Consider the following 385118-nt stretch of genomic DNA (forward strand, 5'->3'; position numbering starts at 1 on the left):
TTGCCCAGGCCCTGTGCGCGGTTCGCGTGCGGGGTTGCCGGCAACTGACCCGGAGAACCTCACATCCCATGAAGGTCAAGCCGAGCGTCAAGAAGATCTGCGACAAGTGCAGGGTGATCCGCCGTCACGGTCGGGTCATGGTCATTTGCGAGAACCCGCGCCACAAGCAGCGCCAGGGCTGATCGCTTAAAGATCACACCCTCTGCATCGACATCGCAGAGACTTCGCGCGACGCGAGCAGTGTTTGTTCATACGTAGAGCCCAGGCGGTTTCTCCCGTCTGATACCCCCGGCTCGGAGGCCGGGGACCCATTCGTACCTAATCCTCGGCCGCGCTCTTTGAGCGGCACGGGGAGGCCGGCGAATGGGAGTCGGTTCTGCGGAAGACCTCCGAAGATCAACTGGAGCCATTGAATGGCACGCGTTTCCGGTGTCGACATCCCGCGCGAAAAGCGTGTGGAGGTCGCCCTCACCTACGTGTTCGGCATCGGCCGGACCCTCTCCCAGGAGACGCTGGCAGCGACCGGCGTCGACCCGAACACCCGCGTTCGCGACCTCTCCGAGGAGCAGCTCGTCGCGATCCGCGAGTACGTGGACGCCAACATCAAGACCGAGGGTGACCTCCGTCGCGAGGTCCAGGCCGACATCCGCCGCAAGGTCGAGATCGGCTGCTACCAGGGTCTCCGTCACCGTCGTGGTCTGCCTGTCCGCGGTCAGCGCACCAGCACGAACGCTCGTACCCGCAAGGGCCCGCGTCGCGCCATCGCCGGCAAGAAGAAGCCGGGCAAGAAGTAGTCCTCAGCGGACGCTCATCAGCGGTCTTCGCTGTAGGACCGACCACCTCCCGTAGGAGTTATTAGATGCCCCCCAAGGGACGTCAGGGCGCTGCCAAGAAGGTGCGCCGCAAGGAAAAGAAGAACGTCGCGCATGGCCAGGCGCACATCAAGAGCACGTTCAACAACACGATCGTGTCCATCACGGACCCGGCCGGAAACGTGATCTCGTGGGCCTCCGCCGGCCACGTCGGTTTCAAGGGCTCGCGCAAGTCCACGCCGTTCGCCGCGCAGATGGCCGCCGAGTCGGCTGCCCGTCGCGCGCAGGAGCACGGCATGCGCAAGGTCGACGTCTTCGTCAAGGGCCCGGGCGCCGGTCGTGAGACCGCCATCCGCTCGCTCCAGGCGACGGGCCTCGAGGTCGGCTCCATCCAGGACGTCACCCCGACCCCGCACAACGGCTGCCGTCCGCCGAAGCGTCGTCGCGTCTGACGCACCGGCTCACGTCGGCTGGACACGGCCGCGTGTCGGACTGAGGCTTTCGGGCGGTACGGCTCCGTAAAGGGGCCGTATCGCCCGTACCCTTGCAGTACCCGTGCGGTGAGTGCGCACGGTTCCGTCGGACGTCAAATAGCGGGCGTCCACGAAAGAAGGATCTGATCGCCACATGCTGATCGCTCAGCGTCCCTCGTTGACCGAAGAGGTCGTCGACGAGTTCCGCTCCCGGTTCGTGATCGAGCCGCTGGAGCCGGGCTTCGGTTACACCCTCGGCAACTCCCTCCGCCGGACCCTCCTGTCCTCGATCCCGGGTGCGGCGGTCACGTCCATCCGTATCGACGGCGTGCTGCACGAGTTCACCACCGTGCCGGGCGTCAAGGAGGACGTCACCGACCTGATCCTCAACATCAAGCAGCTGGTCGTCTCGTCCGAGCACGACGAGCCGGTCGTGATGTACCTGCGCAAGCAGGGCCCGGGTCTGGTCACCGCCGCCGACATCGCGCCCCCGGCCGGTGTCGAGGTGCACAACCCCGACCTCGTCCTCGCCACGCTCAACGGCAAGGGCAAGCTGGAGATGGAGCTGACCGTCGAGCGCGGTCGCGGTTACGTCTCCGCAGTCCAGAACAAGCAGGTGGGCCAGGAGATCGGGCGCGTCCCGGTCGACTCCATCTACTCGCCGGTGCTGAAGGTCACGTACAAGGTCGAGGCGACGCGTGTCGAGCAGCGCACCGACTTCGACAAGCTGATCGTCGACGTCGAGACCAAGCAGGCGATGCGTCCCCGTGACGCCATGGCCTCCGCGGGCAAGACGCTGGTCGAGCTGTTCGGTCTCGCCCGCGAGCTGAACATCGACGCCGAGGGCATCGACATGGGCCCGTCCCCCACGGACGCCGCCCTCGCCGCTGATCTCGCCCTGCCGATCGAGGAGCTCGAGCTCACCGTTCGGTCGTACAACTGCCTCAAGCGCGAGGGCATCCACTCCGTGGGTGAGCTCGTGGCTCGTTCCGAGGCCGACCTGCTGGACATCCGCAACTTCGGTGCGAAGTCCATCGACGAGGTCAAGGCGAAGCTGGCCGGCATGGGCCTCGCGCTCAAGGACAGCCCGCCCGGATTCGACCCGACCGCCGCTGCCGACGCCTTCGGCGCCGACGACGACGCGGACGCCGGGTTCGTCGAGACCGAGCAGTACTAGTCGCACCGCTCCGCGCCCCTTCGGGGGCGCGGATCCTCCAGGCGCCTCGAAAGAGGGGTCTGGATCTTCGACGGGCGTCCGCCCGCTCGGATACTGACCCCGGTACCTGATACGGCCGGGGCAGACACCTAGGAGAAACATCATGCCGAAGCCCACCAAGGGTGCCCGTCTGGGCGGCAGCGCCGCGCACGAGAAGCTGCTCCTCGCGAACCTCGCGAAGTCGCTTTTCGAGCACGGCCGCATCACCACCACCGAGGCGAAGGCGCGCAAGCTGCGTCCGTACGCCGAGCGTCTGGTCACCAAGGCGAAGAAGGGCGACCTTCACAACCGCCGTCAGGTGCTCCAGGTGATCACGGACAAGAGCATCGTGCACACGCTCTTCACCGAGATCGGCCCGCGCTACGAGAACCGCCCGGGTGGCTACACCCGCATCACCAAGATCGGTAACCGTCGTGGCGACAACGCGCCCATGGCTGTCATCGAGCTGGTCGAGGCGCTGACCGTCGCGCAGCAGGCCACTGGTGAGGCCGAGGCCGCCACCAAGCGTGCGGTCAAGGAAGACAGCCTCAAGAAGGACGAGGCCGTCGAGGACGCCAAGCCCGCCGACGCGGCTCCGGCCGACGAGGCTCCGGCCGAGGAGTCCAAGGACGCCTGAGGCACCGCCTCGCAGTGGACGGGTCCGCCCTTCGGGGGCGGGCCCGTTCCGCGTTTTCCAAGGTGTGCGCGGAGGCGTTCTCCTAAGGTCGCAGGCTGGAGAGGATCCAGGAGTGAGTGACGAAGTACAGCCCGGGTTCGTACGGGTGCGGATGGATCTCTCGTACGACGGGAGCGGGTTCTCCGGGTGGGCCAAGCAGGCCGGCGGACGGCGGACCGTGCAGGGGGACATCGAGGACGCCCTGCGGACCGTGACCCGGTCGGGGGAGACCACGTACGAGCTGACCGTGGCCGGGCGGACGGACGCCGGTGTGCACGCGCGCGGGCAGGTGGCGCACGTCGATCTCCCGGAGGACCTCTGGGCCGAGCACCGGGAGAAGCTGCTCAAGCGGCTCGCCGGGCGGCTCGCCAAGGATGTGCGGATCTGGTCCCTCACCGAGGCGCCCGACGGGTTCAACGCGCGGTTCTCGGCGATCTGGCGCCGGTACGCGTACCGGGTCACCGACAACCCGGGAGGCGTCGACCCCCTGCTGCGCAGCCATGTCCTCTGGCACGACTGGCCGCTCGACGTCGACGCCATGAACGAGGCCGCCCGGCGGCTGCTGGGCGAGCACGACTTCGCCGCCTACTGCAAGCGGCGGGAGGGGGCGACGACCATTCGTACGCTCCAGGAGCTGAGCCTGGTGCGCGACGAGGACGGGGTCGTCACCGCGACCGTCCGGGCCGACGCCTTCTGCCGCAACATGGTGCGTTCGCTGATCGGGGCGCTGCTGTTCGTGGGCGACGGGCACCGGGGGGCGGAGTGGCCCGGGAAGGTGCTGGCCGCGGGCGTACGGGACTCGGCCGTGCATGTCGTGCGGCCGCACGGGCTGACGCTGGAGGAGGTCGGCTACCCGGCCGACGAGCTGCTCGCCGCACGCAACAAGGAGGCGCGCAACAGGCGGACGCTGCCCGGAGCCGGGTGCTGCTGAGCTCCCGGCCCCGCGTCGGCGTCCGCGGTCAGTTCGCGGCCGCCGCCGCCGACGCCTGGGCTTCGCCGCGCTGGCGGATCCGCTGGAAGGCGAACTCCGCGAGGTCGTCGCCCGCGGTGAAGATCGCCGTGTCCTTCGTGGTCACGTCCTTGCCGTCCGTGAAGCCGGTGATGGTGAAGTAGGCGTACCGGCCGTAGGAGTTGGTCGTGGAGCGGCAGATCGCGCCGTCGCAGAAGGCCTTGACGTCGCCGCCGGTGAGGGCCTTCACGATGCTCTTCTTGTCGGCCTGGCTCTTGACCTTGAGGGCCTGGGCCTCGGTGTCGAAGACCGCCACACCGACCGTGACCGCGATATTGCCCTTGGTGTAGGTGATGCGCATGAGGCGCGTGCAGTCGTTGGCGGTGAGCACCTGGGCCAGGGTGCCCTGGACCCCCGTGGTGCAGGTGGTGCTGTCGGCCTTGGGGCCCTTCTTGTACACGGCCGAGCCCATGGTCAGCTGCGTGCCGGGGAAGAGGAGGTCCGGCCCGTTGGGGGCGGTGTCCTTGGCCTTGCTGGCGACGAATTCCTTCGGGTTCAGCGGGGGCGGGGCGCTGGTCGGTGCGAAGGAGGGGGTGGTGGACGCGCTCGGCAGGCCGGCGCTCGCGGGCAGCGAGGAGGTTGGCTTGTTCGCCTCGTTGCTGCCGTTCGCCGACACCACGGCCATGGCCACGGCGGTGCCGATGGCGAGCGTGGCGAGCGCGCCGCCGCCTATGAAGAGCAGCCGACGGCGTTTGTTGCGCGTCTCGGACGCCTCCGCCAGCGCGGCCCAGTCCGGGGTCGGGCCGTCATCGCCGCTGGTCCACGGCTGCTGGGAGTTCGGTTTCCACGGATCCCACTGGGACTGAGGTCCCCCCTGCCCATAGCTCATGGGCCGCATCTTAGACGGGGAGCGGGGGATGCTGTTCCGCCTCAACCGGCGCTGAAGTGCCCGGTGTTCCCGGCGCGAGTGCGGGCAAACGTGACATCTCCGGGTGGTTGGTGCGGCATATTCGCAGGCCGGCGCCGGTAGTGTGGCGCAGGCCACTCCGGGAGGGGGTTTCCGACGACGGCTTCCGGTAGGCTGACATGCTCACGTGTGATCGGGTGACAGGCCCCGTTTTGACCCGGCACCCGAGACGCGGGTATCCTGCATCTTCGTTGTGTATTGGCTTGCTCTTCTCACGGGACGGGCCCTTACACCGGTCCACCGGGCCGATGACCAGCGACCAGCACGCGGTATGCGTCACCGCAGTGCGGTCTCGGCTGTCGTGATCGTCTTCGGTGACCTTGTCAGGACCAATTCACTGAAGAAGCGAAGGCTACGAACCGTGCGTACGTACAGCCCCAAGCCCGGCGATGTGACGCGCCAGTGGCACGTCATCGACGCTCAGGACATCGTCCTGGGCCGTCTCGCCACCACTGCCGCGTCCCTCCTCCGGGGCAAGCACAAGCCGATCTACGCGCCCCACGTCGACACCGGTGACTTCGTCATCATCATCAACGCCGACAAGGTGCACCTCTCCGGCAACAAGCGGACCCAGAAGATGGCGTACCGCCACTCCGGGTACCCGGGCGGTCTGCGCTCCGTGCGCTACGACGACCTCCTCGCGAACAACCCCGAGAAGGCCGTCGAGAAGGCCGTCAAGGGCATGCTCCCCAAGAACACGCTGGGCCGTCAGATGCTCTCGAAGCTGAAGGTCTACAAGGGTGACGTGCACCCGCACGCGGCTCAGCAGCCCGTGCCGTTCGAGATCACCCAGGTCGCGCAGTAATTCCGGCCACACCCCCTAGCTGAAAAGAACTGAGGAGAACCGTGGCCGAGACCACTGCCGAGCAGCCGCTCGAAGAGACCGAGCTCGTCGACATCGAGAGCTACACCACCGAGTCCGAGGTCCCCGTCGAGGGTGAGTACACCTCGGAGTCCCTCGCGTCCCGCTTCGGCGAGCCCCAGCCGGCCGCCGGCCTGGGCCGTCGCAAGAACGCCATCGCCCGCGTCCGGATCGTTCCGGGCACCGGCAAGTGGAAGATCAACGGTCGCACCCTCGAGGACTACTTCCCGAACAAGGTGCACCAGCAGGAAGTCAACGAGCCCTTCAAGGTGCTCGAGCTCGAAGGCCGCTACGACGTCATCGCCCGTATCTCGGGTGGCGGTGTCTCCGGTCAGGCCGGTGCGCTCCGTCTCGGTGTCGCCCGCGCGCTGAACGAGGCCGACGTCGACAACAACCGCGGCGCCCTCAAGAAGGCCGGCTTCCTCACGCGTGACGACCGCGCGGTCGAGCGCAAGAAGGCCGGTCTCAAGAAGGCCCGCAAGGCCCCGCAGTACAGCAAGCGCTAAGCTTCGCTGCCTGCTCGTACGTATTACGGGTCGGGCCCGTGCGGTTCGCTCGTACGTACTCCGAACGCCCCGGCGGCACGCCACAGTGTCGCCGGGGCGTTCGTTTTCTCGCAGCCGTGGGCGTATAACGGCACAAGGTGCTCAAAGGCTTGTGTGATCGGATGTTCAGGGCATCCAATGCCTGGACGCGGAGCCGCCGTGGACCGACTGACCGGTCGATCGTCCGACGCACCCGCACGGCTTTTGAAACTGACGCTTCCTCAGGAGGACAAGTGGGACGACTCTTCGGCACGGACGGCGTGCGCGGTGTCGCCAACGCGGATCTGACGGCGGAGATGGCGCTCGGCCTGTCCGTCGCGGCGGCGCATGTGCTGGCCGAGGCGGGCACGTTCGAGGGTCACCGGCCGGTGGCAGTCGTCGGACGGGACCCGCGCGCGTCCGGGGAGTTCCTGGAGGCCGCCGTGGTGGCGGGCCTGGCGAGCGCCGGCGTGGACGTGCTGAAGGTCGGCGTGCTGCCGACGCCCGCTGTCGCCTATCTCACCGGTGTCCTGGGCGCCGACCTCGGCGTGATGCTCTCCGCCAGCCACAACGCGATGCCCGACAACGGCATCAAGTTCTTCGCCCGCGGCGGCCACAAGCTCGCCGACGAGCTCGAGGGCAGGATCGAGTCCGTCTTCGAGGAGCACCGCACCGGCGCGCCCTGGAGCCGGCCGACCGGCAGCGGCGTCGGACGCGTGCGGTCGTACGACGAGGGGTTCGACCGCTACGTCGCGCATCTCATCGCCGTGCTTCCCAACCGGCTGGACGGGCTGCGGATCGTTCTCGACGAGGCGCACGGTGCCGCCGCCCGGGTGTCGCCGGAGGCGTTCACGCGCGCCGGCGCCGAGATCGTGACCATCGGGGCCGAGCCGAACGGGCTCAACATCAACGACGGGTGCGGGTCCACGCACCTGGACAAGCTGAAGGCCGCGGTCATCGAGCACGGGGCCGACTTCGGCATCGCGCACGACGGGGACGCCGACCGGTGCCTGGCCGTGGACCACACGGGTGACGAGATCGACGGGGACCAGATCCTCGCCGTGCTCGCGCTGGCCATGCGGGAGCGGGGTGCGCTGCGGTCCGACACCGTTGTCGCGACCGTCATGTCCAACCTCGGCTTCAAGCTGGCCATGGAGCGGGAGGGGATCCAGCTCGTGCAGGCCGCCGTCGGCGACCGGTATGTGCTGGAGGAGATGAAGGAGCACGGATACGCGCTCGGGGGCGAGCAGTCCGGGCACGTGATCATCCTCGACCACGCGACGACCGGAGACGGCACGCTGACGGGGCTGATGCTGGCGGCTCGCGTCGCCGAGAGCGGGCGTTCGCTGCGGGAGCTGGCCTCCGTGATGGAGCGGCTGCCGCAGGTGCTGATCAATGTGCCCGACGTCGACAGGTCGCGGGTCTCGGAGTCGGCCGAGCTGGCGACGGCCGTCGGCGAGGCGGAGCGGGAACTCGGCGCCACCGGGCGGGTGTTGCTCCGGCCTTCCGGGACCGAGCCGCTCGTGCGCGTGATGGTCGAGGCCGCGGACATCGACCAGGCCCGGTCCGTCGCCGGGCGGCTGGCGGACGTGGTGAAGTCGGCCCTGGGTTAAGCGCCGGGTTCGGGGCGGGGGTTCCGTGCCTCGCGGGCCGCGGGTGCTTCGTGGCCTGTCGCGCGGTTCCCCGCGCCCCTAGGCGGTCCGCTTCGTCCGGCGTTGTCTGGCCCAGAGGTACTTCTGGGCCAGCAGGGTCAGCGTGCCCGCCATGATGATGCCGAGCAGGTTCAGCAGGAGTTGGGCTGTCGAGCCCCAGGTCTGTTCCATGTCGCCGTAGCTGAGGGCCACTGCGGCGTTGGCGGCTGCCGGGACGGTCGTGACCGAGATGGCCACGCCGACGAGGGCGCCGGACTTCGCCGAGGTCAGGGAGAGGGTGCCGGCGGCGCCCGCGAGGACGGCCACGATGAACGAGAAGGCGTCGGGGGCGTAGACGAACCCGGTCTGGGGGCGGTCGGCCTCCAACTGTTCCTTGCTGAACAGGTCGATCGCGTCCATGAAGAGGCTGAAGCCCACCGTCACCGCCATCGCCACGGCGAAGCCGACCAGCAGGGCGATCAGCGAGCGCAGGGCCAGGCGGGGAGCCCGCTGCACGATCGACGTGCAGATGCCGGCCAGGGGGCCGAACTCCGGGCCCACGGCCATCGCGCCCACGATCAGCACCGCGTTGTCGAGCACCACACCGCAGGCCGCGATCACCGTGGCGAGGGTGATGAACGCGAGGTAGGTGACGGAGAGCGTCGACTCCTCGTGGGTGGAGTCGGTGAGGTGCTCCCACAGGACCGCGTCGGCGCCTTCCCCCGGCGCCTGTGCCTCGGCCTTGTCGGCGCGCAGGGAGAGCGACAGGTCGATGTTCTCCACGGCGATCGAGCCGGTCTCGTCGAGGCCCAACTCCTGTAGTCCGGTGAGGAGTTCGTCGCCCGCCTCGCGTGCCACGTCGCACATCACGACATCGCCGGCCGGGTTGCGGGCCGCCCCCGGCACCACCACGAGGTGGGTGGTGCCGACGGTGTTCTCGATCAGGGCGACCACGTCGTCGGTGCTGCCCGACGGGGTGATCAGACGCAGGTGCAGCATGCAGGCAGGGTAGCCGTCAGAGTTTGCGCAGGCTCAGGCGCTGGACCTTGTGGTCCTGGCCCTTGCGGACCACCAGGGTGGCCCGGCCCCGGGTGGGTGCGATGTTCTCCACCAGGTTGGGCTTGTTGATGGTGCGCCAGAGGGTGCGGGCGTAGTCGACGGCCTCGTCCTCGGAGACCTGCGTGTACTTCCTGAAGAACGAGTCCGGGTTCTGGAAGGCCGTCTGACGGAGCTTCTTGAACCGGTTGAGGTACCAGCGTTCGATGTCCTCGGCGCTCGCGTCGACGTACACGCTGAAGTCGAAGTAGTCCGCGAGGCCGACCCGGGTGCGGCCGTCCTTGCCGGGGAGGGCCGGCTGAAGGACGTTCAGGCCCTCGACGATGAGGATGTCGGGGCGGCGGACGGTGAGCTTGCGGTCCGGGACGATGTCGTAGATCAGGTGGGAGTAGACGGGCGCGGTGACCTCGCCCTTGCCCGCCTTGATGTCGGCCACGAAGCGGGTCAGCGCACGGCGGTCGTAGGACTCGGGGAAGCCCTTGCGGGACATCAGGCCGCGGGCCTCCAGTTCCCTGGTGGGGAGCAGGAACCCGTCCGTGGTGACGAGCTCCACGCGGGGGTGTTCCGGCCAGCGGGACAGCAGGGCCTGGAGGAGCCGGGCGACCGTCGACTTGCCGACCGCCACCGAGCCCGCGACGCCTATCACGAACGGGGTGCCGGACTGCGAGCCCTGTTCGCCGAGGAAGGTGTTCAGGGCGCCGCGCAGGCCGTCGGTGGCGCCCACGTAGAGGTTGAGGAGGCGGGACAGCGGGAGGTAGATGTCACGTACCTCGTCGAGGTCGATGACGTCACCGAGGCCGCGCAGCTTCTCGACCTCCTCGGCGGTCAGCGGCAGCGGAGTCTTCTCGCGCAGCGCGCTCCACTCGGAGCGGGTGAGGTCGACGTAGGGAGTCGCCTCCGGCCTGTGCCGGTGGGCGCTCCGGGGCATCGGGGAGACCGGAGAGATCACAGTCCATTGTTAACGGAGTTTGAACAGGATGGCGGGTGGGGTCCGTCACGCCCGATCGAGGCCGCGTACACCCGTGGGAATTTCCGAAATCGGGCACGCGGAGGCTCTTTCCGGGCGCGGTTCGGCCGTAGGCTGCCGCGCATGTGCGGAATCGTGGGATACGTGGGGTCTCAGTCGGCGCTTGAGGTCGTCATGGCCGGACTGAGGCGGCTGGAGTACCGGGGCTACGACTCGGCCGGGGTGGCCGTTCTGGCGGACGGGGGGCTCGCCGCCGCGAGAAAGGCGGGCAAGCTCGTCAACCTGGAGAAGGAGCTGGCGGCCCGGCCCCTGCCGACCGGGACGACGGGCATCGGGCACACCCGGTGGGCCACGCACGGCGGGCCGACGGACGCCAACGCGCATCCGCACCTCGACAACGCCGGGCGGGTCGCCGTGGTCCACAACGGGATCATCGAGAACTTCGCGCTGCTGCGGGCCGAACTGGCCGAGCGGGGGCACGAGCTGCTCTCCGACACCGACACCGAGGTCGTGGCCCATCTGCTCGCCGAGGAGTTCTCGGTGACGGCCGATCTCGCCGAGGCCATGCGGCTGGTGTGCCGGCGGCTGGAGGGGGCGTTCACGCTGGTCGCGGCGCATGCCGACGAGCCGGACGTGGTGGTCGGCGCGCGCCGGAACTCGCCGCTCGTGGTGGGCGTCGGGGAGGGCGAGGCCTTTCTCGCCTCGGACGTCGCCGCGTTCATCGCGCACACCCGGTCGGCGATCGAACTGGGTCAGGACCAGGTCGTCGAGCTGCGGCGGGACGGTGTGACGGTGACCGGCTTCGACGGGCGTCCGGCGGACGTCCGGTCGTACCACGTCGACTGGGACGCCTCGGCCGCGGAGAAGGGCGGCTACGACTACTTCATGCTCAAGGAGATCGCCGAGCAGCCCAAGGCGGTCGCCGACACCCTGCTCGGCCGCATCGACGCCTCCGGTGCGCTGTCGCTCGACGAGGTGCGGATCCCGGCCTCCGAGCTGCGGGAGGTCGACAAGGTCGTCATCGTCGCCTGCGGTACGGCCTTCCACGCGGGCCTCATCGCCAAGTACGCCATCGAGCACTGGACGCGGATCCCGTGCGAGGTGGAGCTGGCCAGCGAGTTCCGCTACCGGGACCCGATCCTCGACTCGCGGTCGCTGGTCATCGCCATCTCCCAGTCCGGGGAGACGATGGACACGCTCATGGCGCTGCGGCACGCGCGGGAGCAGGGGTCGAAGGTGCTGGCGATCTGCAACACCAACGGGTCGACGATCCCCCGGGAGTCGGACGCGGTGCTGTACACGCACGCCGGGCCGGAGGTGGCCGTCGCCTCGACCAAGGCGTTCCTGACGCAGTTGGTGGCCTGCTATCTCGTCGCGCTGTATCTCGGCCAGGTCCGCGGCACCAAGTGGGGCGACGAGATCCGGGCCGTCATCCGCGACCTCGCGCAGATCTCCGGCGCCGTCGAGCGGGTGCTGGAGACCATGGGACCGGTACGGGAGCTGGCACGCTCCCTCGCCCACAAGGACACCGTGCTGTTCCTCGGGCGGCACGTCGGGTATCCCGTCGCGCTGGAGGGCGCCCTGAAGCTGAAGGAGCTCGCCTACATGCACGCGGAGGGGTTCGCCGCGGGTGAGCTGAAGCACGGGCCGATCGCGCTCATCGAGGAGGACCTGCCGGTCGTCGTCGTGGTGCCGTCGCCTCGCGGGCGGTCCGTCCTGCACGACAAGATCGTGTCCAACATCCAGGAGATCCGGGCCCGGGGGGCGCGGACGATCGTGATCGCCGAGGAGGGGGACGAGACGGTGGTGCCGTACGCCGACCATCTCGTGCGGATCCCGGTCACGCCGGTGCTGCTGTCGCCGCTCGTCGCGACGGTTCCCTTGCAGGTGTTCGCGTGTGAGTTGGCCACTGCGCGAGGCAACGAGGTGGATCAGCCTCGTAACCTCGCGAAGTCGGTGACGGTGGAGTGAGGCGGTTCTGAGCGGGGGCGCCTGAGCGGGGGCGCCTGAGGGGGTGGGGCTAGTTGCCGCGCGTGGGCGCGGGTGCGTCGTGGCCGGTCGCGCAGTTCCCCACGCCTCCTGGGGGGGGGGAGGGCTGGACCGTCCGCGACGGCCCCCGCCCTCCCCCCCCAGGGGCGCTGGTCAGCTTCGGACGCGTTGCCTTCTGGCCGCGTAGACCTTCCAGGTCGCGAAGAGCAGGGGGAGTTCCAGGATCCAGACGCCGACGACCGCGTCCCACTCCGGGGCGGTGGCCGAGGCCTCGTCGGCGGTGATGACCGCGCACAGCAGGCCCCACGCCGCCGCGAGCAGGCCGACGAGCCAGAGCGCGGTGGTCCAGCCCCAGGTGGAGCGGCCCTTGCCGGAGGGCCGCTTGCGCGGCTGCGGGATGCGGTCGGGCTCGCGGGCCGGCATCCGGACCACGGCCTGTGCCGGCACGGCCGCGTCCAGTGCGGCCGTGCGTTCCGGCGTCACCCCTCGGAACAGGGTGGGCTCCACGGTGACCGAGAAGCCGTCGTGTCCGGTCAGGGTGCGCGCGCCGTCGGGGCGGGTGGTCATCGCCGAGCAGGCGTCGTAGCGGACGCTGACCGGGCCCCTCGGGGTCAGCAGGCTCACGCCCTCGGCGCCGATGACCAGGGTGACCTCGTCGTCCTCCAGGGACTGGTGCCGGGTGCCGGTCACGGCGGCCTGCGAGTGCTGCGGGGCGAGGGTGAGGCCCGCCCATTCGACGCCCCGGCCCGGTACCTGCAGAAGCGCGTTGTCCCATGCCTCCCGGGCGACCTCGCGCAGGTCGTCCGTCGTCACCGCGTTCAGCTCGGCCCGGTGCTGATCGGGGGTGAGGATCCGGTGCCCGAGCAGCAGGCTCAGCGCGTACGAGGGGAGCGCGGCCGCCGCGAGGTCGGGAGTGTCGTACATCTTGAGGAGTTTGGTGCGGACGGAGTCCAGTTCGGACTGCTCGATGCGGCCCGCGCGCAGCCGGGCGAATGTGTCGACGAAGCCGCCGACGACCGCGTCCTGCTTCTGCGGGAGGGAGTCGGCGTGGGCGGTGAGAGTGGCGAAGTCGGCGTCGCGCTGGGCGTAGTCCGCCTCCGCGGAGTAGGAGTAGCCGCCCTCCTGGCGCAGGTCCTGGAAGAGGGCCCGGCCGAGGACGTCCGCGAAGACGCTGGCCGCGGTGGAACGGCGGAGCACCGAGGTGAGGACGACATGGCCGTCGTCGCCGCTGGTGAACGCGGGGGTGGTGGGCAGGGCGCTGGTCGCGGCCGGAGCGGGGAAGCGGGAGCCCTGCGGGAGAGTGAGGTCCAGGCCGTCGGGGACCTGGTCGCTGGTGATCCACAGCACCGCGTTGTCCCTGGTGAAGCGGGTCTCGGCCCAGTGGCGCACCTGGTCCGGGGTCAGGCTCCAGGTGCCGAGCTCGTTGTAGCTGGACAGGCCGTAGCCCTGGGCGCCGTACCGCCACAGCGGCATCTGGTGCTGGGGGCCGCCGCCGCGGCCGGCCGCCTCCGTGCGCAGGATCTCCTTCTCGGTCTCCAGCCGCTCCATCGGCAGGTCCCGCAGCCCCGCGCACACGCTGTTGAGGTACTCGACGACCTCCTCCTCGCTGCCGGTGACGTGGAAGAGGGTGTACGCGTTCGCCGTCGCGCCGTTGTAGTGCAGATCGGACAGGCCGAGGCGGTGCAGGGCGAGGTGTTCGACGAGGTGGGTGAGGCCGGCGGTGGCCAGGGTCTCGTCGGCGCGGCCCACCCGGAAGAAGAGACCGGCGGTGATCTCGTTGCCGGAGGCGGGGGCGTAGAGAGTGGGGATGTGCTGCGTGGTGGTGTGCGAGACGATGCCGGCGAGCGCGGCGATGCCGGCGCGGTCGTCGGCATCGTGCGTGTGCAGGTCGGTGGTCATCGGTTGCCGCCTCCTCGGGATTCCAGCGCGGCCTTGCGGGACTTGAGGAACGCGGACTTCTTGTCGGGTATGTAGTGCCACGGGGACTCGGTCGCGCGGTCGCCGAGGAAGGCGAAGTGCGGTGCCGCGTACTCCCAGTGGTTGCCGAGCGTGAAGGCGAACGCGAACGCGTTGTGCGCGCCGAGCGAGTTCCAGTCGGGCCGGTGGGCCGGGTGCAGCACGGACACCTGGGCGGCGTTGCGCAGGTCGTCGCGGACCGACGGGCCCCGCATGTAGGCCGCGTCCTCGCCCCCGGACAGGTCCAGCCAGCGCTCGATGTGGGCGAGGGCGACCAGGGCGCCGGAGTGGGAGCCGTCGGGGGCCGCGGTCGCGCATTCGCGGGCGAAGCCGTGCGCCGCCTCCCAGGAACCGCCCCACTTCGGGCACAGCTGCTGGAGCAGCTGGACCTGCGCGCGGTAGTGGTGCGGATGGTGGGCGGAGAGACGGTCGTAGCGGCGCCGTGCCTCGGCCTGCCCCAGCTCGAGTCCGCGCGCGGTCGTCAGCCGGGCGGTCCAGGCGGGCGCGTACGAGGGGTGCTCGGCGCAGATCTCGATCAGCAGCCGCTCGGCCCTGCGCAGCCAGTCGTGGAACTGGGCGAACTGGTCCCGCGAGACGTGCTGGGCGCGGGCGCCGCTGCGGATGTCCCAGCCGATGTAGACGTAGCGCTCGGCGAGCAGCGTGCGCGGCAGCGGGTCGCCGGGCGATTCGGCCGCCGCCCGCTCCAGGAAGTTCTCGACGCCGGGGATGTCGGCGAGGAGGCCGGCGGCGGAAGCCAGCTTGTCGACCGAGTCGAGGCCCGTGAAGAAGTCCCGGACGGCCGGCCAGTGCCCGGCCTGCGCGGCGGTGCGCAGCGGGATCAGCTCGGGTGTGTTGTCGTACGGATCGAAGGTCGGTCCCCAGGCGTTCGTGGGTCCGCCGCCGGGCATGCCGTTGGTGGTGCTGGTCATTCCTCCGCCCCCTGGCGTAGCTGTCCGCGGCGCGCGGGCTGGCCCCCCAGGGCGCGCGGCGGGTTCTTCACCGATGTGACCGGAATGCCGTCCGATGTGATGCGGCGTCATCCGGTGCGGTCCGGCTTGATCAAGTCGCCGCAGGCTAGCAGCAGGTGGTGACGGTCCGGCCGTAGGGTGCTCGGCATGAGCATCATCGGGGTCGGTATCGACGTGGCCGAGATCGAGCGGTTCGCGGCGTCGCTGGAACGGACGCCCGGGCTGGCCCAGCGGCTTTTCCTGGAGAGCGAACTGCTGCTGCCGAGCGGGGAGCGCCGGGGTGCCGCCTCGCTGGCGGCCCGGTTCGCCGCGAAGGAGGCTCTGGCCAAGGCACTGGGGGCGCCGGCCGGGTTGCTGTGGACGGACGCGGAGGTCTACGTGGAGGAGAGCGGGCGGCCTCGGCTGCGGGTACGGGGGAGCGTCGCCGCGCGGGCGGCCGAACTGGGCGTCCGGAGCTGGCATCTGTCGTTGAGCCATGACGCGGGGGTCGCCTCGGCGGTGGTGGTGGCCGAAGGGTGAGCCGCGGGGCGGGCCGTGGTGCGGGCTGTGGGGGCGGGCTGTGGGGTGAGCCGGCGCGGTGCGGTGACGGAGTGCGGTGACACAGCGCGGTGACGGAGTGCGGTGACGGGGGACTCCGGGGGAGACTCGACCGTATGCGTACTGCCTACCGCGTAGAGACCGTCCGTGGCGCCGAGCGGGCGCTGATGGCCCGGGTTCCGGAAGGGGCCCTCATGCAGCGGGCCGCCGCCGGGCTCGCCGCCGCCTGCGCCGACCTGCTGGGGCGGGTGTACGGACGGCGGGTCGTGCTGCTGGTCGGCAGCGGCGACAACGGGGGTGACGCCCTGTACGCCGGCGCCCGGCTCGCCCGGCGCGGGGCGGGGGTGACCGCGGTGCTGCTCGCGCCCGGACGGACCCATGCCGCGGGGCTCGCGGCCCTGCGGCGGGCGGGCGGTCGCGCGATCGCGCCGGCCGGCGCCGAGGACGCCGTCCGGCGGGCCGACCTCGTGCTCGACGGCATCGTCGGGATCGGCGGGAAGGGCAGGCTGCGGCCGGACGCGGCCGCGCTGGCCGCGATCGTCGCCGAGGCCCGGGCCGCCGTCGTCGCCGTCGATCTGCCCAGCGGTGTCGACGCCGACACCGGGGAGGTGCACGGGAGCGCGATCCGCGCCGACCTCACCGTCACCTTCGGTACGCACAAGCCGGGGCTGCTGGTGGATCCGGCGCGGGAGTACGCCGGGTCGGTGCGGCTCGTCGACATCGGGCTCGGGGACGAGCTGCCCGCCGAGCCGGAACTCGCGGCCCTCCAGCACGCGGACGTGGCCGCCCTGCTGCCCGTGCCGGGCGGAGAGAGCGACAAGTACCGGCGGGGTGTCGTCGGGATCGCCGCCGGGTCCGCCCGGTATCCGGGGGCCGCCGTGCTGGCCGTCGCGGGGGCGCTGCGGGGCGGGGCGGGGGCCGTGCGGTACGTGGGGCCGGCCGGGGACGCGGTCGTCGCCCGGTTCCCCGAGACGCTCGTGTCCGACCAGGGGCCCCGGCAGGCGGGGCGGGTGCAGGCGTGGGTCGTCGGGCCGGGCGCCGGCGATGACGCGCAGACGGTGGCGGAGGTGCTGGCCGCCGAGGTGCCGGTGCTGATCGACGCCGACGGGCTGCGGCTCGCCGACGCCGACGCGGTGCGGGGGCGGACCGCGCCGACGCTGATGACACCGCACGCGGGGGAGGCAGCCGCGCTGTTGGGGGTGGCGCGGGAGGAGGTGGAGGGGGCTCGGCTGCGTTCCGCGCGGGAGCTGGCGGCCCGCTACCGGGCGACCGTGCTGCTGAAGGGGTCGACGACGCTGGTCGCGGACGCGGGCGGTGCGGGGGTGGTGCGGGTGAACGCGACGGGGACGGCGTGGCTGGCCACGGCCGGGAGCGGGGATGTGCTGTCCGGTCTCGCGGGGTCGTTGCTCGCGGCGGGGCTGAGCGCGTTGGACGCGGGGAGTGTGGGGGCCTATCTGCATGGGCTGGCGGGGCGGTTCGCCGCGGACGGGGCGCCGGTGGGGGCGCACGACGTGGCCGCGGCGGTGGCGGGGGCCTGGCGGGACGTGCGGCGGTAGGGCGGTCTTCTCGCCCCGCCGCCCCTTCCCTTCCCTTCCCTTCCCTTCTCGTCCCGTCCCTTCCCTTTCCTTTCCTTTCCTGGGGGCTGTTTCCCGGGGGCTGTGCCCCCAGACCCCCCTTTCGGCCTGAACGGCCTCGTCCTCGAACGCCGGACGGGCTGGAGTACCCCGCTGGAAGGGTGAAGTCGCCGCGTGGCAGGACCTGCGGGTGTGGGTGGTGCGATTGTCTGATCGGATGTTCCGTACGCGAACCGTGGGTCTGCTGCTCGCCGCCGTCGCTCTTCTGCCCCTGGGGACGCCTGCGCGCGCCGCTCCGCCTCCGGCTCCGGCGCCGCCGTCCTGGGAGATCGACACGCCCGACCAGGTGCTCGCGCCGCGGGTGTACACGCCCACCGCCGCCGAGGACGCCGTCGAGCCGAGGGACGCGGTGGAGGGGACCTACGCGCTCGTCGAGTACGTGCCGTTCGACGAGGTGGCGACCCGGGTGGCCTGCAGCAGGCGGGCCGGGCCGTACCAGCGGGCGGTCGAGCGGTGGCTGAAGCTGCCTGCGGACGGTAAGCAGTCCACCGCCGACTGCAAGGCGATCCGGGCGTTCCAGCGGCAGCAGCGGATCGAGCCCGCGATCGGGTACGCGGGACCCGTCACCTGGGCGCGGATGCAGCTCATCGCCGCGAGGAAGAATCCCAACGCGCAGAAGAAGTGCCCGGTGCGGACCCACCGGGTCGCCTGCGTCGATCTCGACCGGCAGCTGACCTGGGTGCAGAAGGGGACGAAGGTCGTCTTCGGGCCCGTGCCGATGCGCAGCGGACGCGTCGTGCACCCGACCCGCAAGGGGTGGCACACCGTCTACTGGCGGCACAAGAACCATGTCTCCACCCTCTACAACTCCCCTATGCCCTATGCGCAGTTCTTCGACGGCGGCCAGGCCTTCCACGCCGTCTACGACACCATCCACACCACCGTCGGCTCCATGGGCTGCGTCAACCTCACGGTCGGTGACGCACGCCGGCTGTGGGGTGTGCTGAAGAAGGGCGACCGGGTCTACGTGTGGGGGCACCGGCCCGGTACCTAGGGGCGGTCCGGGCCCTCTGAGACACTGGGCGCGATGAGTGAGACTGCCAAGCCGCCCGCCGCCCCGTCGCGCGCCCGTGCCGAGATCGACCTGGCCGCGCTGCGGGCCAACGTGCGTACCCTGCGCGCCGAGGCGCCGGGCGCGGAGTTCATGGCCGTGGTGAAGGCCGACGGATACGGGCACGGGGCCGCCCCCTGCGCCCGCGCCGCGGTCGCGGCCGGCGCCGGCTGGGTGGGCACCGCCACACCCGAGGAGGCGCTGGCGCTGCGCGCGCACGGCGGGCTGCCGGCGGACGTCAGGATCATGTGCTGGCTGTGGACGCCGGGCGGCCCCTGGCGGGAGGCGGTCGAGGCCGGCATCGACGTGTCGGTGAGCGGGCTCTGGGCCCTGCGGGAGGTCGTCGAGGGGGCGCGGGTCGCCGGGCGGGCCGCCCGCGTGCAGCTCAAGGCCGACACCGGGCTCGGACGCAACGGCTGCCAGCCCGCCGACTGGCCCGAGCTGGTGGGCGAGGCGCTGCGGGCCGAGGGCGAGGGACTGCTCCGGATCACCGGGCTGTGGTCGCACTTCGCCTGCGCCGACGAGCCCGGGCATCCCTCCGTCGCGCCCCAGCTCGACCGGTTCCACGAGATGGTGGCGTACGCCGAACGCCAGGGCGCGCGGCCCGAGGTGCGGCACATCGCCAACTCCCCGGCCACGCTCACGCTCCCGGAGACCCACCTCGACCTGGTCCGGCCGGGCATCGCGATGTACGGCCTCTCGCCCAGCCCCGAGCTGGGCTCCGCCGCCGACTTCGGGCTGCGCCCGGTGATGACCCTCGCGGCCTCGCTGGCCCTGGTGAAGCACGTCCCGGGCGGCCACGGCGTGAGCTACGGCCACCACTACGTCACTCCGGGCGAGACCACCCTGGGGCTGATCCCCCTCGGCTACGCGGACGGCGTCCCCCGGCACGCCTCCGGGAGCGGACCGGTGCTGGTCGCCGGCAAGTGGCGGACGGCCGCCGGACGGATCGCCATGGACCAGTTCGTCGTCGACCTCGGCGGTGACGAGCCCGCCCCCGGCGCGGAGGCGGTTCTCTTCGGACCGGGCGACCGCGGTGAGCCCACGGCGCAGGACTGGGCCCAGGCGGCCGGAACCATCGGATACGAGATCGTCACGCGCATCGGATCGCGCGTTCCTCGCGTCTATGTCAATGAGCCCGTTCAGGTGAATGAGTAACCGGACGGGTACCCCGCAGTCGGACCACGGGCATCGGCCAAAGAGGAGCGGTACGTGAGCGAGAGCAGCGCGGAGGCGGTGGCGGGCGCCGCCTCGGCGGTCGTCGCCGCCTCCGCCACGGGGGCGGCCGGGGGGTGGCGCCGGGCGACCGGCATCGCCGGCGCCGCGATAGGCGTGATCGCCGCGGGCGCGGCGGCCGGTGTCGCCCTGGAGCGGATGACCGTCGGGCGCGGCATGCGGGCGAAGGCCCGGCTCGCCCTCGACTCGACGGGGCCGTACGGCGGGCTGCGCGGCACCCCGGGCAAGGCGTACGCCGACGACGGCACCGAGCTGTACTACGAGGTCGACGACGTCGAGCCGCAGGGCGGACCGGCGAACCGGCGGCGCAGGCTCTTCGGGCGCAAGGCCCCGCTCCCCGTCACCGTGGTCTTCAGCCACGGCTACTGCCTCAACCAGGACTCCTGGCACTTCCAGCGGGCGGCCCTGCGCGGTGTCGTGCGGACCGTGCACTGGGACCAGCGCAGTCATGGCCGGTCCGGGCGCGGCAACGCCCAGATACGGGACGGCGAGCCGGTCACCATCGACCAGCTGGGGCGCGACCTGAGGGCTGTGATCGACGCGGCCGTGCCGGAGGGGCCGATCGTGCTCGTCGGGCACTCCATGGGCGGGATGACGGTGATGGCCCTGGCCGCGCTGTACCCCGAGCTGATCCGCGAGCGGGTCGTCGCCACCGCCTTCGTCGGTACGTCGTCGGGGCGGCTCGGCGAGGTCAACTTCGGGCTGCCGGTCGCCGGCGTGAACGCGGTGCGGCGGGTGCTGCCGGGGGTGCTGAAGGCGCTGGGGCAGCAGGCGGCCCTGGTGGAGAAGGGGCGGCGGGCCACCGCCGATCTCTTCGCCGGGATCATCAAGCGGTACTCGTTCGCGTCGCGGGACGTGGATCCGGCGGTGGCGCGGTTCGCCGAGCGGATGATCGAGGGCACGCCGATCGACGTGGTCGCCGAGTTCTACCCGGCGTTCACGGATCACGACAAGACCGAGGCGCTGGCCTCCTTCACCGACATGCCGGTGCTGGTGCTCGCCGGGATCGGGGATCTGGTCACGCCGAGCGAGCACAGTGAGGCGATCGCCGACCTGCTGCCGGACGCCGAGCTGGTCCTCGTCCCCGACGCCGGGCACCTCGTGATGCTGGAACACCCGGAAGTGGTCACCGACCGCCTCGCCGACCTGCTCACCCGCGCGGGCGCGGTGCCGGCAGGGGCTACCGTGAACGGCTATGGAAGCACCAGCAGCAGCGCACAGCCCGGCTGAGCCCGCGCCTCCCGTGAACCGCCTCGAGATCGTCGTCAACTCCCCCGAGCAGATGGGTGAGCTGGGCCGACGCCTCGCGAAGCTGTTGCGCGCGGGCGATCTCGTGATGCTCAACGGGGAACTCGGCGCGGGCAAGACGACGCTCACCCGCGGGCTGGGTGCGGGGCTCGGGGTCCGGGGCGCCGTCACTTCCCCGACGTTCGTGATCGCCCGCGTGCACCCCTCCCTCGGGGACGGTCCGCCGCTCGTCCATGTCGACGCGTACCGCCTGGGCGGCGGGCTCGACGAGATGGAGGACCTCGACCTCGACGTGTCGCTGCCCGCGTCGGTGATCGTCGTGGAGTGGGGCGAGGGCAAGGTCGAGGAGCTGACGGACGACCGGCTCCAGGTCCTCATCCACCGGGCCGTCGGCGACACGACGGACGAGGTGCGGCACGTGACGGTGACGGGTCTCGGCGAGCGCTGGGCCCGGGCGGACCTCGGCGTGCTGTCGGCCTGACCGGCGTGCGGCCGGCCGGCCGGGGTGTACGCGGCCGGGGCGGGGCTGCGGCCGGGACGGATCTGCGGCCGGTCGGGGCCGCGTCGGCCGGTCGGGGCCGCGTCGGCCGGACGGGTCTGTGCGGCCGGTCGGGGGCGGGTCCCTCAGGCCGCCTCGGGACGCCTCACCGGCTGCTCAGCGAGTGCCGGGTCGGGCAGCCGCGGAGGTGTCGAGACGGCTTCCGCTGCCGCGCACGAGGCCAGCAGGTCACGCATGGACACACCGGCGAGCGTGAACGGCCGTGACGGCCGGCCCTCGGGTTCGGTGACCGACATGGACGCCTCCTGAGGTTCGGGGGCGGACGTAGTTAGGTAGACCTAACTACGAAGTTGATACCATGTGACCACGCACAAGACACCTCACGCAACATTTTGCCGACGTCTTGTCGGAACGTTCACGAGTTACTCAGGCGTAGGCGCCGCCGGGCCCGGCCGCGCCTACGGGATCACGACGACGCCCTGCCCGATCGTCGCGAAGTCCCACATCGCGTCGCCGTCCGCGACGGTCTGCCGGATGCCGCCCGTCTTCACCGTCGGGTCGGGCTCGGGCAGCGAGCCGTCCAGCGCCGCGCTGAAGCCGATCGTCACGTCGTGCACGGTGGCGAAGCGCACGACGTGCTCGATGGGGGTGCCGTCGGTGCCGGTGACGGCGCCCGCGCGGGAGGTGACGGCGTAGTTGCCCGGGAGCGGGTCCACGCTGCCGGGCGCGACCTTGAACGTGCGCTCGACCCCGTCGTCCGGCCCGACCAGCCACACCCGGTCGTCGTCCAGCGAGTACACGACCCGCGTACCGATGCCGGAGTCGGCCGGCAGCGCGGCGGGGTGGTCCTTGTCGCGGGGCGCGTTCGCCGCCTTCGCGGGGGCGCCGCTGCGCTGCGGCCGGGCGAGGTCGGCGGGCGCGTTCGCCGACGCCTGGAAGGTGAGGAACGCGACCGTCGCCAGGGCCGCCGAGGTGAGCCCGGCCACGAAAGTCGAGCTGTTGCTTGGCATCGGCGATCACCCAGTCTGTCCCGTACGTCACGTTTCGCGGTGACGTTAGCAGTCCTCACAGCTCCGACCGGCGCGGCCATGTGCGGGGCACGGGAGCCGTAGGCTGTTTGCGTGCTCTTGCTCGCTCTGGATACCGCCACCCCCGCCGTCACCGTCGCGCTGCACGACGGCACGGACGTCATCGCCTCCTCGAGTCAGGTGGACGCGCGCCGGCACGGCGAGCTGCTGCTGCCGGCCGTCGACCGGCTGCTCGCCGGGGCCGGGCGCGGCCTCGACGCCGTCACCGGGATCGTCGTCGGCATCGGCCCCGGCCCGTACACCGGGCTGAGAGTGGGCCTGATGACCGCCGACACCTTCGGGCTCGCGCTCGGCGTCCCGGTGCACGGTCTGTGCACGCTCGACGGCCTCGCCTACGCGTCCGACCTCGAAGGCCCCTTCGTCGTGGCGACCGACGCCCGCCGCAAGGAGGTCTACTGGGCGCGTTACGCCGATTCCCGGACCCGGCTCTCGGACCCCGCGGTGGACCGGCCCGCCGACATCGCCGACGAGGTGGCCGGGCTGCCGTCCGTCGGGGCGGGCGCGCTGCTGTACCCGGACGCCTTCCCGGACGCGCACGAGCCCGAGCACGTCTCCGCCGCCGCCCTCGCGTCGCTCGCCGCCGAGCGGCTCGCCCGGGGTGAGGAACTGCCGGCCCCGCGCCCGCTGTATCTGCGCCGGCCGGACGCCCAGGTGCCGAAGAACTACAAGGTGGTCACGCCCAAGTGACCGAAGCCGCCAACCCGACCGGCCGGCCGCCCGTGCTGCGCGAGATGCGCTGGTGGGACATCGAACCCGTGCTGGAGCTGGAGAAGGTCCTCTTCCCCGAGGACGCCTGGTCGCGGGGCATGTTCTGGTCCGACCTGGCCCATGCCCGCGGCCCCGAGGCGACCCGGCGCTATCTCGTCGCGGTCGAGACCACGGCCGACGGCGAGCGGATCGTCGGGTACGCGGGCCTCGCCGCGGCCGGCACGGGATCCGACAGCGGCTTCGCCGCGGTCGCCGACGTCCAGACCATCGCCGTCGCCCGCGCCCACTGGGGCACCGGGCTCGGCGGCCGCCTGCTGACGGAGCTGCTGCGCGCGGCGACCGCCTTCGAGTGCGCCGAGGTCATGCTGGAGTGCCGGATCGACAACGTGCGCGCCCAGAAGCTCTACGAACGCTTCGGCTTCGAGGCCATCGGCTTCCGGCGCGGCTACTACCAGCCGGGGAACGTGGACGCCCTGGTGATGAGGCTGACCGATCCATCGACATCCGTACCGACCCCGGTACAAGGGACACAGGAAACCGAGAACAATGGCTGACGAACCCCTGGTTCTGGGGATCGAGACCTCCTGCGACGAGACCGGCGTGGGCGTCGTGCGCGGCACGACCCTGCTGGCGGACGCGATCGCCTCCAGCGTCGACGAGCACGCCCGTTTCGGCGGGGTCGTGCCGGAGGTGGCCTCCCGGGCCCACCTGGAGGCCATGGTCCCGACCATCGAGCGGGCGCTGAAGGAAGCCGGGGTGAGCGCGAAGGACCTCGACGGCATCGCGGTCACGGCCGGTCCCGGTCTCGCCGGTGCCCTGCTGGTCGGCGTCTCGGCGGCGAAGGCGTACGCCTACGCCCTCGGCAAGCCCCTCTACGGCGTGAACCACCTCGCCTCCCACATCTGCGTGGACCAGCTGGAGCACGGCGCGCTGCCCGAGCCGACGATGGCGCTGCTGGTGTCCGGCGGGCACTCCTCGCTGCTGCTGTCCACCGACATCACCTCCGACGTCCGTCCGCTGGGCGCGACCATCGACGACGCGGCGGGCGAGGCCTTCGACAAGATCGCCCGGGTGCTGAACCTGGGCTTCCCGGGCGGCCCGGTCATCGACCGCTACGCGCGCGAGGGCGACCCGTCGGCCATCGCGTTCCCGCGCGGCCTCACCGGCCCGCGCGACGCGGCGTACGACTTCTCCTTCTCCGGGCTGAAGACCTCGGTCGCCCGCTGGATCGAGGCGAAGCGGGCGGCGGGCGAGGAGGTCCCGGTCCGTGACGTGGCGGCCTCCTTCCAGGAGGCGGTCGTGGACGTCCTGACCCGCAAGGCCGTACGGGCCTGCAAGGACGAGGGCGTGGACCATCTGATGATCGGCGGCGGCGTGGCCGCGAACACCCGGCTGCGGGCCCTGGCCCAGGAGCGCTGCGAGGCGGCCGGCATCCGGCTGCGCGTCCCGCGCCCCAAGCTGTGCACGGACAACGGCGCGATGGTGGCGGCCCTGGGCGCGGAGATGGTGGCCCGCGGGCGTGCCGCGTCCGACTGGGACCTGTCGGCGGACTCCTCGCTGCCGGTGACCGACCCGCATGTGCCGGGCCGTCCGCCCGAGCGGGCCCACGACCACAGCCACGACCACGACCACGTCCATGAGGTCAGCAAGGGCAACCTCTACTCATGACGGTCGCGCTGATGTGGGAGGCCAGGGCGGTCACCGGGCGGGGAGAGGAGCTGCTCGCCTGGGCGCGGGCGCAGGAACTCGCCGACCGGCCCGTGCGCCGGGAGATGTTCCGCGCCCCGCAGGACCGGGTGCTCGTCATCACCTGGTGGGACGCCGACTACGATGCCGTCCTGCCCGAACTGCCCGATCCGGACGGGGCGTTGGTGAGCCGGGCCGTGCACCGGTGGCGGTTCGAGCCGGTGCCGGACCCGACGTGAGCGGCCGGGGCCCGTCCGCGAGGAGCGGGTGCGCAGGCCCCACCCCGGGCGAACCGACCGGCGAACCGTCCTGGTACGGCGTCCGGTGCGTCTTCCGGCACGGCCCCCTGGGCGTCTACGAGGAGCGCATCACCCTGTGGACGGCCCGGTCGGCGGACGAGGCGGTCGAGCGGGCGGAGGCCGAGGCCGCCGAGTACTGCGAGGACCTCGACGGCGTCGAGTACGCGCGGCTCGCCCAGGCCTTCGCCCTGTTCGGGACGCCCGGCGACGGTGCCGAGGTGTTCTCCCTCCTGCGCGGGAGCACCCTGCCGCCGGGGGAGTACGTGGACCGTTTCTTCGCCACCGGGGACGAACGGACGACGTGAGGCGGCTGCGGCTGCGGCTGCGGCGCCGGCACCGCCCGACGGCACGTCAGTTCCGCAGGACGTCCGCCTCGCACCGCAGCCGTCGCTCCGCCCCCACTTCGCGCACCGGCCCGGCGAGCCGCACCCGGGCCACCTCCCGCACCTGCCCGCTGGACGTCCCCAACCGCAGCTCCAGATCGCCGGGTTCGACCACCCGGCGTCCCGCGCGGTCGGTGAACGCCGACAGGTCGGCGTGGAAGCGGAAGGTCACCCGGGCCGTCCCGCCCGCCGCCAGCTCCAGCCGCTGATAGCCGATCAGCCGTACGTCGGGCCGCGTCACGCTCGCCACCGGGTCGTGCAGATACAGCTGCACGACCTCGGTGCCCGCCCGGCCACCGGTGTTGCGGACCGTGACGGACAGGTCGTACGAGCCGTCCGTGCCGATCTCCGCGTCCGGGCCGGCGAAGTCCTCCCATCCGAACTCCGTGTAGGAGCGCCCGTGTCCGAACGGGTACAGCGGGGTCGGGTCCAGGTTGCTGACCTCGCCCGCCAGGCCCAGTGGCGGCTGGAGGTAGGTCCAGGGCTGGCCGCCCGGCACGCGCGGCACGCTCACCGGGAGGCGGCCCGAGGGGTTCACCCGGCCCGACAGCACGCCCGCCACCGCCGGACCGCCCTCCTCGCCCGGGAAGAACGCCTGGACGACCGCCCCCAGCCGTCCGTGCCAGCGGCCGAGCGCGTACGGACGGCCGGTGAGCAGGACGAGGACGACCGGGACGCCCGTCGCGACCAGTGCGTCCAGCAGCTCGGCCTGGACGCCGGGCAGGCTCAGGTCGGCCACGTCGCAGCCCTCGCCCGAGGTGCCCCGGCCGAACAGGCCCGCCCGGTCGCCCAGGACGGCCACGCAGACGTCCGCCTCCGCGGCGCGGGCGATGGCCTCGGTGAAGCCGGACGGGTCGGGGTCCGAGACCCCGCAGCCCTCCGTGAACGTGACCTTCGCGTCCGGGAGTTCGGCCCGCAGGGACTCCAGCAGGGTGGGGATCTCGATCCCCAGGTCCACCTCGGGGTGGTGGGTGAGGACATGGGAGGGGAAGGAGTAGCAGCCGAGCATCGCCAGCGCGTCGGCCGCCCGCGGGCCCACCACGGCGACCCGGGTGTCGGGGGTGAGGGGCAGCAGGCCGTCGGGGTTGTCCAGCAGGACCACCGACTCCTCCGCCAGCCGGCGGGCCAGCGCGCGGTTCGCCGCCGGGTCGAGGTCGACCGACTCGGGGCTCGGCGGCTGCCAGTCCTCGTCCAGCAGGCCCAGTTCGCACTTCTGGAGCAGGACGCGGTGGGCGGCCCGGTCGACCAGCTCCTCGGGGACCTCGCCGGCCCGCACGGCCGTGACCAGCGCCTCGCCGTAGTACTTCACGGTGGGCAGTTCGACATCGATGCCGGCCGCCAGGGCGAGGTGGGCCGCCTCCGCGGGGGTGCCGGCGACCCGGTGCAGGGTCTGGAGGAAGCCGATGCCGAAGTAGTCGGCGACGACCGTGCCGGTGAAGCCCCACTCCTCCCGCAGGAGGCGGGTCAGCAGCTCGGGGTCGGCGGAGGCCGGGACGCCGTCGCGTTCCGTGTAGGCCGCCATCACCGAGCGGGCGCCGCCCTCGCGCAGCGCCATCTCGAAGGGAGGCAGGGTCACATCGGCGAACTCCCGGGTGCCGGCCCGCACCGGGGCCAGGTTGCGGGCGCCCGCCGAGGAGGCGTACCCGGCGAAGTGCTTGAGCGTGGCGACGACCCCGGCGGACTCGAGCCCGCGGACATAGGCCGTGCCGACCGTGCCGACCAGGTAGGGGTCCTCGCCGATGGTCTCCTCGACCCGTCCCCAGCGCGGGTCGCGGACGACATCGAGCACGGGGGCCAGGCCCTGGTGGACGCCGACCGCGCGCAGGTCGCGGCCGATCGCCCGGCCCATCTCCTCCACCAGCGGCGGGTCGAAGGCGGCGCCCCAGGCCAGCGGGACCGGGTAGGCGGTGGCCCGCCAGGCCGTGAAGCCGGCCAGGCACTCCTCGTGGGCGACCGCCGGGATGCCGAACCGGCCGGCCGCGGCGATCCGCCGCTGGGCGAGGGCCAGGGCGCGGGCGCCGAGCGCGGGGTCCACGGGCGCGGTGCCGAAGGACCGGGTCAGCTGGCCGAGCCCCCGGGTGATCAGCTCGTCCCAGTCGTGGTCGGCGGTCATGTCGTGCTGGTGCGGGGCGACTCCGTCGCCGTCCGTCGCGGCGCCGACCCACACGCCGTACAGCTGGGCGGTCTTCTCCTCCAGGGTCATCCGGGAGAGGAGGTCGTCGACACGGGCGGCGGCGGGCAGGGCGGGGTCACGCCAGGGGGCGGTGGTCATGAAACTCCTGTCAGAGGTCGGTGAGCCACCAGGTGGACAGTCGGTGCGGACAACGAGGCGTACGAATGTTTCGAAGTATACTTCGAATGTTCCGGGAACCTATGGCGTCGCAATAGGTTCGTCAAGAGGTCGCGTGGCGATACGATCGCCGCCATGACACCCTCGGAGCCCGTGGAAACGCGGACAGAAGCGCGGCCGACGCAGACCGCGACGCTTGCGGAGATCGCCCGTGAGGCCGGCGTATCGGCACCGACTGTTTCGAAGGTCCTCAACGGCCGAGCCGATGTCGCCCCCGCGACCCGCACCCGCGTCGAGGAACTGCTGCGCGCCCACGGCTACCGCCGCCGTCGCGCCGAGGCGACCCGCTCCCCGCTGATCGACCTGGTCTTCCACGAACTGGAGAGCGCCTGGGCGATGGAGGTCATCCGGGGCGTGGAGAACGTGGCGCGGGACGCCGGGCTGAGTGTCGTGCTGAGCGAGAGCGCCGGTCGGCTCACGCCCGGCCGGACCTGGGCCGACCAGGTCGCGGCCCGCCGTCCGCACGGTGTCGTGCTGGTCCTCTCCGGGCTCGACGAGTCCCAGCGGGCGCTGCTGACCAGCCGGTCCATCCCGTTCGTGGTGATGGACCCGGCCGGCGACCCGGGCGCCGACGTGCCGTCCATCGGGGCCACCAACTGGCAGGGCGGCCTGGCCGCGACCCGCCATCTGGTCGAGCTGGGGCACCGGCGGATCGGGGCGATCAGCGGGCCGCCGCAGATGATGTGCAGCCGCGCCCGGATCGACGGCTACCGGGCCGCGCTGGAGACCGCCGGGCTGCCGGTCGACCAGCAGCTGATCAAGACCGGCGACTTCCACCACGAGACCGGCTACCGGCTCGGCCGTGAGCTCCTCGACCGCCCCGACCGGCCCACCGCCGTCTTCGCGGGCAACGACCTCCAGGCGCTCGGCTTCTACGAGGCGGCCCGTGAGCTGGGACTGCGCATCCCGGAGGACGTGAGCGTGGTCGGCTTCGACGATCTGCCGGTGGCCCGCTGGGTGGGCCCGCCGCTGACGACCGTACGGCAGCCGCTCACCGAGATGGCCGAGGCGGCGGCCCGGCTGGTGCTGGAGCTGGGGCGCTCCAGGACCCAGGAGACGCCGACGGCGACGCGGGTGGAGCTGGCGACGAGCCTGGTGGTGCGTACGAGCACCGGGGCGCCGCCCACCCGGTAGGGCGTCGGGACGCGGGTGGCCGGAAGTTGACGTATTGACGGGTGTGGCGGACGCCCCCACACTCCTCCGAAGTCAATCGGTTGCACGACCGAAACTTTCGGAGGCACCCGCAATGAGATCCTCCAGTTCGTCGATACGTGCACGTCTCGCCGCCCTGCTCGCCGGGGCGGCCACCGTCGGCGCCCTCCTGGGCGGAGTGGCGCACGCCGCCGACACCCCGCTGCGCGAGCTCGGCGCGGCCAAGGGCAAGGTCGTCGGCACCGCGGTCACCGGCTCCAAGCTCACCGGGACCTACGGCGACCTCGCCGGGGCGCAGTTCGGCTCGCTGACCCCCGGCAACGCCATGAAGTGGGGCTCGGTGGAGCCGACCCAGGGTTCCTTCAACTGGGCGGAGGCCGACCAGATCGTGGCCTTCGCACAGGCCCACAGCCAGCAGGTGCGCGGCCACACCCTGGTCTGGCACAGCCAGAACCCGAGCTGGCTGACGAACGGCAGCTGGACGTCCGCCCAGCTCAACACCCTGCTCCAGAACCACATCAACACCGAGGTCGGCCGCTACCAGGGGAAGATCGCCGCCTGGGACGTCGTCAACGAGCCCTTCAACGAGGACGGCACCTACCGCTCGACCCTCTGGTACAACGGCCTCGGCGCGGACTACATCGCGAACGCCCTCACCTGGGCCAGGGCCGCCGATCCGGCGGCGAAGTTGTACGTCAACGACTACAACGTCGAGGGCGTCAACGCGAAGAGCACCGCCCTCTACAACCTCGTCAAGTCGCTGAAGGAACGGGGAGTCCCGATCGACGGGGTCGGCCTCCAGGCCCACCTCATCCTCGGTCAGGTCCCCGCCACCTTCCAGCAGAACATCCAGCGCTTCGCCGACCTCGGCGTCGACGTGGCCATCACCGAGCTGGACATCCGGATGACGCTGCCGTCCGACAGCGCCAAGCTGGCCCAGCAGAAGGCCGACTACAAGGCGGTCACCGCGGCCTGCGTGGCGGTGGCGCGCTGCGTGAACCTCACGGTGTGGGGCTTCACCGACTCCGACTCCTGGGTGGAGAGCACCTTCCCGGGGCAGGGGGCGGCGACGCCGTACGACGCGAACTACGCGCCGAAACCGGCGTACTACGGCATCGCGGAGGCGCTGGGCGGCACGACGACGCCTCCGCCGACCGGCGCGTGCACGGCGGCGTACAGCGTGGGCAGCCAGTGGAACACCGGGTTCACCGGGAACGTCACGATCTCCTGCTCGGGCGCCGCGCTGTCCTCCTGGAAGGTGACCTGGACGTACGGCGCGGGCCAGCAGATCACCCAGGCCTGGAACGCCGGCTGCACCCAGTCGGGGGCGGCCGTGACGTGCGTGAACGCCTCGTACAACGGGACGGTCACGGACGGGGGTTCGGTGAGCTTCGGGTTCAACGCCAACTGGAGCGGCAGCAATCCGGTGCCGACGGTGACACTGGGCTGAGGAACGTGAGATTTTCACAAGAAGTTCGCCGTCAGGCACCGGTCCTAACAGTCCGCTCATAATTCGGACTTACGTTCCTGTGCGTGACGCGACACGAGGAGCAGGGCGACGCGGGCAGACGGACGGGCCGGCGGTCGAGAGTGCTCAGGGCCGCCGGTATCGCACTGGCCGCCGCCCTGGTGGTGGGCATCGGGACGGCGGGCTGGGCCTACTGGCGGCTCAACGACAACATCAAGAGCGTCGACATCGACAACGCGCTCGGCGACGACCGCCCCGCGAGGGCGGTCACGACCCCGGCCCCTTCCGGCTCGGCGTCCGCCTCCCCGCTGCCCACCGAGGCGGTGAACATCCTGGTGCTGGGCTCGGACTCGCGCAGCGGCGCGGCGAACCAGGCGCTCGGCGGCGGTGACAGCTCCGGCGCCCGTTCCGACACCGCGATGGTCGTGCACATCGACGCGGGCCGGACGACGGCCACCGTCGTCAGCATCCCGCGCGACACCCTCGTCACCCGCCCCTCCTGTCCGCGGTCCGACGGCGGCTCGACGGCGGTGGCGTACGGCGCGATGTTCAACACCGCCTACGCGGTCGGCGGTCCCGTGTGCGCCGTGAAGACGGTCGAGTCGATCACCGGCGTCCGCATGGACCACTACATCGAGGTCGACTTCTCGGGCTTCGCGAAGCTCGTGGACGCGCTCGGCGGGGTCACCGTCACCACCGACGAGGACATCGACGACGACGACAGCCATCTGCACCTCGCGGCCGGCACCCACCATCTGGACGGCACCCGGGCGCTCGCCCTGGCCCGCACCCGGCACGGCATAGGCGACGGCAGCGACCTGGGCCGGATAGGCCTCCAGCAGACCCTGGTGAAGGCCCTGCTGGAGCAGATCGCCTCGACCGACCTGCTGACCAGCCCCACCCGGCTGTACGCGGTCGCCGACGCGGTCACCGGCAGCCTCACCACGGACACCGGCCTCGACTCGCTCGCCGAACTGATGGAACTCGGCCAGAGTCTGAAGAGCCTCTCCGCCGCCCGGCTCAAGACGGTGACCATGCCCGTGGTGGCGGCCCCCTCCGACCCCAATCGGGTGGTGGCACGGGAACCGGCGGCGAGCGAGCTGTGGGAGTCGCTGAGGTGAGCCCGCCCCGACCGGGAGCGGCGCCGCCCGGCGGACCGTCCGCCACCGCCACCGCCACCGCCACCGCCGCCGGCTGCGGAAACACCGGTCGGAAAAGTTTCCCGGGAAAATCCGGCGAGGGTGTCGATCCGGCCGTCCCCCGTTCGACGAAGGGGTGAGAGGCCGGGAGGGACCCGGCTCACCGCACCGAGGAGTCACCATGCCCCGCTACCTGTCGCTCGTGAAGATCGACGAGGCCACCGCCCCCGCCGAGGGCCCCAGCCCCGAGCTGATGCAGCGGATGGGCGAGCTGATCGAGGAGATCACCAAGGCCGGCGTCATGCTCGACACCGCCGGACTCACCCCGTCCGCGCAGGGCGTCCGCGCGCACTGGGAGGGCGGGAAGATCTCCCTCACCGACGGACCCTTCACCGAGTCCAAGGAGGTCGTCGGCGGCTACGCGCTCATGCAGTGCAAGGACATGGCCGAGGCCATCGAGTGGACGAAGCGGTTCCTGAAGGTCCACGAGGAGCACTGGACGGTGACCTGTGAGGTGCGGGAGATCGCGGAGGGCTGAGCCTTCCTTGGCCTGAACGACCGCCGGGGTGTTCGATGGGGGGCTGTGGACCAACAGCCCCCCTCGGAGCCCGGCACCGCCCCGGATTCCGGTACCGCCCCGGACCCCCGCGCCGCCCCGGATTCCGGCACCGCCGCGGATTCCGGTGCCGCCCCGGATTTCCGTACCGCCGCGGACCCTCGTGCCGCCGCGGACCCTCGTACCGTCAAGGACTCCCGTAAGGCCGAGGACCCCCGTAGCGCCATCGAGACCGTTTTCCGTCTCGAGTCTCCCCGTGTCATCGCCGCCGTCGCCCGGGTCGTCCGGGATGTGGGTATCGCGGAGGAGCTGGCGCAGGACGCGCTGGTCGCCGCGCTGGAGCAGTGGCCGCGGGACGGGGTGCCGGACAACCCCGGCGCCTGGCTCACCGCCACCGCCCGGCATCGCGCCGTCGACCTGGTCCGCCGCCGCGAGAACTACGCCCGCAAGCTCCGGGAGATCGGCCGCGGCCTGGACCCGACGGCCCCGCCCGAGGAGCCCGCCGACCCCGACGCCATCGACGACGACCTGCTCAGGCTCGTCTTCACCGCCTGCCACCCGGTGCTGTCCGCCGAGGCCCGCATCGCCCTCACCCTGCGCCTGCTCGGCGGCCTGAGCACCCCCGAGATCGCCCGCGCCTTCCTGGTCCCGGAACCGACGGTCGCCCAGCGCATCGTCCGTGCCAAGAAGACCCTGGCCACCAGGAACATCGCCTTCGAGGTGCCGTACGGACCCGACCGCGAGGCCCGGCTCGGCTCGGTCCTCGACGTCATCTACCTCATCTTCAACGAGGGGTACGCGGCCACCGCAGGCGACGACTGGCTGCGCCCGGCGCTGTGCGAGGACGCGCTGCGGCTGGCCCGGCAGCTGGCGGCCCTGATGCCGAAGGAGCCCGAGGTCCACGGTCTGGTCTCGCTGCTGGAGTTCCAGGCGTCCCGCACGGCCGCCCGCACCGCCCCCGACGGCAGGCCCGTCCTCCTGAAGGACCAGGACCGGCGCCGCTGGAACCGCATGCTCGTCGCCCGTGGCATCGCCGCCCTCGACCGCTCCGGCGCCGCCGCGACCGGCGCTCCCGGCCCCTACGCCCTCCAGGCCGCCGTGGCCGCCTGCCACGCGCACGCCCACACCTACGAGGACACCGACTGGACGGCCATCGCGACCCTGTACGCGCTGCTGGCGGCCCGGACCCCGTCGCCGGTCGTCGAACTCAACCGCGCGGTCGCCGTGTCGATGGCGGACGGCCCGGGGCCGGCGCTGGAGATCGTCGACGGCCTCGTCGCCGAACCGACGCTCCGCGACTACCACCTGCTGCCCAGCGTCCGCGGCGACCTGCTGCTGCGGCTGGGCCGTACGGCGGAGGCGAGGGCCGAGTTCGAACGGGCGGCGGAGCTGACGGGCAACGAGCGGGAACGGGAGCTGCTGCGGGCCCGGGCCGACGAGTGCCGACCGGGCTGACGCACCTGGAGTCCTGCGCCGACGCCCTGCGATCCCAGGCCCGGTGATCCCAGGCCTGGCAACCAGAGCCCCGGCAACCGAAGCCCCGGCGATCAAAGCCTCGGTAATTTCGAACATGTGTTGGCCGTAAATCCGTTCCCTTTGTGGTGGCGGCGACCTAGAGTGATCCGGCCGCTGTGAAATGACTGTGCGGCCCAGGGAAACGGCGACGGGGGACGACGCCGACCGGGCCCACGCGCGGCTCCGACGACATCATGTGATCCCCGGGGGTCGACAACTTGAGACTGTTCACGCGCCGCCGTGCCGCGGCGCTCGCCACCGTGGCGGCGCTCGCCGCCGCGGGCACCCTGGCCGCCGCACCCGGCGCCGTCGCCGACGACGCCGGGCCCTGGCCGGGCACCGAAGGCAAGATCCTCAACGACGGCGGGTTGCTCATCGACCCCGTCACCGGCACTACCAGCACGATCCCCAACGTGGGCAGTTACGCCACCTGGGCGCCGGACGGAAGCCGCGTGGTCAGCGTCTCCGGCCAGATCTCCAGCGTGCTGCCCAACGGCACCAAGAAGATCACCCTGCCGTGGGCGCAGGGCCTGCGCTCCAGCGCCCCGTACGAGGACCTGACCTTCTGGAACGGCGGCCGTTACGTCGTCTTCGCCAGTGGCGGCCAGCTCGCCTACGGTCCCTCCGACGCCTCGTGGGCGCCCGGCCCGCTGCTGCCGGCGAACCTGGAGCCGGCCACCGTCTGCGACTCGGAACCGAGCGTGAACGTCAAGGGCCTGGTGGCCTTCGAGCGCCGCGCGGGCAGCTGCAACGCCGCCGCCGGCGTGTACGTCTTCGACAGTGGCGCGAACACGGTCAAGCTCGCCCTGGCCGACGCCGAGCAGCCCGCCTGGTCGCCGGACGGCACCAAGCTGGCCTTCGTCCGCAAGGACACCGACGGCAACCCCCAGATCTTCACGGCGAACGCCGACGGCACCGACGTCAAGCAGCTCACCACCGGCCCGCGCCAGTACGCCGACCCGTCCTGGTCGCCCACCGGCAAGCGGATCGTCTTCGACGCCCACACCTCGCCGAACAGCGACGACGTGCACGCCGTCGAGTACGCCGACACGACGACCGGCGAGCTGACCCCGGTCACCGGCGCGGCGCAGAGCAACCACGTCGGGAACCCGAGCTGGCAGCCCCTGCGCAAGAACAGCACCGCGCGGATCTGGGGCGCCAACGCCTACCTCACCGCCACCGCCGCCTCCCGCTGGACCTGGAACACCATCGGCCAGAGCGAGCCCGGCCTGATGAACGCCAAGTCCGCGGTGCTGGTCAACCAGGACGACCCGGCGTACGCCGTCACCGCGCCCGCCCTGGCCGGCCGGAAGGAGGGCCCGGTGCTGATGACCCAGAAGACCGGGCTGTCCTCGACGACGAAGAACGAGCTGAAGCGGACGCTGCAGCCGGGCAAGCCCGTGTACCTGGTCGGTAGCACGACCGTCCTCGACAACAACGTCCTCAACCAGGTGAAGGCGCTCGGCTACGTCCCCGTGCGGCTGACCGGCGCGGACCGCTACGCGACGTCGGTGATGGTGAGCAGGACCATCAGCTCCGCCCCCAAGTACGTCTTCCTGGCCGGCGGCACCGAGTACCGCGCGGCTCTCTCGGCGGCGGCCGCGGCCGGCTCCGACGGCGCGGCCAGCGCGGGCGGTGTCGTGCTCACCAACGGCAACAAGCTGACCGCGTCGGTGCAGTCGTACCTCAACAGCCTGAACCCCGACAAGACCATGATCATCACGGTCGGTGCGGCGGCGAAGTACGCGCTGACCCACTCGAGCTTCTCGCGCTGGCCCTCGACGTACTCGTACTACCCGATCTCCGGCACCACGGACCCGTCGATCTCGGTGGCCATCGCCATGTTCTGGTGGTCCGCGCCGAGCCAGACCGGCCTCGCCTACTCGGGCTCCTGGCGCGACGGCGTGTCCGCGGCCTCGGCGATGAACGTCTTCGGACCGCTCCTGTGGACCACCAGCGCCGCCGCCCCGTCGGCCGAGCTCACCAGCTACTTCCAGCGGGAGACGGCCAGCGTCCACTTCACGGCGGCCTTCGGCGTCAACAGCTCGATCTCCCCGGCCGCGCTGAACACCGTGGGCGCCACGATGGGCGCGGGCAGCGCCTACGTCGACTACCACGCGTACTTCAACGGCGTCATCCCGCCGAGCACGTCGGCGAGCGCCTTCGCCGCGCGCACCGACGGCGACGCCCCGGCCACCACCGTGCAGCGGCCCGGCGCGGTCGGCGCCCAGCCGAACCTGGCACCGCTCAAGACGCTCCACCGGCAGTAACGGCCGACCTGGCGGGGGCCCCGACGAGCATCGTCGGCGCCCCCGCCACCCGCGTCAGGAACACGGTCGCCGAGTTCGGCCCCTGGCCCTTGGGAAGCACCTTCTTCCGCAGCTCCTCCGGCTCCACCGCCGACCCCCGCTTCTTCACGGTCAGGATCCCGACCCCCCGCTCCCGCAGCAGGGCCTTCAGCTTCTTCACGTTGAACGGGAGCCGGTCGGTGATCTCGTAGGCGGTGGCGTACGGGGTCGGGCGCAGGGCGTCGGCGGTGATGTACGCGATGGTCTCGTCGATCAGCCCGCCGTCGAGCTCCCGGGCCACGTCGGCCACCAGATGGGCCCGGATGACGGCGCCGTCGGGCTCGTACAGGTACCGCCCGACCGGCCGGACGTCCGGGTCGGGCAGCCCGGCGCCGAGCAGGGTCCGCGGCCCCGGGAGCAGGGTGGCCCGCACGGCCCCCGGCTCGGTGCCGAACCACAGCACCGCCTCCTTCACGTCCCCGCCGTCCGAGATCCACTCGGCCTCGGCCTCGGCCGGGATCGCCTCGTGCGGCACACCGGGCGCGATCTTCAGGGCGGCGCGCGGGGCGGCGAGGGCGGCGCCGACCGCCCACGACAGGGGCGGCGAGTACGCCTCGGGGTCGAAGATGCGCCCGCGGCCTCCCCTGCGCGCCGGATCGACGAACACGGCGTCGTAGCCACCGGTGTCCACTTCGGTGACGTCCGCCTCGCGCACCTCGATCAGCCCGCTCAGCCCCAGCGCGTCGGCGTTGGCGCGCGCCACCTCCGCCGTGACCGGGTCCCGGTCCACGGCCAGCACCCGGATCCCGGCCCGGGCGAGCGCGATCGCGTCACCGCCGATCCCGCAGCACAGGTCGGCGACGGACGTCACGCCGAGCGCCTTCATCCGCTCGGCCCGGTGGGCGGCGACACTCGCCCGCGTCGACTGCTCCACCCCGTTCGGCGTGAAGAACATCCGCTCCGCGTCCTCGGCCCCGAACTTCGCCGCCGCCCGCTGCCGCAGCCGGGCCTGGCCGATCGCCGCGGACACCAGGTCGGCGGGGTGCTCGCGGCGCAGCCGGGTGGCGACGGCGAGCTCGTCGGCGGGAGCGGTGCCGCGCACCAGGTCGAGGAGGGCACGGCCCTCGGTGGTGAGGAGGGGAGCGAGGTCGTTCACCACCTCATTGTCGACCAGCCGCCAGCCGCACCGGTCACCGCCCGCCGCTGCCGGTCTCTTTGGGCCAGTCGGTGGACGGTGTGTCCCGGGCGGCGGTGTCTGACGGGGTTCCGGGACGGTGACTGCGAGGATCCGGCGCCATGGGATCTGTCGTACAAAATGATGACAAGCGCGGCGGTTCTCGGGCGCCGCACCGGCGCGGCCGGGTGCGCCGGCGTACGGGCGTCCGGAGCCTGATCGCCGTCCTCGCGCTGGCCACCATCGCCTCGGGCTGCGCGGGAGGCGGCGAGAGCGCCGGCCGCACGGCGCGCCCCGCGCCCGGCCAGCAGCCCGAGAAGGCGGGTCCGCCCCCCGCGGCCCCGCCCGCCCGCGCCCTGCACGCGTACGCCGACAGGCTCCGCGCCGCGCACCGGGCCCGGGTCGCCGCGGCGAGGCGCTGGGGCCTGAAGCAGGTCCCGTTGACACCCCCGGCACCCCCCGCGCACAAACCGGAGATCACCACCCGCAAGGGCTTCGAGGTCGACGAACACGAGGAACTCGGCCTCCCGCCGGTCTTCACCACGATCCCGACCAGGGACCGGGTCGTCTTCCTCACCATCGACGACGGCGCCGAGAAGGACCCGGCGTTCCTGCGCATGATGAGCGAGCTGAAGATCCCGTACACCGCCTTCCTCAGCGACTACCTGGTCAAGGACGACTACGGCTACTTCAAGCGGATGCAGGACCGGGGCGTGGGGCTGAACAACCACACCCTGCACCACCCCTACCTGCCCGCCCTCTCCTACGCCCGCCAGAAGCGCGAGATCTGCGGCATGCAGGACGTGATCGAGAAGCGCTACGGCAAGCGCCCCACCCTCTTCCGGCCGCCTTTCGGCAACTACGACCAGGACACCCTGCGCGCCGCGAAGACCTGCGGAGTGCGCCACGCCCCGCTCTGGGCCGAGGAGGTCTTCGTCGACCACTGGGAGTACCGCGAGTGGGACCAGGACCTGCACCCCGGCGACATCGTCCTGAGCCACTTCCGCGGCCGCGGCGACTGGAAGGGCACGATGCCCGACATGGTCCGCCGGTTCCTGAACAAGGTCACGGCGAAGGGATACGCGGTGGCGCGACTGGAGGACTACCTGTGAGGGCACGGGGGCTGCCGGCCGTACTGCTGATCCTAACGACCCTCACGACACTGGCGACCCTGGCGGGCTGTGCCCAGTCCGTCGACCCGATCGAACGGCTCGGCAAGAAGGCCGCCGCCCGGGTCCGCCCGCACGGCCCGGCCGGACAGGACGCGTACCGCCGCTGGGGCCTGACGGCACCCCTGGCCCCCGCGCCGCGCCACCCCGCCCGCGCCCTGGCGGGCAGCCCGGGAGCGGCCCTTCCGCCGGTCGTCGACCACGTCCCGACCACCGACAGGGTCGTCTTCCTCACCTACGACGACGGCGCCGAACGCGACCCCCGTTTCGTCGACATGGTCCGCGAACTGCGCCTGCCGGTGAGCATGTTCCTCACGGACAGCGTGGTGGGCCCGGGCTACGCCCACTTCGCGCGCCTGCGGTCCGTCGGCGCGAACATCCAGAACCACACCCTGGACCATCCGGCCCTGCGCGGTCTGCCCTACGCCGGCCAGCGCGCCGAGATCTGCGGCCAGCAGGACAAGCTCCGTTCCCGCTTCGGCCTGCGCCCCCGCCTCTTCCGCCCGCCCTACGGCACCTACGACACCACCACCCGCCGCGCCGCCGCCGACTGCGGCATCGCGGCCGTCGTCCTCTGGCGCGCGTCGATGGGCCCCACCGACCTCACCTACACCCACGGCCCCCACCGCCTCCACCCCGGCGACGTCATCGCCGTGGCCCCGGACGAGTCGACGGGCCCGGGCCTGAGGGAACGGACCACCCGCCTGCTGCGACACGTACAGGAGCAGGGCCTGACGGTGGCCAGGCTGGAGGACTACCTCTGAGAGCCGGGGTCCGTTCCTCACTCCGGGGGAGCACACGAGCACGCGGCGGCAAGGGCGCGAGCGCGCGGCGGCAAGGGCGCCCACCCAGGCCGAAAACCGGCCGACGCGCCGCCGTCATTGGCACTCCGCTTGACCGAGTGCTAATCACGGTCATAGTCTCGGGTCTGGCACTCCCCACTGGAGAGTGCCAACAGCGACGGGCAGGTCCGGCACCCGCGACGACGGATCCACCTGGTCGCCACCTCAGACAGTTAGCCCCGTGAGATCTCCGAAGGGGGAGGTCGGATCGTGACGACCACCAGCTCCAAGGTTGCCATCAAGCCGCTCGAGGACCGCATTGTGGTCCAGCCGCTCGACGCCGAGCAGACCACCGCCTCTGGCCTGGTCATCCCGGACACCGCGAAGGAGAAGCCCCAGGAGGGGGCTGTCCTCGCCGTGGGCCCGGGTCGCTTCGAGAACGGCGAGCGCCTGCCGCTCGACGTCAAGGTCGGCGACGTCGTCCTGTACAGCAAGTACGGCGGTACCGAGGTGAAGTACAACGGCGAGGAGTACCTCGTCCTCTCGGCTCGCGACGTGCTCGCGATCATCGAGAAGTAATTCACCCAGTTTTGCAGTGAACTGCGCTCCTGGCCCCGCGACTTTGTCAAGCCGGGTGCTGGGGGCGCAGTTCGTTTCTCCCACGTTTTCCGAGAGGGCTGAACCGCTCCCATGGCGAAGATCCTGAAGTTCGACGAGGACGCCCGTCGCGCCCTCGAGCGCGGCGTCAACAAGCTTGCCGACACGGTCAAGGTGACGATCGGCCCCAAGGGCCGCAACGTCGTCATCGACAAGAAGTTCGGCGCCCCCACCATCACCAACGACGGTGTCACGATCGCCCGCGAGGTCGAGCTCGACGACCCGTACGAGAACCTCGGTGCCCAGCTGGTGAAGGAGGTGGCGACCAAGACCAACGACATCGCGGGTGACGGTACGACCACCGCCACCGTGCTCGCCCAGGCGCTCGTGCGCGAGGGTCTGCGGAACGTTGCCGCGGGCGCCTCCCCGGCCGCCCTGAAGAAGGGCATCGACGCCGCCGTCAAGGCCGTGTCCGAGGAGCTCCTCGCGACCGCCCGCCCGATCGAGGACAAGGCCGACATCGCCGCCGTCGCCGCGCTGTCCGCGCAGGACACGCAGGTCGGCGAGCTCATCGCCGAGGCGATGGACAAGGTCGGCAAGGACGGTGTCATCACCGTCGAGGAGTCCAACACCTTCGGCCTGGAGCTGGACTTCACCGAGGGCATGGCCTTCGACAAGGGCTACCTGTCGCCGTACTTCGTGACGGACCAGGAGCGCATGGAGGCCGTCCTCGAGGACCCCTACATCCTCATCAACCAGGGCAAGATCTCCTCCATCGGAGACCTGCTGCCGCTGCTGGAGAAGGTCATCCAGACCAACTCCTCGCGCCCGCTGCTGATCATCGCCGAGGACCTCGAGGGCGAGGCCCTGTCGACCCTGGTCGTGAACAAGATCCGCGGCACCTTCAACGCGGTCGCCGTCAAGGCGCCCGGCTTCGGTGACCGCCGCAAGGCGATGCTGCAGGACCTGGCGGTCCTCACCGGCGCCACCGTCATCTCCGAAGAGGTCGGCCTCAAGCTCGACCAGGTCGGCATCGACGTGCTCGGCTCCGCCCGCCGCGTCACCGTCACCAAGGACGACACCACGGTCGTCGACGGTGCCGGCGACTCCGCCGAGGTCCAGGGCCGCGTCGGCCAGATCAAGGCCGAGATCGAGAACACCGACTCCGACTGGGACCGCGAGAAGCTCCAGGAGCGCCTCGCGAAGCTGGCCGGCGGCGTGTGCGTCATCAAGGTCGGCGCCGCCACCGAGGTGGAGCTGAAGGAGAAGAAGCACCGTCTGGAGGACGCCATCTCCGCGACCCGCGCCGCGGTCGAGGAGGGCATCGTCTCCGGTGGTGGCTCCGCGCTCGTCCACGCCGCCAAGGTGCTGGAGGACGGCCTGGGCAAGACCGGCGACGAGGCGACCGGTGTCGCCGTCGTCCGCCGCGCCGTCGTCGAGCCGCTGCGCTGGATCGCCGAGAACGCGGGCCTCGAGGGCTACGTCATCACCTCCAAGGTCGCCGAGCTCGACAAGGGCCAGGGCTTCAACGCCGCGACCGGCGAGTACGGCGACCTGGTCAAGGCCGGCGTCATCGACCCGGTCAAGGTCACCCGCTCCGCCCTGGAGAACGCCGCCTCCATCGCCTCCCTCCTCCTGACGACCGAGACCCTGGTCGTCGAGAAGAAGGAAGAGGAAGAGCCGGCCGCCGCGGGCCACGGCCACGGTCACTCCCACTGACGCAGCGCGTCGGTACCCCGACCCGGGCCGGTAGGCACTGACCCAGGTCGTCAGCACGGCAGAGGCCCGGCACCCCACGCACAAGGGGTGCCGGGCCTCGGCGCGTTCCGGGAGCCCGCCGGCCGATCGCCGTCAGCCGGTGTACCGCACCAGGAACCGGACGGGACCGGCGAGCGCCACCCGGGCCCCGGCCCCGGTCGTCCGTCGGCACCGCGTGGTCGCGGACCCGGTCACTCGGGCGGCGGGTGCGCCCCGTCGCCGTCCGGCACGGTCGTGTGTCCGGCGGGTCCTCGCGGAACCGCCGGACACGGCCGGAGCACGCGGCGCGCTCCTGGCCCTACCTCCAGGCTCCCGACCTCACCGGCGGGTAGGAGGAAGGCGGCGTGGCCTTCGGCGTGGGAGTGGTCCCCGGCTCGGACTGCCGGTCGTCCTGCAACCGGGCGGACGAGGCGAACTCGTAGCCCGACCAGACGTTGCCGCCGCGCCAGGCGGACCCGTCCCAGACGTAGGCCGAGGCGACCGTCCCGTAGTAGCCCGCTCCGCAGGACTGCCAACCGCCCCAGTCGAACACCTGCTCAGGCCCCCAGGGTCCGGGGAACTCGCCCCCCGCCTGTCCCGTGGCGCCGTACTTCCAGGAGCTGGTGCGGCACACCGCCCAGTCGGAGCCGTTCCACCGGTAGACGGTGGCTCGTGCGGCGGCCCAGCCGTCGGGCCTGGCCTGACCGGTCCAGCAGCCCTGGGTCAGTGCGTAGGTGTTCGCGTAGGCGAGATTGCCGGAGAACACGCCGGGTCGTTTGTGGTCGATTCCCGCGGTCCCCTGGACGCACAGGCCGGCACCGTTGTACACGGTCACCCTGGTGGCCCAGGTCCACGCGTTCGCCGGTTGGGCCCAGACCGCGGCCATCATCAACGCGACGAGCGCGCACAACGCGGCTTTCAGAGTCAGGCGGAGTGTTGCCATGGTGTCTCCGTTCCTCGATTCGCCTGCGAACCGGGATCCGTGGGCCGCTCCCGGGTCCCACCCGTCGGCGGAGGCCACCGGCGCCGCGAACGGACCAGTGCGGTCCGTCGGACGGCAGGTTCGGGTACGGCGGCGGTGGTCGGAGTCGGTCGGAACAGCGCCGACCGGCGGGATGCGCTGCGGATGTGGGACATGGCCGGCGTACTCACGGCCCCACGGGACGAGATGTGTTGTCGGGACTGCGAACCAGATCGCCCCGAGAGGGTGAGTCCCGGTCGGCTCACCGCATTCCACGATAGGTGATGCGGGCACCCCACGCTTCTCGGCGGCATCCGCCCCGTCGGCGGCTCCCCGGCCCGGCCGGCCCGGAGGCCGCCGGGCCCGGACGGTGGACCGAGCGCCGTCTTCCGCGCCCGCGGGTCGAGCGGGAGCGCGCACGACGGGCCCTCGGTCACGCGGGTGTCCCGTCCCGCGCGCCTCGGGTCGGGGTCGGGGCAGGCGCCGAATCCGCACGGGCGAAGGGGAGTTGAGGCGGCGGCACAGTGCCTCGTCGCCGGTCGGCCGGAACGGCGTCGCCCGGACGTGACCGCCTCCGCACTCCCGCGGGGCGACCGTTCGGGCGGCCGGTCGGGCGGCCGGTCGGTCGGGCGGACATGCGGACATGCGGTCGGGCGGACAGGCGGTCGGAGCAGGGCTGTTCGGCCGCCCGCCCGCGCGCTGTGGCGGCCCGGCGGCGGGGCCGGCGCGCAGGACCGGCGCCGCGGGCGGGAGCTCAACGGGACGTCGGAGAAGGGCTGTCGGGTGTTCCGGTGACCGCCGGGACCCAGGGCCCGGCGCTCGTGCGCGAAGCCCTCGTCCCCGCGCCGGCACTCGGCGCGGGTGAAGGAAGGTGAAGGAAGGTGAAGGAGGCTGCTCCGCCACGGGCGCGTCCGGCGGTGATGCCGAGCCACCGCCCGGTCCGGTGCTCCACGCTCACCGGCCCGTGCCGGCCGGCCGCACGCTCAGGCACGAGTACCCGAAGAAGCCCCCGCTCCGTTGCGGAGCGGGGGCTTCTCCCTTCGCGGGCGGTCTCTCCTGACCGGGGTCAGCTCTCCAGCGCGTCCAGCGCCCCCAGCTGCGCCATCAGCCCCAGCCGGTCGTACTGCCACCAGGCCTCGGCGATCTTCCCGTCCTCCCGGCACCGGAAGACGGTCGTGCCGGTCATGGTGACCCGCTTCCCGGTGGCCGGGATCCCCATGAAGTCGCCCTTGTGGGTGCCGCTCCAGGTCCACCGGTTGCACACGCGGTCACCCTGCTCGATCTGGTCGTCGAGGGAGAAGGCGAAGTCGAAACCGCCCCGCCACATCTCGACCTCCCGGCGCATCGCGTCCATCCCCATGGTGTCCTGCTCGTTGGCGGGATCGTGGTCGTGGTACTCCTCGGCCAGCAGACCGTCCATCGGCGGCAGTTCACCCCGCGTGCCGATCGTCTCGAAGAACCGCCGCGCCGTCCCGGCGTACAACTGCTCGTCCCGTACGACGTCGAGATCCGTGAAGGTGGGCATCTCGTCACACAGGGCCACCAGCTCGCGGAAGACCTTGTCGGTCTCCGGCAGGTTCGAGTTCCGCATCGCCTCCTCGTACGAAGGGAACTCCACGATCTCGATGAAGTGCGACGCGTCGGAGCGGTCCTTGCCGACCACCGCGTGCGTCGCGGTCCGCTTGCCCCTGGTCTGTTCGACCCAGGTGTCCATCAGCCGGTCCATCTCGTCGAACCGGCTGGTCCTACAGTCGATGAGCTGCACGAACGTCATGACGCCGCCTCCGGCCCCCCTGGGTCCGGTCTCCGTCACGCCCATTTTCCCACCGGAGCGCCGACGTCACCCGTCCACCGCCGAGACCGCTACCGAGGTCCGTACTTCCGGCCCGTCCTCGAGCTGATCCCGCCCAGCAGCGAGCGGGGCGTCACCTTCACCAGGCCCATCAGCGCCTTGTAGCGCGGGTCGGGGATCGACAGCGACTTCCCGCGCGCCAGGTCGTGCAGTGCCGCCGCGACCAGCTTGTCCGCGTCCAGCCACATCCAGCCCGGGATGTTGTCCGTGCCCATCCCGGCCCGCTCATGGAACTCCGTGCGCACGAACCCCGGGCACAGCGCCATCAGCCGCACCCCGCTGCCCGCCAGATCCTTGGCCGCACCCTGGGTGAACTGCACGACCCACGCCTTGGACGCCCCGTACGTCCCGCGCGGCACGAAGGCCGCCACCGAGGCCACGTTGACGACACCCCCGCGTCCGCGCTCGCGCATCGCCGCCGTCGCCGCGGACGTCAGCCGCAGCACCGCCTCGCAGTGCACCTTGAGCATCTTCAGTTCGTCGGCCATGGAGACGTCGAGGTAGCGGCCCTTGTTGCCGAAGCCGGCGTTGTTGATCAGCAGGTCGACGGGGTTCCTGCCGTCACCGAGCCGGGCGGCCACCGCCTCGATGCCCTCGTCCGTGGCGAGGTCGGCCGTCAGCACCTCCGCCTCGATGCCGTGCCGGTCGTGCAACTCGGTCGCCTGCTCGCGCAGCCGCTTGATGTCCCGTGCCACGAGGACGAGGTCATGCCCGTCCGCCGCCAGTCTGCGCGCGAACGCGGCGCCGATGCCCGCGGTCGAACCCGTAATCAGAGCCGTTGTCATGGCAGAAGATTAGTGACCCGGAGTACGGGCGTCCGTTCTCTGCACGTGGCCTCCCGAAGGTGAAGACCGCGTGCGCGTGCCCGGCGCACGCGCGTCCCGCGCCCCGCTCCCGTGACGCCGGCTCAGCCCCCTTGCCCCTCCTCGTACTTCTCCCCGGCCCCGGCTCCGTCACCGGCTCCGCTTCTTGCCCCGTCCCCGTACTTCTTCACGTACTCCCGGGCCGACGCCAGCGACTCCGGGTGCAGCGCCTCGCCCGCCGCGAGCAGCCGGGGCAGCAGCTCCCGGTGGGTGGTGACCGCCTGGAACTGCATCCTGGCCGTCACCTCGTGTTCCGGCAGGTGGACGATCCGCACCGGATCCCCCGCGCGGATCTCACCCGGCTCGAGGACCCGCAGATACGCGCCCGTGGCCGCCTTCTCGGTGAACCGCCGCACCCATCGCTTCTCGCCCACGTGGCCTTGGAAGGTGCGGCACGGTATCCGCCCGGCGGTCACCTCCAGCACCACGTCGGGACCGATCCGCCAGCGCTCGCCGATCAGCGCGCCGGAGACGTCGAGACCCGTGGTGGTGAGGTTCTCGCCGAACGCGCCGTCGGCCAGCGTGCGACCCAGCTCGCGCTCCCAGTCGTCGAGGTCCTCGCGCGCGACGGCGTACACCGCCTGGTCGTCCCCGCCGTGGTGGCGCAGGTGGCACACCGTGTCCCCGGCCAGCCCGCTCCCCCCGACCCCCTTGGGACCGGGCGCCGTGACCCGCACGGGCCCCTCGACCGGCCGCTTGTCGATGCCGGTCAGGCCTTGCGGCTGGTCGGTGTACGGCACGGCCTTCGGGCGGCCCAGATTGACAGACAGAAGCCTCATAGCGGCACGGTACGAGCTCGGAGGTCAAAGTGTCGACGCATTATTCGCCTGACTGTCCAAGGCTCGCTTATGCTCGAAGGATGATCGAGGCCCGTCATCTCCGCGTCCTGCGTGCCGTGGCCGCCACCGGCTCCTTCTCGGCGGCCGGGCGCGAACTGGGCTGCACCCAGCCGGCCGTCAGCCAGCAGATGAAGGCGCTGGAGGCGTCCGTCGGCACACCCCTGCTGATCCGCAGCGGACGCGAGATGCGGCTGACCCAGGCGGGCGAGGCGCTCGTCCGGCACGCGGCCGGCATCCTGTCCGGACTGACCGCCGCCGAGGAGGAGGTCGCCGCCATCGCGGGGCTGCGCGCCGGCCGGGTCCGTCTGGTGTCCTTCCCCAGCGGCAGTTCCACCCTCGTCCCCAGCGCCCTGGCCGCCCTGCGCGCGGCCCACCCCGGCACCCGGGTCTCCCTGGAGGAGGCCGAACCGCCGAAGTCGGTCGAGCTGCTCCGCGAGGGCGACTGCGACATCGCGCTCGCCTTCCGCTACGAACGCGTGACGGGCGCAGGCGACGCCGAGCAGGCGGGCGAAGGCGAATGGGACGACCTGGTCGTACGGCCGCTGCTGACGGACCGGCTGGTCGCCCTCGTCCCCGAACGGCACCGCCTCGCGCGCACGGGCCCCTCGGGGTCCGTCGCCATCGGCGACCTCGCCGCCGAACCGTGGATCGCCGGCTGTCCGCGCTGCCGCGGCCAGCTGGTCCAGGTGTGCGAGAGCGCCGGCTTCACGCCCCGTATCGACTTCGCCACCGACGACTATCCGGCGGTGGTCGGTCTGGTGGGCGCCGGCCTCGGCGTCGCCGTGCTGCCCCAGCTCGCGATCGAGTCCGTCCGGCCGCGCGGGGCCCGCGCGGTGACACTGGAACCGGCGGTGCGGCGGGAGATCGTCGCGCTCACGCTGCCCGACCTGGCCCAGGTGCCGGCGGTGTCGGCCACGCTGGAGCAGCTGGGGCGGGCGGCGGCGCGCATCGGCTGACGGCAGCCGAAACGGCGGGCACGCACCCGTGCCCGCCGCTTTTTTGGGACAGCTGTTTCAGCGCATTTTGAAGAAACGTTCCTTCATGTGTTCGAGGAAGCGTCTCTCGCGCCCGACGACGCCGACACCAGGCGATTGCGCGCCCGGCCCATCAGCTCCTCGCGCTCGTCCTCGGTCAGCCCGCCCCACACGCCGTACGGCTCGCGTACCGCCAGCGCGTGCGCCGCGCACTGCGCGCGGACCGGGCACCTCATGCAGACCTCCTTGGCCGAGTTCTCTCGAGCGCTCCGAGCCGCCCCGCGCTCGCCCTCCGGATGGAAGAAGAGCGAACTGTCCACCCCGCGGCAGGCAGCCAGGAGCTGCCAGTCCCACAGGTCCGCGTTCGGTCCGGGAAGGCGGGAGAAATCTGCCATTGCGTGACCCCTTGTAGCCGTTCAGAGCGGATACGGTGCCCACGACCGTACAACTACGATCTAAGGAGATGAAAATATGACTCATTGCGAATCTAGCCTCAGACACTAGTAAAAGGGAAGAAATGGGGCCGAATGGGGCATCGCTTGTGATGAAAGCTTGAGGGTCCGTGTGGTTGCCCCCTCTGTATCCGCCCCCTCACGTAGAGTGCCGAAGAATGCATGCGGCCCCGTAACTCTTTCGAGTGACCGTCGTTGAGAGTGCGGTGGCGGTTGAAAACACAAACGCTCGGGCAGGCGTCCGAGACGGTCGACCGCACAGGTGACGATTCGTAACAGCCTGGAGGCACAAGGTGACGCGCATCAGCTGCGGAGGGCGGCCATGACTTCCGTCCTCGTCTGCGACGACTCCCCGCTTGCCCGAGAAGCGCTCCGCCGCGCGGTCGCGACCGTGCCCGGCGTCGAGCGCGTGACGACGGCAGCCAACGGCGAGGAAGTCCTCCGCCGCTGGGGGGCCGACCGCTCGGACCTGATTCTGATGGACGTACGCATGCCCGGACTGGGCGGCGTCGAGACCGTACGGCGGCTGTTGTCGGCCGACCCCGGAGCCCGCATCATCATGCTGACCGTCGCCGAGGACCTCGACGGTGTCGCCCTCGCGGTGGCCGCCGGCGCCCGCGGCTATCTGCACAAGGACGCCTCACGTGCGGAACTGCGCGCGACCGTCACGCAGGCGCTCGCCGACCCGACGTGGCGGCTCGCCCCGCGCCGGCTGCGCTCGGCCGAGATGGGCGCGGCGCCCACGCTCACCGCGCGTGAGATCCAGGTCCTCGAGGGCATGAGCCACGGCCGCTCCAACGCGGAGATCGGCCGTGAGCTGTTCCTCTCCGAGGACACGGTCAAGACGCACGCCCGTCGGCTCTTCAAGAAGCTCGGCGCCTCGGACCGCGCGCACGCGGTGGCGCTCGGCTTCCGGTGGGGTCTGGTCCGTTAGCCGGTCCCGCCCGCCCGGTCCCCCCTGCCCGTCCCCGCCGCCCGCTCCCACCGCCCGTCCCCACGGGCTCGGAGCGGTCCGGAGCGGGACGGGGCCCGGGCCGGTCCGAAGCGGGACGGGCCCCGGCCGGGCAGTGGATCCGACCGGGTTCGGGTGACATCCGTCATTCAGTGAGGGGAGCGGTTCATGGACGAACCTTCCTGCTCAGACGCGGTACGGAGGTCGGGCGACGCCCCCTTCCGCCGCACGGCGGGCGGGAGCGGCACAGGCTCCCGCAGGGTGCCCGCTGCTTGTTTCGCCGCGGATGCCGCATCCTTGAGGTGTGGAGTTCCTCGGGGACGAGTCGGTCGAGCGGGAGGGGAGGGCGCAGCGGATGAGTTCCGGCGCACCTGCTCATAACGCTTCGGTGCACAACGACGGGCACGGTGCCGCGGCCGGTCCGGCCGCAGTGCACCATGGACCGATGCGCGATGACGAGGCGGTCACTGCCGTGGGGACGATCGGGTCACTCGTCCATCGCGCCGTGGACGGCGACGAGCAGGCCACCCACGACCTGCTGGCCCATGTCCACCCCCTGGCGTTGCGCTACTGCCGCACCCGGCTGTCCCGGCTGCCCGGCGACGCGCGCCACTTCGTGGAGGACCTCGCCCAGGAGGTCTGCGTCGCGGTTCTCCTCGCCCTGCCCCGCTACCGGGACACCGGCAGGCCTTTCGAGGCCTTCGTCTTCGCCATCGCCGCGCACAAGGTCGCCGACCTCCAGCGCGCCGCGATGCGCCACCCGGGCTCGACGGCGGTCCCCTCCGACGAGATGCCCGAGCGGCCGGACGACTCACTCGGCCCCGAGGAGCGCGCCCTGCTCAGCAGCGACGCGGAATGGGCCAAGAAGCTCATGGCCAACCTGCCCGAGAACCAGCGGGAACTACTCCTGCTGCGCATCGCGGTGGGCCTCACGGCCGAGGAGACCGGGCAGATGTTGGGAATGTCACCCGGGGCGGTCCGCGTGGCCCAGCACCGGGCGCTGAGCAGGCTGCGGGCGCTCGCCGAGCAGTAGCGGCCCCTTCGGAACGGGCGTCGCTGAACAGGGCGCCGACCGGTTCCGTACGAACATACGAAGCCCGGAGTCACGTCCGACCGTGGAATTCGGGAGGTGCGCTTCCCGTTAGCATGGACATCCGCACCGATCAAGGCCATTTGGGGAAGGTGTCATGACTGCCAACGTCGACGGAGTGCCCGGAAAATTCGCGACGCTCGGGCTGACCTACGACGACGTGCTGCTGCTGCCGGGCTCGTCGGACATGGCTCCCGACGAGATCGACACCGCCTCGTACGTCTCCAAGAACGTGCGGGTGAACATCCCGCTCCTGTCCGCCGCCATGGACAAGGTCACCGAGTCGCGCATGGCGATCGCGATGGCCCGCCAGGGCGGCGTCGGCGTGCTGCACCGCAACCTGTCCATCGAGGACCAGGCCAACCAGGTCGACCTCGTCAAGCGCTCCGAGTCCGGCATGGTGACCGACCCGATCACCATCCACCCGGAGGCCACGCTCGCCGAGGCCGACGCGCTGTGCGGCAAGTTCCGCATCAGCGGCGTCCCGGTGACCGACGGCAACAAGCGGCTGCTCGGCATCGTCACCAACCGCGACATGGCCTTCGAGACCGACCGCACGCGCCGCGTGCACGAGGTCATGACGCCGATGCCGCTGGTCACCGGCAAGGTCGGCATCTCCGGCGTCGAGGCCATGGAGCTGCTGCGCAAGCACAAGATCGAGAAGCTTCCCCTGGTCGACGACGAAGGCGCCCTCAAGGGCCTGATCACGGTCAAGGACTTCGTCAAGGCGGAGAAGTACCCGAACGCCGCGAAGGACTCCGAGGGCCGTCTGCTGGTCGGCGCGGCCGTCGGCGTCGCCGGCGACTCGTTCGAGCGGGCCCAGGCCCTGATCGAGCGCGGTGTCGACTTCATCGTCGTGGACACCGCCCACGGCCACTCGCGGCTCGTCGGCGACATGATCGCCAAGATCAAGTCGAACCACACGCGTGTGGACGTCATCGGCGGCAACATCGCCACCCGTGACGGCGCCCAGTCCCTGGTGGACGCGGGCGCCGACGCCATCAAGGTCGGCGTGGGCCCGGGCTCCATCTGTACCACCCGCGTGGTCGCCGGCATCGGCGTCCCGCAGGTCACCGCCATCTACGAGGCCGCGCTCGCGGCCAAGGAGGCCGGCGTCCCGGTCATCGGCGACGGCGGCCTCCAGTACTCCGGCGACATCGCCAAGGCCCTGGTCGCCGGCGCCGACACGGTGATGCTGGGCTCGCTGCTCGCGGGCTGCGAGGAGTCGCCGGGCGAGCTGCTGTTCATCAACGGCAAGCAGTTCAAGTCGTACCGCGGCATGGGTTCCCTGGGCGCCATGCAGACCCGCGGCGAGCGCAAGTCGTTCTCCAAGGACCGCTACTTCCAGGAGGGCGTCGCCTCCGACGAGCAGCTGATCCCCGAGGGCATCGAGGGCCAGGTGCCCTACCGCGGCCCGCTGTCCTCCGTCGTCCACCAGCTGGTCGGCGGTCTGCGCCAGTCGATGTTCTACGTCGGCGGCCGGACCGTGCCGGAGCTGCAGGACAACGGCCGCTTCGTCCGGATCACGTCCGCGGGCCTGAAGGAGAGCCACCCGCACGACATCCAGATGACGGTCGAGGCGCCCAACTACAGCCGCAAGTGAGCTTCACGCACGCGTGAAGCGTTCGTAAGGCGCACCAAGGGCGGCCCCGGAGACTCCGGGGCCGCCCTTGTCGTACCCGTCGGCGATACTGGTAGACGCTGCAACGCATCAGGGAAAGGCCACACACGTGACTGAGATCGAGATCGGGCGCGGCAAGCGCGGCCGCCGGGCGTATGCCTTCGACGACATCGCCGTCGTCCCCAGCCGCCGTACGCGGGACCCGAAGGAGGTCTCGATCGCCTGGCAGATCGACGCCTACCGGTTCGAGCTGCCCTTCCTGGCCGCCCCCATGGACTCGGTCGTCTCCCCGGCCACCGCCATCCGCATCGGCGAGCTGGGCGGCCTCGGCGTCCTCAACCTCGAGGGCCTGTGGACCCGGCACGAGGACCCGCAGCCGCTGCTCGACGAGATCGTCGAGCTGGACGCGGAGACCGCGACCCGCCGTCTCCAGGAGATCTACGCGGCTCCCATCAAGGAGGAGCTGATCGGGCAGCGCATCAAGGAGGTGCGCGACTCGGGCGTGGTCACCGCGGCCGCGCTCTCCCCGCAGCGCACGGCCCAGTTCTCCAAGGCCGTCGTGGACGCGGGCGTGGACATCTTCGTCATCCGCGGCACGACCGTGTCGGCGGAGCACGTCTCCGGCTCGCACGAGCCGCTGAACCTGAAGCAGTTCATCTACGAGCTCGACGTCCCGGTGATCGTCGGCGGCTGCGCCACCTACACGGCGGCCCTGCACCTGATGCGCACAGGTGCGGCGGGCGTCCTGGTCGGCTTCGGCGGCGGCGCGGCGCACACCACGCGCAACGTGCTGGGCATCCAGGTCCCGATGGCGACGGCGGTCGCCGACGTGGCGGCGGCCCGCCGCGACTACATGGACGAGTCCGGCGGCCGGTATGTGCACGTGATCGCCGACGGCGGCGTCGGCTGGTCCGGCGACCTGGCCAAGGCGATCGCCTGCGGTGCCGACTCGGTGATGATGGGCTCGCCGCTCGCGCGCGCGACCGACGCGCCGGGCCGTGGCCACCACTGGGGCATGGAGGCCGTCAACGAGGAGCTGCCGCGCGGGCAGAAGGTCGACCTCGGCACGGTCGGCACCATCGAGGAGGTCCTCACGGGCCCGTCGCACACGCCCGACGGCTCGATGAACCTCTTCGGAGCCCTGCGCCGCGCCATGGCCACCACCGGCTACAGCGAGCTCAAGGAGTTCCAGCGCGTCGAGGTGACGGTGGCGGACTCGGTACACCGGCGGTAGCACCGCGGGACGTCGGACGTCGGCAGGGGCCGGCCACCTCACTCGGGTGAGGCGGCCGGCCCTTCCATATGCCCGCAGGGGCCGGGGCGTGGGGTGGGGGCGCTCGGTTGCGTTCGGGACGGAAGTGGGCTGGTCAGGGGGGTCGCGAGCGCTAGCGTCCGGGTCGGCGCCCCAGTTGTCTGGGGTGCCCCCTTCCAAGGACATGGTTCCGGACCCCGGCCCTCGGGGCCCGGCCCGAGTTCCTGAACGTGCCGTTCACCGGGTCACGGGCGGCGTCGTGGAAGGGGGCGCCCATGGGACGTCACCGCAAGTCCACCCGCTGGGATCGACTCCGTCTTCGGACGGTGCAGTGCCGCAGGAGGTGGATCTTGCGTCTTTTCGGATGGTGAGCGGCCGCCCCCAAGACAAGTAGGGGCGGACACTCCGTGATCCATCCTGGAGCCTGCCGCAGTGACCGCTGCGGTGGGCTCCACCTGTTTCGTACGGTACCGGCGGGCCGTGCCGTACGCCACCAGTCCCCGGAGCCCGGAGCGGCCGTGTGCGCCCCGGCTCACAACCGGTGCGCCGCCCCCGTAGGGGTGGCCCCCCGCGTGTCCAGCAGCAGCTGTGCCTTCACCGACAGGCCCTGGAGGTCGTACGTCCGGTGCTGCTGGAGGAGGATCGTCAGGTCGGCGTCGGCGGCGGCCTCGTAGAGGGAGTCGGCGCGCGGCACCGGGCGGTCCAGGACGCTCCAGGACGGGACGTGCGGGTCGTTGTAGCTGACGGCGGCGCCGAGTTCCATCAGGCGGATCGCGATCTCGCGCGCGGGGGTGTTCTGCTGGTCGGCGAGGTCGGGCTTGTAGGTGACGCCGAGCAGCAGAACGCGTGCGCCCCGTGCCGACTTGCCGTGCTCGTTGAGGAGGGCGGCGGCGCGCTGGACGACGTAGCGGGGCATGCGGCTGTTGACCTGCTGGGCCAGCTCGACCAGGCGCAGCGGGCCGCCCGGGTGGCCGGTGCGGTCCAGGGCGACGGAGTGGCCGCCGACCCCTGGGCCGGGGCGGAAGGCCTCGAAGCCGAAGGGCTTGGTCTCCGCGCAGCGGACGACGTCCCACAGGTCGACGCCCAGGTCGTGGCAGAGGACGGCCATCTCGTTGACGAGGGCGATGTTGACGTGCCGGAAGTTGGTCTCCAGGAGCTGCACGGTCTCGGCCTCCCGCAGGCCACGCGCGCGTACCACCTTGTCGGTGAGACGGCCGTAGAAGGCGGCGGCGGACTCGGTGCAGGCGGGGGTGAGGCCGCCGATGACCTTCGGGGTGTTGGCCGGGTTGAAGGCGCGGCTGCCGGGGTCGACCCGGCTGGGGGAGTAGGCGAGGTGGAAGTCGCGTCCCGCGCGGAGTCCGGAGGTCTCCTCCAGCAGCGGCCGCAGGAATTCCTCCGTGGCCCCGGGGTACACGGGCGACTCGAGGATCACGGTGGTGTGCGGGCGCAGGTGTCCGGCGAGGGTGCGGGCGGCCGTCTCCAGCTGGCTCAGGTCGAGTCCGCCGTCCGCGTCGCGCGGGGTGGGTGCGCAGATGACGGCGGTGCGTACCCGGCCCAGCTCGGCGGGGTTGGTGGCGGGCCGGAAGCCTCCCGAGAGCATCCTGCGCAGTTCGGCGGGGCTGAGGGAGCCGGCTTCGGGGCCGGTGCGGTATCCGATGGTGGGGATTCCGGCGGCCACGGCGGCCTGGGCCAGGGGCAGGCCGAACGGGCCGAGTCCGATGACGGCGAGATCTGCGGGCATGGCGTATGCCGTCCTTCCCAGTAACCGAGGTGGGACAGGTGCGCAAGCCCGGTGGACAGAGTGGACGAGCGCAATGTCAGACTAGGAGTAAATATGACCGTTATGCGGGATTGATCGACTGTGTTGGCCGGTTGTGTCGATCGGCCGGCTCGGGCGGTGTGCCGACCGGCCGCGGACCGGCTGAATCCGCCGGTGGGTTTCCCGGAAGGCCGGTCCGGGTTTCGTGAGAGTTGTCCACAGGCTGGGGGCGAGTGGTGGCTGAAGCCGGGCATCACGGTCAGAATTTGGGCATGAGGGATAGGAACCGGATCTCGCCCTGAGGGTGCGGCCGGCGCGAGCGACAGCGGGAGGCAGCGGTGAGGACAGCGACACTGGGGCCGGCACAGCGAGCCGAGTCACTGGCAGCCATGGCCGAGCGAGAGCTGGACGTTCTGGTGGTGGGAGCCGGGGTGGTCGGCGCGGGCACCGCCCTGGACGCCGTGACGCGCGGACTGTCCACGGGACTGGTCGAGGCGCGCGACTGGGCGTCGGGCACATCGAGCCGGTCCAGCAAGCTGATCCACGGTGGCCTGCGCTATCTGGAGATGCTCGACTTCGCACTAGTACGGGAGGCGCTCAAGGAACGCGGGCTGCTGCTGGAGCGGCTGGCTCCGCATCTCGTGAAGCCCGTGCCCTTCCTGTACCCGCTCCAGCACAAGGGCTGGGAACGGCTGTACGCCGGTTCGGGCGTCGCGCTCTACGACGCGATGTCCATGGCCCGCGGGCACGGCCGGGGTCTGCCGATGCACCGCCATCTGACCCGCGGCCACGCCCTGCGGGTCGCCCCCGCCTTGAAGAAGGACGCGCTGGTCGGCGCGTTGCAGTACTACGACGCCCAGATGGACGACGCCCGCTTCGTCGCCAACCTCGTGCGCACGGCCGCGGCCTACGGGGCCAAGGTGGCCAACCGCGCGCGGGTGACGGGTTTCCTGCGCGAGGGCGAACGCGTCGTGGGCGCTCGGGTGCAGGACGTCGAGGGCGGTGGGGAGTACGAGATCCGCGCCCGGCAGGTCGTCAACGCCACCGGTGTGTGGACCGACGACACCCAGGCGATGGTGGGGGAGCGCGGACAGTTCCACGTCCGCGCGTCCAAGGGCATCCACCTCGTCGTGCCGAGGGACCGGATCAGCTCCTCCACCGGTCTGATCCTGCGCACCGAGAAGTCCGTGCTGTTCGTCATCCCCTGGGGCCGGCACTGGATCGTCGGCACCACCGACACCGACTGGGACCTCGACAAGGCCCACCCGGCCGCCTCCAGCGCGGACATCGACTATCTGCTGGAGCATGTGAACTCGGTCCTGCGGGTGCCGCTGACCCGCGACGACGTCGAGGGCGTGTACGCCGGGCTGCGGCCGCTCCTGGCCGGCGAGTCCGACGCCACCAGCAAGCTGTCGCGGGAGCACACCGTCGCGCATCCGGTGCCGGGACTGGTGGTCGTGGCGGGCGGCAAGTACACGACGTACCGGGTGATGGCGAAGGACGCCGTCGACGAGGCGGTGCGCGGGCTCGACCAGCGGGTCGCCGACTGCGTCACGGAGGACGTGCCCCTGATGGGCGCGGAGGGCTACCGGGCGCTGTGGAACGCGCGGGCGCGGATCGCCGCGCGGACCGGCCTGCACGTGGTGCGGGTGGAGCATCTGCTGAACCGCTTCGGGGCGATGGCGGAGGAACTGCTGGACCTCATCGCCGCCGACCCGACGCTGGGCGAGCCGCTCCAGTTCGCCGACGACTATCTGCGCGCCGAGATCGTCTACGCCGCCTCCCACGAGGGAGCACGGCACCTGGACGACGTCCTGACGCGCCGCACCCGCATCTCCATCGAGACCTTCGACCGGGGCACGCGCAGTGCCCGTGAGGCCGCCGAGCTGATGGCGCCGGTCCTCGGCTGGGACAAGGACCACATCGAGCGCGAGGTCCAGCACTACGAGAAGCGGGTGGAGGCCGAGCGGGAGTCGCAGCGCCAGCCCGACGACCTGACGGCGGACGCGGCCCGCCTGGGAGCGCCGGACATCGTGCCGCTCTGACTTCCCGCATCCTGCCTGGTGCTGCCTGGTGCTGCCTGGTGCTGCCTGGTGCTGCCTGGTGCTGCCCGGTGGCCGCCCGGTGGCCGCCGGTGGCCCCGGTGCCGCCCGGTTCCTGTCCGGTCCTGTCCGGCCGGGTTCGGCTGAGTTCCGCCGGGCTCGGCCGGGCCGGGTTCCGCTTTCGCGGGGCCGATTCACTCGAACGGGTGTGGTGATCCGGGATCTCCGTTCGGAACCGGCTCGTTCTACGGATTGCGAGGGCAGAACTCGGCGGCGAGCAGGGCCGGTTCGAGGGCGGGGTCTGCGATCGCCGTCGTGTTCACCCGAAACGTGAGGACACGCCGACCGTCGACGGTGGCCGCGGTGCGCACGTAGCTGCCGGAGATCCGGCCGTTGTGCCCCCACACCGTGACGCCGCACGGGAGCTTCGCGGGGAACAGGCCCATGCCGTACGAGCCGTGTGCGGTACGGGTGTCGAGCATCTCGCGCAGCCGGCGCGGGGGCAGCAGTTCGCCGCCGAGCAGTGCCGTGTAGAAGCGGTTCAGGTCGGCGAGGGTGGTCACCAGCTCGCCCGCGGCCCCGGCCACCCGCGGGTCGAGTTCGGTGATGTCGGTCCCGTCCGGGTCGTAGGCGCGGCCGTGCGGGGAGGGCAGAGAGGTGCGGGAGCCGGGGAAGGAGGTGCCCGTCAGACGCAGGGGAGAGATGATCCGCCGTTCGGCCTCCGTGGCGTACGGGCGGCCGGTGACCTGCTCGACTACCAGGCCGAGCAGAACGTAGTTGGTGTTGGAGTAGGCGAAGCGGCCGGGGTCGGCCGGAGGGTGGGTGACGGCGATACGGACGGCTTGCAGCGGGAGGACGGGCACGGTGCCCTCGGTGTCCCGGGTGAAGTCGTACAGGCCGCTGGTGTGGGTGAGCAGGGAACGCAGGGTCAGCGCGCGCCCGTCGTTGCCCGCCCCGCGCACCAGGCCCGGCAGGTGCGACTCCACCGTGTCGGACAGTGACAGCCGGTGCTCGGCGGCCAGTTGGAGCACGACGGTCGCGAGGAAGGTCTTGGTGATGCTGCCGGCCCGGAAGTGGTCGGACCGGGAGATGCCCGGGCCCGCCTCCGCGTAGCGGGTACCGCTCTCCTCACGGGCCAGCAGGGCGGCGGCGGGCGCCCTGCCCCGGGTGAGGAGCAGCGGGAGGAGGGAATCCGTGGGCGGTACGGGAGCCGCCTGGGAGCCGGTCGCGAACAGGCCGAGGAGCGCGAGGGCCACGGGCAGGGCCACCATGCTCCGCACGGGTCGCATCACGACCCCTCCCTTCTTCTCTCCTCCCCCGGCAGGCTCATCATCCAGGGCCGGTCACGCCCGACTTCATCCGGTCCCCGCCCCACGAAAGGGGCCCGTGGGGCTCCGTGGCCGGAGCGTGCTGCACCTTCTGGCCGGAATGCACCGCTCCTGAGTGCGGCCGGGAAGGGATGAGGGGCACCCTGGGCGTCGGGCGCTTGTCGGGTGAGGGACAATGGAGGCTCTGTCAGGGCGGGTTGCATGAGGGGACGCATGTCGGAGGCGGAGCGGGCGGGAGCATCCCGTCAGGACAAGAGCGCACGTCTCCTCGCCGGGCGGTACCGGCTGGGAGATGTACTCGGCCGCGGCGGCATGGGGACGGTGTGGCGAGCCGAGGACGAGACCCTCGGACGCACGGTCGCCGTCAAGGAGCTGCGGTTCCCGGGGAACATCGACGAGGACGAGAAGCGCCGGCTGATCACGCGGACACTGCGCGAGGCCAAGGCCATTGCGCGGATCCGCAACAACAGCGCGGTGACCGTCTTCGACGTGGTCGAGGAGGACGACCGGCCGTGGATCGTGATGGAACTCGTCGAGGGCAAGTCGCTCGCCGAGGTCATCCGTGAGGACGGCGTGCTGGAGCCGAAGCGCGCGGCGGAGGTCGGGCTGGCGATCCTCGACGTGCTGCGTTCGGCGCACCGCGAGGGCATCCTGCACCGTGACGTGAAGCCGTCGAACGTGCTCATCGCCGAGGACGGCCGGGTCGTGCTCACCGACTTCGGCATCGCGCAGGTCGAGGGCGATCCGTCGATCACCTCCACCGGCATGCTCGTCGGCGCGCCCTCGTACATCTCCCCGGAGCGGGCCCGCGGTCACAAGCCGGGCCCGGCGGCCGACCTGTGGTCGCTCGGCGGTCTGCTGTACGCGGCGGTCGAGGGCTCGCCCCCGTACGACAAGGGTTCGGCCATCGCCACGCTCACCGCGGTGATGACCGAGCAGTTGGAGGAGCCGAAGAACGCGGGTCCGCTGAAGGACGTCATCTACGGCCTGCTCACCAAGGATCCCGCGCGGCGGCTCGACGACGCCGGTGCGCGGGCGATGTTCAACGCGGTGCTGCACGCCCCAGATCCGCGGCACGCCGAGCCGGCGGACGCGACGAAGGTCGTGCCGTTGCCGGCGCTGCCGGACGCCGCCGGTGGCAGGGGGAGTTCGGCGGGCGCGGAGGCGGGCGAGAAGCTGCGCGGCGCCTTCCGGTCCGTGCGCAAGGCCGCCGTCGCGGCGGGCGCCGCGACCTCGGCGGCCGCGGCCCGCGCCAAGTCGGCGAACGGCACGAGTGCTTCCGGTTCGGTGGGCGCGCCCGAGGCGCAGCAGAGCGAGGCGCGCCGGGGCGGTGCGGCCCGGGGTACCGGGGCAGCCGCTTCCGCCGCCGCGCCGTCCGCCGCCGCGCCGGTGACCCCGGCCTCCCGGGGCACGACGGGACCGGCGTCGGCTTCGGCGTCCGGGCCGTCCTCCCGGCCGGCGTCCAGGCCGGTGTCCGGCGCGACGCAGGCGTCCCCGTCCGTGCCGGCGGCTCGTTCCGGTTCCGGTGCGGGCGCAGGTGCAGGTGTCGGCGCGGGTGCTGGTTCTGGTGCGGGTTCCGGTTCCGGTTCCGGAGGCAATGGCGGGGGTGCCGGGCGGAGTTCCGGGTGGCCCGTGATGACGCCGCCGGATCTGCCGCCGCGGCCCGTGCCCAGGGCGCCGCTGACCGATGTGGTGCCCAAGCGGACGCTGGTGATCATCGCCGTGGTCGTGGCGCTCGCGGTGCTCGGTACCGTGCTGGCCCTCACCCTGGGCGGTGATGACGACACCGCCGGCGCGAAGGGCGGCGGCGCTTCCGGGCCGGTGGCCACCGGGGGCGCGAGCGCGAAGGCCGACACCAAGGAGGACGAGGACAGCGGGACCCGTGCGGACGGGTCGTCGTCCTCCTCGCAGTCCGCCGCCGCGTCGTCCGGTTCCGCTTCGGGCGGCAACTCCGCGGCCGGGGGCGCCGGATCCGGCGTCACCGCGTCACAGAGCAGCGGTGCGGCGACGACGTACAAGGGCGGTCAGGGGTACACGATCGGGCTGCCCACGGGGTGGAAGTACGGGTCCTCGGACTCCGCGGGCGACCGTTTCACCGGGCCCGACGGACAGAAGTTGCTCGTCGCCTGGACGACCACGCCCAAGGACGACCCCGTCGCCGACTGGAAGAACCAGGAGCGCTACATGACGCGCTCGCAGTACAAGAAGATCCGAATAGAGCAGGTGGACTACCGCGGCTGGAACACGGCCGACTGGGAGTTCACCTACTCGGACGGCGGGACGGCGTACCGCACCATCGACCGCGGGTTCGTCGTGAACGACGGCCTCGGGTACGCGCTGATGTACACGGCGAAGTCCGCCGCATGGGGTACCGACCTGCGGCAGACCACCTGGACGACGCTGACGGAGACCTTCACGCCCAAGAAGTAGCGGCCGCCGGGCAGCCGTGTTCGGGCGTGAGATCTGGCATCCCCTCTTTGCGGGTTGCCTCCGGCACGTATCGTGAGTGCTTGCGGACCGTACGCATCCAGCTATTCGGCCGGATACGGCTGTAACGGCACGCAACGCGAACGGAATTGACCGACCGGGCGGCCGGGGGAGGCAACGTGGACGACTACGCGGGTCGAGTACTCGTCGACCGTTACCGTCTGCCGTTGCCGCCCTCCGACGAGTACGAACTCACCGAGACGCGCGCCTTCGACACCTACAGCGGACAGGAAGTCCTGGTCCGCCAGGTGCCGTTGCCGGAGGTCGTCGAGGCCGAGGTGCTCGACGCGGAGGGGTTGCCCGAGGGGTTCACGGCGCGGGAGCGCGGGGCGCGGCGACCGAGACCCCGGGGCGTGGGCGTGGGCGAGGGGACGCGGCGGCCCGCCGACCCCGTCGTCCGGCGTGCCCTGGAGGCGGCGCAGGCCACGGCGAGCATTCCCGACCATCCACGGCTCGACCAGGTCTTCGACGTGTTCGCCGAGGGCGGCTCGCTGTGGATAGTGAGTGAACTGGTGGCCGCTCGGCCGCTGGCGGCACTGCTCGCCGAGAAACCCCTGACGCCGTACCGGGCGGCCGAGGTCGCCTCCGACGTGCTCATGGCACTGCGGGTGCTGCACGGTCACGGCTGGGTGCACCGGAACATCACCGCACGCACGGTCCTGGTCTGCGACGACGGGCGGGTCATGCTGACCGGCCTGGCGGTCGGCGCGGCGGAGGAGGCGCTGTGCGGGTACGACCCGGTACCGGCTCCGGACGCGACGGAGCGTGAGCAGGGCGCGGCGGGCCGGGGGAACGGCGGCGCGGGCCACGGCGGGAGCGTCGGCGGTCCCCGGGCTTCGGCGCCCCCGCCCCAGCAGGACGGCCCGGGCGCTCACGGAGCTCACGGCGGCCCGGCCGGTCCGGGTGGCTCGGCGGGCTTCGGTGGTTTCGGCGGCTCCGTCGGGGCCGGCTCCGGTGGGGGCGGGTTCGGTTCCGGTGCGGTCGATCCCGAGGCCGCCCGGCGGGCTGCCATAGAGGCGCGGGCGTCCGGTGCGTTGCCGGTGCCGGCGGGCGAACCGTCCGGCGGCGGCGGGGCGTCCGGGGCGGTGGCCCGCAGGGCGCCGACGGAGTCCGGCGGAGACATCCGGGCCGCGCGCGCCGGGGCCATCGCCGCGTACCGCGCGGGAGCGCGGGCGGCGGCCCGGGTGCAGGAGGCCCAGGAGACGCAGCAGAACGGACGGGCGGCCCTGCCGGGCGCGCGTACCCCGGCCGACGACGGCCACGAGGCCCCTGGAGCCCGTCCTCCCGGAGCCCGTCCCCCCGGACAGATCGCCGACCCCTACGGCGTCTCGGGCGCGCCCGTGCCCGGCCCCGCCGGGTACGGCCAGGGGCAGTCCGCCCCCCACGTCCACACCGCCGGTCCGGGTCCCGGTCCCGGTCCCGGTGGCGCACCGTACGCGGCCCCACCGGCGTCGCACGCCGCGCTCACGCCCGTCCCCGGTGCGCAGATTCCCGGGCAGGGGCAAGGGCAGGGGTCGCCGGGTGAGGCGCGGGGCGGAGCCCGTTGGGGCGAGCCGGGGGCCGTGGCGCCCGGCAGCGCCGCGCGGCGCGGGCCCGGCACCGCGTTGGCCGCCGAACGGGCGCGTCAGGCGAGGATGGCCGTGGTCGGGCCGGTCACCGAACGGTGGGCACCCGAGCAGGCCGGACCGGTGCACGAGAACTGGCAGCTGGCCGCGCCGATCGGTCCCGCGACCGACCTGTGGGCGCTGGGCGCGCTGCTCTTCCGGGCCGTACAGGGGCACGCGCCCTACCCGGAGGAGTCGACGGCCGAGCTGGTGCAGATGGTGTGCGCCGAACCGCCGGCCTTCGCCGAGGAGTGCGGACCGCTCAGGCCGGTCGTGGAGTCGCTGCTGCGTCAGGACCCGACCGAGCGCCTCGACTTCGAGGAACTGCGGGGCTGGCTGCGCTCGCTGGTGCGGTCCGCGCCGGAGCCGGAGGCGGGCACCTATGTCGTCGCCGCGCCGCCGACCGATCCACGCAGGCTGCCGATCGTCCGCCGCCGCGGCGAACTGGTGCGCAGAAGGCGTGCCGGTCTGCCCGCCACCCACGGCCGGCACAAACGGGGCCGGCCGGAGGCGAAGGGGTCACCCCGCAGCCTCGGCCGCACCCTGCTGGTGCTGATCCTGCTCGTGCTGGCCGGCGCGGTCGCGTACGCGCTGCTGTTCATGCCCAAGGCGGACGAGGAGGGCGCGGCCGGTTCGGACGGCTCGCAGCGGACCGGGGCCACCGGGGCGCCGGGCGGCCAGGCGCCCGAGGCGAGCAGTGAACCCCGGCCCGACCAGACCTCGCCGGGCACCGGCGCCTCCCCGTCCTCGGCGTCCTCGGGAGCGCAGGCCACCCAGACGCAGACCGGCGGGTCCGGGGCGGAGGCCGCCGACGGGTTCACCGTCCGGGCGGACGACGCCGGCTTCCGGGTGGCCGTGGCCAACGGCTGGGACCGCACCCCGAAGAACGGGCGCGGCCAGGTCGTGTACGGGCACGGTGACTTCGAGCTGATCGTCGTACCCGGACGCGACAGCGCGTCGTCGAACGGCAGCGACCCGATGGTCTACCAGCGGGAGAAGGAGAGCGAGCTCCAGCCGTACCGTGACTCCAGCTGGGCGACGGCCTCCGGGCTGCGCACGACGACGGTGGGCGCGCGGACCATGGCCGAGGGGCAGTTCACCTGGACCGACGGCGACGGGCGGGCGCTCTACGTCCGCAATGTCGCGATCCTCATCTCGGGGCGGTACCACATCGTGCAGGTCAGGGGTCCGGAGGCCGAGCGGGACGAGGTCACCCGGCTGTTCGAGCAGGCGTCGGCCACGTACCAGTTCACCGGCTGAGCGCCCGCCCGGTCGCGTCCGGTTCCCACCCGGCACCGGAAGCGACAACCGTCACAGTGCTGTCACCTTGGCACCCCGCTGGTTCCCCGGAGGCGGCCCGGTCCTTAGGCTGACGTTGTCAAGAGCATTGCGGGGCAACGTGAATCAGATGCAGGGCCTGCTCCTGGCGGGTCGCTACCGGCTCGCCGACGCCATCGGGAGCGGCGGTATGGGCCGGGTGTGGCGTGCGCACGACGAGCTGCTCCACCGGGCCGTCGCCATCAAGGAGTTGACGGCCGCGCTCTACGTGGCGGAGAGCGACCAGGCCGTCCTGCTGGCGCGGACCAGGGCGGAGGCCCGCGCGGCCGCGCGGATCAACCACTCCGCCGTGGTCACCGTGCACGACGTGCTCGAGCACGACGGCCGCCCGTGGATCGTGATGGAGCTGGTCGAGGGCCGCTCGCTGGCCGACGCCGTGAAGGAGGACGGGCGGGTCGAGCCCACCGAGGCGGCCCGGATCGGTCTGTGGGTGCTGCGCGCCCTGCGCGCCGCGCACTCCGCCGGTGTCCTGCACCGCGACGTCAAGCCCGGCAACGTGCTGCTCTCGGACGACGGCCGGGTCCTCCTCACCGACTTCGGCATCGCCCAGATCGAGGGCGACAGCACCATCACGCGGACCGGGGAGGTCGTCGGCTCGGTCGACTACCTGGCCCCCGAGCGGGTGCGCGGCCAGGACCCCGGCCCGTCCTCCGACCTGTGGGCGCTGGGTGCGACGCTGTACACGGCGGTCGAGGGGCGGTCGCCGTTCCGGCGCACCTCGCCGCTGACCACTCTTCAGGCCGTCGTCGAGGAGGAGGCAGCCGACCCCGGGTACGCCGGCCCGCTCGGCCCGGTCATCAGCGCCCTGCTGCGCAAGGACCCGGCCGCCCGGCCCGACACCACCGAGGCCGAACACCTCCTCGCCCAGGCGGCCGAGGGCAGGCGCCCCAGCGGGGCGCAGGCGTACGTGCCGACGCAGTACGGGGGGCCCGACCGGACCTCGGGGGGCCACCACTCCGGGGCGCACCCGCTGTCCCACCCGACGGCCGGCACCGCGTACGTACCGGTGGCGCCGGAGACGGCGACGCCCGTACCCGGTCACCCCGTGACGGCCGCGACCGCCGTGGGGCCGACGCACATCGGCCCCGGCCCGGACACACGGCCGTCGAGCCGGTCCCAGCCGCCTCGGCGCCGTCGTCGGGTGCTGGCGCTCGTGGTCGTCGCCGCCGCGCTGGTCGGCGGGGGTACGGCGGTGGCGTGGCAGAAGTGGGACGAAGGGCGGCAGGGCACCGGCGGGTCCGCTTCGGCGTCCACCTCGCCGAGCCCGACCACTCCCGCAGGGACGAGCACCCCCGGCGAGGAGGGGACCGACTCCTGGCAGGAGATCGACGACCCGCTGGGCTTCGGGCTCTCGCTCCCCAAGGGCTGGGAGCGGGACGTGTACCAGGACGACGGCGACCTCAAACAGATCGACTACACGCCCGACGGCGGCGAGCACTTCATCCGCATCGCCCTCGACAGGTCCCCCGACTTCAGCGACCCGTACGCGCACCAGATCGACCTCGAACAGCAGCTCAAGCGGCTGGTCGCCTACAACCGGGTCACCCTGGAGAAGAACGTCTACCGGGACCGGGACGGCGCCGAGTGGGAGTACACCTGGACCGCGCAGGCGAAGGACACGGAGTTTCCCGGGCCGCGCCGCGCGATCGAGGAGACGTACGTGTCCCGGGACGGCACCGAGTACGCGATCTACATGTCCTCGCCCGCCGAGGACTGGACCGAGACGGCCAAGCAGTTCAAGTCCGTACTGCAGAGCTGGCGGGAGCCGACTTCGTAGGGTTGCGCCCGTCCCGGTAGTTGGCCGGACGGCGCCCCGGAGGCGTGACGTCCGTTGGGGCATGATGGGCCCATGGGGACCGAGGGGGGCGGGGACGGCGTACGGGTCATCGCGGGCCGTTACCGGCTGGACGCGAGGCTCGGGCGCGGGGGCATGGGGGTCGTGTGGGGCGCCACCGACCAGTTGCTGGGACGGCGTGTCGCCGTCAAGGAGCTGACCCGGGACGACACGCTCTCCGACGAGGAGGCGCGTGGCCGCCGCGACCGGACACTGCGCGAGGCCCGCGCGGTGGCCCAGCTGAGCCACCCGCACATCATCGTCGTCCACGACGTCGTCGAGGACGGCGAACGCCCGTACATCGTCATGGAGTTGATCGACGGCGGCTCGCTCGCCGACCGGATCGCCGCGCGGGGTCCCATCGAGCCGGCCGAGGCGGCGCGGATCGGCATCGCCCTGCTCGGCGCCCTGCGCGCCGCGCACGCGGCCGGGGTCCTGCACCGGGACATCAAGCCCGCCAACGTCCTGCTCGAAGGCGACAGCGACCGCGTCGTCCTCACCGACTTCGGCATCGCGCAGGTCGCGGGCGCCACCACGCTCACCGAGACCGGGTCGTTCGTCGGCTCGCCCGAGTACACCGCTCCGGAGCGGATGTCCGGGGCGCGGACCGGCGCGGAGTCCGACCTGTGGTCGCTGGGCGCGCTGCTGTGCACGGCGCTCAGCGGCGAATCGCCCTTCCGCCGCGACTCGTTGGGCGGCATCCTGCACGCCGTCGTCTTCGCCGAGATCCGGACACCCGCGCAGGCCGAACCGCTGCTGCCCGTCGTGCGGGGGCTGCTGGAGCGCGATCCGGACCGGCGGCTGGGCGCCGCGGAGGCGGAGCGGCTGCTGCGCGCCTACCTGGACACCGGGCGTACGCCGCGGCCGGTGTCGTCGGGGTACACGCCGACCCAGGCGGACCTGCCGCAGCCGCGGTGGGAGCCGCCGGCCCGGGAGCGCTCCACCCGGGGCGTGCTCGTGGCCGCGCTGCTGGTCGCCGCGATGGCGGGGGCGGGCGTGTCGGCGGCCGCGCTGCTGCTGAACGGCGACGGCGACGGCGGGCGCACACCCACGAGTTCGGCGCCGGGGCTCCCGGGCGGCGGCTCGACGAGCCCCACGCCCACCGGGACCCCCTCGGCCACCCGGTCCCCGTCCGGTTCCACCACCTCCGCCCGGCCCTCCCTCCCGGCCACGTCCGCCACGGCCGGCCCCGCCTCCGCCGCCTCGGGCGACCGCCCGGGCACGCCCACCGCCCCCTCCGGCTACCGCGTGGCGGTGGACCCCGCCGGGTTCTCGCTCGCCGTGCCGGAGGACTTCACCCGGCTGCCGCAGGGCGAGCGGGTCTTCTACCTGTCCCCGGGGCAGGTCTTCCGGCTCGGCATCAAGATCGCCGCCGCACCGCCCGGCGGCCCGCTCGCCGTGATGGAGTCCGCCGCCGCCAAGGGCCCGGACACCAACCCCGGTTACCACGACGGCCGGGTCACCGAGACGGGTCACGGCGGGAGCCCCGCCGCCCTCTGGGAGTTCACCTGGGACGGCTTCAGCGCGGCGGAGGGCCCCCGGCACACGTACGACCTGTGCTGGGAGGAGGGCGGGCTGCTGTACGACGTGTGGGTGTCGGCGCCGGTCGGCAAGGTGCGGGAGGCGCGGGAGTACTTCGACGTCGCGGTCGACACCTTCGCCGTAACGACCTAATCGGGAGATAAGGAACGTTGCGCGTCACGGGTCTGTGACCGGTACGGGCCGCCGGTGGATACCGGCCTGCCTGGCGCGATATGGATGGACTCATGAGTTACGACGGGGGCGCCGGTCACGAGGCCGACGAGACGACGAGTTTTGTACTGCAACCGCCCAGGCCGGCGCCGCCGCAGCAGACCGCGGTGCCCGTCCAGGCCGCCCCGCCGCAGGAGCCGGGCGTCGGACGGCTCATCGCGGGACGCTACCGGCTGCTCGCCAAGCTCGGGCACGGCGGTATGGGCACGGTGTGGCGCGCCAAGGACGAGACGGTGGACCGCGAGGTCGCCGTCAAGGAACCCCGCGTGCCGGACCACCTTCCCGAACGCGAACAGGCCAACGTGTTCGAGCGGATGCGCCGCGAGGCGCGGGCCGCGGCCCGGCTGGACCACCCGGCCGTCGTGAACGTGCACGACGTGGCGGTCGTCGACGGCCGGCCGTGGATCGTGATGGAGCTGGTCCACGGGCGCTCGCTCGGCGACGCCCTCCAGGAGGGCACGCTCAGCGCTCGCGAGGCGGCCCGGACCGGCCTGGAGGTGCTCGGCGCGCTGGAGGCCGCGCACGCGGCGGGCATCCTGCACCGGGACGTCAAGCCGGACAACATCCTCCTCGGCCGGCACGACCGCATCGTCCTCACGGACTTCGGCATCGCCCAGATCGAGGGCGAGACGAACCTGACCGACACCGGCGGCATCGTCGGCTCGCCCGAGTACATCGCCCCCGAGCGGGTGCTGGGCCAGCGCCCCGGCCCGGCCGCCGACCTGTGGTCCCTGGGCGTGGTGCTGTACGCGGCGACGGAGGGCGTCTCGCCGTTCCGCCGCAGCAACACCCCGGCCACGCTCCAGTCCGTCCTCAACGCGGTGCCCGCGCCGCCCGCCGCCGCCCAGGGTCCGCTCGCCGAGGCCGTCAACGGACTGCTGGAGAAGGACCCGGCGCGCCGCCCGGCCGCCGCACGGGTACGGGCCCTGCTGGAGGCCGCCGCGAACCCGCCCGCGCCCCGGCCCACCCAGGTCGTGCCGCAGGCGGAAGCCCCCCGCGCCCGCCGCCGGTTCGGGCGCACGGCGTGGACCGTGCTCGGCGCGGCGGTCGTCGCGGCGGCGGTGACGGCGTACCTGGTGGTCGCCGACCCGTTCGCGGGGCCGCTGCCGGACGGCTGGGAGAAGCACCGGGTGGCGGACGTCACCGCGAAGGTGGCGGTGCCCGACACCTACAAGAAGGGCGTCCCCGACCGGGAGTCGGACGACAGCCACTGGGTCAGCTACACCGACCCGAGCGGTGCCATCTCGGTGGTGCTGTCGGTGGACCGCAAGGCCGAGGACACCGGCAAGGAGATCAAGGCGTCCGCGGCCGCGGAGATGTACGCCGACGACGGCGTGTTCAAGGAGAACGGCAGCTACCGCCTCGACATGCCGAAGGCGCCGAAGACCCGGCCCGACGACAACGCCACGTTCCGCGACCAGAAGGCCGCCGGGAACACCGTCAGCTACACCACCAGCGACAGCCAGGATCCCCGCCCGCGTGAGCTGCGGATCCTCTACTACAAGTCCGCCGCCGGCGACATGTACCGGCTCACCATCGCCTACCCGGGCGCGGGCGACTTCACGGCGCGGGGCCGCGAGGTGGCCCGCACGGCGATCGCCAACCTGGACCTCGACAAGCTCTAGGCCAGGCGAGGCGAGGCGAGGCGAGGCGAGGACAGGCCAGGCCAGGCCGGGGAAGGCCGGGGAAGGGCAGGCCAGCGAAGGCGCGGCAGGCCAGGGAAGGCTCGGTCAGGCCGGTCAGGCCGGTCAGATCGGTCAGGCCGGTCAGATCGGTCGGCTCGGGCGGTCCGGTCAGGCGGGGCCCGGTCAGGCCGGACCGGATCAGGTCAGGTCCCCGCCCGGGGCGGCCCGGTACCTTCCCGGTGTCGTCCCGAACTCCCGGCTGAAGGCGTGGGAGAGGGCGTACGGGCTGCCGTACCCCGTCTCCCGGGCCACCGCCGCCAGCGGCGCGTCGGTGTCGCGCAGCCGGGCCGCGGCGAGCGTCAGCCGCCACCACGTGAGGTACGCCATCGGCGGGCGGCCGACCAGCGAGGTGAAGCGGCGCGCCAGCGTCGCCCGGGAGACGCCCGCCCGGGCCGCCAGACTGTCGTTGGTCCAGGGCGCCGCCGGGTCCGCGTGCAGCGCACGCAGCGCGGCCGTGGCCACCGGGTCACCCAGGACGGCCGGCCAGGCGCCGGTCGCGGCCCGCGCCAGCCACGCCCGGACCATGTAGACGAGCAGCAGGTCGAGCAGGCTGGGCAGGGCCAGGGAGGCACCCGGCCGACGGCCGTCCAGCTCATGGGCCAGCAGGTCGACCGCGCCCCGGAGTTCGGACGGCCGGTCGGCCCGGTTCGCCAGGTGCACCACCTGGGGCAGCTCCGCCAGCAGCGGATGCGTACGACTGCGGTCCAGGCGGTACTTGCCGCACAGCAGCTCCACCTCACCCGCGACGCGACTCGGCCGGACCTCTTCGAACGGCACCGCGCGGGCCGCCGTCACCGCGTCCACGGGCCGGTCGGCCAGCACGTGCCCCGCACCGTGCGGCAGCAGCACGACGTCCCCAGGACCGAGGTGGATCCCCTCACCGCCCTCCGGCAGCAGCCAGCAGCTCCCCGCCAGGACGACATGGAACCCGGCCCCCTCGTAGGCGGCGATCCGGGTGCACCAACTCCCGCTCACCCCCAGCCGGTCGGAGTGGGGCCGTCCGGTGCGTACCGAGGAGATCGCGTCGCTCACCACGTCCATGAGGCAAGGGTAGGTGAGGCGCACGCGTATCCGGTTGAGCGGTTCGGGCATCGAAACACTCAGGGACGTCTCCCTAGGCTCGCCGGCATGACTGACGAACACGTGCAGAGCTTCACGGTCGGGGACGTCGAGATCCTCCGGGTGGTCGAGTGGCAGTCCCTCTTCGTGCCCGCTCCCTCCCTCGTCCCCGACTGCGGTCCCGAGGTGTGGAAGGAGCACCGGGAGCTGCTCGCCCCGGACCACTGGGACCCCGTCAGCGACCGGGTGATGTCGGCGCTGCAGACCTGGATCGTGCGCAGCGCCGGCCGGACGGTCCTCGTCGACACCGGCGTCGGCAACGGGCGGGAGCGGCCCGGGTTCCCGCACTTCCACCGGCGACAGGGGGACCTCCCGGGGCGGCTGGAGCGGGCCGGGGTGCGCCCGCAGGACGTCGACATCGTGGTCAACACCCATATCCACGCGGACCACGTCGGCTGGAACACCCTCGACGTCGAGGGGGAGTGGACGCCGACCTTCCCTCGCGCCTCCTACCTCCTCCCGGCCGCCGACGACGCCTACTTCGGGCCCGCGGGCGGGTACGGCGGCGGTGAACGGGAGGACGACCGGCTGGTCTACGAGGACAGCGTCGCTCCCGTGCACCGGGCCGGGCAGGCGGTGCTCTGGGAGGGGGAGCACCGCGTCGACGAGCACCTCACCCTGGAGTCGGCCCCCGGTCACACCCCGGGCTCGGCCGTCCTGCGGGTCGCCTCGCGCGGCGAACGGGCCGTGTTCGTCGGGGACCTGCTGCACAACCCGGTGCAGGTGCTGCGGCCCGAGTGCAGCAGCTGCTTCTGCCTGGACCCCGGACGCGCGGCGACCGAACGCGCCAGGATCCTCGAACGAGCGGCGGACGAGAAGGAGTTGGTGATACCGGCGCACTTCGCCGGGCCGGGTGTCGTGGAGGTGCGACGACTGGAAACCGGACGGTTCGCCCTGGGCAGGTGAGGGCGCCGGAGATCGTGGTAGTCATGGAGACATGAGCAACGACGGGGGCCCCGGCGGCGCCGAGAACCGGACGGTGGGCGGGCGCTACCGGCTGCTGGAACGTATCGGCTCCGGCGGTATGGGCACCGTATGGCGGGCCCGTGACGAGCTCATGGAGCGCGAGGTCGCCGTCAAGCAGCCCCGGCTGCCCGGTGATCCCGAGGACGACTTCCACCGCCGGGCCGCCCACCGTCTGCACCGCGAGGCCAGGGCCGCCGCCCGCGTCGACCACCCCTCCGCCGTCGCCATCCACGATGTGGTGGTGGAGGGGGCGGCCGCCGACGGCGAGGGCGGACTGCCCTGGATCGTCATGGAGTTGGTCCGTGGCGAGTCCCTGCACGAGGTGCTGAAGCGCGGCCCGCTCGATCCCGCCGAGGCCGCCCGGATCGGCCTCGCCGTCCTGGGCGCCCTGCGTGCCGCGCACGCCGTCGGCATCGTCCACCGGGACGTGAAGCCCGCCAACGTCCTGCTCGGCCCTCCTCCACTCCCGGCTTCACCGGAGCGGGGGCACCCTCGTGGCCGGGTCGTCCTCACCGACTTCGGCATCGCCCATGTCCAGGGCGAGGAATCCCTCACCGTCAGCGGCGAGTTCGTCGGCTCGCTGGAGTTCGTCGCGCCCGAGCGGATGTCCGGGCGCAGCGGGGGCCCTGCCTCCGACCTCTGGTCCCTGGGCGTCCTGCTGTACGCGGCCGTCGAGGGCTGGTCCCCGTTCCGCCGTACGACCGTGGAGTCCACGCTCGCCGCGGTCATCGCCGCTGACCCGCCGGAGCCGAAACAGGCCGGCCCGCTCGGCCCGCTCGTCGTACGGCTCCTGGTACGCGACCCGGTACAGCGGCCCGACCCGGCGGAGGTCGCCGAGACACTCGCCGCGGTCGCCGAGGGCCGACCGGTCCCGTCCCCGGAGAAGACGGAGGCGGGGGGAGGGGGAGGGACAGCGGGAGCGGAGAAGGCGGAGGTCGCCGAGGAGGCCGCGCCTCAGGACGTGCGGGCCTTACGGGAGTTCGGCGAGGACGCGGGGACGGTACGAGTGGGGGCGGCCCGGCAGGACCCGGCGCAACCGAGCGCCCCGCCGAAGCCGACCGACGGCCCCGGACGACAGCCCCACCCGGCCTCGGCCGGTACGTCCGGGCAGGCCGATACGCCCGGGCAGGCCGGTACGTCCGGGCCGGGCGGCGGGTCCGGACCGCCCGCCAAGTCCGGGCCAGCCGGCGAGTCCGGGCAGCCCCGCGAGTCCGGGCAGGCCGGTACGTCCGGGCCGGGCGGCGGGTCCGGACCGCCCGCCAAGTCCGGGCAGGCCGCCGAGTCCGGGCAGCCCCGCGAGTCCGGGCAGGCCCGCGCGGGCCGCTTCCTGCGGTCGTCGAGGCGTCGCTCGCTCGCTCTGGCCGTGCTCGGCGGGCTGCTCGTCGGCGGTACCTGGTGGGGGAGCGCCCGGCTCGGCGGGGCCGACGGCGGGGCGACGGAGCGACCGGTGACCTACGCCGGCTCGGCGCCGGCGGAACCCTCGGCCTCCGCCGTCGCCGCGGCGCGGTGGGTCGCCCACCGCGAGGCCGGACTGGACGCCGTCCTCTCCCTCCCGAGCCGGTACCGGCAGTCGGCCCGGCAGGGCGGTGCGGATGAGCAGCCGCGCCTGGTGGTCTACTCGGCGGGCTCGGTCGACGTACGCCTCACCCTGTGGGACAAGGCGCCCGCCGCCCCGTCGGCCCGGGCGGCCCAGGCGCGCGAGACCTGGAGCGCCCACGCCCCGGACGCGCGCACCCAGACCACCCGGACCAGCTTCCACGGGGACGAGGCCGCCCTCGCCGACACCGCCTACGGTCTGGACGACACCCCGACCCGTGTCATGGAACTGTTCGTCCTCACCGCCGACGCCCGCATGTACGAGCTGCGTGTCGACATGCCCAAGGGGACGCCGGAGGAGAAGCAGGGCACGGCGGTGTTCAAGGAGGCGCGCGACCGCCTGGAGATCGGTAAATGACCGGGCACAACCTCCTGATCAGCAGGTTTGTTGCCAGTGAATGCTGGCATCATGTGTGCGGTCGGTGAAACGGTATTACCGGCGGGTACCCAAAGTCTTCCCCACGTCATACCCTGCGCCTCATGACGGACTCGCAGGCCCCGGAAAAGACCGGCACCGAGCTCAGTGGGAAGACCACGACCGGTACCAACCCCCTCGCCCCCGCCCCCGCCGGCGTGCGTACCGCCGCGGACGTGGTCACCCCGGAGCTGGTCGCCCAGCTCACCAAGGGGGTGACCGGCTCCGGCCGTACCGCCAACCACACGCCCTTCACCGGCGGGAAGCTGGCCGACCTGCCCGAGTCCACGCCCGACGACGTACTCAAGGCCTTCGAGGCGGCCCGCAAGGCGCAGCCGGTCTGGGAGCGGACGCCCGTGCGGGAACGCGCCGCCGTCCTGCTCCGTTTCCACGACCTGGTGCTGGAGCGGCAGGCCGAGGTGCTCGACCTCATCCAGCTGGAGACCGGCAAGGCCCGGCTGCACGCCCATGAGGAGGTGCAGGCGGTGGCCGTCGCCGCCCGGCACTACGGCCGCAAGGCGCCCGCCTACCTCCGCCCCAAGCGGCACGCGGGCGCCATGCCGACGCTGACGAAGGTCACCGAACTGCGCCACCCGCGCGGTGTCGTGGGCCAGATCGCCCCCTGGAACTACCCGCTGGAACTGTCGGTCGGCGACGCGCTGCCGGCGTTCGTCGCGGGCAACGCGGTCGTGATGAAGCCGGACACGGAGACCTGCCTGACCGCCCTGTGGGCGCGTGACCTGCTGATCGAGGCGGGGCTGCCCGCCGAGGTCTTCCAGGTCGTCCTCGGCGAGGGTCCCGTCGTCGGCCCGGAGGTCGTCCGGCACGCCGACTACGTCTCCTTCACCGGCTCCACCCGCACCGGCCGCGAGGTCGCCCGGGGCGCCGCCGACCGTCTCGTCGGTGTCTCCCTCGAACTCGGCGGCAAGAACGCCATGCTGGTCCTCGAGGACGCCGACATAGAGAAGGCCGCGGCCGGCGCCGTCCGCGCCTGCTTCTCCTCGGCCGGTCAGCTCTGCATCTCCATCGAGCGGCTGTACGTCCACGAGTCGATCGCGGACGCCTTCGTCGAGCGTTTCGCCGCCCGCACCAAGGCCATGCGGCTGGGCACCTCGCTGGCGTACGGCGCCGACATGGGCTCCCTGGTGGGCGAGCGTCAGCTGGAGACGGTGACCCGGCACGTGGAGGAAGCCGTCGCCAAGGGTGCGAAGGTCGTCGCCGGCGGCGTCGCCCGCCCGGACGTCGGCCCGTACTTCTTCGAGCCGACGATCCTCGACTCGGTGACGGAACCCATGTCCGTCTGCACCGAGGAGACCTTCGGCCCGGTCGTCTCGATCTACCGCTTCAAGGCCGACGACGAGGCCGTCGAGCAGGCCAACTCCACGCCGTACGGCCTGAACTCGTCGGTCTGGACGAAGGACGGCCGCCGCGGCCGGGACGTCGCCTCCCGCCTGCGCACCGGCACGGTGAACGTCAACGAGGGGTACGCCCCGGCCTACGGCAGCGTCCAGTCGCCGATGGGCGGCATGAAGGAATCCGGACTCGGCCGCCGTCACGGCTCCGAGGGCATCCTCAAGTACACCGAGGCCCAGACGGTGGCCCAGCAGCGCCTCCTGCCGATGGCTCCGGCACTGGGCATGGACGACGAGAAGTACGCGGAGTTCATGAGCCGGAGCCTGCGGCTGATGAAGGCGTTCCGCTTCCGCTAGAGCGCCCGCCGGATCCCGCCGGATCCCGCCGGAGCGCCCGCGCCGGCGCGCACCCCCCTCACATCCGTTCTCAAAGAGGAGAGCATGTGTCCCAGGACGCTTACGACTACGACGTCCTCGTCGTCGGATCCGGCTTCGGCGGCTCGGTGACCGCCCTGCGCCTGACGGAGAAGGGCTATCGCGTGGGCGTCCTGGAGGCGGGCCGCCGTTTCACCCGGGAATCGCTGCCCAGGAACTCCTGGGACCTGAAGAACTACCTGTGGGCCCCGAGGCTCGGCATGTACGGCATCCAGCGCATCCATCTGCTGGGCAACGTCATGGTGCTGGCCGGCGCGGGCGTGGGCGGCGGCTCCCTCAACTACGCCAACACCCTCTACGTACCGCCGAAGCCCTTCTTCGACGACCCCCAGTGGCGGGACATCACCGACTGGCAGGAGGAGCTGAAGCCGTACTACGACCAGGCGCGGCGCATGCTGGGCGTTCGGCTCAACCCGACGACGACCCCCTCCGACGTACATCTGAAGGCGGCCGCGGAGCGGATGGGCGTCGGCGACACCTTCCACATGGCGCCGGTCGGGGTGTTCTTCGGCGACGGCGAGGACGCCGACGGGACGGCGAAGGCGAAGCCGGGGGAGCAGGTCGCCGACCCCTACTTCGGAGGCGCGGGACCGGCCCGCAAGGCGTGCACCGAGTGCGGCGAGTGCATGACGGGCTGCCGGCACGGCGCGAAGAACACCCTCAACGAGAACTACCTCCACCTCGCCGAGAAGGCGGGCGCGGTCGTGCACCCGTTGACGACGGCCGTGTCGGTCACCGACGACTCGCAGGGCGGCTTCGCGGTCGCCACGCTCCCCACCGACGACCGCCGCAAGGCGAAGGGCCGGGTCTTCAAGGCCCGTCGCGTGGTGCTCGCCGCGGGTACCTACGGCACCCAGACCCTGTTGCACCGCATGAAGGCGAACGGCCAACTCCCGTATCTCTCAGAGCGGTTGGGCGAGCTGACCCGCACCAACTCGGAGGCGCTGGTCGGCGCGCAGACCGACGACCGCCGCTACCGCAAGGCGACGGGCGCGGCGAAGGTGGACTTCACCCGCGGAGTCGCCATCACCTCCTCCGTCCACCCGGACGACAGCACCCACATCGAGCCGGTCCGCTACGGCAAGGGCTCCAACTCGATGGGCGGCCTGTCGATCCTGCAGGTGCCGTACGCGGAGGGCTCGTCGAGGGTCGCAGGCTGGCTGGCGAACGCGGCCCGTCACCCGCTTCTCGTCCTGCGCTCGCTGTCCAACCGCCGTTGGTCGGAGCGGACCATCATCGGTCTGGTGATGCAGTCCCTGGACAACTCGCTGACGACGTATCTGAAGCCGACGGGTGTGGGCCGGGGCCTGCTGACGGCACGCCAGGGCCATGGCGCCCCCAACCCCAAGCAGATCAGGGCCGCTTCCGAGGCCGCCTCCGCGATCGCCGCCGACATCAACGGTTTCGCCGGCTCCAACGTGGGCGAGCTGATGGGCACCCCGCTCACCGCGCACTTCCTCGGCGGCTGCCCGATCGGCGACTCGCGCGAGACGGGTGTCATCGACCCGTACCACCGCCTCTACGGCCACCCGGGCATCTCGGTCGTCGACGGCGCCGCGGTCTCGGCGAACCTGGGCGTGAACCCGTCGCTCACGATCACCGCCCAGGCCGAGCGCGCGATGTCGTACTGGCCGAACAAGGGCGAGACGGACCCGCGTCCGACGCAGGGCGCGGCGTACGAGCGGCTGAAGCCGGTGGAGCCGGTCGGCCCGGTGGTGCCGGCGGACGCGTTCGGCGCGCTGCGCCTGCCGTTCCTGGGAATGCCGACCGTTCCGCCCAAGGAATGAGCCGGTGGCCGCTAGCCGGTAGCCGGTAGCCGGTAGACGGTAGACGGTAGGCAGTAGGCGATAAGCGATAAGCGAAGGGACCTGCGCCCCCCTCCGAGCGCAGGTCCCTTCGCTGGTCTCGATACGCGTTACGCGTGCGTGCCGGCCTTGCGGCGACGGACCGCGAACACCGCACCGGCGCCGGCCACCACGGCGACCCCGCCGACGAGTCCGATCATCGGCAGCGCGGAGTTCGAACCGGTCGAGGCGAGGCTGCCGCTGATCGGCTTGGCGCCGCCCTGGGGCTTGGCGCCGTCGGTGGGCTTGTCGCCGTTCGGCTCGGCGTCGTCGACACCGTCCGCGGAGCTGCCGGCGGCGAGGATCTCGACGTCGTAGAAGTCACCGTTGCCGTAGCAGGCGGAGTCCTTGCCCGCGTACACGGCCTCGCTCAGCGCGAACGAGGAGCCGGCCGGCGCGGACGCCTTGATCTTCACCCGCAGGTCGAGCGTGGCGGACGCGCCCTGCTCCAGCGAGTCGAGCAGACCCACGAAGGACCCCGTGACGTTGACCTTCTTGCCGTCCTCGTCCTCGTAGTAGTCCTGGAAGCCGTCGGTCCACTTGCCGTCCTCCTTGACCTGGATGACGGCGAGGCCCTCGGACAGCCACTCGTCCGTTTCGTCGCCGTACTCCATGAAGGAGTCGATGTACACGTTCTTCAGGTCGTGGTCGGAGCCGTTCTTGACGACGAACTCGAAGTCCTGCCAGCCGGAACCGGCGACGATCTTGCTCGGCAGACCCTTGATCTGGGCGGTGAGCTTCTCGTCCAGTTCGAAGGACTTGCAGTCCGTGTACGGGTCGAACCCGTCCTCGCTCGCGCTCGCCGACGGGCTCACGGAGGCCTTGCCCGAGCCGGACGCGGACGGCGACGAGGAGCCGGACGCGGAGCTGGAGGCGCTCCCGCTCTGCGACTCGGACGCCGACGGCGACGAGGTGTCGGACTCGGAGGCGGACGCGCTCGCGCCGTTCGAGTCACTCGAACCGGACGGCGAGGCGGAGGTGTCGTCCGACGTGGACGCGCTCGCGGACGGTGAGCCGCTCTCCTCCGCGAAGGCGGCGGGTGCGGACAGCAGGGCGAGCGGCGCGATGACGGCCGTCGCGGCCACGGTGACGAGCGTGCGGCGAAGCTTCATGAAGACCTCGGTGGATCCGGTGGGAGGCCTTCCGCATGGGGGTGTGGGATGTGGCCTTGGTTTCGGTGGGTGTGACCGGTGACGGTTGTGAACAGTTGTACGCAGCTCACAGGATCTTTATGTGGTCCGCGTCACACCCACCGGGCCGAGGCCTCCCGCTCAGCCCTCCGAGCCCCCGTCGCCGCCCGCGTCCCCCTCGGCGTCCGTCGGCAGAAGGTCTCCCACGTCGGTCCCGCACTCCCGCTCGATCCTGGTGACCGAGGCCTTGCGGGCGGTGTCGTCGACCGGGGCGGAGGCGCCGGCCCCGGCTTCGAGCGATGTCGCGTACGCGCGCAGCGCCGAGGCGTCCCGCCCGGCGAGTCCGGCGAGGTCGGTGAGGACGGAGGCGAGCTCGTCCGGCGTGTAGCGGCTGTCCTCGGACACGGCGAGCGGCGCGGCGACGGAGCAGAAGGTGTCGGCCGGCTCGCTCGCTCCCGCGACCTTCTGGTACCGGGCGGCCGGGTCGAGGCCGAAGTACCGGGCGGCCGTGGCGTCGGGAGTCGCGCTCCGCAGGATCCCCTGGACGCCGGTGGCGGGCTTCCCCGCGGCCCGGAACGCCATCGGCTCCTCGTCGCCGGGGACCAGCCGCTCCTCCCACGCCGAGCGGTAGGCGTCGGCGGTGACGGTCTCCCCCTCGAACTCCCCCTCGCCGACCCGGCTGTGGTCGTAGGGCAGGACACCGCCCGAGCCCAGCGGCGACCACGCTCCGTCGGAGAAGCGGGCGAACGTGACCACGTAGTCGTGGCCGACCTCGAGCCGCGAGGAGTCGGGCGACCCCAGTTCCCTCTTCGCGCCGTCCTTCAGCTGCCATCCGTCGGCGGTGACCGACACCTTCGACGGCAGGGCGGGCGCGCCGGACCGGGCCCAGACCCGCTCCTTGATCTGGAGGTCGATCGTCCGCGCCAGATAGTCCTCTCCCGTACCGGCCTCCTCGCCCGGGTCGGGCAGCTCGTGCTCGGCCGTGACCCGGACGACGGCGACCTGGTCGCCGTACGACACCCAGTCGGTCGCGGTGAAGGACGGCACCGCCTCCTTCTCCGAAGTGCCGAGTACGACGCTCCCGCTGTCGGCGGCGCCTCCGGAGCCGTCGTCGTCGGTCAGCGGGACGAGCGCGAGCGCACCGGCGACGGCCGCGCCCAGCACGGCCCCCGTGATCTTCGTTCGCGTGGTCATGGCCACGGGACTCCCCCTCGGGTCGGTTCAGAAGGTCATCACTGTGACGCCGGGAGCGCCCGGTTCGTTCGGGGAGCGCCCCGTAGGGGGCGGACCGCCGGGGGAGACGGTCCGCCCGGTCACCGGGGGCCGGTCATCGCGGCCCGGTCACCGCGGGTCGGTCACTCCGTGTCGCCCGTGTCGTTCGGCAGGAGGTCGCCGACGTCGATGGTGCAGGCGCGCGCGATCCGGGTGGCCGCGGACTTGCGGATGGTGCCGGTGGTCCAGCCGGAGTCGTCCCCGGCGCGCAGCTGCGCCGAGTAGGCACGCAGGATCGTGCTGTCCGACGCCTCCGACATTCCGGCGAGGTCGCCGATGACGTCCGCGAGCTCGCCCGGCGTGTACTTGCTGCCGGCGTCGGTCGCGAGGGGCGCCGCCACCCGGCAGAAGGTGTCCGCCGCCGCGGCTGCCGCCGCCGCGGCCTTGGCGACCAGCCGGGCCCGGGCGACCGCGTCGAGGGCGTAGTTCTGGGCGGCGGTGGCGTCGGGGGTCGCACTGGTCAGGAGCGTCTTGACGCCGGCCGCGGTCTTGCCCGCCGCCTGGTAGGTCAGGGGTTCGGCCACGCCGGTGACCAGCCGCGACGCCATCGTCGAGCGGTACGCCGAGGCGGTGACCGTCGAGCCCTGGTACTCGCCCTGGCCCACCTCGCTGTTGTCGTACGGGAGGATGGCGCCGGTCCCCAGGGTCGACCACTCCCCGTCGGAGAAGTGGGCGAACGAGACCAGGTAGTCGTGCCCGACCTCCATGCGGGACGCGTCCTGCGAGCTCACGCGGAGCCTGCCCTCGTCCTTGAACTCCCAGCCGTCCGCGATGATCGACAGGGTGTCGGGCAGCGTCGTGGCGCCCGACCGGGACCACACCCGTTCCTTGACCTGGAGGTCGATCGTCCGGGAGAGGTAGCCCTCGCCCGCCGTGACCTCCTCGCTGTCGGCGACCCCTTCGTGCTCGGCGGCCACGTGCACGACCGCGGCCTGGTCGCCGTAGGAGACCCAGTCGCTCGCGGTACGGGACGGGATGGCGTCCTTCGACTCGCCCAGCACGACGTCGCTCCGCCGGCCCGCGTCGGCGGCGCGCGCGTCGTCCGAGAACGGGACGAGCGCGGCCGAACCGGCCAGGACGCCGGCTATGGCGGCGCCCAGCACGGTCCCCGCTATTTTCTTTCCGGTGCTCATTGCCACGGAATTCCCCCTGGTCAGGTGTCAGTAGGTCGCGTTGATGTTTTCTTTGTTGTTGGCGCCGAGCTTGTAGACGTCGTTGTACGACATGCAGCCGAGGCGGTCGTCGTACAGGCCGAGGCGGGGGCTGGCTTCGGGGCCGTGCGTCAGGCCGACGGCGTGCCCGGTCTCATGGCAGGCGTCCGACTTGTTGACGGAGCCGATTCCCGTGTGGTCCTTGTTGAAGACGATGTAGTGCTGGTCGCACTTGTTCGTGCTGGAGGCGTCGTCGCACCAGGTGATGCCGATCTTTCCGCGCGACAAAGTCTTCGCCTTGTAGACGACGTCCGTCTCGGCGCTGCCCCGGTAGACACCGGAGGACTGGATCTTCACCACGAGGTCGGTCGGCCCGTAGTAGTCCTTCGCCGCGCGGGAGATGGTGTTCTTCTCGGCCGCGGACAGGCTGCCCTCCCGGTAGATGGTGAGGGTCTTGTTGTCCGTCTGGCAGAACCCGTCGCCCATCTCGCCGTCGACACAGGTGTGGAAGTAGTTCCCGGTCGGATACATGTTGTCGGTCAGGGCGGCCTGGACGATGGTGGTGCCCGCCGCCAGGGCCGCGGTGGCCACTCCTATGACGATGACGCTCCTCCGTTTGATCGCCACGGGCGATCCCCCCTATCTGTCCGCCCCCTGTGTGTCTCCTCGGAAGTTCCGGTGAGCGTGGGGCGGTTGGGGCGATCTAACGGGATCAAGCACTGGCCAAAAGTTGACCGAGCGTTGATTGGCTTGAAGGGATCACTAAGAGGCCGAATGTGTCTATAGCGTGAAAGGCCAGTGAAAGCATCCGTAAATCATTGGCTCTTTATCACTGCCTCCCGTATAAGAAGGCATCCCTTTCGGGTGGCGCATTTCTTGCGAGGGCAGTCGTGGGGCAGCCGCAGGCGGCCGGGCGCAGGCGGCCGGGCGCAGGCGGGGGCATCCGGGGGGATGAGGGGGAGGGGGACGCGCGGGGACGTGCGCGGGCATGACGAAGGGCCCCGCGGGACGGATCCGCGAGGCCCTTCTTTATCGTCAGCACCGGCGTCAGGGCAGCGCCGGTGCCTGGGAGCGGCGCCGGGGGGTCGCGCCGCTGGCCTGGACCTTTGGCAGTGCGGGCAACGCACGGAAGGTGGTTGCCATGAGGGGGACTTGGGGCTGTTCGGGGCTTTCTACGCATCGTGCTGGATGAGCGCGGCGCCCGCAACCGTTTGACCCAGCCCTTGTGCATTTTTGCATTTTTCGCCGGTCGGCTCGGCCCCGGGCGTCCCCGAGGCCGGCCGTTCTCTTGGGTGACCGGGCTGCTGTCCCCTGCCGTCCGGTCACTTGTTCCGGAGCGAGGTCCCACGGCGCACGGCACGATCCGTACGCCTCATCGCTCCAGCGAGCCACGCGTGGTTATTCCGGGCCCGCCCCTGGCTGGAACGGACACCGGGACCAACGAAACCGTCCGGGAGGCGGTCACGCGCCCGTACGGGTGAGAAGGGTGCTGAAGGGGGCCGAACTGACGCCCGACCTCAGACACGGCCCCGGCACAGTTCGAGCAGCGTCATCGCCAGGGACGTGCCGGGCTTGCCGAGGGCGTCCCTGTAGTGGCCGAGGATCTCCATCTCGCGGGAGAGGTTCACGCGCCGGCCGCCGGAGGTGATCCGCGCCTCCTGGATGACGGCGGAGACGGCCATCCGTTCCTGGATCAGACCGATGATCCGGTCGTCGAGCGAGTCGATGCGCTCACGGGCGCCGGCGATCAGGTCGGCCGCCTCGGGGGTGCGGGCGCCGGTCACGTCGATGGTGGTCATGGGGGCTCCTGTGGTGGATACGGGTGCCCCGGAGCGGCAGGACCCGGGAAAACGACAGGCGCCCCGGGCCTTGTCGGCCCGGGGCGCCTGGGAAGTCGCTCGTCAGTTGCTCAAGCAGCACGACCATGGCAGCCGGTGGGCCGGTTGCCATAGGTAAAGACGAAGGTCGGGTGCGTGAGCATGAGGTCAGTATGCAGGGTCGTCGGGCGAGGTCCAAGGCGGTTCCCGAGGCGGTTCGCATCCTGAGACGCGGTGGTGGTTCCGACGCCGGGACCGGTCCCACGTCCACCTCGGTAGAATCGGGTTACACAGAGACCCCGCCCCACCGCCGGAAGGCCCCCGTGTCATCAGCGACTCCTACTGCCGCCGCCCCCGACACCGTCCTGGTCGTCGACTTCGGTGCGCAGTACGCCCAGCTCATCGCCCGTCGAGTCCGCGAGGCGCGGGTCTACAGCGAGATCGTGCCGAGCACCATGCCGGTCCAGGAGATGCTCGCCAAGAAGCCGGCGGCCATCATCCTCTCCGGCGGCCCCTCGTCCGTGTACGAGGAGGGCGCCCCCCGCCTCGACCGCGAGCTCTTCGAGGCCGGCGTCCCCGTCTTCGGCATGTGCTACGGCTTCCAGCTGATGGCGCAGACCCTCGGCGGCACGGTCGACAACACCGGCGCCCGCGAGTACGGCCGCACCGAGCTGCACGTCTCCCGCTCCTCCTCGACGCTCTTCGAGGGCACCCCGGCCGAGCAGGCCGTGTGGATGTCGCACGGCGACGCCTGCTCCGCCGCCCCCGAGGGCTTCAGCGTCAGCGCCTCCACGGACGTCGTCCCGGTCGCCGCCTTCGAGAACGACGAGAAGAAGCTGTACGGCGTCCAGTACCACCCCGAGGTCATGCACTCCACGCACGGCCAGCAGGTGCTGGAGCACTTCCTGTACCGCGGCGCGGGCCTCACCCCGGACTGGACCACCGGCAACGTCATCGACGAGCAGGTCGCGGCCATCCGGGAGCAGGTCGGCGACAGGCGCGCCATCTGCGGCCTCTCCGGCGGTGTGGACTCGGCGGTCGCCGCGGCCCTCGTCCAGAAGGCCATCGGCTCCCAGCTGACCTGCGTGTACGTCGACCACGGTCTGATGCGCAAGGGCGAGACCGAGCAGGTCGAGAAGGACTTCGTGGCCGCGACCGGCGTCCAGCTGAAGGTCGTGGACGCGGAGGAGCGCTTCCTCACCGCTCTCAAGGGCGTCTCGGACCCCGAGGAGAAGCGGAAGATCATCGGCCGCGAGTTCATCCGGGTCTTCGAGCAGGCCCAGGCGGAGATCATCGCGGACGCGGGTCCGGCGGTGGAGTTCCTGGTCCAGGGCACGCTGTACCCGGACGTCGTCGAGTCCGGCGGCGGCACCGGCACCGCGAACATCAAGTCGCACCACAACGTGGGCGGTCTGCCGGAGGACCTCGAGTTCCAGCTGATCGAGCCGCTGCGCAAGCTGTTCAAGGACGAGGTCCGCATGGTCGGCCAGGAGCTCGGCCTGCCGGAGGAGATCGTCCAGCGCCAGCCGTTCCCGGGCCCCGGCCTCGGGATCCGGATCGTCGGCGAGGTCACCAAGGACCGCCTCGACCTGCTCCGCGACGCCGACGCCATCGCCCGCGAGGAGCTGACGGCCGCCGGTCTCGACCGTGAGATCTGGCAGTGCCCGGTGGTCCTCCTCGCGGACGTCCGCAGCGTCGGCGTGCAGGGCGACGGCCGCACCTACGGCCACCCGATCGTCCTGCGCCCGGTCTCCTCCGAGGACGCGATGACCGCCGACTGGTCGCGCCTGCCGTACGACGTCCTGGCGAAGATCTCCACCCGGATCACCAACGAGGTGCGCGACGTCAACCGCGTCGTCGTCGACGTGACCTCGAAGCCGCCGGGCACCATCGAGTGGGAGTAGGCCCTTGCGGGACCCTTTGAGAGAAGGGTTCAGGTCCGTTTGAGCGTGCGTACCGGCTCCGCGGGCTGCCAGACCTGGGCGACCAGATAGGTGTCGTCCTCGACGTAGGTCCGTACGACCTCCGTCAGCTCGGTGCGGAAGAGGTGGAACGGCTGCGGCGGTTCCACCTCTTTCACGTACGCGGCCCTCGCCTCCCCGTCCGCCACCTCGACGGCCCGGCCCGCGATCCGTACGTCGCCCCCGCCCATCCCGGTGCCCTCGCCGGGGTTGGCCTGGAGGCAGAAGCGTGGGTCACGGCGCAGATCGAGGGCCTTGAGCGAGCCCGGCATCATGCCGAGCCACAGCTCACCGCCGAGGAAACGGACCTCGATGCCGGTGGTGCGGGGAGACCCGTCCCGGCGCAGCGTCGCGAGGACGTGATGCGTGAAGGCTCCGAAGCGTTCCTCGGTGATCGTCGCGAGTGCGGGTTCGGCTGCGGCGAAGGCCGCCCAGTTCGCTGTCATACGGCGAGTGTGGCCCCGATACCCGACATCCGCTGTCCGGTATCCCCGGGCCGTGGGTCAGAACCCCTGCGGCACCGGCCGTACGTACCGCTCCAGCCCCGCGGCGTCCCGCACCGGCGTGCAGCCGGCCGCCGTGAGCCGTCGGGCCAGCTTCGCGCGCCGGGTCGTGTTCACCCGGAGGGCGCCCACCATGAACAACGGCATCAGCACGGCGAGCGGGAGCAGCACGGCGTACTTGCCGGTCAGCGGGGCCATCAGCAGGAACAGCGCACCCGCCCCCCAGCCGATGGCCAGCAGCTGCTTGCGGTTGGCGGCCGCGCCGAGGGCGTCGTGGCGGATGAGCGCGGTGAGCACGTCGACGTCCGCCTGCACCTCGGGGACCGGGGTGAGCGAGCCCAGGTACATGCCGGGCACCGGGCGGCCGGGGCCCGGGTCGGGGAAGGCCGCCGAGTTCGCCGCGGCCCGCTGCCGCGCCCAGGGGGCGGAGTCGCGCGTCAGCCGGACGTGCATGATGCGGTGCTTGCCGACGAGGCGCACGCTCTCGTACCGGAAGCCGTAGCACTCGGCGACGTAGACCAGCGCGCCGAACGTCTCCAGCTCCGCGAAGGGGTGGACGAGCTCGATGGCGTCGCGCGTCGCGATCTGGCGCATGAGGGCGGTGAGGGGGCGGTCGGCGAGACTCAAGGTGTGCTCCGAAGGTGACGGAAATCGTCATCTTTACATAACGGCTCTGCCCTTTTGCACTGACCGACGGTAACTTCCGCGTCGTAAAGCAACCCAGTGCTGGAGGACCGATGCACGGGCCCACGCCGCCTGCCCCCCTGCCCACCGACCGGCTTCAGTTCGCGATGCCGCCGATGCACGACTCGGTGGAGGACGAGCGCCGACACCGCAAGGAACGGCTGGCCGGCGCGGTACGCATCTTCGGGCGGCTCGGCTTCGAGGACGGTGTCTCGGGGCACATCACCGCCCGCGACCCGGAGTTCGACGACTGCTTCTGGGTCAACCCCTTCGGGATGCCCTTCAAGCACGTCACCGTCAGCGACCTGGTGCTCGCCAACGCCGACGGACAGGTCGTCGAGGGCCGCTACCACGTCAACCAGGCCGCCTTCACCGTGCACGCCCAGGTGCACGCCGCCCGCCCGGACGTCGTCGCGGTCGCCCACTGCCACTCGGTGCACGGCCGCGCCCTCGCCGCGCTGGGCGAACTGCTCGACCCCATCACCCAGGAGAGCTGCGCCTTCTACGAGGACCACGCGCTCTACGACGCCTACACCGGCGTGGCCGTCGACGCGGGGGAAGGACGGCGTATCGCGTCCGCGCTCGGCTCCCGCAAGGCGCTCGTGCTGCGCAACCACGGGCTGCTGACGGTCGGCGACTCGGTGGACGCGGCCGCCTGGTGGTTCCTGTCGATGGAACGCTCCAGCCAGGTCCAGCTGACCGCGCGGGCGGCCGGCCGGCCCGTCCTGATCGACCACCGGGCGGCGGTCGCGACCCGGGAACAGCTCGGCGGCGACCTCGTGGCCTGGATCAACTACCAGCCGACGTGGCAGGACATCAGCAGGAGCGAACCGGACCTGCTGAGCTGAGACCCGCCCCCACGGCCCGCTTCCGCAGGCCGTGTCCTGGGCGCCGTCCGCCGGTGGCCGGGCTCTAGAAGCCGCGCAGTATGACCGCCTTCGTGCGGGTGAACTCGTCGTCCGTGAGCACCCCGTCCCGGCGCAGCTCGCCCAACTCGCGCAGCCGGCGCAGCAGGTCGTCGTGGTGGTCGGCCGGGGGCGGGACGGCCGCCGTGAGCCCGCGCCCGCGGGCCACGTCCCCGCACAGGCGTTCCAACCGGGGCTCGGGTTCGGGCTCGCGCTCGCGCTCGCGCGCGGGCTCGTGCTTCGCGCCCGCGCGTGCGGAGGGATGCGGGAGACGCGCGGTGACCGCGGTCGCGACCAGGGCCGTCAGCAGGTCCCGGCTCACGTTCCCCCACAGGTCCAGGGCGTACGGGTCCTTCTCGGCCGGCAGCTTCGAGAACACCGTCTCGCGGGTCACGAACCGCAGGAAGCCGTCCTCGTAGCCGGAGTTGGGCAGCCACTCGACCCGTACGACATCGCCGACGTTGATCACGCGCGGGCCCGTCGCCCGCTTCACCCGGTCCGAGGTGTCCGCCCAGTCGACACGCACCTGGGTGCCGTCGAAGGAGACGGTGCCGTCGGAGGAACGCACGGAGACCGGAACCGGCGGCCCCGGCAGGAGGTAGGCCTCGGTCGGCTCGCCCGGGATCTGGTCGAGCAGCAGCGCGTGCCGGATCTCCTCGGCGAGGTACTCGGCGACCCCGGAACGGTCCACGTCCACGGTGAGCCGGTAGGGATCGGCCGGATCGGGCAGCCGCCCGCCGGTCGCGTGCAGCAGCGGATCGGCCCCCTCGCGCAGCCGCATCCGCAGCCGTCCGCGCTTGCGTACGGGTTCGTAGACGATCCCGGCGACCGCCTCCAGAGGCACGGTGATCTCCCCGTACGTCTGCCGGAACAGCGGTACGGAGCGGTGGAGTCCCGGGGTGATCCTGACCGTTGTGCCGTCGAAGGCCCAGGTCCCGTCACGCTGGATGATCTCGGCCATACGGAAATTCTCGCAGCCGGGTCAACACGGCCCGGCCCGCTTCACCCGCGCTGACCAGACCTGCCGGGAACGAGGGGTGTGCCGTAGGGCACAATTCGCTGTCATTGCGGGGGAGTTGTTCACAGTGCGGCGGCCGGGATCCGGACAGGGGTCTTCGGGGGTCGCCATCCGATCGGGTCGTGGGGAAGGCGGGCGTCGGACATGGCGGTGCAGGAGGCGAGACAGGGCACGGAGTCGAGCAGGGGGCCGGGCACCCACGAGGGTGGCTGTACCTGCGGGGACTGCCCTCACGGGGCCCGTGCGGGGCACCGGCGAGCGGTGGCCGAGTTCCTGGTCCAGCGGGACGGCTTCGCGGCCGGGCACGGCCTGCCGGCCGCCGTCGCCCACTCCGTCTCGGCCTCCCGCCAGTGGGTCTCCGAGGAACTCACCCAGTCCGCGGAACTCGTCGCCGAACGCGGCCGCGCCGAGGGCGAGGCCTGGCTGTCCCGTCTGTGGCTCCGCACGGCGGTCACCGTGTGGGTGTCGGTCGTGGCGCTGTTGCTGGTGCAGTCCCTGACCGCCATCGGCGCGGGCTGGACCGACGCCCGCACCGCCGGACTCCTCGCCGCGCTGCTCGTCGCCGGCGCGCTGACCGCCGCCTCCTGGTTCCACCGGGCGCGCGGCGGAGCCCTCGCCCCCGTGATCGGCGAGGACAACCGCCTCTCCACCTCCCGCGCGGTCGCCGTCGCCTGGGTGCTGCTGGTGGCCTACTCGGTACTGGTCCTGGTGGGCCGGCTCGCCGCCGCCTCCGGTCACGCCGAACGCGACGCGCTGCTCGCCGGGCTCGACCTCTCCCGCGGCGCCGGAGTGGTGACCGTCCTCGCCGTCGTCTGCGGGATCGCCGTGCTGGTGCGCCGGGTGGTCGGCCTGCGGGTCCTCGGCCAGCGGCTCCAGAAGGTCCGCGCCCACCGCCCCCGGGCGGCCGACCTGCTGACCGACGACGCAGGCCGCGGTACTTTCGCCGACATCCAGTACGTCGTGATCGGCGCCGTCGCCCTGGCCTTCGCCGCGGTCCGGCTGGCCCGCCGCCCCGACCAGCTGCCCGACCTCCCCTGGGGCCTGGCGGTCGTGGTCCTGGTCTCGGCCGCTACCTACCTCGCCGGCAAGTACGCGGAGGGCGGCCGCCCCGTCATCCTCTCCGTCGTCCGCTCCCGCGAGGCCGGCGACCTCGACGCCCCGATCCGCACCGGCGACGACATCGAGATCCGCGGCGCCGGATTCGTCCCGCCCGGAGCCCAGACCGCCGACCGGCTCTCCCGCATGGTCGTCCGCATCGGCCCGGTCCACGTCCACGTCCCCCTCGTGCCGGTCACCGGCGGGTTCAGCAACCCCACCGACGCCGTCCTCACCGTCCCCGTCCCGGCGGACGTGGAACCGGGCCGGCTGGACGTACAGGTCGTCACGGCCGCGGGTGCGGAGACGAACCGGTACGCGATCGACGTCACGGACTGAACCGGCGAGGCGAGGTGAACCGACGGAGCGAGCTGAACCGGCGGAGCGAGCTGAACCGGCGGGGCGGACTGAACCGGCGGGGCGAGCTGAACCGGTGAGGTGGGCGGACCCTCGGTTCAGGCGGATCGGCGGGCCGGAGTGAATCGACCGGGCGAAGTGAACCAGTGGTGTGCGGAGCTCGTGCAAACAGTTGAGCACACCCCCCATTTCGTACGTAAGGTCTGTTGAGGGGTCCCACCACTCCGGGCGAGAGGCGGCTACGGGCGATGACTCACGGCATGCGGACGGATACCTATCCCCCCTATCTCGACGGCGGCGGCCGCGACTGGCGGGACACCGCCACCCGGTACGCCCTTCTTCCCTTGCGTATCTTCCTCGGCGTCACCTTCATCTACGCCGGCCTCGACAAGCTCACCGACAGCGCCTTTCTGAAGGACAGCGGCGCCGGCTCGATCGGCGACACCATGCGCGCCGTCCGTGACTCCTCGGCCATCCCGGCCCTGGTCGACATGGCCCTGAAGAGTCCCGTCGGCTTCGGCTACGCGATGGCCTTCGGCGAACTCGCCGTCGGCATCGGCGCTCTGCTGGGCGTCCTCACCCGACTCGCCGCACTCGGCGGCGCGCTGATCTCGCTCAGCCTGTGGCTGACGGTGAGCTGGGCCTCGGACCCGTACTACTACGGCAACGACCTCCCCTACCTGATGGCCTGGCTGCCCCTGGTCCTCGCCGGTGCCCAGGTCCTCTCCCTCGACGCCGCCTGGCGCTCCAGGCGGCGACAGCGAGCGGGAGCCCTAGGCCGGTAGGACCTCCGAGCCTGCGAGACGCAGTGGGCCGGGTGACCAGGCGGCGGGGTGATCAGGCGGCCGGGTCCGGGCCGGTTCCGGCCGGGGTGGTCCGGCGGGACGGGCCTCGTCGCCTGCGTATGCTCCTCGCCGCGACACCCGTCGCGCCCGCCAGGCAGAGTCCGGCCGTGACGACCGGGATCACCACGAACCACGGCGTCTCCCAGAGGCCGCCCGCGTCACCTGCGTAGATGACGCCCGCGAGGGCGAAGAAGGCGCCGGCGACCAGCCTGCCGGGCCGGAACTCATGACGCAGCACGGGCCACCTCCGCCTGTCCCACGCCGACCTGGAGGTCGAGGTCGATGGTCCCGGCGTCCTTGCCGCCCGAGACCGGCGACAGGGTCACCTCCTTGTGCTTGCCCGGCTGCACGTCCACATCCTTCTCGTCGTCGCCCGGCAGCTGGATGTCTCCCAGCCCCACGTCGATCCTCACCTTCACGGTCACGTCCGGCGGGACGATCACCCGTAGCCGGCCCGCCCCCACCTCGGCATCGGTGCTCACCGTCTGTCCCTTCGCGAGTTCCAGCCGGGACAGGTCCAGGGTGCCGTCCCCGGTGCCCAGGTCATAGGCCGGCTGTACGTCCGCCACCGCCGCGGGCTGCCACACCGTGTCGATCCAGTGCGTCCCGATGTCCTTGGGCAGGACGGTCGTACCGGCCAGCAGGCCCGCCGTGACGATCGCCAGGAACACCGACCCCGCGCCGGTCCGCCCCAGGAACGAGCTGACCGCGATACCCACGCCGAGCACGATGAGCGCGGCCGCGAGCCCCGCCTGCAGGCTGGTGCCGAGCGGGTGGTCGTCCCAGGTGAGCCGGGTGACGAGACCGCCCGCGAGCACGGCGAGCAGGAACAGCCAGCCGCCGATCCAGCGCGGGCCGAGCGGCCCGGCGTACGGCCTGTGCGGGGCGCGTATGTCCTCGGGGCGGCGCGTGTGGCCGACGAGGTCGACGTCGATGCTCGCCGTGAAGTCCCGGGCGCGGGCGTCCCACGGGCCCCACAGGTAGCCCGTGCCGCCGTCGTGCGTGCCGTCCTTGACGATGGGGTCGCGCCACCAGGAGGGGTAGGCGGAAGGGACGGGCGGTGCCTGGGCCTCCGGCGGGGCGTCGGCCACGGCCTGCGCCGCCAGCGGGTCGGGGTCCGAGGAGTCCCGGTGCCGTGACCAGTAGCCGGCGCCCGCGAGGAGGAAGGAGACGACGACGGCGAAGGCCAGCACGCTGCCGTTGTTCAGCATCGACAGAAACACCCCGCAGCCGACCAGCGCGAACAGCACCGCCGCGAGGGCCTGGCCGTCGACCCGGCCGGTCAGGAGCTTGCGCACCTCGTTCTGGTCGTCGTCGGCGTAGGGGACGAAGAGCCAGGCGAAGCCGTAGAAGATGAGTCCGATGCCGCCGGTCGCGGAGAGCACGGCGAGGGTGATCCGGAAGATCACCGGGTCCATGTCGCACTGCCGCCCGAGGCCCGCGCACACCCCGGCGAGCACCTTGTGCTCGCGGTCCCGCCGGAATCTGGGCGGAGGCCCGACCGCCTCGGCTCCTTGCGATGCCCGGGGACCGCCCGGCCCCCGCGTTCCGCCCGGCCCGTGGCTGCCGTCCGGTCCCTCGGTTCCGTCCGGCTCCTGGGCTCCGTCCGGCTTCCGGCTCGCTTCCGGCCCTCGGTTCTGCTCCGGTGAACCGCTGCCGGCTCCCGTGCCGCCGTTGGTTCCCGCGCCGGTGTGGGCCGCCGCCGCGGCGGCTGTCGCGGCGGCTGTCGCGGCCTCGGTGGCCGCCTCGACCGCTGTCCTGTCCTCCGCGTCCGTGCCGGCGCCCTTCGACGGGCCGCGTCCCGGGTCCTCTCCCTGTTTCCCGTGCGCGTCCGCCCGCTCGTGCGCGCGAGGTTCCTCACCGGCGGCGCCCCGGGCGCCGGGGGACGGGGCGGCCGCGTCGGACGCGGCGCCCCCGTCGGGCACGGCGTCCGCGGCGTGCTGGTGATCTGTCATGAGTCCATGGTGGCGGGCGAGCCGCCCTCGCGGCAGTCGGAATGACCCTGGTCGGACCCTGATATCGGCCCTGACCCGGGGCGGGGGAGGTGTTCGACGGGCGAGGACCCCGGAGATCAGGGGCGTCTCGGGGGCGAACCCTGATGCCCGGGACCGGCGCCCGTGTGACCATCGTTGGCATGCCGGAAGCCGCAGCAGTGCCACTCGTCGAACCGCGGCCGCCGCGCAAGCTCTACCGCAGCAGTGACGGACGCTGGCTCGGGGGCGTGGCGCGGGGGCTCGCCGGGCATCTCGGGCTGCCCGTGGTGTGGGTGCGGCTCGTCTTCGCCGGCCTGTTCATGGCGGACGGCCTCGGCGCCCTGCTCTACGCGGCCTTCTGGTTCTTCGTACCGCTCGGGGTCGGCGGGGTCGGCGACCAGAAGCCCCCGGCGCTCGTCGGCACCGAGACCGCGCCCGACGGCCGTCGCAGACTCGTCGCCCGCAAACCGGACAAGGGGCAGATCGTCGCGCTGCTCCTCATGGTCGTCGTCGCCATGGTCTTCGTGGGCAACGTGAATCTGGGCAGCGGCGCCAAGGCGTATCTGCTGCCCGCCGTCCTCGTCGGCGCGGGCGTCGCCCTCGTCTGGCGCCAGGCGGACAACGCGCGCCGGGCCCGCTGGGTCGAGGTCGGCCGCAGACGCCGTACGCTCACGCTGCTGCGCGCGGGCGCCGGCGTCCTGCTCGTCACGGCCGGCGTCTCCGGCATCTTCGTCCTCCAGGGCTCCGCGGCCCATCTCGGCTCCGTGCTCCAGGCGGCCCTCGCCGTCCTCGTCGGCATCACGCTCCTCGCCGGTCCCTACCTGGTCCGCATGACCCAGGACCTCTCCGAGGAGCGTCTGATGCGCATCCGGGCCCAGGAGCGCGCGGAGGTCGCCGCCCACGTCCACGACTCGGTGCTGCACACCCTGACCCTGATCCAGCGCAACGCGGAGAACGCCGGGGAGGTGCGCCGCCTCGCCCGCGCCCAGGAGCGCGACCTGCGCACCTGGCTCTACAAACCCGAGGGCACCGGCAAGGAGGAGGCCGACGAGCCGACCACGGTCGCCGACGCGGTGCGGCGCAACGCCGCCGAGGTCGAGGACAAGCACGGTGTCCCCATAGAGGTCGTGGTCGTCGGCGACTGCCCGCTCGACGAACGGGTCGGCGCACAGATGCAGGCCGCGCGTGAGGCGATGGTGAACGCGGCCAAGTACGGTGGCGAGGGCGGCGCCGTGCAGGTCTACGCCGAAGTCGAGGGCAGGACGGTCTTCGTGTCCGTCCGGGACCGCGGACCCGGCTTCGACCTCGACTCGATACCCGGCGACCGCATGGGCGTCAGAGAATCGATCATCGGCCGTATGGAGCGCCACGGCGGCACGGCGAGGCTGCGGGCCGTCCCGGACGGCGGCACGGAGGTCGAACTGGAGATGGAGAGGGCGGAGAAGACGTCATGAGCGACCCGACCGACACGAACGGCACAGGGGGAGCGGCGGAGGCGGCCGAGCCGGCGAAGTCCTCCGGCGACGGCACGGGCGGGCGCCAGGTGCGCGTGGTCCTCGTCGACGACCACCGCATGTTCCGTACGGGAGTGCAGGCCGAGATCGGCCAGACCGAGCAGACCGGCGTCGAGGTGGTCGGTGAGGCGGCGGACGTCGACCAGGCGGTCACGGTGATCACCGCGACCCGGCCCGAGGTGGTCCTCCTCGACGTCCATCTGCCGGGTGGCGGCGGGGTCGAAGTGCTGCGCCGCTGCGCTCCGTTGATGGCCGACGCCGAGCGGCCGGTGCGCTTCCTCGCCCTGTCCGTGTCGGACGCGGCGGAGGACGTGATCGGGGTGATCAGGGGCGGCGCCCGGGGCTATGTCACCAAGACGATCACCGGCACCGACCTGGTCAGCTCCGTCTTCCGGGTGCAGGAGGGCGACGCCGTCTTCTCCCCGCGTCTCGCCGGGTTCGTCCTCGACGCCTTCGCCTCGACCGACGCGCCGCCGGTCGACGAGGACCTGGACCGTCTCACCCAGCGCGAGCGCGAGGTCCTGCGGCTCATCGCCCGCGGCTATGCCTACAAGGAGATCGCCAAGCAGCTCTTCATCTCCGTCAAGACGGTCGAGTCGCATGTCTCGGCGGTGCTGCGCAAGCTCCAGCTGTCCAACCGGCACGAGCTGACCCGCTGGGCGACGGCACGACGGCTGGTGTGAGGGACGGACTGCCTCACACGACCCGGGTCGCGCCCGCGAACGGCATCTCGTCGATGGGCGCCAAGCGCACCGGAGCCGACGGGTTCGGTGCGTGGATCATCTGGCCGTCCCCGACGTAGAGGCCGACGTGGGTGATGCCGGAGTAGAAGAACACCAGGTCGCCCGGGAGGAGTTCGGAGCGGGAGACGCGCTGTCCGGCGCCGATCTGGGCGTAGGTGGTGCGGGGCAGGGAGACGCCGGCGGAGCGGTACGAGGCGAGCACCAGGCCCGAGCAGTCGAAGGCGTTCGGCCCGGTCGCGCCCCACACATAGGGGCTGCCGAGCTTGGAGTAGGCGTAGGAGACGGCGTCCGCGGCACGGGGGCCGGGGGCTTGAGCGGTGGCGGCGCCGGGGGCCCGGAGGCCGTCGCGCCCGTCTGCCGAGGAGCGTGAGGCACGGCCGCTCGCGGTACCGCCGTTCGTTCCCTCGCCGATCCGGGTCCGCTCCGGCGCCGTCAGCCGGTCCAGCAGGCGGCGTGCCGCGTCGAGTTTGGCGGTGACCGTCTTCTTGTAGGTCTTCAGCTCGGCCTGGCGCGTCTTGAGAGAGGTCAGTTCGACGCGCGCGGCGCCGCGCAGCTGCTCGATCTCCCGCAGTTGTCTGTGCACTTGGGTGACGGCGGCCGACTGGCGGTTCCCGGCCCGTTCGGCGAATGCGGCGCCGTCGAGGTACCCGTCGGGGTCGTCGGAGAGCGCCAGTTGCACGGCCGGGTCGAGCCCGGTGCTGCGGTACTGCGCGGCCGCCATCGAACCCAACGTCTCGCGGGCCGCGTTGAGCTTCTCCTCCTTGCGTGCCGCCTCGTCCCGCAGGCGCTCCAGTCGCTGTTCGGCCGCCGTCGCCTTCTCATGGGCGCCGTTGTACTTCTCGGTGGCCTCCTCGGCCTCCTGGTAGAGCTTCGCCACCTTCGCCTTGACCTGGGCCGGAGTCAGGTTCGGTTCGGCCTGTCCGATCCCGTCGAAGGCCGTCGCCGTCGCGGCGCCCGCGAGAGCGAGGGTGAACGCCGTGCGGGCCGTCTGGCCGCCGAGCGAGCGCTGTCGGGGCTTGCGGTGCGCTGCCACGTGGGACTGCACGTCCTTTCGTACGACCGCCTCGTCCGTCCGTACAGCTACCGGAGAGCCGTCGGGGGACGGACGGCCCGGGGGCGGCTGACGTGTCCGGCGACGGCCCGCACAGGGGGAGCGGGACGCCGCCGGACCTTCTCGGCGGTGGTGGCCGACTGCCGCCCCTGGCCCGGGCGGCGGTGGGGAGCCGGTCACCTGGGGGAGGACGCTAGGCCCGGCTGTGACGGTCCGGTAACGCGAAGTGCGGAAGTGACACGAGCGGACCGCGTGATGATCGCAAATGCCCGGAAACCCCGACCCGGGCCGTCGGGTTCACACGGCGCGCTGACCGAAACGGCGTTTTCGGGACACGTCGGAGCGGCAGGCTGCTATGGGACGCATATATGCAGATGTGGTCGGAGGGGAGGGCCGGTGACGGATGCCCCCTGCACGACTGGCTAGCATCCGGCTTCATGGACGTACTCATCCATCTCTTCGTCGGCCTGCACATCATCGGCATCGCCGCGCTCCTCGGCGGCTTCCTCACGCAGATGAAGGCCATGGGCCAAGGCACGGCCCGCTTCGTCCCCGCGATGCTCCACGGCGCGGCGACGATGCTGGTCACCGGCGTGATCCTGGTCGGCCTCAACCAGGCGGACGACCAGCACGTCAACAACATCAAGATCGGCGTGAAGCTGGCCCTGCTGATCGTGATCCTCGGCCTCGTCTATGTGAAGCGGGACGACGAGAGGGTGGAGAAGCCCCTGTTCGGCCTGGTCGGACTGCTCACCGTGGCGAACATCTTCATCGCGGTGCTCTGGACCTGACGGACGCCAGGGCCGAGACCAGGGCCGCCGCGGCGACGGCCAGCCACGCCGCCACCGCGACCCACAGCAGCACCTGCCCGGGCCCCTTCAGCGACGGCACGTCGACGGCGGCGGCGACGGACAGGGTCGCCGCCGCCGTCATCCCCATCGGGAACACCGTCGCCCAGCGGCACATGTCGTAGCGCGGCCGCGGCCACCGCGCCTCGGCCACGAGCAGGACGGCGTACCAGGCCAGGGCGAGCACCAGCAGCGCCACGGTAACCGTGCGCAGGACGCCGGTGTCGTCGTTGTTCCACAGGTACAGGCCCCCGTCGTCGGCCGCGAGGAGTCCCGCCCCCGCCAGCGCGGAGATGGCGAGCGCGCCGCCCGCCACCCACTGGTCCCCGGAGCCCTCGGCCACCTGCCGGAGGTCGAAGAGGGCCAGGGCGACGCCGTAGAGCACCAGTCCGAGCCAGAACAGCACGAGCGCCGTGTGCGCGAGCCAGGCCACCGCCTCCGCCTCGGCGAGGACCGCTCCCTGCACGGCCAGCCCCTGGGTGGCCACACAGCACAGGAACACCGACCCCGGCATGCCGCGCTTCCACCGCCGCACGACGGTCACGAGCAGCACGGGCCACAGCACCGCCGCCAGCGCCAGCAGCGCCTCCGCGAGGGTGTGCCGGCCGAGCGCGGCGACGCCCGTGCCGAGCACGGTCGTCGCCGCCACCGCGGTCAGCGCCCCGGGCGTGCCCGCCTCCGCCAGCCACCGCTCGCGCTTGCGCACCAGTCGTACGACGAAGTCCACCGCCAGTGCGACCCACGCGGCGCCCGCCATCGCCAGGGTGACGCGCGACAGGACGTCGTACCCCGTCAGACGCAGTCCGATCGACACGATGCCGGTCGCCATGACCGCGGCCCCCGCCGCCGGTGGCCGCTGGGCCCACCAGACGCGGAGCGGGGAACCGGGGGAGGGCGCCGGCGACGGGAGGGCGGGGGAGCCTGGCATGCGGCCGATGCTAAGGAGCACGACGCGCCGCGGAAGCGGGGCACGCGCGTGGGCGCGCGGAAATAGCGGAAATACGCGCGGGTGCAGGGCGCGGGCGCACGGGTGCGATGGGCGGCCACGTCGCTCGAGGACGTCGAGGACATCGAGGACGAGGCCCCACGCGCGTGTGCCCTGCGTCCCGCACGCGTGCACCGCGTGCCCCACGCGCGTGTGCCCTGCGGGTCGGGTGTGTCCTTCGTCGTCCTCAGGCCGGGCGTACCACGCTGTGGATGCCTGACTCGCCGTCGTAGAAGACGGACTCCTCGCGGACGTACGCGCCCGGCTTCGGGGCGTGGATCATCATGCCGTTGCCCGCGTAGACGCCGACGTGGCTGACGTCGTCGTAGAAGAAGACCAGGTCGCCGGGCCGGGCGTCGGCGAGGGAGACCGTGGTGCCCGCGTCGACCTGGTCGTAGGTGGTGCGCGGGAGGGTGACGCCGGCGGCCTTCCAGGCGGCCTGGGTGAGGCCGGAGCAGTCGTAGGAGCCGGGGCCCGCAGCCCCCCAGACGTACGGCTTGCCGATCTGCGCGCGGGCGAAGGCGAGCGCCTTCTCGGCCTTCGTCGCGTACGCGGAGTTTTCGGAGGCGGAGGCGGAGGCGGGGGCTGAGGGGGAGGGTGAGGTCGAGGTCGGCCCTGTTCCCGCGGAACTCGTGGCCGACGACGTGCCGTCGCTCTCCTGGCGGGCCGCCGCCTGCTCCGCCGCCTGTTCCGTCGCCTGCTGCCGGGCGAGCTCCGCCGCCTCGCGCGCGGCCTCCTCCTGCCGCTGCTTCTCGATCGCCGCGAGACGCGCCTTCTCCTGGGCCGTCAGCCGGGACAGCAGCTCGCGCGCGTCACCGAGCTTCTTCTGGACGGTGGCCTTGGCGGTCTTCAGGTCGTTCTGCGAGTCGGTGAGCGTCGCGAGGCTCTCGGCGGCCTCCTGGCGCTGCTTCGTCGTCGCGGACTGCTCGGTGACGTAGTCGTCGACCGCGCCCTTCTGGCGCTCGGTCAGCCGGCTCATCAGCTGGTTCTGGTCGAAGTAGCCCTGCGGGGTGTCCGCGAGCAGCAAGGCCGCCGCGTCGGGCGTGGAGGCGCCGCTGCGGTACTGGGCGGCGGCGTAGGAACCCAGCTTCTCCCGCGCCTGGTTGAGCTTCTGGGCGCCCTGGGCGACGTTGTCCAGGAGGCCGTCGACGCGCGTGCGCTGCTTGGCCGTCTTCTCCTTGGCGCCGTTGTACTTCTCGGTCGCCGACTCCGCCTGGCGGTAGAGGTCGTCGACCTTCTTCTCGACCTCCTCCAGACTCGGCTTCCCGTCGTCCGAAGGAGCGGCGTTCGCCGTCTGGGAGAGCAGGGCCACGGACGTGAGGGCGGCGGTGGCGAGGGCGGGGGTGCGTACCCCCGCCACACGCGTGCCCGCGGAGCGCGGCTTGCGGTGCTGCGACGCCAAGGGAGGCGACTCCTTCCAGTGCTCCGCCTACCGGGTCAGCGGTGGGGGTCCCTGCCAGGCTGGTCAGGCGCTGGGGGAGGGTGCGGGCAAGCGGTCCGGAAGGGTTGCCCTACGGCCCGCCCCCGCAGGAGCATTGGGCCGATTCACCCCGAGGTCTCGGTGGGTCCCCGGTTCCGTCGGCGTGAGCGGACGCGTCGGACTCGGCGGAGGCCGTGCGGTCCGGCGGGGTTCGCCGGTGGGGGTCGTACGGCCTGTTCGGCACGGTAGCCAACTCGTGTGGTCCGTGTGAAGGTTGATGGGCGATATGCCCGATACATTTTCGTGACCTTCGGTCGGAAGCCCAGGCCGAGGCCGTGCGGGTCGCGGATCGTGACAGCGGCGTCCCGGAGGGTGAGGGCGACGGATGTTCCCGGGACGGCGGCCGGTTGTCAGTGGCGCCCTCTAAACTCGGAGAGCGATGAGCAGCCTCTTTGACGACAGCTTCCTGGCGAACCTCCAGGGCCCCCGTGCCCACGAGGAGGAACCCCCGCCACCGCCCGAGGACGATCACGGACCGGAGTCGGTTCCGGACGATCTGTTCGGCGGGAAGTTCGACATGCCGCCGGACCGGGACACCCACTACCGCGACGGCGCCCCGCGTCCCGTCCTCGACGCGGCCGCGCTCCTGGAGGGGCTGAACGACAACCAGCGCGCGGCCGTCGCCCACGCGGGCACCCCGCTGCTCATCGTGGCCGGCGCCGGCTCCGGCAAGACGCGCGTGCTCACCCACCGCATCGCCCACCTCCTCGCCGAGCGGCATGTGCACCCGGGGCAGATCCTCGCGATCACCTTCACCAACAAGGCCGCGGGCGAGATGAAGGAGCGCGTCGAAGCGCTCGTCGGCCCGCGCGCGCACGCGATGTGGGTGATGACCTTCCACAGCTCGTGTGTGCGCATCCTGCGCCGCGAGAGCAAGAGGCTCGGCTTCACGTCGTCGTTCTCGATCTACGACGCGGCCGACTCCAAGCGCCTCATGGCCCTGGTCTGCCGCGATCTGGACCTCGACCCCAAGCGCTACCCGCCCAAGTCCTTCAGCGCCAAGATCAGCAACCTGAAGAACGAGCTGATCGACGAGGAGGACTTCGCCGCCCAGGCCGCCGACGGCTTCGAGAAGACCCTCGCCCAGGCCTACGCCATGTACCAGTCCCGGCTGCGCGAGGCGAACGCCCTCGACTTCGACGACCTGATCATGACGACGGTGAATCTGCTGCGCGCCTTCCCGGACGTCGCCGAGCACTACCGCCGCCGGTTCCGCCATGTCCTGGTCGACGAGTACCAGGACACCAACCACGCCCAGTACGCCCTCGTACGCGAGCTGGTCGGCACCTCCGAGCACCCCGTCGACGTCCCCCCGGGCGAGTACGACCTGCCGCCGGCCGAGCTCTGTGTCGTCGGTGACGCCGACCAGTCGATCTACGCCTTCCGTGGCGCGACGATCCGCAACATCCTCCAGTTCGAGGAGGACTACCCGGACGCGACGACGATCCTGCTGGAGCAGAACTACCGCTCCACGCAGACGATCCTGTCCGCCGCCAACGCCGTCATCGAGCGCAACGAGTCCCGCCGCCCCAAGAACCTGTGGACCAACGCGGGCGCGGGCGCGCGCATCACCGGCTACGTCGCCGACACCGAGCACGACGAGGCGCAGTTCGTCGCCGACGAGATAGACCGGCTGACGGACGCGGGCGACGCGAAGGCGGGCGACGTCGCCGTCTTCTACCGCACCAACGCCCAGTCCCGCGTCTTCGAAGAGATCTTCATCCGCGTCGGCCTGCCCTACAAGGTCGTCGGCGGGGTCCGCTTCTACGAGCGCAAGGAGGTCCGGGACGTCCTGGCCTACCTGCGCGTGCTGGCCAACCCGGAGGACTCGGTGCCGCTGCGCCGGATCCTCAACGTGCCCAAGCGGGGCATCGGCGACCGCGCCGAGGCGATGATCGACGCCCTCTCCCAGCGGGAGAAGATCAGCTTCCCGCAGGCCCTGAAGCGCGTCGACGAGGCGTACGGCATGGCCTCGCGGTCGACGAACGCCGTGAAGCGGTTCAACGCGCTGATGGAGGAGCTCCGCACGATCGTCGAGTCGGGCGCCGCGCCGGCGACGGTCCTGGAGGCGGTGCTCGAACGCACCGGCTACCTCGCCGAGTTGCAGGCCTCCACCGACCCGCAGGACGAGACCCGGATCGAGAACCTTCAGGAACTCGCGGCCGTGGCCCTGGAGTTCGAGCAGGAGGCCGGCGAGGTCCAGAGCGAGGCGGAGGGCGGGGCGGAGGGCGAGACCACGACGCCGGTCGGTCTCCCCGCGTTCCTGGAGCGGGTCGCCCTGGTCGCCGACTCCGACCAGATCCCCGACGAGGACGACGGCTCGGGCGTCATCACCCTGATGACCCTGCACACCGCCAAGGGCCTGGAGTTCCCGGTCGTGTTCCTCACCGGCATGGAGGACGGCGTCTTTCCGCACATGCGCGCCCTCGGCCAGACCAAGGAGCTCGAGGAGGAGCGCCGTCTGGCCTACGTCGGCATCACCCGCGCGCGGGAGCGGCTCTACCTGACGCGGTCCGCGCTGCGCAGCGCCTGGGGGCAGCCGTCGTACAACCCGCCCTCCCGGTTCCTGGAGGAGATCCCGCCGACGCATGTGGACTGGAAGCGGACGGGGGCGACCGCGCCCGTGTCCTCCGGTCCCGTCTCGGGCGTGGCGGCCTCGCTGTCCTCGTCCCGCTCGCGTTCCTCGGCCGCGGGCGCGTCCGGCTTCGCGACCCGCCGCTCCGCCGACAAGCCGGTGGTCGCGCTGGCCGTCGGCGACCGCGTCACCCACGACCAGTTCGGTCTCGGCACGGTCGTCGGCGTGAAGGGCACGGGCGCGAACGCGGAGGCGACGGTCGACTTCGGCGACGTCAAGCCGAAGCGTCTGCTGCTGCGGTACGCGCCGGTGGAGAAGCTGTAGCGCACGAGTGAGCCCCCGCTGCGACAGCGGGGGCCCGGAGCGGGGCGAGCGCGAAAGCGGGAAGAGCGCGAGGAGCGCTTACGTCGGGTTGATGTCGTGGCTGCGCAGCCACGGCAGCGGGTCGATCGCGGAGCCTCCCGCGGGCCGGACCTCGAAGTGCAGGTGCGGGCCGGTGGAGTTGCCGGAGTTGCCGGAGTACGCGATCGGGTCGCCGGCCTTGACCGTCGTACCGGAGGAGACGCGGTAGGTGGAGAGGTGGCAGTACCAGGTCTCCGTACCGTCCTTCGCCGTCACGATCATCATGTTGCCGTAGGCGCTGTTCCACTGCGTCCGTACGGTGCCGTCGGTCGCCGCCATCACGGTCGTGCCGTAGGAGACGGGGAAGTCGATGCCGGTGTGCTGGGACATCCAGTTGACGCCGGCCTGGCCGAAGTAGGCGCTGAGGCCGTGCTGCGCGACCGGGAGGGCGTACTTGGGGCGCAGCCGCTCCTTGCGGGCCGCCTCGGCCGCCGCCTTCTTCTTCTCGGCTTCCTGCTGCGTCTTGAGGTCGATACGTTCCTGCGTCCGGCTGGCCCGGTCGGCGAAGTCGTCGGCTTCGGCGCTGAGGGTCTCGAGCTGGGCGTCCAGCTTGTTGTTGGCGGCGGACGGTTTCACCGGCTGCGCGTCCGCGGCGGACGCCGTCGTGTTCGTCTCGTCGCCGCCGGTCAGCGTGCCGACCGAGGCCGCGGCGATCCCGGCGACCCCCATCACACAGGCCGAGGGCACGGCCACGGTCAGCAGCGCGGAGCGCTTCGCGGGCATCCGGCGCCGGGAACGGTTCGCGTTGCGGGCGGCCGCCCGTCCGCCGGGCGCGGGGACCGGAGTCGCCTCTTCCTGGTCGTCCAGGAGGGGCAGCGGGGCGTCGTCGGGCAACTCGCCCTCGGCCGGGGCGTGTTCGTCGAGCCCGACCTGTTCGAAGGTGGCGGTGGCCAACTGGTCGAACGGGACCTCGGCCGCCTGCTGCTCGTGCTCGTCGGAAGCCTGCTGGACGGCCTCGCCGCCGTCGGAGTTCCACTGCGTCGCGTCGTACGCGCCGGTGTCGAAGGCCTGCGTGCCCCATTCCCACTGCTGGGTCCGGTCGGCGGGGGCCACGGACTGGTCGGGCTGGAGCCAGGCGCTCGCGTCCCACTGCCCACTGACATCCGGTGCCGTGCCCTGCTGCGGGACGGCGTTCAGCTGCTGGTGGTCGGTGGACCAGGCGGTGGCGTCGTACGCGCCCGTGTCGTGGGCGGCGTGGTGCTGGGCCGCGTACCCGTCGTAGTTCAGGGTCTGGTGACTGCCCGTGTCCGGGACCTGGTGGCCGCCGGTGCCCCACTGGGTGTTGTCGTACGTGCCGGTGGTGGAGGCCGTGCCGCCGCCCGGAAACTCGCCGAAGAGCGGGTCGGCCGGCGTGAAGTGGCCGGTGGCGTGGGCTCCGGCGTCGTAGGCGCCGGTCTCGTAGCCGTGGTACGTGGTGAAGCCGTCGTACTGGGCTTCCTGGGTCTCGTACGACGCGTAGTGCGCTGTAACGGCGTCGGAAGCCGGGGTCGGGGTGGTCATGATCCCCGACGGGTGACGGTCGTTCACCAACTTCTCTTTCGCCGACAACAGGGGCTGCCAGAGCAGTGCGGCGACTGTACCCGGCAGTACGCGGGCACGACAATCTTCTGCAGGTTTCGTGCCTGCGGGAAAGGGGCATTCGGCCGTGTTTCGGGGGACGGCGGGCGCGGGTTTGGCCCTACGTTCGAATGGCGTTCGATAATGGTGACGGTCGGACGGCCCCGAGGGGCGTCGGCAGAGGCGTTGTCGGGTGTGGTCGGGGGTGTCGTCGTCAGGCCACGGTGAGGCCGTCGGTCTGCGTCCCGGTGCGGGTGCCGGTGCGGCTGCCGGTCCGAGCGCCGGCGGACGCCCCCGTACGCGCCGTGTCGAGGGCCTGCCGTATGCCGGTGGCGACGGCCGGGTGGACAGGCAGGGCGAGGTGGCCGATCCCGGTCACCCGGACGTTCTGCACCAACAGGTCGGGATGGTCGACACAGGCCGTCTCCAGCGGGTCCATGAGGTGGTCCAGGTCGCTCCAGAAGCTGACGAAGTGGGTACGACAGCCCGGCGCCGGCCGGGAGAGTTCCTCGATCAGCTCGGATCCGGGGCGCATCTGGCGCACGATCGGGTGCGCGTTCGCCAGCGGCGCCACCCGGGTGCCGGAGTGCGGGGTGCCCAGCGTGACCAGCGTCCTGACCCGGCCGTCGCCGCCCAGCCGCTGCACGTAGTAGCGGGCGATGAGGCCGCCCAGGCTGTGTCCGACCACGTCGACCTGCGAGCTGCCGGTGCGCTCGCAGATCTCCTCTATGTGCCGGCCGAGCAGCTCGGCGGTCGTCCGGATGTCGCAGGTCAGGGGGGAGTAGTTGAGCGACTCCACCCGATGCCTGCCGTGCTGGGCGAGGCTGCGGCGCAGCAGGACGAACACGGAACGGTTGTCGATGAACCCGTGCAGCAGGACGACCGGGAGCGGGCCCTTGGTCGGCAGCTGTGCCGGGCCGTCGGCGCCGCCCGCCCTGGGCAGCGCGGGGCGGGCCGTGGCGCGGCGCTCCTGCGCGATGCCGGAGGGGTAGAGGAGCAGGTGGCCCGCCAGGATCGCCAGATCAAGGGCGGTCGCCTTGAGGAGGGTCAGGGAGAGCCCGGCCAGTCGGCTCGGCAGGCCGGGAAGTCCGGGGAGTCCTGGGAGGTTCGGCAGGCTCGGGAGGCTGGAGAGGTTCAGGATGCCCGGCAGGGTCCGCATGTCCGGCAGCAGACGCTGGCACAGCGGAAGAAAGGGCTGAAGTGCCCGGGTGACCTTCATGGCCGACCTCCTGTCGGCACGCTGAGGACTTCTCTGTCCCCCGTGTGCCCTCGTGGAAGTCGCGTTGGAGGAGGTCGATCGGGCACGGCAGGGAGTGGGGCGGGTACGGCCTGGAGTGCGGGGCGTGTACGGCTTGTGTGACACCCGTTACACCGATGACGTGCAAGGAACCCGCCGGTCTGGCGACGAGGCTCCCCGCTGTCGTGCCTTACCTGTCCTACGTGCCCATCGTGCCTGCCGATGCGCCGTACCGCCACGCCAGCGGCCTGTGGCGTGACGGTACGGCGACCTCTTCGCGGCTCCCGGTGCGACCGATCCCCCGTGGCGCGGGGGATCGGTGCGCGGTGAAAATGTCCCTTCGTGTGATTTCCCCCTCGGTCCACACCGCGAAACTGCCGGTTGCGGGATGCTGGCGATAACGTTCGTTCACTTCCTCGGGCGGTCTGGCACGGGGTGTCCGTGCCGTTGAGGATGGACGTAGTCGCTTCATGGAGGCAGTGATGGGTGTGGCAGCCGGTCCGATCCGCGTGGTGGTGGCCAAGCCGGGGCTCGACGGCCACGATCGCGGGGCCAAGGTGATCGCGCGGGCGCTGCGCGACGCCGGTATGGAGGTCATCTACACCGGGCTCCACCAGACGCCCGAGCAGATCGTGGGCACGGCGATCCAGGAGGACGCCGACGCGATCGGTCTGTCCATCCTGTCCGGGGCCCACAACACGCTCTTCGCCGCGGTGATCGAGCTGCTGAAGGAACGGGACGCGGCGGACATCCTGGTGTTCGGCGGGGGCATCATTCCGGAGGCGGACATCGCGCCGTTGAAGGAGAAGGGCGTCGCGGAGATCTTCACGCCGGGGGCGACCACCGCGTCGATCGTCGACTGGGTTCGGGCGAACGTGCGGCAGCCTGCCGGCGCCTGAGCGGTTGTTGTGACGGGTGGCTCTGGGCGGGCCCTCCCTGGGGGCGCTGCCCCCCGCCCCGGCCCCCCGGCCCCCGGCCCCCGGCCCCCGGGTCGGCCCTGACGGGGCCTCGTCCTCGATCGCCGGACGGGTCGGACATGCGGGCCGGTCGAGGGCCGGGGTTCAGCTGCCCGGTGTTTCCAGTTCCTGTGTCATCACGGCGCGCAGGCGCAGTGTCCTGCCCAGTCGTTGGAATGCCTCCGCCCAGTAGCCGCCGGCGCCCGGGGAGGCGTCCTCCGGTTCGTCCGGTACGGCCAGCAGGGCGTCGAGACGGGTTGCCTCCCCGGGGTCGAGGCAGCGTTCGGCCAGGCCCATGACGCCGCTGAAGCTCCAGGGGTAACTGCCCGCGTCCCGTGCGATGTTGAGGGCGTCGACGACGGCACGGCCGAGCGGTGTGGCCCACGGCACGGGGCATACGCCGAGCAGCTGGAAGGCCTCCGAGAGGCCGTGGGCCGCGATGAAACCGGCGACCCACTCGGCCCGTTCGGCGACCGGAAGCGTGCCCAGCAGCTTGGCCCGCTCGGCGAGGGAGACCGCGCCCGGCCCGCCCGCGCCGGGCGCCGACGGCACCCCGAGCAGCGCCCGCGACCAGTCGGCGTCTCGCTGCCGTACGGCGGCCCGGCACCACGCCGCGTGCAGTTCGCCCAGCCAGTCGTCGGCCACCGGCAACGCCACGATCCGCTCCGGCGTACGGCCGCCCAGCCGCGCCCGCCAGGTGGTGAGCGGGGCCGCCTCCACCAGTTGGCCGAACCACCAGGACCGCTCGCCCCGGCCGGGCGGCGCCTTGGCCGACACACCGTCGCGTTCCATGCCCGCGTCGCATTCGTGCGGGGCCTCCACGAGGAGCGTCGGCGTGTCGAGGGTGTGGTCGACGGCCACGCACGCGCCGGCCCGGACCGCCATCCGTGCGGCGAGAGCCGAACCCGGCAGCGCCGAGAGCAGCTCCGCGGCGGTGGCCCGTACGTTGCGGCTCCGGTCCGTGAGCGCCTGTTCCAGGAAGGGCTCGTCCCGTGGGCCGAGGCCGGTGCGCAGCGAGTCGAGGAACATCAGCCGGTCCTCGGCCCGTTCCGTCGACCAGCTCGCGGCCAGCAGTTCGCGGGCCGCGTCGGGGTCGCGGAACCGGATCGAGGCCAGCAGGGCGACCCGCTCGGCGAACAGGCCCTCCTGCCAGAGTGCCTCGGTGCGTCCGGTCTCGGCCGGGCCCGGCAGCGCGGTGCCGCCGCCCGGGGTCGCGCGCAGGGCGAACCGCCAGTCGGGGTTGAGCCGGGCCAGCCACAGGGCGCGCGGTCCGGCGAACTCCAGCGCCGCCGGGCGCAGGTCCGTACGCCCGCGTGCCGCGTCGAGCAGCGCGGGAAGGGACTCGGCGGGTGCGGCGAATCCTCGGGCGTTCACCGCCGTCAGCCACTGGGGCAGCAGCTCCATGAGATCCGGTGCGGTGCCTCTGCGGCCGCCCGCGCCGGTGCCGGGGCGGTCGGCCAGCAGGAAGGCGAGCCGGCGGGCCGCCGCGACGGGCAGTGCCGGACGGGGATCCTCGGCGGCCGGCGCCGGCCGGGGGGCCGCCCGGCCCGGGCGCAGACCGGCCCGTCGGCGTACGGTCTCCGCGGCCGCCGCGTCCAGCAGGGCGGCCGGCGCGGCCCGGCCGGGGGCCGTGCCCGGGGGCGTACGGCGATCCGTGCCGAGGAGGGCGGCGGTGACCAGCTCCTCCCGGGCGGGCGGCGGTGAGTGGGGCGGGCCGGCGTTCATGGGACTCCCTTCTGTTGCCGTCGTGGTGGTGGCCGTCGGGGGCGTCGTCGCTGTCCCGGGGGGCGTGTTCAGCACAGGCGCACCGCCTCTCCCGCGCCCGTCGGCCAGGCCGTCAGCGGGGTGAAGCCGCGGTGGCCGCACTCCCCGAAGACGCTGACGGGGGCGCCGCCCGAGAGGGCGACCAGGCGCCACAGGCCGGGGCGGGAGATCGCCGCGGGGGTGAGCGGGAGCGCCGTGTCGCCGGTGGCGTCCGCCAGTTGCCAGGAGTCGCCGTCCGGGGTCGGTACGACGTCGTCCAGTGTCACCGGGACGGCGTCCTGCCAGGGGTCGTGGCGCAGGGTGTCGCCGTAGCGGGCGGTCGCCTCGGTCGTCGTCATGCCCGGGGGACGGGCCCCGGTGAGGACGGGCGGGGCGAACTGCTCGCCGAGAGCGGCCCGTTGTCGTCCCGAGCCCGGGTGTGCGGACAGTTCGGCGTCCAGGGCGAGGCCGACGGGCAGGGTGAGCTCCGGTGCGCGGCCCGCGGCGCCGTAGGAGAGGAGGAGCGCCGTGCGGCCCGAGACGGTGCCGTACAGCCAGATACGGCGGGTCGTCAGTTTCGGGTCGGGCGTGTCGTACTGGGCGAGCACCAGCCAGTGGTCGCGGACCGGCGGACCCGTCGGCGAGGACGGCAGGCCGACGCGGGCGTGGACCGTCGCCGCGAGGGCGTCCGGCAGCCGCTCACGGTGCAGCCAGCCCTGGTCGAGGAGATGGAGCAGCGCGCACTCCTCCAGCAACCGGGCCGGCCAGTCCGGCCCGGACCCGGGAACCGCCCCCAACTCCCGTACTCGTGACGCGAGTCCGGGTGCCTGCGCGTCGACCATGCGGGCCGCCGTCTCCTCCCACAGCGCGTACCCCGACTGCTCGGCCGTGGCCAGCCCCGAGCGCAGAAGATCGGCGAGCCGCTCCTCCAACTCCGTCGCGCCCGCGGTGATCCGCTCGGCGCGCCGCTCCGCCCGGCGGCGCGCCCCCTCCGGATCGGCGGGGCCGGACCCGGAACCCGCCGGCCCCGCCACCCCTTCCTCCCGGGTGCGCCTGCGTCCCGCGATCCACTGCTCGGCCCAGTCCGGCGCCCGCCCCGCCGGCATCTCCCCCTCGCCGCCCGACCAGAGCAGCAGCAGCCCGAGCGCGTGCTTGCACGGGAACTTGCGGCTCGGGCAGCTGCATTTGTACGCCGGACCGGTCCCGTCCGCCGTGTCGACGACCGTCCGGTACGGCGTGCCGCCGCTGCCCGCGCACAGCCCCCATACCGCCCCCTCCCGCGACCTGCCCGTGCCCGACCACGGAGCGGCCGTGCCGAGTTTGCTTCCCGCTTTGCGTGACGTGGAGTCAGGCGCCAGTGCCAGCACCTGGTCCGCCGTCCAGCGCACCCCCTGCTGAGTCATGTCTCGAAGGTAGATCCCCCCACTGACAATCGGTCCGGCGAGCGCCTGCCGACCGTCCGACGGCCGTCCGCGAGGCGCCCGCCGCAGGTGGCCCGAGGGGCGTTTCCGCAGGTCGGATCGCATTGTCAGTGGCGTGGTGCACGGTGGACACCAGATGCCGAACCGGCCGAGCTGGAGGGGGCCTCAGCCATGTCCGTGTCCGTAGATCCCACGGCAGATCCAACGCCCGTGGACCCGAGTGGGAACAAGCCGGCGGAAGCATTGCGTCCGCACGCCGAGGACGCCTTCGCCGACGAACTCGCCGCGCTGGCCGCGCAGGACGACCGCCCGCGCCCGGCCCGTTGGAAGCTGTCGCCGTGGGCCGTCGCCACCTATCTTCTCGGCGGTGTCCTCCCGGACGGCACGGCGATCTCGCCGAAGTACGTGGGCCCGCGCCGCATCGTCGAGGTCGCCGTGTCCACCCTCGCCACCGACCGCGCCCTGCTGCTGCTCGGCGTCCCGGGCACGGCCAAGACCTGGGTCTCCGAGCACCTGGCGGCGGCGGTCAGCGGTGACTCGACGCTGCTGGTGCAGGGCACCGCGGGCACACCGGAGGAGGCGATCCGCTACGGCTGGAACTACGCGCAGCTGCTCGCGCACGGGCCGAGCCGGGACGCGCTGGTACCCAGCCCCGTCATGCGGGCCATGGCGGAGGGGGCGACGGTGCGGGTGGAGGAGCTGACCCGGATCCCGGCCGACGTGCAGGACGGCCTCATCACCATCCTGTCGGAGAAGACCCTGCCGATACCGGAGTTGGGGCAGGAGGTGCAGGCGGTCCGCGGGTTCAGTCTCATCGCCACGGCCAACGACCGCGACCGCGGGGTCAACGAGCTGTCGAGCGCCCTGCGCCGCCGCTTCAACACGGTGGTGCTGCCGCTGCCCGAGAGCGTCGAGGCCGAGGTGGACATCGTCGCCCGGCGAGTGGACCAGATCGGCCGCTCCCTCGACCTGCCGGCCGCTCCCGACGGCATCGACGAGATCCGCCGGGTGGTGACGGTCTTCCGTGAACTGCGCGCGGGCGTCACCTCCGACGGCCGTACGAAGGTGAAGTCGCCGAGCGGCACGCTGTCCACCGCCGAGGCCATCTCCGTCGTCACCGGCGGTCTCGCACTGGCCGCGCACTTCGGCGACGGCGTACTGCGGGCGGGGGACGTGGCCGCGGGCATCCTCGGCGCCGTCGTCCGCGATCCGGCGGCCGACCGGGTCGTCTGGCAGGAGTACCTGGAGGCCGTCGTCCGTGAACGGGCCGGCTGGACGGACTTCTACCGGGCCTGCCGGGAGGTGACCGCGTGACCGGGAGAGACGGGAGCGACGCGAGCAACGGGAACGAGGAGATCCGGGCGTGGGCCCGCGAAGCGTGGAGGGTGGCCGTGGACGACGACACGAGGTGGCCCCGCAGGGGTGAGGGCAGGGGATGACGAGCCTCGCGGAGGGCGGCGGCCAGGACTCGGCGGCGGGGCGGCCGTTGCTGCTCGGGGTGCGTCACCACGGGCCGGGGTCGGCGCGGGCGGTACGGGCGGCGCTGGACGCCGCCCGGCCCCGGACCGTACTGGTCGAGGGGCCGCCCGAGGCCGACGCGCTGATCCCGCTCGCCGCCGACGAGGACATGCGGCCGCCGGTCGCGCTGCTCGCCCACGCCGTCGACGAACCCGGCCGGTCGGTCTTCTGGCCGCTGGCCGAGTTCTCCCCGGAGTGGGTCGCCCTCCGCTGGGCCCTGGAGCACGACGTCCCCGCCCGCTTCATCGACCTCCCGGCCACGCACACCCTGGCCCGGGAGAAGGAGGGTCCGGGCCCCGAAGGACAGAACGAGAGCGGGGGTGAGAGCGGGGACGGGAACGAGGGCGAGAGCGGGGGCACGCGCGGGGAGGACGCGCCCGGCGCCCTGAAGGGGGTGCGGGGGGACCCTCTCGGGCGGCTCGCCGCGGTCGCCGGGTACGACGACCCCGAGCGGTGGTGGGAGGACGTCGTCGAGCACCGGTCGACGGGAGCGAAGGATCCGTTCGCGCCGTTCGCCGCGATCGAGGAGGCCATGGGGGCGCTGAGGGAGGCGTGCGCGACCGACGCGGGAGAGGACGGCGACCACCGGGACCTCGTGCGGGAGGCGTACATGCGCATCCAGGTACGGGCCGCGCAGAAAGAGTTCGGGGCGGACGGGGTGGCCGTCGTGTGCGGGGCGTGGCATGTGCCCGCGCTGCGCCGGAAGGTCGCCGTCGCCGCCGACCGTGCGCTGCTCAAGGGGCTGCCCAAGGTCAGGGCCGACCTGACCTGGGTGCCGTGGACGCACCGCAGGCTGGCCCGGGCCGGGGGGTACGGGGCGGGTATCGACTCGCCGGGCTGGTACGCCCACCTGTTCGGCGCGCCGGACCGGCCGATCGAGCGCTGGCTGACGAAGGTGGCGGTGCTGCTGCGCGCGGAGGACCGGATCGTGTCCTCTGCGCATGTCATCGAGGCGGTCCGGCTGGCCGAGACGCTCGCCGCGCTGCGCGGCCGGCCGCTGCCCGGTCTGAGCGAGACGACCGACGCCGTGCGCGCGGTGCTGTGCGAGGGCTCGGACGTTCCGTCGGCACTGGTGCGCGACCGGCTGGTGGTCGGGGACGTCCTGGGCGAGGTGCCGCCCGGTGCGCCGGCGGTGCCGTTGCAGCGCGACCTCGACCGGCATCAGCGCCGGTTGCGGCTCAAACCCGAGGCGGACGAACGCGAGTTGGCGCTCGACCTGCGCAAGGAGAACGACGCCGGGCGCAGCAGGCTCCTGCACCGGCTGCGGCTGCTGCGCATCGAGTGGGGCGAGCCGGCCGCCTCGCCCGGCAGCACGGGGACGTTCCGGGAGACGTGGCGGCTGCGCTGGGAGCCGGAGCTGTCGGTGCGGACCGCCGAGGCCGGGGTGTGGGGGACGACCGTGCTCGCCGCGGCGACCGCCAAGGCGGAGGCGGACGCCGTCGCCGCGCGGGACCTCGCCGAGGTGACCGGGCTCGCCGAGCACTGCCTCCTGGCCGGGTTGCCGGACGCGCTTCCGACGGTGATGCGGGTCCTCGCCGACCGGGCGGCCCTCGACACCGACGTCGGTCATCTCGCCCAGGCCCTCCCCGCGCTGGTCCGTTCGCTCCGCTACGGCGACGTACGCGGCACCGACACCGGCGCGCTGGCGGAGGTGGCCGCGGGCCTGGCCGAACGGGTCTTCGTCGGCCTCCCCCCGGCCTGCGCCTCGCTGAACGCGGAGGCGGCGGACGAGATGCGGCGCCACGTGGACGCGGTGCACGCGGCGGTGGGAATGCTGGAGGAGACGGAGACGGAGACGACGAGGGCCCCGGGCCGGACCTCGACAGTGGCCGGGACGGCGGCGGGGACGGCGGCCGGGACAGCGGTCGGCACACCGGCGGGGGCGGCGGCCGAGAAGGCCGCGGAGAGAGCGGCCGGGGTGGAGGGGGTACGCGTCGGGTCCGTGGAAGCGGACGGGGGCGAGGGCCTGCCGGGTGCCTCCCCGGTGGGCGGCGACCGGGATCTCGCCGGTGAGTCCGGCCCGGATCACGGTGGTGAGCCCGGTCCGGGGCATGGTGGTGGACTCGGCCCGGGGCGTGGTGGTCTGCGGGAGCGCTGGCGGAGCGTGCTGCGGGTGCTGTCCGGGCGGGACAGCGTGCCGGGGGTGATCCGGGGGCGGGCCGTGCGGCTGCTCCTGGACGAGGGGGAGCTTGGCCAGGACGAGGCGGCGCGGCTCATGGGGCTCGCTCTGTCACCGGGGACACCGCCGCCGGACGCGGCCGCCTGGATCGAGGGCTTCGTCGGAGGCGGCTCCGGGGGAGGGCTGCTCCTCGTGCACGACGAACGGCTGCTGGGTCTGGTCGACGGATGGCTCACGACGGTGCCGGCGGACGCGTTCACGGACGTACTGCCGTTGCTGCGGCGGACGTTCTCGGCGTACGAGCCGGGGGTGCGCAGAACGCTCGGCGAGCTGGTCCGGCGCGGCCCGGGGGAACGGGCCGGCGGGCCGGGCGTGGGCTCCGGGGCCCCAGGGTTCGCGGCCGTGCTCGACGAGGGACGCGCGGACGCCGTCCTGCCGGTGGTGCGGCTGCTGCTGGGGCTGGGACCGGGGCCGGGATCGGGATCGGGACCGGATCCCGACACGGCCGACGACAACGAGCATGCGGGGGTGGGGACATGACGACGTCCGAGGCGGCGACGTCCGACACAACAGCGTCCGAGGCCGGACAGGAGCGGCTGCGGCGCTGGCGGCTGGTGCTCGGGGGCGACGCGGCGGACGGCACCGGCCACGGGCTCTCCGGCCGGGACGCCGAGATGGACGGGGCGCTCACCGCGCTCTACGGGAAGGAGAGCGGGGCCCGGACGGGGCGGGACCGCTCGGCGGGGCTCGGGGCTTCGGCGCCGTCGGTGGCCCGCTGGCTCGGGGACATCCGCACGTACTTCCCCTCCTCCGTCGTACAGGTCATGCAGCGTGACGCCATCGACCGGCTCGGGCTGTCCGCGCTGCTGCTGGAACCGGAGATGCTGGAGGCGGTGGAGGCCGACGTGCATCTCGTCGGCACGCTGCTCTCGCTGAACAAGGCGATGCCGGAGACGACGAAGGAGACGGCTCGGGCCGTGGTCCGCAAGGTCGTCGAGGACCTGGAGAAGCGGCTGGCCACCCGCACCCGGGCCGCGCTCACCGGCGCCCTCGACCGCGGCACGCGCGTCCACCGCCCGCGCCATCACGACATCGACTGGAACCGCACGATCGCGGTCAACCTGAAGCACTACCTGCCCGATTACGGGACGGTCGTGCCGGAGCGGCTCGTCGGGTACGGGCGGGCGTCGCGGTCCGTGAAGAAGAAGGTGATCCTCTGCATCGACCAGTCGGGATCGATGGCGTCGTCGGTGGTGTACGCGTCGGTCTTCGGGGCGGTGCTGGCGTCGATGCGGTCGATCAGCACCCGGCTCGTCGTCTTCGACACGGCGGTCGCCGATCTCACCGACCTGCTCGACGACCCGGTGGACGTCCTGTTCGGCACCCGGCTCGGCGGCGGCACGGACATCAACCGGGCGCTCGCGTACTGCCAGGCGCAGATCACCCGGCCCGCCGAGACGGTGGTGGTGCTCATCAGCGACCTGTACGAGGGAGGCATACGGGACGAGATGCTCCGACGCGTCGCGGCGATGAAGGCGTCCGGCGTGCAGTTCGTCGCGCTGCTCGCGCTGTCGGACGAGGGGGCGCCCGCCTACGACCGGGAGCACGCGGCGGGGCTCGCGGCGCTGGGCGCACCGGCGTTCGCCTGCACGCCGGATCTCTTCCCGGAGGTGATGGCGGCGGCGATCGAGAGGCGTCCGCTGCCCGTGCCGGACACCGCCTGACGCGGCGCGGGGCGCACATGCAAGGATCTGGGGCACGTCGTCGCCGCACGGGAGGAACCTCCCCCCTTGACCTGGCCCACCGCCCTGCCCGGTGCCGCTCTGCGGTCCCTGCGCGTCCTGCGCGGCGCGGCCGGCCGGCGTGTGGTGCAACTGGCTTTCCTGGTGGGCGGGTTGTTCGCGCTCGGGTTCCTCTGCGGGGAACAGGCACACGCGGCGGAGGGCCTGTCCGCACCGGCCCTGTCCGCACCGGCTCTGTCTGCACCGGCTCTGTCTGCACCGGCCTTGCCCGTGCCGGCCTTGCCCGTGCCGGCCTTGCCCGTGCCGGCTCTCTCCGCTCCGGCTCTGTCCGTACCGGCCGGGGTGACTGATCAGGGCGAAGGCCTGACGTCGGTTCCGGCGGTCGGTGACGAATCGGCCGGCCGCCTTCCCAGGCTCCCGGCCCCTGCCGACCTTCCCTCCCTCGCCGACCTCCCGGCCTCTGCCGACCTCCCCGCCCCTGCCAACTCTTCCGCCCCTGCCGACCTCCCGGCCTCTGCCGACCTTCCCGGGCTCGCGGATCTTGCAGACCTGGCCAAGCTCCCCGTCGTCTCCGACCTCCCCGCACTGCCGGACCTCCCCCTGATCCCCGACCTCCCGAGGCTTCCCGCCCTTCCCGCCCTTCCCGACCTCCCGAGGCTTCCCGCCCTTCCCGCCCTTCCCGCCCTCCCTGCCCTTCCCGCCCTTCCTGTCCTTCCCGCGCTCCCCGGCCTTCCGGCGGTTTCGGTGCCGGTCGTGGAGGTGCCGGTGGCGGTCCCGCCGTCGCCGGTGGACGGGCAGGGGGAGGAGCACGGGCTCGGTGAGCTGAAGAAGACCGCCGACGCGGCGACGGCGACCGTGGCGGCGACGGCGGCGGTGGTGGACACGGGCGTGGGTGCGAACAGGGCGTCGTACGGTCCGGTGAGGACCGGCGGCCTCGGCCGTTCGGCCGATGTCGGTCACCGCGTCGCGTCCGCCCGGACCGGTCACGCCCCCGTGCGGGCCCCCGCTCCCGGGCCCGTGCGCCGCGGGCCCGGCGGCGCCGGTGACGGTGTGCTGGGCGGTGGTGCATCGGTGCTCGACGGCGGCGCGTCCCGGCACGGCGACACGCATGCCGTCACACCGTGTCACAGGGTGCCGCTGCGGCTGGTACCCGGCGGCGCCGTGCGCTCCGACAGGGCCGGTGCACGGGACGGTCACCGGGACGTCCCGGTCTTCCCCGGCTAGGGGCAGCCGCCCGACGAACACCCCTCACGCCCCTCTCCCGGCCGCCGACCCTTCCGGTATTGAGGGCTGTGCGCGGATCGCGCGGGAAAACCACGTACTACGGCAGCGCGTCATGCGTCTGACCGGTTGACTCCGTGAGGCGGCAGGCCCCCGGACGGCCGAAAGCCTTCGGTTTGTCCGACCGAACCCTCACGGACGGGGCCGAGTGATCCTCATTGGGGTGAGGATCGATCGCCCTGTGCCCCCTGAGGGGCTGCTCAAGGGGCCTCACCGGGCCAACCCCAACCCGGTGAGGCCCTTCCCCGTCCCGGTCCCCGTCCCCTTCCTGTCCCCTCCCCTTCCCCTCCCGGCGTCCTCACATCCGGCACGGGGTGTCAGTGATCCCGGCATCATGTGACAGGTATCACCGCTCAGGTGTGACCCTCGATTTAGGGGCCTCCTGCAAGCAGCGATAACCTGCGAGACGGACATGCCGCGCGCTCGGACACCGTGTGCGCCTCCCTTGTGACTGACAGACGGCGGACGTCACGTTGCCCTCGCGGCACGCCCACGCAGACAACGAACCGCGAGATCACTGATAGGGACGGAAGCGCGTGGACCTGTTCGAGTACCAGGCGAGGGACCTCTTCGCCAAGCACGATGTACCGGTGCTGGCCGGTGAAGTCATCGACACGCCTGAGGCGGCCCGCGCAGCCACCGAGCGTCTCGGTGGCAAGTCCGTCGTCAAGGCCCAGGTGAAGGTCGGCGGGCGTGGCAAGGCCGGTGGCGTGAAGCTCGCCGCCACCCCGGACGAGGCCGTCGCCCGGGCGACGGACATCCTCGGCATGGACATCAAGGGCCACACGGTCCACAAGGTGATGATCGCCGAGACGGCCCCGGAGATCCTGGAGGAGTACTACGTCTCCTTCCTCCTCGACCGTGCCAACCGCACCTTCCTCTCCATCGCGTCCGTCGAGGGCGGCATGGAGATCGAGGAGGTGGCGGAGACCCGCCCCGAGGCCGTCGCCAAGACGCCGATCGACGCCAACGAGGGTGTGACCCCCGAGAAGGCCCGTGAGATCGTCGAGGCCGCGAACTTCCCGGCCGAGGTCGCCGACAAGGTCGTCAACGTCCTCGTGACGCTGTGGAAGACCTTCATCGAGGAGGACGCCCTCCTCGTCGAGGTCAACCCGCTGGCGAAGGTCGCCTCCGGCGACGTCATCGCCCTCGACGGCAAGGTCTCGCTGGACGAGAACGCAGAGTTCCGTCAGCCGGGACACGCGGAGTTCGTCGACCACGCGTCGGCCAACCCGCTCGAGGCCGCCGCGAAGGCGAAGAACCTCAACTACGTCAAGCTGGACGGCGAGGTCGGCATCATCGGCAACGGCGCGGGTCTCGTCATGAGCACCCTCGACGTCGTCGCGTACGCCGGTGAGGCGCACGGTGGGGTCAAGCCCGCCAACTTCCTCGACATCGGTGGTGGCGCCTCCGCCGCCGTCATGGCGAACGGCCTGGAGATCATCCTCGGCGACCCGGACGTCAAGTCCGTCTTCGTCAACGTCTTCGGTGGCATCACCGCCTGTGACGAGGTCGCCAACGGCATCGTCCAGGCGCTTCAGCTGCTCGCGGACAAGGGTGAGGAAGTCACCAAGCCGCTGGTCGTCCGCCTCGACGGCAACAACGCCGAGCTGGGTCGCAAGATCCTCTCCGACGCCAACCACCCGCTGGTCCAGCGCGTGGACACCATGGACGGCGCGGCCGACAAGGCCGCCGAGCTCGCGGCTGCGAAGTAAGGGAAGAGGGACAGAACAGCCATGGCTATCTTCCTGAACAAGGACAGCAAGGTCATCGTCCAGGGCATGACCGGTGCCACGGGCATGAAGCACACCAAGCTCATGCTGGCGGACGGCACCAACATCGTCGGTGGCGTGAACCCCCGCAAGGCGGGCACGTCCGTCGACATCGACGGTACCGAGATCCCGGTCTTCGGCACGGTCGCCGAGGCGATCGAGAAGACGGGCGCCAACGTGTCCGTCCTCTTCGTGCCGCCGGCCTTCGCGAAGGCCGCCGTCGTCGAGGCGATCGACGCGGAGATTCCGCTGGCCGTCGTCATCACCGAGGGCATCGCCGTCCACGACTCGGCCGCGTTCTACGCGTACGCCGGGTCCAAGGGCGACAAGACCCGGATCATCGGCCCGAACTGTCCCGGTCTCATCACCCCGGGCCAGTCGAACGCCGGCATCATCCCGGGCGACATCACGAAGCCGGGCCGCATCGGTCTGGTCTCGAAGTCCGGCACGCTGACCTACCAGATGATGTACGAGCTGCGTGACATCGGCTTCTCGTCCGCCGTCGGCATCGGTGGCGACCCGATCATCGGTACGACGCACATCGACGCGCTCGCCGCGTTCGAGGCCGACCCCGACACCGACCTGATCGTCATGATCGGTGAGATCGGCGGCGACGCCGAGGAGCGGGCCGCGGCCTTCATCAAGGACAACGTGAAGAAGCCGGTCGTCGGCTACGTCGCGGGCTTCACCGCGCCCGAGGGCAAGACCATGGGCCACGCCGGCGCCATCGTCTCCGGTTCCTCCGGCACCGCCCAGGCGAAGAAGGAGGCCCTCGAGGCCGCCGGCGTCAAGGTCGGCAAGACGCCGACCGAGACGGCGAAGCTGGCCCGCGAGATCCTCGCGGCCGGCTGAGTTCCAGGCCGAGTACCGGTGGGCCCGCTCCCCTTGTGGGGGCGGGCCCACCGGCGTTTCCCGTCCGCGGGGGCCCGGTCCGGTCCGGGCCGGGTCATTCGGCGAGGGGGATCAGCCGTTGCGGGCCGTGCAGGATCCCGGACCGCAGCTTCGCCCGCAGCTTCAGTTCCGCGTCCGAGAGCGTGCCGGGCGCCGACCGCGGGGGGATGCCCTGCACCGTCTCGCCGGGGGGTACCGGGGGCTCGTACCGGGTGGGGGCAGTGCGTACGGTCAACGCCGTCGCGCCGATGATCGCCACGGTGAACGCGATCGCCGCCCTGGTCCAGAAGCGGGCCCGCTGTTCGCTGCCCACCCGCACGGTGGTCGGCTCGGCCGCGCGCAGCCGTTCGGCGGACGCCACCTCGGCCAGCCGCCGGTGCAGTGCGGCGGGGCTAGCCAGCTCGGGCAGCCTCGCGGCGACCGCCTCGCGGGCGTTCAGCAGCCGGTTCGCCGCCGCGGGGGTGCTCGCCTCCGTCTCCGCCGCCGTCTCCGGGAGGTCGAGGCCGATGCCGTCGTAGAGGAGGAGCGTGCGGCGGTAGGGCGCGGGGAGGGTCAGCAGGACGTCCAGCAGCGCGCGGTCGGAGGCGTCGGCCGGGGGCGGTTCCGGGTGACGGTAACGGGGGCGGAAGCGGTGCCAGGGGGAGAGCGCGTACTCGTACGCCGTCGCCCGCACCCAGCCCGCCGGGTCGCGGTCCACCGCCACCTCGGGCCAGCGCTGCCAGGCCAGTTGGAACGCCCGCTCGACCGATTCGCGCGCGAGTTCCCGACGGCCGCAGAGCAGATACGCCTGCCGTACGAGGGCGGGGGCGCAGAAGGCGTACAGGGCGTCGAAGGCCTGATCCGGCGTCAGCGGGGCGGGGCCCGTCGCGGGGCCCGCCTCAGGGTCCGTCGCCAGACCCCCCTCCGGGACCGGGCGAGGGGCGGAGGCCGCGACCGGGCCGTGAGCGGAGACGGAGACGGGGACGGAGACGGAGACGGGGGTGGGGGTGAAGGCGGGCGTGGCCGGGGTGCGGGTGGTCGGGGGCGGGGTGGGTGCCGCAACCGCTCGGCCGGGGTTCGGCTCGTTGTTCGGGCGCTCCGTCACCTGGGGTGGGGGCGCCGCCTCCTGGGGGTTCGTCACCATGTCCGCCTCGGTCAGCGATGCCAGCAGTTTCGCGTACGCCTCCCGCCTGCGGCCGCGCGGTGTCGTGCGGCCGGACTCCCACGCGCGCACCGTCTCCCGGGTGACGCCCATCCGCTCGGCGACCTGATCCTGTGTCAGCGAGGCCGCCTCGCGCAGGTGTCGGCGCTGCCGGGGAGGGGGGAGTGGGGCAGGGCTCTGCGTCACAGGGGAACCCTTCGCACGAAAATGTACATAAACGTATATTGAGCGACACAACGTAACTTCGCCTGTTACGACGGGAAAGCGCGTGTCGTTGGGAGCATGACCGGCGTGACCCAGATGACCGCTCGCCGACTGTCGTTGTCGCCCCTGCTCAGCCGGATGCGTGACCGATCCTCCGGGCTGGCCGCCGGCCTCCTGGGCGGTGCGCTCGCGGCCGGCCTCGGGCTCGGTTCGTTCGCCGTGCTCGTGATGGTGCTGTGGATCAGCTCGCCGTACCCCGACAGCGGGCCGGACGGCGCACTGCATGTCGCCGCCGCGCTGTGGCTGCTGGCCCACGGCGCGGAACTGGTCCGCGTCGACACGCTGTCCGGGGTCCCGGCGCCGGTCGGTGTCACCCCGCTGCTGCTGCTCGCGCTGCCGGTGTGGCTGGTGCGCCGCGCCGCGCGGGACGCGGTGGACGGGGGCGGCGGTGACGACGAGGGCGCGGTGCTCGTGGGCGCCCGTACGGCGTGGGCGGGCGTCGTGCTCGGCTACCTCGCCGTCGGGGCGGGCGCCGCCTGCTACGCCGCCACCGGCGGCGCGCTGCGGCCCTCGTGGGCATGGACGGGGGTGTGCGTCCCGGCGGTCGCCGCGCTGGCCGCCGGGGCGGGTGTGTGGTCGGCCCACGGGCGTCCCCGCGGGCCTGTCGACAGCGCTCTGCGGGTGCTGCCCCCCGGTCTGCGACGGCTGCTGCTCGACGGGGACGGGCGGGAGCGGCTCGGGGTCGCCGGGCGGGCGGCGGGGGCCGGGGCGGCCGTGCTCTTCGGGGGCGGGGCGGCGCTGGTCGCGGTGTCCTCGGTGTGGCACCTGGGCGCGGCCCGTGAGGCGTTCCTCCAGCTGACGGAGGGCTGGTCGGGGCGGTTCGCGGTGCTGTTGCTGTGCGTGGCGCTGGTTCCGAACGCGGCGGTGTGGGGGGCGGCTTACGCCCTCGGGCCGGGGTACGTCCTCGGCGTCGGACATGTGGTCGCGCCGTTGTCCTCCGACCCGGCACCGTCGCTGCCGCCGTTTCCGCTGCTCGCGGCGGTGCCCGAGGCGGGGGTCGGGACGCCGTGGAACTGGGCGGCGGTGGTGGTGCCGGTGATCGCCGGAGTGACGGTGGGGGTGTTCGTGGCTCGGGCGGCCGGGGCCGGGGGTGCCTGGTCGCGTGGGCGGACCGCCGGGGGCGTGGTGCTGGCCGGGGTGTGGTGCGGGGTGCTGATGGGAGGGCTCGCGGGGTTGGCCGGCGGCCCGCTGGGAGTTTCCGCGTTGGCCCGGTTCGGGCCGGTGTGTTGGCAGGTGGGGGGTGCGGTGGTGCTGTGGACCGTGGGGGTGGGAGTGCCGGTGGCTCTGCTGGGGCGCGAGTGGCTGTGCAGGGGGAGGGGGACCGGGGCGGGGGGTGACGCAGCCGCTGCCTCTGCCTCCGGCTCTGCCTCCGGTTCGGTGGTGGGGTCCGAGCTGTATGACTTCTCGCCCGTGGAGCACGGCGGCGCTGTGACGCACGGCGAGACGGTCGCGCCCGGGTGGACCGTGCCGCCCGTGCCGCCCGTGCCGGCCGGTGCGCCCGAGCCGACCGAGCCGACCGGGTCGGCGGACCTCTTCGGCCCCCTGGGGCCCATCGATCCCCTGGGTCCCATCAGCTCGCTGCGGCCCATCGACCCCCTGGGTTCCAGCGACTCCCTGGGCGGCCCCATCAGCCCCCTGCGACCCATCGACCGCCCCATCGACCCCCTGAGCCCCATCGGCCCCCAGGACCCCAGGGACCCGGTGGATCATGCGGAGCCGGTGTGGCACGGGGATGTGGCTCGGGAGGTTCGGTGGGCTGCGTTGCGGGAGGCGGGGGAGGGCGAAGGGGCCGAGGGGGCCGATGATGCGGACGGGGCCGCGGGGGCCGCGGGGGCGGGGTGGGGCGGTGACCGCTGAGGGGGGTTCGCCCCCGCCGCCCCTGCCCTTCCCGTCCCTGGGGGCTGCGCCCCCGGCCCCCGTCCGGCCTGCCCCTCATCTGACTTGACCCCTCATCCGAGCACGCCCGGACGGGCCGGAAGAAGTACCCCTGGACGGGCTGGGATTACGCGTTGGCGCCCAGGATGTTCTTCAGTTCCTTGGGGAGCAGGTCGTCGCAGGACTGCTGGGCCTCGTTGGTGAGGGCGTCCTTCGTGCAGGTGTAGTAGTCGCTGTAGACCAGCTGCGCGGTGAAGCTCGCGGCGACCAGGGCCAGGGCCAGGGACGCGGTGACCAGGCCGCTGACGGCGGCGGTCTTCTGGGGGCGCCCGGTGGTCTCCGGGGTGGGCGGGGCGTCGGGGTCGGGGGTGCGGGGCTTGGCGCACAGGGCGCTGATTCCCCAGTTCAGGGACAGTGCGCCGAGCAGCAGGGCCACGTACGGCCAGCCGAAGAGCGCGAAGAAGAAGGCCCACATGCCGCAGAGCAGGGCGTAGCGCGCGTGGCGCTGGGCGGGGTCGGTGGGATCCCAGCGCTTGGCGGGGTCGGTGCCGGGGCCGCCGCCCTCGGGGGTGCCGCCGGGGCGCTCGCCGAAGCCGCCGGGGGAGCGGCCGGGCTGCTGGTCGCTCCACTGGCCGCCCCACGGGGTGCGCCCGCCCTCGGGGGCGCCGCCCTCCGGGCGCCGGGGCTGCCAGGGCCGGTCCGGGGTGCCCTCGGGGGGCGGGGCGAAGGGGTTGTCGTCCTCGGGGGGCGTGTTGTCGCCCGAGGGGGTGTCGGGGGGAGAGGCTGGGCGCTCTCGCAGCAGCACGGCGCCGCGCTCCCCTCCCTGCCGTGACTGCGGGGGGAGCGTGAGGAGTCGCAGACTGCGGTCCGGCATCAAGTGGGCGTCTTCCCCTAGTGATCGGCAAGTGATCGGCTTTGGCTGGTATCGAACGGTTTTGAGCTGGTACTGCCTAGCTGGGCCGTCACTTGCAGAACGCACCGCATCGCCACCGCGTTCCCGAGCCCGCTCGCCCCAGACGCTACCTTCCGGCCACGCCCCCGTCCCGTGGGGGCCGTCCGGTGTGCCGGTATCGTTGCTGACGGTCGGCCGCTTCGTAGACTTCCCCGTATCCCGGGGCGCGAAGCATTCGTACGAATGTATAAACCGGCCGTGCAAACGCTTCCCCGAGAAAGGGCCCCCATCGTGGCCGCCAAGCCCGTGGCCAAGCGCCTCGTCGTGCTGGTCTCCGGATCCGGTACGAACCTCCAGGCTCTCCTCGACGCCATCGCGGCCGCCGGCGTCGATGCCTACGGCGCCGAGATCGTGGCCGTAGGAGCCGACCGGGAGGGCGTCGAGGGGCTCGCCCGGGCCGAGCGCGCCGGGATCCCCACCTTCGTGCGGAAGGTCAAGGACTTCGGGAGCCGGCAGGAGTGGGACGCCGCGCTCGCCGAGGCGGTGGCCGCCCACGAGCCGGACCTCGTCGTCTCGGCCGGGTTCATGAAGATCGTGGGGAAGGAATTCCTGGCGCGGTTCGGGGGGCGGTTCGTCAACACGCACCCGGCCCTGCTGCCCAGCTTTCCCGGGGCCCACGGTGTGCGGGACGCGCTCGCGTACGGCGCCCGCGTCACCGGCTGCACCGTCCACTTCGTCGACGACGGCGTCGACACCGGCCCGATCATCGCCCAGGGCGTGGTCGAGGTCCGTAACGAGGACGACGAGAGCGCTCTGCACGAGCGCATCAAGGAAGTCGAGCGAAGGCTGCTCGTCGAGGTCGTGGGGCGGCTCGCCCGCAACGGCTATCGCATTGAGGGACGAAAGGTAGTTATCCAGTGACCGCCGACAGCACTGTCACGGCAGAGAGCGGCAAGCGGGGCATCCGTCGCGCGCTCGTCAGCGTCTACGACAAGACCGGTCTGGAAGAGCTCGCGCGCGGGCTGCACGAGGGGGGCGTCGAGCTCGTCTCCACCGGGTCCACCGCCTCCCGTATCGCCGCCGCCGGCGTCCCCGTCACCAAGGTCGAGGAGCTCACCGGCTTCCCCGAGTGCCTGGACGGCCGGGTCAAGACCCTGCACCCCAAGGTCCACGCCGGCATCCTCGCCGACCTGCGACTCGACAGCCACCGCCGGCAGCTGGACGAGCTGGGCGTCGCGCCGTTCGACCTCGTCGTCGTGAACCTCTACCCGTTCCGGGAGACCGTCGCCTCGGGCGCCTCCGAGGACGAGTGCGTGGAGCAGATCGACATCGGCGGGCCGTCCATGGTGCGCGCCGCCGCGAAGAACCACCCGTCGGTGGCCGTGGTCACCAGCCCGGCGCGGTACGCCGACGTCCTCTCGGCCGTGCAGTCCGGCGGCTTCGACCTGGCCGCCCGCAAGCGGCTCGCCGCCGAGGCCTTCCAGCACACCGCCGCCTACGACGTGGCGGTCGCCTCCTGGTTCGCCTCCTCCTACGCGCCCGTGGACGAGTCGCGGTTCCCCGACTTCCTCGGCGCCACCTGGGAGCGCAAGAGCACCCTGCGCTACGGCGAGAACCCGCACCAGCCCGCCGCGCTCTACGTGGACGGCAGCGGTGGCGGTCTCGCCGAGGCCGAGCAGCTGCACGGCAAGGAGATGTCGTACAACAACTACACGGACACGGACGCCGCGCACCGTGCCGCGTACGACCACGCCGAGCCGGCCGTCGCGATCATCAAGCACGCCAACCCGTGCGGGATCGCCTTCGGCGCCGATGTGGCCGAGGCGCACCGCAAGGCGCACGCCTGTGACCCGCTGTCGGCCTTCGGCGGCGTCATCGCCGTCAACCGCCCGGTCAGCAAGGAGCTCGCGGAGCAGGTCGCCGAGATCTTCACCGAGGTCATCGTCGCGCCCGACTACGAGGAGGGGGCGCTCGAGGCCCTCACCAAGAAGAAGAACATCCGGGTGCTCAGGGCGCCGCAGGGTCCCGCGGGCGCCGTCGAGCTCAAGCCCGTCGGCGGCGGCGCTCTGCTCCAGGTCACCGACCGGCTCCAGGCCGACGGCGACGACCCGGCGAACTGGACCCTGGCGACCGGCGAGGCGCTCGGCGCGTCCGAGCTCGCCGAGCTGGCCTTCGCCTGGCGGGCCTGCCGGGCCGTCAAGTCCAACGCCATCCTGCTCGCCAAGGACGGCGCCTCGGTCGGCGTCGGCATGGGGCAGGTCAACCGTGTCGACTCGGCGAAGCTGGCCGTCGAGCGGGCCGGTGAGGAGCGGGCGCGCGGCTCGTACGCCGCCTCCGACGCGTTCTTCCCCTTCCCGGACGGGCTGGAGGTCCTGGTCGAGGCGGGCGTCAAGGCCGTGGTGCAGCCCGGTGGTTCGGTCCGTGACGAGCTGGTTGTCGAAGCGGCGAAGAAGGCCGGTGTGACGATGTACTTCACGGGGACGCGCCACTTCTTCCACTGATCCGCCGATCCCCGCGGATCTGCGGATCTGCGGATCTGCTGATCGACTGATCCACTGATCCGCCGATCCACGCAGCGGCCCCGGTCCCTCTCCTGTGAGGGGACCGGGGCCGATGTGCGTTCATCCGCGGCTCAGCGCGTGCGGCAGTTCACGTCTGCGTCGGTTCGCTCGCGTCGGTTCGCTCGCGTCGGTTCGCTCGCGTCGGTTCGCTCGCGTCAGTTCGTGCGGATCACGATCGAGCTGCACACCTTGTCGGCGAACGTCTGCTTCTTGGCGTCCCAGGCCGGCCACAGCCAGCCCAGGTAGCAGGCCAGGCTGTCCAGGAAGTGGGCCAGGCGGCGGACGAACGCCATGCCGACGCCGAGCGGCTGCCCGTCGATCTCGCGCACCAGGCGTATGCCCAGCGCCTTCTTGCCGACCGTCTGACCGGTACGGCCCTCCTGGATCAGCTGCCAGATCGCGAGGCCGAGGAGCGCGACGGCGCCGATGGCCAGCAGCGCCGGGGTGTCCTTGCCGATGATGACGAGGGCGTAGGGCACCGCGAACACGAGCATGTCGACCAGGGTGCCCAGGAAGCGCTGGCCCCAGTTCGCGTACGGCGGCTGACCGCCGTAGCCGGGCTGCTGCGGGTAGCCGTAACCCTGCTGCGGATAACCGGGCTGCTGCGGGTAGCCGGGCTGCTGGGGGTAACCCGGCTGCTGGGGCTGGCCGTACCCCTGCGGGGGGACGCCCTGCGGCGCCTGCTGGCCGTAACCGGGCTGGCCCTGCTGGGGGTAGCCGTAGCCGGGCTGGCCCTGCTGGGGGTTCTGCGGCTGACCGTAGGGGTCGTTGGGCGGGCCGAAGCTCATGGTGGTTTTCCTCCGTTGCACAAGCGGGGACGACGCGGAGTGCGCGGAGGAACATCTTCAGATGAGCGGTTTGCCCCCCAACACCGACCGCATACTGCGGAGACCCATCGTTCTTGGACAGGTGTGCTCCTGTCCAGCCGCATTCCGCAGGCTTTGTGCAAGTGCAACCTTCCCGATCATGGCCGAAACGGCACCGGGCGGCCGCCGGGAGGTGTGGCCGGCGCAGGCTTCGCCGACGCCCGGGTTGATCCGGATTGGAACCGGGGGGCGGTCATCCGGGAGGATGGGTCCATGACCGCCCAGATTCTCGATGGCAAGGCCACCGCAGCCGCGATCAAGTCCGATCTGACCGCCCGGGTGGCGGCGCTGAGGGAGAAGGGCGTGACGCCCGGACTCGGCACGATCCTCGTCGGCACCGACCCCGGCAGTCAGAAGTACGTCGCCGGCAAGCACCGCGACTGCGCCGAGGTCGGCATCGCCTCCATCCAGCGCGAGCTGCCCGCCACGGCCACCCAGGAGGAGATCGAGGCGGTCGTCCGTGAGCTGAACGACGACCCCGCCTGCACCGGCTACATCGTCCAGCTCCCGCTGCCCAAGGGCATCGACGAGAACCGGATCCTGGAACTCATGGACCCGGCCAAGGACGCCGACGGCCTGCACCCGATGAACCTCGGCCGGCTGGTCCTCAACGAGCCCGCCCCGCTGCCCTGCACCCCCAACGGCGTGCTCACGCTGCTGCGCCGGTACGGCGTCGAGATCAAGGGCGCCGAGGTCGTGGTCGTCGGCCGCGGGGTCACCATCGGCCGTTCGATGCCGCTGCTGCTGACGCGGCGCAGCGAGAACGCGACGGTGACCCAGTGCCACACCGGCACCCGGGACCTCTCGGCGCACCTGAAGCGGGCGGACGTCATCGTCGCGGCGGCCGGCTCCGCGCATCTGATCCGGGCCGAGGACGTCAAGCCGGGCGCGGCCGTCCTGGACGTCGGCGTCTCCCGCAACGCGGAGGGGAAGATCGTGGGCGATGTCCACCCGGACGTCCGTGAGGTGGCGGGCTGGATCTCCCCGAACCCCGGCGGTGTCGGCCCGATGACCCGTGCCCAGCTGCTCGTCAACGTGGTGGAGGCGGCGGAGCGCAGTGTCGCCTGACAAGACCACCGGCAAGGCCGGGAACATCGACGAGACCAAGAGCCCCGACGAGACCAAGGGCCCTGACGCAACCAAGGGCGCCGAAGGGACCAGGGGCGCCGAGGGGACCAGGGACGGCGAGGGGACCGGGAGCGGCGACGGAACCGAGGCCACCGACGTCACCGACGGTGCCGAGGTCGCCGGCGGTGCCGAGGTCGCCGGCGGTGCCGAGGTCGCCGACGGGACCGACGGTATCGACGACATCGACGACATCGAGGTGCGGGACCCGATCAGCGCGCCCGACGCCGACGGTGTGCCGCGCCGCACCACCCGCCGCTTCCCGCTGTTCACCCGGGACACCGCGCGCCCCGAGGGCGGCGGCCGGGCCGCGCCCGGTGACGCGCTGGCCGCCCGGCAGTGGCCGATCATCGTCGTCCTGGGCATCGTCGCGCTCGGTCTGCTGGTGACCGCGCTCGACGTGTTCCGGATCGGCACGATCCTGATCGGCGCCGGACTGCTGGTCGGCGCGGTGCTGCGCTGGACGCTGCCCGGCGTCGGCATGCTCGCCGTGCGCTCGCGCTTCACCGACATCGTGACCTACACCGTGCTGGGCACGGCGATCGTCCTGCTGTCGCTGATGGCACAGCCCAACCCGTGGCTCCAGATCCCGTTCCTGAAGGACACCCTGCACTTCACGGTGAGCAGCTGAGCCGAGCCGACCTGAAAGCAGGCAACGCGGCGGTACGGCGGCCCGTCCTCATCCCCCGAGGAGGACGGGCCGCCGACGCGTTCCACGTTCCACCCTCCCGAACGGGCTGTTCAACAGCGGGCCGGACGCTGTGGCACGGAAGTGACCGTTCCGCCACGGTGTGCGCGCCCCGCCACAGCCGCCGTCGCCCCGGGAACCGTCCGGCCGTCCGGCGTCGTCCCCTCAACGGATCGAAGGAAAGGTGGGGCGGGATGGGCGCCTGGCAGCCGCTGCCGGACGGGCTGCCGTCGGAGGTACGGCATTTCGTGGAGCAGTTGCGGCAGCTCAAGGACGGTACGGGCCTCAGTCTGGCCTCGCTCGGCGCGCGCACCGCGTACAGCAAGTCCTCCTGGCAGCGCTATCTCAATGCCGTCCAGCCGCCGCCCCGGCAGGCCGTCGCCGCGCTGTGCAGGGTGGCGGGTCTGGTCGGCGCGGACGCCGAACGGCACGTCGTGCGCTGGGAGCTGGCCGTCGAGGCCTGGCCGCGGCCGGCGCAGGCGAGCCCGGCCGGGGAGTACCGGGACGACCCGACGGTCCCCTGGTGGGACCGCCCGGAGGAGTCCGCCCGCGAGGCTCCGCCACGGCCCGCCGGACGCCTTCTGCTGTATGCGGCAGTGCTTCTGCTGGCCCTGCTGTGCACCGCGGTCGGGGGAGCCGTCGTCTTCGGCTGAGGTGCGTTCGTCGTGCCGATGTGCGCTCGTCGTGTCGATACGTTGACAGTTCGGGCATGTGTCCCGAATCGTCTCGGTATCGGGTCTAACGTGGCCAATGGGGGACTTGGCGGAGGGAGGGGGGTTCGATGCCTCGCTGGAGGGCTTTGCCCGATGAACTCGAGCCGCAGGTGCGGGAGTTCGTGGAGCAGTTGCGGCGGGTCGTGGACCGCACGGGACTGAGCGTCGCGGCGGTGGCCGACCGTACGGGCTACAGCAAGACGTCCTGGGAGCGGTATCTCAACGGCCGGCTGCTCGCCCCCAAGGGCGCGATCGTCGCGCTGGCCGAGGTCACCGGCACCCCGCCCATCCATCTGACCACCATGTGGGAACTGGCCGAGCGGGCCTGGAGCCGCTCGGAGATGCGGCACGACCGGACCATGGAGGCCGTCCGGATCTCCCGGGCGCGGGCCGCGCTGGGGGAGTTCGGGCCGCCGCCCGACGTGCGCGAGAGCGGTGCGGGCGAGAACGATGTGGGCCGGATCGCGGTGACCCCGGGCATCGCGGGACCGGCGGGCGTGTCACCGACGATGCCGCCGACGCGGGACGCGCGCGGCTCGGCCGGCGGCGCCGCGGGTGGTTCCGGCGGCGCTCCGGGTGGTTCCGGCCCCCGGCGGACGACGATGTTCCTCGCGGGGGTCGTAGGGGTGGTGACGGTCGCCGTGGGCGCGTTCCTCCTGACCGACGGAGGGGACCCGAAGCAGGCGGTGGGCACCACCCCGTCCCCGTCCGCCCCGGCCGGCCCGAGCACCGCGCTGCCCTCCGGGGTGCTGTGCGGCGGCTCCGGCTGCACGGGCCGGGACGCGGAGGAGATGGGGTGCAGCGGCGACCTCGTGACGACGGCGAAGTCCGCGACGGTCGGGACGACCCTCGTCGAGGTCCGCTACAGCAGGACGTGCGGGGCCGCCTGGGGCCGGATCACCCAGGCCGCGCAGGGCGACGAGGTGCGGGTCACCGTGGGCCCGGTGCGGCAGACCGGGTCCATCACGGTGGCCGGCGACACGATCGCGTACACCCCGATGGTGGCGGTGAAGAGCGCGGCGGACGCGACGGCGTGCGCGGTACTGGCGTCGGGCCCGCAGGGCTGCACGCCCTGAGACGACCGGACGCCAATCCCGGGGGCAGGGCCCGAGGCCGGGCCCGAGGCCAATCCCGAGGCCGGGCCCGAGGCCAATCCCGAGGCCGGGCCCGAGGCCAATCCCGGGGCCGGGGCAGGACTGCCCGAGGCCGGGCCGGACTGTGGGCCGAACGGGTGAGGTGTGCGGGTGAGTGTGCGGGGTCGGTGGTGCCCGGCTCGAAAAAGTCGGAGCGGGCAGGAATACCCGCCTCCGTCGCGGGCACGCGAACCGTACCCCCACGGGAGTCCGGCACGACCCGGTATTCCCACCCCGGCGGCCGCTCGGTTCCACCTCTCCCGGACCGGCGGCCGCCGCTTCGCGCACGGCCGGGGCCGCTCCGGCCCTAGCCGAGGGAGCCCCGCGTGTACAGCGGGGGCCACTCTGTGGGACGGGCCACACAACCCCGGCCGCCCGGGATCCCGGAGGCGCGATAACCTGACCGCTGGTTGGATCTCTTGATACCAAGAGATCGATCATTTGTACGTCCCACCAGGGGCAGGGACGCCCCACCGACAGCTGTCCTACGGAGAACGCCATGACCCGCACTCCCGTGAACGTCACCGTCACCGGCGCGGCCGGCCAGATCGGTTACGCCCTGCTCTTCCGCATCGCCTCCGGCCAGCTGCTCGGCGCGGACGTGCCGGTCAAGCTGCGCCTGCTGGAGATCACCCCCGCCCTGAAGGCCGCCGAGGGCACCGCCATGGAGCTCGACGACTGCGCGTTCCCGCTGCTCCAGGGCATCGACATCAGCGACGACCCGAACGTCGCCTTCGCCGGCGCCAACGTCGCCCTTCTCGTCGGCGCCCGCCCGCGCACCAAGGGCATGGAGCGCGGTGACCTCCTCGAGGCCAACGGCGGCATCTTCAAGCCGCAGGGCAAGGCCATCAACGACCACGCCGCGGACGACATCAAGGTCCTGGTCGTCGGCAACCCGGCGAACACCAACGCCCTGATCGCCCAGGCCGCCGCCCCGGACGTACCGGCCGAGCGCTTCACCGCGATGACCCGCCTCGACCACAACCGCGCGCTGACCCAGCTCGCGAAGAAGACGGGCTCGACGGTCGCCGACATCAAGCGGCTGACCATCTGGGGCAACCACTCCGCGACCCAGTACCCGGACATCTTCCACGCCACGATCGCCGGCAAGAACGCCGCCGAGACCGTGAACGACGAGAAGTGGCTGGCCGAGGACTTCATCCCGACCGTCGCCAAGCGCGGCGCGGCCATCATCGAGGCGCGTGGCGCGTCCTCCGCCGCCTCCGCCGCCAACGCGGCCATCGACCACGTGCACACCTGGGTCAACGGCACGGCGGACGGCGACTGGGCCTCCATGGGCATCCCGTCGGACGGCTCCTACGGCGTCCCGGAGGGCCTGATCTCCTCCTTCCCGGTCACCACCAAGGACGGCTCGTACGAGATCGTCCAGGGCCTGGACATCAACGAGTTCTCCCGCGCCCGCATCGACGCGTCGGTGCAGGAGCTCGCGGAGGAGCGCGAGGCGGTTCGCGCGCTCGGCCTCATCTGAGTCCTGCCGGCCGGTCCCTGACCGCTGCTGACTGTTTCTGATCCCCGGGTGGCCGCGGCTGCCCGGGGATCAGTGCGTTCCGGGGTCCGTGACGAGTTCCGCCAGCTTCAGGTACGCCTGGGTGGTTGCCGGACGCAGACGGCGGAGGTCGTCGAAGCCGGAGTCGCGCAGCGCCGGGTCGAACGGGACGCGGACGACCCGTTCGGCGTCCACGCCCAGGCGGTGCGAGGAGTCGACGGACAGTCGGCGGCTCATACCTCCCTGGACCCCGCCGACAACTACGACGAGGTCCCGCATGAGCGTCCGTGACCGTTCCTCGGGCAGCCCACGCAGCACGCGCCCGGCGTCGGTGAGGGAGGAGTGGGTTGCGATGCAGTACAGGATCAGCTGGTCCGTCAGGTTCAGGACCGCTTCGGCTGGCTGCCCCGAGCCTGACGACAGGCAGTTGGTGAGCACGAAAGCGTAGTGTGGATCGGCCACGGTCAGCACCCGGGCGTACTCCTGGGTGTGTGCGGGATTGAGGCCGGTCCGGGTTCCGTACCCGGCGACCTCCAGACCGGAGTCCAGACGTGTGGTGAGGGCCCGGATTTCCGCGTACGGGGCGTCGGGCGGCAGCAGTGCGATGTCCCGTGTGGTGGCCCGCCTCGGGTCCGTCAGACAGACGTCGAGCGCGTGGTCCGTGGGCGGTCCGTCGAGGGCGAGGACGGGTTCGCCGCGCACGGTGGCCAGCAGGGAGCCGAGCACCACCGTCGTGACGGTCCGCCCGGTGCCCGCGTGGGCGCCGAGCACGGTCAGTCGGCGGCCCTGGTCCAGCGGGACGCGCAGCCGCTCCAGCAGCGCCTCGCTGTCCCGGCGGGCGGCGCCGAAACGGGGCAGCCGCAACGGGCTCACGCCCTCGGCGGGTGGCACGGCGGGTGGCGGGCGCAGCGGCACCCGGGGGGCCAGACGGATCGGTACCCGCGACGGCGAGGAGTCCCGCACCGCACGCGCCAGGCTGATGTACCGAGCGAGGACGTCCGCGATCTCACCCGCCGCCGGGCGCGCGGCGGGTGACGGGTCGAGGCAGCGCAGGACCAGCAGGCGCAGGCTCTCCCAGCCGTCGCCCTGCCACAGGTGCATGCCGTCCGGCAGGCCCGGGGTGTTCACCCCGACCCTGCTGCTGATCAGCTGGAGCAGCTCGCCCAGCGAGCGCATGTTGTCCTTGACGGTGGGGGCCGAGCCGGTGCCCTCGTAGCGGCCGTCCACCACGCAGTCCGACAGGTTGCCGAGCACCACCGTGCGGCGCAGCACGAACACACCGTCGGCGCTCAGATCGGAGAGCACCAGCCCGTTGAGGTGGCACACGCTCAGCGCACTCGACAGATGCCAGCCGACGAGGAGTCCGGTCAGCAGGTCGAAGGGGGCGCTGCCGTCCTCGGCGGCCACGGTCAGCAGTTCGGCGAGGCGCGGCGGCTGCCGTCGCACACCGCCCTCGTCGGCGATCGGGGCCATCGCCAGCCACGGCGGGCTGTCGTCGAGACCGGTGCCGAGCAGCTTGGGCGCGTACTGGCCGCCCAGCCGTTCGAGGACCCGGGTCTCCACCTCGATCAACCGCGCGTTGGCGGCCGGCAGATCGGGCCGCGGGGTACGCACCACGGCCCACCCGTGGCGCTCGGCGACGCCCAGGTACGCCACCGTGCGGCGACCGCGCCGCCGCCCCTGCAGCTCGTACGGGCCGATGCGCCGGGGGTCGGACTCCGTGAGCTGCCCCCAGTCGTCGCCCAGGTCGGACGGCTGCCCGGACGGGGACGGTCCCGCCCCGCGGTCACGCCGTACGGTCGACACCCCGAGCCGGGCCATCAGCCGCCGCTCCGGCACGGTGAACGGCCGGTGAGATCCCGGGATTTCGGCGGAGCCGTCCGGATGCGCCAGCCAGGCGGGGAAGTCCGGTGAGTTGCCCGCGAGTTGCTCAAGGCGCCGGCCGATGTTGCGGCTGGTGCCGAGAAGTTCGGCCTGCGGCACGGCGTCCAGCAGCACCGCCTTGGACTCCTCGGTGAAGTCGAAGACCAGGTGCTTGGCGGGCAGCGGACCGGGTACGGGGGCCGGTGCGGGCCGGACCAGTCCGCCCAGGAACACCTCCGCGAGGTGTGAGGTCGTCGCGGGCCACGGCACCGCCGACTGCACCAGACGCATCACCGGCACCGACAGCGGCGAGACCGCCGCCAGATGCGCCGCCAGCCGGTACGCCTCGGGGGTGGCCGCGTCCCGGAAGTGTTGGGCGCTCTGCAGGTCACGTGCGGCGGTCACGGCCGCGTGCCGGGTCGGCCGGGACAGCAGCGGCAGCTCCACGGTGGTGCCGGGCGAGGCGAGCAGCCGCGCCCAGTCGCCGAGCGCCCGGGCCGAGGGCTCCAGGACCGGTACCGGTACGTCGGCGAAGCGGGCCAGATCGGGCGGCAGCACCGGATCGGTGATCCGCCAGGACGTGTTGGCGCCGCCGATGCGCCGGGTCGTCGCCTGCCAGCGCTCGGCGTGGATGCCGGACGCCTCCCACATCTCCTGCGGCAGGGTGTGCAGCAGTGCCACCGGGCCGCGGGCCGCCCACGAGTGCAGCAGCGCGTACAGGGCCCCGTGCCGCCAAGCCCGGCCCATGCCGTCACTGACCACGAGCACCAGGGTGCGGCCCGTCGGGTCGTTGACGGTTGTCGTGGGCACGGGCGTGCTGCCCGGCTGGAAGGGGCGGGCGTGCAGCCGGGGTTCGCCCGGGGAGCGGGTGTCCAGGCCGAGGACGCGGGTGGTGGCGAATGCGCCCAGGCGTTCGAGGAGGACGCGTAGCTCGGCGCCGAGCCGGTGCCACAGCAGCATCGACAGGCCGTCGTCGACGAGCAGGACGAGATGCAGCCAGCGCTCCTGCACCGGGCGCAGGACCACGTCCGGCAGCCTGGTCTCGGCGAGTTCCACGGCCGTGCGCTCCTCGTCGATCTCGCTCCGCCGACGACTGGCCTGTCTGCGCCGCAACGGCCTGAGCGCTCGGCCCAGTCCGAGCTCGTCGGTGAGCGCCTTGCCCTCCGGTACCCGCACCGGCATCGCCGACCGTGGCTCGGCCTGCCGGGCGGGCCGCAGTTCGGGCAGGGCGGGGGCCGGCGGACGGCGGGCCGACGCGTACAGGGAGGACGAGGTGAGGTCGGGCAGGTCCTCGCCGTGAGGTGGCGGCGCCGACCGGGGCGGGGTCTCGTCACCCGCCGGGGCGCTCGGCGCCGGGGGCGGCGGCTCCTCGGCCGGACGCAGCCCCCGGCTCAGCGGCGCGTCGGGGCCGGCCGGCAGCCGGCGGGCGAGCCAGAGCACGTCGAGGACCTGTTCCGCGTCCAGGTCGTGGCCGCAGGCCCGCAGGACCCGCAGCGCCTCGGCGAGCCCGCTGCCCCCGGACATCTCACATCGACCCGGTGAGCTGGTGCAGCACGGCGTCGAGCAGGCCCTCCGCGTCGAGGTCGACCCCGCCCGCGCGCAGGAAGACGGCGTTGAGCAGCTGGTCGGTGGCCAGCTCACCCGGCACGCGCCGCCGCAGGAACGCCTCCAGCAGGTCGTCGGCCGCCCGCAGCGAGTCCTGTCCGAGATGCGCGGCGACGATCCCGCGCAGCCGCTCCTCGTCGGGCACCGGCAGGTCCAGGCGGATGCAGCGGCGCAGGAAGGCGGGCGGGAAGTCGCGCTCGCCGTTGCTGGTGATGACGACGACGGGGAACTCGGCGCACTGGACGCGGCCCTGGTGCACCCGGACCGTGCCGCGGTGGTCGGCGGTCTGCACCTCGATGTCCCTGACGTCCTCGGGGAGCCGGGACAGCTCGGGGATCTCGAAGACCCCCTCCTCGAAGACGGTGAGCAGATCGTTGGGCAGGTCGACGTCACCCTTGTCCATCTCGTCGATGAGCAGGGCGCGCGGCACCTGGGACGGCACCAGGGCGGTACCGAGCGGGCCGAGCCGGACGAACGTGCCGATGGAAGGCTCGCGTTCGCCCCGGTCGCGACTGAGGGTGGTCTCGCGCAGCCGCCCGATCGCGTCGTACTGGTACAACGCCTCCTTCACGGTGGAACGGCTGTTGATGGGCCAGCGAAGCAGCTCGCCCAGCCGCAGCTCGTGCGCCACGGCCCGCGCCAGGGAGGACTTGCCGGTGCCGGCCGGTCCGGTGACCAGCAGTGGGCGGCGCAGGTGCAGCGCGGCGTTGACGACGTCCGCGTGCTTCGGCTCGATGAGGTACGGCAGTTCCTGGCGCCCGGCCCCGGCGGGCCCGAAACGGCGCCACGGCGGGGCGGCGGGCAGGGCGACGGCACGGGGCACGCCGTCGCCGCGGAACAGGCGCCAGTCCGCTTCGGCGGCGGAAGTCATGTGCTCTCCTGGGGGTCGGTCAGGTGCAGCCGGGGCACGGTGCGGTCGGCGTCGGCCCAGGCCAGGACGGGCCGGCCGGGATACTCCAGCGGGCGGGCCAGAGTGTTGGCGCGGTAGGAGCGCACGCCTTCGGGCAGCTCACGGGTGGCCACCTCCGCGAGGCGCTCCACCACATGGCCGGCGGCGTCCCGGTCGCGGTCCCACACGACGACCGGGACGCCCACCGCGAGGCAGATCTGCACAACGCGGTCCCGGAGGGCCGGGTCGGCGGCGACGGAGACACGGACCGTGTCGAGACGGCCCATCAGTTCGTAGTAGATCTTGTTCGGATCGAGCGTGGCGTCCGAGACGACCAGCGTCGTACCGGAGTCGAGACGGCTCCAGCGGCGCCGCCAGTCGGGGAGGAAACGCTCGTGCCGGCGCAGAAGTTCCGGACAGTGCACGACCAGCGGGAACTCGACGCCGAGGACGCCGGGCACGATCTGGTCCGGGGTGTGCCCCTCCCACTCGTCGATGGGCAGGTTGAGGCCGGTCCGGTCCACCAGAACCTCCACCAGGGGGCGTTGCCCGTCCACGGCGGACGGTCCCAGCGTCTCCAGGACCCGCAGCAGCTCGCGGGCCGCCCCGGACGCCGCGTACGACACAGACGTGTCCGTGGACACCTGGCGGGGACCCGCCCCCTCGTCGCACCAGATCCGCAGCCGGTGACGGCCCGGCTCTGCCCGGCCCACCTGAACCAGGACACGGGTGCGCAGGGAGCGGCCGCGCAGCACCCGGCCCCACTCCTGGGCGTCCGAGCGCCGCTCGCCCATCGCGGAGCGCGGGACGCCGAGCCGGGCGGCCACCCCGTCCGACCACAGGCGCACGCCCGCCCGCTGCGCCCCGCAGAGCTCGCCGAAGTACTCCACCGCGCGCAGCAGCGCCGGGACCCGGGGCTCGCCGTCCTCGGCGCGGCCGTCGCCGGGGAGGATCTCCAGATGGTCGATCAGCGCGTCCAGAGTCCCGCCGCCCGGGAACGCGGCCGCCAGGGGCAGCGCGGCCCGTACCGCCTCGGCGAACCGGCCCACCACCTCGTGGTCGAGGCGGCGCAGCAACTCGTGCAGCCCGTGCAGCTCCCGTGTGGAGAGCAGCCGCGGCACGCTCGAGAGCCGGCCCGCCGCCTGGATGCGCTCGACGGCCTCGGGGGCGCGCCGGTCGCGGCGCAGCAGTCCGATCAGGGCGGGCAGCGCCCGCGGCCGGGTCAGGAGGAAGGACACGAACTCCTCGACCGTGGGCGGGGTGACCTCGCTGCCGGGCGGGACACCGCACTCCCAGGCCAGCCGACGGGCGATGCCGCCGCGCTCGCTCGCCGTGGGCAGGGCGCTGTCGATCTCCTGCATGAGCAGCACGAACGCCGGATCGTCGAGGCCGACGGGCGCCGGCTCCGTGCTCTCCAGGGCGCCCACGGCACGCAGTTCGGCCTGGACGGTCTGCCAGGAGAAGCCCCAGCTGCGGCGGATCAGGTCCTGGGGGTTGAACGGGCGGGGCTGCCCGGTGGCGTCGACGGGCGGTACGAAGTAGTGGGCGACGAGCAGGCCGACGACCGCCTCGTCGTACAGCGACCACAGCGGTCCGCCGCTGAAGCCGCGGCTGACCGCCATGCCGGTGGCCGTGCCGTCGAGGTAGGCGACGGGTCCACGGTCGGTCTTGACCTTCAGATCGGCGAAGGTGTCCTCACGGCCGCTGCAGTGCCAGGCGCGCACTGCCTGCCCGGCCCGCAGCGCGGCCCGGCGGGGTGGCGCGGGGGCGCGGCCGGACGGGGCGTCGATCCGCAGTACGGCGAGGTCGCCGAACCACACGTCGGCGCTTTCGGACACCGGGCCGCCGTCCCGGTCACGCGGCGCAATCCAGTGCGCGACCCGGGCGGGGCAGTGCTCGGCGGAGTTCCACTCCCCCCGGAGGACCACACGCAACGCCACGGGGCCCGGTGGCCGGGTCTCGAACGGGGACCTGCCGAGTGCGTCGTTCACGACGTGGGCGCAGGTGAGCACCAGGTCGTCGCCGAGCAGGAGACCTGCCCCCGACCAGTCGCCGTCGTCCGCCCCGCCGACGGACACCGGGGCCGGTTCCGCACCGTCCCCGTGACCTGGTGTTCCCCCGAACCAGCCCATGGTTCACTCCGCGCCGGGCGCCGGTTTCCAGGAGGCGGTGACAGTCAGATGCGCCTGGCCGCTCCCGCCCACGATCCCGAGCTTCAGATCCTGGCCGATCTGGACACCGAAGGTGACGCTGAGCTCGGCCGGCGGGTCCGGCACGGCCGAGACGACGTCGTGCACCTCTTGCAGCAGCGGCCCGAGCGGCTTGAGCACGTTGCGCAGCGCTCCCGCCGCGAAACTGGCGACGGCGGCGCCGCCCGTGGCCACGGGGACGGCCCGGCCCATGCCCTCCGGGAGGCCGTCACCGCCCACCGGGACGGCGGCGGCCCTGGACGTGAGAAGGAATCTGACGGGCGTCCCGTCGTCCAACTCTGCCTCTGCGCTTATCGGTTCGGCCACGCCGACATTGTGATCGACGAGACGAAAACGGACCAGACCCCCGCATCGAACAGGAGCGCTCCGCGCTCCGGGGCTTTACTGTCCCGCACGGGGACGACAGCGGTGCCTTCGGCGACTTCGAGGCAGTCACCGCCGGTGGTGTTGCTGTAACCGGACTTGCGCCAGTTGGCGGTGCTCAGGAAGTCGTCGGCGACTTCGAGGCACTCACCGGCGTCCGAGTTGCTGTAGCTGGACTTGCGCCAGGTGGCATTGCTCAGGTCGAGGGCTCGCATGGCAATTCCTCCAAGAGCTGCATGATGAACTTCCGTGACTCGGCAGGGGAAAGTGCCTGGTCGCGCATCGCATCGTAGCGCTGGAGGAGTAGCTCAACAGAGGTGCTTTCTCTGATGAGTTGGCCTCTGTGAGCGTTTTCCGCGTGCGCGACCGTGGTTCCGTCTGGCATCCGGAGGAACATCAAGCTGGTGCTGGCCAGTCCATGCAGACCGGCGGCGAACGGAAGCACCTGCACGGTGATGTTGGGGCGGTCGGCAGCTTCCAGCAGGCACTCCAACTGCTCCCGCCACGCCTTCGTGCAGCGCAACGGCGTCCGCAGCACTGCCTCGGACACGATGGTGCGGAACGGGGGTGCGTCGTCACCCTCCAGCAACTTCTGCCGTCCGAGGCGGGCATTCACATGATGCGCGAGTTCCGAGTCGCTGGAGCCATGCAGCGAGATGATCTCGCTCGCGTAGGCCGACGTCTGCAGCAGGCCGGGCAGCAAGCTGACGCTGAAGTGCCAGAGGGCGCGTGCCTCCGCCTCCCGGGCCATGTACTGCCGGTACCGTTCCTTGAACTGGCTCTGATCCGCCAGTGCCAGTTCCCACAGCGTCAGCAGCAGTCCCGGTGTCCCGTAGTGCTGGTCGAGCGCCTCGACGATCTCGGGGCTGCCCAGTGACTCCCCGCTCTCCATCTTGCCGAAGGTGGACGGGTCCCAGCCCAGCCGCTCGCCGACCTGTCGCAGGCTCTCCCCCCGCCCGCTGCGCAGCAGCCGCAGTTCCTCGGCGAACCGGCGGCGCGGTTCCTGGCTTCGACCGGTGACCACTCGTCGCGACGGCATGACGCGCACTCCTCCCCGTAACGTCCTGGACACGCACAGTAGTTCAGGTGTCGTGTCCGGGGCGGGCGATCGCCCGAGTCAGGCCACCGGCTCCTTCGCGGGGGCGGCCGCTCCCGCCGGCGTGGGGGAGGCGGGCCGGGCCGGTCCCCGCAGGCCGGTCACGACCACGGCGGTCGCGGCCAGGACGACCACGGCGACCGTGCGCAGGGCCGGGCCCATGCCGGCCGTGAGGTCCGGGTGGCCGGCCAGGACCGTGCCGGTGACCGCGACGCCCAGGGCCGCGCCGATCTCGCGGGCGGAGGTGCCCAGGCCGGAGCCGAGGCCCGCCTGGTGCTGGGGCAGGGAGGTGACGACGCCCAGGGTGAGGGCGGGCATGGACAGGCCCGTGCCCGCCGAGATGACCAGCAGCCAGCACGCGTACAGCGGGTACGGCGTGCCGGCGTCCGCGGTGGACGCGCCGAGCAGGCCGAGGCCGATCAGGGCCAGCCCGGTGCCGATGACCGGGCGCGGGTGCGCCGACCAGCGGGCGGCCAGTTTCGGGACGAGGGCCATGCCGGTGATCAGGGGGACGATCGCGAGCCCGGTGACGGCGGGCCCGTAGCCCTTCACCTCCTGGAGGTACTGGGAGTTGACGAAGAACAGCGCGAACAGGCCGAAGAAGCCCGTCGTCAGACCGAGGCCGGTCGCGCGCAGACCGGGGGAGCGGAACACGCGGGGGTCGAAGAGCGGGGTGCGGGAGCGCAGCGCCTGGAGGGTGAAGGCGGCGATCAGCACGGCTCCCGCGCCGAACGCGCCCAGGATGCGCGGCGAGGTCCAGCCGTGGTCCGGTCCCTCGATGATGCCGAAGAGGACGGCGACCAGCCCGGCGGTGAGCAGCAGGGGGCCCAGCGGGTCGAGGTTGCTGGGGGAGCGGTCGGTGCGCGGGGTGGTCAGGGCCACGGCGAGCGCCAGGAGGGCCGCCAGCGGGACCATCGCGCCGAACAGGGCCCGCCAGGTCAGGAACTGGCCGACCAGGCCGCCGCCCAGGTTGCCCGCCAGGCCGCCGAGGCCGATGGCGAGGGTCCAGGACGCCATCGCCTGGGCCCTGTGCCGCGGTCCGGCGAGGTGGACGAGGATCGACATCGTCGCCGGGGTGATCAGTGCCGCGCCCGCTCCCGAGATGCCCCGGCCCGCGATCAGCACCGCCGGGTCGGGCGCGAACGCGCTGGTGGCGGCGCCCGCGGCGAACAGGCCGAGCCCGGCGAGCAGGGCGCCCTTGCGGCCGTGGCGGTCGCCGAGCGCGCCGGCCGGGATGAGCAGACCGGCGAACGCGATGACGTAGGCGTCGACGGTCCACAGGATCTCGCTGTGCGACGGGTGCAGGGACGACGAACCCAGTTGCGGGATGAGGAGGTTGATCGCGGCGACCATGCTCTGCGCGACCAGCACGCAGGCGCACAGCGCGAGGAGGGTGGACCGTTTCAGGGCGTGCGAGGGCACGGCTCCTCCAGGGGAGCTCGTCGGGGTGGGATGCCCTGTCACCGTAGGCTCGCCTGCGACCTGCTTTCCAGTGCAACCTTTGCAAGGGACGAATGCGTATGACGCAATCCGTGACCGGGCCGGTGGACGGATCCGCGGGCGGCCCCGTGGGCATCGACCTGAATCTGCTGGTAGCGCTGGACGTGCTGCTGGAGGAGCAGAGCGTGCAGGGCGCGGCCCGGCGCCTGCATCTGTCGGAACCGGCCATGAGCCGCACCCTCGGCCGGATCCGCAAGGCGCTCGGCGATCCGGTCCTGGTGCGGGCCGGGCGGCGGATGGTGCCGACGCCCCGCGCCATCGCCGTACGGGCCGAGGTGAGCGCGGTCGTCGAGCGGGCGCGGGCGCTGTTCGCACCGGCCGAGGGCGCCGACCTGAGGACGGTGACCCGCTCCTTCACGATCCTCGGCCACGACGCCATCGCCGCCGCCCACGGCCCGGCGCTCTTCGCCCGCGTCGCCGCGGAGGCCCCCGGTATCCGCCTCCGCTTCCTGAGCGAGAGCCACATCGACGCGCCGTTCCTGCGCGAGGGCACCGCCGACCTGGAGGTGGGCGTCCTCGACACGACGGCCCCGGAGGTGCACCGCGAACAGCTCTACGAGGACCGCATGGTGGGCGTCGTCCGGGCCGGACATCCGCTGCTGGAGGGCGAGGTGACGCCCGAGCGGTTCGCGCGCGAGGCCGACCACCTCATCGTGTCCCGGCGCGGCAAGCTGCACGGCCCGGTCGACGCGGCGCTCGCCGCGCTCGGCCTGGAGCGGCGGGTGGTGGGGACCGTCGGGTCCCTGCCCTCCTCGCTGTTCGTCATCCGCGACACCGACCTGGTGGGCCTGAACACCGGCTGGGGGCTGCCGCTGGCGGAGAGCCTCGGACTGGTCTCCTTCGAGGTGCCGCTGCCCCTGCCCCCGCTGCGGCTGGGCATGGCCTGGCACCCGCGCCACGACGCCGACCCGGCCCACGCCTGGCTGCGCGCCGCGGTGCGGGACCGGGTCGCCCAGTGGTCGGCCGGTACCCGCGCGTCCGGTGGGTCGCCCGTGCCCCGGTGAGCGTGGCCGGGTGAGCGTGGCCGGCCTCGCTCACGCGTACGTTCTGTCGCACTATGTCCATAACTTCAGTGATGCAGCACACTTTCGGCCAAGGATTGCGCATGCAATGGAGGGGAGGGGGCATGTGGACGCCGTCGCCGAGACATACCCACAGGTGACGCAGGGGGACTGAACAGGAACGGAAGGCGACACCGATCATGGCCGACAGGACGGAACAGCCGGAAAAGCGAGACCACCGGACGATCCACGCGGGCGGAGAGTGGCTGGAAGCCGTCTCCGGTGCGACCCGCGAGATCCTCGACCCCGCGGACGGCCGCGTCTTCGCCGTGGTCGCGGAGGGCGACGAGAAGGACACCGACCTGGCGGTCGCGGCCGCCCGCACCGCTTTCGACGAGGGCGGCTGGCCGCACACCCCCGTCGTCGAACGCGCCGCCCTGCTGCAGCGCGTCGCCGATCTTCTCGTGCGCGATCGCGAACGGCTCGGTCTGCTGGAGAGCCGGGACGCGGGCAAGACGCTCGAGGAGGGGCGCGTCGACATCGACTGCGTCGCCGACGCCTTCCGCTACTTCGCCGGACTCGTCGCCAGCGAGGCCCCGGGCCGGGTGGTGGACGCGGGCTCGCCCGACATCCACAGCGTCGTCGTGCACGAGCCGGTCGGCGTGTGTGCGCTGATCACCCCCTGGAACTACCCGCTTCTGCAAGCCAGTTGGAAGATCGCCCCGGCGCTCGCCGCGGGCAACACCTTCGTCGTCAAGCCGAGCGAGATCACCCCGATGTCGACGATCGCGCTCATCGACCTGCTCCTCGAGGCCGGGCTGCCCGCCGGGGTCGCGGGCATCGTCACCGGGCCCGGGCACACGGTCGGCGCCCGGCTCGCCGAGCACCCCGACGTCGACCTCGTCTCCTTCACCGGCGGCCTGGTCAGCGGCACGAAGGTCGCGCAGGCGGCCGCCCCGAGCGTCAAGAAGGTCGCCCTGGAACTCGGCGGCAAGAACCCCAACGTGGTCTTCGCCGACTCCTGCGCCACCGAGGAGGGCTTCGACACCGCCGTCGACCAGGCCCTCAACGCCGCCTTCATCCACAGCGGCCAGGTCTGCTCGGCGGGCTCCCGGCTCATCGTCGAGGAGTCGGTCCGGGACCGTTTCGTCGCCGAACTCGCCCGCAGGGCCGAGAAGATCCGGCTCGGGCGCGGCACGGAGGACGGCGTCGAGTGCGGTCCGCTCGTCTCCGAGCAGCAGCGCGCCAAGACCGAGGCGTACGTCGCCTCCGCGCTCGCGGAGGGCGCGGTGCTGCGGTCCGGCGGCCGGCGACCGGAACCCGCCCCGCAGCGGCCGGAGTCCGGCTACTTCTACGAGCCCACCGTCCTCGACCGCTGCCACCGCGAGATGAAGGTCGTACGGGAGGAGGTCTTCGGGCCGGTCCTCACCGTCGAGACCTTCCGCACCGAGGACGAGGCCGTCGCCCTCGCCAACGACACCGAGTACGGCCTCGCCGGCGCCGTCTGGACCGCCGACGCGGGCCGGGCGCGCAGGGTCGCCGGCCGGCTGCGGCACGGCACCGTCTGGATCAACGACTTCCACCCCTATCTGCCGCAGGCGGAGTGGGGCGGCTTCGGCAAGAGCGGGGTGGGCCGCGAACTCGGCCCCGCCGGGCTCGCCGAGTACCGCGAGGCCAAGCACGTCTACCAGAACCTCGCGCCGCGCCCGGTCCGCTGGTTCGCCGGCTGACACCCGCCCGCCCCGGCCCGCTCCCCGCCCCCGGCCCGCTCCCCGCACCCGGCCCCGCTCCCCGTCCTCAGCCCGCCCCGGCCTGCCCCGGAAGACTTCGCACGCCCCTGGAGTACCCCCCATGCCAGAGAACGCACCTGTCTACGACTATGTCGTCATCGGAGGCGGAACCGCCGGTTCCGTCATCGCCTCCCGGCTGACCGAGAACCCCGACACCACCGTCGCCGTCATCGAGGGCGGCCCCAGCGACGTAGGCCGCGACGACGTCCTCACCCTGCGCCGCTGGATGGGCCTGCTCGGTGGCGAACTCGACTACGACTACCCGACCACCGAGCAGCCGCGCGGCAACTCCCACATCCGGCACAGCCGCGCCCGCGTCCTCGGCGGATGCTCCTCCCACAACACGCTCATCGCCTTCAAGCCGCTGCCGTCCGACTTCGACGAATGGGAGGCGGCCGGCGCCCGGGGCTGGGGCGCGGTCCCGATGGAGGCGTACTACGCGCGCCTGCTGAACAACATCGTCCCGGTCGACGAGAAGGACCGGAACGCCATCGCCCGCGACTTCGTCGACGCCGCCCAGCAGGCGACCGGAGTGCCGCGGATCGAGAGCTTCAACCAGAAGCCCTTCGACGACGGCGTCGGCTTCTTCGACCTCGCCTACCACCCGGAGACCAACAAGCGGTCGAGCGCCTCGGTGGCCTATCTGCACCCGGTGATGGACGAGCGGCCCAACCTGACGATCCTGCTGGAGAGCTGGGCGTACCGGCTGGAACTCGACGGCACGCGCGCGGAAGGCGTGCACGTCCGTACGAAGGACGGCGAGGAGATCCTCGTGCGGGCCCGCCGAGAGGTCGTGCTGTGCGCGGGCGCCGTCGACTCGCCCCGCCTCCTCCTGCACTCCGGCATCGGCCCGAAGGCCGACCTGGACGCGCTCGGCATACCCGTCGTGCTCGACCTGCCCGGCGTCGGCGAGAACCTCCTCGACCACCCCGAGTCGGTGATCGTCTGGGAGACCCACGGGCCGCTCCCGGAGAACTCCGCGATGGACTCCGACGCCGGCCTCTTCGTGCGCCGCGACCCCGGACACCCGGGCCCCGACCTGATGTTCCACTTCTACCAGGTCCCCTTCACGGACAACCCGGAGCGCCTCGGCTACGAACGCCCCCCGTACGGCGTCTCGATGACCCCCAACATCCCCAAGCCGAAGTCCCGCGGCCGGCTCTACCTGGAGAGCGCGGACCCGTCCGTGAAGCCCGCCCTCGACTTCCGCTACTTCACCGACGAGGACGACCACGACGGCCGCACCCTCGTCGACGGGATCAGGATCGCCCGCGAGATCGCCAGGACCGAGCCGCTGGCCGGCTGGCTCAAGCGCGAGGTGGCGCCGGGCCCGGACATCACCGGCGACGAGGAACTGAGCGAGTACGCCCGCAAGGTCGCGCACACCGTCTACCACCCGGCGGGAACCTGCCGCATGGGCGCGGAGGACGACGAACTGGCCGTGGTGGACCCACGGTTGCGCATCCGGGGCCTGGACGGCATCCGCATCGCGGACGCCTCCGTGTTCCCCACCATGACCGCCGTGAACCCCATGATCGGGGTGCTCATGGTCGGCGAGAAAGCCGTCGACCTGATCGGAGACGATGCGCGATGACGATCATGCCCGCCACCCGTAAGCCGCCCACCGCGGACACCGACGCCCCCGTCTTCTCGGTCGACGGCCTGTGGAAGGTCTTCGGACCCAAGTCCGAGCGCGTCCCGGCCGACCCGGAGCTCGCCGCCCTCCCGCCCGCCGAACTGCGCTCCCGCACCGGCTGCACGGCCGCCGTCCGGGACGTCTCCTTCGACGTGCGCAAGGGCGAGGTCTTCGTCGTGATGGGCCTGTCCGGCTCCGGCAAGTCCACCCTGGTGCGCTGTCTGACCCGGCTGATCGAGCCGACCGCCGGCACCATCGTCGTCGACGGCGAGGACGTCCGCGCGATGGACCGCACCCGGCTGCGCGAACTGCGCCGGCACCGCGCCGCGATGGTCTTCCAGCACTTCGGCCTCCTCCCGCACCGCACGGTCCTCGACAACGTCGCCTACGGCCTGGAGATCCAGGGCATGGGCCGCTCCGAGCGACGCGCCCGCGCCAAGGAGGTCGTCGACAAGGTCGGCCTGGACGGCATGGAACAGCGCAGGCCCGCCCAGCTCTCCGGCGGCCAGCGGCAGCGTGTCGGCCTGGCCCGCGCGCTCGCCGTCGACCCGGAGGTGCTCCTCTTCGACGAACCGTTCAGCGCCCTCGACCCGCTCATCCGGCGCGACATGCAGGAGGAGGTCGTCCGGCTGCACCGCGAGGAGGGCCGCACGATGGTCTTCATCACCCACGACCTCAGCGAGGCGCTGAAGCTGGGCGACCGCATCGCCCTGATGCGCGACGGGCAGGTCGTGCAGCTGGGCACGCCCGAGGAGATCGTGGGCTCCCCGGCCGACGACTACGTCCGCGAGTTCGTCCGGGACGTGCCGCGCGAGCAGGTCCTCACGGTGCGTACGGCCATGCGGCCCGCGTCCCTGGAGGAGGCGGGCGACGGCCCGGCCGTGTCCCCGGACGCCACGGTGTCCCAGGCGATCGAGGCGGTCGCCCGGTCGGGCGGCCCGGTACGGGTCATGGACTCGGGCCGGTGCCTGGGCGTCGTCGACCACGAGCGGCTGCTCGGCGTGGTGGCCGGCACGGGTCCCGCCTCCCTTCCCTCCGGACGGGGGCCCGGATCCGTCGCGGTCGGAACGGAGCCCCGTAAGGAGGCGGTCTGATGGCCACGCTGACCACACCCGCCCCCCGGACCGCCCTCCCGGGCGTCCTCGGACACCAGGCCGTCCGCAAGCTCGCGCTGCTCGCGCTCGTGGCCGCGGTCCTCGTCCCGCTGGCCGCCGCCCGGTGGTCCAGCGGCACCTGGCCGCAGGCCCTCACCGTCGACCTGACCAAGCCGCTCACCGGCGCCAGCGACTGGATCATCGACAACCGCGACAGCCACCCGCTGTTCCTCTACTTCTTCGGCTACCTCAGCAACGGCGTGGTCCTCTCGGTGCGGGCCGTGTACCTGGTGCTGCTCGGCGCGGGCTGGGCCGGGGTCACCGCGGCGGCCGCGCTGGTCGCCTGGCGGGTCGCCGGAGTGCGGCTCGCGCTCGGCACGGCGGCCGCGTTCCTGGCCTGCGGCCTGCTCGGCATGTGGGTGCCGACGATGCAGACGCTGGCCCTCATGATCGTCGCCGTCCTCGTGTCGGTCGTCGTGGGCGTGGTGCTCGGCCTGGCCGGCGGTCTCTCCGAGCGCCTGGACCGCGCCCTGCGGCCGGTCCTCGACACCATGCAGGTACTGCCCGCCTTCGCCTACCTGCTGCCGGTCGTGCTGGTCTTCGGCATCGGCGTCCCGGCGGCCGTCCTGGCCACCGTCGTCTACGCCGCCCCGCCCATGGCCCGGCTCACCGCGCTCGGACTGCGCGGCGCCGACAAGGAGGTCCTGGAAGCGGTCGAGTCGCTGGGCGCGACCGCCCGGCAACGCCTGCTGACCGCCAGGATCCCGCTGGCCCGCAAGGAACTCCTCCTCGGCCTCAACCAGACGATCATGATGGCGCTCGGCATGGCCGTCATCGCGTCGGTGATCGGCGCGGGCGGCCTCGGAGACCGCGTCTACCAGGCGCTGGCCTCGGTCGACGTGGGCGCGGCCCTCGCCGCCGGCATCCCCATCGTGCTGCTCGCGGTCGTCCTGGACCGCGTCACCGCCGCCGCAGGTCGCGCCGGCGACGGCGAACCGGGCCGCGGCCGGGCCGGCTGGGCCTACGCAGCCGCCGGCGCCGTGGCCGTGGCGCTCGCCGGGCGCGCGGTGGGCCGGCTCGACTGGCCCGGCACCTGGACGGTGGGCATCGCCGCGACGGTCAACGACGCCGTCGACTGGATGACCGACCACCTCTACTCCGGGGTGCCCGTGATCGGCGGCACCGCCGACTGGGCCGGCCACTTCACCACCTGGGTCCTCGACCCCCTCCGGGCCGGCCTCCAGGGCCTGCCCTGGTGGGCCGTGCTGCTGCTGGTCGCCGCGATCGCCTGGCCGATCGGCACCTGGCGCACCGCGCTGACGGCCGTCCTCGCGCTGGCCGCGACCGGCGTGCTCGGCGTCTGGGAACCGTCCCTGGACACTCTCTCCCAGGTGCTGGCCGCCGTCGCCGTCACCCTCGTCCTCGGCTTCGCGACCGGCATCGCCGCCGCCCGCAGCGACCGCGTCGAACGGCTGCTGCGCCCGGTCCTGGACGTGTTCCAGACGATGCCGCAGTTCGTGTACCTGATCCCGGTCGTCGCCCTGTTCGGCGTCGGCCGCGCCCCCGCCGTCGCGGCGGCCGTCGTCTACGCGCTGCCCGCCGTCGTCCGCATCACCACCCAGGGCCTGCGCCAGGTCGACCCGGCGGCGATGGAGTCCGCCCGGTCCCTCGGCGCGACCGGCGCGCAGCAGCTGCGCCAGGTCCAGCTCCCGCTCGCCCGGCCCGCGCTGCTGCTCGCCGTGAACCAGGGCGTGGTCCTCGTCCTCGCCGTCGTCATCATCGGCGGTCTGGTCGGCGGTGGCGCGCTCGGCTACGACGCCGTGTTCGGGCTCGCCCAGGGCGACCTCGCGACCGGTCTGGTGGCCGGCGCCGCGATCGTCTGCCTCGGCCTGATGCTCGACCGGGTGACCCAGCCGGCCGACCGCCGTGTGAAGAAGGGAGCGTGACATGCGAGTTCACCAGCCACGCCTTCGTGACCTGAGCCTTCGTGACCTGCGCTTTCGTGACCTGCGCCTTCGTGATCTGCGGATGCGTACGACCGCCGTGACCGCCGGGGCGTCGGCGCTTCTGCTGCTCACCGGCTGCGGCGCCGCCGACATGACACGACAGGCGTCGCCGTTCGCCAACGCGCAGGGCGCCAGGACCGTGACCCTCTCGGTCCAGTCCTGGGTCGGCGCGCAGGCCAACGTGGCCGTCGCCCAGTACCTGCTCGAACACAAGCTCGGCTACCGCGTCGACACCGTGCAGGTCGACGAGGTGCCCGCCTGGGACGCGCTCAGCCAGGGCCGGGTCGACGCGATCATGGAGGACTGGGGCCACCCCGACCAGGAGCAGCGCTACGTCGACGACAAGAAGACGATCGCCCGCGGCGGCGACCTCGGCGTCACCGGACACATCGGCTGGTTCGTCCCGACGTACTTCGCCAAGGAGCACCCGGACGTCACCGACTGGAAGAACCTGAACAAGTACGCCTCGCAGTTCCGCACCGCCGAGAGCGGCGGCAAGGGCCAGCTGATGGACGGCTCCCCGTCCTACGTCACCAACGACAAGGCTTTGGTGCAGAACCTGAAGCTCGACTACCAGGTCGTCTTCGCCGGTTCCGAGGCCGCCCAGATCACCCAGATGAGGCAGTTCGCCAAGGAGAAGAAGCCCTTCCTCACCTACTGGTACGCCCCGCAGTGGCTCTTCGAGAAGGTCCCGATGACCGAGGTGAAGCTGCCCGCCTACAAGGAGGGCTGCGACGCGGAGCCGGACAAGGTGGCCTGCGGCTACCCGCGCACCCCGCTCCAGAAGTACCTCAACGCGGACTTCTCGAAGGACGGCGGCAAGGCGGCCGCCTTCCTGAAGAAGTTCAAGTGGACGACGGAGGACCAGAACGAGGTGTCCCTGATGATCGCCGACCAGAAGCTCACTCCGGAGGCGGCCGCGAAGAAGTGGGTGGACAGCCACGAGTCGACGTGGAAGGCGTGGCTGTCCTGAGCGCCGCCGGGCCGCGTCCGGCCTAGGACACGACGCCCCGCACCAGTTCCGCGCTGATCTCCCGCAGGGCGGCGGCCGTCCGCCGCTGGAGTCCTGGTCCGAACGTGACGCGGGTGGCCCCGAGTTCGCCGAGTCCGGCGGGCGAGGGGCCCTCGCCGTCCACCCGGCCGCCCGCGTTGAGCGGGCCCGGGATCCCCGACCGCAGCAGCGGCAGGACGGCCGCCGGGGCGCCGATCGGATAGACGCAGTCGGCGCCCGCGGCGACGTACGCCGCCGCCCGCTCGACGGCCCCTGCGGGGTCGCCGTCGCCGTGCGCGAAGGTGTCGACGCGCGCGTTGACGAAGAGCCGGCCGCCCGCCGCCCGCCGTACCTCGGCGAGCCACTCGGCGTGCTCGCGCGGGTCCTTGAGGACACCGTCGACCGAGTCCTCCAGGTTGCAGCCGACGGCGCCGGTCTCCAGCAGCCGCTCCACCAGTTCCCCCGGCGCCAGCCCGTACCCGTCCTCGACGTCCGCCGACACCGGCACGTCCACCGACCGTACGATCCGGGCGACCGCCGCGAACATCTCGTCGGCCGGGGTCCGCCCGTCCGCGTACCCGAGCGAGGCGGCGACGCCCGCGCTGGGCGTCGCGAGCGCCGGGAACCCGGCCTCGGCGAACACCCGGGCGCTGGCCGCGTCCCAGGGGCCGGGCAGGACGAGCGGGTCGCCCGGCGGCCGGCCGTGGTGCAGCCGGCGGAACGCGTCCGCCTTGCTCATGACGTCCACCTCGCTCATGGCGTGTAACCCCCCGGTGGGACACGGCGGGCGACCATCACCCGGTTCCAGCTGTTGATGGCGGTGATCAGCGCGACGAGATGGGCGAGCCGCGGGGCGTCGAAGTGCCTGGCCGCCCGCTCGTACACGGCGTCGGGCACGAACCCCTCCGTCAGCACGGTCACCGCCTCGGTGAGCGCCAGCGCGGCCCGCTCCCGCTCGTCGTAGACGTCCCCCGCCTCCTCCCACGCGCTCAGCAGACCGAGCTGCTTCTCGCCCACCCCGTGCTCGCGGGCGATCGTGAGGTGCATGTCGAGGCAGAACGCGCAGTGGTTGAGCTGCGAGGCGCGGATCACCACCAGCTCGGCGAGCGCGGGGTCGCCGAGACCCCGCTTCGCGGCCGCGCTGAGCGTGGACATGGCCCGGCCGACCTCACGGTCGAGGAGATTCGTCCGGCTCATGCGTGCTGCCCCGGCCGGTAGTGCCCCGGCACCAGCCGGCAGGTCACGCCGAACCGGTTCCACGCGTTGATCACCGTGATCGCGGCGATCAGCTGCGCCAGCTCGGCCTCCTCGAAGTGCTTCGCGGCCCGCTCGTACACCTCGTCCGGCACGAAGCCGTCCGTGAGGACGGTCACCGCCTCCGTGAGGGCCAGCGCCGCGAGCTCCCGCCCGGTGTAGAAGTGCTCCGACTCCTCCCACGCGCTGAGCTGGATGATCCGCTCGACGCTCTCGCCCGCCGCGAGCGCGTCCTTGCTGTGCATGTCGACGCAGAGCGCGCAGCGGTTGATCTGCGAGGCGCGGACCTTCACCAGCTCGACCAGCTTCGGGTCGAGGCCCTTACGGGCGGCGGCGTCCAGCCTGAGCATCGCCTTGAACACCTCGGGCGCGTGCGCGGACCAGTTCAGCCGGGGGGTGTGCTCGGGGGCGTACGGAACCTGTTCGTCGGTGGTCGTGATGTCTGCGTGCGTCGTCATGTCCTCGACCCTAGGAGCGGGGCAGCCCAGGAGTATGGTCCATTTCCATGGCGAGATCCTGGGCCACTTTCGGCGTCGACCTGCATCTGGAACCCACCGGACCGCACCTGCGCCGGGGGCTGACCGACGCCCTGCGCGAGGCCGTCCGCAGCGGCCGGCTGCCCTCCGGCACCCGGCTCCCCTCCTCGCGCTCCCTCGCCGTCGACCTGGGCATCGCCCGCAACACGGTCGCCGACGCCTACGCCGACCTCGTCGCCGAGGGCTGGCTCACCGCCCGCCAGGGCTCGGGCACGCGGGTGGCCGAGGGCCGTGCCGTCCCGCCGACGGGCGCGGGGGAGCATCCTCGCCCCGAGCGCCGTCGGCCCGCGTACGACCTGCGCCCCGGCACTCCCGACCTCGGGACCTTCCCGCGCGCCGAGTGGCTCAGGGCGGCCCGCCGCGCCCTCACCGCCGCCCCCTCCGAGGCCCTCGGCTACGGCGATCCCCGCGGCCGGGTCGAACTGCGCACCGCCCTCGCCGGCTACCTCTCCCGCGCCCGCGGAGTGCGCGCCGACCCCGAACGCATCGTGGTGTGCGCCGGGTTCGCGCACGGACTGAGGCTGCTCACCACCGTGCTGCGGGGACGCGGGGTGCGCACGATCGCCGTCGACGCGTACGGCCTGGACGAACACTGGAGGCTCCTGGCGGCGGCGGGGCTGGCCACGACACCGCTGCCCGTCGACGGACGGGGCACGGACACCGGCCGGTTGACGGGCACGGGCGCGGTCCTGCTCACCCCCGCCCACCAGTTCCCGATGGGCGTGCCCCTGCACCACGACCGGCGGGCGGCCGTCGTGGACTGGGCGCGGCACACCGGCGGGCTGGTCCTGGAGGACGACTACGACGGCGAGTTCCGCTACGACCGCCAGCCCGTCGGCGCCCTCCAGGGGCTGGACCCCGACCACGTGGTGTACCTGGGCACCGCGAGCAAGTCGCTGGCCCCCGGCCTGCGCCTGGGCTGGATGGCGCTGCCGCCGGCCGTCGCGGAGGAGGTCGTCGCGGCCAAGGGCGGGGTGGACACCTCCGGGGTCCTGGACCAGCTGACCCTCGCGGAGTTCATCACGTCGGGCGCGTACGACCGTCATGTCCGGGCGGCGCGCACCCGCTACCGCCGTCGCCGTGACGCGCTGGTCGCGGCGCTCACCGCGCACGCCCCCGCGATCCGGGTCACCGGCATCGCGGCGGGCCTGCACGCCGTCCTGCGGCTCCCGCCCGGCACGGAGGAGGCGGTGGTGCGGGCGGCGGCCTACCAGGGCCTGGCGGTCGACGGCCTCACCCCCCGCTACCGCCATCCCGACGCGGTCACCGAGCCCCTCGACGCCCTGGTCGTCGGCTACGGCACCCCGCCGGAGCACGCCTGGTCCGGAGCGCTGGACGCGTTGTGCGCGGCCCTTCCTTTCGGCGAGAACGGCTCCGGAATTCCTTTTCCCGGATAGAATTCCCGGATACAGTCTCCCCATGACGAACAATAATTCCGTGTCCCGGGTGGCGCTCAAGAAGACAACCCCCCATGTTTCCGCCGCGATGGGATCCCTGCACGGCGCCGCCGTTTCCGCCGCCCAGGACGCCAAGGTCGAACCCGAGATCCTGGAACTGGTCAGGATCCGTGCCTCACAGCTCAACGGATGCGCGTTCTGCCTCGACATGCACACCAAGGACGCCCGCGCCCAGGGCGAGGCCGAGCAACGGATCTACGCCCTGAACGCCTGGCGGGAGACCCCCTTCTTCAGCCAACGGGAGCGCGCCGCGCTGGCGTTGACCGAGGCGGTGACCCTGGTGCACGACGGGCAGGTGCCGGACGCGGTGTACGCCGAGGCCGCGGAGGTCTTCGACGAGGCACAGGTGGCGGCACTGATCTGGGCGGCCACGGTCATCAACGCGTACAACCGGATCGCCATTGCGACACGGATGGTTCCGGGGGCTTATCAGCCGGCCGGAAAGTAATTCCGAACAACGCGGAACACGGGCATCGGCGGTATTCGCCGATGCCCGTCTTTTTTTGTGTCCTTTCCTGTGCTCTATTCATCCGGAAGCGGCTCCGGCAATCCCTCCAGCCATTCCCGCCATTCCGGCGCCCGTACCGCGGGCCCGGCCGTCATCGGCTCACCGATCCAGCCCGTCACCGGTCGCAGCCCGTGCAGCGCGTTCACCGTCCACACCTCCCGGCCGTCCAGCTCGGTGAGGGTCCGCTCGCGGTGGGCGACGGCGATCCCGGACCGCACGGCCCGCTCCCGGACGAGCCCGACGGTCACTCCGGGCAGGACGGGCAGCCGGGGCGGCGGCAGACACAGGGTGTCCTCCTCCCACCACAGCACGCTCGCGGTGGCCGACTCCAGCACCACCCCCGACGGGCCGACCAGCACCCCCTCCTGAGCGCCCTCGTCGACCGCCCGCCCCCGCACCCGGGCCAGGACGTCCAGGTCCGGGCCCTTGCGGCGGGGCGCGGTCCGCCGGTCCGGCTGGCCCACGGACCAGAGCCGCACCTCCGTGCCGAGCGGCGGGGCGTGCCGCAACCGCAGCCTCAACTCCAGCGAACCGGCGACGAGTTCCACCCGGGGAAACCAGTCACCGGTGCGCGGCAGCGCGGCGGTCACGTCCTGCCAGAACGCGACCAGCCGGCGCGGCCCGGGGCCGCCGCGCTCCGCACCGCACTCCGCACAGGCCCGCAGGAACCGCTCCCGGTGCCGGCCGTACCCGCGCACCCGCCCCTCGCGGACCAGCCACGAGTCCGCGACCAGCAGCGGCGCGTCCGGCACGGCTTCCGCGGCGACGGCCAGCCCACGGCCGGGCGTCCACGTCGACAGCCCCTCACCGACGGTCGGTCGTGCACCCACTCGGACCTCCTCAGTACTTCCCGCCCGCCACCGCCGGCGCCCCGCCCCGGGGTCCGTACGGCGCGTGCTCCAGCCATGAGCCGCACGAGGGCAGCACGGGCGCGAGGGCCGCCGCCGCGCGCTGCCTGAGCCGCACCGTCCGGCGCCGCGGCCGCAGATGCTCCAGGGCGACTCCGGCCGCCTCGCTGTTGAACAGCCCCGCGGCCCGCCGTACGTCCGCGAACGCGGCCACCGCCTCCGGCGTCGCGGCGGCCACGGCGGCCGCGGCCGCCGCCGCGTCGGCGATCCCGCTGTTCATGCCCCGCGCGCCGAACGGCGGGAACAGATGCGCGGCCTCGCCGACGAGCAGCACCCGCCCGTGCGGGTCCGTGAACGAGGCCGCGACCTTGCGCAGGAAGCGGTACGTCGACACCCACAGGATCCGCTCCGCGTACCCGTCGCCCACCACCCCGGGCAGCCACTCCCGCACGGCGTCCTCGGTGCCGTACGCCTCCTCCGAGTCGTCGTCGCGGCACTGCAGGTCCACCTGGAAGCCGCCGGTGAACGGCACCCGCATCACACTGCGGCCCCCGACGCCCGGATGCTCGTAATGGAAGACCCGCTCCAGCGGCAGCTCGGCTCCCGGCACGTCCGCCACGTCGACGACGACATGGAAGCCCTCGCCGCGCACGCCCTCCATGGGGATGCCCAGCGCGCCCCGGACGGCCGAGCGGGCGCCGTCGGCGGCGACGACGTACCCGGCGCTCCACTCCCGTCCGTCCTCGCCGACGAGCGCGACACCCGACCCGGACGCGCGGACGTCCGTGATCCGCGCCGCCCAGACGAGGTCCACCCCCGCCCGCTCGCACGCGGCGCGCAGGAAGCGCTCGGTGTCCAGCTGACGCAGGCTCGTGAACGGCGGCAGCCCGGACGGGGGCGGGAAGGTGCGCGCGTACACCTCGCGGCCCCGGTAGAGGGTGCGCCGGGTGTGCCAGGTCCGGCCGTACGCCGTGATCTCGGCGGCCAGGCCCGGGGACATCGCGTCGAGCAGCCGCAGGGTCTCCCGGTGCACGAACAGGGCCCGGCTGCCCGGCCGTTCACGGCCGACGGGGTCCGCCTCCAGGAGCACGACCGGCAGCCCGTGCGCGCGCAGGGCGAGCGCGGCCGACAGACCGACCGGACCCGCGCCCACCACGACCACGGGGTTCACGCGCGCACGCTCTCTCGTGTCTGCGCCGGCTGCGTCAGCATCCGCGTGATCTCCGCCCGCTTCACCTTCCAGGTCGCCGTCATCGGCAGCTCCTCGAACCGCCACTGGCGCGGCTCGGCCATCGCGGGCAGATCGGCGGTCGCCTCCCGCCAGCGCTCCGGATCGAGGGGCCGCTCGCCCCGCACGCACACCACCGGCACCGGCTCACGGTCCGGGCCGGCCACGATGACGACCTCACGGAGCTCCTCCAGCCGCTCCATCAGCGCGTCCTCGACCGCCAGATTGCTGTGCACGGCGTCGATCCGGTCCACCTCCCGGTCGATCAGATGCAGCGCGCCCAGGCGGGTCATGTATCCCATGTCACCCATCTGCCACCAGCCGCCGTCGAGTTGGCGCTCGTACAGCGCCGGCGCGCCGAGGTAGGCGAGGATGCGGCCCCTGGTGCGGGCCTCGATCCGGCCGGGGGTGCCGGGGGCGGCCGGCCTGCCGTCGGGGTCCGTGACCCGGACCCGGGTGAAGCCCGGGATCCCGATCCCCACCCGCCGCCCGTCCGCCCGCTCCACGCTGCGCCGGGTGAACCACCGGAACGCGACGGGCCCGGTCTCGCTCTGCCCGTACAGCTGGATCAGCCACGGCGCACGCCGGCGCGAGGCGCTCAGCAGCCGCCGTACCGTGCGCGGATGGATCGCGTCGAACGTGGAGCCGTACGACTTCACCCGGGACAGCGGAGCACCGGGCGCGTCGGCCAGCTCCTCCCACAGCACGAAGGTGTTGGGGTGGGTCTCGACGATGCCGGGGCGGTGCCGGGCCAGCAGCGGTCCCACGCTCGCCGGGTCCGGGTCGGTGATCAGCACGAGCGGGCTGCCGAAGTGCAGCAGGACGCCGAGCAGATGGTAGAAGCGCGAGTGCACGAACGACATGTGCAGCGCCGCGGTCTCGCCCCGGGTGGGCCAGCCCATCGCCTTCTGCGGCACCAGCCGGTTCCACATGGTGTTCGGGCAGTGCACGGCCAGCTTGGGGACGCCGGTGGTGCCCGAGCTGTGCGTGATCAGCGCCGGCTCACGGGGGTGCAGCCGTACGGGAGCGGGCGGCTCGGCGCCGGCGTACTTCGCCAGGGGCTCGGCGCCGGGCGCGTCGTCCACGGAGAGGATCCGGCGCACCCGCGGGGCGAGGCCGGCCTCCTTCAGCGGTCCGGCCAGCTTGGCCCGGTCGGTGATCAGCCAGGGCTGCCGCAGCCGTTCGAGCAGCTGGCCGACGACCGGGCCGGCCAGACCGGGGGAGAGGAGCACGGGGACCGCGCCGATACGGGAGACCGCGCAGGTCAGCAGCACGATGTCGACGTTGTCCGACTTGTGTACGACCACCTGCTCCGAGGGCCGCACCCCGGCCGCCCACAGCCGTCCCGACAGCTCCTCGACCACGTCGGCCAGGACCCTGTAGTCGAGATCGACCCCGAGGGCGGGGTGGGTGTCCAGCGGCCGGTCCAGGGTGACGAAGACGGCCCCGTGCCGGTCGGCCGCCCGCCGGAACAACGGGCCCAGGTAGAACCCGCGGTCGGCGAGCAGGGGTTGCTGCGACATGTGGCTGTTCCTCTCAGACACGGACAGGGACCCGGACCCGGTCACCACGCCCCCTGGCGCACCAGGTGGCGGCGGAGCTTTCCGGTGGACGTCCGGGGCAGCGACGCGACGAAGCTGACGCTCCGCGGCACCTTGAACGCGGCGAGCCGCTCCCGCGCGAGCGCGACGAGGTCGGCCTCCAGCCGAACCAGATCTGCGGGACCGGCAGGACCTGTGGGACGGGCAGGACCTGTGGGACGGGCAGGACCTGTGGGGCCGGTAGGACCTGTGGGGACGACGAAGGCGCGCAGGCGGGTGCGGCCCCGGCCGTCCGGGACGGCGGCGACCGCGATCTCGCGGACCGCCGGGTGGGTGCGCAGAACGGCCTCCACCTCCAGCGGGGAGACGGTGATCCCGCCGACCATCTCCATGTCGTCGGTGCGTCCGAGGTGGCGGTAGGCGCCGTCCGGTTCGCGGCGCGCCCGGTCGTGGGTGGCCAGCCAGCCGCCGACCAGCGTGCGCCGCGTCTCCTCGGGCCGGTTCAGGTACCCCGGCGTCACCGTCGGCCCGCGCACCCACAGCTCCCCTTCCGTACCGTCCGGCACGGGCCGTCCGGCACGGTCGCGCAACTCCACCTCGAACCCCGGCACGGGACGCCCGACGGTGCCCGGAGAGTCATGGCCGAGACTGTTGGCGCAGAAGGCGTGACCGGCCTCGGTCGAACCGATCTGCTCCAGCACCGGCGCGCCGAGCAGTTCGGTGATCTGTCCGCCAAGACCCTCCGGCAGGCCCTCGCCGGCCGACACCGCGGCGCGCACCGAGGCGAAGCAGGCCGCGTGGCCGCCGCCCCGGTCGGCGACCAGCGCCGCGTAGGCCGACGGCACGGAGTAGAGCAGGCTCACCCGGTGCCGGGCGACGAGTTCGTCGACGGCGGCGGGTGTCGGACGCCGGTCCACCATGACGGCGCTGGAGCCGGAGAAGAGCGGGAAGACGAAGGCGTTGCCGAAGCCGTACGCGAAGTACAGCTTCGACACCGACAGGGTGACGTCCTCCTCGGTGATCCCGAGCAGCCGCCGGCCGATGAGGTCGTGGTACGTCCCCGGGTCGCCGTGCGTGTGCACGACACCCTTCGGGCGGCCCGTGGTGCCGGAGGTGTACTGGACGTACAACGGCGTCCGCGCGTCCACCGGGTGGGCGGCGGCCGGCTCGGCGGCGGGGGCGAGCGCGAGGAACTGGTCGGCGCCGAGGCGCGCCCGGTCCGTGAAACGGTCCTCGAGCCCCGGCCCGGTCACGCACAGCGCGGCGTCGACGTCCTCGGCCATGAACGCGTGCTCGGACGCGGGCAGTTCGGGATTGACCAGGACGGCCACGGCCCCGAGCCGGGCGACGCCGAGGAAGGCCGCGACCCACGCCATCCCGTCGGGCAGCGCCAGCAGCACCCGGTCCCCGGCCCGCACCCCGTGTTCCGCGAGCACCCCGGCCGCCCGTGCCCCCAGCTCGTGCACCTCACCGTGGGTCCACACCCGGTGCCCCTGATGGAACGCGGCCCGCCCACCCCACCCACGCCGCTCGGCGAGCGAGGCGAGATCCGCGGCGAGGTTGCCGACTCCGGCGCGTGCCCCGGGTCCGGCGCCTGCCCCGACACCCACATCGGCACCGGGTCCGGCAGCGGCACCGGCACCGGGTCCGGCTCCCCGGCTCGCGGGGACACCGAGGTCGTCGGAAGTCCGTGGCCCGGCCGGGGCTTGCGTCGCCGTCGCGGGCTGTGACGTGGTCATCGGGTGGCCCCCTTCGCGGTGGACCGGCCGGGTTCGGGGGACATGCCCCCGGAGCGGCCCGCGCCCGCCCGTGCCTCGGCCGGCTCCGGCTCCCGCTCCCCGGGCGCCCGGGTCGGCGCCGCGCCGTGCTCCCGCAGGGCCCGCATCTGCGCGGCCGTCTTCAGCAGCATCTCGTCCCACTCCGCGACCGGATCGGAGTCCAGGACGATCGCCCCACCGGCCCCCATCCGCAGCAGACCGTCGGCCAGGACGGCCGTGCGGATGACGATGTTGAGGTCCGCGCCGCCGCTGCACCCCAGATAGCCGAGGGCGCCCGCGTACACGCCCCGCGCCTCGGTCTCGAGGCCGTCGATGATCTCCAGCGTGCGCTGCTTGGGCGCCCCCGTCATCGACCCGCCGGGGAAGCAGGCACGTACGCAGTCCACCGCGTCGGTGTCCTCGCGCAGCCGGCCCTCGACGGTGGAGACGAGCTGGTGCACGGTGGCGTACGTCTCGGTGGCCATGAGCCGGGAGACCCGCACGGTCCCGGTACGGCAGACCCGCCCCAGATCGTTGCGGAGCAGGTCGACGATCATCAGGTTCTCGGCGCGGGTCTTGGCGTCCGCCGCCAGCGCGTCCCTGAGCCGGTCGTCCTCCAGCGGACCGGCACCGCGCGGCGCGGTCCCCTTGATGGGTCTGGCCTCGGCGACGCCGTCCCGGGTGATCCGCAGGAACCGTTCGGGCGAGGAGCCGACCACGTCGAGGTCGCCGAACCTCAGGAAGGCCGCGTAGGGCGCCGGGTTGACGCGGCGCAGCACCCGGTAGAGGCCGTAGGCGTCGTCCGGAGCGGGTAGCACGGCGGCGTCGGTCAGGCAGATCTCGTAGCTGGTGCCCGCGGCGAGCTCGCGCCGGCAGGCCGCGATGTCCGCGAGGTACGTCGCCCGGTCCCGCACCAGCCAGGGCTCGACCGCACCGACGCCCGCGTCACCGCTCCCGAGCCCCGTCCCGCTCACCGTCACGGCACCGACCGAACGGGCCGCACCCACCGGACCGACCGCGCCGACCGCTCGGTCCGCCGGGCTGTCCGTCTCGGCGGGCAGCGAGGTGAGCCGGGCCAGCGTGGTCTCGAGCCAGTCGGCGGCCTCGCGGGTGGCGTGCGGGGTGTCCTCGGCCAGACAGACCGCGTAGGTGAAGCCCTTCTCGTGGTCCACCGCGATCAGCCGGTCGGCGAACAGCCAGCAGGCGTCCGGGGTGGGGGAGCGATGCCGGTTCGGGGAGCCGCAGTCGGCCTTGGTCTCGTAGCCGAAGTAGCCGACGTAGCCGCCGGTGAAGTCGAAGGGGAGCCCGGTGGCGTCGACCCGGCGGTTCGCCAGCTGCCGCTTGAGGTAGTCGAAGACGCTCGCCCGGACCTTGCGCGTGGGCCGCCCCGCCCGCTCGATCTCGCAGCGGCCGGCCTCGACGTCGTACCGGACGAACTCGGCGAGCGGACCGCTGTCGTCGCCGAAGAACGAGAAGCGGGAGAGCCCCCGCTCGACCCGGGAACTGTCCAGCCAGAACGCCCGTGGGGAGTCGGCGTACAGCCGGGTGAAGGCGGCCTCCGCGTCGATCGCCTCGGCGATGCGGCGGGTGTGCAGCCGGTGGGCGGGCCGGTCGGCCCGGCGCGGGCGGGGGACGGTCACCCTGGAACTCGGCATCGCCGCCGCGGCCGGGGTGACCGCGGTGTTCTTCGTCCGTGGCTTGCGGGCCCGCTCGGCCGTCAGGTTCCGGAAGTTCACGAGCATCCGGTGGCCGTACTCGGTGAGCACCGACTCCGGGTGGAACTGCACGCCCCACAGGGGCCGTTCGCGGTGCCGCAGCCCCATCAGGACGCCGTCCTCGGCCCAGGCGGTGGCCTCCAGGGAGTCGGGCAGCGGCTCGCGTACGGACAGCGAGTGGTAGCGGACCGCGGTGAAGTTCTGCGGCAGCCCCTGGAACAGGTCCCGTCCGTCGTGCCGGACGGCCGACAGATGTCCGTGCCGGGGCTCCGGGGCGGGCGCCACCCTGCCGCCCTCGCCGTGCGCGATGCCCTGATGGCCGAGGCAGACCCCGAGCACCGGCAACGGGGACTCGGCGAGCACTCTCGCGCTGATGCCGAAATCACGCGCTTTCGACGGATGCCCGGGTCCGGGCGACACCACCACGTTGTCGAAAGCCGCGAGATCGGGAACGGCGTCCGCGGGGGCGTCATTGAGGATCACCACCGGATCCTCGCCATTGACCTCGGCGATCAGCTGGAACAGGTTGTACGTGTACGAGTCGTGATTGTCGATGAGCAGGGTCTTCACCCGCCCACCTCCTCGGGGTCGTTCTCGGGTGCTACGCGGTCCGCCGTTTGTGCCGTCCGCGAAGTGCCTGGAGCGGTGGATACAGCCATTTCTTGAAGAAACGCTGAAGGCGGGGCATGAGAATCCAGGTGACAAGGGCCGTCACGCACAGGCAGAGCAGCAGTGTGCGAATGAACGGATTAAGGCCACCGAGATAGGGAAGCGCGATCAGATTGAAAAGGAGCACGGGCGGGAAAACCGCGCTCATATTCACGAACCATAGCTTCCATTTCGACGGAGGGGCCGGCGCCTTCGGTGCGGCGGTCTGGGAGTCGAACCAGGCCTTGGAGCCCCGCACGCTTCTGCGGTCCGTCTGCCGGGCGATGCCCAGCGCCCGGCCGTCCCACTCCACCCGGGCGGTCGAGTCCTCCCAGGCCCGGGCCGTGCCCTCGGTGGCGAAGCGATAGACCACATGCCACTCCGCCTCTCCATCGACAAGTACACCGCCTCCCAGGAAGCCGGGTTGCCGTGCGCTCGCGCCCAGCATGGCCCACCCCCAGGAGTGGAAGTCGGCCTCACGGCCCGGCACCACGCGATATGCGGCGGTGACGGTGACGGGATTACTGGTCACACCGTCGAGTACGCGGGAGAGAGCGCTTGCGTTCACAGGTTCTTCAAACTTCTACAACTGTCTTCCGCTGTCCGGAACGCGGCTTTTCATCGCCTTTTCGGCGGTCTTGAGTCCTTCTGTCGAGCGATACTGCCGGTAACCTTTCCGGAATTCTCGGAAGCGCTTGCCGGTAAGTCGCGAGAAGTGCACGATCGAATGCCCGGATCGAAGGAGGAACATGTCCAGGTACGACTGGAACCTGACCGACGAGGGAATCGAACAGGCCCGTTCGGCGATAGAGCCGGTCCGAAAGGAAGTGACCGCCCACCCGATTTACCGGCGGATGAGCAGCCGGGAACACATGGCGACGTTCATGGCGCACCACGTGTTCGCGGTGTGGGACTTCATGTCCCTGCTCAAGTCGCTCCAGCGCGACCTCACCTGCGTCGACGTCCCCTGGGTGCCGCGCGGCTCGGAGGTGAGCCGACGGCTCATCAACGACATCGTCCTCGTCGAGGAGAGCGACGAGCTGAACGGCGGCTTCACCAGCCACTTCGAGCTGTACCGCGCCGGCATGGCCGAGGCGGACGCCGACACCACCCGGATCGACACCTTCCTCGCGCTGATCGGCGAGGGCCACGACGTGCCGTCGGCGCTGCGGGTCGCCCGGGTCCCGGCCCCCGCCGCCGAGTTCGTGCGCACGACCTTCCGGATCATCGCCGACCGGCCCCTGCACTGCCGGGCCGCCGCCTTCGCCTTCTCCCGGGAGGACCTCATCCCGGACATGTTCGACCAGGTGATCAAGAAGGAGGGCACCGACCGGTTCCCGCTCTTCCGCGACTACCTGGCCCGCCACATCGAGGTCGACGGCGAGGAGCACACCCCCATGGCCATGCAGATGGTCGCCGACCTGTGCGGCACGGACGACTCGCGATGGCGCGAGGCCGTCGAGACGGCCACCCTCGCGCTGGAGGCGAGGATCCGGCTCTGGGACGGCATCACGGAGGCGATGCCCCGACCCGTCACGGAGGCGGCGGCCTGACCTGTGACGGAGGCGATGGGCTGACCTGTGACGAAGGTGGTGGGCTGAACTGTGGCGGAGGCGGCGGCCTGACCCGTGAGGGAGGCGGTGGGTTGATCCGTGGTGACGGAGGCGGTGGGTTAACCCGTGGTGACGGAGGCGATGGGCTGATCCGTGGCGTAGACGGTGGGCCGACTCGTCACCCAGACGGTGGGCCGACCCGTCACGGAGACGGTGGGCCGGCCGGGGGCTGTGGTGCCGGCTCCGCCGTGGGTGTCGCTTCGGGTGCCTCCCCGAACCGGGCCAGCGCCAGCGCTCCCGCCACGGCGACCACGAAACCCAGCACGGCCAGCCAGCCGAGCCCCTCCCGGGTACGGTCGCCCAGCCACACCACGCCCACCAGCGCCGGCCCGATCGTCTCCCCGATCACCATCCCGGCCGTGGCCGTCGTCACCGACCCGCGCTGAAGAGCCGTCGTCAGGAGCAGGAACGCGGCACCGCCACCCAGCAGCAGCGCGTACAGCGCCGGGTCGGTGAGCAGCTCCGCGGGGTCGATCGAGTCGATCAACCGCACCGCCACCTCGACCACGCCGAACCCGAAACCGGCCCCGAGGCCCAGCACCAGCGCCCGTCCGCGCCCGGGCAGCCGCCTCCCGGCCAGCCCCAGCAGCAGCACCCCGCCCGCCGCGCCGAGCATCACCCACGGCAACGCCGGTGGCCCGCTCTCCTCGCCCTCGGTACCCGCCGCCAGTCCCAGCATCGCCAGTCCCGCGCACACCACCCCCACCGCGGCCCACTCGGTCCGGCTCAGCCGTACCTTCAGCAGCCGTGCCGCGACCACCGCCGTCACCGCCAGGCTGGAGGCGAGGGCCGCCCCCACGGCGTAGATCGGCACCGAGCGCAGCGCGACGATCTGGAACACGAACCCCAGCCCGTCCAGTCCGAGTCCCGCCAGATACCGCCACTGCCGCACCGCCCTCAGCAGCAGCGCCGCGTCCCCTCCGCTCCCGCCGGCGGCCGCCCGCGCCGCCATCGCCTGCAACACCGTGGCCGCACCGAAGCAGACCGCCGCGCCGAGGGCGCACACCATTCCGAAGAGCACGAAAGGACTGTAGGGGAACGGCTGGTGAGCGGGCCGCCTTCGGCCGCTCTCGGCACGGTGTCTAGGCTGACGGCCGGAAATCGTCGTAGGGGCGATGCGGCAACGGGGAGACGGAACATGGCGGACGCGCGTCGCAGACTTCGCTCGGGCACGGTCGTACTCGGCGGCATGGGAGTGCTCGCGGCGGCCCTGTCCGCCTGCTCCTCCGACCCCGACAAGCGCTGCGTCGACCGCGACAGCTACAACCTCACCAAGGGCTACAAGGTCGTCGCCGACAAGAACTGCAAGTCCACCGGTTCCGCCAAGACCGGCAAGACCGGTACGGCCGGCAAGGTCTCCGGTGACGCCTGGTACTACGGCGGCGACAAGAAGGGCTCCTGGGTCGACGGCGGCTCCTTCACCGAGCCGGGCAAGGGGACCGGCTCGACCGGCTCGAGCGGCACCGGCAGCAGCGGCAGCACCAGCAGCACCAGCAGCAGCGGTGGCAGCAGTAGCAGCGGTGGCAGCGGGGTCGACCGGAACGGCTTCGGCGGTGACGGTGACAGCGGCAGCGGCGTCGGCAAGGGCAGCTCCGGCGGCTGAGCGCCCGAGCGGCTGAACAGGACACCGGCACCGTGCGACGTCACAGCATCGAACCCCGCCCCGACTGGCAGCGGACCGTCGAGGACCAGGGCCTCGTCTACCCCCTCACCCGCCACCCCGACGGGGGCCTGCGCCCCTACTGGGACGAGAGCGCGTACTACGTCTTCACCCTCGACGAGGTCGAGGCGCTGGAGGAGACCGTCGAGGAACTGCACACCATGTGCCTGGCGGCCGCCGCCCACCTCGTCGAGTCCGACCGCCTCGCCGACCTCGGCATCACCGACCCGCGGATCGCGGCTGCGGTCGCCGAGGCCTGGCACCGGCGCGCCGAACTCCCGTCCCTCTACGGCCGTTTCGACCTCCGCTACGACGGCACCGGCCCGGCGAAACTCCTGGAGTACAACGCCGACACCCCCACCTCCCTCGTGGAGGCGGCCTCCCCCCAGTGGTTCTGGATGGAGGAACGATTCCCCGGCGCCGACCAGTGGAACTCCCTCCACGAACGGCTGATCGCGGCCTGGAAGAAGCAGGCTCCCCTGCTGCCGCCCGGCAGCCCGCTCCACTTCGCGCACTCCTCGCAGGACGAGCTGGGCGAGGACCTCATGACGGTCGCCTACCTCAAGGAGACCGCCGAGCAGGCGGGCCTGGACACCGACTGGATCTCCATGGAGGAGATCGGCTGGGACTCGCTGTCCGGCCGCTTCGTCGACCGCCGACTCCGCTTCATCCGCAGCTGCTTCAAGCTCTATCCCTGGGAGTGGCTGACCACCGACCGCTTCGCCGGCCATGTCCTCGACACCCTCGACAACGGCGGCGGCACCGGCACGACGATGTGGATCGAACCCGCCTGGAAGATGCTCCTCAGCAACAAGGCGCTGCTGGCCGTCCTGTGGGAGCTGTACCCGGGGCACCCCAACCTCCTCGCCGCCTACCTCGACGGCCCCCGCGAACTGGCGACCACCACCGGCTACGCGGCCAAGCCGCTGCTGGGCCGCGAGGGCGCCGGCGTCACCCTGCACGAACCGGGCGGCGATCCCGCCCCGCACTCCGACGAGGCGCGCTGCTACCAGGAGTTGGCGCCCCTCCCCGCGTTCGACGGCAACCACGTCGTGCTCGGCGCGTGGATGGTGGAGGACGAGTCGGCCGGTCTCGGCATCCGCGAGTCCAGCGGCCCGGTCACGGACGAGTACGCCCGCTTCCTACCCCACGTGATCCTCTAACCCTCCCGGCCTCCCGGCCTCCCGGCCTCCCGGCCTCCCGGCCTCCCGGCCTCCCGGCCTCCCGGCCTCCCGGCCTCCCGGCCTCCCGGCCTCCCGGCGGCCCCTAGCTCCCCACGGCCCCCGGCCCCTCGCCCCCGGCGGCCCCCTCGCCCCCGGCTTCCCGGCCCACGGCCCCCGGCCCCTCGCCCCCGGCCTCCCGGCTCCTCCGGCCGCCGGATCCGGGGTCGCTCCGGATCCACATCCGGGGTCGCTCCGGATCCACTGGAGGCGGGCTCCTGCGCGGGTCCGACGTCGCTCGCATGGTGGACGCCGGACCTTGGGATTCGGGCGTGACCGGTAGGCTGGCGAGCGGGCCGTGACTGGCGCGCTGGGATGGGACGGACCATCGGGGAGCGGCCTGTGAGCGAAGAGTGCCGTGCGCCTGGGCCAGACCGAGAACCGTGACCGCACGCCACGCCCCCGGAGGCCGACGACATGTCCGAGCAGCAGTCCCTCTCCACCGAGTCCACCGCCTTCCGTGCCGCACTCGACGTGATCCGCGCCGTCGAGCCGCGCGTCGCCGACGCCATCGGCCAGGAGGTCCACGACCAGCGCGAGATGCTCAAGCTGATCGCCTCGGAGAACTACGCCTCCCCGGCCACCCTCCTCGCGATGGGCAACTGGTTCAGCGACAAGTACGCCGAGGGCACCATCGGCCGCCGCTTCTACGCCGGCTGCCGCAACGTCGACACCGTCGAGGCGCTGGCCGCCGAGCACGCCCGCGAGCTCTTCGGCGCCCGTCACGCCTACGTCCAGCCGCACTCCGGCATCGACGCCAACCTCGTCGCCTTCTGGTCCGTCCTCGCCGACCGTGTGGAGGCCCCCTTCCTGCAGAAGACCGGCGTCCGCCAGGTCAACGACCTCTCCGAGGCCGACTGGGCCGAGCTGCGCCAGGCCTTCGGCAACCAGCGCATGCTCGGCATGTCCCTGGACGCGGGCGGCCACCTCACCCACGGTTTCCGCCCGAACATCTCCGGAAAGATGTTCGACCAGCGTTCGTACGGCACGGACCCGGCCACCGGCCTGATCGACTACGAGGCGCTGCGTGCCTCGGCCCGCGACTTCAAGCCGCTGATCATCGTCGCGGGCTACTCCGCGTACCCCCGGCTGGTGAACTTCCGGATCATGCGCGAGATCGCCGACGAGGTCGGCGCGACCCTCATGGTCGACATGGCCCACTTCGCCGGCCTGGTCGCGGGCAAGGTCCTGACCGGCGACTTCGACCCGGTCCCGCACGCCCAGATCGTGACGACCACCACCCACAAGTCCCTGCGCGGCCCGCGCGGCGGCATGGTCCTGTGCGACGACTCCCTCAAGGACCAGGTCGACCGCGGCTGCCCGATGGTCCTCGGCGGCCCGCTGCCGCACGTCATGGCCGCCAAGGCGGTCGCCCTGGCGGAGGCCCGCCTGCCGTCCTTCCAGGACTACGCCCAGCGCATCGTCGACAACTCCCGCGCCCTCGCCGAGGGCCTGACGCGGCGCGGCGCGACCCTGGTCACCGGCGGCACGGACAACCACCTGAACCTGATCGACGTCGCCTCCTCCTACGGCCTCACCGGCCGCCAGGCCGAGGCGGCGCTGCTCGACTCGGGCATCGTCACCAACCGCAACGCGATCCCCGCCGACCCGAACGGCGCCTGGTACACCTCCGGCATCCGCGTCGGCACGCCGGCGCTGACGACGAGGGGTCTCGGGACGGCCGAGATGGACGAGGTGGCCGCCCTGATGGACCGGGTCCTCACCACGACGGAGCCGGGCACGACGAAGTCGGGCGCCCCCTCGAAGGCCGCCCACGTCCTGGACGCGAAGGTCGCGGACGAGATCTCCCGGCGGGCGACCGACCTGGTCGCGGGCTTCCCGCTGTACCCGGAGATCGACCTCGGCTGACCCCGGCGGCACCCCGGGCGGCCCCGTGGCCGCCCGGGACCCGTTCCGGGCGGTCTCCGCGCTCTGAGACAATGATGAGCATGGCCTCAGACCGACCCCGCGTGCTCTCCGGAATCCAGCCCACCGCAGGCTCGTTCCACCTCGGCAACTACCTCGGCGCCGTCCGCCAGTGGGTGGCCCTCCAGGAGACCCACGACGCGTTCTACATGGTCGTCGACCTGCACGCGATCACGGTCCCGCAGGACCCGAAGGAGCTCAGCGCGAACACGCGGCTGGCCGCCGCCCAGCTCCTCGCGGCCGGTCTCGACCCGGACCGCTGCACGCTGTTCGTCCAGAGCCACGTCCCCGAGCACGCCCAGCTCGCCTGGGTGATGAACTGTCTCACCGGGTTCGGCGAGGCGAGCCGGATGACCCAGTTCAAGGACAAGTCCGCCAGGCAGGGCGCCGACCGCGCCTCCGTGGGCCTGTTCACGTACCCGATCCTCCAGGTCGCGGACATCCTGCTGTACCAGGCCGACGAGGTCCCGGTGGGTGAGGACCAGCGCCAGCACATCGAGCTGACCCGCGACCTCGCGGAGCGCTTCAACGGCCGCTTCGGCGAGACCTTCACGATCCCGAAGCCGCACATCCTGAAGGAGACGGGCAAGATCTACGACCTCCAGGACCCGTCGATCAAGATGAGCAAGTCGGCGTCCACGCCGAAGGGCCTCATCAACCTGCTCGACGACCCGAAGGCGACCGCGAAGAAGGTCAAGAGCGCGGTCACGGACACCGACACGGTCGTCCGCTACGACACCGAGAACAAGCCCGGCGTCAGCAACCTGCTCGGCATCTACTCGACGCTGACCGGCACCGGCATCGCCGAGCTGGAGCAGCGGTACGAGGGCAAGCTGTACGGCGCGCTCAAGACGGACCTCGCCGAGGTCGTCGTCGACTTCGTGACGCCGTTCCGGGACCGTACCCAGCAGTACCTGGACGACCCCGAGACGCTCGACTCGATCCTGGCCAAGGGCGCGGAGAAGGCGCGTGCCGTCGCCGCGGAGACCCTTTCGCAGACCTATGGGCGCGTGGGCTTCCTGCCCGCGAAGCACTGAGCGGCGCTCGGAAGCACTCGGGGCGCACCGCACACCTGTTCCTCCGGGCAGAGCGCTGCACATCACTTTCCCTGCGCCTGCCCACAGGACAGCTGTGGCCGTACAGTCGATAGCCGTACGACTGAGTACGAACCCGGCAACACACCCCGCCATGACGACATGACGACAGGAGAAGACGTGGGGACCGTAACGATCGGCGTGTCGATCGCGGTCCCGGAGCCTCACGGCAGCCTGCTCCAGGAGCGGCGCCTGGGCTTCGGCGACGCCGCGGCTCACGGCATCCCCACGCACGTCACGCTGCTGCCGCCGACCGAGGTCGGGGCGCTCGCGCTGCCGGCCGTCGAAGCGCACCTCAGTGAGGTCGCCACGGCCGGCCGGCCCTTCCCGATGCGGCTGTCCGGCACCGGCACCTTCCGGCCCATGTCGCCGGTGGTCTACGTGCGGGTCGTCCAGGGCGCGGAGACCTGCGCCTGGCTCCAGCAGCGGATCCGGGCCGCCTCCGGGCCGCTGACCCGTGAGCTCCAGTTCCCCTACCACCCGCATGTCACCGTCGCGCACGGCATCGACGACGCGGCGATGGACCGGGCCTACGACGAGCTCGCCCACTACGAGGCCGAGTGGTCCTGCACCGGCTTCGCCCTCGCCGAGCAGGGCGCCGACGGCGTCTGGCGCAAACTGCGCGACTACGCCTTCGGGGGCGCGGTCGTACCCCCGCAGGCCGCCCACGTCGACCGCGGCTCGCTGCCGACGCGCTAGCGGCCCGCCCCGGCGCCTCCGCTAGATCGGCAGCCTGCGGAACAGCCCGCGGGGCGCGTGCCGCAGCGCCGCCATCACCACGCGCAGCACACCCGGCACCCACACCGTCTCCGAGCGGCGCCGCAGCCCCAGCTCGACGGCCGTGGCGACCGCCTCCGGCGTGGTCGCCAGCGGCGCCTGGGCCAGCCCGGCGGTCATCTTCGTCCGGACGAACCCGGGGCGTACGACCATGACGTGCACGCCGGTGCCGTGCAGCGCGTCGCCCAGCCCCTGGGCGAAGGCGTCGAGGCCCGCCTTGCTGGAGCCGTAGATGAAGTTCGAGCGGCGGGCCCGCTCGCCGGCGACGGAGGAGAGGACGACCAGGGAGCCGTGGCCCTGAGTCTGGAGGGCGCGCGCGGTGACCAGCCCCGCCGACACCGCCCCCGTGTAGTTGGTCTGCGCGACGCGCACCGCGGCCGCCGGGTCGCGCTCGTCGTTGGCCTGGTCGCCGAGGACGCCGAAGGCGAGCAGTACGGTGTCGACGTCACCCTCGGCGAAGACCTTGCCGAGGACCGTCTCGTGGGACTCGGGGTCGAGCGCGTCGAAGGGGACGGTGTGGACGTCCGCCCCCAGCGTGCGCAGCTCGGCGGCGGCCGACTCCAGGGCGGGCGACGGGCGCCCGGCCAGCCACACCGTGCGGGTGCGGCGGGCGATCAGACGGCGCGCGGTGGCCAGCGCGATCCCGGAGGTGCCGCCGAGGACGAGAAGGGACTGGGGGAGGCCGAAGGCGTCCTTCATGGTGACTCCTGGAAGTTGAGCCGGCGGGCGAGGTCCGACACGAACACCCCGCGCGGGTCCAGCTCCGCGCGCAGCGCGCGGAAGTCGTCGAGGCGCGGGTACATCGCGGTGAGCAGTTCGGGGCGCAGCCGGGAGTCCTTGGCGAGGTAGACGCGGCCGCCGGCGGTGGCCACCTCCTCGTCCAGTTCGTCGAGGAAGGCGCCGAGGCCGGGCAGTCCGACCGGGATGTCCAGGGCGAGGGTCCAGCCCGGGCGCGGGAAGGAGAGCCAGCCCGGGTCGGCGTCCCCGAACCGCTTGAGGACGGCGAGGAAGGACGGGCAGCGGCGGGCGGAGACGCGCCCCACGATCCGGCGCAGGGTGTCCTCCTGGCCGTACCCGACGACGAACTGGTACTGCACGAAGCCGTCGCGGCCGTAGACGCGGTTCCAGTGCGGGACGCCGTCGAGGGGGTGGAAGAAGGCGGACAGGCTCTGGAGTTCGCCGGTACGCGCGCGGGGCGCCCTGCGGTACCAGAGCTCGTTGAACAGCCCGACGGTCGTGCGGGTGAGCAGACCGCTCGGCAGGAACGCGGGAGCGGCCGGGAGCCGGGCCGGGCGGAACGCGAGCGGGGCCCTGCGCGCGCGGGCGGGCAGCGCGTCCGGGGGCGCGTGCTCGCCACGGGTGAGGACCGCGCGTCCGGTGGCCGCACCGCGCGCGAGGAGGTCGATCCACGCGACCGAGTAGCGGTAGCGGTGGTCGCCGGCCGTCAGCCGGGCCATCAGGTCGTCGAGGTCGGCGGCCCGCTCGGTGTCCACCGACATCAGGGACGTTTTGACCGGCTGGAGCCGGATCCTGGCTGTCAGGACGACGCCGGTCAGGCCCATGCCGCCGGTGGTCGCGTCGAACAGGTCGGTGCCCTGGTCCACCGTGCGGATCGTGCCGTCCGCCGTGAGCAGTTCGAAGGACAGCACGTGGCGGGCGAAGGACCCGGACACATGGTGGTTCTTGCCGTGGATGTCGGCGCCGATCGCGCCGCCCACGGTCACGTACCGGGTGCCGGGGGTCACGGGCACGAACCAGCCGAGCGGCAGCAGGACTTCGGTGAGCCGGTGCAGGGAGACCCCGGCGTCGCACAGGACGCTCCCGTCGGCGGCGTCGATCACGTGGATCCGGTCCAGACCGGTCAGGTCGATCACGGACCCGCCGGCGTTCTGCGCCGCGTCCCCGTACGCCCGTCCCAGGCCCCTGGGGATGCCTCCGCGGGGCCCGCAGTCCCGGACCGCCGTCACGGCCTCCGCGTAGGTCCGGGGGCGGACCAGGCGCGCGGTGGAGGGAGCGGTACGGCCCCATCCCGTGACGGAGACGTTCTCGGCGGCGATCGCGGTAGTGGTCTCGGCAGGCATGGTGGTGACCGTATCGCCTCTATATGGGCGATTAATTCTGAAACATGCATTGCTCCCCGAAATGGGTGATTAATGGGATGTCGCTCAATATTGCCGGAGTTCCGAGGGTGCAGGCGTGAACAGTGAGTCCACATGGACGAACTCGACGACCTGGACCACCGGATCCTCTCGGCGCTCCACGCCCGGGGCGCGGACCCCCGCGTCGCCCGCGTCGCGCGCGCCCTCTCCTGGGCGGGCGAGCACGGCGCGCTGTGGCTCGCGGCGGGCGTCGTGGGAGCCGCCGTCGACGGCCCCCGGCGCGGCGCCTGGCTGCGCGCCACCGCGCTCACCGCGGGCGCGCACGCCGCCAGCGTGGGAGTGAAACGTATCGTCCGGCGTCCGCGCCCCGCCCGCGTCGAACCCCTCGTGCGCACCAGGGGACGGCACTCCTTCCCCAGCTCGCACGCGACCTCCGCCGCGGCCGCCGCCGTCGCCTACGGCGCGCTCGGCGCGTACGCCGCCGCGCCGCTCGCCGCCGCGATGTGCCTCTCCCGGCTGGTCGCCGGCGTCCACCACCCGTCCGACGTGGCGGCGGGCGCGGCTCTGGGCGCGGCCGCCGCGCGGTTGGGGGCGCGCTGGATGCGAGAGGGCCACCATGGCTGAGGCACTGCTCCACCGGCAGCGCGCACACCGCCCGCCGGCCCCCACGCCCCCGAGCCACCGCCCCGGCACCCTCGTCGGCGGCCTCCTGCGGACCACCCGCCCCAAGCAGTGGGTCAAGAACGTCCTGGTCGTCGCCGCCCCCGCCGCGGCCGGCCGGCTCCTCTCCCTGCACGCGCTCAGCCAACTCGCCCTGGTCTTCGCCCTGTTCACCGCCAGCGCCGCCGCCGTCTACCTGGTCAACGACGCCCGTGACGCCGAGGCCGACCGCGCCCACCCCACCAAGCGGCACCGCCCGATCGCCGCCGGACAGGTCCCGGTGCCCGTCGCGTACGGCGTCGCGGGCGCCCTCGCGGTCCTCGCCCCGGCCGCCGCGGCCCGGCTGACGACCCCCGCCGTCGCGGCACTCCTCATCGCCTACCTCGGCATGCAACTGGCGTACTGCGTCAGCCTGAAGCACGTCCTGGTCGTCGACCTGGTCGTCGTCACGACCGGCTTCCTCATGCGCGCCATGGCGGGCGGACTCGCCCTGGGGATCCCGCTCTCCCGCTGGTTCCTGATCACCACCGGGTTCGGGGCGCTGTTCATGGTCGCGGCCAAGCGCTACTCCGAAGCCGTCCAGCTGGCCGGCACGGCGGGCGCCACGCGCGTGCTGCTCACCGAGTACACCACCGGCTACCTGCGCTTCGTCTGGCAGCTGGCGGCCGGCGTCGCCGTGCTCGGCTACTGCCTGTGGGCCCTGGAGGAGGGCGGCGTCCCGCACACGAGCGTGCTGCCCTGGCGACAGCTGTCCGTGGTCGCCTTCATCCTCGCGGTGCTGCGCTACGCCGTCTTCGCCGACCGGGGCACCGCGGGCGAGCCCGAGGAGGTCGTCCTGGGCGACCGCGCCCTCGCCCTGATCGGCCTGGCCTGGCTGGCCATGTACGGGCTGGCGGTGGCCGACTGGTGAGTCACGCACGCCCGGCGCGACCGCGTCGGGCGACCGCGCGGCACGGTGCCGGCCACCGTCCCGCGAATCCGGGGTACCCGGACCTCGGTGTTCCGCGGGATTCGCATCGGCGATATCCGCGTCGTTCCTCCGGACAGGGGCAGAGTCGGATCATGGACTGGCTGAAGAAGCTCCCCGGCATCGGGCCGTGGGTCGCGCGCCTCATGGCCACGCACGCGTGGCGGTCGTACGAGCGCCTCGACCGGGTGAAGTGGACGCGGCTGGCCGCCGCCATGACGTTCGTCAGCTTCGTCGCGCTCTTCCCGCTGCTGACCGTGGCCGCGGCCGTCGCCGCCGCCACGCTGAGCCGGTCACAGCAGCAGGAACTCCAGGACAAGATCGCCGATCAGGTCCCCGGCATCTCCGACCAGCTGGACATCAACGGCCTGGTCCAGAACGCGGGCGCCATCGGGCTCATCGCCGGCGCGCTGCTGCTGCTCACCGGCATCGGCTGGGTCGGCCAGATGCGGGACTGTCTGCGCGCCGTCTGGGAGCGGCCCGACGACGACGAGAACCCCGTCCTGCGCAAGGCCAAGGACACGGGCGTCCTCGTCGGCTTCGGCGGCGCCGTCCTGCTCACCCTCGCCATCTCCACCGTCGCCTCGGCGCTGGTCGGCTGGATCACCGAGCAGTCCGGCATCGACAAGGAGGGCTGGGGCACCGTCCTGCTGCGCGTCGCCGCGTTCTCCGTCGCCGTCCTCGCCGACTTCCTGCTCCTGCTGTACGTCCTCACCCTGCTGCCCGGCGTCGAACCCCCGCGCCGCCGCCTCGTCGTCGCCGCGCTCATCGGCGCCGTCGGCTTCGAACTGCTGAAGCTGCTGCTGAGCGGCTATATGCAGGGCGTGGCCGCCAAGAGCATGTACGGCGCGTTCGGCGTGCCCATCGCCCTGCTGCTGTGGATCAACTTCACCTCGAAGCTGGTCCTGTACTGCGCGGCCTGGACGGCGACGGGCAGCGTCCCCGACAACCCGCGCGACATCGACGTCAGCGGCGACGTCGTACCAGGTCCGGCAGCGGCCAGCGGCGGTTGACGAGGTACCCGCCGCCCGCGAGCAGCACCAGCAGACCGCCGGTGATCGCCAGCGCGATCCACATGCCGCCCGAGCCGCTCTCGGTCACCGCGCCCGCCACCGGCTTCGCCGACACGTCGCCGGCGCCGCCCGCCTGTCCGTCCCCCTCGGAGGGGGACGGGTTGGCGCCGGGCTGCGCGCTGGCCTGCGCGGTCCCCTTCGGCGCGACGAGCTCGCCGACCGGCGTCACCTTGCCGGTCGCCTGGAAGCCCCAGTCCAGCAGGGCGGCGGTCTCCTTGTAGACCTCGTTGTGGTCGCTCTTCTCCGGGTTCATGACCGTGACGAGCAGCACCTTGCCGTTGCGCTCGGCCACGCCGGTGAAGGTGGCGCCCGCGTTGGTGGTGTTGCCGTTCTTGACGCCCGCGATGCCCGGGTACTGGGAGATGTCGTAGTCGCCGCTGAGCAGCCGGTTGGTGTTCTGGATCTCGAAGGTCCCGCGGGTCGTCCTGCCCTTCTTCTTCGTCGTCTCGCCGGGGAACTTGGCCGTGACGGTCGCGCAGTACTCCCGGAAGTCCTGCTTCTGGAGTCCCGAGCGGGCGAACAGCGTCAGGTCGTACGCGGAGGAGACCTGACGGGGGGCGTCGTAGCCGTCCGGGGAGACGACGTTCGTGTCGAGGGCCTGGAGCTCCTCGGCGTGCTCGTTCATGTCCTTGACGGTCTCGGCGATGCCGCCGTTCATCTGCGACAGGACGTGCACGGCGTCGTTGCCGGAGCGCAGGAAGACGCCGAGCCACAGATCGTGGACCGTATACGTCTCGCCCTCCTTTATCCCGACGAGGCTGGAACCCGCCCCCATGCCGGCCAGGTCCTTCGCCTCGACCTTGTGCACGGTGGCCTTGGGGAACCTCGGCAGCACCGTGTCGGCGAAGAGCATCTTCATCGTGCTCGCCGGGGGCAGCCGCCAGTGCGCGTTGTGCGCGGCGAGCACGTCCCCCGACTCGGCGTCGGCGACGATCCACGACCGCGCGGTGAGGTCCTTCGGCAGCACCGGCGCGCCACCCGCGATCGCCACCTGCGTCCCGGCCTGCCCGAGCCGCGTGCCGCCCAGGGACGACATGTCCGCGGGGGGAGTGACCGACGGCGAGGCGGACGCGGACGGCGATCCGGAGGGCGAGACCGACGCGGACGGCGAGCCGGACGCCGCCGGGGACGGTGACGGGCTCGGCGCCGCGAGCGAGGCGGGCGCGGTGAGCGCGAGGGACGCGAGGGTCGCGGAGGTGACCAGCAGGGATCGCCTGACGGTCTGCTTCATGGGTGCGGGCACGACGGAGAACGTACCTGGCACACGACGGGAAGTCCCGTCACCCTCCCCACCCCGGTCACGGAACCGGACAACCGCCGGTGATACTGAACCCATGAAGCTCAGCCGCCCCGTCTCCTGGTTCCTGCTCGCCTTCGGGGTGTGGAGCTGGGTCATCTGGGTCACTTTCGTCAAGAACCTGATCAAGGACAGCAGCGGACTCGCGTTCGACGACGGCGATCCCACGGCGTACTTCTGGGTGCACCTGACGCTCGCGGTCGTCTCCTTTGCCTTGGGGACGGTCGTCGGGGCCATCGGGTTGCGCGGTCTGCGCGCACTGCGGCAGGCGTCATAGCCATGGTGATCGTCTTCGTGCTGCTCGCCGTGACCGTGCTGGTCGGGGCCAACTGGTACCTGTGGCGGCGGCTGTTCCACGACACCACCCGCGGCCCCGGCCGGGCGCGCCGCGCCGGCGCGGCGCTGGTCGCGGGCGGCTGGCTGCTGGCGATCGGCGCCCTGGTCGCCGAACGCGCCGGCGCCCCCTTCTGGCTTCAGCGCGTACTGGCCTGGCCGGGCTTCCTGTGGCTGGCCCTGTCGGTCTACCTGCTCCTCGCCGTGCTCGTGGGCGAGGCCGTACGGCCGCTGCTGCGCCGCTTCCTGCGGAGCAGGGCGCCCGCCGGGACCCCCGCGGCGCACCCGGAACCCCGCCCGGTCCCGATCGGCGCGCCCGCCCCCGGGACACCGGAGCCCGAACAGCCGGCGCCGGCGTCCCCGGACCCCTCCCGCCGGGTCTTCGTGTCCCGGGTGGTGGGCGGCGCCGCCGCCGCGGTCGCCGTCGGGACGGTCGGTTACGGCACCTACGGCGTGCTGCGCGGCCCCAGGGTCAGGCAGGTGACCGTGCCCCTGGCCAAGCTCCCGCGCGGCGCCCACGGCTACCGGATCGCGGTCGTGAGCGACATCCATCTGGGCCCGGTCCTCGGCCGGGGTTTCGCGCAGAAGGTCGTCGACACGATCAACGCGACGCAGCCCGACCTGATCGCGGTCGTCGGTGACCTCGTCGACGGCAGCGTGAAGGACCTGGGCCCGGCGGCGGCCCCGCTCGCGCAGCTGAAGGCCCGGCAGGGCAGCTTCTTCGTCACCGGCAACCACGAGTACTTCTCCGGCGCCGAACAGTGGGTCGAGGAGGTGCGGCGGCTCGGCCTGAACCCGCTGGAGAACGCCCGTACGGAACTGCCCTGGTTCGACCTGGCCGGCGTCAACGACATCGCGGGCGAGAGCGAGGGCCAGGGGCCCGACTTCGCCGGCGCGCTCGGCGACCGTGACACCACGCGCGCGTGCGTGCTCCTCGCCCACCAGCCCGTCCAGATCCACGACGCCGTACGCCACGGCGTCGACCTCCAGCTCTCCGGCCACACGCACGGCGGCCAGCTGTGGCCCGGCAACTTCCTCGCGGCCGCCGCGAACCCGACCGTCGCGGGGCTGGAACGCCACGGCGACACTCAGCTGTACGTGTCCCGGGGCGCGGGCGCCTGGGGCCCGCCCACCCGCGTCGGAGCCCCCTCCGACATCACGGTCGTCGAACTGGCCTCGACGCACGCCTGACGGTCGATCAGAAGCCTGTGCGGAGGCTGTGAAACCCGGACGAAACAAGGCCTCGGCAAGTTCTTTCCCATCTCGCCGGAATCCTCTTCCCCCTGGCGAAACACGTGTGGTTAGGTGAGCCCGCCGCCAAGGGGAGCGGCACTTTTTCTGTGGACTGGGCCCCTCTGGCGGCCTGGGGAGGCAGGGCATCACCATGCGATCTGTTCGCATGCGGATACTCGTGACGCTGCTGGTTCTCGCGGTCGTCGCAGTGGGTGGCTGGCAGTTGCTGCCGTCGAAGGACAGCGGTGGCGCGACCATCACGGTCGGCACCACGGACACCGTCACCTCGCTCGACCCGGCGGGCGCCTACGACGCCGGATCCTGGGCGCTGTTCAGCAACGTCTTCCAGTCGCTGCTGAGTTACGAGCCGGGTGGCGTCTCGCCCGTGCCGGACGCCGCCGAGAGCTGTTCGTTCGTGAAGGACAGCCTCGTCACGTACACCTGCCGGCTGCGTGACGACCTCACCTTCAGCAGTGGTTCCGAGGTGACCGCCGAGGACGTGAAGTTCTCCTTCGACCGGGTCAAGAAGATCGACTCGGATGTCGGCCCGGCTTCCCTGTTCTCCACCCTGAAGTCGGTGGACGCCAAGGGTCTGAAGGTCACCTTCCACCTGTCGTCGCCGGACGCCACCTTCCCGTTCAAGGTGGCCACCGGAGCCGGCTCGATCGTCGACCACACCCGCTACCCGGCGGACGGGCTGCGCGTCGGCAGCCGCGTCGACGGCTCCGGCCCGTACCTGTTGAAGGGGTACACGAAGGGCAAGAAGGTCCTGCTGTCGCCCAACTCGCGCTACAAGGGCGCCGTGTCGACCGGCGACCCCGTCGAGTTGCGCTACTACGCGGACCCCGAGGCGCTGGAGAAGGCCTGGAAGGCCAAGGCGGTCAAGGCCGCCGCCCGTCAGCTGCCGCCCTCCGTGCTGGCCGCCCTCGACACCAGCGACCCCGACCAGCGCGTCTACGAGGCCGACGGCTCCGAGACCCGCAACCTGTACTTCGACACCCGCGCCGGCTCGCCGCTGCACGAGACGGACGTCCGCAAGGCGTTGGCCTGGCTGATCGACCGCGAGCAACTGGCGGCGAGTGTGTACGACGGGACCGTCGAGCCGCTGTACTCGCTCATCCCGACCGGCATCACCGGCCACACCACCTCCTTCTTCGACAGTTACCCGGACCGGAACACCGCGAAGGCGCGCAAGCTCCTGGAGTCGGCCGGAGTCGGCATCCCGGTGAAGTTCACCTACGGCTACGGCCTGGGCAGCGGGGCCGCGGCGGCCGAGGCCAAGGAGCTCAAGCGGCAGCTGGAGGCGAGCGGTCTGTTCGAGGTGGACGTCAAGGGCTACGAGTGGACCGACTTCCAGAAGCGGTGGGCCACCGGAAAGCTCGACGCGTACGCCGTCGGCTGGGTCGCCGACTACCCCGACCCGGACACCTTCGCGGGCCCGCTCGTCGGCACCGACTCCACCATGAACACCGGCTACAGCAGCAAGGCCGTCGACAAGTACATCGCCGGAAGCCGGCAGTTCGCCGACCGCAGCCGGGCCGCCGGCGACTTCCGTGACCTCCAGCAGGTCGTCGCCGAGGACGTACCGGTCGTCCCGCTGTGGCAGCGCAAGGAGTACATCGTCACCAGTGCGGACATCGGCGGCGGCCAGTTCCTCGCGGACGGCAACGGCGTGTTCCGCCTCTGGAAACTCGACTGGATCTGAGCCGAAGTCCCCGCCCGGCTCGCGGACTTGATCCCGCGCGCCGGGCATGCGCCCCCGTCGCACCGGGCAGGCACCCGAAGCGGCACCATGTGACGGAGGTGTGTACGGGATGAGGAGCAGACGTGCTGAGACGCAACTCGTTCCGGCTGCCCCGGCACCCGGCGTCCGTCGGTCTGGCCCGGCGCCGGGTACGGGACCATCTCGCGGACTGGGGGCACGGCCCCGACGACCCGGCGCTGGCCGACGCCGTCCTCGTCGTCTCCGAGCTGGCCACCAACGTCGTACGCCATGGGCCGCTGCTCGAGCGGGAGTTCGAGGTGGCCGTCACCGCTCTCGGTGACGGTTCCTGCCTCATAGAGGTCTCCGACGAGGGCCGGCACGAACCGCGGCTGCGACCGGTCGGCGAGTCGGAGGAACACGGCCGCGGCCTGCACCTGGTGGAGCACCTCGCCGCCGCGTGGGGCGTGTGGAGCAGGGGCCGGCACGGCAAGACGGTCTGGGCACTGGTCACGGCCCCCGCCTAGCCGAGCCCGCCGGCGACGGCCCCTCTGCCACGCACCCTCGGCGGCACGCGCTCAGACGCAGGCCTTCGGCCGGGCCGGCAGCGTCACCGTCACGGCCAGTCCCTCGCCCGGCGCCGTCCGCACGCTCACCTCGCCGCCGTGCGCCTGGACGACCCCCTGCACGATCGCCAGGCCGAGACCGCTGCCCGCGCCGCCCCCGGCCCGGAAGAAACGGTCGAAGACCCGCGCCGCGTCCTCCGGCCCCAGCCCCGGCCCCTCGTCCTCGACCGACAGCCGTACGACCCCGTCCACCCGCTCCACACCGAGCCGCACCGGCACCTCGGCCGACGTGTGCGTGCGCACGTTGGCCACCAGGTTGCCCAGCACCTGGCGCAGCCCCGACTCGTCGGCCCGCACCAGCACGGCCCCCTCGGCCGCGACCGTGACCGGCCGCCCGGGCTGCTGCGCGCGCAGGTCCTGCGCCGAGTCCCGCACCAGCCGGCTCACGTCGACGCCCCGCAGCCGCAGTTCGGGCCGCTGGTCGAGACGGGCCAGCGTGAGCAGCTCGTCGACGAGCCGGCCCATCCGGTCCACCTCGCCGTTCATCCGGTCCCAGGCCCGCCTGCGCTCCTCCGGCTCGACCAGCATCCCCTGCTCGTACAGCTGGAGGTAGCCGCGGATCGCGGCGAGCGGGGTGCGCAGTTCGTGCGAGGCGTCGGCCACGAAGCGACGCAGCTGGGCCGCGCTGTGCTCGCGCGTGCGGTACGCCGTCTCCACCTGGTGGAGCATGGAGTTCAGGGCGAGCCGCAGCTGTTCGACCTCCTGGGTGGGGTGGTGGCTGGAGGGCACGCGCCGGGTCAGGTCGCCCTCGGCGATCGCCGACGACGTCTCCACCATGTCCTCCAGCGGCCGCATCCGCTGCCGCACGCTGAACAGGGTCAGACAGGCGAGCAGGGCCAGCAGCAGCGTCCCGACGGCGAGGTCGAGCTTCAGGGCCTTCGCTATGCCCCTGTGGAGGGCCTCGGTGGAGGTGGCCAGCAGGATGTACGTGCCGTCGGAGAGCCGGGTCGCGGTCGCGCGGTACGTGTCGCCGTGCACGGTGACGTCGTGCGGGTCGGCGTCGGTGCTGAGGGCGAGCGGGTCGGACACCGCGTCGGCGAGGCCGCGCTGGGCGTCGGTGGGCCGGACGTCGAAGATGGTGAGGGCCGTGCCCCGGCCGTCGACGGCGGTGAAGATCGAGTCGGGCGCCGGCCGGGTGTCCGTGTTCTGGGGCACCAGCCGGTCGCTGACGACGCTCAGCACGGACAGCGAGTCGATCTGGCGCAGGGTCAGCTGCGAACTGCCCAGCGAGTCACGCATCTTGGTCAGCTCGGCGTCCACCTGGTCGAGCAGGTAGTGCCGCATCCCCATCAGGCTGACGGCGGTCGCGACGATGATGCCGAGCGCGAGCAGCCCCACGTTCGCCGCCGTCAGCTTGGCACGCAGCGAGTGGATGCCGTGCCGGTGGATCCGCTTCACGCCAGCCCGTATCCGACGCCCCGCCGGGTGGTGATCACCGGCGGTCCGAGGACGTCCAGCTTGCGCCGCAGATAGCTGATGTAGGTCTCGACGACCGTCGACTCCGGCGCGGTGTGCTCGTACTGCCAGACATGGCGCAGGAGCTGCTCCTTGGGCACGATCCGGCCGCCGTTGCGCACCAGGAAGCGCAGCAGCGCGTACTCGGTGGGGGTGAGCTCGACCGAGCGGCCGGCGCGGTGCACGCTGTACGTCGTCTCGTCGAGCTCCAGGTCGCCGTACCGCAGCGGCGGCCGCTGCGGAAGGACGTCGGCCGGCCGGGTACGGCGCAGCACGGCGGTGATACGGGCGACCACCACGTCGATGTCGAACGGCTTGGTGATGTAGTCGTCGCCGAAGCCGAGGGCGCCGACGATCTCGGTCGGCGCGTCCCGAGCGGTGAGGAACACCAGCGCCAGATCCGGTCTGCGCGACCGCAGTTCACGCCCGAGCGCCCGGCCGTCGCCGTCCGGCAGCATCACGTCCAGCAGTGCCACGTCCGGCCGGGTGCGGTCGGCGAGGGCGAGGGCCTCGCGGACGGTGCCCGCGGTCATGACCTCGAAGCGGTGGTAGCGCAGGGCGATGGCCAGGACGTCCGCGATGCTCGGTTCGTCCTCCACGACCAGCACGGTGCCGGAAGCCGTCGTCATGCCCCCAGTATCGGCGGACCCACCGACGATCGGGCCGGTTCACGCTTTGGAGTTCCTTGAGAGTCATGGTCGTCACATGTCCACGCACGTGTGGCGCCACCGATCCTGTTGCCCAGGACCTGGGGGACCGACCGACGATCTGCAGAAGGAGACTGAGCGTGGCGGCATTGGCACGCTGGTGCTATCGACACCGGCTGGTGGTCCTGTTGCTCTGGGTGGGGGCGCTGTTCGGCCTGGGATTCTCGGCCTCGACGGCGGGCACGGACTACGCGAACGTCTTCTCCCTCCCCGACACGGACTCCAAGAAGGCGTACGACCTGATGGAGAAGGCGTTCCCGGCGAGCGCCGGCGACACCGACACGGTCGTGTGGAAGGTCGACGAGGGCTCGGTACGGGACCAGGACGTACGGTCCCGGATCCAGCCCGCGCTCGACGAGATCGCCGGCATGAAGGGCGTCGGCGGGGTCACCGGCCCCTACGCGGGGGAAGGCGCGGCGCAGATCAGCGGCGACGGGCGGATCGCCTACGCCCAGATCACCTTCACCGAGCAGGCGAACGCCGTACCGAAGGAGCTCGTCCAGGACGTCGTCGACACCGCGCGGGGCGCCGAACGGGGCGGCCTGGAGGTCGAGGTGGGCGGCCAGGCCGTCCAGCGCGTGCAGGAACCGCCCACCGGCCTCGCCGAGATGGTCGGCCTCGCGGCGGCCGCGGTGGTCCTGTTCCTCGCCTTCGGCTCGCTGTACGCGATGCTGCTGCCGCTCGCCGTGGCGGTCTTCGGCGTCGGCATGGGCCTGTTCTCGACCCAGTTGCTGAGCCATGTCACCGACATCCCGGACCTGGCCCCGCTGCTGTCCTCGCTGATCGGCCTCGGCGTCGGCATCGACTACGCCCTGTTCATCGTGACCCGGCACCGCAAGGGCGTCCTGCGCGGCCTGGACCCGGAGGAGTCGGCGGTCGTCGCTCTCAACACCTCCGGCCGTGCCGTGCTGTTCGCGGGCGGCACGGTGTGCATCGCGCTGGCCGGAATGCTGGTGACGAACCTGCGCTTCCTGGACGGCGTCGTCATCGGCACCTCCCTGACGGTGGTGCTGAGCGTCCTCGCGGCGACGACCCTGCTGCCCGCGCTGCTCGGCTTCCTCGGCGCGCGCGTGCTGAGCCGCAAGCAGCGGCGCCTGCTGGCCGCGACCGGCCCGGAGCCGGAGAAGGAGAGCGGTCCCGCGGCCCGCTGGTCGATGGGCGTGCAGCGCCGGCCGCGGACGATCGCCGTGCTCGCGCTGGCCGTCATGGCCGTGCTCGCTCTCCCCGTGCTCTCGCTCCGCCTCGGCGCCACCGACCAGGGCAACGACGACGCCTCGACGACCACCCGGCAGGCCTACGACCTGCTGGCCGAGGGCTTCGGTCCGGGCTTCAACGGCCCCCTCCAGGTGGTCGTGGACGGCGGTGAAGCCACCGCCCTGGCCCAGGACATCAAGAACACGTCCGGAGTCGCCCAGGTGGCCACGCTGCCGCCCGCGAGCGGGGTCACGGTCATCCAGGTGGTGCCCACGACCTCGCCGCAGTCCGCGGAGACGGACACCCTGATCGACCGGCTGCGGGACGACGTCATCCCGCAGGCCGGGGCGCAGGCGCACGTGGGCGGTGTCACGGCGGTCTCCAAGGACTTCGCCACGGTCACCGGCGACCGGCTGCCGCTCTTCGTCGCCACCATCATCGGCCTGGGCTTCCTGCTGCTCCTGGTCGCCTTCCGCTCCCTGGTGGTACCGCTGACGGCCGCCGTGATGAACCTGGTCGCGGCCGCGGCCTCGTTCGGCGTCCTCGTCGCGGTCTTCCAGTGGGGCTGGGGCCTGGAGCTGCTGGGCCTCGGCAAGGAGGGGCCGATCAACGCCTTCCTGCCCGTCATCATGCTGTCCCTGCTCTTCGGCCTGTCGATGGACTACCAGGTCTTCCTGGTCAGCCGGATGCACGAGGAGTGGGTGCACACCAGGGACAACGCGCGAGCGGTCCGGGTGGGCCTCGCGGAGACCAGCCGGGTCATCAACTCCGCCGCCCTGATCATGGTCTGCGTCTTCCTCGCCTTCGTGCTCAGCGGTGACGCGGGCGCGGCGATGGCGGGCGTCGGCCTCGCGGCCGCGGTCGCGCTGGACGCGTTCATCCTGCGTACGGCACTGGTCCCGGCCGCGATGCATCTGCTCGGCGACTCCAACTGGTGGCTGCCCGGGTGGCTGGAGAAGCGGCTGCCGCATCTCGCGGTCGAGCCCAAGCAGGAGGCGGCGCCGGCGGCGGTCGCGGCGGGCGAGGGGCCGGCCTCGGTCGTGCACGGCTTCGTCCGGAACACGGCCGGTGAACCGGTCGAGGGCGCGACGGTCACCCTGGTGGCGCGGGACGGCCGGGAACTGGACCGCGTGACCTCCCTCGCCGACGGCTCGTACATCCTCTCCGTCCCCGCCCCGGGGACGTATCTGCTGGCGACGGCGGCCGAGCCGCCCCTGCTGAAGCGAGCCCGGCGGCTGACGGTCACGGGGGAGCCCCTCGTCCACGACGTGGAGCTGGAGGAGGGCGCCGAGGTGAGCTGACTCAGCCCGAGGCCGGGTCCGCCGGGTCCGCCGAGCCCGCCGCGTCCGCGGAGTCCTGCGGACCCGGCGGGCTCTTCCTCGCCGGGTCCGGCAGGGCGTTGGTCATACCGGGCAGGAAGTCCGTGAACAGGTCGTGCACCTCGAGGACGAGCGGCCGCAGCACCCGGAACCGGGCCAGCGCCACGCCCCGCGCGGTGAGCCGCGCGCCCCGGCCGGCCAGCCGGTAGCTGCGCTCGCGTCCCTCCGTGCGGTCGTAGATCCAGTACATGACGAGGCCCATCTGGGAGAGCCACATCAACTCGGGCAGCACCTCCCGCAGCTCCTCCGGGACCTTCGCCTTCGACCCCGAGAGGACCTCCTTGTGGACGGCGATGGCCTCCACGCGCGCGTGCTCCGACTCGGCGGAGAAGGGGCTGAGCGGGCTGTCCGGGTCGGCGGCGTTCTTGAAGAACTGGACCGCGAACTCGTGGTACGGCTCGGCCACTTCCAGCCAGACCCGCAGCACCCCCGCCAGCCGGGCCTCCAGGCTCGTCTCCCGCGCCAGGACGCCCCGGACGGCCTCCCGGTGTTCGGCGGCGAGCCGGTCGTAGAAGCCCTGGATCAGGTGCTCCTTGCCGGCGAAGTAGTAGTACGCGTTGCCGACCGAGACCCCGGCCTCCTTGGCGATGGCCCGCATCGTCGTCTTGTCGTAGCCGCGCTCCTGGAACAGCCGCATCGCCGTCTCCAGGATCAGAGCGCGGGTCTGCTCGGACTTGGACGTGGGGGCGGCCTCATGAGGTTCGGTCGCGGCGGCGGCCTCATGGGGATCGGACGGGGAAGCGGCCTCGGCGGGACCGTCGTTGTTCGCGGGCACGTACAGGAGCCTAGCCAGTCGGGCAGGTGCCGTCGGCACAGGTGGGCCGGTGGTAGCTCCAGCCCAGCTGCGGGTCGTACGACCAACCGTCGCCACGGCGGTAGACGCCCCCGCCCCAGCCCGCGGCCTGCCCCTGCCCGTCGCGCCACTTGGCGGCGGCGAGAACGGCGCCCCGCGCCAGCTTCGCCCCGGCGGGCGTGCTCAGCCGGTGGGACATCGGGCGGTACTCGCGCAGCGCCCACAGGGTGACGATCCAGGCGGCGGCGCCCCGGTAGACCTGGCCGGAGTCGCCGACGACGGTGATCTCGTCGAGGGTCGCGCGGTGGTCGAGGCCGGGGAAGCGGGCGGCCGCCTGCGCGGACCCCGCCGGGACGAACTCCAGCGGCACCAGCTGCGGCTGCCGGCCCAGCCAGTCGCGCAGGAAGGCGCACAGCGAGCACTCGGCGTCGTGGAGCACGGTGAGCCGGCGGACCGGGACGCGCAGGGCGTCCCGGTCGGCGGCGGTCCGTTCGGCGGCCATCGTGCTCACGCCCCGGCGGCGGGCGCCGAGGGGGCCGTCCAGCCCTGCGGGCCGACCGGCGGGACCTGCTCCCGCTCCATGACCCCGCGCCGCCGGATCCGGTTGAGGACGTACACGTTGGCCAGGTGCATCGCGCCGAGGACCAGCAGCACCACGCCGAGCTTGGTCGACAGGGCCTCGAAGATGCCGCGCGTGTCCTCGATGGTGTCGTCGCCGCTCAGGTAGAGGGCGACGAAGCCGAGGTTGAGGAGGTAGAAGCCGACCACCAGGAGGTGGTTGACGGCGTCGGCGAGCTTCTCGTTCCCCTGGAGCACGTCGGCGAGGAAGATCCGGCCGTTGCGACTGAGGGTCCTGGCCACCCAGACGGTCAGGCCGATGCTGACGACCAGGTAGACGACGTAGGCGATGACCGTGCGGTCCATGTTCCCCACCTTTTCTTGAACGCGTTCAAAACGCTGTCGAGGACGACTGTAGCGCTTGTTTTGAACACGTTCAACTGGATGGGTGCGGCCGCCCCGGGCGCCCTAACGCCTCGCCAGCTCGGGCCGCTTGAGGTAGTCCGTGAACCCGAGGACGTTGCCCCACGGGTCGGCGATCTCGACGGTCCAGCCGGTGGCCGTGGAGAACGGCCGGTCCAGCGGGGTGATGCCCGCCTCGGCCAGCCGCCGGGCCGCCGCCCGCGCGTCCGGCACCTCCAGCCAGACGCGCGGGGACGGCCAGGGCGGTGGCCGGTGCCCCAGGCCGTCCTCCTGCCGGAGGAGGACCCCCGGCGTCTCGCCCCCGACCTTCAGCAGTGCGATCCCGGCCTCGTCGAACCGCAGTCCCACCGCGAACCCGGCCCGCTCGTAGAAGCCGACCGCCTCGCCGAGGTCCCCGACGGGCAGCAGGAGGTTGTCGAAACCGAGCAGCTCGTACGACTGGTCATCTGACATGCCGTCAGATTAGGTGGAGAGGGGCCGGAAATCCGGTCAAGGGCACCCCGGTCCGCGCGTGGCGGGTTTTCTGCTGCAAGATGTTCTGCACTTGTCTCACCTGCGGATGATCCGATCACCTGACCTCGGGGGAACTCACCTTGTCCGAAACGCCACAGCAGCCCCAGGAACCCCAACAGCAGCCCCAGCAGCCGCCGCAGCCGCCCCCGCCCGGCTACGGGTACCCCGGCGCCGGCCCCGGCGGCCCGCAGGACGCGGGCCACCCCGGCCAGCCCGGTCCCGGCCCCTACGGCTATCCCCAGCCCGGCCAGCCGCCGTACCCGGGCTACGCCCACCCCGGCTACGCGCACCCCGGCTATCCGGCCCCGGGTTACATACCCCCCGGCACCTTCACCGGCGACCCCCAAGCCCCCTACGGGTACGACCTCATGGGCCGCCCCTACTCCGAGAAGTCGAAGATCGTCGCGGGCGTGCTCCAGCTCACCCTGGGCAGCTTCGGCGTCGGCCGGTTCTACATGGGCGACGTCGGCATCGGCCTCGCCCAGCTGTTCACCTGCGGCGGCCTCGGCATCTGGGCGCTGATCGACGGCATCATCCTGCTGGTCAGCGACGACAAGACCGACTCCAACGGGCGGATCCTGCGTGGCTGACACGGAACGCCTCTCCGCGAGGTGTTCGGCCGCGCTGCGGCACCCGGCGGCGGCTCCCCTCGTGGTGCTCGCCGCCGGTGCGGCCGGTTCCGTGTATCTCTACGGCACCGACCCGCACCAGCCGGGCCACTGGCTCCCGCAGTGCCCGTTCCGGTTCGTCACCGGCCTGCTCTGCCCCGCCTGCGGCGGCACCCGCATGGTGTACGACCTGATGCACGGTCATCTCGCCCAGGCCTGGCTCGACAACCGTGTCCTGCTGCTCGCCTCGCCGTACGCGCTCGCGCTGCTGGTCCGCTGGATGTGGGCGGGACTGCACGGCCGCGCCTGGCATCCGCGCCTGAGCCCGCGGGCCTTGACGGTCGTCCTCGGCGTCGCGGTGGCATGGGCGGTGCTACGCAACGTAGTTGACTGATTTTGATCACAGATCAGGAACAATGGATCATCTGTACTCCCTTTTTACCCTCTGTTTTCTCTAGGCTCACCAGTCACAGGGGGGACGTCCTGGCATGGCGGAGCCGTGCGAGGGCGTTGGTCGGCATCGGCGGACATCGGTCGACGCGCGTGATCGCGGCGTCGCCGCATCCCTCCTGGACTCCCCGTTCCGGAGCAGGCCGCCCCGGCCTCCCGCAGTCATCCCAGGAGCAGTTCTCATGACCGTCCCCACCCCGCAGGCCCCCTACGGGGTCGACCCCCTGGGTCGTCCGTACTCCGACAAGTCCAAGATCGTCGCCGGTATCCTCCAGCTCTTCCTGGGCACCCTCGGCATCGGACGCTTCTACGTCGGCTCGGTCGGCGTGGGCGTCGCCCAGCTCCTCACCTGTGGCGGCCTCGGCGTCTGGGCGCTGATCGACGGCATCCTGTTCCTCACGAGCAACGACCGCACCGACAAGCAGGGTCGCGTCCTGCGCGGCTGACACCGGCGCGGCAACACGGCGAGGGCCCCGCTCCTTCAAGGAGCGGGGCCCTCGCCGTGTCGTGGGCTCAGCGAGCCGGGTGGCTCAGAAGCGGCGCGTGATCAGCGCTCGCTTCACCTCCTGGATCGCCTTCGTGACCTCGATACCGCGCGGGCAGGCGTCCGTGCAGTTGAACGTCGTACGGCAGCGCCAGACGCCGTCCTTGTCGTTCAGGATCTCCAGACGCTGCTCACCCGCCTCGTCACGCGAGTCGAAGATGAAGCGGTGGGCGTTCACGATCGCGGCCGGACCGAAGTACTGGCCGTCGTTCCAGAACACCGGGCAGGACGACGTGCAGGCCGCGCAGAGGATGCACTTCGTCGTGTCGTCGAACCGCTCGCGGTCCTCGGCGGTCTGGAAGCGCTCGCGCGTGGGCTCGTTCGTGTCCTTCGTGATGAGGAAGGGCATGACGTCCCGGTACGCCTGGAAGAACGGGTCCATGTCGACGACCAGGTCCTTCAGGACCGTCAGGCCCTTGATGGGCTCGACCGTGATCGGCTTCTCGGGGTTGATGTCCTTGATCAGCGTCTTGCACGCGAGGCGGTTCTTGCCGTTGATCCGCATCGCGTCCGAACCGCAGATGCCGTGGGCGCAGGAACGCCGGAAGGTCAGCGTGCCGTCGACGTCCCACTTGATCTTGTGGAGACCGTCGAGGACGCGCTCCTTCGGGTCGATCTCCAGCGTGAAGTCCTGCCAGACGGCCTCCGCCGAGACCTCCGGGTTGAACCGGCGGACCCGGAAGGTGACCGTGATGTAGGGGGAGGCCGCGGACTCCGCCTCGACCTTGTCCAGAACGGGGGTTGCCATCAGTACTTACGCTCCATCGGCTGGTAGCGGGTCTGGACGACCGGCTTGTAGTCGAGTCGGATGGACTCGGTGCCGTCGTCGCCCACCTCGCGGTACGCCATGGTGTGGCGCATGAAGTTGACGTCGTCGCGGTTCGGGTAGTCCTCGCGGTAGTGACCGCCGCGGGACTCCTTGCGGGCCAGCGCCGACACGGCCATGACCTCGGCCAGGTCGAGCAGGTTGCCCAGCTCGATGGCTTCCAGCAGGTCCGTGTTGAACCGTCGGCCCTTGTCCTGGATCGAGATGTTCCGGTAGCGCTCGCGCAGTTCGGCGAGCTTCTCGACGGCCGTCTTGATCGTCTGCTCCGTGCGGAACACCATGACGTTCGCGTCCATGGTCTCCTGGAGCTCGCGGCGCAGTTCCGCCACCCGCTCGGTGCCGGTGGACGTGCGCAGGTGCTCCACCTGGTCGATCACCTGCTGCGCGGGGTTCTCCGGCAGCTCGACGTACTCCGCCTTCTGCGAGTACTCGGCGGCGGCGATGCCGGCCCGCTTGCCGAACACGTTGATGTCCAGCAGCGAGTTCGTGCCCAGGCGGTTCGCGCCGTGCACCGACACGCAGGCGACCTCGCCGGCCGCGTACAGGCCCGGGACGACCGTCGTGTTGTCGCTGAGGACCTCACCCGAGACGTTCGTCGGGATGCCGCCCATCGCGTAGTGCGCGGTGGGCTGGATCGGGATCGGGTCCGTGTACGGCTCGATGCCGAGGTACGTGCGCGCGAACTCCGTGATGTCCGGGAGCTTCGCGTCCAGCTGCTCCGGCGGGAGGTGCGTGAGGTCGAGGTAGACGTGGTCGCCCTCGGGACCGCAGCCGCGGCCCTCACGGATCTCCGTGTAGATGGAGCGCGAGACGACGTCACGCGACGCGAGGTCCTTCATGACCGGCGCGTACTTCTCCATGAAGCGCTCGCCGTCCTTGTTGCGGAGGATGCCGCCCTCACCGCGGGCGCCCTCCGTCAGCAGGATGCCCATGCGCCAGATGCCGGTCGGGTGGAACTGGAAGAACTCCATGTCCTCCAGCGGCAGACCGCGCCGGTACACGGCCGCCTGGCCGTCACCCGTCAGCGTGTGCGCGTTCGACGTCACCTTGAAGAACTTGCCGGTGCCGCCGGAGGCGTAGATCACGGCCTTCGCCTGGAAGACGTGGATCTCGCCGGTGGCCAGCTCGTACGCGATCACGCCCGCCGACCGCTGGACGCCGTCGACCTCGGTGAGCAGCTGGTCCAGGACGTAGAACTCGTTGAAGAACTCCACGCCCTCCTTGACGCAGTTCTGGTACAGCGTCTGGAGGATCATGTGACCGGTGCGGTCGGCCGCGTAGCAGGACCGGCGGACCGGGGCCTCGCCGTGGTTGCGGCTGTGACCGCCGAAGCGGCGCTGGTCGATCGTGCCGTCGGGCGTCCGGTTGAACGGCAGGCCCATCTTCTCCAGGTCGAGGACGGAGTCGATGGCCTCCTTCGCCAGGATCTCGGCGGCGTCCTGGTCGACCAGGTAGTCACCGCCCTTGACCGTGTCGAAGGTGTGCCACTCCCAGTTGTCCTCCTCCACGTTGGCCAGCGCGGCGGCCATGCCGCCCTGCGCGGCGCCCGTGTGGGAGCGGGTGGGGTAGAGCTTGGTCAGCACGGCGGTGCGGCTGCGCTTCGTCGACTCGATCGCGGCGCGCATACCGGCGCCACCTGCGCCGACGATGACTGTGTCGTACTTATGGATCTTCATGAGTGGCTCTCTCAGTCCCTCGGTCCCGGGCGCCTAGCGGATGTTCGGGTCGAAGGTGAAGATCACCAGCGTGCCCAGCAGGATGGTGAACACCGTGGCGGTGTAGAGCAGGCCCTTCAGCCACAGCCGGGTGTTCGCGCGCTCCGCGTAGTCGTTGATGACCGTGCGCAGGCCGTTCGTCCCGTGCAGCATGGCGAGCCACAGCATCAGCAGGTCCCAGACCTGCCAGAACGGGGAGGCCCAGCGGCCGGCCACGAAGGCGAAGCCGATCTTGGAGACGCCGCCGTCCAGCACGAGCTGGATCAGCAGGTGGCCCAGGACCAGGACGACCAGCACGACGCCGGACAGGCGCATGAACAGCCAGGCGCCCATCTCGAAGTTGCCCCGGGTGGACCTGGGCGTCTTCTTGGTGCGCTGACGCGGGGGCTCGATGAAGGGCGCGGGGTTGTCCACGTCGTAGACGGATCCGCCCTCGACGGGGCCGATCCCGGCCGCGGTGGTTTCAGTGGTGGCCATCGGTCTCAGCTCCCGAACAGTTCACGAGCGGCGTGGCCGAGCACGGGGTAGATCGCCCCGAGCATCAGCAGCAGCCACAGACCCACGACACTCCAGAGCATCTGCTTCTGGTAGCGCGGGCCCTTCGACCAGAAGTCGACGGCGATGACGCGCAGGCCGTTGAGCGCGTGGAAGAGGATGGCGGCGACGAGGCCGTACTCCAGCAGCGCCACGACAGGCGTCTTGTAGGTGGCTACGACCTTGTCGTAGTCCTCGGGGGAGACACGCACGAGGGCGGTGTCCAGCACGTGAACGAACAGGAAGAAGAAGATGAGGACGCCGGTGACTCGATGAGCCACCCAGGACCACATTCCTTCCCGGCCGCGGTACAGCGTTCCAGCCGGCACGGAAGAACCCTCCGGGAGCGGGGATTGGGGCCTGCCGGCTTGGGGTGTCGGACGGGCCCGGCCGGGTACGGTCCACCGGCCCCCAGCATCGTAGCGAGGCACCGGCGCCCGGCTTACGTCGGGCCTACCTGTGTGATCAAAGTGGCACGCAGATGGGTGAGCGTTGCGGCATCTGGGGTGGGGTGTCCCGTTTGGGTATCGGATGCGGCGCCGTCGTGGCGGGGCGCGCCCCGTGGCGGAGCCGCACATATCACTGCCCCGCACCCCTCAGGCGAGCCGCATCAGCCGCTGCCTTGCCAGTTTCCGGAGTTCCTCTGCCGCCACTACCCGTTCGTCCTCGGGATCGTTTGTCAATCGTGACCGGATGCCTTCCAGGACGTAGTCCGGGGACTCCTCCTGGGGGACGCCGTCGAGGCAGATGACGAACGCGTGCCCGAATCTGGCCTCGTAGGCCGCGTGGGCCGCGTTCAGCGCCATGTGCGCCGCTCCGTAGGCGTCCTCCGGCAGGCCGGGCAGGGACTCCGCCGCCAGGGCCTCGGCCAGATCGCCCGGGCTCAGGTCGTACGCGGCCTCGTCGGAGGCGGCGAGGAGGGCGTCGAGCGTCGGATACGGGCGGTGGTCGGCGATACGGCGGGCCCAGCGCAGGCTGTGGAGGCAGGCGAGGAGTGTGCGGTGCGCCTCGTCGGCGGCGGCGGTGTTGAAAGCGTCCAGCCGAGGTGCGGGTGAGGTCCGGGTCTGCGCCGGTATGGCGAGGCAGCCGGAGAGAGGGGGGAGACGGTGCGCAGGCAGCGTGGATCCTCGCGTCACGTGTGATGTGGCAGGGGATGCAGTGAAAGGTGTGTCGACACGTTATCGAGAGCGGTCAGGACGTGTCTGACCGATGCCTGAATTTCACCCGAACGAGAGAGTTTCGGAACGTGTCGTGGACTCCGTCACGCCGGGCTCGGCGCGCTTCGCACGGCCGGGAGTCGTACGGTTGGCGGAGTGAGCAGGCACAGGCATCGGCGCCGGGCGCCGCAGAAGAAGCCGCACCAGCAGGTCGTGGCGCGGTCACTGATGGCGGGTGGGCTGGTCGCCGCGCTCGGTGTCGGGCTCGGCGTATGGGCCTCGTCGGACGACGACGGCACGACACCGGCCGGATCGGCCGCCTCCCGGCAGGCCGCCGCGAGGACGCCCGGCGCCGGTGACACCGGCGCCGCCGCCGCGCAGGCCGCCACCCCGACGCCCAGCCGCTCCTACGCCCTCTCCACCACCCCCCGCACCATCCCCGCCGTCAGCGCCCACACCCCGGCGCGCGGTCCGGGGTGGAAGCCGCAGTCCACCCGCCGGGTCGTGGTGAGCGACGCGGGCCTCGCCGACGAGGGCCGGCTGGTCGCCGGTGAGCTGGGGCTGACGTACGCCGGGGAGAAGGACGACGTACGCGCCGGTGACCTGCGGCTGGCGCTGAACGACGACGAGGGCGCGAACCCGGAGTCGTACACCATGACCGTGCGCGGCGGCCGGGTCACCATCAGCGCGCCCTCCGACGCCGGCGTCTTCTACGGCACCCGCACCCTCAAGCAGGAGGTGCACGCCGGCGGTACCGCGCCGGAGGGCGTCGTCCGCGACGAGCCGGCCAAGCCGCAGCGCGGGTTCACGCTGGACATCGCGCGCAAGCACTTCACCGCGGCCTGGATCGAGGACCGGGTGCGCGAGCTCGGCGACCTCAAGTACAACCAGCTCGGCCTGCACTTCTCCGACGACCAGGCCTTCCGGATCGAGTCCTCCAGCCACCCGGAGATCGTCTCCAGCCTGCACCTCACCAAGGCCGAGGTGAAGAAGATCGTCGCCCTCGCCGCGAGCCGCCACATCACCGTCGTGCCCGAGATCGACTCACCCGGGCACCTGGGCGCCGTCATCGCCGCCCACCCCGAGCTCCAGCTGCGCAACGCGAGCGGGGTGGCGACCCGCGGGGCGATCGACATCTCCAAGGACGACTCCGCGAGCCTCCTCGACGACCTGCTGGACGAGTACGCCGACGTCTTCCCCGGCGCCTACTGGCACCTCGGCGGCGACGAGTACCAGGCCCTGACGGTGTCCAGCCCGTCGGCCTCCTACCCCCAGCTCGCCGCGGCCGCGACGGCCCGGTACGGCTCCGGCGCGAGCGTCGCCGACCTCACCACCGGCTGGCTCAACGACCGCGCCGACACCGTCCGCGCCCACGACCGCACCATGCGGGTGTGGAACGACGGCTTCTTCCGCGGTACCTCGGTCAAGCCGGCCTCCGACCTCGTGGTCGCCTACTGGACGGGCAAGGAGATCGGGGCGCGGCCGCCGGTCGAGTACCTGAGCGCGGGGCGCAAGATGCTCAACTACAACGACGAGTACCTGTACTACGTCCTCGGCGAGCCGAACGACTTCGCCTACCCGACCGGGCAGCGGATCTACGAGCAGTGGACCCCGCGGGTGCTGCGCGGCACGACGCCGGTGGCCGCGAAGTACGACGCCCAGATCCTCGGCGGCTCCTTCTCGGTCTGGTGCGACCTCGCGAACTCGCAGACGCAGGACCAGGTGGCGGCCGGCATCCGGATGCCGCTGCGGGCCACCTCGCAGAAGCTGTGGGACGCCGGGACGCCACCGCTGACCTGGACACAGTTCACGGCGCTGGCGAACCGGCTCGGTTGATTTCCGGTGGACCCGCGGTGCCGGTGAACCGTATGTTCCGCGTGCTGCCCGCGTGAGGCTCTGGGGAGAGCTCGGCGCGGCCTTCACACACACGGACGTCGGGGGATCTCATGCTGCGCTCACCTGTCATGCTCGCGCGGGCGGCCGCCGCCCTGCTCGGCCTCGTCATCGCCGCCGACCTGTTCGCGCTGTGGGCGGACTTCGTCATGTTCGATGTCACGGCCGACATCGCCGCCGGCTCCCTCGGTGAGGCCGACCGCGCCCGGCACGCCGACCGGCTGTTCGACCTGGCCGGCCATGCCCAGACCGTGGCCCTGCTCGCCTGCGTCATCGTGTTCCTGTGCTGGTTCCACCGGGTGCGGGTCAACGCCGAGGTGTTCCGGCCGGACGGGCACAGCAAGTCGCGCGGCTGGGCGGTCGGCGCCTGGTTCACCCCGATCGTGAACCTCTGGTACCCGCGCCGGATCGCGCTGGACATCTGGGACGCCAGCAGCCCCGGCACCCCCTGGGGCCGGCCCCGGCCGCACGGACTGCTCAATGCCTGGTGGGCGATGTGGATCGTCTCGCTCCTCGCCGACCGGGCGGGCTTCCGGTCGTACCGCAAGGCCGGGACGGCCGCGGAGATCCACGACGCCACGTTCCAGGTGATCTTCGCGGACATGGCCGACATCGCCGCGGCCGCCCTCGCGATCGCCTTCGTCCTGCGGCTGACCGGGATGCAGAACGAGAAGGCGCTCCGGGGTCCTGGCGCGGTACCGCCGCCGGTCGGCGCCGTCGGTGGGGCCGGTGGGGCCGGTGGGATCGACGGAGTCGGCGGAGGAGCCGGTGGCTTCGGTGGGGTTGGCTGAAAAACCCTCCTGTGATACTCCTGGCCTGTCGCACGCAGTAAGGGGAAGTGCGGGCTCCGTAAGGTCGGTGCCCTGGCGAGGGGGGCATGGATGAGCCTGGTGGAACTGATCGCGCAGGCCGACGAACGCGGGCTGGCTGCCAGCGGGCTGGCTTGTTTGGATCGGTGCATACCCCTGCTCGGGGGTGACGACGAGATCCTGCGGCCGCTGTGGGGGAACCTCACGGAGGACTCCGCCGCCGCCGACTGGGCCGAGCTGCTGGAACAGGCCCGCGGCAAGCTGGCGTCCGCCGCGGAGGAGGGCGACGAGGCCGAGCTCCTGGCCCGCCGGATGCTGGCCGCCGCCCCCGACGACCGCTCCGCCGCCGGGATACGGCTCTGGGCCGACGCCTGCTCCGTCGCCTCGCTCCAGATACACCGCCTCCTCGACCCGGCCGAGGACGCCTCCTCGGTCGACTCCCGCCGGGAAGGCCGTACGGAGGGCATGCCGCCCCTCGCCGCCGCCGAACTGCGCCGGCAGGTCGCCGTCCTGGAGGTGCTGGCCGGTCATGGCGCGGGCGGACTGCGCCGGGCCCTCGAGGTCTCCACGGAGGGGCGCAGGGTGCTGCGCGCGGTGGTCTCGCGACGGGCTCGTGGACGCGGGTGAGCGAAGTGCGGGGGAGGTGGGTCGGTCCTGCGCCGGTCTCGCGAAGGCCCCGGATATGAGTGACGCAACCCGCTCCGACCTCGCTCTTCCTGATGTGACGCGTAGGACGAACGACCAGAGCGACCGGCCGCCCCGCCCCTCCGCCGCCGCGAAACCCGTGCGCTGGGCGGCGGAGGCGGTGGCCGCCGTACCCGACGCCGTCCGGCCGCACCTCGACCACTCGGCGCCGAGCCTGTGGCGCGCCGACCGCATGATCGAGGAACTGCGGCGCGAGGGCTCGCCGTACAACGCCGTGGCGAACGTGCTGCGCGGACTCGGCGCCTACGCAGGCGAGGTGATCGTCCGGCAGACCGGCGCCGAGTGGTGGGGCTCCGCCGGCGACCACTGGGTCCGCACCCCCGACGGCCGCCTCTGGGAACCCCTCGACGAGGCCCGCCGCTGCTTCGGCGGCCACGGCTCCCTGCGGTTGCTGTGCCGTGACGCGATGCGGGGGAAGCGGTAGCCGGTACGGGTCCCTCTCGGTGTCCGGACGGGTCCGGGACCCGCTGTGACACTTCCGTGCGGCCCGGCGCTGATGACCGTGAGGGCGTGGCCGCGTTCGGACCCGGTGTCCGACGGGGGAGTCGCGCGCCGGAACGAACTCCGCACGAACGAGGACAGTCTTGGGCCAGGGAGGGGAACCCCGGCGCGCGCAGGCGTACGACGGGGAACTGGGCGCGGCCGTGACGCGGGCCCAGGACGGCGACGAGGCCGCGTTCGCCGTGGCGTACCGGCTCGTGCAGCCCGGACTGCTCGGCTACCTGCGCGGGATCGTCGGCGACGAGGCAGAGGACGTGGCCTCCGACGCCTGGCTGGAGATCGCCCGGGACCTGGGGCGGTTCAAGGGCGACGGCGCGGGGTTCCGCGGCTGGACCGCGACCATCGCCCGGCACCGGGCCCTCGATCATCTGCGCCGGCTGCGGGTCCGGCCCCGCTCCGCGGTGCTGGACCAGGACGTCGTCCTCGACCTGGCCGGCCCGCACAGCACCCACGACGAGGCGCTGGAGTCGCTCTCCACCGGGCACGCCCTGGAACTGGTCCGCGGGCTGCCGCGCGACCAGGCCGAGGCGGTGCTGCTGCGGGTGGTCGTGGGCCTGGACGGCCCCGCCGCGGCCCGCGTCCTCGGCAAGCGCCCCGGCGCCGTCCGTACGGCCGCGCACCGGGGCCTGAAACGACTGGCCCGTCAGCTCGGCGCCGCGGGCGAGGGCGAAGGTGTGACGGATGGCGGCCCCCGAACGCTGGGGGAGTCGACATGAACGGCGAGGGCCGCGGACCGTATGGATCAGTGGCGGGCCCGGCCACCAGGTCGAACGGCCTGATCGGACGGACGGGACAGAGGCGGAATCGGACATGGGTGAACGGCTGAACGACGGCACGGACCACAGCCGTCGCCACACACACCCCACGAACCCCGCCACCGACGCCGCCGGTGCCGATTCAGCTGCCGGTGCCGGTGCCGGTGACGATTCAGCTGCCGATTCCGCCGCTCCCGATGCCGCCGCCCCCGATTCCCCGGCTGCCGCCGCCGAGGACGACTTCGCTGCCGCCGCCGACTCCGCTGACGACGCCGAGGACGACTTCGCTGCCGCCGCCGACTCCGCTGACGACGCCGAGGACGACTTCGCTGCCGCCGCCGACTCCGCTGACGACGCCGGCTTCGCTGCCGCCGTCAGCGACGCCGATGCCACCATCCGGGCCGGCGGCGCCGTACCGCCGGGCCCGGCGACGGCGGTGCTGGAGTCGTTGCTCGCCCAGGCCCTGCTGCCGCAGGTTCCGCGCGGGCCCGGCGACCGTCCGGACCTCGGGCCGTACGTCGGGCCGGACGCCGGCAGCGACGGCGAGCGGCGGGCCGTCGACGCCTTCCGGGTCGCCCGGGACACGGGTGCGCACCGGGCCCGCACCCGGCGCCGGGACGACTGGCGGCCCCGGGCCCGGCGGCACACGGCCCGCTCGCTGCGGGCCACGCTCTCCGTACTGGTCGCCGGCCTCGCGCTGGGCGGGGTCGCGTTCGCCGCTGTCGGGTCGTCCTCCGTGGACGGCGGTGCCGACGGCGCGGGGCGTCCCGGACCGTCGGCGAGCGCGTCCGGGGCCCGGTCCGCCGACACCGGTTCCCCGACCCCGCGGCCGGACGGCACAGCCGACCGGGACCGTCCCGTGGGCGCCGCGGACACCGACGCGCACTGCCGTGCGTACGAGAAGGTCCGGGGGCGCGGCAAGGCGATGGACTCCACGGCCTGGCAGCGGCTCGTGACGGCGGCGGGCGGGGAGGAGAACGTCGTCGCGTACTGCGCGGCAGAGGGAGCGGCAGCGGCATCCGCAGCGGCAGGGGGCGGAGGCGGCGCGAAGACCGAGAAGGACCCGAAGGCCGTGAGGACTCCGAAGACCGGCGGGACCCGGGAGGCAGGTGAGACCCGGGAGACCGGCCGGACCCAGAAGGCCGAGGCGGCTCCGCGAGCCGGGACGTCACCCGGGACCGGGACGTCGTCCGAAGCCGGGAAGACCGCCGAGAACGGGGCCAAGGGGCAGTAACCGGTTGCCGCCAAAGCAACGGCCGAGGCCGCCACCCCCCACAGGAGAGGCCCCGGCCGTCGCGCGGCACGGGCCGCGCGGCGGCCCGTACTCCCTACAGCGCCATGAGTGCGTTTTCTGTCACACCCGGACTCCGCCCGCTCGCGTCACGAGTTAGTTGCATGTTCTACGGACATGGACGTGCGGCGGTTTCAGGTCGTAACGTGCCTTTCGCGCCGGACGGCCAAGCGGCAGACCACCGCAACGACCTGCGGTCCGGAAAACCGTGAATCATCGACCGAGGAACCACGACGTGGGGGACGACGCGGAGCTGACAGCCGCGGTGCTCGCGGCACAGGACGGGGACGAGACCGCGTTCCGGACTGTGTACCGCACGGTGCACCCGCGGCTGCTCGGGTACGTACGCACGCTCGTGGGCGACCTCGACGCCGAGGACGTGTCCTCCGAGGCCTGGCTCCAGATAGCCCGGGACCTGGAGCGGTTCAGCGGCGACGCGGACCGCTTCCGCGGCTGGGCCGCCCGGATCGCCCGCAACCGCGCGCTGGACCACGTACGCATGCGCGGCCGGCGCCCGGCGACGGTCGCCGACGAGACCGAACTGACCGGTCGGGCCGCCGAGTCCGACACCGCGGGCGAGGCCATGGAGGCGCTGGCCACCGGCCGCACCCTGGCCCTCATAGCCCGGCTGCCGCAGGACCAGGCCGAGGCCGTCGTGCTGCGGGTCGTCATGGGCCTGGACGCCAAGACCGCCGCCGAGACGCTCGGCAAACGGCCCGGTGCCGTACGTACGGCCGCGCACCGCGGGCTGAAGAAGCTCGCCGAACTGCTCGGCGAGGATGCGGAGACGGCCGCCGGGCTGGACGCGCTGCCGCCTCAGCGAGAACCGCGCTCGCGCGCGGTGACGTCCGCTGGTGTGACGCATACGCGCGCGCGGACGCAGAAGGACATGTGATGGCCGACAAGCGGAACAGGTGGCTCGACCGAGAAACGGCGGAGCGTCTGCTGCGCGGTGAGTCACCGGACAACGCTGTCCCCGCTGTCGACGCCGCGGCCGGGGAAGAGGCCGAGCGGCTTGCCCGGACGCTCGCCGCGCTCTCCGCGCCGGCCGCCGAGCCGCTGCCCGCCGACGAGGAACTCCCCGGTGAGGCCGCGGCCCTGGCCGCCTTCCGCAAGGCCCACGCGGACCGCGCCGATCTCGCGGGACGTGCCGGTCCCGCCCTGGGGGCTCCCGGACCCGACGGTGGGACCACGGCGGCCGTCGCCGGCCGGCCCCGCGTCCCGTACGCCGTCGACGCCGGTCTTGTGCGCATCGGCGGACGTGTTCCGGAGGCCGGACGTCCGGCCCGGTGGAGCCGGCCCGCACGGCTGGGGCTGGCCGCCGCGCTGGCCGCCGGGATGGTGGGCGGGATCGCGGCCGGGACCGGTGTGCTGCCGACCCCGTTCGACGGCGCCGAACCCGCCCGGCCCGTGGCATCCGTCTCGGCCCCCGTGGCGCCGGACGAAAGCCCGCTCGCCTCACCTGCGCCGGACGCCTCGGGCGGTGACGCGGACCCGGCGACACCGGACGGCGGTACGGGCGCCACCGGCCGCGAGGACGCCGGGAACGGGAAGACGGGCGGCGCCCCTTCGGCGACCCCGGACCCCCAGGGCACCTGGCCGGCGGGCGTGGCCTCGTCCTGCCGCGAGCTGAGCGCCGGCCGCACCCTGGACACCGAGCGCCGCCGGAGCCTGGAGCACCTCGCGGGTGGTCCGACGCGCGTGGCGAAGTACTGCGCGGGCGTCCTCGGCGCTACCGCCGCCGGAAACTCCCGAGGTGACGACCGCGCCCCGTACGGCACGGCCGGCCGGGACCCCGGAAAGAACCAGAGCGACCGCGGAGGCCGGGGAGGCGCCGCGGGCGACAAGTCCGGGTCGGGCGACAAGGGCGGTTCCGACGACGACGGCGACGACGACGGGGGCCGTGACGGTGATCGCGACCGTGACCGGGGTCGTGGTCACGGTGGCCGTGGCGAGGGACATCGCGGCGATGGCCGCCGCGGTGACGGCGACGGCGACCGCGACGGCGACCGCCGGGACGGCAGCGGCTCCGGCCACTCGGGCGGCTCCGGCCACTCCGGCGGAAGCTCGTCCTCTCACCGTCGCTGACCTGCGGGTTCGATGATCGCCGAAGTTTTTTCGCGAGGGGTGTGACGTTTTCGGCGGCCGGAGCGCAGTAAGAAGTGAGCCGACTGGTCATCGGCCCTTGCACAGAGCCGGGGTTCCCCCCGTACTTCTGGCTCGTGCGCTCGGCGCGGGCGGGACACGTTCCCCCGGTCCCGCTCGCGCCCCAAACTCCTCTCTCCTCTCCACCCTGCTCCGGCGCCACCGCGCTCACCAGGACACGACGACCTTGTCGCCGTTCCTCACCTGCGCGAAGAGACTCGCGATCGCCGTCTCGTCCCGTACGTTGACGCACCCGTGCGAGGCCCCCGCGTAGCCGCGGGCGGCGAAGTCGGCCGAGTAGTGCACCGCCTGCCCGCCGCTGAAGAACATCGCGTACGGCATCGGTGAGTGGTAGAGCGTGGACACATGGTCGCGGGACTTCCAGTAGATGTGGAACACGCCTTCCCGGGTGGGCGTGTACTGCGAGCCAAAGCGGACCGACACCGTCGTCAGGGTCCGGCCGTCGACCATCCAGCGCAGGGTCCTGGTCGTCTTGTCGATGCACAGCACCCGCCCGGACAGGCAGCGCGGGTCGGGCGCGGCGGCCGGCCGGGCGGCCGCCGGATACAGCTCCCGCTTCCCGGGTTCGTGCGTCATCCCCAGCAGCCGCCGCCAGGTGACGGTGTCCGTCCTCCCGGTCGCCGGCAGCCCGCGCCTGCCCTGGAAGCCCTTCACGGCCCGCTCGGTTTCTTCGCCGTATGTTCCCGTGGGTCCCTCGAAGAGCCAGGCGACCTGGCGCAGCCGGGCCTGGAGCTCGCGGACGTCGCGTCCCTCGTCGCCGCGCGACCACAGGACGGCGGGAGGCGGAGCACTGGTGGCCGGGGCACGGGTGGCCGGAGCACTGGTGACCGGGGCGCTCGGCCTGTCGTCGGTGCTGGTCCGGGCCGGGGCCGACGCCGGGGCCGTCCGGCCGGCCTCGGCGGGTGAGCGTGCCGGTCCGTCCGCGTCCGGGGTCCGCCCGCTACAGCCGCACACCGTCATCAGGGCCGCCGTGCCGGCCAGGACGGCGATCGATCTCCGCATCCGCATGCCTGGGATGTTCCCCCCGGATGACGCCTCGCGAACGGACCGGCATTGTGGGGACCGGCACCGCGAACCGTCCTGTGAGGAAGGTCCCGGCGTGGTCCTCTGCACAGGGCGCACGCGTGCCGATACAGTCCGTCGGACGGTCGGACCGTACTGGCGGGTAACCGGCAGGCGGTCGGCGGGCGGCCGGCCGGCGACCCGAGTGGTCGAAGCAGCGGTATTGCTCAGCGGGAGGCATCACACCCATGGCGCGTGAGTCGGAGTCCGGACTGCCCATCGAGCCGGTGTACGGGCCGCAGGACCTGGCGGGCTGGGACCCGGCCGGGCAGCTGGGCGAGCCGGGCGCGTACCCCTTCACCCGGGGCGTCTACCCGTCGATGTACACCGGCCGCCCCTGGACCATGCGCCAGTACGCGGGCTTCGGCACGGCGGTGGAGTCCAACGCCCGCTACCAGCAGCTGATCGCCAACGGCACGACGGGCCTGTCGGTCGCCTTCGACCTGCCCACCCAGATGGGCCACGACTCGGACGCCCCGCTCGCGAGCGGCGAGGTCGGCAAGGTGGGCGTGGCCATCGACTCGGTCGAGGACATGCGGGTGCTGTTCGGCGGGATCCCCCTGGACAAGGTGTCGACGTCGATGACGATCAACGCCCCGGCGGCCCTGCTGCTGCTCATGTACCAGCTGGTCGGCGAGGAGCAGGGCGTCCCGGCCGACCGGCTCACGGGCACGATCCAGAACGACGTGCTGAAGGAGTACATCGCGCGGGGCACGTACATCTTCCCGCCGAAGCCCTCGCTCCGGCTGATCGCCGACATCTTCAAGTACTGCAGGGCCGAGATCCCGAAGTGGAACACGATCTCGATCTCCGGTTACCACATGGCGGAGGCGGGCGCGTCGCCTGCGCAGGAGATCGCCTTCACCCTGGCGGACGGCATCGAGTACGTCCGTACGGCCGTCGCGGCCGGCATGGACGTGGACGACTTCGCGCCCCGCCTGTCCTTCTTCTTCGTGGCCCGTACGACGATCCTCGAAGAGGTCGCGAAGTTCCGCGCCGCGCGCCGGATCTGGGCGCGGGTGATGCGGGAGGAGTTCGGCGCGGAGAACCCCAAGTCGCTGATGCTCCGCTTCCACACGCAGACGGCCGGCGTCCAGCTGACGGCCCAGCAGCCGGAGGTGAACCTGGTCCGGGTCGCCGTCCAGGGCCTGGCCGCGGTCCTCGGCGGCACCCAGTCCCTGCACACGAACTCCTTCGACGAGGCGATCGCGCTCCCCACGGACAAGAGCGCGCGCCTCGCCCTGCGCACCCAGCAGGTGCTGGCCTACGAGACCGACGTGACCGCGACCGTCGACCCCTTCGCGGGCTCCTACGTCGTCGAGAGGATGACCGACGACGTCGAGGCGGCGGCCGTCGAGCTCATGCGGAAGGTCGAGGACCTCGGCGGCGCGGTGTCGGCCATCGAGCACGGCTTCCAGAAGAGCGAGATCGAGCGCAGCGCGTACCGGATCGCCCAGGAGACCGACTCGGGCGAGCGGGTCGTGGTCGGCGTCAACCGCTACCAGCTCGACACGGAGGAGCCCTACGAGCCGCTCCGTGTCGACCCGGCCATCGAGGCCCAGCAGGCCGACCGCCTCGCGCGGCTGCGGGCGGGGCGCGACCAGGCGGCGGTGGACGCCGCGCTGGACGCCCTGAAGAAGGCGGCCGAGGGCGAGGACAACGTCCTGTACCCGATGAAGGACGCGCTGCGGGCCCGGGCGACGGTGGGCGAGGTGTGCAACGCCCTCCGGGCGGTGTGGGGGACGTACGTGCCGTCGGACGCGTTCTGAGCGAGGCGATTCCCCCGGCCCCGATCCACCGGGCGGGCCCTAGCCGAGGCCGACCCGTGCGCGGTAGGCGCCGAGTCCGTCCTCCGTGGCGCCCGCCCAGCCCACATGGCCGTCGGGACGGACCAGGAACACACCGGAATCCAGGGTCAGCAGGGTCCAGTCCGGGCCGCTGAGCCGGTCGAAGAGTCGGACGCCGTCGACCGTCAGGTCCGGGACGCGGTCGCCGGCGGACAGCGGACCGGGGTTCTCCCGGGTCTCCTCGCTGAGTGACGAGTGCCGGTAGTTCAGGCCGAGCTGCCGGGTCGCGGCACCCCGCTTCGCCTCGTCGCGGTGGATCGCGGTGGAGAGGCCGAGTACGTGCTCGGCGACGGGGCGGCGCTCCTCCTCGTAGGTGTCCAGCAGGGCTTCCGGCGCCCGCCCGCCCAGGACCGCGCCCAGCTTCCAGCCCAGGTTGTACGCGTCCTGGACGCTGGTGTTCAGGCCCTGGCCGCCGGCCGGGGAGTGCACGTGCGCCGCGTCGCCGGCCAGGAAGATCCGTCCCTCGCGGAAGCGGTCGGCCAGAGCGGCGCGCGGGCGGAAGTCGGACGCCCAGAAGAGCTCCGTCACCGCGCCGGGCGCGAGGTGGGTGCGCTCCGAGACCAGCTTGCGTACGCCCTCCAGGGAGAGATCCGGAGCCGTCCCCCCGGGGAGCCGCGCCACCAGCTGGAACTGGTCCGTCCCGGCCAGCGGGCACAGCGCCAGGAAGCCCGTCTCCGGCCCGCTCGGCGGGAAGAGGTGCCACCACGCCCGGTCCAGGTCGGGGATCCGCACGTCCGCCACCAGGGCCGCGTCCGGGTCGAGTGTCTCGCCCCGCATCTCGATGCCCAGCGCGCGGCGCACCGCCGAGCGGCCGCCGTCCGCCGCGACGGCGTACCGGGCGCGGACCGGCTCGCCGGCGGCGAAGTGCGCCGTCACGCCCTCGGTGTCCTGCTCCAGCCGTACCACCTCACGGCCGAAGGCCACGGCCCCGCCGAGCTCCGTCAGCCGTGCCAGCAGGATCTCCTGGTTGCGCCACTGCGGGACCATCCAGGGGGTGGTGAAGCGGCAGCCCTCCTCGCCGTCCTCCATCGGGTCGAACATCGCGTGCTCGCCGGCCTGCTCGCCGTCCGTCCAGACCATGCCCACCGGGTACGCGCCACCGGCGGCGAGGATCTCGTCGAGGACGCCGAGATCCTCGTAGACCTCCATCGTGCGCGGCTGGAGGCCCTTGCCGCGGGAGCCGGGGGCGAGCGTCTCGCCGCGTTCCACGACCAGCGCGCTCACTCCGCGCCGGGCCAGGTCGATGCCGAGGGCGAGGCCGGTGGGGCCCGCGCCGACGATCAGGACGTCCACGTCGATATCCATGCAACTCTCCTTAACGCTGTTAAGTGCCGTCGGCTACGAGAATGGCCTTAACGGCGTTAAGCTGTCAAGTGTGAGTACCGAACGACGCGCCCCCCTCGACCGCAAGCGGGTCGCGGACACCGCCCTCAGGCTGCTCGACGAGGCGGGTCTCGACGGGCTGACCCTGCGTGCCATCGCCCGGGAACTGGACGTCAAGGCGCCCGCCCTGTACTGGCACTTCAAGGACAAACAGGCCCTGCTGGACGAGATGGCGACCGAGATGTTCCGGCGGATGGTCGCGGACACGGCATTCGACCCCGCCGACACCTGGCAGGACCGGACGCGCAAGGCCAACCACGGGCTGCGCGCGGCGCTGCTCGCCTACCGCGACGGCGCGCGGGTCTTCAGCGGCTCCCGCTTCACCGGCACCGACCACGCCGTCCAGCTGGAGCAGAACCTGCGCCTGTTCACCGCCGCCGGCTTCCCCCTCGCCGACGCCGTACGCGCCACGTCGACCGCGTTCGCGTACACCATCGGGTTCGTCACCGAGGAACAGGGCGTGTACCCGCGGCCGGACGAGCGGCGCGAGGGGTTCGACGTGGCGGAACGCGCCCGGCTGCTCGCCGAGTTCCCGCTGTCGGCCGAGGCGGGCGCGGAGATGTTCGAGGACTACGACCGGCAGTTCGGGGAAGGTCTGGAGATCATCGTGGCCGGGATCGCCGCGCGGTACGGCGTGCGGTAGGCCGGGACCGACGGACGGCCCGGGCGTGGCGGGCCGGAGCCGTCTGTCGATTCACCGCATTGCACCACTCATCGCGCGTTCCTGTCGCGTTCACATCCCGCCCATAGCTTCACCGAATGCCTGACATATCCAGCCGGGTGCAGGAGTCCCGCGTGCCCCGTCAGCGGGGTGGCGCCGCACTCGTCTCTTATGTACTGCCCGTCTTCGACGAACAGGACGGGATCCGCCACTTCCACGAGGAGCTCGTGGCGGCACTGCGCGAACGTCCGCAGTACACCTATGAGTTGGTGTACGTCGACGACGGCTCCGCCGACGGCACGTCGCTCATCCTGGAAGACATCGCGAAGAACGACCGGCGCGTCCGGGTCGTCGACTTCGCACGCAACTTCGGCCACCAGATGGCCATCACGGCCGGTATCGACGAGGCACGCGGCGACGCCGTGATCGTCATGGACACCGACCTCCAGGACCCGCCGAAGGTCAGCCTCCTGCTGATCGACGCCTGGCGGGACGGCGCGGAGATCGTGCACGCCCGTCGGCGCAGCCGTCAGGACACGCTCTTCAAGCGGGCCACCGCACACGCCTACTACCGGCTGCTGCGGTCCTCCACCGATGTGGACATCCCGCTGGACACCGGCGACTTCCGGCTCATGGACCGACGCGCCGCCGACGAGCTGCGCCGCTTCAGGGAGCGCAGCCGGTTCGTGCGCGGCATGGTCGCCTCGATGGGCTTCCGGCAGAGCGAGGTGTACTTCGACCGCGACGAGCGGTTCGCCGGCGAGACCAAGTACCCGCTGCGCAAGATGGCGCGCCTCGCCGTCGACGGCCTGACCGGGTTCTCCACCGCCCCCCTGCGGATGATCACCAAGCTGGGCTTCGCGGTGCTCGCGCTGTCCCTGGCCGGCATCTGCTACGCGCTCGCCATGAAGGTGCTGCGGCCCGAGATCACGGTCTCCGGCTGGACGATGCTGATGGTCGTCGTGCTGTTCATGGGCGGTGTGCAGATGCTGTCGCTCGGCGTACTGGGCAGCTATGTCGGACGCACCTACAACGAGGTGCAGGGCCGGCCCCTGTACACCGTGCGGCAGGTCATCTCGCACGACTCGGAGGCCGCCGGTGACGGCACCGGCCATGGCGACTGAGGACATGGTGCGGGCCGGCACCCGTACGGACGCCGAAGCCCCGGCGGCCGGCGACACCCCGCAGGGCACCGGCGCCCGCCCCCGTACCCGTGACCTCCGGCAGCTGATCACCTACGCGTTGGTCGGCGGCAGCGGCGTCCTCCTCGACCTGGGCGCGTTCCTGCTGCTCTACAACGTGGCCGGCCTGCACGAGCAGGTGGCCAACGTGCTCTCCACCAGCCTCGGCATCACCAACAACTTCGTCCTGAACGCCCTGTTCACCTTCGGCAAGCGCGACCGGCTGCTGCTGCGCTACCTGCGCTTCTACGCCGTCGGCCTGACCGGTATCGCCCTGACGTTCGTGCTGCTCGCGGTGTTCTCCCGGGGACTCGGCGTCGATCCGAACCTGGTGAAGGCCGGCTCGCTGCCGCTGGTGCTGGTGTTCCAGTTCGCGCTCAACAGAAAGTGGAGTTTCGCATGAACCTCGGCGTTATCGGCGCGGGAGCGACCGGCCTCACCGCCGCGTACGACGCGGTCAAGCAGGGCCACGCGGTCACCGTCCTGGAGGCCGCCGACGAACTCGGCGGACTCGCCGCGTCGATCCCCGTCGGGGGAGTGCCGCTGGAGCGCTACTACCACCACATCTTCCGCAGCGACCGCCGGATGATCGAGCTCATCGAGGAGCTGGGCCTGGGCGGCGACCTGCGCTTCCACAAGACCACCACCGGTGTGTTCCGGGGCGGGCGGACACACCCCTTCAGCACCCCCCTGGAGATGCTGACCTCCCCGCTGTACGGCCTGCCCGCCGGCATCCGCTTCGGTCTGTCCTCGGCGTGGCTGAAGGTCGTGCGCGACGGGGAGCGGTTCACCGACCGCACCGCCCTGAGCTGGCTGCGCAGATGGGCCGGGCGGCGCGCCACCGAGGCCGTCTGGGAGCCGCTGCTGCGCGGGAAGTTCGGCGACCGCGCCGACCAGGTGTCCATGGCCTGGCTGTGGGCGCGGGTCCACTGCCGCACCTTCGAACTCGGCTACCTGGACGGCGGGTTCGAGCGGGTGTACGCGACACTCGCCGACCGGATCGCCGAGCGCGGCGGCAAGGTCGAGTTCGGCAAGCGGATGGAGACGATCCGTCAGGACGGCGGCGACGGACAGGTCACCGTGCGCACCGCCGACGGCGCCTCGTACGCCTTCGACCATCTGATCGTCACCACGCCGCAGCCCGCCTTCGCCAAGGCGGCCGACGCGCCGGCCGACGACGCGGTCTGGCGCAACCAGTACCTGGGCGCCACCTGCTTCGTCCTGGAGCTGGACCGCAGCGCCATCCCGTACTACTGGCTCAACATCAACGAGCCCGAGTTCCCCTTCCTGGCGGTCGTCGAGCACACGCAGATGATCGACCCGGCCCGGTACGGCGGCCGTCACATCCTCTACGTGGGCAACTACGTCGAGCGGGACGACTGGCGCTTCACCACCGATCCGGCCGAGCTGCTGGAGCGGTTCCTGCCGTGGCTCCGGCGGGTGAACCCCGCGTTCGACCGCTCCTGGATCCAGGACTGGCACTTCTCGCGGGCGCCCTTCGCCCAGCCCGTGGTCACGCCCGAGTACAAGGCGCTGATCCCCGGCCACGAGACCCATCTCAGCGGGGTGACGCTCGCGACGATGGCGCAGATCTACCCGCAGGACCGGGGGCAGAGCTACTCGGTCGAGCTGGGCCACAGGGCGGCGCGCATCGCGGGCGTCGCCTGACCTGCCCCGCGGGCCCCCTGAGGAGCGGGCCCGCGGGAACGAACTGCGCGGAAGCGGCCCCGGCGGAGAGTCCACCGCCGGGGCCCTCGTACGAGCCGCGCGTGCCTCAGCGGCGCGCGGTGCACACCACGAGCTGCTGGTTCACCGGCTCGGGGCACCGGTACGCCCTGCGGATGTCGGCGGCGATCCGCGGGTCGATCACGCCCAGCGACAGCCAGCTGGGCTGGTAGACGGCGTAGGCGGCCGGGTGTTCCTGCGTGATGCAGCGCACGTTCTCCCGGGTCGACTCGAGCGAGGGCACCTCGGTGAGCTGCTTGGGCACGTTGAAGAACGTGGGGAAGGGATACCGGCAGGCGGTGGGATGCCCGATGTAGTAGGCCTGCTGACCGAAGGTCAGGTACAGCACGGGCACGCCGTCCGGGAGCTCCGCGTCCACCTGCCCGGCGGCCGCCTCCGCCGACCGGGCCTGCGCCTTGAGCTCGGCGTTGGTCGTGACGATCCGCCCCTCGATCACCCGGACCCCGGACAGCGGCCACACGGTCGCGGCCAGGCACACCACGAGCGCGAGGACCGGCAGGGCGACCGGGACGCGGAGGGCGCGCGGACGCGGTGCCCGCACCCACAGCAGATCCACCACGCCGGCGAGCAGGGCCACGGCCGAGGCGAGCCACGCGACGACCGCCGCGTCGACGTCCGTACGGACGAGGGTGAGCAGCGGGGCCAGCGCCCCGTACAGGAGGGCGAGCACGGTGAGGCACAGCGGAGGCCGGCCGTGGGCGCCGTACCAGCGGCCGATCGCGAGCGCGGTCAGGGCCGCGGCCACCACCGGCAGGCTCTCGCCGTGGTAGGCGAACCAGTTGCCCTGGTAGACCACGACGGCCAGACCGACGACGAGGAGCAGCAGCGTGACGACCACGGCCTCGGCGCGCTGTCTGCGTGACGGGAGGGTGGCGGCGAACAGCAGCAGCGCGCCGGGCAGCAGCGCGAGCACCGGCGTCACCGCGATCCGGTCGCCCAGGTAGTCGGCGGTGCGCAGCAGCAGGTCCGGGACGACGATCGGCTCGTTGCCCAGCGCGTGCGCGTTGATGTACGGCATGTCGCGCAGCCACTGGAGTTCGCGCGAGCCCGACCAGGCGCTGAGCGCGAACAGCAGACCGGTGCCGACGGCGGTCGCGGCGGCGAGCAGCAGGCCCCGTACCCGGTCCACGGCGAAGACCACGAGGAGCGCCATCGCGGCGGTGCCCGCGGTGGAGTACTTCATCAGCACGGCGAGACCGAGCGGCAGCGCGGCGAGCGCGGCGGCCTGCGGGCGGCCGCGGACGCCGAGCGCGGCGGCGACGGAGACCGTCGCGAGAACGATCGCGAACCACTCCGGCTGCAGGTAGTCGATGACGGGCGCGAAGGCCAGCGAGAGGGCGGTCAGACCCGAGACGAGCAGCGCGTCCCGCTCGGGCATACGGCGGCGCAGGGCCCGGTGCAGCAGCAGACCGGCGGTCCCGCACAGGGCGATGCCGATGAGCCGCAGCAGGGCCTCGCGCACCGCGTTCGGTCCGCCGGTGACGGAGTCCAGACCGTGGAGCGACCAGCGGTAGAAGAAGGGCCGGTGGGCGAATATCTCCGAGGGGGACAGCCCGCTCGCCCCCGTCGTCCGCAGGGCGGCGAGTACATAGCGGATATCGAGAAATACACCGGCGGTGAGGGTCGTCCAGATCAGCAGCGCGGCGGTGGTGATGGCGGTGGTCCACCCCGCGGGAGAGGTGAGGCGCAGCCGACGCGAAGCCGGTCCGTGCGGGCTCCGCCCGCGCTGCGCGGCGGGCGGAGGTGAGGTGGATATGTCGGTCACGTGCGCGAACGTAGCATCGAATTCGGCGAGAATACGGGGTGATGAAAAGGGGGAGGGGGCGGCTCACCCGTTCTTCATCTGCCATTTCCCGACCCGATCCGGATGTCACGCCGAATTCACCTGGGTGTCGGCGACGGGACATGCGAAGGCTGATCCTACTTTCTTAGGATCACTTGACTTTCCGCTGAGAATTCAGGTGCGCACACGTGGCCAACACACCGACCCTGTCCGTCGTCGTCCCCTGCTACAACATCGAGTCGTATCTGCCCGAGACCGTGACCAGTCTGGTCAACAATGCCCGGGACGACTTCGAGTTCATCTTCGTCGAGGACAGATCCACCAAGGACAGGACCTACGAGGCGCTCCTCGCGCTGACGGAGCGGCTCGGGAACAGCCGGGTGATCCGGCACGAACGGAACGGCGGACTGGCGACCGCGCGCAACACGGGTATCGACGTCGCGGAGGGCCGCTACCTCACCTTCCTCGACGGCGACGACTGGCTGGCGCCGGGCTATCTGGCCCGACTCGTGGACGTGGCCGAGCGGTTCGACGTCGACTTCGTACGCACCGACCACGTACAGGTCACCGGTCTCGAGCGGGCCGTCCACCGAGCGCCCGAGGGCCGCCGCCACACCCCCCTCGACCCGCGCACCTCGATCCTCCCCGTCGACGACACCACGATGGTCGACTACCCGTACGCCTGGGCCGGCCTCTACCACCGCCGCCTCCTCGACCGGGGCCTGCTCCGCTTCCACGACGGGCTGCGCACCGCCGAGGACCGGCCGTGGATCTGGGACCTGCACCGCAGGGCGGAGTCCTACGTCGTGGCCAGCCTGCACGGGGTCTTCTACCGCCGGGGCATCGCCAGTTCGCTTACCCAGATCGGCGACGTGCGCCAGCTGGACTTCTTCCGCTCCTTCGACCTCGTCCTCGCCGAGCTCGCCGACGACCCCGAGGCGGACCGGCTGCGCGCGAAGGCGCTGCGCAACTTCTGCGTCGTCATCGCCCACCAGCTGCTCGACCGGCGCCGGTTCGAACGCAGAGTGGCCGCGAAGCTGAAGCGGCTGGCCGCCGAGGCGCTGGGCGCGATGACCGAGGAGGAACTGAGCGAGGCCGTGGTGGGGATGGGCGAGGAACGCGTACAGGTGCTGCGCCGGGTGCGCGGCGGGATGAAGGGCGTGGCGGCATGATCCAGATATTCTGCTCGGCCACCCAGTACGCGGCCGCGACCGTCACCGCCGCGATCCGCGCCGGCCGGTTCGGCCCGCGCGAGGGCGTCCGCCGCGTGCTCGTCGTCAGCAACACCGCCGCCGCGCCGGAGGTCGGCACCCCGCTGGACCGGATGCCCGGCTTCGAGAAACTGCGCCCCGAGTTCGACCAGGTGTACTCCTGGAACGAGTTCATCTCCCCGCACCACCCGGCCGGCTGGTCGCCGCGCGCCCAGGACACCCGTCTGTGGGAGAAGGCCGTACGCCTCGCCTGGGACCTGGGCGACGAACCGGTCGAGATCGCCTGTGAGTCCATCCAGGCCAACCCCTCCCGCGCCATCGCCGACATCTTCGCGGACAGCCCGATCCACGTGTACGCGGACGGCCTGATGAGCTACGGCCCCACCCGCAACCGCATCCCGCACGGCATGAGCAGCCGCATCACACGAGTGCTCCACCTCGACCTGGTGCCCGGTCTGCGGCCGATGCTCCTGTCCGAGTACGGCGTCCGGCCCGAGGCCGTCCCGGGCGAGGCGATGGTCGACGTCCTCGCGCAGCTCGGAGAGGCCGGCGCCGGCCTGCTCGCCGAGCGGCTCCCGGCCGACCACCCCGCCACCGCCGTACTCCTCGGCCAGTACCTCTCCGCGATCGACCTGATCAGCCAGGACGAGGAGGAGCGGCTGCATGTGCGCATGCTGCGCGCCGCCGCCCGCGCGGGTCACCACGACGTGCTGTTCAAGCCGCACCCGAGCGCGCCCGCCGTCTACAGCGAGTCCCTGGAGGCGGCCGCCGGGGAACTCGGCGTCCGGCTCACCGTGCTGAACGAACCGATCCTCGCCGAGACGGTCTTCGCCCACCTCGAGCCGAAGCTCGTCATCGGCTGCTTCTCGACGGCCCTGATGACCGCCGCCGCCTTCTACGGCATCCCCGTCGCCCGGGTCGGCACGGAGCTGCTCCTGGAGCGCATCACACCGTACGAGAACAGCAACCGCGTCCCGCTCACCATCATCGACGTGGCGCTGCCCGACGCGGAGCACGCCGAGCTCGGCGCCCCCCTCGAACTCGCGGGAGCGGCCGAGGAGCTGACGCCCCTGATCCGGGCCGTGGGGTACTGCATGCAGTCCCGCAAGTACCACGGCCTGCGCGCCGAGGCGGTGGCCTGGCTCTCCACGCATCTCGCCGAAGGGTCCCCGTACCAGCGCTACTTCAAGCGCCGCCGCCTCACGAGCCTGCGCCTCCCCGGCGGCGGCCCGATCCGGGCCGAGGCCCTGCGCCGCCACCCGGCGGTCCGCCGGGCGGTGCGCCGACTGCGGGCGTGAGGCCCGCGCCCCTCGGGGGCGCGGGGAACTGCGCGATCAGCCACGACGGTACGGCAGACGGCAGACGGCAGACGGCAGACGGCAGACGGCAGACGGCAGAAGTCAGAAGTCAGAAGTCAGTCGGCAGGCGGCAGAAGTCAGGCGGAAGCCGGCAGGCGGCTGTACGGCTGACGGGGTATCGCGGCACGAGCCGAACCGTTCACGTCCGCCGCGCGGCGAGAGCCCGCTTCAGCCGCGGCCCGATCGGCTTCTCCACGAACCGGTGGAGAAGCCAGGCGATCCCGAGCATCGACAGCACCGTCGTGCCGAACGTCAGCCACGCGTTCAGGCCGAACTCGCGGTACAGCACCCGGATGAAGAACCAGCCCAGGTGCTCGTGGATCAGGTAGAAGGGGTACGTCAGCGCCCCGGCCACCGTCAGCCAGCGCCAGTTGGCCCGGCTCGTCCAGCCCAGGGCCACCGCGGCGACGGCGACGAAGGCGACGAGGACGATCAGCTGGATGACGTACGGGCTGCGGTGGAACTGACCCTGCGGGCCGGGGTGCCACAGGGCCGTGACCGAGTAGCGCTGGCCGAGCAGGAAGCTGAAGCCGACGATGCCCCACAGCAGCAGGTCGTTGCCGAAGCGGTGGATCAGGTAGAAGGCCAGACCGCCGATGAAGTACGGGGCGTGGTCGCGCATCACCAGCTCGTCGGTCAGCGGGTTGTCGGCGACCCGGGCGAAGACGCCGGCCAGCGTCCACAGGCAGCAGAACATCACCACCCTGCGGTAGGTGACGCCCCGCCAGACCACGAACAGCGCGAACAGGGCGTAGAAGCGCACCTCCACCCAGAGCGTCCAGTCCACGCCCAGCACCCGGGGCACGCCCATCGGCTGCTGGAGCATGGTGAGGTTGGTGAGGATCTCGTCCGAGCGCAGCGGCGCGGCCACCACCGGCAGGATCAGGCCCGCGGCGGTGACCAGGACGATCGCCGCCCAGTACGCCGGGTACAGCCGGGCCACCCGGGACCGGAAGAAGTCCCCCGTGGTCCGGCCCCAGCTGCTCATGCAGATCACGAACCCGCTGATCAGGAAGAAGAACTGCACGCCCAGGCTGCCGTAGGTGGCGAACTGCGAGAGTGTCGGGAACTTCTGGCCGGGGGACTGGTTCCAGGACTGCGCGACCTCGCCGTTCTTGCCGGCGTAGTGGTAGAAGCAGACCATCAGGGCCGCCAGCAGGCGCAGCCCGTCCAGGGCGCGCAGCCGGCTCTCCGCCCGGGGCCGGACCGGAGCCCGGTCGGGGACGAGACGGTTAAGCCGGAGTGCCGGTGCCGGTGCTGGTGCCTGTGCCGGGGCCGGTGCCGCCGCCTGGTCAGCCGCGCTCATCCTGGGACCTTCCGTGGGAGTCGGGAGATGTGTTCGGTCGTGTGTGACGGTCAAGGCCGTTGTCTCGACGACGGAACGCTATGCATCTCCGACAAGTCGGGGATGAGTGACGGCTGACCCACCGGCGGCGGAAGAATGACGATCGGATGAACAGCTGTCCCGGTATGTCTCGTTTCCGGCCGCCGGGCCACCGCCACACCGGTGGGCGACCGGCACACCGGTGGGCGACCGCCACGCCGGAGGGCCACCGCGACACCGGTGGGCGACCGGCACGCCGGTGGGTGACGGCCGTCACCCCTTGCCGGTCACCCGCTTCAGGGCCCGCGCCCGGCGCGCCAGGCGGCGGACGGTCGCGTTGCGCGGGATGAAGGCGAGCTGGTTCGGGACGGCGCCGGGGAGGGCCAGCGCCGCCAGGCGCCGGCGCTTGAAGTAGCGCCAGGTGTGCGGGTCGAGGTGGGTGGAGAGGTAGCGCTCCGCCTCGCCCAGCAGCCCCGGGTAGATCCTGGGCTGCATCGCGAAGCCGACGGCCTTGAGGAGCGCGGCCAGTTCGTCCACCCGTTCCGCCGACGGCATGGCCCACCCCTCCACCGCCCGCCTGTCCGCCAGGTCCGGCAGCAGCAGGTCGACGATGGTGAGCGGCACCCGGTTGCTGTTCTGGTACGGCGCGAGCCTGGCCAGCACGGTGTCGGTGCCGACCCGGGCGACCGGGAGGCCGTACAGACCGGCGGCGGTGAGCAGCGCGGTGGAGAAGCAGCCGACGACGAGGGCGGGCCGCAGCCGCTGGTAGGCCACCTCCGCGAGGACGGGCCGGTCGAGGAGCACGAGTTCGGCGCCCAGCTTCCCCGCCTCCTCCTCCAGCAGCCGGGACCAGCGGGCGGGCGCCACGGGGTGCGGCTTGAAGACGAGCCTGCGGTGTCCGAGCGCCACGGCGCCGCGCACCATGCCCCGATGGAGTTCCTCCTCCTCGGCATCGCCGATGATGCCCAGCGCCGACAGGTACTGCCCCAGCAGCAGCGCCGGTTGCTCCTCGGTGACGGGCAACCCGGTCTCGTCCTCGGCGAGTTCGCCCAGCACCTTCAGGAACGCCTCGGACGGCACCAGCACCGGCGGCACGCCGAACTCGGTGAGCAGCAGCGGGGTGAGGCCCGGCACCAGATCGAGGTGCAGGAGCCGGCCGACCCGGGTGCCGACCAGCGGGTCGATCTTGTCGCGGGTGGGGCCGTAGCTCATCAGGCCGTCGGCGTAGGCGTCGACGGGCGCTCCGGTGAACAACTGGCACAGCGCCAGCGCCGGGTTCACCTGGATGGACTCCACCGCCAGATGGACCTCGTCGTCACCGAGCTCCCACAGCAGCCGTGCGTACCGCTCCCACATCGGGATGTCGTCCGCGCGAGGGCCCCAGCCGCCGGGGTGGAAGGGGGCGATGGTCTCGTTCCAGGACAGCACCTCGTCGAAGCGCTCACGGATCCGGGCGAAGCCCGGCATGCCGTCGACGGACGGTGTGATCTCCGGGTTGACCGCGTTGTTGGTGACGAGCAGCAGCCGGCGGTCGGTCGGTGCGAAGAGCCCGGCGTCGAGGGCCGCGGCCAGGGTCGCGGCGCCGTACAGGGTCGAGACGCAGAAGATCCGGGTCGTGCGAGGCATCAGACGGCCACCGTCCGTGCGGCCACCGGCCTGCGCCGTACCCGCCGCAGCGCACTCGCCCGCTGGACGTCCATCGAGTCCATGACCTCCGCGAGGACGTCCTGCGGCATGCGCTTGAGGGCGGCGGCGCACAGGGAGCGCAGTTTCCGTGCCACTGCGGGTTCGAACCTTTCGATCGAGCCGAGGTGATGCGTCATGATCGCGCAGTAGGTGCGCACCGCCTTGGGCAGCAGCTTCGCGCCCTCGGGGTCCCGCGCCGTCTCTTCGAGCACCTGGTCGAAGGCGCGGATGAAGTCCAGCTGCCGTACGTCGCCGATCTGGGTGAGGGAAGAGGCCACCCCGCGCCGGTAGTAGACGCCCAGCAGCCCCACCACGGCGAAGGTGTCCGCCTCCCGGTGGAGCTTCCAGATCCAGGGCCGGTCCTCGGCCGTCCGCAGGCCGTCGGTGAAGTGCAGCAGTCCGCGGTCGACGAGACGGCGGTGGTAGACACCGGCCCAGGCGTAGGCGTAGTCCACCGAAGTGGACCGGTCGGCGGGCAGGATCGCCTCCCGCGGGTTCATCACCGTCCCGCGCCGGCCGTGCGGCACGCGGTGGATGCTGCGGGCCCGCGCGGTGCACTGCACGTGGTCGGTGCGGACGAAGTCGCAGCCGAGTTCCTCTATGGAGGCGAGGAGCCGAGGGAAGTATCCGGGCGCCAGCCAGTCGTCGCCGTCGAGGAAAGTCAGATAATCGCCGCGCGCCTTGTCGATGCCGGTGTTTCTCGCGGTTGCCAGTCCTCCGTTCTTTTCGTGTCTGACCAACACCGCGCCCGGCAGTTCTCGCTCCGCACGCCTGAGGATGTCCGAGGTCGCGTCGGTCGAGCAGTCGTCGACCAGAATGAACTCGAAGTCCTCGCGTGCGTTCGAACGCAGGCTCGTAAGGGTGTCGGGCGCGTATTGCTGAACGTTGTAGAACGGCACGATCACGGAAAGCTTGGGCACCTGCGAAACCTTAGAAGGGTCCCCGGCGGCAGAACTTGCCGGTGTGGATACGGAGGGTGAACTCGATGTGTCGGAATGGTGCACCCCCTGCGCTTTCACGCAATTCGCGGGCCAGTTCGGCTTTCGGTGGTCCGCTGTTAACTTTTTGTTGAGGGGTGATTGGGCCAAGCCTCGGTTTTGCTTTCTAGCGTCTTGGCTGTGCCATCAAGTACTGCCAACCCCCCACGGATCGCCGTCCTCGCGGACTCCGACACCCGATGGAAATGGGGTGCGCTGACCGCGACGCGGATCGCGCCCTCCATGGAAGCCGGATCCGGGAGCGGGGCGCAAGTCGCCCCCGTCCTGGACGGATTCCTGCTGCGAGGCCGGGCCACCCCCACCCCCCGCCAACTGGCCGAGGTCGGCGTGCACGCCGACTCGCTGACCGAGGTCACCGCGCTCGAGTTCCTGCGCGCCATGACGCGGACGCCGTACGACGTCCTCGTCCTGGCTCTGGTCGGCGGTGGCGTCCAGGCGATCCTGCACGGCCTGAAGCGGATCTGGGAGGGCCGGGCCGAACGCCCCGTCGTCGTCACCGGCTATGTCGGCGTCGTCTACGAGAAGCTCGCCGACGGCCTGCTGCTGCGGCACGGCGCCGACCTCGTCCTCGCCAACTCCCGCCAGGACGCGGAGCGTTTCCGCGCCGTGTACGAGGGCGTGGGCGCCGACGCCTCGTCGGTGACCGAAGTGGCCCTGCCGTTCCTGGGCGGTGCCCCGTACACGGGTGAACACGACCCCTACACCGTCGTGTTCGCCGCGCAGCCCTCCGTGCCGGAGAACCGCAGGGACCGCGCGTACCTGCTCGACCGGCTGGTGCGGCACGCGCGGCTGCATCCGGAGCGGGAGGTGCTGCTGAAGCTCCGCTCCAAGCCGGGCGAGCACACCACCCACATCGAGGAACTGCCCTACCAGAAGCTGGCGCAGAAGCTCGATCCGCCGCCCAACTTCCGCCTGGTGTACGGGAACATGGGCGAGGTCCTCGACCGCACCGACCTCATGGTCACGGTCAGTTCGACGGCCGCCCTGGAGTCCCTGCACCGTCGGGTCCCCACGGTCGTCCTCACCGACCTCGGAGTGCGCGAGGCGCTCGGCAACCACCACTTCGTCGGCTCCGGCTGCCTCGCCTCCTGGGACCAGCTCGACGCCGGGCACCGGCCCGCCCCGGACGAGGAGTGGGTGGCCCGCCAGGGCGTCGCCGTCGGGGGTTCCCCCTCCGGGGGAGGCTCGTACACGGCGGCCTTCGACGCGGCGCGTGAGCGGGTCGGCTCGCTGCTCGGCGACCCGGGCGGCCTGCCGCCCCTCACCCCGTACTACACGCCCGCCACCGCGCCCGGCTATCTGCCCGGCATCCTCGCCCGCCACCACCTCGGCCCCGACGGCAGCCCGCTGCCCGGCGCGCCGGCCACCGACAGGGAGCCGGGCCCGGTCCGGCAGATCGTGCGCCGGGCGGCGCGCGGCGCCTACCGGCACGGCGTGCAGCGGGTGGCCCCGGTCATCCGGCGGATGGGAGAGCTGTGACCCGTCAAGGAGAGAAACCCATGTCCGACTCACCAGCCGGGGTGCGCCGTGTGCTCGCGGTGATCCCCGCGCGCGGCGGCTCCAAGGGCGTGCCCGCGAAGAACCTCGCACCGGTGGGCGGCGTACCGCTCGTCACCCGGGCGGTCCGCGAGTGCCGGGCGACCCGCCTCGTGACGGACGTCGTCGTCTCCACCGACGACCACGCCATCGCGGCGGCGGCGCGGGAGGCGGGCGCGGAGGTCGTGCTCCGGCCGGCCGCCATCGCCGGCGACACCGCGACCTCCGAGGCGGCCGTCCTGCACGCCCTGGACGCCCACGAGGCGCTGCACGGCTCGCCGGTCGACGCCGTCCTGCTCGTGCAGTGCACCAGCCCCTTCCTCGTCCGCGACGACATCGACGGCGTCGCCGCGGCCGTCGTCGAGCAGGGCGCCGACACCGCGGTGACGGTGGCCCCGTTCCACGGCTTCGTCTGGCGCGACGGCGACGGCGACGGAGCAGGGGCAGGGGACGGAGCCGGCGACGGGGCCGGAGCAGGGGCAGGGGCAGGGGACGGCGACGGGGGTCCCGGCCCGGCCGGCGGCTTCGGCGTCAACCACGACAAGACCTTCCGCCCCCGCCGCCAGGACCGCCCCCAGGACCTCCTGGAGACCGGCGCCGCCTACGCCATGGAGACCGGCGGCTTCCGTGCCCACGGCCACCGCTTCTTCGGCCGCACGGAACTCGTCCGCACCGACCCCGCCCGGGTCCTGGAGATCGACGACCCGCACGACCTGTCCCGGGCAAGGGCGCTGGCGCCCCTCTTCGACACGGACCGGCCCGGGTCCCTCCCGACCGCCGCCGACATCGACGCGGTGGTCCTCGACTTCGACGGCACCCAGACCGACGACCGGGTGCTGATCGACTCCGACGGACGGGAGCTCGTCTCCGTGCACCGCGGCGACGGCCTCGGCATCGCCGCCCTGCGCAGGTCGGGCCTGCGGATGCTGATCCTCTCGACCGAACAGAACCCGGTCGTCGCCGCCCGGGCCCGGAAGCTCCGGCTCCCGGTCCTGCACGGCATCGACCGCAAGGACCTCGCGCTCAAGCAGTGGTGCGAGGAACAGGGCATCGCGCCGGAGCGCGTGCTCTACGTCGGCAACGACGTCAACGACCTCCCCTGCTTCGCCCTCGTCGGCTGGCCGGTGGCGGTCGCGAGCGCCCACGACGTCGTACGCGGCGCCGCACGCGCGGTCACCACCCTGCCCGGTGGCGACGGCGCGATCCGGGAGATCGCCGGCTGGATCCTCGGACCCTCTCTCGACACCCTCACCAGGTAAGGACATCTCCACCATGAGCACCAACTCCCGTCTGCGCTCCTTCGGTTCCCGCGAGGTCGGTCCCGGCAGGCCCGTCTACATCTGCGGCGAGATCGGCATCAACCACAACGGCGACCTGGACAACGCCTTCAAGCTGATCGACGTGGCCGCCGAGGCCGGCTGCGACGCCGTGAAGTTCCAGAAGCGCACCCCCGAGATCTGCACCCCGCGCGACCAGTGGGACATCGAGCGCGACACCCCCTGGGGCCGGATGACCTACATCGACTACCGCCACCGCGTCGAGTTCGGCGAGGACGAGTACCGGCAGATCGACGCGTACTGCAAGGAGAAGGGCATCGCCTGGTTCGCGTCCCCGTGGGACACCGAGGCGGTCGCCTTCCTGGAGAAGTTCGACGTCCCCGCGCACAAGGTGGCCTCCGCCTCGCTCACGGACGACGAGCTGCTGCGCGCCCTGCGCTCCACCAACCGCGCCGTCATCCTCTCCACCGGCATGTCGACGCCGCGGCAGATCCGCCACGCCGTCGAGGTCCTCGGCAGCGACAACATCCTCATGTGCCACGCCACCTCGACCTACCCGGCGAAGGCCGAGGAGCTCAACCTCCGCGTGATCAACACGCTGGAGAAGGAGTACCCGAACGTCCCGATCGGCTACTCCGGCCACGAGACCGGCCTGCAGACCACCCTCGCCGCGGTGGCCCTCGGCGCGGCCTTCGTCGAGCGTCACATCACCCTCGACCGCGCGATGTGGGGTTCCGACCAGGCCGCCTCCGTCGAGCCCGGCGGCCTCACCCGCCTGGTCCGCGACATCCGCACCATCGAGGCCTCCCTCGGCGACGGCGTCAAGAAGGTCTACGACTCCGAGCTCGGCCCCATGAAGAAGCTGCGCCGCGTGTCGGGCGTCGTCGCGGCGGCGGAGATCGCGGCGGCGGCGGGCGAACCGGTCGCGGTGTGACCTGAATACCCCTCCGAGTGCCTTACGGGATGGTCGTCCGACGATGAGTCCTCGCGCCGGGAAGAACTCCGGCCACACCCCCCACACCCTCGCCTTCGTCGAGAGTCCGGTGCAGCTCCTGAACGTCCTGGAGTGGGCGCACGCGCGGGAACTCCACCCGCGGGAGGAGCCCGGCGCGGGGTTCACCCTCGTCGTCCTGTCCCCGACCGACCCGATGACCCGCGGCCAGCTGCGCCGCATGGCCGAGCTGGCCCGCCGGGAAGGGCACACGGTCCGCTGGGAGGAGGCCCGCGGCGGCACCACGGCGCCGTTCCGCACGATCGGCGGCCTCACCCCGCTGCTGCGGCGCGCGGAACGGATGGTGATGGGGGACCCGTTCTCCCGATACGTCCAGCTGCTGCTGACCATCACCAGGGCGAGCGAGCTGGTCGTGGTGGACGACGGGACGGCGACGATGGAGTTCGTGGGCCAGCTGGCCCGCGGTGAACGACTCGTGCGCTGGCACCGCAAGGGCGGCCGCACCGGCCCCCGTGACGTGCTCTTCGCCCCGGTGTCCGGCGCGGCCCGCCGCCGTCTGACGCCCAGCGCGGACCGCGGGGTCGAGGTCTTCTCCTCCATGCCCATCGAGGACGCCCCCGACGGCGTCACGATCACGTCCAACGCCTTCGCCTGGACCCGCGACCGCTTCGGTCCGCCGCGGGTGACGAAGACCGCGGACATGGTCGGCACCTCGCTGGTGGAGACCGGCGTGGTGGACGTCGACCGCTATCTGGCGGCGGTCCGCACGCTGGCCGAGGCCCACGGCGCGACCCGCTACTTCGCCCACCGCCGGGAGAGCACGGAGAAACTCCACCGGCTGGCCGTCGAGACGGGCCTCGAGGTGGTCCGCCCGGACCTCCCGCTGGAGCTGATCGCCCGGCGCGGCCCCATCGGCCGGACCGTCCTCAGCTTCCCGTCCACGGTCGTCCACACCCTGCCGCTGGCCCTGTCCGGCACCGACGTCCGGGTCGCGGTCTGCGACATCGACCCGGCCTGGCTGACGGAGCACGCCTCGCCCCGGGCGCAGGGGTTCCTCTCCGGGGTGACGGGCACCGCGAAGGACGTCCACCGGCTGGCAGCGGTGAGCGCGGTCTGACGGCCGGGACCAGGGTGACTACGAGCCGCCGCCCCCACGGGGCGGCGGCTCCGCCTGTTCCTCCTCCCAACGGCCGAACCCGTCGAAGAAGCTTTCCTCGCGCTCGGCGTGCGCCCGGTCGCGCCACCGGGTGACCGCCCACAGCACGCCCCCGAGCAGACAGGCCGCCAGGGCCATCGCGGCAAGACCGGTCAGCGTCAGCGCCACGACGCCCCTCGCCAGGATCCCGGGGATCCGCTCCTCGCCGCACCCGCACGTCATCGTTTCCATGAGGGCACCGTGCCCGCCCTGCCCCGGGTCGTCGCCCAGCGTGGCGCAACCGCTGCATGGAGGTGATGATTCCGGGATCGGTCCCGGTACGTGGACAAACACAGCGTTTCTCGAGCCGTCCGTGGTATCCGTGAAAGGAAGGAAGAAGTGTGGGTGCCGACCGAGAAACCGGCGAGTTTACCCATCCACCACAGCAGCCATGCGCCACGCGGCCAACTTTTCTTCGCCTAACGGGTTGAACTTTTGTTGATCGGGTCAGTTGACCGCCCCGGCGTCCTACCCTTCAGAGGGTGAAGCAACTGATGTCCCGAGAGTCCGAGGCCGATCCGTCAGGGGAAGACGTGCTCCCCGGCGCACTTCCGGGTGCGCTGTCCGGAGCCCTTCCCGGCACCTTGCCGGAGGCGCTGCGCGCAGAGCTCGTGGCCTTCCGCCGCGACATGCACATGCACCCCGAGCTCGGCAACCAGGAGTTCCGTACGACGGCCGCGATCAAGGCGCGCCTGGAGAAGGCGGGCCTGAAGCCGCGCGTACTCGCCGTAGGGACCGGCCTCATCTGTGACATCGGGACCGTGGGCGGCGGGGGCGCGGCGGGATCCGGCGCCGACGGCGTTCCCGTCCTGGCGATGCGCGCCGACATCGACGCGCTGCCCATCCCGGACACGAAGACCGAGTGCGTGTACCGCTCGAAGGTGCCGGACCGCGCGCACGCCTGCGGGCACGACGTGCACACCACCGTCGTCCTGGGTGCCGGGCTCGTCCTCGCCGAGCTGCACCGGCAGGGCCGGCTCCCGCGGCCCGTGCGGCTGATCTTCCAGCCCGCCGAGGAGGTACTGCCCGGCGGCGCCGCCGACGCCATCGAGGGCGGGGCGCTGGACGGGGTCGGACGGATCATCGCCGTGCACTGCGACCCGCGGGTCGACGCGGGCAAGGTCGGGCTGCGCGAGGGTGCCATCACCTCGGCCTGCGACCGGCTGGAGATCTCGCTGGACGGGCCCGGCGGCCACACCGCCCGCCCGCACCTGACCACCGACCTCGTGACCGCCGTCGCCCGGGTCGTCACCGACGTGCCCGCGCTGGTCGGCCGCCGGGTCGACACCCGGGCCGGGCTGGCCGTCACCTGGGGCCGGATCGAGAGCGGACACGCCCCGAACGTGATCCCGCAGCACGCCGAGCTCTCCGGGACCGTCCGCTGCCTGGACATCGAGGCGTGGCGGCAGGCCCCGGACATCGTCGTCGCGGCGATCGACGAGGTCGCCAACCTGCACCGGGCCAAGTCGGAGATCAACTACGTGCGGGGTGTCCCGCCCGTCGTCAACGACGGCGAGGTCGCCGGGCTGCTGCGGGACGCGATGGTCGCCCGGCGCGGCGAGGCGGGCGTGGAGAGCACCGAACAGAGCCTCGGCGGCGAGGACTTCTCCTGGTACCTCGAGCGGGTGCCCGGCGCGATGGCCCGGCTCGGGGTCCGCCCGCCCGGCGAGCGCACCGTGCGCGATCTGCACCAGGGCGACTTCGACGCGGACGAGTCGGCGATCACCGTCGGCGTGGAGCTCTTCACGGCGGCCGCGCTGCTGGATGCGGCGACCCGTACCCACTGAGGAAGTCCCGCCGGGAGATCTTGACGAAGGGGTGCCGGAAAGGCGCCCCTTCGTCCTCTTGTGTCACCCGCGCGTAACTCCGGGGACGCGGTTGTAACCCGGCGTCGGCACGAATCGATAACGGCCCGGAGAAACCCCGTTCCCCTCCGCTTCTACGCGCGTTACTGTGCGCCGGAATCGCCACCGGGAAAGGCTTGTTGGGGAGCCCCACCTGAACGGCGCCACCAAGGGGAAAGCGGGCCGGTCACGGCGCCGTGGGGACGAAGGGGTGCTTGCAATGCGTCTGATCTCTCGGAGGACGAGATTCTCCCGGGCCGCGGTGACCGTCGCGGTCGTCGCGCTCGCCGCCGCCGGCTGCGGCAAGTCCAGCACCGACTCCAAGTCGAGCGACTCGGAATCCAGCAGCGGCGCGTACTCGGGCAAGGGCATCGGTCTCGCGTACGACATCGGCGGCAAGGGCGACCAGTCGTTCAACGACGCCGCCTACGCCGGCTTCCAGAAGGCCGAGAAGGAATTCAAGATCGGCGGCCAGGACATCGAGCCGCAGGACGGCGAGTCCGACGCGGACAAGGTGCAGCGGCTGACCCAGCTCGCCCAGGCCGGCTACAACCCGGTGATCGGCGTCGGCTTCGCCTACGCGCCGGCCGTCAAGGAGGTCGCCGCCAAGTTCCCGAAGATCACCTTCGGGATCATCGACGACGAGCAGATCCAGGCGAAGAACGTCGCCGACATGGTCTTCCACGAGGAGCAGGCCTCGTACCTGGCCGGTGTCGCCGCCGCCAAGGCCACCAAGAAGGCGCACATCGGCTTCATCGGCGGCGTGGACATCCCGCTGATCCACAAGTTCGAGGCGGGTTACGTCCAGGGCGCCAAGTCGGTCGACCCGAACATCAAGATCGAGTCGCAGTACCTGACCGAGACCGCCCAGGAAGGCGGCTTCTCCAGCCCCGACAAGGGCAAGGACGCGGCGAGCGGTCAGATCGAGGCGGGCGCCGACGTCATCTACCACGCGGCCGGTCTCTCCGGCCAGGGCGTGATCACCGAGGCCGCGGCCAAGAAGGTGTGGGCCATCGGCGTCGACTCCGACCAGTACAGCCAGAGCGCGCTGGCGGCGTACAAGGACTACATCCTCGGCTCGGCGCTGAAGAACGTCGGCGGCGCGGTCTACGACCTCGTGAAGTCCGTCCACGCGGGCAAGCCGCTGTCCGGTGTGGTCCGCGGCAGCCTCTCCAACGACGGGGTCGGATTCGCCGACAGCAACCCGAAGTACAAGGCGATGACGGACGTCGTCGCGGCCGTCGACAAGGCCAAGCAGGACATCATCGACGGCAAGATCACGGTAAACACCAAGTAACGGTCCGAAACCCGTTCCGGCGGGCCCCTGCTACGCCCTTACGGGCGTCCTTGCAGCCCATACGCCCCTTGCCTCCCGCAAGGGGCGTACTGCTGTCCGTAACCTTGACCGCGACTGTGGCCACAGCTCGGTAACGGACCGGACAGAAGGGTTTTTCCGTCTGGTCTACGCGCGTTACGCTGCGGCGGAACCAGCGCCTGGTTTGGGCGCTTGCACAAAGGAGTCAAGTTCCATGCGCCGGGTGTCCCGAATCGCGGTTGCGGGTGTTGCCACCGCAGCTCTCGCCGTGACCGTTTCCGCTTGCGGAAGCTCCTCCACGTCGTCCTCCTCCTCCAGCAGCAGTGACAAGAACCTGGGCCTCGCGCTCGCGTACGACGTCGGCGGCAAGGGCGACCAGTCCTTCAACGACGCCGCCACGGCCGGCCTGGACAAGGCCGACAAGGAGTTCGGCTACAAGTCCACCGCGGTCGAGCCGCAGGACGGCGAGTCCGACGCGGACAAGGTGCAGCGCCTGGAGAGCCTCGCCAAGCAGGGCTACAACCCGGTGATCGGCGTCGGCTTCGCCTACGCGCCGGCCGTCAAGGAGGTCGCGGCCAAGTACCCGAAGACCACCTTCGGCATCGTCGACGACGAGCAGATCAAGGCCGACAACGTCGCCGACCTCGTCTTCCACGAGGAGCAGGCCTCCTACCTCGCCGGTGTCGCCGCCGCCAAGGCCACCAAGACCAACACCGTCGGCTTCGTCGGCGGCGTGGACGTTCCGCTGATCCACAAGTTCGAGGCCGGCTTCAAGCAGGGCGTCGAGGACACCAAGAAGGGTGTCACGGTCAAGTCGCAGTACCTGACCGAGACCGCCGCCGAGGGTGGCTTCTCCAGCCCCGACAAGGGCGAGAGTGCCGCCGAGGGCCAGATCGACGCCGGTGCGGACGTCGTCTACGCCGCCGCCGGTCTGTCCGGCCAGGGTGTCATCAAGGCCGCCAACGCCCACAAGATCTGGGCCATCGGCGTCGACTCGGACCAGTACAAGCAGGACGCGCTGAAGGCGTACAAGGCCTCGATCCTCACCTCGGCCATGAAGAACGTCGAGGGCGCGGTCTACACGCTGGCCAAGTCCGTCAAGGACGGCAAGCCGGAGACCGGCGTCGTCCGCGGCAGCCTCGAGAACGGCGGCGTGAGCGTGTCGGACTCGAACCCGGAGTTCGCGAGCAACACCGCGATCCAGGACGCGATCAAGAAGGCCGAAGCGGGCATCAAGGACGGCACGATCACGGTGAAGACCTCCTGACCTTCTGTCAGAGGCCTTGGCCAAAGAAGCGCTGTAATGGCAGCGTTACGGCCACGGAACCGGGCGCGGGAAGGATGTCCTCCCCGCGCCCCGTTCGCGCGGCAGAATGCTCGGAACGGATCGAGACTTGATCGGGATCCCCTCCAGGATCGATCAAGATCGACCTGATCCGGGCACTATTTAAAGCAGGGGCGCTACGCGCGTAGAGCGGCCCCTTTCCCAAGGAGAGTGCGCCATCGACGCGTCCAGCAGCCCTCCGCTCACCGCACAGTCGACGATCGCGGTAGAGCTGGCGGGGATCACCAAGCGCTTCCCCGGTGTCGTCGCCAACCACGACATCCACCTCGCCGTCCGCAAAGGCACCGTGCACGCCCTCGTCGGCGAGAACGGCGCCGGCAAGTCGACGCTGATGAAGATCCTCTACGGCATGCAGAAGCCGGACGAGGGCACCATCGCGGTCGACGGCGAGCAGGTGAGCTTCTCCAGCCCCGCCGACGCCATCGCACGCGGCATCGGCATGGTCCACCAGCACTTCATGCTGGCCGACAACCTGACCGTCCTGGAGAACGTGGTGCTGGGCAGCGAGAAGCTGTACGGCATCGGTGGCAACGCCCGTAAGAAGATCAAGGAGATCTCCGACCGCTACGGGCTCGGCGTGCGCCCCGACGCCCTGGTCGAGGACCTCGGTGTCGCCGACCGGCAGCGCGTGGAGATCCTCAAGGTCCTCTTCCGCGGCGCCAAGACCCTCATCCTCGACGAGCCGACCGCCGTCCTCGTCCCGCAGGAGGTCGACGCGCTCTTCGACAACCTGCGCGAGCTGAAGTCCGAGGGCCTGTCCGTCATCTTCATCTCCCACAAGCTGGGCGAGGTGCTGTCCGTCGCCGACGAGATCACCGTCATCCGGCGCGGTACGACCGTCGGCACGGCCGTCCCCGCCGAGACGACCCCGCGTCAGCTCGCCGAGATGATGGTCGGCAGCGAGCTGCCCACCCCGGAGACCGCCGAGTCCACAGTCACCGACAAGCCCGTCGTCCAGGTCGCCAACCTCACCGTGTACGCCAGCGGCGGGGCCTCCCTGGGCGTCGAGGCGGAGCCCACGGCCGGCGGGGTCAGCGGCATGATCTCGCCCGAGGTCGCTCTCGGCGGCGAGGTCAAGAAGGCCCTCGACGACGTCAGCTTCACCATCCACGCCGGTGAGGTCATGGGCATCGCCGGCGTCGAGGGCAACGGCCAGACCGAACTGATCGACGCGCTGATCGGCACCAAGAACGCCGACTCCGGCACCATCGCCTTCCTCGGCGAGGACATCACCCCCTGGACCACCCGCAAGCGGCGCGAGTCCGGGGTCGGCTACATCCCCGAGGACCGCCACCGCCAGGGCCTGCTCCTGGAGGCGCCCCTCTGGGAGAACCGCATCCTCGGCCATGTCACCGAGGCGCCCAACGCCAAGGGCTTCTGGCTGAACATCAAGGGCGCCCAGGCCGACACCCGCCGGATCGTCGAGGAGTTCGACGTCCGCACCCCCGGCATCGACGTCACCGCCGCCTCGCTCTCCGGCGGCAACCAGCAGAAGCTGATCGTCGGCCGCGAGATGAGCCACAACCCGAAGTTCCTGATCGCCGCCCACCCCACCCGGGGTGTGGACGTCGGCGCGCAGGCCCAGATCTGGGACCGCATCCGCGAGGCCCGCCGCGAGGGCCTGGCCGTGCTGCTGATCTCCGCCGACCTCGACGAGCTCATCGGTCTGTCGGACACCCTGCGCGTGATCTACAACGGCACCCTGGTCGCGGACGCCGACCCCGCCACCATCACCCCGGAGGAGCTCGGCTCCGCCATGACCGGCGCCGCGTCCGGTCACCTGGAACACGTCGACGACGCGGAAACCACCGAGGAAGCTGCCGGTCCGGAGGACGAGGCCCGATGAAGAAGTTCGACAAGGAGCGCGTGCTCCTCGCGGTGGCCGGGCCGGTCATCGCGCTCGTCGCGGCGATCCTGCTGACCTCGGTCGTGCTGATCGCCTCGGGCAAGAGCCCGATCGAGCCGTACACGCTCATGCTGGAGCAGGCCGGCTACTCCGACGTCCAGGTCCTGATCGTCAACCAGGCCTCGATGTACTACATCGCCGCCCTCGCGGTCGCCATCGGCTTCCGCATGAACCTGTTCAACATCGGCGTCGACGGCCAGTACCGCCTCGCCGCCATGATGACCGCCGTGGTCGGCGCGAACATCGCCCTGCCGTCCTTCCTCCAGATCCCGCTGCTGCTCCTGGTCGGCGTCCTCACCGGCGCCTTCTGGGCCGGCATCGCGGGCGTCCTGAAGGTCACCCGCGGGGTCAGCGAGGTCGTCGCGACGATCATGCTGAACGCGATCGCCACCAGCGTCATCGGCTACCTCACCCTCGACAACATCTGGGGCGTGCAGGTCGGCAACAACAACACCACCGGCATCATGAAGGACTCCGGCTGGGTGCCCGGCATCGACCTCGGCGCGGACGTCGGCGAGATCTACGGCCTGGTCTTCCTCGCCATCGCCCTCGGCATCGTCTACTGGGTCGTCCTCAACCGCACCCGCTTCGGCTTCGACCTGCGCGCCACCGGCGAGTCCGAGACCGCCGCCGCGGCCTCCGGCGTCGACGCCAAGAAGATGGTCCTCACCGCGATGCTCATCTCCGGCGGCATCGCGGGCCTCTCCGGCCTGCCCCTGCTGCTCGGCGACGCCCACACCTACAGCCTGAGCTTCCCCACGGGTCTCGGCTTCACCGGCATCACCATCGCCCTGCTCGGCCGTAACAACCCGGTCGGCATCGCCTTCGCCGCGCTCCTGATCGCCTTCCTCGACAAGGCCTCTCCGGCCCTCGACTACGCGACCCCGGTGGCGTACGAGAAGGAGATCGCCACGATCATGCAGGGCCTCATCGTCTTCGCGGTCGTCATCTCGTACGAGGCCGTACGCCAGTGGGGTCTGCGCCGTCAGCAGAAGCGCGTCGGCGCCGAGCTCGCCGCCGCAGCCCAGAACACCAAGAAGGAGGTGACGGTCTGATGAGCACCACGACCATCGCCAAGCCGCAGGCGAAGCAGCCCGGCAAGGGCGGCCGCAAGATCTCGCTCCCGGTCCTCCTGCTGATCATCGCGGGCGTCCTGGTGCTGACCTCGATCGTCCGCCTCATCACCGGCGCGGACGGCATCACCTCCACCGGCCAGATGTCCACGGCCCTGCGCCTGGCCGTCCCGATCGGCCTCGCCGGTCTCGGCGGTCTGTGGGCCGAACGCGCGGGCGTCGTCAACATCGGTCTCGAGGGCATGATGATCCTCGGCACCTGGTTCGGTGCCTGGGCCGGCTACCAGTGGGGCCCGTGGACGGGCATCGTCTTCGGCATCATCGGCGGCGCGCTCGGCGCCGTCCTGCACGCCGTCGCGACCGTCACCTTCAACGTGAACCACATCGTCTCCGGTGTGGCCGTCAACATCCTGGCCCTGGGCACCACCCGCTACCTGTCGAAGTTCACCTTCGAGAACGCCGACGGCGGCTCCGCCAAGCAGTCCCCGCCGATCGACTCGCTGGGCACCTTCGACGTGCCGGGTCTGTCGAGCTGGCTGGACACGCTCAACGAGAAGCACTGGTTCCTGATCTCGGACATCGCGGGGCTGGTCGGCGGTCTGATCACCGACCTGTCGCCGCTCACCGTCATCGCCGTCGCCCTCGTCCCGGCCACCTGGTGGGTGCTGTGGCGGACGGCCTTCGGTCTGCGGCTGCGGTCCTGCGGCGAGAACCCGGTGGCCGCCGAGTCCCTCGGCGTCAACGTCTACAAGTACAAGTACATCGCCGTGATCATCAGCGGTGGCTTCGCCGGCCTCGGCGGCGCGTTCCTGTCCATCGTGGCCTCGAACGTCTACCTCGACGGCCAGACCGCGGGCCGCGGCTACATCGGCCTCGCCGCGATGATCTTCGGCAACTGGATGCCGGGCGGCCTCGCCCTCGGCGCGGGCCTGTTCGGCTACACCGACAGCCTCAACCTGCGCGGCGGCACCACCAACGTGCACGCGCTGATCCTGCTCCTGGCGATCGTGCTGGTGTTCGGCGCGGCCTACCTGGCGTGGCAGAAGAAGTACGTCCCGGCCGTCGTCACCGCGCTGATCTCGGCCCTGATGTTCGTCTGGTACGTCGGCACGGACGAGGTCCCGCGGCAGGTCGTGACGGCCGCTCCGTACGTCGTCACCCTGCTGGTGCTCTCGCTCTCCGCCCAGTCCCTCAGGATGCCCAAGGCGGACGGCATGCCGTACCGGAAGGGGCAGGGCAAGTGACCCCGCCCACCGCCGGATCAGCCGACACGGTCGACTGGGAGAAGCTGCGTACGGTGGCCCGGGACGCCATGTCCCGGGCGTACGCCCCCTACTCCGGCTTCCCGGTCGGCGTGGCGGCCCTCGTCGACGACGGCCGGATCGTGTCGGGCTGCAACGTCGAGAACGCCTCCTACGGGATCGGCCTGTGCGCCGAGTGCGGGCTGGTCTCGGAGCTCCAGAACACCGGAGGCGGCCGGCTCACGCACTTCACCTGCGTGGACGGCAAGGGCGAGATCCTCGTCCCGTGCGGCCGCTGCCGCCAGCTCCTCTACGAGTTCGGCGGCGCGGAGCTGCTGCTGGAGACGCCGGCCGGGATCCTGCCGCTGGCCGAGATGCTCCCGCAGGCCTTCGGCCCGGGTCACCTCACCAAGTAAGTCCCGCGCGGCCCCTCTGACCGGCGCAGAGGGGCCGCGCTGTTTCTGCAACGTCTTGCCGCACCACCGTGCACCCGCACTACGGTGCACCACCGGAAGGAAAGCCATGACGCAGCTGTCGATGGATGCCGTCTCCGTCATCCGCACCAAGCGGGACCGCGGTGAGCTCAGCGACGAGCAGATCGACTGGGTCATCGACGCGTACACCGGCGGCGAGGTCGCCGACTACCAGATGGCCGCCCTCAACATGGCCATCCTGCTCAACGGCATGAACCGTCGCGAGATCGCCCGCTGGACGGCCGCGATGATCGCCTCCGGTGAGCGCATGGACTTCTCGGCGCTGTCCCGCCCGACGGCCGACAAGCACTCCACGGGCGGCGTCGGCGACAAGATCACGCTCCCGCTGGCCCCGCTGGTGGCGGCCTGCGGCGCGGCGGTGCCCCAGCTCTCCGGCCGGGGTCTCGGCCACACCGGCGGCACCCTGGACAAGCTGGAGTCGATCCCCGGCTGGCGCGCGCTCCTCTCGAACGAGGAGATGCTGCACGTCCTGGACACGACCGGCGCGGTGATCTGCGCGGCGGGCGACGGCCTGGCCCCGGCCGACAAGAAGCTGTACGCGCTGCGGGACGTCACGGGCACGGTGGAGGCGATCCCGCTGATCGCCTCCTCGATCATGTCGAAGAAGATCGCGGAGGGCACCGGCTCGCTGGTCCTCGACGTGAAGGTCGGCACCGGAGCCTTCATGAAGACCATCGAGGACGCCCGTGAGCTGGCCTCCACGATGGTCGGCCTGGGCACCGACCACGGGGTGAAGACGGTCGCGCTGCTGACCGACATGTCCACCCCCCTCGGCCTCACGGCCGGCAACGCCCTCGAGGTCCGCGAATCGGTCGAGGTGCTGGCCGGCGGCGGCCCGGCGGACGTGGTGGAACTGACGATCGCGCTCGCCCGCGAGATGCTCGACGCGGCCGGCGTGAAGGACGCGGACCCGGCGAAGGCGCTGGCCGACGGCTCGGCGATGGACGTCTGGCGCCGCATGATCGCGGCCCAGGGCGGCGACCCGGACGCCACGCTGCCCACGGCGAAGGAACAGCACGTGGTGAAGGCGGGCGCCTCGGGCGTCCTGACCCGCCTCGACGCCTACGACATCGGCATCGCCGCCTGGCGCCTCGGCGCGGGCCGGGCCCGCAAGGAGGACCCGGTGCAGGCGGGCGCGGGCGTCGAACTCCACGCCAAGCCCGGCGACACGGTCACGGAGGGCCAGCCCCTGCTGACCCTGCACACGGACACCCCGGAGCGCTTCGAGTACGCCCTCCAGGCGGTGACGGGCTCGTACGACATCGGCGCGGCCGGCACCGCGTTCACCGCGTCCCCCGTGGTGCTGGAACGCATCGCCTGAGCGATGAGTTGAGCGCCCCGCGCCGGTCTACCGATCGTGGAAGCGACGACACCGCCCGTACTCACCCTGACCGGCCCCGTCACCCGTCCCCGGGTGGCAGGGCTCGTCGACGACGTACGGGCGCTGTTGGAGGCCGCCGGCGCCGCGGTCGTCGTCTGTGACGTCGCCGGGATCGGGCCGCCGGGGCTCGTCGCCGTCGACCTGCTGGCGCGGTTCCAGCTGGCCGCCCGGCGGGCCGGGGGACACATACGACTGCGCGCCCCCGACCCCGCCCTACGCGCCCTGCTCGACCTCGTCGGTCTCCGCTTCGAGGTGGAGGGGGAGGCCGAAGAGGGGGAACCAGCGCTGGGTGTCGAGGTAGAAGTGGAACCCGGTGAGGCGGCCCTCTGAGATCTCCAGGACCTGGATCGCCCACGGGGCGAACCCGCCCCGGTCGGGGTCCGGCTTGTACTGGGCGAAGCCCGGCAGGCCGTTGACCTGGACCGGCAGCAGGCGCGAGCCCTCGCAGGCGGAACCGATCGTGGTCATGAAGCCGGTGATGTCGTCGTGCCCGGTCAGCCACAGGTCGAACGGCGGCATCGTCATGATGGCGTCCTCGTGCAGGAGTGCCGTCAGCGCCGCCATGTCGTAGCCCTCGAAGGCCGCCACATAGCGGTCGAGCAGTTTCCGCTGCTCCTCGTCCAGCGGGTCGGACACCGCCGCGTCCGCGCCGGAGGCCTCCCGCTCGGACAGGGTCGCCCGAGCCCGCTGGAGCGCGCTGTTGACCGAGGCGACCGAGGTGTCGAGCAGCTCGGCGACCTCGCTCGCCTTCCACGCCAGCACCTCCCGCAGGATCAGCACGGCCCGCTGTTTCGGCGGGAGCTGCTGCAGGGCGGCCATGAACGCGAGGCGCACCGACTCCTTGGCGACCGCCGCCTCGGCCGGGTCCTCCACCGTCGGCAGCACACGGGCGTCCGGCATCGGCTCCAGCCAGGTGTTGTCGGGGCGGGGCGAGAGAGCCGCCCGGGCGAGCGGGGTGGACTCGGAGAGGTCCATCGGCCGGGCCCGCTTGTTGCCGGCCGTCAGCATGTCCAGGCAGACGTTGGTCGCGATCCGGTACAGCCACGAGCGCAGACTGGAGCGGCCCTCGAACTTCTCGTAGCTCCGCCAAGCGCGCACCAGGGTGTCCTGCACCGCGTCCTCGGCCTCGAAGGAGGAGCCGAGCATGCGGTAGCAGTAGCCGGTCAGTTCCGTCCGGTGCTTCTCCAGTGCGACGTCGATGTCGGTCTTCGTCGCCGTGCCGTTGCCCATCGTCCACCCACCCCTGTGGCCGTTCTGTCACGCGCCTGTGCGCCCAGCACTTCGGAAGCTACCGCAGCCCACTGACAATGGCCCGCCGAGTCGACGAAGGCGCAGGTCGAAGCCATTGCCGAGCCCATGATCAGACGCCCCGCCCCGCTCCGGACCTCGCGCTCGCCCCGCCCCGCTCCGGACCCCGCGCTCGCCCCGCCCCGAGCACGGGGCCAGACCCCGTGCCCAGACCCCGTGCTCGGACCCCGTGCCGGACCGCCCCGCCTAGACCCCGTGCTCGGACCGCCCCGCCTAGACCCCGTGCTCGGACCGCCGTGCTGGGACCCCGTGCTCGGACCGGCGTGCTCAGACCAGCTGCTTCACGGACATCAGCAGGTGCCGGTGGGTCTCGGGCGCGTCCGCGGCGCCCAGCAGCGCCCGCTGTCCCGTCCCCAGCAGCTCCACCCGCAGCGTCGGCGCCTCGAAGGAGGCCAGCGCGTCCAGCAGATACGCCGGGTTGAAGGCCACGCTCACCTCCTCGGCGCCGGTCAGCCCGGCGGGCAGCCGCTGGGTGGCCACGTCGTCGCCGTACCCGGCGCGCAGCAGGACGGACCCGGCCGAGAAGTCCAGCCGTACCGGGCTGTTCGCCTCCGCCACCACCGCGACCCTGCGCACGGCCTCCGTCAGCGCGGCGCTCTCCACCTCGGCGACCGCGGCCCCCGCCATGTCGAACAGCTTCCCGTAGGCCGGCAGCCGTCCGTCCAGCCGCCGTACGACCGTCCGCGTCCGCCCGCCCTCGAACCCGATCGGGCCGCTCCCCGAGGCCGCGTCGAGCCCGATCCGGACCGTCCCGCACCGGGCCAGCGACCGGGTCACGTCCAGCAGCCGCCGGGCCGGCACGAGCGCCTCCGCCGCCCCTTCGCCGGCCGCCTGCGGCTTCCACTCCAGCCGCCGTACCGCGTACCGGTAGCGGTCCGACGCGGACAGCGTCATCTCATCGCCGTCCAGACGCAGTTGGACGCCCGTCAGGACCGGGAGCGTGTCGTCGCGGCCCGCGGCCACCGCGACCTGGGCGACGGCGGCGGCGAACGCGGCCGCGTCCACGGTGCCGTACTCCCCCGGCGGGGCGGGCGGGGTGGGGTACTCCTCCAGCGGCAGCGTCGACAGGCCGAAGCCGGTGCCGCCCGCCTCGACCGTGAACCGGGTGCCGTCCAGGGCACAGCTCACCGGCCCGTCCGGCAGCACCTTGCAGATGTCGAGGAGCCGGCGGCCCAGCACCAGCACCCGGCCCGGCGCACCGACCTCGGCGTCGGTCTCGATCCGCGCCGCCGTCTCGAAGTCGAACCCCGACACCGTCAGCCGGCCCGTCGCCGCGTCCAGCAGCAGCCCGCCGAGCACGGGCACGGGCGTACGGGCGGGCAGCGCGCGGGCCGCCCAGGCCACCGCCTCGACGAGGTCACCGCGGTCGATCCGGAACTCCATCAAAAAACCCCCTGCTCGTACCGGTCGTCGCGCGGAGGCTATGCGCCACCACTGACAACCGGCCCCGAGCAGGGGGAGGACCGCGAGCGGACCGCGAGCGGACCGCGGGAGGAGCGCGGTAGGGCCGCGGGACGTTCAGTGCGCGACGACCAGCGTCTCCCGGCGGGCCGCCCGCGTCCCGAACACCGTGATCGTCACGACGCCCAGCACCGCCAGGACACCCACCGCGACCGTGCCGGCCCAGCCGCCCGAGTGGAAGGCCAGCGCGCCGACCGTGGAGCCGGTGCTGGAGCCGATGTAGTACGCGGACTGGTAGAGGGCGGAGGCCTGCGCGCGGCCGGTCGTCGCCGTCTTGCTGACCGCCGAGGAGGCCACCGCGTGCCCCGCGAAGAAGCCCGCCGTGATCAGGACCAGGCCGAGCAGGACCAGGGCCAGCGAGTCCGCCAGCGACAGCAGCAGTCCGGTGGCGGTGGTGCCGCCCGCCAGGTACAGCGCGCCACGGCGGCCGAGGCGGCCGACCAGCCGGCCCGCCGTCGACGCCGACACCGTGCCCACCAGGTACACCAGGAAGATCGAGCCGACGATGCCCTGGGGGAGGGAGAACGGCGCCTCGGTCAGCCGGTAGCCGATCACCGTGTACACGCCGCCGAAGACCGTCATGAACAGCGCGCCGATGGCGTACAGACGGCACAGCAGCGGGTTGGCGAGGTGCTCACGGACCGTGCCGATCAGGACGCGCGGCGCCAGGGAACCCGCCTTGAAGTGCCGGGGCGCCGGCAGCAGCAGCCGGAAGGCGATCGCACAGGCCACCGCGAGGGCGCCGATCACCCCGACGGCCACCCGCCAGCCCCACTCCTGCGCGACCCAGCCGGTGATGACCCGGCCGCTCATCCCGCCGACGCTGTTGCCCGCCACGAACAGGCCGATCGCCGTGACGAGCGCCTTCGGCCGGACCTCCTCGGCGAGATACGCGGTCGCCGACGCCGGGAGACCGGCCAGCGCCGCGCCCTGCACCGCCCGCAGCACGACCAGCGTGCCCAGCGAGGGTGCGAACGGGACCAGCATGCCCACGCCGACCGCGACGCCCAGCGAGGCCGTCATGACCGTACGGCGGCCGTAGCGCTCCGACAGGGCGCTCATCGGGAGCACGAACAGCGCCAGTCCGCCGGTCGCCGCCGCGACCGTCCAGCTCGCCTGGCTCGCCGCCACCCCGAAGTCGCCGGAGATCAGCGGCAGGAGCGCCTGCGTGGAGTACAGCAGGGCGAAGGTGGCCACACCGGCGAGGAAGAGGGCGAAGCTCATCCGGCGGTAGCCGGGGCCGCCGGGGGCCAGACGGGAGTCGGAGGGGACGGTGGCGAAGGACGCGGCGCCCACGATCGTGGACGCCCCGGTACTGGCGGGAGACATGCCTCGAAGTTACGTACGCCCCCGCTCATCCGTCCAATGCATGGAATCGTCATAATCGTTCCCATGGTGCATCAGCAGAGGTCAGCGGCTCGCCTGTCACCGTCCAGTGACACAGAAGACATGGCGGGCACGGCGGACGCGGCGGACATGGCGAGGACGTTGGCCCCCAGGCTCGCGTACTTCGCCGGTGTCGCCCGTACCGAGCACGTCACGCGCGCCGCGCAGGAGATGCAGGTCCCGCAGTCGACATTGTCCCGGGCCATGGTCCGTCTCGAACAGGACCTGGGCGTCGACCTGTTCGCCCGCCACGGCCGCACGGTCTCCCTCACCCCCGCCGGGCGCACCTTCCTCGCCTCCGTCGAGCGCGCCCTAGGCGAGATCGAGCGGGCCGCCGACGAGGTCCGGGCGGACGCCGACGCGGCCACCGGCAAGGTCGCCTTCGGCTTCCTGCACACCATGGGCGCCGAGACCGTCCCCGGGCTGATCCATGCCTTCCGCGCCGATCACCCGCGCGTCCGCTTCAGCCTGGTCCAGAACTACGGCGAGGCGATGCTGGAGCGGCTGCGGGCAGGGGAGCTGGACCTCTGTCTGACCTCCCCGGTCCCGGACGCCCCCGATCTGGTGGCCCGCCGACTCGACGAGCAGAAGCTGCGCCTGGTCGTCCCCGCCGACCACCGGCTGGCCGCCCGCAGGCGGGTCCGTCTCGCCGAGGCCGCCGACGAGACGTTCGTGACCCTGGAACCGGGCTACGGACTGCGCCGCATCACCGACGACCTCTGCAAGGAGGCCGGTTTCCGGCCCCGGATCGCCTTCGAGGGCGAGGAGGCGGAGACCCTGCGCGGACTGGTGGCGGCGGGGCTGGGCGTGGCGCTGCTGCCGCCGCCCGCCGTGGCCCGCCCGGGGGTGGTGGAGCTGACGGTCACGGCCCCGAGGGCCGCCCGCGAGATCGGCGTGGCCTGGCTGGACGGCCACCCCGACACCCCTCCCGTGGCGGCCTTCAAGAAGTTCCTGCTGTCGAGGAGGGGCAACCTGCTGCCGAACTGAGGGCCGCCCCTCAGGGGCGGCCCGGGCGCCGTAACGAGGTGCCGAACCCCACGGCCAACGGCATCCGCAGTCCCAGCGGCGGCGGGGCGGCCAGCGCGTCCTCCACCGGCCGGGAGAGCGCCCGGCCGAACAGCGCGCCCATGACGAAGTCCTCTGCCAGCGCCAGGACTTCACCGCGGTACTGGTGCAGCCCGTGGCCGTCGGAGTGCACCTCGAACCGGCACACGTCCCGGTTCGCCTTCTTCGCCCGTGCCGCGAGCCGGAACGACAGCTCGGGGTCGCAGCGCTCGTCGTTCGTGCCGTGCACGATCAGCACCCGCCGTCCCGCCAGCTGCTTCACCGGTTCGGGCGAGGCGGCCATGTCCTCCTCCGGCAGCCAGGGAGCGATCGCCAGTACGGAGTTGACGGCCTCGTGACCGCCCGCCCGCAGCGCGGCCCGTGCGCCCATGTCGACGCCGGTCAGGCACACGGGGACGTCCCCGTAACGCCGTACGGCCTCGTCGGCCGCCCAGGACGCGTCGGCCGCGAGATGCGCCTCGCTGCCGTTCCAGCCGCGGTAGCGGTAGTGCACGGCGTGGATGGCCAGGCCGTCCTCGCGTCCCGCCCGGGCCAGCCTGCGCCCCAGCCCCCGCACGGAGGCGGCCGCCCACAGGGCGGACGGTCTCCGGCTGGACACCTCCTCACCGCCCGGGAGCAGCAGCACCACCCCGCTCACCGCTGTCGGCGCGGGGCCGAGCGCCTTCCCCAGCCGGACCGTCCGAACCGGCGTCACATCCTGTGCCATGACAGAACAGTGTCAGAAGCGTCGTTGTACTCCACCTGTCCGGGCGGTCACCGTTACGTATCGGCGGAGTTGTACAGCGCGCCGTCTACGCGCGTAGGAGTTAGAGTGCGGAAATGACGAGCCAGAGCACCCAGGCGGGCATCACCCCGAGCTCGGACCAGATCCGGCGGGCACCCAAGGTTCTGCTGCACGACCATCTCGACGGCGGGCTGCGTCCCGGCACGATCGTCGACCTCGCCCGGGACGCCGGGTACGCCCAACTCCCCGAGACCGACGCCGACAAGCTCGGCATCTGGTTCCGGGAGGCCGCCGACTCCGGCTCGCTGGAACGCTACCTGGAGACCTTCTCGCACACCGTCGGCGTGATGCAGACCCGCGACGCGCTCGTCCGGGTCGCCCGCGAGTGCGCCGAGGACCTCGCCGAGGACGGTGTCGTCTACGCCGAGGTGCGCTACGCGCCCGAGCAGCACCTCGAGGGCGGGCTGAGCCTCGAAGAGGTCGTCGAGGCCGTCAACGAGGGCTTCCGGGAGGGCGAGCGGACGGCCCGGCGCAACGGGCACCGCATCCGCGTCGGCGCCCTGCTCACCGCCATGCGGCACGCGGCCCGCGCCCTGGAGATCGCCGAACTCGCCAACCGCTACCGGGACCTCGGGGTCGTGGGCTTCGACATCGCTGGCGCCGAGGCGGGCTTCCCGCCCACCCGGCACCTCGACGCCTTCGAGTACCTGAAGCGCGAGAACAACCACTTCACCATCCACGCCGGCGAGGCCTTCGGGCTGCCGTCGATCTGGCAGGCCCTCCAGTGGTGCGGCGCCGACCGGCTCGGCCACGGGGTGCGCATCATCGACGACATCGAGATCGCAGCCGACGGCAGTGTGAAGCTCGGCCGGCTCGCCTCCTACGTCCGCGACAAGCGCATCCCGTTGGAGCTGTGCCCCAGCTCCAACCTCCAGACCGGAGCGGCCTCCTCCTACGCCGAGCACCCCATCGGTCTGCTGCGCCGGCTCCACTTCCGGGCCACCGTCAACACGGACAACCGGCTGATGTCCGGCACCAGCATGAGCCGGGAATTCGAGCACCTTGTCGACGCGTTCGGCTACACGCTCGACGATCTCCAGTGGTTCTCCGTCAATGCTATGAAGTCAGCATTCATTCCTTTCGATGAACGGCTTGCCATGATCAGTGACGTGATCAAGCCCGGTTATTCCGAGCTGAAGTCCGAATGGCTGTTCCAGCAGACCGCATCCACCAGCGGTTCTGCGGTAACGGAAGACTGAGTAGCGGTTTTTCGGGGCGCGGAGTGCGGGCGGGTGTTCACCATCCGTCCGCATTTCGATGTTTGCCGCCGACCCCTCTCCGTGTTTACGGTCGAGAACCGCTCAGTTCCCCGTATCCCATTCGAGGACGCATTCATCATGAAGCAGTCTGCTGCCAAGACCCTCGGTGTCGCCGCTCTCGGTGCCGCCTTCGCCGCCGTCGGTGCGGGCGCCGCGAACGCGGCCCCGGCCGTCCCGGACGCCACGCAGGCCCTGGACGGTGTCACCAGGACGCTGCCGGCGGAGAAGCTGACCTCGGCGCTGCCCGCGCCCGGTGAGGTGCTGACGCAGGCCCAGCCGGCGCTCGGCGCGAGTCTGGCCGCCGCGCAGCCGGTCGCCGAGAAGGTGCTCGCCGAGGGGCCGACCGCGCCCGTCGCCGGTCTGCTCGGTGGTCTGCCGCTCAAGGGCCTGCCGACGCACGGCCTGCCGGTGAACGGCATCCCGCTGGGCTGAAGGCACCGACCGTCACGCACGACACGCCGTCGGGGCGCACCCGGAAACACCGGGCGCGCCCCGACGGCGTCGCTGTGGAAGGAGGTCACCAGGCCGTGCGCGCCGCCTTGTCCTCCGACGGCAGCAGGACCCACAGCGCTATGTAGAGCAGGAACTGCGGGCCGGGCAGCAGACAGGAGAGCACGAAGATCACGCGCATCGTGGTCGCGGAGGTGCCGAAGCGCCGGGCCAGCGCGGCGCACACTCCGCCGATCATGCGGCCGTTGGTGGGGCGAGCGAGGCTGGACATCTGCGGCTCCTTCGCGAGCGTCTGCCGGAGCGGCCCCTACGGCCGCTCCATCTGCCTTCCACGCTACGGTGACGAAGGGGACGAAGCGTCGCTCTACGGTGCGACCCCGACCCTGGTAATCCTCGGGGTCAGACCCTGAGCGGCCTCCTCCTGGCGGACCGTGGCACGCCCCCGGCGCTCGTCCCTGCGGCGCAGCCACGCGCGCGCCGCCGGCACCACCGCGACGTGCGCCAGCGCCACGCCCAGGGTGTTCAGCAGCATCGAGTCGACGTCGACGACCTGACCGGGCACCCCGGTCTGCAACAGCTCGATGCCCAGCGACAGCAGGGCGCCCGCCGTGACCGTACGGATCAGGGAGGCGACCGGCGAGACCCGGAGCCTGCCGTGCACCAGCGGTAGCAGAAAGCCCAGCGGGGCCAGCAGCCCCAGCCCCTCGCCGATCCGCCGGGCCGCCTCGGGCCAGCCCAGTCTCAGGTCGGCCCGGATCCCGTCGAACGGATGGAGATTGGCCGGCACCACCCAGGGGACGTTCAGCGGGCGCAGCGCGACCCAGGCGACGAACAGGAGGTGGGCGGCCAGGAGGAGAATCCCGGTCGCGCGGATGCGGATCGCGGCGCTGCCGCCGATGGAGCCTTGACGCTGCACGCCCCCCAAGACGCGCCCCCCGGCACGATCGGTTCCGGCCCGCGTCCCGGCACCGGCACGAGTCACCGGCCCCGCCCGGCCGCCACGGCCCCGCGGCAGACCGTGACCTGCGACGACCACGGCCACCGGGCACGGCGTGAGGCGTCCGCCACACGGGCCGGACCCGGTCCGGCTCAGCCGCTGTCGGTGACCGCCGAGGACGGGGGCTCCGCACTGCCGGGGCGGGAGCGGACCTCGTCGGTGCACTCGTAGCGGCGCAGCGGGTCGGAGCCGGGGCCGCCCAGGACCACCGAGCCGTTGCCCTCGGCCGCCGCCGAGTCGGAGAACGTGCAGACGAGCTGGGCGAGGGCGTACGAGGTCAGGTCACCGGGCTGGGCGCTCAGCCGCAGCGCGTCGTCGGGGTCCCGCGGACCGGGCCCGCCGACCGTCATGCCGCCGCGCACGTCCGTCGTGTACCCGGCCTCCTTCTCGCCCGCCGACGGCGACTCGGCGAGCTGGTCGAGCAGCCCCTGCGCCACCAGCACCCGCCGCTCGGAGTCGGCCGCGCCGTCCGGCACCCGCACGGACCGGTCGACGGCCACCAGCGACGAACCGCACAGCAGGAACACCTGCACCGGCACGCCCGCCCGGGCGGACTGCGAGGTCACGTCCGGCTCGGTGAGCGAGCAGCGCGCCCGGGAGGGCGCGGGCCCGAAGTCGGTCGGCACCTCGGTCGACCGGATCCCGCAGCCGGCGACCAGACCGGCCAGGCCGGCCAGCACGGGCACGGCGAGCAGCCGTCGTACCGACGCACGGCGCATGGTCACTACGCGTCCCCCTTGTCCTGCACGGTCTTCCCGGACTGCACGGGCATGGACGGGACGGACCGCGCCGACCGCACGGCCTGCTCGTCCTCCTCACCGCCCTGGTCCGCCGCCTCCAGGACGCCCCGGGGCAGCCGCAGCGTGAACACCGCACCGCCCTCGGGGGAGTTGGCGGCGGTGATCTCGCCACCGTGGATGTGGGCGTTCTCCAGGGCGATGGACAGGCCGAGCCCACTGCCCTCGGAGCGCGGCCGGGAGGCGCTCGCCTTGTAGAACCGGTCGAAGACGTGCGGCAGCACCTCCTCGGGGATGCCGGGCCCGTGGTCGCGCACGGAGATGACGACCGCGTCGTCCGCCGCCGACACCGACACCCGCACCGGCGAACCGCCGTGCTTGAGCGCGTTGCCGATGAGGTTGGCGAGGATCACGTCCAGACGGCGCGGGTCGAGCAGGGCGTGGATGCCGCGCTCGGCGTCCAGGTCGACCGCGTCCAGCCAGGCGCGCGCGTCGATGCAGTGGGTGATCTGGTCGGCCACGTCGACGTCGTCGAGGACCAGCCGCGCCGTACCGGCGTCGAAGCGGGTGACCTCCATCAGGTTCTCGACGAGGTTGTTCAGCCGCCGTGTCTCGCTGACCACCAGCCGCACCGCGGGCTCGATCATCGGGTCGATGCTGCCCGACTCGGCGTCCAGCTCCTCCTCCAGCACCTCCGCGACGGTGGTGATGGCGGTCAGCGGCGTCCGCAGCTCGTGCGACATGTCGGCGACGAACCGCCGCGAGGCGTTCTCCCGCGCGGCCATGTCGGCGACCCGCTTCTCCAGGGACTCGGCCGCCCGGTTGAACGTCCGTGACAGATCGGCGAGTTCGTCCGTCCCCGACACCCGGAGCCGGGTGTCGAACCGGCCCTCGCCGAGCCGCCGCGCCGCGACGCCCAGCCGGTGCACCGGCTTCAGCACGGTCGTCCCGGCGGCCTGCGCGAGGAGCGCGGCCCCGATCAGCGCGAGCGCGGTGGCGATCCCCAGCGACCAGGCCAGCGAGTTGAGGTCCTTGGCCTCCGGTTCCAGCGACTTGCGCATGTACCCGGTCGGCCCGCCCCCGATCACCTTCGTCCCGGCCACCAGATACGGAGTGCCGTGGTCGACGACCCGCTGCCAGTACAGGTGGTACGGCGACTTGTTGCCGCCCGTGACGTCCTGCTGCTTGTTCACCGCCGTGCGCAGCGACGCGGGCACGTCCTCCAGCGAGAACCCGTTCAGCCCGCCCGAGTTGCCGTAGACGGTCTTGCCGCTCGAGTCCGCGCCCACCAGCAGCACGCTGAAGCGCTGGCTGCTGTTGGCCATCTGCCCGGCCGTGTGCTGGAGCTCGTCCTGCGAGGGATCCTCGGGCAGCGAACCCGCCCGGTTCTGCATCTCCTGCTCGAAGTCCCGCAGCACCGCGCCCTGGGTACGGGTCAGCACGGCCTCGCGGTTCAGCCAGTACGCGATACCGGACGCGGAGACGGCCGCGGTCAGCGCCACCGCCCCGAAGACGACGACGAGACGCAGCCGCAGGCTGGTGAAACGCAGCCGCGACAGTCTTCCCTTACGCGCCGCGGACCAGCCGCGGAGCCCCCCCGACCGCTGTGTCACTGAGGGGCGTCCAGGCGATAGCCGACGCCGCGCACGGTACGGATCAGGACCGGGGACGACGGCACGTCCTCCACCTTGGCCCGCAGCCGCTGGACACAGGCGTCCACCAGCCGTGAGTCGCCCAGGTAGTCGTGCTCCCACACCAGCCGCAGCAACTGCTGCCGGGACAGCGCCTGCCCGGGGCGCCGGCTCAGTTCGAGCAGCAGCCGCAGTTCGGTCGGCGTGAGCTGGAGGTCCTCGCCGTTCTTCGTCACCGTCATCGCCGCGCGGTCGATGACGAGACTGCCGAAGGTCGCCGAGTCGCTCGACTCGCGCTCTCCGCGCCGCAGCACGGCCCGGATCCGGGCGTCCAGCACCCGGCCCTGCACGGGTTTGACGACGTAGTCGTCGGCGCCGGACTCCAGCCCGACGACCACGTCGATGTCGTCGCTGCGCGCGGTCAGCAAGATGATCGGCAGTTGGTCGGTGCGCCGGATGCGCCGGCACACCTCGAAACCGTCGATGCCGGGCAGCATCACGTCCAGCACGATGAGATCCGGCCGCTGCTCGCGCAGCAGCTTCAGACCGTCCTCACCGCTGGCAGCGGTGGCCACCCGGTGTCCCTGGCGCGTCAGTGAGAGCTCCAGGGCCGTACGGATGGCGTCGTCGTCCTCGATCAGCAACAGGGAAGGCACGGGCTCATTCTGGCCCATGAGGGGGCTGTCGTTCGACCTGTGGGTAGGTGGTGGGACGCCGGAGGGAGGTGGTTCCGGCGGCGCGGGCCGTGTGCGGAGGGCCGGACGCTTCCCGCGAACACCTGTGCCCGAGCCGTACACCGGTGCGGTCCGCAACCCGCGGACCTGCGGTTTCGACGGGCCGACGGGGCTTCTCGCGGGGCCGCGGACCGAGGTGTCAGGCCGGATCGGACAGGATCGGCCGGTCCTCCCCACCGGACCTCGGGCGCTCCTCGAGACCTGCCAGGAACCCGCACGCATCGTGCCGTCCTCGTCGTGGCCCCCTCCGGGCGCGGCGGCGGGAGTCGAACAGCACCGTGCCGGGAGCCGCCCCGGCGGCGTCCCACGGTGACCTGCGCGGACCGGGCCGACCGCCGTACCGCGGACGCCTGTGCGCGGCCTGTCGTGTTGCGGTGACAGGCCCCTGTGACAGGTCTGTGACAGTCGGCGGACACGGCGATGAAGTGGCCCGGGCAATCTTTTGGTCACGGGCAAGGCGACGCGGAACGACAGCGGAACCCGACCGGAGCGAGAGACCGAACACCGGTAAGTCCACGACGGGGGGCGCGAGATGAACACGCTGCACGGTATGAGCACCAACGCAGTCGCAGTCGTCACGCGTCTGCACGACGTGAACCGGGGTTCCGAGAAGTCCGGTGCCGTGAGCGGGCGGGGGTGCGCTCGCGGCACCGGGCGGCAGCACACCACCTTCATGACGGTGGTCGACACGGGGGAACAGGCGGCTCACGGGGGAGCCGCGTACAGGGAGGACACGGGGGAGCGTCGTTCGCTGACCGAGGCGGAGTTCACCGCCTACGTCCAGGAGCGCCGCGCCTCCCTGTACGCAACCGCCTACCACCTCACCGGCGACCGCTTCGCGGCCGAGGACCTGCTCCAGAGCGCGCTGTTCTCGACGTACCGGGCGTGGGACCGGATCAGTGACAAGGCCGCGGTCGGCGGATACCTCCGCCGGACGATGACCAACCTGCACATCAGCGCGTGGCGCCGCCGCAAGCTGAACGAGTACCCGACCGAGGAGCTGCCGGAGACGGCCGGCGACACGGACGCGATGCGCGGCACCGAGCTGCGCGCCGTCCTGTGGCAGGCGCTGGCCCGGCTCCCCGAACTCCAGCGGACGATGCTGGTCCTGCGCTACTACGAGGGCCGCACCGACCCGGAGATCGCGGAGATCCTCGACATCAGTGTCGGCACGGTGAAGTCCAGCATCTGGCGGTCGCTCCGCCGGATGCGCGAGGACGAGGTCCTCAGCTTCGGCCGTGACGAGGAGGACGCCTTCGGGGAGCTTGTCGCCTGAGGGTGAACGGGGGAAGGGCCCGGCTCCGCTCAGGGGAGCCGGTGAACGGGGGAAACACGGGGGAAGCGGTACCGGGGGGCCCGACGGGGGACGTGGGGGAGCGGTACCGCGCAAGCACGGGGGAAGCACCACCCGGGGGGACACGGGGGAGCACCGAGGAAGCGGGGCTGGAGGGCCGGGGGGTCCGTCCAGTCCCGCTTCTGCGTGCCGCCCGCCGCGCCGTGAGCGCCCTAGGCGGCCGTACGCGCCGTCGGGGCGAGGCGACCCGCCGCCGCTGCCGTCAGGCGGCCCATGGCCTCGTCACGGTCGCAGGCGTGCGCCCCGAGCGCGGACTGGCGGGCGACGATGGAGCGTTCGGCGCGCATCAGGCGCCAGCCGCGGCGCAGCAGGAAGGGCACCGACTTGCGGCCCTCCTTCAGATCGCGCAGGAAACGCCGGCGGAAGGTCTTCACCGGGCCGCGGCTCAGGCACAGCGCGTCGGCCAGGACGCCCAGTTCGCGGCACCGGGTCACGATCTCGGCGGCGAAGATGCCCTCCGCGATGAACAGCGGGGTCCGTCCGATGTCGACCGCGTCCGCGCCGGTGCGCGCGCTGAGCGAGAGGTCGTAGACGGGAACGTTCGTACGGCCCGTGCCGCACAGTTCCACGATCGAGGCGACGGCCGTGTCCGCGTCCCACGATCCGGGGTGGTCCCAGTCGATGTCCGAGCTCCCGGCGACCAGCGGCAGCGTCGGGTCGTCGCCCTCTTTGTAGAAGTCGTCGAGCCGCAGTACCGGGAGGCCGGAGCGGGCGGCGAGCAGGGACTTGCCGGAGCCGGAAGGGCCGCAGAGCAGCACGACTCGCGTCGGTATGGGTGGAGGGGAGGTCACGGGACACCAGTGTGCGGCATCCCCCCGGCCGTCAACGACCCCGCGGGTCGGCTTTGATGCGCGCGTCACACCTCAACTACCCTTCGTGTCGACCTGATCACCTTGCGCATCAGAAGGCGGCATCGCGATGGCCCGACACGCTTCTCCCCAGACCTCCACCGGCCGGCGCGCCCTCGCCGCCCTCGCGACCGCCGGGGTGGCGCTGGGCGCCGGCGCCGGGACCGCCGCCGCGGCCACCGGCGGGCCGGTCGCCGACGTGGTGCGGACGAGGCCCACCTCGGTCGGTCAGATCGATCCCCAGGCGGGCGTGCAGGGGGCGCTCGGCTCCCTGACGTACGTCACCGGCGCCGTCTCCGGCCTCAAGCCCAACCCCCTCGCGGGCACCGGCGTCGACCCCCTCGACAACGGCGTCGGCACCCAGCTCGCCGACTTCAAGCCGCTGACGTCCCAGATGCTCACCGGGCCGGTGGCGCAGGCGCAGTCCATCGGCTCGATCCCGGTGCTGGGCGAGGTGACGAAGGTACTGGGCGGCTGAACGCGCCCCGCACGGCCCACGGCGCACGGCCCACGGCGCACGGACGGAAGCCGCGCCGCCCCCGGACGGAGGGGTGGCGCGGCTTCCGCGTCTTCGGGCGGGTGACCTGCCCTAGTACGAAGAGCCCGAGGCGCCCAGTGAACCCGTGGGGTGCCAGACCGTCTTCGTCTCCAGGAAGGCCGTCATGCGGTCGGTGCCCGGCGTCGCCGACCAGTCGTCCACAGGCTGTGGACGAAGAACGCGCTTCAGGTTGTCGGCCGCCGCGATCTCCAGCTCCTTCGCCAGACCATCGTCATGGCCGGCGCCCGCGAGGTCGATCGCGTTGACGTCCTGGTGGGCGGCGAGGGGCGCCGCGATCTCCGCCGTACGGCCGGAGAGCACGTTGACGACTCCGCCGGGCACGTCGGAGGTGGCCAGCACCTCGCCGAGCGACAGCGCCGGCAGCGGCGAGCGCTCGCTCGCGATCACGATCGCCGTGTTGCCGGTGGCGATCACCGGGGCGAGGACCGAGACCAGGCCCAGGAAGGACGACTCCTGCGGGGCCAGGACCGCGACCACGCCCGTCGGTTCGGGCGAGGAGAGGTTGAAGTACGGGCCCGCGACCGGGTTCCCGCCACCCACGACCTGGGCGATCTTGTCGGTCCAGCCCGCGTACCAGACCCAGCGGTCGATCGTCGCCTCGACCTGCTCCGCGGCCCTGGACTTCGACAGGCCCTCGGCGTCGGCGACCTCGTGGACGAACTGGCCCTTGCGGCCTTCCAGCATCTCCGCGACGCGGTAGAGGATCTGACCCCGGTTGTACGCCGTCGCCCCGGACCAGCCGCCGAACGCCTTGCGCGCGGCGACGACCGCGTCACGGGCGTCCTTGCGGGAGGACTGCGGGGCGTTGGCCAGCCACTTGCCCTTTGCGTCGGTCACCTCGTACACCCGGCCGCTCTCGGAACGCGGGAACTTCCCGCCGACGTACAGCTTGTAGGTCTTGAACACGCTGAGTCGCTGCTGCTGCTCGGTCTTGTCGGTCTTATCGGACATCGAGGTACGCCTCCAGGCCGTGGCGGCCGCCCTCGCGGCCGAAGCCCGACTCCTTGTAGCCGCCGAAGGGCGACGTCGGGTCGAACTTGTTGAACGTGTTGGACCAGATCACGCCCGCGCGGAGCTTGCTCGCCACCGCGAGGATGCGGGAGCCCTTCTCCGTCCAGATGCCGGCCGACAGGCCGTACGGCGTGTTGTTGGCCTTGGCGACGGCCTCCTCCGGCGTGCGGAAGCTGAGGACCGACAGGACCGGGCCGAAGATCTCGTCGCGGGCGACGGTGTGCGCCTGGGTGACGTTCGTGAAGAGAGTCGGGGCGAACCAGTAGCCGGACGTGGGCAGTTCACAGGCCGGGGACCAGCGCTCGGCGCCCTCCGCCTCGCCCTGCTCGACGAGCGAGGTGATGCGCGAGAGCTGCTCGGCGGAGTTGATCGCGCCGATGTCGGTGTTCTTGTCGAGCGGGTCGCCGAGCCGGAGGGTGGAGAGGCGGCGCTTCAGCGACTCCAGCAGCTCGTCCTGGATCGACTCCTGGACGAGGAGCCGGCTGCCCGCGCAGCAGACCTGGCCCTGGTTGAAGAAGATGCCGCTGACGATGCCCTCGACGGCCTGGTCGATCGGCGCGTCGTCGAAGACGATGTTGGCGCCCTTGCCGCCCAGTTCGAGCGTGACCTTCTTGTGCGAGCCCGCGACCTGCCGGGCGATCGCCTTGCCGACGGCGGTGGAGCCGGTGAAGGCGACCTTGTTCACGTCCGGGTGCGCGACCAGCGCGGCACCCGCGTCGCCGTAGCCGGGGAGGATGTTGACGACGCCCCTGGGCAGGCCCGCCTGGCGGCAGACGTCCGCGAAGAACAGGGCGGACAGCGGGGTGGTCTCGGCCGGCTTCAGGACGACCGTGTTGCCGGTCGCGAGCGCCGGGGCGATCTTCCACGCCAGCATCAGGAGGGGGAAGTTCCAGGGGATGACCTGGCCGGCCACACCGAGGGGCCGCGGCGAGGCGCCGAAACCGGCGTGGTCGAGCTTGTCCGCCCAGCCCGCGTAGTAGAAGAAGTGCGCGGCGACCAGGGGCAGGTCGGCGTCGCGCGTCTCCTTGATCGGCTTGCCGTTGTCCAGCGTCTCCAGGACGGCCAGTTCGCGGCTGCGCTCCTGGATGATCCGGGCGATGCGGAACAGGTACTTGGCGCGCTCGGCGCCCGGCAGCGCGGACCACTTGCCGAAGGCCTTGCGGGCGGCCCGCACGGCACGGTCGACGTCCGCCTCGCCCGCCTGGGCGATCTCGGAGAGGACCTCCTCGGTGGACGGCGAGACGGTCTTGAAGACCTTGCCCTCGGCCGCCTCGGTGAACTCACCGTCGATGAACAGGCCGTAGGAGGGGGCGATGTCGACGACCGAGCGGGACTCGGGGGCCGGAGCGTACTCGAATGCGGATGCAGTCGTGGATGCCATGGTGATCAGTCCACCGTCACGTAGTCGGGGCCGGAGTAGCGGCCGGTGGCCAGCTTCTGACGCTGCATCAGCAGGTCGTTCAGGAGCGAGGAGGCGCCGAAGCGGAACCAGTGGTTGTCCAGCCAGTCCTCGCCCGCGGTCTCGTTGACCAGGACGAGGAACTTGATCGCGTCCTTGGTGGTGCGGATGCCGCCGGCGGGCTTCACGCCGACCTGGACGCCGGTCTGGGCGCGGAAGTCGCGCACGGCCTCCAGCATCAGGAGGGTGTTCGCGGGGGTGGCGTTGACGGCGACCTTGCCGGTCGAGGTCTTGATGAAGTCGGCGCCCGCGAGCATGCCGAGCCAGCTCGCCCGGCGGATGTTGTCGTACGTCGACAGCTCGCCCGTCTCGAAGATGACCTTCAGCCGGGCGGACGTCCCGCACGCCTCGCGCACGGCGGTGATCTCGTCGTACACCTTCAGGTACTTGCCCGCGAGGAACGCCCCGCGGTCGATGACCATGTCGATCTCGTCGGCGCCCGCGGCGATCGCGTCGCGGACGTCCGCGAGCTTCACCTCGAGGGCGGCGCGGCCGGCCGGGAAGGCGGTGGCGACCGAGGCGACCTTGACGCCGGAGCCGGCGACGGCAGCCTTGGCGGTGGCGACCATGTCCGGATACACGCAGACCGCGGCCGTGGCCGGGGTCGTACGGTCGGTCGGGTCGGGGTGGGCCGCCTTCGCGCCGAGCGCCCGGACCTTGCCCGGGGTGTCCGCGCCTTCCAGCGTCGTCAGGTCGACCATCGAGATGGCGAGGTCGATGGCGTACGCCTTCGCGGTCGTCTTGATGGAACGGGTGCCGAGCGCGGCGGCGCGCGCCTCCAGGCCGACCGTGTCGACGCCGGGCAGCCCGTGGAGGAAGCGGCGCAGCGAGCCGTCGGACGCCGTGACGTCCGTGAGTGCGTCGGCTGCGGCAGGTGTATTGGTGGGCATGGTCACCAGACGAGCATATCTACGCGCGTAGCGGCTGTACACCCCGGCGGTTGCATCCGTGCTCGTCGAGAACGGCGGGGCTGCGGATGAGAGGGCCGGCGGGCGTCGGGCAGAATCGGGGCCATGACGACCCCGGAAGACCAGTCACCCGCGCCGCAGCCCTCGGCACCCGAGACCAAGGACCGCATCTACCGGTCGCCCGCGGGCATGGCCGGCGGCGTGCTGCTGCTGGGCCTGGCGGGCTGGCTCGGCCTCGACGCCATCATCACGGGCGAGGGGCGCACACCGTGGCTGGCGCTCGCGGCGCTGATCCTGCTGGTCCCGCTGGTCGTCGCCTTCACGCTGCGGCCCGCCGTGTTCGCGGGCCAGGACCGGCTCCGGGTGCGCAATCCGTTCCGGGTGATCGTGCTGCCGTGGGGACAGGTGGCCGCCCTGCGGTCCGGCTACTCCAACGAGGTCGTCGACGCGTCGGGGAAGAAGTTCCAGCTGTGGTCCATCCCCGTCTCGCTGCGGGCGCGGAAGAAGGCCAACCGGCGGGAGTCCAAGGCGGCGGCGGAGCGGGCCGGGCGGAGCGGCGGCCAGGGCGGCCAGGGCGCCCGGGGCGGCGGTGGGCTCGGCGGGCTCGGCGGCGGTCTGTCGCGCGGCGGCGCCGTACCGGACGGGCCGGTGCGCGCCGAGACCGACCGGGTCATGGACGAGCTGCGGGAGCTGTGGGAGACGCGCCAGAAGGAGGAGCCCGCGCAGGGCGAGGTGACCGCGCGCTGGGCCTGGGAGATCCTGGGCCCGGCGGTGGCGGGGGCCGTGGTGCTGGGGATTCTGCTGGCCGTGGGGTGAGGCCCCTGCGCCGGGCCGGTGTGCGGGGCGCCGGCGCGGGGTGTGGGCGCGGATGTGGGTGTGGGTATCTGCGGGAGGGCTCGGGGTCCCGGATCGGGCTGTGTGCGGGCCGCCGAGGTCCGGTGGGCGGATCGTGATCTGTGTGCTGCCCTGATCACAGGGTCCTTCGTCATCATCGGCCCGTGCCCCGGTCGTGACGGCTGCTCTGTGCGGCCGGGAATCTGGTGGGCAGGTAGGTCGGGGGAGCGATGAGTACACATTCTGCTGAGGTTCTGCGGCTGCCCGGGGCGGCGATACCCGAGGGCTGTCGGCCCTGGGACGCCGAGCAGGCGGGGCGCTGGACGCGCGGGCTGCCGCCGCGCTGGGTGCCGGTTCGGGCGCGGACGTCCGTGTGGCTGGCGCTGCCGGTGGCGGCCGCCGTCGCCGCGGGTCTGCTGCACCGGTCCGCGGGACTGCCCGCCTGGGGTGCCGCGCTGGTCGCGCTGCACCTCGTGTGGCCGGTGCTGCGGCCCGAGGCGGCCCTGGTCCTCGGGCCCGTCGCCGGCGTCGTCGTTCTGACGTGGGGGGACTCCGCCTGGCTCGTCCGGCTGGGGCTCCTGGTCGCGCTCCTGGGCGTCTGGGCGGCCGTCGGCCTGCGGCTGGCCGCACGGAAGCGGCAGCGGGCGGCGGGACTGGAGGCAGCCGGCGGAGTGACCGCCGGGGTGCCCGGGGTGCCCGGGGCCGGTGGCGGGCGGGCCGAGCGGGGGACCTTCCTGCTGTGGTCCGGGCTCGTCACGGTCGTCGCCGGAGCGGTCCTGTACGCCACCGCCGGCCTCTGGGACCTGACCGAGGACCGGCAGACCGTCCCGCCGGCGGGCTGGTGCCTCACGGGGCTCGGCCTCACCGTGCTGCTCTCCGCGGCGCTGGCCCGCCGCCGGGCCGCCGGCCTGCGCCGGGCGCCCGTCCCCGTGCTGCGTGTGCTCGTGCGGGAGAACGCCGACGTCGAGACCGAGGTCTTCGCCGCCGACGACATCGCCGCGCTGCGCCCCCTGTTCACGGTCTCCACCACCGAGCTCGACGGGCGCACGAAGAACGCCGACGACAACGACGCCGCCGACGATGACGCCGACGCCGACACGGATGCCGATGCCGCTGCCGATGCCGAGGGGGTCCGGGAGCTGATCTCGCGGATCGACGACGAGCGCGCCGGGCCGCTGCGTGAGGCCGTTCTGTACGGAGTCCCGTACGACGGCGCCGAGGTCGTGTTCCTCGCCGCCGCGGACAAGGCCGGTGAGCCGCCGGTGCTGGAGGCGTCCGTCGGGCCCGTGCGGCCGGTGACGGGCGTCGCGTTCCGGTGGAGGGTCAGGACGGAGCGGGGCAGGGCCGTCCGGGAGGCCCGCCAGGAGGAACTGCGCGGGGCCGCCGCCGCGGTCGTCGCCGAGCGGACCGGCCGGGAGGCCGCGGCGGGGGTACGGAAGTGGCGTGCCGGATGGGCGGACCGGTTCGCCGTCGGGCTGGTGCTGCTGTTCCTCCCGGTCTACTGGGAGGACTCCGGGTGGTGGCGGTACGGCTACGGCCTGGGCGCCACCCTGCTGGCCGCCCTGCTGGTGCCGCGCAGGATCGCCTGGCGGGTCACCGCCGACCGCGAGGGCCTGTGGTTCAACGGCCTGGGCGGCGCCCGGCACCTCGCCTGGGACCACGTCCGGGCCGTGGAGTGCGAGGGCGTCCTGCTGCGGATCCGCGGCAGGCAGGCCTCGTTCGAGGAGTGGCGGGTGGCCTCGCCCCGCTGGCCATGGCTGGAGAGCAGGCTCGGCCTGGTGCACCCGTACCAGCGGACGGCCGCCGAGATCACCGCGATGTGGCAGGACCCGGCGGCCCGCCCGGCCGACCTCTGCGACGAGCGCCGGCGCGGGCGTGCCCTGTGGCCGCTCGCGATCGTCGTCGGCGTCGTGGGCACGGCGGCGACGCTGTTCCTGCCGTGACGGCCCTCGCGGGGCGGATCCCGCTCGGCGATGTCGTCCGGAGGCCGGGTGCGGCGCCGGGTCACCCGGGAGGGGTGCCCGGCGCACGGGTTTCGTGGGTTCAGCCCACCGCGTCGACGAAGGCGCCCGAGGAGACCGCGGCCGCGGTGGCCGCCGTGCCGGCGGAGGACCACCGGTAGGAGCCGTCGGCGTACGCGCGGACGGTGGTGGAGAGGGTGCCGTCGGCGGCCGTCCGGACGGTCCTGAGGGTGCAGTAGGTGCTGCCGCCCCTCGGACGGAACTGGAGCTCCACAGGCTGTCCGGCCTCGGCGGGCACGGACGCGCCGGTCGCCCAGCCGGCGTTGCGCACACCGCCCGAGACGGTGAGGGTGTGGCCCCGCCTGACCCGCTCGGGGGTGGCGGCGACGCTCACCTGGGTGGCGCGCTGCACGGGGAAGGCGGCCGCGCCGTCCAGGAAGACCGCGTCGCTGTCCGGGGCGATCGCGTAGGCGCTGACGTTCCAGGTGCCCGCCTGCGCGTCGGTGGCCGGGGCGGTACCGGGGGCGAGGGTGAAGGTCAGGGTGCAGGTGGTGGTCGTGTCGGTGGTCGCGCCGCAGGCCGCCGCCGAGGCCACCGTGCTGTCCGGGGCGTCGAACGGGCCGTGGTAGAGGGTGGCGTTGATCTGCTCGATGCCGGACGGATCAGTCGCGGTGACCTCGACGGTGACCGTTCTCGCACTCGTGCCGACGACGACGGGCCGGCCGTCGTTGACGACCACGCCGGTGATGTCGGTGTCGCCGAACTTCTCGTCCGCGTGTGCGGCCGGAACGGTCAGGGCGGACAGGGCCACGACGCCGCACGCGGCGACGACGGCGGAGTGAATGCGCATGCGAATTCCCCAAGGTGAATGCCGCGGCGAGCCGATTATTCCGCGGCGGGCCCGAATTGACGAGTGCAGCGTACTCGTTGCGATGGGATTTCGGAACGTCTTGTTTTTCGGTAATGGAAATGCGGTCGAATATCGGGTGGGGTGATTCCGTGGAAAGCCGAAGGGGAAATTCGGTGCGAATTTCAGCGGACCTGGCGACCACCTGCGCGTGCCGGGCGGCGGTCAGGGAATCCGCCCACTCCTGTCGTTTTCTGTCGATCAGTGTGTGAACTAGGGGCAACTTTCGAGTGAAAACTGTCGAAGCTGTTGATCTGCTGTCTCTCCGCTCTCACTAACCTGCGTGTGCCGTGTGACCGGCGAACCAGCGCCGAATCGTGCGGCTTCCTGATATGGGGATACAGGAGTGGGGATGGATGTCGACAAGAATGGGGGGCGCGGCCGTACCCGGCACGCGCTGTCAAATAGACATAGGTGCAGATGGCACTTACTCGTGGCGGCTCACCGCGACGAATGGGCGGGTGATCGCCGTGGCCGCGCGCACGTACCGGGCCTACGGCGACTGCCGGGCAGGGTTCGAGCGGATGTGCGCCGACGTCGGGAAACTGGCCGGAGCGGTGCACCACACCTCGGAGGGCAGCGGCTGGGTCTGGCGGCTGCGTGATCCCGTCGGGGGCACTGTGGCCGTCTCCTCGCGCGCCTATGAACGGCACTCGACGTGCCAGGCCGCGTACGAGCGGTTCCGGGCGCTCCTGGCCGAACTCGGGTCGGGCGGGGTGATCCCGTGGGGCGACGGCGGATGAGCCGAACGCGTCGAACGGGCCGGCGGGACTGACGGTCCGGCGGTCCGCCGGAGGCAAGGGTTCGCCGCCCGAGGGCCCGGCCCCTTGCCTCTCGTGACGCCCTCTCGTGAGGCCCCCTCTCGTGTCGCCGCGTTCACGTCAACATCGGAAGTTGCCTCGCGGGGGCGCCTCGTTCACGTTCAGGTCTGCACGCGTCCATCACACCTCAGAAGTGTCGTCACGTGTGACGACGCGAATCATCGAGCGCTCCGTGACTGCGGCGGACGACCCTCCCCGACGCCTGTATCCCGATCAGGGCGTGCCCGACCGGGTGTTCAGGGGCGTGCTGCGCGGGGGCGGAACGCTGGTCCTGACGATCATGCTGCTCGTCGGCGGCTTCCTCACCTACCGGGCCTGGCAGGCGCTGTCGGTGGCGAAGTGGGACTTCGTCACCACCGAGACCTGGGAACCGGAGGGCGGCCGCTTCGGTATCGCCGCCGTGCTCGTCGGAACGATCCTGATCGCCTTGGTCGCCATCGTGTTCGCGGTGCCGCTGGCGATCGGCACGGCGCTGTACATCTCCGAGTACGCGTCGCCGCGCATCCGGCAGACCCTCGTCGGCGTCGTCGACCTGATGGCCGCGGTGCCCTCCGTGGTCTACGGACTGTGGGGTCTGTTCTTCTTCCAGGGGCACGTGGTCAGCGTGGCGCGCTGGATCTCCACCTATCTCGGCTGGATACCCCTGTTCACGGTCGACGGCGCCGATCCGAAGGACCCGCTCGCCACGGCGACGGTCTTCACGTCCTCCACCTTCATCGCCGGCATCGTCGTGTCCCTGATGGTCGCGCCGATCATCTGCTCCGTGGTGCGGGAGGTGTTCTCCCAGGCTCCGGTCGGCGAGCGGGAGGGGGCGTACGCGCTCGGCGCCCACCGCTGGGGCGTGATCCGCAGCGTCGTCCTGCCGTTCGGCAAGGGCGGCATGATCGGCGGCACCATGCTGGGCCTGGGCCGGGCGCTCGGCGAGACCATCGCCGTCTATCTGATCATCTCGCCGGTCTTCGCGATCCAGCCGCACATCCTCCAGAACGGCACCAGTTCGGTGTCCTCGCTGATCGCGCTGCGCTACGGCGAGGCGACCGACCTCGGGATGTCGGCGCTGATGGCCGCCGGCCTCGCGCTCTTCCTGATGACCCTCGTCGTCAACTTCGCCGCTTCGTCGATCGTCGCCCGCAGCCGCTCCTGCGCGACGAGCGACTCCTAGGAGAACGAGCCCGATGACCGTCACCGTTCCACAGAGCCCGCCCGGCGACCACGGGCCGGGCGCCGGGCCGGCCGCAGAGGACGTGCCGCCGAGCGTCCCGGCCACCGTGCTCCCGGCGCGCCGCTCCGCGCCGTCCACCCGGGGGGCATCACACGGGGAGTCGCGCGGGGAGTCGCGCGGGGAGTCGCGCCGGAACCTGTCCACGCTGCGCGCGAGCGACGTGTACGCGCTGCTGGGCGCCGGCGCCGCGGCCCTCGCCGTCACCTGGCTGATGTTCGACCGGCTGCTGCCCTTCGACGGCACGCTGGGCTTCGTCGTCCTCGCCTACGCGCTCTTCCTCGGCCTCTACGCCCTGTTGGTCTCCTTCGACGAGGACGGACCCGCCGTCCGCGACCGGCTGGCCGCCGTGGTCGTCCAGAGCCTCGGCCTGGTGATGCTCACGGCGCTCGCCTTCGTGGTCGTCTACACGCTCTACCAGGGGCGCACGGCGCTGCCGCACCTGAACTTCTACACCGAGTCGATGGCCGACGCCGGACCGCTCGAGCCGCTCGGCGTCGGCGGGGTGCTGCACGCGATCGTCGGCACGCTGTGGCAGATCTCCATCGCCCTGGTGATCTGCATCCCGACCGGACTGGTGTGCGCCGTCTTCCTCAACGAGGTGCCGGGCGCCTTCAGCCGGTTCGTCCGCACCATCGTCGAGGCGATGACCGCGCTGCCGTCCGTCGTGGCCGGCCTGTTCATCTACGCGACCGTCATCCTCGGTCTCGGCGTCGACCAGTCCGGTATCGCCGCCGGACTGGCGATCTCCGTGATGATGCTGCCGATCATCATCCGCGCCTCGGACGTGGTGATCCGGCTGGTCCCCGGCACCCTGCGCGAGGCGTCCTACGCGCTCGGCACCTCGCGGTGGCGCACGGTCTGGCACGTGGTGCTCCCCACGTCGCGGTCCGGACTCACCACGGCGATCATCCTGGGCACCGCGCGCGGGGTCGGCGAGACCTCGCCGGTGCTGCTGACCGCGGGCTTCACCCAGGAACTCAACACCGATCCGCTCCACGACCCGATGGTGTCCCTGCCGCTCGCGGCCTTCAAGCTCGTCGAGTCGCCCGAGCCCACCTACATCGCCCGCGGCTTCGGCACCGCGGCGGTCCTGCTGGTGCTGGTGCTCGTCCTGTTCGTCGCGGCCCGGGTCATCGGCGGCCGCGGCCCGGGCAAGTTGACCCGCCGTCAGGAACACCGTCGGGTGCGGGCGTCCCGCCGTGACGCACAGCGCTTCGCCGCACGCGCGGCGACCGGCCCCGTACCGGCCGCCTCCGCACCGACCCGTTCCGCATCGACCCGTTCGGCAGCGTCCGGTTCCGCATCGACGAGGAGCACCACGTGATACCCGCACCCGTCCGTCGTCCACGCGCCCTGCGTGCGCACCAGGCGTCGGCGCTGGTCGTCGCCCTGGTCTGCGTGCTGCTGGCCCTCCACCCACCGGGTGCCGCGGCCGCCGGTCACGTGAAGATCAGCGGCTCCGGCTCGACATGGAGCGCCAACGCCATCGAACAGTGGCGCCGCAACGTCCGCCAGCAGGGCATGACCGTGAACTACTCCTCGGTGGGCTCGACGGTCGGCCGTACCCAGTTCGCGAACGGCACGTCCGACTTCGGCGTCTCCGAGATCCCCTACGGGCTCACCGAGTTCGGTGCGACGGACACTCCGCCGTCGCGCAAGTACGCCTACATGCCGATCGTCGCGGGCGGTACGTCCTTCATGTACAACCTGAAGATCGGCGGCCGTCGGGTCACCAACCTCCGGCTGTCGGGTGACGTGCTCGGCAAGATCTTCACCGGCGGGATCACGATGTGGAACGCGGCGGAGATCAAGGCCGACAACCCGAAGCTGGCCCTGCCGGCCCGCCGTGTCGTCCCGGTCGTCCGCTCCGACGGCTCCGGTACCACCGCCCAGTTCACGCTGTGGATGTCCAAGCAGCACTCCTCCCTGTGGAACGCCTACTGCAAGCGGGCCGGCAAGCCCACGCCGTGCGGTCTGACCTCGTACTTCCCCAACATCCCTGGTTCCGGCTTCGTCGCCCAGTCCGGCTCGCTCGGTGTCGCGGGCTACACCAAGCAGCCGCAGGCCGAGGGCGCCATCACCTACGTCGAGTACTCGTACGCCAAGAACGCGGGCTTCCCCGTGGTGAAGGTCCTCAACAAGTCCGGCTACTACGTCGAGCCGACCGCCTCCAGCGTGGCGGTCGCACTGACCGAGGCCAGGATCAACAACGACCCGCGCTCCGCGAACTACCTGACCCAGAACCTCGACGGCGTCTACACGTACGGCGACCGGCGCACCTACCCCCTCTCCAGCTACAGCTACATGATCATCCCGACCAGGGAGGAGATGGGTTTCACCAAGGCCAAGGGCGCCACGCTCAGCGCGTTCGGCAACTACTTCCTGTGCGAGGGCCAGCAGCAGGCCGACCGGCTCGGCTACTCGCCGCTGCCGATCAACCTGGTCGAGGCGGCCATGGAGCAGGTGCGCAGGATCCCCGGCGCCGAGACGGGGAACATCAACATCAACAAGTGCAACAACCCGACGTTCTCCAGCGACGGCACCAACCTCCTGGCCAGGAACGCCGCATTTCCGCAGGCCTGCGACAAGAAGGGCGCGGACCAGTGCTCCACCGGCACCGGTGGCGCCAGGACGCCCACCGTGTCGAGCGGAAGCGGGGGCAGCGGTTCGGGAGGTTCGGGTTCGACCGGTGGCACGGGTTCGACCGGCGGCTCGACCACGACGGGCGGGCCGGGCTCGTCGGGGACGGCCGGTACCACCGGCGGCGGCACCACGACCGGCGGCACCACGGCCGGCACGAGCGCTACGACCGGTGGTGGTGCGGTCGACCCCGACACCGGTGAGGTGCTCGGCGCCGACCCCGGCACCGGGGACACGTCCGTCGCCGCCAGTCCGGTCTCCCTCGCCTCCGGCGACGCCCTCGGACTGCGCACCGCCCTCATGGCGCTGTCCGCCGTCCTCCTGGTCGGTGTGGTCGTGGGACCGCCGCTGGTCGGGCGGGTCCTGACCAACCGCTCGCGCCGCAACGGGGGTTCGGCATGACCGCCCGGTCCCGGCCGGCCGCCGGGGCACGGCCGCGGCCTCGCGTCGTCGCCGCCGTGGGTGCCCTGCTGGCCGGGCTCGTCCTGGCCCTGCTGCCGCTGCCGCCCGGCACCACGCCCGCCGCCGCGGCGGACGGCTCCGCGGTGACGGTGACGGGGAGCAAGGGCGCGTACGACGACTTCTCCGGACTGAAGGTGACGGTCCACCAGACGAGGGACCTGCGCTCGCAGGGCGTGCGGATCACCTGGGAGGGCGGAGCCCCCACCCCGGAGGGCACCTTCGACAACAACTTCCTCCAGATCATGCAGTGCTGGGGGGACGATCCGGCCGGGCCCGGCCGGGAGCAGTGCGTCTACGGCGGGACGGACAACGTCGTGGTGCCGGGTCTCTTCGCCCAGTCCCGTGAAGTCCTCACCGAGCCCGGCTCCTTCGCCACCGACCCGGCCGAGACGCAGTACACGGGGAGGTCCTTCGTACCGTTCCGGCCGGTCGGCGACCTGCCGCCCACCACGTCGGCCAAGGACAAGACGTACTTCGGCCCGCTCGACACCAACGAGCAGATCGCCAACCGCACCTTCGCGGCCGGCACGGGCGAGGTGACCTTCGAGGTGCAGGACGGGATCCAGGCGCCTCACCTGGGGTGCGGCCTGAACACGGGGGCCGCGGGCGGCACCCCCGCACCGCGGTCGTGCTGGCTCGTCGTCGTGCCGCGCGGCATCCACAACGCCGACGGCACGGACGTCACCCGGACGGGCGGCTGCGCGGGCTGCGACCTCACCGTCGACGGCTCGCCCCTGTCCGCGACGAACTGGGCCCGGCGGATGGTGGTCAGGCTGGACTTCCTGCCGGTCGGCGCGTTCTGCCCGGAGGGCCAGCCGGAGCGGCCCACGGTCGGCTCGGAGCTGACCACCGACGCCGTCACCTCCTGGCAGCCGTTGCTGTGCACCTCCACGGGCAGCACCTTCGCCTTCACCCAGGGAGGGGAGGAGCAGGCCAGGGCGCAGGTGCAGAACACGACGGACGACACACCCGTGCTCGGTTTCACCGTCGACCCGGTGGCCGGGCCGGAAGGCGCGCCGAAGATCGTGCACGCACCGCTGGCCGTGTCCGGACTGGCGATCGCCTTCTTCATGGAAAGCGCGTCCGGGGTGGTGCAGGAAATGAAACTGACGCCACGGCTCGTCGCCAAGATGCTCACCCACTCCTATACGAAGGACGTCACCCTGGCCGCCGCGCCGGAATATCTCCAGGGGAATCCGGAGCGCTTCGACCTGGATCCGGAGTTCCGGAAACTGAATCCGGAATTCCCGACGCTGAGTGGACAGCCGACCAGTCTCATGGTCCCGCTGCAGAGCTCCGACACCACGCGGCTCGTCTGGAACTGGCTCCAGTCGGACCCGGAGGCCCGTGAATTCCTCTCCGGGAAAACGGACCCCTGGGGAATGAGGCCGAACCGCCATTACCAGGAGCTGGGCCTGGCGGACGCCACCTCGCTGACCGACTTCCCCAAGGTGGATCCGACGACGTCACCGGCGCTCGCCAACGGCGACCCGCCGCTCACCTACACCGTGACGGACCTGGACCCGTACATGGCCGACCTGCACGACGGCGCGCTGCGCACCCGCCGCGGCAACAACGGCAACGTCGTCAAGTGGGAGCCGGGGAACAACGCCCCGCCCAAGCTCGTCAACGACAGTCCGCTGCCGGGCCGACACGCCACCATGGCGATCGTCGACACCGCGTCGGCCGAGCGCTACGGGCTGAAGACGGCGGCCCTGCGCAACGCGGACGGCGCCTTCGTGCGGCCCTCGGCCGACGCGCTGACGGCCGCCGTCGGCCGGATGCGGCCGTCGTCCGTGGACGCGACGGTGCTCGAGCCCGACCCGGCACGGGCCACGGGTCAGGCGTACCCGCTGACCGCCGTCGTCTACGCGGCGGCATCGGTGAACCAGGACGCCGCGGCCCGCGCGGCGTACGCGAAGTTCATCCGGTACGCGGCCGGCGCGGGCCAGACGCCCGGCCTGGCCGCGGGCCGGCTGCCCCCGGGATACGCGCCGCTGCCGACCGGGCAGCGTACGCGGGCCGAGGCCGCCGCCGACGCCCTGGAGAGCGGCACGACGACCGGGCCGCCGTCCGGAACGACGGATCCGGCCGGCGCCGGAGGACCCGGCCCGGGGGCCGACACCGCAGGCACCTCGTCCGGTACGGACACCGGTGGCGCGGCCACCGGCGGAACGGGCGGCGGCGGCGCCTCCACCGCGCCCGCGTCCGCCGCGAACGGCACCGCACCACCCTCCGCGGGGCCACAGCAGAATGTCGCGAAAACCGCCGGCGGAGTCACTCCAGGAGATGTTCTGGGGATTATCCGCTGGGTTCTTCTGGTCGTTCTGTTCCTGGGGGGAGCGGCCGGACTTTCCGGACCGATAATGGTGCGCCTCGGCCAACGGCGGTTTCCCTAAGGGGCGCCTAGGAAATCTCCGCTTAACCTTTCTCTCACGGGCAGTTGGTTGGTCAACAAAAGGAATTCCTGGAAGCGTATGCGGTGGCCGGCCGAGAGGTCGGCAGCCAGTAAATCCGGGTAAACCATAACGAGGGGTTCAGAAATGAACGTCAAGTCCCACGCCAAGGTCGGCGCCGCTTTCGGTGTCGCGGCTCTCGGTCTCGGCATCCTGGCCGCTCCGGCTTCGGCGGACCCGAACCCGATCACCGACCACCGCCAGCTGGCCGGCGTCGGTTCGGACACCACGCAGTACGTGATGAACGGCCTGGGTGACGTCATCACGAACGCCAACGGCAAGGTCATCGCGTCGTGGAACGCCACGCCCACCGACCCCGCCGTCACCACGATCACCACCAAGAACCCGACCACCTCGCCGAGCTGCACCCTCAACCGCCCCAACGGTTCCTCGAACGGCATCGTCGCGCTGAACAACGACATCACCGCCGGCACCGGCTGTGTCGACTTCGCCCGCTCCTCACGCGGTCCGGTGGACTTCACCACCTCGGACCTCACCTTCGTGCCGTACGCCAAGGACGGTGTCACCTACGCCACCGACCTGGGCAGCACGGTGCCGACGAACCTGACGAAGGCACAGCTGGCGAGCATCTACACGAACTGCACCTACACCAACGCCTCGGGCACCTCGGTCACGGTGGCACCGCTGCTGCCGCAGACCGGCTCGGGCACCCGGACCTTCTGGCTGTCGGCCATCGGCGTCAGCGAGTCGCAGGTCGGCTCCTGCGTCACCCAGGGCGTCCAGGAGCACGACGGCACCGCGATCACCGCCGGCAACCAGCTGATGCCGTACTCGATCGCCCAGTGGATCGCCCAGGGCAAGGGCTTCGCGGACGTCGCCAACCGTCGTGGCGAGTCGCGCCTGCGCAGCATCAACGGCACCGCCCCCACCACGGGCTCGGGCACCGCGCTCGCGCTCAACACGGCCTTCGACGCCGGTTTCCTGCGGGACGTCTACAACGTCGTCCCGACCGCCAGGCTCTCCGACGCCGTCATCGCGGACACCTTCGTCGGCTCCGCCTCCAAGGTCTGCTCCAACGGCTCCACCATCAACAGCTACGGCTTCGGCACCGTAGCCAACTGCGGCGCCACGACCCTCACGGGCGAGCGCTGATCCGTGGACTCCGACTGATCCCCGCGCAACGGCCGGGCACCCTCGGGTGCCCGGCTCCGCGCGCTGTCCCTGTACACCCGTCAACCGACCCCGGGGGGCAACGAAATGACCGTGCCGCATCCCTTCCGAAGAACGGCCGCCGTACTGGCCGCCTGCGCCCTGCTCGCGGTGGGCCTGGTGACCCTGGCCATGTCCCAGTCCCAGCCCGCCCGGGCGGCGTCCGTCGGCGAGTTCACCATGACACCCGGCAGCGGCAGGCTGACCGACCCCCAGCCCCTCGCCGGTTCCCTCGCGATCCCGGGCATGTGCCCCGACGTCACCCTCGAGGAACTCAACTGGAACAGCGTTCTCAACCTGTACGTGGTCAAGGCCGACGGCACCGAGGTGACGGCGCTGAGCGGCATCACCAGCAAGGGCCCCTACACGGCGGCGACCTCGGCGATCTCGCTGGCCGCGGCGGACAACAGCGGACTGTTCGTCGGCAGCCTGTCGAACGTCATCACCGGCGACGGCACCTATGAGCTGCGCGTGCGCTGCGTGGACAACTTCGACTGGGCGGTCGCGCCGGACTCGATCGTCCCGGGCGACCCGTACTGGTCCCAGAAGATCACCGTGACCGGCGACACCTGGGTGGTCGGCGAGGGCGCCACGGCCACCGGCCTCGGCCTGGCGGCGGTACCCGGCGACGTCGAGCCCGGGGCGCAGGTCAAGCTCACCGCGACGGTCTCGCCCGCGGAGGCGACGGGTACCGTCACCTTCCTGGACGGCACGACGACCCTGGGCGAGGCCGCCGTCACCGGCGGCAGGGCCGAGTTCACCACGACGACGCTGGCCCAGGGCCGGCACGACGTCACGGCCCGGTTCACCCCCGCCGACCCCGGGGACTGGGGGGCCTCGGAGGCTCCGGCCGCCACCGTCCTCGTGTACCCCGCGGACTACGAGATCCGCGATGACTCGGACACCCGGCTGGCCGTCGAGCCGGAGCTCCGGCGGGGCCAGAAGGTCAAGCTGGTCGCCCGGGGCTGCTCGGCCGGTACGTCGTACACGATGACGATGAGCGGCAACGACGCCGCCTTCCCCGCCGCCACGGCGGACGCGAGCGGCGTGGTGACCTGGCCGTCCCTCACCGTCCCCGACAACGCGGTCGCCGGACGGGCGTTCTGGACCTTCACCGCGGCGGGCAAGAACTGCAAGGTCAACGCCGGTACGGGCGCGGAGTTCAGCACCGCCTCCTTCACCGTCCCCGAGCCGTCGACCGGGTCCGCCTCGCCGACCGGCGATCCGTCGGACGACCCGACCGGCGACCCCACGGACGACCCGACCGGCGAGCCCACCGACGGTGCGACCGACGGCACCTCGGGCGGCTCCTCGGGCGGCTCCTCCGGCACGACGTCGGGCACGACCTCCGGCTCCACCGGCGGCGACTCCGGTACCGGCGGGACCTCGACGACCGGCGGCGGCCTCGCCTCCACCGGCAGCGAGATCGCCCTGTTCTCCGGCATCGGCGCCGTCGTCCTGTTCACGGCCGGCCTCCTGGTCGTCCGGTTCGGCCGCCGCAGCGGACTGCTGACGTTCGGCGACCCCCGCGCGTAACGGCGGCCGAGCACGGGCGGCGGGTCCCGTCCGCCGCCCGCGCCGGCCGTTCCGCCACCGCACTCGACACACGGCACCGCACCGCACCCGACACCGCACCCGGCACCGCCCACCACTTCACAGGAGCGCTCCCCGTGACCGTGCTCTCCCCGCCCCCACCGGCCGAGACGTCGCCGGTGCGGGCGCCCTCGCCCGATCCGGCGGCCGCCCCCGGCCCGCGTCGGGCGGAGCGCGCCGGGCTCGCGTTCGCCGGCGCCGCGCTGTGTGTGCTCGCCGCCCTGCTGCTCGGCTTCGCGGCCGACCTCACCGTCGTCGGCCACCTCCAGCACGCCCGCGACCAGCAGACCGCCTACGACGAGCTGCGCCGTCAACTCGCCCTCGGTATCGCGCCGGTCGGGCAGCGGACGTACGAGGGCGACATGCTGACGCCGGGCGCGCCCGTCGCCCTGCTGCGCATTCCGGCCCTGGGCGTGAAGGAGGTCGTCGCGGAGGGCACCACCTCCGGGGTGCTGATGTCCGGCCCCGGCCACCGCCGGGACACCCCGCTGCCGGGACAGGCCGGCACCAGCATCGTCATGGGCCGCCAGTGGGGGTACGGCAGCCCGTTCAACGACCTCCACCAGTTGCCCGTCGGCGCCGAGATCCGGGTGACGACCGGTCAGGGCACCGCCACCTACACCGTCTCCGGGGTCCGCCGCGAGGGCGACCCGCTGCCGGCCACGCTCCGGCAGGGCCAGGGCCGGCTCACCCTGATCACCGCCGAGGGCGGCCCCTACACGCCGTCCGGCACGGTCCGGGTCGACGCCACCCTGACGAGCCCGGCCCAGCCCGGCCCGGCCCGTCCGCTGACGCTCGGCTGGATCGACGAGTCCGAGAAGGCGATGGGCACCGAGGGCGCCGCCTGGCTCCCCGTCTTCCTCTGGACCCAGGCGCTGCTCCTCGCGGCCCTGCTCACCACGGCCGCCTACCGCGTGTGGGGCCGCTGGCAGACCTGGATCGTCGGCGTGCCCGTGCTGGCGGCCCTCGGCCTCGCCGTCTCCGGCGCCGCCACCCGACTGCTGCCCAACCTGCTCTGACCGACGAGGAGTTCACCCATCATGTCCCAGACGCCCGACGTGGCCGACACGCTCGTCGACGAGAACCCCGCCCCGACGACGAGGCCGGAGCGCCTGCAGCCGGGCGGCCAGGTCCGCGCGGGCGCGAACAACCCGGCCACCCTGGAGGCGGACTCCGTCTCGGCCTGGTTCGGCGACCACAAGGTCCTGGAGCACGTCTCGCTCACCATGCCCGCCCGGAAGGTCACCGCCCTCATCGGCCCCTCCGGCTGCGGCAAGTCCACGTTCCTGCGGATCCTCAACCGCATGCACGAACTGATCGGCTCCGCCTCCCTCGCGGGCCGGGTACTGCTCGACGGCGACGACATCTACGACCGCGGGAGGCGCATCACCCACGCCCGCCGGGAGATCGGCATGGTCTTCCAGAAGCCGAACCCCTTCCCCGCGATGTCGATCCACGACAACGTCACCGCGGGCCTGAAGCTGGGCGGTATCAGGGCCGGCCGCGACGCCAGGGACACGCTCGTCGAGGAGTGCCTGACCAAGGCGGGCCTGTGGAAGGAGGTGCGCGACCGCCTCAGACAGCCCGGCGGCGCGCTCTCCGGCGGCCAGCAGCAGCGTCTGTGCATCGCGCGTTCGCTGGCCGTACGGCCCCGGGTGCTGCTCATGGACGAGCCGTGCTCGGCCCTCGACCCGACCTCGACACGACGCATCGAGGAGACGATCCACGAACTGTCCGACGACGTGACGATCGTGATCGTCACCCACAACATGCAGCAGGCCGCCCGCGTCTCCGACCAGTGCGCGTTCTTCCTCGCCGAGCAGGGCACCCCGGGCGGGATCGTCGAACACGGCCCCACGAAGGACATGTTCGGCAGCCCGCAGGACGCGCGCACCTCGGACTACGTGAACGGCCGCTTCGGATGACCGGCCCGGGGCGCCCCGTCCGACGTGACGCCATGGGGGCGCGGGACGTCCCGGAGACGGGTGCGCTCAAAGGGGGAAGACGAGCGCGGCCCGCCGCACCGCCCGTCCAGCATGCGGCGGACGGGACCGGAGCGGGCGTCCGGGGAGCGTGCGACGGGCCGGCGCGAGATGAAGCGTGCGGCGCCGGTCAGATGCCGGCCGCCGCCGACAGGTCCCGCTTGATCGCGGTGAGCAGGCCGTCCGCCGTGTCGCGGGCCGCCGGGAGGTCGGCGTGGGCCGGGACCGGGACCACGACCTCCAGGTAGCACTTCAGCTTCGGCTCGGTGCCGCTGGGCCGGACGATGACCCGGGCGCCGTCCAGCGTGTAGCGCAGGCCGTCGGTGGGGGGCAGCCTGTCCGTGCCCAGGGTGAGGTCCTCGGCCCTGGTGACGGCCAGGCCCGCGAGCGAGGTCGGGGGCCGCTCGCGGAGCCGCTCCATCGCGCGGGCGATGAGCGAGAGGTCCTGCACGCGGACCGAGAGCTGGTCGGTGGCGTGCAGACCGTGCTCCACGGCGAGGTCGTCGAGCAGGTCGAGGAGGGTGCGGCCCTCGGACTTGAGGGTGGACGCGAGCTCCGTGACGAGCAGGGCGGCGGTGATGCCGTCCTTGTCGCGTACGCCCTCGGGGTCCACGCAGTAGCCGAGGGCCTCCTCGTAGCCGTAGCGCAGGCCGTCGACGCGGGCGATCCACTTGAAGCCGGTGAGGGTCTCCTCGTAGGGCAGGCCCGCCTTCTCCGCGATACGGCCGAGGAGGGAGGAGGAGACGATCGACTCGGCGAAGACACCGCGCGCGCCGCGCCGGACGAGGTGCGCGGCCAGCAGGGAGCCGACCTCGTCGCCGCGCAGCATGCGCCAGTCGCCCTCGTGGGGCACGGCCACGGCGCAGCGGTCGGCGTCCGGGTCGTTGGCGATGATCAGGTCGGGGCCGGTCTCGCGGGCCCTGGCGAAGGCCAGGTCCATCGCGCCGGGCTCCTCCGGGTTGGGGAAGGCGACGGTCGGGAAGTCCGGGTCGGGCTCGGCCTGCTCGGCGACGAGGACGGGCTCCGGGAAGCCCGCGCGGGCGAAGGCCGCCAGCAGGACGTCCTTGCCCACGCCGTGCATCGCCGTGTACACCGTGCGGGCCGTGCGGGCGGAGTCCGGGGCGAGGACGGCGTCCGTGCGGGCGAGATAGGCGTCGAGGACGGCGTCGTCGAGGGTCTGCCAGCCGGCCTCGGGACGCGGGACGTCCTTCAGGGCGTCGATCGCGTCGATCTCGGCCGCGATCCCGGCGTCGGCGGGCGGCACGATCTGCGAGCCGTCCCCCAGGTACACCTTGTAGCCGTTGTCGCGCGGCGGGTTGTGGCTGGCGGTGACCTCCACGCCGGCGACCGCGCCCAGGTGCCTTATGGCGAAGGCGAGGACGGGGGTGGGGAGCGGACGGGGGAGCACGGCCGCCCGGAATCCGGCGCCCGTCATCACGGCCGCCGTGTCGCGGGCGAAGTCCTCCGACTTGTGGCGGGCGTCGTAGCCGATGACGACGACCCCGCCGGTCCCGCCGTTCTTGGTGAGGTACGCGGCGAGGCCGGCCGCGGCCCGGATCACGACGGAACGGTTCATCCGCATGGGCCCGGCCCCGAGCTCACCGCGGAGCCCGGCGGTACCGAACTGCAGGGTGCCGCCGAAACGGTCGGCGAGCTCGGTGACGTCCTCGGCCTCGATGAGCCGGGCGAGCTCGTCGCGGGTCTCCGGGTCGGGGTCCTCGGCCAGCCATGCGTGGGCGCGGGCGATGACGTCGTGCACGTCGGTGTCAACCTCTCGTCGTCTCGTGGTCCGGGTTCCCGGGGGCTGCGCCCCGGATCCCCATCGGCCCCGAACAGGCCTCGTCCTCGAACTCTCCCGCAGGGGGACCGTCGGACGGGCCGAGCCGCAGGGACCGGCGCGGCGGTGGGACCGCTGCTACAGCCGGCCCAGCACCTGTGCCAGCAGGGAGCCCATGCGCGTCGCCGAGTCGCGCCCCGCCTGGAGGACCTCCTCGTGGTTCAGCGGTTCGCCGGTCATGCCGGCGGCGAGGTTGGTCACGAGGGAGATGCCGAGCACCTCGGCCCCGGCCTCACGGGCCGCGATGGCCTCCAGCACGGTCGACATGCCCACGAGGTCCGCGCCGATGGTCCGGGCCATCCGGATCTCGGCCGGCGTCTCGTAGTGCGGGCCGGGGAACTGGGCGTAGACGCCCTCCTCCAGCGTGGCGTCGATCTCCTTGCACAGGGTGCGCAGCCGCGGGGAGTACAGGTCCGTGAGGTCCACGAAGTTCGCGCCGACGATGGGGGACGTCGCCGTGAGGTTGAGGTGGTCGCTGATCAGCACCGGCTGCCCGGGGCGCATGCCCTCGCGCAGGCCGCCGCAGCCGTTGGTCAGCACGATCGTCTTGCAGCCGGCCGCCACCGCCGTACGGACGCCGTGGGCGACGGCGGCGACGCCGCGGCCCTCGTAGTAGTGGGTGCGGCCCAGGAAGACCAGCGCCCGCTTCTCGCCGATCTGGTACGAGCGGATCGTGCCGCCGTGGCCCTCGACCGCGGGCGGCGGGAAACCGGGCAGCTCGGTGACCTGGAACTCGGCTTCGGGGACGCCCAGGGCGTCCACGGCCGGTGCCCAGCCGGAGCCCATCACGAGGGCGACGTCGTGGGTCTCGGCGCCGGTCAGTTCGCGCAGACGCGCGGCGGCGGCGTCGGCGGCGGCGTGCGGGTCGCCCTGGATGTCGTCCGGGAGGAGAGATGCGTTCACGCGATGAGGGTAGCCGGTTCCGGCCTACGCGCGTAGATGACAGAGCCCACGGGATGGCGATCGTTGTCTTGTCGTTTCCAACGAGCCGGACCCGGCGCAGCCCCGGCGGGACTCAGCAGGGACGCTTGCGCAGCTCCATCACATAGTCGTGCGGCGCCCCCGCCGACTCCGCCGCGTCGGCGATCTCGCCCAGGTAGCGGGCCGCGGGCAGGCCGCCCTCGTAGCCGTTCAGCACGAACATCCAGGCGGACTCCTCCCGGTCCAGCGTCTGCACCCGCACCCGGGCGCGCCGGTAGATGCCGAGGCCCACGCCCTCCCAGCGGTCCAGCGAGTCCTCGTCCATGGGAGCCACGTCGTACAGCGCCACGAAGACCTGAGCGCCGGGGTCCTCGACGACCGTCGCCAGCGCGCCCTCCCAGCCCAGCTGCTCGCCGCCGAACGTGAGCCGCCACCCGTTCAGCCAGCCGGTGGCGCGCAGTGGCGAGTGGGGAGCGCGGCGGGTCATCAGCCGCGCGTCGAGGTTGCCGGCGTACGCGGCGTAGAGCGACATGCAAGGAGAGTACGGCAGGCCGCGCACGCGTCACTCTCGTAACGGTGGCGCCCCCCGCGACCCCCGGGGCGGTACCACCGGCCCCCGTGCGGGACAATGGAGTACGTGACTCGGATCGTGATCATCGGTGGCGGACCCGGCGGCTATGAGGCTGCCCTGGTGGCCGCGCAGCTCGGCGCGGAGGTGACCGTCGTCGACTGCGACGGTCTGGGCGGGGCGTCGGTGCTGACCGACTGCGTGCCGTCGAAGACCCTGATCGCCACGGCCGAGGTGATGACCACCTTCGACTCCTCGTACGAAGAGCTGGGCATCATCGTCGCCGACGACACCCCGCCGCTGGAGCAGGCGGCCCGGGTCGTCGGGGTGGACCTCGGCAAGGTCAACCGGCGGGTGAAGCGGCTCGCGCTCGCCCAGTCGCACGACATCACCGCCTCCGTCACCCGGGCCGGCGCGCGCGTGCTGCGCGGACGCGGCCGGCTGGCGGGCATGCAGGCCCTCGACGGCTCGCGCAAGGTCGTGGTCAGCGCCGCCGACGGTACCGAGGAGACCCTCACCGCCGACGCCGTCCTGCTGGCCACCGGCGCCCACCCGCGCGAGCTGCCGGACGCCCAGCCCGACGGCGAGCGCATCCTGAACTGGACCCAGGTCTACGACCTCGGCGAGCTCCCCGAGGAGCTCATCGTGGTCGGCTCCGGTGTCACCGGCGCGGAGTTCGCCGGCGCCTACCAGGCCCTCGGCTCCAAGGTGACCCTCGTGTCCTCGCGCGACCGCGTGCTGCCCGGCGAGGACCCGGACGCCGCCGCCGTCCTCGAGGACGTCTTCCGGCGCCGTGGCATGAACGTCATGGCCCGCTCGCGGGCCGAGTCCGCCAAGCGGGTCGGCGACCGGGTCGAGGTCACCCTGTCCGACGGCCGGGTCATCACCGGCTCGCACTGCCTCATGGCGGTCGGCGCCATTCCCAACAGCGAGGGGATGGGGCTGGAGGAGGCGGGCGTCAAGGTCCGCGAGTCCGGGCACATCTGGACCGACAAGGTCTCCCGGACCACCGCCCCCGGCGTGTACGCGGCCGGTGACGTGACCGGGATCTTCGCGCTGGCCTCCGTCGCCGCCATGCAGGGCCGGATCGCCATGTACCACTTCCTCGGCGACGCGGTGGCCCCCCTCAACCTGAAGACCGTCTCCTCGAACGTCTTCACCGACCCCGAGATCGCCACCGTCGGCTACAGCCAGGCCGACGTGGACGGCGGCAAGATCGACGCCCGGGTCGTCAAGCTGCCGCTGCTGCGCAACCCGCGCGCCAAGATGCAGGGCATCCGCGACGGCTTCGTCAAGATCTTCTGCCGGCCCGGCACCGGGATCGTCGTCGGCGGTGTGGTCGTGTCGCCGCGCGCCTCGGAACTCATCCACCCGATCTCGATCGCCGTCGACAACAATCTGACGGTCGAACAGATCGCGAACGCGTTCACCGTGTATCCGTCCCTTTCCGGGTCGATCGCGGAAGTGGCGCGACAGTTGCACACCCGGAAGACGGCGGGCGAGGTCTGACGGCCGGTTTCGACTCCCCGCCGGTCACGGGGAGTTGACGGCGCGTCGTCGCCGGGTTGCCGGACGTGCGGGAGGCATGGGCGCCTGAACCAGGCCCTATACCACTCCCCGACCCCCTGTGCGAACAACTTCTACTATTCGGCGCAAAGAGCTGAAAGCAGACGGTCGTCCGCGTTACTGTCAGTTTCGTGTTCGCTGCAGAACGTCGTCAATTGATCCTCGAAATGGTGCGAGCGAACGGGGCCGTGTCGCTCCGTGAACTCGCCCGCGTCGTCCAGACCTCCGAAGTGACCGTACGGCGGGACGTGCGCGCACTGGAGGCAGAAGGACTCCTCGACCGCCGGCACGGCGGTGCGGTATTGCCGGGCGGGTTCACGCGAGAATCCGGCTTTCCGCAGAAATCCCATCTCGCGACCGCCGAAAAGACCGCCATCGCGGACCTCGCCGCCAACTTCGTCGAAGAGGGCGAGGCCATCGTGGTCGGGGCGGGCACCACGACACAGGAGCTGGCCCGCCGGCTCGCCCGGGTGCCCGGACTGACCGTCGTCACCAACTCCCTGCTCGTCGCCCAGGCGTTGGCCCATGCCAACCGGGTCGAGGTCGTGATGACCGGCGGCACCCTGCGCGGCTCCAACTACGCCCTCGTGGGGAGCGGCGCTGAACAGTCCCTCCAGGGACTCAGGGTGTCGCGGGCCTTCATCTCCGGGAGCGGACTGACCGCCGAACGCGGGCTGTCCACGTCCAACATGCTGTCCGCGTCCGTCGACCGGGCGCTGGTGCAGGCGGCCGCGGAGGTCGTCGTCCTCGCCGACCACACCAAGCTCGGCACGGACACGATGTTCCAGACTGTGCCGACGGACGTCATCACCCGGCTGGTGACCGACGAGCCGCCCGCGCACGACGACCGTGCGGCCACCGAGCTCCAGGCTCTGGCGGACCAGGGGGTGCAGATCGCCGTGGCCGGGGCGTCGGGGAGCCCGGGGGGTGATACCGCCCCGGCGCGCCATCAGCAGCAGCGTCGGGACGTGCCGCTGCCGGCTCCGCGGCGGGGGCAGGTGCCGGGCGCTGCCGCGGGGCTGCGGGCGGCCTCGATGCACGGTGAGCAGGCTCCTGGCGGGGAGCGGGCCCGGGTCGCGGACCTGCGTCGTCGTTGACCTCGCGGGGCCGCCTCCCTGGGGGCTCCGCCCCCAGACCCCCGTTCGGCCCTGAACGGGCCTCGTCCTCAAACGCCGGACGGGCTGGAATGTCCCGGACGGGCTGGAGAACGGCCCGGGCGTGTCGGACGGTCCCGAACGGCCGGAGGGCCCGTGCGGCCGGAGGGGGCCCGTGCGGGGCGTCCCGGTGGACCGGAGAACCCGGCGGGCCGGGAGAGCCCGGTGGACCGGAGAGCCCGGTGGACTCGGGATGGCCCGGTGGACCGGAGAGCCCGGTGGACCGGGAAGGTCTGGTGGACCGGAGAGCCCGGTAGGCCGGAAGCCCGGGGGCCGGAGGGTCGGAAGTCCGGGGGCCCGGAGGGGCTGGGCTGGGCGGGGCGGTCGGGGGCCGGAATGTGGGGCTGCGGGGCCGGATGGATCGTCGGGGTGTCGGAACGCGGCGAGGCGCCCGGGGAGCGGGCGCCTCGACACGGGTGATCCCTGAGGTCAGTCCTTGATCTCGCAGATCGCGGCGCCCGACGTGATGGACGCGCCGACCTCCGCGGCCAGGGCCTTGACGGTGCCGGAGCGGTGCGCGTTCAGCGGCTGCTCCATCTTCATCGCTTCGAGGACGACGATCAGGTCGCCCTCCTTGACCTCCTGGCCCTCCTCGACGGCCACCTTGACGATGGTGCCCTGCATCGGGGAGGCGAGGGTGTCGCCGGAGGCCATCGGGCCGGACTTCTTGGCCGCGCGGCGCTTGGGCTTGGCGCCCGCCGCGAGACCCGTGCGGGCCAGGCTCATACCGAGCGAGGACGGCAGGGAGACCTCGAGGCGCTTGCCGCCGACCTCGACGACGATCGTCTCGCGGTCCGTGTCGTCCTCGGCTTCGGTGTCGGCCGGGGCCGCGAACGCGGGGATCTCGTTGACGAACTCGGTCTCGATCCACCGGGTGTGGACCGTGAACGGGTCCTGGCCGCCGGTCAGCTCGGGGGCGAACGCCGGGTCCCTGACCACCGCGCGGTGGAACGGGATCGCCGTGGCCATGCCCTCGACCTGGAACTCCTCCAGCGCGCGGGCCGCCCGCTGGAGCGCCTGCTCACGGGTCGCGCCGGTGACGATCAGCTTGGCCAGGAGCGAGTCCCACGCCGGGCCGATCACGCTGCCCGACTCGACACCCGCGTCCAGGCGCACGCCAGGACCCGACGGCGCGGCGAACGTGGTGACCGTGCCGGGAGCCGGCAGGAAGCCCCGGCCCGGGTCCTCGCCGTTGATACGGAACTCGAAGGAGTGACCGCGCAGCTCCGGGTCGCCGTAGCCGAGCTCCTCGCCGTCGGCGATCCGGAACATCTCACGCACCAGGTCGATGCCCGCGACCTCCTCGGTCACCGGGTGCTCGACCTGCAGACGGGTGTTGACCTCCAGGAAGGAGATCGTGCCGTCGACACCGACGAGGAACTCGACGGTGCCCGCGCCGACGTAGCCGGCCTCCTTCAGGATGGCCTTCGAGGACGCGTACAGCTCGGCGACCTGCGCCTCGGACAGGAACGGCGCCGGGGCCTCCTCGACCAGCTTCTGGTGGCGGCGCTGCAGCGAGCAGTCACGGGTCGACACGACGACCACGTTGCCGTGGCTGTCGGCCAGGCACTGCGTCTCCACATGCCGCGGCTTGTCCAGGTACCGCTCGACGAAGCACTCGCCCCGGCCGAACGCGGCGACCGCCTCACGGACGGCCGACTCGTACAGCTCGGGGACTTCCTCCAGGGTCCGGGCGACCTTCAGGCCGCGACCGCCGCCGCCGAAGGCGGCCTTGATCGCGATCGGCAGCCCGTGCTCCTCGGCGAACGCCACGACCTCGCCGGCACCGGAGACCGGGTCCGGCGTGCCGGCGACCAGGGGCGCACCGGCCCGCTGGGCGATGTGCCGGGCGGCGACCTTGTCACCCAGGTCACGGATGGCCTGCGGGGGCGGACCGATCCAGATCAGGTCCGCGTCCAGGACCGCCTGCGCGAAGTCGGCGTTCTCCGAGAGAAAGCCGTAGCCGGGATGAACGGCGTCGGCACCGGACTCCCGAGCCGCGTTCAGCACCTTCTCGATGTCGAGATAGCTGGTCGCAGGAGAGTCACCGCCCAGGGCGAACGCCTCATCCGCCGCGCGGACATGCAGAGCGTCCCGGTCCGGGTCGGCGTATACGGCCACGCTCGCGATACCGGCATCCCGGCATGCCCGGGCCACGCGGACTGCGATTTCGCCACGGTTGGCGATGAGCACCTTGCGCACGATTGAGGCTCCCTCCTTGAAACAAGCCGAGTTTAGGGACTGCCGACACGCCTCATCGACCCGTCCCCAAAGGTGAGCTTGCCCACACGGAGCGTGATGCCAGGCTCACTCGACCGCGAAATCCCTTGTAGTACCGCCGTACGCAGCACTCCTCCGGCAAACCCTAGCCCTCCGGTGTGGCCAAGGTCTCTGTGAGCACGTGCTGCGGCACACTCCGTTTCTTTGTGGAGTCCCTACGAATGGCCCAACGATTCTTTGCCGCGCGCAGAACCCTTGTCCCGCGGTTTACCCGTTAGTAGCGTTCAGGGTGTTCCGAACGTACTTGAGGTAACAGCACCCTTGCTCGGGTCGGGGTCGAAAGTGGGTGGGACCGGTGGTGCGCAGACCGGTGGCGTGGATCGTGGCGGTCGTGCTCTTCGCGGAGGCGCTCGGCGTCGCCGCGCTGAACTGGTTCATGGGCGTCGTGGTGGACCGGCAGGACATGTCCCTGGCCGGAATGGACCCGGACGTCATGGCGACGTCCTCGAAGGTCGGCGGGATCCTCTTCGGCCTCTACTTCGGCCTGTGCGCCGTGGTGGCCCTGCTGGTGGCGCTGCGCGACCGCGCGCCCGCCGGATTCGGCCGGGTGCTGCTGATCAGCGTCGCGGTCGTGCACGGCCTGCTGGGCGCCTTCGCGTGGGGGCTGCTGGGCTGGACGCAGTTCCTGTTCATGGTGGTCGTGCTCGCCCTGATCGTGCTGCTCCTGATGACGTACGACGCCCAGGAGCGGCCCGCGGCCCGGCAGCCGCAGGACAGCAAGGGCGACGGCGGCCCCCCGGTCGTGCCGGCGCCGGTCACGCCGCCGGCGGCGCCCACAACTCCGTGATCCCGACGCCCAGTTGCGCCAGCAGCCGGCGCACGAGGGGCAGGCTGATGCCGATGACGTTGCCGTGGTCGCCGTCGATGCCCTCGATGAACGGGGCCGAGCGGCCGTCGAGGGTGAACGCCCCGGCGACGTAGAGGGGTTCGCCCGAGGCGACGTACGCCGCGATCTCCTCGTCGCTCGGCTCGCCGAAGCGGACGACGGTGGAGGCGGTCGCGGACGTGTAGCGCCCGCTGACGGTGTCGTAGACGCAGTGGCCGGTCTGGAGCGTCCCGGCCCGGCCGCGCATCGCCTTCCAGCGCGCGGTGGCCTCCGCGGCGTCCGCGGGCTTGCCCAGCGCCTCGCCGTCCAGGTCGAGCACCGAGTCGCAGCCGATCACCAGGGCGCCCTTGACCTCGGGCTTCGCGGCCACGACGGAGGCCTTCGCCTCGGCGAGCGCGAGGGCCAGGTCGGCCGGGGTGGGGGCGGTGACGGCGTCCTCGTCGACCCCGCTCACGATCACCTCGGGGGCGAGACCGGCCTGGCGCAGCAGGTTCAGCCGGGCGGGGGACTGGGAGGCGAGGACGAGTCGGCGCATGGGCTCAGCCTAGCGGCGTGACGCTTCACCTGAGCCCCAGCACGATCATCGCTATCACCATGGCCACCGCGAGGAAGAGGCCGAGTCTCCGCAAGGTTTCCTGCATCTCGCGGAGTTCCTCGGGGGGCTCGTTCTCGGGGTCGGACCACAGCATGCCACCAGCGTGACGCCGGGCAGGGGGCCCGTGCCTGAGTAGGCGTACTCAGATTTGCGGGCCCGCAGCCGTTCACCCGGTGTTCGGGTGCTCGTCGGCTGCGGGCCCGGTGGGGCTCGTCGCGCCCGCGCGGCGGAGCCGCGGGTCGGTACCGGCCCCGCGCCCCTGGTGAGCCGCCTCAGCTCGGCCAGTACGTGCGGGTCCAGGACGCCTGGCCGGGGTGCGGTACGCGGTGTGCCGCGATGCGGGCGGGGTCGGACCACGCGTCCCTCGGGGTCTCCGCGCCGGACGGTGCGGCCGCTGCCGCCGCGGCGCGGGCCCGGACCACCGCCAGGGCGGCGGCGAGCTCCTCGGGGGTCGGGTTGCCCCGTACGACCTTGATCGTCACAGCGGCTCCTTAGAGGGGGATGTTGCCGTGCTTCTTCGGAGGGAGGGTTTCCCGCTTGGTGCGCAGCTGACGCAGGCCGCGCACGATGTGCCCGCGGGTGTCGGACGGCATGATCACCGAGTCGACGTAGCCGCGCTCGGCCGCGATGTACGGGTTGAGGAGGGTGTCCTCGTACTCCCGGATCAGCCGGGCGCGCACCGCTTCCAGATCCTCGCCGTTCGCCTGCGCCTCGGCGATCGTGCGGCGGTGCAGGATGTTGACCGCGCCCTGGGCGCCCATCACGGCGATCTGGGCGGTCGGCCAGGCCAGGTTGATGTCCGCGCCCAGGTGCTTGGAGCCCATGACGTCGTAGGCGCCGCCGAAGGCCTTGCGGGTGATCACCGTGATGAGCGGGACCGTGGCCTCCGCGTACGCGTAGATCAGCTTGGCGCCGCGGCGGATGATGCCGTCGTGCTCCTGGCCGACGCCGGGCAGGAAGCCGGGCACGTCCACGAACGTGATGACCGGGATGTTGAAGGCGTCGCAGGTGCGGACGAAACGGGCCGCCTTCTCCGAGGCCGTGATGTCCAGACAGCCCGCGAACTGCATGGGCTGGTTGGCGACGATGCCGACCGGGTGGCCCTCGACCCGGCCGTAGCCGGTGAGGATGTTCGGCGCGAACAGTGCCTGCGTCTCGAAGAACTCGGCGTCGTCCAGCACGTGTTCGATCACCGTGTGCATGTCGTACGGCTGGTTGGCGCTGTCCGGGACGATGGAGTCCAGCTCCAGGTCCTCGTCGGTGACGGACAGGTCCGCCTCCTCCGCGAACACCGGGGCCTCGGAGAGGTTGTTGGACGGCAGGTACGACAGCAGCTGCTTGACGTACTCGATGGCGTCCTTCTCGTCGCCGGCCATGTGGTGCGCCACGCCCGACACCGCGTTGTGGGTGCGTGCGCCGCCCAGCTCCTCGAAGCCGACGTCCTCGCCGGTGACCGTCTTGATGACGTCGGGACCGGTGATGAACATGTGCGAGGTCTGGTCCACCATCACCGTGAAGTCGGTGATCGCGGGCGAGTACACCGCGCCGCCCGCGCACGGGCCGACGACCAGGCTGATCTGCGGGATCACACCGGACGCGTGCGTGTTGCGGCGGAAGATCTCGCCGTACGCGCCCAGGGACGCGACGCCCTCCTGGATACGGGCGCCGCCGGAGTCGTTGATGCCGATGACCGGGCAGCCGGTCTTCAGCGCGAAGTCCATGACCTTGACGATCTTCTGGCCGTAGACCTCGCCGAGGGCGCCGCCGAAGACCGTGAAGTCCTGGGAGAAGACGGCGACCGGGCGGCCGTCGACCGTGCCGTAGCCGGTGACGACGCCGTCTCCGTACGGGCGGTTGTTCTCCAGGCCGAAGTTGGTGGACCGGTGCCGGGCGAACTCGTCCAACTCGACGAAGGAACCCTCGTCGAGGAGCAGTTCGATCCGCTCACGGGCCGTCAGCTTGCCCTTCGCGTGCTGCTTCTCGACGGCACGCTCCGAACCGGCGTGCGTCGCTTCCTGGATGCGGCGCTGGAGATCCGCGAGCTTGCCCGCGGTCGTGTGGATGTCGATCCTTGGGATCTCGTGGCGCTCTTCCGGCTCGGACATCGGGATGCGGCTCCCTGCCTGCTCAAAAGGGGGGACGGTTACTCATCCGTAGAGTAGTGCTGGCCCTGGGGATCGGCAGTGCGGCATTCAACACACCTAGGGTGGCTTGCATGACACCGCGAGATGCAGCAGACGAGGGCGGCAGCCGGTGGTCCGATCTGGACCGTCCGCCCCTCAACGCCCCGGCGCTGCGCCGGGCGCTGGTACGGGAGGGCGGGCTGTGGTCGCAGGTGGAGGTGGTGCAGAGCACCGGTTCCACCAACTCCGACCTGGTCGACGCGGCGAACACCGGCAAGGCGGCCGAGGGTGCGGTCCTCGTCGCCGAGGAACAGACCTCGGGGCGCGGCCGACTGGACCGCCGGTGGACCGCGCCTCCGCGTTCCGGGCTGTTCTTCTCCGTGCTGCTCACCCCGAGCGAGGTGCCGGTGGCCCGCTGGGGCTGGCTGCCGCTGCTCACCGGGGTCGCCGTGGCGACGGGCCTGTCCCGGGCGGCGGGCGTGGACACGGCACTCAAGTGGCCCAACGACCTCCTGGTGACCGTCGGGGGAGACGAACGCAAGGCGGGCGGCATCCTCGCGGAGCGGGCCGGCCAGGAGGCGGTGGTCGTCGGTGTCGGCCTCAACGTCACCCTGCGCGCGGACGAGCTCCCGGTGCCGCTGGCGGGGTCGCTGGCCCTGGCCGGCGCGCTGAACACGGACCGGGACCCGCTGCTGCGGGGCGTCCTGCGCTCGCTGGAGGAGTGGTACGCGCGCTGGCGGGCGGCCGGCGGCGACCCGGTGGCGAGCGGTCTCCAGGAGACGTACGCGGCCGGGTGCGCCACGCTGGGACGAACGGTACGGGCCGAGCTGCCGGGGGACCGGTCGATCGTCGGCGAGGCGGTCGCGGTCGACGGGGACGGACGGCTCGTGATCGCGACGAAGGAAGGGGTGCAGGAGCCGGTGGGCGCGGGAGACATCGTGCATCTGAGGCCGGCGTGACCCGCACGCAGGCCGGCGCGTCCCCGCCGAACCGGACGGAGTGAGCTGGCGCACACCTGCCGTAGAGTTGAGGCCGGTCGATACCTGACCGCGGAAGATCGGAAGGGCAGCAGGCGTGACCGTCGACGACACGGGCTCCGGCGCGGGTGCGGACGGCCGGGGAAACCTGCCGGCCGCCGAACCCGGTGAGCCGGGCGAACCCGGAGAGGACCCGCATCCTCTCGCCCTGCGCCTCGAGCAGCTCATTCTCGGCGCAGAGCGGCGCTACACCCCGTTCCAGGCGGCCCGCAGCGCCGGTGTCTCCATGGAGCTGGCGTCGCGTTTCTGGCGGGCCATGGGCTTCGCCGACATCGGGCAGGCCAGGGCGCTCACCGAGGCCGACGTCCTCGCGCTGCGGCGCCTGGCCGGTCTCGTGGAGGCGGGGCTGCTGAGCGAGGCGATGGCCGTGCAGGTGGCGCGGTCCACCGGACAGACCACCGCCCGTCTGGCGGAATGGCAGATCGACTCCTTCCTGGAGGGGCTGACCGAGCCGCCCGAGCCGGGGATGACCCGCACCGAGGTCACGTATCCCATCGTCGAGCTGCTGCTGCCCGAGCTGGAGGAGTTCCTCGTCTACGTCTGGCGCCGGCAGCTCGCCGCCTCGGCGGGCCGGGTCGTCCAGGCCGCCGACGACGAGGAGATGGTCGACCGGCGGCTCGCCGTCGCCTTCGCGGACCTCGTCGGCTTCACCCGGCTGACCCGGCGGATGGAGGAGGAGGAACTCGGCGAACTCGTCGAGGCCTTCGAGACGACCGCCGCCGACCTGGTCGCCGCCCGCGGCGGACGGCTGATCAAGACACTCGGCGACGAGGTGCTGTACGCGGCCGACGACGCGGGCATCGCCGCCGACATCGCGCTGCTGCTCGTCGAGACGATGAGCAACGACGAGACGATGCCCGAACTGCGGGTCGGCATGGCGTTCGGCACGGTCACCACCCGGATGGGCGATGTCTTCGGCACGACGGTCAACCTGGCCTCACGGCTGACGTCGATAGCCCCCCGGGACGCCGTCCTCGTCGACAGCGCCTTCGCCGAGGAGCTGATCCGCACCGGCGACGCCCCGGCCTCCGAGGCCGAGGCGGCGGAGGAGGCGGCCGCCGCCGAGAAGGAGGGCGAGGAGCCGCCGAAGTACCGCTTCGCGCTCCAGCCGATGTGGCAGCGGCCGGTGCGCGGTCTCGGCGTGGTCGAGCCCTGGCTGCTGACGCGACGCAACGACGTCGACGGCTAGAGCCTCGGTACGGCGGCACCCAGCGGGTCCACGCACAGGCCGATGACGGGAACGCAGACGCCCGGCTGACGGGGATCGTCGGGCTGCTCCGGCCGGGGCGCGGGCGCGGGTGCGGCCGTGGTCGGGGCGGGCGCCGGTGTCCTCGGGGGCGACGAGGGCCGGGGAGCGGCGGTCGCCTCGGGCGCCGGGGCGCGGGGCGCGGGCGCGGCCGGGGTGTAGGTGGCGCCCGGGGTGAGCGCGACGGACGTCGGTGCGCCGGGGACGCCCGGGACGAGGCCGGCCTCGGGTGTCGGGGCGGGTGCGGCGCTCGCTCCGCCCATCGCGCTGGGCGCGGTCGGGTGGGGCGCGACGGTGGCGGACGGTCCGGCCGGGCGGCCCGCGTCGGTGCCGGCGCCCGTGTCGGCGCCGGCGTCGGTCTCCGTGGTGCCCGCGACGGGTTCGGGCCGGGGTTCGGCCTCCGCGGTGCCGAGACCGCCGGCGCCGCCCGGGTCGGGGGTCAGCCGGACGAGGCTCAGCACCCCGGCGGCCAGCGCGAGGCCGCCGGCGGCGAACAGCACCTTGCGGGGGCGGGGACGGCGGTGCCGGCCCCGGGGGCGCGGGGCCCACAGCCCGCCGGTCTCCCCGGACGCCGCCCCGTCCTGCGGAGCCGTCTCGTACTGCCCGGTCCATGTGCTCACCGGCGTGCTCGTCATCGCGTTCCCTCCCCGATGCGGTAGCGCCCCCGATGCGCCGGGGCGGACGCACGTTATGCGCTGCCGTGGGCGATGCGGGCCGAGTTGGGCGGCATGTCACTCGAACGGGTCGGCAGGGCTGCGGTACGGGGTGATGCGCGAGGCCGATCCGCTCTTCCGCGTCCCGGTCCCGGCTGCGATGATCGGACGAGCGTTGTTAACCCGCGTTAACCGGAGGATGTCGTGAGCGGTGTCGGGAGCGGTGTCATGAGCGAGGAGCGGTTCGGGGAGTTCGTCCTGGTCCGGCGGCACGGGGACGGCGGGCACGTCGCCGAGCTGGTCCTCGACCGGCCGAAGGCCATGAACGCCGTCTCCACCGACATGGCCCGGTCGATCGCCGGGGCGTGCGCGGCGCTGGGCGGGGACCGTGACGTGCGGGTGGTGGTGCTGACCTCGACGCACGAGCGGGCGTTCTGCGTCGGCGCCGACCTGAAGGAGCGGAACTCCTTCAGCGACGCCGAACTGCTGCGGCAGCGGCCGCTGACCCGCGCCGCGTACACCGGGGTGCTGGAACTGCCGGTGCCCTCGGTCGCGGCGGTGCACGGCTTCGCGCTGGGCGGCGGCTACGAACTGGCGCTGGCGTGCGACGTGATCGTGGCCGACGGCACGGCCGTGGTCGGGCTGCCCGAGGTGTCGGTGGGGGTGATCCCCGGCGGCGGCGGGACCCAGCTGCTGCCGCGCCGGGTGGGGGCGGCCCGGGCGGCCGAGCTGGTGTTCACGGCGCGCCGGGTGGCGGCGGCCGAGGCGCGGGAGCTGGGTCTGGTGGACGTCCTGGTGGAGGAGGGGCGGGACCGGGAGGAGGCGCTGGCGCTGGCCGGGCGGATCGGCGCCAACTCGCCGGTGGGGCTGCGGGCGGCGAAGCGGGCACTGCGCCTGGGGCAGGGGCTGGAACTGCGGGCCGGGCTCGAGATCGAGGACGGGGCGTGGCGGTCGGTGGCCTTCTCCGGGGACCGGGCGGAAGGGGTGGCGGCCTTCAACGAGAAGCGGAAGCCGCAGTGGCCGGGCGAGTGAGGCGGCGGCGGGCGGCGACACGCGGCCGGAGGTGCGCTCCTCACTCTCCGTGCCCCTTCGGTGTCCCCTTTCGGGCTGATTGTCCCTAGCCTGGGGAGATGGGTGACGACAGACGCCTGGTGGCCGTGGTGGCGCTCGCGCAGGGGATGGCGGCCGCGCACACCCCCCGCGAGTCGTGGCGTGCGGCGGCCCTCGGGGCCTGCCGGGCGCTGTCCGGCGGCTTCGCCGCGCTCTCGGTGTGGGAGCGGGACCTCGGGCGGCTGCGCGTCCTGGTGAACGTGGGGGACCGGGCCGCCGACGAGGACGAGTTCCCGGACGACGAGGCCTATCCGGTGCACCAGTTCCCCGAGATCACGGAGTTCCTGCACGAGCGCTGGGTGGCCGGCGGCGAACCCGACGCCTGGGTGGAGACGGCCCGGGGGCCCGCCGCCGGGCGCCCCGGCTACTGCCACCAGAGGGTCGCCGCCCTGCGCCGCCGGGGACGCGGCTCCTGCGTGGTCGCGCCGATCGTGCTGCACGGCCGCGCGTGGGGCGAGCTGTACGTCGCACGCCCCGTGGGCACCCCCGTCTTCGACCGGGCCGACGCCGACTTCGCCACCGTCCTCGCCGCCGTCGTCGCCGCCGGGCTCGCCCAGACCGAGCGGCTGGAGGAGGCCCGCCGGCTCGCCTTCACCGACGCCCTCACCGGTCTGGCCAACCGCCGCGCCGTCGACGTACGGCTGGAGGAGGCGGTCGAGCGGCATCGTGCGGAGGGGGTCGTCGTCAGCCTCGTCGTGTGTGACCTCAACGGGCTGAAGCGGGTGAACGACACCCTCGGGCACGCCGTCGGGGACCGGCTGCTGGAGCGGTTCGGGTCGGTGCTGTCGCTGTGCGGGGCCATGCTGCCGGGCGCGCTGGCCGCCCGGCTCGGCGGCGACGAGTTCTGTCTGCTGGCCGTCGGGCCGCTCGCCGACGATGTCGTCAAGGTCGCCGGCGAGCTCTGCCGGCGGGCCGGTGAGCTGGAGCTCGGCGAGGGAGTGGCCTGCGGGGTCGCCTCCACCGAGGACCCCATCGGGCCGGTGTCCTCCGCGCGCAGGCTGTTCCGGCTGGCCGACGCCGCCCAGTACCGGGCCAAGGCCGTACGGGCCGCGCGGCCGGTGGTGGCCGGGCGCGAGGGCCCCGACGATCCCGTCGTACGCCTCGCGGACGAGCCCTCCCACGAGCGGACCGCCGAGCGGCGGCGGTTCAGGGGACGGCGTTGAGGGTGTGACCCATTCGGTAAGGGGTGAACCCGGTACCCACTGGTGACATCCTGGTCTTCACTGCGTACGCTCCTGAATATGGATATGCACACTGTGGTGGTGGGGACGTCCGGCGTGACCGCGTCCGACGTGCTCGCGGTGGCGCGCGACGGCGCCCGGATCGAGCTCTCCGGCGAGGCGGTGGCGGCCCTCGCCGCGGCCCGCGAGATCGTGGACGCGCTGGCGGCCAAGCCCGAGCCCGTCTACGGCGTCTCCACCGGGTTCGGCGCCCTCGCCACCCGGCACATCAGCCCGGAACTGCGCGCCCAGCTCCAGCGCAACATCGTCCGCTCGCACGCCGCCGGCATGGGCCCGCGGGTCGAGCGCGAGGTCGTCCGGGCGCTGATGTTCCTGCGGCTCAAGACCGTCTGCTCCGGACACACCGGCGTCCGGCCCGAGGTCGCGCAGACCATGGCCGACATCCTCAACGCCGGTATCACCCCGGTCGTGCACGAGTTCGGCTCCCTCGGCTGCTCCGGCGACCTCGCCCCGCTCTCGCACTGCGCCCTCACCCTCATGGGGGAGGGCGACGCGGAGGGCCCGGACGGCGCCGTGCGGCCCGCCGGCGAGCTGCTCGCCGAGCACGGCATCGCCCCCGTCGAGCTGCGCGAGAAGGAGGGCCTGGCGCTCCTCAACGGCACCGACGGGATGCTCGGCATGCTGGTCATGGCCCTCGCCGACCTCGACATGCTCTACAAGTCCGCCGACGTCACGGCCGCGCTCAGCCTGGAGGCGCTGCTCGGCACCGACAAGGTGCTCGCCCCCGAGCTGCACGCCATCCGCCCGCACCCGGGCCAGGGCGCCTCGGCCGCCAACATGCTGGCCGTGCTGGCGGGTTCGGAACTCACCGGCCACCACCAGGACGACGCGCCCCGGGTCCAGGACGCCTACTCGGTGCGCTGTGCCCCGCAGGTCGCCGGCGCCGGCCGCGACACCATGGCCCACGCCCGGCTCGTCGCGGAGCGGGAGCTCGCCTCGGCCGTCGACAACCCGGTCGTTCTTCCCGACGGCCGGGTCGAGTCCAACGGCAACTTCCACGGCGCGCCGGTCGCCTACGTCCTGGACTTCCTCGCCATCGCCGTCGCCGACCTCGCCTCCATCGCCGAGCGGCGCACCGACCGGCTGCTGGACAAGAACCGCAGCCACGGCCTCCCGCCGTTCCTCGCGGACGACGCCGGTGTCGACTCCGGGCTGATGATCGCCCAGTACACGCAGGCCGCGCTGGTCGGCGAGTTGAAGCGGCTGGCCGTGCCGGCGTCCGCCGACTCGATCCCGTCCTCCGCGATGCAGGAGGACCATGTCTCGATGGGCTGGTCCGCGGCCCGCAAGCTGCGCACCGCCGTCGACAACCTCACGCGGGTGATCGCCGTCGAGCTGTACGCCGCCACGCGCGGTGTGGAACTGCGCGAGGGGCTCACCCCGGCGCCGGCGACGCGTGCGGTCATCGAGGCGGTCCGTGAGGCGGGCGTGCAGGGGCCCGGCCCGGACCGGTTCCTCGCGCCCGACCTCGCGGCGGCGGACGCCTTCGTGCGCGGCGGACTGCTCGTCGCCGCGGTGGAGACGGTCACCGGACCGCTGCGGTAGAGCGGTGGGGCCCCGCCGCACGGATGTGACGGCAGGGCCCCGGTGCGCCGCACGGGGCGGCGGGTTACGTCAGTGGCTCGACTGCTGTGGCCGCTTCGGTCACTTGAGCTTGGCGACCTGCGCGTCGACCACGGCGGCCGGGACGGCGCCCATGTCGCCGCCCTTCGACATCGCGGCGAAGTTCACCGTGTAGAACGTGGCGACGGTGTTGCCCTTGCGCACCACCGTCGTGTGGAAGGTGGCCGATCCCGCGCCGTCCATGTCGACGTCCGCGGCGAAGGCGACCGCCTCGTCACCCTTCGCGGCGCTCTTCTCGGCGACGACCTTGGTGACCTTGGTGGTCTCGCCCTCGGCCGTCAGGCCGTACCCGCCGGCACAGGCCGTGACGCCGTCGGAGACGGCCTTCACGGCCTTCTCGGCGCCGTCGCCCTCGTACGAGGAGAGGCCCACGAACGTCATGTCGATGTCGAAGGCGTCCGCGAAGTCCTCCGGCTTCACGGTGGCGCCCGACGCCTTGTCCTCCGAGACCGTGTTGCTGGCGTTCGCGTCCGTGTCGCCCGGGGCGAGAGCGGCCGTGGCCCAGGCGAGCGGGGCGCAGGCCGGCTTGTCGGTCTTCACCTGGGACTTGGAGGCCGGCAGGGTGTCGTCGCCCGAATCGGACTTGTAGCCCTTGAGTTCGCCCTGCGCGAGCAGCAGCTTCTCCAACTCGGCGGTGGTGAGCGCCTTCGCGGCCGGAGCCGACGAGGAGGAGCCGGCGGACGAGGAGGCGGACGCCTTGGAGTCCGCGGAGTCCTTCGACCCCTCGTCCGAGCATGCGGTGAGGAAGGAGAGCGACAGTGCGCCTACTGCGGCGGCGGCGCACAGCCGTGCCCCCGATGATCTCTTCATGAGCGAACTATGAAGAGCCTGTCAAAGAACAGTCAAGTTAATTCAAAAACCCAGGCGTTCCCGGCGAACGGAATAAACCACGAAACCCGCGCCCAGCGCGAGGAGCGTGGTTCCGCCGACGACGTACGGGGTGGTGTCGAAGCTGCCGGTGTTGGCGAGCCGGGTGCCGTCGTCGGCCGTGATGTCGGCCGTGGTCCCGGTCGTGCCGTCGGCGCCGGTGCCGGCGGGGGTGTCGGTCGTGGTCGTCGACGCGGCCCGTGCCTGGGTCGTGATCTGCGTCGTCGTGCCCGTTCTGGCCGGAGTGTCCTGGGACGCGTTCGCGGACGGGACGAACCACAGGGCGCCCAGCAGGGTCCCCGCGGCGGTGGCGGTCAGCAACGGACGTAGAGCGGAAGACACGGAATATCTATCCCCTTGTGGCGCTGGCGAATTGGCCGTGTGGTCCGATGCTAATGAAAGTCGCGGGTCGCGGGAAAGTTGCGGGAGCTGTGAGCCGTACGCTCCGGCCATGAGTACTGAAGAGACATCACGTTTTGTTCGGATTAGAGTAGATATTCTTCTCGAGGTGCACGACGAGGATGCCGTGACGACGGCGGCGCTGCGGCGGATCGCCGACGACGTGGAGCTCCCCGACGCCGAGCGCGCGCACGCCGAGGGCGCTGTGACGGAAGACACCGCGGAGGCCCTCGCCTATCTCGTCGACCCGTTCGACCTGGTCGGTGAGGTGCCCGGGGTGGAGCTCCAGCAGGCCTCCTGGTCCAGCGAACGGATCGACTACGACCCGGATTCGCCGGAGTGGGACCTCGACGAGGATGATGTCGACGAGGATGACGAGGCGGACGGCGAAAAGGGCGGCATCGGCTGAGCGTTCCGGGAAACTCGTGAACCCCGGACGGCAACCGCCGACCGGGGTTTCGTCGTCTCAGCAGACGCACGAACCGACACCCGCACCATCCGCGCCATGAACGTGGCGTGCCCCACACCTTCGGGAATGTGGAACGGGGGGAACCGGTCGTAGCGTTGATGTTCTTGACGGGGACTCTCTGGGTTCTGGTAATCGGCAACGATGGAGAAGCGTGTGATGACGGACAGTAGGCGGCGCCGAGGTCTGATGACCGCGTCCGCACTGCTCGGCGGTGTTCTGGTGCTCTCTGCGTGTTCCGGCGGCGACAGTGACGCCTCCGACGGCGGAGGCAGCTCCTCGCAGGCCAAGGCCGACGAGGCGGCGGCCAAGAAGTCCTCCGAGGCCCAGATCAAGATCACGCCCGCGGACGGCTCGGACAACGCCTCCATCAACAACTCGGCGGCCGTCACGGTGAGCAAGGGCACGCTCACCACGGTGACGATGACCACCTCCGACGGCACGGCCGTCGAGGGCGCCCTCTCCGCCGACAAGACCAGCTGGAAGCCGAACGCGCAGCTCGAGCGCTCCACCACCTACAAGGTGGCGGCAGAGGCGAAGGACTCGGGCGGCCTCGTGGCCCACGAGAACGCCTCCTTCACCACGGTCTCCCCGGACGACAGCTTCATAGGCAACTTCACGCCGGAGGACGGCTCGACCGTCGGCGTCGGCATGCCCGTGTCGATCAACTTCAACAAGGAGATCACCAACAAGGCCGCCGTCCAGAAGGGCGTCACGGTCACCTCCACCAGCGGTCAGGAGGTCGTCTGCCACTGGTTCTCCACCCAGCGGATGGACTGCCGTCCCGAGGACTACTGGAAGGAGAACTCCACCGTCACGCTGAAGCTCGCGCTCGACGGGGTGGAGGGCGCCAACGGTGTCTTCGGTGTCCAGCAGAAGACGGTCACCTTCAAGGTCGGCCGCAACCAGGTCTCCTACGTCGACGCGAAGACCAAGCAGATGAAGATCACGCACAACGGCGCGGTCATCAAGACGATCCCGATCTCGGCCGGCTCGCCCGACAACAAGACGTACGAGGGCCAGATGGTGATGTCGGAGAAGTTCAAGGAGACGCGCATGAACGGCGCGACCGTGGGCTTCACCGATGACGACGGCAAGGGCGAGTACGACATCAAGGACGTGCCGCACGCCATCCGCCTCACCAACTCCGGCACCTTCGTGCACGGCAACTACTGGGGCGCGAAGTCCATCTTCGGCTCGGTGAACACCAGCCACGGCTGCGTGGGTCTGTCCGACACCAAGGGCGCCAACGACTCGGGCACGGCGGGCTACTGGTTCTACACCAACTCCATCGTCGGCGACGTCGTGGTGGTCAAGAACACCGGCGACAAGACCGTCTCCCCGGACAACGGTCTCAACGGCTGGAACATGGACTGGGCGCAGTGGAAGGCGGGTTCTGCCGTCTGAGGCGGTTCCTGACGGACAGTTCGACAGTTCTCACACAGCTCTCCGGTGCCGCCCCCAGGGGCGGCACCGGTGTTTCCGGGGTTGATCACAGCCTTCTCATCGTTCTCTTATTTCGGCCTTATCCCTTCATCACGCGCGGTACCTACCGTGCGGCCATGTTCTTCACCTACCTGAGGCGCGAACTGCGCCGCCGTAGAAAAGCGGCCCTCGTCGTCGCCTCCGGGCTCGCGCTGGGTATCGCGCTGGTCATCGTGGTCACCTCCGTGTCCTCCGGCATGGGGAAGGCCCAGGACAAGGTCCTCCAGTCCCTGTACGGACTGGGTACGGACATGACGGTCACCAAGGCCGCCTCGCCCACCGCGAGCGCCTCGGACCGGCCGCGCTTCCAGTTCGACGCACAGGACAACGACTCCGACGCGGAGCAGAGCACCGACCGCGTCATGGTGCAGGGCTTCCAGACCCTGTCGACCGCGACCGTCACCAAGGTCGGCAAGCAGGGCGGCGTCTCCGACGCGGTCGGCGGACTGAGCCTCCAGGTCCTCAAGGTCGACGGCCAGTTCACCCGCGGCCAGTTCCAGCAGAACGACAACGCGGGCGGCGGAGGCGGCCAGCAGGGCGGCGGCGCCGGTGGCAACGGCGGCGGCAACGGCCAGCCGCAGGGTGAAGTGCAGGGCGGCGGCGCCAACTTCGACGTCAACAGCTACTCCGTCTACGGCACCGACGTCACCGAGCCCGCGCTCGGCCCGCTGACCTCCTCGACGATCACCAGCGGCCGCACCTTCAAGACCACGGAGAACAACGGCAAGGTCGCCGTCCTCGACTCGGCGTACGCCAAGGAGAAGTCGCTCAAGGTCGGTTCCACGCTGACCATCAGCAAGGTCAAGTTCTCGGTGATCGGCATCGCCACGGCCGACAGCGGTGACGCCGCCGCCAACGTCTACCTTCCGCTGACCCAGGCTCAGACCCTCAGCGACTCGAAGGACAAGGTCACCACGATCTACGTCAAGGCGACCGACTCCCAGAAGATCGACAGCGTCAAGTCGACGATCCAGAAGAACGTCTCGGGCACCACGGTGACGACCTCCGCCGACCTCGCGGACACCGTCTCCGGCTCCCTCTCCACGGCCTCCTCGCTCGCCACCAACGTCGGCAAGTGGCTGTCCATCGCGGTGCTGATCGCCGCCTTCCTGGTCGCCGGTCTGCTCACCTCCTCGGCGGTCTCCCGCCGCGTCCGTGAGTTCGGCACGCTGAAGGCGCTGGGCTGGAAGTCCGGCCGGGTCACCCGGCAGGTCGTCGGCGAGGCCATGGTCAACGGTCTGCTGGGCGGCGCCCTCGGCATCGGGCTGGGCCTGGCCGGCGCGTACGTCGTGACCGCGATCAGCCCCACGCTCCAGGCCCAGTTGGGCGGCGGCGGTGGCGGCGGGGGCCAGGGCGGTCCCGGCGGTGGCGGTGGCGGCTTCGGCGGTGGCGGCCGCCAGGCGGCGGCCAAGACCCTCGACGTGGCGCTGACGGCGCCGGTGAGCGTCACGACGGTGGCCGTCGCGGTGGGTCTCGCCGTGGCCGGCGGTCTGATCGCCGGGGCGTTCGGCGGCTGGCGCGCCTCGCGGCTGCGTCCGGCCGACGCACTGCGCCGCGTCGAGTAGCCGAACCGCCCCCACCCCCATACGCACACCAGGAGTTGTTGTCCCCATGTACGAACTCAGAGGCGTCACCAAGCGCTACACCCGGGGCAAGGAGACGGTCCACGCCCTCGCCGGGGTCGACCTGACCATCCCGGACGGCGACCGGCTCGTCATCCAGGGCCCCACCGGCGGCGGCAAGTCCACGCTGCTCCAGATGATCGGCGCGCTCGACCGGCCGTCCGAGGGCGAGATCGTCCTCGACGGCGTCGACCTGGCCAAGCTCTCCGAGGCCAGGCTGACGAAGGTGCGCAGCGAGAACATCGGCTTCGTGTTCCAGTCCTTCAACCTCATCCCGACGCTCAACGCGCAGGAGAACGTCGAGACCGCGCTCGTCCCGCTCGGCGTGAAGGTCAAGGAGCGGCGCGAGCGGGCCGCCGAGGCGCTGCGGTCCGTGGGCCTGGGCGAGCGCCTCGGGCACCTGCCGTCCGAGATGTCCGGTGGCCAGCAGCAGCGCGTCGCTATCGCCCGCGCGCTGGTGAAGCAGCCGAAGGTACTGCTCGCCGACGAGCCCACCGGCAACCTCGACGAGAGCATGCGCGACGAGATCATGGACGTGCTGCACACCATGTGGAAGGAGCACGGGCTGACCTTCATCATGGTCACCCACGACTCCTCGATCGCGAAGAAGGCCCCGCGCGTCGCCACGATCCGCAAGGGCAAGATCACGGTGAAGGAGAACGCGGCGTCGGCCTGACGCGGGGCGCAGCGCGCCGAATCGCTGAGCGCTGAGCGAACGCCCGCCGGAAGACGAGCCTCCGGCGGGTCGTTCGTGCTTGCGTGGCCCCATGACGGCACCCGAGACAGCCACGCCCCGCACCACGGTCGAGTACATCCGGTACCGCATCCCCGAGGAGCGGTCCGCGGAGTTCCTGGCCGCGTACACCCGAGCCGCCCGCGAGCTCGCGGCCTCCCCGCACTGCGTCGACTACGAACTCGCCCGCTGCGAAGAGGACTTCGGGCACTTCATCCTGCGGATCACCTGGTCGTCGACCGAGGACCACCTCGAGGGCTTCCGCACCTCGGACCTGTTCCCCGTCTTCCTCGCGGAGATCCGCCCGTACGTCGGGCACATCGACGAGATGCGGCACTACAAGGCCACCTCGGTGCGCGGGACGGGCTCCGCCGTGCCCACGCTGTACACCTGGGCGGGCGGGGCGGAGGCCTTCGCCCGGCTCACCGAGGCCTTCTACGCCAAGGTGCTCCAGGACGACCTGCTCGCACCGGTCTTCGCCGGCCTCGCCCCCGAGCACGCCGAGCACGTCGCCCTCTGGCTCGCGGAGGTCTTCGGCGGGCCGGCAAGTTACTCGGCGACCCAGGGCGGCCACAGCCACATGGTGGCCAAGCACTTCGGCCGGGACATCACCGAGCCCCAGCGCCGCCGCTGGGTCGAGCTCATCCAGGACGCCGCCGACGAGGCGGGTCTGCCCACCGACGCCGAGTTCCGCTCGGCGTTCCTCGCCTACGTGGAGTGGGGCACACGGCTCGCCGTCCACTTCTCCGGCCCGGACGCCAAGCCGCCGGCCGAGCAGCCGGTGCCGCGGTGGGGATGGGGCGCGGCTCCGCCGTACCAGGGCTGACCGCCCCCCGAGGGGCGAGGGGCGGCCGGGGAAGAGGCGGCCGGGGAAGGGGCGGTTCTCAAACGGACGGAGTCTGGGAGCCGGCCCCCGCCCGCGTCGCGTCCGCGCCCCAGCTCGCCAGCAGCCGCAGCGCCTCCGCCGAGGCCGACCCCGGATCCGCGTGATACGTCACCATCGTCTGTTCGCCGTCGCCCGCCAGCCTGAACCCCTCGAAGTTCAGGGAGAGTTCGCCGACCAGCGGATGCCTCAGCAGCTTCACGCCGTGACTCTTCTCCTTCACGTCGTGGGTCGCCCACAGGCGCCGGAAGTCCTCGCTCTTCACCGACAACTGGCCCACCAGCGCGGAGAGCCGCGGGTCGTCCGGATAGCAGCCCGCGTCCATGCGCAGGGCGCAGACGATGTCGATCGCCTTCTGCTCCCAGTCCACGAAGAGGTCCCGGTAGTCGGGTCGCAGGAAGACCAGCCGGGCCCAGTTGCGCTCCGCCACCGGCAGCTCCGCCCAGTCACCGAAGACGGCCGCCGCCATCCGGTTCCAGCCCAGGATCTCGGTGCGCCGCCCGATGAGGTACGCCGGCACCGAGTCCATCGCGTCCAGCAGCTGCCGCAGCGGGCCCCGCACCTGCTGCGGCGGCGCGCTCTGCTTCTTCTTGTGCTTGGGCTTCGCCAGGTGGGTGAGATGCGCGTGCTCGGCGTCGGAGAGCCGCAGCGCCCTGGCGATGGAGCCCAGCACCTCCGCCGACACGTTCCGCCCGTTGCCCTGCTCCAGGCGCGTGTAGTACGCCACCGAGACCCCGGCCAGCTGCGCCAGCTCCTCGCGCCGCAGGCCCGGCACCCTGCGGTGCCGCCCGAAGTCCGGCAGCCCCACGTCCTCCGGCTTCAGCCTGGCCCGCCGGGTGCGCAGGAACTCGCTGAGCTCGGCACGCCGGTCCAGGGGGGCGCCGGGAGGTTCGGGGTGTTCGTCCATGCCGTCCAGTATTCCCGGTCGTACGCACACCAGCCTGACCCCGCCAGTGGTAGGCACAGCAGACGTACGCAGAGGCGTGACCTGGGTGAATGTTGTGCGATGGGGCAGGCTCAACGTCGTACCCGGCCGGAAGGCAGGCCGGAACGCGACCCCCCGCTAGGAGATCCAGGGCATGACCACCGTTGCCGCGTACGCCGCACCCTCCGCCAAGGCTCCGCTGGAGCGCACGACGATCGAACGCCGCCCGGTGCGCGAGTTCGACGTACTGATCGACATCGAGTTCGCCGGAATCTGCCACTCGGACATCCACCAGGCCCGGGAGGGCTGGGGCGAGGCGATCTTCCCGATGGTGCCCGGTCACGAGATTGCGGGCATCGTCTCCGAGGTCGGCCCCGGTGTCACCGCGTTCGCCGTCGGCGACCGCGTGGGCGTCGGCTGTCTCGTCGACTCCTGCCGTGAGTGCGACAACTGCAAGGCCGGCCTGGAGCAGTACTGCACCGGCGGCAGCGTCGGCACGTACAACGCCGTCGGCAAGGACGGCGAGCCCACCTACGGCGGCTACGCGCAGAAGATCGTCGTCGACGAGAACTACGTCGTCCGCATCCCCGACGGCCTCGCGCTCGACGTCGCCGCGCCGCTGCTCTGCGCCGGCATCACCACGTACTCCCCGCTGAAGCACTGGAACGCCGGCCCCGGCAAGAAGGTCGCGATACTCGGCATGGGCGGCCTCGGCCACATGGGCGTCAAGATCGCGCACGCCCTCGGCGCCGAGGTGACCGTCCTGTCCCAGTCGCTGCGCAAGAAGGACGACGGCCTGAAGCTGGGCGCCGACCACTACTACGCCACCAGCGACGAGGCGACCTTCACGGAGCTGCGGGGCACCTTCGACCTCATCCTCTCGACGGTCTCGGCCCCGCTGAACCTGGACTCCTACCTGTCCCTGCTGAAGACCGACGGCGCCTTCGTGAACGTGGGCGCGCCCGAGGAGCCCGTCGCCCTCAACCTGTTCTCGGTGATCGGCGGCCGCAAGACCCTCGCCGGCTCCGGCATCGGCGGCATCCAGGAGACCCAGGAGATGCTGGACTTCTGCGCCGAGCACGGCTTCGGCGCCGAGATCGAGGTGATCAGCGCCGACCAGATCAACGAGGCGTACGAGCGGGTGCTCGCCAGCGACGTCCGCTACCGGTTCGTGATCGACACGTCGACGATCTGACGGACCTCGCGACGGACCTCGTGACGGACCTCGCGACGGACCTCGCGACCCCTGTGACGGACCTCGCGGATCCCGTGGCGGTCCGTGCGGCTTCCCGACCGTGAGTGGGCCCCCGGCGCAGCTCGCCGGGGGCCCTTCCTCGTTGCTCGTCGCCTGTCGCCTGTCGCCTGTCGCCTGTCGCCTGAGAGGTGCCGGGTGGCGGGTGCCGGGTGGCGGGTGCTTCAGGGGTTCCGCCGGTCCTTCCCCCTCGGCGTACGCACAGCACTGCTGCGATCACCACTGCTACCAAGGCGAGCTCTGCCTTGGCTGGCCCCGGATCGCGGTGGCATTTCGGCGTTCAGGACACGGATACGGAGACCGACGCGGGCACGGACGCGGGAGTGGACACGGGGAACGACTCGCCGGCGCCGTAGGACCGTACGAGAGCCCCGCCGCCCGGGGCGGGACGCACGGAATGGGCCCGCCCGCGCCCGGCCACGAGCGCGCGGCCTTCGTTCCCCTCGCCGCCGACCTCCACCAGCGTGTTCTCGTCGATGGCCACCCCGTGCGCGAGTCGTCCGCCCGCGACGACGGCGGTCAACCGTCCCAACGTCCCCCACTGCGCGGCATGGTTCTCCACTCCGAACGGCACGAGCCCCAGTCCGGCCCGGACCTCGATCTCCTCGAGATCCTCGGCGGTGTCCGGGGGACACACGGCGACCCCGTCCACGAGCCAGCCCCCGACCACCGCGTCCCGTGCCGCGAGCGCGGCTCCCGCGGAGAACCCGGCGTAGGGAAGTCCGCGCTCGACGAGCAACGAGGCCAGCGGTCCGGAGGCCTCGGCCAGCGCCTCCTGGTACGCGGGCGTCAGCCCACCGCAGACGAACACCCCGGCCACGTCCTCGGTGACCGCGCCGATGTCGAACCGCTCCCCGACGGGCACCAGCGACGGCACGGGCGTACAGTCCCCGGCCTTGCGCAACGCGACGTCGTACCGGGCGAACTGCTCGGCTCCGTCGCCCTCGTCGACGATCACACAGAGGATGCGGGGCGCCGACCCGGAGCCGGATCCCGGCACCCCCGCCGCCCCCGACGCGGCGCGGGCGGCGCGCAGGAACGGCCCGTGGACGACGTCGGCGACCGTCTCCTCCCACCCGCCGCCGATCAGGAACACCCGGCCCCCACCGCTCTTCGTACCGCTGCTCACGCGCACTTCCCCCCTGGGTTGATGGACGACTCGGGCCAGTAACTCACGAACGGCGCCCCATCGCTTCGGCGCTTCGGCCGGTTCGGCCGGTTCGCGCCTCAGCCACCGGCCTGGAGCCCCTTGTGACCGTCGTAGGCCGCCATCACGATGTCCAGTCCCCGCGTGTCCTTCGCCGGTTCGCGCATCTGATTGGTCACGTAGGCCACCACCAGGCGGGCATCCGGCTCGATCATGACCGTCGAGCCGCCCCAACCGCCCCACCCGTAGGTGCCGCCGAACCGTCCGTAGCCCAGACCCCAGCTGATCGGCATCCCCAGCCTGAGGTCCTCGCCGCTGAACTGCTCCTCCCAGGCCCGGTCACAGCCCGCCCGCGACAGCAGCCGCACTCCACGCACCGAACCCCCGCAGGCCATCGCCGACTGGACGAGGGCGACCGAGCGGGCGTTGCCGAAGCCGCTCGCTGCCGGGATCTGCGCCCGGCGCCAGGCCGTGCTGTTGCCGTCACGGAGCCGGATCGGGGTCGGGGTGACCGGAGTCGAGGGGGACGCGGGGGACGTGGCGGCCGCGGCCGAGGAGGTCGGGGCCTCGGGGGCCGGGTCCGTCACGGGCCGGTCCGCGTCGCTGTGGGCCGCGCCCGCGGTGTAGTCCTCGTCCCGGGACGGCGGTGGGACCGTGAGCGCCACCCGGTGATCGTGTTCGGCCGGCAGCCCCATCCGGAAGTCCGCGCCCAGCGGTCCGGCGATCTCGTCGGCGAAGAACTCACCCGGGCTCCGGCCGGTGATCCGGCGCACGACCTCGCCCACGAGGAATCCCTGGGTGAGCGAGTGGTATCCGGCCGCGCTGCCCGGCTCCCACTGCGGAGCCTGCGCCGCCAGCCGTGCCGTCGCGGCCGACCAGTCGTAGAGCTCCGTCACCGGGCCGTCCCAGTCGGGCAGGCCCGCGGTGTGCGAGAGCAGGTGCCGTACCAGCACCGACTCCTTGCCCGCGGCGGCGAACTCCGGCCAGTACCGGGCGACCGGCGCGTCCGGATCGAGCTCGCCCCGGTCGGCCAGAACCAGCGCGCACAGCGCCGTCATCGTCTTCGTGACGGACCAGACGTTGACGATCGTGTCCCGCTGCCAGGGGACCCCGCGCGCCGCGTCGGCGAACCCGCCCCAGACGTCCACCACCGGCTCGCCGTCCACGAAGACGGCCACCGAGCCGCCGACGTCCCCGCTGTCCAGCAGCCCGGCCAGCGCCGTGGGCACGGCGGAGAACAGATCGTCGTACGAGCCCTGAATGTCAGCCATGCCCGCCATTGAGCCCCCACCGGACCACCGGAGGCAACCGAATTCCGGCGTCGGCAACCGAATTCCGGCGTAGCTCAGCGGAGTCCAGGCGTCGCTCGGCCGAATCCAGCGCCGACCCGGCCCGACCCGACCCGACCCGGTCCGGCCACCCGGCAAGGCGCTACGGTCCGGAACCGTCCGCCGGGGCCCTGGTCCCCGCCGGCGGGGAGGCCTGCGCTCCCATGTCCAGACGGAACGGCGGGTACACATCGGTCATCAGCGTCGTATAGGCGGCCACCCGCGCGACCCAACGGGCCAGACCGAGCAGGAAGTCGAAGAGGTGCACCGGGTAACGGCCGGTGAACGCCAGGATGATCACGGCGACGAAGGAGAGGAAGTAGACGAGCCCTCCGCCGTGCCAATGGTCCGCCCCTCCCCAGCCCCAGCCCCAGTCACCGACGAACATCCCCACGACGATGTACTGCGGGATGGCCAGCAGCCACCACTTCACCAGCACCAGGCCGCGCGACAGACGCTCGGGGTAGACCACGTCGAAATGCGCCGGGTAGTCGGCCACCTCGGCGAGGGTGAACGGGGGGTACCGGTCGGTGCCGAGCACGGCGTGGGCGTAGTAGGCGACACGCCAGTTCCAGCGCATCACGCCGACGTTGAAGTCGAAGAGCGACCGGGGGTACCGGCCCGTGAAAAGGATCGCGAAGAACGCGAAGACGGTCACGAAGAAGAACGCGATCCACAGGAAGAACAGCACGATGTAGTGCGGGATGGCGAGGAACCACTTCACCAGCCACATCCATCTGGACAACCGAGGATCGAGAAACGCCTCGATCCGCACGGGAGATCCTGCGACGGGAATCATGGGGACCAGCTCCGTTCCCTGATCACGATCCCAGGCTCGCACACGGCAGGAGGGGCCGCGACCGGGGCTTTCTCGGTCGCCCGGTGCTGGTGCTGGTGCTGGCGCCGGTGCGCCGATCCGTCGATCCGTCGATCATCCGCTCCCGATCCCGGGCGCGGCTATGGATACGGCTATGGATACGGATACGGATACGGAGCTTTCGCGGACAGGGCGCCTCAGGACGGGACGGCGGCGCCGGCGTCCGTCTCGTCGGTCCCCGCATATGACGGCTCTCGGAGCTGCTCGCGCACGTAGTTCCAGACCACCGCGATCAGCGCGGCGATCGGTACCGCGAGCAGACTGCCCACGATGCCGGCCAGACTGCCGCCCAACGTCACCGCCAGCAGGACCACCGCCGCGTGGAGGCCGAGCCCACGACTCTGGATCATGGGCTGGAACACGTTGCCCTCGAGCTGCTGCACCACGACGATGATGGCCAGCACGATCAGGGCGTCCGTCAGGCCGTTGGAGACCAGCGCGATGAGAACCGCGACGAGGCCGGCGAACAGGGCGCCGATGATCGGCACGAACGCGGTGACGAAGGTCAGCACTGCCAGCGGGAGCACGAGCGGGACCCCCAGCACCCACAGGCCCAGGCCGATCAGTACGGCGTCGAGCAGGCCGACCAGCGCCTGGGAACGTACGAACGCTCCCAGGGTGTCCCAGCCACGCTCCGCCACGACCGGGACGTCGGTGGCGAGCCGACCGGGCAGCTGACGGGCCAGCCACGGCAGGAAGCGCGGGCCGTCCTTGAGGAAGAAGAACATCAGGAAGAGGGCCAGGACGGCAGTGACCAGGCCGCTCACCACCGTGCTCACGCCCGTGACGACAGTGCCGACCATGCTGCCGAGGCCGTCCTGCGCGCGGGAGACCGCCGTGTCGAAAGCCTTGTTGATCTGCGCGTCACCGATGTTCAACGGCGGCCCGGCGGCCCACTCGCGCAACTTCTGGACGCCTTCGACCACGCCGTCGGTCAGCTCGCCGGACTGGGATGCCACCGGTACCGCGATCAGTGCCACGACGCCCAGGGCGATCAGGAGGAACAGCACCGTCACGACCGATGCGGCGAGGGCGGGTTTCCATCCGTGACGACGCAGGAAACGGGTCGGTGGCCAGGTCAGTGTGGTCAGCAGCAGGCCGACCACGAGCGGCCAGACGACCGACCACATCCGGCCCAGGAGCCACAAAGCCACCGCGAGCATCAGGAATATGAGCAGCAGCTCCGCGGAGGCACGCGCCGAAGTGCGGAGCGCGGCGCGGGCTTTTGTGGAACTCAACGTGGCAGTCACGGATGCACCCTATGGGTACTCAAGTCATACCGGCACCGCTGCTCACAGGGTGTACACCCCGGGCGCACGAGAGACCCCGGAGCACGGAAGCCCCTGGCCGCGGGCCCGGGGAGGAGGGAGAGCGGGGGCTGTGTGCCGTCGGCGGCCTCGCCTCCCCGCGCCGCGCGGAGAGCCACGCACGGTTCGGCCCACCGCGGTTGTACCCAGGCCGAGTTGAGTAGCCGCGCTCATGTCCGGCGGGCCCCGCGCGGCGAGTATCGGTGCAGCGGCGCAGCCGAGGCGCGCCGGCCCGATCAGTCGAGTCAGTTGCGGAGAATCCCATGTCCCGTCGTATCGCCCTGTCCGTCGCCGCCGGTGTCGTCGTCCTCGGTGGTGCGGGTGCCGGTGCCTTCGCGCTCGCCCACGCCGGGGAGCAGCGTCCGGCGCTGGCGGACAGCACCGCCCGCTACACCGCTCCCGACGGCGACCGCGACGGCTCGCTGACCTTCGCCACCGACGTCACGGTGTCCTCCGGCGTCAAGAGCGTGAAGGTGCTGGCGTGGCCGCAGAGCTCGTCCTTCGCCAAGAACGAGCTGACCACCAAGGACATGGCCGCGGCCGAGCCGGCCGTCTGCAAGCCCTCCGGGGAGGACACCGTGCGCTGCACCTACACCGCCCGTGTCACCGGTTCCGACGCCGAGTCTTCCCCGCGCGGCCTCTGGCACATCGCCGTCCTGGCCACCGCCCAGGACGGCACCACCACCCTGGACACCGAAGCGGCCGACTTCACCGTCGAGTGACCCGGACCCGGACCCGGACCCGGACCCGGACCCGGACCCGGACCCGGACCCGGACCCGGACCCGGACCCGGACGCCGGGCGCGCGTTGTCCGGTGGTCCCGGTGAGCGCCCCACCCGCTCACCGCGGGTGGTAGGCGCGCCGGCGACGAGGAGCTCGACCGCGGGGGGACGCCACCGATACCGCTCGGCGTGCGGGTCACCCTTTCTGCTGCGGAAATCCCCAGGGTTTCCAGGGCTGTTCGTCGTCCGCGTCACCGGGCCCCGAATTCTGTCCCGGGACGGCGGCGCCGTTCTCCGCGGTGGAGGAAGCGGTCGGACCGGTCTCGGGTCGCCGACGCGCGTGCCGCCCTTTCACCTCCGAGTGGCTCTCGTTGATGTTGAAGTCGAGCAGCAGGAATTCGAGGAGTTGAGCCTCTTCCGGGGCGCCCACTGCGTTCAGTCGCTTCTGGACCGCGCGCACGAGTCGCTCGATCTCGATCTTCGCCCGCCTCTCCATGTTCGACCGCTGGGTGGTGGAGAACTGAACGGCCTGCTCGGCCCCGCTGCGTAACAGGTCGACTTCTTCGAGCATCCTGTCCGTCTGTGCGGCCGCCTTCTCCCGGTGGGCCTTGGCGTCCTCGATGGCGCGTTGCTTGAGCACGCTCGCCTCCTGCTGGGCTTTGCGGCGTACCGCGTCCGCTCTGTCGTTGGCCTCCTGGACGATCTGGTCGTGTTCCACGCGGGCCAGCAACACATACTGGTCCGCCTTGGCACGTGCCTCCGCAAGGATCGACTCGGCCTGCCGTTCCACGTCGGGCAGACGCTCGTGGGCCTGCTGTACCTGGTCCATGGCCTCCGACAGCACTGAGCGTGCCTGTGCCTCGAGTGCCGCCGCTCTCTCCATCCGGGCCGTTGCCGTTTCGGAGGCGGCTTTCGCCTGCGCGATAACGGAATCGGGATGCAGGGTCAGTGCCAGCAGTCGCTGGTTCTCGTACTCCAGGCGCGCCGATCTCGCTTCGGGCGTATCGCCTTGCCGTGCCGCGGCGGCTTGGAACTCCACCTCCGCCTCGCGCAGCGTCTTGAGCCGTGCCAGCCACGCTTGGGTGTCTCCGCCGAGGGCTTGAACAACGTCATGGACGAGGTCGTCGTGCGGCACGCGTCGCGCGTTGAACAGCTCCGAAAGGCGCGGCTGAGCGTAGCCCGTCCTCTTGGCCAACCTGGTCAGGCTCGGGGAGCCCGCGCTCTCGCGCAGCGTGCGCAGTGCCAGCGCGAAGCCCGTCAACGGCCGCCCGTCGTCGGGCAGGACATTGATGCTTCGCCCCATGAGCCCCCCTCGCACCGCTCCTTCAGCAGGCTGGTCATTCTTCAGGGTGGCGGACTCAACAATCCAATTGATCTGTTGTCAGTTGATCGGTGAGCGGAAACGATCGACAGCCGCTGTTCATCGGGGCATATCGGCGATGAATGACGTGAAGATCTCGATGATTGCCGTGTGTGACATCCCGAGCGGTCGCTTGCTGATTCATCGCCATTTCATCGACATCGAGTATCGAGATTGGCGGGAAGTTCGGTGCCGCGTTCACTGAGAGGGACAGCCGCTCATGCGTGCGAGCGGGCGCAGTCGGTCTTTCGCGTCAGATTCCCGGGCGCGCCGCGTACCCGTCTCCTCCGCAGGGCCCCATGCCGTCCGAGCAACCCAGCACTCAGCGAGGGAGCTGTGAATGACTTCCCAGCGCCGCATGAACAAGAGCACTTCGGACCGTAAGGCCGCTGACTCCGGTCCCGTACGTGATCTCGTCCCGGACGAGCCCGCCGTGGAAGGGGCGCGACGCCGCGTATGGCGCCTCGAGGTACCGGCGCCGCGGCTCCCCGCCATTCCCACCATCACGGCCGTCGGCAGCAGCGGTGGGCTCACCACGGCCATCGCCACGGGACACGTCCAGCCGGGTGTGGTCTGGCCCGCCGTCGCCCTCGCGATCGCCGGCCTGGCGTACGACGTCGCCATCCGCGCACTCAACAGGCCGCGGCCCGCCTGACTCCCGACACAAGGTGCGCAAGAGCCTCGTCCCCGACGGGGCAGGGGTGTTCCTGGGGAGGCAGCCGGGCGGCGGAGTCCAGGTCCGGCCCGGCAGCGGATCTGCCGGAGGGGCGTCGCCGGGAATATCCTGGACAAGAGCGGAACCGGGACAGAACGGACCCTGCGAAGGGGAGGTAGAGCCATGTCCTGGAATCTGAACGGCACATATCTGGAGAGCTGCAACTGCGACGTGGTATGCCCCTGCACCACCTCGGGCCTCACCGCGCCGGCCGACCACGAGCGCTGCCAGGTGACCCTGGCGTTCCACGTGGACAGCGGGAGCGTGGACGGCGTGGATGTCTCCGACCGCAGCGTCGCCGTCTTCATCGACGCGCCCCGGGTGATGGCCGACGGCGGCTGGCAGGTGGCGCTGTACCTCGACGCTTCGGCCGACGACGGCCAGGCGGAGGCGCTGGGCAAGGTCTTCTCCGGCCACGCCGGCGGGCCGATGGCGGCGCTCACCCCGCTCATCGGCGAGGTCCTCGGCATGGAGCGCGCTCCCATCGACTACCGCGACGACGGCCGCCGCCACGCCGCGCGGGTGGGCGACGCCATCGACATCGAGATCGAGGACCAGGTCGCCCCTCAGTACGGCGAGGAAGGACCGGTCATGGGCCTGACCGGCATGTTCCACCCGGTGAACAGCACACTGACCATCGCCCGGTCCACCCGGGCGACGGGCGACGGCGTGTACGGCCGATCCTGGGACTTCTCCGGCGGCAACGGACACTCCGCGCCCTTCACGTGGTCCGCGTGACAGGTCGGCCGGTCACCGTCCGTCGCAGGGCGGGCCCCGCCGGACTGCTGTTGGTCGCGGCGGCCGCCGCCTGGGTCTGGGTGGTGACGCGCTGGGACGGCACGCAGGCGATGCCGGGCACCATGGGCTTGGGCCTGCCTGCTTTCCTGGCCGTGTGGACGCTGATGACGGCTGCGATGATGCTGCCCGCCACGGCGCCCGTCGCCGCGCTGTACGCCCGCACCATCACCGTGCACCGGGTGCCGCGCATGGTCGTTTTCACCGTCGCCTACCTGCTCGTCTGGGCCGCGGCCGGGCTGCCGGCGTACGGGCTGGCCGTCGGCCTGGGCCGCGTGGCGAGCCTCCCCGCCGCGACGGGGACGGCAGTCGCCGCGGCCGTTTTCGCGATCAGCGGTGTCTACCAGCTCACGCCCCTCAAAGACCGCTGCCTGGCGAGGTGCCGCTCGCCGCTCGGGCTGATGCTGCGCTACGCCTCGTACTCGGGGCCCTCGCGCGATCTGCGTGTGGGGGTCCACCACGGGGCCTTCTGCCTGGGCTGCTGTTGGTCGCTGATGGTGCTGCTCGCGGCGTTCGGCGTGATGAATCTGTGGGCCATGGTGGTCCTGACCGCCGTGATCACCACGGAGAAGCTGGCTCCGGCCGGCCCTCTGGTGGCCCGTGTCGTGGGGATCTCCTCGATCGCCTTGGCCGTCGCCGTCTTCTGGTTCCCGGCGCTTGCTCCGGGCCTCACGGGTGGCGGTATGGCCGGGATGTGAGGGCGGGGACGGGCCCGCGCGAGATCACACGCCGTGCGGGCACATGAAGGTCCGGCGCACGGGACAGCACGTCGGACGGTCCGGGCGGCCACCGGTTTTCGACCGACGTTCGCCGTGCCGGGGAGCGTCGGCGGCGGCGCCGTGCGGGTCTCGCCCCGAGGGCCGTGGACGCAGCGCCCCGGGACAGGGCCGTCAGCGGGTGTCGCGCAGCCGGAGAAGGTACGTCGCGGTCAGCGCGACGGCACGGTCCCCGTCGTGCGACAGCTCCAGGAGGGCACGGGAGGCCGCGATCCCCGGGATGTCCGCCAGCGCCTGCGTCAGCCGTCCGCGTGCGGGCGCTTCGGTGGTGTCGAGGGCGAGGCGGTCGACGAGCCTCGTGGCGATCCCGTCCGCCGTCGCGGTGTCGTTCGCCAGCATGCTCAGCGCATCGGCCGCGTCGGTGTCGTTCGTTCCCTCCACGATCATGTCGATGAGCGTCGGGACCGCATCGGCCACTCCGCGGGTCCCGAGCGCCAGAGCCGCATGGCCGCGGACCACCGCATCGGGGTTCGTGAGGGCGTCCCGCAGCCGGGCGGTGGCCTCACCACCGGGCATCTCGGCCAGGGAGCGGACGGCTCGTTCCCGTACCGCGGCCACCGGTGAGCCGAGGCCCTCCGTCAGCAGTGCCGTGCCGCCGTCGCCCGATCGCGCCAGTGCCCATCGAAGGGCTCCGGCGACGTTCGGCTCCGCCTCCCTCAGCACCGCCTCGACCAGGGCTTCCACCGGCACCGGAACCTCGTCGACCGAGGAAAGGGCCGCGCGTTGGCGCGCGGCAGCGCTCTTCGCCCCCAGCGCCTGGAGGAACGCGACGGCCTGGAGGACGTCCTCCCAGCCGGAGGGCTCCGCGGCATCGATCCGGCGGAGCCGGGTGAGCAGCTCGGTCTCGGCCGCGATGCGCCGGCGGGTCTGGCGGATGAGGTCGCCGACGAGTGCCGAGGGCGTGAAGCCGGGGTCGTCGAGCGCGCGCCCGATCTCACGCAGCGACAGCCCCAGCGACCGCAGGCTCTCGATGTGGAAGATCCGCCGGATGTCCTCGCCGGAGTACTCCCGGTAGCCGGTGCCCGTACGGCCGGAAGGCCGTATCAGGCCGAGCGACTCGTAGTGCCTGAGCATGCGGGCACTGACCCCGGACCGTCGCGCCACCTCACCGATCAGCACGTCCCGTCGTCCTCCTGGTCCGACCGGCCGAGGGCGACGATGCGTTTCGCCTCCTCGATCGCGAACTCGAAGCCGGTGTCCGGGTCGCGCAGCAGCCGTGCCGTGGCGAGCGCGTGCGTGCGCACGCGCCGGTCAGGGGCCGTTGCCGCGCCACGCAGAGTCGGCCGAACGACCTCACCCAGCGCGACCAGCGCCCGGCTGAGACTCTGCTGCGTCTCCCGCTCACCGCGCCCGAACTGCGTCGCCAGCGCCGCGGCCAACCCGGACTTCCCGCTTTCCGGCACGAGTACGACCGCGGCCCGCCAGGCGGTCCGCGCCACTTCGTCGTCGGCGTCGGACAGGAGCGCCGGTGTGATCGCGGGCCACGCCTGCCGGTCCCCGATCTTGGACAGCGTGTGCAGCGCCTGGCTCCGTGCCTGCGCACGCTCCGAGCGGACTTCGCGGAGCAGTCCGGGGAGCGTCATGGACACCGGGTGGCGGGTGAGCGCCCAGGTCAGCATGTCGCGGACGAAGAACTCGGGCTCGATCGCGCATCGCTCGACGAGCTTGTCGACGAAGCGCGGATCCGGTGTCGTGCCGACCGCCAGCGCCGCCCGCAGCCGCACGGACGAACGGCCGTCCTCCAGGCCCTGGAGCGCTCGTGTCGCATCGGCGTCCTGTCTCGTCATGGTCATCGGGACCACCTCCTCGGCATGCAGTGAAGGCCTTGTCACCGTGTCAAGGTCAATGGCCTGCCGGGCGACTTCACACCGTGCCGCCCTGAGGGCGTACGCGCCACCGACCTTGCGGACCCCGCCGGGCCCCGGCCGCCGACGTACTCGGGATCACGGCTGCGAGGCGGGAGCCGCAGCGATGCCCGTCGGGCAAGCGATGCCCGTCGGGCAGGAGGGCCCCCGGTCCGTTCCGACCGTTCCGAACGGGTCGCTCAGCCTGACCCCCGTCCCGCCCGCCCCGCAGTAGCCGCCCGGGTTTTTGGCGAGGTACTGCTGGTGGCGGGTCTCGGCCGCGTAGAAGGGGTGGTCCTGGGCCGGGAGGATCTCTGTGGTGATCGGGGCGTGGCCCGAGGCGGTGAGGGCCTGCTGGTAGGACGTGCGGGAGGACTCGGCTGCTCTTGCCTGGGCCGGGGAGTGGGTGAAGACCGCGGAGCGGTACTGGGTGCCGACGTCGTTGCCCTGGCGGAAGCCCTGGGTGGGGTCGTGGGACTCCCAGAACGTCGTCAGCAGGCGCTCGTACGAGATCACCGCCGGGTCGAAGACCACGCGGACGACCTCCGTGTGGGCGGTCAGGCCCGAGCAGACCTCCTCGTAGGTGGGGTGTTCGGTGTGGCCGCCCTGGTAGCCGACCACGGTCGTCCACACCCCTGCCGGGAGCTGCCAGAACCCGCGCTCCGCGCCCCAGAAGCAGCCCATGCCGAAGTCGGCGACCTCGAGGCCCCGGGGGTAGGGGCCGAGGAGGGGGTTGCCGAGGACGGTGTGCCGGTCGAGGACGGAGTAGAACGGCGCCGGACGGCCTTGCAGAGCCTGTTCGGGCGTCGGGAGCCGGAGGGTGTGGCCGTGCGGGAACATGCGGTCTCCAGGAGGGGAGCTGAGGGGCCGTGCGGGGCAACGCGCACGGCGCCCACGGGATTCCGGCCGACCGCCGCAGCTCCTCGCCGTGGGTTCCTGGAGGCCGGCCCGGTCGGCTGCGGAAGGGCCCGGTGCGGCACTACGGCAGTGCGGCACTACGGCAGTGCGTCAGTACGGCAGTACCTCAGTGCGGCAGCGTCGCCGGGCTGCCGCCGTTCGCCTCGTAGCCCGCCACCGCCAGCGCCCGGTAGACCGCGAACTCACCGGCCGGGTCGGGGGAGAGGGTCCACGGGAGGGCGCCCACATGGCCGTCCACGTGTATGAGCTGGTTCATCGCCTCGGACCAGCGTTCGGCGCGCACCAGGAAGAAGATCAGCAGGTGGCGGACGTGCGCCAGCATCGGGTCGTCGGGACGGGCCGCGTGCACCGCGAACAGCGCGCCGTGCATCGCCTTCGTCACTACCTCGCTCTGGTAGAAGCCGCTGACCAGGTTCACCTCGGGGAGGTGCTCGAAGACCGCGAACAGCGGCATGGCCGCGAGGAGCGAGCCCTGGGGGGCTCTCGCGGCCGCCGCCTCCGCGAAGGAGTTCGCCAGTTCGCGCGAGCCGTGCCACTTCTCGCACCAGTAGTGCAGCGCCGCCAGATGCGCCCCCATGTGCGCCGGGGCACGGTCCAGGATCTTCAGCCAGAGCTGTTCGAACTCCTTCTGCGCGTACTGAAGACCGCGGGCCACCGACAACTCGACGAAGTACGGGATCGGGTCACCGGGGGAGAGCAGCGCCGCCTGACCGCAGGCGTCCTTCGCCTCCTCCATGATGATCCGGAAGTCGTCCGTGCCCCGCGTCGACGTCCGCCACGCCTGCTGCACCAGGAACTCGGCGTGCACCGCCGCGCCGCCCGCGTCCTTGGGCGCCTCCGTGCGCCACACCCGCAGCCACTGCCCGCCGGGCGTCTCGCTGACGCCGCCCGGCCGCTGCTGGAGCTCCAGCGCCGCCGCGCCCGCGAAGGCCTGCACGCGCTGCCAGCGCAGCTCGCCCGTCGTCTCCGTGCCGGCCAGCAACTGCTGCGCGGCCCGGTAGTCCTGTGTGTGCTGCACCACGTCCAGGACGTCCAGCAGGTCCTGGTCGGGGCCGGGCATGCGGATGTCCAGCTCCTCCGTGCGCACGAACCCGTAGGTCTCGGGGTCCGCGGCGTCCGGGTGGCCCGCCGGGACCTGCTCGATCATGCCGCGCCTGCGCCGCAGGAACGGCAGCAGCACGAAGCTGACCATGAGCAGCGCCATCAGGACGAACAGAATCTCCATGCCTCAAGCGAACCAGACCGCGCCGACAATTGGCCAACCCGCTCCCGAGCCTGTGGAAAAACGTCCGCGGAGGGCGGTCGGCGGGCGGTGGGCGGGCCGTCAGGGGGCCGGGTGCGGGCCGTCCGTCTGCGCCCGCGCACTCCCGCCGTCCCGCAGCAGGCCCGCGAGCGGACTACGCTCGGTGCTCATGAGCGACAGGCACATCAGTCAGCACTTCGAGACCCTCGCGATCCACGCGGGCAACACCGCCGATCCCCTCACCGGCGCGGTGGTCCCGCCGATCTACCAGGTCTCGACCTACAAGCAGGACGGCGTCGGCGGTCTGCGCGGCGGCTACGAGTACAGCCGCAGCGCCAACCCGACCAGGACCGCCCTGGAGGAGAACCTCGCCGCCCTCGAAGGCGGCCGCCGAGGTCTCGCGTTCGCTTCCGGACTGGCGGCCGAGGACTGCCTGTTGCGTACGCTGCTCAGTCCCGGGGACCACGTGGTGATCCCGAACGACGCCTACGGCGGCACGTTCCGGCTCTTCGCGAAGGTCGTCGCCCGCTGGGGTGTGGAGTGGTCGGTCGCCGACACCGGTGACGCCGCCGCCGTGCGGGCCGCGATCACCCCGAAGACCAAGGCCGTGTGGGTGGAGACCCCGTCCAACCCGCTCCTCGGCATCACCGACATCGCCGCCGTCGCCCAGATCGCCCGTGAGGCGGGCGCCCGTCTCGTGGTCGACAACACCTTCGCCACGCCGTACCTTCAGCAGCCGCTGGCGCTCGGCGCGGACGTCGTGGTGCACTCCCTGACCAAGTACATGGGCGGTCACTCGGACGTCGTCGGCGGCGCGCTGATCACCGGCGACGCGGAGCTGGGCGAGGAGCTGGCCTACCACCAGAACGCGATGGGCGCGATCGCCGGGCCCTTCGACTCCTGGCTGGTGCTGCGCGGCGCCAAGACGCTGTCGGTGCGCATGGACCGGCACAGCGAGAACGCCACCAAGGTCGCCGACATGCTGACCCGGCACGCGCGCGTGACGAAGGTGCTGTACCCCGGTCTGCCGGACCACCCCGGTCACGAGATCGCGGCCAAGCAGATGCGGGCGTTCGGCGGCATGATCTCCTTCCAGGTCGCCGGGGGCGAGGAGGCCGCGGTCGAGGTGTGCAACCGGGCCAAGGTCTTCACCCTCGGCGAGTCGCTGGGTGGCGTCGAGTCCCTCATCGAGCACCCGGGGCGCATGACGCACGCGTCCGTGGTCGGCTCGGCGCTGGAGGTTCCCGGCGACCTCGTCCGGCTCTCCGTCGGCATCGAGAACATCGACGACCTCCTCGCCGACCTTCAGCAGGCTCTCGGCTAGAAGGCGTCCCTCGGAAGGCCTTCGGCCGGCCTTCGGGGTCACCAGCCGGTCAGCGGTGGAGTCGTCTGCGACGGCGGCTCCACCCACGGCTGGGCCACCACCGCCCAGACCGTGAACGCCACCGCGGCCGCGAACAGCAGCAGCCACAGCACCCGCCGGGCGACCGTCCGGCGGCGCAGTATCCGGGCGCCCCGGCGTACGACGTCCGCGTGGAGTTCCGTGGGCACGTGCGGTGGCGTCCGCTCCATGATCTGCCGCACGGCGGCCTCCCGCTCGGGCCGGTTCACGACGCCGCCGCCCTCGCCCGGCGCACCGCGGGCGCCGGGCCCCGCGGCGGATGCAGGAGCGTCGCCGTCGCCCGGTCGCAGACCGTACGGATCCGTTCCGCCGGCAGGCCGAGCAGGGCCGCCACCTGTTCGTCGGCGACGCCCTCGTAGAGCCTGAGGACCAGGACGAGGCGCTCCTGGGGGGTGAGCCGTGCCAGCGGGCCGACGGCGGGGAGCGGCCGGCCGAGGGGCAGAGCGGCGTACCGGTGCCAGGCGCCGTGGGCGAAGCGGGTGGCCAGGTACTCACGGGCCCGGTTGTAGGGGTCCTCGCCGTGCAGCCGGTCCCAGCACGCGTACGTGTGTGCGAGGGCGAGTGTCAGCAGGCGCCGTGCGCGCGGGTTGTCGGCCGGCGCCTCCGCCGTGAGCAGTGTGGCGGCGTGCAGCAGCCGCCCGCCCGCTCCGGCGACGAACGCCTCGAACTCCCGGGTCCGGCGGGCTTCCTGGGCCGCACGCCTGTCTCGCACACCGAGCCTCCCGCCTGACGGCGTCCCCCTCGAGGGCCATACGCCCCGGTCTCATATGAGGCCCAGGGCGGGCTTTCGGTCAAGAGCCGCGCACGGCTGCCCGAAAGTCGCCGCGCGCGGGCGACCGGTTCAGGAAGCGGCCGACGACGGCTCGGCGCCGGGTACTCCCTGGGCCGCCATCCGTGAGGACAGCGCGGTGTTGAAGCGGGTGAGGAGCTCGCAGAACGTCTCGCGCTCCTCCGGTGCCCAGTCGTCCGTCAACTCGGCCATCAACTGGCGTCTGGAGGACCGCACTTCCTCCAGCCGGGACTGCCCGCGCGGGGACAGCTGGAGCACCACGGCCCGTCCGTCCTCGGGGTGCGAGGTCCGCTTGACCAGGCCGGTGTCGACGAGCGGAGCCACCTGCCGGGTGACGGTGGACGAGTCGATGCCCATGCTCGCCGCGAGCGCCTTGACGCCCATCGGGCCTTCCTTGTCGAGGCGGTTGAGCAGCAGGTACGCGGCGCGGTCCATGGAGTTGCGCACCTGCCCGACGCCGCCGAGCCGGGTCTGTTCGGCCCGGCGGGCGAACACCGCGACCTCGTGCTGCAACGTGTCGAGAAGACCGGTGTCACCGACGGTCGTCATGTCCATCGACATTTCAGGTGTTGTGGGCATGGCCGGGGGCTCACTTCATGAAGGGGCTGCTGGAATGGGGGACAGAGTACGCGGCTGGAAGGCGGGTCGTACCGACGCTGCGGAAACCGGTCTCGGAGGTTGGTCACAGAGGTCGTGGCCGCCTGTGAACTGCGATGCTGGAGTCATGAGCTACCGCACGGCTGACTCCTTGCGTCCCGTCACCCTCGACGATGTACGCGGGGCCCAGAAGATGCTGTCGGGCGTGGCGCGGACGACCGCGATGGAGGGCAGCAGGCACCTGTCCCAGCTGGTCGGGGCGCCGGTGCACCTCAAGTGCGAGAACCTCCAGCGGACGGGGTCGTTCAAGCTGCGCGGCGCGTACGTCCGGATCGCCGGGCTGCTGCCGGAGGAGCGGGCCGCCGGGGTCGTCGCGGCGAGCGCGGGCAATCACGCGCAGGGCGTGGCGCTGGCCTCGGCGGTGCTGGGCGTGCGCTCCACGGTCTTCATGCCCCAGGGCGCCCCGCTGCCGAAGATCAGTGCCACCCGTGAGTACGGCGCCGAGGTGCGCCTGCACGGTCAGGTGGTCGACGAGACGCTCGCCGCGGCGCAGGAGTACGCGGCCGGGACGGGGGCGGTGTTCATCCACCCCTTCGACCACCCCGACATCATCGCGGGCCAGGGGACGGTCGGCCTGGAGATCCTCGAGCAGTGCCCGGAGGTGCGCACGATCGTCGTCGGGATCGGCGGCGGCGGGCTGGCGGCGGGCATCGCGGTCGCGGTGAAGGCGCTGCGGCCGGACGTGCGGATCGTCGGGGTGCAGGCGGCGGGGGCCGCGGCCTACCCGCCCTCGCTGGCGGCCGGGCGTCCGGTGTCGATCCGTACCCCGGCGACGATGGCCGACGGCATCAAGGTCGGCCGGCCCGGTGACGTGCCGTTCTCCATCGTGGGCGATCTGGTGGACGAGGTGCGCACGGTGACGGAGGACGAGCTGGCCGCGGCGCTGCTGCTGTGCCTGGAGCGGGCCAAGCTGGTCGTCGAGCCGGCCGGGGCGAGCCCGGTGGCCGCGCTGCTCGGCGCGCCCGGCGCCTTCGAGGGCCCGGTCGTCGCGGTGCTGTCCGGCGGCAACGTGGACCCGGTGCTGATGGAGCGCGTCCTGCGGCACGGCATGGCGGCGCAGGGCCGCTACCTGGCCGTACGCCTGCGGTTGACGGACCGGCCGGGCGCCCTCGCCACGCTTCTGGGGGCGTTGTCAGTGGTCGACGCTAACGTGTTGGACGTGAGCCATCTGCGGACCGACCCCCGGCTCGGGCTGACCGAGGCGGAGGTCGAGCTGCATCTGGAGACGAAGGGGCCGGCGCACTGCGCCGAGGTCGGCCGAGCCCTGCGCGACGCCGGCTACACCGTCATCGACTGAAGTCGGCAGGGGGCGTCGCCCGAGGGGCGAGACCCTCCCGGAACCGGCTCGGAGCCCGCTCCGAGCTCGTTTCGTGCTCGCTTCGATCCTGCTCAGAGTCCCTTCGTCACCCGTTCGAGAAAGACCGTTGTGAGACGCGATACATCGCGTTATGGTGTGTTCGCGCCGCTCCCCCCACCCGTTGTCGGGCGGAACGAAAAGTACAAACCTAGGCTTTCCGAAGAATCCTCAATGACGTGGAGACTGATATGCCAGGTGCCATCTATGCCGAAGGCCTGGTGAAGACCTTCGGCGACGTAAAGGCTCTGGACGGCGTGGACCTGGACGTCCCGGAGGGCACGGTCCTCGGCCTGCTCGGGCCGAACGGAGCGGGAAAGACCACCACGGTCCGCTGTCTGACCACGCTCCTGCGCCCCGACCGCGGCCGGGCCATGGTCGCCGGCCTCGACGTGCTCAAGCATCCCAACGAGGTCCGCCGCTCCATCGGCCTGTCCGGACAGTTCGCCGCGGTCGACGAATACCTCACCGGCCGCGAGAACCTCCAGATGGTCGGCCAGCTGTACCAGATGAAGGCGGGCGCGGCGAAGGCCCGGGCCGCCGAGCTGCTCGACCAGTTCGGCCTCGCGGAAGCCGCCGACCGTAACGCGAAGACCTACTCCGGGGGCATGCGCCGCCGCCTCGACCTGGCCGCGGCACTGGTCGTCTCGCCGCCCGTGATGTTCATGGACGAGCCGACGACCGGCCTCGACCCGCGCAACCGCCAGATGCTGTGGGAGGTGATCAAGCGCCTCGTCTCCGGCGGCACGACCTTGCTGCTCACCACCCAGTACCTCGAAGAGGCCGACCATCTCGCGCACGACATCGCGGTCGTCGACCACGGCAGGGTGATCGCCCGCGGCACCTCCGACCAGCTCAAGGCCCGCACCGGCGGAGAACGCGTGGAGGTCGTGGTGCACGAACGCGACCACATAGCCACGGCCGCGGAGGTGCTGGCCGGCTTCGGCAAGGGCGAGACCACCGTCGAGCAGCACACCCGCAAGCTCACCGTGCCCGTCACCGGCGGCGCCAAGCTCCTCGCCGAGGTCATCCGGGAGCTCGACACCCGCGGCATCGAGATCGACGACATCGGCCTGCGCCGCCCCACCCTCGACGACGTCTTCCTGTCCCTGACGGGACACGTCGCCGAGACGAAGGCCGAGGAGAGCGAAGAGGACCGACGCGACGACCAGCGCGGTCGGAGCGGAAAGAGCGAGAGGGAGACCGTCGAATGAGTGCCGTCACCGACGCCGTGCGCGGCGCGGCGCCCAAGCCCGCCCACCCGCTCGGACAGTCCGTCCGCGACTCACTGGTGATCGCGAAGCGCAACCTGATCCGGATGTCCCGCATCCCGGAGATGGTCATCTTCGGACTCATCCAGCCGATCATGTTCGTGGTGCTGTTCACCTACGTGTTCGGCGGGTCCATGCAGATCGGCGGCAGCACGAGCGCCACCGACTACACGAACTTCCTGATGGCGGGCATCTTCGCGCAGACCGTCACCTTCGCCACTGCCGGAGCCGGCGCGGGCATCGCCGACGACATGCACAAGGGCCTCATCGACCGCTTCCGGTCCCTGCCCATGGCGCGCGGCGCGGTGCTCACCGGCCGCACCCTCGCCGACCTCGTGCAGACGGCGCTCACCCTGCTGGTCCTCGCGGTGGTCGCCCTGCTGGTCGGCTGGCGGGTCGGCTCCGACGGCAGCACCAACGCCGCCCGGGTGCTCGCCGCCTTCGGGCTGCTGCTCCTGCTCGGCTACGCGTTCACCTGGATCGGCGCCCTGATCGGCCTGAGCGTCCGTACCCCCGAGGCGGCCACCTCCGGCGGACTCATCTGGCTCTTCCCGGTGACCTTCATCTCCAACGCGTTCGTGGACACCAGCAACATGACGCCGTGGCTGCGTCACATCGCCGAGTGGAACCCGTTCAGTGCCACCGTCCAGGCCTGCCGGGTGCTCTTCGCCAACCCGGGGCAGTCGCCGTCCGACGCCTGGCCCATGCAGCACCCGGTCTGGGCCTCGCTGATCTACTCGGTGCTGATCGTCGTGATCTTCCGGACGCTGGCGGTCCGCAAGTACCGCTCGGCGACGGCCTGAGCGCTCCCGGGCAGGACGAAGCCCCCGGCGGCACGAGCGCCGGGGGCCGGTCACAGCGGGGGCGACGTACAGGGGCCGGTCAGCCGCTGTAGGCCTCGGCCTTGAGGATGCGCACGGAGGCCTTCTTGCCGTTGGGCAGCTCGTACTCCGCGTCCTCGCCGACCTTGTGGCCGATCACGCCGGTGCCCAGCGGGGACTGCGGCGAGTAGGTCTCGACGTCCGAGCTCGCGTACTCGCGCGAGGCGAGCAGGAAGGTCATGGTGTCGTCCTCGTCGCCGTCGAAGGCGATCGTCACGACCATGCCGGGCGCCACCGCGCCGTCCGCGGAAGCCGGGGTCTCGCCGACCTTGGCGTTGTCGAGAAGCTGGGTCAGCTGGCGCACACGGAGCTCCTGCTTGCCCTGCTCCTCCTTGGCCGCGTGGTACCCACCGTTCTCACGCAGGTCCCCCTCCTCGCGCGCGGCCGCGATCTTGGCGGCGATCTCCGTGCGCGCAGGACCAGTAAGGTACTCAAGCTCGACCTTGAGCTTGTTGTACGCCTCCTGGGTCAGCCAGGTGACGGACTCGCTGGTCTGGGTCACAGGTGCTCCTCGTCGGTACTGGGAATACAAAGCATCGCCCTACCAAAAGCATGTTCCTCAGGCGATGGGCGAAACCACGAGCCTAACAATTCAGTGGCCGTAGGGGGAGGACATAAGCCATCAGAATTACGTCGACGCAGGTCAGCGTGCACGTATTGTGGAGGGCGACTCCCGCCCGGCGGCCCGGCGGCGGTCTGCGTCAGTCGGCGTGACAGCCGAGCAGCTCGGCCGTCGTGCCCTTCGCCGTCGTACGCAGCGTGACCGTCCTGTCGATGCGCGTGTCCGACCCGGCGAAACGGAAGTCGGCCCGCCCCACCTCGGCGCCGTCGGCCGACTGCGAGCGCACCGTGCAGTAGCCGCTCGCGCCCGAGTCCTTGCGGACCTCCAGGTGGAGCTGTACCGCCTCGTCCGAGGTCGCCTTGAAGGTGATCACCTCGGCGCTGATCTTGTTCTGGCCGACGTAGTGGTAGGCGAAGTATCCGACCAGGGCGAGCAGGAGCGCGCCCAGCACGGCGCCGGCGATCCTGAGCCTGTGGTCGGCCCGCTCGTCCGAGGAACGGCCGTAGCGGCCCTCGGGCAGTCGCGTGCTCGCCGTACTCATGATCGTCCTCCCGGCACGGAATTATTCGCCTTCCGATTCGGTCACTATAGAAGCCTGCGATCGCGCCGGTTCACACCGGGCGCCGACTTACCGAGGATTGAGTCTTGACTGACCAGCTGCGACTGATGGCCGTTCACGCGCACCCCGACGACGAGTCGAGCAAGGGCGCGGCCACCATGGCGAAGTACGTGTCCGAGGGGGTGGACGTGCTGGTGGTGACCTGCACGGGCGGGGAGCGCGGCTCCATCCTCAATCCCAAGCTTCAGGGCGACAAGTACATCGAGGAGCACATCCACGAGGTACGCAAGAAGGAGATGGACGAGGCCCGCGAGATCCTCGGAATCAAGCAGGAGTGGCTCGGCTTCATCGACTCGGGTCTGCCCGAGGGCGATCCGCTGCCGCCGCTGCCCGACGGCTGCTTCGCCCTGGAGGACGTCGACAAGGCGGCCGGTGAGCTGGTGCGGCAGATCCGCTCCTTCCGTCCCCAGGTGATCACCACCTACGACGAGAACGGCGGCTACCCGCACCCCGACCACATCATGACCCACAAGATCTCGATGGTGGCCTTCGAGGGCGCGGACGACGCCGCCAAGTACCCCGAGGCCGAGTTCGGGCCCGTGTACCGGCCGTCGAAGCTGTACTACAACCAGGGCTTCAACCGGCCCCGCACCGAGGCGCTGCACCACGCGATGCTCGACCGCGGCCTGGAGTCCCCCTACGGGGAGTGGCTCAAGCGCTGGGAGGAGTTCGGCCAGAAGGAGCGCACGCTCACCACGCACGTCCCGTGCGCCGACTTCTACGAGATCCGTGACAAGGCGCTGATCGCGCACGCCACGCAGATCGACCCCGACGGCGGCTGGTTCCGGGTGCCGATGGAGATCCAGAAGGAGGTCTGGCCCACGGAGGAGTACGAGCTCGCGAAGTCCCGCGTCGATACCTCCCTCCCCGAGGACGACCTCTTTGCGGGCATCCGCGACAATGCCTGACATGAGCGCAAGCGTGAGTCTGGCAATGACGCACCTCGTCCCGCTGGCCAAGGAGGTCGACGAGAACAAGGTCACCCCCGGCGTCCTCGGCTTCATCGTCTTCGCGGCGATGGCCGTGGCGGTGTGGGGCCTGATGAAGTCCATGAGCAAGCACATGGGCAAGGTCGACTTCAAGGAGCCGGCGGACCCGGAGCGGACGTCCGCCGCCGGTGCGACGGCGACGGCGGCCGCGAAGACGACCGTGACGGGGACCTCGACGGGGAAGCCCTCCTCGACCTCGTGAGGCGCGTGCGCGGCGAGGCCGCGTGACGAGCCGGTGAGCGAGCGGATCGGCGAGGACGTGTGCCGGGGTGCGGGCCGACCGCCCCACCCCCGGCGCACGCGCCCATTCCGACGCCGTCCGGCGCCCGCGCCCCTTGCCGGGGCCCGCGCCCGCCGCCCCTGGTCGGTGCCCGCGCGTTGCCTCCGCCTCCGCCTCCGCCTCCGCCGGCGTCTCCGTCTCCGCCTCTGCCCCGTTCTGGCGTTTTTTTGTGCGGGTGGGCCCGATGGGCCGTCGGGCCGGTCGGGCGGGCTGTCTACGCGTCGTCCAGCGCCACGCCCATGACCTCTCGTCCGTGTCGGCCGGGGACCATGCCCAGGCGCCAGGCCTGCCAGCCGGACTCCAGGCGGATGCCCCGGTCCAGCAGCAGGCCGTAGGCCTCCAGGCACTCGTTGAGGCTGCTGTCGCGCAGCGGGTGGTCCGTGCGGAGCAGCTGGGCCAGTTCCTCCTGGGCCACCGCCGTGCCGACCTCCACCCCGCCCGGGGCCGCGTACGGCAGCAGGGTGCAGCGCAGGAAGCGGGCCCAGTCCTCGCCGCGCCGGTCGCCGTACGAGGCGAACAGGCCGGCCGCCTCGTCGCACAGGGCCAGCGCCGCCTGCGTACGGGCGTTCCCCGCGTCCACGATCGCGAGTTCCAGGCAGGTCCAGGCCTCGCCGTGCGCGACGCCGATGCGCTGGAAGTCGGCGCGCGCGTCGACCAGGAGCTGCCGGGCGAAGCCCGAGTTGCGCAGCGAACCGGTCTGGGCGGCGCGCTGGTCGCGGGTCACCCGGGCCGAGTGGTGCCGGGCGCAGGCCAGGCCGTAGACGTCCCGCATGCGGGAGAAGAGGGAGCGGGAGCGTTCCAGCTCGCGGACGGCGTGGTCCAGGTCGCCCGTCTCCTCCAGGGCCAGGCCCAGGTAGTACACCGTCCAGGCCTCGCCGCGCGCGTCCTCGTTGTCCCGGTGCCGTGCCGAAGCCCGGCGCAGGTCCTCCGCCGCCGGGCCCGGATCCCCGGCGATCAGACGGGCGCGGGCCAGCTGGGTCAGGGCCCAGGCCTCGCCGCGCGCGTCGCGGGTGCGGCCGTACAGATCGAGGGCCTCGCGCAGATCGGCCTCGGCCCGCGGGACGTCGCCGCGGCGCAGATTCAGCTGGCCCAGCTGGAAGTGCGCCCATGCCTCGCCGTGCACGGAGCCGCCCTCGCGGTGCAGGACCAGTGAGCGGGTGAGCAGGTCGAGGGCCTCGGCGAGATGCGCCCTGTCCCGTTGCACCGCCGCCAGCGCGTGCATCGTCCAGGCCCGGTCCGTGGCCAGCTCGGGCGCGGCCTGGAGGTCCATCGCCTCCCGCAGTTTCGCCGCCGCCTCCGTCAACTGGCCCTGGTGGTGCAGGGTGATGCCCAGCGAGCACAGGGCGCGGGCCGCGCCCGCGTCGTGGTGGGCCTGGAGATAGAGGTCGACGACCGAGCTGAGCGTCGTACGGGCCTTGTCCAGTTCGCCCAGCTGCCGGGCCGCGATACCGGTACGCCACTGCACGGACCGCACCAGCAGGTCCTGGCCGACCGATTGCGCCAGCTCGCTGATCTCACCGAGCCGGTAGAGGTCGCCGCGCAGCAGGCAGTAGTCGCACAGGGCGCCCAGCAGGCTCAGTACGGCGTTCTGGTCGACGCCCTCCGCGTGCCGCAGCGTGGCCGTGATGAAGCTCGACTCGTCGTCCAGCCAGCGCAGCGCCTCGTCCAGGGAGGTGAAGCCGTGCGGGGTGAAGCGGTCCGAGCGGGTCGACATGTTGCCGTCGACCAGCCGCAGCACGGAGTCGGCGAGTTCGGCGTAGCTGACGATCAGGCGTTCCTGGGCCGCCGAGCGCTCGGTCGGCTCCTCCTCGTCGAGGAGCCGGGACTGGGCGAAGGCGCGGACCAGGTCGTGCAGGCGGTAGCGGTCGCCGCGGACGTGGTCGACCAGACCGGCGTCGGCGAGGGCCGTGAGATGGCGGGTCGCCTCCGCGCGGTCCGTGCCGAGGAGCGCGGCCGCCGCGGCCGTGCCGAGCGAGGCCCGTCCGGCCAGGGCCAGCCGGCGCAGCAGTCTGCGGGTCACGTCCGGCTGGTCGGTGTAGCGCAGCCACAGGGCGCGCTCGACCGGCTCCACCGGGCCGTACACCCCCAGGTCCGCCGCCAGCGCGCGCGGTGAGCGCGGGCCCAGCGAGGAGCCCACGATGCGCAGCGCCAGCGGCAGCCCGCCGCACAACTCCCTTATGTGGTCGGCGGATTCGGCGTCGTACGGACTCGAGTCGTCCCGGGCGGCCGCGCTCAGCAGTTCCTCCGCGCCCGCCGCGTCCAGGGGCCGCACCGCCAGTTCGTGCACCCAGGCGGACAGTTCGGCCGGCAGCCCCAGGGGGCTCCGGGCGGTGACCAGGACCAGGCTGTCGGAACGTTCCGGCACAAGTGCGCGGACCTGTTCGGGGTCCGAGGCGTCGTCGAGGATCACGGTGACCGGCAGACCGGTCAGGTGCTGCTGGTACAGCTCGGTGAGCCGTTTGACCTGCTGGTCCGCGGAGGAGCGCTCACGGAAGAGGAGCTGCTCGCGGGGCGCGCCGAGCCGGTTCAGCAGGTGCAGCAGGGCGTCCCGGGTGGGCAGGGGCGCCTCCTCCGCGCTGTCGCCGCGCAGGTCCACCACGCAGGCGCCGCGGAACTGGTCGCGCAGATCGTGCGCGGCCCGCACCGCGAGGGCGGTGCGGCCGCTGCCGGGGGGTCCGTGCAGCACGACGACCGTCGGCCGGGTCCGGGTGCCGGCGCGCGCCGCCTGCACCCACTGCCGGAGCTGCCCGAGTTCGGTCCGGCGTCCGGCGAACGGGCCCGCCGATTCGGGGAGTTGGGTGAAGGACTGGGCCAGTACGGTCCGTCCGCGCGCCGCCGCGCTCTTGTCGGTGCCGCGCAGTTGCGGTCCCGGCGCCTTCTTCGGGCCGGTCGTCGCGCTCAGCATCCGCTGCTGATCCAGGAAGGGCCGGATGCCCCGCACCTCCAGTGCGGTGAGCCATTGCAGCCGCAGTTGCTCGGCGCCGCCCGGCTGCCCCGCCTCGCCTGCCCGGTGATGCGCGGCCGGCAGATGGGAGCCCGCCACCTTCATGACGGTCGCCGCGGCGCCCACGACCCCGACGGCCACCCCGGCGCCGAGCGCGGTACCCGGCCCGGTGCCCAGCGCCAGATCGGCGACCGCCGTCGTGACCGCCGCAACACCCGCCACCAGCAGGGGAGTCCGTCCGCCCTCCCGCGCGTACCGCTGTCCGAAACTGACCTGCCCGGCCTCGGTCTCCTCCAGGGCGCGCGCGTAGGCCTCGTACTCCTCGGCGGCCGTCAGCGCCATGGCGTCCAGCGCGCCGCGCGCCCGCGTCATCAGCACCTGCCGGTCGCTGCGCCCGCCGGAGCGCCGTACCTCCTCCTCCACGGCCCGCGCCAACAACCGCTCGGCTTCCGCCCTATGGCCGTCCCGCATGTCCCGTCCCCCTCCGGAGGTCACCGCTTTCCTTGGTCAAGTGTGCGGCGGGCGGAGCCGCGACGCGAGGGGGCGAAGGCCCCGGGTCGCCGCTGCGTGGACCGCCCGGGGGCGCCTGACGTCCGACGGGCGGGGTACTGCGGCAGGATGGTCCCCATGCCGAACCGACTGGCCCATGAGACGTCTCCGTACCTCCTCCAGCACGCCGACAACCCCGTCGACTGGTGGCCCTGGTCGGCGGAGGCCTTCGAGGAGGCGCGCAGGCGGGGCGTGCCGGTGCTGCTGAGCGTCGGATATTCGAGCTGCCACTGGTGCCATGTGATGGCGCACGAGTCCTTCGAGGACCAGGAGACCGCCGACCGTCTCAACGAGCACTTCGTCAGCGTCAAGGTCGACCGGGAGGAGCGTCCCGACGTCGACGCCGTCTACATGGAGGCCGTGCAGGCGGCCACCGGCCAGGGCGGCTGGCCCATGACCGTGTTCCTGACGCCCGACGCCGAGCCCTTCTACTTCGGGACGTACTTCCCGCCCGCGCCCCGGCAGGGCATGCCGTCCTTCCGGCAGGTGCTGGACGGGGTGCGGCAGGCCTGGACCGAGCGGCGGGACGAGGTGGCCGAGGTCGCCGGGAAGATCGTCCGGGATCTGGCTGGGCGGGAGATCTCCTACGGGGACGGCGTGGCCCCCGGTGAGCAGGAGCTGTCGCAGGCGCTGCTGGGGCTGACCCGGGAGTACGACCCGCAGCGGGGCGGGTTCGCCGGCGCGCCGAAGTTCCCGCCGTCGATGGTGATCGAGTTCCTGCTCCGCCACCATGCGCGGACCGGTGCCGAGGGCGCCCTGCAGATGGCCCGGGACACCTGTGAACGGATGGCCAGGGGCGGGATCTACGACCAGCTCGGCGGCGGGTTCGCCCGGTACTCCGTCGACCGTGACTGGGTCGTGCCGCACTTCGAGAAGATGCTGTACGACAACGCCCTGCTGTGCCGGGTCTACGCCCATCTCTGGCGATCCACCGGCAGTGAACTCGCCCGGCGGGTCGCCCTGGAGACGGCCGACTTCATGGTGCGCGAACTCCGTACCGAGCAGGGCGGGTTCGCCTCCGCGCTCGACGCCGACAGCGACGACGGGAGCGGGAAGCACGTCGAGGGCGTGTACTACGTCTGGACGCCCGAGCAGCTCACCGAGGTGCTCGGGCCGCAGGACGCCGCGCTGGCCGCCCGCTGCTTCGGCGTCACCGAGGAGGGCACCTTCGAGCACGGCGCCTCCGTCCTGCAGCTCCCGCAGCAGGAGGAGGTCTTCGACGCCGAGAGGATCGCCGGCATCAAGGAGCGGCTGCTGCGCGAGCGCGGCGGACGGCCCGCGCCGGGCCGGGACGACAAGGTCGTCGCCGCCTGGAACGGGCTCGCGATCGCCGCGCTCGCCGAGACCGGCGCCTACTTCGACCGGCCGGATCTCGTCGAGGCCGCGGTCGGGGCCGCCGATCTCCTCGTCCGGCTGCATCTCGACGAGCAGGCCCGCATCGCCCGTACCAGCAAGGACGGCAAGGCCGGGGCCAACGCGGGGGTCCTCGAGGACTACGCCGACGTGGCCGAGGGGTTCCTCGCCCTCGCCTCCGTGACCGGGGAGGGCGTCTGGCTGGAGTTCGCCGGATTCCTGCTCGACCACGTCCTCGTCCGGTTCGTGGACCCCGGGTCCGGCGCGCTGTACGACACGGCGGCCGACGCCGAGCGGCTCATCCGGCGTCCGCAGGATCCGACCGACAACGCGGTGCCCTCCGGCTGGACGGCCGCCGCGGGCGCGCTGCTGAGCTACGCCGCCCACACCGGATCGGAACCCCACCGCACGGCGGCGGAGCGGGCGTTGGGCGTCGTGAAGGCGCTCGGGCCGCGGGTGCCCCGGTTCATCGGGTGGGGGCTCGCCGCCGCGGAGGCGCTGCTCGACGGGCCGCGCGAGGTCGCCGTGGTCGTGCCCGGCACGGCCGATCCGGCGTCGGCGGCGTTGCACCGTACGGCACTTCTGGGCACCGCCCCGGGGGCCGTCGTCGCGTTCGGCACCCCGGGGAGCGACGAGTTCCCGTTGCTCGCCGACCGGCCGTCGGTCAACGGTGAACCGACCGCTTATGTCTGCCGTAACTTCACATGTGACGCCCCGACGACCGATCCCGAGCGGCTGCGCACGGCGTTGACCACCGTGGTGAGCGGCTGAAACGGCTGGAAACAGCTGCAAAGCAGCGTCGATCCCGAGTGGAAAGCTGAGCACCTGTTCGGATAAGTCGGGTTACGAGCGGCAGAGTTCCGAAACAATCTATTTATCGGAAGAGTTCCCGGACTTCACAGAGTCCCCCTAGTCTCTCCACAGTGACGCGACGGATGTGACACGTCGTCGCTCAGGGGGCTCTGGGATCTGGGGGGATCTGCTTGCTCACGTCTGTCTTCATCGCCGCCGTCTCACTGGCCTTGTTCTGGATGGCGGCGTTCACCCTGTGGTGGCAGATGCACGCGTGGCGTACGCCCGAAGTGCTCGCCTCCACCCGGTTCAGCAGCCCGGACGGCGACGAACACGTCTCCTTCTCGCTGCTGCTTCCGGCACGGCACGAACAAGCCGTGCTGGACCACACCATCCAGCGGCTGCTGGAATCCAGCCACACCGACTTCGAGATCATCGTCATCGTGGGTCACGACGACCCCGAGACCACGGCGGTGGCCGAGAGCGCCGCCGCACGCGACCCGCGCGTCCGTGTCGTCGTCGACACCCACGAGAAGAAGAACAAGCCGAAGGCCATGAACACGGCGCTGCCGCACTGCCGCGGCGATGTCGTCGGGGTCTTCGACGCCGAGGACCAGGTCCATCCCGAGCTGCTCGCCCATGTCGACCACGCCTTCCGGACCACGGAGGCCGACGTGGTGCAGGGCGGAGTGCAGCTCATCAACTTCCACTCCAGCTGGTACAGCCTGCGCAACTGCCTGGAGTACTTCTTCTGGTTCCGCTCCCGGCTCCATCTGCATGCGCAGAAAGGATTCATCCCGCTGGGTGGCAACACCGTCTTCGTACGGACGCACACCCTCAGGGAGGCCGGCGGCTGGGACCCCGACTGCCTGGCCGAGGACTGCGATCTCGGTGTCCGCCTCTCCAGCGTCGGCAAGAGGGTCGTCGTCGCCTACGACTCCGACATGGTGACCCGGGAGGAGACCCCGGGCTCGCTGATGTCCCTGCTCAAGCAGCGCACCCGCTGGAACCAGGGTTTCCTCCAGGTCTACCGGAAGAAGGACTGGAAGCAACTCCCGGGATTCGGGCAGCGGTTGCTGGCCCGCTACACCCTCATGACGCCCTTCCTGCAGGCGTTCTCCGGGGTCGTCATCCCGCTCAACGTGGCGATCGCGCTCTTCCTCGACGTGCCCGTCGGGATCGCCTTCGTCACCTTCCTGCCGGCCGTGACGGCACTCGTCACCTTCGTCTTCGAGCTCGTCGGCCTGCACGACTTCGGCAAGCAGTACGGCCTGCGCATCCGCCTCGTCCACTACCTCAAGCTCGTCGTGGGCGGCCCGTTCTACCAGGTGCTCCTCGCGGGAGCCGCGATGCGCGCCGTCTGGCGTGAACAACGCGGCCGGAACGACTGGGAGCTGACCTCGCATGTCGGCGCGCATCTGACCGCGGCCACTCCCCGACCCGCGACGCCGGCCACTCCCGGGCCTGCGACCGGACCCGCGACCGGGACCGCGACCGGGACCGGGCCCGCGACCGGGCCTGCGACCGCGACCGCAGCCGCACCCGCTTCCGATCCCGCAGTGATCCGAGAGGACGTTCCTGCGTGACCTCCACCCTTCCCGCGGTGACCACCGGCACGGTCCCCGCGCAGCGCCGACCTGTGCCCGACTCCCGTTCGGCCGGCCGAACGGCCTCGCCGAAGCGGCTGCGCCGGTCCCGTCCCGACCTGATCCTGTGCGGCGTGCTCCTGGTGGCGATCCTCGTCGTGCAGGGCTGGAACATCGCCGACTACCCGACCCTCAGCGACGACGAGGGCACCTACCTCGCCCAGGCCTGGGCCGTCCAGGAGGGCAAGGGCCTGGCCCACTACACCTACTGGTACGACCACCCGCCCCTCGGCTGGATCCAGCTCGCCCTGCTGACCTGGATCCCCAAGCTGATCAGCCCCGACTCGATGACCGTCGGCTCGATGCGGGCCGCGATGCTCGTGGTCGGCGCGATCAGCGCCGTCCTCGTGTACGTCCTCGGGCGGCGGCTGTCGCTGCCCCGATGGGCGGCCGCGCTCGGCATGGTCCTGTTCGGGCTCTCCCCGCTCTCGGTCGTCCTCCAGCGGGAGATCTTCCTGGACAACCTCGCGGTGATGTGGACCCTGCTCGCGTTCACCCTGGCCGCCTCGCCGAGCCGCCACCTCTGGCACCACTTCGGCGCGGGCGTCGCCGCCGCGACGGCCGTGCTCACCAAGGAGACGATGCTCTTCGTCCTCCCGGCGGTCTTCGTCACCATGTGGCGGCACAGCCACCGCGACACCCGTAAGTTCGCCCTCACCGGCGCGGTCACCGCCTGCGTGCTGATCGGCCTCGCCTATCCCCTCTTCGCCCTCCTCAAGGGCGAGTTGCTGCCGGGCAGCGGCCATGTCTCCCTCTGGGACGGCATCGCCTACCAGATGACCAGACCGGGGTCGGGCTTCATCCTCGACCAGGGCTCGGGGTCCCACGACGCGCTCCGGTCGTGGCTCTACTACGACCGGGTGCTGATCCTCGGCGGCCTCGCGGGCGCCCTGCTGCTCCTGCTCACCTGGCGCTGGTCGGTCACCGCCCGCGCCCTCGCCGGACCCTCGCTGGCCGTCGCGATCCTCGCGGTGGTCGCGATGCGGCCCAGCGGCTACCTGCCCGCGATGTACGTCATCCAGGCGCTGCCGTTCCTCGCGCTCGTCCTGGCCGGCGGCACGGCGAGCATCGCCCACGCCGTCCTGCGCAAACGACGCCGGCCGGACGAGCCACGGTGGCGGACCGGCGGCCGCTACGCCCTCGCGGCCGTCCTCGCCCTGGCGGCGGGGGCGTACGTCGTCCCGCGCTGGTACGACGGTGACCGCACCGCCGTCACCGCCGACGCCAACGCCCCCTACCGGGCCGCCTCCACCTGGCTGTCCACCCAGGTCGAGGACCCGGCCGGCACCCGTGTCCTGGTCGACGACGCGCTCTGGCTGGACCTGGTGCACGCCGGCTACCGGCCGGGACTCGGGGCCATCTGGTTCTACAAGGCCGACCTCGACCCGGCCGTCACCAAGACCCTGCCGAACGGCTGGCGGGACATCGACTACGTCGTCGCCTCGCCGACCGTCCGGCGGGACGCGAGCGACCTGCCGCAGGTCGGGGCGGCCCTCGAGCACTCGACGCCGGTGGCCACCTTCGGCTCCGGTGAGGACCGGATCGAGATCCGGCGGATCCAGAACGACTCCGGAGGCGTCCGATGAGCCACGACTACACCGAGTACAGCGCCCCCGTGCCCGATCTGAGCGCGGCCGAACTCGCCGAGCCCGGCGCGGTCACCATCGTCGTGCCGACCTTCAACGAGTCGGCGAACATCCGCCAACTGCTGCGCCGGATCACCGAGTCGGTGCCGTCCCGGCTGCCCTGCGAGGTCGTCTTCGTGGACGACTCCACCGACGACACCCCCGAGGTCATCCGGGACGCGGCGCGCGACTGCCCCTTCCCGGTGACCGTGCTGCACCGGGAGGAACCGGTCGGCGGGCTCGGCGGCGCGGTCGTCGAGGGGATGAAGGCGGCCGGGTCGGACTGGATCGTCGTCATGGACGGCGACTGCCAGCATCCCCCGTCCCTGGTCCCGGAGCTGGTGGCCACGGGGGAGCGGTCGAACGCCGGGCTCGTCGTCGCCTCCCGGTACATCAAGGGCGGCAGCCGCGCCGGGCTCGCGGGCAGCTACCGGGTGGCCGTCTCGCGCGGGGCGACCTGGCTCACGAAGTCCCTGTTCCCGCGCAGACTGCACGGCATCAGCGACCCGATGAGCGGGTTCTTCGCGATCCGGCGCAGCGCGGTCACCGCCGACGTCCTCAAGCCGCTCGGCTACAAGATCCTCCTCGAACTCGCCGTCCGCAGCCGCCCGCGCGTGGTCGGCGAGGTCCCGTTCGTCTTCGAGGAGCGGTTCGCGGGCGAGTCCAAGTCGAGCGCGCGGGAGGGCTTCCGCTTCCTGCGCCACCTGGTCGGACTGCGCACCGCCTCGCCGGTCGCCCGCATGGTCGGCTTCGGGCTGATCGGGGCCACCGGGTTCCTGCCCAACCTGCTGGGGCTGTGGGCCCTCACCGCCGCCGGACTGCACTACGTGCCGGCCGAGATCCTCGCCAACCAGCTGGGCGTCGCCTGGAACTTCGTCCTCATCGAGCATCTGCTGTTCCGCGACCGCCGGGCCCATCGCCGCTGGTGGGACAGGGCCGGCCGGTTCGCGCTGCTCGCCAACGCCGACCTGGTGCTGCGCATCCCGCTGATCGCGCTGTTCGTGCACCGGCTCGGGATGGGCGCGCTGTCCGCGACCGCGCTGGCGCTGGTGACGACGTTCGTCGTGCGCTTCGCCGGTACCGAAGCGCTGGTCTACCTCCCCCGCAGGAGGCCGCGGGGGAGCCGCACCGCAAGGAGAGCCGTGTGAACAGACACCGTGGACGAGTCGCGATGCTGGCGGTGACGGGCCTCACCGGAGGCCTGTTGCTGGCCGGCCCGCAGCCCGCGTCCGCCGCCGACCTCATCAAGAACGCCGGCTTCGAGACGGCGGGTACGGACGGCATGCCGTACTGCTGGGAGAAGTCGGGCTGGGGAGACAACGACTTCGCCTTCGCGCACACCTCGGACGCGCACACCGGCGCCAAGGCGATGAAGGTGACACTGACCCGCCGGGTCGACGGCGACCGCAAGGCGCTGATCACCGAGTCGGCGGAGTGCGCGCCCGCGGTGACGCCGGGCAAGCAGTACGACCTGTCGCTCTGGTACAAGTCGACGACCCCCGACACCTCCGTCACCCTCTTCCGGCACGACACGACGGCGGGCTGGCAGTACTGGACGGACCTCAAGACGCTGGACCCGGCGTCCGTCTACACCCGGGCCGGGGTCCGCACCCCCGCGGTGCCCGCCGGCACCGACCGCATCACCTGGGGCGTCTCCGTCTACGGGACCGGCTCGGTGACCACCGACGACTACACGATGGACCAGGTGCCGGACGTCCTCCCGCCCGCGACCTGCACCGGCACCGCCGAAACCTGCGCCGACGGCAGATGGGACGTGCTGCCCACGCAGAACCCGGTCCGCGCCATGCACTCCGTCGTCCTCAACAACGGCAAGGTGCTGCTGATCGCGGGCTCCGGCAACAGCGAGGAGCAGTTCGACGCGGGCACGTTCACTTCGGCGGTGTACGACCCGGCGAACGGCACCTACAAGGTCGTCCCCACGCCGAAGGACATGTTCTGCGCCGGACACGTGCAGCTCCAGGACGGGCGCGTCCTCGTGATGAGCGGCAACAAGGCCTACCCGGTGGTCGGCGGGCACGGCTACGAGGGCTTCAAGGACTCGTACGTCTTCGATCCCGTCACCGAGACGTACAGCAGGACCAACGACATGAACGACGGCCACTGGTACCCGTCGGCCACGGTCATGGGCAACGGCGACGTGCTGTCCTTCGGCGGGCTGCGCGAGGACTCGACCGGATCGGTGACGGCCGAGCTGTTCTCGCAGGCCGAGCAGCGGTGGCAGCCGCTGTGGAAGGTCAACCAGACCTGGTCGTACTGGGGCCTGTACCCGTCGATGATCCTGATGCAGGACGGCCGCCTCTTCTACTCGGGCAGCCATGTCTTCGGCAACAACATCCCGGGCACGGGCTCGGCGGTCTACGACTACGACGCCAACACGGTCACCCAGATCCCCGGCCTCCAGAACAAGGACCAGCGCGATCAGTCGGCGAGCGTGCTGCTGCCTCCGGCGCAGGACCAGAAGGTCCTCACTCTCGGCGGCGGCAACATCGACTCCAACCCGGACGGCAACCGGCTCACCGACATCATCGACCTGAAGGCCGCGAACCCGACGTACGTCGCCGGACCACCGCTCCCGCAGGGCACCGTGGACCTCGGCAACGGGCCCGTGCCCGAGACCGGCGCCCAGGGCAAGATGTACGTGTCTGCCGTGCTCCTGCCCGACGGCAAGGTGCTGGAGACGGGCGGCGCGCTGCACAACCGGGCCGACCCGGTCTTCGAGTCGTCGCTCTACGACCCCGGCACCAACACCTTCGATCCCGTCGCCGCCGACCCGCAGGCCCGCGGCTACCACTCCTCCTCGTTCCTGCTGCCCGACGGCCGGGTGATGTCCACCGGTGACAACCCGGGCAACGGCACCTGGAACCACAACGTGTCGATCTACACCCCGCCCTACCTCCTCAGGGGCGCCCGGCCGGCGATCACATCGGTCATCGACACGGAGTGGACGTACGGCGACACCCAGCGCATCACGGTGGACCGGCCCATCGCCAAGGCGGAGCTGATCCGCCCGGCGGCGGTGACCCACTCCTCCGACCCGAACCAGCGCTTCGTGGACCTCCCGCTGTCGGTCGACGGCAACAACGTCGACCTCAATGTGACGAGCAACCCGAACCTGGCGCCGCCCGGCTGGTACATGCTCTTCGCGGTGGACGCGAACGGCGTGCCGTCGGTGGCGAAGTGGGTGCACCTCCAGGGTCCGGCCGCACTGAGCGCCGACTCCGCGTCGACGTTCTCGGTGTCCTCCGGCACCGAGGCCGCACCGCACGTCCACTCCTTCGCCGACGACCTGACCGGCAAGGTCACCGGCCCCGGGAAGAAGAAGACCTCACAGCCGGTCTCGCCCACCGTCTCCGGCTGCGACCGGCACTACGGCTCGATCAACGTGTGCGTGCCGACGGCGTTCCCGCCGACGGTGAAGAAGACGACGGCCGCCCGCTGCTCCTGGCTCAAGGCCAACGACTACGGCCGGCTGAGGGTCAACGGCAAGGACGACCCGCTGCGGCTCGACCCGGACCGCGACGGCCTCGCCTGCGGAAAGGGTGATCTGCGCAAGGGCTAGGCGCTAGCCCGCGAACTCCGCCAGGGCGCGCTCCACGATGGCCACCAGCTGCTCGTGGTGCGCGCCCTTCCAGTACGCGCGCCCGCAGGACAGGCACTGCGCGAACACGTCGTACGACTGCTTCGTGCCGTGGCGCAGCTGGTCGGCGACCTCGTCCTTGGTGGCCTTGCGCAGCAGCCCGTTGCAGGCGGTGCACCTCGTCCAGGGAAGCAGCTCGGGCGCGAACCGGTCGAGGACGTCGCGGAGCTGCTCCTCGGGGTCGGTGCTGTAGACGTACGCGCCCGCCCACAGTTCGCGCCGCCGCAGCAGGCCCCGGTCCCGGCTCAGCATGACGCGCTGTTCGGCCGCCGACCGGGTGGCGAGCGCCGGGTCGCCGATGTCGGTCGACTCGTACGCCGTGTCCACGCCGAGCAGACGCATCCGGCGGGCCAGGGTGCCGAGATGGACGTCGAGGAGGAAGCGCAGCGGCGCTTCCGGGATCTGCTGAGGGCGGGCCACCGGGCGGACGGTCACCGACTCGCCGGCTGAGGGGATGTGCGAGACCGGTACCGCACGGCCGTCGACGAGCAGGGTGCCGACCTCGGTGAGGGGCACCCCGAGCGACTCGACGACATGGCCGAGGGTGGAGACGCCGTCGACGGCGAGCGCGGTGGCTCCGGCACGCCGCGCGGGCGGGACGAACAGGGCCAGCTCCGGGGCGACTTCGACGCGGATCTCGAATGCGTTCACCTGGTCAGGATGGCACGGCCCAGGGGCGGGGGCTCAGCGGTTTTCCTTGCTCAGGCCGTGTTCCAGAACCTCCAGCGTGCGGTCGAGGAGGGCGCTGAAGTCGTCCTCGTGGCCGTGCTCGCCCCAGTACAGGGCCGTCTCCATCAGGCCGCCGAGCAGGGACATCGTGTAGACGCGGACCTCCAGGCTGTCGGGGTCGCGGCCGGTGCGCTCGCCGATCGCGACGCAGAGCATGCGGCCGATGGACGACATGCTCTCCATCATCCGCGAGCGCACCGCCGGAACCTGCACCATCAGATGGGTGCGGATCCGGGCCACCTCCGGGTCCTCGTCGAAGCCCCTGCGGGCACCCTCCCGCATGACGTACCGCATGGTGTCCGCCAACGCCTCGTCCGCGGGCCGGGAGCGCAGTTCCTCCAGCAGGATCGGGTCCTGCTCGTCGGTGAGGATGATGTCTTCCTTGGTCGGGAAGTAGCGGAAGACGGTCGACGGCGACACCTCGGCGCGCTCGGCGATCTGGTCGATCGTCGTGGCGTCGTACCCCTGTTCCCCGACCAGCGCGTAGGTGGCGGTGCGGATCGCCTCGCGGGTCTTGATCTTCTTGCGCTCCCGGAGACCCGGTTGGGGGTGGTCGGCGGGAGAGCTGATGCGTGCGGCCGTCATGCGCTCATTGTCGGGCATCGGCCGTGGGGGTGACCAAGCCGGGACCGGCGGCCACGGCTCCCGCGTCCTCGGGACCGGGGGCCTCCGCTCCGGCGTCCTCGACATCGGTCTCCTCCACCTGTGCGGTGCCCGGCAGGAACGCGGCCGCCAGCAGTGCCGAGGCCAGGGCGGCGATGCCGCAGACCAGCAGCACCAGGCTCATGCCGTGGACGTAGGCGGAGTTCGCGGAGGCGGCGAGGTCGGTCAGGTGCGCCTTCTCGGCGATCACATGGGCCGCGACCACCGAGTCCCCGGCGGTGTCGGCGGCCCCGGCGGGCAGCGCGGTCACGTCGAGCCGGTCGCGGAAGGTGCTCGCGAGCAGGCTGCCGAGCAGGGCGATGCCGATGGCGGCGCCGACCTGGCGCAGGGTCATCAGCAGGCCGGATCCGCTGCCCGCGCGGTCGCTGGGCAGGGTGCCCAGGGCGCCGGACATCGCGGGCACGATCGAGAAGCCGAAGCCGAACCCGACGATCGACAGCCACAGCGCGGTGAAGCCGTACCCGGAGTCGACCGTCGTACGGCTGCCCAGCAGCATGGCGAAGGCCAGCACCACCAGTCCCGCGCTCACCACCGCCCGCGCCCCGAACCGGACCACGACGGGCTGCGCGGCCCGCGCGGCGACGATCAGACCGCCCATCATCGGCAGCAGCCGCACACCGGTGCCGAGGGCGTCGTTGCCGAGGACGGCCTGGAGGTACTGCGGCAGGACGAACAGCAGGCCGGACAGCACGAACATGAGGAGGGTCGCCGCGAGCGTGTTGAACAGGAACCCGCGGTGGGCCAGCAGCCCCATGTCGAGCATGGGCCGTGCGACCCGGCGCTCGCGCAGCACCAGCGCGGTGATCAGTACGACGGCCGCGGCGTCCATCGCGAGGACCAGCGGGTCGCCCCAGCCCCGGGTGGGCGCCTCGATGATCGCGTAGATGAGCGCGCCGAGGCCGGTCGCGGTGAGCGCGGTGGAGACCACGTCGACCTTGGGGGAGGCGGGGTCGCGGGTCTCCGGCAGCAGGAAGACGCAGGCGGCGATGCCGATCGCGGCCATCGGGATGTTGATGAGGAAGACCGAGCCCCACCAGAAGTGGTTGAGCAGCCAGCCGCCGATGATCGGCCCGAGCGGCAGGCCGAGCGTCGAGCCGGCCGAGACGATGCCGACGGCCTTGGTGCGCTCCTCGGGCGCGAACAGCGAGGGCAGCACCGACAGCGCGAGCGGCGTGACCAGCGCGGCCCCGACGCCCATCACGGCGCGGGCGGCGATCACCGCGTTCACGTCCCCGGCCAGGGTGCCGACCAGCGAGCCGGCGAGGAAGATCCCCAGGCCGGTGATCAGCATGTTCCGTCGGCCGAAGCGGTCGCCCAGCAGGCCGGCCGGGAGCATCAGGGCCGCGAAGACGACGACGTACGCGTCCGCCATCCACTGCTGCTGGCCGGTACTGGCGCCCAGCTGTCCCGCCATCGTCGGGAGCGCCACGTTGAGGATCGTCGTGTCGAAGCCGAGCGTGAGCATGCTCGCGACCAGGGCCCCCAGGGCCCACCAGCGGCGTGGGTCGGATCCCACCGCGGCAGTGTTCGTGACAGTAGCCATGAAATGAGAGTAACTCTCAAAAGATGGTGCGTGTCAATCGTCAGGCCCTTCCGGAATGCGGGCGCCGGTACACAAAAAAGGGCCACGGCTCGGAAGCCGTGGCCGCAGGAGGGCGGAGAGGGGCGTCATCCGTGCTGGTACGCCACCAGGGAGATGCCGACGTAGTGCACGACGAAGGCGGCGAGGGTCAGGGAGTGGAAGACCTCGTGGAAGCCGAACCAGCGCGGTGACGGGTTGGGGCGCTTGATGCCGTAGATCACGCCGCCCGCGCTGTAGAGGAGCCCGCCGATGATCACCAGGACCATGACGGCGATACCGCCCGCCCGCATGAAGTCCGGCAGGAAGAAGACGGCCGCCCAGCCCATCGCGATGTAGCAGGGGGTGTAGAGCCAGCGCGGGGCGCCGACCCAGAAGACCCGGAAGACGATGCCCGCCGCCGCGGCGGCCCAGATGCTCCACAGGAGCCACTGGCCCTTGGCCTCCGGCAGCAGCAGCATGGTCAGCGGGGTGTAGGTGCCCGCGATGATCAGGAAGATGTTCGCGTGGTCGAGTCTGCGCAGGACGCCGTCCATCCGCGGGCTCCAGTCGCCGCGGTGGTAGAGGGCGCTCACCCCGAACAGGAGGCAGGCCGTCAGGGCGAAGATTCCGCAGGCGATGCGGCCGCGGGACGAGTCCGCCAGGGCGGTGAGGACCAGTCCGGAGACGAGAGCGGCCGGAAACATGCCGAGGTGCAACCAGCCGCGGAGCTTGGGCTTGATCTCTTCCGACAGGGAGTGCGCGACGGAAGCGGGGCCGGCGGCCGGCGAGTCCGTGGGCGCGTCGGGGACGGACGCAGTCATGGGCGAATCGTACCTACGGAACCGTAACTTACGCGTCGGTCCCGCGCATCCGGCGGTGAAGAGTGGCCAGCATCTCACGGGGTCGGGTCAAAGGGCCGTCGGCTGAACGTCATGTGGACGCAAAACGACGCCTCTACACGTGGCCATCCTCACTCCGCTCACCTGTGAGGCCCTATGGACATATGGGCGGTAGCATCGGATGATCAAATGAGTGCGGTCGACACCGGATGAGCGCCAAGGTCACCATCCGAAGCATCCGGGTCGCAGCCCCCACGGGGCCTCCAGACAAAAAATCCCTCATTTAGGAGCAATCGTGGCGCGCGACATCGCGGCTCCCCCCGTCATCCCCACCCACCACCAGGAACTCGTCTCCTGGGTGAACGAGATCGCCGAACTGACGCAGCCGGACAACGTGGTCTGGTGTGACGGATCCGAGGCCGAGTACGAGCGACTGTGCGACGAGCTCGTCGAGAAGGGCACCTTCAAGAGGCTCGACCCGGTCCAGCGCCCGAACTCCTACTACGCCGCCTCCGACCCCACCGACGTCGCCCGCGTCGAGGACCGCACCTTCATCTGCTCCGAACAGGAGAAGGACGCCGGCCCCACCAACCACTGGAAGGCGCCCGCCGAGATGCGGGAGATCTTCTCGGGTGAGAAGGGCCTGTTCCGCGGCTCCATGCGCGGCCGCACGATGTACGTCGTCCCCTTCTGCATGGGCCCGCTGGGCTCCGACCTCTCCGCGATCGGCGTCGAGATCACCGACTCCGCCTACGTCGCCGTGTCCATGCGCACCATGACCCGTATGGGACAGCCGGTGCTGGACGAACTCGGCACCGACGGCTTCTTCGTGCGTGCCGTGCACACGCTCGGAGCGCCGCTGGCCGAGGGCGAGACGGACGTCCCGTGGCCCTGCAACCGGACCAAGTACATCTCGCACTTCCCCGAGAGCCGCGAGATCTGGTCCTACGGCTCCGGCTACGGCGGCAACGCCCTGCTCGGCAAGAAGTGCTACGCCCTGCGCATCGCGTCCGTCATGGCCCGCGACGAGGGCTGGCTCGCCGAGCACATGCTGATCCTCAAACTGACCCCGCCGCAGGGCGAGTCGAAGTACGTCGCCGCCGCCTTCCCGAGCGCCTGCGGCAAGACCAACCTCGCCATGCTGGAACCCACCGTCTCCGGCTGGACCGTCGAGACCATCGGCGACGACATCGCCTGGATGCGCTTCGGCGAGGACGGCCGCCTGTACGCCATCAACCCCGAGGCCGGCTTCTTCGGCGTGGCGCCCGGCACCGGTGAGCACACCAACGCCAACGCGATGAAGACGCTCTGGGGCAACTCGGTCTTCACCAACGTCGCCCTCACCGACGACAACGACATCTGGTGGGAGGGCATGACGGAGGAGACTCCCGCCCACCTCACCGACTGGAAGGGCAACGACTGGACGCCGGACTCCGGCGCCCCCGCCGCCCACCCCAACGCCCGCTTCACCGTCCCCGCCGCGCAGTGCCCGATCATCGCGCCCGAGTGGGAGGACCCCAGGGGCGTGCCGATCTCGGCGATCCTCTTCGGCGGCCGGCGCGCCTCCGCGGTCCCGCTGGTGACGGAGTCCTTCGACTGGAACCACGGCGTCTTCCTCGGCGCCAACGTGGCCTCCGAGAAGACCGCCGCCGCCGAGGGCAAGGTCGGCGAGCTGCGCCGCGACCCCTTCGCCATGCTGCCGTTCTGCGGCTACAACATGGGCGACTACATGGGCCACTGGGTCGACGTCGCCAAGGGCAAGGACCAGGCGAAGCTCCCGAAGATCTACTACGTCAACTGGTTCCGCAAGAACGAGGCGGGCAAGTTCGTCTGGCCCGGCTTCGGCGAGAACAGCCGCGTCCTGAAGTGGATCGTGGAACGCCTGGACGGCAAGGCCGAGGGCGTCGAGACCCCCATCGGCATCCTGCCGACGAAGGACGCCCTCGACACCAAGGGCCTCGAACTGTCCGACTCCGACCTGGAGTTCCTCCTCACCGTGGACAAGGAGGTCTGGCGCGAGGAGGCCGCCCTGGTCCCCGAGCACCTCAACACCTTCGGCGACCACACCCCGAAGGAACTGTGGGACGAGTACCGCGCGCTGGTGCAGCGCCTGGGCTGACGCCCACCCCGAAAGACTCCGCGGCCGGCACGGGATTGCCCTGACCAGTGATCGTCACGGCCGGCCGCGGTGCGATGCGGCGAGCCGCGTACAACGGCGTACGCGGCCATGGGCCTGCCGTCGTCTCCTCGTCCGCCCCGACGAGGAGACGACGGCAGGCCTTCGCCTGTGCGGGGCGTCACCCGCGGGTCGTCGGCGGCCGGTCGCGCGGTTCCCCGCGCCCCTGTTCCGGCGAGCGGTCCTGCAAGTACCGCGTATGCGTCTCCTGGCGGCGCGCCTCGATCTCCCGGAGCCCGGCCGTCAGCCGCTCCGCCTCCTCCTGGAGCAGGACCAGCTGACGCTCCAGGTGCCGTTCCGGTGGTTCCTGGCCGGGGGCCAGCCGCGTCCACCAGCGCGTCCGTACGAAGCTGTCGACGGCCTCGGGCAGGTCCTGCCGTACGGTCCGGGAGAGCGTGTGGACGCCCTCCGGATCCTGGGCGAGGACCTCGGCGACCCAGCCGGGCTCCAGCAGCGCGGCCAGCAGCCCCGTGAGTTCGGTGAGCCGTCCGGCGGCGGCCGGGGGCAGCCCGGTCTCCGCGAGATACCCGCCCAGCCGCTCGAAGTCGTCGCGCAACGCGTCCAGCTGGGCCGACGGATCGGGGAAGTCGGGCAGCGGCGGCCGCTCCGGCGGGGCGACCAGCGCGCCCGCCCCGTAAAGACCGACGACCACGACGGGCCAGTAGGCGCCCGCCGCCCCTGTGAAGGTCAGCGCCAGTCCGGCCAGCCCGGCCGCGCTGCCCGCGATGTTCTTGCGGGACTCCAGGTACCCGACGAACCTACTGGTAGCCACGGATCTCCTCGAAGGCGCCGTCCAGCGAGCCCTGCTGCGCGTCGAAGAGCCGGCCGCCGGTCAGCTCGGCGATGTGCTCCAGTTCCGAGCGGTCGGAGTCGCCGAAGAGGACGGTGAAGACGGGGATCCGCTTCCCGGCCGGGGCGAGGTCGTCCCGGTAGAAGGCGTCGAAGTCGGCGGCGTCGTCGCCCTTGGTGTTCTCGCCGTCCGTCATCAGCACGATGGAGGTGAAGGCGTCCCGGTCGGTGCCCAGGTGGTCGTAGGCCTTCTCCAGCGAGGTGTAGATCGCGGTCTCGCCGTCGGCCGTGAGCTCCTCGGTGTCCTCGCGGATCGCGGCCAGCCCGGTCTGCGGGTCGGCGGGGCTGACGACATGCGTGGCGACGCTCTTCACGTCCGACCCGAACGGCATCAGCGTCACCTCCTCGCGGTCGCGGAAGTCACCGGTGAGGTCGGCGAGGGCCTCCTTCAGCCGGCTCAGCCGGTCGCCCTCCATCGAGCCGGAGGTGTCGAGGACGTACACGGTCCGCGACGGGCGGCGCAGCTCGTTCTCGTAGGCGTCGAGCAGCCCGTCGGCGACGGAGCGGCTGCCGGGGAAGGGCAGTTCGCGCCGCCGGGCGGTGTCGAGGCCGGCCGCCGGCGGTACGGAGGCGACGACCGGGCGGCGGTGCGTCCGGGTGGTGATCAGCCGCTGGACGGCCTCCGTGCGCAGGGCGTCGGTCACCCGCTTGACGTTCGCTCGGGTCGTCGCGTCGGTCGCGGCGAGGGAGGAGAGCGGGTAGTCGGCGGTCACCACGCCGTCCGTGGGGCGGATCACGGTCAGCCCCGGGATGCCCTTCAGCACGGACTCGTAGTTGAGCAGCGCGTCGATGTCACCGCGCCGGGCGTACGCGCTCGCCAGCCAGCCCGACGACCCCGAGGTCAGCCGCTGCCCCCCGAAGAACTCCTTCAGCCTCGGCGTCGCCTTCGTGACGTCCGCGTCGGTGAGCGCCGACTGGGCTCCCGAGAGCGCCGAGGCGACCGAGATCAGCGTGGCGAACCCGGAGTTGGAGCGGGCCGGGTCGGTCATGCCGTAGGTGAGCCTCCCGTCCCGGACCGCCTGCTCGATCTGCGTCCAGGTGACCTGGTCGGGCTTCCAGCCGAGGGTGGCGAGCGTGCCGGTCCGCACGCCGAGGGCCACCGGGCTGGACATGATCGGCGTCTCCGAGACGACCTTCTTCGCCGCGTCGGGGCGCAGCCGCAGATAGTCGTCGGAGGACAGCCACAGGGCGTCGTACTTTCCGTCGGTGCCGCCCTTGGCCAGCAGGTTCACCGCGTCCAGGGTGCCCATCCAGGTCGGCCGGACCTTGATGCCGGTGTCCTTGCGGACCTGTTCGAGCACCGGTGCCATGTCGCTCAGCTCGCTGGAGGCGAGGATCCGCAGGGTGCCCGGCTCGGGCGCGGCGGGGTCCTCGGCGTCGCGCTGCGCCGAGCATGCGGTCAGCAGGAGGGCGAGGGCCGTCAGCGCGAGGAGGGAACGTCTCATGAGAGCCCGCCTTCCAGGGCGCCCCGCGAGCGGCTGCGGTCCAGGTAGGTGCTCGCCTGCTGGAGTTCGGCCGTCAGGCTTTCCACGGTCACCGCCATCGCCTCGGTCGCCTGCACCTTGTAGGTGTCGATGGCGTCGAGGGTGCGGTAGATCTGCTGGAAGGCGGAGCGCAGCGTCTCGGCGCCGACCGCCGGGTCGGCGGCGATGCGCTGGATCTCCCCGCTCTGGGTCGCGAGCATCTCCGCGTTGCCCCGGATCAGGTCCTCGGTGGTGCCGCGCAGCGCGTTGACCTGATCGACGACCTTCTTCTGGTGGTCCAGCGCGGAGGCCAGCATCACGGAGATGCGCAGGGCCGAGACCGTGGTCGTGGCGGCCCGGTCGACGCCCTTGATCAGCTCGTCGTTGTTGCGGCGTACGACGTCCATGGCGAGGTATCCCTGCGCGCAGACCGCGAGCTGGGTGAGCAGGTCCTGGTGCTTCTGCCGGACCGGGAAGAGGACGTCGGCGCGCAGGCTGTCGGCCCGCTCGGGGTCGGTGGCCTCGGCGCCGGCGATCCGCTGCCCGACCGCCGTGTCCAGGGCGTCGGTCAGGACCACGTACTCCTGGAGCTTGCCCATCGTCTCCCACAGCCGGACGCGCTCGGTCTGCAACGCGGCGTTGTCGCGCCGCAGTTCGTCCTGGCCGCCGCGCAGCGAGCCCACGATCCGGTTGAGCGTGCCCTGTGCGGAGGCGTACTTGGCGACGTGGTCGCGCAGCTTGTTCCCGCCGGGCAGCCGGGACAGGAACCTGCGCCCCTTGGCGGCCGGCAGATCACGCGGATCCAGGTCCTCGACCACCCGCCGGAGTTCGACGAGCGAGCCCGCGACCTGCGACTGGGCGTCGCCGCCCTTGTCCGGCAGGCTCCTGATGGTCCGCTCCAGCATGCGGTTGGACTGCGCGGCGGCGGTGCGCATCTCACCGGCGCCGAGCGCGGTGATCTCGCCGACCTTGCCGGCGAACTCGGGTGAGCGGGCGTCGAGTTCGGCGAGCCCCTCGACGTACGCGGCGGCCTTCGTGGCCATGTCCGTACGGACGGCGTCGTCGACGGGCACCAGCCCGCCGGCCTTCTCGCGCGGCACGGCGGCGACGGCCTCGGGCGGCGTGAGGGTGAAGGTGGAGGTGTCATCGGGCATGTGTGTTTCCCCCTATCCGCGCGCCCGTCGCGCCAGCTCGTGCAGCACCGTGGAGGTGGGCACGGGCGCCTGGCGGACGCCGGTCAGTTCCTGCTTGAGGTAGGTGGTGGCCGAGGCGAACTCGGCGGCGACGCCCTGCGGACGGAACCCGTGCCGGATCTCCAGCCTGCGCAACGCCGGGTCGGTGGACATGAGTCCGGCCAGAGCGCTGCCGTTCTCGGTGAGCGGCACGGCGGTGTGGTCGCTGTTGACGGTGGTGTCCGGGTAGAGCACCACCAGGTCGTCCGGCTGCTGCCGGTCCGCCAGGAGGGAGGCGACCTGCGACTCGTAGACCAGGACGAGCGGGTTGCCGGCGCCGCTGACGAAGTCCCGGAAGGCCGCGTCCGTGCTGGACTGCTGGGCGCCCTGGACGCTGACCAGCTTGTGCAGCAGGGGCGCCGTGCGCTCGACCTCCGTGTCGCTCGCGACCACCTTGCCGCCGTTGGCGACGTAGGACGCGGCGGCCAGGTAGAGGGCGCCCGAGCTGGAGGTCTCCGGGTCGGTGCTGGACAGATAGAGGGTGCCGGTCAACTCCCCGTACTTCTCGGCGCCCTTGAGCTGCTGCCAGGTCCGGTCGGCGCGGGCCGCGTCGAGGTAGGCGGTCATCCTCAGGGTGCCGCGGTGTTCGGCGTCCAGGGCGGCCAGGCCGTTGGCCGCGAGCACTCCGGCGGCGTTCTTGTGCGCCACGACGACGAGCGGCGAGTAGAAGGGGCGCGGGAGGGTCCCCCGCACCTTGTACTTCGCGGCCAGCTCGGTGGCGGGCGCCTGGCTGCTCGGGAACGCGAGGTCGTAGCCCTTGAGGTCCAGCCCCTCCATGGCCCAGGACCCGGAGGTCTCGGCCTCGACGGTCCAGCCCTCGGCGGCGAGGGCCTTCACCACGTCCGGGTCGGCGAAGAACTCCGCCTTCTCCGACCCGATCACCATCCGCACGGTCTTCGTTGCCGTGCCCTTGTCCTCATCACTGCGGCCCGCGACGACGGCGACCACCACACCCGCCATCAGCAGTACCGCGAGGACGATTCCTGCGATTCGTCTCACAGGGGGAGCGTGCTCGCGGAACCCCACGTTCCCGGGTGGTCCGGGTGAACGGGGGGTGAAGGGGGTGCCCCGGAACGCAACAGGAGGGGGAGGTTCCGGCCGAGGCGAAAAAAAAGATGGCGCCCGGTCCGCGCGTCGCTGCGGGTGCACGCGGACCGGGGCCGTTCACGGTCCCCGGAGGGGAGCCCCGGCCAGGGGTGGTGCCGGGGCGGCGGTCACCGGGAGGGTGGCCCCGGTGAGGGGGTTCAGCCGGCGGTGCTCAGTTCCTTGTTCTCCACCAGGGCGGCGGCGTGCGCGTCCATGCGCTGGGCCGCCAGGATCGCCGCCGCGGTGTCCGCGCGGGACGCGGCGACGAGGAGGGCACGGCCCGCCAGGGCGTGCGCCCGCTCGTGCAGGACCGCGGGGCGCGGGTCCGCCGGGCCGGCGGCGAGGGTGGAGCGGACCGGCGTCCGCCCTCCCCGCAACCGGGTCACCTGCTGCGCCAGCCGTGCGGCCGCGGTGTCCAGGTCGGCGGACGGTGCCGCCGCGCGCAGCTCGTCGGTGACGGCGAGCAACGCCGCGAGATGAGCTGCGAGCTGGATGTCCAGCTCCTCCTCGCGGGAGCGGTGGGGGAAGTCCGAGGGCTTGCCGGCCATCGTGGTGTGGGCGGACCCACGGGAGGAAGGGGTGCGGATCGGCTCGTACATGAGGATGGCCTCCTGTGCTGTCAGGAAACCATCCTAGCTTAGATCTCGTCTAAAGTTGAGCCGTCCATAAAACCGCCGCTAGGGCTGGCTGTAGCCGTCCAGGAAGCGGGCGATCCGGCCCACCGCGTCCCGCAGATCCGTCGCCGTCGGCAGTGTGACGACCCGGAAGTGGTCCGGCTCCGGCCAGTTGAAGCCGGTGCCCTGGACGACCATGATCTTCTCCTGGCGCAGCAGGTCCAGGACCATCTGCCGGTCGTCCTTGATCTTGAACACGGTGGGGTCCAGGCGCGGGAAGAGATACAGCGCCCCCTTCGGGCGGACGCACGTCACGCCCGGGATCTGCGTCAGCAGCTCGTACGCCGTGTCCACCTGCTCCTTGAGCCGCCCGCCCGGCAGCACCAGGTCCTTGATCGTCTGGCGCCCGCTGAGCGCGGCCACGACACCGTGCTGCCCCGGCATGTTCGCGCACAGACGCATGTTCGCCAGGATCGTCAGACCCTCGATGTAGGAGTCGGCGTGCGCGCGCGGACCGGAGATCGCCATCCAGCCCACCCGGTAGCCGGCCACCCGGTACGCCTTCGACATGCCGTTGAAGGTGAGGGTGAGCAGGTCCGGGGCGACCTTGGCGGTCGGGGTGTGCGTGGCGCCGTCGTAGAGGATCTTGTCGTAGATCTCGTCCGAGCAGACCAGGAGGTTGTGGCGGCGCGCGATGTCCGTCAGTCCCCGGATCATCGCCTCGTCGTACACCGCGCCCGTCGGGTTGTTCGGGTTGATGATGACGATCGCCTTGGTGCGGTCGGTGACCTTGCGTTCGACGTCCGCGAGGTCGGGCATCCAGTCCGACTGCTCGTCGCACCGGTAGTGCACGGCGGTGCCGCCGGACAGCGAGACGGCGGCGGTCCACAGCGGGTAGTCGGGGGTCGGCACGAGGACCTCGTCCCCGTCGTCCAGCAGCCCCTGCATCGCCATGACGATCAGCTCGGACACGCCGTTGCCGATGAAGACGTGCTCGACGTCCGTCTCGATGCCGAGTGTCTGGTTGTGCATCACGACGGCCCTGCGCGCGGCCAGCAGTCCCTTCGCGTCGCCGTAGCCGTGTGCCGTCGAGACGTTGCGGAGGATGTCCTCCAGGATCTCCGGCGGGCAGTCGAAGCCGAAGGCGGCCGGGTTGCCGGTGTTCAGCTTGAGGATGCGGTGACCAGCCGCTTCCAGGCGCATCGCCTCCTCGAGAACCGGGCCCCGGATCTCGTAACAGACGTTGGCGAGCTTGGTCGACTGGATCACCTGCATGTCTGGGAGCTTACGGCCCGGTAACGCCTCCGGGGGCGTGTTTCCCGCCACGTGAGACGGCCGGTTTGGGTCGTTATCGCCGGTAGCTGTCCCAGGAGTCACTCCTGTCCCTACAATCCGCGCCATGTTCAGGCCAGGTGAGAGTGGCGCACCTCCGGTGCGGCCGATCGTGTACCACCCGTCCGCCGAGACCGATCCGGCGGCGTACGAGCGGTACGTCGATCCGGCGGCCGCCCATGGGTGGGAGAACGCCTACGACGAGACCGCCGAGCTGCCTCGGGTTCGCCCTTCGGAGGGAGAGTCGGGCGGCCGCGCGGACCGTCGGCGCGCCGCGCACCGGCCGGCCGGCCGGCCTTCGCGCCGTGCGCTGGCCGCGGTCGGGGTCGGGGCGGTGGCGCTGGCCGCGGTGGTGGCGGGGATGTCCTTCTCCGGGGATCAGGGCGGGGACCAGCGGGGCGGGCAGGGAGGCACGCGCTCGGCGCCGGACGACGCGGTGAGCCCGTCGGGCGGGCCGGCTTCGGCCGCGAGCGGCTCCGCCGGGTCCGTGGAGCCGACCCCGTCCGCTTCGGTCGCTCCGGTGCCGTCCTCGGGGGGTACGGCGTCCGAGGCGCCCTCGGTCGAGGCGTCGGCCGAAGCCGCCACGAGCGGGGCGGCGAGCGTCTCGCCCTCCGCCTCGGCGTCCGGGTCCGGGAAGGGCAATCCCGGGAAGGGCCGGGGCCGGGACAAGGGGGGCAGGTAGGCCGGGGCGCCCCCGGAATCGAGGCCCCCGCGGCAGTACCCCGCGGCTGAAAAGCGACCCTTGTCCTCTCCCCTCCGTGCGCTAACAATGCGCATGACAAAAACAGCGGGCGGCCGGAAGATCTCCGGTCGCCTCGTCGTAAGAGGGGACCCCCACATGAGAAAGCCTCTCGTTGCCGTGCTCTTCGCCCTGGCCATCGCCGGGGCGGGCGCGGCACCCGCGGTCGCCGCGCCGGTGAGCGCGAAGCCCGCGACGGCTTCCGCGGCCTCGGCCTCCACGATCGCGGTCCGGGCGGACGCCGAGGCCGCCGCGCCGACGCTCCAGGCCGTCAACCTCGCCGGGACCGTCGCGCTCAGCAACTGTTCCGGCTCGGTCGTCCGCTTCCCGAACTCCCTGGACACCGACCCGGCGCTGGTGCTCTCCAACGGCCACTGCCTGTCGACCGGCTTCCCGGAGCCGGGCGAGGTGCTCGTCAACCAGGCCTCCAGCCGTACCTTCGGCCTGCTCAACTCCGCCGGCACCCGGGTCGCGACCCTGCGCGCCAGCAAGCTGGCCTACGGGACGATGACCGACACGGACGTCTCGATCTACCAGCTCACCAGCACGTACGCCACGATCAAGAACTCGTACGGGATCTCCGCGCTGACCGTGCAGGACACCCACCCGACCGCCGGCACCGCCATCACCGTGGCGTCCGGCTACTGGAAGACGCTCTACAACTGCAACATCGACGGGTTCGTGTACCGCCTGAAGGAGGGCGACTGGACCTGGAAGGACTCGGTCCGTTACACCTCCGCCTGCCAGACCATCGGCGGCACCTCCGGCTCGCCGGTGATCGACCAGTCCACCGGCAAGGTCGTCGCCGTCAACAACACCGGCAACGAGGACGGCGCGCGCTGCACCGAGAACAACCCCTGTGAGGTCGACGCGAGCGGCAACGTCACCGTCCGCCAGGGCATCAACTACGCCCAGGAGACCTACCTGATCCCGGCCTGCTTCACGACCGGCAACCAGCTCAACCTGAGCGCGACCGCCTGCACCCTGCCCAAGCCGTAGGGCTAGGGCTCGGACCACCGGGAGGCGTTCCGTCACATGGGACTGCGACGGACCGCCCGTCCCGCCAGGACGTCCGTGCGGTGGCCGTCCTCGATCACGAAGCGGCCGTCGATCAGGACGTGCGGGATGCCGGTGGGCAGGGTGCGCGGGGCTTCGTAGGTGGAGCCCGCCGCCACCGTACGCGGGTCGAAGAGCACCAGGTCGGCGCGGTGGCCCTCGCGGACCAGGCCCCGGTCCGCCAGGCGCAGGCGGGCCGCCGGGCGGCCGGTCAGATGGGCGACGCACTCCTCCAGGGACAGGATCCCCAGCTCCCGTACGTAGTGGCCGAGATAGCGCGGGAACGTGCCGTACGCGCGCGGGTGCGGCTTGGCGCCCGTCAGGACGCCGTCCGAGCCGCCCGTGTGGACGCGGTGGCGCATGATCGTGCGGACGTTCTCCTCGTGGCCGACGTGCTGGAGGATCGTGGGGGCCAGCCGGTCCTCGAGGAGGAGGCGGCGGGCCGTCGTCCAGGGATCCTCGCCGCGCAGGAGGGCCGAGGCGTGGACCGTGCGGCCCACGTGGCCGGCCAGCCGCTCGTCGCCCACGCCCGAGATCTCGATCGTGTCCCAGTCCACCGGCACCCCGTGGCAGCCGTCCGCGCCGGTCACCTCCAGGTCGTGGCGGATACGGGCGGCCGTGTCGTCGTCCGCGAGGCGGCGCAGGATCTCCGGCGGGCCGCCCTCGCTCGCCCAACTGGGCAGCAGGGCCGCCAGCGTCGTGCAGCCGGGGGTGTAGGGGTAGGTGTCGAGGGTGATGTCGGCGCCCGAGTCGAGGGCCTCGTCCAGCAGGGTCAGCAGCTCCGGGGCGCGGCCCTCGTTCACGCCGAAGTTCATGGTGGCGTGGGCGAGGTGGAGCGGGCAGCCCGCCTCACGGGTCAGCTCGACCATCTCCGCGTACGCCTCGAGCGCGCCGGCCCCGTAACTGCGGTGGTGGGGGCAGTAGTAGCCGCCGTAGCTCGCCACCACCCGGCACAGTTCGGTCAGTTCGGCGCCTCGCGCGTACATGCCGGGCGTGTACGTCAGCCCGGAGGACAGGCCGACGGCGCCCTGTTCCAGCCCCTCCGCGACCAGCCGGCGCATCCGGTCCAGCTCCCGGTCGGTGGCCGGGCGGTCCTCCCAGCCGACGACGAGGGCGCGGACCGTGCCCTGGGGGACGAGATAGGCCGCGTTGACGGCGATGCCCCGGCCCTCGAAACCGTGGTCCAGGCGGTCCAGGTACTCGCCGACCGAACGCCAGTCGAGGTCGAGGTCGTCTCCGTGTCCGTTCCAGCCGGTGATGGCCCGGCGGACCCCTTCGAGGGTGCGGTCGTCGACCGGGGCGTACGACAGCCCGTCCTGGCCGAGCACTTCGAGGGTGACGCCCTGCGCGGCCTTCGCGCTGTGGTCGGGGTCGCGCAGCAGGGCGAGGTCGCTGTGGGCGTGCATGTCGATGAAGCCGGGGGAGAGGACCAGCCCCTCGGCGTCCAGTTCCCGCACCGCCTTGGGGCGCTGGCAGCCGGCGGCCGCCGCCTCCTTCACGATCGAGACGATCCTGCCGTCGTCGATCAGCACGTCCGCGCGGTAGGAGTCCGCGCCGGTGCCGTCGACGACGTCCGCGTCCCGGATGACGAGGTCTTCCATGCAGCTCCCTCATGTCGGCCCTGTCGGCCCTGTCGGCCCTGTCGGTTCTAGAAGAACGTGCGGATGTAGTCGACGACCGTGCCGTCCGCCTCGGCCAGCGGGATCAGCGGCCACTTGTCGAAGGACGTACAGGGGTGGGAGAGGCCCAGGCCGACCCAGTCGCCGACCTCGACGTCCGCCTCGGCGTCGGTGCGCAGCCAGGCGTGCTGGTCGGAGAGCGCGGTCACCGAGACGCCGGTGGCGGGGCGTTCCGTGCCGTCGCGGCGGATCACCTGGGCGAAGGGCAGGTCCAGGTCGTAGGCCGCGTCCCGCTTGCCCGCGTTGACGAACGCCTGGTCGGGGGCGGGACGGGAGACGACCTGGGTCCACAGGCGGAACGCGGGCTCCAGCGCGCCCTCCTCGGGAACCCGGTTGAACGGCGTGAGCTTGCGGTAGTGACCGTCGTCGTGCGAGACGTACGCACCGGAGCGCAGCAGCTTCAGTACCGGCAGGGAGAGTCCGGGGATCCGGGCGAAGACCTCGGCGACCGTGTCGAACCAGGCGCTGCCGCCCGCGCTGACGACGATCTCCTCGGCGCCCGCGAACCGTCCCGCCCTGTCGAAGTCGACGGCGAGGCCGACCAGGCGGTGCAGCCAGGCCCGCACCCGCTCCGGGTCGGCCCGCGGGACCTCGCCCTCGTAGCCGGCGACCCCGACCAGCCGCAGGGTCGGCGCGGCGGCCACCGCGTCCGCGACCGCCGCGCACTCCGTCTCGGTACGGACGCCGGTGCGGGCGCCCTCGCCCGCGGCCAGTTCGACGACGACGTCCAGGGGGCGCCGGGCGCCGCGCAGGGCAATGTCCATCAGCTCGACGCCGCGCACCGAGTCGACGTAGGCGACGAGGTGGAACCCGGGGTCGGCGTCGAGCTGTGCGGAGATCCAGCGCAGGGCGGCCGGGTCCACGAGTTCGTTGGCGAGGAAGATCCGCTGGACGCCGTAGGCCCGGGCCACCCGCACCTGGTGCGGGACCGCGAGGGTGATGCCCCAGGCGCCGCGGTCGAGCTGGCGCCTGAAGAGCTGCGGGGCCATGGAGGTCTTGCCGTGCGGAGCGAAGGCGAGACCGTGGCGGGTCGCGTAGGTCTCCATGAGGGCGAGGTTGTGTTCGAGGCGCTCGGCGGAGAGGGCCAGCACGGGGGTCGCGAAGCCGTCGGTGAAGAGGTTGCGGCGCTGGGCGGCCAGCTCGCCGACGGTGAGGCCGTCGGCGTCCGGCGGGAGGCCCTTGAAGCGGTGGTCGACGCGTTCTCCGGCCAGTCGGGCGAGCGCCTCGAGTCCCTCGGTACTCATGGAACCTCCTGATCAGGAGCGTTGCACAAGCTGCAACGTCCATTGCGTATAACGCTTACTGCTGTCTAACATCTCGGCCAACGCGGGGTCAACGGAGCCTCCCCCCAGCCTTCGGCCGGGGGGACCCCATCTCGCTTCGCTCGCCCGCACCAGCATGGGAGCCACGACGATCGTGACCGCCACCGGACCCTGCAACGCCCCTGACGCCGTGGACGTCGTCGCGCTCGGCGAGTCCATGGTCACCTTCCTGCCCTCCCGGCCCGGCCGCCTCGCCGACGTACCGTCCTTCGACCGGGGCATCGGCGGCGCCGAGTCCAATGTGGCGTGCGCGCTGGCGGCGGCCGGACACGCGGTGCGCTGGGTCAGCCGGGTGGGCGCCGACGGGTTCGGCGACCATCTCCTCGAGACCGTCGGCTCCTACGGGGTCGACGTGACCTCCGTACGACGCGATCCCGACCGCCCGACCGGCGTCTACTTCCGCACCGCGGGCGACCGGGCCACCGACGCGCACGAGGTCGCCTACTACCGGGCCGGGTCGGCGGCCTCCGCGATGTCCGTCGACACCGTCGGCCTCGACGCCGTACGGGCCGGCCGGGTGCTGCACCTGACCGGGATCACCGCGGCCCTCTCCGCGGACTGCCTCGGCCTGCTGCGGGAACTGACGGCCCCCCGGCCCGGCCGGCCCCTCGTCTCCTTCGACGTCAACCACCGGCCCCGGCTGTGGACGGACGGCAACAGCCCCCAGGTCCTCCTCGAACTGGCCCGCGGCGCCGACCTGGTGTTCGTGGGCGAGGACGAGGCGGCCGAGGTGTGGGGCCTCGACGGCATCGACGCCGTGCGGACCGCGTTCCCCGACCCCGAGGTGCTCGTCGTCAAACAAGGGGCGCTCGGGGCGACCGTCTTCGACCGGGGGCGCACCCTGCACGTCCCCGCCCCGCGGGTCGACGTCGCCGCCGCCGTCGGGGCCGGGGACGCCTTCGCCGCCGGGTTCCTCTCCGCCACGCTGCGCGGGCTGCCCGTGCGCGACCGCCTCCGGCACGGGCACCTCATGGCCGCCGCCGCCCTCACCGTCCCCGGCGACCTGGCCGTGCCGCCCTCCCGCGACCACGCCGACCGGCTCGCGGCCCTCGACGACGCCGCGTGGGGGAGACTTCGACTCGGCCCCGGCTGGACGCACGCCGAAGACCGGGCCGACGAGGAGGTACGCACCACATGAGCCAGACCGTCGACCGAGCGCTGAGCATCCTGCCGCTGCTCGCCGAGGGCCCCGCCGACCTCGGACAGGTCGCCGACCGCCTCGGTGTGCACAAATCGACGGCCCTGCGGCTGTTGCGCACCCTGCACGAGCACGGCCTCGTCTACCGCCAGTCCGACCAGCGCTACCGCCTGGGCGCCCGCCTCTTCGCCCTCGCCCAGGAGGCGATGGAGAACCTCGACATCCGGGAGATCGCGCATCCGCACCTCGCCCGTCTCAACGAGACCTGCGGGCACACGGTCCACCTCGCCGTGTACGAGGAGGGCGAGGTCCTCTACATCGACAAGGTGGAGAGCCGCTACCCGGTCCGCATGTACTCACGGATCGGCAAGCCCGTCGCCATCACGGTCGCCGCCGTCGCCAAGCTGCTCCTCGCCGACCTGCCCGAGCCCGAGCGCCGGGTGATCGCGGACAAGCTCGACTACCCCCTCTACACGGCCCGTTCGACCCCCAACGCGCCCGCCTTCCTGCGCGAGCTGGAGAAGGTGCGCGAACAGGGCTGGGCCACCGACCTAGGTGGCCACGAGGAGTCCATCAACTGTGCCGCCGCGCCGATCCGGGGCGCCGACGGCCGGGTGGTCGCCGCGATGTCGGTCTCCGCGCCGAACGTCGTCGTCACCGCCGACGAACTCCTCACCCTGCTCCCGCTGGTCCGCCGTACGGCGGACGCCATCAGCGGCGAGTACTCCGGCAGAACCCCGATCAAGGAAGCCCCGAAGGAATGAGCCCGGCATGACCGAGAAGACCGCCCTCACCCCCAGGACCCACACCACCCCGCCCGCGCGGTTCTCGCACGGGGTGAGGAAGGGCAACATCCTCCAGGTGGCGGGCCAGGTCGGTTTCCTGCCCGCCGAGGAGGGCGAGCCGCCGACGCCCGCGGGCCCCACCCTGCGCGAGCAGACCCTCCAGACCCTCGCCAACGTCAAGGCGATCCTCGAGGAGGGCGGCGCGAGCTGGGACGACGCGATGATGATCCGCGTCTACCTGACGGACACGGCGCACTTCGCCGAGTTCAACGAGCTCTACAACGCATACTTCGGGGAGCAGTCCCTCACCGCCCCGCCCGCGGCCCGCACGACGGTCTACGTCGGCCTTCCGGCCGGGCTCCTGGTCGAGATCGACGCACTCGCCGTCCTCGGCTGACCTCCCGCCCTCCCTCCCGGCCGTCCGGTCCGGGCTGAACCTCCCGGCCGTCCGGTCCGGGCTGAGCCTCCCGGCCGTCCGGTCCGGGCTGAGCCTCCCGCCCTTCCGGCCGTCCGGTCCGGCTGACCTTCCCGGTTGACCGGCCCGGCCGGTCCGGCCGGCGGGTCGTCAACTCCCGCACGCTGTAACGCCTCACGGCACGGCGTCCCCGTTCGCAGGGGATGCCGTGCCGCGATCCCCCCTGCCCGAAAGCACCGTGAACCCAAGCAGAGGACCCCCGCATGCCCCTTCCGCTCGCGGCTTCCACTCCCACCGAGGCCCCACCCCACACCGGCGGACTGCTTCTCCTGATCGACGGCACCGCAGGCCTGCTGACGGTCGCCGCCCTCGGCATCGCCCTGCTCCTCCTCCTGATCATCAAGGTCAGGATCCAACCCTTCGTGGCCCTCCTCGCGGTCTCCATAGCCGTCGGTCTGCTGGCCGGCCTGTCCGTGACCGAACTCTTCGGCACCGTCCAGCGTTCGGACGCCGTCTCCACCATCGAGTCCGGGATGGGCGGCATCCTGGGCCATGTCGCGATCATCATCGGGCTGGGCACGATGCTCGGCGCGGTCCTCGAAGTCAGCGGCGGCGCCGAGGTGTTGGCGTCCCGGCTGCTCGGCGTGTTCGGCGAGCGGCGCGCCCCCCTCGCCATGGGCCTGACCGGCCTGATCTTCGGCATCCCGGTCTTCTTCGACGTCGGCATCTTCGTGCTGGCCCCGATCGTCTACGCGGCCGCGAAGCGGGGCGGCAAGTCGATCCTGCTGTACTGCCTTCCGCTGCTCGCGGGGCTGTCGATGACCCACGCGTTCCTGCCCCCGCACCCCGGCCCGGTCGCGGCCGCCGGACTGCTCCACGTCGACCTCGGCTGGGTCATCCTCATGGGTGTCGTCTGCGGCGTCCCGGCGGTGCTGGCGGCCTGGGTGTTCTCGGCGTGGATCGGCCGCCGCATCTTCGTCGCCGTGCCGCAGGACATGGTCGAGGCGGCGGCCGAGGCGAAGCGCGCGGTCGTCGAGGAGCAGCGGACGCAGGGCGTCGTACCGCGTGAGGACCCGGTGCCGCTGGGCACGGTCGTCGGGATCATCGGTACGCCGCTGGTGCTGATCCTCGCCGCCACGTTCTCGTCGATCGCCCTGGACCCTCCCCCTCTCTCTCCGACAAGCTCCGAGCCGGGGGGACCCCCATCGGTCCGCTCGGTGATCGAGTTCTTCGGCAGCCCGTTCGTGGCGCTGACCATCGCGCTGCTCCTCGCCTACTATCTGCTCGGCGTCCGGCGCGGCTGGTCCCGCAAGTCGCTGGAGACGGTCTCGACGGCTTCGCTCAAGCCGGTCGGCAACATCCTGCTGGTCGTCGGCGCGGGCGGCGTCTTCGGCGCCGTCCTGAAGGCGAGCGGGGTGGCCCAGGCACTGTCGGACACCTTCAACGACGTGGGCCTGCCGGTGATCGTCCTCTCCTATCTGATCTCGGTGGTGCTGCGGGTCGCGCAGGGCTCGGCGACGGTGGCGATCGTGACGACGGCGGGCATCGTGGCGCCGCTGCTCGCGGAGGGCGACCACTCACAGGCCTTCGTGGCCCTCGTCATCATGGCCATCTCCGCGGGCTCCATCTTCGCCTCGCACGTCAACGACGGCGGGTTCTGGATGGTGGCCAAGTACTTCGGTATCAGCGAGCGCGACACCCTGAAGACATGGACCGTGCTGGAGACGGTGCTGTCGGTGGCCGGGTTCGTGATGGCGGCCGGAATCAGCCTCTTCGTGTAGGACTCCGGTAACGAAGTCAGGGGCTGACTGTGTCCGGCACAGGATCTTCGACCATACTGCCCGCTGTGGAGCAGCGCATAGGTTCGAGCAGCCAGCCCCTGGAGGGCGCCGGGTTCGACCCGGCATTCATCCCCGGGCTCACGTCGCCCGTGACCGCGGAGCCGGAGGACACGAAGCCGGCATCCGGCGACGGCGCCGGCGGCGACGGCGGTGACGCCGTCAAGCCCGAGGCGGGGAAGGGGGAGTCAGCGGCGCCGGAGCGCCCGGACGCGTCGGCGGAGCCGGACGAGTCCGACGAGTCCGAAGCGTCGGGTGAGCCCTCCGAGTCCGTCGGGGGACCCGTCTTCGAGGCCTCCGACCGCCGTGCGCGGATCGCCGCCGACGCCAAGGGCGTCCGGCTCCGCCTCGACGAGGAGTCGTGCGAGTTCCGCTGGGACGAGATCGGCGCGGTCGAGACCGAGACACCGCGTTTCGGGAAGCGGTTCACCATCACGGTGCACACCCCTGACCGCCGCTGGTACCCGATCGAGATCGAGGCGACGGCCAGGTCCCGCTTCAAGGAGTGGGAAGAGCAGCTGGACGCGGTCCTCGACGCCTACTTCGAAGACGGGGAAGCCGAAGCGGAAGCGGGCGCCGAGGACGAGGCCGTCGAGATCGACGACACCGGGGCGGAGGGCGCCGACGTCAAGGACACCGAGCCCGAGGCCGCCGAGGCCAAGGACGACGAGGTCGAGGACGCCGACGCCAGGGACTCCGACGCCGAGGACGCCGACGCCGAGGACGCCGACGTCAGGAAATCCGACGTCAAGGCCGCCGACTAGACGCAGTACTGGGTCTGTTTCCCGATGGACCGGTACATGCAGTCCGCGTTCTCGAGGAGTTGCAGCACCGCGTCCCGGTTACGGGAGGTCTCCCGCTCGATGATCTCGTCGGGCGGGTAGAACCCACCTCCGGAAGAGGACGACGGGTACATCTCGAAGGTGTACGAGAAGATCTTCTGCGTACCCCAGAGATAGTCGTCGATCGAGCCGTCGGTGATGTACAGGTCGCTGGACTGCTCGGGGGTGTACCCGTTGCTCGCGGCCATCTTCTGCCCGACGGCCTTGAACGCGGCGTTGTCGTCCGCGGTCATCCCGGTCGCGGTGTCCGCGGTGGTGTAGCCGAACGGCCACAGCACCAGCTGGCTGTACGTGTGGAAGTCGATCCCGGCGGTGATCTGCTGCTTCCCGCCCACGATCCGGCTGCGCACGAAGTCGGCGACGACCTTCACCTCGGGCGCGGACTCGGCGGCCGTGCCGCGGTAGGTCTCGGAGGACGTGGACCCCGAAGAGCCGCCGCAGCAGCCGAACTTGTAGTTCCAGTTCCGGTTGAGGTCCGTACCGACGTAGGAGGAACCGGAGTTGGGCTGCCGGTTCTTGCGCCACGAGCGGTAGGAGCCGGAGGCGATGTCGTACTCGCCGCCGTCCGGGTTGAGGTCGGGGACGATCCAGATCTCGCGGCCGTTGACCATGCTGGTGACCCGGGAGTCGGAGCCGTAGCCGGCGCCCAGCTCGCGGATCAGGTACAGCGCCATCTCCACGGTGAGGTGCTCGCGGGCGTGCTGGTGGTGGGTGAACAGCACCTCCGGCTCGGCCTCGTCGGTGGCGACGTTGTCGCTGATCTTGATGGCCACGATGTCCCGGCCCTGATAGGACTTGCCGATCACCCGTTTGCTCATGATGCCCGGGTAGGCGGCGATGCGCTGGTCGATCTCCGTCGTCATCTCGGCGTAGTTGTGGTACTTCGAGTCGGCGGTCGGGAAGTCGAAGAGCCGTACCTCGTCCTCGGCGGCCCGGTCCGGTGCCGAGCCCAGCAGGGACACGTCGTACCCCTGCGCGCGCAGCTTCTTCACCTGGTCGGCGCGGCCGGAGACCACGACGGTCTCCTCGTCGGCCTCGTCGACGCTCACCCCGGCGGCGGCGATCGCCGTGCGCATCTGGGGGGTGCTGTGATGGACGTGGATCTCGTACTGGCGGATGTCGTCGGCGGAGGGTGCCGCCTTCGGGGCGCTGCCCGCCGCCGCGTCGGTGACCGTCGCCGAGACCGGCGCGGCGAGAGCGAGGGCGAGGAGTGCGGCGAGGACGGCGGTCCGCCTGCCGCTGCGGGCGCTTGTGGCGCCGGCGCCTGAGCCGCGAATGCGAAGTCGCATGAACTCTCCTTGTGGGGAGCCGGGTTGTGGGGGGCTGTGCGCTTGCTGTGTGCGGCGGTGCGGTGCCGCTCATCGTCGGGGCATGGCATGAGCAGGTCAAGAGACGACAAAGGGCCGCTGGCCGAAATCATGCGGAATGCGACGAGCGGCCGGCCGCGCAGTTTATCCGCGTCCGCGCCGGCCGGCCGGTAACCGGGGCGTGGCCGGAGTGTGAGCACATCGGGTGGAGATCCCGCACGCACCCTTGCCGCGGCGGCCTCTTCGGGTTTCCTTGACCTTCATGGCGGACACCACGGGACCCCCCACGGGAAACCCCACGCACACCGAGGCACCATCCGGCATCGACCACGCGTCTCCCCGCAGATCCAGTTGGAAGTACATCGGGCCCGGCATCGTCGTCGCCGCGACCGGCGTCGGCGCCGGCGACCTGGTGGCCACGCTCATCGCCGGCAGCAACTTCGGCTACACCCTGCTCTGGGCGGCGGTCCTCGGCTGCCTGGTCAAGATCTCCCTCGCCGAGGCGGCCGGCCGCTGGCACCTCTCCACCGGCCGCACCCTCTTCGACGGCTGGGCGAGCCTCGGCCGCTGGACGACATGGTTCTTCGTCGTCTACGTGGTCGTCTGGGGCTTCGTCTACGGCGCGGCGGCGATGTCGTCGAGCGCGCTGCCGCTCCAGGCGCTGTTCCCGGGCGTGATGGACCTGAAGGCGTGGGCCGTCGCGTGCGGGCTGGTCGGCCTGGTGTTCGTCTGGTTCAACAAGTACGCCGTCTTCGAGAAGGTCATGACGGTCCTGGTGGGCGTCATGTTCGTGGTGACGGTGTACCTGGCGATCCGGGTCACCCCCCACCTCGGCGACGCCTTCGCGGGCCTCCTCCCGGTCCTGCCGGACGAGAAGGACTCCGTCCTCAACACCCTCGGCCTGATCGGCGGAGTCGGCGGCACCATCACCCTGGCCGCGTACGGCTACTGGGTGAACGCCAAGGGCTGGACGAACACGGGCTGGATGAAGGTGATGCGGCTCGACAACCGGGTCGCGTACGTGACGACGGGCATCTTCGTCGTCGCCATGCTCTTCGTCGGCGCGGAACTGCTGCACTCCGCGAACGTGGCGATCGCGAGCGGCGACAAGGGGCTCGTCCAGCTCGGCGACATCCTGGAGGCGGAGTACGGCGCGGCGACCGCCAAGTTCTTCCTGATCGGCTTCTTCGCCACCTCCTTCACCTCCCTGATCGGCGTCTGGCACGGTGTGAGCCTGATGTTCGCCGACTTCGTGGCCCGCTACCGCGGCCACGGTGACGCGGGCGGAGCGGAGGTCGCCTCCGGCGAGCGGGAACGCTCCTGGCCCTTCCGCGCGTATCTGCTGTGGCTGACCTTCCCGCCGATCGTGCTGCTCTTCCAGGGCGAGCCGTTCCGTCTGATCATCCTGTACGGCGTGCTGGGCGCGGCCTTCCTGCCGTTCCTGGCCGGGACGCTGCTGTGGCTGCTCAACTCCTCCCGCACGCCCGGGGAGTGGCGCAACGGACCGCTGAGCAACGCGATGCTGGTGCTGGCGGGACTGCTGTTCCTGGTGCTGTGCGTCAAACAGGTCTGGGACCAGCCGTGGTCGGAGTTCTTCTGACCCATCCGCCTGCCTGCCTTCCACCCGCCTTCCCGCCCGCCCGCCGGGGCTGGCGCGAGCTGTTGGTTGAGTTTCTCAAGCTTGAGTTTCGCAAGCACCTCTCCTAGGCTACTGATCCCCCTAGGAGAGGTGCCGTCGCCGTGGCTGTGACCGTGCTGGACGACAAGACCGCGCTCGTGCTGATCGACCTCCAGGCCGGCACGCTCGCCGCCCCCACCGTGCCGTACCCGGCGGCGGACGTGGTGGCCCGGGCCGCCGAACTCGCCGACGCCTTCCGCGCCGCGGGCGCCCCCGTCGTCCTGGTCCGCATGTCCACCTCGCCCGACGGCGCCGACGCGGTGCCCGGCCGCAGCGAGGCGGCACGGCTGGCCGGCGGCCGCTCCCGCCCCTACGACCTCGGCCCGATCGCCGAACCGCTGACCGGCCACGAGGGCGACATCCTGGTCACCAAGCGGGCCTGGGGCGCCTTCCACGGCACCGACCTCGACCTCCAGCTGCGGCGTCGGGGCGTCACCCAGATCGTCCTCGCCGGCATCGCGACCAGCCTCGGCGTCGAATCGACCGCCCGCGCCGCGCACGAGCACGGCTACCACGTCACGTTCGCGGTCGACGCGATGACCGACATCAACGAGGACGCGCACCGCCACCGGGTGTCGTACCTGTTCCCGCTGATCGGCGAGCCGGGCACGACGCGGGAGATCCTCGACCTGCTGTCCGGCGCCCGAGCCTGAACCCGAGGGCCAGTCCATCCGCGGTCTCCGGCCGTCAGTCCTCGGTGGCCTGCCACCGGGGGCTGAGCGCGACGGCCCGCAGCTGCCCGATCGTGAGGGCGGGCTTCGCGCGGGTCGCGGCCTCGTCCTGCTCGGCGGCGTTGAAGGCGCTGACTACCACCCGCAGACCGTCCTTGCGCAGGGTGTCCACGGTCCACATCACGACCCCCGCACCGCCCTTCTCGCCCGGCCCCTGCCGTGTCGCGACGCGCGTCCCGTCGGAGAGGGTCTCGGCTCCGGATCCGTACAGCTGACCGGCCACGTCGGACATGTCCGGCTGGACGTTGACCTGGACCAGGCTCCCGCCCTTGCCGTCGTCGACGACGAAGTAGCCGTACCCGGTCTCCTGGCTGCCGCTCCTGACGCGCTCCAGGTCCTTGGGCAGCAGAAGAGCGAGCTTGCGCAGGACGAGCCACCCGGCCATCTCCGCGGGCCGGGCGGACGAGCCCGAGGGAAGGACCGGCTTCTTCTCCTCCCCGGGGACGGCGTCGGCGATCCGGCGCCACTCCGAGGCCACGGCCAGCGTCTTCAACTGCGCTGTCGTCAGCGGCGGTTCGGGGCGGCTGACCGGCTTCCCCTTCTCCGCCGCGGCGTTCCACTCGATGACGCTCACATGGTGCCCGGCCGGGGTGACCAGGTCCGCGCCCCACGCCTTGGTGTCCTCGCGGCGGTCGGGATACTCGTAGCCCTGGTAGACGGTGATCGCGGACCCGTCGGACAGGAGCTCGGTCTCGCAGCTGTCGAGGTCCGTCTGCCCGCCCTCCGGGCAGGGCATCACGGCGGTCGACGGAACGATCTCACCCGCGTCCGCCGGGATCCGGTCCAGGCCCACGGAGATGGATCCCTCGCCCTTGCCGTCGTCGAACACGCCCACCGCCAGCGGTGGCAGCTCCCCGCCCGTGCCCCGCGCCTCCGTCCTGCTGAACTCGCCCTCGGGGAGCAGCTTCTGAAGGGTGCGGATCATGTCGTCGGGGGAGTAGGACGGCTCTGCGCCGCCGCTGCCGGACGCGGCGACGGAGGAGGGCAGCGGCGCCGGCCTGCCGCCCCACGGCACGAGCAGCGCCCCGCCCACCCCCACCAGGGCGATGCTCGCCGCTCCCCCCGCGATCGCGGTCCTGCGCCGCAGCCGCATCCGGTCACCCCGGGCCCGGCCGGCGGCGGCGAGCGCGGCCGGGCTGTCGAAGGTGCCGCCGGCCTCGCGCAGGGCGGCGGAGAGCTGCTCCTCGAAGGGGTCGCTGTACTGGTCGACGGGCATGGTGAACCACCGCTTTCGGCGAGACGGGTCGAAAAGAGTGCGAAGCAGGGGGAGGTGCGGGGTGCGGGGTGCGCGGCGCGTGGCGTCGGGGTCGGGTCGGGGTCGAGGGTGGGGGAGGGCGGGGGTGAGGGGCGGATGCCGGACGGCTCAGGGGCGGGCGTACTCCCCGATGTCCTCGCCCAGCAGCTCCCGCAACCGCCCCAGCGCCCGCGAGCAGCGCGTCCGCACGGCCGCGGAGCTGGTGTTCATCGCGCCCGCGGTCTCCTCGATCGAGCGGTCCTCCCAGTACCGCAGGACCACGACCGCCCGGTCCTTGGCGGGCAGCCGACCCAGGGCCTGCATCAGGGTCAGCCGCAACGGCGTGTCGGTACCGCCGCGGTCGGCCACGTCCGGGAACACCTCCACGGCCCGCTCGCGGCTGCTGCGCCGCCGCTGGTGGGCGAGGAAGGAGCGGGTGAGGACGGTCTGCGCGTATCCGGCCGGGTTGTCGACCCGGGACACCCGCCCCCAGCGGACGTAGAGCCTGCCGAGGGTCTCCTGCACCAGGTCCTCGGCGAGGTGCGTGTCGCCGGCGGTGAGCAGACACGCCGACCGGTACAGATGCCCGGTGCGCGCCGCCGCGAACTCGGCGTACCCGTCCGCGCGGGCGGCCTGCCTCATCGATGATCCCCCTGTGTCGGCTGCCGTGCTGTCCTCATCTCACTAATGCGGTGGGGCACGGGAAATGTTTCAGGGGAGACCGAAAGTGGCCGCACAGGATCGCGGGGGTACGTTCTCGTTGTGACAGACCAGCCGCCGCCGCCCCCTCCGCCGTCCCCCGGGCAGCCGTCGGGCTTCGGCCCGCCCCCGCCGCAGTACGCCCCGCAGTACGCCCCGCAGTACCCGCCGCCGTACGCCCCCCAGGCGGAGCCGCCGCCCGGTCCGGAGTTCCTCGCGGTCGACAAGCACAACTCGGTCGTCGTGGACGCGGCGGGCGTCGCCTTCGAGATGTACGACATCACCGTCGAGTTCCCCTGGCCCGAGGTCCGCAGCGTCCACTACAGGGCGAGCCCCAACGGCAAGGCCCTCATGGTCGCCGTGGTCCACGTGGACGGCCGGGTCTACGAGTGCGTGGTGACGGCGAAGCCGAGGGAGCGGTTGCAGGGCTGGTTCGCGCAGCTGGCGTGGGTGCTGGGTCACTACCGGCCGGCGGGGTACTAGGGGTACCGGGGGTCGCACGCACGGACGCGCGGACGCGCGGACGAGTGGACGACACGCACGGACGAGCGGACGCACGGGAGGGTGTCGCCCCACGGTCCTCCCGTGGAGCGACACCCTCCCGTCACCTGCTACCTGCACCTGCACCCGCTACCGCTCGCCCGGTGCCCGTGACGTCGCAGGGCCCCGTGGCTACGGCAGTCCGTGCACGTGCGGGCCCACGGCCGCCGACCACGCGTTGCCCGCCGACGCGTCCCAGTTCGTCGACCACGTCATCGCGCCCCGCAGGCCGGGATAGGTCTTCGACGGCTTGAAGGAGCCGCAGCCCGTGCCCCTGGTGAGGCAGTCCAGGGCGTTGTTGACCACCGTCGGCGACACGTACCCGCTGCCCGCGCCGCTCGTCGAGGCCGGCAGGCCCAGGCCCACCTGGGACGGGTCCAGACCGCCCTCCAGCTGGATGCAGGCCAGCGCGGTCAGGAAGTCCACCGAGCCCTGGCTGTAGACCTTGCCGTCGCAGCCCAGCATCGAACCGCTGTTGTAGTACTGCATGTTGACGACGGTGAGGATGTCCTTCACGTTCAGCGCCGTCTGGAAGTAGCCGTTCGACGTGGACTGCATGTCGATCGTCTGCGGGGCCATCGTCAGGACCAGGCCCGACCCGGCCTTCGACGCCAGCGACCGCAGCGCCTGTGACATGTACGTCGCGTTCAGGCCGTTCTCGAGGTCGATGTCGACGCCGTCGAAGCCGTACGTCTGCATCAGCGTGTACACCGAGTTGGCGAAGTTCGTCGCGGACGTCGGGTCGCTCACCGACACGGTGCCGTTCTGGCCGCCCACCGAGACGATGACCTTCTTGCCGGCCGCCTGCTTCGCCTTGATGTCCGCCTTGAACTGGTCGACCGTGTAGCCGCCCAGGCCCGCCGAGTCCAGGTTGAAGGTGACGGCGCCCGGTGTCGTCGTCGCGTCCGCGAAGGCCACGGCGATGATGTCGTACTGGGAGGAGACGCCGGAGATCCGCTGGACGGTCGCGCCGTTGTTGAAGTTCTGCCAGTAGCCGGTCACGGCGTGCTTGGGCACGGTCCCGCCCCCGGTGCCGCCGGTGGTCGTCGTTCCCGTGACCGCCGTCGACTTCACGGACTCGCCCGCCGCGTTGGTCGCGGTGACCTGGAAGCTGTACGACGTGGAGGCCGCGAGGCCGGTCACGGTCGCCGAGGTCCCCGTCACCGCCGTCACCTTCGTACCGCCCCGGTAGACGGAGTAGCCGGTCGCGCCGGAGACCGCGTTCCACGAGAGGGACACCGACGACGAGGTCGTGCCCGACACGGCCAGGCCGGCCGGCGCGCCGGGCACCGTCGGGGCCGGGTCGCCGCCTCCGCCGCCGTCGGGGCCGTACACCGACACGTCGTCCGCGTAGTACGCCGCCTGGCCGTACCAGCCGTGCGTGTACACGGACACCGAGGTGGTCGACGCGCCGGTGGTGAAGGTCGTCGACAGCTGCTTCCACGACGCCGAGTCGGGCGTCCACGTCGAGACGTCCGTCGTGCCGGTGCCGGTCACGCCGAGGTAGGTGTAGCCGCCCTGCACCCAGGCGCTGAGCGTGTACGTCGAGTTGGGCTTCACGGCCACCGTCTGGGCGCACCGGGCGTTGTCCTGCCCGGCCGGTGTCGCCTTCAGCGCGGCCGCGCCGGCGTGCACCGGCGAGGAGACGGTCGTACCGCTGCCCGCCGAACAGGTCCAGTTGGTCAGGCCGGACTCGAAGCCGGCGTTCCTGGCGTTGTTCAGGTCCGCGGCGGACGCCTGAGCCGCGCCCGTCATGGACAGGGCGAGGGCGGCGGCGAGGACGCCCGCGGCTCCCGACCCGAGTCGTGTCGTTCGTTTCAGTGGGGACATGACAGTAAGTTGGTCCAGACCAATTCCGTTGTCAAGAGGTCCGGCCGTGGAGGCCCGGTGGAGGCCACGCGCGCGTAACCTGCCCCGATTTGACGGGACTTGCGCGAAGAAGAGTTGCTTGGCAGCCAGGGAAAGCTGTTCTCCGGCCACAGAGGCGTGGATACAGTGCTGAGGTAGTCACGCAATGAAGTCACCCCGGTGCACCGGAGTAACGCCGGTGGGCCGGACCGCGGGAATCGGGGAGCTGCGCGTGCCAACAGCCATTGCCGTGACCGGAGCCGACCTGGCGCTGGCGCCCCAGGACGAACGCACCCTGCCCGCCACCGTCCTCGCCGATCTCGACCGACAGCCGCTGGACCGCGCCCTCGCCGCCGTCCAGGCCCTCGTCGATCAGTACGGACACGTGATCGTCGTGTACTCACGGGCCGTCCCCGCCGCCGTCGAGCAGCGACTGCACACCATCCGCTCCCTCCTGGAGAGCGACCGCATCGCGCTCTTCCGCCCCGACCTGCCGCCGCTCGCGGTGGCCGTCCTCGCCCGCCAGCTGCGCCAGCTGGCCTCCTGCGACCTCGGCCCCGGCGTCCTCGCCTCGGCGGGCCGGCTGCTCACCCACTACATCCACGCGGGCGCGGTGCTCGGCTCGGTCGCCAGACTCGACCGGGTGCCGGTGGTCGGCCTGAAGTCGCATGCCAGGTCGTGGGTTCCGGGTAGTCAGTTCGGTGTGCTCGCCCATCCGCAGCCGGAACTGGTCAAGGCCACCCCGGAAACGGTCCTGCCCGGACCGGAGTTCGGCACCTGGCTGCTCGTCGCCCGCGGGCAGTTCCAGTCCGACTGGGTCACCGAGGTCCTCGCCCCCGCCTGGAAGGTCCAGGGGCTGCGCGAGACCCACCTGCCCGCCGAGTCCGCCGACTGGTGGGGCACCGGCAAGGCGATCGAGTTCTGCGCCTACCTGCCCGACCTGTCGGTCCTCTACCAGCTGGTCACGTCCGTCCGGCAGAGCGTCTGCCACTGGTGCGGCATCGACGTCATCGGCGACCGCTGCGTCTTCTGCTCCGCGACCCCGCCGCCCGCCTCCGACCTCACCGCCCGTCCCGCCGCCCGCGCGCTCACCGCGGGCGACTGAACCAGCTCGACCCGCCCCCTGTTCCCGTCCGCTCGACCCGACCCCCAACGAGGTTGCACGGTTCATGAACTCCCGTCAGCGCCGCGGCGTGATCCTCCTGCTCCTGTCGGTCCTGTGCGCCCTCGGCGCGTTCGCCGGCGTCCTCTCCGTCATCGACGACGTGAAGTCCAAGGTCGGCCCCGAGGTCACCGCGTACGAGCTGCGCTCCGACGTGGCGCCCTACACCACCCTGAGCGCGGGCCAGTTCAAGAAGATCGAGATGCCGGAGCGCTGGCTCTCGGACAACGCCGTCACCGACCTCGCCGCCATCCGCGGCAAGATCGCCGTGACGACGCTGAAGAAGGGCTCCCTGCTCCAGAGCGACATGATCGTCGACCAGCCCGCCCTCCAGCCGGGCCAGCAGGAGGTCGCCATCATGATCGACGCGGCCACCGGGGTCGCCGGCAAGATCACCCCGGGATCGTCCGTCAACGTCTACGCCACCTTCGAGGGCGCCCGGGAGAGCGATCCCGACCAGTCGAAGATCATCGTCACCAACGCCCGGGTCCTCGACGTCGGCGAGCTGACCGCCCTCGAGCCGGACGAGAACAACCGCAGTCAGTCGCCCACCGACGCGGTCCCCATCACCTTCGCGCTGTCCACGCTCGACGCCCAGCGCATCACCTACGCCGAGTCCTTCGCCAAGCGCGTCCGCCTCGCCCTCGTCGCGCCCGGCGGCGACACCACGGTCCCCGACCAGGACCGTACCTACGAACTCGTCACGGACAAGTGAGAGGCCGCCGCCCATGCCCACGAGGATCCTCCCGGCCGTCGGCGACGCGGACGCGGTCCGTTCCCTCACCACCCTGCTCAGCCAGCTCCCGGACGCCGAACCGGTCGCCCCGGTGTCCGACTCCACCCAGCTGGTGGACACCCTCGCCCGGCTCGCCGCCGAGTCGGTCGACGAACTGCCCGAGGTCGTCGTCGTCCACGAACGCATCGGCCCCGTACCGGCGCTGGAGCTGGTCCGCGAGGTGGCGCTGCGCTTCCCGGCGGTCGGCGTCATCCTCGTCACCACCGATGTGGGACCCGGCCTCTTCGCCGCCGCCATGGACTCCGGCGCCCGAGGCCTGGTCACCCTCCCGCTGAGCTACGAGGACCTCGCGAACCGCGTCCAGGCCGTCGCCCAGTGGTCGGTCGGCGTACGGCGCCATCTCGGCCACGGCGCCGACGTGTTCACCGGCGTCGGCGGCACCGTCGTCACGGTCAGCGGCGCGAAGGGAGGCGTGGGCGCCACCCTCACGGCCGTCCAACTGGCTCTCGCCGCCCAGGCGTCCGGCCGCCCCACCGCCCTCGTCGACCTCGACCTGCAGTCCGGTGACGTCGCCTCCTACCTGGACGTCCAGTTCCGCCGCTCGGTCGTCGACCTGGCCGCCATCACCGACATCTCGCCCCGCATCCTCGCCGAGGCCGTCTTCCGGCACGAAAGCGGCGTAGCCCTCCTCCTCGCCCCCGCCGAGGGCGAACGCGGCGAGGAGGTCACCGACCGCGCCGCCCGCCAGATCATCGGCGCGCTGCGCTCCCGCTACGAGGTCGTCGTCGTCGACTGCGGCGCCCAGCTGAGCGGCGCGGGCGCGGCCGCCGTCGAACTCGCCGAGCGCGCCCTGCTCGTCACCACCCCCGACGTCGTCGCCGTCCGCGGCGCCAAACGCACCGTCCGCATGTGGGACCGGCTCCAGATCCGCAAGGCGGAGGAGACGACCGTCGTCGTCAACCGCCACACCCGCAGTACGGAGATCCAGCCCCCGCTCATCCAGAAGATCACCGGCACGGCGATCGCCGTGACGACGGTCCCCGCCAACTTCCGGGAGCTCCAGGCCGCGGTCGACGCCGGCCGGATGCACGCCCTCGACGGCAAGGGCACCGTCCGGCAGGCCCTGTGGGCGCTCGCGGGGGAACTGGGGCTGGTCAAGGCCCCGGAGACCGCCCTCGTACGCAGGGCCGGCGGCCGGGCCCGCGGCGCGGACCGGGGCGCGGCCGGGTTCCGGCGGCGGAGGGAGTGAACACCATGTGGGGACATCGGGCGCGCGACCGGGGCCAGGTCACCATCGAGTTCCTCGGCATGACACCGCTGATCATCGTGACCTTGGTGGTGGTGTGGCAGTTCGTCCTCGTGGGGTACACGTTCACGCTCGCGGGGAATGCTGCGGACGAGGCGGTGCGGGCCGGGACGGCCGCCCCTCCGGGGGAGCGGCTCGCGGCGTGCCAGCAGGCGGGCCTGGACAAGCTCGGAGACGCGTGGAAGGGGAACGCCGTGGTCGATTGCGGCGGCAGCGGCTATGTGACGGCGGACGTCTCCCTCAAGGTCCCCGTCCTCTTCCCCGGCACCATCGACTTCCCGTTCACGGTGCACGGTCACGCGGGCGCCGTCGAGGAAGAGGACGGCGACTGAGATGCCCGGAGCGAGGTCCGGCGAGGCTTTCGGCACGAGGTCCGGTCGAAGGCGCAGGGGTGGCGGTGACCGGGGCCAGGTGGCCCTGGAGTACCTCGGTTTCCTCCCGCTGCTCCTCCTCGTGGCGCTGGCGGCCGTACAGCTCGGCCTGATCGCGTACGCGGCACAGCAGGCGGGCACGGCGGCCCGTACCGGGGCCCGCAGCGCGTCCCTCGACGAGGACTACGGCGCCGACTGCCGGCAGGCCGTGAGCAGTTGGCTGGACGTGAGCTGCAGCGCGGCCGGCCTGGGCGACGAGGTGCGGGTCACCTCCACCGTCACCATCCCGTCCGTCATTCCCGGCATCGGGGACTTCGGTCAGGCCCACAAGACGGCCACGATGCCGGTCGACCACTGAGGGAAGGGCATCCGACATGAGCCTGCGGGCACGCATCACCTCCCCCGAGGAGAACGGCGGCCGGGGCGAGGACGGCCATCTGGTGACCTCCTACCGCGCCAAGCTGCTGGAGGAGATCGACCTCGCCGAGATGAGCTCGCTGGCCGCCGCCGAGCGCCGGGCACGGCTGGAGCGGGTGCTGGGGCACATCATCAGCCGCGAGGGCCCGGTCCTGTCGACGGCGGAACGCTCACAGCTGATCCGTCGGGTGGTCGACGAGGCACTGGGCCTCGGCATCCTGGAACCCCTCCTCGAGGACGCGTCGATCACCGAGATCATGGTGAACGGACCCGACGCGATCTTCGTCGAACGGGGCGGCAGGGTCGAACAACTCCCCATCCGCTTCGCGTCGAACGACCAGCTGATGCAGACGATCGAACGCATCGTCTCCACCGTCAACCGCCGCGTCGACGAGACGAACCCGATGGTCGACGCGCGGCTGCCGTCGGGCGAACGGGTCAACGTCATCATCCCCCCGCTGTCGCTGACCGGCCCCACCCTCACCATCCGCCGCTTCCCGCGGTCCTTCACCCTCCACGAACTGATCGGCTTCGGCTCGCTGGACGAGCAGATGCTGTACCTGCTGGCGGGTCTCGTGCAGGCCAAGTTCAACGTGATCGTCTCGGGCGCGACGGGCACCGGCAAGACGACGCTGCTGAACGCGCTCTCGGGCCTGATCCCGGACGGCGAACGCATCATCACCATCGAGGACTCGGCGGAACTCCAGCTCCAGCAGTCGCATGTGATCCGCCTGGAGTCCCGGCCCCCGAACGTCGAGGGCAACGGCCGCATCACCATCCGCGACCTGGTCCGCAACTCCCTGCGGATGCGCCCGGACCGGATCGTGGTCGGCGAGGTCCGGGGCGGCGAGTCGCTCGACATGCTCCAGGCGATGTCGACCGGTCACGACGGCTCCCTGGCCACGGTCCACGCCAACAGCGCGGAGGACGCCCTGATGCGCCTCCAGACCCTCGCGTCGATGTCCGACGTGGAGATCCCCTTCATCGCGCTGCACGACCAGATCAACAGCGCGGTGGACGTCGTCGTCCAGCTCACCCGCTTCGCCGACGGCGCCCGCCGCATCACCGAGATAGCCGTCCTCGACAGCCACGGCGGCGAACCGTACCGGCTGGCGACCATCGCCCGCTTCAACGCCCGGCCGATGACCGCCGACGGCCGCGTCCACGGCGTCTTCGAGTACTTCCCCCTCCCACGCCGCACCGCGGACCGCCTGTACATGGCGAGCCAGCCGATCCCGCAGGCGTTCGGGGTGGCTCACGCGGCACACGAACTGACGACAAGGGAAGCCCGGTAACGCTGATGGAGCTCGAGACCCTGATCACCCTCACCACCGGCGGAACCCTCCTGACCTGCGCCCTGGCCGTCGCGGGCCTGCACGCGTACGCGCGGGGCCGGGCCCAGCGGGCGGAGCTGGTGGAACGCCTTTCCTACACCGGCCGGCTCCCCGGGACCGGCCGCCGGCGCCGATTCCGCACCCTGGACCGACGGCTGCGCCGCACGGGCACGGGCCGCAGGCTGGAGCTGAAACTGGCGGCGACCGGCCTGGACGTGACGCCCGGCGAGTTCCTCGTCTACATGCTGGCGGCGGTGGCCGGCCTGTGGCTGGTCGGAGAGGCCACCCTGGCCCCCTTCTTCGGCCCGATCGCCGGCCTCCTGGGCGTCTGGGCGGCCTGGCAGTTCCTCAACTGGCAACGCCAGAAACGCATCGAGAGGTTCATCAATCAACTCCCCGAACTGGCCCGCATCCTGGCCAACGCCACCCACGCGGGCCTGGCGCTGCGCACCGCGATCGGCATGGCGGCGGAGGAGCTGGAAGCCCCGGCGGGCGAGGAACTCGCCAAGGTGGCCAACCAGTTGGCGGTGGGCCACTCCATGGACGACGCGCTGGGCGAGCTCGCCGACCGGCTCCCCTCCCGAGAACTGGTCGTCCTCGTCACCACCCTGGTCCTCTCCAACCGGGCCGGCGGCCAGGTCGTCGGCGCCCTGCGCAACCTGACGGAGACGCTGGAGGAACGCAAGGAGACCCGGCGCGAGGTCCGCACCCAGCTGTCCCAGGTGAACATGACGTCCTACGCGGTGCCGGCCCTGGGAGTCGGGGCGTTGTTCCTCATGAACAGCGTCGAGGGCGGAACGCTGGACCGCATGACGGGCTCGGCCGTCGGCCAGGCCTGCGTGATCATCGCGTTCGGCCTCTACGCCGTCGGCTTCGTCCTCATCCGCCGCATGTCCCGAATCGACGTCTGAGCAGGAGGTGGCGCAGGGCATGGAACTGCTGCTCGCACTCGTCGTGGGCCTCAGCGTCTGGGGCATGTTCGCCGGCATCCGCATGTACCGGGCCGACGTGAAGCTGCCCAGCGACCTCGCGCTGGCCCTGGAGGTCGGCTCGACGCGCACCGGCGCCGTCGGCTCGCTCGTCGACCGCATGGGCATGCGGTACGCCCCGGCCGTCCTGCGTCTGATGGGCCCCAAGCAGGTCACCCGATACCGGCGCAGGATCGACCTCGCGGGCAACCCGGGCGGCCTGACGATCGACCGCTACGCGGCCCGGCGCGCGGTCTACGGCGGGATCGGCGCCCTCGGCGCGTTCGCCGCGCTGCTCCAGGGCAGCTTCTTCGTCGCGCTGCTCATGCTCGCCTTCGGCGTGTTCTGGTCCGAGGTCGGCATCTGGTCCGCGATCCGGGTCCGCAAGGACGCCATCGAACGGACCCTGCCGGACTTCCTCGACGTCCTCGCCGTCGTGGTGAGCGCGGGGCTCGGCTTCCGGCAGGCCCTCGACCGGGTGGCGTCCAGGTACGAGGGTCCCTGGGCGGACGAGATCCGCATCACGCTGCGTCAGATGGACCTCGGCGTGAGCCGCCGCGAGGCCTTCCAGGAGCTGCGCCGCCGCAACGACTCCGAGCAGGTCGCCATGTTCGTCACGGCCCTCCAGCAGGGCGAGGAGCTCGGCGCGCCGATCGTCGACACGCTCGTCTCGATCGCCAAGGACATGCGCCGCACGGACGCGCAGAACGCCCGCCGCAAGGCGGCCCGCGCGGTCCCCAAGGCCACCTTGATGATCACCACGTTCATGGTCCCGGCGACGATGCTCCTCCTCGGCGCGGGGATGCTGCTCGGCTCCGGCACGGACTTCACCTCGATCACGGGCGAGTAGGCGGACGGGATGACGGCCATGACGACGACCGGGGCGCCGCCGCAGAGAGACGTCCTTCTCCAGGTCAACGCGCTCCAGGCGATGTGCCGCCAGGTGTTCGGGTTCCGGCTGGCCATGATCGCGGTCGCCACCCCCGCGGCCCTCCTGAACGCCGCCCCGGGCCTGGGCACCCGCCTGGTGGGCGCGGCCGTGGTCGTCACCTTCATGGGGTCCTACGTCCTCTTCCGCGACTGGGAACGCTTCGGGCCCCTTCTCCTGCGTCACCCCTCCCTGCTGGCCGTGGACACCCTGTTCGGCACCCTGCTGCTGATCTCGGCGGGACCCGACACCACGCTCGCCTACGTCAGCGTCTGCACCCCGCTGCTGGCAGGCATCGTCTACGGCTGGCGCGGCGCCGCCTGCTTCGCGTCCCTCCAGTCGCTGATCCTGCTGCTGGTCCACGCGACCCTCGTGCGGGAGCCCGGCGTCAGCCTCGCCGAGAGACTGCTCCTGCCGGGCCTCTGCGTCATCACCGGAGCCATGGGCTCGTCGCTGCGCCACCTCATGCTCCGCTTCGGCGCGGCCACCCAGGCCCTGACCGCCGTCAAGGCGCGCCTGGCCGGTACCGAGGCGGTCGCCGCCGAACGCGCGCGGCTGGCCCGCGAGATGCACGACTCCGTGGCCAAGACGCTGCACGGGGTGGCCCTCGCCGCGGACGCCCTGGCCCATTCGGCGGGCTCGCCGGGCATGGACCCGGTCATCGTGCGGCAACACGCCGAACTCGTCGCCCGTGCCGCGCGCCGCGCCGCCGCCGAGTCCCGTGAACTCCTCACCGACCTCCGCCGGGAGCCGGACCCGGCGCAGGACGTCGACCTCCTGCCCGAACTGGCCGCCCACGCCGACGTGTTCGGGGACCGGACGGGCCTCCCGGTCAGCTACCACGCCTGCGGCGACCGGGCGACGCTGCCCGTCCCGCCCGCGGTGGCCCGACAGCTCCTCACGATCACCTCGGAGGCCATGGAGAACGCCCACCGCCACGCCGCCCCGACCCATGTGGAGGTGCGAGCGGCCGTGAACGGCGAGCTCCTCACCCTGAGCGTGCGCGACGACGGCCGCGGCCTCCCGCCCGGGGCCACCCTGGAACAGCTGCGCCGCACCGGCCACTTCGGCCTGGTCGGCATGACCGAGCGGGCCGCCTCCGTCGGCGCCCGCATCCGCATCGGCCACGGCCACGACTCCCGGGGCACCGAGGTGCGCCTGGAACTCCCGCTGGCCGCGCTCACAGAGGAGGTCGTCTGATGCCGGACCGACCGCCCCACCGCCCCGGCGCCGAGCAGCCGCTCTTCCCGCCATCGCCCAGGCCCTGCCCCGTGCGCGTGGTCGTGGCCGACGACAACCCGGTGGTCCGCGCGGGCCTGACCGCCCTGCTCTCCGGCCGGGAGGACATCACGGTCGTCGCCCAGGCGGCCGACGGCCGCGAGGCCTACGAGGCGGCCCGTCGGCACCGCCCCGACGTCGTCCTGCTGGACGTCCGCATGCCCGGCGTGGACGGCCTCTCGGCCCTTCCGCACCTGGCGCGGATCACCCGGGTCGTGATGCTGACGTACAGCCACGAGGCCGAGATCGTCCAGCAGGCCCTGCGCGGTGGGGCCGGGGGCTACCTCGTCCACGGGGAGTTCACCGTGGACGAGTTGGTGTCGGCGGTGCGCGATGTCACCCGGGGCCGGGCCCACTTCACCCCGACAGCGGCGACCGCGGTACTGGCACACCTGCGAAGCGATGCGACTGCACACGCCGAAGCGGACCCATCTCCCCTATTTTCCGAGACTTCTACGGAAGCGCTTTCGCAGTTGCAACCAATCGTGAGACAGTCGTCCTCGGTATTCAGAGCGGGGTTCCAACTCAGCGCGAGGGAGGCGGAGATCATGGACCTCATCGCGTCGGGCATGAACAACCAGCAGATCGCCGCCACCTGCTTCATCAGCGAGAAGACGGTCAAGAACCACATCAACCGCATCTTCGCCAAACTGCACAGCAGCAGCCGCTCCGAGGCCGCGGCCAAGTGGCTGGGCACGGCGGTGACCTCATGAGACTCATCCGGACACCCCGCCGGACACCCCGCCGGACTTCCGACTGGGCCCGGGATTGGGCCCAGGGACCCTTCTCCGAGGTGGCCGCACGGTCTTACGTTGCCGGTCACGCCACCGATGGAGAGGAACGCCATGAGCGACCTGCTGCTGAAGACCGCCGTCGCGGCCAAGGTCCGGGTGAGCGGCTGGACGAACACGACGGTGCGGGCCGCACGACGCCGCGCCGACAACGACAGGGGACAGACCGCCGTCGAGTACCTGGGCATCATCGCGGTGGTGGTGGCGATCGTGGTCCTGATCGCCAACACCAACCTGGGCCAGACGATCGTGGACAAGCTCAGGGCCCAGATCGCCAAGGTGGCTCCCTGACACGACACCGCAGGCGTACGTACGGCGACGCAGGGCAGGTCTTCCCCATCTACATCGTGGTGGTGGCGGGCCTGCTCTTTCTCGCGTTCGCCTACTTCGCGGTCGGCCAGGCGGCGGTGAACCGCAACGGCGCGCAGACCGCCGCCGACGCGGCGGCGCTGGCGGCGGCCCAGGAGGCCAGGGACGAGCTTGCCGACCTGTGGGAGCTGGCCGTCCTCGACCCCACGCAGTGGCAGAAGATCTTCGACGGCGATGTGGCACTGAAGCCCTCGTGCTGGCGCGCCTATGAGCTTGCGGCGCAGAACGACGCCAGTGTGGACGCTTGCAAAGACGGCCTCCGGACCACGGTCAGGGTGCAGGCGAACAAGCCGGCAGGGGATTCCGTAATCCCCATCACGAGTACAAGGAAGGCACACGCCACCGCCACCGCCGTGATCGAGTCGCTGTGCACTTTCACGCCGGACCAGCCCGCTCCGGACGACGTACTGCCGATACTCACCTGCAAGGGCGGGGAGGAATGGGAGCTGGACCCGGACGATCTCACCGATCTGCCCGGACCCGAGGACCTCTTCGACGTCCACCTGGCCACCGACTGACGTGCGATCGACGAGTTCAGAAAGAAGCGGAGTGATGAGCATGCGGTTCACTGCGAAAGCCCGCAGGGGGATGGTCGCGCTCGCGGTCGTGACCGGGCTGGCAGTCGGCTCGGCCGCCTGCGGCAGCGGAGGCGACGACGACAAGAAGCCGCAGAGCTCGTCGTCCGCCTCGCAAACCGGTGGATCGCAGCCGAACCCGCAGGAGGGGCAGTCGGAGGAGCCGATCGCCGAGCTGAAGGGGCCGAGCGGACTTCTGCTCCAGATCACGTCCGCCGTCCGCGATTCAGGCGGCTTCGTCACCGTGAACGGCGCCCTGAAGAACGACAGCGGGGCCGAAGCGGTGATCCCGTCCGCGCTGAGCGGCAACGAGACCGAGATCATCAACAACGGACTCTCGCTGGGCGGCGCGACCCTCGTCGACTCCAAGAGCAAGAAGCGCTACTACGTCCTCCGTGACACCGAAGGCCGCCCCCTGACGACGACGGGCTTCTCGACGCTCAAGGCCGGCGAATCCATCGACGTCTTCCTCCAGTTCCCCGCGCCCCCCGCGAGCTCGACGGACGTCTCCTTCCAACTCCCGCTGTTCCCCAGCGGGGTCATCAAGATCTCCGGGTGAGGCCGATCATGACCCCACGTCTCACTCTGGTGGTGGCCGCGGCCACCCTCGTGATGGTCGGCATGGTCCCCGCCGCCGAAGCCGACACCACCCCCAGTGTTCCCCCCGGCACCGAACCCACCGCCACCGCCCCGGTGGAGGTCGACCCCAACGACCCCGACCTCAAGCTCCCCGAGGGCGGCACCCTCGCCGAGCCCAAGGTGCTCGACATCAAGCAGGTCGTCGAGGACGAGTCGGGTGACGAACGCCGGGAGGACACCAACGCGGACGTGACGTTCGCGCTCCAGGCCGAGGTCCTCTTCGGCAAGGACAGCGCGAAGCTCGGCCCGGAGGCGAAGTCCCGTATCGCCACGATCGCCGCGGAGATCAAGAAACAGAGCAACACCACCGTGGTCAGGGTCTTCGGTTTCACGGACGATCTGGGCTCCTCCGCGCACGGCGACGTCCTGTCGAAGCAGCGGGCGGACGCCGTCCAGGCGGAACTCGCGGGCGACCTGAACGACCCGGACATCACCTTCGAGGTCCGCGGCTACGGCGAGCAGTACCCCATCTCCGACAACTCCACCGAGGCCGGCCGCAAGAAGAACCGCCGGGTGGAGGTCACGTTCCCGCGCACGACGAACTGACCCTCACCTCCACCCGCACCCCCGTCCGCAGCCCCCACCCCTCCATCGCCCCGGCCGCCGCCTCCAGTACGTGGCGGGACCGCAGCCGGGGCAGGCCCAGCCGTCCCGGCCGCATGGTGTGCACGGCGATGACGCGGAGCCGCCGGTCCAGATACGCGACGTCGATCGGCATGCGCATGCGAAAGGTGTGCACGCTGCCGGCGGGCGACAGCAGCATCGCCCCGTCCACCGAGTCCCGCCCGAGCAACCCCCGGGTACGGGCCCGGTAGGAGGCGGCGATCTCCAGGGGCACCACCCGGAAGCCGTCCCCGGCCCCGTCCCCGCCTTCATCCCTGCCTGCGCCCCCGGCCTCGTCTGCGCCGCCCACCACCAGTTCGCCCCGTCCGTCCCGCCAGCGCGCCATCCCCGTCTCCCCTCGGCCGTGTCGCTGCCCTCTCGGTCCCTCGCACCGTAGCGAGCCGGATCACGCAGTGGGGAGCAAGCCCCTGTTCCGCACACCGGCGTGAGCATCCCGACCGCACTCCGCCTGATCGAGACCCGTCGCGTGACGGGCCGCCGCAAACCGGCGGCGCCCCCGCGACCTCTCTGCCACCATCCCCGTATGGACGACAAGAGCCGGGACACCGGTGACGACAGCGACCGCGCGGACCCCGCCTTCGAGGCCCTCCTCGCCGAAGGCGCCGCCGTCCCCACCGAGGGGTGGGACTTCTCCTGGTTCGAGGGACGGGCCACCGAGGAGCGGCCCTCCTGGGGGTACGCGATGTCGCTGGCCGGACGGCTGGCGGGCGCGAGCGCCGCGCTCGACGTGCAGACCGGGGGAGGGGAGGTCCTGGACTTCGCGCTCGGCCGGGCGGCCCCCAAGGCCCCCGGGCTCACCGTCGCGACCGAGGGCTGGCCGGCGAACGTCGCCAAGGCGACCGCCCTGCTGCGCCCGCGTGGCATCGCGGTCGTCGCGTCCCCGCAGGACGCCCCGCTGCCTTTCGCGGACTCCGCCTTCGACCTGGTCGCCAGCAGGCATCCGGTGCGGCCCCTCTGGGACGAGATCGCCCGCGTGCTCCGGCCCGGCGGCGCCTACTTCGCCCAGCACGTCGGTCCGCGCAGCGTCTTCGAGCTCGTCGAGTACTTCCTCGGGCCGCAGCCGGAGGGGGTGAACAGCGCCCGGCATCCCGAGCGCGAGCGCGCCGGGGCGGAGGCGGCGGGGCTGGAGGTCGTCGGCCTGCGGACGGAGCGGCTCCGTGTCGAGTTCCACGACATCGCCGCCGTGGTCCACTTCCTGCGCAAGGTGGTGTGGATGGTCCCGGGCTTCACCGTGGAGGCCTACCGGCCCCAACTCCGCGCCCTGCACGAGCAGATCGAGGCCGACGGCCCCTTCGTCGCGCACAGCACCCGCCATCTCGTCGAGGCCCGCCGCCCGTAGCGCGGCACTGGCCGGGAACCGCCCTCCGGCTCCCCGCGCTCCCGCCTGCGCTTCCCCGCGTGCCCGACCTCGCCTCCACAGAGTTTCCACATCGTTATCGCGATCGGTTCATGTCCCTCGTCGACCTCGCGTAAGTTCTCATTCAGGCAATTCGCGTACGCAAAGCTGCGTGGACGTCACCGCGCAGTGGAGGGGGCTGCGCGGTGACGCCCCCGTCAAGCGGACGTTCATGGCCGGAGTAGCCCGTCGGGGGGACGGGCCGGCGTGTGACCGATGGGACCTCAAGCCGCCCGAAAACCTCAGCTTCCCTCGGTGAGCGGGTTCATTCTCCTGGGAATCCGTTGTGTTTCGGCCATGAGCCACCCATGAACAACGCCTTCCGCCACCACCGGCGCGTCGCCGGGCGACTCCGGAGAGTAGTTGTGGCGCGCCGATGCACGCAGCATCACTTACGAAGGGTTATGGTGGAAACCCCCCCTCGGGCCGGTCCGTCTCCCCCCCACGGACCGGCCCGTTTTTTTGCCCCGGCACAGTCGCTCGTGCGGTGGCCGCGCCTCCCACCCCCGTCAACGGCCCAGGCCCCGCAGGGGTAGGCTGCGCCCCGCGGGGACCGCACCGTACGGAGGGGCTGACAATCACGTGAACCTGCGCGACAAGCTGCGCGGCCTTCTGGTCAGGCTGTACGCACGCCGGGTGGAAGGTCACCTGGACCACGCTCAGGTGCCGAAGCACATCGGCGTCATCATGGACGGCAACCGACGCTGGGCGAAGGCCTCGGGTTCCACCACCGAGCACGGCCACCGCGCCGGTGCGGAGAAGATCGAGGAGTTCCTCGGCTGGTGCACCGAGACGGACGTCGAGGTCGTCACCCTCTGGCTGCTGTCGACGGACAACCTCGACCGCCCCGACGACGAACTCGTCCCGCTCCTCGGCATCATCGAGGACGTCGTGCGCACCCTCGCCGCCGACGGCCGCTGGCGCGTCCACCACGTCGGCACCCCGGACATCCTCCCCTCCCATGTGCAGACCGCGTTGAAGGTCGCCGAGGAGTCCACCTCCCACGTCGACGGGATACTGGTCAACGTCGCCATCGGCTACGGCGGCCGCCAGGAGATCGCCGACGCCGTGCGCTCGATGATCGTGGACGCGGCGGACAAGGGCACCTCGATGGAGGACCTCGCCGACTCCGTCAGCGTCGACCTGATCGGCCGCCACCTCTACACCGGCGCCCAGCCCGACCCCGACCTGGTGATCCGTACCAGCGGCGAGCAGCGGTTGTCCGGATTCATGCTGTGGCAGACGGCCCATGCGGAGTACTACTTCTGCGAGGTCTTCTGGCCGGCCTTCCGCAAGGTGGACTTCCTGCGCGCCCTGCGCGACTACGCGGCCCGCCACCGCCGTTACGGCGGCTGAGGAACGAGCCCCGGGGCGTCCGTCGAGGGCGTCCCGTTTACCCCGGTCGGGGCGGAAGTAACGAGGAGTTCACCGGCGCGCCGTCATATGCCGTGGCATGGCGGCGCATGTTCGAGGGCATAAGCCAAGCAGGTCGACGCCCGAACCACGGGTGTCGGATCTCAGCGGGCGGCACGGGGCCGTCCGCCCGGGAGGCCCTTTTGCACCAGCCCGACCGTGCGGTCACGGCACGGAAGAAGCAGCGGGGGGCCGGTTCTCGGCCCGTGCGAAGCGGCCGACGACCGGTCCAGCTCCACTCCGTCGCTCCCCGACCTCATCCGAGGGGGTACGTCCTTCCGTGGTGACCAGCACAAAGCGCCGTATGCCAGACCGGCGCACCTATGTTCTCGACACCAGCGTCCTGCTGGCCGACCCGAACGCCCTGACCCGCTTCGACGAGCACGAAGTAGTGCTCCCCATCGTCGTGGTCACGGAGCTGGAGGCCAAGCGGCACCATCCGGAGCTCGGCTACTTCGCCCGGCAGGCGCTGCGCCTGCTGGACGACTACCGGGTGAAGTTCGGTCGCCTCGACGCCCCCATCCCGATCGGGGAACTCGGCGGCACCGTCCGTGTCGAGCTCAACCACTCGGACCCCAGCGTGCTGCCTTCCGGCTACCGCCTGGGTGACAACGACTCCCGCATCCTCGCGGTCGCCCGCAATCTGCAGGCCGAGGGTTTCGACGTCACGGTGGTGTCGAAGGACCTCCCGCTCAGGATCAAGGCGTCGTCGGTCGGCCTCCTCGCGGAGGAGTACCGCGCCGAACTCGCCATCACGGGCTCCTCCGGCTGGACCGGAATGTCCGAACTGACCCTGTCCGGCGAGCAGGTGGACATCCTCTTCGAGGAAGGGCACATCCACGTGCCCGAGGCCGCCGACCTCCCCGTGCACACCGGTCTGACCATCCAGTCGGAGCGGGGCAAGGCCCTGGGCCGGGTCACCGCCGAGGGCAACGTCCGCCTCGTGCGCGGCGACCGTGAGGCCTTCGGCATCAAGGGCCGCAGCGCCGAGCAGCGCATCGCGCTCGATCTGCTGCTCGACCCGGACGTCGGGATCCTGTCGATGGGCGGCCGGGCCGGCACCGGCAAGTCCGCGCTCGCGCTCTGCGCGGGTCTGGAGGCGGTCCTGGAGCGCCGCCAGCACCAGAAGGTGATGGTCTTCCGGCCGCTGTACGCGGTGGGCGGACAGGAGCTGGGCTATCTGCCCGGTTCCGAGGCCGACAAGATGGGCCCCTGGGCGCAGGCGGTCTTCGACACGCTGTCCGCGGTCACCAGTCGCGAGGTCATCGAGGAGGTCACCGCACGAGGGATGCTGGAGGTCCTGCCCCTGACCCACATCCGGGGCCGCTCCCTCCACGACGCCTTCGTGATCGTCGACGAGGCGCAGTCGCTCGAACGGAATGTGCTTCTCACCGTTCTGTCCCGGATCGGCGCGAATTCCCGGGTCGTTCTGACCCACGATGTGGCGCAGAGGGACAATCTGCGGGTCGGGCGCTATGACGGTGTGGTCGCCGTCGTCGAGAAACTGAAGGGCCATCCGCTCTTCGCGCACGTCACGCTGAACAGGTCCGAGAGGTCCCAGATCGCAGCACTTGTGACCGAAATGCTGGAGGATGGGCAGATCTGAATGACCCGCCCCAATTGATGGGGGACAAGCGGTGGTTGGCGCCGTCCGACAAAGGCTGTGAGCCTAGTCGGGCGGCGCCGGCGTATGTGGGGGTTTCGCGAAATCCCCGGGGTCCCCACGGGTGTGAGCTTTCACACGCAACTCGGAATTGCCTTGCCTGGTCCGGTTACGGCAAAGTCTCAGTCCTGTCAGGCCCCGCATGCGACACATCTGTGCCCCCAGCAGTACGGCACCGCTTGAGCATCACCTTCAACTCCATACCGACCGTCGTATGCCGCCCGTGCACCATGTGGCGCTCTCTCATCGGGAGTTGCCCACCGGGCCCGTGTCTCCTGTGACCCCGTAGTTCGGAGACCAGCGACAAGGGCACGATTGCGTCCGCCAGGGTCACCGAAGCGGGCGATGCTGGAAGGAAAACCGTGTGAGCCGGATCTCGGTCCGGGGATTCGCAGTGGCCTCGGCCACGGCGGTCACCGCTGTCGGAAGCGTCGTCGGCGTTGCCTCGGGCAGTGTCGCGCAGCCCAACGACGCAGAAGCGACGGCCAGCGACGCGACCCTCCTCGCCGACATACCTGTGGGCCAGCAGGCCCAGGTACAGACGGCGTCCCTCACGCAGCAGGCCAACGTACAGGCCATCGCCGCGGACGAGGGCGCGAAGAAGGACGCCGAGGAATCGGCACGCAAGGCTGCCGCCAAGTCGGCGATCGCGAAGAAGGAGGCCGCCGAGAAGGCGGCCAAGGACCGCGCGGAGGCCAAGGCCAAGGCCAGCCGCAGCGCGGGCGACTTCCCGGTCCAGAGCTCCTACTCCATCGCGCAGATCCAGGCGATGGCGGCGCAGATGGTGCCCAGCGGCCAGTTCCAGTGCTTCAGCAACATCGTGGACCACGAGTCCAGCTGGAACTACCACGCCGTGAACGCATCCTCCGGCGCCTACGGACTCTTCCAGGCCCTGCCCGCCGGCAAGTACGCGTCCGCCGGCTCCGACTGGCAGACCAACCCGGCCACCCAGATCAAGTGGGGCCTGAACTACATGGACAGCCGGTACGGCAGCCCCTGTGAGGCATGGTCCTTCTGGCAGGCCAACCACTGGTACTGAGCCCACGCGGCCCTGGTCGTGCAGTTCTCCACCCGACGGCACAACAGAAGGAAACCGCGTGAGCCGGATATCGGCCCGGGGATTCGCCGTGGCTTCGGCCACCGCGGTCACCACTGTGGGCGCTGTCATGGGAGTCGCCCAGGGCAGCGTGGCCCAGCCCGCCGACGACGCCGAGGCGGCGGCCGGTGAATCGACCCTCCTCTCGGACTTACCCGTAGGGCAGCAGGCCCAGGTACAGACGGCCTCGCTGACACAGCAGGCCGACGTCCAGGCCATCGCCGCGGACACCACCGCCAAGAAGACGGCGGAGCAGTCCGCCCGTAAGCAGGCGGCCAAGGACGCGGTGGCGAAGCAGACGGCCGCCGTGGCCAAGGCGAAAGCCGTCCAGGAGGCCAAGGACAAGGCGGCCGAGGCCGCGGAGACCAAGGCCACCACCGAGGTCGCCTCGACCTCGTCGGCCGGCAGCTTCCCGCAGCAGTCGTCGTACACGGTCGCCGAGGTCCAGGCCATCGCCCGCCAGATGGTGCCCAGCGGCCAGTTCCAGTGCTTCAGCAACATCGTGGACCACGAGTCCACCTGGAACTACCAGGCGGTCAACCCCTCGTCGGGCGCCTACGGTCTCGTGCAGGCCTATCCCGGCTCGAAGATGTCGTCCGCCGGCGCCGACTGGCGGACCAATCCGGCGACCCAGATCAAATGGGGCCTGAACTACATGAACGACCGCTACGGCAGCCCCTGCGACGCCTGGGACTACTGGCTGGCCAACGGCTCGTACTGAGCCGGAGCCGCCGTCCCCGCTCAACCCCGCGCAGCCCCTCCCCGTCCTAGGGGGAGGGGCTTTCGCCCTGTACGGTCGGTACGGCCGGGACCGACGACTCCAGGGGGAGTGGTGGGGAGAGACGGGGGAAGAGGTCGAATCATGTCGCGAGTTCCAGGGTGGCTCGGCCGGCTCGGAGCCGGACTGAGCGAGATGGGTGAGCGGCTCGACGAACGGCGTGCCGAGGTCGAGCGGGAACGGCGGGAGAGCGCCGCCGAGCCGGAGCCCACGCCGCCCGACCCCACCGAACCGGCCGCCGAGGCCTACCCGGAAGAACTCGTGCCCTCCGCACCGCGCCCCGACCCCGCCCAGGCCGTGCCGTGGGGCGTCCGGGTCGCCGCCGAGGCGGGCTGGCGGCTGCTGGTGCTTGCCGGGACCGTCTGGGTGCTGATGAAGGCCATCAGCGCGATCCAACTGGTCGTCATGTCCTTCGTGGTCGCGCTGCTCCTCACCGCGCTCCTCCAGCCCACCGTGGCCCGGCTGAAGCGGGCCGGAGTGCCCGGCGGAGCGGCCACCGCGCTGACGGCGATCCTCGGGTTCGTCGTGATCGGGCTGATGGGCTGGTTCGTGACCTGGCAGGTCATGGCGAACATCGACGACCTCTCCGGCCAGGTCCAGGACGGCATCGACGATCTGAGACGGTGGCTGCTCAACAGCCCCTTCCACGTCACCGACAAGCAGATCAACGGCATCGCCAAGAACCTGCGGGACGCCATCGGCGACAACACGGACTCGATCACCTCGGCGGGCCTGGAGGGCGTCACCGTCGTCGTCGAGGCGCTGACCGGCATCCTCCTGGCGTTCTTCTCGACGCTCTTCCTGCTGTACGACGGCAAGCGCATCTGGGAGTGGACGCTCAAGCTGGTCCCGGCCGCGGCCCGGCCGGGCGTGGCGGGCGCGGGTCCGCGGGCCTGGGCGACGCTCACGGCGTATGTGCGCGGCACGGTGATAGTCGCGTTGATCGACGCGATCTTCATCGGCCTCGGCATCTACTTCCTCGACGTGCCGATGGCCGTCCCGCTCGCCGTCTTCATCTTCCTGTTCTCCTTCATCCCGCTCGTCGGCGCGGTCGCCTCCGGCGCGCTGGCGGTGGTGGTCGCGCTGGTCACACAGGGCGTGTTCACCGCGGTGATGACCCTGGCGGTCGTGCTGGCCGTGCAGCAGATCGAGGGCCACATCCTCCAGCCGTTCATCCTCGGCCGCGCGGTGCGCGTCCACCCGCTGGCGGTGGTCCTGTCGGTCGCCGCGGGCGGCATGGTGGCCGGCATCGGCGGCGCGATCGTGGCGGTGCCCCTGGTGGCCGTGACGAACACGGTGGTGGGCTACCTGCACGCCTACTCCCGCGAACAGGCCCTGCGGCACGCGCCGCGGCCGAGGGGCGCGACGGCGGCGGGTGTGGCACCGGTGGCGGCCCCCGCGGGCGCCCCCACGGCTTCGCCGCCGGCCTCCGCCGCGCCGGAAACGCCCTCGGACAAGGCTCCCTGAGGGAACGACCGAGGTCTTTCAATCGATCAAATGGACGCCGAACAAAGCGAATTGAGTCCATCGGCGGAGCAAGTTCCGTCAGCTGAGGGCAGGTCGGAAATCCCTCGCTGGAATATGCGTACGGACTGATACACATTCCCTCCTCAGCGCTACGCGTCAGGCGTATGTGCGAGAGGTCCAAGGGGAGTGATGTCGGGCTACGAGCTGCTGGCACGCGACCTTGCCGCGTGCGGCCGGGAAGGCTTCACCGGGGAACTGCACGTCCTCGGCTCGCCCGGCGGCACCTTCCATCTGCACGGCGGGCTGGTCGTCGCGGTCGAGTCGCCGGGCGCCCCCGCACCCGAGGCGCTGCTGTTGCGCTCCGGCCGGATCGGCGGGGAGGAGTGGGCCGGGCTGGTGCGTGAGTCGGGCGGCGTGCGCTGGCCGGTCGCCGGCCTGATCGCCCACGGCTACGCGGGGGCCGCCCAGCTCCGGGTGGTCTGCGCGATGGCTCTCCAGGACGCCGTGTTCGCGGTCGTCGCGGGCAGCGTCGACGGCTGCGAACGCGGTCCGGTGACCGGGCCGCCGCCCGCCCCGGTCGCCGTGGGCGAGCCGCCCACCCGGCTGCTCCAGGTGGCCTCCCGCAAGCTCACCGCGCTCCTGGAGCAGCCGTATCCCGTGCGCCCGGACCGGGAACGGCCCGTGCCCGCCTCCCTGTCCTACGCGGCCGGCCGGCTCGGCGCGCTGCAGCGCGATCTGCTCGCCCACGCCGACGGCCGGCGCACCGCCCGGGACCTCGCCTTCCGCACCGGGCGCGGGGTCTACACCGTCACCGTCGAGGTGGCCCGGATGCTGGGCGAGGGGCTCCTGGAGTGCGTGGACGCGCCCCGGCCGATCCCCGTCCGGCTGCCGCCCGACGGGCACGGCATACGCCCCCGCGAACCGGCCCCGCCGCAGCCCCGGCAGTCGCCGGTGCCGGAAGCGGCGGCCCTGCCGCGCCGCAGCCCCGGCGCCAGCGGCATCAACGAGGCCCTCACGACGGAACAGGACGGCACCGGCAGCGGCACCGGCTGGAAGGAGTTCTTCCGCCTGCGGAACCCGACGGCGAAATAACCGCCCCACGCAGCCCCACGTAAACCCCCACAGAAAAAAGACGGTCATATGCGATCAGGATTAGGGGAGTTGCATTCATGGACCACACAGCCCTCGCGCGGGAGATGCGCGGCCTGCGGGAGCAGGTGACCGGTATCACCGACACGGCGCTGGCGGCGGCGGACGGACTGCTCATCGCCGCCGACACCGCCGACTCCATCGATCCGGAGGGCCTCGCCGCCCTCGCCGCGGCCGGCCTCGGCCTCGCCCGCCGCACCGCGGAGGCGACCGCCCGCGGCGCCCTGCACCGCACGGTGGCCTACGGCAGCCACGGCTGCGCCGCGTTCTACGCGGTCGGCGACACCGCGCTGATGGTCGTGCTCGGCGACGAGGGCATGGACGTGGAGCGCCTGCACCGGGCGACCCAACCCGCCCTGCGCCGCATCGATCTGATCCTCACCGACCGGACCGAGACGACCGTGAAGACCGCTGAAGGAGTCTGAAGGGATGGCGACGAAACGTATGACCCCAGGTTTCTCCGACCAGGTGATGGGCCTGGTCAAGTCACTGCGCACGGATGCCCCCGACTGCGTCGCCTCCGGCGTCGTCGACATGTCCACCGGCATGCTGCTCTCCTACGAGACCGTCGACAACCATCCCCCCGAGGTCCTGGACCTGCTGGCGGGCGCGACGCTCGACCTGTTCCAGGGCCGTACGGTCGTGATGATCGAGGACGTCTTCAAGGAGCGGCGCGGGAACCCGAGCGAGAACCACTTCTTCCAGGAGATCCTCGTCAACAGTGAGAATCTCACTCACCTGTTCGTGCGGATGACCGAGCAGCAGGACGTCGTCGCGGTGGTCGTCTGCCGCAAATCCGTCAACGTCGGGATGCTGTTCGCCCAGGTGCGCAGGGTCGTGCGGGAGTACCAGCTCTGAACGCGGAACGGTCCCTCCCCGGGCGGGGAGGGACCGTCTGCTCATCGCGTGCTCACGGCCCGCTCACTCCGTGCGCAGGCCGTCCGGCCGCAGCAGCTTCAGCAGCGGAGGCAGGCTCAGCAGCGTCACCAGCAGGACGACCGCCGCGCCGAAGCCGGTCATCGACAGCACGCTCGCCCAGTCCACGCGCACCGGCGTGTCCGTCATCTTCAGCAGGATCACGCCCAGCGTCAGCCCCACCGCCATGGCCAGCACCAGGCCCAGCAGGATCGGGATCGCCGTCTGCCACAGCACCGACAGGCCCAGCGTGCGCCGCCGGGTGCCGAAGGCCACCAGGGACGACAGCAGCTTGCGGCGCTCGCGCAGCTGCTCCAGCTGGGAGACCAGCAGGCTCGCCCCGATCAGCAGCAGCACACAGGCGGAGCCGACGAGCAGACCGGTGCGGATGGTGGTGAACTTCGTGTCCTGCCGGGTGGACGACCACATCATCGGGTCGGCCAGCGGAGCAACGTGGAACGCCGTGTTGCGGGCGTACTCGTAGGCGTCGGGCACCGACTCGTCGATCGACAGGTAGATCTCACCGTTGACCAACTTCGCGGCGGCCTCGGGCAGCGCGCTCGGCGTCATCAGGAAGCCGCCGCGCTCGTAGTCGGTGAGGCCCTTGACCGACCGGGCCTCGGTGATGCCCGCGGGGACGGTCCAGACCACCTCGTCGGTGCTCCCCGAGGCGGACGGCTCGACGTACAGCTTCGTGCCGGGCTTGTTCATCTTCGGCCCGTCGGCGGAGTACTCGTCGCCGTCGAGGACGAACATGTCGCCGTCCTTGCACGAGGGCAGCTTCGCCACCTCGCGCAGGGCCGTGCAGTCGCCCACGGTCAGCTCGGTGGAGAGGTTCGGGCCGTTCTCGCTGTTCCAGGAGGAATCGCCCAGGTAGCCCTCCCACAGGGCCGTCACCTTGCGGACGGCCTTGGTGTCGGTGAACTTCTGGGCGGTCGCGGCCAGCGGCGCGCCGTCCGGCACCCGGACCTGCATCTGCGCCCGGGTGAGGTCCTGGCCGGTGGACTTGGTGTAGGCGCCGTCCACGCCGGCGAACAGCATCTGGAGCGCGATCGCACCGGCCACCGCCACCGCGATGCCGTTGACCATCCGGGCCGCCGTACCGCTGCTCAACTGGAGCCTTCGTACGGCCAGTTGCCAGGCCACACCACCGGAACCGAGCCGGCTGACGACCGTCTCCACGAGCCACGGCAGCAGCGCGGTGATGCCGATGAGGATCAGGACGACGCCGCCGCTCACCAGGTACTGGTTGAAGTCGCCGTTGGTCTGGCCCTGCCCGATCATCGGGTAGAGCATCGCGAAGCCGCCCAGGGGCAGCAGCAGCCGCCACCACAGCCGGCGCCGCGCGGGCTTCGCCGTGCGCACCACGCCGAGCGGCTCGATCACCACACCGCGCAGCGCGAAGAGGGTGACCAGGACCGCCGCCGACGGCACCGCCAGGGCGACCAGCGCGGCCAGCGCGGGGGAGGGGTCGAGATAGCTGGGCCACACGCTGATGCCCATCACCTCGACCGAACCCGCCACCTGGCGGCCGATCAGGAAGAAGACCGTGCCGAGGACCAGGCCCAGCAGCGCCCCGGCCATCGCCTCGCCCGCCGCGATGCGCCGGGTCATACGGCCGTCCGAACCGATCAGTCTGAGGGCCGCGAGCCTGCGGTCGCGCCGCTCACCGCCGAACCGCACGGCCGCGGCGATGAACACGGCCACCGGCATCAGCAGCACCACGATGACGACGAGGATCAGCAGGAGCAGTACCGGGTCGGTCTCCTCCTTCGACGGGTTCGGGTTCCCGAACTCCTTCAGCCGGGTCGCCCCGTAGCCGTCGATGTGCGTGGCGAGCCCGGTGGCGCCCGAGTAGTAGGCGAGTTCCTGGGAGCCGACCAGCCCGCTCTCCTCGATGGTCCCGACCACGCGGTACGGGAGCCGTTCGCGCAGCAGCGCCGAACCGTCGGCGGCGAGCAGCTTCTCGAGCGCGGGCGAGACCGTCATCTCGCCCTCGGCCGGGAACCGGCTCAGGCCGGGCGGCAGCGGGGCGCGCGCTCCTTCCGGCTCCACCAGCCGACCGCGTACGTCCTTGTCACGGAACGTCGTGTCGGCCTGCGCGATCAGCAGGGTGTCGTCGCCCTTGACCGGCTGCTCGCTGCCGAACGGCCAGTCCAGCCGGGACTGTTCCCGGTCGTGGCGCACCGACATCGCGTTCGGTACCGCCGTCGTCAGCAGCAGGACCGCCACGCCGAGCCCGACGCCGACCGCGGTCAGCACGGCCCGTATCCAGCCCTCACGCCCGCCCGCGAAGGCGAACCGTACCCCCAGGCCAAGGTCCCTGGTCGACTGCCGCAGACTCATACGACCCGCTCCATGTCCCGCGACTTGCCGTCCCGGACGACGATCTCGCGGTCGGAGTAGGCGGCCACCCGTGCCTCGTGCGTGACGAGGACGACGGCCGTGCTGGCCGACCGGGCGGCCTCGGTGAGCAGTTCCATCACGCGTTCGCCGTTGAGCGAGTCCAGCGCGCCGGTCGGCTCGTCGGCGAACACCACGCGCGGGCTGGTGACGAGCGAGCGCGCCACGGCGACCCGCTGTCCCTGTCCGCCGGACACCTCACCGGGCCGCTTCTTGGCGAGGTCGTCGACCTCCAGCCGCTCCATCCAGCCCAGTGCGGTGCGTTCGGCCTGCTTGCGCGGGGCGCCGTTCAGCCGCAGCGGCAGCGCCACGTTCTCCACGCAGGTCAGTTCCGGCACGAGCTGCCCGAACTGGAACACGAAGCCGAACTCGGAGCGCCGCAGTTCGCTGCGCCGGGCGTCGCTCATCGTCGCCAGCTCGCGGCCGTCGTACATGATCGAACCCGAGTCGGGCGTCACGATCCCGGCGAGACAGTGCAGCAGCGTCGACTTGCCGGACCCGGACGGGCCCATCACCGCGACGACCTCGCCGGGGTGTATGGAGAACTCGGCGCCGGCCAGCGCCATCGTCGGCCCGTACGCCTTGTGCAGGTTCTCGGCGGTGAGCAGGGATCCCCCGGGGGCGTTCACGCGATCACCGCGGCCTTCAGCTTGTCGAGCCGGGCGGCGGCGAGCTCCAGCCAGCGCAGGTCGGCCTCGAGATGGAACAGGGCGTGGTCACAGATCAGCTGGTCGGCGAAGTCGCCGTGGCGCTTGCGGTCCGTGAGGATGCGCATGCTGCGCAGGTGCTCGGCACGCTGGGTGTCGAGGATGTCGGCCGCGTCGCGTCGGGTCAGCAGCGCGAGGACGACCTTGGTGTACAGCGTCGACTGGAGATACGGCTCGGGCTTCTCGGGCGTGGCGAGCCACTGCTCGACGTCGGTGATCCCGGCGTCGGTGATCGCGTACCGCTTGCGCTCGGGACCGCCGCCGGCCTCGATGCCGTCGACCTCGACGAGCCCGTGCTTCAGCAGACGCGACATCGTCGAGTAGACCTGGCCGTAGTGCAGCGGCCGGTCGTGACCGAACTTCTCGTCGAAGGCCCGCTTGAGGTCGTAACCGTGGCGGGGCCCGGACTCCAGGAGTCCCAGGAGGGTGTGACCGATGGACATGGGGAGGACTGTACATGCGGTGTATACCCGGTGTGTATACGTCCTGTGCACAGATGGCGGCGGGGAGTGGGAGTACGCAGGTGAGGGCCGATTGTCACCGTTCTGCCACAGGCCCGGCGCCGCCTGCGGGCCCGGTGCCCGGCCCGCTCCGTCCTGGTCGGGGGCGAGGGGGCGAGGGGGCGAGGGGGCGAGGGGGCGAGGCGCGAGGGGGGACGAGGGCGCGGCCGGTCAGGCCGGCGGGGGTCCGGAGGGTCCGGAGGGTCCGGAGGGTCCGGAGGGTCCGGAGGGTCCGGAGGGTCCGGAGGGTCCGGAGGGTCCGGCGGGTCCGGCGGGCGGGCCGCCGGGGGGCCGGCCGCGACGGGGCAGGGGCCCGGTGTCGCCGGGCAGCCGCCCGGCCTCCTTCAGCGCCTTGCGCAGCAGGAACTCGATCTGCGCGTTCGCCGACCGCAGTTCGTCCGAGGCCCAGCGGGCCAGCGCGTCGTGGACCAGCGGATCCAGCCGCAGCAGCACCTGCTTGCGCTGCTGCGGCCGACGCTGGGGGGCCGGACCCCCGGCGGGATCACTCACTGGTAGAGGGTCCCGGTGTTCAGTACCGGCTGGGGCGCCCTGTCCCCGCACAGCACCACCATCAGGTTGGACACCATCGCCGCCTTCCGCTCGTCGTCCAGCTCCACGATGCCCTGCTCGGCGATGCGCTGGAGCGCGGCCTCGACCATCCCCACGGCCCCGTCCACGATCTCCCGCCGGGCCGCGACCACGGCGCCCGCCTGCTGTCGCTGAAGCATCGCCGAGGCGATCTCGGGAGCGTACGCGAGGTGGGTGAAGCGGGACTCGATGATCCGGACGCCGGCCGCCTCCACGCGCGCGTGCAGCTCTATGGCGAGCTTCTCGGTGATCTCCTCGGCGTTGCCGCGCAGTGAGAGGCCGCCCTCGTCGTGCGAGTCGTAGGGGTACTCGATGGCGATGTGCCGGACGGCCGCCTCGGTCTGGGTGGCGACGAACTCCAGGAAGTCGTCCACCTCGAAGCTGGCCTGCGCGGTGTCCCGCACGTTCCACACCACGACCGCGGCGAGCTCGATCGGGTTGCCGTAGGCGTCGTTGACCTTCAGTACGGCCGTCTCGTGATTGCGGACCCGGGTGGAGATCTTCTCGCGGGAGGTGAAGGGGTTCACCCAGCGCAGTCCGTCCTCGCGGATGGTGCCCCGGTAGCGGCCGAAGAGCTGCACCACGCGGGCCTCGCCCGGCGACACCGTGTTCAGCCCGCACATCGCGAGGAACGCGGCGACCCCGACCAGGATGCCGACGGTGATCAGCGCCGCCTTGAGGCCGGTCGCGTCCGCCTGGGCGCCGAAGGCGACCATCCCGGCGCCGGCCAGCAGTCCGACCAGGCCGAGCAGCAGCGCGAGTCCGCCGGCCACGCTGTGCGCGGGGAACTCGTGCACACGCGGGGCGGGCATGTCGGGTGTGTCGACGGTGTCGGTGGCGGCTTCGGCGGTGGCCGAGGGGTCGTGAGTGGACATGGCGGGTCCCCGTTTCTCGTCGCCGGCTGATTCAGTAATCAGCGGCCTATCTAAGTGATATCACTTTAGCGCCTCATGGCAACCCTGTGCCACTCTCGTACGTCGGATTCGGTGGGGACGGACGGATCCGGTGGGGACGTCCGGGCGGTTCCCTCGCGCGGGGTGCTGATTCTCACGCCCTGTGCGGACCGGGCCGAGGCCCCTTCGTCATAGACAGCGGTGTTAGCTTTCTGAGCTGACCTGCCCCTGCCCCCGGGCACTGGTGTGACTGCCGAGTAGGAAGCGGAGCGAGCGGACTCATGGGACGAGCGGACGAGAGACGAGCTCGACAGCGCGGTGGGCGCCGCGCGGCGCCCAGGGGCCGCTCGACGGAGCCGGACTCGACGACCCCGTCGACGGCGGAGTCCGTGGCGACCGCCGAGGCGGCGCCCGAGAACGCTCCCGCGACCGGAGGCCGCGCGGCCGCCCGCCGGGGCGCGAAGAAGAGCGGCAAGGGCGCCAAGGGCAAGGCCGGCAAGAAGGAAAAGAGCTTCATACGCCGGCTCTTCACCTGGAAGAAGATCCTCGGCACCTTCCTCGGCCTCGTGGTGGCCGTCATCGGCGCCTTCCTCTGGCTGTACATGAGCACGCCGATCCCCAAGGGCAACCCCGACGCCGCCCTCCAGAGCAACGTCTACGAGTACGACAACGGCGCGATCCTCGCCCGCGACGGTGAGGTCAACCGGGAGAACGTCGACCTCGCGAAGATCCCCAAGGCGGTCCAGCACACCTTCGTCGCCGCCGAGAACAAGTCCTTCTACACCGACGCCGGAGTCGACCTCAAGGGCACCACCCGCGGTGTCCTCAACACGCTCATGGGCAAGGGCTCGCAGGGTGGATCGACGATCACCCAGCAGTACGTCAAGAACTACTACCTGACCCAGGAACAGACCGTCACGCGCAAGCTGAAGGAACTGGTCATCTCCCTGAAGCTGGACCGGGAGAAGGACAAGGACTACATCCTGGCCGGTTACATCAACACCAGCTACTACGGCCGCGGCGCCTACGGCATCCAGGCGGCCGCCCAGGCCTACTACCGCGTCGACGCCGAGAAGCTCACCGTCCAACAGGGCGCCTATCTGGCCGCGTTGCTCCAGGCCCCCAGCCAGTACGACTGGGCCGTCGCCTCCGACACCGGCAAGAAGCTGGTCACCGCGCGCTGGAACTACGTCCTCGACAACATGGTGGAGAAGGACTGGCTCAAGAAGTCCGAGCGCGACGCCATGACGTTCGAGGAGCCCAAGGAGCCCAAGGCGGCGCCCGGCAAGGAGGGCCAGGTCGGCTACCTCGTCGACGCGGCCAACACCGAACTGGCCAAGCAGCTGGTGGCCCAGGGCGTCGCCGACGACTACGAGTCGGGCATGGCTCTGGTCACCCGCGGCGGCTGGAACATCGAGCTCAACATCGACAAGAAGAAGCAGAAGGCGCTGGAGGCGGCCGTCAAGGACCAGCTGACCAGCAAGCTGGACAAGAAGAAGCGCTCGGTCGACGGCGACGTCCAGGCCGGCGCGGTGTCGGTGAACCCGAAGACGGGCGCCGTCGAGGCGATGTACGGCGGTACCAGCTACACCGACCACTACCTCAACAACGCCACCCGCACCGACTACCAGCCCGCCTCGACCTTCAAGCCGGTCATCCTCGCCGCGGCCTTCGACGAGGCCGCCAAGACGCAGGACGGCGACCAGATCACCGCCAACACGATCTACGACGGCACCAGCAAGCGGCCGGTCGTCGGCAGCGACATCGGCTTCGCCCCGGAGAACGAGGACGACCAGGACTACGGCGACGTCACCGTCCAGACGGCGCTGAACAAGTCCATCAACTCCGTCTTCGCGCAGATGGGCGTCGACGTCGGCATGCCCGAGGTGCTCAAGGTCGCGGCCAACCTCGGCATGGACACCGCGGACCTGAAGGCCGTGCCCGCCCAGACCCTCGGCACCATGGGCGCGAGCCCCCTGCAGATGGCCGGCGTCTACGCCACCCTCGACAACCACGGCAAGCAGGTCACCCCGGCGCTCATCAAGTCGGCGGAGAACAGCGCCCACCCGTCGTTCAAGCACACCGACCCCATCGGGGAGCAGGTCGTCAGCCGCGAGGCCGCCGACTCGGTCACCTCGGTGCTCACCGGCGTGGTCGACGACGGTACGGCGAAGAAGTCCGTGCGGGACAACCCGCTGCGCAAGGGCCAGAAGGTCGCGGGCAAGACGGGTACCTCCGACAACAACAAGTCGGCCTGGTTCACCGGCTACACCCCCGACCTGGTCACCTCGGTCGGCCTCTTCGGCGAGTCCGCGAAGGCCCCCCACCCCCAGGTCCCGCTGACCGGCGCGACGACGGGCCTGTCCTCGGACGCGGGCCGGATCAACGGTGGTGGCTTCCCGGCGCAGATCTGGGCGACCTACACCTTCGGCGTCTCCACCAAGGTCACCAAGTTCGACCTGGACACCGACCAGGGCGCGGCGGTCCAGACCGCGTCGCCGTCGGCGAGCACCTCGCCGTCCGCGAGTTCGTCCCCGTCCTCGTCCCCGTCGGCGAGTTCGTCCCCGTCCTCCTCTCCGTCGGCGAGTTCGTCCCCGTCCTCGTCGTCGAAGCCGAGCTCGTCCCCGTCCAGCACTCCGACGGGTGACACGTCGACGGAACCGAGCACGGACGACCCGTCGACCGAACCGGAGGATCCGGAGGATCCGCTCTTCGGCCAGTAGTGGCCGCGAGTGGCCGCTCCGGCCAGGAGCGGCCACCGGCGACAGAGAACGACAGAGAGGGCGCCCGGAGATCTCCGGAGATCG

The 385118-nt window shown here is 71.9% G+C and carries 340 protein-coding genes and 1 riboswitch; of the genes, 202 read left to right on the plus strand and 138 right to left on the minus strand.

Translation table 11 applies throughout. From position 1 onward, the window contains the following. Window positions 1-68: 68 nt before the first annotated feature. The 6 genes from rpmJ (at window position 69) to truA (ending at window position 4087) form a co-directional block, all read left to right on the plus strand. Window positions 69-182, plus strand: a complete 114-nt coding sequence (gene rpmJ / locus ABT070_RS10910) for a 50S ribosomal protein L36 (RefSeq protein WP_003998809.1) — start codon at window positions 69-71, stop codon at window positions 180-182. Window positions 183-413: 231 nt separating this feature from the next. Further along, complete coding sequence (rpsM, locus tag ABT070_RS10915; RefSeq protein WP_057584669.1) at window positions 414-794, plus strand: 30S ribosomal protein S13; 381 nt, start codon at window positions 414-416, stop codon at window positions 792-794. A gap of 65 nt (window positions 795-859) precedes the next feature. Next, window positions 860-1264, plus strand: coding sequence for a 30S ribosomal protein S11 (gene rpsK / locus ABT070_RS10920; RefSeq protein ID WP_010354218.1), 405 nt, complete (start codon window positions 860-862; stop codon window positions 1262-1264). Window positions 1265-1439: 175 nt separating this feature from the next. Further along, window positions 1440-2462, plus strand: a complete 1023-nt coding sequence (locus ABT070_RS10925; protein WP_062640332.1) for a DNA-directed RNA polymerase subunit alpha — start codon at window positions 1440-1442, stop codon at window positions 2460-2462. Between the two features lie 142 nt (window positions 2463-2604). Then, on the plus strand, window positions 2605-3117 hold the full coding sequence (gene rplQ, locus ABT070_RS10930; protein ID WP_351757739.1) for a 50S ribosomal protein L17: 513 nt from the start codon (window positions 2605-2607) through the stop codon (window positions 3115-3117). Window positions 3118-3229: 112 nt separating this feature from the next. Further along, window positions 3230-4087: a tRNA pseudouridine(38-40) synthase TruA gene (gene truA, locus ABT070_RS10935; protein WP_351757742.1), complete on the plus strand. Its 858-nt coding sequence runs from the start codon at window positions 3230-3232 to the stop codon at window positions 4085-4087. A gap of 28 nt (window positions 4088-4115) precedes the next feature. Here the strand turns inward: truA and ABT070_RS10940 are convergent, their stop codons facing one another. Continuing rightward, window positions 4116-4994: a hypothetical protein gene (locus tag ABT070_RS10940; RefSeq protein ID WP_351757745.1), complete on the minus strand. Its 879-nt coding sequence runs from the start codon at window positions 4992-4994 to the stop codon at window positions 4116-4118. A gap of 439 nt (window positions 4995-5433) precedes the next feature. Between ABT070_RS10940 and rplM the strand changes: the two genes are divergently transcribed. The 3 genes from rplM (at window position 5434) to glmM (ending at window position 8071) form a co-directional block, all read left to right on the plus strand. Continuing rightward, a complete protein-coding gene (gene rplM, locus ABT070_RS10945; protein ID WP_020132189.1) occupies window positions 5434-5877 on the plus strand; it encodes a 50S ribosomal protein L13 in 444 nt (147 codons plus the stop codon). Window positions 5878-5918: 41 nt separating this feature from the next. Further along, window positions 5919-6440 carry a 30S ribosomal protein S9 gene (rpsI, locus tag ABT070_RS10950; RefSeq protein ID WP_081553202.1) on the plus strand — a complete coding sequence of 174 codons (522 nt, stop codon included), beginning with the start codon at window positions 5919-5921 and terminating at the stop codon, window positions 6438-6440. A 272-nt stretch (window positions 6441-6712) separates the two neighbouring features. After that, the gene (gene glmM, locus ABT070_RS10955) at window positions 6713-8071 is read left to right on the plus strand and encodes a phosphoglucosamine mutase (protein ID WP_351757748.1); all 1359 of its coding nucleotides are present in this window, start codon (window positions 6713-6715) and stop codon (window positions 8069-8071) included. 78 nt (window positions 8072-8149) lie between these two features. Here glmM and ABT070_RS10960 read toward each other — a convergent pair whose 3' ends face one another. After that, complete coding sequence (locus ABT070_RS10960; protein WP_351757751.1) at window positions 8150-9088, minus strand: DUF389 domain-containing protein; 939 nt, start codon at window positions 9086-9088, stop codon at window positions 8150-8152. A 16-nt stretch (window positions 9089-9104) separates the two neighbouring features. Further along, on the minus strand, window positions 9105-10073 hold the full coding sequence (gene coaA / locus ABT070_RS10965) for a type I pantothenate kinase (protein WP_351757753.1): 969 nt from the start codon (window positions 10071-10073) through the stop codon (window positions 9105-9107). A gap of 162 nt (window positions 10074-10235) precedes the next feature. On the opposite strand from coaA, the gene glmS reads away from it, so the two are divergent. After that, window positions 10236-12083, plus strand: a complete 1848-nt coding sequence (gene glmS / locus ABT070_RS10970; protein ID WP_351757756.1) for a glutamine--fructose-6-phosphate transaminase (isomerizing) — start codon at window positions 10236-10238, stop codon at window positions 12081-12083. Window positions 12084-12254: 171 nt separating this feature from the next. Here glmS and ABT070_RS10975 read toward each other — a convergent pair whose 3' ends face one another. Together ABT070_RS10975 and ABT070_RS10980 are read right to left on the minus strand one after the other, a co-directional pair. Further along, window positions 12255-14000, minus strand: coding sequence for a M16 family metallopeptidase (locus ABT070_RS10975; RefSeq protein ID WP_351757759.1), 1746 nt, complete (start codon window positions 13998-14000; stop codon window positions 12255-12257). Beyond that, a complete protein-coding gene (locus tag ABT070_RS10980) occupies window positions 13997-14986 on the minus strand; it encodes a hypothetical protein (protein WP_351757761.1) in 990 nt (329 codons plus the stop codon). The genes ABT070_RS10975 and ABT070_RS10980 overlap by 4 nt, the downstream gene beginning before the upstream one ends. Before the next feature lie 186 nt (window positions 14987-15172). On the opposite strand from ABT070_RS10980, the gene ABT070_RS10985 reads away from it, so the two are divergent. From ABT070_RS10985 to tsaE, 6 genes are all read left to right on the plus strand, one after another. Beyond that, window positions 15173-15544 (plus strand): holo-ACP synthase, encoded by a 372-nt coding sequence (locus ABT070_RS10985; protein ID WP_351757763.1) that lies wholly within the window; start codon window positions 15173-15175, stop codon window positions 15542-15544. 134 nt (window positions 15545-15678) lie between these two features. Continuing rightward, window positions 15679-17118 (plus strand): NAD(P)H-hydrate dehydratase, encoded by a 1440-nt coding sequence (locus ABT070_RS10990; RefSeq protein ID WP_351757766.1) that lies wholly within the window; start codon window positions 15679-15681, stop codon window positions 17116-17118. Between the two features lie 235 nt (window positions 17119-17353). Beyond that, on the plus strand, window positions 17354-18190 hold the full coding sequence (locus ABT070_RS10995) for a L,D-transpeptidase family protein (RefSeq protein WP_351757769.1): 837 nt from the start codon (window positions 17354-17356) through the stop codon (window positions 18188-18190). 33 nt (window positions 18191-18223) lie between these two features. Further along, on the plus strand, window positions 18224-19405 hold the full coding sequence (gene alr, locus ABT070_RS11000) for an alanine racemase (protein ID WP_351757772.1): 1182 nt from the start codon (window positions 18224-18226) through the stop codon (window positions 19403-19405). Between the two features lie 54 nt (window positions 19406-19459). Next, on the plus strand, window positions 19460-20713 hold the full coding sequence (locus ABT070_RS11005) for an alpha/beta fold hydrolase (protein WP_351757775.1): 1254 nt from the start codon (window positions 19460-19462) through the stop codon (window positions 20711-20713). Beyond that, window positions 20679-21212 (plus strand): tRNA (adenosine(37)-N6)-threonylcarbamoyltransferase complex ATPase subunit type 1 TsaE, encoded by a 534-nt coding sequence (tsaE, locus tag ABT070_RS11010; protein WP_351757778.1) that lies wholly within the window; start codon window positions 20679-20681, stop codon window positions 21210-21212. The genes ABT070_RS11005 and tsaE overlap by 35 nt, the downstream gene beginning before the upstream one ends. Window positions 21213-21355: 143 nt before the next feature. On the opposite strand, the gene ABT070_RS11015 is transcribed toward tsaE, so the two are convergent. Next, window positions 21356-21526 (minus strand): hypothetical protein, encoded by a 171-nt coding sequence (locus tag ABT070_RS11015; RefSeq protein WP_351757781.1) that lies wholly within the window; start codon window positions 21524-21526, stop codon window positions 21356-21358. Window positions 21527-21688: 162 nt separating this feature from the next. Further along, the gene (locus tag ABT070_RS11020; protein ID WP_351757783.1) at window positions 21689-22240 is read right to left on the minus strand and encodes a hypothetical protein; all 552 of its coding nucleotides are present in this window, start codon (window positions 22238-22240) and stop codon (window positions 21689-21691) included. 111 nt (window positions 22241-22351) lie between these two features. On the opposite strand from ABT070_RS11020, the gene tsaB reads away from it, so the two are divergent. Genes tsaB through ABT070_RS11045 form a run of 5 tightly spaced genes read left to right on the plus strand, consistent with a single transcriptional unit; the run spans window position 22352 to window position 25316 of the window. Further along, on the plus strand, window positions 22352-23005 hold the full coding sequence (gene tsaB, locus ABT070_RS11025) for a tRNA (adenosine(37)-N6)-threonylcarbamoyltransferase complex dimerization subunit type 1 TsaB (RefSeq protein ID WP_351757786.1): 654 nt from the start codon (window positions 22352-22354) through the stop codon (window positions 23003-23005). A 44-nt stretch (window positions 23006-23049) separates the two neighbouring features. Next, the gene (locus ABT070_RS11030) at window positions 23050-23580 is read left to right on the plus strand and encodes a GNAT family N-acetyltransferase (RefSeq protein WP_351758533.1); all 531 of its coding nucleotides are present in this window, start codon (window positions 23050-23052) and stop codon (window positions 23578-23580) included. Further along, window positions 23573-24694, plus strand: a complete 1122-nt coding sequence (gene tsaD, locus ABT070_RS11035) for a tRNA (adenosine(37)-N6)-threonylcarbamoyltransferase complex transferase subunit TsaD (protein WP_351757789.1) — start codon at window positions 23573-23575, stop codon at window positions 24692-24694. The genes ABT070_RS11030 and tsaD overlap by 8 nt, the downstream gene beginning before the upstream one ends. Then, on the plus strand, window positions 24691-24951 hold the full coding sequence (locus ABT070_RS11040; RefSeq protein WP_351757791.1) for a hypothetical protein: 261 nt from the start codon (window positions 24691-24693) through the stop codon (window positions 24949-24951). Before tsaD ends, ABT070_RS11040 begins: the two co-directional genes overlap by 4 nt. Continuing rightward, window positions 24948-25316, plus strand: a complete 369-nt coding sequence (locus ABT070_RS11045; protein ID WP_351757794.1) for a hypothetical protein — start codon at window positions 24948-24950, stop codon at window positions 25314-25316. The genes ABT070_RS11040 and ABT070_RS11045 overlap by 4 nt, the downstream gene beginning before the upstream one ends. A gap of 46 nt (window positions 25317-25362) precedes the next feature. On the opposite strand, the gene ABT070_RS11050 is transcribed toward ABT070_RS11045, so the two are convergent. After that, complete coding sequence (locus ABT070_RS11050) at window positions 25363-27666, minus strand: beta-xylosidase/alpha-l-arabinosidase (RefSeq protein ID WP_351757797.1); 2304 nt, start codon at window positions 27664-27666, stop codon at window positions 25363-25365. A gap of 153 nt (window positions 27667-27819) precedes the next feature. On the opposite strand from ABT070_RS11050, the gene ABT070_RS11055 reads away from it, so the two are divergent. The 6 genes from ABT070_RS11055 (at window position 27820) to ABT070_RS11080 (ending at window position 35844) form a co-directional block, all read left to right on the plus strand. Then, the gene (locus ABT070_RS11055; RefSeq protein ID WP_351757800.1) at window positions 27820-28878 is read left to right on the plus strand and encodes a LacI family DNA-binding transcriptional regulator; all 1059 of its coding nucleotides are present in this window, start codon (window positions 27820-27822) and stop codon (window positions 28876-28878) included. Window positions 28879-28990: 112 nt separating this feature from the next. Continuing rightward, a complete protein-coding gene (locus ABT070_RS11060) occupies window positions 28991-30346 on the plus strand; it encodes a glycoside hydrolase family 10 protein (RefSeq protein ID WP_351757802.1) in 1356 nt (451 codons plus the stop codon). 83 nt (window positions 30347-30429) lie between these two features. Then, the gene (locus ABT070_RS11065; RefSeq protein ID WP_351757805.1) at window positions 30430-31485 is read left to right on the plus strand and encodes an LCP family protein; all 1056 of its coding nucleotides are present in this window, start codon (window positions 30430-30432) and stop codon (window positions 31483-31485) included. 199 nt (window positions 31486-31684) lie between these two features. Further along, complete coding sequence (locus tag ABT070_RS11070) at window positions 31685-32041, plus strand: YciI family protein (RefSeq protein WP_351757808.1); 357 nt, start codon at window positions 31685-31687, stop codon at window positions 32039-32041. A gap of 243 nt (window positions 32042-32284) precedes the next feature. After that, on the plus strand, window positions 32285-33514 hold the full coding sequence (locus ABT070_RS11075; protein WP_351758536.1) for an RNA polymerase sigma factor: 1230 nt from the start codon (window positions 32285-32287) through the stop codon (window positions 33512-33514). A 278-nt stretch (window positions 33515-33792) separates the two neighbouring features. Further along, a complete protein-coding gene (locus ABT070_RS11080) occupies window positions 33793-35844 on the plus strand; it encodes a cell wall-binding repeat-containing protein (RefSeq protein ID WP_351757811.1) in 2052 nt (683 codons plus the stop codon). On the opposite strand, the gene ABT070_RS11085 is transcribed toward ABT070_RS11080, so the two are convergent. Then, window positions 35822-37018 (minus strand): class I SAM-dependent methyltransferase, encoded by a 1197-nt coding sequence (locus tag ABT070_RS11085; RefSeq protein ID WP_351757814.1) that lies wholly within the window; start codon window positions 37016-37018, stop codon window positions 35822-35824. The genes ABT070_RS11080 and ABT070_RS11085 overlap by 23 nt on opposite strands. 140 nt (window positions 37019-37158) lie before the next feature. Here ABT070_RS11085 and ABT070_RS11090 point away from each other — a divergent pair, with 140 nt between their 5' ends. From ABT070_RS11090 to groL, 4 genes are all read left to right on the plus strand, one after another. After that, on the plus strand, window positions 37159-38148 hold the full coding sequence (locus ABT070_RS11090; RefSeq protein ID WP_351757817.1) for a polysaccharide deacetylase family protein: 990 nt from the start codon (window positions 37159-37161) through the stop codon (window positions 38146-38148). Further along, window positions 38145-38969 carry a polysaccharide deacetylase family protein gene (locus ABT070_RS11095; RefSeq protein ID WP_451101001.1) on the plus strand — a complete coding sequence of 275 codons (825 nt, stop codon included), beginning with the start codon at window positions 38145-38147 and terminating at the stop codon, window positions 38967-38969. Before ABT070_RS11090 ends, ABT070_RS11095 begins: the two co-directional genes overlap by 4 nt. A 288-nt stretch (window positions 38970-39257) precedes the next feature. Continuing rightward, complete coding sequence (gene groES, locus ABT070_RS11100) at window positions 39258-39566, plus strand: co-chaperone GroES (protein ID WP_020132158.1); 309 nt, start codon at window positions 39258-39260, stop codon at window positions 39564-39566. Window positions 39567-39677: 111 nt separating this feature from the next. Beyond that, complete coding sequence (gene groL / locus ABT070_RS11105; RefSeq protein WP_351757820.1) at window positions 39678-41303, plus strand: chaperonin GroEL; 1626 nt, start codon at window positions 39678-39680, stop codon at window positions 41301-41303. Window positions 41304-41640: 337 nt separating this feature from the next. Here the strand turns inward: groL and ABT070_RS11110 are convergent, their stop codons facing one another. The 4 genes from ABT070_RS11110 to ABT070_RS11125 form a co-directional block, all read right to left on the minus strand. Then, window positions 41641-42264 (minus strand): hypothetical protein, encoded by a 624-nt coding sequence (locus ABT070_RS11110; RefSeq protein WP_351757823.1) that lies wholly within the window; start codon window positions 42262-42264, stop codon window positions 41641-41643. Between the two features lie 1084 nt (window positions 42265-43348). Then, window positions 43349-44056, minus strand: a complete 708-nt coding sequence (locus tag ABT070_RS11115; protein WP_351757825.1) for an ester cyclase — start codon at window positions 44054-44056, stop codon at window positions 43349-43351. An 89-nt stretch (window positions 44057-44145) separates the two neighbouring features. Beyond that, entirely contained in the window at window positions 44146-44919 is a 774-nt protein-coding gene (locus tag ABT070_RS11120; protein WP_351757828.1) for an SDR family NAD(P)-dependent oxidoreductase, read from the minus strand. Between the two features lie 122 nt (window positions 44920-45041). Continuing rightward, entirely contained in the window at window positions 45042-45776 is a 735-nt protein-coding gene (locus tag ABT070_RS11125; protein WP_351757830.1) for an MOSC domain-containing protein, read from the minus strand. An 80-nt stretch (window positions 45777-45856) separates the two neighbouring features. Here ABT070_RS11125 and ABT070_RS11130 point away from each other — a divergent pair, with 80 nt between their 5' ends. Continuing rightward, entirely contained in the window at window positions 45857-46792 is a 936-nt protein-coding gene (locus tag ABT070_RS11130) for a LysR family transcriptional regulator (RefSeq protein WP_351757833.1), read from the plus strand. An 83-nt stretch (window positions 46793-46875) separates the two neighbouring features. On the opposite strand, the gene ABT070_RS11135 is transcribed toward ABT070_RS11130, so the two are convergent. Next, a complete protein-coding gene (locus ABT070_RS11135; RefSeq protein WP_020132152.1) occupies window positions 46876-47205 on the minus strand; it encodes a WhiB family transcriptional regulator in 330 nt (109 codons plus the stop codon). 379 nt (window positions 47206-47584) lie between these two features. Between ABT070_RS11135 and ABT070_RS11140 the strand changes: the two genes are divergently transcribed. The 4 genes from ABT070_RS11140 to ABT070_RS11155 all read left to right on the plus strand — a co-directional run bounded on the left by ABT070_RS11140 (window position 47585) and on the right by ABT070_RS11155 (window position 52159). Beyond that, window positions 47585-48196, plus strand: coding sequence for a response regulator transcription factor (locus ABT070_RS11140; RefSeq protein WP_003948568.1), 612 nt, complete (start codon window positions 47585-47587; stop codon window positions 48194-48196). Window positions 48197-48659: 463 nt separating this feature from the next. Next, a complete protein-coding gene (locus ABT070_RS11145) occupies window positions 48660-49247 on the plus strand; it encodes a sigma-70 family RNA polymerase sigma factor (protein ID WP_028807228.1) in 588 nt (195 codons plus the stop codon). Window positions 49248-49401: 154 nt separating this feature from the next. Then, window positions 49402-50907: an IMP dehydrogenase gene (gene guaB / locus ABT070_RS11150; RefSeq protein ID WP_351757837.1), complete on the plus strand. Its 1506-nt coding sequence runs from the start codon at window positions 49402-49404 to the stop codon at window positions 50905-50907. A gap of 127 nt (window positions 50908-51034) precedes the next feature. Continuing rightward, window positions 51035-52159 (plus strand): GuaB3 family IMP dehydrogenase-related protein, encoded by a 1125-nt coding sequence (locus ABT070_RS11155; RefSeq protein ID WP_020132149.1) that lies wholly within the window; start codon window positions 51035-51037, stop codon window positions 52157-52159. 550 nt (window positions 52160-52709) lie between these two features. On the opposite strand, the gene ABT070_RS11160 is transcribed toward ABT070_RS11155, so the two are convergent. Continuing rightward, entirely contained in the window at window positions 52710-53918 is a 1209-nt protein-coding gene (locus tag ABT070_RS11160; RefSeq protein ID WP_351757841.1) for a nucleotide sugar dehydrogenase, read from the minus strand. A 356-nt stretch (window positions 53919-54274) separates the two neighbouring features. On the opposite strand from ABT070_RS11160, the gene ABT070_RS11165 reads away from it, so the two are divergent. Next, window positions 54275-55981 carry a glycerol-3-phosphate dehydrogenase/oxidase gene (locus ABT070_RS11165; protein WP_351757843.1) on the plus strand — a complete coding sequence of 569 codons (1707 nt, stop codon included), beginning with the start codon at window positions 54275-54277 and terminating at the stop codon, window positions 55979-55981. 242 nt (window positions 55982-56223) lie between these two features. Here the strand turns inward: ABT070_RS11165 and ABT070_RS11170 are convergent, their stop codons facing one another. After that, on the minus strand, window positions 56224-57267 hold the full coding sequence (locus ABT070_RS11170; RefSeq protein ID WP_351757845.1) for a serine hydrolase domain-containing protein: 1044 nt from the start codon (window positions 57265-57267) through the stop codon (window positions 56224-56226). Between the two features lie 252 nt (window positions 57268-57519). Here ABT070_RS11170 and ABT070_RS11175 point away from each other — a divergent pair, with 252 nt between their 5' ends. The 5 genes from ABT070_RS11175 to ABT070_RS11195 all read left to right on the plus strand — a co-directional run bounded on the left by ABT070_RS11175 (window position 57520) and on the right by ABT070_RS11195 (window position 67946). Beyond that, window positions 57520-59736 (plus strand): serine/threonine-protein kinase, encoded by a 2217-nt coding sequence (locus tag ABT070_RS11175; protein ID WP_351757847.1) that lies wholly within the window; start codon window positions 57520-57522, stop codon window positions 59734-59736. Window positions 59737-59912: 176 nt separating this feature from the next. Beyond that, the gene (locus ABT070_RS11180; RefSeq protein ID WP_351757850.1) at window positions 59913-62657 is read left to right on the plus strand and encodes a serine/threonine kinase C-terminal domain-containing protein; all 2745 of its coding nucleotides are present in this window, start codon (window positions 59913-59915) and stop codon (window positions 62655-62657) included. 148 nt (window positions 62658-62805) lie between these two features. Then, complete coding sequence (locus ABT070_RS11185) at window positions 62806-64512, plus strand: serine/threonine-protein kinase (protein WP_351757853.1); 1707 nt, start codon at window positions 62806-62808, stop codon at window positions 64510-64512. A 72-nt stretch (window positions 64513-64584) separates the two neighbouring features. Then, window positions 64585-66243, plus strand: a complete 1659-nt coding sequence (locus ABT070_RS11190) for a serine/threonine-protein kinase (RefSeq protein WP_351757856.1) — start codon at window positions 64585-64587, stop codon at window positions 66241-66243. A gap of 92 nt (window positions 66244-66335) precedes the next feature. Beyond that, a complete protein-coding gene (locus ABT070_RS11195) occupies window positions 66336-67946 on the plus strand; it encodes a serine/threonine-protein kinase (RefSeq protein WP_351757858.1) in 1611 nt (536 codons plus the stop codon). Between the two features lie 198 nt (window positions 67947-68144). On the opposite strand, the gene ABT070_RS11200 is transcribed toward ABT070_RS11195, so the two are convergent. After that, window positions 68145-69047: an AraC family transcriptional regulator gene (locus ABT070_RS11200; RefSeq protein ID WP_351757861.1), complete on the minus strand. Its 903-nt coding sequence runs from the start codon at window positions 69045-69047 to the stop codon at window positions 68145-68147. An 87-nt stretch (window positions 69048-69134) separates the two neighbouring features. Here ABT070_RS11200 and ABT070_RS11205 point away from each other — a divergent pair, with 87 nt between their 5' ends. From ABT070_RS11205 to ABT070_RS11220, 4 genes are all read left to right on the plus strand, one after another. Continuing rightward, complete coding sequence (locus ABT070_RS11205) at window positions 69135-70031, plus strand: MBL fold metallo-hydrolase (protein WP_351757863.1); 897 nt, start codon at window positions 69135-69137, stop codon at window positions 70029-70031. A gap of 31 nt (window positions 70032-70062) precedes the next feature. After that, entirely contained in the window at window positions 70063-72045 is a 1983-nt protein-coding gene (locus tag ABT070_RS11210; protein ID WP_351757866.1) for a serine/threonine-protein kinase, read from the plus strand. Between the two features lie 122 nt (window positions 72046-72167). Then, window positions 72168-73811: a succinic semialdehyde dehydrogenase gene (locus ABT070_RS11215; protein WP_351757869.1), complete on the plus strand. Its 1644-nt coding sequence runs from the start codon at window positions 72168-72170 to the stop codon at window positions 73809-73811. 86 nt (window positions 73812-73897) lie between these two features. Then, window positions 73898-75676: a GMC family oxidoreductase N-terminal domain-containing protein gene (locus tag ABT070_RS11220; RefSeq protein WP_351757872.1), complete on the plus strand. Its 1779-nt coding sequence runs from the start codon at window positions 73898-73900 to the stop codon at window positions 75674-75676. 128 nt (window positions 75677-75804) lie between these two features. Here the strand turns inward: ABT070_RS11220 and ABT070_RS11225 are convergent, their stop codons facing one another. The 5 genes from ABT070_RS11225 to ABT070_RS11245 form a co-directional block, all read right to left on the minus strand. Then, complete coding sequence (locus ABT070_RS11225) at window positions 75805-76845, minus strand: LPXTG cell wall anchor domain-containing protein (RefSeq protein ID WP_351757875.1); 1041 nt, start codon at window positions 76843-76845, stop codon at window positions 75805-75807. A gap of 159 nt (window positions 76846-77004) precedes the next feature. After that, window positions 77005-78057 (minus strand): hypothetical protein, encoded by a 1053-nt coding sequence (locus ABT070_RS11230; protein WP_351757877.1) that lies wholly within the window; start codon window positions 78055-78057, stop codon window positions 77005-77007. Between the two features lie 161 nt (window positions 78058-78218). After that, a complete protein-coding gene (locus ABT070_RS11235) occupies window positions 78219-79268 on the minus strand; it encodes a hypothetical protein (RefSeq protein ID WP_351757878.1) in 1050 nt (349 codons plus the stop codon). Window positions 79269-79295: 27 nt separating this feature from the next. Continuing rightward, window positions 79296-79913, minus strand: coding sequence for a hypothetical protein (locus ABT070_RS11240; RefSeq protein WP_351757880.1), 618 nt, complete (start codon window positions 79911-79913; stop codon window positions 79296-79298). A gap of 890 nt (window positions 79914-80803) precedes the next feature. After that, on the minus strand, window positions 80804-81085 hold the full coding sequence (locus tag ABT070_RS11245) for a chorismate mutase (RefSeq protein WP_351757881.1): 282 nt from the start codon (window positions 81083-81085) through the stop codon (window positions 80804-80806). A gap of 341 nt (window positions 81086-81426) precedes the next feature. Here ABT070_RS11245 and guaA point away from each other — a divergent pair, with 341 nt between their 5' ends. Further along, on the plus strand, window positions 81427-83007 hold the full coding sequence (guaA, locus tag ABT070_RS11250) for a glutamine-hydrolyzing GMP synthase (protein ID WP_351757884.1): 1581 nt from the start codon (window positions 81427-81429) through the stop codon (window positions 83005-83007). A gap of 29 nt (window positions 83008-83036) precedes the next feature. Here guaA and ABT070_RS11255 read toward each other — a convergent pair whose 3' ends face one another. Beyond that, window positions 83037-83510 carry a pyridoxamine 5'-phosphate oxidase family protein gene (locus ABT070_RS11255; RefSeq protein WP_351757886.1) on the minus strand — a complete coding sequence of 158 codons (474 nt, stop codon included), beginning with the start codon at window positions 83508-83510 and terminating at the stop codon, window positions 83037-83039. A 57-nt stretch (window positions 83511-83567) separates the two neighbouring features. Continuing rightward, window positions 83568-84194 carry a hypothetical protein gene (locus ABT070_RS11260; protein ID WP_351757888.1) on the minus strand — a complete coding sequence of 209 codons (627 nt, stop codon included), beginning with the start codon at window positions 84192-84194 and terminating at the stop codon, window positions 83568-83570. 110 nt (window positions 84195-84304) lie between these two features. Here ABT070_RS11260 and ABT070_RS11265 point away from each other — a divergent pair, with 110 nt between their 5' ends. Then, on the plus strand, window positions 84305-85099 hold the full coding sequence (locus tag ABT070_RS11265; protein WP_351757891.1) for a class II aldolase/adducin family protein: 795 nt from the start codon (window positions 84305-84307) through the stop codon (window positions 85097-85099). Between the two features lie 64 nt (window positions 85100-85163). On the opposite strand, the gene ABT070_RS11270 is transcribed toward ABT070_RS11265, so the two are convergent. Further along, complete coding sequence (locus tag ABT070_RS11270; RefSeq protein ID WP_351757893.1) at window positions 85164-86117, minus strand: DUF4429 domain-containing protein; 954 nt, start codon at window positions 86115-86117, stop codon at window positions 85164-85166. Between the two features lie 201 nt (window positions 86118-86318). On the opposite strand from ABT070_RS11270, the gene ABT070_RS11275 reads away from it, so the two are divergent. Both ABT070_RS11275 and ABT070_RS11280 read left to right on the plus strand, forming a co-directional pair. After that, window positions 86319-87608 carry a hypothetical protein gene (locus ABT070_RS11275; RefSeq protein ID WP_351757896.1) on the plus strand — a complete coding sequence of 430 codons (1290 nt, stop codon included), beginning with the start codon at window positions 86319-86321 and terminating at the stop codon, window positions 87606-87608. A gap of 266 nt (window positions 87609-87874) precedes the next feature. After that, entirely contained in the window at window positions 87875-88411 is a 537-nt protein-coding gene (locus tag ABT070_RS11280) for a DoxX family protein (protein WP_351757898.1), read from the plus strand. A 52-nt stretch (window positions 88412-88463) separates the two neighbouring features. Here the strand turns inward: ABT070_RS11280 and ABT070_RS11285 are convergent, their stop codons facing one another. Then, a complete protein-coding gene (locus ABT070_RS11285; protein WP_351757901.1) occupies window positions 88464-88709 on the minus strand; it encodes a hypothetical protein in 246 nt (81 codons plus the stop codon). Beyond that, window positions 88696-90426, minus strand: a complete 1731-nt coding sequence (locus ABT070_RS11290) for a PspC domain-containing protein (RefSeq protein ID WP_351757903.1) — start codon at window positions 90424-90426, stop codon at window positions 88696-88698. The genes ABT070_RS11285 and ABT070_RS11290 overlap by 14 nt, the downstream gene beginning before the upstream one ends. A gap of 143 nt (window positions 90427-90569) precedes the next feature. Between ABT070_RS11290 and ABT070_RS11295 the strand changes: the two genes are divergently transcribed. Further along, on the plus strand, window positions 90570-91898 hold the full coding sequence (locus ABT070_RS11295; RefSeq protein ID WP_451100995.1) for an ATP-binding protein: 1329 nt from the start codon (window positions 90570-90572) through the stop codon (window positions 91896-91898). Then, window positions 91895-92641 (plus strand): LuxR C-terminal-related transcriptional regulator, encoded by a 747-nt coding sequence (locus ABT070_RS11300; protein WP_351757907.1) that lies wholly within the window; start codon window positions 91895-91897, stop codon window positions 92639-92641. The genes ABT070_RS11295 and ABT070_RS11300 overlap by 4 nt, the downstream gene beginning before the upstream one ends. Window positions 92642-92654: 13 nt before the next feature. On the opposite strand, the gene ABT070_RS11305 is transcribed toward ABT070_RS11300, so the two are convergent. Beyond that, the gene (locus tag ABT070_RS11305) at window positions 92655-93734 is read right to left on the minus strand and encodes a C40 family peptidase (RefSeq protein WP_351757910.1); all 1080 of its coding nucleotides are present in this window, start codon (window positions 93732-93734) and stop codon (window positions 92655-92657) included. A gap of 455 nt (window positions 93735-94189) precedes the next feature. On the opposite strand from ABT070_RS11305, the gene ABT070_RS11310 reads away from it, so the two are divergent. Further along, window positions 94190-94543: a hypothetical protein gene (locus ABT070_RS11310; RefSeq protein WP_351757913.1), complete on the plus strand. Its 354-nt coding sequence runs from the start codon at window positions 94190-94192 to the stop codon at window positions 94541-94543. On the opposite strand, the gene ABT070_RS11315 is transcribed toward ABT070_RS11310, so the two are convergent. Next, window positions 94521-95528 carry a tellurite resistance/C4-dicarboxylate transporter family protein gene (locus ABT070_RS11315; protein ID WP_351757915.1) on the minus strand — a complete coding sequence of 336 codons (1008 nt, stop codon included), beginning with the start codon at window positions 95526-95528 and terminating at the stop codon, window positions 94521-94523. The two genes, ABT070_RS11310 and ABT070_RS11315, sit on opposite strands and share 23 nt — an antisense overlap. Window positions 95529-95772: 244 nt before the next feature. Next, the gene (locus ABT070_RS11320) at window positions 95773-96987 is read right to left on the minus strand and encodes a C40 family peptidase (protein ID WP_351757917.1); all 1215 of its coding nucleotides are present in this window, start codon (window positions 96985-96987) and stop codon (window positions 95773-95775) included. Window positions 96988-97444: 457 nt separating this feature from the next. Here ABT070_RS11320 and pcrA point away from each other — a divergent pair, with 457 nt between their 5' ends. Beyond that, the gene (pcrA, locus tag ABT070_RS11325) at window positions 97445-99964 is read left to right on the plus strand and encodes a DNA helicase PcrA (RefSeq protein WP_351757920.1); all 2520 of its coding nucleotides are present in this window, start codon (window positions 97445-97447) and stop codon (window positions 99962-99964) included. A gap of 78 nt (window positions 99965-100042) precedes the next feature. Here pcrA and ABT070_RS11330 read toward each other — a convergent pair whose 3' ends face one another. Both ABT070_RS11330 and ABT070_RS11335 read right to left on the minus strand, forming a co-directional pair. Beyond that, window positions 100043-101542 (minus strand): M23 family metallopeptidase, encoded by a 1500-nt coding sequence (locus tag ABT070_RS11330; protein WP_451101019.1) that lies wholly within the window; start codon window positions 101540-101542, stop codon window positions 100043-100045. A 271-nt stretch (window positions 101543-101813) separates the two neighbouring features. Next, window positions 101814-102818, minus strand: coding sequence for a lipase family alpha/beta hydrolase (locus ABT070_RS11335; RefSeq protein ID WP_351757925.1), 1005 nt, complete (start codon window positions 102816-102818; stop codon window positions 101814-101816). Between the two features lie 500 nt (window positions 102819-103318). Here ABT070_RS11335 and icmB point away from each other — a divergent pair, with 500 nt between their 5' ends. Continuing rightward, window positions 103319-103735: a coenzyme B12-dependent isobutyryl CoA mutase small subunit gene (icmB, locus tag ABT070_RS11340; protein ID WP_020132112.1), complete on the plus strand. Its 417-nt coding sequence runs from the start codon at window positions 103319-103321 to the stop codon at window positions 103733-103735. 162 nt (window positions 103736-103897) lie between these two features. Here icmB and ABT070_RS11345 read toward each other — a convergent pair whose 3' ends face one another. Together ABT070_RS11345 and ABT070_RS11350 are read right to left on the minus strand one after the other, a co-directional pair. Further along, on the minus strand, window positions 103898-105517 hold the full coding sequence (locus ABT070_RS11345) for a DUF5691 domain-containing protein (RefSeq protein WP_351757928.1): 1620 nt from the start codon (window positions 105515-105517) through the stop codon (window positions 103898-103900). Between the two features lie 68 nt (window positions 105518-105585). Continuing rightward, window positions 105586-106938 (minus strand): SWIM zinc finger family protein, encoded by a 1353-nt coding sequence (locus ABT070_RS11350; RefSeq protein WP_351757931.1) that lies wholly within the window; start codon window positions 106936-106938, stop codon window positions 105586-105588. Between the two features lie 189 nt (window positions 106939-107127). On the opposite strand from ABT070_RS11350, the gene ABT070_RS11355 reads away from it, so the two are divergent. The 6 genes from ABT070_RS11355 to sucD all read left to right on the plus strand — a co-directional run bounded on the left by ABT070_RS11355 (window position 107128) and on the right by sucD (window position 116240). After that, entirely contained in the window at window positions 107128-108270 is a 1143-nt protein-coding gene (locus tag ABT070_RS11355; protein ID WP_351757933.1) for an ATP-binding protein, read from the plus strand. Between the two features lie 121 nt (window positions 108271-108391). Further along, window positions 108392-111133, plus strand: coding sequence for a DUF5682 family protein (locus tag ABT070_RS11360; RefSeq protein ID WP_351757936.1), 2742 nt, complete (start codon window positions 108392-108394; stop codon window positions 111131-111133). Next, window positions 111130-112317 carry a VWA domain-containing protein gene (locus tag ABT070_RS11365; protein ID WP_351757938.1) on the plus strand — a complete coding sequence of 396 codons (1188 nt, stop codon included), beginning with the start codon at window positions 111130-111132 and terminating at the stop codon, window positions 112315-112317. The genes ABT070_RS11360 and ABT070_RS11365 overlap by 4 nt, the downstream gene beginning before the upstream one ends. Before the next feature lie 783 nt (window positions 112318-113100). Then, complete coding sequence (locus tag ABT070_RS11370) at window positions 113101-113559, plus strand: hypothetical protein (RefSeq protein WP_351757940.1); 459 nt, start codon at window positions 113101-113103, stop codon at window positions 113557-113559. Between the two features lie 593 nt (window positions 113560-114152). Then, on the plus strand, window positions 114153-115331 hold the full coding sequence (gene sucC, locus ABT070_RS11375; protein WP_351757942.1) for an ADP-forming succinate--CoA ligase subunit beta: 1179 nt from the start codon (window positions 114153-114155) through the stop codon (window positions 115329-115331). Between the two features lie 21 nt (window positions 115332-115352). Beyond that, a complete protein-coding gene (sucD, locus tag ABT070_RS11380; protein WP_351757945.1) occupies window positions 115353-116240 on the plus strand; it encodes a succinate--CoA ligase subunit alpha in 888 nt (295 codons plus the stop codon). Window positions 116241-116334: 94 nt separating this feature from the next. Here the strand turns inward: sucD and ABT070_RS11385 are convergent, their stop codons facing one another. Next, entirely contained in the window at window positions 116335-117606 is a 1272-nt protein-coding gene (locus tag ABT070_RS11385; protein WP_351757947.1) for a helix-turn-helix domain-containing protein, read from the minus strand. Between the two features lie 96 nt (window positions 117607-117702). Here ABT070_RS11385 and ABT070_RS11390 point away from each other — a divergent pair, with 96 nt between their 5' ends. Further along, on the plus strand, window positions 117703-119541 hold the full coding sequence (locus ABT070_RS11390) for a cell division protein PerM (protein ID WP_351757949.1): 1839 nt from the start codon (window positions 117703-117705) through the stop codon (window positions 119539-119541). Window positions 119542-119686: 145 nt separating this feature from the next. Here the strand turns inward: ABT070_RS11390 and ABT070_RS11395 are convergent, their stop codons facing one another. Beyond that, window positions 119687-120433, minus strand: a complete 747-nt coding sequence (locus ABT070_RS11395; RefSeq protein WP_351757951.1) for a hypothetical protein — start codon at window positions 120431-120433, stop codon at window positions 119687-119689. Between the two features lie 309 nt (window positions 120434-120742). Here ABT070_RS11395 and purN point away from each other — a divergent pair, with 309 nt between their 5' ends. Both purN and purH read left to right on the plus strand, forming a co-directional pair. Continuing rightward, window positions 120743-121372 (plus strand): phosphoribosylglycinamide formyltransferase, encoded by a 630-nt coding sequence (gene purN, locus ABT070_RS11400; protein WP_351757954.1) that lies wholly within the window; start codon window positions 120743-120745, stop codon window positions 121370-121372. Further along, window positions 121369-122952, plus strand: coding sequence for a bifunctional phosphoribosylaminoimidazolecarboxamide formyltransferase/IMP cyclohydrolase (gene purH / locus ABT070_RS11405; RefSeq protein WP_351757957.1), 1584 nt, complete (start codon window positions 121369-121371; stop codon window positions 122950-122952). Before purN ends, purH begins: the two co-directional genes overlap by 4 nt. A gap of 215 nt (window positions 122953-123167) precedes the next feature. Here purH and ABT070_RS11410 read toward each other — a convergent pair whose 3' ends face one another. After that, a complete protein-coding gene (locus ABT070_RS11410; protein ID WP_351757959.1) occupies window positions 123168-123800 on the minus strand; it encodes an RDD family protein in 633 nt (210 codons plus the stop codon). Between the two features lie 291 nt (window positions 123801-124091). Here ABT070_RS11410 and ABT070_RS11415 point away from each other — a divergent pair, with 291 nt between their 5' ends. From ABT070_RS11415 to ABT070_RS11435, 5 genes are all read left to right on the plus strand, one after another. After that, window positions 124092-124946, plus strand: a complete 855-nt coding sequence (locus ABT070_RS11415) for a bifunctional methylenetetrahydrofolate dehydrogenase/methenyltetrahydrofolate cyclohydrolase (protein WP_351757962.1) — start codon at window positions 124092-124094, stop codon at window positions 124944-124946. Then, window positions 124936-125634: a DUF3017 domain-containing protein gene (locus tag ABT070_RS11420; protein WP_351757964.1), complete on the plus strand. Its 699-nt coding sequence runs from the start codon at window positions 124936-124938 to the stop codon at window positions 125632-125634. The genes ABT070_RS11415 and ABT070_RS11420 overlap by 11 nt, the downstream gene beginning before the upstream one ends. A gap of 251 nt (window positions 125635-125885) precedes the next feature. Next, window positions 125886-126344, plus strand: a complete 459-nt coding sequence (locus ABT070_RS11425; protein WP_351757967.1) for a helix-turn-helix domain-containing protein — start codon at window positions 125886-125888, stop codon at window positions 126342-126344. 146 nt (window positions 126345-126490) lie between these two features. Then, a complete protein-coding gene (locus tag ABT070_RS11430; protein WP_351757970.1) occupies window positions 126491-127480 on the plus strand; it encodes a helix-turn-helix domain-containing protein in 990 nt (329 codons plus the stop codon). A gap of 556 nt (window positions 127481-128036) precedes the next feature. After that, complete coding sequence (locus ABT070_RS11435) at window positions 128037-129026, plus strand: malate dehydrogenase (protein WP_351757972.1); 990 nt, start codon at window positions 128037-128039, stop codon at window positions 129024-129026. Between the two features lie 69 nt (window positions 129027-129095). On the opposite strand, the gene ABT070_RS11440 is transcribed toward ABT070_RS11435, so the two are convergent. From ABT070_RS11440 to ABT070_RS11470, 7 genes are all read right to left on the minus strand, one after another. Further along, the gene (locus ABT070_RS11440; RefSeq protein ID WP_351757974.1) at window positions 129096-132431 is read right to left on the minus strand and encodes an SAV_2336 N-terminal domain-related protein; all 3336 of its coding nucleotides are present in this window, start codon (window positions 132429-132431) and stop codon (window positions 129096-129098) included. Between the two features lies 1 nt (window position 132432). Next, on the minus strand, window positions 132433-133383 hold the full coding sequence (locus ABT070_RS11445; RefSeq protein ID WP_351757977.1) for an AAA family ATPase: 951 nt from the start codon (window positions 133381-133383) through the stop codon (window positions 132433-132435). Beyond that, on the minus strand, window positions 133380-135533 hold the full coding sequence (locus tag ABT070_RS11450) for a VMAP-C domain-containing protein (protein ID WP_351757980.1): 2154 nt from the start codon (window positions 135531-135533) through the stop codon (window positions 133380-133382). The genes ABT070_RS11445 and ABT070_RS11450 overlap by 4 nt, the downstream gene beginning before the upstream one ends. 3 nt (window positions 135534-135536) lie before the next feature. Next, window positions 135537-135917: a CU044_2847 family protein gene (locus ABT070_RS11455; RefSeq protein ID WP_351757983.1), complete on the minus strand. Its 381-nt coding sequence runs from the start codon at window positions 135915-135917 to the stop codon at window positions 135537-135539. Further along, entirely contained in the window at window positions 135902-136189 is a 288-nt protein-coding gene (locus ABT070_RS11460; RefSeq protein WP_351757986.1) for a DUF397 domain-containing protein, read from the minus strand. Before ABT070_RS11460 ends, ABT070_RS11455 begins: the two co-directional genes overlap by 16 nt. Beyond that, a complete protein-coding gene (locus tag ABT070_RS11465) occupies window positions 136171-137013 on the minus strand; it encodes a helix-turn-helix domain-containing protein (RefSeq protein ID WP_351757988.1) in 843 nt (280 codons plus the stop codon). Before ABT070_RS11465 ends, ABT070_RS11460 begins: the two co-directional genes overlap by 19 nt. Window positions 137014-137091: 78 nt before the next feature. Beyond that, window positions 137092-138492, minus strand: a complete 1401-nt coding sequence (locus ABT070_RS11470; RefSeq protein ID WP_351757991.1) for an MFS transporter — start codon at window positions 138490-138492, stop codon at window positions 137092-137094. Window positions 138493-138584: 92 nt separating this feature from the next. Here ABT070_RS11470 and ABT070_RS11475 point away from each other — a divergent pair, with 92 nt between their 5' ends. The 6 genes from ABT070_RS11475 to ABT070_RS11500 all read left to right on the plus strand — a co-directional run bounded on the left by ABT070_RS11475 (window position 138585) and on the right by ABT070_RS11500 (window position 147070). Continuing rightward, window positions 138585-139574: a LysR family transcriptional regulator gene (locus ABT070_RS11475; RefSeq protein ID WP_451100984.1), complete on the plus strand. Its 990-nt coding sequence runs from the start codon at window positions 138585-138587 to the stop codon at window positions 139572-139574. Between the two features lie 197 nt (window positions 139575-139771). Further along, the gene (locus tag ABT070_RS11480) at window positions 139772-141301 is read left to right on the plus strand and encodes an aldehyde dehydrogenase family protein (RefSeq protein WP_351757996.1); all 1530 of its coding nucleotides are present in this window, start codon (window positions 139772-139774) and stop codon (window positions 141299-141301) included. Between the two features lie 121 nt (window positions 141302-141422). Continuing rightward, on the plus strand, window positions 141423-142955 hold the full coding sequence (locus ABT070_RS11485) for a GMC family oxidoreductase (RefSeq protein ID WP_351757998.1): 1533 nt from the start codon (window positions 141423-141425) through the stop codon (window positions 142953-142955). A gap of 5 nt (window positions 142956-142960) precedes the next feature. After that, complete coding sequence (locus ABT070_RS11490) at window positions 142961-144091, plus strand: quaternary amine ABC transporter ATP-binding protein (protein WP_451100982.1); 1131 nt, start codon at window positions 142961-142963, stop codon at window positions 144089-144091. Next, window positions 144091-146037 (plus strand): ABC transporter permease, encoded by a 1947-nt coding sequence (locus ABT070_RS11495; RefSeq protein ID WP_351758004.1) that lies wholly within the window; start codon window positions 144091-144093, stop codon window positions 146035-146037. The genes ABT070_RS11490 and ABT070_RS11495 overlap by 1 nt, the downstream gene beginning before the upstream one ends. A 76-nt stretch (window positions 146038-146113) precedes the next feature. Further along, complete coding sequence (locus ABT070_RS11500; RefSeq protein ID WP_351758540.1) at window positions 146114-147070, plus strand: ABC transporter substrate-binding protein; 957 nt, start codon at window positions 146114-146116, stop codon at window positions 147068-147070. A gap of 22 nt (window positions 147071-147092) precedes the next feature. On the opposite strand, the gene ABT070_RS11505 is transcribed toward ABT070_RS11500, so the two are convergent. From ABT070_RS11505 to ABT070_RS11515, 3 genes are read right to left on the minus strand one after another with little or no spacing between them, the layout of a single operon-like run. Further along, entirely contained in the window at window positions 147093-147827 is a 735-nt protein-coding gene (locus ABT070_RS11505) for an isocitrate lyase/PEP mutase family protein (protein WP_351758543.1), read from the minus strand. Between the two features lie 14 nt (window positions 147828-147841). Continuing rightward, window positions 147842-148285 (minus strand): carboxymuconolactone decarboxylase family protein, encoded by a 444-nt coding sequence (locus tag ABT070_RS11510; RefSeq protein WP_351758006.1) that lies wholly within the window; start codon window positions 148283-148285, stop codon window positions 147842-147844. Further along, complete coding sequence (locus ABT070_RS11515) at window positions 148282-148800, minus strand: carboxymuconolactone decarboxylase family protein (RefSeq protein ID WP_351758009.1); 519 nt, start codon at window positions 148798-148800, stop codon at window positions 148282-148284. Before ABT070_RS11515 ends, ABT070_RS11510 begins: the two co-directional genes overlap by 4 nt. Window positions 148801-148847: 47 nt before the next feature. Here ABT070_RS11515 and pdxR point away from each other — a divergent pair, with 47 nt between their 5' ends. Next, entirely contained in the window at window positions 148848-150275 is a 1428-nt protein-coding gene (pdxR, locus tag ABT070_RS11520) for a MocR-like pyridoxine biosynthesis transcription factor PdxR (RefSeq protein ID WP_351758012.1), read from the plus strand. Window positions 150276-150297: 22 nt separating this feature from the next. Continuing rightward, window positions 150298-150783, plus strand: a complete 486-nt coding sequence (locus ABT070_RS11525; RefSeq protein WP_351758014.1) for a carboxymuconolactone decarboxylase family protein — start codon at window positions 150298-150300, stop codon at window positions 150781-150783. 74 nt (window positions 150784-150857) lie between these two features. On the opposite strand, the gene ABT070_RS11530 is transcribed toward ABT070_RS11525, so the two are convergent. From ABT070_RS11530 to ABT070_RS11555, 6 genes are all read right to left on the minus strand, one after another. Beyond that, on the minus strand, window positions 150858-151673 hold the full coding sequence (locus tag ABT070_RS11530) for an aminotransferase class IV (protein ID WP_351758017.1): 816 nt from the start codon (window positions 151671-151673) through the stop codon (window positions 150858-150860). A gap of 10 nt (window positions 151674-151683) precedes the next feature. Further along, a complete protein-coding gene (locus ABT070_RS11535; protein ID WP_351758019.1) occupies window positions 151684-152862 on the minus strand; it encodes an FAD-dependent oxidoreductase in 1179 nt (392 codons plus the stop codon). After that, a complete protein-coding gene (locus tag ABT070_RS11540; RefSeq protein WP_351758022.1) occupies window positions 152859-154442 on the minus strand; it encodes a class I adenylate-forming enzyme family protein in 1584 nt (527 codons plus the stop codon). The genes ABT070_RS11535 and ABT070_RS11540 overlap by 4 nt, the downstream gene beginning before the upstream one ends. Before the next feature lie 41 nt (window positions 154443-154483). Next, window positions 154484-156070, minus strand: a complete 1587-nt coding sequence (locus ABT070_RS11545) for an AMP-binding protein (RefSeq protein ID WP_351758025.1) — start codon at window positions 156068-156070, stop codon at window positions 154484-154486. Between the two features lie 125 nt (window positions 156071-156195). Further along, window positions 156196-158502, minus strand: a complete 2307-nt coding sequence (locus tag ABT070_RS11550; protein ID WP_351758027.1) for a chorismate-binding protein — start codon at window positions 158500-158502, stop codon at window positions 156196-156198. A 31-nt stretch (window positions 158503-158533) separates the two neighbouring features. Beyond that, window positions 158534-159112, minus strand: a complete 579-nt coding sequence (locus ABT070_RS11555) for a putative antibiotic biosynthesis monooxygenase (RefSeq protein WP_351758030.1) — start codon at window positions 159110-159112, stop codon at window positions 158534-158536. Window positions 159113-159329: 217 nt separating this feature from the next. Here ABT070_RS11555 and ABT070_RS11560 point away from each other — a divergent pair, with 217 nt between their 5' ends. Then, entirely contained in the window at window positions 159330-160133 is an 804-nt protein-coding gene (locus ABT070_RS11560; RefSeq protein WP_351758033.1) for a DUF3050 domain-containing protein, read from the plus strand. A 202-nt stretch (window positions 160134-160335) separates the two neighbouring features. On the opposite strand, the gene ABT070_RS11565 is transcribed toward ABT070_RS11560, so the two are convergent. Beyond that, window positions 160336-161202, minus strand: a complete 867-nt coding sequence (locus ABT070_RS11565) for a DMT family protein (RefSeq protein WP_351758545.1) — start codon at window positions 161200-161202, stop codon at window positions 160336-160338. A 129-nt stretch (window positions 161203-161331) separates the two neighbouring features. Here ABT070_RS11565 and ABT070_RS11570 point away from each other — a divergent pair, with 129 nt between their 5' ends. From ABT070_RS11570 to ABT070_RS11590, 5 genes are all read left to right on the plus strand, one after another. Continuing rightward, complete coding sequence (locus tag ABT070_RS11570; protein WP_351758035.1) at window positions 161332-161796, plus strand: hypothetical protein; 465 nt, start codon at window positions 161332-161334, stop codon at window positions 161794-161796. 32 nt (window positions 161797-161828) lie between these two features. After that, on the plus strand, window positions 161829-163016 hold the full coding sequence (locus tag ABT070_RS11575) for a glutathionylspermidine synthase family protein (protein WP_351758038.1): 1188 nt from the start codon (window positions 161829-161831) through the stop codon (window positions 163014-163016). A 345-nt stretch (window positions 163017-163361) separates the two neighbouring features. After that, window positions 163362-163450, plus strand: a riboswitch (ZMP/ZTP riboswitch). A 40-nt stretch (window positions 163451-163490) separates the two neighbouring features. Continuing rightward, complete coding sequence (locus tag ABT070_RS11580; RefSeq protein ID WP_351758041.1) at window positions 163491-164942, plus strand: glycine hydroxymethyltransferase; 1452 nt, start codon at window positions 163491-163493, stop codon at window positions 164940-164942. A gap of 80 nt (window positions 164943-165022) precedes the next feature. After that, window positions 165023-166036 carry a tryptophan--tRNA ligase gene (gene trpS / locus ABT070_RS11585; RefSeq protein WP_351758044.1) on the plus strand — a complete coding sequence of 338 codons (1014 nt, stop codon included), beginning with the start codon at window positions 165023-165025 and terminating at the stop codon, window positions 166034-166036. 177 nt (window positions 166037-166213) lie between these two features. After that, window positions 166214-166792, plus strand: coding sequence for a 2'-5' RNA ligase family protein (locus ABT070_RS11590; protein WP_351758047.1), 579 nt, complete (start codon window positions 166214-166216; stop codon window positions 166790-166792). Between the two features lie 21 nt (window positions 166793-166813). Here ABT070_RS11590 and dprE2 read toward each other — a convergent pair whose 3' ends face one another. Beyond that, window positions 166814-167569, minus strand: a complete 756-nt coding sequence (gene dprE2 / locus ABT070_RS11595) for a decaprenylphospho-beta-D-erythro-pentofuranosid-2-ulose 2-reductase (protein ID WP_351758050.1) — start codon at window positions 167567-167569, stop codon at window positions 166814-166816. Continuing rightward, on the minus strand, window positions 167566-168951 hold the full coding sequence (dprE1, locus tag ABT070_RS11600) for a decaprenylphosphoryl-beta-D-ribose oxidase (protein ID WP_351758053.1): 1386 nt from the start codon (window positions 168949-168951) through the stop codon (window positions 167566-167568). The genes dprE2 and dprE1 overlap by 4 nt, the downstream gene beginning before the upstream one ends. A gap of 132 nt (window positions 168952-169083) precedes the next feature. Here dprE1 and ABT070_RS11605 point away from each other — a divergent pair, with 132 nt between their 5' ends. The 3 genes from ABT070_RS11605 to ABT070_RS11615 all read left to right on the plus strand — a co-directional run bounded on the left by ABT070_RS11605 (window position 169084) and on the right by ABT070_RS11615 (window position 171609). Then, complete coding sequence (locus tag ABT070_RS11605) at window positions 169084-169593, plus strand: phosphatase PAP2 family protein (RefSeq protein WP_351758056.1); 510 nt, start codon at window positions 169084-169086, stop codon at window positions 169591-169593. After that, window positions 169586-170539, plus strand: coding sequence for a decaprenyl-phosphate phosphoribosyltransferase (locus ABT070_RS11610; RefSeq protein WP_351758059.1), 954 nt, complete (start codon window positions 169586-169588; stop codon window positions 170537-170539). The genes ABT070_RS11605 and ABT070_RS11610 overlap by 8 nt, the downstream gene beginning before the upstream one ends. Before the next feature lie 152 nt (window positions 170540-170691). Next, the gene (locus ABT070_RS11615; RefSeq protein WP_351758062.1) at window positions 170692-171609 is read left to right on the plus strand and encodes a YihY/virulence factor BrkB family protein; all 918 of its coding nucleotides are present in this window, start codon (window positions 170692-170694) and stop codon (window positions 171607-171609) included. On the opposite strand, the gene ABT070_RS11620 is transcribed toward ABT070_RS11615, so the two are convergent. After that, window positions 171563-172912: a D-alanyl-D-alanine carboxypeptidase family protein gene (locus tag ABT070_RS11620; RefSeq protein ID WP_351758064.1), complete on the minus strand. Its 1350-nt coding sequence runs from the start codon at window positions 172910-172912 to the stop codon at window positions 171563-171565. The two genes, ABT070_RS11615 and ABT070_RS11620, sit on opposite strands and share 47 nt — an antisense overlap. A 91-nt stretch (window positions 172913-173003) precedes the next feature. Between ABT070_RS11620 and ABT070_RS11625 the strand changes: the two genes are divergently transcribed. The 4 genes from ABT070_RS11625 (at window position 173004) to ABT070_RS11640 (ending at window position 176761) form a co-directional block, all read left to right on the plus strand. Next, window positions 173004-173243, plus strand: coding sequence for an SCO4848 family membrane protein (locus tag ABT070_RS11625; protein ID WP_351758066.1), 240 nt, complete (start codon window positions 173004-173006; stop codon window positions 173241-173243). A gap of 2 nt (window positions 173244-173245) precedes the next feature. After that, window positions 173246-174490, plus strand: coding sequence for a metallophosphoesterase (locus tag ABT070_RS11630; RefSeq protein ID WP_351758068.1), 1245 nt, complete (start codon window positions 173246-173248; stop codon window positions 174488-174490). 208 nt (window positions 174491-174698) lie between these two features. Next, window positions 174699-176237, plus strand: a complete 1539-nt coding sequence (locus ABT070_RS11635; protein ID WP_351758071.1) for an ABC transporter substrate-binding protein — start codon at window positions 174699-174701, stop codon at window positions 176235-176237. A gap of 122 nt (window positions 176238-176359) precedes the next feature. After that, window positions 176360-176761: an ATP-binding protein gene (locus ABT070_RS11640; protein WP_351758073.1), complete on the plus strand. Its 402-nt coding sequence runs from the start codon at window positions 176360-176362 to the stop codon at window positions 176759-176761. Window positions 176762-176812: 51 nt separating this feature from the next. Here the strand turns inward: ABT070_RS11640 and ABT070_RS11645 are convergent, their stop codons facing one another. Both ABT070_RS11645 and ABT070_RS11650 read right to left on the minus strand, forming a co-directional pair. Beyond that, window positions 176813-178258, minus strand: a complete 1446-nt coding sequence (locus tag ABT070_RS11645; protein ID WP_351758076.1) for a sensor histidine kinase — start codon at window positions 178256-178258, stop codon at window positions 176813-176815. Beyond that, window positions 178255-178944: a response regulator transcription factor gene (locus tag ABT070_RS11650; protein WP_351758079.1), complete on the minus strand. Its 690-nt coding sequence runs from the start codon at window positions 178942-178944 to the stop codon at window positions 178255-178257. Before ABT070_RS11650 ends, ABT070_RS11645 begins: the two co-directional genes overlap by 4 nt. 167 nt (window positions 178945-179111) lie before the next feature. Here ABT070_RS11650 and ABT070_RS11655 point away from each other — a divergent pair, with 167 nt between their 5' ends. Continuing rightward, on the plus strand, window positions 179112-181517 hold the full coding sequence (locus ABT070_RS11655) for an MMPL family transporter (protein ID WP_351758547.1): 2406 nt from the start codon (window positions 179112-179114) through the stop codon (window positions 181515-181517). Window position 181518: 1 nt separating this feature from the next. Here ABT070_RS11655 and ABT070_RS11660 read toward each other — a convergent pair whose 3' ends face one another. The 4 genes from ABT070_RS11660 to ABT070_RS11675 all read right to left on the minus strand — a co-directional run bounded on the left by ABT070_RS11660 (window position 181519) and on the right by ABT070_RS11675 (window position 183822). Beyond that, a complete protein-coding gene (locus tag ABT070_RS11660) occupies window positions 181519-182370 on the minus strand; it encodes a TetR/AcrR family transcriptional regulator (RefSeq protein ID WP_351758081.1) in 852 nt (283 codons plus the stop codon). Window positions 182371-182380: 10 nt separating this feature from the next. Then, window positions 182381-182890: a thiol-disulfide oxidoreductase DCC family protein gene (locus ABT070_RS11665; RefSeq protein WP_351758084.1), complete on the minus strand. Its 510-nt coding sequence runs from the start codon at window positions 182888-182890 to the stop codon at window positions 182381-182383. Window positions 182891-182895: 5 nt separating this feature from the next. Beyond that, on the minus strand, window positions 182896-183312 hold the full coding sequence (locus ABT070_RS11670; protein ID WP_351758086.1) for a hypothetical protein: 417 nt from the start codon (window positions 183310-183312) through the stop codon (window positions 182896-182898). Between the two features lie 102 nt (window positions 183313-183414). After that, on the minus strand, window positions 183415-183822 hold the full coding sequence (locus ABT070_RS11675; protein ID WP_351758089.1) for a VOC family protein: 408 nt from the start codon (window positions 183820-183822) through the stop codon (window positions 183415-183417). A gap of 140 nt (window positions 183823-183962) precedes the next feature. On the opposite strand from ABT070_RS11675, the gene ABT070_RS11680 reads away from it, so the two are divergent. The 3 genes from ABT070_RS11680 to ABT070_RS11690 all read left to right on the plus strand — a co-directional run bounded on the left by ABT070_RS11680 (window position 183963) and on the right by ABT070_RS11690 (window position 185386). Continuing rightward, the gene (locus ABT070_RS11680) at window positions 183963-184472 is read left to right on the plus strand and encodes a TM2 domain-containing protein (RefSeq protein ID WP_351758092.1); all 510 of its coding nucleotides are present in this window, start codon (window positions 183963-183965) and stop codon (window positions 184470-184472) included. Next, window positions 184465-184884: a DUF2752 domain-containing protein gene (locus tag ABT070_RS11685; protein WP_351758094.1), complete on the plus strand. Its 420-nt coding sequence runs from the start codon at window positions 184465-184467 to the stop codon at window positions 184882-184884. The genes ABT070_RS11680 and ABT070_RS11685 overlap by 8 nt, the downstream gene beginning before the upstream one ends. Window positions 184885-185122: 238 nt before the next feature. After that, the gene (locus ABT070_RS11690; protein WP_351758096.1) at window positions 185123-185386 is read left to right on the plus strand and encodes a TM2 domain-containing protein; all 264 of its coding nucleotides are present in this window, start codon (window positions 185123-185125) and stop codon (window positions 185384-185386) included. Window positions 185387-185470: 84 nt separating this feature from the next. On the opposite strand, the gene ABT070_RS11695 is transcribed toward ABT070_RS11690, so the two are convergent. The 5 genes from ABT070_RS11695 to ABT070_RS11715 all read right to left on the minus strand — a co-directional run bounded on the left by ABT070_RS11695 (window position 185471) and on the right by ABT070_RS11715 (window position 189695). Continuing rightward, window positions 185471-186232: a succinate dehydrogenase iron-sulfur subunit gene (locus ABT070_RS11695; protein WP_351758098.1), complete on the minus strand. Its 762-nt coding sequence runs from the start codon at window positions 186230-186232 to the stop codon at window positions 185471-185473. Continuing rightward, window positions 186232-187986 (minus strand): succinate dehydrogenase flavoprotein subunit, encoded by a 1755-nt coding sequence (gene sdhA / locus ABT070_RS11700; protein WP_351758101.1) that lies wholly within the window; start codon window positions 187984-187986, stop codon window positions 186232-186234. Before sdhA ends, ABT070_RS11695 begins: the two co-directional genes overlap by 1 nt. Before the next feature lie 33 nt (window positions 187987-188019). Then, window positions 188020-188502, minus strand: a complete 483-nt coding sequence (locus ABT070_RS11705; RefSeq protein ID WP_351758103.1) for a succinate dehydrogenase hydrophobic membrane anchor subunit — start codon at window positions 188500-188502, stop codon at window positions 188020-188022. 5 nt (window positions 188503-188507) lie between these two features. Further along, entirely contained in the window at window positions 188508-188888 is a 381-nt protein-coding gene (gene sdhC / locus ABT070_RS11710; protein WP_078615861.1) for a succinate dehydrogenase, cytochrome b556 subunit, read from the minus strand. Window positions 188889-189155: 267 nt separating this feature from the next. Next, window positions 189156-189695, minus strand: a complete 540-nt coding sequence (locus ABT070_RS11715) for a 2-oxo-4-hydroxy-4-carboxy-5-ureidoimidazoline decarboxylase (protein ID WP_351758106.1) — start codon at window positions 189693-189695, stop codon at window positions 189156-189158. 249 nt (window positions 189696-189944) lie between these two features. Between ABT070_RS11715 and ABT070_RS11720 the strand changes: the two genes are divergently transcribed. The 8 genes from ABT070_RS11720 to ABT070_RS11755 all read left to right on the plus strand — a co-directional run bounded on the left by ABT070_RS11720 (window position 189945) and on the right by ABT070_RS11755 (window position 197758). Further along, window positions 189945-191552, plus strand: coding sequence for a beta-N-acetylhexosaminidase (locus tag ABT070_RS11720; RefSeq protein ID WP_351758550.1), 1608 nt, complete (start codon window positions 189945-189947; stop codon window positions 191550-191552). A gap of 110 nt (window positions 191553-191662) precedes the next feature. Next, a complete protein-coding gene (locus tag ABT070_RS11725) occupies window positions 191663-192400 on the plus strand; it encodes a DUF4328 domain-containing protein (protein WP_351758108.1) in 738 nt (245 codons plus the stop codon). Between the two features lie 90 nt (window positions 192401-192490). After that, window positions 192491-193045 carry a hypothetical protein gene (locus ABT070_RS11730; RefSeq protein ID WP_351758110.1) on the plus strand — a complete coding sequence of 185 codons (555 nt, stop codon included), beginning with the start codon at window positions 192491-192493 and terminating at the stop codon, window positions 193043-193045. A 55-nt stretch (window positions 193046-193100) separates the two neighbouring features. Then, entirely contained in the window at window positions 193101-193547 is a 447-nt protein-coding gene (locus ABT070_RS11735) for a hypothetical protein (RefSeq protein ID WP_351758113.1), read from the plus strand. A gap of 160 nt (window positions 193548-193707) precedes the next feature. Next, a complete protein-coding gene (locus ABT070_RS11740) occupies window positions 193708-194340 on the plus strand; it encodes an RNA polymerase sigma factor (protein WP_351758115.1) in 633 nt (210 codons plus the stop codon). Between the two features lie 94 nt (window positions 194341-194434). Further along, window positions 194435-195613 (plus strand): hypothetical protein, encoded by a 1179-nt coding sequence (locus ABT070_RS11745; protein WP_351758118.1) that lies wholly within the window; start codon window positions 194435-194437, stop codon window positions 195611-195613. Between the two features lie 292 nt (window positions 195614-195905). Then, complete coding sequence (locus ABT070_RS11750; protein WP_351758121.1) at window positions 195906-196565, plus strand: RNA polymerase sigma factor; 660 nt, start codon at window positions 195906-195908, stop codon at window positions 196563-196565. Then, window positions 196565-197758: a hypothetical protein gene (locus tag ABT070_RS11755; protein WP_351758123.1), complete on the plus strand. Its 1194-nt coding sequence runs from the start codon at window positions 196565-196567 to the stop codon at window positions 197756-197758. The genes ABT070_RS11750 and ABT070_RS11755 overlap by 1 nt, the downstream gene beginning before the upstream one ends. A 225-nt stretch (window positions 197759-197983) precedes the next feature. On the opposite strand, the gene ABT070_RS11760 is transcribed toward ABT070_RS11755, so the two are convergent. Continuing rightward, window positions 197984-198844, minus strand: a complete 861-nt coding sequence (locus ABT070_RS11760) for a L,D-transpeptidase family protein (RefSeq protein ID WP_351758126.1) — start codon at window positions 198842-198844, stop codon at window positions 197984-197986. A gap of 242 nt (window positions 198845-199086) precedes the next feature. Here ABT070_RS11760 and ABT070_RS11765 point away from each other — a divergent pair, with 242 nt between their 5' ends. Then, on the plus strand, window positions 199087-200667 hold the full coding sequence (locus ABT070_RS11765) for an acyl-CoA mutase large subunit family protein (protein WP_351758128.1): 1581 nt from the start codon (window positions 199087-199089) through the stop codon (window positions 200665-200667). A 39-nt stretch (window positions 200668-200706) separates the two neighbouring features. Here ABT070_RS11765 and ABT070_RS11770 read toward each other — a convergent pair whose 3' ends face one another. After that, a complete protein-coding gene (locus ABT070_RS11770; protein WP_351758552.1) occupies window positions 200707-202044 on the minus strand; it encodes an FAD-dependent monooxygenase in 1338 nt (445 codons plus the stop codon). A 76-nt stretch (window positions 202045-202120) separates the two neighbouring features. Between ABT070_RS11770 and ABT070_RS11775 the strand changes: the two genes are divergently transcribed. From ABT070_RS11775 to ABT070_RS11790, 4 genes are all read left to right on the plus strand, one after another. Beyond that, a complete protein-coding gene (locus ABT070_RS11775) occupies window positions 202121-202771 on the plus strand; it encodes a TetR/AcrR family transcriptional regulator C-terminal domain-containing protein (protein ID WP_351758131.1) in 651 nt (216 codons plus the stop codon). Window positions 202772-202887: 116 nt separating this feature from the next. Then, window positions 202888-203913, plus strand: coding sequence for a glycosyltransferase family 2 protein (locus ABT070_RS11780; RefSeq protein WP_351758133.1), 1026 nt, complete (start codon window positions 202888-202890; stop codon window positions 203911-203913). Beyond that, the gene (locus ABT070_RS11785) at window positions 203903-204373 is read left to right on the plus strand and encodes a GtrA family protein (RefSeq protein WP_351758136.1); all 471 of its coding nucleotides are present in this window, start codon (window positions 203903-203905) and stop codon (window positions 204371-204373) included. The genes ABT070_RS11780 and ABT070_RS11785 overlap by 11 nt, the downstream gene beginning before the upstream one ends. Beyond that, window positions 204370-205638, plus strand: a complete 1269-nt coding sequence (locus ABT070_RS11790) for an NAD(P)/FAD-dependent oxidoreductase (RefSeq protein ID WP_351758139.1) — start codon at window positions 204370-204372, stop codon at window positions 205636-205638. The genes ABT070_RS11785 and ABT070_RS11790 overlap by 4 nt, the downstream gene beginning before the upstream one ends. 106 nt (window positions 205639-205744) lie before the next feature. Here the strand turns inward: ABT070_RS11790 and ABT070_RS11795 are convergent, their stop codons facing one another. Continuing rightward, on the minus strand, window positions 205745-207481 hold the full coding sequence (locus ABT070_RS11795; protein WP_351758142.1) for a hypothetical protein: 1737 nt from the start codon (window positions 207479-207481) through the stop codon (window positions 205745-205747). A gap of 206 nt (window positions 207482-207687) precedes the next feature. On the opposite strand from ABT070_RS11795, the gene ABT070_RS11800 reads away from it, so the two are divergent. Then, entirely contained in the window at window positions 207688-208671 is a 984-nt protein-coding gene (locus tag ABT070_RS11800) for a glycosyltransferase family 2 protein (protein ID WP_351758144.1), read from the plus strand. Next, window positions 208668-210008, plus strand: coding sequence for a polysialyltransferase family glycosyltransferase (locus tag ABT070_RS11805; RefSeq protein WP_351758146.1), 1341 nt, complete (start codon window positions 208668-208670; stop codon window positions 210006-210008). Before ABT070_RS11800 ends, ABT070_RS11805 begins: the two co-directional genes overlap by 4 nt. A gap of 199 nt (window positions 210009-210207) precedes the next feature. Here ABT070_RS11805 and ABT070_RS11810 read toward each other — a convergent pair whose 3' ends face one another. The 3 genes from ABT070_RS11810 to ABT070_RS11820 form a co-directional block, all read right to left on the minus strand. After that, window positions 210208-211374, minus strand: a complete 1167-nt coding sequence (locus ABT070_RS11810) for an acyltransferase family protein (protein ID WP_351758149.1) — start codon at window positions 211372-211374, stop codon at window positions 210208-210210. A gap of 291 nt (window positions 211375-211665) precedes the next feature. After that, a complete protein-coding gene (locus ABT070_RS11815) occupies window positions 211666-213018 on the minus strand; it encodes a polysialyltransferase family glycosyltransferase (protein ID WP_351758151.1) in 1353 nt (450 codons plus the stop codon). After that, a complete protein-coding gene (locus ABT070_RS11820) occupies window positions 213018-213998 on the minus strand; it encodes a glycosyltransferase family 2 protein (protein ID WP_351758153.1) in 981 nt (326 codons plus the stop codon). The genes ABT070_RS11815 and ABT070_RS11820 overlap by 1 nt, the downstream gene beginning before the upstream one ends. Before the next feature lie 198 nt (window positions 213999-214196). Between ABT070_RS11820 and ABT070_RS11825 the strand changes: the two genes are divergently transcribed. Genes ABT070_RS11825 through ABT070_RS11840 form a run of 4 tightly spaced genes read left to right on the plus strand, consistent with a single transcriptional unit; the run spans window position 214197 to window position 218958 of the window. Then, a complete protein-coding gene (locus tag ABT070_RS11825; RefSeq protein ID WP_351758154.1) occupies window positions 214197-215555 on the plus strand; it encodes a DUF6716 putative glycosyltransferase in 1359 nt (452 codons plus the stop codon). 20 nt (window positions 215556-215575) lie between these two features. Continuing rightward, window positions 215576-216871 (plus strand): cytidylyltransferase domain-containing protein, encoded by a 1296-nt coding sequence (locus ABT070_RS11830; RefSeq protein WP_351758156.1) that lies wholly within the window; start codon window positions 215576-215578, stop codon window positions 216869-216871. A gap of 13 nt (window positions 216872-216884) precedes the next feature. Then, on the plus strand, window positions 216885-217823 hold the full coding sequence (locus ABT070_RS11835) for an N-acetylneuraminate synthase family protein (RefSeq protein ID WP_351758158.1): 939 nt from the start codon (window positions 216885-216887) through the stop codon (window positions 217821-217823). A gap of 43 nt (window positions 217824-217866) precedes the next feature. Then, window positions 217867-218958 (plus strand): hypothetical protein, encoded by a 1092-nt coding sequence (locus ABT070_RS11840; protein ID WP_351758161.1) that lies wholly within the window; start codon window positions 217867-217869, stop codon window positions 218956-218958. Window positions 218959-218976: 18 nt separating this feature from the next. Here ABT070_RS11840 and ABT070_RS11845 read toward each other — a convergent pair whose 3' ends face one another. Beyond that, on the minus strand, window positions 218977-219228 hold the full coding sequence (locus ABT070_RS11845) for a hypothetical protein (protein WP_351758164.1): 252 nt from the start codon (window positions 219226-219228) through the stop codon (window positions 218977-218979). A 302-nt stretch (window positions 219229-219530) separates the two neighbouring features. Here ABT070_RS11845 and ABT070_RS11850 point away from each other — a divergent pair, with 302 nt between their 5' ends. From ABT070_RS11850 to ABT070_RS11890, 9 genes are all read left to right on the plus strand, one after another. Further along, complete coding sequence (locus tag ABT070_RS11850; protein WP_351758166.1) at window positions 219531-220823, plus strand: amidohydrolase; 1293 nt, start codon at window positions 219531-219533, stop codon at window positions 220821-220823. Window positions 220824-221100: 277 nt separating this feature from the next. Further along, the gene (locus ABT070_RS11855; RefSeq protein ID WP_351758169.1) at window positions 221101-222177 is read left to right on the plus strand and encodes a BMP family lipoprotein; all 1077 of its coding nucleotides are present in this window, start codon (window positions 221101-221103) and stop codon (window positions 222175-222177) included. A gap of 232 nt (window positions 222178-222409) precedes the next feature. Further along, window positions 222410-223462 carry a BMP family lipoprotein gene (locus ABT070_RS11860; protein WP_351758172.1) on the plus strand — a complete coding sequence of 351 codons (1053 nt, stop codon included), beginning with the start codon at window positions 222410-222412 and terminating at the stop codon, window positions 223460-223462. 235 nt (window positions 223463-223697) lie between these two features. After that, window positions 223698-225386: an ABC transporter ATP-binding protein gene (locus ABT070_RS11865; RefSeq protein ID WP_451101015.1), complete on the plus strand. Its 1689-nt coding sequence runs from the start codon at window positions 223698-223700 to the stop codon at window positions 225384-225386. Continuing rightward, window positions 225383-226501: an ABC transporter permease gene (locus ABT070_RS11870; protein ID WP_351758175.1), complete on the plus strand. Its 1119-nt coding sequence runs from the start codon at window positions 225383-225385 to the stop codon at window positions 226499-226501. The genes ABT070_RS11865 and ABT070_RS11870 overlap by 4 nt, the downstream gene beginning before the upstream one ends. Next, on the plus strand, window positions 226501-227763 hold the full coding sequence (locus ABT070_RS11875; RefSeq protein ID WP_351758178.1) for an ABC transporter permease: 1263 nt from the start codon (window positions 226501-226503) through the stop codon (window positions 227761-227763). Before ABT070_RS11870 ends, ABT070_RS11875 begins: the two co-directional genes overlap by 1 nt. Then, window positions 227760-228176, plus strand: a complete 417-nt coding sequence (locus ABT070_RS11880; protein WP_351758181.1) for a cytidine deaminase — start codon at window positions 227760-227762, stop codon at window positions 228174-228176. Before ABT070_RS11875 ends, ABT070_RS11880 begins: the two co-directional genes overlap by 4 nt. A gap of 121 nt (window positions 228177-228297) precedes the next feature. Further along, on the plus strand, window positions 228298-229575 hold the full coding sequence (locus ABT070_RS11885; RefSeq protein WP_351758557.1) for a thymidine phosphorylase: 1278 nt from the start codon (window positions 228298-228300) through the stop codon (window positions 229573-229575). 36 nt (window positions 229576-229611) lie between these two features. Continuing rightward, the gene (locus ABT070_RS11890) at window positions 229612-229965 is read left to right on the plus strand and encodes an STAS domain-containing protein (RefSeq protein ID WP_351758184.1); all 354 of its coding nucleotides are present in this window, start codon (window positions 229612-229614) and stop codon (window positions 229963-229965) included. Here the strand turns inward: ABT070_RS11890 and ABT070_RS11895 are convergent. The 3 genes from ABT070_RS11895 to ABT070_RS11905 form a co-directional block, all read right to left on the minus strand. Then, window positions 229849-230865 carry a sigma-70 family RNA polymerase sigma factor gene (locus ABT070_RS11895; RefSeq protein WP_351758187.1) on the minus strand — a complete coding sequence of 339 codons (1017 nt, stop codon included), beginning with the start codon at window positions 230863-230865 and terminating at the stop codon, window positions 229849-229851. The genes ABT070_RS11890 and ABT070_RS11895 overlap by 117 nt on opposite strands. Window positions 230866-231210: 345 nt before the next feature. After that, window positions 231211-232326: a DNA polymerase III subunit beta gene (dnaN, locus tag ABT070_RS11900; RefSeq protein WP_351758190.1), complete on the minus strand. Its 1116-nt coding sequence runs from the start codon at window positions 232324-232326 to the stop codon at window positions 231211-231213. A gap of 135 nt (window positions 232327-232461) precedes the next feature. Beyond that, window positions 232462-233733, minus strand: coding sequence for an MFS transporter (locus ABT070_RS11905; protein WP_351758193.1), 1272 nt, complete (start codon window positions 233731-233733; stop codon window positions 232462-232464). Between the two features lie 63 nt (window positions 233734-233796). Between ABT070_RS11905 and ABT070_RS11910 the strand changes: the two genes are divergently transcribed. Further along, entirely contained in the window at window positions 233797-234777 is a 981-nt protein-coding gene (locus ABT070_RS11910) for a LysR family transcriptional regulator (protein WP_351758196.1), read from the plus strand. Window positions 234778-234787: 10 nt separating this feature from the next. Here the strand turns inward: ABT070_RS11910 and ABT070_RS11915 are convergent, their stop codons facing one another. Further along, a complete protein-coding gene (locus ABT070_RS11915; RefSeq protein ID WP_351758199.1) occupies window positions 234788-235561 on the minus strand; it encodes a prolyl oligopeptidase family serine peptidase in 774 nt (257 codons plus the stop codon). Between the two features lie 113 nt (window positions 235562-235674). Here ABT070_RS11915 and ABT070_RS11920 point away from each other — a divergent pair, with 113 nt between their 5' ends. Together ABT070_RS11920 and ABT070_RS11925 are read left to right on the plus strand one after the other, a co-directional pair. Continuing rightward, on the plus strand, window positions 235675-236838 hold the full coding sequence (locus ABT070_RS11920; protein ID WP_351758201.1) for an adenosine deaminase: 1164 nt from the start codon (window positions 235675-235677) through the stop codon (window positions 236836-236838). A gap of 138 nt (window positions 236839-236976) precedes the next feature. Further along, entirely contained in the window at window positions 236977-237330 is a 354-nt protein-coding gene (locus ABT070_RS11925; RefSeq protein WP_351758204.1) for an ATP-binding protein, read from the plus strand. A gap of 85 nt (window positions 237331-237415) precedes the next feature. Here the strand turns inward: ABT070_RS11925 and ABT070_RS11930 are convergent, their stop codons facing one another. From ABT070_RS11930 to afsQ1, 5 genes are all read right to left on the minus strand, one after another. Beyond that, window positions 237416-237619 (minus strand): PspC domain-containing protein, encoded by a 204-nt coding sequence (locus ABT070_RS11930; RefSeq protein WP_020131001.1) that lies wholly within the window; start codon window positions 237617-237619, stop codon window positions 237416-237418. A 93-nt stretch (window positions 237620-237712) separates the two neighbouring features. Further along, window positions 237713-238264: a VanZ family protein gene (locus ABT070_RS11935; RefSeq protein WP_351758207.1), complete on the minus strand. Its 552-nt coding sequence runs from the start codon at window positions 238262-238264 to the stop codon at window positions 237713-237715. Window positions 238265-238437: 173 nt separating this feature from the next. Then, window positions 238438-239064, minus strand: a complete 627-nt coding sequence (locus tag ABT070_RS11940) for a hypothetical protein (protein ID WP_351758558.1) — start codon at window positions 239062-239064, stop codon at window positions 238438-238440. Window positions 239065-239069: 5 nt separating this feature from the next. Beyond that, window positions 239070-240695, minus strand: a complete 1626-nt coding sequence (locus tag ABT070_RS11945; RefSeq protein WP_451100955.1) for an ATP-binding protein — start codon at window positions 240693-240695, stop codon at window positions 239070-239072. Continuing rightward, window positions 240692-241369 (minus strand): two-component system response regulator AfsQ1, encoded by a 678-nt coding sequence (gene afsQ1 / locus ABT070_RS11950; RefSeq protein WP_028807033.1) that lies wholly within the window; start codon window positions 241367-241369, stop codon window positions 240692-240694. Before afsQ1 ends, ABT070_RS11945 begins: the two co-directional genes overlap by 4 nt. A 610-nt stretch (window positions 241370-241979) precedes the next feature. On the opposite strand from afsQ1, the gene ABT070_RS11955 reads away from it, so the two are divergent. Further along, window positions 241980-242723 carry a SigE family RNA polymerase sigma factor gene (locus ABT070_RS11955; protein WP_351758210.1) on the plus strand — a complete coding sequence of 248 codons (744 nt, stop codon included), beginning with the start codon at window positions 241980-241982 and terminating at the stop codon, window positions 242721-242723. Between the two features lie 230 nt (window positions 242724-242953). On the opposite strand, the gene ABT070_RS11960 is transcribed toward ABT070_RS11955, so the two are convergent. Further along, complete coding sequence (locus ABT070_RS11960; RefSeq protein ID WP_351758212.1) at window positions 242954-243661, minus strand: uridine kinase family protein; 708 nt, start codon at window positions 243659-243661, stop codon at window positions 242954-242956. A 58-nt stretch (window positions 243662-243719) separates the two neighbouring features. Between ABT070_RS11960 and ABT070_RS11965 the strand changes: the two genes are divergently transcribed. Beyond that, window positions 243720-244127, plus strand: a complete 408-nt coding sequence (locus tag ABT070_RS11965) for a hypothetical protein (RefSeq protein ID WP_351758215.1) — start codon at window positions 243720-243722, stop codon at window positions 244125-244127. 111 nt (window positions 244128-244238) lie between these two features. Here the strand turns inward: ABT070_RS11965 and ABT070_RS11970 are convergent, their stop codons facing one another. Genes ABT070_RS11970 through deoC form a run of 3 tightly spaced genes read right to left on the minus strand, consistent with a single transcriptional unit; the run spans window position 244239 to window position 247568 of the window. Beyond that, a complete protein-coding gene (locus tag ABT070_RS11970; RefSeq protein ID WP_351758218.1) occupies window positions 244239-245159 on the minus strand; it encodes an aldehyde dehydrogenase family protein in 921 nt (306 codons plus the stop codon). Continuing rightward, window positions 245149-246600, minus strand: coding sequence for an aldehyde dehydrogenase family protein (locus tag ABT070_RS11975; RefSeq protein ID WP_351758220.1), 1452 nt, complete (start codon window positions 246598-246600; stop codon window positions 245149-245151). Before ABT070_RS11975 ends, ABT070_RS11970 begins: the two co-directional genes overlap by 11 nt. A 5-nt stretch (window positions 246601-246605) precedes the next feature. Beyond that, window positions 246606-247568, minus strand: a complete 963-nt coding sequence (gene deoC / locus ABT070_RS11980) for a deoxyribose-phosphate aldolase (RefSeq protein WP_351758560.1) — start codon at window positions 247566-247568, stop codon at window positions 246606-246608. A gap of 123 nt (window positions 247569-247691) precedes the next feature. Here deoC and ABT070_RS11985 point away from each other — a divergent pair, with 123 nt between their 5' ends. Then, complete coding sequence (locus tag ABT070_RS11985; RefSeq protein WP_351758222.1) at window positions 247692-248402, plus strand: PH domain-containing protein; 711 nt, start codon at window positions 247692-247694, stop codon at window positions 248400-248402. Between the two features lie 248 nt (window positions 248403-248650). Continuing rightward, on the plus strand, window positions 248651-250363 hold the full coding sequence (locus tag ABT070_RS11990; protein WP_351758225.1) for a hypothetical protein: 1713 nt from the start codon (window positions 248651-248653) through the stop codon (window positions 250361-250363). 100 nt (window positions 250364-250463) lie between these two features. On the opposite strand, the gene ABT070_RS11995 is transcribed toward ABT070_RS11990, so the two are convergent. Next, complete coding sequence (locus ABT070_RS11995) at window positions 250464-251231, minus strand: DUF5707 domain-containing protein (RefSeq protein ID WP_351758227.1); 768 nt, start codon at window positions 251229-251231, stop codon at window positions 250464-250466. A 527-nt stretch (window positions 251232-251758) separates the two neighbouring features. On the opposite strand from ABT070_RS11995, the gene ABT070_RS12000 reads away from it, so the two are divergent. From ABT070_RS12000 to ABT070_RS12040, 9 genes are all read left to right on the plus strand, one after another. Then, complete coding sequence (locus tag ABT070_RS12000; RefSeq protein ID WP_351758230.1) at window positions 251759-252031, plus strand: hypothetical protein; 273 nt, start codon at window positions 251759-251761, stop codon at window positions 252029-252031. A gap of 223 nt (window positions 252032-252254) precedes the next feature. Beyond that, window positions 252255-253271 carry a phosphate ABC transporter permease subunit PstC gene (gene pstC / locus ABT070_RS12005; protein WP_351758232.1) on the plus strand — a complete coding sequence of 339 codons (1017 nt, stop codon included), beginning with the start codon at window positions 252255-252257 and terminating at the stop codon, window positions 253269-253271. Between the two features lie 13 nt (window positions 253272-253284). Then, window positions 253285-254655 carry a phosphate ABC transporter permease PstA gene (gene pstA / locus ABT070_RS12010; RefSeq protein WP_351758236.1) on the plus strand — a complete coding sequence of 457 codons (1371 nt, stop codon included), beginning with the start codon at window positions 253285-253287 and terminating at the stop codon, window positions 254653-254655. After that, window positions 254652-256373 carry a phosphate ABC transporter substrate-binding protein PstS gene (gene pstS, locus ABT070_RS12015; protein WP_351758238.1) on the plus strand — a complete coding sequence of 574 codons (1722 nt, stop codon included), beginning with the start codon at window positions 254652-254654 and terminating at the stop codon, window positions 256371-256373. Before pstA ends, pstS begins: the two co-directional genes overlap by 4 nt. Then, entirely contained in the window at window positions 256370-258832 is a 2463-nt protein-coding gene (locus ABT070_RS12020) for a hypothetical protein (RefSeq protein ID WP_351758241.1), read from the plus strand. The genes pstS and ABT070_RS12020 overlap by 4 nt, the downstream gene beginning before the upstream one ends. A gap of 144 nt (window positions 258833-258976) precedes the next feature. Further along, window positions 258977-260002, plus strand: a complete 1026-nt coding sequence (locus tag ABT070_RS12025) for a hypothetical protein (RefSeq protein ID WP_351758244.1) — start codon at window positions 258977-258979, stop codon at window positions 260000-260002. A 105-nt stretch (window positions 260003-260107) separates the two neighbouring features. After that, entirely contained in the window at window positions 260108-261595 is a 1488-nt protein-coding gene (locus ABT070_RS12030) for an Ig-like domain-containing protein (protein ID WP_351758246.1), read from the plus strand. Window positions 261596-261729: 134 nt separating this feature from the next. Continuing rightward, window positions 261730-262671, plus strand: coding sequence for a sortase (locus ABT070_RS12035; protein WP_351758249.1), 942 nt, complete (start codon window positions 261730-261732; stop codon window positions 262669-262671). 21 nt (window positions 262672-262692) lie between these two features. Continuing rightward, the gene (locus tag ABT070_RS12040) at window positions 262693-263577 is read left to right on the plus strand and encodes a phosphate ABC transporter ATP-binding protein (protein ID WP_351758251.1); all 885 of its coding nucleotides are present in this window, start codon (window positions 262693-262695) and stop codon (window positions 263575-263577) included. 187 nt (window positions 263578-263764) lie between these two features. Here ABT070_RS12040 and ABT070_RS12045 read toward each other — a convergent pair whose 3' ends face one another. The 3 genes from ABT070_RS12045 to ABT070_RS12055 form a co-directional block, all read right to left on the minus strand. Beyond that, complete coding sequence (locus tag ABT070_RS12045) at window positions 263765-265393, minus strand: phospho-sugar mutase (protein WP_351758254.1); 1629 nt, start codon at window positions 265391-265393, stop codon at window positions 263765-263767. Window positions 265394-265549: 156 nt separating this feature from the next. Next, entirely contained in the window at window positions 265550-266374 is an 825-nt protein-coding gene (locus ABT070_RS12050; RefSeq protein WP_351758256.1) for a purine-nucleoside phosphorylase, read from the minus strand. Window positions 266375-266486: 112 nt separating this feature from the next. Continuing rightward, window positions 266487-266924: a gamma-glutamylcyclotransferase family protein gene (locus ABT070_RS12055; RefSeq protein ID WP_351758258.1), complete on the minus strand. Its 438-nt coding sequence runs from the start codon at window positions 266922-266924 to the stop codon at window positions 266487-266489. A 96-nt stretch (window positions 266925-267020) separates the two neighbouring features. Here ABT070_RS12055 and ABT070_RS12060 point away from each other — a divergent pair, with 96 nt between their 5' ends. Both ABT070_RS12060 and ABT070_RS12065 read left to right on the plus strand, forming a co-directional pair. Beyond that, window positions 267021-268469: an NAD(P)H-quinone dehydrogenase gene (locus tag ABT070_RS12060; RefSeq protein WP_351758261.1), complete on the plus strand. Its 1449-nt coding sequence runs from the start codon at window positions 267021-267023 to the stop codon at window positions 268467-268469. Between the two features lie 188 nt (window positions 268470-268657). Continuing rightward, window positions 268658-269623, plus strand: a complete 966-nt coding sequence (locus ABT070_RS12065; protein ID WP_351758263.1) for a DeoR/GlpR family DNA-binding transcription regulator — start codon at window positions 268658-268660, stop codon at window positions 269621-269623. Window positions 269624-270109: 486 nt separating this feature from the next. On the opposite strand, the gene ABT070_RS12070 is transcribed toward ABT070_RS12065, so the two are convergent. Then, a complete protein-coding gene (locus tag ABT070_RS12070) occupies window positions 270110-271882 on the minus strand; it encodes an acetyl/propionyl/methylcrotonyl-CoA carboxylase subunit alpha (protein WP_351758266.1) in 1773 nt (590 codons plus the stop codon). Between the two features lie 373 nt (window positions 271883-272255). On the opposite strand from ABT070_RS12070, the gene ABT070_RS12075 reads away from it, so the two are divergent. Then, the gene (locus tag ABT070_RS12075) at window positions 272256-272747 is read left to right on the plus strand and encodes a hypothetical protein (RefSeq protein WP_351758269.1); all 492 of its coding nucleotides are present in this window, start codon (window positions 272256-272258) and stop codon (window positions 272745-272747) included. On the opposite strand, the gene ABT070_RS12080 is transcribed toward ABT070_RS12075, so the two are convergent. The 4 genes from ABT070_RS12080 to ABT070_RS12095 all read right to left on the minus strand — a co-directional run bounded on the left by ABT070_RS12080 (window position 272716) and on the right by ABT070_RS12095 (window position 275486). Then, entirely contained in the window at window positions 272716-273321 is a 606-nt protein-coding gene (locus ABT070_RS12080; RefSeq protein ID WP_351758272.1) for a Maf family protein, read from the minus strand. The genes ABT070_RS12075 and ABT070_RS12080 overlap by 32 nt on opposite strands. Before the next feature lie 25 nt (window positions 273322-273346). Next, window positions 273347-273475 (minus strand): morphogenic membrane protein MmpB, encoded by a 129-nt coding sequence (mmpB, locus tag ABT070_RS12085; protein WP_351758275.1) that lies wholly within the window; start codon window positions 273473-273475, stop codon window positions 273347-273349. Window positions 273476-273653: 178 nt separating this feature from the next. Next, the gene (locus ABT070_RS12090; RefSeq protein WP_351758277.1) at window positions 273654-273863 is read right to left on the minus strand and encodes an acyl-CoA carboxylase epsilon subunit; all 210 of its coding nucleotides are present in this window, start codon (window positions 273861-273863) and stop codon (window positions 273654-273656) included. Between the two features lie 9 nt (window positions 273864-273872). Then, on the minus strand, window positions 273873-275486 hold the full coding sequence (locus ABT070_RS12095) for an acyl-CoA carboxylase subunit beta (protein WP_351758280.1): 1614 nt from the start codon (window positions 275484-275486) through the stop codon (window positions 273873-273875). A 110-nt stretch (window positions 275487-275596) separates the two neighbouring features. Here ABT070_RS12095 and ABT070_RS12100 point away from each other — a divergent pair, with 110 nt between their 5' ends. Beyond that, on the plus strand, window positions 275597-276463 hold the full coding sequence (locus tag ABT070_RS12100) for a biotin--[acetyl-CoA-carboxylase] ligase (protein WP_351758283.1): 867 nt from the start codon (window positions 275597-275599) through the stop codon (window positions 276461-276463). 115 nt (window positions 276464-276578) lie between these two features. Next, entirely contained in the window at window positions 276579-277730 is a 1152-nt protein-coding gene (locus ABT070_RS12105; protein ID WP_351758286.1) for an adenylate/guanylate cyclase domain-containing protein, read from the plus strand. Here the strand turns inward: ABT070_RS12105 and ABT070_RS12110 are convergent. Further along, the gene (locus ABT070_RS12110; RefSeq protein ID WP_351758288.1) at window positions 277727-278422 is read right to left on the minus strand and encodes a hypothetical protein; all 696 of its coding nucleotides are present in this window, start codon (window positions 278420-278422) and stop codon (window positions 277727-277729) included. The genes ABT070_RS12105 and ABT070_RS12110 overlap by 4 nt on opposite strands. 246 nt (window positions 278423-278668) lie before the next feature. Here ABT070_RS12110 and ABT070_RS12115 point away from each other — a divergent pair, with 246 nt between their 5' ends. From ABT070_RS12115 to hutH, 3 genes are all read left to right on the plus strand, one after another. Next, the gene (locus tag ABT070_RS12115; protein ID WP_351758289.1) at window positions 278669-279472 is read left to right on the plus strand and encodes an enoyl-CoA hydratase/isomerase family protein; all 804 of its coding nucleotides are present in this window, start codon (window positions 278669-278671) and stop codon (window positions 279470-279472) included. A 98-nt stretch (window positions 279473-279570) separates the two neighbouring features. Continuing rightward, window positions 279571-280713, plus strand: a complete 1143-nt coding sequence (locus ABT070_RS12120; RefSeq protein ID WP_351758291.1) for a GGDEF domain-containing protein — start codon at window positions 279571-279573, stop codon at window positions 280711-280713. Window positions 280714-280797: 84 nt separating this feature from the next. Beyond that, window positions 280798-282336 carry a histidine ammonia-lyase gene (gene hutH / locus ABT070_RS12125; RefSeq protein ID WP_351758563.1) on the plus strand — a complete coding sequence of 513 codons (1539 nt, stop codon included), beginning with the start codon at window positions 280798-280800 and terminating at the stop codon, window positions 282334-282336. A 99-nt stretch (window positions 282337-282435) separates the two neighbouring features. On the opposite strand, the gene ABT070_RS12130 is transcribed toward hutH, so the two are convergent. Both ABT070_RS12130 and ABT070_RS12135 read right to left on the minus strand, forming a co-directional pair. After that, window positions 282436-283224 carry a hypothetical protein gene (locus ABT070_RS12130; protein ID WP_351758293.1) on the minus strand — a complete coding sequence of 263 codons (789 nt, stop codon included), beginning with the start codon at window positions 283222-283224 and terminating at the stop codon, window positions 282436-282438. 42 nt (window positions 283225-283266) lie between these two features. Further along, window positions 283267-283623, minus strand: coding sequence for an LPXTG cell wall anchor domain-containing protein (locus tag ABT070_RS12135; RefSeq protein WP_351758295.1), 357 nt, complete (start codon window positions 283621-283623; stop codon window positions 283267-283269). A 109-nt stretch (window positions 283624-283732) separates the two neighbouring features. On the opposite strand from ABT070_RS12135, the gene ABT070_RS12140 reads away from it, so the two are divergent. From ABT070_RS12140 to ABT070_RS12160, 5 genes are all read left to right on the plus strand, one after another. Beyond that, window positions 283733-284089 carry a hypothetical protein gene (locus tag ABT070_RS12140; RefSeq protein WP_351758298.1) on the plus strand — a complete coding sequence of 119 codons (357 nt, stop codon included), beginning with the start codon at window positions 283733-283735 and terminating at the stop codon, window positions 284087-284089. 201 nt (window positions 284090-284290) lie between these two features. After that, window positions 284291-285553: a L,D-transpeptidase gene (locus tag ABT070_RS12145; RefSeq protein WP_351758300.1), complete on the plus strand. Its 1263-nt coding sequence runs from the start codon at window positions 284291-284293 to the stop codon at window positions 285551-285553. Between the two features lie 155 nt (window positions 285554-285708). After that, on the plus strand, window positions 285709-287196 hold the full coding sequence (locus ABT070_RS12150; protein WP_351758302.1) for an ABC transporter permease: 1488 nt from the start codon (window positions 285709-285711) through the stop codon (window positions 287194-287196). Between the two features lie 46 nt (window positions 287197-287242). After that, window positions 287243-287929 carry an ABC transporter ATP-binding protein gene (locus tag ABT070_RS12155; RefSeq protein ID WP_351758305.1) on the plus strand — a complete coding sequence of 229 codons (687 nt, stop codon included), beginning with the start codon at window positions 287243-287245 and terminating at the stop codon, window positions 287927-287929. A 91-nt stretch (window positions 287930-288020) separates the two neighbouring features. Further along, window positions 288021-288812 (plus strand): group II truncated hemoglobin, encoded by a 792-nt coding sequence (locus ABT070_RS12160; protein WP_351758307.1) that lies wholly within the window; start codon window positions 288021-288023, stop codon window positions 288810-288812. A gap of 58 nt (window positions 288813-288870) precedes the next feature. On the opposite strand, the gene ABT070_RS12165 is transcribed toward ABT070_RS12160, so the two are convergent. After that, complete coding sequence (locus ABT070_RS12165) at window positions 288871-289776, minus strand: helix-turn-helix domain-containing protein (RefSeq protein ID WP_351758309.1); 906 nt, start codon at window positions 289774-289776, stop codon at window positions 288871-288873. 172 nt (window positions 289777-289948) lie between these two features. Between ABT070_RS12165 and ABT070_RS12170 the strand changes: the two genes are divergently transcribed. Next, on the plus strand, window positions 289949-290989 hold the full coding sequence (locus ABT070_RS12170) for an NAD(P)-dependent alcohol dehydrogenase (protein WP_351758311.1): 1041 nt from the start codon (window positions 289949-289951) through the stop codon (window positions 290987-290989). A gap of 337 nt (window positions 290990-291326) precedes the next feature. On the opposite strand, the gene ABT070_RS12175 is transcribed toward ABT070_RS12170, so the two are convergent. From ABT070_RS12175 to ABT070_RS12190, 4 genes are all read right to left on the minus strand, one after another. Then, the gene (locus ABT070_RS12175) at window positions 291327-292175 is read right to left on the minus strand and encodes a type 1 glutamine amidotransferase family protein (protein WP_351758313.1); all 849 of its coding nucleotides are present in this window, start codon (window positions 292173-292175) and stop codon (window positions 291327-291329) included. A 98-nt stretch (window positions 292176-292273) separates the two neighbouring features. After that, window positions 292274-293464, minus strand: a complete 1191-nt coding sequence (locus ABT070_RS12180; protein WP_351758316.1) for a serine hydrolase domain-containing protein — start codon at window positions 293462-293464, stop codon at window positions 292274-292276. A 160-nt stretch (window positions 293465-293624) separates the two neighbouring features. After that, entirely contained in the window at window positions 293625-294320 is a 696-nt protein-coding gene (locus ABT070_RS12185) for a DUF4389 domain-containing protein (protein WP_351758318.1), read from the minus strand. Window positions 294321-294535: 215 nt separating this feature from the next. Then, window positions 294536-295636, minus strand: coding sequence for an AI-2E family transporter (locus ABT070_RS12190; RefSeq protein ID WP_451101012.1), 1101 nt, complete (start codon window positions 295634-295636; stop codon window positions 294536-294538). 332 nt (window positions 295637-295968) lie between these two features. On the opposite strand from ABT070_RS12190, the gene ABT070_RS12195 reads away from it, so the two are divergent. Next, on the plus strand, window positions 295969-296427 hold the full coding sequence (locus ABT070_RS12195; RefSeq protein ID WP_351758323.1) for a DUF5707 domain-containing protein: 459 nt from the start codon (window positions 295969-295971) through the stop codon (window positions 296425-296427). 196 nt (window positions 296428-296623) lie between these two features. Here the strand turns inward: ABT070_RS12195 and ABT070_RS12200 are convergent, their stop codons facing one another. Then, window positions 296624-297730 carry a helix-turn-helix domain-containing protein gene (locus ABT070_RS12200; protein WP_351758326.1) on the minus strand — a complete coding sequence of 369 codons (1107 nt, stop codon included), beginning with the start codon at window positions 297728-297730 and terminating at the stop codon, window positions 296624-296626. 397 nt (window positions 297731-298127) lie between these two features. On the opposite strand from ABT070_RS12200, the gene ABT070_RS12205 reads away from it, so the two are divergent. The 3 genes from ABT070_RS12205 to ABT070_RS12215 all read left to right on the plus strand — a co-directional run bounded on the left by ABT070_RS12205 (window position 298128) and on the right by ABT070_RS12215 (window position 299995). Further along, window positions 298128-298442: a hypothetical protein gene (locus tag ABT070_RS12205; protein ID WP_351758329.1), complete on the plus strand. Its 315-nt coding sequence runs from the start codon at window positions 298128-298130 to the stop codon at window positions 298440-298442. A 183-nt stretch (window positions 298443-298625) separates the two neighbouring features. Beyond that, the gene (locus tag ABT070_RS12210; RefSeq protein ID WP_351758331.1) at window positions 298626-299240 is read left to right on the plus strand and encodes a DUF1326 domain-containing protein; all 615 of its coding nucleotides are present in this window, start codon (window positions 298626-298628) and stop codon (window positions 299238-299240) included. After that, window positions 299237-299995 carry a DUF2182 domain-containing protein gene (locus tag ABT070_RS12215; protein WP_351758334.1) on the plus strand — a complete coding sequence of 253 codons (759 nt, stop codon included), beginning with the start codon at window positions 299237-299239 and terminating at the stop codon, window positions 299993-299995. The genes ABT070_RS12210 and ABT070_RS12215 overlap by 4 nt, the downstream gene beginning before the upstream one ends. A gap of 192 nt (window positions 299996-300187) precedes the next feature. Here the strand turns inward: ABT070_RS12215 and ABT070_RS12220 are convergent, their stop codons facing one another. The 4 genes from ABT070_RS12220 to ABT070_RS12235 form a co-directional block, all read right to left on the minus strand. Beyond that, a complete protein-coding gene (locus ABT070_RS12220) occupies window positions 300188-301192 on the minus strand; it encodes a MerR family transcriptional regulator (RefSeq protein WP_351758337.1) in 1005 nt (334 codons plus the stop codon). Continuing rightward, window positions 301186-301866: a HEAT repeat domain-containing protein gene (locus ABT070_RS12225; RefSeq protein WP_351758339.1), complete on the minus strand. Its 681-nt coding sequence runs from the start codon at window positions 301864-301866 to the stop codon at window positions 301186-301188. Before ABT070_RS12225 ends, ABT070_RS12220 begins: the two co-directional genes overlap by 7 nt. A 150-nt stretch (window positions 301867-302016) precedes the next feature. Further along, window positions 302017-302757, minus strand: coding sequence for a peptide-methionine (S)-S-oxide reductase MsrA (gene msrA, locus ABT070_RS12230; protein WP_351758341.1), 741 nt, complete (start codon window positions 302755-302757; stop codon window positions 302017-302019). A 184-nt stretch (window positions 302758-302941) separates the two neighbouring features. Further along, window positions 302942-304060 carry a hypothetical protein gene (locus tag ABT070_RS12235; protein WP_351758344.1) on the minus strand — a complete coding sequence of 373 codons (1119 nt, stop codon included), beginning with the start codon at window positions 304058-304060 and terminating at the stop codon, window positions 302942-302944. A gap of 187 nt (window positions 304061-304247) precedes the next feature. Between ABT070_RS12235 and ABT070_RS12240 the strand changes: the two genes are divergently transcribed. After that, window positions 304248-305402 (plus strand): cystathionine gamma-synthase, encoded by a 1155-nt coding sequence (locus tag ABT070_RS12240; protein ID WP_351758347.1) that lies wholly within the window; start codon window positions 304248-304250, stop codon window positions 305400-305402. A gap of 38 nt (window positions 305403-305440) precedes the next feature. Here the strand turns inward: ABT070_RS12240 and ABT070_RS12245 are convergent, their stop codons facing one another. From ABT070_RS12245 to ABT070_RS12255, 3 genes are all read right to left on the minus strand, one after another. Beyond that, a complete protein-coding gene (locus ABT070_RS12245) occupies window positions 305441-305689 on the minus strand; it encodes a hypothetical protein (protein ID WP_351758349.1) in 249 nt (82 codons plus the stop codon). Continuing rightward, on the minus strand, window positions 305686-306192 hold the full coding sequence (locus tag ABT070_RS12250) for a sigma factor-like helix-turn-helix DNA-binding protein (RefSeq protein ID WP_351758351.1): 507 nt from the start codon (window positions 306190-306192) through the stop codon (window positions 305686-305688). The genes ABT070_RS12245 and ABT070_RS12250 overlap by 4 nt, the downstream gene beginning before the upstream one ends. A gap of 129 nt (window positions 306193-306321) precedes the next feature. After that, complete coding sequence (locus ABT070_RS12255; RefSeq protein WP_351758354.1) at window positions 306322-306831, minus strand: MarR family winged helix-turn-helix transcriptional regulator; 510 nt, start codon at window positions 306829-306831, stop codon at window positions 306322-306324. A gap of 163 nt (window positions 306832-306994) precedes the next feature. On the opposite strand from ABT070_RS12255, the gene ilvA reads away from it, so the two are divergent. The 3 genes from ilvA (at window position 306995) to ABT070_RS12270 (ending at window position 310355) form a co-directional block, all read left to right on the plus strand. Continuing rightward, complete coding sequence (ilvA, locus tag ABT070_RS12260) at window positions 306995-308224, plus strand: threonine ammonia-lyase (RefSeq protein WP_351758356.1); 1230 nt, start codon at window positions 306995-306997, stop codon at window positions 308222-308224. 248 nt (window positions 308225-308472) lie between these two features. Further along, on the plus strand, window positions 308473-309495 hold the full coding sequence (locus tag ABT070_RS12265) for an ATP-binding cassette domain-containing protein (RefSeq protein ID WP_351758359.1): 1023 nt from the start codon (window positions 308473-308475) through the stop codon (window positions 309493-309495). After that, window positions 309492-310355 carry an ABC transporter permease gene (locus ABT070_RS12270; protein WP_351758361.1) on the plus strand — a complete coding sequence of 288 codons (864 nt, stop codon included), beginning with the start codon at window positions 309492-309494 and terminating at the stop codon, window positions 310353-310355. Before ABT070_RS12265 ends, ABT070_RS12270 begins: the two co-directional genes overlap by 4 nt. Window positions 310356-310434: 79 nt before the next feature. Here the strand turns inward: ABT070_RS12270 and greA are convergent, their stop codons facing one another. Both greA and ABT070_RS12280 read right to left on the minus strand, forming a co-directional pair. Next, a complete protein-coding gene (greA, locus tag ABT070_RS12275; RefSeq protein WP_351758364.1) occupies window positions 310435-310935 on the minus strand; it encodes a transcription elongation factor GreA in 501 nt (166 codons plus the stop codon). Window positions 310936-311134: 199 nt separating this feature from the next. Then, on the minus strand, window positions 311135-311536 hold the full coding sequence (locus ABT070_RS12280) for a DUF4307 domain-containing protein (protein ID WP_351758367.1): 402 nt from the start codon (window positions 311534-311536) through the stop codon (window positions 311135-311137). Window positions 311537-311661: 125 nt separating this feature from the next. Between ABT070_RS12280 and mca the strand changes: the two genes are divergently transcribed. Both mca and ABT070_RS12290 read left to right on the plus strand, forming a co-directional pair. Beyond that, window positions 311662-312522 (plus strand): mycothiol conjugate amidase Mca, encoded by an 861-nt coding sequence (mca, locus tag ABT070_RS12285; RefSeq protein ID WP_351758566.1) that lies wholly within the window; start codon window positions 311662-311664, stop codon window positions 312520-312522. After that, complete coding sequence (locus ABT070_RS12290) at window positions 312515-312805, plus strand: hypothetical protein (protein ID WP_351758369.1); 291 nt, start codon at window positions 312515-312517, stop codon at window positions 312803-312805. The genes mca and ABT070_RS12290 overlap by 8 nt, the downstream gene beginning before the upstream one ends. Window positions 312806-313097: 292 nt before the next feature. On the opposite strand, the gene ABT070_RS12295 is transcribed toward ABT070_RS12290, so the two are convergent. Continuing rightward, window positions 313098-316298: a tetratricopeptide repeat protein gene (locus ABT070_RS12295; protein WP_351758372.1), complete on the minus strand. Its 3201-nt coding sequence runs from the start codon at window positions 316296-316298 to the stop codon at window positions 313098-313100. 156 nt (window positions 316299-316454) lie between these two features. Between ABT070_RS12295 and ABT070_RS12300 the strand changes: the two genes are divergently transcribed. From ABT070_RS12300 to ABT070_RS12320, 5 genes are all read left to right on the plus strand, one after another. Continuing rightward, complete coding sequence (locus ABT070_RS12300) at window positions 316455-318500, plus strand: thioredoxin domain-containing protein (RefSeq protein ID WP_351758375.1); 2046 nt, start codon at window positions 316455-316457, stop codon at window positions 318498-318500. A gap of 212 nt (window positions 318501-318712) precedes the next feature. Then, window positions 318713-320107 (plus strand): glycosyltransferase, encoded by a 1395-nt coding sequence (locus ABT070_RS12305; RefSeq protein WP_351758378.1) that lies wholly within the window; start codon window positions 318713-318715, stop codon window positions 320105-320107. Further along, the gene (locus ABT070_RS12310; protein WP_351758380.1) at window positions 320104-321753 is read left to right on the plus strand and encodes an ArnT family glycosyltransferase; all 1650 of its coding nucleotides are present in this window, start codon (window positions 320104-320106) and stop codon (window positions 321751-321753) included. The genes ABT070_RS12305 and ABT070_RS12310 overlap by 4 nt, the downstream gene beginning before the upstream one ends. Then, on the plus strand, window positions 321750-322940 hold the full coding sequence (locus ABT070_RS12315; protein WP_351758382.1) for a glycosyltransferase: 1191 nt from the start codon (window positions 321750-321752) through the stop codon (window positions 322938-322940). The genes ABT070_RS12310 and ABT070_RS12315 overlap by 4 nt, the downstream gene beginning before the upstream one ends. 23 nt (window positions 322941-322963) lie before the next feature. After that, window positions 322964-325372 carry a galactose oxidase family protein gene (locus ABT070_RS12320; protein WP_351758568.1) on the plus strand — a complete coding sequence of 803 codons (2409 nt, stop codon included), beginning with the start codon at window positions 322964-322966 and terminating at the stop codon, window positions 325370-325372. A gap of 3 nt (window positions 325373-325375) precedes the next feature. Here the strand turns inward: ABT070_RS12320 and ABT070_RS12325 are convergent, their stop codons facing one another. The 4 genes from ABT070_RS12325 to trhA all read right to left on the minus strand — a co-directional run bounded on the left by ABT070_RS12325 (window position 325376) and on the right by trhA (window position 329224). Beyond that, the gene (locus ABT070_RS12325) at window positions 325376-326101 is read right to left on the minus strand and encodes a Mut7-C RNAse domain-containing protein (RefSeq protein WP_351758384.1); all 726 of its coding nucleotides are present in this window, start codon (window positions 326099-326101) and stop codon (window positions 325376-325378) included. A 33-nt stretch (window positions 326102-326134) separates the two neighbouring features. Beyond that, window positions 326135-326764, minus strand: coding sequence for a TetR/AcrR family transcriptional regulator (locus ABT070_RS12330; RefSeq protein WP_351758387.1), 630 nt, complete (start codon window positions 326762-326764; stop codon window positions 326135-326137). Window positions 326765-326768: 4 nt separating this feature from the next. Further along, window positions 326769-328385 (minus strand): DHA2 family efflux MFS transporter permease subunit, encoded by a 1617-nt coding sequence (locus ABT070_RS12335; protein WP_351758390.1) that lies wholly within the window; start codon window positions 328383-328385, stop codon window positions 326769-326771. A 125-nt stretch (window positions 328386-328510) separates the two neighbouring features. Then, window positions 328511-329224, minus strand: a complete 714-nt coding sequence (trhA, locus tag ABT070_RS12340; protein WP_351758393.1) for a PAQR family membrane homeostasis protein TrhA — start codon at window positions 329222-329224, stop codon at window positions 328511-328513. 313 nt (window positions 329225-329537) lie between these two features. Between trhA and ABT070_RS12345 the strand changes: the two genes are divergently transcribed. Then, entirely contained in the window at window positions 329538-331361 is a 1824-nt protein-coding gene (locus tag ABT070_RS12345) for a phosphoenolpyruvate carboxykinase (GTP) (RefSeq protein WP_351758395.1), read from the plus strand. Between the two features lie 178 nt (window positions 331362-331539). Here the strand turns inward: ABT070_RS12345 and ABT070_RS12350 are convergent, their stop codons facing one another. The 6 genes from ABT070_RS12350 to ABT070_RS12375 form a co-directional block, all read right to left on the minus strand. Next, window positions 331540-332190 carry a hypothetical protein gene (locus ABT070_RS12350; RefSeq protein ID WP_351758397.1) on the minus strand — a complete coding sequence of 217 codons (651 nt, stop codon included), beginning with the start codon at window positions 332188-332190 and terminating at the stop codon, window positions 331540-331542. Beyond that, entirely contained in the window at window positions 332177-333712 is a 1536-nt protein-coding gene (locus ABT070_RS12355; protein WP_351758398.1) for a vWA domain-containing protein, read from the minus strand. The genes ABT070_RS12350 and ABT070_RS12355 overlap by 14 nt, the downstream gene beginning before the upstream one ends. Beyond that, entirely contained in the window at window positions 333709-334884 is a 1176-nt protein-coding gene (locus tag ABT070_RS12360) for a toxic anion resistance protein (protein ID WP_351758400.1), read from the minus strand. Before ABT070_RS12360 ends, ABT070_RS12355 begins: the two co-directional genes overlap by 4 nt. A 12-nt stretch (window positions 334885-334896) precedes the next feature. Further along, window positions 334897-335961 (minus strand): substrate-binding domain-containing protein, encoded by a 1065-nt coding sequence (locus tag ABT070_RS12365; RefSeq protein WP_351758403.1) that lies wholly within the window; start codon window positions 335959-335961, stop codon window positions 334897-334899. Between the two features lie 245 nt (window positions 335962-336206). Next, window positions 336207-336647, minus strand: a complete 441-nt coding sequence (locus ABT070_RS12370; protein ID WP_351758406.1) for an SCO4983 family protein — start codon at window positions 336645-336647, stop codon at window positions 336207-336209. A gap of 78 nt (window positions 336648-336725) precedes the next feature. Then, window positions 336726-337937, minus strand: a complete 1212-nt coding sequence (locus ABT070_RS12375; protein ID WP_351758408.1) for a pyridoxal phosphate-dependent aminotransferase — start codon at window positions 337935-337937, stop codon at window positions 336726-336728. Window positions 337938-338061: 124 nt separating this feature from the next. Between ABT070_RS12375 and ABT070_RS12380 the strand changes: the two genes are divergently transcribed. Next, window positions 338062-338676, plus strand: a complete 615-nt coding sequence (locus ABT070_RS12380) for a hypothetical protein (protein ID WP_351758411.1) — start codon at window positions 338062-338064, stop codon at window positions 338674-338676. Window positions 338677-338832: 156 nt separating this feature from the next. Further along, window positions 338833-339732: a S1 family peptidase gene (locus tag ABT070_RS12385; protein ID WP_351758413.1), complete on the plus strand. Its 900-nt coding sequence runs from the start codon at window positions 338833-338835 to the stop codon at window positions 339730-339732. A 32-nt stretch (window positions 339733-339764) separates the two neighbouring features. Here the strand turns inward: ABT070_RS12385 and ABT070_RS12390 are convergent, their stop codons facing one another. Both ABT070_RS12390 and ABT070_RS12395 read right to left on the minus strand, forming a co-directional pair. Further along, a complete protein-coding gene (locus tag ABT070_RS12390; RefSeq protein ID WP_351758416.1) occupies window positions 339765-341390 on the minus strand; it encodes an N-acyl-D-amino-acid deacylase family protein in 1626 nt (541 codons plus the stop codon). Window positions 341391-341437: 47 nt separating this feature from the next. Next, window positions 341438-342712: an amino acid deaminase gene (locus ABT070_RS12395; protein ID WP_351758418.1), complete on the minus strand. Its 1275-nt coding sequence runs from the start codon at window positions 342710-342712 to the stop codon at window positions 341438-341440. Between the two features lie 154 nt (window positions 342713-342866). On the opposite strand from ABT070_RS12395, the gene ABT070_RS12400 reads away from it, so the two are divergent. The 5 genes from ABT070_RS12400 (at window position 342867) to ABT070_RS12420 (ending at window position 347730) form a co-directional block, all read left to right on the plus strand. Continuing rightward, complete coding sequence (locus ABT070_RS12400; protein ID WP_351758421.1) at window positions 342867-343928, plus strand: sugar kinase; 1062 nt, start codon at window positions 342867-342869, stop codon at window positions 343926-343928. Next, a complete protein-coding gene (locus ABT070_RS12405; protein WP_351758424.1) occupies window positions 343925-344692 on the plus strand; it encodes an IclR family transcriptional regulator in 768 nt (255 codons plus the stop codon). Before ABT070_RS12400 ends, ABT070_RS12405 begins: the two co-directional genes overlap by 4 nt. A gap of 7 nt (window positions 344693-344699) precedes the next feature. Then, entirely contained in the window at window positions 344700-345110 is a 411-nt protein-coding gene (locus ABT070_RS12410) for a RidA family protein (protein ID WP_351758427.1), read from the plus strand. Between the two features lie 281 nt (window positions 345111-345391). Next, window positions 345392-346909 carry a GntP family permease gene (locus tag ABT070_RS12415; RefSeq protein ID WP_351758429.1) on the plus strand — a complete coding sequence of 506 codons (1518 nt, stop codon included), beginning with the start codon at window positions 345392-345394 and terminating at the stop codon, window positions 346907-346909. A 65-nt stretch (window positions 346910-346974) separates the two neighbouring features. Continuing rightward, window positions 346975-347730, plus strand: coding sequence for a hypothetical protein (locus tag ABT070_RS12420; protein WP_351758432.1), 756 nt, complete (start codon window positions 346975-346977; stop codon window positions 347728-347730). On the opposite strand, the gene ABT070_RS12425 is transcribed toward ABT070_RS12420, so the two are convergent. Continuing rightward, window positions 347727-349097, minus strand: a complete 1371-nt coding sequence (locus ABT070_RS12425; protein WP_351758434.1) for a M14 family metallopeptidase — start codon at window positions 349095-349097, stop codon at window positions 347727-347729. The genes ABT070_RS12420 and ABT070_RS12425 overlap by 4 nt on opposite strands. Window positions 349098-349377: 280 nt before the next feature. On the opposite strand from ABT070_RS12425, the gene ABT070_RS12430 reads away from it, so the two are divergent. Continuing rightward, window positions 349378-350715, plus strand: coding sequence for an Nramp family divalent metal transporter (locus ABT070_RS12430; RefSeq protein ID WP_351758437.1), 1338 nt, complete (start codon window positions 349378-349380; stop codon window positions 350713-350715). Between the two features lie 140 nt (window positions 350716-350855). Then, window positions 350856-351446 carry an isochorismatase family protein gene (locus ABT070_RS12435; RefSeq protein ID WP_351758440.1) on the plus strand — a complete coding sequence of 197 codons (591 nt, stop codon included), beginning with the start codon at window positions 350856-350858 and terminating at the stop codon, window positions 351444-351446. 34 nt (window positions 351447-351480) lie between these two features. Here the strand turns inward: ABT070_RS12435 and ABT070_RS12440 are convergent, their stop codons facing one another. Both ABT070_RS12440 and ABT070_RS12445 read right to left on the minus strand, forming a co-directional pair. Further along, the gene (locus tag ABT070_RS12440) at window positions 351481-352740 is read right to left on the minus strand and encodes a hypothetical protein (RefSeq protein ID WP_351758443.1); all 1260 of its coding nucleotides are present in this window, start codon (window positions 352738-352740) and stop codon (window positions 351481-351483) included. Between the two features lie 147 nt (window positions 352741-352887). Continuing rightward, window positions 352888-353400 (minus strand): SigE family RNA polymerase sigma factor, encoded by a 513-nt coding sequence (locus tag ABT070_RS12445; RefSeq protein WP_351758446.1) that lies wholly within the window; start codon window positions 353398-353400, stop codon window positions 352888-352890. Between the two features lie 120 nt (window positions 353401-353520). Here ABT070_RS12445 and ABT070_RS12450 point away from each other — a divergent pair, with 120 nt between their 5' ends. Next, a complete protein-coding gene (locus ABT070_RS12450) occupies window positions 353521-353940 on the plus strand; it encodes a hypothetical protein (RefSeq protein WP_351758448.1) in 420 nt (139 codons plus the stop codon). 189 nt (window positions 353941-354129) lie between these two features. Here the strand turns inward: ABT070_RS12450 and ABT070_RS12455 are convergent, their stop codons facing one another. Further along, window positions 354130-355827, minus strand: coding sequence for a chitinase (locus ABT070_RS12455; RefSeq protein WP_351758450.1), 1698 nt, complete (start codon window positions 355825-355827; stop codon window positions 354130-354132). 250 nt (window positions 355828-356077) lie between these two features. Here ABT070_RS12455 and ABT070_RS12460 point away from each other — a divergent pair, with 250 nt between their 5' ends. The 14 genes from ABT070_RS12460 to ABT070_RS12525 all read left to right on the plus strand — a co-directional run bounded on the left by ABT070_RS12460 (window position 356078) and on the right by ABT070_RS12525 (window position 367265). Further along, window positions 356078-356950, plus strand: a complete 873-nt coding sequence (locus ABT070_RS12460; RefSeq protein ID WP_351758453.1) for a hypothetical protein — start codon at window positions 356078-356080, stop codon at window positions 356948-356950. 64 nt (window positions 356951-357014) lie between these two features. Next, window positions 357015-357722 (plus strand): Flp pilus assembly protein CpaB, encoded by a 708-nt coding sequence (gene cpaB, locus ABT070_RS12465; protein WP_351758456.1) that lies wholly within the window; start codon window positions 357015-357017, stop codon window positions 357720-357722. 13 nt (window positions 357723-357735) lie between these two features. Continuing rightward, window positions 357736-358992 carry a CpaE/TadZ family protein gene (locus ABT070_RS12470; RefSeq protein WP_351758458.1) on the plus strand — a complete coding sequence of 419 codons (1257 nt, stop codon included), beginning with the start codon at window positions 357736-357738 and terminating at the stop codon, window positions 358990-358992. 5 nt (window positions 358993-358997) lie between these two features. Beyond that, a complete protein-coding gene (locus ABT070_RS12475; RefSeq protein WP_351758461.1) occupies window positions 358998-359381 on the plus strand; it encodes a TadE/TadG family type IV pilus assembly protein in 384 nt (127 codons plus the stop codon). Window positions 359382-359460: 79 nt separating this feature from the next. Then, window positions 359461-359778, plus strand: a complete 318-nt coding sequence (locus tag ABT070_RS12480) for a TadE/TadG family type IV pilus assembly protein (protein ID WP_351758464.1) — start codon at window positions 359461-359463, stop codon at window positions 359776-359778. A gap of 16 nt (window positions 359779-359794) precedes the next feature. Further along, window positions 359795-361132, plus strand: coding sequence for a TadA family conjugal transfer-associated ATPase (locus ABT070_RS12485; RefSeq protein ID WP_351758467.1), 1338 nt, complete (start codon window positions 359795-359797; stop codon window positions 361130-361132). Between the two features lie 5 nt (window positions 361133-361137). Continuing rightward, entirely contained in the window at window positions 361138-362082 is a 945-nt protein-coding gene (locus ABT070_RS12490; protein WP_351758470.1) for a type II secretion system F family protein, read from the plus strand. Window positions 362083-362101: 19 nt separating this feature from the next. Then, window positions 362102-362989: a DUF5936 domain-containing protein gene (locus tag ABT070_RS12495; RefSeq protein ID WP_351758473.1), complete on the plus strand. Its 888-nt coding sequence runs from the start codon at window positions 362102-362104 to the stop codon at window positions 362987-362989. 9 nt (window positions 362990-362998) lie between these two features. Next, on the plus strand, window positions 362999-364267 hold the full coding sequence (locus ABT070_RS12500; RefSeq protein ID WP_451100925.1) for a sensor histidine kinase: 1269 nt from the start codon (window positions 362999-363001) through the stop codon (window positions 364265-364267). Further along, window positions 364267-365058 (plus strand): response regulator, encoded by a 792-nt coding sequence (locus tag ABT070_RS12505; protein WP_351758478.1) that lies wholly within the window; start codon window positions 364267-364269, stop codon window positions 365056-365058. Before ABT070_RS12500 ends, ABT070_RS12505 begins: the two co-directional genes overlap by 1 nt. 132 nt (window positions 365059-365190) lie before the next feature. After that, entirely contained in the window at window positions 365191-365427 is a 237-nt protein-coding gene (locus ABT070_RS12510) for a Flp family type IVb pilin (protein ID WP_351758481.1), read from the plus strand. Next, window positions 365424-366023 (plus strand): pilus assembly protein TadG-related protein, encoded by a 600-nt coding sequence (locus tag ABT070_RS12515; RefSeq protein WP_351758571.1) that lies wholly within the window; start codon window positions 365424-365426, stop codon window positions 366021-366023. Before ABT070_RS12510 ends, ABT070_RS12515 begins: the two co-directional genes overlap by 4 nt. A 34-nt stretch (window positions 366024-366057) precedes the next feature. After that, window positions 366058-366639 (plus strand): hypothetical protein, encoded by a 582-nt coding sequence (locus ABT070_RS12520; protein WP_351758483.1) that lies wholly within the window; start codon window positions 366058-366060, stop codon window positions 366637-366639. 8 nt (window positions 366640-366647) lie between these two features. After that, window positions 366648-367265, plus strand: coding sequence for an OmpA family protein (locus ABT070_RS12525; RefSeq protein ID WP_351758486.1), 618 nt, complete (start codon window positions 366648-366650; stop codon window positions 367263-367265). Here ABT070_RS12525 and ABT070_RS12530 read toward each other — a convergent pair. After that, window positions 367240-367668 carry a DUF192 domain-containing protein gene (locus ABT070_RS12530; RefSeq protein WP_351758488.1) on the minus strand — a complete coding sequence of 143 codons (429 nt, stop codon included), beginning with the start codon at window positions 367666-367668 and terminating at the stop codon, window positions 367240-367242. The two genes, ABT070_RS12525 and ABT070_RS12530, sit on opposite strands and share 26 nt — an antisense overlap. A 198-nt stretch (window positions 367669-367866) precedes the next feature. Here ABT070_RS12530 and ABT070_RS12535 point away from each other — a divergent pair, with 198 nt between their 5' ends. The 9 genes from ABT070_RS12535 (at window position 367867) to ABT070_RS12575 (ending at window position 377163) form a co-directional block, all read left to right on the plus strand. Beyond that, window positions 367867-368682 (plus strand): class I SAM-dependent methyltransferase, encoded by an 816-nt coding sequence (locus ABT070_RS12535; protein ID WP_351758490.1) that lies wholly within the window; start codon window positions 367867-367869, stop codon window positions 368680-368682. Window positions 368683-369321: 639 nt separating this feature from the next. Further along, entirely contained in the window at window positions 369322-370095 is a 774-nt protein-coding gene (locus ABT070_RS12540; protein ID WP_351758492.1) for an isoprenyl transferase, read from the plus strand. 337 nt (window positions 370096-370432) lie between these two features. After that, entirely contained in the window at window positions 370433-371758 is a 1326-nt protein-coding gene (phoH2, locus tag ABT070_RS12545; protein WP_351758495.1) for an RNA 5'-3' helicase PhoH2, read from the plus strand. Window positions 371759-372179: 421 nt separating this feature from the next. Further along, on the plus strand, window positions 372180-372854 hold the full coding sequence (locus tag ABT070_RS12550) for an aggregation-promoting factor C-terminal-like domain-containing protein (RefSeq protein ID WP_351758498.1): 675 nt from the start codon (window positions 372180-372182) through the stop codon (window positions 372852-372854). A gap of 58 nt (window positions 372855-372912) precedes the next feature. After that, on the plus strand, window positions 372913-373632 hold the full coding sequence (locus ABT070_RS12555; RefSeq protein WP_351758500.1) for an aggregation-promoting factor C-terminal-like domain-containing protein: 720 nt from the start codon (window positions 372913-372915) through the stop codon (window positions 373630-373632). Window positions 373633-373773: 141 nt separating this feature from the next. After that, window positions 373774-375156 carry an AI-2E family transporter gene (locus ABT070_RS12560; RefSeq protein ID WP_351758503.1) on the plus strand — a complete coding sequence of 461 codons (1383 nt, stop codon included), beginning with the start codon at window positions 373774-373776 and terminating at the stop codon, window positions 375154-375156. A gap of 189 nt (window positions 375157-375345) precedes the next feature. Further along, window positions 375346-376248 (plus strand): MarR family transcriptional regulator, encoded by a 903-nt coding sequence (locus ABT070_RS12565; protein ID WP_351758505.1) that lies wholly within the window; start codon window positions 375346-375348, stop codon window positions 376246-376248. A gap of 77 nt (window positions 376249-376325) precedes the next feature. After that, window positions 376326-376730 (plus strand): roadblock/LC7 domain-containing protein, encoded by a 405-nt coding sequence (locus tag ABT070_RS12570; RefSeq protein WP_171399199.1) that lies wholly within the window; start codon window positions 376326-376328, stop codon window positions 376728-376730. Window positions 376731-376734: 4 nt separating this feature from the next. Next, window positions 376735-377163, plus strand: coding sequence for a hypothetical protein (locus ABT070_RS12575; RefSeq protein ID WP_351758507.1), 429 nt, complete (start codon window positions 376735-376737; stop codon window positions 377161-377163). Window positions 377164-377226: 63 nt separating this feature from the next. Here ABT070_RS12575 and ABT070_RS12580 read toward each other — a convergent pair whose 3' ends face one another. The 5 genes from ABT070_RS12580 to ABT070_RS12600 form a co-directional block, all read right to left on the minus strand. Further along, window positions 377227-379566 (minus strand): ABC transporter permease, encoded by a 2340-nt coding sequence (locus ABT070_RS12580; RefSeq protein WP_351758510.1) that lies wholly within the window; start codon window positions 379564-379566, stop codon window positions 377227-377229. Continuing rightward, a complete protein-coding gene (locus ABT070_RS12585) occupies window positions 379563-380252 on the minus strand; it encodes an ABC transporter ATP-binding protein (RefSeq protein ID WP_351758513.1) in 690 nt (229 codons plus the stop codon). The genes ABT070_RS12580 and ABT070_RS12585 overlap by 4 nt, the downstream gene beginning before the upstream one ends. Next, window positions 380249-380773, minus strand: a complete 525-nt coding sequence (locus ABT070_RS12590) for a PadR family transcriptional regulator (RefSeq protein ID WP_351758516.1) — start codon at window positions 380771-380773, stop codon at window positions 380249-380251. Before ABT070_RS12590 ends, ABT070_RS12585 begins: the two co-directional genes overlap by 4 nt. Before the next feature lie 228 nt (window positions 380774-381001). Next, window positions 381002-381340, minus strand: coding sequence for a type II toxin-antitoxin system antitoxin (locus ABT070_RS12595; RefSeq protein ID WP_351758518.1), 339 nt, complete (start codon window positions 381338-381340; stop codon window positions 381002-381004). Continuing rightward, window positions 381337-382293 (minus strand): SPFH domain-containing protein, encoded by a 957-nt coding sequence (locus ABT070_RS12600; protein ID WP_351758520.1) that lies wholly within the window; start codon window positions 382291-382293, stop codon window positions 381337-381339. Before ABT070_RS12600 ends, ABT070_RS12595 begins: the two co-directional genes overlap by 4 nt. Before the next feature lie 299 nt (window positions 382294-382592). Between ABT070_RS12600 and ABT070_RS12605 the strand changes: the two genes are divergently transcribed. Next, window positions 382593-385034, plus strand: coding sequence for a transglycosylase domain-containing protein (locus tag ABT070_RS12605; protein ID WP_351758523.1), 2442 nt, complete (start codon window positions 382593-382595; stop codon window positions 385032-385034). Window positions 385035-385118: the final 84 nt, after the last annotated feature.

It is taken from the genome of Streptomyces sp. NPDC002884, assembly GCF_040295245.1.
Lineage (GTDB): Bacteria > Actinomycetota > Actinomycetes > Streptomycetales > Streptomycetaceae > Streptomyces.

What these genes read in the sequence shown, in the direction of transcription:
- ABT070_RS11875 (WP_351758178.1), top strand. Translation starts at nt 226,501, where the DNA reads ATGAGCACCACGACCATCGCCAAGCCGCAGGCGAAGCAGCCCGGCAAG.
- ABT070_RS12195 (WP_351758323.1), top strand. Translation starts at nt 295,969, where the DNA reads ATGTCCCGTCGTATCGCCCTGTCCGTCGCCGCCGGTGTCGTCGTCCTC.
- ABT070_RS11855 (WP_351758169.1), top strand. Translation starts at nt 221,101, where the DNA reads ATGCGTCTGATCTCTCGGAGGACGAGATTCTCCCGGGCCGCGGTGACC.
- ABT070_RS10975 (WP_351757759.1), bottom strand. Translation starts at nt 14,000, where the DNA reads ATGACCACCGACCTGCACACGCACGATGCCGACGACCGCGCCGGCATC.
- ABT070_RS12170 (WP_351758311.1), top strand. Translation starts at nt 289,949, where the DNA reads ATGACCACCGTTGCCGCGTACGCCGCACCCTCCGCCAAGGCTCCGCTG.
- ABT070_RS12590 (WP_351758516.1), bottom strand. Translation starts at nt 380,773, where the DNA reads ATGTCCATCGGTCACACCCTCCTGGGACTCCTGGAGTCCGGGCCCCGC.
- ABT070_RS12525 (WP_351758486.1), top strand. Translation starts at nt 366,648, where the DNA reads ATGACCCCACGTCTCACTCTGGTGGTGGCCGCGGCCACCCTCGTGATG.
- ABT070_RS11245 (WP_351757881.1), bottom strand. Translation starts at nt 81,085, where the DNA reads ATGACCACCATCGACGTGACCGGCGCCCGCACCCCCGAGGCGGCCGAC.
- ABT070_RS11755 (WP_351758123.1), top strand. Translation starts at nt 196,565, where the DNA reads ATGGCCGACAAGCGGAACAGGTGGCTCGACCGAGAAACGGCGGAGCGT.
- ABT070_RS11975 (WP_351758220.1), bottom strand. Translation starts at nt 246,600, where the DNA reads ATGGCATCCACGACTGCATCCGCATTCGAGTACGCTCCGGCCCCCGAG.
- ABT070_RS10980 (WP_351757761.1), bottom strand. Translation starts at nt 14,986, where the DNA reads ATGACCAGCACCACCAACGGCATGCCCGGCGGCGGACCCACGAACGCC.
- ABT070_RS12315 (WP_351758382.1), top strand. Translation starts at nt 321,750, where the DNA reads ATGAGCCACGACTACACCGAGTACAGCGCCCCCGTGCCCGATCTGAGC.
- ABT070_RS12205 (WP_351758329.1), top strand. Translation starts at nt 298,128, where the DNA reads ATGACTTCCCAGCGCCGCATGAACAAGAGCACTTCGGACCGTAAGGCC.
- ABT070_RS12565 (WP_351758505.1), top strand. Translation starts at nt 375,346, where the DNA reads ATGTCGGGCTACGAGCTGCTGGCACGCGACCTTGCCGCGTGCGGCCGG.
- ABT070_RS11140 (WP_003948568.1), top strand. Translation starts at nt 47,585, where the DNA reads ATGACTTCCGTCCTCGTCTGCGACGACTCCCCGCTTGCCCGAGAAGCG.
- ABT070_RS12290 (WP_351758369.1), top strand. Translation starts at nt 312,515, where the DNA reads ATGCCTGACATGAGCGCAAGCGTGAGTCTGGCAATGACGCACCTCGTC.
- ABT070_RS12400 (WP_351758421.1), top strand. Translation starts at nt 342,867, where the DNA reads ATGGGAGCCACGACGATCGTGACCGCCACCGGACCCTGCAACGCCCCT.
- ABT070_RS11195 (WP_351757858.1), top strand. Translation starts at nt 66,336, where the DNA reads ATGAGTTACGACGGGGGCGCCGGTCACGAGGCCGACGAGACGACGAGT.
- ABT070_RS12440 (WP_351758443.1), bottom strand. Translation starts at nt 352,740, where the DNA reads ATGCCCGTCGACCAGTACAGCGACCCCTTCGAGGAGCAGCTCTCCGCC.
- ABT070_RS11230 (WP_351757877.1), bottom strand. Translation starts at nt 78,057, where the DNA reads ATGACCACGCGAACGAAGATCACGGGGGCCGTGCTGGGCGCGGCCGTC.
- ABT070_RS11185 (WP_351757853.1), top strand. Translation starts at nt 62,806, where the DNA reads ATGCAGGGCCTGCTCCTGGCGGGTCGCTACCGGCTCGCCGACGCCATC.
- ABT070_RS11170 (WP_351757845.1), bottom strand. Translation starts at nt 57,267, where the DNA reads ATGCGACCCGTGCGGAGCATGGTGGCCCTGCCCGTGGCCCTCGCGCTC.
- ABT070_RS12095 (WP_351758280.1), bottom strand. Translation starts at nt 275,486, where the DNA reads ATGTCCGAGCCGGAAGAGCGCCACGAGATCCCAAGGATCGACATCCAC.
- pcrA (WP_351757920.1), top strand. Translation starts at nt 97,445, where the DNA reads ATGAGCAGCCTCTTTGACGACAGCTTCCTGGCGAACCTCCAGGGCCCC.
- ABT070_RS12320 (WP_351758568.1), top strand. Translation starts at nt 322,964, where the DNA reads ATGCTGGCGGTGACGGGCCTCACCGGAGGCCTGTTGCTGGCCGGCCCG.
- ABT070_RS11760 (WP_351758126.1), bottom strand. Translation starts at nt 198,844, where the DNA reads ATGCGGATGCGGAGATCGATCGCCGTCCTGGCCGGCACGGCGGCCCTG.
- ABT070_RS12490 (WP_351758470.1), top strand. Translation starts at nt 361,138, where the DNA reads ATGGAGCTCGAGACCCTGATCACCCTCACCACCGGCGGAACCCTCCTG.
- ABT070_RS12155 (WP_351758305.1), top strand. Translation starts at nt 287,243, where the DNA reads ATGTACGAACTCAGAGGCGTCACCAAGCGCTACACCCGGGGCAAGGAG.
- ABT070_RS11090 (WP_351757817.1), top strand. Translation starts at nt 37,159, where the DNA reads ATGGGATCTGTCGTACAAAATGATGACAAGCGCGGCGGTTCTCGGGCG.
- ABT070_RS11610 (WP_351758059.1), top strand. Translation starts at nt 169,586, where the DNA reads ATGGCTGAGGCACTGCTCCACCGGCAGCGCGCACACCGCCCGCCGGCC.
- ABT070_RS12410 (WP_351758427.1), top strand. Translation starts at nt 344,700, where the DNA reads ATGACCGAGAAGACCGCCCTCACCCCCAGGACCCACACCACCCCGCCC.
- ABT070_RS12240 (WP_351758347.1), top strand. Translation starts at nt 304,248, where the DNA reads ATGAGCGACAGGCACATCAGTCAGCACTTCGAGACCCTCGCGATCCAC.
- trpS (WP_351758044.1), top strand. Translation starts at nt 165,023, where the DNA reads ATGGCCTCAGACCGACCCCGCGTGCTCTCCGGAATCCAGCCCACCGCA.
- ilvA (WP_351758356.1), top strand. Translation starts at nt 306,995, where the DNA reads ATGAGCTACCGCACGGCTGACTCCTTGCGTCCCGTCACCCTCGACGAT.
- ABT070_RS12380 (WP_351758411.1), top strand. Translation starts at nt 338,062, where the DNA reads ATGTTCAGGCCAGGTGAGAGTGGCGCACCTCCGGTGCGGCCGATCGTG.
- ABT070_RS11460 (WP_351757986.1), bottom strand. Translation starts at nt 136,189, where the DNA reads ATGCGAGCCCTCGACCTGAGCAATGCCACCTGGCGCAAGTCCAGCTAC.
- ABT070_RS11365 (WP_351757938.1), top strand. Translation starts at nt 111,130, where the DNA reads ATGACGACGTCCGAGGCGGCGACGTCCGACACAACAGCGTCCGAGGCC.
- ABT070_RS12110 (WP_351758288.1), bottom strand. Translation starts at nt 278,422, where the DNA reads ATGACGAGCACGCCGGTGAGCACATGGACCGGGCAGTACGAGACGGCT.
- ABT070_RS11790 (WP_351758139.1), top strand. Translation starts at nt 204,370, where the DNA reads ATGAACCTCGGCGTTATCGGCGCGGGAGCGACCGGCCTCACCGCCGCG.
- ABT070_RS12600 (WP_351758520.1), bottom strand. Translation starts at nt 382,293, where the DNA reads ATGTCCACTCACGACCCCTCGGCCACCGCCGAAGCCGCCACCGACACC.
- ABT070_RS12030 (WP_351758246.1), top strand. Translation starts at nt 260,108, where the DNA reads ATGACCGTGCCGCATCCCTTCCGAAGAACGGCCGCCGTACTGGCCGCC.
- ABT070_RS11280 (WP_351757898.1), top strand. Translation starts at nt 87,875, where the DNA reads ATGACTCACGGCATGCGGACGGATACCTATCCCCCCTATCTCGACGGC.
- ABT070_RS11125 (WP_351757830.1), bottom strand. Translation starts at nt 45,776, where the DNA reads ATGAGGCTTCTGTCTGTCAATCTGGGCCGCCCGAAGGCCGTGCCGTAC.
- ABT070_RS12265 (WP_351758359.1), top strand. Translation starts at nt 308,473, where the DNA reads ATGCCAGGTGCCATCTATGCCGAAGGCCTGGTGAAGACCTTCGGCGAC.
- ABT070_RS12180 (WP_351758316.1), bottom strand. Translation starts at nt 293,464, where the DNA reads ATGGCTGACATTCAGGGCTCGTACGACGATCTGTTCTCCGCCGTGCCC.
- ABT070_RS11580 (WP_351758041.1), top strand. Translation starts at nt 163,491, where the DNA reads ATGTCCGAGCAGCAGTCCCTCTCCACCGAGTCCACCGCCTTCCGTGCC.
- ABT070_RS11225 (WP_351757875.1), bottom strand. Translation starts at nt 76,845, where the DNA reads ATGAAGCTTCGCCGCACGCTCGTCACCGTGGCCGCGACGGCCGTCATC.
- ABT070_RS12300 (WP_351758375.1), top strand. Translation starts at nt 316,455, where the DNA reads ATGCCGAACCGACTGGCCCATGAGACGTCTCCGTACCTCCTCCAGCAC.
- ABT070_RS12530 (WP_351758488.1), bottom strand. Translation starts at nt 367,668, where the DNA reads ATGGCGCGCTGGCGGGACGGACGGGGCGAACTGGTGGTGGGCGGCGCA.
- ABT070_RS12255 (WP_351758354.1), bottom strand. Translation starts at nt 306,831, where the DNA reads ATGTCGATGGACATGACGACCGTCGGTGACACCGGTCTTCTCGACACG.
- ABT070_RS12335 (WP_351758390.1), bottom strand. Translation starts at nt 328,385, where the DNA reads ATGGCTACTGTCACGAACACTGCCGCGGTGGGATCCGACCCACGCCGC.
- ABT070_RS12295 (WP_351758372.1), bottom strand. Translation starts at nt 316,298, where the DNA reads ATGCGGGACGGCCATAGGGCGGAAGCCGAGCGGTTGTTGGCGCGGGCC.
- sdhA (WP_351758101.1), bottom strand. Translation starts at nt 187,986, where the DNA reads ATGAAGATCCATAAGTACGACACAGTCATCGTCGGCGCAGGTGGCGCC.
- ABT070_RS11930 (WP_020131001.1), bottom strand. Translation starts at nt 237,619, where the DNA reads ATGTCCAGCCTCGCTCGCCCCACCAACGGCCGCATGATCGGCGGAGTG.
- ABT070_RS11135 (WP_020132152.1), bottom strand. Translation starts at nt 47,205, where the DNA reads ATGGCAGATTTCTCCCGCCTTCCCGGACCGAACGCGGACCTGTGGGAC.
- ABT070_RS12270 (WP_351758361.1), top strand. Translation starts at nt 309,492, where the DNA reads ATGAGTGCCGTCACCGACGCCGTGCGCGGCGCGGCGCCCAAGCCCGCC.
- ABT070_RS11615 (WP_351758062.1), top strand. Translation starts at nt 170,692, where the DNA reads ATGGACTGGCTGAAGAAGCTCCCCGGCATCGGGCCGTGGGTCGCGCGC.
- ABT070_RS11145 (WP_028807228.1), top strand. Translation starts at nt 48,660, where the DNA reads ATGCGCGATGACGAGGCGGTCACTGCCGTGGGGACGATCGGGTCACTC.
- ABT070_RS11720 (WP_351758550.1), top strand. Translation starts at nt 189,945, where the DNA reads ATGGCGGGTGGGCTGGTCGCCGCGCTCGGTGTCGGGCTCGGCGTATGG.
- cpaB (WP_351758456.1), top strand. Translation starts at nt 357,015, where the DNA reads ATGAACTCCCGTCAGCGCCGCGGCGTGATCCTCCTGCTCCTGTCGGTC.
- ABT070_RS11350 (WP_351757931.1), bottom strand. Translation starts at nt 106,938, where the DNA reads ATGACTCAGCAGGGGGTGCGCTGGACGGCGGACCAGGTGCTGGCACTG.
- pdxR (WP_351758012.1), top strand. Translation starts at nt 148,848, where the DNA reads ATGGCGAGATCCTGGGCCACTTTCGGCGTCGACCTGCATCTGGAACCC.
- ABT070_RS12185 (WP_351758318.1), bottom strand. Translation starts at nt 294,320, where the DNA reads ATGATTCCCGTCGCAGGATCTCCCGTGCGGATCGAGGCGTTTCTCGAT.
- ABT070_RS12355 (WP_351758398.1), bottom strand. Translation starts at nt 333,712, where the DNA reads ATGAGACGTTCCCTCCTCGCGCTGACGGCCCTCGCCCTCCTGCTGACC.
- ABT070_RS12455 (WP_351758450.1), bottom strand. Translation starts at nt 355,827, where the DNA reads ATGTCCCCACTGAAACGAACGACACGACTCGGGTCGGGAGCCGCGGGC.
- ABT070_RS12115 (WP_351758289.1), top strand. Translation starts at nt 278,669, where the DNA reads ATGAGCGAGGAGCGGTTCGGGGAGTTCGTCCTGGTCCGGCGGCACGGG.
- ABT070_RS11745 (WP_351758118.1), top strand. Translation starts at nt 194,435, where the DNA reads ATGGGTGAACGGCTGAACGACGGCACGGACCACAGCCGTCGCCACACA.
- trhA (WP_351758393.1), bottom strand. Translation starts at nt 329,224, where the DNA reads ATGACTGCGTCCGTCCCCGACGCGCCCACGGACTCGCCGGCCGCCGGC.
- ABT070_RS12360 (WP_351758400.1), bottom strand. Translation starts at nt 334,884, where the DNA reads ATGCCCGATGACACCTCCACCTTCACCCTCACGCCGCCCGAGGCCGTC.
- ABT070_RS11850 (WP_351758166.1), top strand. Translation starts at nt 219,531, where the DNA reads ATGTCCCGAGAGTCCGAGGCCGATCCGTCAGGGGAAGACGTGCTCCCC.
- rpsM (WP_057584669.1), top strand. Translation starts at nt 414, where the DNA reads ATGGCACGCGTTTCCGGTGTCGACATCCCGCGCGAAAAGCGTGTGGAG.
- ABT070_RS11345 (WP_351757928.1), bottom strand. Translation starts at nt 105,517, where the DNA reads ATGAACGCCGGCCCGCCCCACTCACCGCCGCCCGCCCGGGAGGAGCTG.
- ABT070_RS11395 (WP_351757951.1), bottom strand. Translation starts at nt 120,433, where the DNA reads ATGCCGGACCGCAGTCTGCGACTCCTCACGCTCCCCCCGCAGTCACGG.
- ABT070_RS11765 (WP_351758128.1), top strand. Translation starts at nt 199,087, where the DNA reads ATGGCGCGTGAGTCGGAGTCCGGACTGCCCATCGAGCCGGTGTACGGG.
- alr (WP_351757772.1), top strand. Translation starts at nt 18,224, where the DNA reads ATGAGTGAGACTGCCAAGCCGCCCGCCGCCCCGTCGCGCGCCCGTGCC.
- ABT070_RS11780 (WP_351758133.1), top strand. Translation starts at nt 202,888, where the DNA reads ATGCCTGACATATCCAGCCGGGTGCAGGAGTCCCGCGTGCCCCGTCAG.
- ABT070_RS12405 (WP_351758424.1), top strand. Translation starts at nt 343,925, where the DNA reads ATGAGCCAGACCGTCGACCGAGCGCTGAGCATCCTGCCGCTGCTCGCC.
- ABT070_RS11815 (WP_351758151.1), bottom strand. Translation starts at nt 213,018, where the DNA reads ATGCCTCGCACGACCCGGATCTTCTGCGTCTCGACCCTGTACGGCGCC.
- ABT070_RS11015 (WP_351757781.1), bottom strand. Translation starts at nt 21,526, where the DNA reads ATGTCGGTCACCGAACCCGAGGGCCGGCCGTCACGGCCGTTCACGCTC.
- ABT070_RS11440 (WP_351757974.1), bottom strand. Translation starts at nt 132,431, where the DNA reads ATGTCCGGGGGCAGCGGGCTCGCCGAGGCGCTGCGGGTCCTGCGGGCC.
- ABT070_RS11290 (WP_351757903.1), bottom strand. Translation starts at nt 90,426, where the DNA reads ATGACAGATCACCAGCACGCCGCGGACGCCGTGCCCGACGGGGGCGCC.
- ABT070_RS12025 (WP_351758244.1), top strand. Translation starts at nt 258,977, where the DNA reads ATGAACGTCAAGTCCCACGCCAAGGTCGGCGCCGCTTTCGGTGTCGCG.
- ABT070_RS11540 (WP_351758022.1), bottom strand. Translation starts at nt 154,442, where the DNA reads ATGTCGCAGCAACCCCTGCTCGCCGACCGCGGGTTCTACCTGGGCCCG.
- ABT070_RS11115 (WP_351757825.1), bottom strand. Translation starts at nt 44,056, where the DNA reads ATGACGTTCGTGCAGCTCATCGACTGTAGGACCAGCCGGTTCGACGAG.
- ABT070_RS11690 (WP_351758096.1), top strand. Translation starts at nt 185,123, where the DNA reads ATGACCGTCCCCACCCCGCAGGCCCCCTACGGGGTCGACCCCCTGGGT.
- dprE1 (WP_351758053.1), bottom strand. Translation starts at nt 168,951, where the DNA reads ATGCCTGCCGAGACCACTACCGCGATCGCCGCCGAGAACGTCTCCGTC.
- ABT070_RS12370 (WP_351758406.1), bottom strand. Translation starts at nt 336,647, where the DNA reads ATGTACGAGCCGATCCGCACCCCTTCCTCCCGTGGGTCCGCCCACACC.
- coaA (WP_351757753.1), bottom strand. Translation starts at nt 10,073, where the DNA reads ATGCCCCGGAGCGCCCACCGGCACAGGCCGGAGGCGACTCCCTACGTC.
- ABT070_RS11275 (WP_351757896.1), top strand. Translation starts at nt 86,319, where the DNA reads ATGGCGGTGCAGGAGGCGAGACAGGGCACGGAGTCGAGCAGGGGGCCG.
- mmpB (WP_351758275.1), bottom strand. Translation starts at nt 273,475, where the DNA reads ATGCTGTGGTCCGACCCCGAGAACGAGCCCCCCGAGGAACTCCGCGAG.
- ABT070_RS11335 (WP_351757925.1), bottom strand. Translation starts at nt 102,818, where the DNA reads ATGAAGGTCACCCGGGCACTTCAGCCCTTTCTTCCGCTGTGCCAGCGT.
- ABT070_RS11480 (WP_351757996.1), top strand. Translation starts at nt 139,772, where the DNA reads ATGGCCGACAGGACGGAACAGCCGGAAAAGCGAGACCACCGGACGATC.
- ABT070_RS12560 (WP_351758503.1), top strand. Translation starts at nt 373,774, where the DNA reads ATGTCGCGAGTTCCAGGGTGGCTCGGCCGGCTCGGAGCCGGACTGAGC.
- ABT070_RS12430 (WP_351758437.1), top strand. Translation starts at nt 349,378, where the DNA reads ATGGCGGACACCACGGGACCCCCCACGGGAAACCCCACGCACACCGAG.
- ABT070_RS12040 (WP_351758251.1), top strand. Translation starts at nt 262,693, where the DNA reads ATGTCCCAGACGCCCGACGTGGCCGACACGCTCGTCGACGAGAACCCC.
- rpmJ (WP_003998809.1), top strand. Translation starts at nt 69, where the DNA reads ATGAAGGTCAAGCCGAGCGTCAAGAAGATCTGCGACAAGTGCAGGGTG.
- ABT070_RS10995 (WP_351757769.1), top strand. Translation starts at nt 17,354, where the DNA reads ATGTTCCGTACGCGAACCGTGGGTCTGCTGCTCGCCGCCGTCGCTCTT.
- ABT070_RS11390 (WP_351757949.1), top strand. Translation starts at nt 117,703, where the DNA reads ATGACCGGCGTGACCCAGATGACCGCTCGCCGACTGTCGTTGTCGCCC.
- rplQ (WP_351757739.1), top strand. Translation starts at nt 2,605, where the DNA reads ATGCCGAAGCCCACCAAGGGTGCCCGTCTGGGCGGCAGCGCCGCGCAC.
- ABT070_RS11845 (WP_351758164.1), bottom strand. Translation starts at nt 219,228, where the DNA reads ATGGAAACGATGACGTGCGGGTGCGGCGAGGAGCGGATCCCCGGGATC.
- ABT070_RS12100 (WP_351758283.1), top strand. Translation starts at nt 275,597, where the DNA reads ATGACACCGCGAGATGCAGCAGACGAGGGCGGCAGCCGGTGGTCCGAT.
- ABT070_RS11560 (WP_351758033.1), top strand. Translation starts at nt 159,330, where the DNA reads ATGTCCAGGTACGACTGGAACCTGACCGACGAGGGAATCGAACAGGCC.
- ABT070_RS11630 (WP_351758068.1), top strand. Translation starts at nt 173,246, where the DNA reads ATGGTGATCGTCTTCGTGCTGCTCGCCGTGACCGTGCTGGTCGGGGCC.
- ABT070_RS11650 (WP_351758079.1), bottom strand. Translation starts at nt 178,944, where the DNA reads ATGACGACGGCTTCCGGCACCGTGCTGGTCGTGGAGGACGAACCGAGC.
- guaB (WP_351757837.1), top strand. Translation starts at nt 49,402, where the DNA reads ATGACTGCCAACGTCGACGGAGTGCCCGGAAAATTCGCGACGCTCGGG.
- ABT070_RS12510 (WP_351758481.1), top strand. Translation starts at nt 365,191, where the DNA reads ATGAGCGACCTGCTGCTGAAGACCGCCGTCGCGGCCAAGGTCCGGGTG.
- ABT070_RS11920 (WP_351758201.1), top strand. Translation starts at nt 235,675, where the DNA reads ATGACGAGCCAGAGCACCCAGGCGGGCATCACCCCGAGCTCGGACCAG.
- ABT070_RS11510 (WP_351758006.1), bottom strand. Translation starts at nt 148,285, where the DNA reads ATGAGCCGGACGAATCTCCTCGACCGTGAGGTCGGCCGGGCCATGTCC.
- ABT070_RS12280 (WP_351758367.1), bottom strand. Translation starts at nt 311,536, where the DNA reads ATGAGTACGGCGAGCACGCGACTGCCCGAGGGCCGCTACGGCCGTTCC.
- ABT070_RS12160 (WP_351758307.1), top strand. Translation starts at nt 288,021, where the DNA reads ATGACGGCACCCGAGACAGCCACGCCCCGCACCACGGTCGAGTACATC.
- ABT070_RS12165 (WP_351758309.1), bottom strand. Translation starts at nt 289,776, where the DNA reads ATGGACGAACACCCCGAACCTCCCGGCGCCCCCCTGGACCGGCGTGCC.
- ABT070_RS11525 (WP_351758014.1), top strand. Translation starts at nt 150,298, where the DNA reads ATGACGAACAATAATTCCGTGTCCCGGGTGGCGCTCAAGAAGACAACC.
- ABT070_RS12390 (WP_351758416.1), bottom strand. Translation starts at nt 341,390, where the DNA reads ATGGAAGACCTCGTCATCCGGGACGCGGACGTCGTCGACGGCACCGGC.
- ABT070_RS12580 (WP_351758510.1), bottom strand. Translation starts at nt 379,566, where the DNA reads ATGAGTCTGCGGCAGTCGACCAGGGACCTTGGCCTGGGGGTACGGTTC.
- hutH (WP_351758563.1), top strand. Translation starts at nt 280,798, where the DNA reads ATGCACACTGTGGTGGTGGGGACGTCCGGCGTGACCGCGTCCGACGTG.
- mca (WP_351758566.1), top strand. Translation starts at nt 311,662, where the DNA reads ATGGCCGTTCACGCGCACCCCGACGACGAGTCGAGCAAGGGCGCGGCC.
- ABT070_RS12330 (WP_351758387.1), bottom strand. Translation starts at nt 326,764, where the DNA reads ATGACGGCCGCACGCATCAGCTCTCCCGCCGACCACCCCCAACCGGGT.
- ABT070_RS11055 (WP_351757800.1), top strand. Translation starts at nt 27,820, where the DNA reads ATGACACCCTCGGAGCCCGTGGAAACGCGGACAGAAGCGCGGCCGACG.
- ABT070_RS11730 (WP_351758110.1), top strand. Translation starts at nt 192,491, where the DNA reads ATGAGCCTGGTGGAACTGATCGCGCAGGCCGACGAACGCGGGCTGGCT.
- ABT070_RS12145 (WP_351758300.1), top strand. Translation starts at nt 284,291, where the DNA reads ATGGAGAAGCGTGTGATGACGGACAGTAGGCGGCGCCGAGGTCTGATG.
- ABT070_RS11300 (WP_351757907.1), top strand. Translation starts at nt 91,895, where the DNA reads ATGAGCGACCCGACCGACACGAACGGCACAGGGGGAGCGGCGGAGGCG.
- ABT070_RS12235 (WP_351758344.1), bottom strand. Translation starts at nt 304,060, where the DNA reads ATGGAGATTCTGTTCGTCCTGATGGCGCTGCTCATGGTCAGCTTCGTG.
- ABT070_RS11925 (WP_351758204.1), top strand. Translation starts at nt 236,977, where the DNA reads ATGAAGCAGTCTGCTGCCAAGACCCTCGGTGTCGCCGCTCTCGGTGCC.
- ABT070_RS11705 (WP_351758103.1), bottom strand. Translation starts at nt 188,502, where the DNA reads ATGGCCACCACTGAAACCACCGCGGCCGGGATCGGCCCCGTCGAGGGC.
- ABT070_RS11955 (WP_351758210.1), top strand. Translation starts at nt 241,980, where the DNA reads ATGAACACGCTGCACGGTATGAGCACCAACGCAGTCGCAGTCGTCACG.
- ABT070_RS11255 (WP_351757886.1), bottom strand. Translation starts at nt 83,510, where the DNA reads ATGACAGCGAACTGGGCGGCCTTCGCCGCAGCCGAACCCGCACTCGCG.
- ABT070_RS12495 (WP_351758473.1), top strand. Translation starts at nt 362,102, where the DNA reads ATGGAACTGCTGCTCGCACTCGTCGTGGGCCTCAGCGTCTGGGGCATG.
- ABT070_RS11200 (WP_351757861.1), bottom strand. Translation starts at nt 69,047, where the DNA reads ATGGACGTGGTGAGCGACGCGATCTCCTCGGTACGCACCGGACGGCCC.
- deoC (WP_351758560.1), bottom strand. Translation starts at nt 247,568, where the DNA reads ATGCCCACCAATACACCTGCCGCAGCCGACGCACTCACGGACGTCACG.
- ABT070_RS11895 (WP_351758187.1), bottom strand. Translation starts at nt 230,865, where the DNA reads ATGGGCAACGGCACGGCGACGAAGACCGACATCGACGTCGCACTGGAG.
- tsaD (WP_351757789.1), top strand. Translation starts at nt 23,573, where the DNA reads ATGGCTGACGAACCCCTGGTTCTGGGGATCGAGACCTCCTGCGACGAG.
- ABT070_RS12415 (WP_351758429.1), top strand. Translation starts at nt 345,392, where the DNA reads ATGCCCCTTCCGCTCGCGGCTTCCACTCCCACCGAGGCCCCACCCCAC.
- ABT070_RS11840 (WP_351758161.1), top strand. Translation starts at nt 217,867, where the DNA reads ATGAGTCCTCGCGCCGGGAAGAACTCCGGCCACACCCCCCACACCCTC.
- ABT070_RS11355 (WP_351757933.1), top strand. Translation starts at nt 107,128, where the DNA reads ATGTCCGTGTCCGTAGATCCCACGGCAGATCCAACGCCCGTGGACCCG.
- ABT070_RS11695 (WP_351758098.1), bottom strand. Translation starts at nt 186,232, where the DNA reads ATGGCAACCCCCGTTCTGGACAAGGTCGAGGCGGAGTCCGCGGCCTCC.
- ABT070_RS11515 (WP_351758009.1), bottom strand. Translation starts at nt 148,800, where the DNA reads ATGACGACGCACGCAGACATCACGACCACCGACGAACAGGTTCCGTAC.
- ABT070_RS11725 (WP_351758108.1), top strand. Translation starts at nt 191,663, where the DNA reads ATGCTGCGCTCACCTGTCATGCTCGCGCGGGCGGCCGCCGCCCTGCTC.
- ABT070_RS11570 (WP_351758035.1), top strand. Translation starts at nt 161,332, where the DNA reads ATGGCGGACGCGCGTCGCAGACTTCGCTCGGGCACGGTCGTACTCGGC.
- ABT070_RS11020 (WP_351757783.1), bottom strand. Translation starts at nt 22,240, where the DNA reads ATGCCAAGCAACAGCTCGACTTTCGTGGCCGGGCTCACCTCGGCGGCC.
- ABT070_RS11360 (WP_351757936.1), top strand. Translation starts at nt 108,392, where the DNA reads ATGACGAGCCTCGCGGAGGGCGGCGGCCAGGACTCGGCGGCGGGGCGG.
- ABT070_RS12375 (WP_351758408.1), bottom strand. Translation starts at nt 337,937, where the DNA reads ATGCAGGTGATCCAGTCGACCAAGCTCGCCAACGTCTGTTACGAGATC.
- ABT070_RS11235 (WP_351757878.1), bottom strand. Translation starts at nt 79,268, where the DNA reads ATGAGCACCGGAAAGAAAATAGCGGGGACCGTGCTGGGCGCCGCCATA.
- ABT070_RS10925 (WP_062640332.1), top strand. Translation starts at nt 1,440, where the DNA reads ATGCTGATCGCTCAGCGTCCCTCGTTGACCGAAGAGGTCGTCGACGAG.
- ABT070_RS12385 (WP_351758413.1), top strand. Translation starts at nt 338,833, where the DNA reads ATGAGAAAGCCTCTCGTTGCCGTGCTCTTCGCCCTGGCCATCGCCGGG.
- ABT070_RS11030 (WP_351758533.1), top strand. Translation starts at nt 23,050, where the DNA reads ATGCGCTGGTGGGACATCGAACCCGTGCTGGAGCTGGAGAAGGTCCTC.
- sucD (WP_351757945.1), top strand. Translation starts at nt 115,353, where the DNA reads ATGGCTATCTTCCTGAACAAGGACAGCAAGGTCATCGTCCAGGGCATG.
- ABT070_RS11435 (WP_351757972.1), top strand. Translation starts at nt 128,037, where the DNA reads ATGACCCGCACTCCCGTGAACGTCACCGTCACCGGCGCGGCCGGCCAG.
- ABT070_RS12395 (WP_351758418.1), bottom strand. Translation starts at nt 342,712, where the DNA reads ATGAGTACCGAGGGACTCGAGGCGCTCGCCCGACTGGCCGGAGAACGC.
- ABT070_RS10990 (WP_351757766.1), top strand. Translation starts at nt 15,679, where the DNA reads ATGCGTACTGCCTACCGCGTAGAGACCGTCCGTGGCGCCGAGCGGGCG.
- ABT070_RS10960 (WP_351757751.1), bottom strand. Translation starts at nt 9,088, where the DNA reads ATGCTGCACCTGCGTCTGATCACCCCGTCGGGCAGCACCGACGACGTG.
- ABT070_RS11130 (WP_351757833.1), top strand. Translation starts at nt 45,857, where the DNA reads ATGATCGAGGCCCGTCATCTCCGCGTCCTGCGTGCCGTGGCCGCCACC.
- ABT070_RS11970 (WP_351758218.1), bottom strand. Translation starts at nt 245,159, where the DNA reads ATGTCCGATAAGACCGACAAGACCGAGCAGCAGCAGCGACTCAGCGTG.
- ABT070_RS12475 (WP_351758461.1), top strand. Translation starts at nt 358,998, where the DNA reads ATGTGGGGACATCGGGCGCGCGACCGGGGCCAGGTCACCATCGAGTTC.
- ABT070_RS12060 (WP_351758261.1), top strand. Translation starts at nt 267,021, where the DNA reads ATGGAGTACGTGACTCGGATCGTGATCATCGGTGGCGGACCCGGCGGC.
- ABT070_RS12445 (WP_351758446.1), bottom strand. Translation starts at nt 353,400, where the DNA reads ATGAGGCAGGCCGCCCGCGCGGACGGGTACGCCGAGTTCGCGGCGGCG.
- ABT070_RS11805 (WP_351758146.1), top strand. Translation starts at nt 208,668, where the DNA reads ATGATCCAGATATTCTGCTCGGCCACCCAGTACGCGGCCGCGACCGTC.
- ABT070_RS12120 (WP_351758291.1), top strand. Translation starts at nt 279,571, where the DNA reads ATGGGTGACGACAGACGCCTGGTGGCCGTGGTGGCGCTCGCGCAGGGG.
- ABT070_RS11215 (WP_351757869.1), top strand. Translation starts at nt 72,168, where the DNA reads ATGACGGACTCGCAGGCCCCGGAAAAGACCGGCACCGAGCTCAGTGGG.
- ABT070_RS12020 (WP_351758241.1), top strand. Translation starts at nt 256,370, where the DNA reads ATGACCGCCCGGTCCCGGCCGGCCGCCGGGGCACGGCCGCGGCCTCGC.
- ABT070_RS11205 (WP_351757863.1), top strand. Translation starts at nt 69,135, where the DNA reads ATGACTGACGAACACGTGCAGAGCTTCACGGTCGGGGACGTCGAGATC.
- ABT070_RS11465 (WP_351757988.1), bottom strand. Translation starts at nt 137,013, where the DNA reads ATGCCGTCGCGACGAGTGGTCACCGGTCGAAGCCAGGAACCGCGCCGC.
- ABT070_RS11915 (WP_351758199.1), bottom strand. Translation starts at nt 235,561, where the DNA reads ATGGCACAGGATGTGACGCCGGTTCGGACGGTCCGGCTGGGGAAGGCG.
- ABT070_RS12055 (WP_351758258.1), bottom strand. Translation starts at nt 266,924, where the DNA reads ATGTCGCTCTACGCCGCGTACGCCGGCAACCTCGACGCGCGGCTGATG.
- ABT070_RS12225 (WP_351758339.1), bottom strand. Translation starts at nt 301,866, where the DNA reads ATGACCATGACGAGACAGGACGCCGATGCGACACGAGCGCTCCAGGGC.
- ABT070_RS11425 (WP_351757967.1), top strand. Translation starts at nt 125,886, where the DNA reads ATGGGCGCCTGGCAGCCGCTGCCGGACGGGCTGCCGTCGGAGGTACGG.
- ABT070_RS11485 (WP_351757998.1), top strand. Translation starts at nt 141,423, where the DNA reads ATGCCAGAGAACGCACCTGTCTACGACTATGTCGTCATCGGAGGCGGA.
- dprE2 (WP_351758050.1), bottom strand. Translation starts at nt 167,569, where the DNA reads ATGAAGGACGCCTTCGGCCTCCCCCAGTCCCTTCTCGTCCTCGGCGGC.
- ABT070_RS11270 (WP_351757893.1), bottom strand. Translation starts at nt 86,117, where the DNA reads ATGGCCGAGATCATCCAGCGTGACGGGACCTGGGCCTTCGACGGCACA.
- ABT070_RS12210 (WP_351758331.1), top strand. Translation starts at nt 298,626, where the DNA reads ATGTCCTGGAATCTGAACGGCACATATCTGGAGAGCTGCAACTGCGAC.
- ABT070_RS11040 (WP_351757791.1), top strand. Translation starts at nt 24,691, where the DNA reads ATGACGGTCGCGCTGATGTGGGAGGCCAGGGCGGTCACCGGGCGGGGA.
- ABT070_RS11785 (WP_351758136.1), top strand. Translation starts at nt 203,903, where the DNA reads ATGGCGACTGAGGACATGGTGCGGGCCGGCACCCGTACGGACGCCGAA.
- ABT070_RS11070 (WP_351757808.1), top strand. Translation starts at nt 31,685, where the DNA reads ATGCCCCGCTACCTGTCGCTCGTGAAGATCGACGAGGCCACCGCCCCC.
- ABT070_RS11175 (WP_351757847.1), top strand. Translation starts at nt 57,520, where the DNA reads ATGTCGGAGGCGGAGCGGGCGGGAGCATCCCGTCAGGACAAGAGCGCA.
- ABT070_RS11210 (WP_351757866.1), top strand. Translation starts at nt 70,063, where the DNA reads ATGAGCAACGACGGGGGCCCCGGCGGCGCCGAGAACCGGACGGTGGGC.
- ABT070_RS11495 (WP_351758004.1), top strand. Translation starts at nt 144,091, where the DNA reads ATGGCCACGCTGACCACACCCGCCCCCCGGACCGCCCTCCCGGGCGTC.
- ABT070_RS11810 (WP_351758149.1), bottom strand. Translation starts at nt 211,374, where the DNA reads ATGAGCGCGGCTGACCAGGCGGCGGCACCGGCCCCGGCACAGGCACCA.
- ABT070_RS11905 (WP_351758193.1), bottom strand. Translation starts at nt 233,733, where the DNA reads ATGTCTCCCGCCAGTACCGGGGCGTCCACGATCGTGGGCGCCGCGTCC.
- ABT070_RS11450 (WP_351757980.1), bottom strand. Translation starts at nt 135,533, where the DNA reads ATGGGCTGGTTCGGGGGAACACCAGGTCACGGGGACGGTGCGGAACCG.
- ABT070_RS11060 (WP_351757802.1), top strand. Translation starts at nt 28,991, where the DNA reads ATGAGATCCTCCAGTTCGTCGATACGTGCACGTCTCGCCGCCCTGCTC.
- rpsK (WP_010354218.1), top strand. Translation starts at nt 860, where the DNA reads ATGCCCCCCAAGGGACGTCAGGGCGCTGCCAAGAAGGTGCGCCGCAAG.
- ABT070_RS11735 (WP_351758113.1), top strand. Translation starts at nt 193,101, where the DNA reads ATGAGTGACGCAACCCGCTCCGACCTCGCTCTTCCTGATGTGACGCGT.
- tsaE (WP_351757778.1), top strand. Translation starts at nt 20,679, where the DNA reads ATGGAAGCACCAGCAGCAGCGCACAGCCCGGCTGAGCCCGCGCCTCCC.
- ABT070_RS11605 (WP_351758056.1), top strand. Translation starts at nt 169,084, where the DNA reads ATGGACGAACTCGACGACCTGGACCACCGGATCCTCTCGGCGCTCCAC.
- ABT070_RS11835 (WP_351758158.1), top strand. Translation starts at nt 216,885, where the DNA reads ATGAGCACCAACTCCCGTCTGCGCTCCTTCGGTTCCCGCGAGGTCGGT.
- ABT070_RS11160 (WP_351757841.1), bottom strand. Translation starts at nt 53,918, where the DNA reads ATGCCCGCAGATCTCGCCGTCATCGGACTCGGCCCGTTCGGCCTGCCC.
- ABT070_RS12570 (WP_171399199.1), top strand. Translation starts at nt 376,326, where the DNA reads ATGGACCACACAGCCCTCGCGCGGGAGATGCGCGGCCTGCGGGAGCAG.
- ABT070_RS12140 (WP_351758298.1), top strand. Translation starts at nt 283,733, where the DNA reads ATGAGTACTGAAGAGACATCACGTTTTGTTCGGATTAGAGTAGATATT.
- ABT070_RS11110 (WP_351757823.1), bottom strand. Translation starts at nt 42,264, where the DNA reads ATGGCAACACTCCGCCTGACTCTGAAAGCCGCGTTGTGCGCGCTCGTC.
- ABT070_RS12150 (WP_351758302.1), top strand. Translation starts at nt 285,709, where the DNA reads ATGTTCTTCACCTACCTGAGGCGCGAACTGCGCCGCCGTAGAAAAGCG.
- ABT070_RS11910 (WP_351758196.1), top strand. Translation starts at nt 233,797, where the DNA reads ATGGTGCATCAGCAGAGGTCAGCGGCTCGCCTGTCACCGTCCAGTGAC.
- ABT070_RS12425 (WP_351758434.1), bottom strand. Translation starts at nt 349,097, where the DNA reads ATGCGACTTCGCATTCGCGGCTCAGGCGCCGGCGCCACAAGCGCCCGC.
- ABT070_RS12200 (WP_351758326.1), bottom strand. Translation starts at nt 297,730, where the DNA reads ATGGGGCGAAGCATCAATGTCCTGCCCGACGACGGGCGGCCGTTGACG.
- ABT070_RS10940 (WP_351757745.1), bottom strand. Translation starts at nt 4,994, where the DNA reads ATGAGCTATGGGCAGGGGGGACCTCAGTCCCAGTGGGATCCGTGGAAA.
- ABT070_RS11885 (WP_351758557.1), top strand. Translation starts at nt 228,298, where the DNA reads ATGGATGCCGTCTCCGTCATCCGCACCAAGCGGGACCGCGGTGAGCTC.
- ABT070_RS11940 (WP_351758558.1), bottom strand. Translation starts at nt 239,064, where the DNA reads ATGCGCCGTGCGTCGGTACGACGGCTGCTCGCCGTGCCCGTGCTGGCC.
- ABT070_RS11995 (WP_351758227.1), bottom strand. Translation starts at nt 251,231, where the DNA reads ATGCGCATTCACTCCGCCGTCGTCGCCGCGTGCGGCGTCGTGGCCCTG.
- ABT070_RS11965 (WP_351758215.1), top strand. Translation starts at nt 243,720, where the DNA reads ATGGCCCGACACGCTTCTCCCCAGACCTCCACCGGCCGGCGCGCCCTC.
- ABT070_RS11985 (WP_351758222.1), top strand. Translation starts at nt 247,692, where the DNA reads ATGACGACCCCGGAAGACCAGTCACCCGCGCCGCAGCCCTCGGCACCC.
- ABT070_RS12130 (WP_351758293.1), bottom strand. Translation starts at nt 283,224, where the DNA reads ATGAAGAGATCATCGGGGGCACGGCTGTGCGCCGCCGCCGCAGTAGGC.
- ABT070_RS11625 (WP_351758066.1), top strand. Translation starts at nt 173,004, where the DNA reads ATGAAGCTCAGCCGCCCCGTCTCCTGGTTCCTGCTCGCCTTCGGGGTG.
- ABT070_RS10985 (WP_351757763.1), top strand. Translation starts at nt 15,173, where the DNA reads ATGAGCATCATCGGGGTCGGTATCGACGTGGCCGAGATCGAGCGGTTC.
- ABT070_RS11870 (WP_351758175.1), top strand. Translation starts at nt 225,383, where the DNA reads ATGAAGAAGTTCGACAAGGAGCGCGTGCTCCTCGCGGTGGCCGGGCCG.
- ABT070_RS11475 (WP_451100984.1), top strand. Translation starts at nt 138,585, where the DNA reads ATGCGTATGACGCAATCCGTGACCGGGCCGGTGGACGGATCCGCGGGC.
- ABT070_RS12575 (WP_351758507.1), top strand. Translation starts at nt 376,735, where the DNA reads ATGGCGACGAAACGTATGACCCCAGGTTTCTCCGACCAGGTGATGGGC.
- ABT070_RS11565 (WP_351758545.1), bottom strand. Translation starts at nt 161,202, where the DNA reads ATGGTGTGCGCCCTCGGCGCGGCGGTCTGCTTCGGTGCGGCCACGGTG.
- ABT070_RS11670 (WP_351758086.1), bottom strand. Translation starts at nt 183,312, where the DNA reads ATGGACCGCACGGTCATCGCCTACGTCGTCTACCTGGTCGTCAGCATC.
- ABT070_RS11445 (WP_351757977.1), bottom strand. Translation starts at nt 133,383, where the DNA reads ATGACTTCCGCCGCCGAAGCGGACTGGCGCCTGTTCCGCGGCGACGGC.
- ABT070_RS11665 (WP_351758084.1), bottom strand. Translation starts at nt 182,890, where the DNA reads ATGGCCGCCGAACGGACCGCCGCCGACCGGGACGCCCTGCGCGTCCCG.
- ABT070_RS12470 (WP_351758458.1), top strand. Translation starts at nt 357,736, where the DNA reads ATGCCCACGAGGATCCTCCCGGCCGTCGGCGACGCGGACGCGGTCCGT.
- ABT070_RS11295 (WP_451100995.1), top strand. Translation starts at nt 90,570, where the DNA reads ATGCCCGGGACCGGCGCCCGTGTGACCATCGTTGGCATGCCGGAAGCC.
- ABT070_RS11310 (WP_351757913.1), top strand. Translation starts at nt 94,190, where the DNA reads ATGGACGTACTCATCCATCTCTTCGTCGGCCTGCACATCATCGGCATC.
- dnaN (WP_351758190.1), bottom strand. Translation starts at nt 232,326, where the DNA reads ATGGAGTTCCGGATCGACCGCGGTGACCTCGTCGAGGCGGTGGCCTGG.
- ABT070_RS11330 (WP_451101019.1), bottom strand. Translation starts at nt 101,542, where the DNA reads ATGACCACCCCGACCCCGGCTTCCGACGCCGTTACAGCGCACTACGCG.
- ABT070_RS11490 (WP_451100982.1), top strand. Translation starts at nt 142,961, where the DNA reads ATGCCCGCCACCCGTAAGCCGCCCACCGCGGACACCGACGCCCCCGTC.
- ABT070_RS11415 (WP_351757962.1), top strand. Translation starts at nt 124,092, where the DNA reads ATGACCGCCCAGATTCTCGATGGCAAGGCCACCGCAGCCGCGATCAAG.
- ABT070_RS12605 (WP_351758523.1), top strand. Translation starts at nt 382,593, where the DNA reads ATGGGACGAGCGGACGAGAGACGAGCTCGACAGCGCGGTGGGCGCCGC.
- ABT070_RS12505 (WP_351758478.1), top strand. Translation starts at nt 364,267, where the DNA reads ATGCCGGACCGACCGCCCCACCGCCCCGGCGCCGAGCAGCCGCTCTTC.
- ABT070_RS12080 (WP_351758272.1), bottom strand. Translation starts at nt 273,321, where the DNA reads ATGCGCCGACTCGTCCTCGCCTCCCAGTCCCCCGCCCGGCTGAACCTG.
- icmB (WP_020132112.1), top strand. Translation starts at nt 103,319, where the DNA reads ATGGGTGTGGCAGCCGGTCCGATCCGCGTGGTGGTGGCCAAGCCGGGG.
- ABT070_RS11860 (WP_351758172.1), top strand. Translation starts at nt 222,410, where the DNA reads ATGCGCCGGGTGTCCCGAATCGCGGTTGCGGGTGTTGCCACCGCAGCT.
- ABT070_RS11265 (WP_351757891.1), top strand. Translation starts at nt 84,305, where the DNA reads ATGCACGGGCCCACGCCGCCTGCCCCCCTGCCCACCGACCGGCTTCAG.
- groL (WP_351757820.1), top strand. Translation starts at nt 39,678, where the DNA reads ATGGCGAAGATCCTGAAGTTCGACGAGGACGCCCGTCGCGCCCTCGAG.
- ABT070_RS11315 (WP_351757915.1), bottom strand. Translation starts at nt 95,528, where the DNA reads ATGCCAGGCTCCCCCGCCCTCCCGTCGCCGGCGCCCTCCCCCGGTTCC.
- ABT070_RS11190 (WP_351757856.1), top strand. Translation starts at nt 64,585, where the DNA reads ATGGGGACCGAGGGGGGCGGGGACGGCGTACGGGTCATCGCGGGCCGT.
- ABT070_RS11120 (WP_351757828.1), bottom strand. Translation starts at nt 44,919, where the DNA reads ATGACAACGGCTCTGATTACGGGTTCGACCGCGGGCATCGGCGCCGCG.
- pstA (WP_351758236.1), top strand. Translation starts at nt 253,285, where the DNA reads ATGACCGTCACCGTTCCACAGAGCCCGCCCGGCGACCACGGGCCGGGC.
- ABT070_RS11830 (WP_351758156.1), top strand. Translation starts at nt 215,576, where the DNA reads ATGTCCGACTCACCAGCCGGGGTGCGCCGTGTGCTCGCGGTGATCCCC.
- msrA (WP_351758341.1), bottom strand. Translation starts at nt 302,757, where the DNA reads ATGTTCCCGCACGGCCACACCCTCCGGCTCCCGACGCCCGAACAGGCT.
- ABT070_RS11990 (WP_351758225.1), top strand. Translation starts at nt 248,651, where the DNA reads ATGAGTACACATTCTGCTGAGGTTCTGCGGCTGCCCGGGGCGGCGATA.
- glmS (WP_351757756.1), top strand. Translation starts at nt 10,236, where the DNA reads ATGTGCGGAATCGTGGGATACGTGGGGTCTCAGTCGGCGCTTGAGGTC.
- ABT070_RS11410 (WP_351757959.1), bottom strand. Translation starts at nt 123,800, where the DNA reads ATGAGCTTCGGCCCGCCCAACGACCCCTACGGTCAGCCGCAGAACCCC.
- ABT070_RS12500 (WP_451100925.1), top strand. Translation starts at nt 362,999, where the DNA reads ATGACGGCCATGACGACGACCGGGGCGCCGCCGCAGAGAGACGTCCTT.
- ABT070_RS11635 (WP_351758071.1), top strand. Translation starts at nt 174,699, where the DNA reads ATGCGGATACTCGTGACGCTGCTGGTTCTCGCGGTCGTCGCAGTGGGT.
- ABT070_RS11675 (WP_351758089.1), bottom strand. Translation starts at nt 183,822, where the DNA reads ATGTCAGATGACCAGTCGTACGAGCTGCTCGGTTTCGACAACCTCCTG.
- ABT070_RS11050 (WP_351757797.1), bottom strand. Translation starts at nt 27,666, where the DNA reads ATGACCACCGCCCCCTGGCGTGACCCCGCCCTGCCCGCCGCCGCCCGT.
- ABT070_RS12520 (WP_351758483.1), top strand. Translation starts at nt 366,058, where the DNA reads ATGAGCATGCGGTTCACTGCGAAAGCCCGCAGGGGGATGGTCGCGCTC.
- ABT070_RS12485 (WP_351758467.1), top strand. Translation starts at nt 359,795, where the DNA reads ATGAGCCTGCGGGCACGCATCACCTCCCCCGAGGAGAACGGCGGCCGG.
- ABT070_RS12535 (WP_351758490.1), top strand. Translation starts at nt 367,867, where the DNA reads ATGGACGACAAGAGCCGGGACACCGGTGACGACAGCGACCGCGCGGAC.
- ABT070_RS11505 (WP_351758543.1), bottom strand. Translation starts at nt 147,827, where the DNA reads ATGAGCAAGGCGGACGCGTTCCGCCGGCTGCACCACGGCCGGCCGCCG.